Origin of the sequence: Paraburkholderia sp. BL9I2N2 (genome assembly GCF_004339745.1) — a bacterium.
Taxonomy (GTDB): Bacteria; Pseudomonadota; Gammaproteobacteria; order Burkholderiales; family Burkholderiaceae; genus Paraburkholderia.
This window is the reverse complement of the sequence record NZ_SMGP01000001.1, coordinates 1,381,266-1,841,555: the sequence shown is the minus strand read 5'-3', so window position 1 is coordinate 1,841,555 and position 460,290 is coordinate 1,381,266. Positions and strand designations below refer to the sequence as shown.

At 62.2% G+C, this 460,290-nt stretch carries 412 protein-coding genes and 14 pseudogenes (2 of these 426 running past the window's edge); 164 read left to right on the top strand and 262 right to left on the bottom strand.

All coding sequences use genetic code 11. The annotated features are described in order from the left end of the window. The 4 genes from B0G74_RS08605 to B0G74_RS08590 form a co-directional block, all read right to left on the bottom strand. Positions 1-457, bottom strand: partial view of a TolC family protein gene (locus B0G74_RS08605; RefSeq protein ID WP_132374405.1) — the start only. The gene continues 845 nt to the left of window position 1, outside the view; 457 of the gene's 1,302 nt are visible here — the first part of the coding sequence; the start codon lies at positions 455-457; its stop codon lies off the left edge, out of view. Positions 458-569: 112 nt separating this feature from the next. Next, complete coding sequence (locus tag B0G74_RS08600) at positions 570-935, bottom strand: hypothetical protein (RefSeq protein ID WP_132374404.1); 366 nt, start codon at positions 933-935, stop codon at positions 570-572. A gap of 84 nt (positions 936-1,019) precedes the next feature. Then, on the bottom strand, positions 1,020-2,822 hold the full coding sequence (gene ilvB / locus B0G74_RS08595; protein ID WP_132376889.1) for a biosynthetic-type acetolactate synthase large subunit: 1,803 nt from the start codon (positions 2,820-2,822) through the stop codon (positions 1,020-1,022). Between the two features lie 461 nt (positions 2,823-3,283). Next, complete coding sequence (locus B0G74_RS08590; RefSeq protein WP_165923838.1) at positions 3,284-6,115, bottom strand: 2-oxoglutarate dehydrogenase E1 component; 2,832 nt, start codon at positions 6,113-6,115, stop codon at positions 3,284-3,286. A 515-nt stretch (positions 6,116-6,630) separates the two neighbouring features. Here B0G74_RS08590 and B0G74_RS08585 point away from each other — a divergent pair. Beyond that, positions 6,631-7,659 (top strand): GlxA family transcriptional regulator, encoded by a 1,029-nt coding sequence (locus tag B0G74_RS08585; RefSeq protein ID WP_132374402.1) that lies wholly within the window; start codon positions 6,631-6,633, stop codon positions 7,657-7,659. 181 nt (positions 7,660-7,840) lie between these two features. Beyond that, positions 7,841-8,377 carry a G/U mismatch-specific DNA glycosylase gene (gene mug / locus B0G74_RS08580; protein ID WP_132374401.1) on the top strand — a complete coding sequence of 179 codons (537 nt, stop codon included), beginning with the start codon at positions 7,841-7,843 and terminating at the stop codon, positions 8,375-8,377. Between the two features lie 60 nt (positions 8,378-8,437). Here the strand turns inward: mug and B0G74_RS08575 are convergent, their stop codons facing one another. Further along, complete coding sequence (locus tag B0G74_RS08575; RefSeq protein WP_132374400.1) at positions 8,438-9,394, bottom strand: LysR family transcriptional regulator; 957 nt, start codon at positions 9,392-9,394, stop codon at positions 8,438-8,440. Further along, on the bottom strand, positions 9,361-9,747 hold the full coding sequence (locus tag B0G74_RS08570) for a hypothetical protein (RefSeq protein WP_132374399.1): 387 nt from the start codon (positions 9,745-9,747) through the stop codon (positions 9,361-9,363). The genes B0G74_RS08575 and B0G74_RS08570 overlap by 34 nt, the downstream gene beginning before the upstream one ends. Before the next feature lie 129 nt (positions 9,748-9,876). Here B0G74_RS08570 and B0G74_RS08565 point away from each other — a divergent pair, with 129 nt between their 5' ends. The 5 genes from B0G74_RS08565 (at position 9,877) to B0G74_RS08545 (ending at position 17,065) form a co-directional block, all read left to right on the top strand. Further along, positions 9,877-10,551 (top strand): antibiotic biosynthesis monooxygenase, encoded by a 675-nt coding sequence (locus B0G74_RS08565; RefSeq protein ID WP_132374398.1) that lies wholly within the window; start codon positions 9,877-9,879, stop codon positions 10,549-10,551. A 418-nt stretch (positions 10,552-10,969) separates the two neighbouring features. After that, positions 10,970-12,595: an MFS transporter gene (locus tag B0G74_RS08560; RefSeq protein WP_132374397.1), complete on the top strand. Its 1,626-nt coding sequence runs from the start codon at positions 10,970-10,972 to the stop codon at positions 12,593-12,595. A gap of 12 nt (positions 12,596-12,607) precedes the next feature. Next, positions 12,608-13,687 carry an HlyD family secretion protein gene (locus B0G74_RS08555; protein ID WP_132374396.1) on the top strand — a complete coding sequence of 360 codons (1,080 nt, stop codon included), beginning with the start codon at positions 12,608-12,610 and terminating at the stop codon, positions 13,685-13,687. Beyond that, on the top strand, positions 13,684-15,222 hold the full coding sequence (locus B0G74_RS08550; RefSeq protein ID WP_132374395.1) for an efflux transporter outer membrane subunit: 1,539 nt from the start codon (positions 13,684-13,686) through the stop codon (positions 15,220-15,222). Before B0G74_RS08555 ends, B0G74_RS08550 begins: the two co-directional genes overlap by 4 nt. Positions 15,223-15,301: 79 nt before the next feature. Beyond that, positions 15,302-17,065 carry an MOSC and FAD-binding oxidoreductase domain-containing protein gene (locus B0G74_RS08545; RefSeq protein WP_132374394.1) on the top strand — a complete coding sequence of 588 codons (1,764 nt, stop codon included), beginning with the start codon at positions 15,302-15,304 and terminating at the stop codon, positions 17,063-17,065. 65 nt (positions 17,066-17,130) lie between these two features. On the opposite strand, the gene B0G74_RS08540 is transcribed toward B0G74_RS08545, so the two are convergent. Further along, positions 17,131-17,715 (bottom strand): TMEM175 family protein, encoded by a 585-nt coding sequence (locus tag B0G74_RS08540; protein ID WP_132374393.1) that lies wholly within the window; start codon positions 17,713-17,715, stop codon positions 17,131-17,133. Positions 17,716-17,906: 191 nt separating this feature from the next. Then, on the bottom strand, positions 17,907-18,305 hold the full coding sequence (locus tag B0G74_RS08535; RefSeq protein WP_132374392.1) for an RcnB family protein: 399 nt from the start codon (positions 18,303-18,305) through the stop codon (positions 17,907-17,909). A 353-nt stretch (positions 18,306-18,658) separates the two neighbouring features. Here B0G74_RS08535 and B0G74_RS08530 point away from each other — a divergent pair, with 353 nt between their 5' ends. The 3 genes from B0G74_RS08530 (at position 18,659) to hutH (ending at position 22,557) form a co-directional block, all read left to right on the top strand. Further along, positions 18,659-19,540 (top strand): fructose bisphosphate aldolase, encoded by an 882-nt coding sequence (locus tag B0G74_RS08530; protein ID WP_342960550.1) that lies wholly within the window; start codon positions 18,659-18,661, stop codon positions 19,538-19,540. A gap of 324 nt (positions 19,541-19,864) precedes the next feature. Beyond that, complete coding sequence (locus tag B0G74_RS08525; RefSeq protein ID WP_165923837.1) at positions 19,865-20,785, top strand: LysR substrate-binding domain-containing protein; 921 nt, start codon at positions 19,865-19,867, stop codon at positions 20,783-20,785. 197 nt (positions 20,786-20,982) lie between these two features. Next, a complete protein-coding gene (hutH, locus tag B0G74_RS08520) occupies positions 20,983-22,557 on the top strand; it encodes a histidine ammonia-lyase (RefSeq protein ID WP_132374389.1) in 1,575 nt (524 codons plus the stop codon). Between the two features lie 98 nt (positions 22,558-22,655). On the opposite strand, the gene B0G74_RS08515 is transcribed toward hutH, so the two are convergent. From B0G74_RS08515 to B0G74_RS08505, 3 genes are all read right to left on the bottom strand, one after another. Further along, positions 22,656-23,462: a transporter substrate-binding domain-containing protein gene (locus B0G74_RS08515; protein ID WP_243658257.1), complete on the bottom strand. Its 807-nt coding sequence runs from the start codon at positions 23,460-23,462 to the stop codon at positions 22,656-22,658. Between the two features lie 100 nt (positions 23,463-23,562). After that, positions 23,563-24,537 (bottom strand): PDR/VanB family oxidoreductase, encoded by a 975-nt coding sequence (locus B0G74_RS08510; protein ID WP_132374387.1) that lies wholly within the window; start codon positions 24,535-24,537, stop codon positions 23,563-23,565. A 20-nt stretch (positions 24,538-24,557) separates the two neighbouring features. After that, a complete protein-coding gene (locus tag B0G74_RS08505; RefSeq protein ID WP_132374386.1) occupies positions 24,558-25,595 on the bottom strand; it encodes an aromatic ring-hydroxylating dioxygenase subunit alpha in 1,038 nt (345 codons plus the stop codon). Between the two features lie 295 nt (positions 25,596-25,890). Between B0G74_RS08505 and B0G74_RS08500 the strand changes: the two genes are divergently transcribed. The 3 genes from B0G74_RS08500 (at position 25,891) to B0G74_RS08490 (ending at position 29,417) form a co-directional block, all read left to right on the top strand. Further along, complete coding sequence (locus B0G74_RS08500) at positions 25,891-27,000, top strand: S-(hydroxymethyl)glutathione dehydrogenase/class III alcohol dehydrogenase (RefSeq protein ID WP_132374385.1); 1,110 nt, start codon at positions 25,891-25,893, stop codon at positions 26,998-27,000. Between the two features lie 73 nt (positions 27,001-27,073). Then, the gene (gfa, locus tag B0G74_RS08495) at positions 27,074-27,649 is read left to right on the top strand and encodes an S-(hydroxymethyl)glutathione synthase (protein ID WP_132374384.1); all 576 of its coding nucleotides are present in this window, start codon (positions 27,074-27,076) and stop codon (positions 27,647-27,649) included. Between the two features lie 256 nt (positions 27,650-27,905). After that, the gene (locus B0G74_RS08490) at positions 27,906-29,417 is read left to right on the top strand and encodes a transglycosylase SLT domain-containing protein (protein WP_132374383.1); all 1,512 of its coding nucleotides are present in this window, start codon (positions 27,906-27,908) and stop codon (positions 29,415-29,417) included. Positions 29,418-29,675: 258 nt separating this feature from the next. On the opposite strand, the gene B0G74_RS08480 is transcribed toward B0G74_RS08490, so the two are convergent. Beyond that, a complete protein-coding gene (locus B0G74_RS08480) occupies positions 29,676-32,969 on the bottom strand; it encodes an adenylate/guanylate cyclase domain-containing protein (protein WP_132374381.1) in 3,294 nt (1,097 codons plus the stop codon). Positions 32,970-33,235: 266 nt separating this feature from the next. Between B0G74_RS08480 and B0G74_RS08475 the strand changes: the two genes are divergently transcribed. Next, complete coding sequence (locus tag B0G74_RS08475) at positions 33,236-35,464, top strand: SulP family inorganic anion transporter (protein WP_132374380.1); 2,229 nt, start codon at positions 33,236-33,238, stop codon at positions 35,462-35,464. A gap of 408 nt (positions 35,465-35,872) precedes the next feature. Continuing rightward, positions 35,873-36,253, top strand: a complete 381-nt coding sequence (locus B0G74_RS08470; protein ID WP_132374379.1) for a response regulator — start codon at positions 35,873-35,875, stop codon at positions 36,251-36,253. 152 nt (positions 36,254-36,405) lie between these two features. On the opposite strand, the gene B0G74_RS08465 is transcribed toward B0G74_RS08470, so the two are convergent. Then, on the bottom strand, positions 36,406-37,797 hold the full coding sequence (locus B0G74_RS08465) for an ATP-binding protein (RefSeq protein ID WP_165923836.1): 1,392 nt from the start codon (positions 37,795-37,797) through the stop codon (positions 36,406-36,408). Between the two features lie 492 nt (positions 37,798-38,289). Then, a complete protein-coding gene (locus B0G74_RS08460; RefSeq protein WP_132374377.1) occupies positions 38,290-38,949 on the bottom strand; it encodes an NADPH-dependent F420 reductase in 660 nt (219 codons plus the stop codon). Positions 38,950-39,082: 133 nt separating this feature from the next. Between B0G74_RS08460 and B0G74_RS08455 the strand changes: the two genes are divergently transcribed. The 4 genes from B0G74_RS08455 (at position 39,083) to B0G74_RS08440 (ending at position 45,555) form a co-directional block, all read left to right on the top strand. Further along, positions 39,083-39,979 (top strand): LysR family transcriptional regulator, encoded by an 897-nt coding sequence (locus B0G74_RS08455; RefSeq protein ID WP_132374376.1) that lies wholly within the window; start codon positions 39,083-39,085, stop codon positions 39,977-39,979. Positions 39,980-40,286: 307 nt separating this feature from the next. Further along, a complete protein-coding gene (locus tag B0G74_RS08450) occupies positions 40,287-40,859 on the top strand; it encodes a DUF2760 domain-containing protein (protein WP_132374375.1) in 573 nt (190 codons plus the stop codon). Then, positions 40,856-42,715: an Hsp70 family protein gene (locus B0G74_RS08445; RefSeq protein ID WP_132374374.1), complete on the top strand. Its 1,860-nt coding sequence runs from the start codon at positions 40,856-40,858 to the stop codon at positions 42,713-42,715. The genes B0G74_RS08450 and B0G74_RS08445 overlap by 4 nt, the downstream gene beginning before the upstream one ends. After that, positions 42,712-45,555 (top strand): Hsp70 family protein, encoded by a 2,844-nt coding sequence (locus tag B0G74_RS08440; RefSeq protein ID WP_207915630.1) that lies wholly within the window; start codon positions 42,712-42,714, stop codon positions 45,553-45,555. The genes B0G74_RS08445 and B0G74_RS08440 overlap by 4 nt, the downstream gene beginning before the upstream one ends. Here the strand turns inward: B0G74_RS08440 and B0G74_RS46535 are convergent. Together B0G74_RS46535 and B0G74_RS08430 are read right to left on the bottom strand one after the other, a co-directional pair. After that, positions 45,552-45,932: a hypothetical protein gene (locus B0G74_RS46535; protein ID WP_243658147.1), complete on the bottom strand. Its 381-nt coding sequence runs from the start codon at positions 45,930-45,932 to the stop codon at positions 45,552-45,554. The genes B0G74_RS08440 and B0G74_RS46535 overlap by 4 nt on opposite strands. A 214-nt stretch (positions 45,933-46,146) precedes the next feature. After that, entirely contained in the window at positions 46,147-46,929 is a 783-nt protein-coding gene (locus tag B0G74_RS08430; protein WP_132374373.1) for a glucose 1-dehydrogenase, read from the bottom strand. A gap of 128 nt (positions 46,930-47,057) precedes the next feature. On the opposite strand from B0G74_RS08430, the gene B0G74_RS08425 reads away from it, so the two are divergent. Next, on the top strand, positions 47,058-47,966 hold the full coding sequence (locus B0G74_RS08425) for a LysR family transcriptional regulator (RefSeq protein WP_132374372.1): 909 nt from the start codon (positions 47,058-47,060) through the stop codon (positions 47,964-47,966). Between the two features lie 13 nt (positions 47,967-47,979). On the opposite strand, the gene B0G74_RS08420 is transcribed toward B0G74_RS08425, so the two are convergent. Beyond that, positions 47,980-49,011, bottom strand: a complete 1,032-nt coding sequence (locus B0G74_RS08420; RefSeq protein ID WP_243658146.1) for a sensor domain-containing diguanylate cyclase — start codon at positions 49,009-49,011, stop codon at positions 47,980-47,982. A gap of 255 nt (positions 49,012-49,266) precedes the next feature. Between B0G74_RS08420 and B0G74_RS08415 the strand changes: the two genes are divergently transcribed. Both B0G74_RS08415 and B0G74_RS08410 read left to right on the top strand, forming a co-directional pair. Further along, positions 49,267-50,490 carry an amidohydrolase family protein gene (locus tag B0G74_RS08415; protein ID WP_132374371.1) on the top strand — a complete coding sequence of 408 codons (1,224 nt, stop codon included), beginning with the start codon at positions 49,267-49,269 and terminating at the stop codon, positions 50,488-50,490. Between the two features lie 64 nt (positions 50,491-50,554). Next, positions 50,555-51,451 carry a LysR family transcriptional regulator gene (locus tag B0G74_RS08410; protein ID WP_132374370.1) on the top strand — a complete coding sequence of 299 codons (897 nt, stop codon included), beginning with the start codon at positions 50,555-50,557 and terminating at the stop codon, positions 51,449-51,451. A gap of 36 nt (positions 51,452-51,487) precedes the next feature. On the opposite strand, the gene phnX is transcribed toward B0G74_RS08410, so the two are convergent. Both phnX and B0G74_RS08400 read right to left on the bottom strand, forming a co-directional pair. Next, positions 51,488-52,291 carry a phosphonoacetaldehyde hydrolase gene (phnX, locus tag B0G74_RS08405; RefSeq protein ID WP_132374369.1) on the bottom strand — a complete coding sequence of 268 codons (804 nt, stop codon included), beginning with the start codon at positions 52,289-52,291 and terminating at the stop codon, positions 51,488-51,490. A 12-nt stretch (positions 52,292-52,303) separates the two neighbouring features. Beyond that, entirely contained in the window at positions 52,304-53,536 is a 1,233-nt protein-coding gene (locus B0G74_RS08400) for a 2-aminoethylphosphonate--pyruvate transaminase (RefSeq protein WP_132374368.1), read from the bottom strand. 119 nt (positions 53,537-53,655) lie between these two features. On the opposite strand from B0G74_RS08400, the gene B0G74_RS08395 reads away from it, so the two are divergent. Beyond that, complete coding sequence (locus B0G74_RS08395; protein WP_132374367.1) at positions 53,656-54,540, top strand: LysR substrate-binding domain-containing protein; 885 nt, start codon at positions 53,656-53,658, stop codon at positions 54,538-54,540. Positions 54,541-54,601: 61 nt separating this feature from the next. Here the strand turns inward: B0G74_RS08395 and B0G74_RS08390 are convergent, their stop codons facing one another. Both B0G74_RS08390 and cynR read right to left on the bottom strand, forming a co-directional pair. Next, positions 54,602-55,348 (bottom strand): glucose 1-dehydrogenase, encoded by a 747-nt coding sequence (locus tag B0G74_RS08390; RefSeq protein WP_132374366.1) that lies wholly within the window; start codon positions 55,346-55,348, stop codon positions 54,602-54,604. A 308-nt stretch (positions 55,349-55,656) separates the two neighbouring features. Continuing rightward, positions 55,657-56,571 (bottom strand): transcriptional regulator CynR, encoded by a 915-nt coding sequence (cynR, locus tag B0G74_RS08385; RefSeq protein WP_132374365.1) that lies wholly within the window; start codon positions 56,569-56,571, stop codon positions 55,657-55,659. Positions 56,572-56,694: 123 nt separating this feature from the next. Between cynR and B0G74_RS08380 the strand changes: the two genes are divergently transcribed. Together B0G74_RS08380 and cynS are read left to right on the top strand one after the other, a co-directional pair. Next, positions 56,695-57,354, top strand: a complete 660-nt coding sequence (locus tag B0G74_RS08380) for a carbonic anhydrase (protein ID WP_132374364.1) — start codon at positions 56,695-56,697, stop codon at positions 57,352-57,354. A gap of 27 nt (positions 57,355-57,381) precedes the next feature. Beyond that, the gene (gene cynS, locus B0G74_RS08375; protein ID WP_132374363.1) at positions 57,382-57,852 is read left to right on the top strand and encodes a cyanase; all 471 of its coding nucleotides are present in this window, start codon (positions 57,382-57,384) and stop codon (positions 57,850-57,852) included. A 228-nt stretch (positions 57,853-58,080) separates the two neighbouring features. Here the strand turns inward: cynS and B0G74_RS08370 are convergent, their stop codons facing one another. Further along, complete coding sequence (locus B0G74_RS08370; protein ID WP_132374362.1) at positions 58,081-59,250, bottom strand: IS4 family transposase; 1,170 nt, start codon at positions 59,248-59,250, stop codon at positions 58,081-58,083. 120 nt (positions 59,251-59,370) lie between these two features. Continuing rightward, positions 59,371-60,132, bottom strand: coding sequence for a sulfite exporter TauE/SafE family protein (locus B0G74_RS08365; RefSeq protein WP_243658145.1), 762 nt, complete (start codon positions 60,130-60,132; stop codon positions 59,371-59,373). Between the two features lie 150 nt (positions 60,133-60,282). On the opposite strand from B0G74_RS08365, the gene B0G74_RS08360 reads away from it, so the two are divergent. Beyond that, entirely contained in the window at positions 60,283-61,167 is an 885-nt protein-coding gene (locus B0G74_RS08360; RefSeq protein ID WP_132374361.1) for a LysR family transcriptional regulator, read from the top strand. A 162-nt stretch (positions 61,168-61,329) separates the two neighbouring features. Continuing rightward, positions 61,330-62,307 carry a PDR/VanB family oxidoreductase gene (locus B0G74_RS08355; RefSeq protein WP_132374360.1) on the top strand — a complete coding sequence of 326 codons (978 nt, stop codon included), beginning with the start codon at positions 61,330-61,332 and terminating at the stop codon, positions 62,305-62,307. Positions 62,308-62,356: 49 nt separating this feature from the next. Here the strand turns inward: B0G74_RS08355 and catC are convergent, their stop codons facing one another. The 3 genes from catC to B0G74_RS08340 form a co-directional block, all read right to left on the bottom strand. Then, the gene (gene catC, locus B0G74_RS08350; protein ID WP_012433151.1) at positions 62,357-62,647 is read right to left on the bottom strand and encodes a muconolactone Delta-isomerase; all 291 of its coding nucleotides are present in this window, start codon (positions 62,645-62,647) and stop codon (positions 62,357-62,359) included. A 140-nt stretch (positions 62,648-62,787) separates the two neighbouring features. Then, positions 62,788-63,696 (bottom strand): catechol 1,2-dioxygenase, encoded by a 909-nt coding sequence (catA, locus tag B0G74_RS08345; protein WP_132374359.1) that lies wholly within the window; start codon positions 63,694-63,696, stop codon positions 62,788-62,790. A gap of 55 nt (positions 63,697-63,751) precedes the next feature. Further along, positions 63,752-64,909: a muconate/chloromuconate family cycloisomerase gene (locus B0G74_RS08340; protein WP_132374358.1), complete on the bottom strand. Its 1,158-nt coding sequence runs from the start codon at positions 64,907-64,909 to the stop codon at positions 63,752-63,754. 103 nt (positions 64,910-65,012) lie between these two features. Between B0G74_RS08340 and B0G74_RS08335 the strand changes: the two genes are divergently transcribed. Then, positions 65,013-65,900 carry a LysR family transcriptional regulator gene (locus B0G74_RS08335; protein ID WP_132374357.1) on the top strand — a complete coding sequence of 296 codons (888 nt, stop codon included), beginning with the start codon at positions 65,013-65,015 and terminating at the stop codon, positions 65,898-65,900. 13 nt (positions 65,901-65,913) lie between these two features. Here B0G74_RS08335 and B0G74_RS08330 read toward each other — a convergent pair whose 3' ends face one another. Next, positions 65,914-66,834, bottom strand: a complete 921-nt coding sequence (locus B0G74_RS08330) for a LysR family transcriptional regulator (protein WP_132374356.1) — start codon at positions 66,832-66,834, stop codon at positions 65,914-65,916. 104 nt (positions 66,835-66,938) lie between these two features. Here B0G74_RS08330 and B0G74_RS08325 point away from each other — a divergent pair, with 104 nt between their 5' ends. The 4 genes from B0G74_RS08325 to B0G74_RS08310 are packed head-to-tail and all read left to right on the top strand — an operon-like array spanning position 66,939 to position 70,490. Beyond that, positions 66,939-68,222 (top strand): aromatic ring-hydroxylating dioxygenase subunit alpha, encoded by a 1,284-nt coding sequence (locus B0G74_RS08325; protein ID WP_132374355.1) that lies wholly within the window; start codon positions 66,939-66,941, stop codon positions 68,220-68,222. Further along, a complete protein-coding gene (locus tag B0G74_RS08320) occupies positions 68,219-68,719 on the top strand; it encodes an aromatic-ring-hydroxylating dioxygenase subunit beta (protein ID WP_132374354.1) in 501 nt (166 codons plus the stop codon). Before B0G74_RS08325 ends, B0G74_RS08320 begins: the two co-directional genes overlap by 4 nt. Before the next feature lie 31 nt (positions 68,720-68,750). Beyond that, positions 68,751-69,134, top strand: coding sequence for a tautomerase family protein (locus B0G74_RS08315; protein WP_132374353.1), 384 nt, complete (start codon positions 68,751-68,753; stop codon positions 69,132-69,134). A gap of 39 nt (positions 69,135-69,173) precedes the next feature. Continuing rightward, complete coding sequence (locus tag B0G74_RS08310; protein ID WP_132374352.1) at positions 69,174-70,490, top strand: MFS transporter; 1,317 nt, start codon at positions 69,174-69,176, stop codon at positions 70,488-70,490. Between the two features lie 7 nt (positions 70,491-70,497). On the opposite strand, the gene B0G74_RS08305 is transcribed toward B0G74_RS08310, so the two are convergent. Beyond that, the gene (locus tag B0G74_RS08305) at positions 70,498-71,994 is read right to left on the bottom strand and encodes an ATP-binding protein (RefSeq protein WP_132374351.1); all 1,497 of its coding nucleotides are present in this window, start codon (positions 71,992-71,994) and stop codon (positions 70,498-70,500) included. A 239-nt stretch (positions 71,995-72,233) separates the two neighbouring features. Here B0G74_RS08305 and B0G74_RS08300 point away from each other — a divergent pair, with 239 nt between their 5' ends. The 5 genes from B0G74_RS08300 to B0G74_RS08280 all read left to right on the top strand — a co-directional run bounded on the left by B0G74_RS08300 (position 72,234) and on the right by B0G74_RS08280 (position 76,308). Beyond that, positions 72,234-73,406 carry an acyl-CoA dehydrogenase family protein gene (locus tag B0G74_RS08300; protein ID WP_132374350.1) on the top strand — a complete coding sequence of 391 codons (1,173 nt, stop codon included), beginning with the start codon at positions 72,234-72,236 and terminating at the stop codon, positions 73,404-73,406. Between the two features lie 59 nt (positions 73,407-73,465). Further along, positions 73,466-73,843 (top strand): hypothetical protein, encoded by a 378-nt coding sequence (locus tag B0G74_RS08295; RefSeq protein WP_132374349.1) that lies wholly within the window; start codon positions 73,466-73,468, stop codon positions 73,841-73,843. A gap of 10 nt (positions 73,844-73,853) precedes the next feature. Next, on the top strand, positions 73,854-74,369 hold the full coding sequence (locus tag B0G74_RS08290; protein WP_132374348.1) for a nuclear transport factor 2 family protein: 516 nt from the start codon (positions 73,854-73,856) through the stop codon (positions 74,367-74,369). After that, complete coding sequence (locus B0G74_RS08285) at positions 74,366-75,490, top strand: amidase (protein ID WP_132374347.1); 1,125 nt, start codon at positions 74,366-74,368, stop codon at positions 75,488-75,490. The genes B0G74_RS08290 and B0G74_RS08285 overlap by 4 nt, the downstream gene beginning before the upstream one ends. 74 nt (positions 75,491-75,564) lie before the next feature. Continuing rightward, positions 75,565-76,308, top strand: coding sequence for an SDR family oxidoreductase (locus B0G74_RS08280; RefSeq protein WP_132374346.1), 744 nt, complete (start codon positions 75,565-75,567; stop codon positions 76,306-76,308). Between the two features lie 32 nt (positions 76,309-76,340). Here the strand turns inward: B0G74_RS08280 and B0G74_RS08275 are convergent, their stop codons facing one another. Beyond that, the gene (locus B0G74_RS08275) at positions 76,341-77,003 is read right to left on the bottom strand and encodes a response regulator (RefSeq protein WP_132374345.1); all 663 of its coding nucleotides are present in this window, start codon (positions 77,001-77,003) and stop codon (positions 76,341-76,343) included. A gap of 256 nt (positions 77,004-77,259) precedes the next feature. On the opposite strand from B0G74_RS08275, the gene hpaC reads away from it, so the two are divergent. Then, positions 77,260-77,799: a 4-hydroxyphenylacetate 3-monooxygenase, reductase component gene (hpaC, locus tag B0G74_RS08270; protein WP_132374344.1), complete on the top strand. Its 540-nt coding sequence runs from the start codon at positions 77,260-77,262 to the stop codon at positions 77,797-77,799. Here the strand turns inward: hpaC and B0G74_RS46530 are convergent. The 7 genes from B0G74_RS46530 to B0G74_RS08235 form a co-directional block, all read right to left on the bottom strand. Further along, positions 77,751-78,083 carry a LysR family transcriptional regulator gene (locus B0G74_RS46530; protein ID WP_243658144.1) on the bottom strand — a complete coding sequence of 111 codons (333 nt, stop codon included), beginning with the start codon at positions 78,081-78,083 and terminating at the stop codon, positions 77,751-77,753. The two genes, hpaC and B0G74_RS46530, sit on opposite strands and share 49 nt — an antisense overlap. A gap of 383 nt (positions 78,084-78,466) precedes the next feature. Further along, positions 78,467-79,561: a type VI secretion system ImpA family N-terminal domain-containing protein gene (locus B0G74_RS08260; RefSeq protein ID WP_132374343.1), complete on the bottom strand. Its 1,095-nt coding sequence runs from the start codon at positions 79,559-79,561 to the stop codon at positions 78,467-78,469. Positions 79,562-79,573: 12 nt separating this feature from the next. Next, on the bottom strand, positions 79,574-80,650 hold the full coding sequence (gene tssG / locus B0G74_RS08255) for a type VI secretion system baseplate subunit TssG (RefSeq protein ID WP_165923835.1): 1,077 nt from the start codon (positions 80,648-80,650) through the stop codon (positions 79,574-79,576). Beyond that, a complete protein-coding gene (tssF, locus tag B0G74_RS08250) occupies positions 80,650-82,539 on the bottom strand; it encodes a type VI secretion system baseplate subunit TssF (RefSeq protein ID WP_132374342.1) in 1,890 nt (629 codons plus the stop codon). Before tssF ends, tssG begins: the two co-directional genes overlap by 1 nt. 52 nt (positions 82,540-82,591) lie before the next feature. Beyond that, complete coding sequence (gene tssE / locus B0G74_RS08245) at positions 82,592-83,137, bottom strand: type VI secretion system baseplate subunit TssE (protein ID WP_243658256.1); 546 nt, start codon at positions 83,135-83,137, stop codon at positions 82,592-82,594. Between the two features lie 16 nt (positions 83,138-83,153). Further along, positions 83,154-84,026 (bottom strand): type VI secretion system accessory protein TagJ, encoded by an 873-nt coding sequence (locus B0G74_RS08240; RefSeq protein ID WP_132374340.1) that lies wholly within the window; start codon positions 84,024-84,026, stop codon positions 83,154-83,156. Further along, positions 84,023-84,682 carry a TagK domain-containing protein gene (locus B0G74_RS08235; protein WP_243658143.1) on the bottom strand — a complete coding sequence of 220 codons (660 nt, stop codon included), beginning with the start codon at positions 84,680-84,682 and terminating at the stop codon, positions 84,023-84,025. Before B0G74_RS08235 ends, B0G74_RS08240 begins: the two co-directional genes overlap by 4 nt. A gap of 563 nt (positions 84,683-85,245) precedes the next feature. On the opposite strand from B0G74_RS08235, the gene tssH reads away from it, so the two are divergent. The 11 genes from tssH (at position 85,246) to icmH (ending at position 100,406) form a co-directional block, all read left to right on the top strand. Further along, positions 85,246-87,993 carry a type VI secretion system ATPase TssH gene (tssH, locus tag B0G74_RS08230; protein ID WP_132374338.1) on the top strand — a complete coding sequence of 916 codons (2,748 nt, stop codon included), beginning with the start codon at positions 85,246-85,248 and terminating at the stop codon, positions 87,991-87,993. Positions 87,994-88,031: 38 nt separating this feature from the next. Further along, the gene (tssB, locus tag B0G74_RS08225) at positions 88,032-88,580 is read left to right on the top strand and encodes a type VI secretion system contractile sheath small subunit (RefSeq protein WP_132374337.1); all 549 of its coding nucleotides are present in this window, start codon (positions 88,032-88,034) and stop codon (positions 88,578-88,580) included. A 33-nt stretch (positions 88,581-88,613) separates the two neighbouring features. Further along, positions 88,614-90,107 (top strand): type VI secretion system contractile sheath large subunit, encoded by a 1,494-nt coding sequence (gene tssC / locus B0G74_RS08220; protein ID WP_132374336.1) that lies wholly within the window; start codon positions 88,614-88,616, stop codon positions 90,105-90,107. A 131-nt stretch (positions 90,108-90,238) separates the two neighbouring features. Continuing rightward, positions 90,239-90,640: a hypothetical protein gene (locus tag B0G74_RS08215; protein ID WP_132374335.1), complete on the top strand. Its 402-nt coding sequence runs from the start codon at positions 90,239-90,241 to the stop codon at positions 90,638-90,640. Next, positions 90,640-91,125 (top strand): DUF3828 domain-containing protein, encoded by a 486-nt coding sequence (locus B0G74_RS08210; RefSeq protein WP_243658142.1) that lies wholly within the window; start codon positions 90,640-90,642, stop codon positions 91,123-91,125. Before B0G74_RS08215 ends, B0G74_RS08210 begins: the two co-directional genes overlap by 1 nt. Positions 91,126-91,171: 46 nt before the next feature. Continuing rightward, entirely contained in the window at positions 91,172-91,654 is a 483-nt protein-coding gene (locus B0G74_RS08205) for a type VI secretion system tube protein Hcp (protein WP_132374334.1), read from the top strand. 100 nt (positions 91,655-91,754) lie between these two features. Next, positions 91,755-92,255 carry a type VI secretion system lipoprotein TssJ gene (tssJ, locus tag B0G74_RS08200; protein ID WP_132374333.1) on the top strand — a complete coding sequence of 167 codons (501 nt, stop codon included), beginning with the start codon at positions 91,755-91,757 and terminating at the stop codon, positions 92,253-92,255. A gap of 12 nt (positions 92,256-92,267) precedes the next feature. Continuing rightward, the gene (tssK, locus tag B0G74_RS08195; RefSeq protein ID WP_132374332.1) at positions 92,268-93,614 is read left to right on the top strand and encodes a type VI secretion system baseplate subunit TssK; all 1,347 of its coding nucleotides are present in this window, start codon (positions 92,268-92,270) and stop codon (positions 93,612-93,614) included. Between the two features lie 87 nt (positions 93,615-93,701). Beyond that, a complete protein-coding gene (gene tssL / locus B0G74_RS08190) occupies positions 93,702-95,036 on the top strand; it encodes a type VI secretion system protein TssL, long form (RefSeq protein ID WP_132374331.1) in 1,335 nt (444 codons plus the stop codon). Between the two features lie 32 nt (positions 95,037-95,068). Then, a complete protein-coding gene (gene tssM, locus B0G74_RS08185) occupies positions 95,069-99,127 on the top strand; it encodes a type VI secretion system membrane subunit TssM (protein WP_132374330.1) in 4,059 nt (1,352 codons plus the stop codon). Positions 99,128-99,149: 22 nt separating this feature from the next. Beyond that, a complete protein-coding gene (gene icmH, locus B0G74_RS08180) occupies positions 99,150-100,406 on the top strand; it encodes a type IVB secretion system protein IcmH/DotU (protein ID WP_132374329.1) in 1,257 nt (418 codons plus the stop codon). Here the strand turns inward: icmH and hypB are convergent. The 18 genes from hypB to B0G74_RS08090 form a co-directional block, all read right to left on the bottom strand. Then, positions 100,390-101,106, bottom strand: coding sequence for a hydrogenase nickel incorporation protein HypB (gene hypB, locus B0G74_RS08175; protein ID WP_342960549.1), 717 nt, complete (start codon positions 101,104-101,106; stop codon positions 100,390-100,392). The genes icmH and hypB overlap by 17 nt on opposite strands. Positions 101,107-101,309: 203 nt before the next feature. Beyond that, positions 101,310-101,639, bottom strand: a complete 330-nt coding sequence (gene hypA / locus B0G74_RS08170) for a hydrogenase maturation nickel metallochaperone HypA (protein ID WP_132374327.1) — start codon at positions 101,637-101,639, stop codon at positions 101,310-101,312. Between the two features lie 21 nt (positions 101,640-101,660). Then, positions 101,661-102,743, bottom strand: coding sequence for a hydrogenase expression/formation protein HypE (gene hypE / locus B0G74_RS08165; protein ID WP_132374326.1), 1,083 nt, complete (start codon positions 102,741-102,743; stop codon positions 101,661-101,663). Then, positions 102,740-103,969, bottom strand: coding sequence for a hydrogenase formation protein HypD (gene hypD / locus B0G74_RS08160; RefSeq protein ID WP_132374325.1), 1,230 nt, complete (start codon positions 103,967-103,969; stop codon positions 102,740-102,742). The genes hypE and hypD overlap by 4 nt, the downstream gene beginning before the upstream one ends. Further along, a complete protein-coding gene (locus B0G74_RS08155) occupies positions 103,966-104,673 on the bottom strand; it encodes an SIS domain-containing protein (protein WP_132374324.1) in 708 nt (235 codons plus the stop codon). Before B0G74_RS08155 ends, hypD begins: the two co-directional genes overlap by 4 nt. A gap of 31 nt (positions 104,674-104,704) precedes the next feature. Then, positions 104,705-104,980 (bottom strand): HypC/HybG/HupF family hydrogenase formation chaperone, encoded by a 276-nt coding sequence (locus B0G74_RS08150; protein WP_132374323.1) that lies wholly within the window; start codon positions 104,978-104,980, stop codon positions 104,705-104,707. A gap of 31 nt (positions 104,981-105,011) precedes the next feature. Continuing rightward, positions 105,012-107,423, bottom strand: a complete 2,412-nt coding sequence (gene hypF, locus B0G74_RS08145; RefSeq protein ID WP_132374322.1) for a carbamoyltransferase HypF — start codon at positions 107,421-107,423, stop codon at positions 105,012-105,014. A gap of 186 nt (positions 107,424-107,609) precedes the next feature. Then, the gene (locus B0G74_RS08140; protein ID WP_132374321.1) at positions 107,610-108,161 is read right to left on the bottom strand and encodes a hydrogenase maturation protease; all 552 of its coding nucleotides are present in this window, start codon (positions 108,159-108,161) and stop codon (positions 107,610-107,612) included. After that, on the bottom strand, positions 108,158-109,570 hold the full coding sequence (locus B0G74_RS08135) for a hypothetical protein (protein ID WP_132374320.1): 1,413 nt from the start codon (positions 109,568-109,570) through the stop codon (positions 108,158-108,160). The genes B0G74_RS08140 and B0G74_RS08135 overlap by 4 nt, the downstream gene beginning before the upstream one ends. Beyond that, a complete protein-coding gene (locus tag B0G74_RS08130; protein WP_132374319.1) occupies positions 109,567-110,226 on the bottom strand; it encodes a DUF6084 family protein in 660 nt (219 codons plus the stop codon). Before B0G74_RS08130 ends, B0G74_RS08135 begins: the two co-directional genes overlap by 4 nt. Further along, positions 110,219-110,857 (bottom strand): DUF5947 family protein, encoded by a 639-nt coding sequence (locus B0G74_RS08125; protein WP_207915629.1) that lies wholly within the window; start codon positions 110,855-110,857, stop codon positions 110,219-110,221. The genes B0G74_RS08130 and B0G74_RS08125 overlap by 8 nt, the downstream gene beginning before the upstream one ends. Further along, a complete protein-coding gene (locus B0G74_RS08120) occupies positions 110,854-111,465 on the bottom strand; it encodes a NifU family protein (protein ID WP_165923833.1) in 612 nt (203 codons plus the stop codon). Before B0G74_RS08120 ends, B0G74_RS08125 begins: the two co-directional genes overlap by 4 nt. Beyond that, a complete protein-coding gene (locus B0G74_RS08115; RefSeq protein WP_132374317.1) occupies positions 111,462-113,276 on the bottom strand; it encodes a nickel-dependent hydrogenase large subunit in 1,815 nt (604 codons plus the stop codon). Before B0G74_RS08115 ends, B0G74_RS08120 begins: the two co-directional genes overlap by 4 nt. Positions 113,277-113,329: 53 nt before the next feature. Next, a complete protein-coding gene (locus B0G74_RS08110; RefSeq protein ID WP_132374316.1) occupies positions 113,330-114,388 on the bottom strand; it encodes a hydrogenase expression protein HypE in 1,059 nt (352 codons plus the stop codon). A 337-nt stretch (positions 114,389-114,725) separates the two neighbouring features. Continuing rightward, positions 114,726-115,781: a HoxN/HupN/NixA family nickel/cobalt transporter gene (locus B0G74_RS08105; RefSeq protein WP_132374315.1), complete on the bottom strand. Its 1,056-nt coding sequence runs from the start codon at positions 115,779-115,781 to the stop codon at positions 114,726-114,728. 135 nt (positions 115,782-115,916) lie between these two features. After that, entirely contained in the window at positions 115,917-116,309 is a 393-nt protein-coding gene (locus B0G74_RS08100) for a copper resistance CopC family protein (protein ID WP_132374314.1), read from the bottom strand. A 15-nt stretch (positions 116,310-116,324) separates the two neighbouring features. After that, positions 116,325-117,221 carry a hypothetical protein gene (locus tag B0G74_RS08095; RefSeq protein WP_132374313.1) on the bottom strand — a complete coding sequence of 299 codons (897 nt, stop codon included), beginning with the start codon at positions 117,219-117,221 and terminating at the stop codon, positions 116,325-116,327. Between the two features lie 106 nt (positions 117,222-117,327). Continuing rightward, the gene (locus tag B0G74_RS08090; protein WP_132376882.1) at positions 117,328-117,783 is read right to left on the bottom strand and encodes a DUF2946 domain-containing protein; all 456 of its coding nucleotides are present in this window, start codon (positions 117,781-117,783) and stop codon (positions 117,328-117,330) included. 261 nt (positions 117,784-118,044) lie between these two features. Between B0G74_RS08090 and B0G74_RS08085 the strand changes: the two genes are divergently transcribed. After that, the gene (locus B0G74_RS08085; RefSeq protein WP_132374312.1) at positions 118,045-119,397 is read left to right on the top strand and encodes a TAXI family TRAP transporter solute-binding subunit; all 1,353 of its coding nucleotides are present in this window, start codon (positions 118,045-118,047) and stop codon (positions 119,395-119,397) included. A 162-nt stretch (positions 119,398-119,559) separates the two neighbouring features. Here the strand turns inward: B0G74_RS08085 and B0G74_RS08080 are convergent, their stop codons facing one another. Further along, a complete protein-coding gene (locus B0G74_RS08080) occupies positions 119,560-120,348 on the bottom strand; it encodes a ProQ/FinO family protein (RefSeq protein WP_132374311.1) in 789 nt (262 codons plus the stop codon). Positions 120,349-120,572: 224 nt separating this feature from the next. Here B0G74_RS08080 and B0G74_RS08075 point away from each other — a divergent pair, with 224 nt between their 5' ends. Continuing rightward, positions 120,573-121,484, top strand: coding sequence for a LysR family transcriptional regulator (locus tag B0G74_RS08075; protein ID WP_132374310.1), 912 nt, complete (start codon positions 120,573-120,575; stop codon positions 121,482-121,484). A gap of 31 nt (positions 121,485-121,515) precedes the next feature. Here B0G74_RS08075 and B0G74_RS08070 read toward each other — a convergent pair whose 3' ends face one another. From B0G74_RS08070 to B0G74_RS08030, 9 genes are all read right to left on the bottom strand, one after another. Beyond that, positions 121,516-122,892, bottom strand: a complete 1,377-nt coding sequence (locus tag B0G74_RS08070) for an MFS transporter (protein WP_132374309.1) — start codon at positions 122,890-122,892, stop codon at positions 121,516-121,518. Positions 122,893-122,975: 83 nt separating this feature from the next. Then, complete coding sequence (locus B0G74_RS08065; protein WP_132374308.1) at positions 122,976-123,164, bottom strand: hypothetical protein; 189 nt, start codon at positions 123,162-123,164, stop codon at positions 122,976-122,978. Positions 123,165-123,316: 152 nt separating this feature from the next. Then, the gene (locus tag B0G74_RS08060; RefSeq protein ID WP_132374307.1) at positions 123,317-124,123 is read right to left on the bottom strand and encodes an enoyl-CoA hydratase-related protein; all 807 of its coding nucleotides are present in this window, start codon (positions 124,121-124,123) and stop codon (positions 123,317-123,319) included. Positions 124,124-124,127: 4 nt separating this feature from the next. Continuing rightward, positions 124,128-125,705: an AMP-binding protein gene (locus B0G74_RS08055; RefSeq protein ID WP_132374306.1), complete on the bottom strand. Its 1,578-nt coding sequence runs from the start codon at positions 125,703-125,705 to the stop codon at positions 124,128-124,130. After that, positions 125,698-126,276, bottom strand: coding sequence for a (2Fe-2S)-binding protein (locus B0G74_RS08050; protein WP_132374305.1), 579 nt, complete (start codon positions 126,274-126,276; stop codon positions 125,698-125,700). Before B0G74_RS08050 ends, B0G74_RS08055 begins: the two co-directional genes overlap by 8 nt. Further along, positions 126,249-127,070: an FAD binding domain-containing protein gene (locus B0G74_RS08045; RefSeq protein WP_132374304.1), complete on the bottom strand. Its 822-nt coding sequence runs from the start codon at positions 127,068-127,070 to the stop codon at positions 126,249-126,251. The genes B0G74_RS08050 and B0G74_RS08045 overlap by 28 nt, the downstream gene beginning before the upstream one ends. Beyond that, positions 127,067-130,111: a molybdopterin cofactor-binding domain-containing protein gene (locus B0G74_RS08040; RefSeq protein WP_132374303.1), complete on the bottom strand. Its 3,045-nt coding sequence runs from the start codon at positions 130,109-130,111 to the stop codon at positions 127,067-127,069. The genes B0G74_RS08045 and B0G74_RS08040 overlap by 4 nt, the downstream gene beginning before the upstream one ends. Further along, positions 130,108-130,716, bottom strand: a complete 609-nt coding sequence (locus B0G74_RS08035; protein WP_132374302.1) for a UbiX family flavin prenyltransferase — start codon at positions 130,714-130,716, stop codon at positions 130,108-130,110. The genes B0G74_RS08040 and B0G74_RS08035 overlap by 4 nt, the downstream gene beginning before the upstream one ends. Continuing rightward, positions 130,709-132,193 (bottom strand): UbiD family decarboxylase, encoded by a 1,485-nt coding sequence (locus tag B0G74_RS08030; RefSeq protein WP_132374301.1) that lies wholly within the window; start codon positions 132,191-132,193, stop codon positions 130,709-130,711. Before B0G74_RS08030 ends, B0G74_RS08035 begins: the two co-directional genes overlap by 8 nt. A gap of 305 nt (positions 132,194-132,498) precedes the next feature. Here B0G74_RS08030 and B0G74_RS08025 point away from each other — a divergent pair, with 305 nt between their 5' ends. Then, positions 132,499-133,485, top strand: a complete 987-nt coding sequence (locus tag B0G74_RS08025) for a LysR family transcriptional regulator (RefSeq protein WP_132374300.1) — start codon at positions 132,499-132,501, stop codon at positions 133,483-133,485. A 25-nt stretch (positions 133,486-133,510) separates the two neighbouring features. Here the strand turns inward: B0G74_RS08025 and B0G74_RS08020 are convergent, their stop codons facing one another. Together B0G74_RS08020 and B0G74_RS08015 are read right to left on the bottom strand one after the other, a co-directional pair. Further along, on the bottom strand, positions 133,511-134,875 hold the full coding sequence (locus tag B0G74_RS08020) for an ATP-binding protein (protein WP_132374299.1): 1,365 nt from the start codon (positions 134,873-134,875) through the stop codon (positions 133,511-133,513). Next, a complete protein-coding gene (locus tag B0G74_RS08015) occupies positions 134,875-135,534 on the bottom strand; it encodes a response regulator (protein WP_132374298.1) in 660 nt (219 codons plus the stop codon). The genes B0G74_RS08020 and B0G74_RS08015 overlap by 1 nt, the downstream gene beginning before the upstream one ends. 206 nt (positions 135,535-135,740) lie before the next feature. Here B0G74_RS08015 and B0G74_RS08010 point away from each other — a divergent pair, with 206 nt between their 5' ends. From B0G74_RS08010 to B0G74_RS08000, 3 genes are read left to right on the top strand one after another with little or no spacing between them, the layout of a single operon-like run. Then, the gene (locus B0G74_RS08010) at positions 135,741-137,219 is read left to right on the top strand and encodes a TolC family protein (RefSeq protein WP_132374297.1); all 1,479 of its coding nucleotides are present in this window, start codon (positions 135,741-135,743) and stop codon (positions 137,217-137,219) included. Continuing rightward, positions 137,209-138,342, top strand: coding sequence for an efflux RND transporter periplasmic adaptor subunit (locus B0G74_RS08005; RefSeq protein WP_132374296.1), 1,134 nt, complete (start codon positions 137,209-137,211; stop codon positions 138,340-138,342). The genes B0G74_RS08010 and B0G74_RS08005 overlap by 11 nt, the downstream gene beginning before the upstream one ends. Further along, complete coding sequence (locus B0G74_RS08000) at positions 138,339-141,389, top strand: efflux RND transporter permease subunit (RefSeq protein WP_132374295.1); 3,051 nt, start codon at positions 138,339-138,341, stop codon at positions 141,387-141,389. The genes B0G74_RS08005 and B0G74_RS08000 overlap by 4 nt, the downstream gene beginning before the upstream one ends. A gap of 89 nt (positions 141,390-141,478) precedes the next feature. On the opposite strand, the gene hpnK is transcribed toward B0G74_RS08000, so the two are convergent. From hpnK to B0G74_RS07985, 3 genes and pseudogenes are all read right to left on the bottom strand, one after another. Next, positions 141,479-142,303: a hopanoid biosynthesis-associated protein HpnK gene (gene hpnK / locus B0G74_RS07995; RefSeq protein WP_132374294.1), complete on the bottom strand. Its 825-nt coding sequence runs from the start codon at positions 142,301-142,303 to the stop codon at positions 141,479-141,481. Next, positions 142,293-143,568, bottom strand: a pseudogene (hpnI, locus tag B0G74_RS07990) (bacteriohopanetetrol glucosamine biosynthesis glycosyltransferase HpnI). Before hpnI (B0G74_RS07990) ends, hpnK begins: the two are co-directional and overlap by 11 nt. Positions 143,569-143,580: 12 nt before the next feature. After that, complete coding sequence (locus B0G74_RS07985; RefSeq protein ID WP_132374293.1) at positions 143,581-143,931, bottom strand: hypothetical protein; 351 nt, start codon at positions 143,929-143,931, stop codon at positions 143,581-143,583. 329 nt (positions 143,932-144,260) lie between these two features. On the opposite strand from B0G74_RS07985, the gene B0G74_RS07980 reads away from it, so the two are divergent. Next, positions 144,261-144,920 carry a response regulator transcription factor gene (locus B0G74_RS07980; protein WP_132374292.1) on the top strand — a complete coding sequence of 220 codons (660 nt, stop codon included), beginning with the start codon at positions 144,261-144,263 and terminating at the stop codon, positions 144,918-144,920. Then, positions 144,917-146,320 (top strand): ATP-binding protein, encoded by a 1,404-nt coding sequence (locus B0G74_RS07975; protein WP_132374291.1) that lies wholly within the window; start codon positions 144,917-144,919, stop codon positions 146,318-146,320. Before B0G74_RS07980 ends, B0G74_RS07975 begins: the two co-directional genes overlap by 4 nt. Here B0G74_RS07975 and B0G74_RS07970 read toward each other — a convergent pair. From B0G74_RS07970 to B0G74_RS07955, 4 genes are all read right to left on the bottom strand, one after another. After that, on the bottom strand, positions 146,317-147,315 hold the full coding sequence (locus B0G74_RS07970; RefSeq protein ID WP_132374290.1) for a flippase-like domain-containing protein: 999 nt from the start codon (positions 147,313-147,315) through the stop codon (positions 146,317-146,319). The two genes, B0G74_RS07975 and B0G74_RS07970, sit on opposite strands and share 4 nt — an antisense overlap. 93 nt (positions 147,316-147,408) lie before the next feature. Next, a complete protein-coding gene (hpnI, locus tag B0G74_RS07965; RefSeq protein ID WP_132374289.1) occupies positions 147,409-148,569 on the bottom strand; it encodes a bacteriohopanetetrol glucosamine biosynthesis glycosyltransferase HpnI in 1,161 nt (386 codons plus the stop codon). Then, positions 148,566-149,987, bottom strand: coding sequence for a hopanoid biosynthesis associated radical SAM protein HpnJ (gene hpnJ, locus B0G74_RS07960; RefSeq protein WP_132374288.1), 1,422 nt, complete (start codon positions 149,985-149,987; stop codon positions 148,566-148,568). Before hpnJ ends, hpnI (B0G74_RS07965) begins: the two co-directional genes overlap by 4 nt. A 334-nt stretch (positions 149,988-150,321) precedes the next feature. Continuing rightward, entirely contained in the window at positions 150,322-150,525 is a 204-nt protein-coding gene (locus B0G74_RS07955; protein ID WP_007181784.1) for a cold-shock protein, read from the bottom strand. 319 nt (positions 150,526-150,844) lie between these two features. On the opposite strand from B0G74_RS07955, the gene B0G74_RS07950 reads away from it, so the two are divergent. Together B0G74_RS07950 and B0G74_RS07945 are read left to right on the top strand one after the other, a co-directional pair. Continuing rightward, positions 150,845-152,287 (top strand): NAD-dependent succinate-semialdehyde dehydrogenase, encoded by a 1,443-nt coding sequence (locus B0G74_RS07950; RefSeq protein ID WP_132374287.1) that lies wholly within the window; start codon positions 150,845-150,847, stop codon positions 152,285-152,287. A gap of 87 nt (positions 152,288-152,374) precedes the next feature. Next, positions 152,375-152,974, top strand: coding sequence for a GNAT family protein (locus tag B0G74_RS07945; RefSeq protein ID WP_132374286.1), 600 nt, complete (start codon positions 152,375-152,377; stop codon positions 152,972-152,974). Positions 152,975-153,037: 63 nt separating this feature from the next. On the opposite strand, the gene kdgT is transcribed toward B0G74_RS07945, so the two are convergent. Continuing rightward, on the bottom strand, positions 153,038-154,054 hold the full coding sequence (gene kdgT, locus B0G74_RS07940; RefSeq protein WP_132374285.1) for a 2-keto-3-deoxygluconate transporter: 1,017 nt from the start codon (positions 154,052-154,054) through the stop codon (positions 153,038-153,040). A 270-nt stretch (positions 154,055-154,324) separates the two neighbouring features. Here kdgT and kduI point away from each other — a divergent pair, with 270 nt between their 5' ends. The 3 genes from kduI to kdgR all read left to right on the top strand — a co-directional run bounded on the left by kduI (position 154,325) and on the right by kdgR (position 156,957). Continuing rightward, a complete protein-coding gene (gene kduI / locus B0G74_RS07935; RefSeq protein WP_132374284.1) occupies positions 154,325-155,161 on the top strand; it encodes a 5-dehydro-4-deoxy-D-glucuronate isomerase in 837 nt (278 codons plus the stop codon). 52 nt (positions 155,162-155,213) lie between these two features. Beyond that, positions 155,214-155,984 carry a 2-dehydro-3-deoxy-D-gluconate 5-dehydrogenase KduD gene (kduD, locus tag B0G74_RS07930; RefSeq protein WP_132374283.1) on the top strand — a complete coding sequence of 257 codons (771 nt, stop codon included), beginning with the start codon at positions 155,214-155,216 and terminating at the stop codon, positions 155,982-155,984. 100 nt (positions 155,985-156,084) lie between these two features. Further along, positions 156,085-156,957, top strand: a complete 873-nt coding sequence (gene kdgR / locus B0G74_RS07925) for a DNA-binding transcriptional regulator KdgR (protein ID WP_132374282.1) — start codon at positions 156,085-156,087, stop codon at positions 156,955-156,957. An 11-nt stretch (positions 156,958-156,968) separates the two neighbouring features. Here kdgR and B0G74_RS07920 read toward each other — a convergent pair whose 3' ends face one another. Beyond that, entirely contained in the window at positions 156,969-157,901 is a 933-nt protein-coding gene (locus tag B0G74_RS07920) for a TauD/TfdA family dioxygenase (RefSeq protein WP_132374281.1), read from the bottom strand. A gap of 791 nt (positions 157,902-158,692) precedes the next feature. On the opposite strand from B0G74_RS07920, the gene B0G74_RS07915 reads away from it, so the two are divergent. Together B0G74_RS07915 and B0G74_RS07910 are read left to right on the top strand one after the other, a co-directional pair. Then, positions 158,693-159,076 carry a hypothetical protein gene (locus B0G74_RS07915; RefSeq protein WP_132374280.1) on the top strand — a complete coding sequence of 128 codons (384 nt, stop codon included), beginning with the start codon at positions 158,693-158,695 and terminating at the stop codon, positions 159,074-159,076. Positions 159,077-159,154: 78 nt separating this feature from the next. After that, positions 159,155-159,403, top strand: a complete 249-nt coding sequence (locus B0G74_RS07910; protein WP_132374279.1) for a hypothetical protein — start codon at positions 159,155-159,157, stop codon at positions 159,401-159,403. A gap of 64 nt (positions 159,404-159,467) precedes the next feature. On the opposite strand, the gene B0G74_RS07905 is transcribed toward B0G74_RS07910, so the two are convergent. The 15 genes and pseudogenes from B0G74_RS07905 to B0G74_RS07835 form a co-directional block, all read right to left on the bottom strand. Next, positions 159,468-159,719 carry a hypothetical protein gene (locus tag B0G74_RS07905; protein ID WP_132374278.1) on the bottom strand — a complete coding sequence of 84 codons (252 nt, stop codon included), beginning with the start codon at positions 159,717-159,719 and terminating at the stop codon, positions 159,468-159,470. A gap of 294 nt (positions 159,720-160,013) precedes the next feature. After that, positions 160,014-161,261, bottom strand: a complete 1,248-nt coding sequence (locus B0G74_RS07900; protein WP_132374277.1) for an enolase C-terminal domain-like protein — start codon at positions 161,259-161,261, stop codon at positions 160,014-160,016. A gap of 44 nt (positions 161,262-161,305) precedes the next feature. After that, positions 161,306-162,598, bottom strand: coding sequence for an MFS transporter (locus B0G74_RS07895; RefSeq protein ID WP_132374276.1), 1,293 nt, complete (start codon positions 162,596-162,598; stop codon positions 161,306-161,308). Positions 162,599-162,679: 81 nt separating this feature from the next. Continuing rightward, complete coding sequence (locus B0G74_RS07890) at positions 162,680-163,447, bottom strand: SDR family oxidoreductase (RefSeq protein WP_132374275.1); 768 nt, start codon at positions 163,445-163,447, stop codon at positions 162,680-162,682. Positions 163,448-163,596: 149 nt separating this feature from the next. Next, positions 163,597-164,328: a FadR/GntR family transcriptional regulator gene (locus B0G74_RS07885; protein WP_132374274.1), complete on the bottom strand. Its 732-nt coding sequence runs from the start codon at positions 164,326-164,328 to the stop codon at positions 163,597-163,599. Positions 164,329-164,612: 284 nt separating this feature from the next. Continuing rightward, positions 164,613-165,254: a glutathione S-transferase N-terminal domain-containing protein gene (locus B0G74_RS07880; RefSeq protein WP_132374273.1), complete on the bottom strand. Its 642-nt coding sequence runs from the start codon at positions 165,252-165,254 to the stop codon at positions 164,613-164,615. Between the two features lie 15 nt (positions 165,255-165,269). Then, positions 165,270-165,806, bottom strand: a complete 537-nt coding sequence (locus tag B0G74_RS07875) for a chromate transporter (protein WP_132374272.1) — start codon at positions 165,804-165,806, stop codon at positions 165,270-165,272. Next, positions 165,796-166,368, bottom strand: a complete 573-nt coding sequence (locus tag B0G74_RS07870) for a chromate transporter (RefSeq protein WP_132374271.1) — start codon at positions 166,366-166,368, stop codon at positions 165,796-165,798. Before B0G74_RS07870 ends, B0G74_RS07875 begins: the two co-directional genes overlap by 11 nt. 87 nt (positions 166,369-166,455) lie before the next feature. Then, positions 166,456-168,003 carry a tripartite tricarboxylate transporter permease gene (locus B0G74_RS07865; RefSeq protein WP_132374270.1) on the bottom strand — a complete coding sequence of 516 codons (1,548 nt, stop codon included), beginning with the start codon at positions 168,001-168,003 and terminating at the stop codon, positions 166,456-166,458. Between the two features lie 12 nt (positions 168,004-168,015). After that, positions 168,016-168,534 (bottom strand): tripartite tricarboxylate transporter TctB family protein, encoded by a 519-nt coding sequence (locus B0G74_RS07860; RefSeq protein ID WP_132374269.1) that lies wholly within the window; start codon positions 168,532-168,534, stop codon positions 168,016-168,018. Between the two features lie 189 nt (positions 168,535-168,723). Next, on the bottom strand, positions 168,724-169,104 hold the full coding sequence (locus tag B0G74_RS07855; RefSeq protein WP_132374268.1) for a VOC family protein: 381 nt from the start codon (positions 169,102-169,104) through the stop codon (positions 168,724-168,726). A gap of 46 nt (positions 169,105-169,150) precedes the next feature. Then, positions 169,151-170,149, bottom strand: a complete 999-nt coding sequence (locus tag B0G74_RS07850; RefSeq protein ID WP_132374267.1) for a tripartite tricarboxylate transporter substrate binding protein — start codon at positions 170,147-170,149, stop codon at positions 169,151-169,153. Between the two features lie 34 nt (positions 170,150-170,183). Further along, positions 170,184-171,167, bottom strand: a complete 984-nt coding sequence (locus B0G74_RS07845; RefSeq protein ID WP_132374266.1) for an ABC transporter substrate-binding protein — start codon at positions 171,165-171,167, stop codon at positions 170,184-170,186. 183 nt (positions 171,168-171,350) lie between these two features. Continuing rightward, the gene (locus B0G74_RS07840) at positions 171,351-172,088 is read right to left on the bottom strand and encodes a GntR family transcriptional regulator (protein ID WP_132374265.1); all 738 of its coding nucleotides are present in this window, start codon (positions 172,086-172,088) and stop codon (positions 171,351-171,353) included. 162 nt (positions 172,089-172,250) lie between these two features. Beyond that, positions 172,251-173,388 (bottom strand): annotated as a pseudogene (locus tag B0G74_RS07835) (porin). Between the two features lie 277 nt (positions 173,389-173,665). Between B0G74_RS07835 and B0G74_RS07830 the strand changes: the two are divergent. Continuing rightward, positions 173,666-174,916: an Hsp70 family protein gene (locus B0G74_RS07830; protein ID WP_132376881.1), complete on the top strand. Its 1,251-nt coding sequence runs from the start codon at positions 173,666-173,668 to the stop codon at positions 174,914-174,916. A gap of 20 nt (positions 174,917-174,936) precedes the next feature. Here B0G74_RS07830 and B0G74_RS07825 read toward each other — a convergent pair whose 3' ends face one another. The 7 genes from B0G74_RS07825 to mprF form a co-directional block, all read right to left on the bottom strand. Then, a complete protein-coding gene (locus tag B0G74_RS07825) occupies positions 174,937-175,716 on the bottom strand; it encodes a ParA family protein (RefSeq protein ID WP_132374264.1) in 780 nt (259 codons plus the stop codon). A gap of 183 nt (positions 175,717-175,899) precedes the next feature. Beyond that, entirely contained in the window at positions 175,900-176,556 is a 657-nt protein-coding gene (locus B0G74_RS07820) for a TetR/AcrR family transcriptional regulator (protein WP_207915628.1), read from the bottom strand. 211 nt (positions 176,557-176,767) lie between these two features. After that, complete coding sequence (locus B0G74_RS07815) at positions 176,768-177,946, bottom strand: 4-hydroxybenzoate 3-monooxygenase (RefSeq protein WP_132374263.1); 1,179 nt, start codon at positions 177,944-177,946, stop codon at positions 176,768-176,770. Between the two features lie 241 nt (positions 177,947-178,187). Then, positions 178,188-179,762 (bottom strand): threonine ammonia-lyase, biosynthetic, encoded by a 1,575-nt coding sequence (ilvA, locus tag B0G74_RS07810; protein WP_132374262.1) that lies wholly within the window; start codon positions 179,760-179,762, stop codon positions 178,188-178,190. A gap of 215 nt (positions 179,763-179,977) precedes the next feature. After that, positions 179,978-180,202: a hypothetical protein gene (locus B0G74_RS07805; RefSeq protein WP_132374261.1), complete on the bottom strand. Its 225-nt coding sequence runs from the start codon at positions 180,200-180,202 to the stop codon at positions 179,978-179,980. 67 nt (positions 180,203-180,269) lie between these two features. Continuing rightward, positions 180,270-181,532: an AcvB/VirJ family lysyl-phosphatidylglycerol hydrolase gene (locus tag B0G74_RS07800; protein WP_132374260.1), complete on the bottom strand. Its 1,263-nt coding sequence runs from the start codon at positions 181,530-181,532 to the stop codon at positions 180,270-180,272. Further along, positions 181,529-184,081 (bottom strand): bifunctional lysylphosphatidylglycerol flippase/synthetase MprF, encoded by a 2,553-nt coding sequence (gene mprF, locus B0G74_RS07795; RefSeq protein WP_243658252.1) that lies wholly within the window; start codon positions 184,079-184,081, stop codon positions 181,529-181,531. The genes B0G74_RS07800 and mprF overlap by 4 nt, the downstream gene beginning before the upstream one ends. Before the next feature lie 490 nt (positions 184,082-184,571). Between mprF and B0G74_RS45710 the strand changes: the two genes are divergently transcribed. Continuing rightward, positions 184,572-184,712 (top strand): hypothetical protein, encoded by a 141-nt coding sequence (locus B0G74_RS45710; RefSeq protein WP_165923832.1) that lies wholly within the window; start codon positions 184,572-184,574, stop codon positions 184,710-184,712. Positions 184,713-185,008: 296 nt separating this feature from the next. On the opposite strand, the gene B0G74_RS45705 is transcribed toward B0G74_RS45710, so the two are convergent. Next, positions 185,009-185,161, bottom strand: a complete 153-nt coding sequence (locus B0G74_RS45705; RefSeq protein WP_165923831.1) for a hypothetical protein — start codon at positions 185,159-185,161, stop codon at positions 185,009-185,011. 228 nt (positions 185,162-185,389) lie between these two features. Here B0G74_RS45705 and B0G74_RS07790 point away from each other — a divergent pair, with 228 nt between their 5' ends. Next, entirely contained in the window at positions 185,390-186,787 is a 1,398-nt protein-coding gene (locus tag B0G74_RS07790) for an MFS transporter (RefSeq protein ID WP_132374258.1), read from the top strand. 9 nt (positions 186,788-186,796) lie between these two features. Here B0G74_RS07790 and B0G74_RS07785 read toward each other — a convergent pair whose 3' ends face one another. The 5 genes and pseudogenes from B0G74_RS07785 to B0G74_RS07765 all read right to left on the bottom strand — a co-directional run bounded on the left by B0G74_RS07785 (position 186,797) and on the right by B0G74_RS07765 (position 191,960). Next, entirely contained in the window at positions 186,797-187,291 is a 495-nt protein-coding gene (locus B0G74_RS07785; RefSeq protein WP_132374257.1) for a YetF domain-containing protein, read from the bottom strand. Between the two features lie 37 nt (positions 187,292-187,328). Continuing rightward, on the bottom strand, positions 187,329-187,985 hold the full coding sequence (locus B0G74_RS07780) for a glycosyltransferase (RefSeq protein WP_132374256.1): 657 nt from the start codon (positions 187,983-187,985) through the stop codon (positions 187,329-187,331). After that, positions 187,982-188,587: an SAM-dependent methyltransferase gene (locus B0G74_RS07775; protein WP_132374255.1), complete on the bottom strand. Its 606-nt coding sequence runs from the start codon at positions 188,585-188,587 to the stop codon at positions 187,982-187,984. The genes B0G74_RS07780 and B0G74_RS07775 overlap by 4 nt, the downstream gene beginning before the upstream one ends. Positions 188,588-188,611: 24 nt before the next feature. Further along, on the bottom strand, positions 188,612-189,790 hold the full coding sequence (locus B0G74_RS07770) for an acyl-CoA dehydrogenase (protein ID WP_132374254.1): 1,179 nt from the start codon (positions 189,788-189,790) through the stop codon (positions 188,612-188,614). A 198-nt stretch (positions 189,791-189,988) separates the two neighbouring features. Further along, a pseudogene (locus tag B0G74_RS07765) lies at positions 189,989-191,960 on the bottom strand (PAS domain S-box protein). 192 nt (positions 191,961-192,152) lie between these two features. Here B0G74_RS07765 and B0G74_RS07760 point away from each other — a divergent pair. Beyond that, positions 192,153-192,389, top strand: coding sequence for a hypothetical protein (locus tag B0G74_RS07760; protein ID WP_132374253.1), 237 nt, complete (start codon positions 192,153-192,155; stop codon positions 192,387-192,389). Positions 192,390-192,472: 83 nt separating this feature from the next. Here B0G74_RS07760 and B0G74_RS07755 read toward each other — a convergent pair whose 3' ends face one another. After that, positions 192,473-193,522, bottom strand: a complete 1,050-nt coding sequence (locus B0G74_RS07755; protein WP_132374252.1) for an NAD(P)/FAD-dependent oxidoreductase — start codon at positions 193,520-193,522, stop codon at positions 192,473-192,475. A gap of 239 nt (positions 193,523-193,761) precedes the next feature. Here B0G74_RS07755 and B0G74_RS07750 point away from each other — a divergent pair, with 239 nt between their 5' ends. After that, positions 193,762-194,199 carry a carboxymuconolactone decarboxylase family protein gene (locus B0G74_RS07750; protein WP_132374251.1) on the top strand — a complete coding sequence of 146 codons (438 nt, stop codon included), beginning with the start codon at positions 193,762-193,764 and terminating at the stop codon, positions 194,197-194,199. A gap of 31 nt (positions 194,200-194,230) precedes the next feature. On the opposite strand, the pseudogene B0G74_RS07745 reads toward B0G74_RS07750, so the two are convergent. Further along, positions 194,231-195,145, bottom strand: a pseudogene (locus B0G74_RS07745) (methyl-accepting chemotaxis protein); the annotation flags it as partial. A gap of 115 nt (positions 195,146-195,260) precedes the next feature. Beyond that, positions 195,261-196,121, bottom strand: a complete 861-nt coding sequence (locus tag B0G74_RS07740) for a LysR family transcriptional regulator (RefSeq protein WP_132374250.1) — start codon at positions 196,119-196,121, stop codon at positions 195,261-195,263. Between the two features lie 107 nt (positions 196,122-196,228). On the opposite strand from B0G74_RS07740, the gene B0G74_RS07735 reads away from it, so the two are divergent. Then, positions 196,229-197,686 carry a DHA2 family efflux MFS transporter permease subunit gene (locus B0G74_RS07735; protein ID WP_132374249.1) on the top strand — a complete coding sequence of 486 codons (1,458 nt, stop codon included), beginning with the start codon at positions 196,229-196,231 and terminating at the stop codon, positions 197,684-197,686. Between the two features lie 18 nt (positions 197,687-197,704). Here B0G74_RS07735 and B0G74_RS07730 read toward each other — a convergent pair whose 3' ends face one another. After that, complete coding sequence (locus tag B0G74_RS07730) at positions 197,705-198,478, bottom strand: SDR family NAD(P)-dependent oxidoreductase (protein WP_132374248.1); 774 nt, start codon at positions 198,476-198,478, stop codon at positions 197,705-197,707. 251 nt (positions 198,479-198,729) lie between these two features. Between B0G74_RS07730 and B0G74_RS07725 the strand changes: the two genes are divergently transcribed. Further along, the gene (locus B0G74_RS07725) at positions 198,730-199,662 is read left to right on the top strand and encodes a LysR family transcriptional regulator (RefSeq protein WP_132374247.1); all 933 of its coding nucleotides are present in this window, start codon (positions 198,730-198,732) and stop codon (positions 199,660-199,662) included. A 48-nt stretch (positions 199,663-199,710) separates the two neighbouring features. Here the strand turns inward: B0G74_RS07725 and B0G74_RS07720 are convergent, their stop codons facing one another. Then, positions 199,711-199,962, bottom strand: coding sequence for a DUF1488 domain-containing protein (locus B0G74_RS07720; RefSeq protein ID WP_132374246.1), 252 nt, complete (start codon positions 199,960-199,962; stop codon positions 199,711-199,713). 226 nt (positions 199,963-200,188) lie between these two features. On the opposite strand from B0G74_RS07720, the gene B0G74_RS07715 reads away from it, so the two are divergent. The 3 genes from B0G74_RS07715 (at position 200,189) to B0G74_RS07705 (ending at position 202,040) form a co-directional block, all read left to right on the top strand. After that, positions 200,189-200,368, top strand: coding sequence for a hypothetical protein (locus B0G74_RS07715; protein ID WP_132374245.1), 180 nt, complete (start codon positions 200,189-200,191; stop codon positions 200,366-200,368). 211 nt (positions 200,369-200,579) lie between these two features. Beyond that, a complete protein-coding gene (locus B0G74_RS07710; protein ID WP_132374244.1) occupies positions 200,580-201,659 on the top strand; it encodes a glycosyltransferase family 2 protein in 1,080 nt (359 codons plus the stop codon). 159 nt (positions 201,660-201,818) lie between these two features. Further along, the gene (locus tag B0G74_RS07705; protein WP_012433250.1) at positions 201,819-202,040 is read left to right on the top strand and encodes a hypothetical protein; all 222 of its coding nucleotides are present in this window, start codon (positions 201,819-201,821) and stop codon (positions 202,038-202,040) included. Positions 202,041-202,170: 130 nt separating this feature from the next. Here B0G74_RS07705 and B0G74_RS07700 read toward each other — a convergent pair whose 3' ends face one another. From B0G74_RS07700 to B0G74_RS46520, 13 genes are all read right to left on the bottom strand, one after another. Further along, the gene (locus B0G74_RS07700) at positions 202,171-203,475 is read right to left on the bottom strand and encodes an MFS family transporter (protein WP_132374243.1); all 1,305 of its coding nucleotides are present in this window, start codon (positions 203,473-203,475) and stop codon (positions 202,171-202,173) included. Between the two features lie 289 nt (positions 203,476-203,764). Beyond that, complete coding sequence (locus B0G74_RS07695; RefSeq protein WP_207915627.1) at positions 203,765-205,480, bottom strand: SpoVR family protein; 1,716 nt, start codon at positions 205,478-205,480, stop codon at positions 203,765-203,767. Beyond that, a complete protein-coding gene (locus tag B0G74_RS07690; protein WP_132374242.1) occupies positions 205,477-206,748 on the bottom strand; it encodes a YeaH/YhbH family protein in 1,272 nt (423 codons plus the stop codon). Before B0G74_RS07690 ends, B0G74_RS07695 begins: the two co-directional genes overlap by 4 nt. 226 nt (positions 206,749-206,974) lie before the next feature. Beyond that, entirely contained in the window at positions 206,975-208,897 is a 1,923-nt protein-coding gene (locus B0G74_RS07685; RefSeq protein WP_132374241.1) for a PrkA family serine protein kinase, read from the bottom strand. 795 nt (positions 208,898-209,692) lie between these two features. Further along, positions 209,693-210,454 carry a hydratase gene (locus B0G74_RS07675; protein ID WP_132374239.1) on the bottom strand — a complete coding sequence of 254 codons (762 nt, stop codon included), beginning with the start codon at positions 210,452-210,454 and terminating at the stop codon, positions 209,693-209,695. A 389-nt stretch (positions 210,455-210,843) separates the two neighbouring features. Then, positions 210,844-212,619: a methyl-accepting chemotaxis protein gene (locus tag B0G74_RS07670; RefSeq protein WP_132374238.1), complete on the bottom strand. Its 1,776-nt coding sequence runs from the start codon at positions 212,617-212,619 to the stop codon at positions 210,844-210,846. A gap of 597 nt (positions 212,620-213,216) precedes the next feature. Further along, a complete protein-coding gene (locus B0G74_RS07665; RefSeq protein ID WP_132374237.1) occupies positions 213,217-214,257 on the bottom strand; it encodes a LacI family DNA-binding transcriptional regulator in 1,041 nt (346 codons plus the stop codon). Positions 214,258-214,425: 168 nt separating this feature from the next. Then, positions 214,426-215,481: an ABC transporter permease gene (locus tag B0G74_RS07660; protein ID WP_132374236.1), complete on the bottom strand. Its 1,056-nt coding sequence runs from the start codon at positions 215,479-215,481 to the stop codon at positions 214,426-214,428. Beyond that, a complete protein-coding gene (locus tag B0G74_RS07655; RefSeq protein ID WP_132374235.1) occupies positions 215,478-217,076 on the bottom strand; it encodes a sugar ABC transporter ATP-binding protein in 1,599 nt (532 codons plus the stop codon). The genes B0G74_RS07660 and B0G74_RS07655 overlap by 4 nt, the downstream gene beginning before the upstream one ends. Positions 217,077-217,371: 295 nt before the next feature. Continuing rightward, positions 217,372-218,334 (bottom strand): sugar ABC transporter substrate-binding protein, encoded by a 963-nt coding sequence (locus B0G74_RS07650; RefSeq protein ID WP_132374234.1) that lies wholly within the window; start codon positions 218,332-218,334, stop codon positions 217,372-217,374. A gap of 430 nt (positions 218,335-218,764) precedes the next feature. Beyond that, a complete protein-coding gene (corA, locus tag B0G74_RS07645) occupies positions 218,765-219,742 on the bottom strand; it encodes a magnesium/cobalt transporter CorA (RefSeq protein ID WP_132374233.1) in 978 nt (325 codons plus the stop codon). Positions 219,743-219,921: 179 nt separating this feature from the next. Further along, positions 219,922-220,164: a DUF2846 domain-containing protein gene (locus B0G74_RS46525; protein ID WP_243658140.1), complete on the bottom strand. Its 243-nt coding sequence runs from the start codon at positions 220,162-220,164 to the stop codon at positions 219,922-219,924. Positions 220,165-220,177: 13 nt separating this feature from the next. Then, entirely contained in the window at positions 220,178-220,384 is a 207-nt protein-coding gene (locus tag B0G74_RS46520; RefSeq protein ID WP_243658139.1) for a hypothetical protein, read from the bottom strand. A gap of 369 nt (positions 220,385-220,753) precedes the next feature. Between B0G74_RS46520 and cydX the strand changes: the two genes are divergently transcribed. Together cydX and B0G74_RS07630 are read left to right on the top strand one after the other, a co-directional pair. Next, positions 220,754-220,897: a cytochrome bd-I oxidase subunit CydX gene (cydX, locus tag B0G74_RS07635; RefSeq protein ID WP_132374232.1), complete on the top strand. Its 144-nt coding sequence runs from the start codon at positions 220,754-220,756 to the stop codon at positions 220,895-220,897. Next, positions 220,894-221,511, top strand: a complete 618-nt coding sequence (locus B0G74_RS07630; RefSeq protein ID WP_132374231.1) for an ATP-binding protein — start codon at positions 220,894-220,896, stop codon at positions 221,509-221,511. Before cydX ends, B0G74_RS07630 begins: the two co-directional genes overlap by 4 nt. A 131-nt stretch (positions 221,512-221,642) precedes the next feature. On the opposite strand, the gene B0G74_RS07625 is transcribed toward B0G74_RS07630, so the two are convergent. The 3 genes from B0G74_RS07625 to B0G74_RS07615 all read right to left on the bottom strand — a co-directional run bounded on the left by B0G74_RS07625 (position 221,643) and on the right by B0G74_RS07615 (position 224,497). After that, on the bottom strand, positions 221,643-222,740 hold the full coding sequence (locus B0G74_RS07625) for a saccharopine dehydrogenase C-terminal domain-containing protein (protein ID WP_132374230.1): 1,098 nt from the start codon (positions 222,738-222,740) through the stop codon (positions 221,643-221,645). Positions 222,741-223,002: 262 nt separating this feature from the next. Then, positions 223,003-223,461 (bottom strand): Lrp/AsnC family transcriptional regulator, encoded by a 459-nt coding sequence (locus B0G74_RS07620; protein ID WP_132374229.1) that lies wholly within the window; start codon positions 223,459-223,461, stop codon positions 223,003-223,005. Positions 223,462-223,612: 151 nt separating this feature from the next. Next, positions 223,613-224,497, bottom strand: coding sequence for a LysR family transcriptional regulator (locus B0G74_RS07615; RefSeq protein WP_132374228.1), 885 nt, complete (start codon positions 224,495-224,497; stop codon positions 223,613-223,615). Between the two features lie 198 nt (positions 224,498-224,695). Between B0G74_RS07615 and B0G74_RS07610 the strand changes: the two genes are divergently transcribed. Both B0G74_RS07610 and B0G74_RS07605 read left to right on the top strand, forming a co-directional pair. Further along, on the top strand, positions 224,696-225,217 hold the full coding sequence (locus B0G74_RS07610) for a Spy/CpxP family protein refolding chaperone (RefSeq protein WP_132374227.1): 522 nt from the start codon (positions 224,696-224,698) through the stop codon (positions 225,215-225,217). A 244-nt stretch (positions 225,218-225,461) separates the two neighbouring features. After that, complete coding sequence (locus tag B0G74_RS07605) at positions 225,462-225,899, top strand: PGDYG domain-containing protein (RefSeq protein ID WP_132374226.1); 438 nt, start codon at positions 225,462-225,464, stop codon at positions 225,897-225,899. A gap of 18 nt (positions 225,900-225,917) precedes the next feature. On the opposite strand, the gene B0G74_RS07600 is transcribed toward B0G74_RS07605, so the two are convergent. The 8 genes from B0G74_RS07600 to B0G74_RS07565 all read right to left on the bottom strand — a co-directional run bounded on the left by B0G74_RS07600 (position 225,918) and on the right by B0G74_RS07565 (position 233,766). Continuing rightward, positions 225,918-226,286 carry a DUF3022 domain-containing protein gene (locus B0G74_RS07600; protein WP_132374225.1) on the bottom strand — a complete coding sequence of 123 codons (369 nt, stop codon included), beginning with the start codon at positions 226,284-226,286 and terminating at the stop codon, positions 225,918-225,920. A gap of 102 nt (positions 226,287-226,388) precedes the next feature. Then, positions 226,389-227,207 (bottom strand): YhfC family intramembrane metalloprotease, encoded by an 819-nt coding sequence (locus tag B0G74_RS07595; RefSeq protein ID WP_132374224.1) that lies wholly within the window; start codon positions 227,205-227,207, stop codon positions 226,389-226,391. 71 nt (positions 227,208-227,278) lie between these two features. Beyond that, entirely contained in the window at positions 227,279-228,355 is a 1,077-nt protein-coding gene (locus B0G74_RS07590; RefSeq protein ID WP_132374223.1) for a LacI family DNA-binding transcriptional regulator, read from the bottom strand. A gap of 67 nt (positions 228,356-228,422) precedes the next feature. After that, positions 228,423-229,388, bottom strand: a complete 966-nt coding sequence (locus B0G74_RS07585) for a D-glycerate dehydrogenase (protein WP_132374222.1) — start codon at positions 229,386-229,388, stop codon at positions 228,423-228,425. Then, the gene (locus B0G74_RS07580) at positions 229,388-230,683 is read right to left on the bottom strand and encodes an MFS transporter (RefSeq protein ID WP_132374221.1); all 1,296 of its coding nucleotides are present in this window, start codon (positions 230,681-230,683) and stop codon (positions 229,388-229,390) included. The genes B0G74_RS07585 and B0G74_RS07580 overlap by 1 nt, the downstream gene beginning before the upstream one ends. Before the next feature lie 128 nt (positions 230,684-230,811). Beyond that, a complete protein-coding gene (locus tag B0G74_RS07575) occupies positions 230,812-231,795 on the bottom strand; it encodes a sugar kinase (protein ID WP_132374220.1) in 984 nt (327 codons plus the stop codon). Between the two features lie 136 nt (positions 231,796-231,931). Then, positions 231,932-232,705, bottom strand: a complete 774-nt coding sequence (locus B0G74_RS07570; protein ID WP_132374219.1) for a TIM barrel protein — start codon at positions 232,703-232,705, stop codon at positions 231,932-231,934. Between the two features lie 170 nt (positions 232,706-232,875). Further along, positions 232,876-233,766: a LysR family transcriptional regulator gene (locus B0G74_RS07565; RefSeq protein ID WP_132374218.1), complete on the bottom strand. Its 891-nt coding sequence runs from the start codon at positions 233,764-233,766 to the stop codon at positions 232,876-232,878. A gap of 120 nt (positions 233,767-233,886) precedes the next feature. On the opposite strand from B0G74_RS07565, the gene B0G74_RS07560 reads away from it, so the two are divergent. The 8 genes from B0G74_RS07560 (at position 233,887) to B0G74_RS07525 (ending at position 241,613) form a co-directional block, all read left to right on the top strand. Next, a complete protein-coding gene (locus B0G74_RS07560) occupies positions 233,887-234,981 on the top strand; it encodes a YeiH family protein (RefSeq protein ID WP_132374217.1) in 1,095 nt (364 codons plus the stop codon). A 184-nt stretch (positions 234,982-235,165) separates the two neighbouring features. After that, positions 235,166-235,903, top strand: a complete 738-nt coding sequence (locus tag B0G74_RS07555) for a glutathione S-transferase (protein ID WP_132374216.1) — start codon at positions 235,166-235,168, stop codon at positions 235,901-235,903. Positions 235,904-236,015: 112 nt separating this feature from the next. Beyond that, on the top strand, positions 236,016-237,749 hold the full coding sequence (locus B0G74_RS07550) for a ClcB-like voltage-gated chloride channel protein (RefSeq protein WP_132376878.1): 1,734 nt from the start codon (positions 236,016-236,018) through the stop codon (positions 237,747-237,749). Between the two features lie 164 nt (positions 237,750-237,913). Then, complete coding sequence (locus B0G74_RS07545; RefSeq protein ID WP_132374215.1) at positions 237,914-239,251, top strand: C45 family peptidase; 1,338 nt, start codon at positions 237,914-237,916, stop codon at positions 239,249-239,251. Between the two features lie 279 nt (positions 239,252-239,530). Continuing rightward, complete coding sequence (locus B0G74_RS07540) at positions 239,531-239,785, top strand: hypothetical protein (RefSeq protein WP_132374214.1); 255 nt, start codon at positions 239,531-239,533, stop codon at positions 239,783-239,785. Between the two features lie 196 nt (positions 239,786-239,981). Beyond that, on the top strand, positions 239,982-240,212 hold the full coding sequence (locus B0G74_RS07535) for a DUF2795 domain-containing protein (protein ID WP_132374213.1): 231 nt from the start codon (positions 239,982-239,984) through the stop codon (positions 240,210-240,212). Then, the gene (locus B0G74_RS07530; RefSeq protein ID WP_207915626.1) at positions 240,209-241,108 is read left to right on the top strand and encodes an AraC family transcriptional regulator; all 900 of its coding nucleotides are present in this window, start codon (positions 240,209-240,211) and stop codon (positions 241,106-241,108) included. Before B0G74_RS07535 ends, B0G74_RS07530 begins: the two co-directional genes overlap by 4 nt. 115 nt (positions 241,109-241,223) lie before the next feature. After that, positions 241,224-241,613, top strand: a complete 390-nt coding sequence (locus tag B0G74_RS07525; RefSeq protein WP_132374212.1) for a cupin domain-containing protein — start codon at positions 241,224-241,226, stop codon at positions 241,611-241,613. Between the two features lie 48 nt (positions 241,614-241,661). Here the strand turns inward: B0G74_RS07525 and B0G74_RS07520 are convergent, their stop codons facing one another. After that, the gene (locus B0G74_RS07520) at positions 241,662-242,111 is read right to left on the bottom strand and encodes a GNAT family N-acetyltransferase (RefSeq protein ID WP_132374211.1); all 450 of its coding nucleotides are present in this window, start codon (positions 242,109-242,111) and stop codon (positions 241,662-241,664) included. A 146-nt stretch (positions 242,112-242,257) separates the two neighbouring features. After that, positions 242,258-243,316 carry a LysR family transcriptional regulator gene (locus tag B0G74_RS07515; RefSeq protein ID WP_132374210.1) on the bottom strand — a complete coding sequence of 353 codons (1,059 nt, stop codon included), beginning with the start codon at positions 243,314-243,316 and terminating at the stop codon, positions 242,258-242,260. 284 nt (positions 243,317-243,600) lie between these two features. On the opposite strand from B0G74_RS07515, the gene B0G74_RS07510 reads away from it, so the two are divergent. Then, a complete protein-coding gene (locus tag B0G74_RS07510) occupies positions 243,601-243,813 on the top strand; it encodes a hypothetical protein (RefSeq protein WP_132374209.1) in 213 nt (70 codons plus the stop codon). A gap of 18 nt (positions 243,814-243,831) precedes the next feature. Here the strand turns inward: B0G74_RS07510 and B0G74_RS07505 are convergent, their stop codons facing one another. Beyond that, the gene (locus B0G74_RS07505; protein WP_132374208.1) at positions 243,832-244,449 is read right to left on the bottom strand and encodes a TetR/AcrR family transcriptional regulator; all 618 of its coding nucleotides are present in this window, start codon (positions 244,447-244,449) and stop codon (positions 243,832-243,834) included. Positions 244,450-244,667: 218 nt separating this feature from the next. On the opposite strand from B0G74_RS07505, the gene B0G74_RS07500 reads away from it, so the two are divergent. From B0G74_RS07500 to B0G74_RS07490, 3 genes are read left to right on the top strand one after another with little or no spacing between them, the layout of a single operon-like run. Beyond that, a complete protein-coding gene (locus B0G74_RS07500) occupies positions 244,668-245,819 on the top strand; it encodes an efflux RND transporter periplasmic adaptor subunit (protein ID WP_132376876.1) in 1,152 nt (383 codons plus the stop codon). Continuing rightward, positions 245,816-248,953, top strand: coding sequence for an efflux RND transporter permease subunit (locus tag B0G74_RS07495; RefSeq protein WP_132374207.1), 3,138 nt, complete (start codon positions 245,816-245,818; stop codon positions 248,951-248,953). Before B0G74_RS07500 ends, B0G74_RS07495 begins: the two co-directional genes overlap by 4 nt. A 2-nt stretch (positions 248,954-248,955) precedes the next feature. Continuing rightward, the gene (locus B0G74_RS07490; protein ID WP_132374206.1) at positions 248,956-250,485 is read left to right on the top strand and encodes an efflux transporter outer membrane subunit; all 1,530 of its coding nucleotides are present in this window, start codon (positions 248,956-248,958) and stop codon (positions 250,483-250,485) included. A gap of 554 nt (positions 250,486-251,039) precedes the next feature. On the opposite strand, the gene B0G74_RS07485 is transcribed toward B0G74_RS07490, so the two are convergent. Together B0G74_RS07485 and B0G74_RS07480 are read right to left on the bottom strand one after the other, a co-directional pair. Beyond that, the gene (locus B0G74_RS07485) at positions 251,040-251,420 is read right to left on the bottom strand and encodes a hypothetical protein (RefSeq protein WP_132374205.1); all 381 of its coding nucleotides are present in this window, start codon (positions 251,418-251,420) and stop codon (positions 251,040-251,042) included. Between the two features lies 1 nt (position 251,421). Beyond that, positions 251,422-253,536: a DUF6531 domain-containing protein gene (locus B0G74_RS07480; protein ID WP_132374204.1), complete on the bottom strand. Its 2,115-nt coding sequence runs from the start codon at positions 253,534-253,536 to the stop codon at positions 251,422-251,424. A 147-nt stretch (positions 253,537-253,683) separates the two neighbouring features. Here B0G74_RS07480 and B0G74_RS07475 point away from each other — a divergent pair. After that, positions 253,684-254,858 (top strand): IS3 family transposase gene (locus B0G74_RS07475; RefSeq protein ID WP_132373085.1). Its coding sequence is split into 2 segments (ribosomal slippage): positions 253,684-253,954 and positions 253,954-254,858, totalling 1,176 coding nucleotides; the frame shifts between segments, so codons are not numbered across the junction. Positions 254,859-255,542: 684 nt separating this feature from the next. Further along, on the top strand, positions 255,543-256,316 hold the full coding sequence (locus B0G74_RS07470) for an FkbM family methyltransferase (RefSeq protein ID WP_132374203.1): 774 nt from the start codon (positions 255,543-255,545) through the stop codon (positions 256,314-256,316). Positions 256,317-256,580: 264 nt separating this feature from the next. On the opposite strand, the gene B0G74_RS07465 is transcribed toward B0G74_RS07470, so the two are convergent. Next, positions 256,581-257,432: a lipid A biosynthesis lauroyl acyltransferase gene (locus B0G74_RS07465; RefSeq protein WP_243658138.1), complete on the bottom strand. Its 852-nt coding sequence runs from the start codon at positions 257,430-257,432 to the stop codon at positions 256,581-256,583. A gap of 430 nt (positions 257,433-257,862) precedes the next feature. Beyond that, positions 257,863-260,365, bottom strand: a pseudogene (locus B0G74_RS07460) (penicillin-binding protein 1A). Between the two features lie 490 nt (positions 260,366-260,855). On the opposite strand from B0G74_RS07460, the gene B0G74_RS07455 reads away from it, so the two are divergent. The 3 genes from B0G74_RS07455 to B0G74_RS07445 all read left to right on the top strand — a co-directional run bounded on the left by B0G74_RS07455 (position 260,856) and on the right by B0G74_RS07445 (position 264,027). Next, positions 260,856-261,491 (top strand): hypothetical protein, encoded by a 636-nt coding sequence (locus tag B0G74_RS07455; protein WP_132374201.1) that lies wholly within the window; start codon positions 260,856-260,858, stop codon positions 261,489-261,491. A gap of 567 nt (positions 261,492-262,058) precedes the next feature. Further along, positions 262,059-262,739 (top strand): PspA/IM30 family protein, encoded by a 681-nt coding sequence (locus B0G74_RS07450; RefSeq protein WP_132374200.1) that lies wholly within the window; start codon positions 262,059-262,061, stop codon positions 262,737-262,739. A gap of 88 nt (positions 262,740-262,827) precedes the next feature. Next, complete coding sequence (locus tag B0G74_RS07445) at positions 262,828-264,027, top strand: tetratricopeptide repeat protein (RefSeq protein ID WP_132374199.1); 1,200 nt, start codon at positions 262,828-262,830, stop codon at positions 264,025-264,027. Between the two features lie 101 nt (positions 264,028-264,128). On the opposite strand, the gene B0G74_RS07440 is transcribed toward B0G74_RS07445, so the two are convergent. Further along, on the bottom strand, positions 264,129-264,818 hold the full coding sequence (locus B0G74_RS07440) for a TetR family transcriptional regulator (protein WP_207915624.1): 690 nt from the start codon (positions 264,816-264,818) through the stop codon (positions 264,129-264,131). A gap of 145 nt (positions 264,819-264,963) precedes the next feature. On the opposite strand from B0G74_RS07440, the gene B0G74_RS07435 reads away from it, so the two are divergent. Beyond that, positions 264,964-266,454: an NAD(P)/FAD-dependent oxidoreductase gene (locus B0G74_RS07435; RefSeq protein WP_132374198.1), complete on the top strand. Its 1,491-nt coding sequence runs from the start codon at positions 264,964-264,966 to the stop codon at positions 266,452-266,454. 106 nt (positions 266,455-266,560) lie between these two features. Further along, positions 266,561-267,550 (top strand): alpha/beta hydrolase, encoded by a 990-nt coding sequence (locus tag B0G74_RS07430; protein ID WP_132374197.1) that lies wholly within the window; start codon positions 266,561-266,563, stop codon positions 267,548-267,550. Between the two features lie 308 nt (positions 267,551-267,858). Here B0G74_RS07430 and B0G74_RS45700 read toward each other — a convergent pair whose 3' ends face one another. Next, positions 267,859-268,020, bottom strand: coding sequence for a hypothetical protein (locus B0G74_RS45700; RefSeq protein WP_165923830.1), 162 nt, complete (start codon positions 268,018-268,020; stop codon positions 267,859-267,861). On the opposite strand from B0G74_RS45700, the gene B0G74_RS07425 reads away from it, so the two are divergent. Then, positions 268,019-269,425, top strand: coding sequence for a methyl-accepting chemotaxis protein (locus tag B0G74_RS07425; RefSeq protein ID WP_132374196.1), 1,407 nt, complete (start codon positions 268,019-268,021; stop codon positions 269,423-269,425). The two genes, B0G74_RS45700 and B0G74_RS07425, sit on opposite strands and share 2 nt — an antisense overlap. Before the next feature lie 776 nt (positions 269,426-270,201). On the opposite strand, the gene B0G74_RS07420 is transcribed toward B0G74_RS07425, so the two are convergent. From B0G74_RS07420 to B0G74_RS07390, 7 genes are all read right to left on the bottom strand, one after another. Next, the gene (locus B0G74_RS07420) at positions 270,202-270,711 is read right to left on the bottom strand and encodes a hypothetical protein (protein ID WP_132374195.1); all 510 of its coding nucleotides are present in this window, start codon (positions 270,709-270,711) and stop codon (positions 270,202-270,204) included. Then, positions 270,708-271,397, bottom strand: coding sequence for a hypothetical protein (locus tag B0G74_RS07415; protein WP_243658137.1), 690 nt, complete (start codon positions 271,395-271,397; stop codon positions 270,708-270,710). Before B0G74_RS07415 ends, B0G74_RS07420 begins: the two co-directional genes overlap by 4 nt. Further along, positions 271,394-274,057: a type VI secretion system Vgr family protein gene (gene tssI / locus B0G74_RS07410; protein ID WP_243658136.1), complete on the bottom strand. Its 2,664-nt coding sequence runs from the start codon at positions 274,055-274,057 to the stop codon at positions 271,394-271,396. Before tssI ends, B0G74_RS07415 begins: the two co-directional genes overlap by 4 nt. A gap of 425 nt (positions 274,058-274,482) precedes the next feature. Next, positions 274,483-275,301 carry an ABC transporter permease subunit gene (locus B0G74_RS07405; RefSeq protein WP_132374193.1) on the bottom strand — a complete coding sequence of 273 codons (819 nt, stop codon included), beginning with the start codon at positions 275,299-275,301 and terminating at the stop codon, positions 274,483-274,485. After that, complete coding sequence (locus B0G74_RS07400) at positions 275,301-276,230, bottom strand: ABC transporter permease subunit (protein WP_132374192.1); 930 nt, start codon at positions 276,228-276,230, stop codon at positions 275,301-275,303. Before B0G74_RS07400 ends, B0G74_RS07405 begins: the two co-directional genes overlap by 1 nt. Continuing rightward, entirely contained in the window at positions 276,227-277,393 is a 1,167-nt protein-coding gene (potA, locus tag B0G74_RS07395; RefSeq protein ID WP_165923829.1) for a polyamine ABC transporter ATP-binding protein, read from the bottom strand. The genes B0G74_RS07400 and potA overlap by 4 nt, the downstream gene beginning before the upstream one ends. Positions 277,394-277,485: 92 nt before the next feature. Next, a complete protein-coding gene (locus B0G74_RS07390; RefSeq protein WP_132374191.1) occupies positions 277,486-278,586 on the bottom strand; it encodes a polyamine ABC transporter substrate-binding protein in 1,101 nt (366 codons plus the stop codon). 521 nt (positions 278,587-279,107) lie between these two features. Between B0G74_RS07390 and B0G74_RS07385 the strand changes: the two genes are divergently transcribed. From B0G74_RS07385 to B0G74_RS07375, 3 genes are all read left to right on the top strand, one after another. Next, positions 279,108-280,412 carry an Nramp family divalent metal transporter gene (locus B0G74_RS07385; protein ID WP_132374190.1) on the top strand — a complete coding sequence of 435 codons (1,305 nt, stop codon included), beginning with the start codon at positions 279,108-279,110 and terminating at the stop codon, positions 280,410-280,412. 277 nt (positions 280,413-280,689) lie between these two features. Beyond that, positions 280,690-282,018, top strand: a complete 1,329-nt coding sequence (locus B0G74_RS07380) for a phospholipase A (protein ID WP_132374189.1) — start codon at positions 280,690-280,692, stop codon at positions 282,016-282,018. Positions 282,019-282,177: 159 nt separating this feature from the next. Continuing rightward, positions 282,178-282,381: a DUF1289 domain-containing protein gene (locus B0G74_RS07375; RefSeq protein ID WP_132374188.1), complete on the top strand. Its 204-nt coding sequence runs from the start codon at positions 282,178-282,180 to the stop codon at positions 282,379-282,381. A 149-nt stretch (positions 282,382-282,530) separates the two neighbouring features. Here B0G74_RS07375 and B0G74_RS07370 read toward each other — a convergent pair whose 3' ends face one another. The 5 genes from B0G74_RS07370 to B0G74_RS07350 all read right to left on the bottom strand — a co-directional run bounded on the left by B0G74_RS07370 (position 282,531) and on the right by B0G74_RS07350 (position 288,777). Further along, a complete protein-coding gene (locus B0G74_RS07370) occupies positions 282,531-283,187 on the bottom strand; it encodes an OmpW family outer membrane protein (protein WP_132374187.1) in 657 nt (218 codons plus the stop codon). A 71-nt stretch (positions 283,188-283,258) separates the two neighbouring features. Then, positions 283,259-284,449 carry a nitronate monooxygenase family protein gene (locus tag B0G74_RS07365; protein ID WP_132374186.1) on the bottom strand — a complete coding sequence of 397 codons (1,191 nt, stop codon included), beginning with the start codon at positions 284,447-284,449 and terminating at the stop codon, positions 283,259-283,261. Positions 284,450-284,578: 129 nt separating this feature from the next. After that, positions 284,579-286,003 (bottom strand): aldehyde dehydrogenase family protein, encoded by a 1,425-nt coding sequence (locus B0G74_RS07360; protein WP_132374185.1) that lies wholly within the window; start codon positions 286,001-286,003, stop codon positions 284,579-284,581. 156 nt (positions 286,004-286,159) lie between these two features. Continuing rightward, positions 286,160-287,752 (bottom strand): ABC-F family ATPase, encoded by a 1,593-nt coding sequence (locus B0G74_RS07355; protein WP_132374184.1) that lies wholly within the window; start codon positions 287,750-287,752, stop codon positions 286,160-286,162. An 83-nt stretch (positions 287,753-287,835) separates the two neighbouring features. Next, entirely contained in the window at positions 287,836-288,777 is a 942-nt protein-coding gene (locus B0G74_RS07350) for an NAD(P)-dependent oxidoreductase (RefSeq protein WP_132374183.1), read from the bottom strand. Between the two features lie 173 nt (positions 288,778-288,950). Here B0G74_RS07350 and B0G74_RS07345 point away from each other — a divergent pair, with 173 nt between their 5' ends. Further along, on the top strand, positions 288,951-289,157 hold the full coding sequence (locus tag B0G74_RS07345) for a dodecin (RefSeq protein WP_091793652.1): 207 nt from the start codon (positions 288,951-288,953) through the stop codon (positions 289,155-289,157). Positions 289,158-289,280: 123 nt separating this feature from the next. On the opposite strand, the gene B0G74_RS07340 is transcribed toward B0G74_RS07345, so the two are convergent. From B0G74_RS07340 to B0G74_RS07325, 4 genes and pseudogenes are all read right to left on the bottom strand, one after another. Continuing rightward, a complete protein-coding gene (locus tag B0G74_RS07340; protein ID WP_132374182.1) occupies positions 289,281-290,375 on the bottom strand; it encodes a BMP family ABC transporter substrate-binding protein in 1,095 nt (364 codons plus the stop codon). 53 nt (positions 290,376-290,428) lie between these two features. Beyond that, entirely contained in the window at positions 290,429-291,358 is a 930-nt protein-coding gene (locus tag B0G74_RS07335) for an ABC transporter permease (RefSeq protein ID WP_106313708.1), read from the bottom strand. Positions 291,359-291,401: 43 nt separating this feature from the next. Next, the gene (locus B0G74_RS07330) at positions 291,402-292,508 is read right to left on the bottom strand and encodes an ABC transporter permease (RefSeq protein WP_132374181.1); all 1,107 of its coding nucleotides are present in this window, start codon (positions 292,506-292,508) and stop codon (positions 291,402-291,404) included. A gap of 75 nt (positions 292,509-292,583) precedes the next feature. Beyond that, positions 292,584-294,186, bottom strand: a pseudogene (locus B0G74_RS07325) (ABC transporter ATP-binding protein). 251 nt (positions 294,187-294,437) lie between these two features. On the opposite strand from B0G74_RS07325, the gene B0G74_RS07320 reads away from it, so the two are divergent. Beyond that, entirely contained in the window at positions 294,438-295,370 is a 933-nt protein-coding gene (locus B0G74_RS07320) for a LysR substrate-binding domain-containing protein (protein ID WP_074764203.1), read from the top strand. A 63-nt stretch (positions 295,371-295,433) separates the two neighbouring features. Here the strand turns inward: B0G74_RS07320 and B0G74_RS07315 are convergent, their stop codons facing one another. Further along, the gene (locus B0G74_RS07315; RefSeq protein WP_132374180.1) at positions 295,434-296,831 is read right to left on the bottom strand and encodes an 8-oxoguanine deaminase; all 1,398 of its coding nucleotides are present in this window, start codon (positions 296,829-296,831) and stop codon (positions 295,434-295,436) included. A gap of 537 nt (positions 296,832-297,368) precedes the next feature. Between B0G74_RS07315 and uraH the strand changes: the two genes are divergently transcribed. From uraH to B0G74_RS07295, 4 genes are all read left to right on the top strand, one after another. Then, positions 297,369-297,722 carry a hydroxyisourate hydrolase gene (gene uraH, locus B0G74_RS07310; protein ID WP_132374179.1) on the top strand — a complete coding sequence of 118 codons (354 nt, stop codon included), beginning with the start codon at positions 297,369-297,371 and terminating at the stop codon, positions 297,720-297,722. Between the two features lie 347 nt (positions 297,723-298,069). Next, positions 298,070-299,263 (top strand): urate hydroxylase PuuD, encoded by a 1,194-nt coding sequence (locus tag B0G74_RS07305; protein WP_132374178.1) that lies wholly within the window; start codon positions 298,070-298,072, stop codon positions 299,261-299,263. A 268-nt stretch (positions 299,264-299,531) separates the two neighbouring features. Further along, positions 299,532-299,798, top strand: coding sequence for a helix-turn-helix transcriptional regulator (locus B0G74_RS07300; protein WP_011488637.1), 267 nt, complete (start codon positions 299,532-299,534; stop codon positions 299,796-299,798). Continuing rightward, positions 299,795-301,144, top strand: coding sequence for a type II toxin-antitoxin system HipA family toxin (locus B0G74_RS07295; protein WP_132374177.1), 1,350 nt, complete (start codon positions 299,795-299,797; stop codon positions 301,142-301,144). The genes B0G74_RS07300 and B0G74_RS07295 overlap by 4 nt, the downstream gene beginning before the upstream one ends. A gap of 128 nt (positions 301,145-301,272) precedes the next feature. Here B0G74_RS07295 and B0G74_RS07290 read toward each other — a convergent pair whose 3' ends face one another. The 10 genes and pseudogenes from B0G74_RS07290 to B0G74_RS07245 all read right to left on the bottom strand — a co-directional run bounded on the left by B0G74_RS07290 (position 301,273) and on the right by B0G74_RS07245 (position 310,428). Then, a complete protein-coding gene (locus tag B0G74_RS07290; protein WP_132374176.1) occupies positions 301,273-301,785 on the bottom strand; it encodes an ureidoglycolate lyase in 513 nt (170 codons plus the stop codon). Continuing rightward, positions 301,782-302,795, bottom strand: a complete 1,014-nt coding sequence (gene alc, locus B0G74_RS07285) for an allantoicase (RefSeq protein ID WP_132374175.1) — start codon at positions 302,793-302,795, stop codon at positions 301,782-301,784. Before alc ends, B0G74_RS07290 begins: the two co-directional genes overlap by 4 nt. Positions 302,796-302,868: 73 nt before the next feature. Continuing rightward, positions 302,869-303,390 (bottom strand): 2-oxo-4-hydroxy-4-carboxy-5-ureidoimidazoline decarboxylase, encoded by a 522-nt coding sequence (gene uraD / locus B0G74_RS07280; RefSeq protein WP_132374174.1) that lies wholly within the window; start codon positions 303,388-303,390, stop codon positions 302,869-302,871. Then, positions 303,387-304,337, bottom strand: a complete 951-nt coding sequence (gene puuE / locus B0G74_RS07275; RefSeq protein WP_132374173.1) for an allantoinase PuuE — start codon at positions 304,335-304,337, stop codon at positions 303,387-303,389. The genes uraD and puuE overlap by 4 nt, the downstream gene beginning before the upstream one ends. Before the next feature lie 238 nt (positions 304,338-304,575). Further along, positions 304,576-305,442, bottom strand: a complete 867-nt coding sequence (locus B0G74_RS07270) for an aspartate/glutamate racemase family protein (RefSeq protein WP_132374172.1) — start codon at positions 305,440-305,442, stop codon at positions 304,576-304,578. Positions 305,443-305,468: 26 nt separating this feature from the next. Continuing rightward, on the bottom strand, positions 305,469-306,950 hold the full coding sequence (locus tag B0G74_RS07265; RefSeq protein ID WP_132374171.1) for an NCS1 family nucleobase:cation symporter-1: 1,482 nt from the start codon (positions 306,948-306,950) through the stop codon (positions 305,469-305,471). A 334-nt stretch (positions 306,951-307,284) separates the two neighbouring features. Next, a complete protein-coding gene (locus B0G74_RS07260; protein WP_132374170.1) occupies positions 307,285-308,025 on the bottom strand; it encodes a GntR family transcriptional regulator in 741 nt (246 codons plus the stop codon). Positions 308,026-308,339: 314 nt separating this feature from the next. Continuing rightward, complete coding sequence (gene ldcA / locus B0G74_RS07255; RefSeq protein WP_132374169.1) at positions 308,340-309,266, bottom strand: muramoyltetrapeptide carboxypeptidase; 927 nt, start codon at positions 309,264-309,266, stop codon at positions 308,340-308,342. A 28-nt stretch (positions 309,267-309,294) separates the two neighbouring features. Further along, positions 309,295-309,853, bottom strand: a pseudogene (tadA, locus tag B0G74_RS07250) (tRNA adenosine(34) deaminase TadA). 173 nt (positions 309,854-310,026) lie between these two features. Beyond that, positions 310,027-310,428: a DnaJ family domain-containing protein gene (locus B0G74_RS07245; RefSeq protein WP_132374168.1), complete on the bottom strand. Its 402-nt coding sequence runs from the start codon at positions 310,426-310,428 to the stop codon at positions 310,027-310,029. A gap of 262 nt (positions 310,429-310,690) precedes the next feature. On the opposite strand from B0G74_RS07245, the gene B0G74_RS07240 reads away from it, so the two are divergent. Next, positions 310,691-310,924, top strand: coding sequence for a hypothetical protein (locus tag B0G74_RS07240; RefSeq protein WP_132374167.1), 234 nt, complete (start codon positions 310,691-310,693; stop codon positions 310,922-310,924). A gap of 43 nt (positions 310,925-310,967) precedes the next feature. Here the strand turns inward: B0G74_RS07240 and B0G74_RS07235 are convergent, their stop codons facing one another. Continuing rightward, positions 310,968-311,573 (bottom strand): 2'-5' RNA ligase family protein, encoded by a 606-nt coding sequence (locus B0G74_RS07235; RefSeq protein ID WP_132374166.1) that lies wholly within the window; start codon positions 311,571-311,573, stop codon positions 310,968-310,970. Between the two features lie 314 nt (positions 311,574-311,887). Between B0G74_RS07235 and B0G74_RS07230 the strand changes: the two genes are divergently transcribed. Both B0G74_RS07230 and B0G74_RS07225 read left to right on the top strand, forming a co-directional pair. Then, positions 311,888-313,096: a putative DNA modification/repair radical SAM protein gene (locus B0G74_RS07230; RefSeq protein ID WP_132374165.1), complete on the top strand. Its 1,209-nt coding sequence runs from the start codon at positions 311,888-311,890 to the stop codon at positions 313,094-313,096. 9 nt (positions 313,097-313,105) lie between these two features. Continuing rightward, positions 313,106-314,576 (top strand): annotated as a pseudogene (locus B0G74_RS07225) (UdgX family uracil-DNA binding protein). Positions 314,577-314,700: 124 nt separating this feature from the next. Here B0G74_RS07225 and B0G74_RS07220 read toward each other — a convergent pair. From B0G74_RS07220 to B0G74_RS07185, 8 genes are all read right to left on the bottom strand, one after another. Then, positions 314,701-315,216 carry an Ohr family peroxiredoxin gene (locus tag B0G74_RS07220; RefSeq protein WP_132374164.1) on the bottom strand — a complete coding sequence of 172 codons (516 nt, stop codon included), beginning with the start codon at positions 315,214-315,216 and terminating at the stop codon, positions 314,701-314,703. A gap of 23 nt (positions 315,217-315,239) precedes the next feature. Further along, positions 315,240-315,995, bottom strand: coding sequence for an SDR family oxidoreductase (locus B0G74_RS07215; RefSeq protein WP_132374163.1), 756 nt, complete (start codon positions 315,993-315,995; stop codon positions 315,240-315,242). A gap of 238 nt (positions 315,996-316,233) precedes the next feature. Next, a complete protein-coding gene (locus B0G74_RS07210; protein ID WP_132374162.1) occupies positions 316,234-317,244 on the bottom strand; it encodes a LysR family transcriptional regulator in 1,011 nt (336 codons plus the stop codon). Positions 317,245-317,346: 102 nt separating this feature from the next. Beyond that, positions 317,347-317,754: a cupin domain-containing protein gene (locus B0G74_RS07205; protein ID WP_132374161.1), complete on the bottom strand. Its 408-nt coding sequence runs from the start codon at positions 317,752-317,754 to the stop codon at positions 317,347-317,349. Positions 317,755-317,824: 70 nt separating this feature from the next. Next, complete coding sequence (locus tag B0G74_RS07200; protein ID WP_132374160.1) at positions 317,825-318,304, bottom strand: carboxymuconolactone decarboxylase family protein; 480 nt, start codon at positions 318,302-318,304, stop codon at positions 317,825-317,827. A gap of 169 nt (positions 318,305-318,473) precedes the next feature. After that, on the bottom strand, positions 318,474-319,355 hold the full coding sequence (locus B0G74_RS07195; RefSeq protein WP_132374159.1) for an RNA polymerase sigma-70 factor: 882 nt from the start codon (positions 319,353-319,355) through the stop codon (positions 318,474-318,476). 175 nt (positions 319,356-319,530) lie between these two features. Beyond that, positions 319,531-320,103, bottom strand: coding sequence for a hypothetical protein (locus B0G74_RS07190; RefSeq protein ID WP_243658135.1), 573 nt, complete (start codon positions 320,101-320,103; stop codon positions 319,531-319,533). A 190-nt stretch (positions 320,104-320,293) separates the two neighbouring features. Continuing rightward, positions 320,294-321,196, bottom strand: a complete 903-nt coding sequence (locus tag B0G74_RS07185) for an AraC family transcriptional regulator (protein ID WP_132374158.1) — start codon at positions 321,194-321,196, stop codon at positions 320,294-320,296. Positions 321,197-321,294: 98 nt separating this feature from the next. On the opposite strand from B0G74_RS07185, the gene B0G74_RS07180 reads away from it, so the two are divergent. Next, complete coding sequence (locus B0G74_RS07180; RefSeq protein ID WP_132374157.1) at positions 321,295-322,038, top strand: SDR family oxidoreductase; 744 nt, start codon at positions 321,295-321,297, stop codon at positions 322,036-322,038. A 234-nt stretch (positions 322,039-322,272) separates the two neighbouring features. Here B0G74_RS07180 and B0G74_RS45695 read toward each other — a convergent pair whose 3' ends face one another. Continuing rightward, on the bottom strand, positions 322,273-322,650 hold the full coding sequence (locus B0G74_RS45695; RefSeq protein ID WP_165923828.1) for a nuclear transport factor 2 family protein: 378 nt from the start codon (positions 322,648-322,650) through the stop codon (positions 322,273-322,275). A 485-nt stretch (positions 322,651-323,135) separates the two neighbouring features. After that, entirely contained in the window at positions 323,136-323,648 is a 513-nt protein-coding gene (locus tag B0G74_RS07170; RefSeq protein WP_132374155.1) for a hypothetical protein, read from the bottom strand. A gap of 155 nt (positions 323,649-323,803) precedes the next feature. On the opposite strand from B0G74_RS07170, the gene B0G74_RS07165 reads away from it, so the two are divergent. Beyond that, positions 323,804-324,709: a DUF72 domain-containing protein gene (locus B0G74_RS07165; protein WP_132374154.1), complete on the top strand. Its 906-nt coding sequence runs from the start codon at positions 323,804-323,806 to the stop codon at positions 324,707-324,709. A gap of 34 nt (positions 324,710-324,743) precedes the next feature. Here the strand turns inward: B0G74_RS07165 and B0G74_RS07160 are convergent, their stop codons facing one another. After that, positions 324,744-325,403 (bottom strand): UdgX family uracil-DNA binding protein, encoded by a 660-nt coding sequence (locus B0G74_RS07160; protein WP_132374153.1) that lies wholly within the window; start codon positions 325,401-325,403, stop codon positions 324,744-324,746. A 244-nt stretch (positions 325,404-325,647) separates the two neighbouring features. Here B0G74_RS07160 and B0G74_RS07155 point away from each other — a divergent pair, with 244 nt between their 5' ends. The 3 genes from B0G74_RS07155 (at position 325,648) to B0G74_RS07145 (ending at position 328,240) form a co-directional block, all read left to right on the top strand. Then, positions 325,648-326,247: a ParB/Srx family N-terminal domain-containing protein gene (locus tag B0G74_RS07155; protein WP_132374152.1), complete on the top strand. Its 600-nt coding sequence runs from the start codon at positions 325,648-325,650 to the stop codon at positions 326,245-326,247. Positions 326,248-326,299: 52 nt separating this feature from the next. After that, positions 326,300-327,172, top strand: a complete 873-nt coding sequence (locus B0G74_RS07150) for an endonuclease/exonuclease/phosphatase family protein (protein ID WP_132374151.1) — start codon at positions 326,300-326,302, stop codon at positions 327,170-327,172. Between the two features lie 150 nt (positions 327,173-327,322). Next, positions 327,323-328,240, top strand: a complete 918-nt coding sequence (locus B0G74_RS07145; RefSeq protein ID WP_132374150.1) for a YihY/virulence factor BrkB family protein — start codon at positions 327,323-327,325, stop codon at positions 328,238-328,240. Between the two features lie 114 nt (positions 328,241-328,354). On the opposite strand, the gene B0G74_RS07140 is transcribed toward B0G74_RS07145, so the two are convergent. Beyond that, positions 328,355-328,618, bottom strand: a complete 264-nt coding sequence (locus B0G74_RS07140; protein ID WP_132374149.1) for a DUF2934 domain-containing protein — start codon at positions 328,616-328,618, stop codon at positions 328,355-328,357. A gap of 108 nt (positions 328,619-328,726) precedes the next feature. On the opposite strand from B0G74_RS07140, the gene B0G74_RS07135 reads away from it, so the two are divergent. Together B0G74_RS07135 and B0G74_RS07130 are read left to right on the top strand one after the other, a co-directional pair. Further along, positions 328,727-329,143, top strand: coding sequence for a hypothetical protein (locus B0G74_RS07135; protein ID WP_132374148.1), 417 nt, complete (start codon positions 328,727-328,729; stop codon positions 329,141-329,143). Between the two features lie 200 nt (positions 329,144-329,343). Beyond that, a complete protein-coding gene (locus tag B0G74_RS07130; RefSeq protein ID WP_132374147.1) occupies positions 329,344-329,712 on the top strand; it encodes a hypothetical protein in 369 nt (122 codons plus the stop codon). A gap of 375 nt (positions 329,713-330,087) precedes the next feature. On the opposite strand, the gene B0G74_RS07125 is transcribed toward B0G74_RS07130, so the two are convergent. Both B0G74_RS07125 and B0G74_RS07120 read right to left on the bottom strand, forming a co-directional pair. Beyond that, the gene (locus tag B0G74_RS07125; RefSeq protein WP_132374146.1) at positions 330,088-330,753 is read right to left on the bottom strand and encodes a protein-L-isoaspartate(D-aspartate) O-methyltransferase; all 666 of its coding nucleotides are present in this window, start codon (positions 330,751-330,753) and stop codon (positions 330,088-330,090) included. 199 nt (positions 330,754-330,952) lie between these two features. Then, the gene (locus B0G74_RS07120; RefSeq protein WP_132374145.1) at positions 330,953-332,137 is read right to left on the bottom strand and encodes an acyltransferase; all 1,185 of its coding nucleotides are present in this window, start codon (positions 332,135-332,137) and stop codon (positions 330,953-330,955) included. 242 nt (positions 332,138-332,379) lie between these two features. On the opposite strand from B0G74_RS07120, the gene B0G74_RS45690 reads away from it, so the two are divergent. Further along, positions 332,380-332,538: a hypothetical protein gene (locus tag B0G74_RS45690; RefSeq protein ID WP_165923827.1), complete on the top strand. Its 159-nt coding sequence runs from the start codon at positions 332,380-332,382 to the stop codon at positions 332,536-332,538. A 219-nt stretch (positions 332,539-332,757) separates the two neighbouring features. On the opposite strand, the gene B0G74_RS45685 is transcribed toward B0G74_RS45690, so the two are convergent. The 4 genes from B0G74_RS45685 to B0G74_RS07105 all read right to left on the bottom strand — a co-directional run bounded on the left by B0G74_RS45685 (position 332,758) and on the right by B0G74_RS07105 (position 334,847). Further along, positions 332,758-332,916, bottom strand: a complete 159-nt coding sequence (locus tag B0G74_RS45685; protein ID WP_165923826.1) for a hypothetical protein — start codon at positions 332,914-332,916, stop codon at positions 332,758-332,760. Positions 332,917-332,943: 27 nt separating this feature from the next. Further along, on the bottom strand, positions 332,944-333,687 hold the full coding sequence (phbB, locus tag B0G74_RS07115) for an acetoacetyl-CoA reductase (RefSeq protein ID WP_132374144.1): 744 nt from the start codon (positions 333,685-333,687) through the stop codon (positions 332,944-332,946). Positions 333,688-333,844: 157 nt separating this feature from the next. After that, entirely contained in the window at positions 333,845-334,414 is a 570-nt protein-coding gene (phaP, locus tag B0G74_RS07110) for a TIGR01841 family phasin (RefSeq protein WP_132374143.1), read from the bottom strand. A gap of 235 nt (positions 334,415-334,649) precedes the next feature. Further along, entirely contained in the window at positions 334,650-334,847 is a 198-nt protein-coding gene (locus B0G74_RS07105) for a hypothetical protein (protein WP_132374142.1), read from the bottom strand. A gap of 1,243 nt (positions 334,848-336,090) precedes the next feature. On the opposite strand from B0G74_RS07105, the gene B0G74_RS07095 reads away from it, so the two are divergent. Beyond that, on the top strand, positions 336,091-336,378 hold the full coding sequence (locus B0G74_RS07095; protein ID WP_132374140.1) for a hypothetical protein: 288 nt from the start codon (positions 336,091-336,093) through the stop codon (positions 336,376-336,378). A gap of 383 nt (positions 336,379-336,761) precedes the next feature. Here the strand turns inward: B0G74_RS07095 and B0G74_RS07090 are convergent, their stop codons facing one another. After that, complete coding sequence (locus tag B0G74_RS07090) at positions 336,762-337,034, bottom strand: hypothetical protein (protein ID WP_132374139.1); 273 nt, start codon at positions 337,032-337,034, stop codon at positions 336,762-336,764. Between the two features lie 294 nt (positions 337,035-337,328). Here B0G74_RS07090 and B0G74_RS07085 point away from each other — a divergent pair, with 294 nt between their 5' ends. Further along, positions 337,329-338,048 carry a hypothetical protein gene (locus tag B0G74_RS07085; RefSeq protein ID WP_132374138.1) on the top strand — a complete coding sequence of 240 codons (720 nt, stop codon included), beginning with the start codon at positions 337,329-337,331 and terminating at the stop codon, positions 338,046-338,048. 125 nt (positions 338,049-338,173) lie between these two features. Here the strand turns inward: B0G74_RS07085 and B0G74_RS07080 are convergent, their stop codons facing one another. Further along, entirely contained in the window at positions 338,174-339,139 is a 966-nt protein-coding gene (locus B0G74_RS07080; protein ID WP_132374137.1) for a helix-turn-helix domain-containing protein, read from the bottom strand. A 110-nt stretch (positions 339,140-339,249) separates the two neighbouring features. Here B0G74_RS07080 and B0G74_RS07075 point away from each other — a divergent pair, with 110 nt between their 5' ends. Next, on the top strand, positions 339,250-339,543 hold the full coding sequence (locus B0G74_RS07075) for a hypothetical protein (RefSeq protein WP_132374136.1): 294 nt from the start codon (positions 339,250-339,252) through the stop codon (positions 339,541-339,543). A gap of 207 nt (positions 339,544-339,750) precedes the next feature. Here B0G74_RS07075 and B0G74_RS07070 read toward each other — a convergent pair whose 3' ends face one another. The 6 genes from B0G74_RS07070 to B0G74_RS07045 all read right to left on the bottom strand — a co-directional run bounded on the left by B0G74_RS07070 (position 339,751) and on the right by B0G74_RS07045 (position 346,384). Then, positions 339,751-341,232 (bottom strand): sensor domain-containing diguanylate cyclase, encoded by a 1,482-nt coding sequence (locus tag B0G74_RS07070; protein WP_132374135.1) that lies wholly within the window; start codon positions 341,230-341,232, stop codon positions 339,751-339,753. Positions 341,233-341,702: 470 nt separating this feature from the next. Then, on the bottom strand, positions 341,703-342,482 hold the full coding sequence (locus tag B0G74_RS07065; protein WP_132374134.1) for an ATP-binding cassette domain-containing protein: 780 nt from the start codon (positions 342,480-342,482) through the stop codon (positions 341,703-341,705). Beyond that, on the bottom strand, positions 342,479-343,453 hold the full coding sequence (locus B0G74_RS07060) for a ribose ABC transporter (protein ID WP_132374133.1): 975 nt from the start codon (positions 343,451-343,453) through the stop codon (positions 342,479-342,481). The genes B0G74_RS07065 and B0G74_RS07060 overlap by 4 nt, the downstream gene beginning before the upstream one ends. A gap of 81 nt (positions 343,454-343,534) precedes the next feature. After that, positions 343,535-344,515 carry an ABC transporter substrate-binding protein gene (locus B0G74_RS07055; protein WP_132374132.1) on the bottom strand — a complete coding sequence of 327 codons (981 nt, stop codon included), beginning with the start codon at positions 344,513-344,515 and terminating at the stop codon, positions 343,535-343,537. A 321-nt stretch (positions 344,516-344,836) separates the two neighbouring features. Next, the gene (locus B0G74_RS07050) at positions 344,837-345,319 is read right to left on the bottom strand and encodes a cupin domain-containing protein (RefSeq protein WP_132374131.1); all 483 of its coding nucleotides are present in this window, start codon (positions 345,317-345,319) and stop codon (positions 344,837-344,839) included. 117 nt (positions 345,320-345,436) lie between these two features. Then, positions 345,437-346,384, bottom strand: a complete 948-nt coding sequence (locus B0G74_RS07045) for a LysR substrate-binding domain-containing protein (RefSeq protein ID WP_132374130.1) — start codon at positions 346,382-346,384, stop codon at positions 345,437-345,439. A 97-nt stretch (positions 346,385-346,481) separates the two neighbouring features. On the opposite strand from B0G74_RS07045, the gene B0G74_RS07040 reads away from it, so the two are divergent. Further along, positions 346,482-348,551: an FAD-dependent oxidoreductase gene (locus B0G74_RS07040; protein WP_132374129.1), complete on the top strand. Its 2,070-nt coding sequence runs from the start codon at positions 346,482-346,484 to the stop codon at positions 348,549-348,551. A 42-nt stretch (positions 348,552-348,593) separates the two neighbouring features. Continuing rightward, the gene (locus tag B0G74_RS07035) at positions 348,594-350,174 is read left to right on the top strand and encodes an ABC transporter substrate-binding protein (RefSeq protein WP_132374128.1); all 1,581 of its coding nucleotides are present in this window, start codon (positions 348,594-348,596) and stop codon (positions 350,172-350,174) included. 129 nt (positions 350,175-350,303) lie between these two features. On the opposite strand, the gene B0G74_RS07030 is transcribed toward B0G74_RS07035, so the two are convergent. After that, positions 350,304-350,726: a hypothetical protein gene (locus B0G74_RS07030; protein WP_132374127.1), complete on the bottom strand. Its 423-nt coding sequence runs from the start codon at positions 350,724-350,726 to the stop codon at positions 350,304-350,306. Positions 350,727-351,021: 295 nt separating this feature from the next. Between B0G74_RS07030 and B0G74_RS07025 the strand changes: the two genes are divergently transcribed. Beyond that, a complete protein-coding gene (locus tag B0G74_RS07025) occupies positions 351,022-351,489 on the top strand; it encodes a GNAT family N-acetyltransferase (RefSeq protein WP_132374126.1) in 468 nt (155 codons plus the stop codon). After that, positions 351,486-352,160: an NAD(P)H-dependent oxidoreductase gene (locus B0G74_RS07020; RefSeq protein WP_132374125.1), complete on the top strand. Its 675-nt coding sequence runs from the start codon at positions 351,486-351,488 to the stop codon at positions 352,158-352,160. Before B0G74_RS07025 ends, B0G74_RS07020 begins: the two co-directional genes overlap by 4 nt. Positions 352,161-352,258: 98 nt before the next feature. On the opposite strand, the gene B0G74_RS07015 is transcribed toward B0G74_RS07020, so the two are convergent. Further along, positions 352,259-353,788: a PLP-dependent aminotransferase family protein gene (locus tag B0G74_RS07015; protein ID WP_132374124.1), complete on the bottom strand. Its 1,530-nt coding sequence runs from the start codon at positions 353,786-353,788 to the stop codon at positions 352,259-352,261. Positions 353,789-353,978: 190 nt separating this feature from the next. Between B0G74_RS07015 and B0G74_RS07010 the strand changes: the two genes are divergently transcribed. Together B0G74_RS07010 and B0G74_RS07005 are read left to right on the top strand one after the other, a co-directional pair. Further along, entirely contained in the window at positions 353,979-354,731 is a 753-nt protein-coding gene (locus B0G74_RS07010) for an SDR family oxidoreductase (protein ID WP_132374123.1), read from the top strand. A 194-nt stretch (positions 354,732-354,925) separates the two neighbouring features. Beyond that, a complete protein-coding gene (locus tag B0G74_RS07005) occupies positions 354,926-355,546 on the top strand; it encodes a hypothetical protein (protein ID WP_132374122.1) in 621 nt (206 codons plus the stop codon). Positions 355,547-355,617: 71 nt separating this feature from the next. Here B0G74_RS07005 and arsH read toward each other — a convergent pair whose 3' ends face one another. The 5 genes from arsH to B0G74_RS06980 form a co-directional block, all read right to left on the bottom strand. Then, complete coding sequence (gene arsH / locus B0G74_RS07000; protein ID WP_132374121.1) at positions 355,618-356,382, bottom strand: arsenical resistance protein ArsH; 765 nt, start codon at positions 356,380-356,382, stop codon at positions 355,618-355,620. Continuing rightward, a complete protein-coding gene (gene arsC / locus B0G74_RS06995) occupies positions 356,379-356,804 on the bottom strand; it encodes an arsenate reductase (glutaredoxin) (protein WP_132374120.1) in 426 nt (141 codons plus the stop codon). The genes arsH and arsC overlap by 4 nt, the downstream gene beginning before the upstream one ends. Beyond that, entirely contained in the window at positions 356,801-357,886 is a 1,086-nt protein-coding gene (arsB, locus tag B0G74_RS06990) for an ACR3 family arsenite efflux transporter (RefSeq protein ID WP_132374119.1), read from the bottom strand. The genes arsC and arsB overlap by 4 nt, the downstream gene beginning before the upstream one ends. Before the next feature lie 105 nt (positions 357,887-357,991). Then, the gene (locus B0G74_RS06985; RefSeq protein WP_132374118.1) at positions 357,992-358,324 is read right to left on the bottom strand and encodes a metalloregulator ArsR/SmtB family transcription factor; all 333 of its coding nucleotides are present in this window, start codon (positions 358,322-358,324) and stop codon (positions 357,992-357,994) included. 146 nt (positions 358,325-358,470) lie between these two features. Further along, positions 358,471-359,163, bottom strand: coding sequence for a TetR family transcriptional regulator (locus B0G74_RS06980; RefSeq protein WP_132374117.1), 693 nt, complete (start codon positions 359,161-359,163; stop codon positions 358,471-358,473). 105 nt (positions 359,164-359,268) lie between these two features. Between B0G74_RS06980 and B0G74_RS06975 the strand changes: the two genes are divergently transcribed. Continuing rightward, on the top strand, positions 359,269-360,810 hold the full coding sequence (locus B0G74_RS06975; protein WP_132374116.1) for an FAD-dependent monooxygenase: 1,542 nt from the start codon (positions 359,269-359,271) through the stop codon (positions 360,808-360,810). Positions 360,811-360,824: 14 nt separating this feature from the next. Then, complete coding sequence (locus B0G74_RS06970) at positions 360,825-362,009, top strand: NAD(P)/FAD-dependent oxidoreductase (protein WP_132374115.1); 1,185 nt, start codon at positions 360,825-360,827, stop codon at positions 362,007-362,009. On the opposite strand, the gene B0G74_RS06965 is transcribed toward B0G74_RS06970, so the two are convergent. Continuing rightward, a complete protein-coding gene (locus tag B0G74_RS06965) occupies positions 361,957-362,481 on the bottom strand; it encodes a YceI family protein (RefSeq protein ID WP_132376871.1) in 525 nt (174 codons plus the stop codon). The genes B0G74_RS06970 and B0G74_RS06965 overlap by 53 nt on opposite strands. Positions 362,482-362,527: 46 nt before the next feature. Here B0G74_RS06965 and B0G74_RS06960 point away from each other — a divergent pair, with 46 nt between their 5' ends. After that, positions 362,528-363,034, top strand: coding sequence for a hypothetical protein (locus B0G74_RS06960; protein ID WP_132374114.1), 507 nt, complete (start codon positions 362,528-362,530; stop codon positions 363,032-363,034). 238 nt (positions 363,035-363,272) lie between these two features. Here B0G74_RS06960 and B0G74_RS06955 read toward each other — a convergent pair whose 3' ends face one another. The 8 genes from B0G74_RS06955 to B0G74_RS06920 form a co-directional block, all read right to left on the bottom strand. Beyond that, entirely contained in the window at positions 363,273-364,160 is an 888-nt protein-coding gene (locus tag B0G74_RS06955) for a LysR family transcriptional regulator (protein ID WP_132374113.1), read from the bottom strand. A gap of 512 nt (positions 364,161-364,672) precedes the next feature. Further along, a complete protein-coding gene (actP, locus tag B0G74_RS06950) occupies positions 364,673-366,319 on the bottom strand; it encodes a cation/acetate symporter ActP (protein ID WP_132374112.1) in 1,647 nt (548 codons plus the stop codon). 18 nt (positions 366,320-366,337) lie between these two features. Then, on the bottom strand, positions 366,338-366,634 hold the full coding sequence (locus B0G74_RS06945) for a DUF485 domain-containing protein (RefSeq protein WP_132374111.1): 297 nt from the start codon (positions 366,632-366,634) through the stop codon (positions 366,338-366,340). Between the two features lie 186 nt (positions 366,635-366,820). After that, positions 366,821-367,024 carry a tautomerase family protein gene (locus B0G74_RS06940; RefSeq protein WP_132374110.1) on the bottom strand — a complete coding sequence of 68 codons (204 nt, stop codon included), beginning with the start codon at positions 367,022-367,024 and terminating at the stop codon, positions 366,821-366,823. A gap of 18 nt (positions 367,025-367,042) precedes the next feature. Continuing rightward, positions 367,043-367,273: a tautomerase family protein gene (locus B0G74_RS06935; protein WP_132374109.1), complete on the bottom strand. Its 231-nt coding sequence runs from the start codon at positions 367,271-367,273 to the stop codon at positions 367,043-367,045. Positions 367,274-367,299: 26 nt separating this feature from the next. Further along, positions 367,300-368,709, bottom strand: a complete 1,410-nt coding sequence (locus B0G74_RS06930; protein WP_132374108.1) for an MmgE/PrpD family protein — start codon at positions 368,707-368,709, stop codon at positions 367,300-367,302. A 583-nt stretch (positions 368,710-369,292) separates the two neighbouring features. After that, on the bottom strand, positions 369,293-369,835 hold the full coding sequence (locus B0G74_RS06925; protein ID WP_132374107.1) for an MOSC domain-containing protein: 543 nt from the start codon (positions 369,833-369,835) through the stop codon (positions 369,293-369,295). 403 nt (positions 369,836-370,238) lie between these two features. After that, the gene (locus B0G74_RS06920) at positions 370,239-371,750 is read right to left on the bottom strand and encodes a CoA-acylating methylmalonate-semialdehyde dehydrogenase (RefSeq protein WP_132374106.1); all 1,512 of its coding nucleotides are present in this window, start codon (positions 371,748-371,750) and stop codon (positions 370,239-370,241) included. Positions 371,751-371,856: 106 nt separating this feature from the next. On the opposite strand from B0G74_RS06920, the gene B0G74_RS06915 reads away from it, so the two are divergent. Then, a complete protein-coding gene (locus B0G74_RS06915; protein ID WP_132374105.1) occupies positions 371,857-372,798 on the top strand; it encodes a LysR family transcriptional regulator in 942 nt (313 codons plus the stop codon). Between the two features lie 20 nt (positions 372,799-372,818). Here the strand turns inward: B0G74_RS06915 and B0G74_RS06910 are convergent, their stop codons facing one another. From B0G74_RS06910 to B0G74_RS06890, 4 genes are all read right to left on the bottom strand, one after another. Next, on the bottom strand, positions 372,819-373,661 hold the full coding sequence (locus B0G74_RS06910) for an oxidoreductase (protein ID WP_132374104.1): 843 nt from the start codon (positions 373,659-373,661) through the stop codon (positions 372,819-372,821). Positions 373,662-373,796: 135 nt separating this feature from the next. Continuing rightward, the gene (locus tag B0G74_RS06905; RefSeq protein ID WP_132374103.1) at positions 373,797-374,219 is read right to left on the bottom strand and encodes a VOC family protein; all 423 of its coding nucleotides are present in this window, start codon (positions 374,217-374,219) and stop codon (positions 373,797-373,799) included. 391 nt (positions 374,220-374,610) lie between these two features. Beyond that, positions 374,611-375,495, bottom strand: a complete 885-nt coding sequence (locus B0G74_RS06895; RefSeq protein WP_132374101.1) for a LysR family transcriptional regulator — start codon at positions 375,493-375,495, stop codon at positions 374,611-374,613. 88 nt (positions 375,496-375,583) lie between these two features. Continuing rightward, on the bottom strand, positions 375,584-376,225 hold the full coding sequence (locus B0G74_RS06890; RefSeq protein WP_132376870.1) for a DsbA family oxidoreductase: 642 nt from the start codon (positions 376,223-376,225) through the stop codon (positions 375,584-375,586). A gap of 625 nt (positions 376,226-376,850) precedes the next feature. On the opposite strand from B0G74_RS06890, the gene B0G74_RS06885 reads away from it, so the two are divergent. Beyond that, a complete protein-coding gene (locus tag B0G74_RS06885; protein WP_207915622.1) occupies positions 376,851-377,339 on the top strand; it encodes a tautomerase family protein in 489 nt (162 codons plus the stop codon). 227 nt (positions 377,340-377,566) lie between these two features. Here the strand turns inward: B0G74_RS06885 and B0G74_RS06880 are convergent, their stop codons facing one another. The 3 genes from B0G74_RS06880 to B0G74_RS06870 are packed head-to-tail and all read right to left on the bottom strand — an operon-like array spanning position 377,567 to position 381,425. Next, the gene (locus B0G74_RS06880; RefSeq protein WP_132374100.1) at positions 377,567-378,580 is read right to left on the bottom strand and encodes a D-cysteine desulfhydrase family protein; all 1,014 of its coding nucleotides are present in this window, start codon (positions 378,578-378,580) and stop codon (positions 377,567-377,569) included. After that, positions 378,581-380,125, bottom strand: a complete 1,545-nt coding sequence (locus B0G74_RS06875; RefSeq protein WP_132374099.1) for a M81 family metallopeptidase — start codon at positions 380,123-380,125, stop codon at positions 378,581-378,583. A gap of 13 nt (positions 380,126-380,138) precedes the next feature. Then, positions 380,139-381,425 carry an MFS transporter gene (locus B0G74_RS06870; RefSeq protein ID WP_132374098.1) on the bottom strand — a complete coding sequence of 429 codons (1,287 nt, stop codon included), beginning with the start codon at positions 381,423-381,425 and terminating at the stop codon, positions 380,139-380,141. A gap of 130 nt (positions 381,426-381,555) precedes the next feature. Here B0G74_RS06870 and B0G74_RS06865 point away from each other — a divergent pair, with 130 nt between their 5' ends. Continuing rightward, entirely contained in the window at positions 381,556-382,515 is a 960-nt protein-coding gene (locus B0G74_RS06865; protein WP_132374097.1) for a LysR family transcriptional regulator, read from the top strand. Between the two features lie 99 nt (positions 382,516-382,614). Here the strand turns inward: B0G74_RS06865 and B0G74_RS06860 are convergent, their stop codons facing one another. Then, positions 382,615-384,327: an FAD-dependent oxidoreductase gene (locus B0G74_RS06860; RefSeq protein ID WP_165923825.1), complete on the bottom strand. Its 1,713-nt coding sequence runs from the start codon at positions 384,325-384,327 to the stop codon at positions 382,615-382,617. A 388-nt stretch (positions 384,328-384,715) separates the two neighbouring features. Here B0G74_RS06860 and B0G74_RS45680 point away from each other — a divergent pair, with 388 nt between their 5' ends. From B0G74_RS45680 to B0G74_RS06850, 4 genes are all read left to right on the top strand, one after another. Further along, entirely contained in the window at positions 384,716-384,880 is a 165-nt protein-coding gene (locus tag B0G74_RS45680) for a hypothetical protein (RefSeq protein WP_165923824.1), read from the top strand. 222 nt (positions 384,881-385,102) lie between these two features. Then, entirely contained in the window at positions 385,103-385,246 is a 144-nt protein-coding gene (locus B0G74_RS45675; protein ID WP_165923823.1) for a hypothetical protein, read from the top strand. Positions 385,247-385,324: 78 nt separating this feature from the next. Further along, the gene (locus B0G74_RS06855; RefSeq protein ID WP_132374095.1) at positions 385,325-385,879 is read left to right on the top strand and encodes a cytochrome b/b6 domain-containing protein; all 555 of its coding nucleotides are present in this window, start codon (positions 385,325-385,327) and stop codon (positions 385,877-385,879) included. 4 nt (positions 385,880-385,883) lie between these two features. Further along, entirely contained in the window at positions 385,884-386,903 is a 1,020-nt protein-coding gene (locus B0G74_RS06850) for a nitronate monooxygenase (RefSeq protein WP_132374094.1), read from the top strand. A gap of 151 nt (positions 386,904-387,054) precedes the next feature. Here B0G74_RS06850 and B0G74_RS47430 read toward each other — a convergent pair whose 3' ends face one another. From B0G74_RS47430 to B0G74_RS06840, 3 genes are all read right to left on the bottom strand, one after another. Beyond that, positions 387,055-387,351: a hypothetical protein gene (locus B0G74_RS47430; RefSeq protein ID WP_279388564.1), complete on the bottom strand. Its 297-nt coding sequence runs from the start codon at positions 387,349-387,351 to the stop codon at positions 387,055-387,057. A 43-nt stretch (positions 387,352-387,394) separates the two neighbouring features. Then, positions 387,395-388,051 carry a LysR substrate-binding domain-containing protein gene (locus B0G74_RS06845; protein ID WP_279388563.1) on the bottom strand — a complete coding sequence of 219 codons (657 nt, stop codon included), beginning with the start codon at positions 388,049-388,051 and terminating at the stop codon, positions 387,395-387,397. Between the two features lie 69 nt (positions 388,052-388,120). Continuing rightward, complete coding sequence (locus B0G74_RS06840; RefSeq protein ID WP_132374093.1) at positions 388,121-389,098, bottom strand: LysR family transcriptional regulator; 978 nt, start codon at positions 389,096-389,098, stop codon at positions 388,121-388,123. 472 nt (positions 389,099-389,570) lie between these two features. On the opposite strand from B0G74_RS06840, the gene B0G74_RS06835 reads away from it, so the two are divergent. Together B0G74_RS06835 and B0G74_RS06830 are read left to right on the top strand one after the other, a co-directional pair. Then, a complete protein-coding gene (locus B0G74_RS06835; protein ID WP_207915621.1) occupies positions 389,571-389,975 on the top strand; it encodes a nuclear transport factor 2 family protein in 405 nt (134 codons plus the stop codon). 376 nt (positions 389,976-390,351) lie between these two features. Beyond that, positions 390,352-391,113, top strand: coding sequence for a carboxymuconolactone decarboxylase family protein (locus tag B0G74_RS06830; RefSeq protein WP_132374092.1), 762 nt, complete (start codon positions 390,352-390,354; stop codon positions 391,111-391,113). A 149-nt stretch (positions 391,114-391,262) separates the two neighbouring features. Here the strand turns inward: B0G74_RS06830 and B0G74_RS06825 are convergent, their stop codons facing one another. The 7 genes from B0G74_RS06825 to B0G74_RS06795 form a co-directional block, all read right to left on the bottom strand. Then, positions 391,263-392,165 carry an enoyl-CoA hydratase-related protein gene (locus tag B0G74_RS06825; protein WP_243658134.1) on the bottom strand — a complete coding sequence of 301 codons (903 nt, stop codon included), beginning with the start codon at positions 392,163-392,165 and terminating at the stop codon, positions 391,263-391,265. A gap of 30 nt (positions 392,166-392,195) precedes the next feature. Then, positions 392,196-393,452, bottom strand: coding sequence for a CaiB/BaiF CoA-transferase family protein (locus B0G74_RS06820; protein WP_132374091.1), 1,257 nt, complete (start codon positions 393,450-393,452; stop codon positions 392,196-392,198). Between the two features lie 23 nt (positions 393,453-393,475). Continuing rightward, positions 393,476-395,140, bottom strand: a complete 1,665-nt coding sequence (locus B0G74_RS06815) for a GMC family oxidoreductase (RefSeq protein WP_132374090.1) — start codon at positions 395,138-395,140, stop codon at positions 393,476-393,478. An 87-nt stretch (positions 395,141-395,227) separates the two neighbouring features. Continuing rightward, positions 395,228-395,857, bottom strand: a complete 630-nt coding sequence (locus B0G74_RS06810; protein WP_132374089.1) for a TetR/AcrR family transcriptional regulator — start codon at positions 395,855-395,857, stop codon at positions 395,228-395,230. A gap of 202 nt (positions 395,858-396,059) precedes the next feature. Continuing rightward, the gene (locus tag B0G74_RS06805; protein WP_132374088.1) at positions 396,060-396,485 is read right to left on the bottom strand and encodes an organic hydroperoxide resistance protein; all 426 of its coding nucleotides are present in this window, start codon (positions 396,483-396,485) and stop codon (positions 396,060-396,062) included. 59 nt (positions 396,486-396,544) lie between these two features. Further along, positions 396,545-397,255: an SDR family oxidoreductase gene (locus tag B0G74_RS06800; protein ID WP_132374087.1), complete on the bottom strand. Its 711-nt coding sequence runs from the start codon at positions 397,253-397,255 to the stop codon at positions 396,545-396,547. 223 nt (positions 397,256-397,478) lie between these two features. Further along, positions 397,479-398,330 (bottom strand): LysR substrate-binding domain-containing protein, encoded by an 852-nt coding sequence (locus tag B0G74_RS06795; protein WP_132374086.1) that lies wholly within the window; start codon positions 398,328-398,330, stop codon positions 397,479-397,481. 113 nt (positions 398,331-398,443) lie between these two features. On the opposite strand from B0G74_RS06795, the gene B0G74_RS06790 reads away from it, so the two are divergent. From B0G74_RS06790 to B0G74_RS06780, 3 genes are all read left to right on the top strand, one after another. Beyond that, entirely contained in the window at positions 398,444-399,094 is a 651-nt protein-coding gene (locus B0G74_RS06790) for an NAD(P)H-dependent oxidoreductase (protein WP_132374085.1), read from the top strand. 109 nt (positions 399,095-399,203) lie between these two features. Continuing rightward, positions 399,204-399,974, top strand: coding sequence for an alpha/beta hydrolase (locus B0G74_RS06785; RefSeq protein WP_243658251.1), 771 nt, complete (start codon positions 399,204-399,206; stop codon positions 399,972-399,974). 221 nt (positions 399,975-400,195) lie between these two features. Further along, entirely contained in the window at positions 400,196-400,462 is a 267-nt protein-coding gene (locus tag B0G74_RS06780) for a hypothetical protein (protein WP_132374084.1), read from the top strand. 74 nt (positions 400,463-400,536) lie between these two features. Here the strand turns inward: B0G74_RS06780 and gtdA are convergent, their stop codons facing one another. From gtdA to B0G74_RS06765, 3 genes are read right to left on the bottom strand one after another with little or no spacing between them, the layout of a single operon-like run. After that, complete coding sequence (gtdA, locus tag B0G74_RS06775; RefSeq protein WP_243658133.1) at positions 400,537-401,601, bottom strand: gentisate 1,2-dioxygenase; 1,065 nt, start codon at positions 401,599-401,601, stop codon at positions 400,537-400,539. Continuing rightward, positions 401,582-402,892 carry an MFS transporter gene (locus tag B0G74_RS06770; RefSeq protein ID WP_132374083.1) on the bottom strand — a complete coding sequence of 437 codons (1,311 nt, stop codon included), beginning with the start codon at positions 402,890-402,892 and terminating at the stop codon, positions 401,582-401,584. The genes gtdA and B0G74_RS06770 overlap by 20 nt, the downstream gene beginning before the upstream one ends. Next, positions 402,889-403,146, bottom strand: coding sequence for a hypothetical protein (locus tag B0G74_RS06765; RefSeq protein WP_132374082.1), 258 nt, complete (start codon positions 403,144-403,146; stop codon positions 402,889-402,891). The genes B0G74_RS06770 and B0G74_RS06765 overlap by 4 nt, the downstream gene beginning before the upstream one ends. A 340-nt stretch (positions 403,147-403,486) precedes the next feature. Between B0G74_RS06765 and B0G74_RS06760 the strand changes: the two genes are divergently transcribed. Next, a complete protein-coding gene (locus tag B0G74_RS06760) occupies positions 403,487-403,789 on the top strand; it encodes a DUF4148 domain-containing protein (protein ID WP_132374081.1) in 303 nt (100 codons plus the stop codon). A 59-nt stretch (positions 403,790-403,848) separates the two neighbouring features. On the opposite strand, the gene B0G74_RS06755 is transcribed toward B0G74_RS06760, so the two are convergent. The 9 genes from B0G74_RS06755 to B0G74_RS06715 all read right to left on the bottom strand — a co-directional run bounded on the left by B0G74_RS06755 (position 403,849) and on the right by B0G74_RS06715 (position 411,490). Then, positions 403,849-404,343 carry a BON domain-containing protein gene (locus B0G74_RS06755; protein ID WP_243658132.1) on the bottom strand — a complete coding sequence of 165 codons (495 nt, stop codon included), beginning with the start codon at positions 404,341-404,343 and terminating at the stop codon, positions 403,849-403,851. Between the two features lie 31 nt (positions 404,344-404,374). Further along, on the bottom strand, positions 404,375-405,445 hold the full coding sequence (locus tag B0G74_RS06750) for a porin (protein WP_165923822.1): 1,071 nt from the start codon (positions 405,443-405,445) through the stop codon (positions 404,375-404,377). A gap of 497 nt (positions 405,446-405,942) precedes the next feature. After that, positions 405,943-406,842 (bottom strand): LysR family transcriptional regulator, encoded by a 900-nt coding sequence (locus B0G74_RS06745; protein ID WP_132374079.1) that lies wholly within the window; start codon positions 406,840-406,842, stop codon positions 405,943-405,945. 146 nt (positions 406,843-406,988) lie between these two features. Further along, positions 406,989-407,915 carry an NADP-dependent oxidoreductase gene (locus tag B0G74_RS06740; RefSeq protein WP_132374078.1) on the bottom strand — a complete coding sequence of 309 codons (927 nt, stop codon included), beginning with the start codon at positions 407,913-407,915 and terminating at the stop codon, positions 406,989-406,991. Positions 407,916-407,963: 48 nt separating this feature from the next. Then, positions 407,964-408,734 (bottom strand): SDR family oxidoreductase, encoded by a 771-nt coding sequence (locus B0G74_RS06735; protein ID WP_132374077.1) that lies wholly within the window; start codon positions 408,732-408,734, stop codon positions 407,964-407,966. Between the two features lie 105 nt (positions 408,735-408,839). Continuing rightward, a complete protein-coding gene (locus B0G74_RS06730) occupies positions 408,840-409,283 on the bottom strand; it encodes an ester cyclase (protein WP_132374076.1) in 444 nt (147 codons plus the stop codon). Positions 409,284-409,439: 156 nt separating this feature from the next. Then, entirely contained in the window at positions 409,440-410,039 is a 600-nt protein-coding gene (gene wrbA, locus B0G74_RS06725; RefSeq protein ID WP_132374075.1) for an NAD(P)H:quinone oxidoreductase, read from the bottom strand. A gap of 95 nt (positions 410,040-410,134) precedes the next feature. Next, entirely contained in the window at positions 410,135-410,560 is a 426-nt protein-coding gene (locus tag B0G74_RS06720) for a DoxX family protein (RefSeq protein WP_132374074.1), read from the bottom strand. Positions 410,561-410,617: 57 nt separating this feature from the next. Further along, positions 410,618-411,490, bottom strand: coding sequence for a pirin family protein (locus tag B0G74_RS06715; protein ID WP_132374073.1), 873 nt, complete (start codon positions 411,488-411,490; stop codon positions 410,618-410,620). Positions 411,491-411,528: 38 nt separating this feature from the next. Between B0G74_RS06715 and B0G74_RS06710 the strand changes: the two genes are divergently transcribed. Continuing rightward, positions 411,529-411,738 carry a hypothetical protein gene (locus tag B0G74_RS06710; protein WP_132374072.1) on the top strand — a complete coding sequence of 70 codons (210 nt, stop codon included), beginning with the start codon at positions 411,529-411,531 and terminating at the stop codon, positions 411,736-411,738. A 76-nt stretch (positions 411,739-411,814) separates the two neighbouring features. Here B0G74_RS06710 and B0G74_RS06705 read toward each other — a convergent pair whose 3' ends face one another. Beyond that, on the bottom strand, positions 411,815-412,717 hold the full coding sequence (locus tag B0G74_RS06705) for a LysR family transcriptional regulator (protein ID WP_132374071.1): 903 nt from the start codon (positions 412,715-412,717) through the stop codon (positions 411,815-411,817). Between the two features lie 168 nt (positions 412,718-412,885). Further along, complete coding sequence (locus B0G74_RS06700) at positions 412,886-413,335, bottom strand: nuclear transport factor 2 family protein (RefSeq protein ID WP_132374070.1); 450 nt, start codon at positions 413,333-413,335, stop codon at positions 412,886-412,888. A 336-nt stretch (positions 413,336-413,671) separates the two neighbouring features. Here B0G74_RS06700 and B0G74_RS06695 point away from each other — a divergent pair, with 336 nt between their 5' ends. Beyond that, on the top strand, positions 413,672-414,331 hold the full coding sequence (locus B0G74_RS06695; RefSeq protein WP_132374069.1) for a hypothetical protein: 660 nt from the start codon (positions 413,672-413,674) through the stop codon (positions 414,329-414,331). A gap of 258 nt (positions 414,332-414,589) precedes the next feature. Here the strand turns inward: B0G74_RS06695 and B0G74_RS06690 are convergent, their stop codons facing one another. The 4 genes from B0G74_RS06690 to B0G74_RS06675 are packed head-to-tail and all read right to left on the bottom strand — an operon-like array spanning position 414,590 to position 419,153. Continuing rightward, the gene (locus tag B0G74_RS06690) at positions 414,590-415,516 is read right to left on the bottom strand and encodes a 3-keto-5-aminohexanoate cleavage protein (protein WP_132374068.1); all 927 of its coding nucleotides are present in this window, start codon (positions 415,514-415,516) and stop codon (positions 414,590-414,592) included. Continuing rightward, positions 415,513-416,463, bottom strand: coding sequence for a VOC family protein (locus tag B0G74_RS06685; RefSeq protein ID WP_132376864.1), 951 nt, complete (start codon positions 416,461-416,463; stop codon positions 415,513-415,515). Before B0G74_RS06685 ends, B0G74_RS06690 begins: the two co-directional genes overlap by 4 nt. 1 nt (position 416,464) lies before the next feature. Beyond that, positions 416,465-418,273 carry an FAD-dependent monooxygenase gene (locus tag B0G74_RS06680; RefSeq protein ID WP_132374067.1) on the bottom strand — a complete coding sequence of 603 codons (1,809 nt, stop codon included), beginning with the start codon at positions 418,271-418,273 and terminating at the stop codon, positions 416,465-416,467. Positions 418,274-418,301: 28 nt separating this feature from the next. Beyond that, complete coding sequence (locus B0G74_RS06675) at positions 418,302-419,153, bottom strand: fumarylacetoacetate hydrolase family protein (RefSeq protein WP_132374066.1); 852 nt, start codon at positions 419,151-419,153, stop codon at positions 418,302-418,304. 158 nt (positions 419,154-419,311) lie between these two features. Here B0G74_RS06675 and B0G74_RS06670 point away from each other — a divergent pair, with 158 nt between their 5' ends. The 7 genes from B0G74_RS06670 (at position 419,312) to B0G74_RS06640 (ending at position 427,651) form a co-directional block, all read left to right on the top strand. Continuing rightward, the gene (locus B0G74_RS06670) at positions 419,312-420,049 is read left to right on the top strand and encodes a GntR family transcriptional regulator (RefSeq protein ID WP_132376863.1); all 738 of its coding nucleotides are present in this window, start codon (positions 419,312-419,314) and stop codon (positions 420,047-420,049) included. A gap of 597 nt (positions 420,050-420,646) precedes the next feature. Beyond that, positions 420,647-422,359, top strand: a complete 1,713-nt coding sequence (locus tag B0G74_RS06665) for an FAD-dependent oxidoreductase (protein ID WP_132374065.1) — start codon at positions 420,647-420,649, stop codon at positions 422,357-422,359. 109 nt (positions 422,360-422,468) lie between these two features. After that, positions 422,469-422,918 (top strand): nuclear transport factor 2 family protein, encoded by a 450-nt coding sequence (locus tag B0G74_RS06660; protein WP_132374064.1) that lies wholly within the window; start codon positions 422,469-422,471, stop codon positions 422,916-422,918. Positions 422,919-422,969: 51 nt separating this feature from the next. Next, a complete protein-coding gene (locus tag B0G74_RS06655) occupies positions 422,970-423,704 on the top strand; it encodes a glucose 1-dehydrogenase (protein WP_132374063.1) in 735 nt (244 codons plus the stop codon). A 477-nt stretch (positions 423,705-424,181) separates the two neighbouring features. After that, the gene (locus B0G74_RS06650; protein ID WP_132374062.1) at positions 424,182-425,315 is read left to right on the top strand and encodes an IS701 family transposase; all 1,134 of its coding nucleotides are present in this window, start codon (positions 424,182-424,184) and stop codon (positions 425,313-425,315) included. 281 nt (positions 425,316-425,596) lie between these two features. Continuing rightward, positions 425,597-426,414 (top strand): IS5 family transposase gene (locus B0G74_RS06645; RefSeq protein WP_243658131.1). Its coding sequence is split into 2 segments (ribosomal slippage): positions 425,597-425,945 and positions 425,945-426,414, totalling 819 coding nucleotides; the frame shifts between segments, so codons are not numbered across the junction. A 91-nt stretch (positions 426,415-426,505) separates the two neighbouring features. Further along, complete coding sequence (locus tag B0G74_RS06640; RefSeq protein ID WP_132374014.1) at positions 426,506-427,651, top strand: IS110 family transposase; 1,146 nt, start codon at positions 426,506-426,508, stop codon at positions 427,649-427,651. 441 nt (positions 427,652-428,092) lie between these two features. Here the strand turns inward: B0G74_RS06640 and B0G74_RS06635 are convergent. After that, positions 428,093-428,746 (bottom strand): annotated as a pseudogene (locus B0G74_RS06635) (transposase); the annotation flags it as partial. Between the two features lie 55 nt (positions 428,747-428,801). Here B0G74_RS06635 and B0G74_RS46515 point away from each other — a divergent pair. Next, positions 428,802-429,685: pseudogene (locus tag B0G74_RS46515) on the top strand (IS3 family transposase); the annotation flags it as partial. A gap of 31 nt (positions 429,686-429,716) precedes the next feature. Here the strand turns inward: B0G74_RS46515 and B0G74_RS06620 are convergent. Then, a complete protein-coding gene (locus B0G74_RS06620; RefSeq protein WP_132376862.1) occupies positions 429,717-431,069 on the bottom strand; it encodes an IS30 family transposase in 1,353 nt (450 codons plus the stop codon). A gap of 70 nt (positions 431,070-431,139) precedes the next feature. Between B0G74_RS06620 and B0G74_RS46510 the strand changes: the two are divergent. Continuing rightward, positions 431,140-431,409 (top strand): annotated as a pseudogene (locus tag B0G74_RS46510) (integrase core domain-containing protein); the annotation flags it as partial. 168 nt (positions 431,410-431,577) lie between these two features. On the opposite strand, the pseudogene B0G74_RS06610 reads toward B0G74_RS46510, so the two are convergent. The 8 genes and pseudogenes from B0G74_RS06610 to B0G74_RS06575 all read right to left on the bottom strand — a co-directional run. Then, positions 431,578-432,243, bottom strand: a pseudogene (locus B0G74_RS06610) (IS701 family transposase); the annotation flags it as partial. A 457-nt stretch (positions 432,244-432,700) separates the two neighbouring features. After that, on the bottom strand, positions 432,701-434,575 hold the full coding sequence (locus B0G74_RS06605; RefSeq protein ID WP_132374058.1) for an ATP-dependent helicase: 1,875 nt from the start codon (positions 434,573-434,575) through the stop codon (positions 432,701-432,703). Then, positions 434,572-436,869: an AAA family ATPase gene (locus B0G74_RS06600; protein ID WP_132374057.1), complete on the bottom strand. Its 2,298-nt coding sequence runs from the start codon at positions 436,867-436,869 to the stop codon at positions 434,572-434,574. Before B0G74_RS06600 ends, B0G74_RS06605 begins: the two co-directional genes overlap by 4 nt. Positions 436,870-437,473: 604 nt before the next feature. Beyond that, positions 437,474-437,680: a hypothetical protein gene (locus B0G74_RS06590; RefSeq protein WP_243658129.1), complete on the bottom strand. Its 207-nt coding sequence runs from the start codon at positions 437,678-437,680 to the stop codon at positions 437,474-437,476. Further along, positions 437,619-437,780, bottom strand: a pseudogene (locus tag B0G74_RS46505) (IS66 family insertion sequence element accessory protein TnpB); the annotation flags it as partial. The gene B0G74_RS06590 and the pseudogene B0G74_RS46505, both read right to left, overlap by 62 nt. 398 nt (positions 437,781-438,178) lie before the next feature. After that, a complete protein-coding gene (locus B0G74_RS06585; protein WP_132374055.1) occupies positions 438,179-443,077 on the bottom strand; it encodes a hypothetical protein in 4,899 nt (1,632 codons plus the stop codon). Next, entirely contained in the window at positions 443,061-443,996 is a 936-nt protein-coding gene (locus B0G74_RS06580) for a dsDNA nuclease domain-containing protein (protein WP_132374054.1), read from the bottom strand. The genes B0G74_RS06585 and B0G74_RS06580 overlap by 17 nt, the downstream gene beginning before the upstream one ends. A gap of 191 nt (positions 443,997-444,187) precedes the next feature. Beyond that, positions 444,188-445,362 (bottom strand): IS3 family transposase gene (locus B0G74_RS06575; protein ID WP_132373960.1). Its coding sequence is split into 2 segments (ribosomal slippage): positions 444,188-445,107 and positions 445,107-445,362, totalling 1,176 coding nucleotides; the frame shifts between segments, so codons are not numbered across the junction. Between the two features lie 478 nt (positions 445,363-445,840). Here B0G74_RS06575 and B0G74_RS06565 point away from each other — a divergent pair. Beyond that, the gene (locus B0G74_RS06565) at positions 445,841-446,035 is read left to right on the top strand and encodes an AlpA family phage regulatory protein (protein WP_243658128.1); all 195 of its coding nucleotides are present in this window, start codon (positions 445,841-445,843) and stop codon (positions 446,033-446,035) included. A 16-nt stretch (positions 446,036-446,051) separates the two neighbouring features. Here B0G74_RS06565 and B0G74_RS06560 read toward each other — a convergent pair. The 4 genes and pseudogenes from B0G74_RS06560 to mobH all read right to left on the bottom strand — a co-directional run bounded on the left by B0G74_RS06560 (position 446,052) and on the right by mobH (position 451,691). Then, positions 446,052-446,519 (bottom strand): annotated as a pseudogene (locus B0G74_RS06560) (SET domain-containing protein-lysine N-methyltransferase). 29 nt (positions 446,520-446,548) lie between these two features. Beyond that, positions 446,549-447,247 carry a DUF4400 domain-containing protein gene (locus B0G74_RS06555; RefSeq protein WP_116140991.1) on the bottom strand — a complete coding sequence of 233 codons (699 nt, stop codon included), beginning with the start codon at positions 447,245-447,247 and terminating at the stop codon, positions 446,549-446,551. Between the two features lie 16 nt (positions 447,248-447,263). Next, positions 447,264-449,411, bottom strand: coding sequence for a type IV conjugative transfer system coupling protein TraD (gene traD / locus B0G74_RS06550; RefSeq protein WP_128585429.1), 2,148 nt, complete (start codon positions 449,409-449,411; stop codon positions 447,264-447,266). A gap of 21 nt (positions 449,412-449,432) precedes the next feature. Beyond that, a complete protein-coding gene (mobH, locus tag B0G74_RS06545; RefSeq protein WP_347814514.1) occupies positions 449,433-451,691 on the bottom strand; it encodes a MobH family relaxase in 2,259 nt (752 codons plus the stop codon). Positions 451,692-452,129: 438 nt separating this feature from the next. Here mobH and B0G74_RS06540 point away from each other — a divergent pair, with 438 nt between their 5' ends. The 8 genes from B0G74_RS06540 to B0G74_RS06505 are packed head-to-tail and all read left to right on the top strand — an operon-like array spanning position 452,130 to position 459,317. After that, positions 452,130-452,648 carry a lytic transglycosylase domain-containing protein gene (locus B0G74_RS06540; protein ID WP_132374053.1) on the top strand — a complete coding sequence of 173 codons (519 nt, stop codon included), beginning with the start codon at positions 452,130-452,132 and terminating at the stop codon, positions 452,646-452,648. Continuing rightward, positions 452,645-453,694, top strand: a complete 1,050-nt coding sequence (locus B0G74_RS06535; RefSeq protein WP_132374052.1) for an ATPase, T2SS/T4P/T4SS family — start codon at positions 452,645-452,647, stop codon at positions 453,692-453,694. Before B0G74_RS06540 ends, B0G74_RS06535 begins: the two co-directional genes overlap by 4 nt. Next, the gene (locus B0G74_RS06530; protein WP_116140981.1) at positions 453,687-454,109 is read left to right on the top strand and encodes a hypothetical protein; all 423 of its coding nucleotides are present in this window, start codon (positions 453,687-453,689) and stop codon (positions 454,107-454,109) included. The genes B0G74_RS06535 and B0G74_RS06530 overlap by 8 nt, the downstream gene beginning before the upstream one ends. 24 nt (positions 454,110-454,133) lie before the next feature. Beyond that, positions 454,134-454,487 (top strand): VirB3 family type IV secretion system protein, encoded by a 354-nt coding sequence (locus B0G74_RS06525; protein ID WP_243658127.1) that lies wholly within the window; start codon positions 454,134-454,136, stop codon positions 454,485-454,487. Continuing rightward, on the top strand, positions 454,481-457,174 hold the full coding sequence (locus tag B0G74_RS06520; RefSeq protein ID WP_132374051.1) for a conjugal transfer protein TraC: 2,694 nt from the start codon (positions 454,481-454,483) through the stop codon (positions 457,172-457,174). The genes B0G74_RS06525 and B0G74_RS06520 overlap by 7 nt, the downstream gene beginning before the upstream one ends. Next, on the top strand, positions 457,167-457,970 hold the full coding sequence (locus B0G74_RS06515) for a conjugal transfer protein TrbJ (RefSeq protein WP_243658126.1): 804 nt from the start codon (positions 457,167-457,169) through the stop codon (positions 457,968-457,970). Before B0G74_RS06520 ends, B0G74_RS06515 begins: the two co-directional genes overlap by 8 nt. A gap of 13 nt (positions 457,971-457,983) precedes the next feature. Next, positions 457,984-458,268, top strand: coding sequence for a hypothetical protein (locus B0G74_RS06510; RefSeq protein WP_116140978.1), 285 nt, complete (start codon positions 457,984-457,986; stop codon positions 458,266-458,268). A gap of 20 nt (positions 458,269-458,288) precedes the next feature. After that, a complete protein-coding gene (locus B0G74_RS06505) occupies positions 458,289-459,317 on the top strand; it encodes a type IV secretion system protein (protein WP_116140976.1) in 1,029 nt (342 codons plus the stop codon). A 2-nt stretch (positions 459,318-459,319) separates the two neighbouring features. Here B0G74_RS06505 and B0G74_RS06500 read toward each other — a convergent pair whose 3' ends face one another. Then, the gene (locus tag B0G74_RS06500; RefSeq protein ID WP_116140974.1) at positions 459,320-459,586 is read right to left on the bottom strand and encodes a hypothetical protein; all 267 of its coding nucleotides are present in this window, start codon (positions 459,584-459,586) and stop codon (positions 459,320-459,322) included. Between the two features lie 75 nt (positions 459,587-459,661). Here B0G74_RS06500 and B0G74_RS06495 point away from each other — a divergent pair, with 75 nt between their 5' ends. Then, positions 459,662-460,290, top strand: partial view of a VirB8/TrbF family protein gene (locus B0G74_RS06495; protein ID WP_132374050.1) — the 5' portion only. It continues 127 nt past the right edge of the window; 629 of the gene's 756 nt are visible here — the first part of the coding sequence; its start codon is at positions 459,662-459,664; the stop codon falls past the right edge of the window.

The following is a 460,290-nucleotide window of genomic DNA, read 5'->3' as shown; positions in this document are numbered from 1 at the left end:
GCCAGGCCATCGCCACTTGCTGACGAACCTCCGCGACCTTTTCGAGGTACGTCGATTTGTCGCGCTCCACGGCACGATCGGCCAGCGTTGTTTGCAGCCGGCGCTTTGCGGGAGAAACCCACTCCTGCTGGATGCCGATGCCACGCATCGTGAAATTGTCCTGGCCGATCGTGAAGGCATTGGGTCCATTGACAGGCAGGTCCTGGACACTCAGATTCAACGTGGGATTGGGCAATTGCCCGGCTTTGACAACCACGTCCGAACTTCCCCGAACCGAGGCTTGCGCAGCCTGGATCGAGGACGAGCGACTAGTGGCTATTTGAAGTGCCTCGTCGAGCGTCAAGCCCGCGTCTTGGGCATGCGCCGCGCGGCCAGCCAGCAGGCCGAACGCAAGGAAGACGGCGCACGAGCTAGCCCAGGCGCGCCGGGATGCCGGCGTGCCGATGATGGAAAGCATGGTCTAACCTCGAATGGTCGAGCCGTGTGTAGCCGCGCGAGCGGACACACGCACTCACATCCCGAAACGGGACGACATCACCGCGTAAAAGCGGCGAACCAGAACGATGGAGTTAGAGGGACTGCGGTGGACGCCAGAGGCCATCCGGCTCGCGGATGGAGAGCGACTGTGCGTAGTGGAAGCTGACGGGAACAAACGACCCGGCGGGTCGAGTCACGGTGGGAGAAGAAACGGGGTGATAGAGGCTGCCCATCTGACACTGGGCGCTCACCTTGCACAGCGATATCTTCGACTTGGCGTGTTCACTGGACATGGGGCTTGCCGAATCGCAGCCGGGCATATCAGCCGACATGGCGGCGGTGTCGCCGGTCATGGCGGATTCCATGGGACACGCTCCAGTCGTGCCGCTTGCTGCCAGCCCACTGAGGGGCAGCATCACACACAGCAGCAAGACGAGAAGTGTCCGCAGGATTTTCATCGCCGCAAGTATAGCGCAGCCATCGGCATTGTCACGCTGTCAAAGGCGTACGCGTAAGAAGCGCGTGAATCAACACGAAGTTGCTTAGAACATATCCGCAGCCGCTTGACGCTCCGTGCCCTTCCCTCTGGTTTCCGACTCGACCCGGGACGGAATGAACGGCCCGGTGATCATATTCGCGTAGCTTTGCCCTGGTCCGACCATCGGAAAGACATCGGCATTCTCGTCGACCATCACTTCGAGGAAAGCCGGTCCGTCGAATTCTATGAAGGCCCTGAGTTGGCCTTCGAGTTCGCTGATTGCGTCAACGCGACTGGCAAACTCAAACCCGTCGGCCCGAGCTGCCATGACGAAATCCTTGCGATGAAGCGACTTGTCGCTCACGCACAAGCGCCCCTCGTAAAAGAGACGCTGCCATTGCCGGATCATCCCGTCACCAAGATTGTTGAGCAGCAGTACTTTGACAGGCACGCCGTAGGTGGTTGCCGTCTCCAGGTCGCCAATATTCATGCGGATGCTGCCGTCACCATCGATGTCGATGACAAGCGCATCCGGTCGCGCCAGTTGAGCGCCGATCGCCGCGGGCAGCCCGAAACCCATGGTCCCCATACTGCCCGAAGTCAGGAAGCTGCGCGGTTCGACGAAGTCGAAAAATTGCGCAGCCCACATCTGATGCTGACCGACGCCTGTGGTGACGATGGCTCGCCCGCCGGTAATTTCACTGAGCTTTTCGACTACGAACTGTGGCTGAATTGCCGGGCTATTGCGGTCGTAGTTCATACCGTAGACCCGTTTCAGTTCCTTGATTCGGTCCAGCCAGTCCAATGGCGGTTGCTCGACTGGACCATGCTTCATCAGTGACAGCAAGGTATCCTTCGCGTCGCCTACGTGCGTCCAGTTCGCCCGTTTCACCTTGTTGATTTCCGCCTCGTCGATGTCGATGTGCGCAACATACCGCGCTCTGGGTGCGAATGCGTCGGGGCGGCCACCGGCAACCCGGTCATCGAATCGGGCGCCCACCGCGATCAGGAAGTCACAATCTTCCACCGCGTAGTTCGCACAGGCCGCGCCGTGCATGCCCAGCATGCCGAGCCCCAGTTCGTGTTTCACGGATATCGCGCCGAGACCCATCAATGTGGTCACCACGGGGATCCCGAAGCGCTGTGCAAACTGGCGCAACTCTGCCGTTGCGCCGGCCGTGATAATGCCGCCGCCGGCATACAGCAACGGTCGTTTGCTGCGCGCCAGCAGATCGAAGAATTCGGTGCGCTTGTCCTCTTCGAGGCGAGCGCCTTTTGCCACCATGCGAAGACGGTCAGAGTAGCCTCGAAACTCCAGCGTACCGTGCCCGTGATAGACGCCGCTCCAGTTCTGGATGTCCTTGGGCACATCCACGACAACCGGGCCTGGACGGCCGGTGCGAGCGACTTCGAATGCGGTCCGCAGCGTCTGCTCCAGCTTTGCCGGGTCGGTCACCAGAAACACCTGCTTTGCGCACGCCGACATGATGTTGAAAACGGGCGCTTCCTGGAAAGCATCGGTGCCGATCATGGCACGAGGCACCTGTCCGCATATGAGGACGACAGGGATCGAATCGCCGTTGCAGTCGGCGATCGGCGTCACCGCGTTCGTCGCCCCAGGGCCTGACGTCACCATGAATACGCCGACCTTGCCGCTCGCGCGCGCATAACCCGCGGCCATGAAGCCGGCGGCCTGTTCATTGGCGGGTACGACGAGTTTGATCTGGCGCTCGGGAGTTCGCGCGTGCATTTCGTTGAAACGAAAGACGGCATCGTACGTCGGCAAAATTGCGCCGCCGCTATAGCCGAATACGGTATCGACACCCTGTTCGCTGAGCACGCGCAGGATGATGTCGGCACCCGACATCGATTCGCCGGCAGCCGGCGGTTTCAGGAGAGCGTTTAAAGCAGCGTTTGGGTTTTGGGTCATGGCTGACTCGCATGGAAACGGACGCTGACAACATCAGCGGCCAAAATCTAAGGACGATTTCTCTTCCAACTCGAGAACAGCGTATGTTCCTTACCAGCTCATGGGCGATTGCTCCAACGGGTTCTCCGTACGAAGCGCAGCCCATCCAGCACTTTTTTGATGTGCGTCTGGAAGAATCGTGAGAAACGGTTTTATTTATTCTGACAATGATTGAGGCTGCGCACACGCATAAAAGCGCTTGTATATGGGCCAAGATAGATCGCATTTGAGCCATTGCGATGACACGCCGTTCGCAGATCATTTTCGGTAGCATGCGAACGGTCGCCGCTCGGGCCGCTTATCCACGTCCCGAGCGACTGAAGGTCCGCGCGCGGTATCACCGCGAGATGCACAAGCCATTATTGCGCGAACGCACTTGAGATAAGCGCAGCCTGTCTCGCCGCATGTACCGCGTGATAACCGGGCGCGGTCGACGCGGAAGCCGCCGGCCCCGCATACTGCAATTGCGCGGCCGAAGGCAGGATCTCACGCAACTGCGGTTCGACGAAGCTCCATGCCCCCTGGTTGCGCGACTCCTCCTGACACCAGACCACGGTCTTCAGATTCGGATAGCGCGCAAACTCCGCGGCGAGTTGCCTGGACGGAAACGGATACAGCTGTTCGACGCGGATGAGCGGCGTATCGTCAACACCCGACGTGCGGCGCTGTTCGAGCAGGTCGAAGTAGACCTTGCCCGAAGACACGATGACGCGCTCCACATTCGACACCCGCGACGACTCGACCTGCGTGTCCACCAGGATCTCGCGGAACGCACCCGTGGCCAGCTCGTCGAGCGTGCTGACCGCTTCCGGATGACGCAACAGCGACTTGGGCGTCATCACGACGAGCGGCCGGCGATCGAATACAGCCGCTTGCATCCGCAGCAAATGGAACAGTTGCGCGGGCGTGGTCGGTTGGGTGACCCGCATGTTGTCCTGCGCGCAAAGCTGCAGATATCGCTCGAGTCTCGCCGACGCGTGTTCCGGTCCCTGCCCGTCCTGCCCGTGCGGCAGGAACAGGGTCAAGCCGCTGAGTTGCCCCCACTTTGCGGCGCCCGCTGCGATGAACTGATCGATCACAACCTGCGCACCATTCGCGAAGTCCCCGAACTGCGCCTCCCACACGACGAGCGCATTGCGGTTGACCGTCGAGTAGCCATACTCGAAGGCCAGCACGGCCGCCTCCGACAGAATGGAGTTCGTCACCGTAAATCGGCCGCTTGCGCCGTCGATATGATCGAGCGGGATGTACACGCCCTCCGTCCTGCTCGTGCGTGTCTGATTGTGCACAACGGCGTGGCGGTGATTGAACGTGCCCCTCGCGCTGTCCTGCCCGCTCAAGCGGACATCGATCCCGGCGCCGAGCAACGAAGCGAACGCCAGGTGCTCGCCCATGCCCCAATCGACCGGTTTTCTCCCCGCGGCCATCTCGCGGCGCGCGGCGATCATCTTGCCGACCAGCGGATGGATTTCATATCCGTCCGGGATGGTCGAGATCTGCTGCGCCAACGCGCGCACCTGCGCGGGCAACGGAGGACCATACTGGACCGGGCCGGCATAGTCCTCGAGAAACTTCGGCCATGTGGGTATTTCGTCTGGCTGTACAGATACGCCGGGCGCTTCGGCTTTTCGCGCGTGTTCGAGACTGCCTCGATGTGCATCGAGGGTGTCCTTGACCTGCTCCGGCGTCACTACGCCTTCCTTGATCAACTGTTGCGCGTACACGGTCCTCACGCCAGGGTGGCTGGTAATCGCGCGGTACATGAGCGGCTGCGTGATGGCGGGCGTGTCCTGCTCCTGATGCCCGTGCTTGCGGAAACAGACAAGATCGATCACCACGCTGCGCCTGAACGCCGTGCGATAGTCGAGCGCGAGGCGCACCGCCATGGCCACCGCTTCCGGGTCGTCGGCGTTGACGTGCAAAACCGGCGCCTCGATCATCTTCGCGATGTCCGTGCAGTAGAACGACGAGCGTGTATCGCGCGGATCCGAAGTCGTAAAGCCGATCTGATTGTTGACGACCACGTGGACCGTTCCGCCCGTGCCGTGTCCTCGGGTGTACGTCAGGCTCAACGTCTCCATCACGACGCCTTGCCCGGACATCGCCGCGTCACCGTGAATCTCGACGGGCAACACGTCGCTTCCGTCGCCCGTGCCCGAGGTCTCGCCTTTGGCGCGCGCCATGCCTTGCACGACCGGGTTGACGATTTCCAGGTGCGAGGGATTGAATGCAAGCACGACATCGACAGGCCCGTCGGCCGTCTGCGTGACACCGCTATAGCCCTTGTGGTACTTGACGTCGCCGGCCGGCAGAGGGTCGCCGCTCTTGCCCTCGAACTCGTCGAAGAGCGCGCGCAAAGGCTTGCCGACAATGTTCACCAGCACATTCAGACGCCCGCGATGCGCCATGCCCATCACCACCGTGCCGACCTTCTTCGATGCGCCATAGCGAACCAGTTCGTCCAGCAACACGATCAACGATTCGCCGCCTTCCAGCGAGAAGCGTTTTTGCCCGACATAGCGCGTGTGCAGGTACTTCTCCAGTCCTTCAGCAGCCGTCAGGCGTTCGAGGAACCGTTTTTTCTCCGCTACCGAAAACGAAGGCCTCGCGCGTGTCGACTCGAGTTGCATTTGCCACCAACGCCGCTCGCCGGCATCGCTCAGGTGCATGAATTCGGCGCCGAGTGTGCCGCAATAGGTCTGTTCGAGCGCCGCGACGATCTCGCGCAGCGTTGCGTCTTCGTCGAAAAGAAACGTGTCGGCCGTGCTGAATCGCGTGGACATGTCTGCCGCCGACAAGCCGTAGAACGCCGGCGTGAGTTCGACGGAGGCCTGCGGCGGAGTCCACAGCAGCGGGTCGAGTTTCGCCTTGCGCGTGCCGACCATGCGGAACGCGGCAATCAACGACTGCACCGCCACCTGCTTTCTGGCGATTGCGAGTCCGTCATCGAGCGTCGTCTCCGTGGCGCGCGAGCGCTTGCCCAGCTCGACGAAGGTGGAAACGACAGGCGCATGCTGTTCGTCATCGCGGTCGCTGCCGTCGATGGCGGGGGTTTCGCGCAACGCATCGAAATACGCGCGCCACTCATCCGCGACCGATGCCGGGTCAGCCAGGTAGAGTTCGTACTGCTCCTCGACATAGGGGGCGTTTCCCCCGAACAGGAAAGAGCTTTGAATTTTTTCCATCAGCATGATGAATCTGTCCTCGATTCGCGTCCGGTCTGAACTTCGACCGTGACATGGGTTGAGGCGGCTGTAGCCTCATCGTGGCCAGTCCGGCGTGCAACCAGGGGCTAAGGACGGACGACCATTTCGCCGACGACAGATTCTCTGGTGCGCCCGAGCTTTAAGATCCCAGCCGCATTGATGAGATAAAGCATAGGTAGTCGGTACGGCAACCGTGCGCATCGTTGGCGCCGCCGCGGGCCAATAGAGGTGAGATTTGGGCCACGTAGCCCGTGTTGCCCCGCGCGTCGGCTGCGAACAGGGTCATGAGGGGCGCCGCAATGAACCGCGCTCTCCTGACTCCGCCCTTGCGACGGCCAACGAACGGGTCTGCGTGCCGCTTTACCAGTATTTCCCGGCTTGCATACCCGCACTTCGTGTAATAAGTGATTTTCGGCGCGACGCATTTATCCCGTGGCGCTTCGCTCTTATAGTGGGTCCAGCGGACATGAAGTCCGGCAACGAGGAACGAGGGTCACGACATGAAAGTCGCCATTGTTGTATTCGATGATGTGCAGGCGCTGGATGTTGCGGGCCCTCTGGACGTATTCGCGGAAGCCAACACATTTCTCCCTGAACACCAGAAGTATGAGGTGTTTCTGCTGGGTAACGAGGCCGGCACCGTGTCGTGCTCGAACGGGATGCAACTCGCGATTCCCTATAGCTATGCGGACTTCGACACGCCATTCGACTTGCTGCTGGTCGCAGGCGGACCGCGGTTGCCCAATGCCGAGCCGCGGCCCGAGTTTCTGAATTGGTTGCAAGATCAGGCGCGCGGCGCAACCCGCTTCGGTTCCGTTTGCAACGGTGCATTCGTGCTCGCGCACGCCGGGCTGCTCGACGGCAAGGACGTGACGACCCACTGGGCAGACGCGGATCGCCTCGCTGACGAGTTCCCTCAGGCACGCGTGCAGCCAGACCGGATCTTCATCCGCGACGGACGCCTTTTTACCTCTGCCGGCGTGACGGCGGGCATAGACCTGTGTCTTTCGCTGGTCGCGGAAGACTGGGGGCACGAACTGGCGGTGCGGGTTGCGAAACGCCTGGTGGTCTACATCCAGCGAGAAGGCGGACAGTCTCAATACAGTCCTTACGTCGGAGTACGGAAGGACCAGGATCCGATCGTCGGCAAGGTGCTCCGGTACGTGACCGAGCACATTACCGATGCGTTATCGATCGAACAGCTTGCCAGCGCTGTTTCAGTCAGCCGCCGTACGTTCTCGAGGCTATTCGCGAAGTATGCCAAGGTGACGCCGTCCGCGTTTGTCGAGCAGGTTCGCGTGGACACCGCGAGGAAGCTGCTTGAGGAGACCGATGCGCCTCTGAAGACCGTGGCGTTCAATTGTGGCTTTCATAGCGCCACGCATATGCGAACCACTTTCTTCCGACGGCTCAACGTTACGCCCAGACAGTATCGCCAACGATTCCGCGGCACGGTAGGCAAGCAGCAGTGGGCATCTGGCGAGGTCGAGGAGCAAGTCGAAACAGCAGAACTGGAAACTGTCGATTAGCTCTCGGGTCTACCCAGGTTGGGCTGGCAAGAATCGGAACACATTTGACCTGAAATCGACGCTCTTGCCGCTTGTCCGTCGTGGCGGCGTGGTTCAAACTGCGCTCGTGGTGTCGTCGAGGTAGCCTGTTGTTGCCACTCGGCGCCTCGAATGTACATCTTGAATAGGCCTACACCCATCCGTGACTCGCTCCGATTCACTTCAATCTCTTCCTGATCTGCTTGAGCCGGGTTTATCCGTTGTATTTTGCGGCATCAATCCGGGCGTCCGCGCGGCGTCGAGCGGCCGCCACTTTGCCGGCAGAGGCAACCGGTTCTGGCGGACCGTTCATCTGGCGGGTTTTACTCCCGAACAGCTTGGTCCCGAAGACGACCACACGCTCCTGCAGTATGGTTGTGGTCTCACCACGGTGGTCTCGCGTCCGACCGCACGAGCGGATCAGCTATCGCAGTGGGAATTCAAAGCGGCCGCGACGGAGTTCGAACGGAAGATTGAAGGATATGCGCCGCGATGCGTCGCCTTCCTCGGAAAGATGGCGCTCAGCGCAATGTCGGGCAGCCGCGACATTCAGTGGGGACTCCAACCGGCCACATTCGGCGGCGCTCGCGCATGGGTGCTGCCCAATCCGAGCGGTCTGAACCGGACATTCAGCCTCGATGCGCTGGTGACCGCCTATCGGGAACTTCGTCTTGCAGTCGCGCCGGCCGGTTCGGCTTGAGCTTAAAGAATTCGCCGTGTGGACTAGCCGGCACGATCCGACTTGCCCCATCAGCATGCCCTATTTGACCGGACTCAAGATTCCAGAGGTCCCATTCATCGTCACCGCGGTTTCCATGTGTTGAAGATGCACGTTTCTGCGCAACGTCTCGGTGACGAACTCCACGAAGGCTCGAATCTTACCGCTTGCGCCCCGCCGCTCCACATGCAGCAAGTTGACCGGCGTCGACTCGGGCTCGAATGCCGTCAAGATTGGCAGCAACGTTCCATTGAGTACCTCGGACGCCCCCTGGTAGGAAAACAATTGCGTTATTCCCACGCGGTCGACGGCTGCCATAACGGCCGCCGGCGCCAGGTTGACGATCATTCGTGGCTGAACGCGGACCGACAGCCTCAAGCCGTTTTCATAAAACGTCCATTCGAGAGGATTCGTCACTCCCGTGAGGGACACGCAGTGATGATCGGCAAGCTCCCTGGGATGAATGGGTTCTCCATGCGCCACTAGATAAGCCGGGGCCGCATAGGTTCGACGCCGTACAAAACCCAACGGAATGGCATATATCGAAGAATCCCCCAGATGGCCTATCCGGATGGCAATATCCACGCCCTCCTCCAGAAGTCGCGTGGTGCGATCGACATACACCGCGTTGATGCTGACGTCCGGATAACGCTGGGCATACGCATCGATTAGCGGAGCGATGAATCGCTGGCCAAACAGCACCGGAGCAGAAATGGTCAGTGTGCCTACCGGGTTGTCCTGGCAAGCCGCGACATCGGCTTCTGCGTCCGTGACGGCATCCAACACCTTGCGGCAGGCATCGAGGTACGACATGCCTGCCTCTGTCGGTCGGACTGAACGGGTTGTTCGCGCCAGCAGTTGCGCGCCCAAGCGGGCTTCGAGCGAGTTGAGCGCCCGCGAGACCGCAGGCGCCGACATTCCGAGTTTCTCCGACGCGCTGGTAAAACTGCCTCGGTCGACGATGGCTACGAAAACCTCCATCTCACGTAATCTGTCCATCTTGATTCCAACTTGAATGTGTTTTCAGCCTGCCAATAGATCACGCCCTCCTCACGGGGACGCGGCGTCATCAGGCGCCAGGAAGATGCGGCAATAGTAAGCGTCATGTCCTGCATGGTGACGCTCTCTTTCCGCGGCTGACTCGAAGAAGACCACGAATGGCCGATTTCGCGCTCTTTCAACGAGCAAAGGAAGTGGCCTTCGCGATATCCCATCTCAGTGGGATTTTGTTTGTTAGCCAAACGGAAAATGACCGTTTCCGGATCGGCGCTTCGCCTCTGTGATCCGTGATGAGCCAGCCTGGCAAAATTCGCGCATGGAATGGCCCAATACGCGGCCTGATGAGGCTTCAAGAAGCCCTCTCCATCTCCGACAATCAAATGACCCATCGCGCGACGGTCACATGGTGATGAACCGACTGCATCGCTGCGGTTACCTGTCCCGCCACATGACCAGGCATCCTCAACCAGACGAAGGAATCCATGTTTTCTGCAATGCTCGAAGTCAATCCGCTATCCGAACAATTCGACGCCTATCTCGGCATGGCCAAGATGCTGCGCCCGGAGCTCGAAGCGATCGATGGTTTCGTCGACAATACCCGCTACGCAAGTCTGACACGCGAGGGATGGCTGCTTTCGCTATCGAGCTGGCGCGATGAGAAGTCGCTGATACGCTGGCGAGTGACGACGAACCATCACAAGGTGCAGCAGGCGGCGCGCGATCGCGTTTTTGCCAACTACCGCTTGCGCATTGGCCAGACCGTCGCGGATACGTGCGTACCTGCCGGGCAGACGTTGATCGAGCAACGCCTCGACACCACCGAAACGGGAGCAGGCAAGGCGATAACGCTACTCGATGCCACGTACGCACCGGATTGGGTCAAGCTGGTGCGCGCGGACGCGGTTGCGCAATCGCTGGGACTCGATACGAAGGCGCCCGGTCTCGTCGCCTGGGACGCATTCGACGCGCTGATGACACCCGGCGACGTCATCGCGGTGGCAACGTGGGAAGACCTCGCGGCCGCTGAAGCCTTCGAGCGCAATACGACGCTGCCGAAGTTCGTGCGCCTGCGGCACATCCGCGTTGTCCGGGAGTACGGAATGTTCGATCGCCGCGAGGCGCCTCAATACTTCGCCGAAGCGCAGCCCAAGGCGTAAGCCGGACGCCGCGCGAATTCGGCATTTCTGAAACGAGGCGGCGGCCAGTGGCGCAATGGTATGCCGCTTCCGCATTCGCGCGATTCATCTACGGTTACCCTCGGCCGCTACAAAAAGATGGCTGCTCTCGCCGCCCCGTGTCCGTGAAATTTGTTCTGTTGACCGAATGGAAAAGATTCATTGCCGGCGGTTCGCACCTTGTCCCGGGAGCGACAATGACATTGGCCAGATTCGCGCACGAAATGGCCAGATACGCAACATGTGTCAGCTTTAAGAAAGTCGGGCCGCCTCCTAGAATTCATAAACCCATCGCGCGGCGGCAACACGGTAGCGAGCCGGCTGGATCTTCGCGAACACCGGGCATGGCAGGAAGATTTTCCGACGGAATGCCCCATTAAACACTGGTAGCCGGACCCCTATGAACACCGCCAACCCATCGATAACTGGAACAGGAGATGCGAAGCTCGCGCCATCGTCGACGCCGGTCTCTGTGCCCCAGACAGGGACTCCTGTGCAGCGGGCGCCCACCGAAGCCGAGTTGCCCTTGCGCCTCGCTATCGGCCTGATCGGAATGCTGCTGGCGTCGCTGCTGGCCATACTGAACGAACAGGTCACCGCGGTGGCGCTCGCTGATATCCGCGGCGCGTTCTCGATCGGACGAGACGATGGAACCTGGCTGACCGCGCTCTTCGAGGCGACGAACGTGGCCACGATGGTATTCGCGCCGTGGTTCGGCGTGACTTTCACGCTGAAGCGATTCACGATCGGCGCGGTGCTGGCCGTGATGTTGCTTGGATTTCTGTGTCCCTTCGCGCCGAACCTGCTGGCGCTCTATGTGTTGCGTGCGCTGCAGGGCGTCGCAGGCGGATGTCTGCCGCCGATGCTGATCATCGTCGCGCTGCGTTACCTGCCCCCGAGGGTCAAGTTATATGGACTCGCGGGCTACGCACTCACCGCGACCTTCGGACCGGCGCTCGGCACGCCGCTCGCCGCGTTGTGGACCGAATATGTCGGCTGGCAAATGGCCTTCTGGCAAATCGTGCCGCTTGGCCTCGTGAGCTGCGTGGCGATCTACAAGGGGCTTCCAGCCGATCCAACCAGACTCGAACGGTTCCGTTCATTCAACTGGACCGGATTCCTGCTCGGCTATCCCGCCATCGCCATGCTCGTCATCGGCCTGCTGCAGGGCGATCGGCTTGACTGGCTGAATTCGACGTTTATCTCCACGATGTTTTGCGGCGGGACGCTGTTGTTCGTGGCATTCCTTGTCAACGAGTGGTTTCATCCGCTGCCGTTTTTCAAACTGCAACTGCTTGCCCGCCGGAACTTCGCGCACGGGCTTCTCACACTGGTCGGCGCAGTGATCCTGCTGGTGGGCGTCGCCGCCATACCCGGCCAGTATCTCGCGCAGATTCACGGCTACCGGCCGCTGCAAACCGCGCCGCTGTCGTTGCTCGTCGCCATTCCGCTACTGATTGCGCTGCCCGCGACCGCCGCGCTGCTCAATCTCCGGCAGGTCGACCACCGCTGGGTCATGGCCATTGGACTTTGCCTGATCGCCACCACGTGCTTTCTGGGGAGCTTCATGACCTCCGAGTGGATTCGCGAGAACTTTTACTGGCTTCAGTCGCTGGAGATCGTTGCTCAGCCCATGGTGATCATGGGCATCCTGATGGGCGTCACGACCGGCCTGCCCCCAACGGAAGGTCCGTTTGCCTCGGCCATGTTCAACACACTCAAAACATTTACCGGCGCAGCGGCAACCGGTCTCATCGATGGGCTCGGTACGGCACGCGAGCATTTCCATTCGAGCATGCTGGTGGACCACCTGGGCAACAACGCGCTGGTCACGAGCCAGAGCATCGATGCGGCTCACAGCATCGGCGAACTCGCGCACCGGATTCACGAGCAGGCCGTCGTGCTGACATCGGCGGATCTCTATCGCGTGATGGCGGGTATCGCCGTCGCCTTCCTTTTCGTTATTCCGGTGTTACCCGTGCGCGTTTATCCGCCCTGGAGCACAACGCCGCCCTCTTCCCGCTAAGTGCCGCTATCTATGTCATCCGCTACCCGATTTCCTCCCAGAACGATCCGTCTTGCCGCGTATGTGCTCATACTCGGCGTCGCTGTACTGGCGGCCTGCCTTTGGCTATTCACCGGCTCGACCAGCGAGACCACCAATGACGCCTATGTGACGGCCGATTTCACGCTGGTCGCGCCGCGTGTCGCGGGCCAGCTTTCCGAGGTGCTCGTCGAAGACAACCAGCAGGTGAAAGCCGGGCAACTGCTGGTACGCATCGACGACCGCGACTTCCGCGCCGCGTTGATGAGCGCGCAGGCGGACGTGGCGGCAGCGAAGGCATCGGTCGCGAACTACGAGGCCGAGATTGCGCGGCAGCCCGCGCTCGTCGATCAGGCGCGTGCCACGCTTCGCGCGGATGACGCGACGCTCGAGTTTGCGCGTGCGAACGCCTCGCGCTACCGCAATCTGTCGGAAACCGGCGCGGGCACGACGCAGGAGCAGCAGCACGCCGCGAGCGCGCTGGCCGAGGAACTCGCGCAGCAGGCTCGCAACCGGGCCGCACTCGTGGCGACCGAGCAGAACCTCGACGTGCTGAAGACCCAGCGCGACAAGGCGGCCGGCGCGCTGGCGCACGCCGAAGCCGCGCTCGAACAGGCGAAGCTCAACCTGTCGTATACGGAGATCCGCGCGCCCGTCGACGGCAAGGTTGGACGGCGTTCGGCACGGGTCGGCGCATTCGTGACGACCGGCGCGCCGCTGCTCGCGATCGTGCCGCTGTCGGACGCCTATATCGTCGCCAACTTCCAGGAAAACCAGCTCGCCCGGATGCGGCCCGGCGACGCTGTTCGGATCAAGGTCGACAGTTTTCCGGGCGAAGTGATCCGGGGACACGTCGATAGTCTTGCCCCCGCCACGGGTGTGAGCTTCGCGCCTATTGCGCCCGATAACGCAACGGGCAACTTCACGAAGGTCGTCCAGCGCGTGCCGGTCAAGATCACGATCGACCACGGACAACAGGCCGCGTCCGCTTTGAGCGTGGGCCTGTCCGTCGAAACGGAGGTCGCCGTCGGCAAGCGTGCCGATATGCGCATCGCGGGAGCGGACGCGAAATGAATGCGAGCGACTCCTCCCTCCGCACACCGGCGCTCGCGCTGTTGCTGAGCTCCCTGCTCACGGGCTGCCTGGTCGGCCCGAACTTCGAACGTCCGCAGACGGCCACGCCCGACGTGTTCAACCGCACCCAGACCGCGCAGGCTTCGAGCAAAGCGGTCGAATCCGAATTCAGTCCGCAATGGTGGACGCTCTTCAACGATCCCGTGCTGGACTCGCTGGAGAACCAGCTGAGCGATGCGAATCTCGATGTCGCGGCCGCGTCGGCGCGCCTGCGGCAAAGCCGGGCGGAACAGCGCATTGCCGGTGCCGAAGAATATCCGACGCTGGCCGGCGCCGCCTCCTATAACCGCGAGCGCGGAAGTCCGAACGGCATCCTGTCGCTGCTTGGCGTCACCCCGACGGGAAGTCAGCCGCAGTCGGCATCGGGCAGCGCGCCGCTAGGCGTGGCGCCGTTGCCGGGCGCCAAAGGCTCGCCCGCTTACGATCTCTACCAGTTCGGCTTCGATGCATCATGGGAGCTCGATTTCTGGGGTCGCGCCCGACGCGGTGTCGAGGCCGCTTCGGCGCTCGCCGATGCGTCGTACGAGGACCGCAACGCGATCCTGTTGTCCGCCCGCGCCGAACTCGCCCGCGACTACATCCAGTTGCGCGACACGCAAGCGTTGCTGCAAATCGCGAAACAGAACCTGGCGATCGCACACGACGCCACGAAGCTCACGCAAACGCGGGTGCATGAAGGCGTCACCACGGAGCTGGATGTAGCCAACGCGATGGCCCAGGCGGAGTCGATCGAAAGCCTGATCCCGACGCTCGAATCGCGCAACGAGACCACCATCAATGCGATTGGCGTGCTACTGGCGAAGGAACCTGGCGCATTAAGACAGATGCTCGCCGAGCCGCACGATGTGCCGGCACTGCCTGATCAGGTGCCCATTGGCGTGCCGTCGGAACTGGTGCAGCGCAGACCCGACATCAGGAAAGCGGAGGCTCAGCTGCACGCGGCCACCGCGACGATCGGCATGGCGAAGGCCGACTTCTATCCACGCATCTCGCTGAACGGCAGCGCCGGGTTCCAGAGCCTGCAGCTCTCGAATCTCGCCGACTGGGCGTCCGGGCAGTTTGTCGTGGGACCGTCGATCACGCTGCCTATCTTCCAAGGCGGACGCCTCAAGGGCACGCTTCATCTGCGCGAGGCACAGCAGCAGGAGGCGGCGATTGTCTACAAGCACACCGTGCTTCAGGCATGGCGCGAGGTGGACGATGCGCTCGTCGTCTATGACGCGGAACAGCGGCGGCGTGATCGCCTGAAAACGGTCGTGAGCCTGAACCAGCGTGCGCTATCGATTGCGCGGCAACGGTACAAGGCCGGTGCGGTCGATTTTCTCGACGTGCTGAACGTGCAGAAACAGTTGCTCGATGCGCAGAGCAACCTCGAACAAAGCAAGGCCGACGCCGACGCGAACCTCATCACGTTGTGCAAGGTGCTCGGCGGCGGGTGGGAGTCAACGTATGCCAGACAGGACAGTGCACATTGACGTGGCATGCTATTGCGTGTGATTGTGCGCTGACCATGAGCAGACGTTGTAGGCGCGCTCTCGTGATTCAGGAGGAAGCATGGCTCGATTGCTCTCGGTGAATGTCGGACTACCGCGCGACATTGACTGGAAAGGCCGCACGGTCCACACGGGAATCTGGAAGGAGCCGGCGCACGCGCGTTGTTGGGCCGGCCGCCTGAATCTGACCGGCGATGGTCAGGGTGATCTGGCTGGGCACGGCGGCGAGCAGCGAGCCGTGTTCGTCTACCAGATCGAGTCCTATCGCCATTGGCAGGCGCAACTGAAGCGGAGCGACTTCGTCTACGGACAGTTCGGCGAGAACTTCACGATCGAAGGCATGCCGGACTCCGACGTATGCATCGGCGACCGCTATCGGATCGGCACGGCCTTGTTCGAAGTGACGCAACCTCGCGTGACCTGCTATCGCGTCGGCATTCGGACGAACGAGCCCCGCATGCCTGCGTTGCTGACATCCAGCGGACGGCCGGGTTTCTATTTGCGCGTCCTGCAGGAGGGTGCCGTCGGCGCCGGCGACGACATCGTGAAAGTCGGCGAGGCAACAGAGCGCATGAGCGTCACCGAGATCAATGCGCTCCTGTATTCCCCTCATCATCCGCGCGATCGGCTGGAGCAGGCCTTGCGCATCGAGGCACTGTCGCCCGGCTGGCGTGGGTCGTTCGAGGCGTTGTTGCGCGACCAGACAAGGGGTGCAGCGAGCGGGAATGCAGGCCTTGCGCCCGCCGCTGCCGCGCATCCGGTTGCCCCCGGATTTCGGCCACTTACGGTGACGGCGATTGAACCGGCGTGCGCCGATGTGCTCTCGCTGACGTTGCAAAGCGCGAACGGTCAACCGCTGCAAACGGCGCTGCCCGGTCAGTACGTGGTGTTGCGTCTGCCACGGCCCGCCGGCGGCCCGCCACTCTTTCGCAGCTACTCGCTTTCGGGCGAAGCATCGACCGAGCGCTATCGGATCAGCGTCAAGGTCGAGCCGCATGGGGCAGCGGGAACCTACCTGCAAGCGCACGTCCGTGCAGGCGATGCACTCGATGTCAGCGCGCCGCGCGGCAGCTTTGTTCTGCAGCCCGGCGACGGTCCGCTTGTTCTTCTCAGCGCGGGAATCGGCGTGACGCCGGTTCTTGCCATGCTGCATGCGCTGGCCGCGGCGGGCTCGACGCGGCAGGTGTGGTGGCTTCACGGCGCTCGCGACCGGCAACACCATGCGTTCGCGGACGAAGCCCGCGCTCTGGTGCACAAACTGACGCACGGGCGCAGCTATGTCTGCTACAGCCGGCCGGATGCGAGCGAGCGCATCGGCGAGAATTTCGATGCGCTCGGCCACCTCTCGCGGACGGCGCTCGACGAGGCAGGCGTGCCGCAAGGCGCGGATTTCTACCTCTGCGGCCCGACGCGCTTCATGGCGGACATGAAAATGGTGCTCGCCGCGCTGAGCGTCGCGCCGGAGCGGATTCACGCTGAAATCTTTAGCGGCGGTGAGACTTTGACACCGGGCATCGTCGGCACTTCGGCGCGCGCGCCGCACCAGCCGACCGAGGATGCCGACACCGGGCCGCTGGTTTCATTTGCCCGCAGCGGCGTCGCGGCGCACTGGAATGCGGCGCTGTATCCGAACATTCTGGAGTTGGCCGAAGCGTGTGACGTGCCGGTTCGATGGTCGTGTCGAACCGGTGTTTGTCACAACTGTGAAAGCGGACTGGTTTCGGGGACGGTGAACTATAGTCCCGAGCCGCTCGACATGCCCGCGCAAGGGAACGTGCTGGTCTGCTGTTCCCAGCCGGCTGGTGACGTCGTCATTGATTTGTGAGCACGAACCTGTCCGCCTCTTTCGAGGCGAACAGCCTTTTCACAAACGCTGCCCTTGAAGATCGGTCACGGCTTGAACTCGGAGAGATCCGGCCGCAAGTGCAGCGTCAACGCCACGCATATCAGACCGAAGCCGACGCGCGGGGCGACGATCGCAACCAGCATGGCTGACGTGAACCCCGCAAGGACGATCAGCGATCGGCATCTCGCTGTACGCCGCATACGCGCGGACACCATGCTGGCATCCGCCTGGGTCAATACCTGATGTTCGAAAACGTTGTACGCCGCGTCGATACATATAAACAGACCTGCGTAAAACATCACGGACGACGACGCGAGCTGGGTCGTTGCTACCCACGCGGTCGCAAACGGCAACAGCGAGACCAGGAAGAGATGAACGAAGTTGACCCATATCATTCCCAGCGTCGGCGGACCGACGAACCGCATCAGGTGATGGTGATTGATCCAGATGATCGCGACGAAAAGATAGCTCACCGCGTAGCTGAGGGCGATCGGCCATAGAGGCAACAGCGCCGAGAACGAATGCTCCTCCGGTGCCTTGAGCTCCAGCACCATGATGGTCACGATCACTGCGAAGACGCCGTCTGAAAAAGCAGCTAGACGTTCGGCGGTTGCTTTTGCTTCACGCATGGCGGGCTCCCTGGGATAAGCAAGAAGTCATTTCAACAGCAACGGCCGCGCTCGGACAGTCAAGACAGCATACAAACCAAAACATGCGACATAAGCAGGACCGTGGCCGCCAGGGGCGGGCACGGTCCTCATATCCGCAGAACGACCAACGTCCAGCGGTTCGGAGCATCGATCGATATCGATCCGGCCGCTTAGTGCCCGGAAAGCAGAACGTTGGCGATGACGCCTGTCGCGATGGCAGCGAGTACGTAGTCCCCGTTCACGCCCACCCACTGATACCCGCGCGGCGGCGCTTGCAGTCCATGCCCGTGCCAGTCGTCGACGACGTAATTATGATCGCGGTACTCCGCCGGAAGCCGCTCGCCCTTGTGCCAGTCGTTATGAGGAATGGGACCACCGGGACCTCCGCGCGACGCGTCGTGCGGAGCAGGCCCGTGACCCTTTCCATGTGGAGCCCCGTGACCAGGGTTTGGCTTGTTGTGCGAAGACGGGCCATTGCCGTGGTCATCGTGATGCGGCTGCGCGAAAGCGGCCACCGACGTGCCAAGTAACGAAGCGATCAAAAGCGGTGCGATGATTCTCGACTTCATGTCTGTGTCCCAGAGAGGATGGCGGGAGATCGGTTTAACACGCGGTTTGGTGCGCGAAGGGGCGTCTGACAGACTGGCTATTGAGCGGCCATGGGCCTGCTCCCCAGCCGCACCGCGTGCGACGGCAAGCCTGGCAAAATGCGATGTAAGTGTATGTTAAATAGTGTTTGGGCGTCACGCGTAATAAAAACGACACAAGCCTCAATAGCCGACGCCGGCGACCGTTTTTTCATCGAGTCCCACATTTGCATTAACATCGTCACACTGAACGTATTGAACGCACCGTGTCGCGACCAGAAATGCTGGTTTGATATTCCACCGTGAAGAGGGAGACGATCGTGGCTGATGAGAAGATGCTGGCGCAAGTTTGTGAGAAACAGGGATTTTTTGCCGCCCTGGACCAGAGCGGCGGATCGACCCCTGGCGCATTGCGGCTTTATGGCATTCCGGAGAGCGCCTACAGCAATGACGCCGAGATGTTCAAGCTGATACACGAGATGCGCGTGCGCATCATCACGGCACCCGCCTTTACGGGGGAGAAGATCATCGGGGCCATCCTGTTCGAAGCGACCATGGACGGACAGGCGCAGGGGAAACCCGTTCCGACCTTCCTGTGGGAGGAGCGCGGCGTGGTGCCGTTCCTGAAGGTCGATAAGGGCCTGGAAGCCGAAGCCGACGGTGTCCAGTTGATGAAGCCGATTCCCGGCCTGGACGATCTGCTCGCCAGGGCCGCGAAGCTCGGTATCTGCGGCACCAAGATGCGCTCGGTCATCAACCTGAATTCGCCAGCCGGGATCGCTGCGATTGCCAGGCAACAGTTCGAGTTGGCCGCACAGATCGACGCGCACGGTCTCATGCCGATCCTCGAGCCCGAGATTTCGATCAAGAGTCCGGACAAGCCGGGGGCTGAAGCCACCCTCCTCGCGGAACTGACCAAAGGCCTCGATGCGTTGCCGGATAGCCGTCAAGTGATGCTCAAGCTGACCATACCGGACGTAGCGGACTTCTATCGTCCGCTGATCGAGCACCCGCGTGTCGCACGGGTAGTCGCGCTTTCCGGCGGCTACACGCGAGCCGACGCGTGCAAACGGCTCGCGTCGAATCACGGCATGATCGCCAGCTTCTCACGGGCTTTGATCAACGAGCTCAAGGCATCGATGAGCGACAGTGAATTCAACACGACGCTCGAGAAATCCGTCGACGAGATCTATCAGGCCTCCGTCGTCAAGGTTTGAAGCGGCTTTCAGGAGACCGCGCCTGGCGAATCGAGGCCCTGGTTCGCCGAACGTGAACGGGCTGCTTTGTCCGGCTTCATGGCCGGACAAAGCGCGCGGCCTGATGCTCCTCGAATTCTTCCTCGCACATTCGCGTAAAGCGCGCCATGGCCTAAGCACCGCTATCGATCCAACTTCGGCCTCTCGCCGCGACACGGCGAACGCTGCATCCTGCTTATTTTGGCGAGCAGCTTCGGACCGTCTTTTTACAATAATATCGGGGCGCTGGCGTCCGCTCCGAATGGCCAGCGTGCCGCCAGTTCCGGAACCCCGAAGATGAACCGTTTGCCGCCGCTGCGCGCCCTCCAGGCATTCGATGCCGTGGTTCGCAACAAGAATGTCGTCGCCGCCGCCGAATCACTGCACGTGACGCCCGGAGCAGTCAGTCAACAGATCCGCCAGCTCGAAGAATTCCTCGGCGTCGCGCTGTTCGACCGCGAAAGCACCGGCCTGCGCCCCACCGCGCTCGGCCAGCTCTACCACGAGCACGTGGCCCGCGGCTTCGAATGCTTTCATGCCGCGCACACGGCCCTGGAAGCGGCGCAGCATGGTCCTCACCTGACACTCAGTACGTTCCCTTCGGTTGCAACGCATTGGTTTGCGTCGCGGCTGGATAAGTGGCACACGCTATCACCCGGCGTGCGCGTCCACGTGGAGGCCACGGATCGCGAGCCGAAGCGCGGCGAAAGCAATTGGGATGTCCGCATGACGTACGGAACGCCGCCCGCGGACGGAGCCCACTACCGTCTGCTATTCACCGACCGGGTGACACCGGTGTGCTCGCCGTCACTGCTGCGGGCGGACCAGCCGATCGAGCAGCCCGCGGATTTGCTGCACTACCCGCTTGTCCATGTCGAGTGGGGCTGGAACGAGAGGTCGCCGCCGACCTGGGGCGACTGGTTGCGCGCAGCCGGCGTCCCCGTGCCAGACACACTGGCTCCGTTGACCTACTCGCTTTCGGGCATGGCCGTCGATGCGACGCTGCGCGGCAGAGGCGTGTCGCTCGGTCAGGGACTTTTCACTGCCGATAGCCTGACGCAGGGACTGCTGATCGCACCCTTCAGGATCTCGCTGCCCATGCCGTATCCGTACTACCTGGTGTGGCAACCCGGCGCGCTCGAGGCGCCGGACGCACGGCAATTCCTCGACTGGCTGACCGAGGAAGCCGCGCAGACGCAACGCGACATCAACGCGATATTTGGTTGACCCTTCGTCATTACGGACACCGGGCGCACCGCTCGTGTTTTAGAAAAACTATAGAGGCTCCGCAGATTAAATGGTTTGTCGGCGTCTATGCGCCACCCTATGCTCGAAAGCGAATCCATGCGCATCAGCCATCGCTGTTTGCCGCTGCGTGCCTGCCGCATGGTTTCAGCTAACCGGCCAAATCATAGGGATCACGCATGAACATGAACACAGGGCACGATAGCCTGCGGGCTCGTCCAAAGCACATTAGCGAAGTGCTGCTCGGCGATGACGACATATCGATCGAGGAATTTATCGCGGTCGCAAAGCATGGCGCGAAGGTCCGCTTCTCGCAGAAATATTGCGAGCGCGTGTCGCGCTCGCGCATGCTGGTCGAACGGTTTCTCGAGGAAAATCGCCTCGTCTACGGCGTCACCACCGGATTCGGCGACAACTCCACCCGCGTGATCCGGCCGGAAGAGGCCGAAGATCTGCAACGCAATATCGTGCGCTCGCACGCGGTCTCGGTGGGCGCCCCGCTGCCGCGCGAGGTTGTCCGCGCGACTCAGCTCATGATCCTGAACAGCCTTGGAAAAGGCTATTCCGGTGTCACGCTCGACTTACTGCTGCAGATTGCGGAATTGCTCAATCACGGCATCACGCCGGTAGCGCCTGGTGACGGCTCGGTCGGCTACCTCGGACCCGAAGCGCACATGGCCCTCGTGCTGATCGGCGAAGGCGAGGCGACTTATGGCGATGAACGGATGAGCGGTCTGGAAGCGCTGCACAAAGCCGGCCTGAAACCTCATACCCTGCGTTGCAAGGAGGGGCTCGCGCTGGTCAACGGCACGACCTCGGTGACCGCAATCGGCATGCTCGCGCTGCATAACGCGCTGGAAGCGTCCAAGGTCGCCGACATTGCCGCTGCCATGTCCCTGCAGCCGCTCAAGGGCACAACACGCTCGCTCGACGCGCGCTATCACTCGGTCAAGAAACACCGGGACCAGTCCAACGCGGCCGACAATCTGCGACGAATTCTCGCCGGCAGCGCATTGACCGAACGCTTTGTCGATTACCGCTTGCAGGATACCTACAGTCTGCGAGCCATGGCGCAAGTCCATGGCGCCTCGAAGCGAGCCATCAATGATGCGCGCGAGGCCATTCTCGACGAGGTCGGTTCTTGCGGCGACAACCCCGTCATCTATCCCCACGAGGGCGACGGCCTCGCCATTTCAGGCGCGAATTTCGATGGCACGTTCGTTGGCATCGCGAGCGACCTCCTCTGCATCGCGATGACCAATCTCGCCAAAATCTCCGAACGCCGGACCGACCGGCTGGTGAACCCGCACTTCAGCGAACTGCCGGCGTTCCTCGCGCCGCGCCCCGGTCTGAATAGCGGCTACATGATCGTTCAGTACACCGCCGCGGGCCTGCTCGGAGAAATGCGTATCCTGTCTCATCCTGCGAGCGTGGATAGCGTCTCGACGAGCGGCAATCAGGAAGACCCCGTGAGCTTTGCGTATCTTGCCGCGCGCAAGGCTTACGAGACGTCGCAGAAACTCCAGCATGTGCTCGCGATCGAACTGATGGTGGCGACCCAGGCTCTGGATTTCTTCGACCCGGCAGACGCCTCGCCTGCCACGGCAGCGGTCTACGCCCGGATCAGGCAGAAGGTGCCCAAGGTGGAGGGCGATCGCTTCTTCCACCCGGACATGGTGCACATTCACGAACTGGTCACGCAGGGCGATCTGCTGAGCGTCGTCGAGAACATCACCGGCGCGCTGCACGAATAACTGCTCCACTGATGGCAAACGAGCCGTCGATTCCAGGGATATCGACGGCTCGTTAAAAACCAGTCAAGCCAAACTGCGTCTCGACCATAAATTCAGCTTCAGGGCGTGACGTCCGTTTTGAACCACTTCTGACTGAGCGTGTGCACCGTCCCGTCAGCAAGCGCCGCGGCAATTGCCTGGTCGAACATGGCTTTCAGGTCCGTGTCGGCTTTGCGCAAACCGAGCGCTTCACCGTCCCCCCAGATTGGACCGCCGATCTTCGGACCGGTGAATCCCAACGTCGCGTTGGCGGGTTTCGACAAGGCGGACGCATAGTAGGATGCGTCGTCGAACGCCACGTCGATACGTCCCGCGATCAGATCGATGTCGTGTTCCGGAGCGTTCTTGTATTCGCGAATGCTCGCAATATCCTTGAAGTTCTCGTTGATGAATTTGCTGTAGACCGTCCCCGTGACGATCCCGATCGATTTGCCCTTCAAGCTGACGCGCAGCAGGTCGACGGCCGGCCTGTCGACTGCCGGATTGCCGGTCAGCTTGATGGGTACGGCGCCTGGCGGCAGCTTCGGCAGCACGCCCGACCCGACCGAGACAAAAGCGGCTGGCGTATTTGCATATGGCTTTGAAAAGGTGATCGCCTTCTTACGCTCGTCACTGATCGACAGGGCATCCATGATCACGTCGAATTTGCCGGAGTTCAACCCGGGAATCAACCCGTCCCAGTCTTGCGCGATCAGTTTGCACTGGACGCGCATACGCGTGCAGAGATTTTTCGCAAGCTCCGGTTCGAACCCATCCAGCGTGCCGTCCGGACGTGTCAGATTCCACGGTTCATAGCTGCCCTCGAGGGCAATGGTGACGGTCTTCCACTCCTTCGCGTAGCTGGTTGAAGAAAACGCGACGGCCATGACGGACGCCGCGCAAGCCACTGCCTTTACAACGTCCCGACGACTGAGGTTCATTTGAAGTCTCCCTGCCTATGGATTTGAATGCAAATACCCGTGCCGCTCACGCCAACTCGTCAAGCACCAACACGGATGAATTCGACCTCGATACGCACGGCAGGAAGCACGTCCCGGCCGCGCGTTCGTCATCGGTCAGATAGGTGTCGCGATGGTCGGGCTCGCCCGCGAGAACGCGCATCATGCAAGTCCCGCACACGCCCACTTCGCACGACGATGGCAGGTCGAATCCCGCCTCGCGCAGAGACGCCAGCACGGTCTTGCCTGGCGGGACGGGTATTGCGTCGCTCCTGCCTTCGAGCCGTACCGAAAACTCGCGTTCGTCGCCGGCAACCGGCACCGCAGGGCCGAACGACTCCTGATGCACGAACGGTTCGCCCAGCATGTCGCGGGCAAGGCGTACCGTCATCTCCATGAAGGCGAGCGGTCCGCAAACATAGAGATGCGTGTTGGGCAACGCGGCAGACAGCAGACCGGCAATACACTCGCGAGTCGCGGCTGGCGAGAGGCCGACGTGGATATGCGCGTGGTCCGCAAGAGGTAATCGTCCGAACTCCGTACGGAATACGACAGACGCGTCGCTGCGAGCAAAATAGGCGAGCGTGTACCGCTTTTGCGATGCCGCGAGCGCGTAGGCCATCGAGAGAATCGGCGTGACGCCGATTCCGCCGGCAATCAAAAGGTGCTGATCTGCCGTATCGCTCAAGGCAAACGCGTTGCGCGGCGTCCCGATCCGCATGCGCGTGCCGACCTGCGCGGCGCTATGCAGCCATGCGGATCCGCCGCGGGACGCGGGTTCGCGTTTGACGGCGATGCGGTACTCCGGTGCGCTGGCGTCTGCGCCGCACAGCGAGTACTGGCGCACCCGTCCACTCGGAAGATGAACGTCGATATGCGAGCCGGGCGCGTACGCCGGCAACGCCGCACCGTCTGTACGGGCAAGCCGGAATACACGGATGTCGTCAGCCGCCGCGCTGACGTCAATGATGCGCACTTCAATCGTATCTGTACCGGCGCTCATCGCAGTAATCTCCAGGGAAGTCACGAAACGACCTGTTGTGGCGCACGCTCGGCTTCGATCATCTTTTGCAGCATGCGGCGAAAACGCAGCGGCGCAGCGTCGGTTTCAATGTCCGTATTAGGCGTTCGCTTGTTCGTCATGCCGTCATCGACCGCGGACAGCACGACCAGATCCTCATTGAATGCGCTGATGAAATCGTCGGTGAGCGCGCGGTCTGTCGCTGCGCAATCAGGCCGGAAGTTGCGCACCTGAAACCAGAAGTAGCGACAGCTATGCTCGGTCACCGGCGTAACGAAGTTATATGAGTCGAGCAGGAACACGTCCGGATGCAACCGCCCCTGCGGCGCACCTGAATTCGCCGGTGCAATGATGTCGCGAATAATCGCGTGCGACGGATAGCGCACTTCATAATGCTGCAGCCGGTCGGCATGTCCGGCGAAGCTCACATACGGGCGGAAGAACGGCGCGAGTTCGCAATCCAGCATCCACCGCGAGGCGAGCACGCCGTTGTCGAGGACCGTCATCCTGACCGGTACATCCGCGGTGGCGAAGTTACCCAGCGAAGTCTTGTGGACATACGTGACGTGAGACGGATCGAGCAGGTTATCCGTCATGTACTGATAGCCGCAGTTCACGTCCATCGCAGGACCGAGATTGACGCCCCACGCCGGATCGTCGTAGTGCGCAACGGTCAGTATTTCGTCCGGATCAGCCAACTCGGGGTTGCCCGTCCAGATCCAGACCAATCCGTAGCGTTCGGCTACCGGATAGCGTCTCACGCAAGCCTTCGGTGGAATCCTGGCAAGACCTGGCGCATGCACGCAAACGCCGTCGGGACTGAACTCCAGTCCGTGATAACCACAGCGCAGGTTGTCGCCCGTCACCTCGCCCATCGAAAGAGGCAGCTTGCGATGCGGGCACGCATCTTCAAGCGCGATCACCGCATGCTCCAAACCGCGATAGAGTACGACCGGCTCCTCCAGAATGATTCGTCTCACCGGCTTGTCTTCGATCTCGTCGCTCCAGGCAGCGACATACCACGCGTTCCGCAAATACATTCCCTGCCCCCTTTCGTGTTCAATCAATCGTCCAGTGGGCAAAGAATAGGAACAACAGCAGCAGATCATCAAACGATTTGAACTACAGCCGAGGCTTAGTTTTTCTAAAGACACTCGCGAGGGCACTTCAATTCGCTTCGTGCAACGCTTCCCGGCATGATGCTAAGTACTCTTAATATGTAAGGAGTTTCCCGAGGATTGACCGCTTCCGGATCAAAACCGCTTGCGGCAGATGTTTTAATTGTGCAGACTTGTCTATACAAATTTTGTCGCGCAAGTCACTAAGGGACCAGTCATGAAATCACGTGCTGCAGTTGCATTCGGTCCAGGACAACCCCTGGAAATCGTCGAGATCGATGTTGCGCCGCCGAAGAAAGGCGAAGTGCTGGTAAAGATCTCCCATACGGGCGTATGCCACACGGACGCCTTCACGCTCTCGGGCGACGACCCCGAAGGCCTGTTTCCCTGCGTGCTCGGCCATGAAGGCGCAGGCGTTGTCGTGGAAATCGGCGAAGGCGTCACGTCGGTCCAGCCCGGCGACCACGTGATCCCGCTTTACACCGCGGAGTGCGGCGAATGCCTGTTCTGCAAGTCGGGCAAGACAAACCTGTGCGTCGCCGTACGTGCCACCCAGGGCAAAGGCGTGATGCCGGACGGTACCACCCGCTTCTCCTACAACGGCCAGCCTATCTATCACTACATGGGTTGCTCGACGTTCAGCGAGTACACCGTGGTCGCCGAAGTCTCCCTTGCAAAGATCAATCCGGCTGCCAATCACGAACAGGTCTGCCTGCTGGGTTGCGGCGTCACAACGGGTATCGGCGCCGTGCACAATACCGCGAAGGTGCAGCCTGGCGACAGCGTCGCCGTGTTCGGACTCGGCGGCATCGGGCTCGCTGTCATTCAGGGGGCTCGCCAGGCCAAGGCCGGCCGGATCATCGCGATCGACACCAACCCTTCGAAGTTCGAGCTGGCGAAAGTCTTCGGCGCCACGGATTGCGTGAATCCGAAAGACCATGAAAAGCCGATCCAGCAGGTCATCGTCGAGATGACCGGTTGGGGCGTCGACCATTCATTCGAATGCATCGGCAACGTCAATATCATGCGTGCGGCGCTCGAGTGCGCACACCGCGGCTGGGGACAGTCCGTCGTCATAGGTGTTGCGGGGGCCGGTCAGGAAATCTCGACACGCCCGTTCCAGCTGGTGACGGGCCGCACATGGAAAGGCACAGCATTTGGTGGCGTGAAGGGCCGCTCACAACTGCCGGGCATGGTGGAAGACGCCATGCGAGGCGATATTCAGCTTGCCCCGTTCGTCACGCACAGATTGCCGCTTGATCAGATTAACGAAGCATTCGATCTGATGCACGACGGCAAATCGATTCGCACGGTGATCAACTACTAGGACACGACTGTGCGCCGTCTTCGGTGCAACTTCATCGCGCCGATTTTCATTCAGAAACATTGGAGGTGACAGAATGAGTACCTTGACAATACACCCGTCAGTGGACGCCGGCGTCAAGAAGGGCACCCCCGGCTTCACCGGCGGCACGCTCCACTGCCAATGCCCGAGCGACAAAGTCGAAGTCCGGGTAGAGAGTAACGTCGCGCACAACCACATTTGCGGCTGTACGAAATGCTGGAAACCGGCTGGCGCAGCTTTCGCAATGATAGGCGTGGTGCCGCGCGACAAGGTCACGGTCACCGCTCATGCCGAGAAGCTCCAGATCGTCGACGAGAAAGCGGCCATCCAACGTCATGCCTGCAAGGCGTGCGGAGCGCACATGTATGGCCGGATAGAAAACCGTGACCATCCGTTCTACGGTCTCGACTTCATTCACGTCGAACTCTCCGATGAAAGCGGCTGGGAAGAGCCGCGCTTTGCGGCCTTCGTCTCGTCGGTAATCGAAGCTGGCGGCGCGAAACCGGAACAGATGGACGATGTGCGCGCACGGCTCACTGAGCTCGGACTCCCACCGTACGACGCGCTCAACCCGCCGTTGATGGACGCGATGTCCACGCATATCGCCAGGCGCACTGGTGTGCTGAAGTAGTGCAACTCAGGGCGGCTCGTCCGTACCGATCCGCCCGTCCACAGGATTCGCAATGGAGCGGATAGCGTGGCAGCGATGCGGCATAGGTGGCAGCCTTTAGCTGTCACGCCCCGCATCCGATGCACGGGCTCAGGGGGCGTGCAACCGCGATCGCCAGTCGAAGCTCCGTAGCGATTTGCTGCGACAGTACCGCGAATACGCCGACGCAAAATGTCATACGTTTTCCGGGCAATCGTTCGCATGGGAAGGGTACGCCATGACGGGACTTCGTTTTCTTGCCGCCCTGCTGGTTGGGATCTCGGTGCTCTCGTCGTTGTCGCCGGCGCGAGCCGAGCCGGAACAGAGTGCGTCCGCTGCCGCACCCGCATCATCGCCCCCGGCCGCTGTCGCGAAGGCCCGCCGGTTGAACCTCGCGGTCAAACCGTGGACCGGCGACTTCGACGCGATGCTCGAGCGCCGCATGATCCGCTTTCTCGTGCCGTACAGCCGGACGCTGTACTTCGCCGACAAAGGTCGAGAACGCGGGTTGACCGCTGAACTCGCACGAGACTTCGAACGTTACGTCAACACCCGCTACGCCAGCCGGCTTGGCAAACGCCCGGTCACGGTCTTTCTGATTCCGACAACCCGGGACAAACTTCTGACGAACCTGCGGGCCGGTTTGGGCGATATCTCGGCGGGCAACCTGACGGCGACCGATGAACGGCGCAAGCTTGTCGACTTTGTTGCGCCGCGTGACCGCAAGCCGGTCCGCGAACTGATCGTGACCGGTCCTCGCGCTCCGGCTATCGCCACGCTGGACGACCTCGCGGGAAAGCAGGTGTATGTACGCAAGGTGACGAGTTACTACGAGAGTCTGACCGCGCTCAACGACCGGTTCAGGAAAGGAGGCAAGCCGGTCATGCAGATCACGCTGCTGCCCGACGCACTCGAAGATGAGGACATACTCGAAATGCTAAATGCGGGGATGCTCGGCATCGTGGTGGTCGACGACTGGAAAGCAAAGATATGGGCCCAGGTTCTGCCCAAAATCAAGGTCAGGGAGGATCTGGTGGTACGCAGCGAAGGCTATGTCGGTTGGGCGATCAGGAAGAACAGCCCGCAGTTGCAGGCTGCGGCGACCGATTTCTATAACGAGTTCGCCAAAAAGCAGGGTGTCATCGACTATCGGCTCGCACAGTTCATGAAGCGTATCAAGCAGGTCACTGATGCTTCAGGTGCTGCGGAGCGCAAGCGTTTCGAAGAAACACTGACCCTCTTCGAGAAGTATGGCAAGCAGTATGGCTTCGATCCTCTGATGCTGGCCGCCCAGGGCTATCAGGAATCGCAGCTGAACCAGTCGGCGCGCAGTCACGTCGGCGCGGTCGGCGTCATGCAGTTGATGCCGGGAACAGGCAAGGAAATGGCAGTCGGAAACATTGGTGTAACCGAATCAAACATCCATGCGGGCACCAAATACATGGATCGGCTGATGACACGCTACTTTCAGGACGCGCACTTCGATGACACCAATCGTGCATTGTTTGCGTTCGCGAGTTATAACGCGGGGGCCGCCAATATTGCCAGGATGCGCGCGGAAGCCACCGCACGTGGACTGGATCGGGACAAGTGGTTCAATAACGTCGAGATCGTAGTCGCGGAGAAGATCGGCATCGAAACCACGACGTATGTACGCAACATCTACAAGTATTACGCCGCATACCGCTTGATCGTCGATGCGCAGCAAACGCGCGACAAGGCGATTCGCAACATGCGTCCCGGCGGGTGATCGTTGCCGGTGCGCAGCCGACGTCCGAATGCCCGATGGTCCCGCGCGCGAATGACGTACATGGCCGCGTCTTGACCGTCCAGGTCGCCGACATATGTTGCGCTGATGCCGAGCGTGGCTGTCACTTCTCGCAAGGTCGCAACGCCAGGCCTGAAGTTCGACATCTGCTCAGGCCTCACTTCGACCCCGGCCGACATGCAACCGCGCGGCCTCGATCGGCAGGACGGATAGACACGCGGCGCTGGCGTGACGCTCGCCTCAAGCGGCGAGCGCGGCATCGACCGCGGCAACGTAGTGCCGAAAGCCAGCCTGCAGCAGCTCGGTTCGCACGCGCCCGAGCTCGCTTCGCACGGCTTCGTTCGCGGGCTCCCGCAGGGTGCGCGCGAGCACGCGGCCGCGCGCCGCGAACAGCTCGGCCCAGGGCAGCGGTTCGCGGCGCGTGTAGACCTCTAATGCCGTCACGTAGAGCAGCACGCCGGCCGGATCGCGGGCCGACAGCATCGCTTCGATGGCGTCGCGGTAGAACCAGAGGTGGTTGTGGCCGACCGCGCCGAGGCGCAGGAGATTCTCGCCTTCCGCCAGCAGCCGCGCACGCTCGTCGTTCTCGTCGACCGCGCGGGAAAGAGCGCCCAGGACCTTCGGCCCGCAGAACTGCGTGCCGACTTCGCGCGAGATCGCGAGCGCCTCGCGAAGCGCTTTCACCGCTTCGCCGCGGCATCCATCGTCCAGCCATACGCGTGCCTGCATTTCCAGGTTCTGCGCTTCGAATCGGCGCGCGCCCAACTGCCGGATCACCCGCATTTCCTGCTCCAGATGAACCCGCGCAGCCTGCACATCGCCTAGCTCGTAACAGGCGAATACGCCGAGCGTCTCGCCCAGCAATTGCGCGCGCGGCTGCCCGATCAGCTCGGCGGCGCGCGCGGCGGCAACGGCGTCTTCGCACGCCTGCCGCGCGTCGTTCAGATAGATGCGGCTGAAGCCCTGCATCGAACGATTGGCGACTTCGATGCGGCCGAACCCGTGCTCGCGGCTCAACGCCACGCAATCGCTGAAATGGCGGAACGCGGTCTGCATCCTCCCCTGCGCGTACGCGGCATCGGCGAGGCCGCCGAGAGCGCGGGCCTCCGCCTCCGGCAAGCCGAGGCGCCGCGCATAGGCGAGCCCGCGTTCGTGCTCGGCGCTGCAGGCATCGATCTTCCCGAGCGGAAAGAGGATGTTGCCGCGCAGATGGTGAAGGCTCGCGAGCTCGGCCACCCGGTCGTCGCGCTCCGCGATCCGCTGCGCGGCCGCGAGCAGGTCTAGCGCTTCGTCGAGACCTTCGCTCACGCGCAGGCCTTCCGCAAGCCCGAGCTGACAGCGGCACAGACTCGCGTCGTCGGGGGCGACCGCCAGCGCGGCGCGATAGGTAGCGGTCGATCCCGCGATGTCGCCGAGGTCGCGCTGGAGCTCACCCTTGCAACAGCTCAGGGCGTGCCGGTCCGCATCTGTGTGCGCGATCTCGAGGCCCCGCTCGGCGAGGCGCAGCGCGGCCTCGACCAGGTGGGCCGTGCGCTGCGCGCCCGCGGCGTCCAGATAGGCCCGCGGCGCCTGTTCGTCCTCGGCGCGGTCGAGATGCTGGGCGTGCAGCGTGGAGTCGCCGTGCGCGAACCAGTCGGCCGCGCAGCGGTGCAGCTCGCGCCGGCGCGCGCGCAGCAGCGTCGAGTACGCGCTCTCCTGAATCAGCGCATGGGCGAACAGGAAGTCTTCGCCCTCCGGCAGGACGAGCGCATTAGCGAGCAGGCCGTCGCAGACGTAGCCGGGATCGTCGATGAGCCGCCGCAGCAACGCGATGTCGAAACGCTGGCCGATCACGGCGGCCGCCTGGAAGGCCAGGCGGTCGTGTGGCGCGAGGCGGTCCATCCGCGCGAGCACGAGGCTGCGGATCGAGGCGGGCACGGCGCTGCCGCCGCCCTCCTCCGCGTTGCGCAATAGCTGCTCGAGAAACAGCGGGTTACCGCCCGCGCGCTCGATGCAGGCGCGCGCGACACGCTGCGTCGCGTCGATGAAGTTGCCCGCGAGGCTCAGGGCCTCGTCCTTTCGCAGCGGTCCGAGATCGATCGTCGCGAACGGGGTGTCCCGGCAGCGCGCACGCCACGCCGCATCGATCGGATCGCCTTCCACCCGCGAGGTCGTCACGAGGAGGCCCGGGCCGTTCGCGATGCCCGAGGCGAAGGCCGCGAAATAGTCGAGCACTTCGGGGTCAGCCCAATGCAGGTCCTCGACGACGATCAGCGTCGCCGCTTGCCTGCACGCGTCCTCGGTCAGTCTTGCAGCAAGCGCCTGCTTGCCGCGCTTGCGCGCGCCGTGGTCCATCGCGTCGTACAGGGCTCGCCATTCGCCCGCGAGCGGGAGATCGAGGAGGTCGTGGAGAAACGCGAGCTGCTCGGCCTTGACGACGCCCTCAGCGGCGAGACGCGCGGCGGCGGCCTGGCGCGCGTCGCTCGATGCGCCGGCCGGCAGGCCGAGCAGGCTGCCGACGATCGCGTGCACAGGGTCCTGCCCCTTGCCCACGCCGAAGTCGAGCACGAGGCCCCGATGGATGGCGAAGCCCTGCGACTGCGCGTAGCGGCGCATCTCGTCGACGAGGCGCGTCTTGCCGATGCCCGCTTCGCCGCGCACCAGGACCACGTGGCCGGCCCGCCTCGCGACGCACGCGTGGACGATACCGTGAAACTGTTCGAGCTCCGCCTGGCGTCCGACGAAAAGGCTCTGACTCGCCTTCGCCGATTCGCTCGCGATGGCGCGCAGCCGCCATGCCCGCACCGGCGTATCGATGCCCTTGAACCGCTGCTCACCGATCGCGTCGCAGACAACGGCATCGCCGAGCGCGCGCGCCACGTCATCGGAGAGCCAGGTCTCACCGGCCGCCGCCGCGGTCTGGAGCCGCGCGGCCAGGTTCACCGGATTGCCGGTCACGGTGTAGTCCCGCGCGTCGACGCAGCCGAGCGCGCCCGCGACCACCTCGCCGCTCGCAATGCCGACATGCGCCTGCAACGTCCGCCCCGCTTGCGCGCTCAACTGGGTCAACGCGTCATGGATGTCGAGCGCCGCGCGGGCCGCGCGCAGCGTGTCCGTCTCGTGCGCGCGGGGAGCGCCGAACAGCGCCATCACCGCATCGCCGATGTGCCTGTCGGTCGTGCCGCCATAGGCGAGCACGATGCCGTCGACGAGCGCCGTGTAGCGGCCGATCAGCGCGCGCAGTTCCTCCGGATCGAGCGTGCGCGACAGCGCCGTGAAGCCGCAGAGATCGGCAAAGAGGATCGTGACCTGCCTGCGTTCGTCCGCGGGGGTGTCCACGGCGAAGGGCACCCGCGCCACCGGCTGGGCCGCGGTCGCCGAGTCCCGCGCGGCGGCAGCGAGGATGCGTTTGCGGTGGCCGAGCGACTGCACCCCGAGCTCCTTCAGGTCGCCATCGGTCAGCTGCGCGAGCAGCGACAGATCGATGTCGTTTGCCGCGAACGCTAGCGCGTACTGCTCAAGTCCCAGGACGTGCAGCCATTGCTGGATATCCATGTTCGCCGCCTGCATCCAATGCCGGGCGGCGCGCGCCGCTCTGCCGCCCGGGTCCGCTTCCGGCTCCTTCCCATGGGCTCAAAGCGCAGACGAAAAGCGCGCGCCGCTTGCCGATGCGAATGGCCCCGAGCCTGTCGGGGATCGTGCCGATGAATACCCAGTGTAGGCGTCCGCCACGGCCCTCGTATGGCGTTTGACACGCTTTCGATCGAGGACGGATACTGGACGGCTCCCTATCGCGCCTCCGCATTCCACCGGGAATTCACGTGAAGCCGGGCAAGACCGTTTCCGTCTCCGACGCCCCGCCACGCTCGCGCGTCGCGGGGCTGCCCGGCGATCTGGCGGCCGGGGCGATATCGGCGCTCGTCATGCTGTGCTACGCGATGAGCCTCGGCACGATGATCTTCAGCGCCGATCTCGCCCGCTACGCGATGCTCGGCGTGCCCACCGCGCTCGTCAGCTGTGTCGTCACGGCGCTCGTGATTTCCCTGACGAGCTCGATGCGACTGAACATCGGCGGCCCCGACAGCAATGCGGCGGCGTTTCTCGCGGGTGTGGCGGCAGGCGTCGCGAGCAGCGTGCGCGCGGACGGCGGCTCCCCGCAGACCCTCCTGCTGACCGTGCTGATCGCGATCGCGCTCTGTTCACTCGTGACCGGCATCGTGCTCTACGCGATCGGTTCGTCAAAGCGCAGCCGCTCGCTGCAGTTCCTGCCTTACCCGGTCCTCGGCGGATTCCTCGCCGGCACGGGCTATCTGCTCCTCGCCGGCGCGTTCCGCGTGCTGACGGGCGAGTCCCTGCAATGGCAGACGCTCGTGCTGTTGACGCATCTTCACTGGCTCGCGTGGCTCCCCGCGCTCGTCGTAGGGGTGCTGGCCACCATCCTGATGCGCACCTGGAAGCACGTCGCGGCGCTGCCGCTTACGCTCGCCTTCGGCATCGTCCTCTTCTACGTCCTGCTGCGCGCCGCGGGCCTCTCGATCGACGAAGCGCGCGGCATGGGGCTGCTGCTGCCGCGCGTGGCGCTGCGGCTCTCGGGGTTTCCGGAGCTGCACCTGACAGCGCAGCTCGCGCAGGGTGGCATCGACTGGTCGGCGATCGCCGCACACCTTCCGGAGAGCCTCATCGTCACGTCGGTCTCGGCTGTCACGATCCTGATGAATTCGACGGCAATCGGCGCGGCGACCGGCGAGGAAGTCGATCTCAATCGCGAGATGCGGGCCGCGGGCCTCGCCAATCTCGCGAGCGGGCTTCTGGGCGGAATGGTCGGCTACCAGTCGTTCAATCGCTCGATGCTCAACGCGCGCGTTGGCGCGACGAGCCGGCTGGCGGGCGTGTTCGCGTCGCTCGCGTGCCTCGTCGTGCTTGCCGCGTCGCCCGGTCTCGTCGCGCTCTTTCCCGTGCCGGTGCTCGTCGGCCTCCAGCTTTTCATGGGGCTGCGCCTCCTCGTGCAGTGGCTTGTCGGCGCCTATGCGAAGCTCAATTGGTACGAGTACCTGCTCGTGCCCGTCATACTCGGCACGATCGCGGCGTGGGGCGTGATCATCGGCGTGGTCGCGGGCGTCGTCGCCGCCTGCGTGATGTTCACGCTGCTCTACGGGCGGGTTAGTTGCATACGCATGGAATTCGACCTGCTCACCCGGACATCGAATGTCGAGCGCAACATCGAGGAGACCGAATCGCTGTGCGGACTCGGCGCACAGGTGTGCGGAATGTGCCTGCAAGGGTTTCTCTTCTTCGGCACGGCCAACTCGATTCTCCACCGCATACGCGAGCGGCTCGCCGCGCGCGAACCGGCGTCGGTCCGATTCGTCGTGCTCGACTTCGCGTCGACCCAAGGCATAGACGCGTCGGTATCGATCAGCTTCGTCAAACTGCGGCAGCTCTGCGCGGCGACCCACGCAGACTTGATCTTGACCGCGCTGCCGCCGCACTCGCGCGATCTGCTGACTAAAACCGGCACGCTCAATCTGCGGATTCGTGAATTCGACACGCTCGATGCCGGCCTGGAATGGGTCGAAGACCAACTGCTCGCCTCAAACGCGCTGGCGCCGAAACGCGGTGCCGACCTCCACGCGATGCTCGCGCGGCATTTCACGGCCGGCGCGCTGGACACCCTGTCCACCTATCTCGAAGTGCATGAGTTGCTAGCCGGCCAGCCGCTGTTTCGTCGCGGGGAGCCGGGCGACGCACTCTACATCATCGAACGCGGGCGGGTCGCGGTTTCGCTGCCGCTCGGCAACGGGCGGTCGGTGAGGCTGCGCGCTTCCGGCCCGGGCACGGTCGTCGGCGAAATGGCCGTGTACACGCAGCAGCCGCGCAGCGCGGACGTGTTCGCCGAGGTGCCGACGCGCGTGCGCAGGCTGTCGCTGGCCGCGCTCGTTGCGCTCGAGCAAGACAACCCCGCAGCCGCGCAGCAGTTTCATCGCTTTCTGGTGAAGGTCATCGCGTCGCGGCTCACCCTCGCCACCGAGGCTCTGCGCGCGGCCTATTGAGCGGTGGGCGGGGACGGTGTTCGGGTAATTGCCGTGGCGCTTCGAAGGCGGCCGACGCGCGGTCGGCGTGTATAGCGAGGCGTGTAGCGATGATACGAGAAGCGTGCTTAAGCGGCGAGAGTCCGCTATCCGATGGTACGTGACGCTTGAATGCCCACCACCAGACATGATTCTGGCGAAGACCCCGACGGATTGCGTGCTGCCCGCCCCAGAGCGCCAGACCATCGGCTCAGCAACGGCGCAGAAACCGCGCTTGTCCGGTGACTCCGAAGACGGTTGCCGCTGTGCCGGTCCATACGTTCGTATCATGGGAATCCGGCCGTCTTGGCACTACGCTTCCCAGTGAAGCGTTCATCCTGGACGCTGGCGCTCTTCGCTATCGAGAACGCCTCACACCAGGCGGTCCCCATGGGTTCTCTCCGGCTTGTTTCGATTGTCGACGACGACGAGTCTGCCCGCCTCGCCACCGAAAGCCTGGTGCACTCGCTGGGGTGGCCGACGCGTACCTTCGATTCGGCCGAGGCATACCTGCAGTCGATGCCACCGGCGGGCACCGCCGGGACGGGGTGCCTGATTTCCGATGTGCGCATGCCCGGCATGTCGGGCATTGAGATGTTCGAGCACCTGCTCGCGCTCGGCGCTGCGCCGCCGACGCTCCTCATGACAGCCTTTCCCTCCGATGCGCTGCGCGCCCGGGTGGCCGCGACCGGCGCCTTGGCCCTGCTCGAAAAGCCGCCCGACGCCGCCACGCTCGAGCGCCATCTGACGCGTGTGCTCGGCACACCATGATCGAAAACCGTCGCCGTCGTAGCTTGCGTCTCGGGCGGTGAGCGTGACGTGACGCGTTCGCGAGACTCGTGACGGCGCCTGGTGACGACGTGGCTCTACGCCGCGTGCCCCCTTGAGATGGCCGGCTTCACCCTGCGATCAGACCGCGCTCGCTACGAGCGCAGCACCTCCGTGCTCGCCTGCGCGTTCTTCCTGGTCGGCAGCGTGAAGCGGAAGACGGCGCCGTGCGGCTCGTTCGGCGCGGCTTCGAGCCGTCCGCCGTGCGTCTCGACGATGGACCGGCTGATTGCGAGGCCCATGCCCATGCCCTCGGCCTTCGTCGTATAGAACGACTGGAACAGGCGGTTGAGGTGGCCGGGGTCGATACCGGTGCCCGTGTCGCGTACCTCGACCATGGCGGTGTCCGGGTCGGCCCTGGCTGTGCTGATCGTCAGCTCGCGCGGCCTGCCGTGCACGCCGGTCATCGCTTCGATGGCGTTGACGATCAGGTTCATCAGCACCTGTTGCAACTGCACACGGTCACCCTTGACGAGGCGGACGTCATCCGAAAGATCGTTGCGCAAGCCGACGCCGTTGCGCAGCAATTCGGGGCGCGTCAGCGCCACGACTTCGCCGACAGCTTCGTTGAGATCCCAGTGCTCGATGCGTGGCGGTACCTTCTTGACGAGCGCGCGTACGCGGCTCACCACCTCGCGGGCCCGGTTGGCGTCCTTCTCGATGCGCGTGAGCGCCTGCCGGACTTCCTCGAGCACCGGCGGCCGGGCATCGAGCCAGCGCAGGCCCGCGTTCGCACTCGTGACGACGGCGGCGATCGGCTGATTGACCTCATGGGCGATCGACGCGGTCATTTCGCCGACCACCAGGACGCGGTTCAGTCGCGCGAGATCGGACTGTGCCTGCTGCAGCGCCTCCTCCATCCGCTTGCGTTCGCTGATGTCGATGTTGGTTTCCAGGATCAGCGCGGGTTGTGCGGCATTGTCGCGCTGGAGCGACCAGCGGCTCGTTACGACGACGGACGTGCCGTCCGCCTTGCGGTTGATGAGCTCGCCCTCCCAGCGGCCTTCGCGCAGCAGCCTGGTCATGATCTGCTCGAGCGGCGTGACGAACGTTGTTTGCAGGAGCGTGGGCGCGACAGCGCCGAGCGCCTCGGCGCCCTTGAATCCATACAACTCCTCGGCGCCGCGATTCCAGTAGAGGATCTTGCCGTCCATGTCGCGCGAGAAGATGGGGTCGTGCGTCAGGTCGAGAAGATTCGCCTGATTGCGCAGCGTCGATACCGTTTGCTGCGCGTGCAAGGCCAGGGCCGTCACGACGCCGATCGTCACGATGCTGATGAACTCGTTGATGAGGGTCTCCACGCTCGGGCGGGCGGGCGGCGCGAGCGCCCAGCTCAAGACCGTGAGCGCCACGCAGCCGAGTCCGACAAGCACGACGCTTCGCGGCTTGCAAAAGCGTGCTGCGATCAGCACGACGACCACATAGAGCGTCGCGACGGCGATGTCGAGCAGCGTGGCCGTATCGGCGATGAAGATGACCGCCGCCAACGCGGCGGTCGCGACAGCGAGTGTAACGGTGGTCTTGCGCGGCGAGCGCCTTTCGTCTGTCATCCCGGCTCCAGCTCGATGCGTTTGATCGGCACACTGGTGTGCAGCGTGGGCGACTCACGCTTGCGCATCTCTCCCGGCATCTCCCGGCTGGGAAAAAACCAGGCAAGCGAGTTAAGTATAGGAATGTTGACTATCTCCTTACAAGCGGAGCGTTGCCGTGCCTGGCACTGGCGCGCTGGCGCTCTGCCCTCGCGCGTATTTCGATCCCATCTTTCTGCGCCGCACCGCTATCCGCGCTTGAAGATGGCTCGGGTCGCGGGGCGAGATCCGGCGTGACGGGCTCTTGCAGTGCGCGCGATATCAGCGGCCAACAACGCTGGGGCGCAAGGCCAGCGACGACGCGCATGAGGACAGCTACGCGGTCCATGGTATGCGCGCCGCGATTCCCACCGACGCTCCAGTTTCCAAAGCAATCGGCGACAACGGCAATCAACGCCGCCACGATCCATGCGGCAACTCCACATCCCGCTGTGCCGCGGCCAATCCCTCCAGCATGCCGGCGCGGTCGAACGGAACGCAATACACCGGCTTGGCGCGCTCGAAGCGCCAACTGTCCGCCAGCGCGCCGGCGTCGACGGGATCGAAACCGAACTGATCCAGCAACCCGCTCACGACGCGTTTGGCGTGCTCGTCGTCACCGGCAAATGGCAGCGCGCGGCGCTTCGGCGTATGAGGCGCTGAGCCATCGGTTTCGAGATCCCTCGCCAGAATCGCGTTGAAGGCTTTCACCACACGAGCGCCAGGCAAGGCGGCGGCAAGCATCTGGCTGGTGGTCGTGGCGTGACTGTCGAGCGCCTCGATCCGGCCGTCGCGCTCGGGATAGTGATTGCACGTGTCGATCACGATCTTGCCCTCCAGCGCCGCTGCCGGCAGCGCGTCGATGTTGCCGAACGGCACGGCGACCACCACCACCTCGCCGAACGACGCCGCCTGTTGCGCCGTACCGAGCGCGCACCCTATCGCCGCAGCCGTGCTGATCAGCGTCCGCGGATCGCGGGAATTGCTGATCATGACTTCGTGACCGTTCTGCTTCGCCAAAGTCGCCATCGCGCGGCCGATAAAGCCCGCGCCGAGAATGCCTATCTTCATGTTTCACACTCCATGCGTGTCTGAGGATCGCTCCGTCGAGCACCCGCCCGACGGTGAGAACCACTATGATTCAAAACTTCAACGGAATAAATGTCCGCGATTCGATGACTGTCGAAAGCAGGAGTGGGGAATTATGGATCGGCTGACCAGCATGGCGATCTTCGTCAAAACGGCGGATAGCGGCTCGTTCGCCGCGGCGGCGCTCGCGTTCGGCATCTCGTCGCAAATGGCCGGCAAGCATGTCAGCACGCTCGAAGAGCGCGTCGGCGCCCGTCTGCTGAACCGCACCACGCGCCGCCAGAGCCTCACCGAGATCGGCCAGATCTTCTACGAGCGCTGCAAGGCGCTGCTGGCCGACGCCGCGGCGGCCGAGTCGGTGGCCCAGGAACTGTCGGCGTCGCCACGCGGACGCTTGCGTATTACCGCGCCTGTCACGTTCGGCGCCTGCTGTCTCGCGCCGATGATCACGCGCTATCTGAAAGCACATCCTCAGGTGCGGGTCGAGTTGACGCTGACCGACCGCTTCGTCGATCTGATCGACGAGGGTTACGAGGCTGCGATCCGCCTCGGCGCGCTGTCGGATTCGTCGCTGATCGCGCGGCCGTTGATGCCTTACCGCCTGGTCGCCTGTGCGTCGCCCGGCTATCTGGCGGAACGCGGCGAACCGCGCACGCCGCAAGAACTGACGGCGGACGAGTGTCTGAGCTTCCTCTATACGAGCATGCCGGCCGACACCGAATGGCGTTTCGGCGACGCTCAGGGCGAGCACGTGGTGCCGATTGCCGGCCGCTTCGAGGCCAATGACGTGAAGGCGCTGCTGGCCGCCGCGCTCAACGGCGGCGGCGTGATGCTCGCACCCGAAGTGGCGGTCAGGGATGAACTCGCGGCCGGCCGCCTCGTGCGCTTGCTGTCCGGCTATGAGGCCACCGCGCGGCCGATGCATCTGGTATTCCCCGCCAGCCGCGTCACGCCGAAACTGCGCGCGTTCATCGACCAGGTCGTGGCCGAATTCGGCCCGCACAACGCGTGAACAACGCGCAAAAGAGCCGCAAGCAAATGCTTGCCACACGCCCGTGACAACCCGCCAATCTCGCCGCATTGCCCGCTAGAATGGCCGGCTTTGCCCGCTTCGGGCGCGCCACAAGGCAAAATACGGGTTTTGCGCGCGCAAGCCGCGCCGCGCATCCGGCCAAATCAGATGCCGGCGGCACGCACGCCGCCGGCCTTCGCAAACTCGCACGACGACGGCCCGCCCAAGCCCTGCGCGGCTTGGCGGCCAATAGCGTGCGGCGCAGCCAGGACAGCTCGTCCTTTAACAGAGCACCTCAGGAGCATTTATGACCGATTCGAACCCATCCTTCCTCGGCAGGATTTCCCTGGCCGTGGGCACGTTCTTCCGCATTCTCGGCGATGGCGAATTCGCCGCCGGGGTCTTGCGTTTGCGTGACGGCGGCGTGACCGCCAGCGCCGCGCCCGCCCCGGCTCCCGCTCCGGCACCCGCACCACAGCCTGCGCCCGTGCTGAAGGAAGCGAGCCCCGACGCCGCGTTGCAACTGCTCGGCCTGCTGCAACGCGACGCGCGCTTCATCGATTTCGTCGAGGAAGACATCAAGAGCTACAGCGACGCCGACATCGGCGCGGCGGCGCGCCTCGTGCACGACGGTTGCCGCGCGACGCTGCGCGAGCACTTCACGATCCGCCCGGTGCGCGACGAAGCCGAAGGCAGCCGCGTCACGCTGGCCGAAGGTTTCGACGCCGCTTCGATCCGCCTGACCGGCAATGTCGTCGGTAAGGCGCCGTTTAACGGCAGCATCAGCCATCGCGGCTGGCGCGTCGAAGAAGTGCGTCTGCCGAAACTCGCGGATAGCCATAACGCGAAAGTGATCGCACCGGCAGAGGTGGAGCTATGAGCGACGCACGTCAATCACGCTACGCCATCGGCATCGACCTCGGCACCACGCACTGCGCGCTGTCCTACGTGGACACTACCGCCAGCGACGGCGAAAAGACCTCGCAAGGCGTGCTGCCGATCGCGCAGCTGACGGGTCCCGGCGCGATCGACAACCTCGATCTGCTGCCCTCGTTCCTCTATCTGCCGCATCCGGACGAACTCGCCTCGGGCGACCTCTATTTGCCGTGGACCGGCCAGCGCGAATTCGCGGTCGGTGAATTCGCCCGCAGCCGCGGCGCGGCCACGCCGATCCGGCTGGTGTCGAGCGCGAAGAGCTGGCTGTGTCATCCAGGCGTCGACCGGCGCGCGGCGATTTTGCCGAACGACGCGCCGCCTGAAGTCGCGCGCGTCTCGCCGCTCGAAAGCTCGGTGCGTTATCTGACGCATTTGCGCGAAGCCTGGGACCACGCGCATCCCGATGCGCCGTTCAGCGAGCAGGACATCACGGTGACGATCCCCGCATCGTTCGATCCGGCCGCGCGCGAGCTGACCGCCGAAGCCGCCGAGGCCGCCGGCTTCGGCCGCATGACGCTGCTGGAAGAACCGCAAGCGGCGCTGTATAGCTGGATCCAGAAGAGCGGCGGCGACTGGCGCAAGCAGGTCAAGGTCGGCGATATCATCCTCGTGGTGGATGTGGGCGGCGGCACGACCGACCTCTCGCTGATCGCCGTGATCGAACGCGAAGGCAATCTCGAACTGCATCGCGTGGCGGTCGGCGAACACATTCTGCTCGGCGGCGACAACATGGACCTCGCGCTCGCACACGTGGTCGCGCGCAAGCTGGCGGCACAAGGCACCCAGGCCGACGCGTGGCAACTGCGCGCGCTCACCTATGCATGCCGCTCCGCCAAGGAAACGCTGCTCAGCGATCCGGCCACCGACACCGTGCCGCTCGTCGTGCCGAGCCGCGGCTCGAAGCTGATCGGCGGCTCGATCCGCACCGAGCTCACACGCGCCGAATTGACCCAGACGATCCTCGAAGGCTTCTTCCCGCAGGTGGACAGCGCCGCGCGTCCGGTGAGCCGCGCGCGTGCCGGTCTGACGCAGCTCGGCCTGCCGTATGCGCAGGACGCGGGCATCACACGGCATCTGGCAGCGTTCCTCGGCCGTCAAGTCGGCGCGCTGGCTGAACTCGCAGGTGTGAGCGGCATCGCGGCTGCGGAGAATGCGAGCTTCCTGCATCCGACGGCGGTGCTGTTCAACGGCGGCGTGTTCAAGTCGCCGCTGCTGGTCGAACGCATCATGAGCACGCTCAACAACTGGCTCGCCGCGGAAGGCGCGGCGCCGGCACGGCTGCTCGAAGGCGCCGATCTCGATCTCGCCGTGGCGCGCGGCGCGGCCTATTACGGTTACGTGCGACGCGGCCGCGGCGTGCGGATTCGCGGCGGCACGGCACGCGCGTACTACATCGCGATCGAATCGGCGATGCCCGCCGTGCCCGGTCTCGAGCCGCCCATCCAGGCGCTGTGCGTGGCGCCGTTCGGGATGGAGGAAGGCACCGATGCCGAACTGCCCGCGCAGGAATTCGGGCTGGTGGTCGGCGAGCCGGTGCACTTCCGTTTCTTCGGGTCGTCGGTGCGTCGTCAGGATCAGGTCGGCACGCTGCTCGATTTCTGGGGCCCGGAGGAATTGCAGGAACTCGAAGAGATTCAGGCGACGCTGCCCGCCGCCGGCCGCACTGCCGGTGAAGTCGTGCCGGTGAAGTTGCATGCGTGCGTCACCGAGGCGGGCACGCTCGAACTCGAAGCCGTGCCGCGTGGCACCGACGAGCGCTGGAAAGTCGAGTTCGACGTGCGCGGCAACGCGAATGCATGAATGAGATGAAGCGGTATAGCGTCGGTATCGATCTCGGCACCAGCAACACGGTGCTCGCCTATGCGGAGGCGGGGTCGCAGTCGATCAGCGTCTTCGAGATCGAGCAGTTGGTGAGTCCCGGCGAAGTGGCCGCGCGGCCGCTTCTGCCCTCGGTGCGCTATCACGCGGCGCAAGGCGAACTGAACCCCGGCGATCTGCAATTGCCGTGGTCCAGTGCGAATCAGACCACCGCGCAAGCGGACGCGCAGCCGGTCGTGATCGGCCGGCTCGCACGTGTGCTGGGTGCTCAGGTGCCTGGCCGGCTGGTATCGAGCGCGAAGAGCTGGCTCTCGCATGCGTCGGTGGATCGCACCGCGCCGATCCTGCCGTGGGGCGCCGCCGACGACGTCCGCAAAGTCTCGCCGGTCGAAGCCAGCGCGAGCTATCTGGCGCACGTGCGCGCGGCCTGGAACCAGCGTTTTCCGGACGCGCCGCTCGAACGCCAGGACGTGGTGCTCACGGTGCCGGCGTCTTTCGACGAAGGCGCGCGAGCGCTCACCGTGGAAGCCGCCCGCATGGCCGGCCTGCACAACGTGAAGCTGCTGGAAGAACCGCAAGCGGCGTTCTACGACTGGCTGTTTCATCATCGCGAGCGGCTGGCAAGCGAGCTCGCGGACACGCGGCTCGTCCTGATCTGCGACGTCGGCGGCGGCACCACCGACCTCACGCTGATCGAAGTCAGCCTGCGCGACGGCGAGCCGCAGCTCACGCGAATTGGCGTGGGCAATCATCTGATGCTTGGCGGCGACAACATGGATCTGGCGCTCGCGCATCTGGTGGAAGCACGGCTGCCGGGCGCGAACCCGGCGGGCGAACGCACGCGCCTGTCGGCGGCAAGCCTGTCGCAACTGGTCGAGCGTTGCCGCAATGCCAAGGAACAATTGCTCGGCCCGCAGGCGCCCGACTCCACCTCGATCACGCTGCTCGGCGCGGGCTCGAAGCTGATCGGCGGCGCACGCACGGCGCAGGTCACGCGCGAGGAAGTCGAGCGGATCATCGTCGACGGCTTCTTTCCGGCGGTGGCGTCGCGCGAACGGCCGGGCAGACCGCGTGGCGCGATCGTCGAATTCGGCCTGCCCTATGCGACCGATGCCGCGGTCACGCGTCATATCGCGGCGTTTCTAAGCCGCTTCGCGGCGCAGTCGCGTAAAGCGCTGGGCGCCGAGTCATCAGGTTCACCAGACGAAGACGCGTTGCCCGTGCCCGACACACTGCTCTTGAACGGCGGCGTGTTTCGAGCCGAAGCGCTCACGCAGCGTCTGGCCAGCACCTTAGGCACGTGGCGCGGCGAAGCGCTCAACGTGCTGCACAACGACAACCCCGATGTCGCCGTGGCACGCGGCGCGGTCGCCTATTCCCTCGCGCGCGCGGGCAACGCGCCGAAAATCGGCGGCGGCGCGCCGCGCAGTTACTTCCTCGTGCTCGACGAGACCGGCGACGGCAAGCAAGATGCCGAGCCCGTGCAACGCGGCATCTGTCTGCTGCCGCGCGGCACGGAAGAAGGCCACGAGATCCTGATCGCGGATCGCACCTTCGCGCTGCGGCTCGGGCATCCGGTACGGTTTCACCTCGTGTCGTCGAGCGCGGATACGGTGTATCAACCAGGCGAGTTGATCGATCTCGCCGGCGGCGACTTTGTCCGCTTGCCGCCGATCGCGACCATCGTGCAGCCGCGCGGCGCGAGCAGCGCGCGCGAGACCGCGGTGCAGATCGCGACCTCACTGACCGAAGTGGGCACGCTCGAAGTCCACTGCATCGAACTCGACAATCCCGCGCAGCGCTGGCTGCTCGAATTCCAGTTGCGCCGTGAAGGCGCGCAAGTGAACCTGGCGGGCGACGCCGAACCGGCCCGCCATCCGGCGCTCGACCAGGCGATCGAACACATCGACCGTTGCTTCGGCTCGCGCGCGCAGAAGGTCGATCCCAAAGAAGTCAAGCGCCTGCGCTCGCAACTCGAACAACTGCTAGGCTCGCGCGAAAGCTGGAACAGCGCGTTGCTGCGCGAACTGTTCGGCGCGCTGTGGGAACGCGCGCGACGTCGGCGCCGCTCGGCGGATCACGAGCGCCTCTGGCTGAATCTGGCCGGCTATTGCGTGCGGCCGGGCTTCGGTTATCCACTCGACGAATGGCGCGTCGAACAACTCTGGTCGCTCTTCGACGACGGCATCCAGTACGTCAACGAGAGCCAGGTCTGGTCGGAATGGTGGACGCTCTGGCGCCGCGCCGCCGGCGGACTCGACGAGAGCGCGCAATTGCGCGTGCTCGACGCGATGGCGTATCTGCAAGGCGCCGCGCAATCGCGTCACAAGCTGCCGTTCGACGTGGCGAAAACCGGCTTCACCGACATGGTTCGGCTAAGCGCATCGCTCGAACGGATTCCCGTCGAGCGCAAGATCGAGCTCGGCGAATCGGTGCTGACGCGTCTGAAGAAACCCGCTGAAAATCATCAGAGCTGGTGGGCAGTCGGCCGTATCGGCGCACGGCGGCCGTTTTACGGCAGCGCGCATAGCGTCGTGCCGCCTGAGATTGCCGGAGTATGGCTTAACGCAATCCTCGCGCTCGACTGGAAGAAGGTCGATCCTGCTGCGTTTGCGGCCGTTCAGATCGCCCGCATGACCGGCGACCGCTCGCGCGACTTGCCCGAAGACTTGCGTCTTGCGGTAGTGCGCCGGCTCGAAGCGGCCAACGCGCCGCGCGCGTGGATCACCATGGTGAGCGAGAGCGTCGAGCTCGATAACGCCGACGAAGGCCGCGTGTTCGGCGAGTCGCTGCCGGCGGGACTGAAGCTGATCGCGAATTAAGGCTCGCGCGACTTGGGCAGATCGAAACTCAGTACGGCTTCCGCCGCGAGCGTGTCCTTGCGATTCTTGAGGCTCTCCGCGAGCAGGTCGCGGAATATGAGCAGTCTGTCAGCGCCGTGCTGCGCGCGAAATTCGTTCAAGACTTCGGCGATGGCGGCCTGTTGCGTCGCCGGCGTCAACGTGCTGGCAATGTACGAACTGCCGCGCGCCAACTCCATCATGTAAGTGGTTCTGCAGAGTGCCTTCTCTGTCTCTCGAGCGGATTTTCGTCCGTTACGCATCGTTGTTTTTCTCGGTTGTCTTTTTCGTTGCGCGTACAACCAGCAGCTCTCATCTGCCGGCGAGGCCAAGCGTTCTTGTGCTTCGGCCTGACGCAACCATCTCCTTCTATCTGAGCAGTTGAACCTTAAGAGAACCTTATGCGTGACGGATAAACGCTACGCGGACGCATTGATTGGATACACGCCACCGATTCGCTTGATGCGTATCGGTATGTTTTTCTGAATGCGCGTGGCGCGTTGCCTCTTCACATGCAAAAAAGGCCGGAAAAACCGGCCTTTCGTATGACGACTCGACGATTGCCTGGTAGTACTACACCTGCGCCATGCCGCCGTCCACAGCCATTTCGATCCCCGTGATGAAGCTCGCGTCGTCGGAAGCGAGGAACGAGACGGCCTTGGCGATCTCGTCCGGTTCGCCGACGCGGCCAAGCGGCGTGGTCTCGCTGGCCTGCCGGCTGAAGGCGTCGATCTGCTCGTCGCTCATACCCAGTTCGGATTTGTAGGCCGGCGTGACCACTACGCCCGGCGCCACCACATTGACGCGAATTCCGCGGCCCTTCAGATCGGTCGCCCATGTGCGGGCGAATGAACGCAGCGCGGCCTTGGTCGCGGCATACACGCTGAAGGCCGGCATACCCTTGCTTCCGGCGATCGAACCTGTGATGACGATCGCGCTGCCTGGCCGCATCAACGGCAAGGCATTCTGCACCGTGAACAGCGTGCCTTTGACGTTGATGCCGAAGTACTTGTCGAACTGCGCCTCGGTGATCGCGCCGAGCGGCGAAAACTCGCCGCCGCCCGCATTCGCGAACAGAATGTCAAGCCGGTCGTGAGCGGCCTGCAGCGTGCTGAACATCCGCTCGAGGTCGGCGGCTGACGAGATGTCCGCGCGAATCGCGACAGCGCCGTGGCCGATGCGCTCCACCGCTTCGTCGAGTTCCGCCTGACGCCGGCCGGAGATGTAGACGGTCGCGCCTTCCTGAGCGAAACGCGTTGCGGCGGCGAGGCCGATGCCGCTGCTGCCGCCGGTCACCAGCACGATCTTGCCGGCGTGTTTGCGGGGATTGACGTTTTCGAGTGTGGATTGATTCATGAACTGCTCCTGTGGGTGAGGTCGGTTGACCATGACGCCCAGCTTATTTCATGCACACACGGAGATAAATATGTATCCTGTGGTTTATTTATTCACAACTGTGGATAATCTAGTCGAAGGGAGCCCACATGGATCATTTGCAGGCCATCCGCATCTTTGCGCGGGTGGTGGAAACCGGTGGCTTCGGCCGTGCGGCGCAGTCGCTGCAGATGCCCAACGCGACAGTCAGCAAGTGGGTCAAGTCGCTCGAAGATCACCTGGGCGTGAAACTGCTCGAACGCAGCACGCGCAGCGTCAACGTCACGACGGACGGCACGGCGTATTACGAACGCACGCGGCACCTGCTGAGCGAACTCGACGATATCGAGGCGACCTTGGGTCGCGACCGCGCAAGTCCGCGCGGCGTGCTACGGGTCGATACCGGCGGCTCGACCGCGAGCGGCATTCTGATTCCCGCGCTCCCGGAATTTTGCGCGCGCTACCCGGACCTTCAGGTGCGCTTGAGCGTGACGGACCGTACCGCCGATCTGATCGCGGAGAACATCGACTGCGCGATTCGCAGCACGGCGGATGACCCCGCTTTGGTGACACACGCCATCGGCTCGCTACGCTGGACGACTTGCGCGAGCCCGGCGTATCTGGCCGAACATGGCGCGCCCTTGCACCCGCGTCAGATCGTCGACGACCGGCATGCGGTGGTCGGTTATTTTTCGGCGAGCAGCGGATTCGTGCAGCCCTTGCATTTCCTCAAGGACGGCGAGCCTCTCGTGCTCGACAACGTCCGCAATACAGTCATGGTGAGCGAGAGCAATGCGCATCTGGCCACCGCGCTCGCGGGACTCGGCATTGTTCATACGTTGGATTTCATGGTGCGGCCGGCCGTGGAGCGCGGCGATCTCGTGCCGATCCTGACGGACTGGCGGCCCGAGCCGCTGCAGGTTTATCTCGCCTATCCGCCGAGCCGCCGTTACAGCACCAAACTTCGCGTGTTCGCCGACTGGGTGAGCCAGCTCGGCGCGCTGCACGAGACTCCCTGAACGCAGAGGCGGTCTACGCCATCGTCACCTGGTTTCGACCGCCATGTTTCGATCGATACAGCGCCCGGTCCGCGCTCGCGAAACCCTCGCGATGCGCCGGCCGTGACGTTTCGCTAATGCGCGTCAACGACGCGCCCACGCTTACCGTCACCCTGCCGAGCGGCGACGCGCGATGCTCGATCGCCAGATCCACCACGCCCTGGCGCAGCGTGTCGAGCGTGTCTTCGAGCGCTGCGTGCTCCGCTTGCAACACCAGCAGGCCGAACTCCTCGCCGCCCATGCGCCCGACGATGATGCGTTCGCCATCGGCCGCCGCCTGCATCACCGAGGCTACTTTGCGCAGGCATTGATCGCCCGCCTGGTGGCCGTAGGTGTCGTTGTACTGCTTGAACCAGTCCACGTCGACCACGACCGAACCCATCACGTCGCCGTCCTGCGCCTCTTTCCAGCGGCGCGTGATGCTCTCCAGCAGGAAACGGTGGTTGTACAGCTGTGTCAGCGGATCGATCGCGGTGGCCGTGCGCATTTTCAGATCGTTCTCGATCATCGCGCGCAGGTGGTAGAACACGCCGCGCTGCCCCGCGTCGAGGCGGCCGGGCGACGGGTCCATCGCGCACAACGCGCCGACGATCTCGCCATTAGGCGCGCGCAACGCAATCGCCGCATAAAAGCGCACGAAGGGATGCCGCTGCACCAGCATGCATTCGCCGAAACGCGCGTCGTCGTGCGCATCTTCGATGACGAACAGCTCCTCGTCGCGCACGGCATAGTCGGCGAGCGAGCGGGCACGCGTGACGAGCGGCATCGCCATGCCGACCTCGGCGCGGTAATGCTGGTACTCCTCGTCGAGCAGCGTGATCGCGGTGATCGCCGCGCCGGTCACGCTCTTGAGAATTTCGGCTGCGTGGGTGAAGCATTCGCGCATCACCTGATCGTCGTGCAACAGCCATTCGATGACCGACGATTCCACCTCGGGTTCGCCGGCGGCGGACGAATCGAACTGCATGCGGCTGGACAGACGGTCGTTACTGAAGGCGAGTTGCACGGCTGGGTTCCAGAATGTAATTAGCTCGTGTCAACGGCACCAGCACGCGAAACTTGAGCGGCCGTGAAGCTTGTCCGCGCGCAAGCCAGAGCCGGCCGTGCGGATCGGCGTGCGGCGCCAGGAAGTACAATTCACCCGCCGGTCACGCGCCGCCCGCGTTTGCTCAAAAAACAGGCGGCACGTCCTTTTCAACAGACAATTGCCCACACCTTCGCCGCGCTTTGTTCAAGCACGCGACGCCGCCGACCCGTTCTCATGACGACAACCGCCCAACACCGCCCGACGAGCGCCTCGCTCATCACCAACGTCCGCCTCGCCGACGGCACCCAGGTCGACGTCTCGATCGCCGACGGCCGCATCGCCGCAATCGGCGCGGGTCTGTCGCGCGAGCCCGGCGTGACGCTCGAGGACGGCGCGGGCGCGTTGCTGCTGCCGGGCTTCGTCGAAGGCCATACGCATCTGGACAAAACCAACTGGGGCATGCGCTGGTATCGCAACGAGGTCGGGCCGAAGCTGACCGACCGCATCGAAAACGAACGACGCTGGCGCGCCGAAAGCGGCCATGACGCGGGCGAGCAGTCGCTCGCGCTCGCGCGCGCGTTTCTGCAGGCGGGCACGACGCGCCTGCGCACGCACGTCGATATCGACACCGACGCGGGCCTGCGCCATCTGGAAGGTGTGCTTGCCACGCGCGACACGCTGCGCGACGTGCTCGACATGCAGATCGTCGCGTTTCCGCAATCGGGGCTGCTTGGCCGCGCGGGTACGGATGCATTGCTCGACGGCGCGTTGAACGCGGGCGCCGATGTACTCGGCGCGCTCGATCCGGCGTTGATCGACGGCGATCCGGTGGCTTCGCTGGATGTGACGTTCGGGCTCGCGGAGCGCCATCACAAGCCGATCGACATTCATCTGCACGAGCCCGGCGAAATCGGCGCTTTCACGCTCGGCCTTCTGCTCGACCGCGTCGCCGCGCTCGGCATGCAAGGCCAGGTGGTGGTCAGTCACGCGTTCTGTCTCGGCGCGCTGCCCGAGCGCGAACGCGACGCGTTGCTCGAGCGCCTCGCCGATCTGCGCGTTGCGCTGCTGACCACCGCGCCCTCCTCGACGCCGGTGCCGCCGCTCAAAACCTGCCTTGAAAAAGGCGTCACGCTATTCGGCGGCAACGACGGCATTCGCGATACGTGGACGCCTTACGGCTCGCCGGACATGCTGGAGCGCGCGATGCTGATCGCGATGCGCTACGGCCTGCGCCGCGACGACGATCTCGCGCTCGCCTTCGACTGCGTGAGCAGCACGGCCGCGCGCGCCTGCGGGTTCACGGACTACGGCCTGCACGCCGGCGCGCGCGCCGACCTCGTGCTGGTCGATGCCGACACGCTCGCACATGCGCTCGTCGCGCGGCCGCCTCGCAAGCTCGTGGTGGCCAACGGCCAGATCGTCGCACGCCACGGCGCGGCGCCCGAATCCCTGAATTGAACACGACGGCGGCGCGGCTGCGCGCACGCGCCACGTCACCCGCTACAACGTATTTCGCATTCACATGATCAATCTCTTTCAGGCCATGCAGGCGTTCGTCAAGGTCGCCGACGCGGGCAGCTTCGCGCAGGCCGCGGAGCAACTCAGCGTCTCGACCTCGGTGGTGACGCGCCACGTGTCGAGCCTTGAAAAGCATCTCGGCATTCGCCTGTTCCAGCGCACCACGCGCAAGGTGGTGCTGACCGAAGCGGGCGCGGAGTATGCCGACGGCTGCCGCCTCCTGATGGCCGAACTCGAAGAAGTCGAATCGCGCGCGACCACCGCCTCGAAAGAAGTCGCGGGCGATCTTCGCATCGTGGCGCTGGGCAGCTTTTCGCTATTTCGCCTCACGCCGCTGTTCGCGGAGTATCAGGCCAAGTTTCCGCATGTGAATCTGCGGGTCACGCTCACGGAAAAACGTGTCGACCTGCTCGAAGGGGGTTTCGACGTCGGCATCGTGACCGAGCACATGATCCGCTCGGAGTCGCTGGTGGTGCGCTGCCTGATCAATTCGCACGCGGTGCCGGTGGCGTCGGCCGCTTACCTCGCCCAGGCGGGTCATCCGAAAACGCCAGCCGACCTCGCGCGGCATCGGGTGATCACCGCGCCGCTCGATACGAGCCCGCAGACCTGGGTGTTCAGCAAGGGCGACGCCGGCGAAGAGAGCATCGCGCTCGATGCGTCGTTCACGGTCAACAGCATGATCATGCAGAAACAGGCGGCGCTCGGCGCGATGGGCATCGCGCTCCTGCCGCTGGAGATGGTCAACGATGAATTGCGCGCGGGCACGCTGGTGCGGATTCTCGACGACCACGCCGTGCTCAACGGCGACGTGGCGGTCTCGCTCGTGTACCCGAGCCGGGAGTTCGTGCCGCGCAAGATCCGGGAGTTTATCGATCTGGCGGTGGGATTTTTCGAGTAATTCGTTGGAGAGAGGCGTCTGAGGCCTCTCTGCTGATCAAGGCCGCTCGCCGCGCGCGAGGCGCGCCTCGATGTCGTACACCACCGGCATCAGATCCGCGACGCTGTCGATCACATAATGCGCGCCCGCCGCCTGCAGCTTCTCGATCGCCGCCTTGCGACGCCATGCGAACTCATCCGGCGCCAACGCCTTGACGTCGTCTTCGGCCATGCCGAAAGCATTGCCGCTCACCGCGACTCCGACCGCCCACGTGCCGCCGTTGATGCCTTCTTCGATGCCGACCTCGGTGTCGTCGACCTTGATCGCATCCTTCGCGCGCCAGACGCCCAGTTCCGGCAACGTCTTGTAGATCATGTACGGCGACGGCCGCCCTTCCGGCGTATCGCCGGTGCACACGATGCTGTCCGGCGAGAAACCCTGCGCCGCCGCGCCCGGCAGGATCTCGGCCATGATTTCGCGCGTATAGCCGGTGGTCGTGCCGATCCGGATGTCGTCGCCGCGCAGCGCGCTCGCCACCTCGGCCACGCCCGGAATCACCGAGCTGTAGCTCGCCGCCACCGCGATGTTCTTCGGCACGAATACGTCGTACACGGCGTCGATATCCGCTTCGCCCGGCGCGTGCCCGTATTTGTCGGCCCAGGCTTGCGCGACGCGCGGCAACGCCATCAGCGCCGCGATATGCGGGCGCTTGGCCATGCCCATCGGGCCGCGTGCTTCATCGATCGTGATCGACACGCCGAATTGCTCGAATGTCTCGACGAAGGCACCCATCGGCGCCAGCGAACCGTAATCGACCACCGTGCCGGCCCAATCGAAAATCACTGCTTTTACGTGTTTCATTGACTTCATTCCTCAGGCCGCATCGGCCAATGTCTTGCGTTCTTCGATCGCAGCCGCCGGCGGGGCGGCGTGCTCGACGCCCATCGTCCGCAGCGAGTTGCCGCACGCTTCGACGACGCGGCGCATCACGTGCTCATCCACCTGGCCGATGCAGCCGATACGGAAGCTGTCCACCACCGTCAACTTGCCCGGATAGATGATGAAGCCCTGCTCCTTCATCAATTCATAGAAGCGCTCGAACTTGAACGACGGATGCGCCGGCGCGAAAAACGTCACGATGATCGGCGAGCGCCAGCGTGCGTTCAGCAGCGGCTCGAAGCCGAGTTCGTGCATGCCGGCCACCAGCACGTTGCGATTGTTCGCGTAGCGCGCGAGACGTCCGGGCTGGCCGCCTTCGAGTTTGTGCAGACGCAGCGCCTCGATAAACGCGGCCACGGTGTGCGTGGGCGGCGTGAACCGCCACTGGCCGGTGCGGCTCATCACGTCCCACTGGTCGTAGACGTCGAGCGAGAGCGAGTGACTGCGGCCCTTCGCCTCCAGCAACGCGCTCTTGCGGGCGATCACGAAACTAAAACCAGGCACGCCCTCGATACACTTATTCGCCGACGACACGAAGGCCTCGCAGACAATCTCGCGCACGTCGAGCGGCACTGCGCCGAAGGCGCTCATCGAATCGATCAGCAGCTTGCGGCCCTTCCTCGCGGTGGCGGCGGCGATTTCCTCGATGGGATTGAGAATCCCCGAACTGGTCTCGCAATGCACGGCGACCACGTGCGTGATGCCCGGATCGGCGTCCAGCGTGCGCTCCACTTCCGCGCCGCGCGGCGGCAGGTAATCGCCCTTGTCGAGCACCGTGCAGGCGCGGCCGAGATAGCCGAGCGTGGTCGCAATGCGCTTGCCGTACGCGCCGTTGGCCAGCACGAGCGCGTGGCCGTCGCGCGGAATCAGACTGCCGAGCATTGCTTCGACGCAATAGCTGCCGCTGCCTTGCAACGGCACGCAGTCGTATTCGCCGGCGGTGTCGCCGGCGATCTCCAGCAGGCTGTTGCGCAGCAGCGCGGTCATCGCGCGGAAATCGCCGTCCCACGAACCCCAGTCGCGCAGCATCGCCTCCTTGGTCGAGAACGCCGTGGTGAGCGGCCCGGGCGTCAACAGGTACGGCTCGCCTTTGGCCGGTGCCGCGCACGTCACGGTGGAAGAACTTGCGGCGTTCACGGCTGGGGAGCGGTCGATCACGCTGTCCATGGTCGGAATCTCCGATATCGCTGTTTCGGTGGCTCACACAGTACAGAAACGCGCGGCATCGGTAAAATCGATATAATCGATGCAGGTATTGCAATAACTTATAGCTCGGCGAGGCACACGTGCAATACGCGCAATTGCGGGCGTTTCATGCGGTCGCGGAACATGGCGGGTTTTCCAAAGCGGCGCAGGCGCTCTCGCTCACGCAGCCGGCCGTATCGGATCATGTGCGGCGGCTGGAGCAGGATTACGGCGTCAAACTGTTCGAACGCGGGCCGCGCGGCGTCGAGACCACCGAACTCGGTCTGCGCCTCTTCAGCGTGACGCGGCAGATGCTCAGTTGCGAGCGCGACGCGCGGCAACTGCTCGAATCGGCGGGCGGGCTCGAATCCGGCTCGCTGTCGCTGGCCGCGGACGCGCCCGATCTGGCGGTCGCGTTGATCAGCGCATTTCGCAAGCTGCATCCGGGCATCGTCGTGACGCTGTCCATCGCCAACGCCGCGGACTGCATGCAGCGCGTGCTCTCGAGCGCCGTCGACGCGGCCATTACCGCCGCGCCGCAAGTGCACAGCCGCCTGGAGGCCCGTGTGTTGCGGCGCGATCCCCTGGTCGCGATGGTGCCGGCGAGCTATCCGGTGGCGAAGAAGCGCAAGCTGAGCTACACCGAACTGGTGCAGCAGCCGATGATTTTCCGCGAGTCGCAATCCGTTACGCAGCAGTTGCTCGAGATCGAACTGGTGCGCGAATCGCTGCAGGTGGAACCGGTGATGTACGTGGACGGCCGCGAGGCGCTCGAAGAAGCGGTCGCGCAAGGCATGGGCGTGGGCGTGATCGCGCGCGCCGAATTCAACGAATCGCGGCGGATCAGAATGATTCCGCTACAGGACTGTCAGGTGCGGATGATCGAATCGCTGACGCGGCTCGCCGAGCGGCCGGGATCGCATCTGCTGGACGCGTTGTTCGCGGTGGAGTTGACCAAGCCTGCGCCTGCTACGCCGGCTGGATAAAACGAAAAGCCGCCCGGCAGGCGACGCCTGCGGGCGGCTTTCGTTCTTCGCGCCAATCCGCTTAACGCGATCCACCGCTCGCGATCAGGCTTTCGCCCGTCAGCCAGCGCGCGTCGTCGGAGGCGAGGAAGGCGACGACATCGGCGATATCGTCAGGCTGGCCGATACGGCCGAGCGGCGTCGTGCTGACGGCCCACGTTTCAAAGTCGGAACCGATGATGCCGCCGCTATGCGTGCCTTCGGTTGCAACCATGCCCGGATTCACCGAATTGACGCGGATCTTGCGCGGGCCGAGCTCGCGTGCAAGCACCCCCGTAATACCGTCGACGGCACCCTTGGTAGCGGTATAGACCGCGCTGCCCGGCGGCGTGATGCGGCTCACCACCGAACTGATATTGACGATGCTGCCGCCTTCGCCGAGATGCTTGACCGCTGCCTGCGTGGTCAGTAGCAGACCCAGCACGTTGACGTTGAAGTGCTTGTGGAAATGCTCTTCGGTGATCTCTTCGATCGGCGAGAATTCATACACGCCCGAGTTGTTGACGAGAATGTCGAGACGGCCATACGTTTCCACAGCCGTGTCGATGATGCCTTGCGCGTCCGCCGCTTTCGACACGTCGCCTGCAACGGCCACGGCCTTGCCACCGGCAGCGGTAATCGCTTCGACCACGCCGTCCGCGCCCGCCTTGCTCGACGAGTAGTTCACCACCACTGAAGCGCCTTGCGCCGCCAACGCCTTGGCGATCGCCGCGCCGATACCTTTCGATGCACCGGTTACGACAGCAACTTTACCTGTGAGTTTGCTCATGATCGATTCCTTTAAATGGGATTGGCGCCGACGCTGTCGCGAAGATTCGCGGGCTGCGGTGGAAATGCACTGGCGCTGACACTGGTGACAATGTAGGCACGTCGGCCGTAGGGATAAAGCGGCTGAAGGCGAATAGATACGTCGGTTGAGCCGAACAATCGGAAGACAGGTGACGCGGATAGCTCGAAGGCTCGATGCGAGTGGCGGCGTCACCCGCCAGCGCGAATGGGGGATCGCGAGTAAGCGCGCACATAAGACCGAACGGTGCTCTCCCCCTGTCAGTGTAGGCGGTTCAAACCGTCAGCGTTTCACAAAACAGCCTTTGCGCGCCGCCCACCTGTTTCAGGCGCACGCTCTTCGAGCGCGAGCTCAATGAAGGCCCGCGTTGCCGCGTTCCGATACGCGCCCTTGCGCAATAGCAGCGCAGCCGTACGCTGCGGCAGAGCCGGCTCCAACTGCACGAGAAACAGATCGCTATGCTCGCGCGCGATCGCGGCCGGCAGCAGCGTGGCGAGTGCACTGCGGCGCACGATCTGAACGACCGCGCCAATCGAGTTCACCTCCATCGCGATGCGCGGCGAAATGCCGTGCTGTCTGCAATATCGATCGATGTACTGACGCGTTGCGAACTCTTCGTTAAGCAGCACGAGTGCTTCGTTTTCAAATTGACTTAGCTTCAACGCGGAACGACGCTTCGAATACGGGTGCGCGTTGCCGACCACCATCGCCAGTGCCTCGACGAATAGCGTCTGCGTCTCGATGTCGGGTGTGTGCGTCTCGTCGAATGCGATGCCGATGTCGAGCGCATCTTCGTTCAGCAACGCCTCCATCCGGTCCTGCGGCATTTCGAGGATGTTCAGCGTGATGTTCGGATAGCGGCGGTTGTACTTCTCCAGAAGCGGGCCGATCAGGTAGGCGGTGAATGTCGGCGTCATCGCGAGACGCAGCGAACCGCGGCTCAACTCCTGTACGTCGTGAATCGCCCGCTTGCCCGCCTCCAGGTCCTGCAGCGCGCGCTGCGCGTAGTGCACATAGGCCGTGCCGGCGTCGGTCAGCTGGATCGTGCGGCCGGACCGGTCGAGCAATTGCACCCGCAACGTGTCTTCCAGTTGCCGGATCTGTTGCGACAGCGTCGGCTGCGACACGTGCAGCGCCTCGGCCGCGCGCGTGAAATTGCGGTGCTCGGCGACTGCAAGAAAATATCGGATGTGCCTGAGCAGCATGATGTCCTCTCGAACTATTGGTCTTCCCTATCGAGAGAATAATAAACCAGTCTTGGACGCTATAGTTTGATCGGCGCATTCTTCATCCATCGATTCCCAACCCACACCCCGATGGAGCGAACCATGCAAGACATCATCGACGGCTTCCTGAAGTTTCAGCGCGACGCCTTTCCGCAGCGCTCCGAGTTGTTCAGGAAGCTGGCCACGAGCCAGCACCCGAGTACCTTGTTCATTTCGTGCTCGGACAGCCGGCTGGTGCCGGAACTCGTTACGCAGCGCGAGCCCGGTGATCTGTTCGTGATCCGCAACGCGGGCAATATCGTGCCGTCGTACGGCCCGGAGCCGGGCGGCGTGACCGCCACGGTCGAGTACGCGGTCGCCGCGCTCGGCGTCACCGATGTGGTGATCTGCGGTCATTCCGACTGCGGCGCGATGACGGCCATCGCGACCTGCAAATGCATGGACCATATGCCTGCCGTGCGCAACTGGCTGCATTACGCGGATTCCGCGAAAATCGTCAACGAGGCGCGCGAGCACAAAAGCGAACGCGACCGGGTCGACTCGATGGTCCGTGAAAACGTGATCGCGCAACTCGCGAACATCAAGACCCATCCTTCCGTGCGGCTCGCCCTCGAACAGGGACATCTGGCGCTGCACGGCTGGGTGTACGACATCGAAACCGGCTCGATCGATACGCTCGACGGTTCGACGAACCGCTTCGTTTCTCTCGCGGAACATCCGCATGCATGTGCCACCCCGGCTCGACTCGACGTCGCGGCCTGACTTTACTTACCCTCGAGGAAATTCATCATGACGCAATCCCAATACAGCCAGGCCCCGCGTGAAGCCCTGACCGACGCGATCATCGACGCAAAGGTTCGCAAGAATCTGACGTTCGAGCAGATCAACGAAGGCACGGGTCTGAGTCTTGCATTCGTCACCGCCGCGTTGCTCGGCCAGCATCCGCTGCCGGCCAACGCCGCCAAGGTCGTGGCCGACAAACTCGAACTCGGCGAAGACGCGGTGCGTCTGCTGCAAACCATCCCGCTACGCGGCAGCATTCCGGGCGGCGTGCCGACCGATCCGACCATCTACCGATTCTACGAGATGGTGCAGATCTACGGTTCGACGCTGAAGGCGCTGGTTCACGAGCAGTTCGGCGACGGCATCATCAGCGCCATCAACTTCAAGCTCGACATCAAGAAAGTCGACGATCCGGAAGGCGGTCACCGTGCCGTCATCACGCTGGACGGCAAGTATCTGCCGACCAAACCGTTCTGAGGCGGGCGTGGAGCCGTTCTGGTGAAAACGGCTCCATGAATGGCACTGCCACCGCTTACGACGCAGTGAATTCAGCACTTACGCAGCAACATGATCTGCGCGGCCACGCTGGCCAGCACTGCCAGCGCGCCGAGCGTATCCAGAATAATGGGCCACACGATTTGCTCCTTCCACGTTCGCTTTCACTACTGCCTGATTAAACGAATGCGCGCGCCCAGTAGTGTCCGGTTAAATTTCGAACAAATTCAGTTGGTTACCGGATTGAGGCATTTCCGGGAGTGATGGATCGGGCCGCAAGGCGCTTGAAATCTCGGTTTTCTCGAATACGGAGACCGAAAGAATCTGTAGCAACGTATAGAGCGAGGCATCGAGTTGAAGCTCCTTTTTGACGATGGCGATCAACACGTAAGTGCAGACGGCGCACCAGATTTGCGTCTTCACCGCGTTCTCGCTTGTGCCGAGGAATCGCTTGATGCGCAGGTGCTGCTTGATCCACTTGAAGAACAGCTCGACCTGCCAGCGGTTCTTGTACAGCGCTGCAATGGTCAGCGGCGGCAGCGTCGTGTTGTTGGTCAGAAAAATCAGGTTCTTGCCCGATTCCGGGTCCTTGAAGCGGATGCGCCGCAAACGCTCGGGATAGTCCTGCGCGGCGTAAAAGCCGTTCAAGGCGATGCTCTGGTCGCAGATCAAGCCCGTGCTGCGGTCGGTGGCAGCCGAATAGACGCGACGCGCGTTCATGTTGCGTTTGGCTCGTGTGACGAAGAAAGCGCCCGCCTGATGCAGCTTGAACAGCCGCGCGAAGTCCAGATAGCCGCGATCCATGACGTAAAACGCGCCGGCTTCGATGGGCAGAAAATCGAGCACGCCCACCTCGTGCATCTTGCCGTCGCTGATGTGGATGAAGGCGGGGATCGCGCCGCGCAAATCCAGCAGCGTATGCATCTTGACCGCCGCCTTGGTCGTGCGAAACGGCGCCCACTCGAACAGGGACAGGCACAAATCTATGGTCGTGGCATCGAGCGCATAGACGGTCGCATCGAGATCGATGTCCAGCGGCTGGGTCGCGTAAAGCGCTCGGGCGCGGGTGATGAGGCGCATTGCCAGCGCGTGATAGATGCGCCAGTCGCGCAGATTCAACGCATCCGACAACGTCGAGCGTGCCGGGACGTTCTTCAATCCCATATGAAACAGCTTGCCCCGATTGGCAGACAGGCAGGCCTCGATGTCGCGCAGGGACTCGCGCCAGGTCAACTGCGCGAAGGCCATGATGCGGAACAAATCGGCACAGCCAAGCGTGCGGACCCCCGCGTCGCCGCGGTGTCGCTCGATGATGCGGCCAAACGTCTTCCACGGCACAAACTCCATGACTTGCGCAAACAGCGTCTTGCCCACGTTCATGCGTTACCCCAGGTCGCCCAAACCCGAAAGGATCGCAAATGCTGATTTCAAAATTCAAATCGTGGACACCCATGAAGCCCTCGAAAGCCCTGTCAACAGTCGCTCTCCCGCCTGTCGACCTCAAATAAACCGGACACTACTGGCGCGCGCCATCAATTGAATGCCCAGTCCGAGAAGGCAGATAAAGAACCAGCGCCTGAACGTTTGCGCGCTAATGCGTCCACGCACGCGCTGTCCGATCCACATGCCGAGCAGCGCCGGGACCACGGCGAAGAGCGATTCGCGCAGATCGCTGGCGGCAAACGCGTGCTCTCTGGTAAGTCCGATCGCCAGCGCGATGGTCGACACCGTGAACGACAAGCCGAGGGCCTGCACCAGATCCTCTTTCTTCAATGCCAGCCCCTGCAGATACGGTACTGCCGGCACGACAAACACGCCAGTGCCGCCGGTGACGACGCCCGTCACCGCGCCGATTGCCGGCGACAACCAGCGCTCGTGCCGCGCCGGCACTGAAAAGCGCCACGCCAGCAAACCGGCCACGGCGTAGAGCGTCAACGCGGCGCCGAGTCCGACCACGGCCCACTCGCCGCCCCCGCCCGCAATGAACGACGCGGCCGCGACCGTTCCGGCAACGATGCCCAGCATCATCGGCCACAAGCGTTTGAGGAGCGCCCGCACGCTCGGCCCCGCGAAAAGTTGCCAGAGGTTCGTCACGAACGACGGCAACAGCAGCATCGCGGCAGCCTGCGCCGGCAGCATCAGCGTGCCGAGCACACCCATGGCGACGGTCGGCAGTCCCATGCCGGTCACCCCCTTGACGAAGCCGGCGACCACGAAAGTCGCGGCGACCACGCCCGCACGCATTGCAAACGAAGAGATCATCGGAATGTTGTTATTAAAGTGATGTCGGCAATTTTCAATCGCCGCGAGGACGGCCACAATGCGTAAGATACTTACTGTGACTTAGGCTGGGGCTAAGGCTGTGACCACAGGCTGAGCCTCGCCCACAACCGAACAACAACCCGTTCCTCCATGCGCTTCGATCTCATCGACCTACGCCTGTTTCTGCATATCCTCGAAACCGGCAGCATCACTCACGGCGCCGCGCGCGCGAACATGTCGCTGCCGTCGGCGAGCGCGCGGCTGCGCGGCATGGAAGACGCGCTCGGCATGCCGCTGCTCGAACGCGGCCGACGCGGCGTCGAATCCACGCCGACGGGCGACACGCTCGCGCATCACGCGCGGCTCGTACTCGGGCAGATCGAAAGAATGCAAGGCGAACTGGGCGAGCATCAGGAAGGCCGCAAAGCCTGCATACGCCTGTGGACCAACACGGCGGCCATCACCGAGTTCCTGCCCTCCACGATCGGCCTCTTTCTGCGCGATCACCCCAATGTGCAGATCGACCTGAAGGAGCGTCAAAGCAGTGAAACAGTCAAGGCGGTGCTGAGCGGCGCGGCTGAAATCGGCATCATTTCCGATGCGGTCGAACATGGCGCGTTGCAGACCTTCCCCTTCGCCATCGACAAACTCGTGTTGATCACGAGCCGCGACGACGCGCTCGCCACCCGCCGCCGCACCACGCTCGCGGAAGTGGCGGACAGGGAGTTCATCGGACTGAGCGCGGACAGCGCGCTGCAGGCCTACCTCGGCGAGCGCGCGCTGCTGGCCGGACAGCCGCTCAGCTTCCGCACCCACGTGCGGACGTTCGACGCCATCTGCTGCATGGTCGAACAAGGCGCCGGCGTGGGAATCGTGCCGGCCACGGCGGCGAAGCGCTATCGCGGCACGTCCGGCATCCGCACGATCGAGCTGACCGATAGCTGGGCCGCGCGCCAGTTGCTGATCTGCATGCGCGACCTGAACGCAATGCCGCGACCGGAAAAGGCGTTGGTGCGGCATCTGGCCGGAATTTGAAGCTACGGTCTGGTGCGTCAGCGCCGCAGCATTATCAGTCTAATTTATCTGACTAACCATTTTTAATCGATTTGCCTGATTTAGCGCGGTTTCCTATCCTTGACGCACAACCGCATGCGGCTCGCTGCATGCGCCGTCCGCCTCTCTTTTGCCGGCAAGATCATGGAAAGAACCACCTTCAACGTGCGCGTCGATAGCGTTCGCGACGAAGCGCATGGCGTGCGCTCGTTCAGCGTCTCGCGCCTGGACGGGCAACCGTTCGATCACTACGAACCCGGCGCGCACATCGACGTCACCGGACCGTCCGGCGTCACGCGGCAGTATTCGTTGTGCGGCGACCCGGATCAGCGGGACGCGCATTTGTTCGCCGTGAAGCGCGAAGACACGTCACGCGGCGGCTCGCGCTCGCTGCATGAGGATGTCACGGTCGGCAGCGAATTGACCATCGGCGCGCCGCGCAATCTGTTCCAACTCGCGCCGGGCGCCGAAGAACATATTCTGATCGCCGCCGGCATTGGCGTCACGCCGCTCCTGAGCATGGCGTACCGTCTGCTCAAGCAGCAGCAGCGCTTCGTGTTGCACTATTTCGCGCGTAGCGCGGAGCACGCGGCGTTCTTGCCGCTGCTCTCACGCGCGCCGTTCAGCGATTATGTGAAGCTCCACTTCGGCGTCGCGCGCGAGCAACTCGATGCGGTGCTCGGCGATTGTTTTGTGAATGCGCGCGAAGGCACGCACGTTTATACCTGCGGGCCGGCGCCTTTCATGGAACGTGTGGTGGCGATTGGCGAAACGCATGTCGCGTCAGAAGCGATTCATCTCGAACGCTTTGCCGCTGAGCCGGCTTCAACCACGAACTCCGAATCGGTCACGCTCGATACCTTCGACGTGCAGATCGCGAGCAGCGGCGCGACCGTGCGCGTGGACAAGGACACGACCATCGTCGCGGCGCTGGCGTCGATCGGCATCGAAGTGGATACGTCGTGCGGTGAAGGCGTGTGCGGCACGTGCATGGTCGACGTGGTGAGTGGCACGCCCGAGCATCGTGACCATTGCCTGAGCAAAGCGGAACGCGCGAGCGGCAAGGTGATCTGCTGCTGCATTTCACGCGCTACGTCGCCGGTTCTGGTGCTGGATCTCTAAAGCATCAACAAGGTGCTGCGTTCGCAGCACCTTTCACAACCGCCTCGTCTTACCGGTCGTCGTCGCGAATCGACGACGCATGCCGGCACAGCGCGCGCACTTCGACATCCATATACGGAAACAGCGGCAACTGGCTCAGCACGTCATGCAGATGCGCGGGGCTCTCCACGTCGAACACGCTGATATTCGCGTAGCGGCCGGCAATGCGCCACAGATGCCGCCACACGCCCTCCTGTTGAAGCCTTTGCGACATCGCCTTCTCATCGGCCTTCAGGCGCGCGGCGCGTTCGGCATCCATATCGGCCGGCAGGTGGACGGTCATCTCAACGTGAAACAGCATGCTTGCTCTCCTCTCTGATCGGTAACAAAAAAGCCCTGGCGGCCCGGCCAATCGCGCCGCGCAACCAGGGCCGACAGATTCGTGCGATATGTCCGGGCGTTTTCTCTCAGGTGCCCGGTTTCAGCCCCGCGAAAGCGGCATCAGGCTTCAGCGCGCAGACGCTCCACTTCGGCGTCCGGCAGATTGTCGCGCTCCTTGAACAGCGTGAAGTCGAAATCGATCAGCGCGAAATTACCCTCCACGCCATACGGTTTGCCTTCGGCGCCTTCAGCCTGCTTGACCGCCGGCACGAGGCCGTCGCGCGTGGCGAAGGCGAAGTCGTCCCACAGATACGGATCGCCGTCGATGTTGATCTGCGTGGTCAGCTTGCGAAAACCCGGCGCGGAAACGAAGAAGTGAATATGCGCCGGACGATGCCCATGACGGCCGAGTTGATCGAGCAACAGTTGCGTCTGGCCTTGCGGCGGCACGCTATAGCCGACCGGCACGACGCTGCGGAAGCTGTATTTGCCTTCGGCGTCGGTACGGATCGAGCGGCGCAGATTGAAGGCCGGCTGCGATTTATCGAAGTACGAGTAGTTGCCGAGATGGTTCGCGTGCCACACTTCGACGAGCGCGTGAGCGAGCGGCTTGCCGTCTTCGCCCAGCACGCGGCCGCGCATGATCAGCGTCTGGCCCGGATCGGTGCCGTCGTCGAGGCGCGCATGCCCATCGGAGACCGGCGCGCCGGCCACATACAACGGGCCTTCGATCGTGCGCGGCGTGCCACCTTCAATGCCGGCCTTCGCCTCCGCTTCATCCAGACGCAGATCGAGAAAATGCTCGAAACCCAGACCCGCGGCCAGCAGACCGAGTTCGCCGCTCTTGCCGGCGTCGCCGAGATAGTTCAGCGCGGTCCAGAATTCGGCGGGCTGCACGTCGAGGTCTTCGATCGTATAGAACAGGTCCTGCACGATCCGGTTGACGATCTGCCTGGTGCGCGGATTGCCTTCGCTGGTGGCGCTGTCGTTGATTTTATTGAGCAGCGCGTCGATAGCTTGCTTGTTCATGGGGTATCTCCTTCGATTGATGTTCTGGATGGCTAACGGATGAGCCTTCAGTGCTTCAGTTCGTGGTGACGCTGGCGCCTTTGCGCGTATCGCGCCGCAGGCGCTCGATCTTGTCCCAGTCGAGCGTGATGCCAAGACCCGGACCTTGAGGCAGATGCAGCGCGAAATTCTCGTAGCGCAGCGGTTCGATGAGGATCTCTTCGGTCAGCAGCAAGGGGCCGAACAGTTCCGTGCCCCACTTCAACTCGCCGAAGGTGCTGAAGAGTTGCGCCGAGGCGATCGTGCCGACCGCGCCTTCGAGCATCGTGCCGCCGTACAGGTCGATATTCGCGGCCGACGCGATGACCGCCACGTGCGCGGCGCCCACGAGGCCGCCCGATTGCGCGATCTTCACGGCGAATACATCGGCGGCGCGCGCGCTGGCAACGGAGAACGCATCGGCCGGGCCGTGCAGTGCTTCGTCGGCCATGATCGGCACCTGAGCGAGGTCGGTCAGACGCTTGAGGCCCGCGCGATTCTCCGCCGCGATGGGCTGCTCGATCAGCGTCACGCCCGCATCGGCAAAACGCCGCGCGGCCCAGATCGCCTCCGATTCGCTCCACGCCTGGTTCACATCAACGCGTACTTCGCCGCGTCCTTCCAATGCTTTTCTGATCGCGACGACATGCGCCGCATCCTCGGCGACCGCACGCGTGCCGATCTTCAGCTTGAACACGCGATGGCGCTTCGTTTCATACACCTGCTCGGCTTCGTCGATATCGCGCTGCGTGTCCCCGCTCGCGAGCGTCCACGCCACCTCCACGGAATCGCGCACGCGGCCGCCGAACAACTCCGACAGCGGCACGCCGAGGCGTTGTGCCTGCGCATCGAACAAAGCCGTTTCCAGCGCGGATTTCGCAAAACGGTTGCCCTGAAACAGCTCGCGCAGTTTCGCCATCGCGGCGCCCGGACGCGTCGCGTCCAATCCTTTGAGCAACGGTGCGAAATAGGTGTCGATGTTGGCCTTGATACTTTCCGGGCTTTCCTCGCCATAAGCGAGGCCGCCGATCGTGGTGCCCTCGCCCACGCCGACCAAGCCGTCCGCGCAACGGATGCGCACCAGCACCAGTGTCTGGCAATTCATCGTTGCGACCGAGAGGCGATGCGGACGGATCGTCGGTACGTCGACGAGAATCGTCTCCACGCTCTCGATCTTCACGGGTGTTGCTATCATTCGTTGCCCTCCTGAACTGCTTGACCGGGAGCCCCAATAGTAGAAACAACCCGCGAAGCAGTCCAACACCGATTCCGACTACTTCCATACCGTAGGGGTATGCATGGAACTACGCCAACTCCGCTACTTCATCGCGGTCGCGGAAGAGATGAACATCACGCGGGCCGCCCATCGCCTGCATATGACCCAGCCGCCGCTCAGCCGCCAGATCCAGCAGATCGAGGAAAGCGTCGGGTTGGCGCTGTTCGAGCGCGGTTCGCGGCCGCTGCGACTGACCGAAGCCGGGCGGATTTTCTATACGCAGGCCAAGCGCCTCGTCGACGAAGCGGACGAACTCGCCCCGCTCACGCGGCGCCTCGCGCAACTGGCCGAGCGCGTCGTGATCGGCTTCGTGCCGTCGACGCTGTACGGCGCGCTGCCCGCCGTGATCCGCGCGTTTCGCGAGGCGGCGCCGCATATCGAACTGTCGCTGATCGAGATGTTCACGATCGAACAACTCGCGGCGCTCAAGGGCGGCCGTATCGACGTGGGCTTCGGCCGCCTGCGTTTTGACGATGCGCAACTCGCACGCGAAGTCCTTCTAGAGGAAAGAATGATTGCCGCGCTGCCGCAAGACCATCCGCTCGCCCGGCAGAAGAAGCCGCTAACGCTCGCAGCCCTCGCGCAGGAAACTCTGATCGTCTACCCGAGCACGCCGCGCCCGAGCTATGCCGACCAGCAGCTATCGGCCATGCACGACCATGCGCTGGAGCCGAAAGCGATCCACGAAGTGCGGGAATTGCAGACCGCTTTGGGTCTGGTGGCGGCGCAAGTGGGCGTGTGCCTCGTGCCGGAAAGCGTGGAAGGTCTGCGCGCGCACGGCGTGGTCTACCGGCCCATTCCGGCGGCCAATATCGCTTCGCCAATCATCATGAGCCGGCGTCAGCAGGATGAATCGCCGACCACCACACTGCTGTGTTCGATCGCACGGGACCTGTTCAAACGGGCCTGACGCGGCCCGGCAGTCACTTCTCGTCGAAGCGCCGCACGATATCCCCCATCAGGTTGCGCAGCCACACGTTGCCCTCGTCCTGATCGAAATGCTCGTGCCAGTGCATCGTAACCGCCGCGATCGGCAAGGTCACGGGCAACTCATAGATCTGAAAGCCGCCGTCGCGATTGAAAATATGCGCGAGACGCCGCGGCAGCGTGGCGAACAGATCCGTGACGGCCAGCACACTCGGCAAGGCCACGAAATGCGGTAGTTCCAGCGCAATATGACGCCCGACGCCTTGCGCGCGGAATTCGTCGTCGAGCGCATGGTGGCTGTGCTCGACCGAGCTGATCTGCACGTGCGACGCATCCAGAAACGCCTTCAGGCTCAGGTCCTTCGTGCGCGGCAGGCCGCGGCGCTTCCTCGTCATACACACGTACGTCTCTTCAAACAGCGCCTGATGCCGTGTACGCGCGGTCAACGTAGGCAGATTGCCGATGGCGAAATCGAGCCGGCTCGCGCGCAGTGCGTCTTCCATTTCCTCGACCGGCAACGGCTCGATGCGCAATCTCACACGCGGCGCCTGCCGGTGCAAAGCCTCGCAGATCGGCGGCAGATAGGCCAGTTCGCCCGCGTCCGAGAGCGATAGCCGGAACGTGCGCGTGCTCACCGCCGGGTCGAAATGCTCCGCGTAACGGAGCGCTTCGCGCACCGTATCGAGCGCGCGGGACACGATAGTGGACAGTTCCAGAGCGATCGGCGTGGGCTGCATGCCGGCCCGCGTGCGGATGAACAGCGGATCGTCGAACAGCGTGCGCAAACGCCCCAGCGAATAGCTGATGGCGGGTTGCGACAGCGCCAGCCGCTCGCCCGCGCGGGTGAGGCTGCGTTCTTCGACGATCGCCTGAAAAACGCGCAGCAAATTGAGGTCGACGTGGTCCAGCGAGTTCATTGAGATATCCATGCGGTTGATTTTATATTTCATTTTAGATCAATTTGACGCATATCAACGAGTCGGCGAGACTGCGCTTCATCGACCACCCCACCTACACAGCCATGAGCGAATCCTCATATCAGACCGTCGACACGAGCGCGTTATATCAGCGCGCGCAGTCCGATCGCGTGGCCCCGTCGCTGTACTACGACCCGGCCGTCTTCGAAGCGGAACTCGAGCGCATTTTCTACAAGACGTGGATCTGGGTCGCGCACGAAAGCGAGCTGCCGAATCCGGGCGACTTCCGCACCACCACGATTGGCCGTCAGCCGGTGATCGTGGTGCGCGACAAGAGCGGCGCCGTCAACGTCCTGCAGAACCGCTGCCGTCACCGCGGCGCGACCGTCTGCGAACAGCACAAGGGCAACGCCAAAGGCTTCACGTGCCCATATCACAGTTGGACCTATGGCCTCGACGGCGCATTGCGCGCGTTGCCATACGGCGACGGTTACGAAGGCGTGGTCGACAAGACCGAACTGCCGCTCGCCAGTCTGCGCGTGGGCATCTATCAAGGCCTGATCTTCGCGAGCTTCAATCAGGACATCGAGCCGCTCGAAGATTTCCTCGGCGGCGCCAAGCCCTGGATCGATCTGTTCATGAAGCAAGGCGCGGGCTATCCGATCAAGGCTAACGGCGAGCATCGCTTCCGCTTCAACGGCAACTGGAAGATCCAGCTCGAGAACACCACCGACCTGTATCACTTCCCGGTAGTCCACAAGTCCTGGATGAAGTCGATCGACGACGAAACCGCCGCCGCGATCACGAGCTTCATGACGAGCGACGAAGCCTTCTGCCGCTCGCTCGGCAACGGCCACAGCCTCGCCGTGCTGGTGCCGGAGATCGTCGATCTCGACAAGGACGACGGCGCGCCAATTCCCGAACGCTTCGAAGAACTCGCCGCCTCGCTCGCGAAGGACCACACGCCGGAAGAAGTGCGCCGCATCGTACGCTCTCTGATGGGCGTCGGCTTCAATCTGAACCTGTTTCCAAACCTCGCGCTGTCGATGGCCTTTTTCCGCGTGCTGCGGCCTATTTCAGCGAACGAGACCGAGATCCGCCACGTCGCGCTCGCCATGGACGGCGGCCCCGAGGAAGCGAACCGCGTGCGTCTGCGCATTCACGAACACTTCCAGGGCCCGTTCGGTTTCGGCAGCCCCGATGACGCCGAAGCGTGGGAGCGCGTGCAGCGCGGCTCGCAGGCGGGCCCCGATCTGCCGATTCTCGTGAACCGCGGCTTGAATCGCGAGAGCACAGCGCCAAACGGTGAAAAAACCGCCCACGCCACCGACGAAACCGGCATGCGCGAAGCGTACGCGCAATGGCGCACGATGATGGAGCAAGCATGATGGACGACAGAAATACGCTGTTTTCGCAGAAGACATTTGCCGGTGCGATCGAACTGATCTGGCGCGAAGCCGAACTGCTGGATCGCAAGGACTATCGCGAGTGGCTCACGCTGTGGGACCCGGCGGGCTTCTACGTGGTGCCGATCGATCACGACACCACCGACTTCGCCGCCACGCTGAACTACGCATACGACGATCAGGACATGCGCGAAAAACGCGTGCAACGCATGACGTCCGGCTATTCGGCCTCGGCGAGCGACGCCGCCCGCACGGTGCGCACCGTGTCGCGATTCACACTCACGAGCGACGCCAGCGATGAGGTCACGGTGAATTCGGCGCAAGTCATCGTTGCCTATAAACGCGGCAAGTCGACGCTGTTCGCCGCGGACCTCACGCATCGCATCAGTTTCGCGAGCGGCGAGCCGCGCATCGTGCAGAAGGTGATCCGGCTGATCGATTCGACCGAAGCGTTGAGCGCGATCGGCTTCCTGCTCTGATCTCCTGGCCTTTGAAACTACGAGCGCAGCGATGCCCACATTAGAAGTTTTTTTGCCGGAAGGTTACGAAGTGGCGCGCAAGGCGCAGTTGATCGCGGGTCTCACGCAGGCTACGGTCACTGCAATCGGCGCACCCGCCGAATCGGTGCGGATTCTGCTGAGTGAATTGCCGCCGCACGATTTCGGCTTGGGTGGCGCGAGCAATGCGAACACTCGGGCACCGCTTCTCACCATCGTGGCGATCCTCATCGCCGGCCGCACGCCCGCGCAAAAAGAAGCCTTGATCGCCGCGCTCAGCAAAACCGGCGCGGACGTGCTCGACACGCCGCTCGCCGCCGCCCGCGTGATGATCAAGGACATTCCGAATACCGATTTCGGCATTGGTGGCCAGACCGCGAAATCACTCGGACGTTAACGCCTTCCCCATTAACCACCGCGAACAGCGAGCACGACGATGCAAAACGACACGTTTTCTCCCACGGCCGGAGCGCCTCCTGCATCCGCGGCACCGGCCACCTCGCGAACATTGCGGCGGATCATCGTCGCCTCCGTGCTCGGCAACGCGCTAGAGTGGTACGACTTTTTTCTATACGGCACCGCCGCCGCACTGATCTTCGGACCGCTGTTCTTCCCGGTGCATGGCGACCCGCTGCTGGGCACGCTCGCCGCATTCGCGGGCTTTGCAATCGGTTTCCTCGCGCGCCCGCTGGGCGGCATCGTATTCGGCCATATCGGCGACCGGCACGGCCGCAAACGCGCGCTCGTCATCACGCTGATGATGATGGGCGTGGCGACCTTCGGCATCGGCCTGTTGCCCACATTCTCGCAAGTCGGCTTTCTCGCGCCTGCCGCGCTCGTGTGTCTGCGGGTCGTGCAAGGCATCGCATCCGGCGGCGAATGGGGCGGCGGCGTGCTGCTGATCAGCGAGAGCGCGCCGGCCAATCGTCGCGGCTACTATGCGGCGTTCAGCCAGTTGGGCGTGGCGGGTGGCTTCGTGTTGTCGGCGGCCGCGTTCTATCTGGTGCAGCGCTTGCCGGTCGAAAGCTTCATGTCGTGGGGCTGGCGCGTGCCGTTTCTTGCCAGCGTGCTGATCTTCGGCGTCGGCGTGTACATTCGCCGGCGCTTGCCGGAAAGCCGTGACTTCACGGCCGCCAAACCGAAGCATATGCCGGTGCTGACGGTGCTGCGCAATCATCCGAAGCAGGTCTTGCAGGCGATGGGGCTGCGCGTCGCCGAAAACGGCGGGACGTATATCTTTCTTTCGTTCGTGCTGGTGTACGGCAAGACGATCGGCGTGCCGGTCTCGGTGATGCTCGGCGGCGTGATGTTCGCCATGCTGCTCGAACTCGTGACCATCGTGTTGTGGGGGCGTCTGTCGGATGTGATCGGGCGGCGGCCGGTGTATATGATCGGCGCGCTCGGCCTGGTGGTGATCGCGTTTCCCGCGTTCTGGCTGATCGACACGCATCAGCCGATGCTCGTGTTCCTGTCGCTCGTGCTCGGACTGCCGTTCTGCCACGCGGCGATGATCGGCACGCAACCCGCATTGATGGGCGAACTGTTTCCCACGGAAGTGCGTTATTCGGGCATGGCACTCGGTCACGAAATCGCTTCGGTCTTTTCCGGCGGACTCGCGCCGCTCGTCGCCACCGCGTTGTATGCGAAAGTGCGCGCGCCGTGGCCGGTCGCGCTGATGCTGATCGGCTTCGGCGTGATCACCGCGCTCACGCTCGTGACGATTCCCCGCAACACCAGCACCACGCATGATTGAGCTGCGATCAGCCGGGCGGCGCGGCGACGAGAGGAAGCGAGAAGCTGCATTCGAGCCCGCCTTGCTGCGCCGGTTTCGCCCAGATCTCGCCGCCGTGCCGCGTGACGATGTTCTTGCACAGCGAAAGCCCGATGCCATTTCCGCCCGCTTTCGACGAAGAGAAGCCGTCGAAGAGCCGGCCGTGTGCATCGGCGGGAACGCCTGGGCCGTTATCGATCACCTGGGCGATCGCGTACTTGCCGCGCAGGTGCGTGACGAGGCGAAGCTCCCGACGCCGCGCTGCCGCGCCTTCGTTGACCCCTTCTCCAAGCGCTTCGATCGCGTTGAAGGCCAGATTCAACACCACCTGCCCGATCAACACGCGCTCGACATAGACAGGCAGCGGCTCCGGCGCCTGCTCGATCTTGAGCGTCACACTCGCCTCGCGAGCACGCAGTTCGATGAAGTACGCCACATCCGCAAGCACCTCGCGCAGGTCCGCATGAGTCTCGCTCGGCTCGCGCTTGACGATGTAATCGCGCACGCTCTTGATAATCAACGCCGCATGTTCCGCCTGACGATCGGCGCTGCGCAGGCCCCACACGGCGTCGTCGATCGAAGCGGGTTGCGCGAGCCGCCGGATCGCGCCTTCGATAAAGTTGCGCACGGCAGCAAGCGGCTGGCTCAGTTCATGGGCGATCGCTGTCGCCATTTCCCCCATCGCGTTGTAACGCCCCGCATATTCGAGCAAACGCGCTTCGTTGCGCCGCGCTTCTTCGACGGCGACTTCGTCCGTCACGTCGCGAAAGTGCAGCAGCCGCCCATTCAGGTCGTTTTCGATCTCGATACGCCGGCACGTAATGCGCAGCCAGCCCGCCGTACCGTCGCGACGCGTGATGCGGTAACGCTGCGGCGCCGACGGTTGAATCCGCGGTGCGTCGGCAAGCTGGTCGAGCAGACGCCTGCGGTCTGGCTCACTGCAATAGTCGAGCACGTCCCCCATCGGCGCGCCCTCTTCCAGGCCGAGCACGCGCCGGCCGGACTCGCTGACGAACTCCACTTCGCCCGTGGGCGTCAGCACCGCGACGCCTTCGCCGAGATCCTGCATGAATTCGCGCAGCCGCGATTCGTAGCGGCGCAGCGTTTGCTTGAGTGTGTCTTCGGCGCTGATATCGCGGAACTGCACCATCACCACCGCGCGCTCACGCAGTGGCACGTAAGTGGCGATCGCTTCGGACAACATGTCGGCACCGGTGCGCGAGCGGTAACACCACTCGTACACCTGCGGGCCTTCGGTGATCGAACGATCCATCGCGCCGACGCCGATCTCGCGGCGGTACTTCGGCACCGGACGCGTCATGTCCTTCGCCTTGAGCGGCAACAATTCGGCGAGCGTAAAGCCGAGCGCCTCGCAGGCCGCGCGATTGGCCCACACGATCGCCTTGGTGTCGGCGTCGTGCAGCAGCACGCACAGCGTGAGCGCGTCGAGCAGGCGGTGGAAGTCTTCTTCGGCGGGGAAATTCATCGGGTGGTACGGCACACAGGTTCGATCACGTATGGGCAGAAACATAACACCAGTGCGCGCATTGCGCGTCTGAAGATTTCTTTAGATGAACCCGGAGCGTTACCTAAAACTGAGGCCCGCGTCCCAATTGAAGCGTTCTTTTTGCATTTCTAGACTGGTCTGAACCTGCACGGCGCGTCATGTCGAGCACCAACGCGCCGCGAGTTCGAGCCAATAACGAATCAAGGAGAAACCCCATCATGTCCGACACCGCCACCGCCGTTGCTGCCGATCAATCGAGCCCATCGAATGCCGCCCGTTTGACGCTCGACGAAGTGATCGCCGAGATCGCCGCGCGCCGCGACGAGTTCGACCGTCTCTCGCATGTGCCGCGCGACGTGATCGCCAAGCTCAAGCGCGCGGGCGTCTATCGCGCTGCCACGCCGCGACGTTTCGGCGGCGACGCGCTCGCGCCCGCCGCGTTTCTCGACATGATCGAGCGCATCGCGGTAGCGGATGGCTCAGCGGCGTGGGTCGCGAGCTTCGGCTCGGCCAATGTCTACCTGGCGGCGCTACCGCTGCACACCCAGGCGGAAATCTACGCCGACGGCCCCGATCAGGTGTTCGCGGGCGGTCTCTTTCCGGTGCAACCGGCGCAGCCCGCGGAAGGCGGCTGGCGTGTGAACGGCACGTGGAAGTTCGCGAGCGGCTGCAAAGGCGCGGACTGGCTCGGCGTGGGCATCGGCGCCGGCGCCCCTTGCACCGGCGGCAAACCGCGTACGGCCGTGTTCCGTCCGCATCAGGTGGAGATCGTCGAAAACTGGGACGTGGTCGGGATGCAGGGCACCGGCAGCCACGATCTGCGCGTCTCCGACCAGTTCGTCGCCGACGATTGGACCTTCGTACGCGGCGGCGAACCCTGCGTGGACGAGCCGCTGTATCGCTACCCGACTATCGCCTACGCCGCGCAAGTGCTCGCCGTGGTCAACCTCGGCCTCGCGCGCGCCGCGCTCGACGTCGCCAACCACATGGCCGGCGGTCGCAAGACCACGACCGGCGCGCCGCAACTCGCCGACCGCGCTTACTACCGCATCGAACTCGCGAAAGCGGAGGCACAACTGCGCTCGGCTCGTGCATTTTTCTACGACACGACCAATGAAGTGTGGCAATCGATCCTCGCCGGCAATCCCGTCACCGCCGACCAGGTGAGCCTGCTGCGCCTCTCGGCGACGCAGATCGCCCGCGAAGGCGCCGATGTCGTGCAGCGCGCTTACCGGCTCGGCGGCACGATGGCGATTTATCGCTCGCATCCGTTGCAGCGCCTGTTGCGCGACTCGATGGTCGTAACGCAGCACGCGTTTCTCGGCGAAGGCAACTACGACGGCGCCGGCGCGGTGTTCGTGGGCGTGCCGCCGATTCCGGGCTACCTGTAAGCCATTTTCTGATCGATCACAATCCACAACATAACTGCGATTGCAAGGAACAACACCTCATGTCCGATACTTCAACGCTGCCGCTGCGTGTTCTGTTCTGCTGCGGCGTCACGCAGAATTTCTTCGACTTGCCGCGCGAACAGATCGGCGAAGTCTGGCAGGCTTACGGCAAGATGCTGGCCGCGATCGAAGCGATGGAAGGCGTCAAGGTGCTCGGCATCATGGACGACGACCGCCTCACGGTAGGCCATGCCGACAACTCGCCTTGGACCTTCTATATCATGGCCGACGTGCGCGATTTCGACACCACCGTAGCCGTGTGCAATCTGTATCGCACCACGCCGGTGGGCGAGTACAACCTGTGGCGCTATGGCAAGATCGAAGCGCGTGTCGGACGTGCGCTGCAAGTGCCGCCGCAACATGCCAACGCCGCTTGAGCGTGCCGCAATGAAGGCGAACCAGGATACGCTTGCCATATTGACCGAACGGCTCGCCGCGCTCGAAGCCGAATCGGCCGTGCGCCGCACGATGGCGCGCTATATGGCGCTATGCGACGTGCCGTCCGGCGCGCTCGAAGACGAGACGCTCGCGGCGCTGTTCTCCACCGACGCGATCTGGGAAGGCATCGGCCCACAGTACGCGAACAAGTTCGGCCGCCTGACGGGCCACGCTGAAATTCTCGCGATGCTCACGCGCTACCTGCCGCCCTCGCCGCATTTCTCGGTGAACGTGCACTTCCTCACGTCGGAAACTATCGACGTGCAAGGCGCGAGCGCGAAAGGCCGCTGGATCATGCTGCAAGCGTCTGGCTATGTCGATGCGCAAGCCGAACTGATCTCGGCGCGCCTGGAAGTGGATTTCGCGCCTGCCGGCAACGGCCGCGACTGGCTCATCACGCACTTTCGCACGGAGCGCCTGTTCGACGCGCCGTGGCAAGTCAATGCAAGGAAACCGCACCCATGAACGAGTTTATCCAGACGCTGTCGTTAGGCGGCACCGGCCCGAGCATCGCGATCAAGGACACGATCGACATCGCCGGTTACGCCACCATCGCCGCGAGCCGCGCACTGGCCGACACGCCGCCCGCGCAAAAGCATGCCGAAGTCGTCGAACGATTGCTCGCGGCCGGCTGGCACATCGTCGGCAAAGCGAACATGCATGAGCTGGCGTTCGGCATGACCGGCATCAACGACTACACCGGCACGCCGCAGAATCCGCAGGACGCGGCGCGCATTCCGGGCGGATCGTCGAGCGGATCGGCGGCGGCAGTCGGACTGAAGCTCGCCGACGCCGCGCTCGGCACCGACACCGGCGGCTCGATTCGCGGCCCCGCCGCATGTTGCGGCGTGATCGGTTTGAAGCCCACCTTCGGGCGCGTGTCGCGACTCGGCGTGGCGCCGCGAGAGTCCACGCTCGATTGCGTTGGACCGTTTGCACGTGACATGCGCATGCTCGTTGCCGCGATGCAGGCCATCGCCGCTAACTTCGATGCGAACGCCGCGCACGCGTGGCAAGGCGCGTGCAAAGTCGGCATCGTGCAGGCCGACGCCGCGCCCGAGATCCTCGAAGCTGTGACACGCGCCGCCGATCAAGCCGGCTGCACCGCGCACGCGCTGCCGCTCGCCGGCCTCGCCGCCGCGTTCGACGCGGGCGTCGCGGTCATCAATGTCGAGACTTCGCGCGCGTTCGGTCATCTGGTCGCCAGTGGCAAGCTCGGCGCGGATCTCGACGCGCGCCTGCGCGCCGCGGCCAACACCACCGCCGCGCAACTCGATGCGGCCGAACAGGTGCGCCGCGACTTCACCGCGGAAGTCGATCACGCTTTAAGCAATGTCGACGTGCTGATTCTCCCCACGCTGCCCGCCCTGCCGATCACACTCGACGAAGCACGCGGCGGCAAGTCGGTGATCGCGATGTCGTCGCTGATCCGGCCGTTCAATCTGAGTGGCCATCCCGCATTGAGTTTGCCGCTGCCGATCGGCGGTTCGCCGCTCAAGGCAGGTCTGCAGATCGTCGGACGCAAGGGTCAGGACGAGCAGGTGTGCGCGATCGCGGCGCGTTTCGAGGCCGCCCTCGCCGCTTGAATCGCTTGAGCCATGCCTCGGGCCGTTCGAACGGCGGCCGATTTCTCGAAGTGAAGCGAAGTGGAGTGGATGCAATGCAGAAAAGAGTCGTTCTAGTCACCGGCGCGGCGCGCGGCCTGGGTGCCGCGATCGCGACGCGCTTTCATGCGGCGGGTTACGCGGTCGCCATCGGCGATATCGCGTTCGATGCCGCGCAAGCTCTCGCGCGCGATCTGAGCGCCGACGGTTCCATGGCTTTCGCGCTGAATCTCGACGTGACCGCGAAAGCCGCGTTCATCGCAGCGCGCGACGCGATCCTGCAGCGCTGGGGCCGCGTCGACGCGTTGGTCAACAACGCAGGCGCCTCGAAAGTCGTGTCCGTGATGGACATTACCGCGGAACAATTCGATCAGGTGATCAACGTGAACTTGCGCAGCGTGCTGTTCGGCTGTCAGGTGTTCGGCCAGCATTTCGCCGACGCGGGCACGGGCCGTATCGTCAACATCGCGTCGCTCGCGGGACAGAACGGTGGCTCGGCAACCGGCGCGCATTATGCGGCCGCGAAAGGCGGTGTGATCACGCTCACCAAGGTCTTCGCGCGCGATCTCGGCGCTGCGGGCGTGACCGTCAACGCCATTTCGCCTGGACCGATGGATCTGCCGATCGTGCATGAAAGCGTGGCCCCCGACAAACTGAAGGCAGTGATCGCGAACATTCCAGCCGGACGTCTAGGCTCAGCGGACTATGTCGCCGACGTAGCCGTGATGCTCGCCGCGGAAAATGCTTACTTCGCGAACGGCGCGTGCTGGGATGTGAACGGCGGCCTGTTCATGCGCTAAGCCGATGGGCGTGCACACCAGCGCGGCATGCTTCAACGCTGCATGCCGCCTGTGTCCGCATCCTGATCCCACACCGCCATCACCTCGCGCACCAGCATCGCGATCGAGGCCGCGCCGAGTTTGTCCTTGATGCTCGCGCGATGCACGTCGACGGTCTTCACGCTGATCGACAGATCGCTGGCAATGCGCTTGCTGCCCTTGCCGTCGATCACGCCGCGCAATACCTCTTTTTCACGCGCGGTCAGCGACTCGATCCGCTTGCGCAACTCGCGCTGCTTCTGGGCGGCCACGTGACGTTGAGCGGCGAGCTTCAGCGCACTTTGCACGCGGTCGAGCATCTGCTGCGAGTTATACGGTTTCTCGACGAAATCGATCGCGCCGTTTTGCAACGCGCGCACCGACATCGGAATATCGCCGTGGCCGCTGACGAAAATGATCGGCAACGTGGCGCCGCGACGATTCAATTCCGCTTGCACGTCGAAGCCGCTTTGCTCGGGCATGCGCACGTCGAGCACGAGACAGGCAGGCACGTCCGGATCGAACGCGCCGAGAAACTCACCGGCATTCGGAAAACCCGCCGACTTCACGCCAACCGATTCGAGCAGCCACGCAAGCGACGTGCGCATGCCGCTGTCGTCGTCGACGATGTACACGATCGGTGCGAGGGGTGTGGCGGACTGCGAAGGCTGGGGCATGGGGGTAGTTTTAGATGCGATTCGAAGCGTATTACTGGCCCATCATAACCAGCGGAAAAAGCGCTGCAAAGCGATAGTTACCCTGAAATGGCGCTTTGTTTTGCCTATCAGCCCAACATTCGGCGATGCATTGGGGAAAGCTTTAGACGGACTGGGAAACACGGCTGCCCGGCTACCGCTCGCGCGGATTTTATTTTCCGCGGGGATTGCTTACGCTTGAATCCAATCACACGAGATCAGCCCAGGAACCCGAACGATGACGCCGACCCAACACGCGACTCCCGACGCCGAAGCTCACATGGACGCGAAACAGCAATTCCGTCAAGCCATGGCGCACCTCAGCGCCGCCGTCAACGTGATCACGACAGCGGGCCCGCATGGACGATGCGGCGTCACCGCGAGCGCCGTGTGCTCGGTCACCGATACGCCGCCTACGTTGCTCGTCTGCCTGAACCGGTCGAGCGCCATGCACGCGACCTTCCAAAGCAACCGGCATGTTTGCATCAACGTGCTGCCTGGCGAGCACGAACTGCTCGCGCGCCACTTCGCGGGCATGACCCAGGTGCCGATGGAAGAACGCTTTGGCTGGCCCATCTGGGACGAAGGCACGCACGGCGTGCCGGTCTTGCGCGACGCGCTGGCGAGTCTGCAAGGCGAGATCGTCGACCTGAAGGAAGTCGGCTCGCACTCGGTGATGTTCGTGAAGACCACACGCATTAGCGTACGACGCGATGGCGATGGCTTGATCTACTTCGACCGTAACTTCCATCGCATCAAACGTGCGGCATCGCATTGATGCATGATCGCGGCACGTGGACTGCTCATGCGACGTCCGCACGATCGGTGTCGAATTGAAAAAGCGGCGCCTGAGGTGACAGCTTCGACGAAACTGTCGAGTTGCGCGCCGCGCGCGCTGCGTGTCACGAGCGGCACGCCCAATTCCTGGTCGAGTTCGCGGATCGCCTTGGTCAACGCGGGCTGGGACAGGCACACCGTCTTGGCCGCGGCGCGGATGCTGCCGTGCTGGGCAATGGCCACTAAAGCGCGCAACTGGTTGTATTCCACGGGCGTTTTCGCCATTCGGATTGAGGCCATACTGGGCACGCAGCAACTCGAACAGACCCCGCTCCGTCGACGCCGGGTTGTGAGCATTCACCACCCCCGCCGATTCCTGCGCCGTGATCCAGAGCAGGTCACTGAATTCGGTCGGTGAAATGCCTTCGAGCTTTATCACTTTGCGCAACGCGTCTCGCGACGCGATCGGCACGATCAACGGATCTCTTGCCACCCAACCCTGCTTGCCGTGCTTAACCTGACGATGGACATGCGCATGCTTGTTCATAAACGATCTACATTCCAAAGATGCTGGAAGCGGCGGTTGCGCATGGATGGGGGTTCGCTTTTGCCGTCACTGATCGGGCTGATGCAAGGCATCTTTCGGTTGTGTTTCTCACCAGCGCACGTCATGTTTCGTTGTCCCATTGCACGAGCAACTCGGCCGGAATCGCCAGGACCACCTCCGCATAGCGTTTGCCGACGAACCGTTCCGCGCGCCGCAGCAGCACTGGAATGGGACTGCTCGGCTCATGCTGCTCGAACCACTGACGAGCTGCCCGGACCAGTTCGAGCGCGGCTTGACGATCCGGCGGTGTCGCGTCCAAGCGACAATTGACGGCGGCAGCGACAGGCGATGCTGTTCTCTCTTCGTTCGCGGGTAACGAATCGCCCGACGCGGCATTCGTGACTTCGTCCATAGCCTGCGCGTCGGCCGCGACGATCGCCGGGTGAGCGCTTTCCGATCGCGCTTCCCCGGCGCTCAGATGCCGCAGCAACCGGGTAAGCGCTGACAAGTCCGCGGCGTAGAGATTCAGGTGTTCGCGGCTCCACGCGTCGATCGAGGCGACGCTCGCCAGCGCGTCATCGAATCCCGCCAGAGCCGCTGGTTGTTGCACGCGTAGATCATCGAGTTGCCGCGTCACCGACTCGGGCGCAAGCGCATCGCTCGGACGCGGTTGAGCAAAGGCGCGTTCAACGTCGCGCACCTGCAGGCGTGCCGCCGTCGACTTCGTCAGCGCGATCTCGCGCACGTCCGATAGCAGACCGTCTGTATCGGCCAAGGTCTGCAACGCATTCATGCGAATTTCCAGCGCGGCATCACGATCTGTGTCGACGCCCGGTTGCGGGTGAATCCCGTCGGGAAACGCAGCCAGCCATGCAGCGAGCAATCCGGTGCCTTCGGCAAGGCCTGCGGCACCCGCAAGGCGCGTGCGGCACCGCGTAAAGAGGACCGCGAGGCGCATGTCCTTGCTGCGCATCATCAGGCGCCGGCAGTCGCGATCGACATCGCTCCAGTTGACCGGGTCCGGAGAACCCACGAAGTCGCCGTACTGTGCCTCAATCCTTGTGGCCACTTTCGCCGAAAGCACCACGAATTCCGGATCGTATTCGAGGTCGGCCCCGCAAGGAGCGCTGTCATCCACCGGCATCATCCAGTCGTGAAGCGCTGGCCCCTTGGCCGGCGCGGATTTCTGCGGCGCCTGTTTTCTGTTATTGCTCATCGTCTACCTTCATCACCCGCGCGGCTGCGCCACATCCACGGCATCGCGCTTGAATTCCTTTACATAGCGTTCCGGCTCGAAACGCATACCGGTAATCCGCTCTTCAGACGCTGAACGTCCCAGCCACCCGGACCATCCGAGCTGCTGCGGGCCGCCCATGACAGCAGGCGGCGCACTCTGCGGCCGGATGCGCAGTTCCAGTTCCCAGTTGAACTCATTGCCGACGAACGTCCTGACCCATTCAATCAGTCGCGGCAAATCCGCACCCTGCGGGGTAAAGCGCAGGTATTCGTCGAGGTCGACCGGCCCGACGACAATGCGGAATTTGTGCTGACGATCGGGTATCTGTTCACCGAGCGTCGCGCCGTCGCACATGGTCGACGGCGAGCCAGGCCAGCCGAGACGGCTGTGTTCGCTCGGATCCACGTCGAACCAGTGAAATGCAAATTCCTCGATGGCCACTGGCACGCCGAAGTAGTGCGCAAGCGTGGCGCGCAGGCCATCCGGATTGCGCGCCTCGCGCACGAGATGCGGCGCGGCCGACAGGCGCGCATGCGCAGGCAGCGGCCCGTGATCGATCTCGCGGACATCCTGGCCGGTAAGGCTCGCAACGTAGAACGAGAATCGCTCGTTGCCGGGTCGATCGAGTCCCGCCGCGGCCTGGGCGGACGCCCATGCGCGGTACAGCAGCGTCAGGTAGCGGTGGTGGAAGATGTCGAGGAAATTGACCAATGTGGTATCGCGTCGGCTCTCCTCACGTTCGCGCGCAATCTCCGTTACGTGGATCGGCAGCGGCCCGTTCGGCCCGAGCATCCCCAGACTGAAGAGGCGCACTTTCAGTCTTCCGTTCGCTTGCCCGACGCTCGCAATTTCGCGCGGGGCGAAGGTCAGGCTCGGCTGCTGCCCGAGACGAAACGGTTCCGCCTGCGGGCGTTGCGCCGTGCCGACCGGATCGATTCGCGGATCGGCGCCGATGCGACGCAGCAGCGTCAGGAAGCCGTAGCGCCACGGCTCGGCCCGCAGGCGTTCGATCAACTCCGGCGAAAGCGCTGCATCGCGCACGATCGCCTTCAGCAGGGCCCGGTCCATCAGACGATCCCACGCGTGCCCATGCGCACGGGCCAGTTCGCCACGCGGCCGCGCTGCATCGAATGCAGTTCGGTCTGCGTGAAGCTGTTGACCGACACGTGTCGCGTCAGATAGTGCTCGAGAATCAGGCCGAACAGATAGGGGCTGGTGCCCGAGAAGCCGGTTTCGTCGACGGTCAGCGCGCACTCGATGCCACGTCCGAACACCAGCGGGCCACCACCCGGAAGTTTCCTCGCCACCGGCCGTGTCTTCACGCCGACGAGGCTTTCGACCTGACGTCGGTGCTCGGTGTCGTCGGCTGCCAGGAACAGTCGCAACAGGTCACGCAGGCCCTGCCCGCCCTCGCGGTGATCGAGATCGTCAAGGGGCAAATAGTTGAAGTTCAGTTGACGGATCAGCCGCCAGGCCATCTCGCGCTCCGCGTAGGGCGCTCTCGGCACACTGGGGGCGCGAATCAAGCCGGTGCTCGCCACCGCATCGGCGTCGGCTACCGCAAGATCGTTGACGCCGTCACGCGGCACAAGGTTTGGCAGATCGCGGTTGGTAACCCACGCATCGACCGACAGGTAGCGGATTTCCTCGCTGTAGGGCGCCTCATGCTGATCGACCAGCGACACAAACATCTCCGTGCCGATGTACGGTGTTCGTGTACCGTAGCGGCGCGCCGAGTCCGAAATCAGCCGGCGCTCGCGGCGCGTCGAGAAATACCGTCCGTAATTTCCTTCGTCGTTGTTCAACGTTTGAAACAGCGGCCGGAATTCGCGCTCGGCGGACGTCGTCGTGACCTGCCCGGACAGCTTTTCAACGGCAAACACCTCATAGTCGAGTGGATGAAGCCGCGCCGGCACGATGCGGAACTCGGTGTCGCCTTCCGACAGTTCGATCTGGTCGGTGTGCTTACGGAACAGGTTGATGACCGGCGTGCAGAACAGCGCAAAGCGCGACGCGTCGACGAGGCTCGCGAGCCGGTCGGGTGACTGGTCGAGTAGCAGGACAATTTCCGCTTCCGGGCCGTTGACGCGGCGCAGGCCCTCCTTGAGACCGGTTAGCGTAAAGAAATAGAAGCGACTCGGGCACGCGAAGTATTCATGCAACAGGTTGTGTCCGTGAAATTTCGACCACGTGAGCGGCAGCAGGCCCTCGTCGTGCCGCAGCCCCTCGTGAACCACCGCGTCGGAGCTCACCACGGACAGCGGCCGGCCGGCTGTGCCGAACTGACCCGGCACGCCGGTTATCGTTGCGACGCCCGCCGCGTGGATCAGCTCGAACAGGTGTGAAGCAACCTGTTCGTCACCCGCCAGGTACACAGGCAATCTGTCCAGCCCTCGCAGATCGGCCATGGATGCTGCATTAGTCGTACGCAACTTCAGGCGCAGCGCGCCGCGTACCTGCACGTTCGGTGGCACGTAGCGGCCGAGCGAGGCAATGTCGGGCGGAATGCCGGTCAACCTTGCTTCGGCAATCTCCAGCGGATAGAGCATCACGTCCTGGCTGCTGCGGAACTGACAGGGCGTCTGCTCTCCATCAGGTACGCGGGACTTGAAGGCGGTGCCGCGTGCAACGCGGAAACCTTCGGCAAGATTGCCTTCGACGGGGCTCGGGTACAGGCGCGCGACGGCCATCGAAGGCGTGGGAGCAACGTAGTTGGGGTAGATGACTTCGAGCAGCCGCCCGGTGAAACGCGGAAACTCGGCATCCAGCTTGATCTGCATGCGTGCCGCCATGAAGCAGAACGATTCGATCAGACGTTCGACATATGGGTCCGCCACCTCACCCGCCTGCATCCCGAGCCGCCGCGCAATCTTCGGATGAGCCTGCGCGAACTCGCCGGCGAGCTCGCGCATGTAAATCAATTCCTGGTTGTAGTAGTCGAGCAGTCGCGGATCCATCGGTGTTTTCTCGTTGTTCTTTAAGCTTCTCTTGCGCAACGGAGGGCTGTGCTCAGCCCGCGCGCATGCCGGTGACGTTCAACTGGCTCGTTTCCAGATCGAGCGAACTCTGCACCATGAATTCGAGCGGATAAGGATCCATGCGGATCATGCAGCGGATCTCGAATGCCAGCACGTTGTAGTGAACGTCGGCATCGACTCCCGCGAGCGGCGCAATGCTGAGCGAATCGGAGATCAGCCGCGGCTCGAACTCGCTAATCGCGGTCCGGATGATCTTCTCGATGTCTTCCCACTTGCGCGTTGCCGTGAAGGCGCCCGCCAGCGCCGGCACACCGAAATTCACGGTTGACGAAGCCGCGTGCGGATGTCGCTTGCGATCGATCAGGTCCTCGATGCTGGTCGTGTTGAGCAGGAACGCCAGGTCGCGCTGCACGATGTCGCGCATCTGTGCACGGGTCACCGCGTATTCATTGGGCGCTTCTGTCTGCCTCTGCGGGGCATCGTCACGCAGACGATCGAGCAAGGTCGGCAGCAGGTGCGCATTCGCACGCCGAGGCGTGGTGCCGCCATCACGAACCGACCGCGCGTCGCCGCGCATCGGCTTCGACGCCGGCTTAAGCCTGTTCATTTGAGCCGCCCTGCTGATTCGATCCGCGCTTGCTCGCGCCGTTACTGAATTCGCAACCAGCAAGCTCGAAGACACTCAAGTCGCCGGCACTGGTTGTCCACGTTTTTCGGCCATGGGCGATCACGCCGGTCGCCCCCGATTCCCGCCACACCGTCTTGCGTCCTAGTCGGATGGCATCACGCTCGCCGCTGTCCCCCTGCACATCTTCCGCGCCGGGGTAACGCGCCGGCGCGAAGCCGCACACCGTGGTGCCGTCGAGCAGCGTCCACGTGCACGGTGCCCAGACGAGATCAAGGAGCGTGGCGGGACGCTCGACCTTCCACGCGGCAAGATCTGAAAACGGCAACCACCGGTAGCGTCCTGCCGTCACCACTTCGCAGACTGGTCCGAAGCGCGAATCGCTGTCGCCGATCCAGTCGAACGCGAAATGCGGCGCTTGACCCGCGACGAGCGGCGCGCGATCGAGCGCCGCATAGCGCGCCTGATCGGCGGCGTCGATCTGACCGGCAGCGCTCAGACGCAACGCCTCGATGAGCCCCTCGACCCATGACGGCGCGTGGAAGACGAACCCGGGACGCTCGCGACCCGCGATGACTTTCGCGCGCCAGAGCTCGGCGCGAATCAGATCGCGATACACCTGAACGGCCTGAGTCTGCACGGGACAAAGTTGCGCAAACACCTGGAGCTGACCGATTGCGCGCTCCCAATGACCGGTCACGCATAGCAACTGGAACAGCGCCCAGCGAAATTCGGCTGCTGCGGGGAGCGTGCGAATCTGCATTTCAGCAGCCGCGATGCGCTCATCGAGCGGCATGCCGTGATCGGTCGTCGGGTTGATGCGGGATAGCTGCGCGGTCATCGAGCGTCTTCGTGTGTCAATGAATGAGAGGCCGGCAATGGGCTGTCAAGACCCAACGTATGGTGCTCGCGCCGCGCAAGCGCAGGCGGCAACGCGCGGACGCGCCGCGCTGCCGCGGCGAGGTATTCCTCCGGCGCAAAAAGACCCAGGATTTCCGGGACCGGCTCCGATGCCGCCAGGTCAGCTTCATGGGCCGCCGCCAGCGGGCCGAAGACGTCTTCCATGAAGCGCGCGCCGGACAGGAGTGCCTCGATCGACCCGCTGTGCGGCGCCTGGGCAACCACCGATGACTCGTAGTGCAAAGCCGGGTGCAGTCCCGCCGATAACGCCGGCTGTGCTCCCCACCCTTCGGTAAGCGACGCCTGCGGATCAACAAGCACGCGACGATACTGCTCATGCAGCGTCTCGATCAGATCGTCGGCGCCATTACCTGCCTCGTCTCGTTCGCGCCGCGATTCGCCATTTTCAGAGGCCAGGGCGCCGCCGATCAGTCCGAATATGGCGTTACTGCCACGCAAGTCTTCGTCGATGCGGTCATCGGCATCGTCTTCACAGGCACGTAGTGGATCGTCGACGGCCTCACGTGCGAGGCGCATGTCTTCCCGCAGTCCGCATTCCGTTTCGGCCGCGCCCGGTTCAATGCGCGTCGGCGCCATGGCGTCGCGCCTGATAAGCCTGTTTATCCACATGCGATTCCCGTGCCTTTCCTCAATGGCGAGAGATCGCATTTTAACCACAACTCGCGGGCATTAGTCCATTACCCATCGAATGAATTTTACTCCGATAACCGATCTTATTTTTGAGACAAACACCAATCGGCGAAAAACCTTGATCGACGTTAGACACCTCCCAACCTCACAACACTCACCAACATTTAAATGCAATATAGAGATATATTTTTATTCCATAAAAACAATGACATGTAGACACAACACCAATGCCAACATACTCACCATGAAGAACTTTCCGAACATTGAATAGAAATTTCCCAATCTAGATAAGTTGCAAGTTTTATAGGCAATAGTCAATTGACGAATCATCCAAGCCATGTGTTTAATACAGTCAAGACGATTTGCTTATTCCAAAGAATATCGGGAAATTCGGAATACAACCTTGATTCGACCAGACTAAATTGAATAGTCGTTGGGCTGATTAGAAATTACGTTGTCCGGCAATAGTCGAAAGCACAAAACCAAGAACAACGATTCAGAGAAACCACATGGCGATTTCGCGTCAGGCGCTTTTCGGCAAGCTTGGAACCACGCTGTACAGAAGCATCGAGTCCGCCACGGCCTTCTGCAAGCTGCGCGGCAATCCGTATATCGAGCTTGTGCATTGGCTCCATCAACTGCTGCAGCAGCCTGATTCGGACCTGCATCGGATCGCGCGGCACTGTGGCATCGATCACGCAACGCTAGATCGCGATCTGGCGCGTGCGCTGGCCGCACTGCCCGCGGGTGCCAGTTCGATCAGTGACTTCTCGCATTACGTCGAATTGGCAATCGAACGCGCGTGGGTGCTTGCAACACTTAGTTTCGACGACCGAAGTATCCGTAGCGCGTGGCTCGTCGCCGCACTCGTACAGACGCCTGAGCTGCGGCGTGTGCTGCTGTCCATCTCGCCGGCGTTCGGCAAGATACCTGTCGAAGGTCTGGACGACGCTGTTCTTGCATACATCGACGGGTCGCCCGAAGCCGCTGACGCACCTTACGACAACAGCGATTTCTCGCCAGCGGTGCCCGGTGAAGCCTCGCATGCCCTTTCCGCGGTATCAAAGGGCTCGCCGCTCGAACAGTTCTGCACGGACCTGACAGCGCGCGCACACAACGGTGAAATCGACCCGGTCGTCGGGCGCGAGCTGGAAATTCGCACCATGATCGACGTGCTGCTGCGCCGCCGGCAAAACAATCCCTTGCTGACCGGCGAGGCGGGCGTCGGCAAGACCGCCGTTGTCGAGGGGCTGGCGTGCGCCATCGCCGCGGGCGACGTGCCGCCCAAGCTGGTGGGCGTGCGCTTGCTGAATCTCGACGTGGGCGCACTGCTCGCAGGCGCAAGCATGAAGGGGGAATTCGAAGCGCGTCTGCGAGGCGTGCTGGAGGCGGCGCTGAAATCAACGGTCCCCGTGATCCTGTTCGTCGACGAAATCCACACGCTGATCGGTGCGGGCGGCCAGGCCGGCACCGGCGACGCCGCCAATCTGCTCAAGCCTGCGCTCGCGCGCGGCGCGATTCGCACGATCGGCGCGACGACCTGGGCGGAGTACAAACGGCACATTGAAAAGGATCCCGCGCTGACGCGGCGTTTCCAGGTTCTGCAAGTGCCGGAGCCGGAAGAACTGGCGGCGATCGACATGGTGCGCGGACTTGCGGAAACGTTCTCGCGGCATCACGGCGTGGTCGTGCGTGACCAGGCGATCCGCGCGGCCGTGACCCTGTCGCATCGGTATATCCCTTCCCGTCAGTTGCCGGACAAGGCAATCAGTCTCCTCGACACCGCCTGCGCGCGTGTCGCACTTTCCCAGCATGCGCCCCCGCGAGAGCTGCAGGACGTGCGTCAACGCGTGCGGGCAGCTCGCGTCGAAAGCGAGTTGCTCGCCGCGGAATCGCGTATCGGCCTCGATGCCGGCCGCGCCTTGGAGGCGGCCCAGAGTCGCATCGATGAACTCGTCGCCGCCGAGCAGAGCATCGAAGCGCGCTGGCAAGCACAGCTCCTCGCGGCGCAGGCCTTGCTCGCCGCCCGTGATGCGCTCGGTGCCAATACCGGTGCGTCGCAACCCGACAGAAGCATGGATACGCGCAGACCGCTTCATCCGCTCAAGGAACTGGAACGCGCGCTCACGGAATTGCAGGGCGATGGGCCGCTGGTGTTTCCGGAGGTGAGCGAAGCGATCGTCGCCGAAGTTGTGTCGGATTGGACAGGCATCCCGGTCGGCCGCATGCTCACCGACGAAGTGGCCGCCGTGCAGTCGCTGCCGGCCACGCTCGAGGCGCGAGTGATCGGCCAGCGCGATGCACTGCATCAGATCGGCGAGCGGGTGCAAACCGCACGCGCCGGGCTAACGGACCCGAAGAAGCCGCTCGGCGTATTCCTGCTCGCGGGGCCCTCCGGCGTGGGCAAAACCGAGACGGCGCTCGCACTGGCCGAAGCGCTCTACGGCGGCGAGCAGAACCTGATCACCGTCAATATGAGCGAATATCAGGAGGCTCATACCGTTTCCGGACTGAAAGGCGCTCCGCCCGGATATGTCGGTTACGGCGAGGGAGGCGTGCTCACTGAGGCCGTTCGGCGCCGCCCCTATTCGGTGGTTTTGCTCGACGAAATCGAGAAGGCCCATCGCGACGTGCACGAAATGTTCTTCCAGGTCTTCGACAAAGGCTACATGGAGGATGGTGACGGCCGCTACATCGATTTCCGCAACACGACGATTCTGCTCACCAGCAACGCCGGCTCGGAACTGACGACAAGCCTGTGTGCCGATGCACCGCTCTCGCCCGACGCCGACGGGCTGCGCGAAGCCCTCACACACGAGTTGCTCAAGGCATTTCCCGCGGCATTTCTCGGCCGCGTCACCGTGGTGCCGTACCGGCCGCTTGCCGGTGAATCGCTTGCGCGCATCGTGCGCTTGCATCTGGACCGCGTGGTCATGCGCATGGCCCGCGTCCATGACATTGCGCTTGCCTACAACCAGCAAGTGGTCGACTACATCGTCGGCAGATGTCTTGTCGACGAAACCGGGGCTCGTGTACTGATCGGCTTCATCGAACAACACGTGCTGCCTCGCCTGTCCGCGTTGTGGCTCGACGCATTTTCGTCGAAATGGCCCATCACGCGCATTGAAATCGACGTCGTCGACGCGAGCGCACCACCCATCGTGGCGCTCACTTTTCAATGCACGTATGCGCATGCCCCGGTCGAGCCATCAGCAGCCGCAATGTCACCTTCCCTTTCCGTCGAGCAGGTTGACTAAACGCTGCCGACTCATCACCACCGTCCACGGAGACCTCAATGTCTGTTCCCAGTAGTTCGCAGAAATTCATCGCGCGCAATCGGGCGCCACGTGTGCAGATCGAGTACGACGTCGAAGTCTACGGCTCCGAGAAGAAGGTCGAACTGCCGTTTGTCATGGGCGTGCTTTCGGACCTCTCCGGCAAGCCCGTCGAACCGCTGCCGCCGGTTGCCGACCGCAGTTTCCTCGATATCGATATCGACAACTTCGATGAACGGATGAAGGCGATCAAGCCGCGCGTCGCATTCGCGGTGCCGAACACGCTGTCAGGCGAGGGGCAGTTGATGGTCGATATGACCTTCGAGAGCATTGAGGACTTCTCGCCGGCGGCCGTCGCCCGCAAGGTCGATTCCCTGCGGCAACTGCTCGAAGCCCGCACGCAACTCGCGAATCTGCAAACGTACATGGACGGCAAGTCCGGCGCGGAATCACTCGTCAACAGGCTGCTGCAGGATCCGGCGCTGCTGAAATCGCTTGCGGCCACACCGAAACCCCAGCTTTCGAACGCCGCAGCCGACGTGGCGGATGCCACGGACGCGCCCCGCTGATCGACGGGACAGAACAGATTCAGAGGACAAACCATGGCAAAACAACCAATGCACGCGGCCACCGCGGAAGTACACACGCAGTCCGACTTTACCCAACTGCTCAACCAGGAATTCAGGCCGAAAACCGAACAGGCCCGCGAGGCCGTCGAGCACGCCGTGCAGACGCTCGCCGAACAGGCGCTGCTGCAATCGGCCACGATCAGCGACGACGCCTACAAGAGCATCGAGGCGATCATCGCTCAGATCGATCACAAGCTTTCCGAGCAGATCAACCTGATTCTGCATCATGACGACTTCCAGAAACTGGAGTCCGCCTGGCGCGGCGTACACCATCTGGTTTCGAACACGGAAACCGACGAGCGTCTGAAGATCCGTTTCATGGACGTGTCGAAAGACGAATTGCGCCGCACGATGAAACGCTATAAAGGCATCGCCTGGGATCAGAGCCCGCTCTTCAAGCAGATCTATGAAGAAGAGTACGGCCAGCTTGGTGGCGAGCCTTATGGCTGCCTGGTGGCCGACTACTATTTCGACCATACGCCGCCTGACGTCGATCTGCTCGGCTCGATCGCCAAAGTCGCCGCGGCGGCGCACACGCCGTTCATCTCCGGCGCGTCGCCCTCGGTGCTACAGATGGAATCGTGGCAAGAACTCGCCAACCCGCGCGACCTGACCAAGATCTTCACTCAGAATCTCGAGTACGCGCCGTGGAACTCGCTGCGCAATAGCGAAGACGCGCGCTATGTCGGTCTCGCGATGCCCCGTTTCCTCGCCCGCCTGCCCTATGGCGCGAAGACCAATCCCGTTGACGAATTCGACTTCGAAGAAGACACCAACGGCTCCGACCACCGCCGTTACGCGTGGGCCAACGCGGCCTATGCGATGGGTGTGAACATCAATCGTTCGTTCAAGCTGTATGGCTGGTGCTCGCTGATCCGCGGCGTCGAATCCGGCGGTACGGTCGACAATCTGCCGTGTCATTCATTCCCCACCGACGACGGCGGCGTCGACATGAAGTGCCCGACCGAGATCGCCATCTCGGACCGGCGCGAAGCCGAGTTGTCGAAGAACGGTTTCATCCCGCTGATCCACCGCAAGAATACCGATCACGCCACTTTCATCGGTGCGCAGTCCTTGCAGAAACCGGCCGAATACCACGACGCGGACGCCACCGCGAATGCGAATTTGTCCGCGCGCCTGCCGTATCTGTTCGCCTGCTCGCGCTTCGCGCATTACCTCAAGTGCATCGTGCGCGACAAGATCGGCGCGTTCAAGGAGCGCGAGGAAATGCAGCGCTGGCTGAACGAGTGGGTCATGCACTACGTCGACGCGGATCCTGCCAACTCATCGCAGGAAACCAAGGCGCGACGCCCGCTTGCCGCGGCCGAAGTCGTCGTGGAAGAAGTGGAAGGCAACCCCGGTTATTACCAGGCGAAATTCTTCCTGCGCCCGCACTTCCAGCTCGAAGGCCTGACGGTGTCCTTGCGTCTCGTCGCGAAACTGCCGTCCATCAAGGAAGCGGCTTAATCGATACGTTTGCGAGTAGGTCCCCCTGAATGCACGGCATGTCTGCTGTCCGAAACCAGCCGTGCGTCCAGGCACGGACCAGCTCGTCGTTCGTGATTCTTTACCGTTTTTTTCCGATTCAAGGCGTTGATATGGCCGATGAAAATTACGATGTCGATGCAGCCGTAGCGCATCTCAATGCTCACGCACATGCGGACTCCCTTGGCCGATGCGCGTCCTACGTCAGGCAAGCGATTGCGGCCGGCGGAATCGTCATTCCTCGAGGGCCGGCGGTCGAGTTGGCGAAGAACTACGGCCCCGTTCTGCGCACGCGCGGTTTTGTCGAGGTGTCGGCAAGTGACCTCATTACGCCGCGCAAAGGGGATATCGCCGTCATTCAGTCTTACCCAGGCGGCAATATCGCCGGCCATATCACCATGTACAACGGTCAGCGGTGGGTTTCCGATTTCCGCCAGAACGACATGTGGAGCGGCCCCGGCTATCGCCAGAACAAGCCCGCGTACAAGGTGTACCGGTGGCAGGGAGAACAGTGATGCGATTGCGAGCCTGCGTATTGGCGCTGATCGCATGGGCTGTTCTGAGCATGCAGCCGGCATTTGCACAAAGCGCCGCGTCAGCGCAGCGGTTTCTGCAAACCGTCTACAGCGCCTACACGTTCAACGGCGATCCTCCCGGCATTGAAGCGGCGGGCTCTCACGCCATTGCCTCGCCATCGCTCCTGCAGTTGATCAGGAAAGATCAGCGGGCGTTGAAGGGCGAGGCCGGCTATCTGGACATGGATCCGATCTGCCGTTGTCAGGACTTCGACGTGAAGACGACCGGCATTGAAGTCACGGTGGCGAAGCGCCAAAAAGCAAAGGCCGTCGTTTCATTTACGAACTTCAGGAAACCGAACAGGGTGGAGCTCGATCTGGTGTGGGTTCGTGGCAAATGGCTTATCGACGATATCAGGGGCAGTGATGATCGGCGCAGCCTCCGTGACGCACTACAGGCAGAGATTGCTGATTTGGTCAGGTAGTTGTTGTGAAACCAGGTTGTAGATGTTTAACACCAAGGAGCTTTAGATGGCACAAGACATTTTTCTCAAGATCAACGGCATTGATGGCGAGTCGCCCGACTCGTCGCACAAGAACGAGATCGAGGTGAGGAGCTGGGGCTGGCGCGTGTCGCAGCAAGCGAACATGCACGCTGGTTCGGGTGGCGGCGCCGGCAAGGCCACCGTCGAGGACCTCGAGTTCGAACACCTCGTGGACCGGGCGAGCCCGAACCTGATGAAGTACTGCCTGACCGGCAAGCACGTCGACCAGGCTGTGCTGGTTGTCCGCAAAGCCGGTGGCAACCCGCTCGAATATCTGAAGATCACGATGAGTGACGTGATCGTGACTCAGGTTCATCCGTCCGGCAGCAACTCCGACGAAGGCATTCACGAACACGTCCGGCTTTCGTTTGCCAAGGTCAAGCAGGAATACGTCGTACAGAACGCGCAAGGCGGTAGCGGCGGCGCCGTGACGGCCGCCTTCGACATCAAGGGCAATAAGGAGGCTTAAGCCGTCCTGCCAACAGTCGCCCGGGCAGGTCCTGGCCCGCCTGGGCCTTTCCGGTTTGCTTCCCGCGGCGTTTCTATCGCGCCTCATTTTGCGTTGCCTAATGCGCCTCTTCATCAACGTTATTGCTCTCGCTTTTGCATGCGCGCTGACCGCGTGCGTCAGCAGCGATCCCAAAATGGCGAAGGAGCCCGTCAAGCTCGAACTGTCGGTCGTCGCATCCGCCGGCGTCAATCCCGACGATCAGAAGCGCGCGGCGCCGATTGTCGTACGGATCTATGAATTGAAAACCGACGGCGTGTTTAATTCCGCCGACTTTTTTTCATTGCAGGACAAAGACAAGACCGCTCTCGCGGACGATCTCGTCACCCGCCAGCAATTCCAGCTGCGGCCTGGCGAGAGCAAATCCATCAAGACCAGGGCCGATCCCGCAACCACCAGCGTCGGAATCCTGGCGGCCTACCGGGATCTGCCCAACTCGGTATGGCGCGCGGTCTATCCGCTGCCGGCGGCGCCGGATGCGGCGTGGTACCGCGCCTCGCCCAAACTCAAACTGACCATCAATCTTGAACCCAACGCAATCAAGATTACCGAGACCAAATAGTGGAATGAACGCATGAGCTGGCACAACAAGGTCGTCTGGAGCGAGGGGCTCTTTCTGCGCCCACAGCTTTTTCAGCAACAGGAACGGTATCTCGAACACTATGCGCACAAGCGCGCGGCAACGCTCTCGCCGTTCTTCTTCGGCTTCAGTCATTACAGCCTCGATACCGAGGCGCTGGCGCTAGGCAAGGTGATCGTGAAATCGGCCAGCGGCGTGTTCGCCGACGGCACGCCATTCGATACGCCCGGCAGCACTCCCCCGCCTGCGCCGCTCACCATCCGCGCGGAACACCTGGATCAGTTGATCTACCTCGCCGTGCCTGTCCGTGTGCCGAACGGCGAAGAGACGACTTTCGACAACGCTGCTGACTCGCTCGCCCGCAACGTCGTATTCGATACCGACCTGCGCGACACCAATTCGATCGGACAAGGGCCGAAGACCGTGCAATTGTCGAATCTGCGCCTGCGACTCGTGCCGGAAAAGGAATTGACCGATGCATGGATCGGACTTGCGCTGACACGCGTCAAGACGATTCACGCGGATAGCAGCATCGTTCTGGACGACACATTGATTCCACCGGTGGCCGGTTTCGGGGCGAGCGACCTGCTCAAGAGCTGGCTCGCGAAGATTCACGAACTCACGCGCCTGCGCGCAACCGCCCTCGCTACACGGCTGACCGGCGGCGACGGCAAAGCCGGCACGACCGCCGAAGTGTCCGACTATCTGCTGTTGCAGACGCTTAACCGTTACGAGCCTCTGCTTCAGCATCTGCGCCGGGTACCGACCACGTCGCCGGCCGATCTGTACGCGCTGCTGCTGAGCATGGCAGGAGAACTGTCGACCTACGTGCGTCCCGAAAGCCGCCGCCCGCTCGACTCCCATCCAGCCTACCAGCACACCACACCGCATCTTTGCCTGAAGCCCGTGGTGGATGACACGCACCTGTTACTCAACGCGGTGCTGGTGCGCAGCGCGCAAAGCATCGTGCTGAAAGAACAGGGACATGGGATGCGCAACGCGGTGGTCGATCCGGTCGACATGCGCGGCTTCACGGCAGTCGTGCTCGCAGTGCACGCCGCGATGCCGCCGGATCTGCTCCAGCAACAGTTCGCCGCCCAGGCGAAAGCCGGTCCCTCTGAACGGTTGCCGGACCTGGTGCGCGGCCACTTGCCGGGCATCGCGCTGCAGGCGTTGCCGGTGCCGCCGCGACAGATCCCGTTCAACGCGGGCTTCGTGTACTACGAACTCTCGCGTAGCGGCCCGTTGTGGGAAGAAGTCGCGCGGCACGGCGGCCTCGCCCTGCATGTCGCCGGTGATTTCCCGTCGCTGAAGCTCGAACTGTGGGGCGTGCGCGGCTAGCACACATCAGCCGCTATCGGGCAGCGGGAGCTGCTCGTGCCTGAGATCAGAAGGCGCGACGAACTTGCAGAGAAAAAAGGTAAACCAGTGAATTCAGACGTAGCGAACCGTTCGGGCGAGCGTGACCGGTGGCCAGGCGATCAAGACGGCATTCAGAGCACCGTCCCGCGCCCCGCACCAGGAGGACAGTCGTCCCGGAGTGCGGGCGCGGCAGCGTCCGGAGCGTCTCTTCATCGAGATGTGCCGCAGGGGGAATCGACTGCGGAGCGCCTTGCCGCCATCAGAGCGGCCCGCAATCCGCTGCTCGAGGCAGCTCGCCCTCTATTGCGGGCGCTGGCGGACTTGCCCGATCAGCTGGAAAAGGACGGAATAGATCAGTTGCGAGTCTTGCTGGAGCAAGAAGTGCGGGTCTTCCAGAAGCTCTGCGATCAGATCAGTATCCGGCGCGATCACATGCTCGGCGCACGCTATTGCCTGTGCACGGCACTCGACGAAGCCGCGATGCAAACGGTATGGGGAAAAGGCGGTGAAACCGGCGTCGAATGGAATACCAACGGTCTTGCCACGCTTTTCCACGAGGATCGCCAGGGCGGCACCAAAGTCTATCTGTTGGTCGGGCGGCTGATGAGCGAGTCGCAGGAGCATCTCGACCTGCTCGAACTCATTTACCGGATTCTTAGCCTCGGCTTCGAAGGTCGCTACCGCTACGAGGCGGATGGCCGACGCAAACACGAAACCGTGCGTCAGCGCATCTACAACGAGATCATGTCGCAGCGCGGGAGCCTGGCCGTCGCACTATCACCTCACTGGCAATCGGATGTGACGGGCAAGCGCGTGTCGTTCTTCGACTTCCCGGTATGGATCACGCTTGCCGTTCTATCAGTCATCCTGATCGGTCTGTTCGGCTATTTCAAATACGAACTGTTGAACCGGAGTGCCGAGGTGCAAAAACAGATCGCCGACATCGGGCGCATGACGCCCCCGCCTGCCCCGCCCGCACTTCATCTCAAGGAACTGCTGAAGAACGAGATTGCCGCGGGCACCGTGAGCGTCGACGAAGACGCGCATCACAGTTCAGTGACGTTCCGCGGTGATTCGATGTTCCCGCCGGGCGCCGCGGCGGTGAAGACGTCGATGACGCCGTTGGTCACGAAGATCGCGGGCGAAATCGTCAAGGTACCGGGCAAGGTAACGGTGCTGGGTTACACCGATAACCTGCCGATAAAGAGCCGCCAGTTCGCGTCGAACGAAGCCTTGTCCGAGGAGCGCGCCACCCAGATCATGCAGATGCTTCAGACCGCGGGCGTGCCGGCGGCCCGGCTCGAAGCAGTAGGAAGGGGTGACGCCGATCCGATAGGCGATAACGCAACCGTGCAGGGCCGCGCGCAGAATCGCCGCGTCGAAATCACGGTCGCGCAATAACGGGCCAACCAGGAAACACGGGAAATTCAAGCATGAAGAAGTTGTCGTTTCTGGTATCGCGCCAGTTTCTTGCCTTTGTCGCGCTGCTGGTTGTCGCGCTGGTGATCTGGTTTGTCGGTCCCCTTGTTGCGTTCGGTGGGCTGAAGCCGCTCGCAACCGTCGGGATGCGTGTGCTGGTGATCGCACTGATGCTGGGCGGCGTGCTGCTGTGGCTAGCCGGCTGGTCCACCAGCGTGATGTTCGTGGCGCTACTGTGCCTGCTCATCTGGTATGCGTCGCCGCTCCTCGCGTTCGGGCGTGAACAGCCGTTTGTGCCCGCGTCGGCACGCATCATTGCCATTGCAGTCGTGCTGGCGATCTTCGCCGTGTACTGGACTTTGCGGCTCTGGCAGAGAATGCGCACCGACGCGCAATTCCTCAAGAGCCTGCTCGAGTTCGGTGGCGCAAAAGAAGCATCGCCGGCTGCGGCGCAACTGGAGAAAGTGCAGGCGATCGTATCGGGCGCGTTGGCGCGGCTGAAGGCAATGCGCACCGGAGCACGCGGCATCGGACGCCTGTTCCAGGGCAAGCGCTACCTGTACGAACTGCCGTGGTACATCACGCTCGGCTCGCAGGGTTCGGGGAAAACGGCCGCCTTGCTCAATGCCGGCCTGTCGTTTCCGGTCGCGGGCCAGATGCAGCGTACCGTCGGCGCCCTTGCCGGCACCGAGTCCGTCGACTGGTGGCTCACCAACGACGCGGTGCTCATCGATACCGCGGGCCACTACACCCGTCACGGCACCTCGCAGCACAGCCGGCTGTTGTCGACGGTCGCTACTGCCGGAAGGAAATCTGCCGACAGGACGGATGCCACGTCAAAGAGCGAAAGCGCGCACGACAAGGACAAATCGGTCGTGGCTCTCCCGGTGCAGCCCGCTGCCGCTACGGCTTCCGCCACGGTCCATCCGGCCTCTGGCCCGTTGCACGAGAAAATGGATGCGGCCGAGTGGTTCGGCTTTCTGGCGATGCTGCGCAAGCACCGGCCTCGCGCACCGATCAACGGCGCACTACTGACACTGGATCTCGCCGTGCTGACGAGTCTCGACGACAGCGCGCGCATGGCCGAAGCGGCTGCGTTGCGCGGACGTCTCGCGGAGCTGCGCGAAGCGCTCGGCATCCGTTTTCCGGTCTATCTGGTCGTGACCAAAATGGACCGGCTGACCGGCTTCAACGAATACTTTGCTTCCTTGCCAGCGGAGGGACGCGCCCAGTCCTGGGGTTTTACGCTTCCCTACGGCAAGGAGACCATTGCGGCGGAAGGAGTTCGGACTCGCTGCAACGAGGAACTCGGCTTGCTGGCAAATCGTCTGGCCGACGGCGTCAACACGCGCTTGCAGGACGAGTTCGATGCCACCCGACGCCGGCAGCTTGTCGCGCTATCTGAAGAGTTCGCCGCACTGTCCCGACCGCTCGGCGAGCTGGTCGAACGCGTCTTCCTCGACTCGCGTTACGACGATACCCAACTTCACGCCACTCTGCGCGGCGTCTATTTCACCAGCGCGATCCAGGCAGGCGGCACACTTGTGGCCGAGCGGCGGACTATCGCGCAGCGGCTGTCGGCGTCGCTCGATCGGGTACTGGGCACACGCGCGTCGAGACCGGCCGGCAACCAGAGCTACTTCCTGCACGATCTGCTCACGAAAGTCGTGTTCGCCGAGGCGCAGCTGGTGCGACCCAATCTGCGCTGGGAATTCCGTTTCCGTCTCCTGCGGCTCATCGGCCATGCCCTCGCTGTGCTGCTTTTCGCATGGCTGGCCATCGGCCTGCGCCTGAGCTTCGGCAACAACAGCGACTATCTCTCCATCATCAGCCGCAAGACCCAGGCGCTGGCCGCGAAGGTCGCGCAACTGTACAAGGAGCCGAAACCCGAGGCGATCCCTGATACGCTCACCGAGGCACGCTACCTGCCGACCTTCCCGAGGCTCGACCTGTCGGACCCGGATAGCGCCTTTCGTTTCGGCCTTTACACCGCGACTGACGTCGTCACTGAGAGCCGTCGCACCTACGACGTGCTCGAGGACAACCTGCTGCTGCCGCAGATCGTCAAGCGTGTGGAGGACATCATCTCGCAGGCGGTGGCCAACAAGGATTCGAAGGCGGCCTACGACGCGCTGCGCGTCTACCTGATGCTCTACGACAAGGCGAAATTCAACGCCGACGACGTGAAGGCCTGGGTGCTCAACGACTGGGCGAACACGGATAGCGCAACGGCCTTCGGCGGCCGGGCCTCGATGGTCGACCACGTACAGCAGCTCTTTTCAGGAAGCCGCGTGGTCCAGTCGCCGTTGATCCGCAACGATTCACTGGTCCAGCAGGCCCGCTCGTTTCTCGACGGCAGTAATGCAACCGGGCGTCTGTACGAACGGGCCAAGACGACGATGCAAAAGGAAGCGCCCGACGAATTCACGTTGATCCGCTCGGTCGGGCCGCAAGCCGGACTCGTCTTCACGCGGGCGAGCGGCGCGCCGCTGTCGCGTGGCGTGCCTGGACTGTTCACCTTCGACGGATACCGGCATCTATTCGACAAGCGGCTGCCTGAGTTCGTGGAGGCCGCACGCGACGACGATGCGTGGGTGATGGGTCGCTCCTATCTCGGCGAGGCTCAAAAAAAAACATCTGAATTCGTAGGCACCGTGAGCGGCGCTGACGACCCGCTGACGGACGCCATCCGCCGGCAGTATCTGACGGAATACGCACAACTGTGGGACGCGTTTCTCGGTGACATCCGTACAGTGAACGGTACCAGTCTGCAGTTCAATCTGCAGGTGCTGCGCAGCTTTGCGGCGCCTGATTCACCGCTTGCCCGGCTGGCGCGCGCAGCGGTGCGCGAGACCACGCTGACGCAACCCGTCGCGGCAGCGGACGGCTCTCTGCTGCAAAAGGCGGCTGACCAGCTAAGTCAGAAGGCGGACAAGACGCTCGGAATACGGGCTTCGGAAATCATCGAACGCGAGCTGGTCGATAGCCACTTCGCCGCGCTGCGCGAGGTCGTCACGGGCAACGCGGACGGACAGGCCGCACCGCAAGCAGCCACTGCGCAGGCCGGCAAGACCGGTCTCGACGGTGTCGCGAGCTTGTTGAACGACTATTACACATCGCTGACTGTCGCCGACAACGCCATCGCCAACAACAGCATGCCACCGGCAAGCGACACGGCGTCCAAACTCAAGATGACCGCCAACACGATGCCGGCTCCGTTTCGCGCCGTATTGCTGGCGCTGGCGGGGGACGGCTCGCGCGAGGTGAATCAGGGCATTGGCCAATTGTTGTCGCGACAGATGCAGGCGGTGGTCGGCGACACCTGCCGGCTGACGATCGAGGGCAACTATCCGTTCGCAGCCGGCAGCAAGCGCGATGTCCGTATCGATGACTTCACGCGCGTCTTCGCACAAGGTGGCGTCATTGACGATTTCTTCACGAAGACGCTCTCGGCATTCGTCGACACCTCGGCAAAACCCTGGCGCTACAAGACGTTGGCCGGCGCCACCGAACCCGTCCAAGGTCCAGACCTCGAACCCTTCCAGCATGCCAAGGCCATTCGCGACATCTTCTTTGCCGATCCGGATCAGAAGCAGTTGTCCTGGAAGGCGGATATCCGGATTCCTGAACTCGATCCGACGATCACCGGTCTGATGGTCGACATCGACGGCCAGACGACGCTCTATCAGCATGGGCCGGTTGCGTCGTTCCCGGTGACCTGGCCGGGACCACGCGGCGGAGTGCACGCGGAGATGATGGCCGAGCCGCGCATCCGGCCGGAGAGTTCGACGATCACAGCGGACGGTCCGTGGGCGCTGATGCGGCTGGTCCAGAAAGGGCAGGTCGTCGAGACCACGACACCCGGACGCATACGTGTCGCATTCGATTTCGACGGCCGTAAAGCCGTACTCGATATCGCCGGTGTAAGCAGCGTCCCCAATCCCCTGACGAGCGATGTGCTGAAAACATTCCGATGCCCGAGCTCAATGCCGGTGTTCACCCTCACCGACAGCGGGCCGCCGGCGGGATTGCCGCCGGGCGCTCCGGCTGCGGCGCCGGGCACGCCTCATTGAACTCGCACACGACATCCGGGGAATGCACATGACATCGACATCCGGTCCAGCCATTTTGCTCACGCAACCACGCATGCCCGCATCGCCGCCGATTCGCACGCGTGTCGAGGCGGCTGAGGCCGCGGCAAATCCGCTTCTCGAAGCCGCGCGCCCTTTGCTCGACGCACTGGCCGATACGCCCGTGGTACTCGACGGCCGGGCCGTCGAAATGCGTTACAGGTGGCTCTCGCATGAAGTCAGGGTATTCGACAAAGCCTGCGCCGAACTCCGTCTTCGCCCCGATCACGTTCAGAACACGCGTTATTGCCTGTGTTCGGCGTTGGACGAAGCCGCCATGCAAACTGCCTGGGGCAAAGGCGTGTCGACTGGTGTGGAGTGGACGACGCATAGCCTCGCCGTTGCGTTCGGCGGAGATCGCCAGGGCGGCGACCGGGTCTATGCGATTATCGAGCAGGCCATGCTTGATCCGCTCGAACATCGTGATCTGATCGAGGTGGTCCAGAAGGTGCTGGACCTCGGCTTCAAGGGACGGTACCGGTTCGCGTCGAATGGGCAAGCCGAACTCGAAGCGGTTCGCAAGCAGCTTCACAACGCCGCCGCGACAACGAACCGATCAGCACCCGCGCGTCTTGCTCATACCGCAGTCGCTGCCTCCGCCCTCACTCCGTCGCCGCGCGACCACGTCGATCCGGAGGTCAGGCTCGTGGCAGCAGCGCCAAGACGCAAGGCGTATCTGCGGGTTGCGCTCGCCCTCGTGCTTGCCGCGCTGCTCGGTTTCGTCACCTACGCCGGTTTCCACACCAGAGTTGATGAGCCGCGACCGGCTCGACTCGCAAAGCCGGTTGATGTACTGGCGGGAAATCTGGCTGATCTTCTGAAGAACGAGATTGCGGCCGGCACGGTCAGCCTGATGGAAAATGCCCGGCAGGGAACCATTAAGCTTCGCTTTGACGACATGTTTCTGCCGGGCGAGACAAGTATGAACGCCTGGGTTGCGCCGCTGATCGCCATCGTGGGAAGAGAAGTTGCCCGGATGCCGGTAACGGTGCGGGTCACAGGGTATGCGGACAGTTTGCCGGTCGCCAGGTCTTCGCTGGCGTCCAACCAGACGCTGTCCGAGGAGCGCGCGAAACAGGTCATGCAGATATTGCTCGCAGCGGGTCTGCCGTCTGATCGTGTCATTGCAACAGGAAAAGGCGATGAGGAACCGATTGCAGCCAACGACACGCCTCACGGCCGGATGAAAAACCGGCGCGTCGAGATCACGGTGACGCAGTAGCAGCGCGGCTGCGCAGCCACCCATACCACGCTTCCATGCCCTCCCCGCTCTGCGCCGACACCTGAAGAATGTTCATTTGTGGATTGACACGCTTCGCATACTCGATGCACCGCTCCACATCGAAGCGCAAATGCGGCAACAAGTCGATCTTGTTCAGCAACAACAAGGAACACGCCCGGAACATATGCGGATACTTGATCGGCTTGTCTTCGCCTTCGGTCACCGAAAGAATCAATACCTTGGCGGCTTCACCGAGATCGAATAGCGCGGGACACACCAGGTTGCCGACGTTTTCGATCATCACCACCGAATGCAGCGGCGGGTCGAGTTGCGTCAAGGCTCTCGACGCCATCTCCGCGTCGAGATGGCACCCGGTGCCGGTGTTGATCTGCACCACGCGCGCGCCGGTTGCGCGAATCCGCTCGGCGTCGTTGAGCGTGGCCTGATCGCCTTCGATCACCGTGAGCGGGAACGCGTTACCCAGATCGCGGATCGTTCTTTCGAGCAATGTCGTCTTGCCGGCGCCCGGCGAGCTCATCAGGTTCAGCGCCAGTATCGAACGGCCGGCGAGCCAGCCGCGATTGCGTTCGGCCAGTAGCTGATTTTTGGCCAGGATGTCGCGTTCGAGGTTGATCGAAGTGCTGTGTTCGTGTTCGTGGTGATGTTCGTGATGGTGGTGGACATCTCCGTGATCGTGCACATGATCATCGTGATGGCTGTGCGAGTGTGAATGCGAATGCGCACTGACACCCACAAGATGATTCGAGCTGACTCGCCGATAGGCAGTTCCGGCCGAGCCCGCACCTGCGGTTGTCCCCTGAGACTGAGTCCCCGCCTCCACCGCCTCATCCAGATCGGTCACTGCCGCGCTCCGCGTATTCGAGCATCCGCATGTCGTACACATCACACCACCTCCATCTGCCGGATCTTCAACTGCTGACCGGAAACCAGTTCGAGATTCCCGCTGCCGCACGCGCATTGCCCAAACGGCACGTCGACCGCGAGCGTCGCGCCGCATGTGAGACAGCGCGCCTCGCCCGGTATCACGACGATCTCGAGCGTCGCGCCCTCCACCGCCGTATCCTTCGCGCACACGTCGAAGCAAAACCGGATCGCCTCCGGCATCACCGCCGACAGTTGCCCGATCTCCAGCGTCACGCGCCGCACGCGCGCGCCGTGCGCCTGTTCCGCGCAAATCTCGACGACGCTGTTCGCAATACTCAACTCGTGCACGGCGCACTCCCGATTGGCCGCTCAACAGATGCGAGGCAGTTGCTCGCCCACCAGCATATCGACGATGCGTTGCCCGCCGAACACGGTCCGCATCACGACTAGCCCATTCGCCTGCGCCTCGTTCCGTTCAACCGTCCCGATCACCGCCGCCTCGTGTCCCACCGGGTGCACGCGCATGGCCGCCAGCACGCGTTCGGCGGCGTCGGCGGGCACGACGGCCACCAGCTTGCCTTCATTGGCCAGATACAGCGGGTCCAGGCCGAGAATCTCGCACGCGCCCTTTACCTGTTCACGCAAGGGCAGCGCGGCTTCATCGAGCCGTATCGTCACGTTCGAGCTTTGCGCGAATTCATTGAGCACGGTCGCAACACCACCGCGCGTCGCATCGCGCAGACAGTGGATCTGCGGACACGCGTCGAGCATTGCCGCGATCAGGCTGTTGAGAGGACAGCAATCGCTCTCTATGTCGGCTTCGAGTGCAAGCTGCTGACGCGCCACCAGAATCGCCGCGCCGTGATCGCCGAGACAGCCGTTGACGATCACCACGTCGCCCGGACGCGCGTTGCGCGCCGAAATCGAGACATCGCGGCGCACCACGCCAATGCCCGTGGTGTTGATGAACAGCTTGTCGGCGCAACCGCGCTCCACCACTTTCGTGTCGCCCGTGACGATCGCGACGCCGGCTTCGAGCGCGACGCGCTGCATGCTCGCCGCGACGCGGCGCAGAAGATCGACGGAGAACCCCTCCTCGATCACCACGGCGCACGACAGGTATAAAGGCGTCGCGCCACACACCGCCAGGTCGTTCACCGTCCCGGACACGGCCAGCGTGCCGATGTCGCCGCCCGGAAAGAACAGCGGATCGACCACGTAACTATCGGTTGTAAAAGCGAGCCGGTCGCCGTGCGCGGCGAGATCGGCCAGCGCGAAGACGGCCTGATCTTCCAGCGCCGCGAGCGTGGGATTGTCGAAGCTCGACACGAACACGTCCTCGATCAGATCGCGCATCGCACGGCCACCGCTGCCATGCGCCAGATTGACGGTCGCGTCGCGCACGCGGTGCGGCGCGCTGGCTTTGATCGAAGTAGAAGCGCGATCGTTCATGGGCCACCTCGCGCGGTGGACACGCCAACCACATCGGCCCTGCTAGCCGCGCCAGGACACGCCCCGCCCTGAACCGCCGCTTGCCGCGCTTCACGCCGCTCATCGATACGCGACGTATCGATCCGCCCATAGTTGTAATACGCCGCGCACGCCCCTTCGCTCGACACCATCAGCGAGCCGAGCGGCGAATCCGGCGTACACGCTGTGCCGAACACCTTGCATTGATGCGGCTTGATCACGCCCTTGAGCACCTCGCCGCATTGACATGCTTTCGGATCGGCGATCTTCACGTTCGGCACCGCGAACTTGCGCTCGGCATCGAATCCCGCAAACGCCTCGCGCATCCGCACGCCGGAATGATCGATCGAGCCGAGTCCACGCCACTCGAAAAACTCGCGCGTCTCGAACACGCGCGTGACCGCCGACAAAGCCTGCGCGTTGCCATCCTCCGGCACGATCCGCCCATACTGGTTCTCGACCTCGCAGCGGCCATCCGCAATCTGCTTGAGCACCATCCACATCGATTGCAGCACGTCGAGCGGCTCGAAGCCCGCCACAGTAATCGGCTTGCGATAGTGCCGCGCGATGAAGTCATACGGCCGCGTGCCGATTACCATGCTGACATGTCCCGGACCAAGAAAGCCGTCGAGGTGCAAATCGGGTGAGTCGAGAATCGCCTTGATGGTCGGAATGATCGTGATGTGATTGCAGAACAGCGAGAAATTCGTGACCTTTCGCGCGTGCGCCTGCAAGACGGTCATCGCGGTGCTCGGCATGGTCGTCTCGAAGCCCAACCCGAAGAAAATGACCTCGCGTTGCGGATTGAGCTGCGCGATCTTCAATGCGTCGAGCGGCGAATAAACCATGCGCACGTCGGCGCCGTCGGCCTTCGCCTTGAGCAGGCTTTTCTTCGAACCGGGCACGCGCATCGCGTCGCCGAACGTCGTGAAGATGACTTCCGGACGCTCCGCCAGCGCGACGCAATCGTCGACGCGCCCCATCGGCAGCACGCACACCGGGCAGCCGGGACCGTGCACGAACTCCACGGCGTCGGGCAGCAATTGCTGGATGCCGTAGCGGAAAATCGTGTGAGTGTGGCCGCCGCACACTTCCATGATTTGCAGCGGCCTCTGCTTCGCGCGCTCGATGCATGACACCAGCGCGCGAATTTCCCTCGCGAGCGTTTTCGCCTTCTCCGGGTCGCGAAACTCATCGACGTATTTCATGGCGCGCCTCCGGCGGCCGCCGTGGGCGAAGCGCCGAGACCGCCGCGGTCGTCGGCGAGCAGCGTATGCACGAGGTCCCACAGAATGTGATAAATCGCGACATGCGTCTCCTGCACGCGATGAATGCTGTCGCTTTTCACCACGAGGCAATGATCGAGCGCGGCGCTCGTCGCCATGCGTCCGCCGTCGTGACCGGAGAGTCCGATGGTCAGCAGTTCCATCTCTTTCGCCTTCGCGAACGCGGCCAGCAGGTTCTCCGAATTGCCGCTCGTCGACACGCCGATCAGCGCGTCGCCGCGCCGTGCCTGCGCGACCAGTTGCCGGACGAAAATATGATTGAAGCCGACGTCGTTGCCGACCGCCGTCAACATGGCCATATCGGCGACAAGATTGATGGCGGTGAGCGCGGGACGTCCCGTCGTGACCGGATGCAGAAACTCGACCGCGATATGCGCCGCGTCGCAACTCGAACCGCCGTTGCCCATCGCGAAGAGCCGGCCGCCACGGCGATACACGTCGGCAATGGCGTGAGCCGCGCGCACGACCTCGGGCGCGCTTTCCTCGAAGAAACGCGTCTTCGCATCCACACTGTCCTGCGCCTTGCGACGCACCGATTCGAGCAGGGCCGCGTCGAGCCGCTCCGCATCCTGATGCGCGCCATGCAGGAACGGATACAACGCTTGCAGCGATTCATGTTCGGGCATGGCCGGTCTCCGTGTGCTGGCGACGGCGCGCTCACGGCGCGCCGCGCAACTCATCCATCTCGCCCTGCGCGACGCCCAGTTCGTGCAGCAGCGCAAGCGTGCGCGCCGCTTCCTGCTCGTCGAGCCGGCTCATCGCAAAGCCGACATGCACCAGCACCCATTCGCCGACGCACGCGCTCGCCGGCCGGTCTTCATCGATCACGAACGCGATGTTGATCACGCGCCGCACACCGCCGACATTGACGAGCGCGAGATCGTTCGCCGCATCCGTCACTTCGACGATCTGCCCTGGGATGCCCAAACACATGTCGCTCTCCTCTCTGCCCCCGTGCGAACCATCAACGCTCGCCGTGCTGCCGCGCCGCCGCGATGACCGCCTGCCCGAGCGACAATCCGCCGTCGTTGGCCGGCACCTGGCGATGCGTCAGCACGCGAAACCCCGCCTCGCCAAGGCGCGTTGCCACCTGTTCGAACAGGATGCGGTTCTGGAACACGCCGCCCGATAGCACGACGCTGCGCGCGTCGGCCGGACCGGTCAGCAGGTCGGCAAGACACTCCACCATGCGCACGATCGCAATCGCCACGCCCTTGTGAAAACGCGCCGCGATCACCGGCACGGGCGTGCAGCGCAGCAGATCGTCGAGCAGGGCTTCCCACATCGGCCGGGGTTCGATGCAGCGCAACCCACCCGGCACGGTGTTGGTCAGTTCGAACGGGTATGCATGCGCGTCGCTATCGTTGCGCAGCGTGTGCTGATCGACCAGCGCCTCCAGTTCGATCGCGGCCTGGCCTTCGTAAAGCACACGCTCACGGCACACGCCGAGCGTGGCCGCCACCGCGTCGAACAGGCGGCCCGTCGAACTTGCGAGCGGGCTGTTCACGCGCTGCGCGATCATCGAGTCGAGCGCGGCGCGCGGACGGCCGCTCAGGAACTGCTGCATCTCCAGACCGCTGTAGTGCCGCGTAAATCCGTACCAGTCGAAGGCAGCCCGCAGATGCGCGTAGGCATTGCGCCACGGCTCGTCGATGGCGCGCGTGCCGCCCGGCATCGCCACCGGCTTGAAGCGGCCGAGACGCGTGTAGCCGCGATAGTCGGCCAGCATGAATTCGCCGCCCCACAGTGTGCCGTCGTCGCCGTAGCCGAGACCGTCGAGCGCGACGCCGAGCATCGGCAACGCATCGAAGGCGACCCCGTTTTCGGCCATGCACGCGGCAAGATGCGCATGATGATGCTGCACTTCGACCACGGGAATCTGCGAGGCTTGCGCGAGCTCGTAGCCGATCTTGCGCGACAGATACTCGGGATGCAGGTCGAGCGCGATCACCTGCGGTTCGTATTCGAACAAACGCAGATACTGCGCCACCGCGCGGCGGTAGTCCGCATACGTCAGCGCGTCTTCCAGATCGCCGATGTGATGCGAGACGATCGCTTGCGCATCGCGCGCAAGGCAGAAGGTGTTCTTGAGCTCGCCGCCCATCGCCAGCACCGAGGGGGTGTCGGCGAAACCTTCGGGCAACAGCAGCGGCGCCGGCGCATAGCCGCGCGCGCGCCGAACGATCTGCGCGCTACCCCGCACGACGCGCGCCACCGAATCGTCGACCCGGCGCGAAATGTCGCGATCGTGCATCAGGAAGACATCGGCGATACGGCCGAGACGCGCGCGGGCGTCCGCGTTGTCGATGCACGGCGGCTCGTCGCTGGTGTTGCCACTCGTCACGACCAGCGCGGAATCGATCGACTCCGTCAGCAGCCGATGCAGCGGCGTGGACGGCAGCATGAAGCCCAGCGTGCCGACGCCCGGCGCAACACTTGGCGCGACGCATTCGGCGCCGTCGGCGGACATGATCACGATGGGTCCGCCGGCGCTCGCGAGCAGCGCGCATTCGGCCTCGCTCGGCGTGCAATACCGCCGCATGGCTTGCAGATCGCGCGTCATCAGCGCGAAGGGTTTGCGCTCGCGCCGTTTTAGCCGCCGCAGACGTGCGACCGCGGTTTCATCGCTCGCATGGCAGGCGAGCTGAAAACCGCCCAAGCCTTTGATCGCGACGATCGCGCCGTGCCGCAACAGCAGGCTCGCCGCGCGGCACGGGTCGTCGCCATTCACGCGCGCGCCGTCGCGGCTCTCCAGCCAGACACGCGGGCCGCATGCGGGGCACGCAACCGGTTGCGCGTGAAAGCGCCGGTCGGCCGGATCGTCGTATTCCGCGCGACACGCGTCACACATGACGAACGCCGCCATTGTGGTATTGGCGCGATCGTAGGGAATGGCTTGTATGATCGACAGCCGGGGGCCACAGTGCGTGCAATTCGTAAACGGGTAGCGGTAGCGGCGGTTCGCCGGATCGGCGATTTCCGCAGCGCAATCGGCGCAAACGACGGCATCGGGTGTGACGCCGGTTTGCACATGGCCGCTCACGCTCGGCACGATACGAAAGTCGTTGGCCTCGGCCGCTTCGTTCAATTGATGCCGCTCGATCGCGTCGATCCGCGCAAGCGGCGGACACTCGGCGCTCAGGCTGTCGATGAAGCGCTGCAGCATCCACGCGTCGCCCCATGCGTGAATCAGCACGCCGTCGCTGTCGTTGCACACGTCGCCGACCACGCCGCAGGCATGCGCAAGCCGCCACACGGTCGGCCGGAAGCCGACGCCCTGCACCAGTCCGCGCACGCGGATCTCTTCGCCGACCGGTCCCACGACCGCCGGATGCTGTGCCGAACCCTGCCCGGCGGGCTGTGCATGCGTGCTCATCGCCATCTCCCTGGCCGTTGTCGCCTACATGTTGCGAATGCGGATATAGCGCTTGATGTCCTTCATATTCGCCAACACGCCGACCACCAATGCCGGCAACAAGAGGTACTTGAAAAATCCTTTCATGATGTCTCCCGCTTCAGTCGTTTCACACCGTATGCATGACGTGTTCGCGCACCCCGCATGTCAGGCCACGCGCGCGGCGCGCTGTTCCAGCCTCGCCGTCACGAGCCGCACCACCACTTCGGCGGCCTGCTCCACCGCGGCCGCCACGGGGCGGCTCAAACTCATCCGTCCTTCTTCGCCCTCTTCGCAACCGAAATCCTGCGGCTCGCAGCCGAGCACGACGATGTCCTCGCACCCGCCGCCGAGCATCCGCACGGTTTGCAGCACCTTGGCCGGGTCCATCTCATGCGGCGACATCAGGATCGGCACGGCGTACGGATCGTCGCTCGCAGCGCCACCCGACTCTTCGATGGACGGCTCGATCACGTACAGCGTGCCGGGCGCACCGCCGCGCTGCGTCGCATCGATCAGGATCGCGCTGTCCACGCCGTCGAGCAGCGCGTAACACAGATCGACGCCGCGAATGCCGAAGTCCGCGACGTTTACACCCGCCGCGAATGCCGGCAACTCACCCGCGGCCAACTGTTCCTGCAAACGCCGCACCACTTCGACGCCGAAGCCGTCGTCGCCGAGAAACACGTTGCCGATGCCGGCCACCAGAATCGCGCTCATACGAGCCCCCGCCGGGCGCCGGCAGCATGGCCGAGCGGCTCGATCTCGTCCGGCCCGAAGAAGAACCGGTGGCCCGGCATGCGCTGCACGCCGAAGTCCTTGCCCGGATCGTCGTCGATAGTCACGGCGACATGCACGTGGTCGTCGAAATCGCGTTCGATCGATTCGATCGTCGCGACCATGCCGCTCAGCGCGATATCGAAGATGTCGGCGCGGCCGCGCGGGCGCAAGCGCACCTGATCGCCGATGCGAATCTCCACGCCCGCGACCCGCACGCAGGCAAGATGCGGTCGCGCATCGAGTTCGGCCCACGGCGAGACGGGCATGGCGGTCTGCGCCGCGGAGATGGACGCGCCCACGCTCGCCGCGTCGAGCGCGCGCACCTGCCGCAAGGTGCCGTGCAGCTTCTGCATCTGCTCGGCGCCCAAACCTTCGGTGCGCGCGAGCAAGGCGCGAGCACGCTCGTCGGTGGCGATCATTTCGCGCTTTTCTTCGTCCGTCATGGTAAGAATGCGCAGCGTGAGAATCTCGTCGATCTCCGTGGCGTCGAACAGATCGCCGGCGCTTTCGGGCGCGATCTGCGGAAAATCGTAGAGGATGATCGGCGAGGCGAGCATGGTGTCGGGCCGCTGTTCATCGCCGACCAGCACCGGCCACACGCCGATATTGCGGCACGCGGCCGACGCCGCCGCGAGATCGTCGGGCGGATCGATCGACGAGATCCACGTGCCGCGCTCGATGCTCAGCACGGTATGGCACGAGACCAGCGCATACAGCGAAGCAGCGTCGCGCGTGAGGTCACGCGCATGCTCGAGCGGCGTCTCGTTGACGATGCGCACTTTCAGCCGATAGACGCCCGCCGCCACGCTCGCCGCACTGATTTCGACGCGGCCTTGCAGCGCCGCACGCGTGCGGCGCAACGCGCCACGCAGCGTGCCATGCCGGTCCGCCAGCGGTTCGAGGTCACTACCGGCGTCGAATGAAAACGGCATATCGCGCGGCGCGTTCAGCAATTCGCCCAGCACCAGCACGGGCAGCGCGAGATGCCGTTCAGCCGCTTCCTGCCACGGCGTATAGCGCCGTTCGTCGATATCGAGCCCAGGCACGGTGCGCCACGTGGGCTCGCCCGACTCCGGGCGCACCGCGGCGTTCTCCGACACGTCCAGCACCATCCGCTCGATCACCTGCAAAAACCCGGGCCGCACCGCGACGCGCGTATGTTCGCCGCCGCGCAGCAGACACTCGCTTTGCGTCACCCACGGATCGCTGCCGGATGCCTCCGCATAGGCGCGCGGATACACGCCGCCGAAGGTCCAGCGCTGCCGGTTCTTCACCGAAGTCGGCCGGTACGGATACAGCATGTAGCCTTCGTACAGCACCGCCTGCACCACGCTTTCGACCGCGTTCACGATATGTCCTCCTCGAGCCTGTCGAGCAGGCTCGTGACCGCCTGCTCCCAACTCGTCAGCCCCCCACGGGTTTTGAAGCGCGAGAGGCGATCGAACACGTCGCGATGCAGGCACAGCCATGCGCCGCTCGGGTAATAGCGAGCCATCATGTCGCGCCATAGCGCCACCGGCAGACGGTACGCCGCCTCCTTGTGCCACGGAATCGGCGCGACCTGCAATGCGCCGTCGGCCTCGCGATAGAACACGGTGCCGCTGAACTGCAGCATCAGCGGAATCTCGCCCTCTTCGAGTCCGTGAAAATATTTGGTGGCGGCTACATTGAAATCGTAGCTGCACGGCACGGGCAGATCGAGCGTGCATTCGCCGGTAAACGGAGGCGCCACCGCCGACGCATGCGTCCACAGCATCGTGCGTAACGTATCGCCCCAACGCGGCGGAATGCCGAACAGGTCTTCGAGACCGTACTGCTCGGCGGGCGCGTAGCGGCGTTTCGCGGCTTCGATCTGAATCTGGCATTGCAGCGTGATGCTGGCGATCTCGCGCTGCGGCGCATTGTCAACCGCCGTATCGACGACACGCAGCTTGAACATCAGCAGCGGCGCCGCGGCAAACGGCACCACTTCCGCCGACTCGACGGTGAATCCGAGGTCAGGCATGGAGCAAGCCCTCCGGCACGCGGCCTTGGGTCTTCAGCGCGGCCAAGAAACGATGGATCGCGTCCCAGGCCTGCCGCCCGCCCGCGACGCCACGCCAACGCGCGCGAATTACGCCGGTCAGCGCATAACATTGGTCGATCGGCACGCGGTAGTACTCGCGCGCGCCCTCGCTGCGGTTCACGAGCAGCGCTTCGACATCGGGCTCCAGTTGCGCGAGCCACGGATTGTCGGCGACGAGTTCGGTCCACGCCTGCAGATCCAGCAGCGACTGCGTGCCGCCCGCCGGTCCGGGATACAGCGCGACGATCCGTTGCGCCGAACTGTCGTGAAAGAAGAAAGCCATGTCGATGGGAATCGCCAGCGCGTCCCACTGCGCGTCGCTCATGCGAAAGCCGTCGAGATAACGCGCGTCGCGCGGCACCGGACGATAGCGCGCGTTCTGCTGATTGCCGAACAGCAGCGCGCAGGCACGGCAGCAGCAATACAGTTGGCGTTTGGCCATTTCGAACAGATGAGGATGGTCGGCCAGCAGCGGCGCGCCGCACAACTCGCAATGCACGTCGTCCGCTTGGCGCACGAAATGGCGCACGGCCGCGACCCAGCCGCGCGTCGTGGCGGCGGCGGGTGTCATTGCGCGCCGGCCTCGGTCCGGCTGGCTACCTCGGTGTGCTCAGTGTGCTCGGCGTGCGGGTCAGTGTGCGTGTTAGGCACGAAGCGCAGTTCATGCACGTTGACGTCCTGCAAACCCGCGATGTCGACGCGCATCGTCTCGGGCGCAGCTTCGAAAATCGCAAGCTCGATTTCCTGCCGCAATTCGCCGACCGAATTGTGCTTGCCTTGCAGACGCCCGGCCACTTTCACGCGCACCGCTTCTTCGGCGGCGTCGAGCAATTCGATCTGAATGCCTTGCACGCCGAGCAGCGGCCGCATCTTCTCCACCGCGCGCGATACGCGCGTCGGCAGATCTTGCGGATGCAAACCGTGCAACAGCAGCAGCGCCGATACGCTGGCATCGCGTTCGAACGCTTCGAGCATGGCGTCGTCCATCGCCCCGGCGGACGAAACGATTTCCAGCAGACGCGCGAGTCCGTTCGTATGCAGATCGAGCACCACCTGCAGCAGTTCCTGAGCGCTCTCGCGCGCCGGCGGATCGTCGAGCGTCTCCAGCGCCGCAATGAGTTCCTCGATGCGGCGTTGCTGGGCGGCGACCGAGCGCGAGTCGCTCGTCTGGGCGCTCACGTATGCGCTCCCTGCATCACGCCGAAGGTCGGCGAGTGCGAGGTGTCGATGGTCTTGCCGTTGCCCACATACATGTGCACGCCGCACGGCAGGCATGGATCGAAGCTGCGCACCGCGCGCATGATGTCGATGCCCTTGAACTTGTCGGGGCCGTTCTCCTCGAAGATCGGCGTGTTCTGCACCGCGTCCTCATAAGGTCCGGGCGTGCCGTAAATATCGCGTGGGTTGGCGTTCCAGGGCGTAGGCGGATACGGATGATAGTTGGCGATCTTGCCCTCGCGAATCACGAGGTGATGTGAGAGCACGCCGCGCACCGCCTCATGGAAGCCGCAGCCGAGGCCTTCTTCCGGCACCGTGAAATCGCTGAACGTGCGGGTGCGGCCCGCATGCAATTCGGCGAGCGCCTGCTCGGCGAAATACAGCGCTGCTGCTGCCGAATAGGCCTGAAAATACGTGCGGGCGCGATCGCGTTCGAGCGCATTGCTCCACTTCGGAATCTTCCATTCGAATTCGACTTCGGGCTTGAGCGCGGTCTTCGGCAAATAGATTTTCACGCTGTGACCGGTCGCCTTGATATAGCCGATATCCACCAGTCCCGCCAACGCGGTGGCCCACAGGCGCGCAATCGGACCGCCGCCGGTATCGAGCGCGAGGTGATCGCCCGTGCGCTTGTCGAGCCAGCGCGGCGACATCACCCACGTATAGTTGCCGTCGAATTTACGCTTCTGCGGATGCGGCAACGTGGTCTGATTCCACGGATGCTTGCGGTCCACCGGGTTGCCGAGCGGGTCGTTCTTCACGAAGGTTTCTTCGTGATCCCAGTCGTCGTAATAGGAACTGCCGAGCAGAATGCGAATGTTCAGGTTGATGTCGACGAGATCGGTCGTGACCAGCTCGCCGTCCACTACCACGCCGGGCGTGACGAACATGCCGCGGCCCCATTGCGTCATGGTGTTGTAGTTGTAGTCGCACACGTTCGGATCCTGGAACGAACCCCAGCAGCCGAGCAGAACACGGCGCCGGCCCACTTCTTCGTAACCCGGCAATGCCTCGTAGAAGAAGTCGAACAGATCGTCGTGCAGCGGCACGACCTTCTTCATGAACTCCACGTATTTCATCAGGCGCGTGATGTAGTCGGTGAAGAGTTGAATGGTCGGCACGGTGCCCACGCCGCCCGGATACAGCGTCGACGGATGCACGTGGCGGCCTTCCATCAGGCAGAACATTTCGCGCGTGTAGCGGCTCACCATCAGCGTTTCGCGGTAGAACTCGCCGGTAAACGGATTGAGCGCGGTCATGATCTCCGCAATGGTTTTATAGCCGTGCTTGTCCGCGTGCGGCGCGGGTGTTTTCTGGGCCTTGGCCCACACGCCCGGATTGGTCTCCTTGACCATCGTCTCGCAGAAGTCCACGCCCACCAGGTTGTCCTGGAAGATGTTGTGATCGAACATGTATTCGGCCGCTTCGCCGAGATTGACGATCCACTCGGCGATCGGCGGCGGCTTCACGCCGTAGGCCATGTTCTGCGCGTAGACCGAGCAGGTCGCGTGATTGTCGCCGCAGATGCCGCAGATCCGGCTCGTGATGAAATGCGCGTCGCGTGGGTCCTTGCCCTTCATGAAAATGCTATAGCCGCGAAAGATCGACGAGGTGCTATAGCATTCCGCCACCCGCCGGTTCGCAAAATCGATCTTGGTGTAAATCCCCAGACTGCCGACGATCCGCGTGATCGGATCCCAGTTCATTTCGACCAGCTTGCCCGGCGCTGCCTGGGTGGTGCCGGTCGCTTCAGGTGCGGTGCTGACGGCCATGACCTTCTCCTGCTGACTATGCTGACGACACTGACTACGCGAATTCCGCCCGCTCAGCGACGGTAACCGGTGGTGAGTTCCGAACGGTTATGACGCCATTTCGGCTCATCGTTGAGCGTGTTTTTGGTCAGCTTGCGCAAGCTGCGGATCAGCGGGCCATAGCTCCTGATCAGATTCGACGACAGCACCGCGCCGGGCGGCTCGTCCATGAACGGCATGAACTTGTCCGGGAAGCCCGGCATCGTGCAGCCGATGCAGATGCCGCCCACGTTCGGGCAGCCGCCGATGCCCGCCATCCAGCCGCGCTTGGGCACGTTGCATTGCACGACCGGTCCCCAGCAACCGAGCTTGACGATGCAATTCGGGCTGCCGTATTCGGTCGCGAAGATCGCCTGCTCGTACGAACCCGCCCGGTCGCAACCGTCGTGCACGGTGCGGGTGAACAGCCACTTCGGCCGCAACGCGTCGTCGAGTGGAATCATGGGCGCGAGGCCCGCGAGCTGATACAGCAGATAGAGCAGCGTCTCCATGAAGTTGTCCGGCTGCACCGGACATCCCGGCACGTTGACGATCGGCAGACCCGCTTTCGACTTCCAGTCCCAGCCGAGATAATCGGCGAGACCCATGCAGCCGGTCGGGTTGCCCTGCATCGCGTGAATGCCGCCATACGTCGCGCAGGTTCCCGCGCCGACCACCGCCAGCGCGCGTGGCGCAAGCCGGTCGAGCCATTGCGGAATCGTGATCGGGTCGCCCGTATCGGGGTCGGTGCCCAGGGCGGCCCAATAGCCCTCGCGATTGATCCGCTCATTGGGTATCGAGCCTTCCATCACCAGCACGAAGTTGTCCAGCTCGCCACGCGCGGCCTGATGAAACGGCTTGAGAAACTCGTCGCCGTTTTCATACGCCAGCACGGGATTGTGTAAATGGACCTTCGGCAAGCCGGGAATCGCGCCGAGTATCACGTCCTCGATACTCGGCTGGGTGGCGGCGGTAATGGAGACCGAATCGCCGTCACAGCCGAGGCCCGCGGTGATCCAGATGATGTGCACTTCCTTGAGGGCCGGCGCGTGCTGAGTCTTGCGCCCATAGGGGACGTTGTCTGCTTCTGCCATGATGTGTCTCCACGACGTTCACGTTCTTTTGGACAAACAAAGATACGTGGCGAGCGCCGCACGGCAGTCACGTGTCCAGCAATCGATCAGGGATAAATTCCGCGTGGGGAGCGGTTAAAAAGATCGGATTTGCTGCATGTTTTCGTTTGAATGGTGCCCACCGCAATGAGCCCGCAAAACTTTTTCGAGTATAGGTCAGCGATTCGGAATAACCCAATTTTCATAGCTTATTCGCGAAGCTTCGCGCGCCGCGATAGCCGCATCCACGCGCTCTATTCAATTCTCTGACGATAGCTCTTAAGGGTTTGCGCCAAACTGATCTGCCGTTGCGTGCCAATCAGGAACGGATCTCCATCTCCCCGATTCGCTGCCATTTGTAGATCGCCGCGGATAATAACCAGGCGGCCGCGAATACGCCGACGATCGCATAGCCGAGCATGCCGAAGTTATCGTTGAGAACCGCCACCGCCTGCCAGAATCCGCCATTCAGATGCAGCTTGTCGGCTACCAGCCCAAGCCCTTCGATGCTGCCGACCAGCAACGCCACCAGCACCGAAATCGTCGTGATGGTGAGGTTGTAGTAGAGCTTGCGGACCGGCTTCACGAAGGCCCAGCCGTAAGCGCCCAGCATGAGGATACTGTCGGTGGTATCGATCAGCGTCATGCCCGCCGTAAACAGCACCGGGAACACGAGGATCGACCAGATCGACATGCCTTGCGCGGCGCCCGCCGCGGAGATGCCGAGCAAGCCGACTTCGGTCGCGGTGTCGAAACCGAGGCCGAACAGAAAGCCGAGCGGATACATGTGCCAGCTTCGAGTGATCAGGCGAAACAGCGGCCGGAAGAGGCGTGCGAGAAAACCGCGATTGGCGAGCAGCATGTCGAGATCTTCGTCGACGTAGGGCTCGCCGCGGCGCACGCGCCGAAACGCACGCAGCACGGCGCGCAGCACGACGAGGTTCAGCAGCGCAATGGCGAACAGGAAAAACGTCGACACGAGCGTGCCGATCATGGCGCCCGTTTCCCTGAATCCGCTCAGCCGGGTTTGCAAGGCCATCGCGGTGACCGCAATGCCGAGCGTGGCCAGTACGACGATGGTGGAGTGGCCGAGCGAGAACATCAGCCCTGCCGTGAGCGGACGCTGGCCGGACTGCATGAGCTTGCGCGTAACGTTGTCGATGGCGGCGATGTGGTCCGCGTCCACGGCGTGCCGCAAACCGAGCGAGTAAGCCAGTAGACACGAGCCCATCAGCAGCGGATAGCCGCGAAACGCCATGAAGGCCGCAAGCCACGCCGCGAGATTAAAGGTCAGTAGCAACGCGTAGAGCCACGCGATCCGCCGGCGCTGATGGCCGGGCACCACTGCCGGGAACGCCTTCACGAACTCCGTCATGTGTTCTTCTCCCCGGAGCGAAGGCGAAGGCGGCTGCTTTGCACAGCCAGGCGCGCGAGGCGTCTTTTCGATAATAGACCTTTTCACACGCTGCGCCATCGCTCGATGGATGACGCAGCGCATCACCGCTTCAGGCTATTTCACATTGAACGCATAGTCGCCATGCGTGCGATGTCCGTCCGACGCCACGGCCACCCAATGCACCGTGTAGTGACCGGCCGCGAGCGGCGGCAGCGGCACGGCGATGAGCGCCGGCTGATGCTCGTCGACCGCGGCCTTCTGCGTGTTGACCTGCTTGCCGCTCGCGTCGGTCACCGTCAGCGAACTGAACGCCGCTTCGAGCGGCCCGTCGAAAATCACCCGCACCTGCGCGGGCGAGGCCACCGTCGCGCCCGCTCCCGGCTCCTGCTTTTGAGGGAACACGTGAGCGAAGGCCGCGCCCGCGAGCGCGAGGCCGCCGCACAGCGCCGCCAGTTTCGCCACGGCGTTAGTGCCGCGCAAACGTCGGTGTTTCATCGTGCCATTCATCATCACTCTCCTGCGTTACTGGAACAGCGGTTTGCCGATCGTGGTCGGCGCGACATCGTCGAAGAAAATATGCGCCTGCACCAGAATGCCCACATGCGAGCCGCTCGCACGATTGATCGGGATCTGCGCTTCGACGCCGAACTGCCCATAACGGTTGATCCAGATAAAGCCCGGATTGACCGTGCCGGTCGTCTGCCCCTGGCTGCGCGATAGCGGAATTTCCACCAGCGGAATCAGGTTGGCGAACGGCTGCGGCAGACCGACATCGCGCACATGCTGTTGCAGATACGGCAAGCTGTACTGCACGGTGAAGCCGTAATTGAAGGCGTTCGGCTGTCCCGCGCCGGTGGTCAGCGCCGGTCCCGCTTCGCCCGTGATGGCGATCGGCCGCAGATACGCCAGCGAGTCGGGCAGATCGCCCATGCCCTTGCCGGCAAAGATGGTCGGCGAGATGGTCGAAAAGTTGTCGGCGATCGCGCGGCTGCCCGTGCCGCCGAGTTCGGCATCCACACCGACCGAGGTCATGAATTCGTGCGCGTCGTTGACGTACAGCAGGTACTTCAAGCCAACGCCGAAGTTGTCGAAACCGTGCGCCCGCGGATTGTTCTGCATTGCATATGTGCCGTCGACGGACACCGCGAGCCGAGGTGTGATCAGCTTGTCGTATTCGAAGTCGAAGGTGTTGATGCTCTGGTCGCCGTTGTCGCCCGGCACGCGTTGATGGCCGAACTGAAGGTTGGCTTCGTCGCCGACGCCGGGGTCGTCGACGGCCATCGTCGATGGGAAGACGCGGTTGCCCGCAATCGCGTGAGCGCCGGCAAGCGAAGGGGCGCACAACAGTGCGCCGGCAGTGGCCGCGCAAAGCGCCGCCGCGCGCAGCGGTTGCCTGCGGGGCGTTGTGTGGGTAAGCATGATTCATCCTGTTTCATGGGTCGTGACAATGCCGGCGCGCGCAGTCGATAGGGACGCGCGGCGGCAACCGCGATGCATTCGATGCATCGCGCCGTAGTGACTCGAATCAGGATGCGGACGGAGGTGCCCGGGGTTGAGCGAAGGTGAGCGGTTCGACGCGGCGCACGCTCTCGAAGCGGGTCGCGACAGTGTGCTGCACAGCGCGGACGGTGACGACGAACAGTGCCTCGACGCTCGGCACGGCCGGCATGTGGGCGAGCAGGCTGCAATAACCGCAGGGGTCGCCGTCGGACATGGCCGTGTGGTCGGCGTGTTTGTCGCCTGCTGGATCCGGCGCGCTCGACGTGACCGATGTCGCGTCCGGCGTGTCGTCCTGCATCGAGTCCATCGAGTCCATCGAACCCATGGACGCCATCGACGGCATGTCGCAATGCTCGGCTGACATGGCGCTTTCATCGCTGCGTGCGGCGAGCGTGTGCGAGATCGTCGGAGCGAGCGTGGCCATCAGGATCGCGAACAATCCCAGCCAACTGCCGATCTTCCGATAGAAACGACTCACGATGCGCCCGGCGACACGATGAGGAAGCTGTCGCGGATTATGCCACGGTCGATACCGCATTCCGGTCCTGATGCGGCAGTTATGTTGGACATTTCACTCATGCATCACGCATGCAGCGCACGTCTTCGAAGGTGCCGCGCGGAGGACCCGCGTCGCCAACCGGCAAGAGCTTCGCGACCGCCCGGTCAATAGAGCAAACTGCCGACGCCAAACCCATCGCGGACGGTGGACAATGCGATCATCCCGGCTCGGCACGGAGTGTCCATGAAAGCGCAGCGCCCGCGTCCCCCGCACTTTCCCGGCGAAGAGCCGCATGCCGAGTGGCGCGACCACACCCTGCTCTATGTCGTCGTGGCCGGGGTCATCATCCTGATGGTCACGCTGGCCGTCTGGCTGGTCGATCCGGCGCCGCCCAAGACGATCACCCTGAGCGCCGGTCCGCATGACAGCTCGTTTCTCGTCGCCGCCGAGCAGTACAAGAAAATTCTCGCCCGCAACGGCATCAAGCTGAACGTGCTGGAGTCCGACGGCTCCGTGCAGAATCTGCACCGTCTGCTGGACCCGAAAGAGCGCGTCGACGTCGCGCTCGTGCAAGGCGGCGTCGCCGACGGCCTCGACACCTCGTCGCTGATGTCGCTCGGCAGCGTTTTCTATATTCCTGTGGTGGTGTTCTATCGCGGCACGGGCCTGAGCCAGCTTTCGCAACTGGAAGGCAAACGCGTCGCGGTGGGCCGCGAAGGCAGCGGCACGCGGCTGCTGGCGCTCAAACTGCTGGATGCGAACGGCATCGAGCCGGGCGGCGACACCACGCTGGTGCCGAGCGACGGCATGCAGGCCGCCACCCAACTGGTGGCGGGTGACGTGGACGCCGCGATCCTGAACGGCGACTCGGCCACGCGCGGCCTGATGCTGCGCCTGCTCAAGGTGCCCGGCGTGTCGGTGATGAACTTCGCCGAAGCGAACGCGTATACGCGTCTCTTTCCCTATCTGGACCAGATCGACCTGCCGGCCGGCGTGCTGGATCTGAAGCGCAGGATTCCGCCCGAAACGGTGCATCTGATCAGTCCGACCGTCGAGCTGGTGGCCCGTACCACGCTGCATCCGGCCATTTCCGATCTGTTGATCGAAGCGGCGCAGGAAGTGCATGGCATGCCGGGCCTGTTGCAGCGCGCGGGGGAATTTCCGAGTCCCGTCGCGCGCGAATATCAGATCAGTGAAGACGCGCAGCGCTACTACAAGACGGGCAAAAGCTTTCTGTATCGCACGCTGCCGTTCTGGCTGGCGAGCATCGGCGACCGCACGCTCGTTCTGCTGCTGCCGATGGCCGTGCTGCTGTTCCCGGCCATGCGCCTGATTCCGGCGCTCTATCGCTGGCGGGTGCGCTCGCGCATCTATCGCTATTATGGTTCGCTGATTGCGATCGAACGCGGTGCGCTCGCCGATTCGACCGACGAGGAGCGCGCGCGGCTCTTCGCGGAACTGGATCAGATCGAGGATTCGTTGAATCGGCTGCGCATGCCGCTCGCTTACGCCGACGCGTTCTATGTGCTGCGCGAACACGTCGGCTTCGTGCGCAGCCGGCTGGGGGCTGCGTCGCGGCTAGGCAGCCACCCATAGGCGGGGTGGCGGGTTTTGCGCTTTTCGGGTGACGGGTGAGTTGGGCGGTTCGGCCGGAAGCTGCGTGGGAGACTTCGGGCGCGGTTTCGTGCCCGGTGTCCTGCACATTTTCGTGTGCAGTGTCACCGATCAGCCGGTCGGCTCGTCGAGCCGGCCTACGCCTTACGCCTTCGCTTCGCCGTCCTGCGAAGCCGTGGCGGCCTCGGCCGGCGCATTCGCTGCTTCGGCAGTGGCCTGCGTGGTTGCTTCAGCGGGCGCTTGCGTGGCCGCTTCAGCGTTCGGCTCCGCGGCTGTCGCGGCGGATGCTTGCGTGGCTACTTCAGCCGTCGCTTGCGTGGCCGTCTCGCCGGCCGCATTCGCGCTCGCCGCACCGGCTGCCGCCTTCTGCGCACCCCTGGCTGCGCGATGCGCCTGCAGACGCTGCGCGCCCGCGGCTTCCTGCGCCGTGACCTTGCCCGCTTCGGCGCCCGTCAGATCGACGCGAGCCGCGCCTTCCACGAGACATTTCCAGTAGCGGCTGCCACGGCACCACGTCTTGATCGCGTCGCGCAATTCCGCTTCGCTCAACGACAGGTCCTTGGCGTGCACCACGAGGTCTTCGAAAATACCGACCTTGAGCGGCAGCTTGGGCGCCGGATTCTTCGGGAAGGCAATGGGGAAGCGCTTCTGCAGCCGCCCGATCGATTTCACCACCGGATCCACGGGCTTCGCGTCCACCGCCGGTTTGGCGTCGGACGCGGCTGCGGGCGCGGCACGGCGCGGCGGCGCGGGCTTGCGGGCAGGCCTCGCGCCCGGCTTGGACGCGTCCTTTGCAGCAGGCTTGGAAGCGTCCTTAGCGGGCTTGGAAGCGTCCTTCGAAGCAGGCTTGGCGCCGGACTTCGCGGCAGGTGCAGCCTCGCGGCGAGCCGCGGCCAATTGCTTCTTCAGTTCAGCGAGTTGTTCGAAACCCATAGCGCACAATCAATCGAGAAAGACGAGATTGTAGCAGCGTAAGGAAACACGCTCGTGACGCCGCCGCGAGCCGCGCCGCGCGGGGCTCCGTGCGGGGTTGCGCGAGTGTTACCCTGTAGGCTCGGCGCGGCGCGGTTAAACTCGGTGTTTGCGGCCCTTCCCGCCCCCTTCCGGCCCCGTCTCCGCCCCCTTTTTGTCCCTTCCCGGCCCCGTTCCCGCGCTTCATGGACCTCAAGCAAATCCAGTATTTCATCGCGCTTTTCGAAGACGGCTCAGTCACGCGCGCGGCGAAACGGCTCAATATCGTCCAACCCGCGCTCAGCATGCAGATTTCGAAGCTCGAAACCGAATTGCGCCAGAAACTCTTCGAACGCGGGCCGCACGGCATGACGCCGACCGACGCGGCGCGCCAGATGTATCGCCTGTACACGCCGATCATGCGCGACATCGAACGGGCGCGCGACCAGTTGAGCCGGCAGGATGCGATCGTCACGGGGCGCGTGTCGCTCGGCATGGTGTCGTCGGAGGCGGAAAGCGTGCTGCCGGAGTCGCTCGCCAGATTCAACGCGATGTTCCCGCAGGTCGAAGTGTCGGTTGCCGACGGCTTCAGCGCGCAGTTGATCGACGCGGTCGAAGCCGGCCGGCTGGATGCGGCCATCATCAACAAGCCGCGCGGGCGTCTCACGCTCGACGTGGTGCCGTTGCTCGACGAGGAAATGGTGCTGGTGACGAGCGCCGCGCTCGGCCCCGACCTGCCGCCGACCGTCGATCTCGCGAAACTGGCCGGCATCGAACTGGTGCTGCCGACCCGCCGCAATGGCTTGCGCGGCGTGCTGGACGCGGCGCTGCTGGCCGCCGACGTGGTCATCAAGCCGAAGTTCGAGATCGACCTGCTCAACACCATCGTGCAGTTCGTCGAACAGAGCGGCGTCGCGACGATCCTGCCGCGCGTGGTGGTTCAGCGCAAGGTCGACGAAGGCGTGCTGTGCGCGCGCGCCATCGCGTCGCCGCCGATCGTGCGGCACATCATCCGCGTGAGCCATCCGAAGCGGCCGATCGGGCCGGCGGCGCATGCGCTGATCGATATCATCGGCGAGGAGATCCGGCGTGTGACTACCGGTGTCCCAGCCGGCTGAAACGTCGCGAGGCCACCCGCCCAACCGCGACCTAAACCGCCTCGCGCACCGCCCCCTCCTCGAGCCTCCCACGCGTTTCCGGCACGACGAACGCGCCGATCAGGAAAATCACGCTGATCGCCCCGACGAAGATCGCCAGCGTCATCGGCAACTCGCTCGCGTCTTTCGCCACCAGCGAGACGGCGGTCGGCATTATCCCGCCGATCGCAAAGCCGATGTTCCAGGAAAGCCCCGTGCCGGTCGCGCGAATCGCCGTCGGAAACCGTTCGTTCAGGAAGATCAGGACCGGCGCGTAGCCGGCGCTGCCGAGCGCGCTGAGAATCACCGCGTACACGCCGATCATCGTGATGCTTTGCGCCGTGGGCAGCAGCAGGAACAGCGCGGGCAACGCGAACAGGCGAATCAGGCCGAGCCAGATGAAAGCGCTCTTGCGCCCGATGAACGTGCTCAGATGCCCCGCCGCAACCGACGCGATCACCACCGCCACACTGCAGATCAGCAGGATCGCCGCCGCGGCGCCGTTCGGCGCGTGGCTCACCACCTTGAGAAAGGTCGGCAGATAGCCCGAGGTCAGGTAATAGCCGCTGCCGCCGCCGATGGTCAGCAGCAGGTTGACGAACAGAATCGAGCGATAGTCGCGGGAAAACAGCGTGCGCACCGGCGAGCGCACGATTTCGACGGGCGTGTCGAGCTTCTGCGCCGCGGCCTTGGCGGCCTTCTCGGCGGCGAGCTTCTTCCACAGCGGCGACTCTTCGAGGCTGCTGAAAACGAACAGCCCGAGCACCGAACTGATGATGCCGGTGAAGAACATGCAGCGCCAGCCCCACACATCGAACGATGGGCCGGGGAACAGCGCCGACATCGCCAGATACGTGAGCGAGGCGAGCAACGCGCCGAGGCCTGCTCCGCCGCCGCCGATCAGCCCCGACACCGCGCCGCGATATTTCGGCGCGACCGATTCCGTGCCGATGGTATGCGTCGACGCCACCACGCCGCCCACGAACACGCCCTGCACGAGGCGCAACGCGAGGAACAGGATCGGCGCGACGAGGCCCACCTGCACGACGGTCGGCAGCACGCCGAACGCGGCCGTGGAAAGACCGACGCCGACCACCGCGATGATCATCGCGCCCTTGCGTCCGTGGCGATCCGCATAGGAGCCGAACCATGCCGAGCCGAGCGGGCGCATCAGCAGCGTCACGGCAAACGACGCATAAACCGCGGCGAGCGAGAGCATCGCGTGTTCGGACGGGAAGAACAGCCGCCCCACCACCGGCGCGACGAACAGCAACACGAACAGATCGAACAGATCCAGTGCCCAGCCGAGGCACGAGGCCATTACCGCACCCATCACTTGCCGCTGGTCTACCGCGGGCAAGGCGGCGCCATTTTGCGCTGCTACGGACATCGTCATCTCCTTGACTATCAGCGGGCCGTCTCTCGATCGTCCGCGTTTGTAGGCACGCTCTCTTGCGCGCGCTCTTGGTGGTGTTAAGAAACCTTATGGCGAGGCCGCGGTGAGCGGCGCCGTTTCGATGCTGCGTTTGCCTCGCGCCGCGCGAGCATCGCGTCGGCGATTTTTTCGGCCATCGTGACAGTCGGGACAATGAAGTCTTCGAGCGCGCCCGACTCGGCCAGCAGCGCGGACATGCGTTGACCCCGCGTGAAGAAACGCTCCATCCCCCTGTCTCCTTTGTCGACCGGAGTTAGCGCTTCAGCGCTTACTCCGGTCCCATGCAAGGCTGTCGACCGGAGTTAGCGCTTTAGCGCTTACTCCGATCCCATGCAACCTGGTCCGCTGTCTTCCCATTCGCCGTCGTGCGGCGGTCGCATTAACTGCCGCGAAACACCGGCTTGCGTTTGCCGTGAAATGCCTCGACGCCTTCGCGGAAATCGTCGGAAGTGCGCAGACGGCTATAGCAGTGCCCTTCGAGTTCGATCGCGATCGACAGCGGCGCGTCCTCGGTGTCGTTGAGCAGCTTCTTCGCGGTGCGTTGCGCGAGCGGCGAGAACGCGCGCAGCTCGTCCACCAGCGCGTCGGTCGTGGCTTCGAGTTCCGAGTCGGCCACGCACTCGACCGCGATGCCCCACTCGTAGGCCTGCTTGCCCGGAATGCGGCGCGAGCGCATCACGATGTCCTTGGTGCGGCCGATGCCGACCATCTGCTGCAAACGGGCCGAGCCGCCCGACCCCGGAATCTGGCCGAGCTTCTGTTCCGGCAGCGCGTAAAAAGTGGTGTCGGTGGCAATGCGGAAGTCGCACGCGAGCGACAGTTCGAAGCCCACGCCGAAACAGAAGCCGCGATTGGCGGCGATCACCGGCTTCGAGCAGCGCGCGGGCGCGGCGATATTCCAGGCGAGCTTCGACACGGTTTCCGGCGATGCTTCGAGAAAGCCCTTGATGTCGCCGCCGCTCGAAAAGTGCTCGCCCTTGGCGCGCACCACGATCACGCGCACGCGCGGATCTTCGTCGAGCGCCTCGAAAGCCGCGCGCAACTGGTCGCGCGCATGCATCGAAATCACGTTCAGCGGCGGCCGGTGCAGGATGATGTCGGCCCGCTCGCGTTGCGCGTCGATCTCGATGGAAAAGCCGTCGAGATTTTGCAGCAGGCTCTGGCCGCGGTGAGTCAGGTCGGTCATGAGGTTACTCCTTGGTGGTTTCCGTGTGAGGTGCAATGGATTCGCCGCGCGTGTCGCGGTGGTACTCGCCCGCGGACAGCTTGCGGCGCAGGATCTTGCCGACCGGCGACTTCGGTATGTCGTCGACGAACACGTATTCGCGCGGACGCTTGAAGTTGACGAGATCGGAGGTGCGGCAGTGCGCGTCGAGCGTGTCGGCGTCGACGTAATCGCGGCGCTTGACGAAGGCGACCACGCGCTGGCCCCAGCGCTCGTCCTTCACTCCGGCCACCGCGACCTCGTCGACCGCGGGATGCAGCGACAGCACCGACTCGATATCGACCGGCGAAATGTTCTCGCCGCCGCTGATGATCATGTCGTCGACGCGGCCCGACACGTACAGGTCGCCTTGCGCGTCGAAGAAACCGGTGTCGCCCGTGAAATACCAGCCGTCGCGCAATGATTTGGCGTTCGCATCGGGACGGTTCCAGTACCCTTCGAAGGCTTCGTCGCCGAGCAGGTCGGCGATGATCTGGCCTTCCTCGCCCACTTGCGCGAGGTCTTCGGGCGTGTGGGCGTCGAGCCTGACGACGCGCAAACGCGTGTTGATGCCCGCGCGCCCCGCACTGCCCGGCTTGCGCGTGGCGTCCTGATCGATGCTGAAGGTGTAGACCTCGGACGAGCCGTAGTGATTGACGAACAGTTCCGGTTCGAACGCCGCCGAGAGGCGCTTGAGCAAACCGTCGTTCATCGGCGCCCCGGCAAAACCGAGCTTCTTCACCGTCGACGTATCAATCGACGCGAAAGCCGGATCGGCCAGCAGATCGTGATACAGCGTCGGCACCAGATAGAGACACGTGAGCTTGTGCTGCGCAATCGCATCGAGTGCGAAGCGCGCATTCCAGCGGCGCACGCAGACGAACAGGCCGTCCACGAGTGCCATCGAGAGCAGCGAGCGCACGCCCATCGTGTGATAAAGCGGCATCACGCCGAGCGTGCGCTCGCCGTGGCCATACAGATTCTGCGCGACATGCGCGAGCGCGGCGGCGCGTTCATGACGATGACGGCGCGGCACGCCCTTCGCCTTGCCGGTGGTGCCCGAGGTGTAGAGAATCAGCGAGTAGTCGTCGGCATTCGCGCAGGTGTGCCCGGCGTTCAGCGCATCCGGCGTGCTGTGCGCCATCAGTGTTTCGAAGCTCGCGGTGCGGCCCTGCGCGTCGTCGAGACCGATACGCGGCAGACGTTGCGCTGCGGGACTCTGCGCGACGGCATCGGCGCAAACCGGCTCGTACACGATCGCCTTCACACCGGCGTCGGTCACGCAGTAGTCAAGTTCATCGCGTTTCGCACGCCAGTTCAGCGGCACGATCACCACGCCCGTGAACTGGCAGGCCCAATGCAAGGTCGCCATTTCCCAGCGGTTTTGCAGCACCGCCAGCAAGCGGTCGCCATGCGCGAGGCCCAGGCCGCGCAGACCTTCGGCCACCTTCATGATCAGTCGATGCCACTGCGCATATGTCAGCGTCAACTCACCGTCGACGAGCGCGAGTGCATCGGGGCTGCGTTCCACGCTCTGCAAAAAGGTTCGGCCGAGATCAAGCATGAGCGGCCTCCACGGTCTCGCCAGCCGTCTTGCCTTGCCGGCGCCGCGAAGCCACGTCGAGCACCGCGGCGACGATCGGCGTATAGCCCGTACAGCGGCACAGATGACCCGAGAGCATGTCGCGCACCTGCGCTTCGCTCGGATCGGGCACGCGCTGCAGATAGTCCGCGCACGACATCAGAATTCCAGCGGTGCAGAAGCCGCACTGCAACGCGTGGTGACGCTGGAACGCCTGCTGCAAGTCTCCGAGTTTCATGTCGGGCGCGAGTCCCTCCACGGTGTCGATGCGGCGTCCCTCCGCCTGCACCGCCAGCATCAGGCACGAGCGTCCCGCCACGCCGTCGACGTGCACCGTGCACGCGCCGCACACGCCATGCTCGCAGCCGACGTGCGTGCCGGTCGCGCCCAGTTCGTGACGAATGAAATCCGATAGCAGTTCGCGCGGCTCGCAATAGCCGCTGCGTTCACGGCCATTGAGCGTCAGCGTGACGCACTGCCGTTCGCCCTGCCGCATCACGTGCACGTTGCCGTTCGATGTGTTGCTCACTTCGCCTCCTCGATTACGCGCCATCCGAGTTGCCGGACCAGATGCCGGCGATACGCCGCGCTGATATGCGCGTCGTCCTGCGCGCCCAGCTTCCAGCTCAAATCGTTCAATGCGCTGCGCAGATCCTCGTCACGCAGACGCGGCCATTGCTCGACCACCGGCCGGTCCGCGACGCCGCCCACCGCGAGGCGGATCGAATCGCACGTCACGACCGCCGCGCAAGCAACCATCGCGAAGTCGCCGTGGCGCGCGGAGAATTCCGTGAAGCCGTGGCGTTCGCCCTGCCGCTTCAGCGGAAAGCGCACGGCTTCGACGAGTTCATCCGGCTCGCGCGCGGTCATCAACATGCCTTGAAAAAACTCGGCGGCGGGCAGCACGCGGTGTTTCCTTTTCGAGCGCAACATCACGTCGCCGCCGAGCGCGGCCAGCACCAGCGGCAGTTCCGCGCTCGGGTCGGCATGCGCTATCGAACCGCACACCGTGCCGCGATTGCGGATCTGGAAGTGCGAGATGTGCGGGAACGCCATCCCCAGCAACGGCACTTCGTCGCGCAGAGATTCACGCCACTCGACGCTGCCTTGCGTCGCCGCCGCGCCCACCACCAGCAAGCCCGCCTTGTGATCGACACGCACCGAGTTCAGCTCGTCGGTGCGCGAGATGTCGATCAGCATGCGCGGCTGCGCGAGCCGCATGTTCAGCACCGCCATCAACGACTGGCCGCCGGCCAGCACGCGTGCGTCCTCGCCGCTTTGCGCGAGGGCGTCGAGCGCATGCTGGGTGGTCATGGCGCGCAAATAATCGAACGGCGCGGGTTTCATGCCTGTCTCCTGAAACGGGCGAAGAGGCGCGAGAGCCACGAGCCACCGGTTTGAACCGGCTTGCCCGCCGCCTGACGGCCGAGCGATTCGAACAGCTGCCGCAACACGACCTTGGCCGCGCCTTCGAGCATGCGCCCGCCGACCGCCGCGACCTTGCCCGACACCTGGGCTTCGTAGTCGTACGAAAGACGCGTGCCGTTTTCAATCGGCGTCAATTCGACGAGGCCGCTGCCGCGCGCGCTGCCGAGCGACGACATGCCCGCGCCAGCCAAACGCAGCCGATGCGGCGCGTCGATTTCCGACAGGCCGATCTTCGCTTCGAAACGCGCCTTGATCATGCCGACGCCGACCGTCACGTCGGCGCGATACTGATTCGTACCTTCGGCTTCGAGCGCATGGCAGCCGGGAATGACCTTGGCGAGCGCGTTCGGATCGAGCAGCACGGCAAAAATCGCTTCCGGCGACGCCGGCAGATCGACGCTGCCCTGCGCGGTAAGCGCCTTGCCGCCGCCCGGCAGCGCCGGTTTGGCCGCTGCGGCTTCACGCAACTCGGGACGCGACGGCGCGGGATCGTCGATGCCGATCAGCGCCATCACTTTCGAAGGCGTCAGCGGCAAACGGATATCGTCGACGCCGAGCGCGTCCGCCACCGCATTCGCGATGCACGGCGGCGTGCTCATGTTGTTGCCCTCGCCGAGTCCTTTCGCACCGAGCGGCGTGAACGGCGACGGCGTCTCCAGATGCACGATCACCGGATCGGGCACTTCGCAAGTGGTGGGCATCAGATAGTCGGCGAGCGTGCCGGACTGGAAGCTGCCGTCCGCGCCGTAGCGGAATTCCTCCATCAACGCCGCGCCGAGCCCTTGCGCGAAGGCGCCGCGAATCTGGCCGTCGGCGAGCGCGGGGTTCAGCAGCGTGCCGGCGTCGTGCGCGGTGACGTAGCGGTCGATCCGCACCCGGCCGGTGGCGCGATCCACTTCGACCCCGCACATGTCGAACGCAAAGCCGTAGGCCGCCGAAGTGTTGATGCGATCGTTCTCGTCCGGCGCGGCCATGTTCGGCGGATTCCAGAACACCGTCTCGCGCAGACCGGGTTCTTCGCCTTCGGGCAACAGCGCGGGCGCCCAATGCGGCGCATTGGCGGCGACGCGGCCGAACGGCTGCGCGCGATCCTCGGCGCCCTTTGCAAAGATGCGGCCTTCTTCAAAACAGACATCGTCCGGCGCGCAGCCCAATTGTTTCGACACGATGCGCGCGATCTTGTCCCGTACGCGCACCGCCGCCAGATGCACCGTGCCCGCCACCGCACCGGCAAAGCGGCTCGAATAATTGCCCGCCGCCACCGACCACGCATCCTTGTGTGTATCGAATTCGACATTGACGACGACATCGTGCGGCGAGACGCCGAGCACGTCCGCTACGACTTGCGCACACACCGTCATATGCCCCTGGCCGGCGGGCGTCGACGCAATCGTCACCACCACGCCGCCGAGCAGATCGACGCTCACCGTCGCGCTCGCGATCGCGCCGCTCTTCGGTCCGGCTTTCTTGCGGGCGTCGGCGGGCATTACCGTCGTGATGTAGCCCATGTTCGACACCGACGGTTCGACGATCGCCGCAAAGCCAATGCCGTACAGACGTCCTTCCTTGCGTGCCGCCTCACGACGCGCATGCAGTTCGTCATAGCCGCCTTCGGCCAGCGCGCGGCGCAGCGCTTCCTGATAGTTGCCCGAGTCGAGCAGCGCGCCGGCCGCGGCGCGATATGGGAACGCATCGGCGGCGACGAAGTTGCGGCGGTACACATCGAGCACATCGAGCTTCAGTTCGAGCGCGATGCGCTGCATCAGCCGTTCGAGCGCGAAATACACCTGCGGTCCGCCGAAGCCGCGCACTAGCCCCGTCGGCGTCTTGTTGGTCAGCACGACGCGGTTGCGCACCAGCAGATTGTCGATCGCATACGCGCCGGTCAGGCAGCCGTGCATGCGATAGAACGTGGCCGGTTCCGGCGCGCGCAGATAGCCGCCGCAGTCTTCGAGTTGATCGTAGGAGAGCGCCGTGATGCGGCCGTCGTTTTCCACCGCCGCTTCGAGTGTCGATACGCGCGCGGTCGCGGAAGTGGCCGCGCTCAGATGTTCGAGCCGGTCCTCGACCCATTTCACCGGCGCGCCCGCCTTGCGTGAAGCGAGGCACATCAGTACGACGTACGGAAACACTGCCTGCTTCACGCCGAAGCTGCCGCCCGAATCGCGCGGCGCCTTGTGACGCAAACGGTTGGCGGGCACGTTCAGCGCCATCGCCATCACCGCGTGCAGCGAGAACGGGCCCATGAAATTCGACGTGACGTCGTAGCCTTCATCGCCCGCCAGATACTCCGCGATCACCACGCCGCATTCGATCGGCGCGCAGCTATTGCGCGGATAGTGCGCAACCAGTTTCACGCGATGCGGCGCTTTCTCGAACGCGGCTTCCGGCTCGCCGTAGCGGAAGTGCCGGTCGCTGATCACATTGCTGCCGACCTTCTCGTGCAATACCGGCGACTGGTCGTTTGCCGCCTGTTCGATCGATGTGACCGGATCGAGCGTCGCGTACTCGACCTTGAGCAGATCGAGCGCGTCTTCGGCGATAGCGCGCGATTCCGCCATCACGACGGCCACCGGTTCGCCGACATAGCGCACGCGGTCCATCGCCAGCGCCCACTGCTCCATCGGTGACTTCACGCCGACCACGAACGGTCGCGACCATCCGCGCAGATCGTCGCGTGTGAGTACGGCGCGCACGCCACCGAGCTGCGACGCCGCTTCCGTGTCGATCGACACCAGTTCGGCATGCGCGTGCGGCGAGCGCAGGATCGCGGCGTGCAGCGTGCCGGGCCGGATGCCGATGTCGTCGCCGTAACGGCCGTGGCCGGTGAGAATCGCGGGATCTTCCAGACGCTCCATCGGGCGGCCGAGATGCCGCCGCGAGTGCGCTTTGTGCTCCGGCGCGACTTCATCCGCAGCGCGTGCATTGATATCGGCAAAGGCGGTCTCACGCTGGTTCATTGCTCTGCTCCTTCATCGCGGCTCGCGAATTCGTCGGCGAGACCGCTCCAGCGACGCGCGATTTCGCGATGCTCGATGCCTAACAGATCCAGAATGCGCCCGACCGTGTGATCGACCACATCGTCGATCGTCTTCGGATGCGCGTAGAAAGCGGGCACCGGCGGCATCACGATCGCGCCCATTTCGGTGGCGAGCGTCATGTTGCGCAGATGCGCAAGGTTCAGGGGAGTTTCGCGCGCGACCAGCACGAGCCGGCGGCGCTCCTTGAGCATCACATCGGCGGCACGCGTGAGCAGGTTGTCGGCGAAGCCGTTCGCGACGCTCGCTAGCGTTTTCATCGAGCACGGCGCAATCACCATTCCCGCCGTGAGGAACGAACCGCTTGCGACGGACGCGCCGACGTCGCGCACGCTGTGGACGACGTCGGCGAGCTTGTGGATGTCACCGCGCGTCAGACCGAGTTCCTGCGCCGCCGTGACCGCGCCGGAGGCCGACACGATCAGATGCGTCTCGTGCGTGCCGAGCCGGCGCAGCGCGGCGAGCAGACGCACGCCGATCAGCGCGCCGCTCGCACCCGAGATGCCGACGACGATACGCTCAGTCATGATGGCGGCTTAGATAGGCATCGAACGCGCGGTTGTCCGCTGCGACGAGCGCGTCGAGATCGACCGTGTCCTGGCCGGGGATGTAGACGCGCGTGAAGACGTGCGCCGGATAGACCGCCGGCCGCGTGGCGTCGAGGCCCATCTTCGCGCTCACGCCCTGCAGATGCGGCGGCGCGTCTTCCGGCTGACCCACGGTCGTCGAGGGATCGAGCGGCGAACCCTGCGCGCCTGCGATCACGACGAGATCGCGATCCGCCTGGAAGCGCGTGGCGATTGCCCATTCGATTTCGGCCGGATCATGCACGTCCACATCGGTATCGACGACCACCACCTGCTTGATGTCGTAATGCGCACCGAATGCGCAAAGAATCACGTTCTTTGCTTCGCCTTCGCGCTTCTTGTCGAACTGCACCCATAAGTGATAACGGCACACGCCACCCGCCGAAAGATGCACGTCCTTCACGCCGGGATGGCTGCGTTGCAGATGCGCGAGCAGCGTCGCTTCGCGCGGAATCGCGCCGAGCAGCAGATGCTCCATCTCAGCCGGCACAATTGTATGAAAGATCGGATCACTGCGATGCGTGACCGCTGTAACCTCGATCACCTCGCGCGCTTCCTTCGCGCTGTAGTACTTCGGGAATTCGCCGAACGGACCTTCCGGCTCGCGCACGTTCGGCAGGATGCGGCCTTCGATCACAATCTCGGCGAACGCCGGCACATGCACGTCGTTCGTCACGCACTTCGCAACCGGTAGCGGCGCGCCATGCAGCGCACCGGCAATTTCCAGTTCGTCGTGATCGATAGGAGTGATGGCTTGCGAGGCGAGCATCGTCAGCGGATCGACGCCGATGGCGACCGCCACGTCGAGCGCATCGCCGGCTTCCTCGGCTGCCTTCTGAAACGCATACAAGTGGCGCGGCAACAGCAGGATCGCCATGCGATCGGGTCCATGCACCTGAATGCGGTTGATGGACACGTTCTGCACGCCGGTACGCGGATTGCGTGCAATCACGAGACCCGCGGTGATGTACGGCCCGTTGTCGTGCTCGCTATGAGTCGGAATCGGCAGCAGCTTGTGAAGATCGATGCCGCTGGTATGCACGACCTGCTGGCAGGCTGCTTCGGCACGCGGGATTTCCTTCGAAGGAACCGGCTGATCGGCCGCGTCGCGAAAGCGCGCCAGCAGATCGGCCTCGGCCACGCCCATCGCTTCCGCGATCCACGCGCGCCGCGACATGAAACCGCTGACCACCGGAACGTCGTGACCGCCCGGCTTCGTGAAGAACGCGGCTTGCGTGCCGTCCAGCCGCTTTGCAATCGCGGCGAGTTCGTGTTCGAGCGCGACCGGCTTGTCGATCGTCGCGACCCGGCCCGTGCGCGCCAGATGCGCCAGCCAGTCGCGCAGCGTGAGCGCGGCGGACGGGCGGGCCCACGTCAGGTGAAAAGTACCGTGCGATGCGGCATCGCGAGTATTCATCTACGTCTCCATCAATGCCTGGCTTCATGTCCGAACCGGACTGCCAGTTGATGATGGAAGCGTAACGAGATCAGCGTATAACTTCTAATATTGATTATTGATGCGTCGAATCATTCCCGATGATATGCGTGTTAGCACCAATGACAGGTAATTGTAGGCAGGATATCAATAGACACGGCGCGGGCGGGGGCGCATGCGCCACCGTCGGCTGAGGGTTTGGGAGCGTCCATGGCACACGGTTGCGGCCTTTATCTGATACGGCGCGTCATTCTCATTACGTTTGCTGATGTTTTATTCATACCAACATGGACCTCAGGCAAATCCAGTATTTCATCGCGCTCTTCGAGGACGGTTCGGTCACGCGGGCGGCGAAACGCCTGAACATCGTGCAGCCCGCGCTCAGCATGCAGATCGCCAAACTCGAGGACGAACTGCACCAGCAGCTCTTCGAGCGCAACGCGCACGGCATGGCGCCGACTGCCGCCGGCCGGCTCATGTATCGGCTCTTTCTACCGATCATGCGCGATCTCGCGCATGCGCGTCAGCAACTCGTGCAGCGTGACGAGGTGGTGACCGGCCATGTATCGATCGGGCTGATCGCGTCGGTTACGGAAAGCGTGCTGGCCGATGCGCTATCGCGTTTCCACGCGCGCTACCCGCATGTCGAGGTGACCGTGGCGGACGGCTACAGCGCGACCTTCATCGACTGGGTGGCGGGCGGCCAGCTCGACGCGGCGCTGATCAACAAGCCGCGCGCGCGTCTCTCGCTCGACGCGCAGCCCTTGCTCGACGAGGAAATGGTGCTGGTGACGAGCGCCGAGCACGGCCCCGAGTTGCCGCATGCGATCGAACTCGCGCAACTGCCCGAGCTGGAGCTGGTGTTGCCGACCAAGCGCCACGGCTTGCGCGGCGTGCTCGATACAGCCGCGCAACATGAAGACGTGCTGCTCGCGCCGCGCTTCGAGATCGACGTGTTGAGCACGATCGTGAAGCTGGTGGAAAGCACGCACTTCGCGACCATCCTGCCGCGTATCGCCGTGCAGCGCGCGGTGCGCCTGGGCAGCCTGCGCGCTTATCCGATCCTCGCGCCGCGCATCGTGCGGCATATCGTGTGTGTGAGCCATCCGCGCCGCCCGTTGAGCGCCGCGGCGGATGCGCTGGTGTCGATCATCGCCGACGAATTGCGCCAGGTGTCGAGCGCGTCGGAACTGGACGCGACGCTAAACGGGCCGCCCAGTGATGCATCGAACGATCAGCGTTCATCGCCCTTGTCCAGGGAGCGCTCCGTATGAATGCCGCGCCATGAAGCAATGGCCGTCAGCTTTTGACGGCCACCGGCGCGTCGACGTCATGCGCCTTCAGACCGGACACGGTCACACGCAAGCCGTGCCGGCCCTCGTTGTTGCGCAGCGAAAGGTCCATCTGATGCCGCTCGGCGATACGCGACACGATCGCGAGCCCGAGGCCGCTGCCCTCGCCTTGCGCTTCCTCGCCGCGATAGAAGCGGTCGAAGACCCGTTCGAGTTCGGCCTCCGGAATGCCCGCGCCGGTATCGACGACCTCGAAGCCAACGCGCGTACCGGCACGCTTCAGGATCACGTCGACACGGCCGCCGCGCGGCGTATGCCGGATCGCATTGTTGATCAGATTGCCCAGCAGCACGCTCATGCCGTGCGGCTCCGCCAGCACGGTATAAGCATCGCCCTCCGTGCGCGCGCCTTCGCATTCCAGGCCGATGTCGATCTCCTTCGTTTCCGCCAGCAACGAAAAATCACCCACGGCCTGCTCACCGATCCGGCGCAAGCTGACCGGCACCATCGACGTGACCGGATGCGCGTCTTCACGCGCCAGCGTCAGCAGTTGCTGCACCAGGTGAATGATGCGGTTGACGCGCCCTTCGACGCGCTCGAGCGTTTGCCCTTCGCCCTTTAACGAACCGTCGCGCGACGCGGCCTGCAATTGCAGCTTCAGCGCGGCGAGCGGTGAGCGCAACTCGTGCGCGGCATCGGCAATAAAGGTGCGCTGTGCCTGCGACGCCGTGTGCAGTCGCTGCAGCATATCGTTGAGGGCTTCGACCAGCGGCTTGATTTCGACCGGCACGCTGCCGTCCAGACGCAGCGGTTCGAGCGAGTCGATGGTGCGGGTGGACAGCGCGCGCGATAGCCCGCCGATCGGCGCCAGCCCGCGCGCCACCACCAGCAGGACCAGCACGATCGTCACCGGCACCAGCACGCCGAGCGGCCAGAGCGTGTGCAGCGCGAGTTGCAGCGCAAGGTCCTCGCGCACGGAGATGGGCTGCGCCACCTGGATATAACGCTGCGCCTGCTGCACGGCGAATGTGCGCCAGTGATACTCGCCGCGCTCCACCGTGTTGAAGCCCGCGGGCTGACGCGGAAACACCGGCGCCTGCAGCGAGTGATAGATGAGCTTGCCGGCAGCGTCCCAGATTTCGATGACGACCCGGTCGTCGGCCAGACCACCGAGGTCGGGGTTGCGATGTTCACCGTCGCCCGCACCGGCGAGGTTCGACGGCAGCGACAGCGCGATCGTGCGCAACTCGTAGTCGAACAGTTCGCTCGCTTCCTCGCGCGCCGTGTGAAAGATGCCGTAGCCGGCCACGCCCGAGGCAACCGCCAGGCCGAAGATCAGCCAACCCAGCAGCCACCGGCGAATCGACTTCATCAGTACCTCTTCAGACGGTAGCCCACGCCGCGCACGGTCACCACCTGCTCCGCGCCGATCTTGCGCCGCAGGCTATGTACATGCACTTCGATGGTATTGCTGCCCACTTCCTCGCCCCAGCCGTACAGTTTCTCTTCCAGCTCGGCCTTGGTGAACACGCGCGTCGGCTCTTCGATCAGCGCCTGCAGCAGCGCGAATTCGCGCGGCACGAGCGGCAGCGACTCGCCGGACTTGGTGACTTCGTGCGCGGCGGGGTCGAGCGTGAGCTCGCCGTGGGCGTAGACCGGCTGCTTCTGGCCGGTGCGGCGTCTGAGCAGCGCACGCACGCGCGCGGCCAGTTCGTCGAGGTCGAATGGCTTGATCAGATAGTCGTCGGCGCCGGCGTCGAGGCCGCGAATCCGTGCGTCGACGGCGTCGCGAGCCGTCAGGATGATGACCGGCGCGGCGCCGCCGCCCTTGCGATAGGCGTTGAGGATGTCGATGCCGTCCTTCTTCGGCAAGCCGAGATCGAGCAGCACGAGGTCGTACACACCATTGTCGAGCGACAACTCCGCCGCGCGGCCGTCTTCGGCCCAGTCGATCGCGTAGCCGGCGCGGCGCATCGCGCCCAGTACCGTTTCCGCAATCATGTCGTCGTCTTCGACCAGTAGCAGACGCATGGTCTCTCCTCTCCCGTGTTGGCCCCGGCATTGTCTCGCCCGGTAGCTTAACGCTTCCTTATGGCTTGCTTATGTTTTCCTGAAGCGACGCTGAAGGGACGCTTAAATTGGCGTTAAGCGTGTCTTAAGCAGTCCATCAGCAGAATCGGCTCCTGTTCGCGGCATCCCTGCGCGGATGCCCTATTTCTTCGTTCAGGAGCCGGACTTTGCCCGTTTTCAATGCCGCAACGGCGGCTATATCGGCGGCCGTGTCAGGGTTCGCCGCGCCGGCCGAGCCCGCGGTCAAACACACTTCGCGACCATACGACCGGCTGCGCGCGCTCGTGCCGCTCTGCGCGCTGCTGATGGGCGGCTGCACGTGGTATCACCGCGAGCCGCTCGCGCCGCAAGACACGTCCACCTCCGCGCATTCGCTCGAACGCATCCGTATCGATCCGTCGAGCATGCCGCTGCCGGAACTGGCCGCGCATCGCTTCGACCCGTCCGACGGGCTCGATATCGACGAAGTCGCGATGCTCGCGGTGGCCAACAATCCCGACCTCAAGCTGGCCCGCGACGACCTCGGCATCGCCCGCGCGCAGGCCTACTCGGCGGGTCTGCTGCCCGACCCGCAACTGAGCGTATCGAGCGATTATCCCGGCCAGATCGGCACCACGCGCGCGTTCAGCTACGGGTTGAGCATGGACGTGATGGCGATCGTCGTGCGCAGCGCCAACCAACGATCAGCCGACGCCACCGTGGCCAAAACCGATCTTGGTCTGCTGTGGCAGGAATGGCAGATCGTCGCGCAGGCGCGGCAGTTGTTCATCAAGACGCGCTTCCAGCAGGACACGTTGCCGCTTTTGCAGCGTCAGCGCGATCTCGCGCGCACGCGCTACGAACGCATGGCCGAAGCGCGCCGAGACCGCAATCTCACCGACGACACGCTGAATGCGGCGCTCCTCGCCTATAGCGACGCACGCAAGCAATACACCGACGCCGAGCGCGCAGCCGAGCAAACGCACCACGATCTGAACGCGCTGCTCGGCGTCTCGCCCGAGGTGCAATTGCAACTCACCGGCGGCGAAGACATCGAGCCGCTCTCCGACACGACGCTCGACGCCACGCTCGCAGGATTGCCTCGACGCCGCCCCGATCTGATCGCGCTGCAAGCCGGCTACGAGGCGCAGGAACAGAAATATCGCGCCGCGATTCTCAGCCAGTTTCCGAGTCTGTCCGTGGGCTTCGTGCGGGCGCGCGATACCTCGAACATCTACACGAGCGGCTTCCAGATCAACTTGAGCCTGCCGATCTTCAACCGTAACCAGGGCAACGTCGCGATCGAGCAAGCGACCCGCCAGCACCTGCGCGACGAATATCAGGCGCGGCTGAACAACGCTTACGCGGATGTCGCGCATCTGCGCGCGGACAACACGATCCTCACACGGCAGTTGCAGCAGACCGAGGCCGCCTTGCCTGATGTCGACGTAGCCGCCAACGACGCGGCCGCGGCCTACGCGGAACACAACCTCGCGCTCGGCGCTTACACCGACGCGCGAAGTGCCGCGCTCACCAAACAGATCGACGTCGCGACGTTGCGCGAGTCGCTCGCCGAACAACGCGTCGGCTTGCAGGCACTGCTCGGCAGCGCGATTCCCGACGCCTACTCCACCGCTCTGACTGACTCCGACACTCATGCGAAATAGCCTGACCTCAGCGCTGCGGCCACGCATTGCCGCCGGTGCGATTTTTATCGCCTGCGCCACGTTGCTGTGCGCCGGCGTTCATGCGGCCCCTGCCGCAAGCGCCGCGGCAGCGCCCGCCGCCGACGCCGCCGATCAACCGGTGGTCGCCGTCCAGACCGTGCACGTGCAGCGCGCCGAGATCGCGCAGCCGGTGCGGGCATATGGCATCGTCGCGGCGTCCGCCTCGAACCTCACCACCGTCAATCTGCCGTATACCGCGCGTATCGTGCAGATGCGCGTGCAGCCTGGGCAAACCGTGGCGCGCGGCACGCCGCTCTTCGTCGTGCAGGCCGACCCTGCCGCCGTCCTCGCGGCCACCCAGGCGAAAAGCGCCGTGACACTCGCACAAGGCGAGCTGGCGCGCACGCAATCGCTGTACGACAAAGCGCTCGCCACCCAGTCGCAACTCGCCAGTGCCCGCAAGGCTGCAGACGACGCACAGCAGGCGCTCGCCGCGCAGATCCAGACAGGCGTGGCAAGCGGCAACAAGATCATCACCGCGCCAAACGACGGCGTGGTGCTGCAGGTCACGGCCGCTCAGGGCGACCAGGTGCAGCCCGGCGCGGCGATCCTGCAACTCGCCGGCGGCAGCGGCAAGGACGCGCGCGCCAACGTGATGCTCGGCGTCGAACCCGCCGATGCCGCCGCGATCCACGCCGGCGACACCGTTACGTTGCACGGCCTGTCCGCGTCGCTCGCGAAGACTTCGGTGAACGGCCACGTCGCGCTGGTCGGCGCGTCCGTGGATCAGCAGAGTCAACTCGTCGACGTCGGCGCGAACGTGCCGCTCGGTCAGACTGCCTTCATTCCCGGCACGCGCGTGAGCGCCGATATCGCGACCCGCAGCGGCACGCACTGGATCGTGCCGCGCGCCGCCGTGCTGAAAGACGACAACGGTGCGTACGTGTTTCAGATCACGCCGCAGAACAAGGCGCGCCGCGTGGCGGTGACCACGCAGGTGGAGAACGGCGACCGCTACGGCGTGGATGGCCCGCTCGACGCCAGCGAGGGCCTCGTGGTCAGCGGCAACTATGAGTTGAAGGACGGCATGGCGGTGCAAACCAGCGGAGGCACGCCGCGATGAATTTCGGTCAATGGATGCAGAAGCACCGGCGCTCGCTGCTGTTCGTGATCGCGTTGCTGGCGATGGCGGGCGCACTGACCGCGTTCCGCCTGCCGATCTCGCTGTTCCCGAACGTCGCGTTTCCGCGTGCGGTCGTCTCGCTCGACGCGGGCGACCGCCCCGCCGAACAGATGGCCACGCTCGTCACGATGCCTGTGGAAGAAGCGCTGCGGCGCGTGCCGAACGTGCGCGACGTCGAATCGAAAACGAGCCGCGGCGCAGCCGAAATCTCGATCAATTTCGATTGGGGCACCGACATGGCGCAAGCCACCTTGCAGGCGCAGTCGGCCATCAGCGAAATACTCGCGACGCTGCCGCAAGGCACCTCGATGCAGGTGCGGCGCATGGACCCCACCGTGTTTCCGGTGCTGGCGTATAGCCTGACTTCGCAGCGGCAGTCGCTCTCCGCGCTGCACGACCTCGCGCAATTCCAGATGCGGCCGTTGCTGTCTTCGGTGGAAGGCGTGGCGCGCGTCGACGTGACGGGCGGCGATCAGGACGAGTTCGAAGTCGCGATCGATCCCGCCCGCCTCGCCGCGTACAAGCTCTCGCTGTCCGATGTGTCGAAGGCGATCGGCGCGAGCAATGTGCTGATGGCGAACGGCCGCATCGAGGATCACTACAAGCTCTACCTCGTGATCGCCAACACCACCATTACGCGGCTCGACGAACTGCGCAATGTCGTGGTGTCGGCCAACGGCGCGACGCAGATCCGCCTCGGCGACATCGCGACCGTACGCGCTGGCGTGGTGCCGCAATGGATGCGCGTCACTGCCGACGGCCAGGACGCCGTGCTCATCAACGTGTATCAGCAGCCGGGCGCGAACAGCGTGGCGATGGCCAAGGCGATCCGTGCGAAGCTCGCCGATTTCCAGCATCAGATGCCGGCCGGCGTGCATCTGTCGAATTGGTACGACCAGAGCGAACTGGTGATCGCCTCGGCCACCAGCGTGCGCGACGCGATCATGATCGGCGTGGTGCTGGCGGCGTTGACGCTGTTCGCTTTCCTGCGCAACTGGAAGATCACCGCGATCGCCGTCGCACTCGTGCCGGTGGTGATGGCCGCGACGATCCTCCTGCTCGACGTGTTCGGCATGGGCTTCAACATCATGACGCTCGGCGGCATGGCAGCCGCCGTCGGTCTCGTGATCGACGATGCGATCGTGATGATCGAACACATCGTGCGGCGCATGCGCGAGGGCGGCGCGCGCGCATTTCATGGCCGCGTGATGGCGGCGGCGCTCGAATTCACGCGGCCGCTGGCCGGGTCGTCGGCGGCAACGCTGATCATTTTCGTGCCGCTGGCGTTTCTGTCCGGCGTGACGGGTGCGTTCTTCAAGGCGCTCTCCGTGACCATGGCAAGCGCCCTGTTCATCTCGTTTCTCGTCACGTGGCTCGCGGTGCCGATTCTGTGCGACCGCTGGCTGAAACCGAAAGACGCCGAGGAGCACCAGGAAACCCGCTTCGCCTCGTGGATGAACCGGCGCTACGCGTTTCTGGTCGAGCGCGTCACCGCGCGGCCGGTGCTCGTGTTATTGGGCCTGCTGCCGTTGATCGTGGTGGCCGCGTTCGCGTTCACTCGCGTGGGCAGCGGATTCATGCCGAGCATGGACGAAGGCGGTTTCGTGCTCGACTATCACACTGAACCGGGCACGTCGGTGACCGAGACCGACCGCTTGATGAAGCAGATCGAGAGCATCATCCGCGCGAATCCGAATGTCGCGACCTATTCGCGCCGCACCGGCGCCGGTCTTGGCGGCGACCTGAACGAGCCCAACAAGGGCGACTTCTTCGTGCGGCTGAAGTCTGGCAACCGCGAACCGATCGACACCGTGATGGAAGAAATCCGCTCGAAGATCGAGACTCAGGTGCCGGGCGTGAGTATCGAACTCGCGCAGTTGATGGAGGATCTGATCGGCGACCTGACGGCAGTGCCGCAACCGGTCCAGATCAAGATCTATTCCGACGACCCTACCACGCTCGACACGACCGCGCGCAAGGTCGCGGCGCAAATCGGCAAGATCCAGGGCGTGGTGGACGTGAACGACGGCATCAATCCGGCCGGCGACGCCCTCGAATTGCACATCCGCCCGGAAGCGGCGGCCGCCGAAGGCATGGACCCGCAGTCGATCGCTCAGGCCGTCTCCGATATGGTGGAAGGCAATGTGGCCACGCAATTCCAGAGCGGCCCGAAAACGGTCGGCGTGCGCGTGCGCGTGGCCGGCGCGATGAAGCTCACGGATACGCAACTGGGACAGTTGCAGATTCGCGCGCCAGACGGCCACCTGTTCGCGCTCGATCGCGTCGCCGATCAGGTGACGGTGACAGGCCAGCCGGAAATCAGCCGCGACAATCTGAAACGGATGGTGGCGGTGACCGCGCGCATCGACGGCCGCGATCTCGGCTCGACGATCGCCGACGTGCAGAAGACGCTCAGCGATAAGGCTCTATTGCCGAGCGGCGTGTATTACGAATTGGGCGGCCTGTATCAGCAGCAGCAGATTGCGTTCAAAGGGCTGCTGAGTGTGTTCGGTGCGGCGATCGCGCTGGTGTTCGGTTTGCTGCTGTTTCTGTACGAGCGCTTTCGCGTCGCGCTGGCGGTCATGGCGATGCCGTTGCTGGCGGCGGGCGCGGTGTTCATCGGCTTGTGGATCACCGGCATCGAGTTGAACATCTCCGCGATGATGGGGATGACGATGATCATCGGCATCGTGACCGAGGTGGCGATTTTTTATGTTTCGGAGCTGCAGGGGCTCGTGCGGGATGACGAAATGCCATTCGAGGAAGCGTTGCTGAGCGCCGGGCGCAATCGTCTGCGTCCTATCGCGATGACGACGATCGCCGCGATTCTCGCGCTGCTACCGCTGGCTTTTGCATTGGGGCAAGGATCGGCGATGCAGCAGCCGCTGGCGATCGCGATTATCTCGGGGCTGATTGTTCAGTTGCCGCTGGTGTTGCTGTTGCTGCCGGTGTTGTTGAAGTTGTTGATGAAGAAGGAGGCGATCTAAGCGGCGCTATGCGGCCCGCGCGGCTTCCGGTGTGTGCACCTGCGGCTCGCCGCGGGCGCATCTCCGACTCAGTCGACGCAGTGAAAGACCTACACCTTCAGCACATCACGAAACCCGCCAACCCGCACCCCCGCCGCACGAATCGCCATAGCAACTTTCGGCGACAACAACGCGCGCAATTCGTCCTCGTGACGATACATCCTCATCCCGTCACTCAACGGCCGCTCCCCCGCCACCGCGGGATGGCAGTAAATCTCCCCCACCCCGTGCGGCAGATCGGCGAGCGCCGCCAGCCACGCCGCCTCATCCATCCGGCCGCTATCGGCGATTCCCACTACGTAATCGTTATGCGCGATGCCGGCGCGATCCAGACGCGCCTTGACCCGCGCGATCCACGGCCGCAACCACAGCGGCGCATTCGCTTCGAACGGCAAGCGCATGGCCTTCATCCCATACTCGCGTCCGATGTCCAGAATCAATCCGAGCACCGTCGGGTGCAAATGAAAATGCTTGTGCGTGTTGACGTGGTCGAGCGTCAGACCGGTCTGCGCAAAGGCATCGAACTGCGCGCGAATTTCCCGCGCAAGCTGCTTGCGCACATGCGGCAAAAAGAAAAACCGCACGCCGTCGCGCACCATGTTGTCGCCGAAGCGGCCATGCTCGTCGAGCAAGGCGGCAATCCCCGCGCGCGGCGTGACCGCGTCGCCGTCGGCCAGCACCAGATGCAGGCCGACGCGCAGCCGCGGCAAGGCGCGGGCGCGCGCCACCGCGTCGCCGGCAGCCGGTGCGCCGATCATCAGGCTCGCGGCGCTCAGGACGCCTTCGCGATGCGCCCGCTCGACCGCCAGATTCACCCGCGCGTGCAGGCCGAAATCGTCGGCGGTGACGATCAATGCGCGTGGCTTAGCCGCCATCCGACGTCTCCATCACATCCATCACGTTCAACGCGCCGTTGCGCGCGGCCTTCGACGTGGAGGCGTCGACGGGCACGCGCGCACCGCGCCATATCACATGCGAGCCGAACACGGCGGCGCACCACTGCAACGCCAGCAACGTATCACGCAACGGCACCAGCGGCAGATCTCGCCAGAACGTACGCTCACGACGCGCCGAGCGCAGATGCAACAACAGACGCGCGGCGAGGCCGGCGGCCGTGCCGGTTGCGCTCGTGAACGCGGCCCACGCATGCACCGCGTCGGACGAACTGGCCGCGAGGGCGGTGGTGAGCCACGCGCCGGCCACGAGCCAGGGTGTAGGAAACGTAATGAAGAGGAACGCGAAACCCGGCGCATTCACCGAGCGAATCGTACGCAGCCAGCGTGTTTCGCGCTGCCACAAGGCCGATAACGCCGGCTCGATCACGTCGGTGGCCACCGTCACGCGCGAGAGCACGGTTTGCAGGCCGAGAGCGCGCACGTGTTCGGCCAGCCAGTAATCGTCCGCGAGACAGTTTTTCAGCGCCTCGAAACCGCCGATGCGCTCGAGCGTGGCGCGCCGCAACGCGAGCGTCGCACCGAAGCCGAAACGGCGCGAGCCGGCCGCGTGCGCGACCCGCACCGACGGCGCGAACCATTCGTTGATGAAGAGCGCGCCCACGCGCGGCCAGAAGCCGCCGATGCCGCGCGCCACGTAGAGGCACGTGACCACGCCAACACGCGCATCCGCGAGCGGCGCGGCCACAGTGTCGAGATAATCGGCTTCGACGGCAATGTCGCTATCGGCAATCACGATCACGTCATGGCGTGCCCGCGCCGCCATGTTGATCAGATTGCTAACCTTGAGATTGCTGCCGTGCACGCGCGTGTCGATCGCGAGTTCGATATCGTGCGATGGATAGGCGGCTTGCAAACGGCGCACTACGGCAATCGCCGGATCGTCCGGCGAGGACACGCCGAGCACCAGTTGAAAATGCTCATGACGCTGATCGCAAAAGGTCCGCAGATTGTCGTAGAGACGCGGCTCCGCGCCGCACAGCGGCTTGAGCACGCTGACGCCGACATGCGCGAAGCGATGCAGCGGCTGCGAAGCTTGCGAGGTGAAATAAGAGGCACGACCCGCCGCGCCGCGGCGCGAGCCGAAAAAACGGCATCGCGACCGCCGCCAGCAGCGCGTACAGCGACGCGCATGCGCAGCCGGCTAGCAGGATCCATTGGGATGCCGTCACCGCGTGCACCGCCATCGTCCGGTTCCGTCAGTGCTCGGCCAGCACGAACGCTCTGCCGGTCAGGCGCAGATGAAGAATCACGAGCCAGCGCCGCGGACAATCCGAGGCGATCGCGACCGGCCGCGCGAGACGGTTGGTCCCGGTCGCGTAGTGGCCCTGCAGCGCGAGTTCGAAGGCAGCGTGCGCGAACTGGCGCGTCACGATCACGCCGCTCGCAATCACGGCGATGGCGAGCAGACGGAACGGCATGGAACTGAAGACGCTCTGCGAAACCGGCAGCACCAGCAGTGCGAGGCACGCGAGCAACTCGGCGCCCATGGCGGTGAGCGAGGCCACCATCAGGTGGGCGCGCAGCATGTCGACGGTGGCTGGCTTCATGGCTGGGTCTCGTGACCTGATGGAATGCCCGGCGCCCTGATTCGACGCAACTCGTCGGCGTGGAAAAGCACCGACTGTCATCCCATCGATGTGCTTACGATTGAACTGCAACGACATCGCAACAGCCCCGCCGCCGCGTGTCCGCGATGACGCCGCGACAGCGATCTGTTGAGGGGCGATAGTAGCGATTCAAGCTGAAGGAAACCTTAAGGTAGAAGGCGTATAAAGCGGGGGATGAACAGCATGGTTAAACTTCGGACTACGGCCCAGCGTCTGCTCGAATATCGCGGCTGCCGTGCAATGGAACATCGAACGGAAATATTCAACTCATGCGCGTACTCCTCGTAGAAGACGACGACCTGATCGGCTGCGGTATCGAAGCGGGACTGCGTCAAGCCGGCTTCACGGTCGACTGGGCTCGCGACGGCCACAAGGCCGGTCTCGCGCTCGACACCACCGCCTACGCGCTGGTGCTGCTCGATCTCGGCCTGCCCCGCGTGTCAGGTATGGAACTGCTGAAACGCCTGCGCGATTCGGGCAAGGACGTGCCGGTGCTCGTGCTGACCGCGCGGGGCACGGTGGTCGACCGTGTCGGCGGCCTCGAAGCGGGCGCCGACGACTATCTCGGCAAGCCCTTCGATCTGACCGAACTGATCGCCCGTTGCCGGGCGTTGTTGCGCCGCGCGCAGGGCCGCAGCGTCGAGCGGATCCGCTATCAGGACCTGACGGTCAACCCGGCCGCGCAAACCGTCGAAGTGGGCGCGACGCGCGTGTCGCTCACCTCGCGCGAGTGGGCGATCCTGTTGCAGTTGCTGACCAACCAGGGGATTCCCCAGTCGCGCTCGCGTCTCGAAGAAAGCCTGTATGGCTGGCAGGAGGAAATCGAGAGCAACGCGATCGAGGTGCACGTGTCCAATCTGCGCAAGAAACTCGGCGCGAAGCTGATCAAGACCGTGCGCAATATCGGCTACGTGGTGGAGAAAGAATGATGGGCGCGTCGATTCGCCGGCGTCTCGTGCTGTTGGTCCTCACCAGCATCGCGCTGGTCTGGGGCATTGCGCTGGTGTCGAGTTATCGTCAGGCCACGCGCGAAGTCGCCGAATGGGAAGAGGCGCGTCTCGCGGAACTCGCGCAGATTCTCGCCCTGCTCGATCAGCGCAATCTGACCACGCTCGCCAACGCGCGCATCGACGTGCGCGAGGAAGAAAAAGGCGGCGAGCCGGGCGCCAACGACAGCGACGACGACGACGCGCTGCCGCGCGACGCGCTGTTCCAGGTGCGCGGCCCGAACGGCGCCGTGCTGGCGGGCAGCCCGCAATTGCGCGAGCTCAAGGCGTGGGACCTGCCGGTGCCGGCCGTGAGCGGCACGCAGGACATCACGCTCGGCGGCCAGATGTACCACTCGTTCACCTTGCGCGACACTACGCTCGGCCACACCGTGCGCGTATTCGAACCGGCCAATACGCGCAGCGACCTGGTGAGCGGCGTCGCGAGCCGGATCGCCCGGCCTACGCTGGTCGCGCTGCCGGTGCTGGCGGTGCTGGTGTGGCTCAGCATCGGCTGGAGTCTGGCGCCGCTCAGGCTGCTCTCGCGCGCTATCCGCTCACGCGACGTGAACCGGCTGGAACCGATCGACATCGGCCGCGCGCCGACCGAGGTGCGCCCGCTGGTCGATGCGATCAATCAGCTGCTGTCGCGTTTGCTGCATTCATTGGAGCGCGAACGCGCGTTCACCGCCGACGCCGCGCACGAACTGAAAACGCCGCTGGCCGCGATCAAGGTGCAGGCGCAAGTCGCGCTGGCGGAACAGGACACCGTGCGCCAGCGGCTGGCCATGGAGCGCGTGGTGCAAGGCGTCGACCGCAGCGCGCGGCTCGCGGAGCAATTGCTGCTGCTCGCGCGCCTGGACGTGCATGAAAAAATCTCGACGGCGCCGCTCAAACCAGCAACGGTGGCGAAAGACGCGCTGCTCGCCAACGAGCGCAACGCGCAGCAGAAAAACATTCACGTGATGCTGCTCGGCGACATGCGCGCGGAAATCGACGCGGAGCCCGTGCTGATCGGCATCCTGCTCGACAATCTGCTCGATAACGCGATCAAGTACGGGCATGCCGGCGGCATCATCGAAGTGGCGGTGCAGCACGCCGAAGACCGGGTGCAGGTGACCGTGCGCGACGACGGCCCCGGTGTCGCGGCGAGCGACCTCGACCGTCTGACGAATCGTTTTTTCCGCGCGACCGGCAATCAGGCCACCGGCAGCGGACTAGGTCTTTCAATCGTCGCGCGGATCGCGGAGCATTTCGGCGCGAGCCTGCGTCTGGGCAAGGGTATCGGCGAGAGCGGGCTCGCGGTCGAGGTGTCGTTTCCCGCTTATGCGCAGGCGGGCTAAGGTGCGCGCTCGAACGCCCGCTCGGGTGCCCGATTCGACGACTCCGCGAACTGCCATGCAATGAGGCCGGGCACGAACATCACGAGGTCGCGAATCCGGCGCGCGCCGGCCAGCGCGAGACAGATGGATGGATCGAGGCCCAGCGCGCCGCCGATCAGAATGAAGCCGCCCTCCTGCACGCCGAGACCGCCCGGCACGAAGAAGGCCGCGCTACTGATTGCCTGGATCAGCGATTCGATCACCACCGCTTCCACCAGCGTGACCTGCACGCCGAGAAAGTACAGCGCCAGCCAGATTTCCAGCGACGTGAGGAAGCACTGCAGCGGCTGCCAGAAGAACAGATAGCGCAACACCACGCCACGCCGGCGCCAGATCAGCTTGATGGCCTGATCGATCTGCGCCGACTGCCCGACCAGCGCGGCGAGCTTGCCGCTCGTCATATGATTGAGCGCGCGCGTGATGCGCTCGAACGGACTCGCATGCTGCACCAGCGCGAACAGCACCAGCAACGGCGTGAGCACCACCACGCCCCACGCCAGTTGCCCGGCGAGCCGCAGCGTGTCGGAATGCGCGTGTGCGAACAGAAAGCCGATGCCGACCATCGTGAAGAGCAACTGGCTGATCACCGTGAGCTGCATATCGACGATGATGCTGCCCACCGCCATGGACGGCCGCACGCCCCAGCGCTTGAGCATGCGAAACGACACCACTTCGCCGCCGATGCGCGCCACCGGCAGCATGCTATTCACCGATTCGCGCACCCACACGAGGTGCAGCATATTGAGGAGACCAGGACGGTTCGCGCCACGAATCAGCGAACGCCAGTCGCAAGCGTTGGCGAGCATCGGCAGCACGTGCGCGAGCGCCGCCAGCAGCAGCCCCGCGCCGGCCGCGCGCAGCGCGCCGAGCACGGCGCCGGGATTGTCCTGCCAGACGAGCCAGAGCGACACCAGCAAGCCGGCTAGCGCGGCTACGCGGCCGAGATGCTTCGTCACGCGAGCACCCCCTGCGCGCGCTTCAGGCGCCTTGCCGTGCTTTTAACCGCTGCTTTAAAAACCCTGCGCATCATGACCGATCCGTGGTGCCGTTCATTCGTCCTGTGCCGCCGACAACAGGCCGTCGCCATCCACCTTGAAGCTGACGCCTCGCCAGATCACGCGCGAGGACCAGAAGCTCGCGACGAAGATCGCAAACGATACGATATCCCAGAACGGCAGCAGCCACAGATCGCGATGCGCCTGCTTCAACGCGCGATCGGACAGCAGTTTCAAGGCGAGCCGCGCGCACATGGCGGCCAGCGCGAGCGACCATGCCCACCAGCCGCCAGCCGAGAAGATGACCGCGAGCAGCGCGAACGCGAACGGATGAACCAGCGCGGAGCCGAGATGGCCGAGCGGATCGATGCGGCGAATGGTGCGGCTCCAGCGCAGTTCATGCGCGATCAGTTGCGCCGCGCTCGATTCGACGCAGGCATGCGAGATCGTGAACGGCGGAATCACCACCTTCTCGCCGAGCAGGCGCACCGCCTCGCCGATCGCATGGTCCTCGGCCAGATGCCGCACGAACGGTGTAAAGCCGCCGATTTTTTCGAGCGTATCGCGCCGCATCACGATGGTCTGCCCGAAGCACGGGCGCGCGAGCCCGAGCGCGAGACCGGTCACGACACCCGGCAGGAACTGATAGTTGGTCGCCTTGGCCGACAGGCGCGGCCAGAAGCCCGGATCGGGCTGTCCGCGATACGCGCAGGTGACAAGTCCGACGCCGGGCTTCTGCAACTCGCCGATCACATTGCGCAGATAGTTCGGGCCGACGCTCACGTCGCTGTCGGCGAAAACGAGCACGTCGTGCCGCGCTTGCGGCAGCATGTTGAGGATGTTGCTGATCTTGCGGTTCGGGCCGTACAGGCGCGTGTCGGCCACCACGGTGATGTCGGCTTCGGGAAAGTGGCGCCGCAGATCGTCGACGGTTTGCAGCGCGGGGTCGGCGGAGTCGTGCACGCCGAACAGGAATTGCACGGGCCCTGGATAATCCTGCCGGCAGAAGCTCGACAGATTGGCGAGCAACGCCCACTCGTTACCGTGCAGCGGTTTGACGATGGTGACCGGCGGAAAGGTGCTCGGCTCCGACACAGCTCGCGCGAAGAATCGTCCGATCAACGCGCCGGCGAGCACAGTGTAGCCGACGCCGACAACGGCGCCCGCCGCGCACGCATAGGCCAGCGTGACTTCGAGCAGGTGCGCGGCGTTCACGCCTCGTGGGCGCGCAGGAACCGGAAGAATTCGACGCCTTCACGCAAGCGCCGTTTCATCATGTCCCAGCTCGTCAACATCTCACGCAGGATTTCCCAGATCTTCGATGGGCGGAAATAGAACCGCTTATAGAAGTTTTCGAGCTGATGGTAGATCTCGTCGCGCGACAGATGCGGATAGCCGATCGCGGCCAACTGCACGCCTTCCTTGCTCACGAGATTGATCACCTTGTTCTCTTCGAGCCAGCCGTTTTCGACCGCCTGGTTGTAGAGCGTCGTGCCCGGATACGGCGCGGCGAGCGACACCTGGATCGTGTGCGGATTGATCTCCTTGGCGTACTCGATCGTCTTCTGGATCGTGTCCTGCGTTTCGCCCGGCAAACCGAGAATGAAAGTGCCGTGAATCTTGATGCCGAGCTTGCGGCAATCGTCGCTGAACCGGCGCGCGATGTCGGTGCGCAGACCTTTCTTGATGTTCAGCAGGATCTGGTCGTCGCCGGATTCGTAGCCGACCAGCAGAAGGCGCAGGCCGTTTTCCTTCATGATCTTGAGCGTGGCGTACGGCACGTTCGCCTTCGCATTGCACGACCACGTCACACCCAGTTTGCCGAGGCCGCGAGCGATTTCCTCGACGCGCGGCTTGAAGTCGGTGAAGGTGTCGTCGTCGAACATGATCTCCTTGACTTCAGGCATGTTGTCGCGAATCCACTTCACTTCGGCCAGCACGTTCTCGACCGAACGCGTGCGGTAGCGATGCCCGCCCACGGTTTGCGGCCACAGACAGAAGGTGCACTTCGAACGGCAGCCGCGGCCCGTGTAGATCGATACGTACGGATGCTTCAGATAGCCGATGAAGTAGTTGTCGATCTTCAGATCGCGCTTGTACACGGGCGCCACGAACGGCAGCTCGTCCATGTTCTCGAGAATCGGGCGCGCTTCGTTGTGCTCGATCGAACCGTCGCGGTTGCGATAGCTGAGCCCTTTGATCTGCGCGAACGGTTTGCCCTCGGCGATTTCCTGGCAGGTGAAGTCGAATTCCTCGCGGCAGACGAAGTCGATCGCCTCGCTCGCGGTCAGCGAATTGTGCGGATCGACCGCCACCTTCGCGCCGACCATACCGATCAGCAGCGACGGCTTGCGCTTTTTCAGGTCTTCGGCGAATAGCGCGTCGGTGGGAAAGGACGGCGTGCTGGTGTGGATCAGCACCAGATCGTATTGCTGCGCAATGTCGAGCGATGCCTCGACGGACAGGCCGTCGGCGGGTGCGTCGAGGACACGGCTGTCGGGCACGAGTGCGGCGGGCTGCGCGAGCCACGTCGGATACCAGAATGAGCGGACTTCACGCTTGGCCTGATAGCGCGAACCCGCGCCACCATCGAAGCCGTCATACGACGGCGCCTGCAAGAACAGGGTTTTCATGGATGCTCCAGCAAGCCTTGTATCGGCGCTTTCAGTTCTCTGTCGCCAAACTATCGGAACTATTGCCCGCCACCCGGCGGGGGAATCGCGCAAATACTACGGAGCAAAGCTGAAGGAAACCTTAAGGAAAATACGGACGCTGACGATACCCGCGGCGCTGTTCCATGTGCCTGGAAACTGGCGTCGGACCACGTGCGGCAACCAGGATCGAGCGGACAAAATCCGGTTTACGGCGCTTCATGTCAAGCGTGTGAACGAGCCGCTTTTTTCGATGTGGGGATCATGCAGATTGATGGCCGGCCGCACGCGTTGCGCGCGCGAACCGGCCATGACGTCAGACCGGCTTGATATCCGCCGCCTGTTTGCCCTTCGGCCCCTGCTTGATTTCAAAGCTGACCTTCTGGTTTTCCTGCAAGGACTTGAAACCTTCGGAACGAATCTCCGAGAAGTGGGCGAACAGATCTTCGCCGCCGTCGTCGGGGGTGATGAAACCAAAGCCTTTTGCGTCGTTAAACCATTTCACTGTACCGGTTGGCATGTCGATTCCTCTGTGCATCTGGGTTGATTGGGCTGCATTCGCCGAGCTTCGCCCGCCGCCGCGGGTGTGCGCCGGATCCTGTCACCGCTGCTCGACTCTACGCTTCTTTGCGCGGCGCTGCTTCGCCCGGTTTTCCGCCGCCGCAACAGCCGAGCCGCAAGACGCGTGCCGCGCACCAAGTCCGGGCAGGCCGCCGGTGCGATTTCACACAATCAGATAAGATGTTTGGTTATCGGCAGTCCACCCATGGCCGCGCAGGTCCAGCCCAATGTTTCACGACCGCGCGACCTGTCGTTTTCCCCTATACAGGAACCCCAGCATGGCCTCGAACTATACGGATACCCGACTTCTGATCAACGGCGAGTGGTGCGACGCCGCCAGCGGCAAGACGCTCGACGTCATCAACCCTGCCACCGGCAAGGCCATCGGCAAAGTGGCGCACGCCGGCATTGCCGATCTGGACCGGGCGCTGGCCGCCGCGCAGCGCGGCTTCGAAGCCTGGCGCAAAGTGCCGGCCAACGAGCGCGCCACGACCATGCGCAAGGCCGCCGCGCTGGTGCGCGAGCGCGCCTCGGACATCGGCCGCCTGATGACGCTGGAACAGGGCAAGCCGTTCGCCGAAGCACGCGTCGAAGTGCTGGCGGCGGCGGACATCATCGAATGGTTCGCCGACGAAGGCCGTCGTGTCTACGGCCGGATCGTGCCGTCGCGCAATCTCGCGGCGCAGCAACTGGTGCTCAAGGAACCGATCGGCCCGGTAGCCGCCTTCACGCCGTGGAACTTCCCGGTCAACCAGGTGGTGCGCAAGCTGAGCGCCGCGCTCGCGTGCGGCTGCTCGTTCCTCGTCAAGGCGCCGGAAGAAACCCCGGCATCGCCGGCTGCGCTGCTGCAGGCTTTCGTCGAAGCCGGTGTGCCGGCGGGCACGGTCGGCCTCGTGTTCGGCGACCCGGCTGAAATTTCGAGCTACCTGATTCCGCATCCGGTGATCCGCAAGGTCACGTTCACCGGCTCGACGCCGGTCGGCAAGCAACTGGCGGCACTGGCCGGCGCGCACATGAAGCGCGCGACGATGGAACTGGGCGGTCATGCGCCGGTCATCGTGGCCGAAGACGCCGACGTGGCGCTCGCCGTGAAAGCCGCGGGCGGTGCGAAGTTCCGCAATGCCGGTCAGGTCTGCATCTCGCCGACGCGCTTTCTCGTGCACAACAGCATCCGCGAAGAATTCGCCGCGGCGCTGGTCAAGCACGCTGAAGGCCTCAAGCTCGGCGACGGCCTCGCCGAAGGCACCACGCTCGGCCCGCTCGCCAACGCACGCCGTCTCACCGCGATGAGCAAGGTGCTCGACGACGCGCGCAAGACCGGCGCCAAGGTCGAAACTGGCGGCGAACGCGTGGGCTCGGAAGGCAACTTCTTTGCGCCGACTGTGCTGACCAACGTATCGCTCGAATCGGACGTGTTCAACAACGAGCCGTTCGGCCCGATCGCCGCGATTCGCGGCTTTGACAAGCTCGAGGAAGCGATCGCCGAAGCCAATCGTCTGCCGTACGGTCTGGCGGGCTACGCGTTCACGAAGTCGTTCACCAACGTGCATCTGCTGTCGCAGCAACTGGAAGTCGGCATGCTGTGGATCAACCAGCCGGCCACGCCGTCGCCGGAAATGCCGTTCGGTGGCGTGAAGGATTCGGGCTACGGTTCGGAAGGCGGCCCGGAAGCGATGGAAGGCTATCTGGTCACCAAGGCGGTATCGGTGATGTCGGTTTAAGACGGACCGAGGCGGCTTACCGGTCGCCTCTTTTTACGCCACCGTACCGGGTCCGCGAGCCGTCGCTCGCGGACCTTTTTTATTGCCATGAACGACACCACCCAACAACTCATGCAAGCCACGCTGACCGGCAAGACCGTGGAGCTGCGACCGCTTCAGCGGGACCATGCGCAAGCTTTGCTCGACGCCGCCGCGGACGGGCAATTGTGGAATATGAAGCTGACCGTGGTGCCCGGACCCGGCAGCATCGACAGCTACATCGCAACGGCGCTCGAAGGCCGCGCGGCCGGCACCGTGATGCCATTCGTGATCGTGCGGCGCGACACTGGCGCGCTGGTCGGCAGCACGCGGTTCTGGAAGATCGACCGGGTCAATCGCAAACTCGAAATCGGCCACACGTGGCTGAGCGAATCGGTGCAGCGCTCGGCGGTGAATACCGAGGCTAAGTATCTGCTGCTGTGCCACGCATTCGAAGCGATGCAATGCGTGCGCGTGCAATTCACCACCGACGAACTCAACGAGAAATCGCGCGCGGCGATTCTGCGCATCGGCGCGAAACAGGAAGGCGTGGTCCGGCACGAACGCATCATGCCGGATGGGCGTAAGCGCAACTCGGTGCGCTTTAGCATCATCGACGAGGAATGGGACGAGGTGAAGGCGATGCTGGAGGCGAAGCTGGCGCGGTAAAGCCACCAGCGCGCGGCCCGCTCACGCTTCTGAAAAGCGCAAGCGAGCCGCCTCCACCCTGCTCTACACATGCACATCCCGCTCATTCAGCGGCGGCGTGTTGGCCGCCGCGAACTCCTCGCGTAACGCATCGCGCGCATGATGCCGGCGCACCCACATCGCCGTGAGGATCGGCACCAGAATGGCGGTCACGAGGCAGGCCGTCGCGACCATCGCGGTCGCGGCCGGCACCAGCGGCTTGAAGCTCGGAATCATTTCGCCGATGATCGCCGGATTCGCCACCGCGGCCCCCGCCGTCGACGACGCCGCCAGCCCCGCCGCCCCATTGCCGCCGGCGATCCAGCGGTCCGCGAGAATCAGCGGAATGCCCGTCACGACGATCACGCCGAGACCCAGCACGATGCCCGGCAAGCCGCTCTTCGCGATCACGCTGAGGTCGATGCCGTTGCCGAGCGCAAAGCCGAAGAACGGAATCAGCGGATGCACGCAACGGCCGAAGAACTCGCGCAATTCGCCATCCAGGTTACCCAGCGTGAAGCCGACCAGAAACGGCAGCACCGCGCCGACGAACAGACGCGGTTCGAAGAACGCCACGCCGGTCGCGCCGAGAATGATCATGCTGACGAGTGGCCCCGATTCGATCGACATCAGCACGAACGCGCCCGCCTCTTCCTTGGTCCCGTATTGCTGCATCACAGCCGCGTAGAGACCGCCGTTGGTCATGTCCATCGACGTCGTGATCGCCAGCACCGAAAGGCCGGCGAAGAGCCCCGCCTTGACGCCGTCGATCGGAATGAAGTGCGACGCGATGATCGTCGCGATCCACGCCACGAGCATTTTCGTCACCAGCAGCGTGCCCGACTTGCGCAGCACCGTGCCGGTCGCCCGCAGATCGATGGTCGCGCCCATGCAGAAGAACCACACCGCCAGAATCGGCACGGTGCCGGAGATCAACCCATTGGTGAACGAGCCGAAGTACTTGCCCGCGCCCGGCGCAAACGTGTGGACGCAGGCGCCGAGCAGCAACGGCACCAACATCAGGCCGCCAGGAATGCGGTCGATGGCCTTCTTGAGCTTCATGCCTCCTCCATGGACTTCGCGTCCAGTTATTGGGTAATTCACCCTGGGTAATGACCCCGTTCTGACGCCGGGCTGCTCCCTTTCGGCGCAATATAGCACCGTGAAAGGAACGCTGTTCCGCTTCTGTTAGAAATAGTGCTCATCGTTTACCCGCGTGTTCTTTGAAAGCCTTGCCAGCCGTGATGCGGCGTCGCAATATTTTCGGACCACTGTTCCGAAGCTGTATTTCTGCGCTACAGTCGAGCCCACAACCCCAGCGGAGAAAGAACAATGGAAGTGAGACAGGCCATCAACAGCGAATACGCGAAGACGCTGGATACCGACGGGCTGCGCAAGGCGTTTCTGGTCGATCAGGTGTTCGAGCGCGATGCGCTGAAGCTGACCTATAGCCATATCGACCGGATCATCGTCGGCGGCGTGATGCCGGTGGCGCGCGCGGTCGAGGTGCCCAGTTCGCTCGGCAAGACGATCGGCGTGAGCTATCTGCTGGAGCGGCGCGAACTCGGCGCGATCAACATCGGCGGCGACGGCTGGGTCGACGTGGACGGTACGCGCTACACAGTGCGCAACGAAGAGGCGATCTACATCGGCCAAGGTGCGCAGGCCATCGCCTTCGGCAGCGACGACGCCGCACGTCCGGCGAAGTTCTATCTGAACTGCGCGCCTGCTCACACGTCGTATCCGACCCGCACGATCTCGCTCGCGCAGGCCTCGCCGCAAACTCTCGGCGACCCCGCCACGAGCAACCGCCGCACGATCTACAAGTTCATCGTTCCCGAGGTGCTGCCCACCTGCCAGCTTTCCATGGGCATGACCAAACTCGAACCCGGCAGCCTGTGGAACACCATGCCGTGCCATACGCACGAGCGCCGCATGGAGGTGTATTTCTACTTCAACGTCGCCGACGACGCCGCCGTCTTTCACATGATGGGCGAGCCGAACGAGACGCGGCACATTCTCGTGCACAACGAGCAGGCGGTGATCTCGCCGAGCTGGTCGATTCACTCGGGCGTCGGCACGCAGGCGTACACGTTCATCTGGGGCATGGTCGGTGAAAACCAGGTGTTCAGCGACATGGATCACATCGCGGTTCGGGCCTTGCGTTGATGGGCCGCTTTTTTACGCCGCTTTTTGACCTCTGCCACTACGACCGCACGACATGGGCTCGAACATCGTGAACCCCTTTGATCTCACCGGCCGCGTCGCCATCGTCACCGGCAGCAACACGGGCCTCGGCGCCGGCATGGCGGTCGCGCTCGCCGCCGCTGGTTGCGACATCGTCGGCGTAAGCCGCGCCGACGCCGGCGACACCGCAGCACGCGTCGAAGCCCGCGGACGCCGCTTCGCCGACGTGCGCGCCGATCTCGGCTCGATCGCGCCGGTCGAGGACATCGTGCGCGCCGCGGTTGAAGCCTTCGGCCGCGTCGACGTGCTGGTGAACAACGCGGGCATCATCCGCCGCGACGACGCGCTCGATTTCACCGAAGCCGACTGGGACGCCGTGGTGGACGTCAATCTGAAAAGCCTGTTCTTTCTCTCGCAGGCCGCCGCACGGCAGTTCGTGAAGCAGCAAAGCGGCGGCAAGATCATCAACGTCGCGTCGATGCTGTCGTTTCAAGGCGGCATCCGCGTCGCGTCCTATACGGCGTCGAAAAGCGGCGTGCTCGGACTGACGCGGCTGCTCGCGAACGAATGGGCGTCGCAAGGCATCAACGTCAATGCGATCGCGCCGGGCTACATGGCGACCGCGAACACGGCCGCGCTGCGCCACGACGCGCAGCGCAACGACGAGATTCTCAGCCGCATTCCGGCCGCCCGCTGGGGCACGCCGGACGATCTCGCGGGACCGGTGGTGTTCCTCGCGTCGTCGGCTTCGGACTACGTGCATGGGCATACACTGGCGGTGGACGGCGGCTGGCTCGCGCGCTGACTCGGCAGCGCGCGCCGGACGCGGTATGCTCTCGGCGCCTCGCCGGCGTGTGCCGGTATTGCGGGAACGTCGCGGGTACAGATAGACAGGGAAGACGGAAATGGCATCAACAGGCAAACAGCGCAAGGACGACGGCACCGCACAGGCGCAAGACGCGGAGAATGCCGACTGCGGCGAGCGCGGCGAATCGGCCTCGTCGATCGGCCGCGTCTTCGCGATTCTCGGCGCGATCGGCGACAGCGGACAGATCGGCATCAGCGAACTGTCGCAACGGCTCGGCATGTCGAAGACCACCGTGCACCGCGTGATCCAGACGCTCAAGGCGCTCGGCTACGTGACGCAGGAAGTGGAAACCGAGCGCTACCGGCTGACCATCCGTCTGTTCGAACTCGGCGCGAAGGCGCTGGAAAGTGTCGATCTGGTGCGCGAGGCCGACGTCGAGATGCGCCGCATCGGCGAAGCGACGCGCGAGGCCGTGCACCTCGGCGCGTTCGACGAAGACGCCATCATCTACATTCACAAGATCGACGCCGACTACGGGCTGCGCATGCAGTCGCGCATCGGCCGGCGCAACCCGCTGCACAGCACCGCGATCGGCAAAGTCTTGCTCGCGTGGATGGACCCGGCCGACGCGCGCGAGGTGCTCTCGCACGTCGAATTCCGCAAGTCGACGCAAAAGACGCTCTCGTCCGCCGAAGCCGTGCTGAGCATCTTGCCGCACGTGCGCGAGCAAGGCTACGGCGAGGACAACGAGGAACAGGAAGAAGGTCTGCGGTGTCTCGCGGTGCCGGTGTTCGACCGCTTCGGCCGCGTGATCGCCGGCCTGTCGATTTCGTTTCCGACCATGCGCTGCGGCGCCGACACGAAGTCGCACTATGTCGCGCTGCTCAAGAAATCGGGCCTCGCGATCTCGACACGGCTCGGTTATCGGCAAGCGCCGGCGCCGCAACAGATCGCCGCCGAGCCGGGCTGAACCACGAGCCGTCAGGCCGCCTTCGCCGCCGGATTCGGCTGCACGCTGCGCGTGAAACTGCGGCGGCCGTCCACACTCACCGGCACGTCGCCCTTCAGCGTCACGCGACGCACCACGCGGTGCGCGTCGCCATAGTCGTTGACCGCGTAGTGCTGGGTCGCGCGGTTGTCCCAGATCGCGACGTCGCCCGTCTGCCAGCGCCAGCGCACGATGTTCTCCAGACGCGTCACGTAGCCTTGCAGCAGTTCCAGCAGATGCGCCGACGCGCTCGGCGTGAGACCCACGAAGCTCTTTACGAAGTGCCCGAGAATCAGCGTCTTTTCGCCGGATTCCGGATGCACGCGCACGACCGGATGCTCGGTCTCGTAACGCGTCGACACGAACGCCTCGCGATGACGCTTGATCGCTTCAGCGTCGCGGCCACGCTCGCCGACGCTGGTGTGATTCGCGTAGTCGTAGTCGTTGCTGTGCACGGCCCAGAGCTGATCGGCGAGCGCTTTGAGCGGCGGCGGCAGATCGTCGTAGGCGGTCGCCGTGTTGGCCCACACCGTGTCGCCGCCCACTTCGGGAATCGTCACGCCGCGCAGGATCGACGCCTGCGGATAGGCGTCGACGAAGGTCACGTCCGTGTGCCATGAATTGGCGCGGCCGCCGCGATGCGAGTCGAGTTCGAGCAGATAGTCCGTGCCGTCCACCACCGGCACCGTGGGATGCGAAACCGGCTCGCCGAACAGCTTGGCGAAGGCTTCCTGATCGGCGTCCTGCAAGTGCGTCTGGCCGCGGAAAAATATCACCTTGTGACGTACCAGCGCCGCACGAATCGCTTCGACGGTGGCCGGCTCAAGCTGGCTCGACAGGCGTACGCCGCGAATTTCCGCGCCGATGCGGCCAGTGACGGGATGAATGTCCAGTGCGTTGGACGTCGCGAGACTGAGGTTCGACATGCTATGCAACTCCTGGTGTGAGGACGATCGAGGACGAGGCGGCTCAGCGTGTCAGCCGGCGCGCGGACTGACACACAGCCGACCCAGCGATCTAACCAGTCTTGGCGGCGCGCGTAAAACACTTGTTTTTCATGTGCTTATCACACGCGACGTCGTGAGGATCACGCATGGACGCGATGGCGCCGATATCGCCGCGATGCTGCCGCTCAGGTTCGCTATCGAGGCGCGCGCTTCGCGCGAACGCATGCACACGCACGGGTCGCGTCAAAAAAATCGCTCGACGATGCCGGTCGGCACAGCTAGTCTGCAACCGAATGTATCTGTACGACATAGCTGCAACGATAGGCGCCACTACACGCTTGACGGCTGCCACTACACGCGCCGTTCAGCGCCCCGCAACACGCGAGACGCGCGACCACGCCGTCTTTTCCGCAACGCGTTCAATGGCTTGCGCGCTCAACCGCCCGCCGAGCCCTACCTCCTCGCTGCGCCCTGACGCACGCTATTGAAGCGACGCGCGCCTTGCCGGCATGCATCGCAATCGACACGTCCTGTTACACACAAACACACCGGAAATGCCGCGGCTCAGTAGAGTTCGGGTCACAAGGAAACAGGAGCAATGTCATGAAAAGAATTTTCGCGCTGGTCATTCTGGCTGTCACGCTCGGCAGTGCATTGGGCGGTTGCATCGTGGTGCCGGAAGGCGGCTACCACAACCACTATCACGATCGCTATTGAGCGCGAGCCGCGCAAGACTTTCCACTCACCATCGTAGAAGCCGGAAATAAAACATGAACCAATCACAAAACCGCTGGCTGTCCATGGCGATTGTCGCGGGTCTCGGAATCGGCGCATCGTCGGTCGCGCTGGCCCACGTCGATGTGGGCGTGAACATCGGCATTCCGGGCGTCGCTTATGCGCCCGAACCCGTGTATGCCCCGCCGCCACCGCCGGTCTATGCGCCGGCTCCGCCGGTGGTCGTGGTGAGTCCGGGCTGGTACGGCGAGCGCTATTACGACGGCCACCGTTACTGGGAACGGCGCGAGTGGGAAGATCGACATCACGGCGGACGCGAGTGGCATGAAGCGCGTGGTCCGCACGGCGACTGGCGCGGTCACGATAACGGCTGGCATGGTCATGGCGACGACCACGGCCACGGGCACGGCGATCATTGATGCATAGGCCGCGGCCGCGTCGATGACGCGGCCGTGCCGCGCACGCATTCGCGCCACACCTTCTGTAGGAGCGACGATTTGCTACGCAGCGATCCAAGACGAGTCACCGCGCAAATCAACAACACGCTGATCTGCGCCGAATATAGCGAACAAACCGGTCAATTGTGTTTGCGTCAGGACGGCACACTGTTGCGCGAATGGTTTCCACCTCACTCGTGGATCGCGATTGCGTCAGTGGCGGGCGCGCGGCACTGGGGCACGCGGCCTAGCGATGATGATTTGCTGGCGTTGCTGCACAACGAGATGACACTGTTGCGCACGTCATAGAAGACAGAAGAAGACAATAGGATTTGCGCGCGGCGATGTGCTCGCCGCGCGCTTCGTGAATCGCTTAACGCGCGTTGCGAATCGGCGGCGAGTACGAGCTGACCGTCGTGTTGTTACTCTGACCTGCTTGCCACGAGCCAACGCTGGCTGAACCATATCCGCTGTTGTCGGCTTGAGCCGCGCCTTGCTGGCTCGAGGCCTGTGCTTGCGCAGCCTGTGCGCCTTGCGATACAGGCTCGTCGGACGACTGAGCAAACGCGGCTACCGGCGCGGCAAGAACAACGGCGATAGCCACGGTTTGAATGAGCGACTTCATGAAACCACCTCCAAAGATTGTCTTTCTACGCGCTGCGGATAGGGCTGTCGTTGCAGCGGTAGCTTGAGTGTAGGTGGCCAGCGCGGCGGGATAAATCCGCCAATCCTGAATTCACTGTTGCTGCTGCCACTACAATGAAAAACGGCTGTTCAGCGATTGTTTTTTAAATTTCATTTGCTCGAAACCAGCCGTTTCCCGGCCATCAATGGAGAGACTGTTCTGCCTTGCGCGCATAGTCGCGTTTTTTGCGGCGCCACAGTCGTGGGGCTAACGTACCAGACAAACTCGGGTGCTTCACGGCGTTTGCAGCGTACCGTCTTTCAGCCGCGTTTGTGTCCACGTCGTCACGCTGTTTTCGCACGGATATTTCGCGGCCTCGGCTTCGTCGATATCGACGCCGAGACCCGGCTTGTCGTTGGCGTAGACGTGGCCTTGCCTGAACTCGGGTAGGCCCGGGAAGACTTCGAGCAAGGCTGCCCTCGGCCCTTTCAGGTCCTGGATCACGAAGTTCGGCGGCTCGGTGCCCGACCATTCCTGCACCCCGAAATTGCGCGCGGCCAGATCGATATGAATATTCGCCGCATGCGCTAACGGCGACATGTCGCCGGGGCCGTGCCACGCCGTCCGAACCCCGAATTGCTCGGCAAAGATCTGCAGCTTGCGTCCGGCGGTAATGCCGCCGATCTGGCTGAGATGCACGCGGATGAAGTCGATCAGGCGCTCCGTGATCAGGAAGCGCCATTCATAGGGATTGTTGAACAGCTCGCCCTGTGCCAGCGGCGTGGTCGTTTTGGCGCGTAACTGGCGCATCCATTCCCCCTCCTCCAGCGCGATCGCGTCTTCGAGAAAGAACAGCTCGTACCGTTCCAGTTCGCACGCGAAGCGGATCGCTTCGACCGGCTTCAAACGTTCGTGCACGTCGTGACACAGCGCGACGTCGAAACCGATCTTGCTGCGAATGCCGTCGAACAGCTTGAGCGTGTCGCGCATATACTTCCGGCTGTCGAGATAGACGCCGTCCGCGGCGCCTTGCGGCGCGCTCGCCGGCGCCTTGCCGAAACCGCCTCCGCCGTAGCCGCCGCTCTGGCAGCGAATGTGCGTGATGCCCTGCTCGCGATACTTCTGAATGTTCTCGCACAACTCGTTCAGATCGCGGCCATCCGCGTGACGATAGATCGGCACGCCTTCGCGGCACTTTCCGCCGAACAGCTGGTATAGCGGCATGTTCGCCAGTTTGCCCTTGATGTCCCATAGCGCCATATCGACGCCGGAAATCGCGTTGTTCTCGATCGGTCCGTTGCGCCAATACGCGTTCTGATGCATCAGTTGCCACAGTTCCTCGATCGCGTCCGCGTCGCGCCCGATCAGCAGCGGCCGCAGATACTCCTCGATCAGGCACTGCACCGCGACGTGCCGGTAGGCGAACGTCGCGCATCCCAGCCCATAGAGACCGGGCTGGTTCGTTTCCACCTTGACGACGATCAGGTTGATGCCTTCCGGCGCGGTCAGGATGACTTTTACATCGGTAATCAGGGTTGCCATGTTCTATCTGCCAGGTTTCAGCCAATGAGTTCGATCGACTAGCGTTACGTGCGATGCAGCGACAGCGATGCTTCGCGCTTCGCACGTTCATCGGAACTCGCCGGCACCGTCATCATCAGGATCACGGACGAGAGCAGGCCGCCCGCCATGAAAATATAGGAAGCCGCCGGGCTGCCTGTCGCGCCGTTCAGGTATCCCACCACCCATGAGCCGGCGAACGCGCCCAGCGCGCCGCACGCGTTGATCAGACCGATCGCGCCGCCCAGCACGTTGCCCGGAATCAGCTCCGGCACGAGGGCGAAGAACGGGCCGTACGGTGCGTACATCGTTGCGCCCGCCACGACCAGCAGCGCGAACGAGAGCCAGAAATGCGAGCCGCCGATCAGGTACGACGCCACGAACGCAATCGTGCCCACCAGCAGCAGCGGCCAGACGAACAGCTTGCGGTTGCGCGTCTTGTCCGACAGCCACGACGCGAGCAGCATCAGGATGATCGCCGCGAGATACGGAACCGCGGCGAGCCAGCCGACCGAGACGATGTCGATCGTCGACGCCGTCTTGAGGATCGATGGCAGCCACATGATGAAGCCGTACACGCCGATGCTCCACAACGCGTGAATCGCACAGAACTTCAATACGATCGACGAGCGGAACGCGGCCTTGTAGTCGCGCACCGGTGCGATATGCGCCTGCTCGGCTTTCAGGCGTGCGTCGAGTTCGGTCTTTTCGGCATCGCTCATCCACGGCGCGTCGGCCGGGCGATCCTTCACCGTGAACCACCACACAACCGCCCACGCGAGCGCGGGCAAACCTTCGAGGATGAACATCTCGCGCCAGCCGAAACTGTGCACCAGATAGCCGGACACCACCGACATCCACAACACCGTCACCGGATTGCCGAGAATCAGGAAGGTGTTGGCGCGCGAGCGCTCGGTCCTGGTGAACCAGCGGCTGATGTACATCAGCATCGACGGCATGACGGCCGCCTCAACCACGCCGAGCACGAAGCGCAGCACCATCAGCATCGGAATGTTGCTGACCATGCCGGTGGCCGCCGCGCACAGCCCCCAGAGAATCAGGCTAAAGAAGATCAGCTTCTTCACACTGTTGCGTTGCGCGTAAATCGCGCCGGGCACCTGAAACAGGCAGTACCCGAGAAAGAACAGCGAACCGATCAGCGACGACGTGCCGTGCGTGATGCCGAGATCGCGATCGATGCCGGCCGCGGCGGCGAAGCCGTAGTTCGCGCGATCGAGATAGGCGAGGCTGTAGGTGATGAAGATGATGGGCATCAGATACCACCATCTTTGGGGTGCTACGGATTTGACGCTTTCCATGATGTCTCCGGATCGGTACGGCATACTCACTATCTGGCGCGGGCGGTGTTTTGGTTGTGCTCTACCCGCGCGAATCGGTCTTTACAGTACGGCCAGCCAGCCGCCGTCCACGTAAATGATCTGGCCGTTCACGTAGCTCGAAGCCGGCGACGCCAGATACACCGCCGTGCCGACGAGTTCTTCCGGCTTGCCCCAGCGTTGCGAAGGATTGCTGTTCTTGACCCACGCATCGAACGCGGCGTTTTCGATCAGCGGCTTGTTCATGTCGGTCAGGATGTAGCCCGGACCAATGGCATTGGCCTGAATGTTCGCGGCCGCCCACTCGGCGCTCATGGCGCGGGTCAGCATCTTGATGCCGCCCTTCGCCGCCGTATAGGCGCCGACCGTCGCTCGCCCGGCCTCGCTCGTCAGCGAACCGATGTTGATGATCTTGCCGCCCGTGCCGCGCGCGATCATGCGGCGCGCAGCCTGCTTCGCGACGATGAATGCGCTCGTGAGGTTGGTGTCGATCACACGCTGCCAGTCGCTCAGTTCGAGGTCGACGAGCGGTTTGCGAAACTGGATGCCGGCGTTGTTGATCACGATGTCGATCTGCACACCGTCCTTGTCCCACTGCGCAAAGGCTTCGGCGACGGCGGCTTCGTCGGTCACGTCGAAGGCACGGCCTTGTGCTTTCAGGCCCTTGGCGCTGAGGCGCTCAACGGCTTGCGCCACCGTGTCGGCGCGCGTGCCGTTCAGGATCACGCCGGCGCCGGCGGCAGCGAGGCCTTCGGCGAACGCGAAGCCGATGCCGCGCGCCGATCCGGTGATGAGCGCCGTGCGGCCGCTCAGATCGAATAACTGTGTCATGCAAGTGTCCTCTCGAGGTTCGGTAACGAGGCGCGAGTGCGCCCCTCGCGTGTCGTCATGACAGCCGCGATAAATGAGTTGGGGATGCAACGGCGCTGCTTCTGGACGGTCCGCCTAAGAGGCCGCCCCGTGTGGTCGTGTTGCGTGGTTCAGGCGATTCGTGAGACGGGCTTCTCGTTAGCGCTGCGATCGAGCGCGGCACGGTCCTCGAAGTCCTGCTCGGCGCGCTGGATCAGCGTAAGCACGGCCTGTTCCGCCGCCACGGGATCGCCCTGCTCGATCGCCACGCACAGCGCCTCGTGCATGGGCAGCGAACGAGCCGGCCCACCCTCGATCTCCGAGCTGAGTTCGAAACTGGTACGCAGGATCGCCGACAGCGCGTTCTGCATCTGCTGGACAAACTGGTTGTGGCAGGCCGTGAGAATGGCGCCGTGAAACGCAAGGTCGGCGGGAACATATTCGCCGTGCCCGGCGACCGCGCGCTCCATCAGCTTGAACGCGCGCCGGACCGCGACGCGATCTTCCGCGGTCGCGCGTTTCGCGGCGAGCCGGGCCGCGTTCGGCTCGATGATCAGACGCAACTCCATCAGATCTTCGATGAGGCCCGGCTCGACGGCACTCGCGCGCGCCCGCCATGTGATCACGTCCGGGTCGAACAACTGCCATTGCGAACGCGGCAGCACGACGGTGCCGTAGCGGCGGCGCACCTGAAGCATGCCCTTGGCGGACAGCGACTTCATCGTCTCGCGGATGGTGATGCGGCTCACCTGCATCTGTTCGGCAAGCACGGGCTCGGCGGGAAGAATATCGCCGGGCATGAACTTGCCTGAACAGATCTGCTCGCCCATCTGGTTCAGGACCTGCCTGTGCAAAGTTGCCACGATTCACTCTCTAGGTCATACGTATGATGTAGAAAGATAGTCGCAAGAACTTGAGATGGCAATGCGGGTTGACCCGGGGTGTCGGAAGGAATGGATGGAGATGCCCGAGCGGGCGGGCGAGTGGGCGGCGGGTGCGATTCTGGCGGGAAATGATCAGATCATTCGACGGTCATGGCACGCGCCGCCGATTGCTTATGGTCACAGAACCCTGCACGTACCGGATTTCTTCAAAGGAAGAGATAGGCGACGATAGAACGCGCAACATTCGCCGCCCAGATAGCCACTTAAGGAGTGACCGCCACGGAAAACGCCGGCCTTGCCTTGATCGCCTGAAGCCATCGGTTTAAGGAAGGCAACGGCGGCGGAGCCTCCAACTTCTCGGGGAAGCGCTCAGCCAGTTGCACCCAACGGTGCGCCGCCAGCCCGACGCCGATATCGGCCGCGGTAAAGCGATCTTGCGCGAGATAGTGGTGCTTTTCGAGGGCCGCGTCGGCAATGCCAAGGAGCCGCGTTGCGTCACGATATGAACGCTTGATCGCGTCGTAATCGCGTTGCGCCTCCGGCACACGCGTCAGCCCGAGGAACGCGACGCGCAACGTCGCCCACAGCGTGCCGAGTTGCCAGTCCATCCAGCGCTCGACATCGGCACGGGCAGCCGGGTCGGACGGCAAGAGCGTCTGCGCATCATATTTCGCGGCCAGATAACGGACGATCGTGTTCGACTCCCACAACACGCACTCGCCGTCGACGAGCGTCGGCACCAGTCCATTCGGATTGAGCGCGCGATATTGCGGCGTGTCGATCACACCGTACTCCAGTCCCGCGTCGATGCGCGAAAACTCCCGCCCCTCTTCGAAACCCAGTTCGGCGAGACACCACAACACTTTCTGCACGTTGATCGAACTGCGCCTGCCATAGACCTGCATTGCATACCTCGTTAGCTAGAGAACGTGGCCGATTATCACATTCACCAGACCCGCGGCGAACAGAACGATCAAGGGATTCATCTTCGGCCGCGAAAGAAAGAGGCTCAACGCGATGGCGGCAAGCGCCCAGATCGTCCACGTCGACGAAGAAGCTCGCAGCACGGAAAACGCGCCGGCGAGAATCAGCCCGGTAGCGATCGGCGCGAGGCCCTGCTCCGCCGTCCGATGCCAGGGGTGCTGTTTGTGCCGCGTCCACGCCAGCGTCGCACCGTAGGCGAGCACCGAAGACGGCACGAACAGCGCTAGCGACGCAATCACCGCGCCGAGGAAGCCCGCCGCCTTCCAACCGATCAACGTCGTGAGCAATGCGCCCGGTCCGGGCGCCGCGCGCGAGATCGCGAACAGGTCGACGAATTCGGCCTGCGTCACCCAACCGTGGATCGCCACCGTCTGCTGGTTGATATCGGCGACGATACTTTGCCCGCCACCCAGCGAGAGAAGCGACAACGGCGCGAATACCGCGATCAGTTGCAGATAGATGTTATCGCGCACCTTGGCCGCTCCTCCACGCAACGTATAGTCCCGCCGCGCCCGCCACTATAGCGACCGGCACGAGCGGCCAGCGCAGTACGCCGACCGCAACGAAAACCGCGACGATCATCACCAGCGGCCAGCGTTGTATCGCGAGCAGCGAGCGCGCGGTACGAAAGCCCACCGATGCGGTCATGCCGATCGCCGCCGCGGCGACACCTTCGAGAAACTCATGCAGCCACGCGAGTTGCGCGAACTGATGAAACACGGTGGCGAGCAGAACGATCACCACCATGGGCGGCACGAGCAAGGCTGACACGGCCACTGTGCTGCCGATCGCGCCTTTCATGCGGTAGCCGACATAGATCGACAGATTGATCACGTTCGAGCCTGGCAAGATCTGGCCGAGCGTCAGCGCGCCGAGGAATTCATCTTCTTCCAGCCATCCTCGTTGCGTGACCACCTCGCGGTAAATCCATGCGGACAGGCCGCCGCCGAAACTCGTCAGTCCGACCCGCGCGAACAGCAGAAGAATCTCCAGCAACGACACGTCGCTCGACTTGCGCTCGGATAGTGATTGCATGCGGGCTTTCCTTCAGCTGGTCATATCGCGGCGCAGGCAGCAACGGCTGCATGCATAAGTAAAACCCGGCAAAACGTGGGGTGGAACTCAATGCCGCTCGTTCGCCAGCCGATGCGCGGCTGCGACCTGCTCTTCTACTTCCCGCACGAGCTTCGACGACTTTCTCCGACGGCTCCAGATCGAAGCCCCCACACTAATGGCAGCACAGCCGAGCAGACTTGCGGCAATCGGACTGCGAAGAAACACGCTCGGATCGCCATTCGAAATGGTCAACGCCTGACGGAACGACTGCTCGAGCGTATGGCCGAGAATCAGCCCGAACAGCAGCGGCGCCTTGGGAATATCGAACTTGCGAAACGCGTAACCGACAATGCCGAAGAACAGCGCAAGGAAAAGATCGAACACGTCGTTACTGAACGAATACACCCCTGCCGACGCAATCACCAGGATCAAACAGAGCAGCACGCCGGACGGCACGTACAGAATGCGCGACAGAATGCCCACGAGCGGCAGATTGAGCAGCAACAGCATGATGTTGCCGATGTACATGCTCGCGATGAGCCCCCACACGAGATCCGGTTGCGTGTGAAACAGCATGGGGCCCGGCTGCATGCCGTACATGATGAACGCGCCCATGATCACCGCCGTCGCGCCGGAACCCGGCACGCCGAGCGCCAGCAGATGCACGAACGCGCCGCACGTGTCCGCGTTGGTCGCCGCTTCCGGCGCCGCGACACCTTCAATGGCGCCGTGGCCAAACTCTTCCGGATGCTTCGAGATTTTCTTTTCCAGCACGTACGAGAGCATGGCCGCGAGCGTGCCGCCGAGGCCAGGCGCCGCGCCGCAGAGAAAGCCGACTGCCGAGCCGCGGAAGATCGCGGGCCGCGCGCGCCGCCACTCCGCGCGAGTGAACCACAGCTTGCCTTCGACACGCACCGTATGCAGCGTGCCGCCCAACGTACCTTCGACCATCCGGCTGACTTCGGCAATCGCGAAAAGGCCCACCACGACCACCAGAAAATTCACGCGATCCTGCAATTGCGTGAGACCGAGCGTAAAACGCGGCACCCCGCTTTGCAGGTCGATGCCCACGGTCGCGAGACCGAGTCCCATGAACACCGCCATCATGCCCTTGCCCAGCGAGTCGCCGGTGAGCGCACCGACCGTCGACAACGCGAAGCAGATCAGCGCGAAATATTCAGTGGGTCCGAAATGCAGCGCGACGGCAGCGAGCGGCGCCGCCACGAACGCGAGCGCGGTCACACCCATCATGCCGGCCATGAACGAGCTGACGGCGGCAATCGCCAGCGTCGCGGCCGCTCTGCCTTTCCTCGCCAGTGGATAGCCGTCGAGCACCGTCATCACCGCTGCGGCGTCGCCCGGCGTATTGAGCAGGATCGCCGTGACCGCGCCGCCGTACATGCAGCCGTAGTAAATGCCGGTGAGCATCATGAGCGCGGAAATGGGATCCATGCCGAAGGTCACCGGAATCAGCAACGCAATCCCCGCCGACGGGCCGATGCCCGGCAAATGGCTGATCATCGTGCCGATGAAAACGCCGAAAAGCGTATACATGAGATGCATCGGCGTCGCGGCAACCGCGAGTCCGTGCAGAATGCCATGCAGACTGTCCATGATGCGAACGCCTCAGAATGGGAGAAGGCCGGTCGGCACCGGAACGCCGAGAAGCTGGGAAAACAGCAGATCGAAAACCACTGTCACGCCGAGCGCGATGGCGAGATTGGTTTTGTGGCGCTGGCGATTGAAATAGCTGAGCAAGCCAAACAGAAAGACCGAGGTCGAGAGTACGTACCCGGCAGGCTCGAAACACAGGTAATAGATGGCGGTCCAGACAACCATGCTGATCAGAATGAACGGACGTTGCTTCGGCTCCGGCACGGCATGGTCCACGTGGCCATGCTCCGCATCGGCCACTGTTGGTGCGGGAACCGGTTCGGCCGCTTGCGCATGCGCCTTGCCGCGCCCTTCGAGTAGAAGGACGAGCGCCGAGGCGATCAATCCCACGCCGACGAGAGCCGGAAACGCTTTAGGCCCGAGCGGATCGCTCAGCCGGACTTCCGGCAAACGCATGTCCATGTACAGGTACACGGCGGCGAGCGCCATCACGCAGAATGCGAGCCATACGTCGCTTCTGATGCTTTTCATGTCTCCTCCAGAGTTCGACTCCGTCGGTGGTCGCCAAACGCAGCGACCACCGACGGTTCGCACAGTCCGCGCGGACTCGCGTAGTCGTGCTCGTTGATCCGCGTGCGCGCCATGCCGCGCATGCCGCGCGCGCCGCTTGCGCCGGGTTGCCCCCGTGCGCCACTACCTGTCAGCAACGACAGCGCCGCATCACTTCTCGTTGTAGCGGCCCGGCTTCACCACTTCGGCGATCGTGCCGTCCGGTGCGCGAAACTTGAGTGCGCCCTCGCCCTTTGCCGAGAGAATCTCGCCGCCGTACTGCTTGATCTTCTCGGCAGCGGCTTCCTGGTCGTCGACCGTGACGCCCCAGTGGTGCAGACGCGGACCGGCGCCCGCGATCTGCGCTTCGTGCGAGTCTTCGCTGTCGTACTTCATCAGCGTAAAGTCGATGTGACCATCGGTCATGTGACGCGAAATGTGTTCGCGGTTGCGCCCGGTCTTCACTTCCTTGAAGCCGAACACTTCGGTATAGAAACGCGTGGCCTGCTCGAGGTCGTCGACCTTGACTGCGAGGTGAACGATGCGTGACATATGGATCTCCATGTCGATAGGTACTGCGGGTTAAAAGAAAAATTCGCTACTTCGCGATGCCAAGCTCGCCAAGCAGAGGGGTCAGGCGATTGCGCTCGCCCTGAAGGAAAGCACGCGTCTGAGTGCTGTTCTTGTAGTCGGCGGTCCACAGATTGCGCTTCACGGCTGCCGCCCATTCCGGTGACGCAGTGGCCTTCTGCAATACGTTGTCCCACCATGCAATTTCGGCGGGGGTCATGTTCTTCGGACCGACCAGCACGCGCCATGTCGTGAAGTCCACATTGATGCCCTGCTCTTTCCACGTCGGCACGTTCGCCAGTTCGCCGCCTTGACGCGTGCCGCCAGGAATCGCGATCATGCGCACGCTGCCCGACTTGCTCGGTCCGAGCACCACGCCGGCGGGCGTCGCAGCCGCGGTCACGTGGCCGCCCATCAGCGCCGTCAATGCTTCACCGCCTGAATCGAAGAACACGACTTTGATCTTCTTCGGATCCTGCCCGGCGCCCTTCATGACCAGCGCCGCGGCATCGTGACTCTGGCCGCCGGGCGAACTCGACACGCCCAGCGTCACGGTGGTCGGGTCTTTCTTGAGCATCTGCACGAGATCGTTGCCCGATTTGATCGGCGAATTGCCCGGCACCGAGAACACGACCTGTTCGGTGACGAATACGGCGAGCGGCGTCACGTCGTCGATGCCTACCGTGGAAAGGCCCGTGATCCGGTTGGTGATCAGCGGTAGCGCCTGAACCGTGACGAAATGGCCGTCGGCTTCGTGTGAATTGATGTACGCGATACTGACGGTGCCTCCGCCGCCCGGACGGTTGATGACCGTTACCGGTTTGGTCGAGAGCTTCTCCTGCTGAATCACGCTCTGCAGCGTGCGCGCGACCAGGTCGAGTCCTCCACCCGGCGCGCTCGGCACCACGATCTCGACCGGCCGTCGAGGCTGCCATGCGTCCGCGGCATTCGCGAGCGTCGCGCACGCTGCAAGCAACGCAACACAGATGCCACGTGCGACACTCGATGTCTCAAGCCTCCTCCTCATCACTTCGTCTCCTGTTTTGGTGCTCTATGACGGTTTAAAAATTGAATGCGTCGAAGGTGCTAGCGGCGAAGAGTCTCTCCATCGGCACCTCGTCCTGGATCAGGCCGTCGCTTTTCGCATAGCGCTGCAACGTGTCGAGGTCGGTACGGTTCTCTTTCAGACCGTAGCGCCAGTAGTCATCGCCCATCAGTGATTTGACGCACTCGTATTCGGATGTGATCCACGGATGCATTACGCGCAGCGTGTCGGTGATCGCGAGCTCGCCGAGCGCGATATCGCGCGACTTCCTGAACGCGGCAAACACATTGACCGGCAACCACGGATGCTGTTCGACGAGCGAGCGGCGAATGCCGACCATATGCATGGGCGGGAACAGCCGTGTTTTGCGGAACCACGCTTCCTCGTTTTCGCGGAAAGCGGGAAAAAGGCGCTGCACGTGTTCATTGCGGCCGAAGCACGATGGTGGTTTCGGCGCGATCAACGCGTCGATCTCGCCTCTGTCGAGCAGGCGCGCGAGTGTCTGGTCCGACGCAATCGGTTCCACCTGGATAGCGGACGGCAGGTTATAAGGCACCCGCGCCTCGCGGCCAGCCTGCTCGAGGCCGCCGATCACCCACTTCACGTCGCGGCTGCTCACACCGTATTCATCGGCGAGCATGCCGCGCACCCAGATGCCCGCCGTCTGCTGAAAGTCGGGCACGCCGATGCGGCGGCCCTTTAACGCTTGCGGAGAATCAATGCCGCGATCGGTACGGATATAGATCGCCGAATGACGGAACGACCGTGACAGAAACACCGGCACGCCGATGTAACTGGTTTGCCCACGAGCGGTGGTCAAAAGATGCGTGCCGAGCGACAGTTCCGAGATATCGAATTCGCCGTGGCGGAACGCACGTTGAAAGAGTTCTTCGGCAGGCCCATTCACGAAGTTGACCTTGCATCCGTCGATCGCGACCTTTCCGTCGATCAGCGCACGTGTGCGGTCGGTAATCTGACAAGCCAGCGATAGTTCAAGCATAGAAGTAAAGCGCCGTAGGCTGGTATAGAAACTGGGGAAGAGTGCTCAAAAATAAATCTGAAAAAAACGCTTCGTCTTTCGCAGTGCAAACTAATAATCCTGCACCCGACTCGACGTTGGGTGCCCATCAATCCGCGCTCGTTAAACGCGGAGGTGCTTCGGTTTTTCTGGTAACCGGCCTGGTCAGGCGATCTGATCCGTGGCCGGCGGCGGCGCCGCTTCCTCGCCGGATTTCACCATGCCGTCCAACGCGACAAGCATGCGCTCCTTGCCCTTCGACACGTGACTGAAACTCATCTCGTAGCTCAGGCTCGCGTTGCGCGATTTGAGCGCATTGACGATCTCGCGGTGCTCTTCATTCGACTGAAGCAGCGCGCCGCGCTGAACCATTCCATGCACCCGGAACAGATGAAATTCCTTGACGAAGCCGCGATACAGCTTGATCAATCGCGAGTTCCCCGTTGATCGCACGATGTAGTCGTGGAACTCGAGGTTCAACGGATCGAATCGCGAAAAATCGCCTTTCTGCGCGGCTTCCTGCATCTCGTCTACATACGCGTCGAGCTGGGTTGCCATGTCGTCCGTCAGGAACGGCGCGAGCAACGACGCCGACAATGCCGTGAGACCTGCGCGCAGATCGTAGACTTCGATTGCATCGTCTCGCGTGACGCGCTGAATGAATACGCCGCGCTGCGGAATCAGATACACGAGGCCCAGTTCAGCCAGCGCGCGACATGCCTCACGCACAGGCCCGCGGCTCACCGAAAGCTTGTCCGCGACTGCCTTCTCATTGAGCCGTTGTCCCGGCTTCAACTCGCCGCTCAGAATCATTCGCTCGATCTCGTGCTGCACGACACCGGTCAGCGTATGCGCCCGGAAATCAGCTAGAGAGACGGTAGGGGAGATGTGATCAGTGTCCATGAAAACGAGTCTAGGTGGCGCCCTGAAAAATGTCAACACTTTACTTTTCACGATCTCATTCTTGCGAAACGCCCGTGCGGCGGGCCTGACGCGCCTGCCATCTCACTGACATTTTCACGTCAGACCAACCCGAGACCCACCGACGTGCTTCTGCCCTGCCCCTCAAAACCGGTGGCGCATCCCGATCCGGAAAGCCAACTGGTTTTGCGCGTCGCTGCCCGAGTTGCCGAAGTAACTCGTCGTTTTGCCGATCATCGCCTGAACCGGCACGCCATCATTCGTTCCGGACGCTTTCTGGTAAATCGCCAGCGCATAAACGCTGGTGCGCTTGCTCAGCGAATACTCGACACTGCTGTTGATCTGGTTCCACGTGCCCGTGGCAGATCCTCGAACCTGCGTGCGCGTGTAGCCCAGCGCGGCCACCAGCGGCGCATTGACCTGATACACCACGCCGCCTTCGTAGATGTTGAGCGTCGCGGCGCTGTGGTCCAGATTCTCGAGCCGCGTGTTGGTCCATAGCGCGTAACCGAGCACCGAGCCGAACTGATATTTGGCGCCGATGCCGAGGGTTCGCAGATCACGCTCGCCGAGCGGGTCCAGATTGGCGAGCGTCAGCTTGAGCGGCGGCACTTCCTGCAACGGATACGTGATGTCGGTATAGGCAAAGGCCATGCTGAACGGCCCGTTGCGATAGTCGACGCCGAAGCTGTACGTCCGCGACGAAACCGCCGTTGCCGTTGTCGCCGTTCGAACCGCCGAACTCGCCCGCCGCATTGGAAAAACCGTACATCGCGCCGACTTTGAAGCCGTACAACCGTACGCTGTCGAACTTCACCGAATTGTTGATCCGCACCGACGTCAGCAGATCGAGCGTGTCGATGTGATATTCATAAGCATCGCCGGCCGTCAGGCCGCCGGTCGAATACCGGTTCAGATAGTCGTGCGAGAACGGATACTGGCGCCCCATCGTGAATGCGCCCACGCCACTTTTGGATATACCGACGAAAGCCTGCCGGCCAAACAGCGCGCCGCCCTGGCTGAGCGTACCGTCGCCCAGACCGAAACCATTTTCCAATGTGAACACGGCCTTGTAACCGCCGCCCAGGTCTTCGGCACCCTTCAAACCCCAGCGGTTGCCACCGTTGATGCCGTCGTCGAACTTGACGAGACTGGAGCTGCCGCCGGACGCGTTCTCCGCATGATTGACGTAGCTGATGCCGGCGTCGATCAATCCATAAAGAGTCACGCTGCTCTGCGCGTGGGCCGCGCCAGCCAACCCTCCTATTGCTACGGCACACATCAGCTTCTGAGCCTTGTGGGTGTTCACTTAAGTCTCCTAATTTTTATATCAGATTGAAAGGAATTCCTCGCTTCGGGTTTCGGCCTCAACCGGCGCCCTCGAACCTCCACCTTCAACTGCCTTACAGCCGAATTCCGCACTTGCCTGCTCCGGCGACGCAACCTGCCGTAAGAGCCGGTTCCGCTGGTGCGTCACAACTTGAAACGGAGTGTCGAAGGTTTTATGATAAATGTCAACATTTTACACACCGAGGGTTTTCCTGACACACAGCATCGATATGGCTTACTGCGCAATAGATTTCGGCACCTCAAATTCAGCCGTGGCGGTCCCTGACGGCAACCGCATCGCACTCGCATCCGTCGAAAAAGGCGCGACCACCCTGCCGACGGCCATCTTCTTCAACCATGACGAACGGGTTCACGTATTCGGACGCGCCGCGCTGGCGGCCTACGTCGACGGCTTCGACGGCCGCCTGATGCGCGCCATCAAAAGCATTCTCGGGACGGGCATCGCGGAATCCAGCACGGCCTTGGGCGATGGATCGGCAATCCCGTATCTCGACGTGATCGCGATGTTCATCGGCCATCTGAAGGGCTGTGCGCAAACGCGGCTCGGCGCGCCGATCGATCAGGCCGTGCTCGGGCGCCCGGTGTTCTTCGTCGACGACGACCCCGCCGCCGACGCCCGCGCGCAACGGCAGCTCGAAGCGGCCGCCCGCTCGGTGGGTTTTCGCGACATCGAGTTCCAGTACGAGCCGCTTGCCGCCGCCTTCGATTACGAATCGCGGCTCGGAGAAGAAAAAATCGTGCTGGTCGCCGATATCGGCGGAGGCACCTCGGATTTCTCAATGGTGCGGGTGGGTCCGCAGCGAATGTCGAGGATGGATCGAAAGGAAGATGTGCTCGCGCATCACGGCGTGCATGTCGCCGGAACGGACGTGGATCGGCGGGTCGAATTGGCGGCCATTCTGCGAGAGGCCGGGTATCGTAGTCTGGACACCGAAGGACGCGAAATACCGAATCGCGCCTACTTCGATCTGGCGACCTGGCATCTGATCAACTCGCTCTACACGCCTAAACGGCAAACCGAGCTTCGGCTCATGCGCCATCTGTATCGAAACCCGGTTCATCATGACCGGCTGATGCGGGTGGTGGACCGGCGGCTCGGCCATGCGCTCGCCGCGAGCGCGGAACGGGCAAAGATTGCGATTGCGGCCGGGGGCGACACGCTCATCGAGATCGACCCGATCGAGCCGGGCCTGAGCGTCGCTTTCGATGAACAGCAACTCGCCGAAGCCATGCGCGAAGAAAGAACGCGGATCGTTCACGCCGCGCGGGAGACTGCGCGGCTGGCCGGCATCGCTGCGGGCAAAGTCGACGCCGTGTATTTCACCGGCGGTTCGACGGGGCTCGCGTCCTTGACGCGCGCTATTGCGGGTGCGTTTGCGCAAGCCGAACTCGTGTTCGGCGACCCGCTAGCGAGCGTGGCTACCGGCCTCGGCATCCACGCAAAACGGGTGTTCGGTTAGCTGGATTCGTGACGGCGGTGTTACCCCGCGGCGCCCGCTCCAATCAATTCCCGATGCAACGCCACGAATTCGTGGGCGAGCTTGTGACGCGGATCGAAGTGAATCATCGGCTTCGCGTACTGATGCGACTCGCGAATCTTCACGGACGTCGACAATCGCGACTCCAGCACAGGCAAGCCCTCGCTGATCAGTTCCTCGACCAGTTGAAGCGGCAGACTCGCGCGCGGCTGAAACTGGTTGATCACGATTCCTTCGACTTCGAGTCCGGCGTTGTGATCCTGCTGAATCTCCTTGACGTTGTCGAGCAGCGTGTACAAAGCGCGGCGGGAAAAGTCGTCACAGTCGAACGGAATCAGGCAGCGTTCGACCGCAATCAGCGCGGAACGCGTGTAGAAATTCAACGCCGGCGGAGTGTCGATGTAGATCGCGTCGTACTCATCCAGTTCGTTCAACGCGTCACGCAGCTTGTAGATCTTGTAGCGCGATTCGAGCTTGCCGTGCAGCGTGTCGAGATCCGGATGGGAGGGCATCACGTCGAGGTTCTCGAACGGCGTGGGGTGAATGAAGGTCGAGACCGGTGTCGGCCTGAAACTGAAACTCAAGGCTGTTTCGAAGAAGTCCGCGACGTTGGGCTTGAGATCGCTGGCCTGCTTGCCAAGAAGATACTGGCTGGAGTTACCTTGCGGGTCGAGATCGATGACCAGCGTACGCAGGTTCTCGCTGGCGTTGATGGCCGCCAGGTTGCATACGATGGTCGATTTGCCCACACCGCCCTTCTGGTTGAATATGACACGCCGCATGGACCTCTGCCCCTTATTTGAAGAACGCACCAAAGGCACAGCTTACCCTGGCAAAATGACAGCGCGAGGTGCGGCCTTATGAATAGTTCTCGAAGCCCTTCACCTGCGTCCAATCGGGCCATGCCGGGGCGATACGATCTGGTTCATGGCGATGGTCCGGAATTGAGTTGATGCGCGTCGGGGTTAGCGCGCTTGTCGACTGGCCGGCTTCTCGCCGAGCGGCCGCAGCCTCGACAGGTACCCATCCACCAGCGCGATGAGTTCCCGCCGCAAGACGGGCGACGCAAGCTGCCCCTGCCGTGCCGCTTCGTGGACGGCGCCCGCAAGGGCGCCTGCGAGCACTCGCGCACCCACGCAGCCGCGTTCGGCAACGCCGCGAACGTTGGCCCTGAACAGCGTTTCGTACGCCTTTGTGCATTCCACATCGAAGCGATCGTGAGCGCTACGCGAATCCTCGCCGCGCGGGCTCTCTTCCAGCAGCTCGCGGTGTGCCGCCGGATGCCGGCTGTGTACCGCGATCATCCCGTCGACGAGCACCGTGATGCGTTTCACGCGCGGGGTTTCGAGGTTCGCCGCGGCATGCAGCACTGCGAGCACATCGTCGAAGTGCCGGCGACGCACGGCTTCGATCAGCGCCAGCTTGTTCGGGAAGTACTGATACAGCGATCCGATGCTCGCACCCGCCGCTTCCGCTACGCCGTTAGTGGTAAGCCCTTCCCAGCCGCGCTCGCCGAGAATGTGAGCCGCCGCGTCGAGAATGGCGTCGATGGTGGCCCGCGAACGCGCTTGCTGCGGCGCTTTGCGCATCGCGCCGCGTGGCGCGGCAATGCGAGTAGCCAAGTGTGACTCCTGAATGGGAATATGAGCAATATGCTCGCATTCCCGGCGCGGGTCCAGAGGTTCGCCGGGCACGCGGATCTTCTGGAGAAAAAACGATGGCCGTGATCGGACATGGCGAGTTTTATCGCCAGCGGGCTAGCCGTCTTTCAGCGCGATCAGATCGTCGCCGAAAGGCGTCGCCATATCATCCAATGCAACGCGCCCTGCCCGCTCACGCATGCGCGCCCGCGATGCCGACGTAGTTTTCCGCCATCACTGTGGCCGCCGCGCGCGAGGTCGTCACGTATTCGAGCTCGGCCACCTGAAGCTGTTGCTCGAAAGGCGACGCGCCCTCGATACGGTGCATCATGCTGGTCATCCAGTACGAGAAATGCTCGGCGCGCCAGATGCGTTTGAGTGCGGTCGTGCTGTAACTGTCGAGCAGATCCGTGCGATTCTCGACGTAGAACGCGTTCAGCGCCTCGGTCAACACACGCACGTCGGCCACCGCCAGATTCATGCCCTTCGCGCCGGTGGGTGGCACGATATGCGCCGCATCACCCGCGAGAAACAGCCGGCCATGTTGCATCGTGTTCGACACGAAACTGCGCATGCCGACAATGTTCTTCTGAAAGATCTTGCCGTCGACGATTGTCTGGCCGTCGTGCGAATCGACTCGTGCATGCAGTTCCGCCCAGATGCGGTCGTCGGACCAGTTCTCGACGGAGTCCTTCGGATCGCACTGGAAGTACATGCGCTGCACATTCGGCGAGCGCGTGCTGATCAACGCGAAGCCGCGCTCATGACGCGCGTAGATCAATTCATCCGATGACGGCGGCCCTTCGCACAGGATACCGAACCAACCGAACGGGTACACCCGCTCAAAGTCCTTGCGCAATGCCTGCGGAATCGATGCGCGCGACACGCCTTGCGAACCATCGCAGCCGATCACGAAGTCGCATTGCAATTCGTACGCTTCGCCCTCGTGGCGATAGCGGATCGACGGCGTGTCGGTATCGATGCCGTGAATCGACGTCTCCGAGACGCCGAAGCGCAGCTTGCCGTCGTCGGCCACGCGTGCCGCGACGAGATCCTTGATGACTTCGTGCTGCGCGTAGACCGTGATCGAATGCCCCGTGAGTCCGGTCAGGTCGATGCGGTGCCGCTTGCCTTCGAAAGCCAGTTCGAAGCCGTGATGCAGTGCGCCTTCCGCTTTCATCCGTGCGCCGACGCCGGCTTCGGTCAACAGGTCCATCGTGCCTTGTTCAAGCACGCCGGCGCGAATGGTGGATTCGATCTGATCGCGACTGCGCGACTCGAGCACGACGGAGTCGATACCGCGCAGGTGAAGAAGATGGGAAAGAAGCAGGCCCGCAGGCCCGGCACCGATGATGCCAACTTGGGTGCGCATAAGTTGTCTCCTGAATGCAGCGTTAGATTTGCACTCAGTTTGACGATCACGCACTGTATCGCGCAACGCGATATGGTGGATAGGCTGTATCCAGTTTTGAGATAGCAACCCTGCTCGGGCACATGCAGCCGATCGGCGAAATCGAGCCCAAACGCTGTCCGGACGGGGCTTGTGGCGCATTCACCCGACGCCTCATCCTTCGCACAGCGTTGCGCTAGCTCAAGGTAAACCCCGAGCCGCTCTAGGACGCGAGAAACAGCCGATACACCGGGTTCTGCGTCTCTTCCCAGTTCGGATAACCGAGCGTGGCGAGAAACTTGTTGAACGCTTCATTCTCGCTGTCCGGCACCTGGATGCCGACCAGAATCGAACTATAGTCCGCGCCCTGGTTGCGATAGTGGAACAGGCTGATATTCCAGTTCGGCGCCATCGACGAGAGGAATTTCATCAGCGCACCCGGACGCTCGGGAAACTCGAAGCGGAACAGACGTTCGTCGTGTGCCAACGGCGAGCGCCCGCCGACCATGTAGCGGATGTGCTGCTTGGAGAGTTCATCGAACGTCAGGTCGACTGTGGCGAAGCCGTGCGCTTCAAACGCGCCCGCGATCTGCGCCGATTCGCTGCGATTCCTGATCTGCACGCCCACGAAGATATGGGCGGAGTTCGCGTCCGCAATGCGGTAATTGAATTCGGTGACGCTGCGCGTGCCCACCAGTTCGCAAAAGCGGCGGAAACTGCCACGCTCCTCGGGAATCGTCACGGCGAACACCGCTTCGCGCGCTTCACCGACTTCGGCGCGCTCGGCCACGAAGCGCATGCGGTCGAAGTTCATGTTCGCGCCCGACGTGATCGCAATCAGCGTCTGGTTCTCGATGCCTTCGCGTTCCGCATACTGTTTCGCGCCAGCCACCGCGAGCGAGCCGGCGGGTTCCAGCACGCTGCGGGTGTCCTGGAAGACGTCCTTGATCGCGGCGCATAGCGCGTCGGTGTTCACGAGCAGCACGTCGTCGAGATATTCGCTGCACAGGCGGAAGGTCTCTTCACCGACCAGTTTCACCGCCGTGCCGTCCGAGAACAGACCCACTTCGTTCAGCGTGACCCGCTCACCGGCTTTCAGCGACGCCGCCATCGCGCACGAATCATCGGTCTGCACGCCGATCACCTTGATCTCCGGGCGCACCGACTTCACGTACGCGGCGACGCCCGCCGCCAGTCCACCGCCGCCGATCGGCACGAAGATCGCGTGAATCGGGCCCTGATGCTGGCTGAGAATCTCCATCGCGACGGTGCCCTGGCCGGCGATCACATACGGATCGTCGAACGGATGCACGAAGGTCAGGCCGCGCTCTTCCTGCAGTTTCACTGCGTGTCCGTAGGCGTCGCTATACGATTCGCCGAACTGCACGACTTCGACAGTGGGACCGCCGTGCGCGCGCACCGCATCGACCTTCACCTGCGGAGTCGTGACAGGCACGACGATGATCGCCTTCACGCCCATACGGGCCGCCGACAGCGCCACGCCCTGCGCATGATTGCCCGCCGACGCCGTAATCACCCCACGCTCCAGCGCCTCGGAAGGAATATGCGCCATCTTGTTGTACGCGCCGCGCACCTTGAACGAGAACACCGGCTGGTTGTCCTCGCGCTTCAGGTAGACCGGGTTGCGCAGACGTGCCGACAGATTCGGCGCGCGTTCGAGTTCGGTCTCGCGGGCCACGTCGTAGACGCGCGCGGTCAGGGTTTTTTTCAGGTAGTCGTGACGAAGCGCGACGCTATCGGCGGCTTCAGCGGCCTGTTTGAGTTGGTGTAACGACAAGGCAAGCTCCTGTGCGGCAAGGACGAATCAGCAGAGAGTTCACCAGGAGGCAGGCTGCAAGCGGATATAAAAAAACCCGCCTCGTGGGGCGGGTTACGTGTCACTGCTATCAGACGCGCGCTAACCCACCATTCGATGAATGATGCTAATAATCAGCGCAATACGGATGTCGAGGCAGTTCATGTGGCCGATCTTCGTTGACTTGGGGCGCTTTGTCAATCCCTGTCGATTGTTATGCGCACCGCGGCGTGCTCTTTGCGTGGCGGCGAAATGCGCTCGACGACGCGCAAACCAGGATCCGGCAAGGCGGCGGAGCACCGCGTATTCAACGCACGCTCGTGTAGAAACTGGTCGAGCTTGCCGACCGGTTTCACGTCGATGTTCTTCAACTTGCCTGAGCGATTACCACGGGATCCGAAATAAATTTCGAGCGCGTCCAATCCTTCGTCGAGTGAAACATGCATCAGCGTAGTTGGACTCTCTTGCGCTCCACGTCGCGCATGAGTATCAATGCACGCCGCTTTGCTTTCTGAAAGCGTTGAGAATGCGCTTTTCGAGCGAATTGTAATCGCCACCGAAGTGGTGATCGCCCGAGGTGCGAATCACCTCGACGCCGGTTTTGGTCAGCGCCGGACACAAGGTGTCCTTCTCGTTCTCGCCGTAAAAGCACTGCACGATCGCCGGTGGCACGCGCGTCAATTCCGGCTGGACCTTCAACGCCTTGTCGCTTGCCGGCATGCCGAGCCAGCCGCCCACGCGAATCTGAAAATCGGCGTCCGGCGCGAAGCCGAGCAACGCGATCAGCGACACCTTCGCGCGCAGCGTTTCCGGCAGACGGTTATAGGCGAACGGCATCACGTCCGCGCCGAACGAATAACCGACCAGCGCGATATGCTGCGCATTCCAGCGTGTGCCGTAGGTTTGCATCACGCGCGCGAGGTCGCGGCTCGTTTGCGCAGGCGGCTTTTCGCTCCAGAAATAGCGCAAGCTGTCCCAGCCGATCACGGAGACGCCGTCTTTCTGCAGCGCCTGGGCGATCGTCTTGTCGAGATCACGCCAACCGCCGTCGCCGGAAATCACGATCGCCATGAGGCCGTTCGGATGCGCGGCCGGCAATTCGATGAGCGGCAGATCGGAGACGTCGTCGTCGCTCGTCGACACCGCTTGCAAATGCGGCGTGACCAATGCGACGAGGCGGGTGCGATCGGCGTTACCCGTGGCCGCCTTTTCGACGAAGCCCGGCACCTTGTCGCGGATAATCGTCGGGTCCGGCGGGCAAGGCTGAAAGCGCGGATCGAGCGTGTGGTCGGCGCCCACCGAGACCGCGCCGGCGATCGTATTCGACGGCGCCTGTTCGAGCACGTGCACTGCGAGCGTCGCGCCTTGGCCCGTACCCGCGACGATCGGCGCGAAATAATGACTCGATTGCGATTGACGTTCGAGTTGATGGCTCAACGCTTCCGCATCGCCCACCAGTTGATGGCAGGCTTCCTTCTTCGCACCTAGATTAGCGGCGTAGCGCGCGGTGTCCACGCCGACGGTCAACGCGCCGGCCTTGGCGAGCGCGTCGGCGCTCTGCTGATCCGCCGCGCTCCAGCCGCTCGCTTGCGAGTACAGCACCACGAAGCCGCGCAACGGGCCGGTCGGCTGCGTCACCGTGACGTCGCCATAACGGCCACCGGACACGGTAGTGGTCGCGGCGTGCGCGAGCGCGCCGCCGGTCACGAGGCTCGCCGCCACGGCGAGCTTGAACAACGAATGCAATGTCATGAACGCCGGCCTCCTGCCAGCAATGACAGGTCCGCGAGCGTGAAGAACACGCCCACCGAACCCGACGCCGCGAGATAGCGCGGCTCCCAATGCGGCTGGAACTTGCTCTTGAAAGCACGCAGTCCGCGGAAGTTATAGAAATGGCCGCCGAAGCGCCACACGATGCCGGCGAACCGGTGCCAGCGCGATGCGAGCGGTGTGGGCTGCATGCCTGAGAGCGGCGCGATGCCGAGACTGAGCGAGCGGAAACCCGCCTGCTTCAGATGCAGCGCCAGCTGCGTGAACAGATATTCCATTGCATACGGCGACGCGCTTTCCACATGACGCATCACGCCGACCGTCGCCTCGGTGTTCATGTCGGTCGTCATGAAGGTGACGAAGGCGGCCGGCTCGCCGTTCTGGCGTACCAGCATCACCGATTGCGCGGCGAGGTACCCGTCCGTGAAGGCGGCCACCGAGAAGCTCTTTTCGCGCGCGTCGCGGCTGTCGAGCCAGCCGTCGGAAATCTCGCGCAGCGTTGCGAGCGACGCGGGCACGTTCGCCTGATCGATCACTTCGACGGTAAAGCCATCACGCTCGCCGCGCTTGAGCGCGTAGCGAAGGTGCGCGCGATGCGAGCCCTTCAGGTCGAAATCGTCGAGTACGACATGTGCTTCCTCGCCTAGCTTCATCAGCGTGAGACCGGCGTCAAGATAAAGCGGCAACGCGTTGGCGCGCACCTGATAGAACGCCGCGCGCCCGCCGTGCGTATGCGCAAGCGCGACGAACTTGCTGATCAGACCGGCCCACTCTTCGCGCGGACCCACCGGATCGTGCAAAGCGGCCCACGTGCGGCCGTATTTCGCGTACATCAGGAAAGCCTTGCGCGACTCGGAGAACAGAAAGCTCTTGTCGCCCATCAGCGCGAGACCGGCGTCGCTGCGTTCCTGTGCTCGCACGATACGCGCCGCGTCGTGCAGATCTTCCGGCGCCGGTTTGACGAAGCGCCCCGGCGCGGGACGCAGCAACTGCCAGAACGAAAACGTCGCGGCGAACAGGCTCGCGGCGAGCGTCGCGCGCAACGCGCGCGGCGCGCGTTCGTCGAAGGCGAATTGCCACCACAGGTCGCGCGTGTATGGCACGTCGCGGAAAGCAAACAGCATGACCCACGTGGCGAGCATCAGCACCATCGCAACCGACACCAGCCAGCCGGCCGTAAAGCGCTCCGCGAACAGCGACGAATGACGGTTGAAACGCCGGCGCGTGGACAGCAGCAACACGACCAGCATGCCAAGCACCCCGGCTTCCACGAACGCCAGACCTTTAGTCAGCGACAACGCGAGACTCAGCACTGCCAGCAGAAGCGTCATCCACCACGCGGCGTCCAGCCGCCGCAGCAAACCACGGGCAACGAACAGCAACGCCACGCCGAGCACGCTGCAGAGCATCTGCGAACTTTCGAGCACCCACAGCGGCAGCACATCGCGCAGCATGTGAATGCGTTGCCAGAACGCGGGCGTCGCGCTGGAAATCACCAGCATGCCGCCGACCACGAACGTGACGAGACTCAGGAACAGCGGCGCGAGCTTCGACGCCGCAGCGGCATGTTGCAGCGGCAAACGGCTTTTTAGCGCGCGGCCTTCGAAGCCGGCGAGCAGCGCGGCCGAGACGATCAACGGGACACCCAAGTAAATCGCGCGATACGCGAGCAAGGCGGCAACCATCTGATGCGTTTGCACGCTGCCGTTCAGCGTGAAGACCATCGCCGCTTCGAACACGCCGACGCCGCCGGGCGTGTGGCCGATCATGCCGAGCAGCATGGCCGCGGCGTAGACCGTGATGAAGGTCACGAAGCTCACGTCCGCATGCGGCAGCAATGCCCACAACGCGAGGCCGGCGGCCACCACGTCGAGCACCGCGAGCGCCACTTGCGCAAGCAGGTCGCGGCGCGCGGGAATATCGAACGAGAGCCACTCCCAGCGCGTGCGCATCGGGCGCGTTTCGCTGCGGCAGGCGGCGGCCGCCAATCCGAGTACGACGAGCAGCGCCATGCCGATCCAACGCAGCGTGACGGGTTCGAGGTGCAGCATCGGCGCGAGCGTGCCAGCCACGCCGACCATGCCGAGCGCCGTCATCAACACCAGTGCGAGCGCGAGCGACACGCTCGTGAACACCGTCATGCGGCCGATCTGCGCGGGCGTGATGCTCGCGACGCCGTAGACGCGCGCACGCACGGCCCCGCCAGTGAGCGCGCCGAAGCCGGTGGCATTGCCGAGTGCCGAGCCGGCGGTCGCACCGATCCACAGCGCCACACGCGGCACGACCGCGCCCAGATAGCGCAAACCGACTGCATCGCGGCCGACCAGCGCCACATAGCTGAGCGCCGTGGCGCCGAGCGCGGCGGTCCACTCGCCGGCCGTCAGCTGACGCAATTGACGCATCACCGAGCGATAGTCGACTGCTTGCGAGAGGTGTTGCAAAACGACCAGCAGCAGCGCGCCAATCACGAGCGCGAGCACAGGCGAGAGAAATCCCCTGCTGCTGAGCGTTTTCGATGCACGGTCGAACATCGCGCCTAGCCGGTCGAATTTATAGTTATATCGATGGAACATGGTCAATGCAGGGCCTTGCGTGGAGCTGTCGCGACGGATTGTCCTTCGCGGCGTCGCCGGTTATTGGCGATTACAAATGGATAACGGCACAGGGGTAAAAAGGTTGACAGCGTCAGCCGTATCGAGGGGTTTAACCTGGCCCGCCCATTGAATTTGAATGCACTGCGCGACGTGGCGCAGCAATCCGCGTGCATAAAACGGTCGATATTGCCGATTGGGCCGCGATGAGGCGCGCCGGCTTGTCGACAGGGGGCTGAAGTTTAAACGCTATTTGCGCGCGGCGAATGAAGATTCGACGTGGCGTCGATTGCGCGCGGCATGGCCTATCGCTCGAAGCATTGAAACGCGGCATCAAGATTTTCTCTTCGCGTGCCGTAATCGAGAGCAATAGCTCAGTGAAACGCGGCGCACTTGCCGGGTGAAATCAGGTACTCGAAGGAGAATGAAGATGGCGGAACAGGATTGGATGATGGCGGGCGTGTATCTGGTCGGGTTGGTGTCGATGGCGCTGTTGATGAGCGCACTGGCCACGCGAGCGACCATGGAGCGCAAGGCCGTAGTGAGGGTGTCGAGCCGCGCCCGCGACTAAACCGAGCCGTAAAGTACGGGCGGTTGCCGTACGAGGTCGGAAACACGAGCGGCGTCACGAATGACGCTCACACGGTGCGAACTGCACGCGTGCCGCCGCTGCAAAGAAGCTTGAATGATGAAACCAGATCGCACAGCGTTCGCTGCACGTGCCAGCGGGCCGCGGTGATATCGCAGCCGTCGCGGGCATGAATGACGCAAAAACGACGCTAAACCGTGGCGCCGTGCGCATGACAGACGCGGCGCATGTCTGCGCCCTGCTGTATCGGTCTGCGCGTGTGGCGCGCGGCTTTTGTCTTACTCCGGACGGCGATGCGCTTCCGCGATCACAGCGCAGTTTTGCAGGTGGAGATTCAGTGCATGCAATGCCAAGGCGCGCAGCTTGCCAAAGAAGGTGTTGTTGGCGGCGACGGTAGCGCGGACAGCGGAAGCATTGGAAGCGGTATTCATGGCGGGACTCCTGTATAGGGTTTATACCTAAGCAATAACCCGATTATAGCCATCTCCTGCCGCACTGCAACAAATATCAATAAAACCGCAGACTGTTGCGCGACGGTCACAATTACAACGACACGATCTTAAAAAGGGCGGCATCGGCTTGTGCGCTGTTAACAATCCGCACCGTACAGGTGCAATAATGGCCCCTTTGCCCGCGGCCGTTCGCCGCAGCCCGCCGTCATGACCGCCGTCCAGAAAGCTCTGATTGCGCCCCTTATCGTCGCGTGCGCGATGTTCATGGAAAGCGTCGATGCGAACGTGATCGTCACCGCGCTACCGGCCATGGCACGCGACTTCGGGCGCGATCCGGTCACGCTGAAAATCGCGGTAACGAGCTATGTGCTGGGCCTGGGCGTCTTCATTCCCGTGTGCGGATGGCTCGCCGACCGGTTCGGCGCGCGCACGATTTTTCGCACGGCGATCGGCATCTTCGTGACGGGCTCGCTGCTGTGCGCCGCGTCGAATTCTCTGGCCACCTTCACGCTTGCGCGCTTCGTGCAGGGCGTGGGCGGCGCGATGATGGTGCCGGTCGGGCGGATCATCATCTTCCGCGTGGTGCACAAGTCCGACTTCATCCGCGCGATGAACTATCTGAGCGTCCCGGCGATGCTCGGCCCCGCCGCGGGACCGCTGCTCGGCGGCTTCATCACCACCTATCTGCACTGGCGCCTGATTTTCTTCATCAACGTGCCGATCGGCATTCTCGGCATCTATCTGACCAACAAGCACATCGCCAATACGCGCGAACCGGACCCCGGCCCGCTCGACTGGATCGGCTTTTTTCTGTCGGCGGCGGGTGCGGTGCTGCTTCTGCTCGGGCTGTCGCTGGTCGGCGGCGAACTGATCTCGAATCGCGACGCGTTCGGCATGTGCGCGTGCGGCGCGGTTCTGCTCGCGGCCTATGTCGCCTACGCGCAGCGCGTCCCACTGCCGCTGCTCGACCTGCGCTTTTTCAAGGTGCCGACGTTCCAGGCGAGCGTGCTCGGCGGTTCGTTGTTTCGGATCGGCCTCGGCGCATTGCCGTTCCTCTTGCCGCTGATGCTGCAGGAAGGCCACGGCATGAGCGCGTTCGAATCCGGCCTGATCACGTGCGCGTCCGCGTTCGGCGGCATGTTCATGCGCACGGTCGCCTCGAGCGTGCTGCACCGCTTCGGCTTCCGTTCGGTGCTGGTAGTCAACGCCGCGTTGTCGGGGCTCTCGATTGCGGCCTGCGGACTATTTTTCCCCGGCACGCCGACCTGGATCATCTGGGTGGTCGTGTTGCTGGGCGGCTTCTTCCCCGCGCTGCAATTCACCAGTCTGAACTCGCTCACCTACGCGGAAATCGCCACTCGCGACGTGGGCCGCGCCACGAGTCTCGGCAGCGTCGTGCAGCAGATGTCGCTCGGCCTCGGCGTGACGATCGGCGGTATCGTGCTGCAGATCTCGCGCGTGCTGCATGGACATCCGGGCATCACATGGTCGGATTTCTGGCCGGCGTTTCTGGTGGTCGGCCTGTGCTCGTTCGCATCGATTCCGGTCACGCTGCGCATGCCGCACCGCGCGGGTGAGGAAATCTCGCGCGGCGGCCGGGGCTGAGCGGTCGCCTCAAGCCTTCTTGCGGATCACGCTCACTTCGCCGTTGCGTTCGAGAATTGCCGCGGCCACGTCGTCCATCGAACGTGAGCCGGTTTTCTGCCGCACGCTTTCGTGCACGTCGGTTCGGGTGATGAGCGCCGCATCCAACTCGCGCGTATTGAACGCGCCGTTGCTGAACACCTCGCGTTCGACGCCCCCCACCAGCCGCTCCAGCCCGGGCGAGCGCATGCACGCCCACGCCAACAGCCGATGACACGCAACGATCATGAACGACGCGACCACGGTGGCGATAAACGGCGACGCGCCGGCAATGGCCCGGCTCAACGTCGCGCCGAGCAGTATCACCACCACCGAATCGAACGGCGAGCGTTGTCCGAACGAGCGCCGGCCCGAGATCCGGATCAGCACCAGCGCGATCAGAAACACGACGATCGCGCGCATGGCCATCTGCAGCGGATCGAGCGTTCTGCCTTGACCGAACAGCAGCAAGATCGCGTCCATCATGTCGCCCTCCTTTGACAGCGACAGCGGCTGCGCCCCCTTACCCGGCGGCCGCCCACGCCGCCAGCGTATCGCCGAAGCCGCCGCGAGCGCGAGCCGCTGCGCGCGCGCTCGTAATCACGCGCGGCGCCGCGCTCCACGCAATGCGCGCACCGATCGCGATCAACCGGTCGACCAGCGCGACATCCTCGCTGCACTTGAGCGGTGGAAAGCCGCCAGCGCGCCGGTAGGCGTCGGCCGACACGCCGAGGTTCGCCCCGTGAATGTGACGATGACCGTCGGCATCCACGTAAGTCTTGCGGAAGTATTCGCGCACGCTGTGCGGGTGCGCGGTCCAGTCGTCGACGGCAATCGAGCCGCACACCGCGTCCGCATCCAGCGAAAGCTGCGCGACCAGCCAGCCTGACGAGACGCGGCTGTCGGCGTCGGTGAACGCGAGCCAGCGCGCGCCATCCGCCAGCAGGAAGTCCGCACCGGTCGCGCGCGCAATGCCGACATTGCGCGCTTTCAGCGCCAGCGTCTCGACGCCGTAGGCACGCGCGATCGCGCCGGTGAAGTCGTCGCAAGCGTCGAGCACGACCACGATGCGCACTGTTTCGCCCGCCAAGTCCTCATGGCGGGAGGCAGCGATCAAGGCCGCTAGGCAAGGCGCCAGCAACGCCTCTTCGTTATGCGCCGGAACGATCACGCCGATCATAGGAGCCCCTCGCGCTGCGCGACCGACCGTGCGTCGCGCGACCAGACGTCGATCAGCAGATCGGCTTCATCGTGATGCGCGAGACGCGCGAGGCCGCAGCGCGTATCGAACAGCGCATGCGCGGCATCGGCGGATTCGAGCGCTTCGGCGAAGGGACGGCGCCAATGACATGCGAGCAGCGTGCCGTCTGTAGTGAGCGAGGCGGCGATTCGTGAAGCCAGTGATTCGAGCTCCGCCGAATCGAGGTAATACGCGAACTCGCTGATCACGATCAGATCGAACGGTCCGGCTTCCGTCGGCCATTCGCGCGGCACCGTGCGCTGTTCGACGCGGACGTGCGCTGCGCCCGCGACCCGCTCGCGCGCAAGCTGCACCGCGCGTTCGTGCAGATCGGCGGCAAGCAGCGTATCGCAGCGCTTCGCCAACTCGACGGTCAGTTCGCCGTTCGCGCAACCGGGCTCGAACGCGTTCCGGTAACGCGGACGCGGCAGCAACGCGAGCGTGAGAGAGCGCTTGCGGCTCTCGTACCAGCCTTCGCGCAACTTCCACGGATCGTCGCTCTGTTGATAGAGTTCATCGAAGTATGTGACCGGAGAGCTCATGTCAGCGGCCCTCCGTGCATGGCGTCAAAGCGTCCACGGGGCACCTCCGGCATCGTGATCGTCACGACCGTCGCCCTGTCCCGCCGCTGCAACCAGTTCACCGAGCGCGGCCAGATCGCGCTCCGCGTGGCTCTGCCGCAGGAACACCGGCAGATCCGCCAGCGCACGCGCGAAGCGCGCGTTGCGGCACAACGGGCCGGCACCGAGGGTACGCGTTGCGTGAGTCATCACGGCAGTCGCGGCCTCTTCGACCACGAGGCGCGCGCGCATCGTCTCGCGTTGCGAGTCAGTCGACGGATTGGCGTCGATGCGCGCGGCGGTCTCGCGCAATACCGCGGCCGCCGCGGCCAATGCCACGTCGACCGCGCCGAGATGGACGAGCCGATGTGGATCCGCGCGCTGCGTGGACGCGTCGCGCAGCATCCGGCCGATCTGCGCGGCGGCCCCATACCAGCACGCGGCAATACCGGCGCCGCCGTGCCAGAAGCCTGGACGCCGCACATAGGAATGCGCGCCGCCCACGAGCGTCGCTGACGCCTGGTCGAAGGCCACGTCAGCGCTTGCCGTGGCCTGCATGCCGACCGCTTGCCATTTCGACGTGTCGATAGAGATAGATGGCTGATCCATCGCGACAGCCGCCAGCACCGGTTCATCGTCCAGCCACGCGGTAACCAGCGCATGCGTGACGACACCGGCGCCCGAGCACCAGGCTTTTGTGCCTACCAGACGAAGGCCCTCGCCATCGCTTCGGATTCCTACTTTGGTCGCTTGCACGCGCGCATCGGGCGGCTCGGCGGCCCAGACACCCCACCGGCTTCCCACAGGCGGCGTGGGACCATGCAATTCGGCGAGAATCGCAAGCGCGTCCGTGTGGCCTTCGAACAGCTTGACGAGTCCGAGATCGCACGCGGCCACTGCTGCGAGGGCGCGCCAGCGCGCGAGCGTCTCGCCGCGACCCGGCAAAGGCACAAAAGGCGCGCGGTCATACCCGTGTTCGATCAGCGCGCGCAACACATCGCCGAGCGCGGCGGGGTCATTGGGATCGAAGCGCGTGTCACGCAGAAAATTTTCAAGCGACCCGGCAGGTTGCGCATTTTTCCGGGCCCTGCTCGCCGCTGTATGGGAATCGCGAGACGCGGTCATGCCGGAACTTTGCGGCGGCCGCGCGTTGACGCCGGCCGCACGATCACGCGTATCGAGCATCGTGCCTCCCTGAAGCTGTTCGATCGAGTGCCGGCGGACTCTCAAGGGCCGCCGCGCACAAAAGACGCTCAGCAAGCGGCGTGCCGCAGGCGCTGAAACGCGTGGACACGTGACACCTTTCTTCGGGAATCAGGAATGCCGATGCAAGCCAGCCATCACACCGCTCTCGTATGAAGGAAGCGTGCGTTGCTCGAACGGCTAGCCGGGGTCGCGCCCGCTGCGCCGCGCTTCCACCTCGGCCAGCAAGGCATCGAACAGCTCGAGCTCCACCGGCTTCACGAGATGCGCATGAAAACCGGCGTCACGGGTGCGCTCGCGATCGCTCGAGTGGCCGAAGCCGGTCATGGCGGCGTACAGGGTGTGGGCAAGCTCGGGCATCGCGCGCAGCGCCGCGATGGTCGCGTAGCCGTCCATCTTCGGCATGGCAAGGTCGATCACAGCGAGGTGGGGCGCAAAGCGCGGCGCGACCTGGACCGCCTGCTCGCCCTCGTAGGCGATGCGCACCTCGTGGCCTTTGAGTTCGAGCAGCATTGCCAGACTGTCGGCCGAATCGCAATTGTCATCGACCAGCAGAATGCGCAGTGGCGCGACTTGGGTGTTCGCCGCGTTCGCCTCATCGCCCGTCGCTTCGGACGGCGCGGCGGCCAGCGGCAGACTCAGCGTGAAGGTACTGCCGCAACCCTCCCCTTCGCTGCTCGCGATAATGCTGCCGCCGTGCATCTCGACAAGCGACTTGCACAGCGTGAGGCCGATGCCGAGACCGCCCTCGCCGGCATTCTGCCCTTCCTTCTCCTGAGCGAACAGCTCAAAGATCTTGTCGAGCGAGCGCACAGGAATGCCGCAACCGGCGTCGCGCACTTCGAGCACGGCCATGTGGTAATCGATACGCGCCACGACGTCGATGGTGCTGCTCACCGGCGAGAACTTCGCCGCGTTGTGCAAAAGGTTTTTGCAACACCTGCACGAGACGCGTCATGTCGCCGCGCACGATCACCGGCTCGTCCGGCATATGCTGCACGACCCGCTGCTCGTGCGCATCGGTGAACGGCCGGGCTGCCTCGATCGCGCGCGCCATCACCTCGGCCAGATCCACACGGCCGAGGCGCAACTCGACCTTGTTCGACATGATCCGGCCGACGTCCAGCAGATCGTCGACCAACCGCGTGAGGTGCGTGACCTGGCGATCGATCAGGTCGCGCGAACGCGCCAGCGTGGGACTGACACCGGTTTCGAGTTGCATCACGCCAATCGCATTGCGGACCGGCGCGAGCGGATTGCGCAATTCATGAGCGAGGGTCGCGAGAAACTGCCGCATGCGTTCGCCGGAACGCTCCAGTTCCTCGCGCTGACGCCGCTCGGTCAGATCGCGCGTAACCTTGGCGAAGCCGCGCAGCCGGTTCGACTCGTCATGCATCGCGGTGATCACAACGTTGGCCCAGAAGGTCGTGCCGTCCTTGCGCACGCGCCAGCCTTCGTCCTCGACGTGTCCGATCTGCCGGGCGATTGCCAGTTCGCGCGCGGGCTTGCCTGCCGCCGCTTCCTCAGGCGCGTAGAAAACCGAGAAATGCTGGCCGACGATTTCCTCGCGCGAATAGCCTTTGATGCGCGCAGCGCCGGCATTCCAGCTCACCACGTGGCCTTGCGGATCGAGCATGAAGATCGCATAGTCCTTGACGCAGTCGACCAGCAAGCGGAACCGCTCCTCGCTTTGCCGCAGCGCTTCCAGATACTCGCGTTGCGCGGTCAGATCGCGCGTGATCTTGGCGAAGCCGGTGAGAATGCCCGCGTCGTTGCGGATCGACGTAATCACGACGTTCGACCAGAAGGTCGTGCCGTCCTTGCGGACCCGCCAGCCTTCGTCCTCGAAGCGGCCGGTCAGCGACGCCTGTTGCAGTTCGTAGGCGGGCCAGCCGCGCGCCACCGCTTCATCGGGATAGAAACACGAAAAGTGCCGGCCGACGATCTCGTCCGTGTAGCCCGTCAGCTTCTGTGCCCCGGCATTCCAGCTAACGATCCGCCCGGTCGCGTCGAGCAGGAAGATCGCATAGTCTTCGATCGCCTGCACCAGCGTCCAGTAGTCGACGTCGGCAATCGCACTCGGGCGGGCCACGGTCGGGGTCTTGGCAGGCTTGCCGTTTTCGCCGGCAGAGGGGACATCAAGCTGTTTCATGGTGGTCCGGAATAAAGGCTACGTCTAAAAGCATACACCGCCAGTCACCGTCCGCTTCGCTTATGGTTTTACCTGAGGCCCACGCGAAAAGTCCGGCGCCGTCTTCCGCGCCGACAAAAGCGCGAGGGCAATCGCCGGGCCCCGCAATTGCTACTCGCTGATCGCACACTCATCAGAAACCAGGAGCCGCAATTGAAACAAGCATTCACCACCCTCGCTCTCGCCGCAGCGCTGGCACTCACCCATAGTGCCGCGCAGGCCGAAGGCTGTACGAAAGGCGCGGTCGTGGGCGGCGTCGCCGGCCACGTCGCGGGCGGCCACGGCGTAGCGGGCGCGGCCGCCGGCTGCGCGGTCGGCCATCACGAGGCCAAGAAGAAGGACAAGGAAGCTAGCGCGGCCGCGGCCGCGAGTCAACCCGCCGGGAAATAAGCGGCATGTAGAAAAGAGCCGGTAGCGACCTGTGAATCACTACCGGCTCGATCAATCAGGAACTCGCTATCTCCGCAACATAGTCACCCGGCAGCGCTGACCTTTTCCGCCAGCTTCGCGTCGTAACTGGAGTGTACGTGCACGCGCTTTTTGTCCGGATAGGCGTACGAATATGCACGGCGCAGCGCCAGCGAGGCCTCATGAAAACCCGACAGAATCAGCTTCTGCTTGTTCGGATAGTTGGCGATGTCGCCAACCGCGAAGATGCCGGGCCGCGAGCTCTCGTAGTTCGACGTATCGACATCGACGCGCCCGCCATGAATCGACAATCCCCATTGTGCGATCGGCCCGAGGTCGGCAACGAGTCCGTACAGCGCGACGAGATGCTCGGCCGCGAGTTGGGTCTCGCCCTCGATATGCCGCAACGTGATCGACTTCAATGCATCGCCTTCGACATTGAGCCCCGCAATCGCGCCGACAATAAAGTCCATCTCGCCCGCTTCAACCGCGCGCCGCATCAACTCGACACTCGAATCGGCCGCGCTGAAACCGCTGCGCCGATGCACCAGCGTCACCCGGCGCGCGACCTTGCGCAGCGCCAGTGCCCAGTCGAGTGCGGAATCGCCGCCGCCCGCCACGACCACGGTCTTGTCGGCGAAGTCGGCAAGACGTTGCACGCTGTAGTGCACATGGCGCGACTCTAGCGGCACGGCCTCGGCCAGCGCCAGCTTTTGCGGCACGAACGCGCCGTTGCCGGCGGCCAGCAGGATCGCCGCGACATCGAACACGAGGCCGCGATCGGTACGTACGATCCAGCGCCCGTCGCCGCCCTGCTCGACCGACTCGACCCGTTGTTCGAGATGAATGGGCGGATCGAACGGCTTGCATTGGGCCAGCAGGCGCTCCACCAGTTCACGCGCGGTGCACGACGGAATGGCGGGAATATCGTAGATCGGCTTGTCCGGATAGAGCTCGATGCATTGGCCGCCGACCTTGTCGAGCCCGTCGACGATCTGGCAGGACAGGCCGATCACGCCCGCCTCGAAAGCGGCGAAAAGCCCCACGGGGCCGGCGCCGACGATCAGGACGTCGGTGCGGATCGGTGGCGGTTGTTGGTCTGTGGCGGAAGTCATGCGCGATCTCTTCGGATGGGTGGATGGGGGGATAACCCACCATACCGAATCGCCCGATGCGCGGCAACGATGCCATTACCACCGGTAAGGACGCTCGGCGGGCCGCATGCGTTCGCCGTTACCGAGTCGAAGTGGTTACCTGAAAATAGCCAAAATCGGTCATTTTCCAAAGCCAGTCAGGCGTCTAATCTTCACTCATCGCATCACGGAATGCGTTCAGCCCAACTCAGGAGTGAATCATGCAACAACGTCTCGACTTCTACAAAGCCAACCCTGCCGCGATCAAGGCCATGATCGGCGTTGAAGAACGCATCGGCAAATCGGCCCTCGAAAAATCGCTGACCGAACTGGTTCGTCTGCGCGCCTCGCAGATCAACGGCTGCGCATACTGCGTCGACATGCACACCACCGACGCCCGCAAGGGTGGCGAAACCGACCGCCGTCTGGCGACCGTCGTGGTCTGGCGCGAAACGCCGTTCTTCACGGACCGCGAACGCGCCGCGCTCGAATGGACCGAAGCGCTGACGCTGGTGTCGCAAGACCATGTGCCCGACGCCGTCTGGGAAGCGGTGCGCCCGCACTTCGGCGATGAGGAACTGGTCGATCTGACGCTGCTGATCTCCGCGATCAATGCATGGAACCGCTTCGCGATTTCGTTCCGCAAGCTGCCTGCCTGAGGTCACGCGCTCGAAGGCAGTTCAGTTCACTTTAGAAAACCGCCTCACGCTGCGCCGCATCGCTCGCGACTTTGAAGGCCGCGGTCAAGTCGCTCAATTGCCGCGCCTGATCCGCGAGCGAATTCGCGGTCGCCGCGCTTTCCTCGACCAGCGCCGCGTTGTGTTGCGTGACCTCGTCCATCTGCGTGACGGCGAGGCTCACCTGTTTGATGCCCTCGCTCTGCTCTTTCGACGCCGCCGCGATCTCGCCGACGATACGCGCCACGCGCCCGATCGCGGCTTCGATTTCCTGCATCGTATTGCCCGCTTCGTTGACGAGCCCCGCGCCGCTCTCGACGCGCGAGGTCGACTCCGCGATCAGCGCGCCGATCTCCTTCGCGGCCGCCGCCGAACGCTGCGCGAGACTGCGCACCTCGCCCGCCACCACCGCGAAACCGCGCCCTTCTTCACCGGCGCGCGCCGCTTCGACGGCCGCGTTCAGCGCGAGGATATTCGTCTGAAACGCAATGCCTTCGATCGCGGTAATGATGCCGGTCATTTTCGACGAACCCGCGTGAATCACGCGCATCGTCTCGACCATGCTGCCGACCGACGTGCGCCCGCGCGCGGCCATCTCCGAGGCACGCAACGCCAGTTCGCTTGCGTGATGCGCGTTCTCCGCGTTCAACTGCACGGTCGACGTGAGCTGCTCCATCGCCGCCGCGGTTTCTTCGAGCGATGCCGCCTGTTCCTCGGTGCGTTGCGACAGATCGAGATTGCCGGCGGCGATCTGCTGCGTCGACGACGCGATCGAATGCGAACCGGCCCGCACGGTGGTGACGGTGGCGCCGAGTTTGTCCTGCATCGAGGCGACGCCGCGCAAGAGCGTCGCCATTTCGTCGTTCGAACGAATCGGCACGTGGGTCGTCAATTCGCCGGCGGCGATCGCGTCGAATTGGCGCAGCGCGTATTCTGGGATCCTATCTACATGGCACACATCGGATGGATCCTCTATGCCGATGCGCAAACCGTCGTAGCCACGTCATTCGTGGCGCAGATCCCGGCGCCGTACGCCCTGGCCACTATTCCCCGATCCACGACCCGCGCAGATCGCTGTCGTGCAGCAATTGCAGCAGCGTGCCCGCCGGCCGGCTAAGCCGCTTCGCCGCCAGCGCGATGAATTCCACCGACGGCAGCACCGGCAGACTCGCCATGTTCAGCGGCGCCGCAAGGCCGCGCGCCGCCAGATACTGCGGACGAACCGTAATGCCGAGCCCGCCGCGCGCGGCCGCGATGCAACCGGCGTGGCTGCTGCTCGTGCACACCAACTGCCAGCTGAAGCCCGCCTCGGCGAGCGCGTCGAGCACGACGGCCCGCGTCACGCTCGGCTCGGCGACCAGAATCAGCGGCAACGGCTGGCTCAGATCGACCAGCGTGCCGGCACGCGCCAGCCACTCCAGCCGTCCGGTGAAAAGCGGCACGCCGCGCCGGTCGCCGAGCCGCCGCTTGCCGACCAGCAGATCGATCGCGCCGGCGTCGAGCAACTCATACAGCTTGCCGGTCATGCCGATGGTGATTTCCAGCTCGACATCCGGATGCGCGTCGCGAAACGCCGCCAGCACGGTGGGTAATGGGCCGAGCGCGACATCGTCCGAAGAACCGAGCCGCACGCGGCCTTTCAGACGCGGCGCGCGAAACTGCGATTCGGCCCGCGCGAGCGCCTGCAAAATCACGCTGGCGTGCGCGAGCATGGCTTCGCCGTCCGGCGTCATGGCAAGCGAATGGGTGTCGCGCACGAAGAGGCGCCGGCCCACGCTCTCCTCGAGCCGACGGATGTGTTCGCTGACGCTCGATTGCGTCAGGTCGAGCCGCCGCCCCGCCTCGGTGAAGCTGTGGCAGGCCGCAACGGTCGAAAAGGTCTTGAGCCAGATGGGATTGAGCATGGGGCATTGTCGCGCTGCTTATCGGCAAAGTCGATAACAGTCAGCGTCCCTAGTGGGGTTCCCGATTGACGAGGATGTCAATATGATGACGGAATTGCCCCCAATGAATGCCTAGAGCCGGGGCGGCCGCCCGCCAGTGCCGCCACTCCGCCGCTCCGTTAAAGATGACCAAGGATACTTCCCAGACCGCTCTGCTCTGGATCGTCGCCGCCGGCTTTTTCATGCAGTCGCTCGACACGACGATCGTCAACACCGCGCTACCGTCGATTGCGAACAGCCTGCACGTCGCGCCGCTCGCCATGCAGCCGATCGTGGTCGCCTACACGCTGACCATGGCGATGCTCACGCCCGCCTCCGGCTGGCTCGCCGACCGCTTCGGCACGCGGCGCGTCTACTTCGCCGCCATTCTCGTGTTCGTGCTCGGCTCGATCTGCTGCGCGAGCGCCCATACGCTCGGCCAACTGGTGATGGCGCGCGTGCTGCAAGGTCTGGGCGGCTCGATGCTGCTGCCGATCGGACGGCTCGCCGTCCTGCGCAGCGTCACGGGAGAACAGTACGTGGCGGCGCTCGCGTTCATTTCGGTTGCCGGACAGTTGGGGCCGATCGCCGGGCCGACGCTCGGCGGCTGGTTCGTTCAGGCGATCACGTGGCACTGGATTTTCCTGATCAACGTGCCGATCGGCGCCGTGGGACTGTACGCGGTGCAGCGCTTCTTGCCATCGCATGGCGAAGCAAAGGCGCCACCGTTCGACTTCGTCGGTTGCGGGCTGCTCTCGCTGTGCATGATCGCGTTCTCGCTCGCCGTCGACGCGCCGGTGCCCACGCATCGCGTGGCATGGTCGGTGGCGCTGTTCGCGCTCGCCGCCGTGAGCGCGCTCGCCTACATTCCGCATGCACGACGCCGCGTCAATCCACTCTTCAAGCTGTCGCTCTTTCGCGAGCCGAACTTCAGCGTCGGCCTGATCGGCAACCTGGTGTGCCGCATCGGTTCGAGCGCCGTGCCGTTTCTCGTGCCCTTGCTGCTGCAATTGCAACTGGGCTACTCGCCGTTGCATTCGGGCCTGATGATGCTGCCCGCGGCATTGGCCGGCACTGTCGCCAAACGCTGGATCGCGCCGCTCGTGCGCCGCTATGGCTACGACACGTTTCTGCTCGTCAACACGATCATCGTCGGTTCGTCGATCGTTGCGTTCGCACTGATTACGCGCGGCACACCGCTCGTGGTCGAGATCGCGATTCTGGCCGTGTTCGGCGCGGCCAACTCCATGCAGTTCGCGGCGATGAACAGCGTCACGCTCAAAGGCCTCTCGCATGAAGATGCCGGCAGCGGCAACAGCCTCTTTTCGATGGTGCAGATGCTCGCCATCGGGCTGGGTGTATCGATCGGCGGCGGGTTGGTGAATCTCTTCTCGGCGCAAGTGGGATCGGCCGCGCTCGGCTTTCGCCTCGCCTTCGTGTGCGTCGGCGTGATCACGCTGGTGTCGGCGTGGGTGTTTCGCCACCTCGACGAAGCGCCTGCCTCGCGCGCGGTGCACGGGCAAGCGACACAGACCGCCGGCCGCTAACCCCGGCTTTGCCTTGCTTCAGTCCGGCAAGCGAATGCCGGAAAACTCCTCGCACGCTTCGATCAAACGCTCCTGCACGGCAACGTCGCGCACCGCCGGGTGCGTCTCGCACGGCTTCATGTGATAGAAGTACGCGCCGCTGACGGTGGCCGCCGGTTCGTCGCTGGCGGCAAGCCATACCTGGGTTTTCGGAGCGGCCCGCAGATCGTCCGGTGCGCCCGGACCGCCCATTTTCGTCGCCACCCAGCCCGGCTCCAGCGCGTTCGATAACACCTGAGGCCAACGTCGCGCGATCGCGAACGCCAGCAATGCATCGTGCAGTTTCGAGTCCGAGTACGCCGCCGTGCCCCGCCAGGGTCGCTGCTCCCAGGCCAGATCGGCGAGGCTCGCGTCGCCGCTGCGATGCAGGCCCGAACTCAGATAGACGAGCCGCTTCGGCTTCTCGATCAAGGCGGTCAAAACGTACGGCGCGAGCGTATTGACCGCGAACACGTGCGGCAAGCCGTCGACCGTGGCGATCCTGCGCGGCTCCTGATAGCCGACCGCCGCGTTGTGGATCACCGCGTCGAAGCGGCCTAGCCGGTTGACCTGCTCCGCGAGCGCGACCGTAACCGCGATGCTCGACAGGTCGCCGGCCAGCGCGGCTTCCGCTTGCGGCACGGCGTGCAACGCTTCGTCGGCGCGCGCGGCGCTGCGCGCATGCAGCACCACCTGATGGCCGGCATCGACGAGCAGACGCGCGGCCATCTGACCGAGACCATCGGCGGAACCGGTAATAAAAATACGCGACATGGGGCGTTCTCCGTTATTCAGTTCAAATATGCCCGATGCATGACGAGAATCGCATGTCTTGGTGCTTCGAGCGAACGTCAGCAGATTAACGTCCGCCGCGCGATTGACGCGATAGCCTGGCTGTCATTCCACTCATGACATGACATCATTCGCCGCCTTGCCTGGCGGCGTTTTCCCGGCGTCGGCACGTGATTTCAAACAGACTTTCGCGTTAGCATGTCACGCATTAATGAATAACAAAGGACTATCACATGCCATTTGACGAGCGCGTGCTGAACGGCATGGGCGTCTTGACGGCGATTGTCGATTGCGGCAGTTTTGCGGCGGCAGGCGTTGCGCTCGACATGTCGCAATCCGGGGTGAGCCGTTCGGTCGCGCGGCTCGAAGCGCGTCTCGGCATCCGGCTCTTTGACCGCACCACGCGCTCGGTCACGCTGACCGACGAAGGCCGGCGCTTCTACGAACAGATCGTGCCGCTACTGGGTGGACTCGAAGAAGCCGCGGCTAGCGCCGCAGAGGGCGCGAGCGCCGTACGCGGACGTTTGCGCGTGAACATGGATCCGTTCTTTTCGCGCCTCGTGCTGGGGCCGCGGCTGGCTGGCTTTATCGACAAGCATCCCGATCTGCAGCTCGAACTGATCACCCGCGACCAGATGGGCGATCTGGTCGCCGACGGTTTCGATCTCGCGATCCGTTTCGGCGATCCGCCGGTGTCGACGCTGATCGCTCGCAAGCTGCTGGACACGCGGATTCTCACCGTGGCCGCGCCGCCGTATCTGAAGAAGCATGGACACCCGGTGAACCCGGCCGAGCTCGAAAACGGCAAGCACGTCTGCATCAAGTTTCGCGATCCGCTCACGGGCTACCCGTTCAGTTGGGAATTTCATCGCGGCCGCAAGAAGATGGCGATCACGCCGCACGGCCGTTTGACCGTGAACGACGTGGGCACCTTGCATAGCGTCTGTACAGCGGGCCAAGGCGTCGCGCAGATTCTCTCGCTCGGCGCCGAGTCGTTGATGGCGAGCGGAAAACTCGTCGAGCTATTTCCCGATTGGGGCGACGAGGTTTATCCGCTGTATGCGCTCTATCCTTCGCGGCATCATCCGCCGGCGAAGGTGCGGGCGTTTTACGATTTCATCGTGTCGCTCACGGGCGCCGCGCCGCGCGAACCGGCGGCGGCTTGAGTCGGCGGTCCGCGACGTCCGCGCGCCTGCGAAAGGCGCTGCGCTGCGTCAGGAAATCGTGTACCGGTTTTGCGGGCCGCCGAGGTACAGGCCGCGCGCGAGCGTGAGGATCTGCTCGCGATGCCGGTCGAACGCGGCGAGCACGGCCGGTTCGTCGGAGCCCACGCTCGGGCTCAGATTCGAAATCACCGAACGGTTGACGGTAAAAGCGATTTCGCGCGCATTGTCGTAGCCCCAGAAATTGACGCAGTGGTGAGACGCGTCGTAGCTGCGGCTGGGATTCGGGAAGTTGAGGGACATTTCGTACTCCCGGGATATAGGGTTCTCCTTCCACGGTGCGCTGAATGGGGGAACGGGTCAAGGGGTTTTTGCAGGCGGGCGGAGCGGGCTCGCCGGTGTCGGGTCACGGCGGGGTTTTCGAGTCCGGATCAGTCAATGATGTGCTAGAGACCGGATCAATACGCGAATTAAGAGCCCAGGTCTGCCGCTTGCTGCAAAGCTCGTGTCATCCAACCAGGAGAGCACGATGAGCCAGACCAAAGAACCCGCCAAGGGCAAGCCGGACGACATCGAACATCCGCAGCCCGCCACGCATAGCGACAACGAAAAGAGCAAGCTGCCTGAACGCGACGATGAAGGACGCGATCAGTCACCCGCGGACCGTCCGGGCAAGAAACCCGGCGAGGGCGAGCCGTCGGTCAGTTGAAATATTAGAAGCCCATCCAGGAGCGGCTTTGCTGCATTTTCGCGGCGAAGCCGCATAAATTTTTCCCTTCCAACGACTTTCATAAGCCAAACATTTCTTCCTAATTTTTACCGATTATTTTTTCTGCATGATGGACTATTTTTCTGCTTGCAGCGACGTGTGCGCCAAGCGGACCGCTGCCGCCCCTCAACAGATAACAAAGGCGACGCTCATGTCCATCTCCTCGACTCTCCCCCACCGTCCCCGGGTCTCCATCTGTCTGCCGACCTGCGATCGTCCCGATCTGATCGCAACGTGCATCGATTCGTGCCTCGCGCAGAGCTACGACGATCTGGAGATCGTGATCGGCGACGACTCGAAGGACGCGCGCACCGAGCAGTTGATTGCGGCCCGTTATGCGCGGGAGCCGCGCATGCGCTATGCGAAGAATCAGCCGCCGCTCGGCCAGGCGCGCAATGTCGCGAGGCTGTTCCAACGCGCGAGCGGCGACAAGATCCTGCTGATCCACGACGACGACCTGCTCACTACGGACGGCGTCGAAAAGCTCGTGTCGCTATGGACGCTTCACCCGCAACTCGATGCGGCATTCGGCGACCAGTACGAAGCCGATCACAGCGGCGCCATCGACTTCGAGGCGAGCGCGAACCTGAACGCCGCGTTTCGGCGTACGAAAGATGCCGAAGGCCTGCAGTCCCTGCCGGGCAGAACCGGCCTGATTCAGATGTTTCCGAACAACGGCTGGATGGCCAACGCCGCGCTCGTGAAACGGATCGGCTACAAGGAAGAATATGGTGTGTGCTGCGACTTCGTGTTCGGCACCGAACTCTGTCTCGCCGCGCGCGAGGTGTTCTATCTGCACGACTATGTCTCGGTGTATCGAAAGACGGCCAGCTCGATCTCGCATAGCACGCGCGGCACGGCGGTCGCCGCAACGGTCAGCGCGTATGCGTTCGTCAAGGCGTTGAGGCTGCCGGCGCAGCTCGAGCCGTCGCGCACGCTGGCGTTGCGCCGTCTCGCGCCGATCGTGGTGTCGGTTCATGCGAAGAATCGTCAGGCGCTCACCGGCTTCAAGGTCGCCCTCGCCCATCTGTACGCGTACAACTATGGCCTGAGGGCGCGGCTTTACTACCATCTTCTGTTGCTTGCGCGTGGGGCATTGAGCGCGCGTCAGCAGCCCGTCGCGGCGGCGGTTGCCGCGGTAGCGGCCGCGCCTGTCGTTGCCGCGGATCCGGCCGCCGTGGTGAAGGAGCTCGTCTCGGAACTGGTAAGCGATCATTCGGAACAAGTCTGACGTGGCAACGCCGGCGCTGAACGCCGGCAAGCCTTCGCGCAATAAGCGTGTTTTCTGCTAAGCATCCTCTGCTAAGCAAACGCGGATTTGTTGCTTGGTCCGGCGCGGTGCGCTGATTACGATAAGGGTGAACCTTCACCAGCCCTGAGGTGATACACCATGTCCGACAGTGCCTGTTTCAAGCCGCGTGTGATCGAACCGGTCGTCGTCAACCAGCCTGAAGGATTGGGCCTCGCGGTGGAGTTGTGGCTCGCCCAACCCGTCGATGGAATCGCGGGGCGAGCGCTGCAGATTCATTTACGCAGCGACGCGAAAATGGCGCAAGCCGAGACGCTGCGCGATCTGCTGCACGCATTGGGCACGGAGATCGTCGTGGCGTGAGCATGCGCCCTGCCCTCGCTGCACAGTGGGTTCGCATCGCCGGGGCCCATAAAAAAACGGCGGCCGGGATTGACCCGGACCGCCGTTTTCAAGCAGCGCCTAACTGCGCTGCTCGACGAGCCTCAAAGACTCAAGGCTCGAGACGCAAATACCCTTCTTTCGACGGATCGCGCATCCGCAGAGCCACGAGGCCGGCAATCGCGCACAGCGCGGTGACGTACCAGTAGAACATCGACTCGTTGCCGACCGACTTCAGCCACAGCGCCACATACTCGGCCGAGCCGCCGAAGATCGCATTCGCCACCGCGTACGAGAGCCCCACGCCGAGCGCGCGCACTTCAGGCGGGAACATTTCCGCCTTGATCAGACCACTGATCGACGTATAGAAACTGACGATCGCAAGCGCCACCACCACCAGACCGAAGGCCGCATACGGGCTCGTCACGTCCTTCAGCGCGTGCAGGAGCGGCACCGTGCCGATGGTCGCGAAGAAGCCGAAGAACAGCATGGAACGACGGCGGCCGATGCGGTCCGACAACGCGCCGAACGCCGGCTGTATCACCATGTAGACGAACAGCGCGGCGGTCATCACGTTGCTGGCCGTCTTCGCATGCATGCCGGCCGTGTTGACCAGGTACTTCTGCATGTAGGTGGTGAACGTGTAGAAAATCAGCGAGCCGCCGGCCGTGAAACCGAGCACCGTCATGAACGCGCCTTTGTGCAGCCACAGCCCGCGCAGCGTGCCGGCCTCCTTGCGTTGACGCGTTTCGGCGGTGGTGGTTTCGTCGAGCGATTTACGCAGATACAGCGCGACCAATGCCGCGACCGCACCGATGGCGAACGGCACGCGCCAGCCCCATGCCTTCAGCTCTTCGGTGGAAAGCGTTTGTTGCAGCACCACCAGCACCAGCAGCGCGCACAACTGGCCGCCGATCAGCGTGACGTACTGGAACGACGCGAAGAAACCGCGCCGGCCCTTGAGCGCGACCTCACTCATATAGGTCGCGCTGGTGCCGTACTCGCCGCCCACCGACAAGCCCTGGAACAACCGCGCGACCAGCAGCAGCGCCGGCGCCAGCGCGCCGATCTGTGCGTACGTGGGCAGCAAGGCGATCACGAGGGAACCGCCGCACATCATGAACACCGACACCATCATGGCCGTGCGGCGGCCGTGCTTGTCGGCGAGGCGGCCGAAGAACCAGCCGCCGATCGGGCGCATCAGAAAGCCGGCGGCGAACACGCCCGCCGTATTGAGCAGCTGCGTGGTGGTATTGCCGCTTGGGAAGAACGCCGGCGCGAAGTACAGCGCGCAGAACGAATACACGTAAAAGTCGAACCACTCGACGAGATTGCCCGATGAAGCGCCAACGATCGCGAAGATGCGGCGCCGTGTGTCGTGAGCCGAGGCCACGGTTTGGTCGGTTAGGTCGGTCATGCTGTTCTCTTTCCTTGTCTTTGAACGGAGGTAGCGGTCGTGGCGCGGCCTTCATCACCCGCGAACCGACATGCCGCAGAGGCAGTCGGCGCGTGCGTGCGCGAATTTTACAGAATCGCAAGGAGAAGATGGGGGTTTGTTAGGGGGCGCCAGACGGGGGGCATGTCGATGTTGCGGCGCGGCAGCGCTGAAGTCTTGTCCTGATCGCGACTGCGCGGCCAAGAAAAAAGCCAGCTCGAAAGCTGGCTTTTTCACATTGTATCGATCGCGTCGCGTCGCAACCCGCCGATCACACTCTCACCGCTGGCGGTACATAGCGGCACTCATAACGCTTGCGGACCGTGCCGTTCTCATCGACGCTTTCCAGATACACGTCGAACTGCCACAACCGCGCCATGTGCTTGAGCACTTCTTCGCTATCGCCCGACAGATGCCGGTTGTCGCTCATGAAGTGCCGCAGCGTCAAACTCCGGTCGCCGCGCGTGTTCACCGCCCACACCTGAATATTCGGCTCGCGGTGATGCATGTCGTACTGGCGCGACAACGCCTGACGCACGTACTGATAGCCGCTGTCGTCATGAATCGCCGAGACTTCGAGCGCGTCGCGCATGTCGTCGTCGAGCACGGAGAAGAGGCGCATCTCACGGATCAGATGCGGCGACAGATACTGCGCGACGAAACTCTCGTCCTTGAAGTTACGCATCGCGTAGTGCATGGCGGGCAGCCACGGACTGCCCGCCAGTTCCGGGAACCACTTGCGATCTTCGTCCGTTGGCGCCTCGCAGATGCGGCGAATGTCGCTCATCATCGAAAAACCGAGCGCGTACGGATTGATGCCGCTGTAGTACGGTTTCGTCACCGGCGGCTGGTAGACCACATTGCTGTGCGAATGGAGAAACTCCATCATGAAGCCGTCTTCCAGCTTGCCCTGGTTGTACATGGTGTTGAGCAAGGTGTAATGCCAGAACGTCGCCCAACCCTCGTTCATCACCTGGGTCTGCCGTTGCGGATAAAAATACTGGCCGACCTTGCGCACGATGCGGATCACTTCCCGCTCCCACGGCTCCAGCAGCGGCGCATTCTTCTCCGCGAAATACAGCAGGTTTTCCTGCGGCTCCGGCGGATAGCGCTCCTCGATTTCCTCCGGCAACGGCGTATGCCGGGTCGGCAAGGTGCGCCACAGTTCATTGACCTGCGACTGCAGATACGCTTCGCGTTCGCGGCGCGCCGCAAACTCCTTTTCCAGCGACAACTTCTGCGGACGCTTGTAACGGTCCACGCCGTAGTTCATCAACGCGTGGCACGAATCGAGCAATTCCTCGACCCGGTCGAGCCCGAAACGCTCCTCGCACTCCGCGATGTAATTCTTCGCGTAGACCAGGTAGTCGATGATCGCGTGCGCATCCGTCCACAGCCGGAACAGATAGTTGCCCTTGAAGAACGAGTTGTGCCCATAGGCCGCGTGGGCGATGACGAGCGCCTGCATCGTCATCGTGTTCTCTTCCATCAGATACGCGATGCAGGGATTCGAATTGATGACGATCTCGTACGCCAGCCCCATCTGCCCGCGACGGTAGCTTTTTTCGGTGGAGAGAAAGTGTTTGCCGAACGACCAATGACGGTAGTTCACCGGCATGCCGACGGACGCGTACGCATCCATCATCTGTTCGGCGCTGATGAGTTCGAGCTGGATCGGATACACGTCGAGTTCATATTGCTCTGCAACACGGGCAATATGCGAGTCATACTCTTCGATCAATTCGAAGGTCCAGTCGGACGGGCACGGCAGAGGCCGTCTATCGGCTACGTTCATACGGACTTCCCTTTGCCCCTCAGTGGGCGTTCCGGTGTGTCCCCGTGCTGCAGCGGTGTCGACTGCTCCGGCTGCGGCGGCTCCCGTATCGTCCGCCTTCGCCTCGGCATGCCCCGACTGTTGCTGCTGCGGCACGCCTTTCCCGCGCTCCGGCTGGTAGCCGCGCGCTTCGTTGTGCAGGTGTTTTGTCATGAAGACGCCACCTGCTTCTCAAACAGCTCGCGAAATACCGGATAGATGTCGGCTGCGGTTTCGACCTTCTTCATCGCCATGTGCGGCTGGCTCAAGGCCAACTGCGCATATTCGAGCCACAGATTCTGCTCTTCCGGCGTCACCTGAATATACGCAAAATAGCGCACCTTCTCCAGAATGTCATCCGAGAGTATCTTGCGGCACTTCGGCGAGTCGTCGGTCCAGTTGTCGCCGTCCGACGCCTGAGCGCCGTAAATATTCCATTCAGTCGGCGAATAGCGCTCGTCCATTACCTTCTGCATCAGCTCCAGCGCGCTCGACACCACCGTGCCGCCGCTTTCGGTCGAGTGGAAGAACGTGTCTTCGTCGACCTCTTCAGCACGCGTATGGTGGCGGATGAACACCACTTCGATCTTCTCGTAGTTACGCTTGAGGAACAGATATAGCAGGATGAAGAAGCGCTTGGCGAGGTCCTTGCGCTGCTCGTCCATGGAACCGGACACATCCATCAGACAGAACATGACCGCCTGGCTGGAGGGCGTGGGTTGCTTCACGCGATTCACGTAGCGCAGATCGAACGGATCGATGAACGGAATCCGCCAGATGCGCCCGCGCAAATGGTGAATCTCCTCTTCGAGCACTTTGATCTCTTCGCGACGATCGTCGGGATCGGCTTTCATGGTTTCCAGTTGCCGTTCCATCTCGTGCAACTGGTTGACGAGCGGCGCACCGAGCGCGATGCGGCGGCCGAGCGCGCTGCGCAACGAACGGACCACGTCGATGTTGTTCGGCGTGCCTTCCGCAGCCCAGCCCGCGCGGATGCTTTTCCACGTGGGCACGGCCATCAGATGGGTTTTGACGAGACGCGGCAGCTCGAGATCGTCGAAGAAATACTGCATGAATTCTTCGCGGCTCAGCTCGAACACGAAGTCGTCCTGACCCTCGCCTTCATTGCTGGCCTGGTTGCCCCCGCCTCCACCACCGCCGCCTTGCGGGCGCTGGATCTTGTCGCCACGGATGTAGTCGGAATTGCCCGGATGCACCATTTCCCGCTTGCCGCCGGGTCCATGCCGGAACGACGGCTCCGCAATGTCCTTGCGCGGGATGGTGATGCTCTGGGTGTTCTGAATGTCCTTGATGCTGCGATCGCGCACGGCTTCCGAAACGGCGCGACGAATATAGTTCTTAACGCGACGCAAAAAACGTTCGCGATTCGCAATGCTTTTGTTCTTGCCTGCTAACCTGCGGTCGATGATTTGATGAAGCACGCCCGGTCTCCCGTATCGATGGGCGTTAGCGCTTTAGCGCTTACGCCCATCCCATGCACCGCATGTCGATCAGAGTTGGCGCTTTAGCACTTACCCAGACCCCATGCAGCGGCACTAATTTCCGGTGCGCGAGACGCTTGCTGCTTAAGCCCACGCTATGTCCATGCAGCTTGCGCCTCGCAGGGTGCCCGCGCGGTCGGACCGCGCGGGCGGCACGCAATGCGCATCATGACGACTTGCGCACGCGCAGATACCAGTCACACAGCAAGCGCACCTGCTTCGGCGTATAGCCCTTCGTCACCATGCGATTGACGAAGTCTTCGTGCTTGCGTTGTTCCTCCGCCGAGCCCTTGGCGTTGAACGAGATCACCGGCAACAGCTCTTCCGTGTTCGAGAACATCTTCTTTTCGATCACGACGCGCAGCTTCTCGTAGCTGACCCAGGCGGGGTTCTTTCCGCCGTTGGCAGCACGCGCACGCAGCACGAAGTTCACGATCTCGTTGCGGAAGTCCTTCGGGTTGCTGATGCCCGCGGGTTTCTCGATCTTCTCCAGTTCGGCGTTCAGCGCCGCGCGATCGAAACTCTCGCCGGTGTCATGATCGCGGAACTCCTGATCCTGAATCCAGAAGTCCGCGTACGTCACATAGCGATCGAAGATGTTCTGACCGTACTCGGAATACGACTCCAGATACGCGGTCTGAATTTCCTTGCCGATGAACTCCGCATAGCGCGAGGCGAGCACGTCCTTGATGAACGACAGATACTTCTGCTCGGTTTCTGGTGGGAACTGCTCGCGTTCGATCTGCTGTTCGAGCACGTACATCAGGTGCACCGGATTGGCCGCGACCTCGGTCGAGTCGAAGTTGAATACGCGCGACATGATCTTGAACGCGAAGCGGGTCGACACGCCGGTCATCCCTTCATCCACGCCCGCGAAATCGCGGTACTCCTGATACGACTTGGCCTTCGGATCGGTGTCCTTGAGATTTTCGCCGTCGTACACCTGCATCTTCGAGAACAGGCTCGAATTCTCCGGCTCCTGCAAACGCGTGAGCACCGACATCTGCGCCATCATCTTCAGCGTGCCCGGCGCGCACACCGCATTCGCCAGCGACGAATTACGCAACAGCTTCTCGTAGATCTTGACCTCTTCACCGTAGCGCAGGCAGTACGGCACCTTCACCACGAAGATCCGGTCGAGCAGTGCTTCGTTGTTGCGGTTGTTGCGGAACGCCTTCCATTCGGACTCGTTCGAGTGAGCCAGAATCACGCCGTCGAACGGGATCGCACCGAAGCCTTCCGTGCCCTTGAAGTTGCCTTCCTGGGTCGCAGTCAGGAGCGGGTGCAGGACCTTGATCGGCGCCTTGAACATTTCGACGAACTCGAGCAGGCCCTGATTCGCGAGACACAAGCCACCGGAGTAGCTGTATGCGTCCGCGTCGTCCTGTGCGTACTGTTCGAGTTTGCGGATGTCGACCTTACCGACCAGCGACGAAATGTCCTGATTGTTTTCGTCGCCCGGCTCGGTTTTGGCTATACCGATCTGGCGAAGGATCGACGGATAGCGGCGCACCACGCGGAACTTGCGGATGTCACCGTTGAATTCGTGCAGGCGCTTGACCGCCCACGGGCTCAGAATGCTTTTCAGGTAGCGGCGTGGAATGCCGTATTGTTCTTCGAGAATCGGGCCGTCTTCCTCGTAATCGAACAGACCGAGGGGCGACTCGTTCACGGGCGAGCCCTTGATCGAGTAGAACGGCACGCGTTCCATAAGCTGCTTCAGACGTTCCGCAATCGACGATTTACCGCCGCCGACCGGGCCCAACAGATACAGAATCTGCTTCTTTTCTTCGAGCCCCTGGGCCGAGTGCCGGAAGTAGGCGACCACCTGCTCGATCACCTCCTCCATTCCGTAGAACTCACGGAATGCGGGGTATACCTTGATGACCTTGTTCGCGAAGATGCGCGACATGCGCGGATCGTTACGAGTGTCGATCTGTTCCGGCTCCCCGATCGCCGTCAACATGCGTTCGCCAGCCGTGGCGTACGCGGCGGGATTGTCTTTGCAGAGCGCGAGATACTCCTCGAGCGAGAGCTCATCTTCTCGCGTTTTCTCGAAGCGGGTCGCGAAACTGCTGTAGATATCCATGCTACCTCCTCGCCGAAGTCTAGACCGATGTCGTGCGCGGCGCGCTATTCGGAAACGACATCGCTCGAATTCATCCTAAACCCTTTTAAATTTTTTTTCACGAACTACGTTGCGAAAATCGCGCCGCATTCGCCTCCCGACATTCCTCACTTGGAAACAAAGTTTCGACCACCTACAATCTTGCACTCATATCGCAGCGATTGCAGTCATACGTCCCTGCCTTTTGCACTGTTGCCTTGACGCCTCATCAGCACTCTACTGCAGTGCTGCTCAGTGTTCCTCTCTTCCTGTCCTGCAATACTCTCTTGCGTAAAGCCGTTACGTTCATCGAACGATCCCACTGCTGTACCGGACGGCATGTCTGCACACGCACACTTTGTTGCTGAAAAGCGCTGACGTCTGCCTGCTTTCTGTGTCCGTCACCTTTTTCCTCAACGCGCGACCCAAGCGTTCGGTCTACAGCGACACATGCCTGTTACATGTTCGTGCGCGATCCACGCGCGGTTTCACACATAAGCAAAGTCCGTGCAGCTTCATGCGGTTCGTCAAGCCAAGAACGTTTTTGTTCCGTCATTGGCAAGCGTGTCATGCATCGTCGTGAGCGACACGCAGGCATTAACCGCGTCGTGAGCATGGTTAGCCGCATGTATAACTGAATGACGACAACGCAATGCATCGCTTCAACAGGTGTATACGGCAAAGCCGCCGCTACGGATGCGAGCAACGTAAAACGGCCACCCGCAGGCAGCCGTTTGAATGAAGCTTCGTAATACGCTGTTACAAGCGCGCGGCCTCTCAGGTCAGTTCAATCTCCACTTCCCCAAGGCCGTCGATGTGTCCGCGCACGATGCCCGCTTTATCCAGCCTGTGTGCGCCGACGTACGAACCGGTGGTGATAGTCCACTCCGGTTCGATGGTGATACCCATGGCGGCGCAATGGTTGACGAACCAGACCAGCAGTTCGCGCGGGTCGCCGGCCGGATTGCCGGTGGCTTCCGGCAGCAGCGAAGCGCCGTCGAAGCTCAGTTCCAGTTCGGGTGAAACGAAATCGAAGCCGCGCGCGAGACCCGCATAAGCGACCGGATGGCCCGTGATCAACGCGCCATTGTTCTGCGCATCGGCCAGTTGCGCGAGCGGCGCGACATTCGGCCATTCGGCGAAGCGGCTATCGACGATCTCAATGGCCGGCAATACGACGCCGACCTTCGAGAGCACCTCGTCGCGCGCATAGGCCCGGCCGCGCGGTTCGATCGCCTCGGCGAAGCGGAAGGCGATTTCCAGCTCGACCAGCACGCGGAAGAAACCGTCATGCGCGACGCGCGCCGGCGAGCGCAGCACCAGCGAGGCCGGAATCGGCGCGCCCGCGGCGGCGCCACCGGGCGCTTTGGCACCGATCTTCCAGGCGCCCGTCGAGTCGCCGAGACCTGCGATGACCGCCTGCTGGATCGCATACGCGGTCGCCGCATCGGGCGGCAGGCTGTCGGGTGCGGGCGCATCGATCGGGCGATGCTGCCGGCGTGCTTCGACGAGGCGGTTCGCGAGGTCGTATGGCGTCATGTCGGTCCTTTGTGGCTGGCGCATTGAGCGGTTGGTTGTGGCGTGCTGGTGGGTGGTGGCCGTGCTTTGGGGCATGCGTTGCTGCGCTCGAATGCGGCGGAACCACGCTCGTGGGCTAACGGGCCGCGTCGGCGATTGCCGCACCATGGCGGATAGCGTCCCCCAAGGGGAGTTGCTTCGGTGCGTCCGTCAATGTACCGGATCACGACGCTTGCCGGGGGACCGACTGCGGTCGCAAACGTTACTTAATGCGCACACCATAAAAAAAGACCGCGAATGCGTGCGCAATCGAGGTCTTTTTGAAGCGAGGCCGTCATCCTCTCGCGGCATCTACCCATCTAATGGGATTGGCTGCGGCGCCGGGAATGAATGTTGCGACTGACTTCCGCTCAGAACGTTTCCCAATCCTGATCGCTGCCGGCGCTAGCGGTCGCTATCGCTTTAGCAGGCGCGCGTGCCGCTGCGGCAACGGGCTGTGCCGTCGCGGCCGGCGCGTTCGTCGCGGCTGCGGCTTGCACGGCGGGTTGCGCAGCACGAGCGTGCGCGACCTTGCGTGCGACCACCGTACGCGGCGGCGTAGCCGCGCGCTTCGGCGGCGCGCTCACGGGCGCCTTGTAACCGCCTTCTTCGAGTTGGAACACGGCTACCGCGGTACGCAGTTTGCCGGCCTGGTCTTCGAGCGACGACGCTGCTGCCGCCGCTTCTTCGACCAGTGCGGCGTTTTGCTGCGTGACTTCGTCCATCTGCGTAACAGCGCGCGCCACCTGGTCGATACCGCTGCTCTGCTCTTCCGACGCCGCGGCGATTTCGCCCATGATGTCGGTCACGCGCTGCACCGCGCCGATGATCTCGGTCATGGTGCGGCCGGCTTCGTCGACCAGCGCCGAGCCCGACTGCACGCGCTCCACCGAGGTGTCGATCAGTTCCTTGATTTCCTTCGCCGCCGCTGACGAGCGCTGCGCGAGGCTGCGCACTTCACCGGCCACGACCGCGAAACCGCGCCCTTCTTCGCCGGCTCGCGCCGCTTCCACGGCCGCATTCAAGGCGAGGATGTTGGTCTGGAACGCAATCCCTTCGATGATCGAAATAATGTCGGCGATCCTGGCCGAGCTTTGATTGATGTCGCCCATCGTGCCGACCACCTGGCCGACCACCGCGCTGCCCTTATTGGCGATCTCCGACGCATTGGCCGCCAGCGAGCTCGCCTGGCGGGCGTTGTCGGCGTTCTGCTTGACCGTGCCGGTCAGCTCCTCCATGCTCGACGCGGTTTCCTGCAGCGCGGAAGCCTGCTCTTCGGTACGCGAGGACAGGTCGATATTGCCGGCCGCGATCTGGCGCGTAGCCGTCGCAATCGATTCGCTGCCGCTGCGCACGGTACGCACCGTTTCGGTGAGACTGTGCTGCATTTTGGCGATGCCTTCGAGCAACTGCCCCATTTCGTCGCGCGATGTCACGACGACCGGGCGGCGTAAATCGCCGGCCGAGATCGCGTCGAAATGTTTGAGGGCGGCATCGAGCGGCCGGGCGATCGCGCGGCTAAGCGTCAGGTACGAAATCGCCGCAGCCAGCACGCCGATCAGCAAGGCGCCCACGCTGACCATGCGGAACACATCGAAGCTGCCTTGCGCGGCATCGTAACCCTCTTTCGCCGAGGTGAACTGGTATTTGCGCAGCGCGTCGTCGGCATTGGCGAGGTCGTTGTAGGCCACTTGCAGACGCTTGGCGCCCTCGACCAGCTTCGGCGGTTCGTTCGCGACGACGATCGCCGCAAAGGTGTCCATCTGCTGATGCAGCGCGTCGCGTTTGGCGACGACGTCCTGCGCGAGGCGGTCTTCATCCGGGTCGCGCGGCAGGTCCATGTACTGTTTCCACCACGTGTCGGAGGTGGCGCGCATGCCGCGCGCGCGCTCGAGCGTCGGCGTCGCTTCCGGCGTGCCGATCATGAACGCCGCACGGTCGAGCGCCAGCCGCTCACGCGCCGCGAACAGCTCGGCGTTGCCGATATTGACCGCGCTCGGCATGGCGTTGGTGAAGGTGTCCTTATAGGCGTCGTTCGAACGGCTCATGCCGAACAAACCGAAGACGCCGATGGCGACGAGCAGCGCGGCGAGAAAAGCCATCGTGAGGCCTATCCGCGCCTTGATCGTAATGCCTTTGTTCAACATGCTTGTTCCTGTGCTTTACAAAATGAGAGGCTGCGTACGCAGCGCGGTTTTGCGTGTGGCGTCTGCGTAATGGCGCTTTTTCGATACGTCGCTCTAATAGTCCTGTTTACGGCCTGCTGACCGCGTACTTGAAGGATTTATATGGTATGAGGAAAGGCGCTGTAAGCAACCGGAATAAATTACAAGATGCTGACAGACGGCGGATTTGCGCACCGGTGATGCGGAACGGGCGTGCCGGTGCCTGGAGATGGAAGTGAGAGACCGCGCGACATTGCGACCGCTGGGAATGTGCTGACGGCGTCGCGCCACAGGTGTTGAATACCGCGACGGTAGCGAGCGCGCCGCACGGCTGAATCCGATCGGCCTGCGTTCTTGCTGCGACGAGGGCAAGCGTTGCAGAACAACGCTATTGAGCGTTAGGACGCCCGCGCGATTGCAGCGCCCCGCTCGACAGCGCCTGCCAGATCTCAAGAAATGCTCAACGCCGCTGCGGGCGAGAATCGAAGGCTACGTGTTACGCCAAGCAAATCGCCCGATGACGCGCGCGGCCGCGCCGCTAGCCACAAATGCGCGTATGCATCAGCGCATCGAATCCAATCACGCCGCCAGATCGCGCTTGGCCGCGCCGGCCCATGTCGCGGTGGACTCGCGCACGATCAGCCGCGGCGACACCACGCGCCGGCGCCCCGCCGCGCGCGGCGTGCCCGACGACGTGCCGGCAATCCGTTCGATCAGCGTCTGCGCAGCCATATCGCCGAGCGCGCGCACCGATTGCCCGACGGTCGAGAGGGCCGGATAGGTGAAACGCCCCAGCTCGATATCGTCGAAACCGATGATCGAGCAGTCGCGCGGCACGCTGATATTGCGTTCCGCGGCGGCGCGCAATGCGCCGATGCCCATCATGTCGTTGCCGGCAAAAATCGCCGACGGCTTGACCGTGTCGAACAGTTGCGCGGCCGCACGGTGGCCGCCGGTGCCCGAAAAATCGCTTTCCACGATCGCATCGGGCGGAATCTCGATGCCGCGCTCCGTCATCGCGCGGATAAAGCCGTGCACGCGCATCGCGCTGACCGCCGTCTGAACCGGCCCGGTGATGCAGCCGATCCGCACGTGCCCCAGTTCGAGCAGATGCCGGGTCGCGAGATACGCGCCCTTCTCGTGATCGATCTGCACCAGATCCGCGTTCAGCCCTTCGATATTGCGATCCAGAATGACCAGCGGCTCGTGCGAGTCCGCGAGCGTTTGCGCGAGCACGGCGTCGTCGCCGGCGGAAGCGACGATCAGGCCGTCGATCCGCTTTTCCTGCAGCACGCGCAGATAGTTACGCTGCTTGGCCGGATCGTCGTCGGAATTGCAGAAGAACACGCAGTAGCCGTTACGCGAGCAACCGTCCTCGATGCCGCGCGCCAGTTCCGCGAAATACGGGTTCGTGGTGTTGGGCACGACCAGCCCGATCGTCGCGGTCGCCCGTGCCTTCAGTGAGCGGGCCACCGCCGACGGAACATAGTGGAGCTGACGGATCGCGTGTTCGACCTTCGCGCGCACGTCCGCCGACACCGGCCGCGAGTTGTTCACCACGTGCGATACCGTCGTGAACGACACGCCTGCCACAGCCGCTACATCCTTGATCGTCGCCATAACCTGTTGCTCTCCCGCCTGTTTTACCCGCCGGCCGCGCCATCTGGCGACCCACCGGACGTCTTCATCGAAGACAGACCAAACCCATGAATTCTTACGCTTTACCGCTCATGACGCCGCAACCGCCCTGGTTGCGTTACTCTGCCGGCTTGCGGTGCCGGCCACCGCTCAGGCGCGCTTGCGGCGGCTGCGATACGTATCCAGCACCACCGCAACCACGATCACCGCGCCGGTGATCATCCGCTTGGTCGGCTCGTTCGCGCCAATCTGCGCGAGGCCGGCCGCCAGCACTGAAATGATCAATACGCCGAAAAAGGTACTGATCACCGAGCCGCGCCCGCCCATCAGGCTGGTGCCGCCTATGACCACGGCCGCGATCACCTGCAGTTCCAGGCCGACACCCGCGTTCGGATCGGCCGCTTCCAGACGCGATATCTGGAACAGCGCGGCCAGCCCCGAGAGCGCGCCCATCAGCGCGAACACGATGACCTTGTACGGACGCGGATTGACGCCCGCGAGCCGCACCGCTTCCTCGTTGGTGCCGATGCCGACCAGATAGCGGCCGAACACCGTGCGCGTGAGCACCAGCTGCGCGATCACCATCACCGCCACCGCGATCAGGAACGCCGGCGAGATGCCGACCGCGATCGGGTTCGACAGGAAGTCGAACGCGTCGCCGATATAGGCGGTGCGCGAATTCGTCATCTGATACGCCATGCCGCGCGCCGCTTCGAGCACGCCGAGCGAGACGATGAACGACGGAATCCGCCAGCCCACCGTCACCGCGCCGGTAATGGTGCCGGTCAGCGCCGCCGCGGCGACGCCGAGCAACGCCGACGGCAACGGCCCCCAGCCCCACTTCAGCGCGGCCACGCTCACCACCGACGCGCCCAGCGCCAGCACCGATCCCACCGACAGATCGATCCCGGCGATGATCAGCACGAAGGTCATCCCGACCGACATCACCACCAGATCGGGAATCTGGTTGGCGATCGTACTGAACGTGTCATACGTCAAAAAGTGCGAACTCAGCAGCGAGAACAGCACGATCATCGCCAGCAACGCGCCGGCGAGCCCGAGATAATTCGAAAAGCCCAGCCGCGTGCCGGCCGGTTTGCCGCTCGCGAGCGGCGCCGACGGATCGGCCGGCGGCGCGACTGTGCCAGTGCCGCTACCCGTTCCCGGCTTGTCGCCCGATGCTTCCCGCAACGGTTGATCGTTCATGACAGACTCCCTGCTTCGCTGGCGTCGGGGGCGGCGTGCAGCAACGCTTCGCGGCTGCGGTAGCCGGCGAAAGCCGCGGCCAGCAACGCATCCTGCGACCAGTTATCGCGCTCGAACACACCCGTCATGCTGCCCGCGGACATCACGCCGATCCGGTCGCAGATCAGCATGAGCTCACGCAGATCGCTCGACACCACGACGAGCGCGCGCCCTTCACGGGCCAGCGCACCCATCAGGCCATAAATATCGAACTTCGCGCCGACGTCGATGCCGCGCGTAGGTTCGTCGAATAACAGCACGCGGCAGTCGCGCGCCAGCCAGCGGCCGATCACGACCTTCTGCTGGTTGCCGCCCGACAGCTCGCCGACAATCTGCCCCGGCCCGGACGTGCGGATCCGCATCGCCGCGATCTGCGTCTGCGCGAGCGCATTCTCCCGCTTCGCATCGACGATGCCGTGCCGCGCCACGCTGCTGATATTGCCAAGCGACACATTGGCCGCGATCGGCTGCGGCAGCAACAGGCCTTCGCCTTTACGGTCCTCGGTGATCAGCGCGATGCCCGCGCGCACCGCGTCCGAGGGCGACGCGATCTGTACCGGCGTGGGCGGCGCGCCCGGCGTTTGCGCCAGCGACACGGTGCCGCCGTCCTTCGGATCGGCGCCGTAAATCAGCCGCATCAACTCCGTGCGGCCCGCGCCGATCAGGCCGCTGATGCCGAAAATCTCGCCCGCGCGCACTTCGAACGACACCTCGCGCACCACCTTGCCGCGCGTGAGCCTGTCCACCTCCAACAGCGGCGCGCCGATGTTGCGCACGCCCAGATCGATCCGCTCGCCGAGCTCCCGGCCGACCATCCATGTGACGATTTCGTCGCTGGTCAGGTTGGCCATCGCGTCGACATGCACCAGCCGCCCGTCGCGCAGGACCGCGATCTGCTCGGCCACCCGCGCGAGCTCCTCGAGCCGGTGCGAGATGTAGACGAGCGCCACGCCGCGCGCCTTCAGCCGGTCGATCTGTTCGAACAGCAGATCGACTTCGCGCGCGGTCAGCATCGCGGTCGGCTCGTCGAGGATCAGCACGCGGCAGTCGTCGATCAGATTGCGGGCGATTTCCACCATCTGCTGATGGCCGATGCCGAGCTCGCCGACCAGCGTGTCCGGATCGATCGCGTCGAGGCCGACCTGCGCCATGGCGTGACGCGCATCCTCGCGCAGCTTGCGCCGGTCGATCCAGCCGAAGCTGAATGCGCCGATCCGCGGCAAGCGGTTCAGGAACAGATTTTCGGCCACCGACAAGGTCGGCAGCAGATTCAGCTCCTGCATCACCATGCGCACGCCGAGCGCCTCGGCTTCGGTGCGGCTCGCCGGCGCATAAGGCGTGCCGCCGAGCTGCATCGTGCCGGTGGTCGGGTCGACCAGGCCGCCGATGATTTTGGACAGCGTACTCTTGCCTGCGCCATTCTCGCCCGTCAGCGCCAATACCTCGCCGGCGCGCAGCGACAGCGAAATGTCGGCGAGCACCGGTTCGGCGTAGGTCTTGCCGATGCCGCTGACAGACAGGACGGCAGGCACGGCGTCGTGATCGGTTGAGTCCATCGCAATCCTGGTTCCGTGGCGCCGGGCCGTGGCCTCATGCGATTCGCTCGCTTGAAGTTGCGGCCCGTGTCATGCCGGCCCAATGCGCGGAATGCGCAGGCGCTAAAAGCCACGCACCCTCCCGTCGCGCGGCACCGTCATGACGCTTACCTCTGGAATTAACGGCGGCGCGGCAGGTTTCTTGAGCGTTTATTGAATACACGCGGGTTTGCGAGCGTGTGTCATGCATTGAGCACGAAACGACGCCGGCGCAAAACCGCGTACCCGACTTACCCCGGGACTGACCGGGCGATGCTTACTTCGTGACCAGATCGCACGGCGTTTCCACCACGCCGGACAGATCCGCCTGCTTCTTGTGTTCGCTGAGCGCCTTCAGCGCGGTGTCGATGCCGAACACGGCCTGCTTGGCGGCGTACTGATCCGCCGTGGCGAGCACGCGGCCGTCCTTGAGCATCGGCTTGATCGCGTTGATGTTGTCGTAGCCGACCACCAACACCTTGCCCTGCTTGCCTGCCGCGCGCACGGCCGAGACCGCGCCGATCGCCATGTTGTCGTTGCCGGCGAGGAGCGCCTTCAGATTCGGGTATTCGTTGAGCATGGCCGACGCCACCGCGTTGCCCTTGTCGATTTCCCATTCTCCCGATTGCACCGAGACGACCTTGGCGCCCACCTTCTGCATCGCGTCCTTGAAGCCTGCGGTGCGCTGTTGCGCGTTGGTGGTGGTCGACACGCCTTCGATGATGCCAACCTCGTCGCCCGCCTTGAGCTTCTTCGCCAGATAGTCGCCGACCTTCTGCGCGCCCTTGCGGTTATCCGGTCCGACGAACGGCACGTTCAGGTCCTTCGACTTGAGCACGTCCGGGTCGAGCCGGTTGTCGATGTTCACGACGATGATGCCCGCGTCCACCGCCTTCTTGACGACCGGCACCAGCGCTTTCGAATCGGCCGGCGCGAGCACGATCGCGTCGACCTTCGAGACGATCATCTGTTCGACGATACGGATCTGGTTTGCGGTGTCGGTCTCGTCCTTGATGCCGTTGGTGATCAGGTCGAACTGCGACGGGTTGTGTTTCTGATAGTCCTTCGCGCCGGTCTCCATGGTCAGGAAAAACTCGTTGGCGAGCGACTTCATCACCAGCGCGACCTTAGGCTTATGAGCAGGCGCGCTCTGCGCGTACGCGGAGGAAAACGGCAAGGCGGCGGTAGCGGCGGCGAGGACGGCGGCCGCCAGGATGCGGCGGCGAATGCGTTGGCTCATGCATATCTCCAGGGTCTGTCAGGCTCGCAACGGAGCCTTATTTTTAATTAGTGCGCAAACGTTTGCGAGGCCCATTCTCAGCGCAGTCCATTCCGATTGTCAACGATGCGCGGTGTTGCAGTGCATCGGCGCGCGGCGATGCGCCGGCGTGCTGTGCACCCGGTCGAATCGGAGCGGCGCGCTGTTGTAGCGGGCCGGCAGGCGGCGTATGGCAAAGGGTTCCTCGCTTGGTCCGTGCGTAGCAGATTTGCCGCCGGCTGCAAGATCAACGGCCGGCGGGCCGCCTATGCTGGACTTTTATTGCGCGCGGTGCAAGCGTGGAGAACGCCGGACGGTCAGCGGGTGGGTTTGCTGCGGGCGCGCTGTTGCTCAGTCCGGCCAGGTTGAGCGGATGGATGGCGGCGCCGACGGACGCCGCCCCGCCCGCTCATCAAAGCCAGCCGACCTTGCGGAAGCGCCAGTACAGCACCAGGTCGACGGTCAGCATGACCGCGAGACAGATCGGATAGCCGTACTTGTAGTGCAGCTCGGGGATGGTCTGGAAGTTCATCCCGTAGATGCCGGCGATCATGGTCGGCACCGCGAACAGCGCCGCGAACGAGCCGAGCCGTTTGGTCACCTCGCTTTCGGCCAGCGAAATCATGCCGAGATTCACCTGCACGGCGGTGACGACCATTTCGCGCCGCCCGTCGATGATCCTGACGATCCGCTCGAGGTGGTCGTAGACATCGCGGAAGTACGCCTGCATGCCCCCGCAGACGCTCGGAATGCGGCCGCCCGTCAGTTTGCTGATCGCTTCCTGCAATGGCGCGATATGGTGCTGCAGAATCACGAGGCGCCGTTTCAACGAGTACAGATCCTGGATGATCGCGCGCGATGCCGCCGAATTGTTGCGGTCGAAAATGCGGTCTTCGAGCGCTTCGATCTCGGTGTTCAGCGCCTCGATGATCGGGAAGTAACGATCGACGATATCGTCGGCGAGCGCATACAGCACGAACGCCGCGCCTTCCTTGAGCAGTTGCGGCTCGCGCTCGCAGCGGGCGCGCACGTTCTGAAAGCCGATGCGCGTGCCGCGCCGCACCGACAGCACATAGTTGCTTCCCACGAACACGTCGACTTCGCCGATCAGCAGTTCGCCCTCTTCGTCCATTTCCACCGTGTGCATCACGGCGAACAGCGACTCGCCGTACTCCTCGATCTTGGGGCGCTGATGGCCGTTCTGCGCATCTTCGATCGCGAGTTCATGCAGGCCGAACTCGTGTTTCATCACGGCCAGTTCGCCCGGGCCCGGGTCCTTTAGCGCCACCCAGACAAAACACTCGGGCCGCGCCACGTAGTCGCTGATGCTATCGATGTCGATGTCTGCCAGCTTCCGGCCGTCCTGATAGGCGGCGCAATTGATCAGCATGTTTGGATTACCTTGAAAACGGAACAGAGCGGCCGGACGCTTACGAAACGTAAGCCTGGCGGCGCATCTGCAGGAACGGATTGGCGTTAGCCGCCATGTTAAGGGCTATGCGCGCCGCTCATGTATCGAATTGTTAAGCTGCGCGGACGCCGTGCGCAACGCCCGCGAGACAGAGCACGCTATTGCGCGACCCGGCGCAGCGCGATACGGTGATCGTCGCCGAACGTGACCGAGGCGCGGTTCGTGTAGCGCGTATCGGCCGTCACTGTGAAGCGCATTTCGACGACCGGATCGAACTGCGTCGACACGGCGATGCGATGCACGCCCGGACTCAGATAGAAGACCACGTGCTCGCCGTTCATCAGGTCGGTGACCTGCTCGCCGTCGATATACACCAGGGCATCGCGAAAGCGGACGATCACGTCACGGGAACGCTCACGGCGGACACGGCGACGAGCCCCGTCCCGGTTCCGTGTAGCCTGGCTGGACGATGCGAGCGGCCGGCACCGGCTTGAACGGAACCGGCTCGGCGGGTGTCGAGGCGCAGCCGGCGAGCACGCCGAGCCTCAGCGCGGCAAGCGCGCCCAGCTTCGCCAATACGACCCACGCGGCTTGACGGTAACGGTCCGGACGCGTCGGCATGCTGGGGCTCCCGTGTTTTTGATTGTGGTCTTCTTCTTGCTGATCGGTATGCGGGACGATGCCTGGCCATCCTGATTGCTCACGTTCGTGGCACCCGCTCAACCTTTGCCATGCATGATAGCTACGCGCGGTCGTTCTGCCAGCCTGGCCGATCGGACGACCCCGCGGCCTCTTGCATGGCGCCGCGTTCTTCTTCATGATCGCTGCAAAGGGCCGTTCCGTGGGCTGCCGCGCGTTGTGTTCCCGTTGCGGATTTACCCTCGGTTCCAGCGCATGCCACTTTGCCCGCGGACATGCCGGCTTCCCTGTTCAGCCTATGCGCCGCGCTTCGGGGCCGGCCTTGCCGGACATACGACCAAGGAGACTGCAATGTGGTATTTCACCTGGATTCTCGGCATCGGCGTGGCGTTGGGCTTCGGCATCATCAACGTGATGTGGCTGGAAGCCGGAGGCAAGTTCGCGCGTGACCCGGAGCGCGCCGTATCCGCCACGCCCGAGGACACGCCTTCGTGACCCATCTGGTTTTCTTCTGCGGCCACGCGGGCACGGGTAAGACCACGCTCGCGAGAAAGCTGCTCAGCCCGTTGATGAAAGCGAGCGCCACGCCCTTCTGCCTGCTCGATAAAGACACGCTCTACGGCGGCTACAGCGCGGCCGCCATGGCCATGCTGACCGGCGACCCGAACGACCGCGACAGCCCGCTGTTTCTGCAGCATCTGCGCGATCCCGAGTATCGCGGCCTGCTCGATACCGCCCGCGACAATCTCGAACTCGGGGTCAGCGCGATGGTGGTCGGGCCGCTCTCGCGCGAAGTGCGCGAGCGGCGTTTGTTCGATCGCGCGTGGCTGGGGGTCGCTGCGGACGTGGTACTACGGGTCGTGTGGGTCTATACGTCGGAAGAGACGGCGCGGCAGCGGATCCTCGCGCGCGCCAATCCGAACGACGCATACAAACTCGCGCACTGGGACGAGTATCGGCAGCGCCGTTTCGTGCCCAGTGGCGATATCTGCGGCGATCTGCTGATGTTCGACAATACCGCGCCTACTTCGGCGGATCATGAAACCCTGCTCGCGCGCATCGTGGGCGAGCCGCAGGCGGCGACGATCATGCCGCCGGTACCTGTGTAGCAGCGGCGTCAATAAAAAACGCCCCGAATGTCGGGGCGTTTCCTCGGCTCTCTGCGGAGCCGTCTTTGCTGCTCGCGGCAGACGTTTCATGCCAGCTGCCGCCTTGTCGCACGGCCCTCGATGCCGGTCCTTCAGACAGTAGCCATCGTCTCCAGCGACTGTCCTTCGTACAACTGCCCGAAGCGGTTCGCGAGGAAGTCGCGCAGCGACACCTGCTCCTGGCGCACGAAGCCCTTCTGCGGCAGCTTCTGTTCGCGGAACAGATCGAGCACCGCGCACATCGCGCCGGCCGTGGTGATCTGGATCGCGCTCATCGGCACGCCGCACACCGTCTTCGCGAAGATCTTGCGGGTGAACACTTCCTGCACCAGTTGACCGTCGCGCATGCCGCTCACCGTGATGAACACCAGCACCACGTCTTGCGCGGTGGACGGCACCGAACGGCGCATGATGTTCTTGAGCGTGTCGCGGTCGCTGGCAAGACGCAGGTCTTCGAGCAGGAACTGCATCAGGTTGCGGTGGCCCGGATAGCGCACCGACTTGTAGTCGAGCGACTCGACCCGGCCCGACAGTGTTTCGCACAGCGTGCCGAGACCGCCTGAGGTGTTGAAGGCTTCGTATTCGGTGCCATCGAGCGAGAAATGTTCGAGGCCTTCGAGCGGCTGCACCCACTGCGTGCGGCTGTCGCGGATCGCTTCGCACGGCTGGCAGTACTCGTTGATCAGACCGTCGACGCTCCACGTCAGGTTGTACTTCAGCGCGTTGGTCGGGAATTCCGGCAGCGCGCCCACGCGCATCTTGACGTCGCGGATTTCCGTGAAGCGGTTCGCCAGTTCATGCGCGGCGATGCCGATGAAGCCCGGCGCAAGACCGCACTGCGGCATGAAGGCGTGATCGGCGTCGTCGGCGATCGCGCGGATCGCATGGGTGGCGCGCACGTCTTCCGTCAGATCGAAGTAATGCACGCCCGCGCCCTTGGCCGCCGACGCCACGTTCACCGCGAGGTAGTACGGCAGCGCGTTGACGAGCGCGTCGAAGCCTTGCACGGCGGCGCGCAGCGCGGCGGCATCGGCGGAATCCACACGGCGGGTCGGAATACCCTGGGCGGCAAGTTTGTCGAGCGCGTGCTGGTCGCGGTCGAACGCGACGACGTCGTAGTCGCCGGTTTCGCGCAACATGTGAGCGATGGTGTGACCGATCAAACCTGCACCAACGATGGCTATTTTCATTGCGCTTCTCCTTTATCGACCGATGTCAGCGCTTTAGCGCTTACTCCGGTCCCATTTTGTGTGCTGTCTCCAGCTTGGGAAGTGCGCTGCGCTCGTGGCGCGGCGCCCGGCGGGCTGAACCCTTGAGCAACAGTTTAGGGAGAAGCAAAAACAGTTCATACGCGCAAAATGCTGCGCTATGACCATGAACTTCGACGTTATGACGAACTTTTTAGTCGATATGTCTGAAAGTTGTTAAAACGGCGTAAACGCGGGGTGGCGCTCACACCATGCCGCGATCGATCTTGCGCGCGAGGATGATCGAAGTCGTGGTCCTCTCCACGCCTTCAAGCCCGCCGATCTGATCGAGCAGATCGTTCAGGCGATCGGGCGAATCGGCACGCAGCCACGCGACGTAATCGAACTCGCCGCTCACCGCGCACAGCAACTGCACCTCGGGCATCTTACCGAGGCGCTTCTGCACAGCCGGCCCATGCTTCGGCGCGATGATGATGCCGACGTAAGCCACGATGCTCGAGTCGAGCACGTCCTGGCCGAGCCGCACGCTGTATCCGGCGATCACATTGCTGCGTTCGAGCCGCGCGATGCGCGCGATCACCGTGGTGCGCGCCACGCCGAGCTGACGAGCGAGATTGGCAACGCTCTCGCGAGCGTTGGTTTGCAGCAGCGCAACGAGGTTGCGGTCGAGGTCGTCGAGTTGGTCGAGGCGCGGAGGTCTCATCGAGAGAAAAGGAAGTGGCTCAGATGAGGCGGATTATCGCGCGTCTTCCGCGGCAAATGGAGAAGTCACCCAACCCAATCGCCTTGAACATCATCATGAGCGAGATGGCGGGCGTTACGAGCGTCACGGAGCATCGCATGGGCCGCCGCTTTCATGCGCCGAACCGCTCGATCACGAAATCGATGAAGCTGGTGAGCTTGGGCGTGGCGCGCCGATCGCGCGGATACAACAGATGGACCGGCGCGCCCTCGGGCAGATAATCTTCCAGTACCGACACCAACTCGCCGCTGGCAATCTCCCTGGCAAGCAGCGCCTCCGGCTGCAACACCAGCCCGAAGCCGTGCAACGCGGCCACCTTGAGCGCCTGGCCGTTGTTCGCGCGAAAGCGGCCGGCGCGCAACTGACACTCGGTCGCGCTCTCGCCGCCGAGGCGCCACAAACCTTCGCGGCCCCAATGCAGAAATCCCAGGCATTCATGCTGCATGAGATCCTCGGGTGTGCGCGGCGTACCGGCGCGCGCCAGATACGCCGGCGACGCGCACGCGCGCATCCGGTACGGCTTCAACGGCCGCGCGACGAAACTCGAATCAGGCAACTGGCCGATGCGCACCGACGCGTCGAAGCCCTCTTCCACCAGGTCGATCATACGGTTCGACAGATCGAGTTCGAGCGTGATGTCGGGCCAGGCGGTGAGGAACTCGGTCATCGCCGGGGCGAAGACTTCGACACCATAGGTGAGCGGCACCGTCACCTTGAGCACGCCGCGCGGCGCGGCGGCCATCGCCTCGGCGAGCGACTCCGCATCCTTGACGTCCGCCAGGATGCGTCGGCATTGCTCGTAATACTGCCGGCCGATCTCCGTCAGACTTTGCCGACGTGTGGTGCGCGTCAACAGCCGCGTGCCGAGCCGCGCTTCGAGCGAACGGATATGTTTGCCCACCATCGCCGACGATATGTCGAAGCGCTCGGCCGCGGCCGTCAGGCTGCCCGCCTCGACCACGGCGACGAAGATCTCCATGCTGACGAATTTATCCACCCGCTATTTCCTGTTCGTTTCGGTTGTAAGCGTTTGTCGCATAAGAGCCGCATTGTAGGGATATCGTGATACTAATAGCGGCGACGGCAAAGTGGGCAGCCGGCCGCCGTGCATAATCATGACCCGCGCATGACCACTGCATGACGGGCCGCTCGCACGCGAGCCTTGTCCCAATTCGAATAGACATCAGGAGTTTCGATGAAAAAAGCACTGGTAATGCTGGCCACCGCAGTCGCCATGAGCGGCGCGTTCGCACAAACACCCGCGCCGGCGTCGGCACCGGTGAGCGCCGCTTCCGCACCCGCCGGCAAGGCCGGCCACGAGCGCAACGTCGAAGACCGCATCGCCTACCTGCATTCGCAACTGAAGATCACCTCGGCGCAGGAATCGCAGTGGAACACCTTCGCCGACGTGATGCGCAGCAACGGTCAAACGATGGGCCAGTTGTTCCAGCAACGCCGGGCCGCCACCAACGTGTCGGCGCTAGACGACATGAAGCAATACGCGACGATCGCGCAAGCGCATGCGGACGGCATGAAGAAGCTCGTCGATGCGTTCGATCCGCTGTACAACAGCTTCTCGCCGGAACAGAAGAAGCTGGCTGACGTGACCTTCCATCAGCCGGGCGGCGTGGAAGGCCACGGTCATCATGGCAAAGGCAAGGGCAAAGGCGGCAAGTCCGCGCCGGCCCCGGCAAGCGACGCCACGGTGAAGCCGTAAGCGTAAGAAACCGCCGGCGCGCAGCGCGGATTTGCCGCGCGGCGCGCCGGTTTTTTTTGCTGTGGGCGGCGGCATATGGCCGCGTTCCCTGAGCGCATCGATCGTGTCATAGACAGACGATCCGCGCCGCCGTCCATCGCAAAAGAAACCGGTCGCCAAATGCATCTGGCATGATGCGAGTCGTCCGCGGCCCGAACACCTGAAGTCGGGCACCGCCGTAAAACTCTCCACACCTGCTCGCTTCATGACCGAACTGAAAAATCTAGACCTGAGCCAAGACGCCAACGCCCGCCGTGTCGTCAAAGACGAAACGGTCAACGTCGAATTCGCCGCCGCCGAAGGCGAACTGATGAGCCTCGAAGGCCCCAACCGCTATGTGCGCGGCGACGCGCTGATCACGGGCTCGACGGGCGACCGCTGGGTCGTTTCGCGCGAACGCTTCGACGCCAAATACGTTCCCGCCGATGCCGCCGTCTCGCACGGCGAAGCCGGCGCGTACCGCAACCGCCCCGCCGTCGTGCTGGCCAAACAGATGCATGAAGCGTTCACGCTCGCGCGCTCGGCATACGGCGGCGACGTGCTGCGCGGCGCCGCCGGCGACTGGGTCATGCAATACGCGCCGGGCGACTACGGCGTGGTGCAAGCCGCCCGCTTCGCGAAGGTCTACCGGCTCGCCGATTGAGCCGTATCCGCCAGTGCATTAAGCGAACTCGTCGCCGAGATCCACGGTGACATCGCGCGGCACCGCTTCGCCGTTCGCATACTGCTCCTCGAGCGAACCGATGCTCGCTTCGACATACGCGCGCAACACCGCGAAACTGCGGCCGCGCAGCCGCGCCGGCAGCGCGCGATAACGCGCCAACGCGGCCGGCGCGATCACCACGGTCATCACGATACGGCGCGCGGTCGCGCCGAAACGCATCGCCACCCAGTGAATCGCCAGCGTTGGCGTGCCGTCTTCCGCGGCGCGCTGGATGAACTGAGTCTGCTCAGGAAACAGATCGCTGATGACGCGCGCCAGCTCCTCGAACTTGGGATTGGCGCAGTCGTATTGGTAAGCTTCTTCCATTGAAGTGTGCCGAAAGGGTGGCCTCGAAAAGAGGCCGATTGTAGAGAACGGTCGACAGTTCATAGTGACATGCGCATCATGCGGCGCCGTCAAGTGCGGCCGTCATGCGGGCACCGCGGGACGCCTGAACGCCCGGAACAGCAACCCCGTCACGATCACCGCTCCCACGGCATACACGGCGTCCACCGCGGCGAGCGGCACGAGTTGCGCCTGGAACAACGCGGCGGGCACATCCACCAGCGCATGCAGCGCAATCGCGAGCGGCAGGATGCCGCGCCAGCCGGCTCGCAAGCCACGCCACATCAACACGGACAAGCCGATCTGGAACACCAGCGCGGCCACGCGTTCGAGCGCGAAAATGCCGGCGGTCTGCGGCGTCAGGCTGGCGAGAATCAGGTGGATGCGCATCACCGCATCGGTCGGCAGATTGCTCAGATAGCCGTCCAGTTCGCCGCGGTTTTCGAAGACCGCGAACAGGATCCATTGAATCTGCACCAGCACGCCGACGAGCCACGCTTCGGCGCCACCGTGGCCGAGGCCGTAGGTCAGCGCGGTGCCGTCGTTCGTTCCCGCCGCGAGCGATGTCGAGCCCGACTTCGCCGCCGCGCGCTTGAGCAACAGCCGCATGCCGATGAACCGCCCCACTTCCTCGCAAATACCCGCGGCCAGCGCGCCGTACACCACGAAGGCGAGCGGATTCGACAGGAAGCTCGCGGTCGCTTCGTTCCGATGCAGCACGTAGTCGTTCAGCGCGCGCTCGATCACCATGGCGAACAGCGCGAATACGGCGATGCCGGTGATGGCGTCACGCGGCTTGAGCGCGAGCGGACGGCGCAGACGGCGGTAGATCAGAAAGGGTAATGCGGCGACGAGCAGCGTCGCGACGGCGAGGCTCGAGAGGGTAAGCGGTGCAACAACCATGAGTTTCCTTGCGATGTCCGGCGCGCACCCGCTGCGCGCCGCAGCCCGAATGATCGCAGATCGGCGAGAATTCAGCGCAAAGTGGAGGCGCGGACGATCAATTCGCCCGGCAAAAGGCAGTCGCGCGCGGTGGTCTGAACGCCTTCGATGCGTTCGTGCAGGAACTCGACCGCGCGGTAGCCGATCTCGTAGGTCGGCTGGCGGATCGTGGTGACGCCGGTCAATTCGGCCCATTCGGGGTCGTCGATGGAAAGCAGCGCGACGCGGGCTTGCCAGCCGGCGCCGTAGCGCGCTTTCAGATGCAACGCGAGACACAGCGCGACAGGCGCGTTGGCCGCGAACAAGGCGACGCGCGCGGCGTTGCCCGTGGCGCCGGCGTCGCGCGTGTGGGCGGCCGCGTCGATCGCGCGGTCCAGTTCGGCGAGGCTGCGCTCGACGTCGACGGCATCCGCGAGATTCAGCACTAGCGTGTGACCGCGTGCGGCGCCGTTCCCACCCTGCTCGCTCATCGCCTCACGAAAAGCCGCTTCGCGCAATTGCCGCGAGCTCACCTGCTCGAAAGGCTGAACGACGAACCAGATATCGTCGAAACCATTATCCAGCAGATGCCGCGTGCCGAGTTCGGCCGCCGCCCGGTTGTCGAGACCGACCATATCCGCGACGAGCCCATCCACCGAACGGTCCACCAGCACCGCCGGAATCCCGCCGCCGCCCACCGGTCGCAGCGTCTCCTCGCGCACGCCGAGCGCGTTGACGATCACGCCTTCCACGCGGTACGTGGTGAGCAGTTGCAGATAGCGCCGCTCCATCTCGACTTCGTTCGCCGCATGGCAGATCAGGGGCATCAGGCCGAGCGCGTGGCATGCCGCTTCCACGCCTTGCAGCACTTCGACCGTGTAGGGATTCGTCAGGTCGGCGAGCAGCATGCCGATCAGGCGGTTGCGGCCACGCTTGAGGCCGCGCGCCATCTGGTTGGGCTGATAGTCGAGGCGCGCGATCGCGGCCTCGATACGCGCGCGCAGTTCGGGCGACAGCACGCTCATCTCGCCGTTCAGATAGCGCGAAATGCTGGTCTTGCCCGTGCCGGCTTCGCGCGCGACGTCGGTGATGGTCGCGCGGCGCGGCGTGGCCTGCGGCGTCGTGCTCATCGGCTGCTCGTGGATTGGCTCATCAATCGGCTCATCAATCGGCTCATCAATCGACTCACTGAGCGCCTCACTTGGCGAGAACGTCGCGGTTGACGATATTGCTGGTCAGCGTGCCGTCGAGCGCGGCGACCAGGTTCTCCGCCGCATTGCGCGCCATCGCGTGACGGGTTTCAAGCGTCGCCGAACCGATATGCGGCAACGCGACCACATTCGCGAGCTTCAGCAGCGGCGAGTCGGCCGGCAGCGGTTCGGTCTCGAACACGTCGAGACCGGCGCCGTGGATCGTGCCGTTCCGCAGCGCTTCGATCAGCGCCTTTTCGTCGACGGTCGCGCCGCGCGAGGCGTTGATCAGGATCGCGCTCTTCTTCATCGACTTCAACTCAGCCGCGCCGATCATGTGCTTTGTCTCCGGCGTCAAAGGCACTTGCAGGCAAACGAAGTCAGACACGGCGAGCAGTTCCGCCAACTCGACGCGCCGCGCGCCGTACATCTCTTCGGCCTGCGGGTTCGCGCTGCGACTGGTGTACAGCACCTTCATGTTGAAGCCGAGCGCCGCGCGCCGCGCCACCGCGCTGCCGATCCGCCCGAGCCCGACGATACCGAGCGTCTTGCCCTGCACGTCGACGCCGAACTGGGCCGGGCCGATGCTGTGCTGCCAATGCCCCGCCTTCACCCACTCGGCGAGTTCGACCACGCGCCGTGCCGACGCGAGGATCAGCGAGAACACCGTGTCCGCGGTGGACTCGGTCAACACGTCCGGCGTGTGCGCGAGCACGATGCCGCGGCGCGTGAGGTCGGCCACGTCGAACTGGTCGAAGCCAACGGAGATAGTTGAGAGCGCCTTGAGCCGGGTCGCGCCTTCGAGCATCGCCGGCGTGATTTTCACGCTCGAACCGATGCCGCCGTCCGCATCTTTCAACGCGGCCACGAACGTGTCGTGCTGCGTGGCATCGACCTGCACGACTTGCGCATGCTGTTGCAGATACGCGAGCACATCTTCGGGCAGCGACTTCCAGGCGACGATCTTCTTCATCAGCTTATTTTCCTTGCAACGGGGTGGCGAGCAGCGGGCGCATTGTTCTGCGCTTGCGGCTGCGGTTTGACGATCAGCGTCAGAATCACGGCGGCGATCAGCGCCACGCTCATGAACACATACGACGCCGCGGGCGAACCGGTCGCGCCGTTCAGATAGCCGACCACATACGAGCCGACGAACGAACCGAGCGCGCCCATGCTGTTGATCAGCGCCATCGCGCCGCCCGCGACGTTCTTTGGCAGCAGTTCCGGCACGATCGCGAAGAACGGGCCGTACGGCGCGTACATCGCGGCGCCGGCGATCACCAACAATGCGTACGAGAGCCAGAAATGCGTGGAGCCGAGCGCGTACGAAGCCGCGAACGCCACCGCGCCGACCAGCAGGAACGGCCACACGAATACTTTACGGCGATTGAGTTTATCCGATGCCCACGAAGCTGCGAGCATCGCGATGGTCGCGGCGAGGTAAGGCAGCGCCGAGAGCCAGCCGGTTTCGACCATGCCGAGCGTCGAACCGTTCTTCAGGATCGACGGCAGCCACAGCACGAAACCATACACGCCGATGCTCCAGCAGAAATACTGCGCGCACAGCTTGATCACCGCGGGCGTTTTGAACGCGTCGCTATAGTTGCGCACCGGCTTGATCGCGGCCTGCTCGGCGCGCAGCGTTTCGGCGAGGTCGTCCTTTTGCTGCTGCGTGAGCCACGACACCTGCTGCGGCTTGTCCTGCACGATGAACCACCAGCACACGGCCCAGAGAATCGCGGGCGCGCCTTCTGCGATGAACATGTGACGCCAGCCGAACGAGTGCACCAGATAGCCCGACACCACCGACATCCACAGCACCGTCACCGGATTGCCGAGAATCAGGAAGGTGTTGGCGCGCGAACGCTCGCTCTTGGTGAACCAGTTGCTGATGAAAATCAGCATGGCGGGCATCACCGCGGCTTCAACCACGCCGAGCACGAAGCGGATCACCATCAGCGACGGGATATTGCTGACCATGCCGGTGAGCGACGCGCAACCGCCCCACAGAATCAGACTCCAGAACACGAGCTTCTTGACGCTGCGGCGTTCCGCGTAGATCGCACCGGGAATCTGGAAGAAGAAGTAGCCGAGGAAGAACAGCGCGCCGATCAGCGACGACAGTCCCTTGCTGATGCCGAGGTCCTGGTTGATGCCGGCGGCCGACGCGAAACCGAAGTTGGCGCGATCCAGATAAGCGAGGCTGTAGGTGATGAATACGATCGGCATGATCGTCCACCAACGGCGAATCGCAAGCGATGAGGTCATGGGGTGTCTCCTTGGACGGCTTCCCGAAACAATGATGAACGGTCATGGGGCGCTCTGTTCGAGCGCTCTTGCTGTTATCGAGGCAGCTTGACGGAACGCGGCCGGTTGCGGACCTCGCTCGCGGATCTTCAGGCCGCGGCCGCGATGGACGGCGCACCGGCCGCTTCCAGCGCGTCGAGTTCGGCACGGCTCGGCAGTCCTTCCGAATCGCCGATCACCTGAATCGCCAGCGCGCCGATTCGGTTGCCGCGCGCCACGGCTTGCGGCAGCGATTTGCCTTCGAGCAGCGCGCTCACCACGCCGACCGCAAAACCATCGCCCGCGCCGACCGTGTCGACGACTTTCGCGACCGGCTGGCCGGCGATCACGGCGGCATCGTCAGCGGTGCGGAAGTACGCGCCCTGCGCGCCGAGCTTGATGATCACGCCGCGCGCGCCTTGATCCAGATAGAACTTCGCGATGTCCTCCGGCTGCGTGTAGCCGGTCAGAATCTCGCCTTCGCCGATGCCGGGCAGCACCCAGTCGGCCAGCGCGGCGAGCGCGTTCAGGCCTTCGACCATCGCGGCGCGCGACGGCCACAGCGTCGGACGCAGGTTCGGGTCGAAGGAAATCGTCTTACCGGCGGCACGCATTTCGCGCGCCAGATGGAACGCGAGTTCGCGCGAGGTCGCCGAAATCGCGGCCGCCACGCCGGTCAGATGCAGATGACGCGCCGGCAGCACATAGTCCGCCGAGTAGTCGGCCAGCGACAGATGGCTCGCCGCCGAACCCTTGCGGAAATACTCGATCGCCGGGTCGCTGCCGTCGTCGTTTTTCGACTTGAGCTGGAAGCCGGTCGGATAGCGCTCGTCGGTCGTCACGCAGCCCTGGTCGATGCCCTCTTTCGTCAACGTGTCGCGTACGTACTGGCCGAACGAATCGTTGCCGACGCGGCTCATCCAGCCCACTTTGAAGCCGAGGCGCGACAGACCGATCGCCACGTTCAGATCGGCGCCGGCGACGCGCTTCGTGAACTGCCCGACCCCCGCGAGCGGGCCGGTTTCGGCGGCCACGAACATGGCCATCGCTTCGCCGTAGGTGATGACATCGAGTGCTGCGCTTGTCTTGCTCATGCTTCGCTCCTGCGTGATCTCTCTTGCTGCGTGTTTTGCGAGTTTTGCGTGGATGCTTGCCGCTTACCGTTCGCCGCGTGCTGCTTGCCGCGTGCTGTCTCCGGTGTCGCCGCCTTCTCTCAGGTCCTGCTGCCGCTCACGCGGCGGCCAGCCACGCGACGTAATGCGCCGCGTCCGTGTCGACACGGCTCGTATCGAACGGAAACTCGATGCCGCGCGGCACATGACGCGGCAGCTTGTCGAGCACCGCGGCGAACTGCGTATCGTCGGCGGCCGGGGCGGCGGGAAAGCGTCGTGCGCCCTCGCCCATCGTCGTCTTGCAATGGATGTATTCCACATGCGCCGCCAGCGGCGCGGCGGCCTCGAGCGGCGCGACCTCGCGCCAGGCCCAGTTGCCGATGTCGAAGGTCATGCCGAGCACGTCGGCGTGACCTTCGCGCGCCAACGCGTCGAACAGGCCGGTGAACTGCGCGAGCGAACCGCCCTCGGCCAATTGCCCGTTTTCGACGACGAGCCGCAATTGCGCGCAGCGCATGTGATCGGCGATCACGGTGGCATTGGCGTCGGCGGCGAAACCGCCGAGCTGCAACTTGACGAAGCGCGCGCCGAGCGCAAGCGCCTCTTCGATCGAGAGGCGCAACGCGTCCGCATCGAGCTTGCCCTGCGCCGTGTACAGCGCAGCCGGCGTGGAGTACACGGACCACAAGCCCAGTTCCGCGATCTGCTTGCCGAGCGCGCGCAGGTTGTGCGGAGCGGCGTCGGTTTCGTCGGCGAACAGTTCGCGGCGCACTTCGAAACCCGCCGCGCCGGCCTGTTTGCTCGCTCGCGCCCACTTCAGATGACCGTCCGTGCGGACCGCTTCCATCCCGAATGCGCTTGCGACGATCACCACGTCCACTGCGTCAGCCATGTCGAATTTACTCAAATCTGTTTCTTGATCAGCATTTGGAACCGGTTCCAAACACACTTCGAAAAAAAGCGCCGAGGCGCTTGCGATGCCCGAATGGTCGCCGAGGCCGCCGACATGCACCATAGTGGAAATCCCCAGGCGCGGGTGGCACGGCGCTCGTACCTCGCGCCTCAAGGTCCCTCGGCTAGACACAGTGCGAGAAACTGCTCCACGACCCGCGATGGCGCGCTCGCATGCGGCACCAGGATCGACAGCCGCCGCGTGAGCGGCTCCGGGCTGAGCGACAGCAGGCACAGCGCGCGGTCCTCGTGCCGCATCGACATCGCCGACACGAAGCCGATGCCCATACCCGCCCGCACCGCTTCCTTCACGCCTTCGACGCCGGCAATCTCCAGCGCCACGCGCATCGGCACGCCCGCCCGCGCAAACGCCCGCTCGACGATCTGCCGCACGCCCGAGCCTGCCTCGCGCAACACCAGTGGATGCTCGCCGAAGGCCGCCAGGTCTGCGGGGCCGCCGTCGCCCAACTGCGCCAACGGATGCGAGCGCGGCATGATCGCAACGATCTCGTCTTCGCGCCACGCATGCACCGCCGTGTCTGGCGGCAGATCCACGCCGACCGGCCCCTCGATCATCGCGATGTCCACCGAATCCAGCGCACCGACGATCTCCGTGGTGTTGCCGTCAGCGGTATGCAGCGTCACGTCCGGATAACGGCGATGGAAGTCGGCGATCAGATACGGCAGCAAATAGCTTGCGGGCGTGGTGCTCGCGCCGATTCGCAAGGTGCCCTGCTCCAGGCCGCGCAAGGCGTCGCGGTACGCATGCGCCTGCCGCCAGGTGTCGCGCAGCCGCGTGGCGTAGCTGGAGAGTTGCTCGCCGGCAGGCGTGAGGCGCACGCCACGGCCGTCGCGCTGATACAGCGGCTCGCCGAATTCGTCCTGCAACTGCCGCAACTGGCCGGACACGGCGGGCTGCGACAAATGCAGCGCCACAGCCGCCCGGCTGATATTGCGATGCTCGGCGACTGCAGCGAACGTTATAAGTTGGTCTGGGGTCATGACGGTCAAAGTATCAGCTCAGGCGATACCTTACATTCTAAATCATGATTTTTCATATCGATATATCTAATTTAGGATTAGCCCATCGAATCTTAGTCAGTCACAGAAAAGGGCTGTTCCATGTCCACCGCTCATCTCACCGCCGCCAGTACGACGCCTGCCGGGTTTTCCACCCGCGGGCAACTCAACGGCATTCTGTTCGTCGCGCTGTTTGCCGCTGCCGTCACGCGCATCGCCGCGATTCCCGCCATTGCCGGATTGGGCTTGAGCCCGCTGATCGTCGGCATCGTGGCCGGCGCCATTTACGGCAACGCGCTGCGCGACGGCATGCCCGCCAGTTGGGCTGCCGGCGTCAATTTTTCGGCGCGCAAGCTGTTGCGCATCGCCGTGGCCTTTTTCGGGCTGCGCGTGAGCCTGCAGGAAATCGCTCAGGTCGGCGTGCCCGGCCTCGCGGAATCCGTCCTGATCGTGGTCAGCACCCTCGTGATCGGTACATGGGCCGGCATGAAAATCATGAAGCTCGACCGCGACACCGCCTTGCTAACCGCCGCGGGCAGCGCGATCTGCGGTGCCGCCGCCGTGCTCGCCTTCGAGTCGACGCTGCAATCGAAGCCGCACAAAAGCGCGATGGCCGTGGGCAGCGTGGTGCTGTTCGGCACGCTCTCGATGTTCCTTTACCCGGTTCTGTTCAAGGCAGGCTGGCTGCATCTGGACACGGTCGGCGCGGGCCTCTTTTTCGGCGGCACGATCCATGAAGTGGCGCAGGTGGTCGGTGCGGCCAGCAACGTGAGCCCGGAAGCGACGCATATCGCCACCATCGTCAAGATGACCCGCGTGATGTTGCTGGTGCCGGTGCTGCTGGTGGTCGGCATGTGGGTGAACCGCTCGGCGCGCCGCGATTCGGCTGCGGGCGGCATGGACGGCGCCCACGGCAACGCGCCGCGCAAGCTGGCGATTCCCTGGTTCGCGCTCGGCTTCCTCGCCTTCGTCGTGATCAACTCGCTGCATGTGCTGCCGGAAAGCGCGACCAGCACGCTCAACATGCTGGACACCTTTGCGCTGACCATGGCCATGACCGCGCTCGGCATCGAAACACGCATTTCGCAAATCCGTCAGGCCGGCCCTCGCGCACTGACCACGGGCTTCATCCTGTATGTGTGGCTGATTGCCGGCGGACTGGGTATTACATGGACCGTCCAGCACCTGTTCGGCTAAGCCGCCCTCGCCTTCACACCCACCCCGCCGCGTGCGGGGTTTTGCGCATTCTGGAGACCCATCCGGCGCGCTCGCGCGGCATACTGGTTGCTGGCGTCGTCAGCTCATGCAGCATGCTTGCGCGGCCCGCTTCTGCGCGCCGTCTTTGCGTCTGTGTCAATGCAACCGGAATGAGGATCGATCGATGAGCCTGGAACTTTACTATTGGGATGGCCTGCAAGGCCGCGGCGAATTCGTGCGGCTCGCCCTGGAGGAAGCGGGCGCCGACTACGTGGAAGTAGCGCGCGGCGAACGGTCGGAGGGTCTCGGCACGAACGCGATGATGTCGGTGATGAAGAGCAAGGACGAGCCGTATCCGCCGTTCGCGCCGCCGTTTCTGAAGGACGGCGACCTGGTGATCGCGCAGACCGCCAACATCCTGTTCTACCTCGGTCCGCGGCTGAACCTTGCGCCCACGGTGGAGAGCCTGCGCTATGTAGCCAACGGCCTGCAACTGACCATCGCCGACATGGTCACCGAAGCGCACGACACGCACCATCCGCTCGCGAGCGCGCTTTACTACGAAGACCAGAAAGACGCCGCCAAAGTGCGCGCGCACGACTTCATCGACAACCGTATTCCGAAATTCATGTCGTACTTCGAGCGCGTGCTCAAACAGAATCCGGCCGGCGATCAGTTCATGGTGGGTGACGCGCTCACTTACGTCGACCTGTCGATGTTCCAGCTGATCGACGGCTTGCTGTACGCGTTTCCGCGCGCGCTCAAGCGTTTCGGCGAACACTACCCGCGGCTCGCCGCCTTGCACGACGCGGTGATCGAGCGGCCCAACATCGCCGCGTACCTGCAGTCCGAGCGGCGCATCGAACACAACGAGGCCTGCATCTTCCGGCACTACCCTGAACTCGACAAGGCGGCGACTTGAGCCACGCCTTCTTCCCTCGCTCACTCACCGTCTCGCGCCCGCCGTCCAAAGCGGGCGCGATGCTGTTGCCGTGCGCGCTTATCCACCCGCTTTCACGCCCCGTACCGACGACGTGCTTTCATTCCTGCTGAAGCTGCGCACCCGCGCCCAAGATCTGTTCCGTCTCTCCGAAGCTCACACGATGCTGATCTGGTCGGTCGTGGTCGGCGTCGCGGGCGCCTTCGCGACGATCGCCTTTCGCGAGGGCATTGCGCTCCTGCAATTCGCGGTGGTCGGCAAGTCCGGCAGCTTCGTCGAAATGGCGCGCGGTTTGCCGTGGACCGTGCGGATCTGGCTACCCGCGGCGGGCGGCCTGATCGCCGGCTTCTTTCTGCTGATCGCGCAGCGTCACGCGGACAAATGCAATCACGTCGACTACATGGAAGCGGTTGCGATCGGCGACGGCGTGGTGCCGGTGAAGCTGAGCTTGTGGCGCAGCGTGTCGTCGCTGTTCACGATCTCGAGCGGCGGGTCGATCGGCCGTGAAGGTCCGATGGTGCAACTGGCGGCGCTCGCCGCGTCGCTGATCGGACGCTGGGTGCATTTCGATCCGTCGCGGCTGCGTTTGCTGGTGGCGTGCGGCGCGGCGGCCGGGATCACTTCCGCGTACAGCGCGCCGATCGCGGGCGCGTTTTTCGTCACCGAGATCGTGCTCGGCTCGATCGCAATGGAAAGCTTCGGGCCCGTGGTGGTCTCGGCGGTGGTGGCCAACATCACGATGCGTGAATTCGCCGGCTACAAACCGCCGTACGAAATGCCGGTGTTTCCGCCGGTGGCCGGCGTCGAAGTGCTGCTGTTCGTCGCGCTCGGCGTGCTGTGCGGCGCGGCGGCTCCGCAGTTTCTGCGGCTGCTCGACGTGTCGAAGAAAAGCTTTCGCAAGCTGCCGGTGCCGCTGCCCGTGAGGCTCGCGCTCGGCGGTCTCGTGGTCGGCATTCTGTCGGTGTGGACACCCGAGGTGTGGGGCAACGGCTACAGCGTCGTCAACTCGGTTCTGCACTCGCCGTGGACGTGGACCGCGCTCGTCCTCGTGCTGGTGTTCAAGCTCGTCGCCACGGCGGCCACGGCCGGCTCCGGCGCGGTCGGCGGGGTGTTCACGCCGACGCTGTTCGTCGGCGCGGTGGTCGGCTCGCTGTTCGGCCAGGGCATGCACGCGCTGTGGCCGCACGGCACGTCGGCGCCGTTCGCCTATGCGATGGTCGGCATGGGCGCGTTTCTGGCAGGCGCCACCCAGGCGCCGCTGATGGCGATCCTGATGATCTTCGAGATGACGCTCAGCTATCAGGTCGTCCTGCCGCTGATGCTCTCCTGCGTGGTCGCCTATTTCGTCTCGCGCGCGATCGGCAAGACCTCCATGTATGAAATCACCTTGCGCCGCAATCACGAGGAACAGGAGCGCTCGCGCCTGCGCGCCACGCAGATGCGCGAGCTGATCCGTCCCGCCGAAACCGTCGTGCCGCCCAACGCGAGCGTGCAGGACATGACGCGCGTGTTCCTCGAATATCCGGTGAAGTATCTCTACGTGGCCAACGAGTCAGGCGCGTTTCTCGGCGTGGTCGCGCTCAAGGACATCACCTCCGATCTGCTCGACGGCAGCGACACGTCGGCGAAGACCGCGGCCGATTATCTACAGCCGCATTTCGACGTGCTCACGCCGGACATGCCGCTCGGCGTGGCGTTGCAGCACTTCCTCGCGTTTCAGGGCGAACGGCTGCCGGTGATCGAAAGCGCCGCGCATCCGACGCTCGCCGGCGTGGTCTATAAAACCTCGCTGCTCGACGCGTATTTCCGCATGAATCCGACGCGTTAGGCGCCACGCACAATTCGCCTTCACGCCGCGCCCGCGCTGCCTTTGGCGCGCGTGCAAAGCGCGCCAAATTTTCTACAATGGACAGACCGCTGCGGCGAACGCCGACAGCGCGCGTTACGCCAAAACGGGCGCACCGAGACGCCCGTCCTTCGATCGGAGCGAAGATGAGCGAACCGTCCCCCGATGCCGTGCGCCGTGATCAGGCGGGCTGGATTTTCCTGCACACTGAAGGCGAGCCGTACGATCGCGGCGAGCAACACGGCCAATTGCTCGCCGGCGAAATCCGCAACGCGATCCACACCGCCCGCTATCTCGCGAAGTGGGACACCGGCGAAGACTTCGAGACCTTCGTCAACGCCGCCGTTTCCCAGTTCGCCAATAAACTCGACACCGAGTTCGCCGACGAAATCCAGGGCATCGCCGACGGCGCACAACTGCCGTTCGCCGAAGTGCTGGCGTGGAACGGCTACATGGATCTGCTGCAAAGCTGGTGGCCGACCCACGCGTCGCAGAAGCAGCCGAACCTCGGCGTGAAGCCGTGGCGCGGACGGCGCGGGCATCATTGCAGCGCGTTCATCGCCACCGGCCGCGCGACCCGCGACGGCCGCATCGTGATGGCGCATAACTCGTGGGACCGCTACGCCGCCGGCGACGCGTTCAATGTAGTCTTCGACATCGTGCCGGACCAGGGCAATCGCATCCTCATGCAAGGCTTGCCCGGCTGCATTTCCAGCCTTACCGATTTCTGGGTCACCGCCGCCGGGCTGATGGTGACGGAAACCACCATCTCCAACTTCGTCGGCTACAACGCGGCCGGCGCGCCCGAGTTCTATCGTTCGCGGCGCGCGTCGCAGTACGCGAACAGCATCGGCGAATGGTGCGAAATGTTCGCCATCGCCAACAACGGCGGCTATGCGAATAGCTGGCTGCTTGGCGACGCCAAGACCGGCGAGATCGCGCGTTACGAACTGGGCCTGCACTTCTCCGGATTCGAGAGCACCAAGGACGGTTTCTACAGCGGCTATAACACCGCGACCGACCTGAAGATCCGCAATCAGGAATGCCTCGGCGAAGGCGAGGACTATACGGACGTGCGCAAGAACGGCGCGCGGCGCCTGCGCTTCATGCAACTCGAAGAAATGCATCACGGCAAGATCGACGTGGAACTGGCCAAGGAGATGATCGCCGATCATCACGACGTCTACCTCGACCGCAACGACAACCCCTGCTCGCGCACCATCTGCGGGCATCTGGAACTGGACGACGCGCGCTTTGGCGGCACCGATCACGGACCGTTCAACCCGTGGGGCGCCAACGACGGCAAAGTGGTCGACAGCGAAATGGCGCGCGAGATGGCGTTCAGCGCGCGCTGGGGACATCCGTGCGGGCGGCCGTTCGACGCGCAGGCGTTCATGAAGCGGCATCCGCAGTGGAACTGGCTGAACGGTTATATGCGCGACCGGCCGTCGTGGCCGTGGACGCGCTTCGACATACTGCGTTAGACCGGCGTCCGCCGCACTGCAACATGCCGTAGTATGACCGTTCGCGACGGCGCTGCTGCGTTGTTGCCGGCTTTCTGCCATTATCTGAAATCTACAATACCGTTTTGCCGCAAATGTGCGCGCCCTGCAGATTTTGCGCATCTAAGATGGAAGAGGCGAGTTAGCCGCCGACTGCGACACCTCGGCAACACCGCGTGTAGCATGCGCCGTCCTTTCGACGCGGGGACGGCACAGCGCTTGCTCAACTGTCAGCGCCGCATGAGCTTAGGAGGTCGGGCGATGAAAACCTCGACACTGTTGACCATGGTGACGCTGTCAGCCTCGTGTTTTGCCGCGCCGGTTCACACCGCGCCGGACGGCACGAACGCCAATAGTCTTGCCGAACGCGCCAACGCAGCACCCGTCGCCCCTGCGGCGCCGGACGTCGCCGCCACGGACGATAATCGTCCGCAACAATGGCAACATATCGCGCTGCCCAAATCGCGGCATCTCGATCGAAGCTTTACCGGACAGAACGAGCATTTGCAGACCTGACGCCGGCATGTGCAGATTTACGCGCCGGTTGTATGCGTGAGACTTCGTGGCCCTGAAACGGCGACGATGGCGAGCGCGGCTGTGCACTTTCTAACGCGATAAGTAACGGGTCGCGCAGGCTGTGGCTCCTCGTTCAGCGGCAACACTCACGTCCCCAGTACCCATCACGTCCAACCGTATCAACAGGAGCGCTTGCATGACCGCATCGGCTATTCCCGGCGAATCGATTGACCTGCAGATCACCGACCTTCTGAGCGAAGTCCAGTTTCCGACCTACAAGGACGCGCTGGTCGACGCCGCGCGCGAAGCCGGCGCGAGCAACGAAGTGCTGTCGATGCTCGACGGCTTGCCGGAACAGGATTACGCCGACGTGGCTTCGGTGACGCGCCTCATCAGCGGCAATTACGGTCCGGGGCTCGGTGCATGAGCGAGGAACCGGCTTCATCGCCGACTGGTTCGCGCCCGCCGTCCCTTCCGCTTTCGCTTTCGTCAGGGCAGAAGCGCGGTTCCGACTGGATTTATCGCTCGCCGCAGACGGCCGGTGTGAGCGGAATCGAACGGATCGAGGCTTTCTTTCATCAGGCCGGCTACGCGATGCACCGGCACGATACCTATGCGATCGGCCGCACGCTGGCCGGGGTGCAGAGCTTTCGCTATCGCGGCAGCACCCGCAACAGCTTACCGGGCGGCACGATGGTGCTGCATCCCGATGAACCGCACGACGGCCAGGCCGGCACCGGCGACGGTTTTCACTACCGCATGATCTATGTCGATCCGGCGCTGTTCCAGCAGGCGCTCGGCGGCAAGCCGCTGCCGTTCCTGGAAGGCGGCCTGTCGAACGATCCGCGCCTGTTCGCCGCCACCGAGAGCCTGTTGCGCGCGATGGACAGCGCCATCGACCCGCTCGAACAGGACAGCGCGCTCTACGATCTGGCCGTCGCACTCGACACCGTCGCGGGCGCGCCGGATACACCGCGTCCGGTGGATTACCGCGCGGCGACGCTGGCGCGCGACTACCTGCTTGCGTCGCTCGATCGCGCCGTCACGCTCGACGAACTCGCCGCCGCCGCGGGCCGCGACCGCTGGAGTCTGTCGCGCGATTTTCGCGCGCTGTTCGGCACCAGTCCGCATCGCTATTTGACCATGCGGCGTCTCGATCTCGTGCGGCAACTGGTGCTCAAGGGTGTGTCGCTCGCGGACGCCTCGGCGGCAAGCGGCTTTGCCGATCAGAGCCACATGACGCGGCACTTCAAGCACGCCTGGGGCGTCGCGCCGGCGCAGTGGCTGAAGATGCTCGGCTCGCCGGCGCCCGGCGCGCGCTGAGCGAAGGCGCGCAGGATCGTACCGCGCCGCACAAGCGCGCACAAACGTTCAAGACCCGGCTCCGGCTTGCGCCGTACGCTCCTGCCTGACACAACCGCTCAGGAGGAGCACTGCGATGTCCGACGCACAGATCACTCAACGGCCGTATCAGGCCATCAACTTCGCCGAAAAACTGCGGCTCTTCAACGACCAGTGGCAAGCACGCGTGGTCGCCGAAATGAACGACTATCAGTTCAAGCTGGTGCGAATCGAAGGGGATTTCATCTGGCACGAGCACGCCGATACCGATGAAACCTTCATCGTGCTCGACGGGCAATTGCGCATCGACCTGCGCGATGGTTTCGTGCTGATTTCGGCGGGAGAGATGTTCGTGGTGCCGAAGGGCACCGAGCACAAACCGTACGCCGAACGCGAGGTGAAGCTGCTGCTGATCGAGCCGCGCGGTGTGAAGAATACCGGCGAGGAAGTCAGCGAACGGACGGCGGCGAACGACGTGTGGATTTAGGCAATCAATCTCGCAGTTCGCCGCGGCGTCGGCCGGCACGTGGCTCATCTACGAGATTCGTCCGCGCGGCTCGCGCACGTAATAAATGTCCCATTCGCTTTCGCCGGTTTTGACGAAGCCGTGGCGGCGATAAAAACGGTTCGAGTCGCTGTCGCGCAGCGCGCCTACTTTGATCGGCAGCGATTTCGAATCCGCCTGCGCGAACAGTTCGGCTAGTACCGCTTGCCCGATTCCCCTGCCTTGCTGCGTGGGGACGATGTAGAGATGGTCCAGCACGAGGTGATCGGCCAGGGACCTGAACAGCACGAATCCGGCTTGCGCGCCGTCGATCAGAATGAACCGGCAAAACGCCGGATCGAACGATGCAACGAAGCGCTCGCGAGCGCGCACCGGATCGAAGCGGCCGACACGCTCCAGGCTTTCGCGCATCGCCGCGATGCGGATGTGCACGAGCGTGTCGACGTCGGCGAACGTCGTGCCGGCGAAACTCAGGTTCATGCGGTTCGGCTCTCCGGGTAGTCTTATCGTTTTCGAACTCGTGCGGCTGCACGAGCCTCGAATCGAAGAAGATAACCCAGTCGCGCACGTCTCAGCCGAAAACCCTAACGCCGCACCTCACACGCCAACGCCCCTCGCGCGCCAAATCAAAACGGCGACGACGCCGCGACCCGCGAGCGCGCGGACTTGTGCGAAGGACGCGCCGCGTCGGCGGCCAATTCCGGCAGCGACAGGTCGTCCATGTCCGCAACAACCTTTGTCGACTCGGTCACGGAACGCGCCGGCGCCACGGTACGCGGATCGCGCGCCTGCCGGCCCGGCTGCTGGAAATACTCGACGAGGTGATCGATGAAAGTGCGCACCTTCGCCGGCAAATGCAGGCGGCTCGGATAGGCGATCGTGATTTCGATCTGCGGCAAACGGTAGTCGCGCAGCAGCGGCACGAGTCGCCCGGACGCCAGGTCACGGCCGATCAGATAGCTCGGCAGGATCGCCACGCCCATGCCCAGCAGCGCGAACTGCCTGAGCATCTCGGTATTGTTCGCGACGATCGCATTCGTGGGGCGCACGCGGACTTCGCCGTTCGGTCCGGTGAACAAACGCTCCTCGCCGCCCTGTTCGGCCGGCCGGCTCAGGCACGGATGCGAGAGCAGATGCTCGGGCCGGGTCGGCGTGCCGTGCTGCGCCAGGTAGGCAGGCGTCGCGCAAACCGTCAAGTAACCGGTGGTCAGCCGCCGTGTGACGATGCTCGCGCTGCGCATGTGCCGCGCCACCAGAATGCCGACGTCGAAGCCCTCTTCCACCAGATCGACATGGCGATCCGCGAGCGTGACATCGGGCACGACATCCGGATAACGCGCGGCATAAGACTGCACCACGGGCGCGAGGCTGTGCAGCCCGAACACCACCGGCGCGACGATACGCAAAGTGCCGACCGGCTCGTGATTGCGCGCCACCACCATCTGCTCCACGCCTTCGAGGTCATCGAGAATGTGGCGCACGCGCTCCAGATACGTCGTGCCGGACTCCGTGAGCGACAGGCGGCGCGTGGTGCGATTGAGCAGGCGCGTGCCGAGGCGCGCTTCCAGATCGGCGACATGGCGTGTGACGACCGCGGTGGAAAGGTCCAGCGCGCCGGCCGCGCCAACGAAACTGCCGAGGTCGGCCACTTTGACGAATACGCGCATCGACTGCAATTGGTTCATTGGACGACTCCTGCCTCGGTAAAGCCGGGCCGGCGCACCCCTCGCGCCTGTGTCGACCCGTGCGGCAAGGCGCGCGCGGGTTTGCCCAACGATCCGATTGTATCGACCCGATCATGTCCCAACCCTGACCTGAACATGACAATCCGGACAGGTTTGCGAGGCGTTCCCGTCACCTTCGCGGACTTATGGCGGGTTTTATTGCGAGCATTATTGCGAATTTTGACTAGGTATAAACCCTAGTATTCTGGTAACATAGCGCCCGAAAGTAATCAATCGCTATCGCTATGACACACCGTTTTCAGCTTTTCGAAAAAATCGCGTTCTCGCTGGTCTGCTGGTCCGCCGCCGCCTGTTCGGCCTTCATCGCTTACGAACGCTGCCCGGACATCAAGGTGGTCCTGCACGTGGGCAAAGAAGTGCTGCGCTACAGCGGTCAGTATTCGTACGTGTGCGCGACGCCGGTTGCCGACGCCTGCACCCAGTTGCCGACCAACTGATCGCGCGTTTCAACGCGCTTACGCGTCGCGCCCGAACACCACGCGCGCGAAAAATCCCGCCAGCACCGTTTCAGCCATCTCCGCCGGGACGTTCTGCGGGTCGACCGTGTAGAAAAACTGCACGCCGTCGCACAACCCCATCAAGCCGATCGCCAGCGTCTCCGGCGGCATCAGCATCGGCGTGCCGACTCGCGCCGAAAACTCGCGAATATACGCGCTCATTTGCTCGAGCTTCTCGTGCACGAATGCGTTAAAGCGGATCCGGAAGCGGCCGTCGCGCACCGCGAGCAGCTTCGCCTCCACCCACAACAGGAAACACTTGTTCTCGCGATGCAGGTTGCTGTAGTAGCGCAGCACGCGTTCCTCCGCTTCCTCACGCGATGCCGCGCTCGCGAAAATGGCCTGCAGCCCCGCCTGCATGATCTCGTGGTCGCGCCGCAGTAGCTCGAGAAACAACTCGCTCTTGCTGCGGAAGTTCGAATAGAACGCGCCACGCGTATAGCCCGCCGCCCCGGCGATGTCCTCGACACTCGCCGCGACAAAGCCTTTCTTCATAAAAATCGCTTGCGCAGCGTCGAGCAGACGCTCGCGCGTCTGGTCCTTGCTCTGCTCGCGTGTCAGTCGTTGCCGTTTCATGGGCGCAAGTCTAGCACTGAAAAGAATTCCAATTCACCCCAACATTCAAATACAGGTATGTATTAGAATGCACATCGTCATTCTGAATCAGTCGCGTATGCCAATTGCATGAACGGCCAGCGCGTCTTCGCTGGCGGGCCGCTGCGGCTTGCCCTGTTCGTTCGCTGTCTCGAGTTGGGGTAATTGTGAAGCGTCCCGGTCTTCCCGCATCGTTCGCGCTGCGTCCGCAGTCCCATCGGTATCGTCATCGCGCGCGCCTGCGCCGCGCCGCATTCGTGCTGGTTCTGGCCGGCGTCGTCACGCTGGCCGCGTGTTCGAAGAAAGAAGCCGCGGCGCCCGAGCCGCGTCCGGTGGTAGCCGTCGCCGTGCATGCGGACGGCAGCGCCACGCAGGCGGCGTCCTTGCCCGGCGAGGTGCAGGCGCGCTATTCGACGCCGCTGTCGTTTCGCGTCGGCGGCAAGATCGTCGAGCGGCGCGTGCGTCTCGGCGATGTCGTGAAGAACGGGCAGATCGTCGCCCGGCTCGATCCGGCGGACGCGCAGAAGAATGCCGCGAGCGCGCAGGCGCAGCTCGCCGCCGCGCAGCATGCTCTCGTGTATGCGAAGCAGCAACTCGATCGCGATCAGGCACAGGCCAAAGAAAACCTGATCGCGCCCGCGCAACTCGAGCAGACGACCAATGCGTACGCATCCGCCGTCGCGCAGCGCGATCAGGCCGCGCAGCAGGCGGCGTTGTCGAAAGACCAGTTGCAATACACCACGCTCGCCGCCGATCACGCCGGCGTGATTACCGCCGAACAGGCCGACACCGGCCAGAACGTCTCCGCGGGCCAGGCCGTCTACAACCTCGCGTGGAGCGGCGACATCGACGTGGTGTGCGACGTGCCGGAAAGCGCGCTCGCCGCGCTCTCGGTCGGGCAAACCGCCAACGTCACGCTCGCCGCGCTGCCGGGACGCAAGTTCAGCGCGCACGTGCGCGAACTGTCGCCCGCCGCCGACCCGCAAAGCCGCACCTATCGCGCCAAACTCACGCTCGAGAATCCCGGCCCGGACGTGCGCCTCGGCATGACCGCCGATATCGAACTCGCCGCGCAAGCTAACGCCTCGGCTACTCGGCACGGCTCGTTCACCGTGCCCGCCACCGCGCTGTTCCACGACGGCACGCAACCCGCCGTGTGGATCGTGCGCGCCGCGGATAACGCGCTGGAACTGCGCCGCGTGACCGTCACGCGTTACAACGAACGCACCATCGTGATCGGCCAAGGCCTCAAGGACGGCGAACGCGTCGTGCTGCAAGGCGTGCATACGGTGAGCGCCGGCGAAAAAGTCCGCGCGATCGCCCCGCTGCATCCCGAGGACTTCGCTTCATGAGCACCACGCATGAAGAAGGACGCTTCAACCTGTCCGCATGGGCGCTGCGCCACCAGGCGCTGGTCGTTTTCCTGATCGCGCTCGCGACCGCCTTCGGCATCCTCGCCTATACGCGTCTCGCGCAATCCGAAGACCCGCCCTTCACGTTCCGCGTGATGGTGATCCGCACCTTCTGGCCGGGCGCCACCGCGCGCCAGATGCAGGAACAGGTCACGGACCGCATCGGCCGCAAATTGCAGGAGACGCCCGCCATCGATTTCGTGCGCAGCTACTCGCGCCCCGGCGAATCGCTGATGTTCTTCTCCATGAAGGACTCGGCGCCGGTCAAGGACGTGCCCGAGACCTGGTACCAGGTGCGCAAGAAAGTCGGCGATATTGCGGCGACGCTGCCGCAAGGTATTCAAGGCCCGTTCTTCAACGACGAATTCGGCGACGTCTACACCAACATCTACACGCTCGAAGGCGACGGCTTTTCTCCCGCGCAACTGCACGACTACGCGGACCAGTTGCGCACGGTGCTGCTGCGCGTGCCGGGCGTCGGCAAGGTCGATTATTTCGGCGACCCGGATCAGCACATCTACATCGAGATCGCCAACACGCAACTCACGCGCCTCGGGATCTCGCCGCAGCAGCTCGGCCAGGCCATCAATTCGCAGAACAGCGTGTCGCAGGCCGGCACGCTGACCACCACGGACGACCGCGTGTTCGTGCGCCCCACCGGCCAGTTCAAGGACGTCAACGCGCTCGCCGACACGCTGATCCGCATCAACAACCGCTCGTTCCGTCTCGGCGATATCGCCACGATCAAACGCGGCTACGACGATCCGGTTATCACGCAGATGCGGGCGGGCGGTAAGGCCGTGCTCGGCATCGGCGTGACCATGCAGCCGGGCGGCGACGTGATCCGCCTCGGCAAGGCGCTCGATCAGCAGATGGTGCAGTTGCGAAGGGCGCTGCCCGCCGGCTTGCAGTTAGTCGAAGTGTCGAGCATGCCGGACGCGGTCGCGCGTTCGGTCGACGACTTCCTCGAAGCCGTCGCCGAAGCGGTGGCGATCGTGCTGGTGGTGAGCCTGATATCGCTCGGCGTGCGCACCGGCATGGTGGTCGTGATCTCGATCCCGGTGGTGCTCGCCGTCACCGCGCTGTGCATGTATCTGTTCGACATCGGCCTGCACAAGGTGTCGCTCGGCACGCTGGTGCTCGCCTTGGGACTGCTCGTCGATGACGCGATCATCGCGGTCGAGATGATGTCGGTCAAGCTGGAGCAAGGCTGGAACCGTACGCGCGCCGCAGCCTATGCGTACACCAGCACCGCGTTTCCGATGCTGACCGGCACGCTCGTCACCGTCGCCGGGTTCCTGCCGATCGCGCTGGCCAAGTCGAGCACCGGTGAATACACGCGCTCGATTTTCGAAGTGTCGGCGATCGCGCTGATCGCCTCGTGGCTCGCCGCGGTCGTGCTGATTCCGTTGCTCGGCTATCACCTGCTGCCCGAGCGCAAGCGCGAGGCGCACGAAACTCATCTGCCCGACGATCATGAGCACGACATTTACGACACGCGTTTTTACCGGCGCCTGCGCGGCTGGGTCGGCTGGTGCATCGAGCGGCGCTTCGTCGTGCTGGCGATCACTGTCGTGCTGTTCGTGCTGGCCATGGCCGGCTTCACGCTGGTGCCGCAACAGTTCTTCCCGAGTTCGGACCGTCCCGAGTTGCTGGTGGACGTGCGGCTGCCCGAAGGCGCGTCGTTCGAAGCTACCTTGCGTGAGGCCACGCGGCTCGAAAAAGCGCTGGTGGGCCGCCCGGAAATCGATCATACGGTCGACTTCGTGGGCACCGGCGCACCGCGTTTCTATCTGCCGCTCGATCAACAATTGCCGCAGCCGAATTTCGCGCAGTTCGTGATCACAGCGAAGTCGGTGAAGGATCGCGAAAAACTCGCGCAATGGCTCGAACCGGAATTGCGCAACAACTTTCCGGCGATTCGCACGCGTTTGTCGCGCCTGGAGAATGGGCCGCCCGTCGGCTATCCGGTGCAGTTCCGCGTGAGCGGCGACGATATCGCCACCGTGCGTTCGATCGCAGAGCGCGTCGCCGCGACCCTGCGTTCGAACCGCGGCACCAGTAACGTCCAGTTCGATTGGGACGAACCCGCCGAGCGCTCGGTGCGCTTCGAAGTCGATCAGAAGAAAGCGCGCGAACTCGGCGTGAGCTCCGACGACATATCGAGCTTTCTCGCGATGACGCTCTCCGGCTACACCGTCACGCAGTACCGCGAGCGCGACAAACTGATCAGCGTCGATCTGCGCGCGCCGAAGGCCGAACGCGTGGACCCCGCGCAACTCGTCACGCTGGCCATGCCAACGCCGAACGGTCCCGTGCCGCTCGGCACGCTCGGCCACTTGCGCAACGACCTCGAATACGGCGTGATCTGGGAACGCGACCGTCAGCCGACCCTCACCGTGCAGTCCGACGTCGCGCCCGGCGCGCAAGGCATCGACGTCACGCACGCGGTGGACAAGGCGCTGGGCCCGATTCGCGCCAGCCTGCCGGTTGGCTACCGGATCGAAATCGGCGGCTCGGTCGAGGAAAGCGGCAAAGGCCAGACCTCGATCAACGCGCAGATGCCGATCATGATCATCGCCGTGCTCACGCTGTTGATGATCCAGTTGCAGAGCTTCGCGCGCGTGCTGATGGTCGTGCTGACCGCGCCGCTCGGGCTGATCGGCGTGGTGCTCACGCTGCTGCTGTTCGGCCAGCCGTTCGGCTTTGTCGCGATGCTCGGCGTGATCGCGATGTTCGGCATCATCATGCGCAACTCGGTGATTCTGGTCGATCAGATCGAACAGGACATTGCGTCGGGACATAAGCGGTTCGATGCGATTGTCGGCGCGACCGTGCGGCGCTTCCGGCCGATCACGCTGACCGCGGCCGCCGCCGTGCTCGCGCTGATTCCGCTGTTGCGCTCGAACTTCTTCGGTCCGATGGCGACCGCGCTGATGGGCGGCATTACGAGCGCCACCATCCTCACGCTGTTCTATCTGCCCGCGCTGTATGCCGCGTCGTTCCGCGTGCGTGCCGACGAACGCGAGCCGCAAGCGCCGTCCGCGTCCGGCACGACGCATACGGGGAATTGAGCATGGCTAATCTCTCGTTGCTCCGACACGCGGGCCGCGCCGCGCTCACCGGCATGGCATGCGCGCTCGCCGCCTGCTCGTTCGGGCCGAGCGGCGAGCCGCCCGCGATGCCGCAACCGGCACACTACGGCGCCGAAGCACAGCCGACGCAAACCGTGCCCGCGCAAGGCGTCACGCAGCAGTTCGTGGTCGGCGCGAAGCCGGTGCCCGAATGGTGGAAGCTGTATCAGTCGGACGCGCTGAACGCGCTCGTCGACGAAGGCCTGCGTAATAGTCCGACGCTCGCCGCGACGGACAAGAGTCTTGCCGCCGCGCGTGAGCAGTTGCGTGCGCAGATCGGCAGCTCGATGCTGCCGACCGTCGATCTCGGCGGCCAGGCGACGCGCAACCGCGCATTGGCGATCCCCGAGATCGGACCGAACACGTTTCTGTACAACATCTTCGTCGGTCAATTGCAGGCGCACTATACGTTCGATCTGTTCGGCGCCGCGCGTCTGGCCGACGCGGCGCTCGCGGCGCGCGTCAACGTGCAGGCGTATCAGTTCGACGCCGCGCGCCGGGCGCTGGCCGCCAATATCGTGAGCGCCGCGATCACGAGCGCCGCGCTGCGTGCGCAGATCGAAACGACCGAACGGCTCGTGACGATCGCCAACGATCAGGCTCGCGACACGCAGCGGCGCTATGCATTGGGCGCCGTTTCGCATGCCGACCAGTTGAGCGCGCAACAGAGCGCGGCGAGTCTGTCGGCGAGCTTGCCGGGGCTGAAGCAGCAATGGCTGAGCACGCGTCACGCGCTCGCGGTGCTGCTGGGCCGCACACCGGATGCCGCGCCGGACGATCTCGAACTCGCCCAGTTGCATGTGCCTGAACAGGTGCCCGTGGTGGTGCCGTCGGAACTGCTGCGCGCGCGTCCCGACATTCAGGCCGCCGACGCCGCCTTGAAGGCCGCGGCGGCCGATGTCGGCGTCGCCACGGCGCAGATGTTCCCGAGCCTGTCGTTGAGCGCGTCGATGGGACAAGGCGGCTTTAGCTGGCCGGTGGCGCTGTCCGGCGCGGGCGCGATCTGGAGCATCGGCGCGTCGCTGTCACAGCCGCTGTTTCACGGCGGCGCCCTGTTCGCGCAACGGCGCGCAGCGGTCGATACGTACGATGCGACGGTCTCGCAGTACAAACAGACGGTACTCGCCGCATTCCAGAATGTCGCCGACACGCTCGCCGCGCTGGAGCACGACTCGCAGGCGCTGGACGCCGCGAACGTTGCCGCGCGTTCGGCGCAAGGCATCTTCGACGAAACCTCGGGGCGCTATCGATTGGGCGCGTTGCCTATCGCGTCAGCGCGTTCGAGTGAGCAGCAGTTTCGCAACGCGCAGCTCGATGAGATCCGCTATACGAGCGCGCGTCTGACGGATACGGCGGCGTTGTTCCAGGCGATGGGGAATCCGCCGATGGAGCCGGCTGCGTCATCCGCGTCCGCTTCGACTTCGGCCTCGGCCTCGGCGATTCGGGCAGCGAACGCGGGCATCGCCGACTAGCCAAACCTGGGATTCCGTACTGATCGCCGCGGACTTATCCCCACTTTTTGTTGATGAGCCTGTTGAAAACTATCTGACAAGCAGGCTAACACCTTGAACGCATGGGGAATTGTGCAGGCGGTACGGAATGAACCAGCAGGCCCGGAGCGGTAGCTTTTTCACGGAACGAAGAACCTGGGATGCCTCGACGTTATCCCCAGTTTGGGTTGACAGGGTTGTTGATAACTCCGGGGCTACACGCTTAAGTGCTCGAGCCGAAGGGGTTTGTTGCTTGAGGTGCCGGTGGATGCAGCGGCGTTGGGCGCCGCGACTTGTGTCTCGTTTGCCATTCAAGCCAACGCTGTCCTTCAATGGCGACCAACAAAGCACGTGACTTGTCTAAAATCCAGACAGTCCAGTTCGTGCCCCCGTGCCGGGCCGGTGCATATCGTGCGGCGATTTTGCCCTGTTCAGGGGTAGTCAGTAGGCGACTCAATTTTGATGCGTGCGTCAAACAGCTTTGGCGCGCGAGCGAAGACGTCCTGATAAGTCGATCCTCGTTGCTCGCATCCTCGTTACTCGGCGCTGTGATCGGCAGGAGACACATCAGGTATAAACCTAAGTGTCGACCAATTTGGTTGTTGCAATGGTCCATCGCCCCACCGCAAATATTCAAGCTCATACAAACGGTCGGCCGGATCGGCGAACAAAAGCAGGGATATCAACGAGCCATCCTCGTCGCTCACTTCTCCCTCAACCGGGTATAGGCTCTGGCCGCCACCATGTGGATGCTGATATCCTTCAAGGCAGATTTGGATCAATTCTCCGTCCGCCAGTTCGGCTTCTACCTGTGCGATTGCCAGGTCATTCATCAGCCTGTTGCGCGCTTCACTGTCAAGCCGTGATGCTACGCCACGGATGAAGTATTTTTCGTCGTCGGTAAGTGCGCGAATCACATCAGTATCCTTTCACAGGAAAAATAGTTCCCACACTCGCTGTGCCATTCGGCAGGATACGCACCCGGAACTCAACCAGGACGCCGTCAACGGTCATTCTGCCAACCGCGCTTGTATTGGGAAGCATGTCCGGCATCATACCGGTCACAGCATCTGCAACCTGGCCCTCTGCGTTTGCGACATTTACACCCTCCGCTTCCAAACGGGAGGCATAGTGACCCGTCTTGAAAGTAAGGTCTCCGGCACTATTCACGCCCGTTGGCTTGCACTGCTTCGCTTCCGTCGCCTGCTGAATGCCTTGCTTGCTGGCCCACATCGGGTCTTTGGCAAGCTGGAATACAAGCCAGGCAAAACGAGCGCCTGCAGCGATTGCGCACTCAGGACACACCGGCTCCAGTCCCGGCTCCTGCACGAACTGCAGCCCCCTAACCATACCGAGCAGATTAAGCGATGGCCCTGCGGGCAAGACTCCAGACTCGACATTCTCAAGCCACTTGTCAATCTCATCATCACTGATGGAAAAGTCGGGGCCGAGATTTGTCGACACAGTACCTGCACGCGCCACCAGAGTTCCATCCGCAGCGTACGTGTAGTTGACTTTGAGGGCGCGTTGAACATTTCCGTTTAGCGGACTTGCATCTTCGAAGTATTGGAAACCGATCAGCCGTCCACGTGCGTCGTAATAGGGATTCGCAGTGAAGCCTGGGCTGTTGAACTTGATCGCCCGGTGCGCTGAATCTCGCTGGGAAACTATAAGTATGTTTCCAGTCTTCCTGTCGCTAACCGATCGCAGGTTGCCGGTCGCGTCTTGCGTTATCCCCCATTCACCCGTCAACTGCCCGTCGTCGTACATCTGGGCAAACGTCAAACGGTTCGACGAGTCATACACCATTCCGTAGGTACGGGTCGGGCCGTCAGCCAAGGCCGCGGCCAAACCATCCGCCCCTGTTGCATCCGTGGTCCGTCGCTCACTGACGCCCGTCGCATTGCCGTTCGCGTCATATACATATGTGCGGAGCCATCCTGGTTTTGCGACCATATAGGGACGCAGACTCACGGAATCAGCGTAGCGCACCGTTGTAATCGCTATACCGCCTGAATTACTGATCGAAGTCGCCTGGATGGGACGATCAGCCTCGTCATATTTGTATTGGACATTCTTCCCAAATGGTGTGATGTCACTGGTCAGTTTGCCTCCAGTGTCCCAACCCATGCTGTAGCCAGCGTCACTTCCTGTCGCGCGCGACATTCCCCCGATCGAGGAGAAGTTCACGGTCGTCGCGCGCTGGTTGCTGGTCACCGTGGATGTGTTTGCACCGTAGGCAAATGACACATTCTGCTGCGCGTTCGGATGGGTTACCGACGTGGCACGGCCCATCGCATCGTATGCCCAGGTCGCAACACGAGTGCCTGTCTCGTCAATCACGCCAGTTAGGGCACTGGTGAAGCGCGTGTCCTCATAGGCGTAACGGCGGACGCTCCCATCTGCCCAGGTAACAGAAACAAGGTTGCTAAATCCGTCATAACCGTACTGCGTTACATTCCCGGTCGAATCCGCGAACTGAGTAATACGGTACTTCGCATCGTAAGTCAGACGGATGGTCAGATCGTAGTAGGAATTTGTTCCGGCTGCGTGTTCGGTAACCGCGACAAGCAGGCCCACTGCCGGTGCCACGGAGACGGGGGTATTCGCATCGCTGTATGTCAGCGTAGCCACCCGACCATCGTGTTGGGTAACAGACAGCAGTATTCCCTGTGCGGAATAGGCTTCTCGGTTGCCATTGGTCAAGTCATCAAGCGTCCACGATGAAGCGCTTTGCGTCAACGTTAGCGGTTTTCCGTCCGCGGACCGCCATCCGCCGGAAGCTTTATTAAATACAACCGGGTTCCCATCTTCACGGTAAGCAGTGACCCGCGACGGAACACCATTTACGTTCGCAAGATTTAACTGGCGCTGCCAGTTGTGAACCCAAAGAGACCCAAAGCCGGAATCTGGTCGCGCAACCGGACGAGCGCGGTAAGTGCGGCTGAAAATAAAAGGCCGGTCGTCGCCGCTATGAAAATCAACTTCCCTGATCGTCGTTGCACCTGAATCTGCATAAACCGGGTCAGCCACCGGACAACTATTATCTGCACTCGTGTCGTCCGGCGGCGTCCCACACCACCGCGTGATTCGCGCCGGCTCGTTGACGCAATAGTGGTTTGAGGTCCGCCGGAAAAAGTGGACGCCAACATTCCGTAAAATTGAGGAATGGAGGCATACATGAGTCGAATCCCCAAAGCCGTCTACACGAAGGAATTCCGTGAAGAGGCGGTGAAGCTTGCAATGACCGAGGGCGTTGGCGTATCGGAGGCTGCGCGTCGGCTGTCGATATCAATGAAGACGGTGGCAAACTGGGTGCGTGCTGCGAAGGCAGGCAAGCTGGAACGTGTAGGTCAGCATCAAAAGCCGCTGACGGAGATCGAAGCGGAACTCGGGCGAGTCAAGCGGGAGCTGGCGGAAGTTAAAATGGAGCGCGATTTATTAAAAAAATTCGCGACGTACTTTGCGAGGGAGTCGCGGTGAAGTACGGCGTGATTGAACAGATGCGACAGGACTATCCGGTGCCGCCGATGTGCCGGCTGCTGGGCGTTTCCGTGAGCGGCTATTACGCGTGGCGCAAGCGCTCGCCGTCGTTGCGGGCACAGCAGGAGCCGAGACTGGAGGCCGAAGTGCTGGCGGCGCATCAGCGCACGCGTGAGAGCTTCGGGCCCGAACGCTTGCAGAAGCACCTCGACGAGCACGGCGTGCGGCTCGGTGTTCACCGCATAAAAAGGCTACGCAAAAAGCTGGGACTACGCTGCAGGCAGAAACGCAAGTTCAAGGCGACGACCAATTCGAAGCACGACCTACCGGTGGCGCCGAACCTGCTGAACCAGGATTTCACTGCAACCTCGCCGAATCAGGCCTGGTGCGGCGACATCACGTATATCGCGACTGACGAGGGCTGGCTGTACCTCGCCGGCCTGAAGGATCTGTTTAGTGGGGAGCTCGTCGGCTACGCCATGAGCGAGCGCATGACGAAGCATCTGGTAATGCAGGCGCTGTTCCGTGCGGTTGCATCGCAGCGCCCGGCGCCCGGCCTGATCCATCACACGGACCGTGGGTCCCAATACTGCGCTCACGCCTATCAGGATCTCGTCGGCCAGTTCCGCATGCAGGCGTCGATGAGTCGACGAGGAAACTGCTTTGACAACGCGCCGATCGAATCGTTTTGGGGCACGCTAAAAAGCGAGCTGGTCTATCATCGACGCTTCGCCACGCGCGATGAAGCCAAGCGATCCATCAGCGAATACATCGAGATGTTTTATAACCGGCAGCGCACGCAGGCTCGTCTCAATTACCTGTCACCTGTAGCATTCACGCAGCGATACTATCTGAATCAGGTCGCTGCTTAACCCGTTGGCGTCCACGCGTCTCGACCGACCTCAGTTGGACAGATTGATGGGTGTGTTTCCCCATGCATTTGCGAAACAGGTCGAGGTTCCTTGTATCGCTCCGGACCTGACATATAGTGGGGCGCAAACTCCGTCTCCACTCTCGGCATTGGCGCCGAACGCCACCAGGAGCAACATGAATGCTGCCAGCAGGCGGGCCGCCATTCCAGTTGCAGTTTCTTTGCTTCTGTTTCTTTTCATAGTTATCCTGATTGGTGGTACTTGGCTCGAGCCAGAGCACCCTATCGGGACTGCAATGAACAGAAAATCCGAATATTCCTAAAATTACGCCTGGCTTGCACATGAACATGTTTGCCGTCGTCCACGCCCACATGTGATGTAGGAAAATAACCCGACGCCTGTCATCCATCTGACGTCAGCCTGCAAAAGGCACATTGCCCGTCCCAGCACGTTTAGGGCGCACTGACACGAGACTAGATGAGCAAAAAGATGGGGGGCGTGCAGCAGATCGTGCGGGTTGCAGTCCGGTGCTTCCCGATTGAGCTCCGGAGATCGCCATGAGCACAGTGATATATTCGCGCCATCCGATGGCAATGAAAGAGGTAACAGACTGTGACGAATGAGACTATCCACACGATGCAGATCGCTGACCCGTATGATCTCGTGACTACGAGACACGGGACGATGCTGGCCAATCGATACGATGTCTACATTGGCCACGCACTGATCGAATACGGCGAATACTGCGAATTGGAAACCCAATTTCTGCTGCAGTTCATCAACCGGCCAGGTACGATATTGGAAGTCGGAGCGAATGTCGGCAGTCAGACCATCGCTCTGGCAAAGACTGCCAAAACAGTCGGTGCCGTCGTCATGGCATTTGAGCCGCAACCGTTCGTATTCCAGAATCTGTGCGCGAATCTGGCATTGAATGGAATCAGCAATGTAGCCGCCTGGCCTTTCGCCTGTGCTGCAGAGGAAGGGTCCGTATGGCTCCCTCATCTGGACTATAGCCGCTCGAACAACTTCGGTGGTATCTCCGTACAGGCAGAGGAAATACCGGAAGGTGTCGAAGTACCCTGCGTCCGGTTGGACGACATGACTGGTGCACGGGGCGTGCGGCTCATGAAGATTGACGTTGAGGGATTCGAATTGCAGGTACTGCAAGGCGCGCAGCAGATTCTCGCCCGTGATCGTCCGGTGCTGTACGTCGAGAATGACAAGGTTGCCCACTCGCCTGCGCTCATCGAATATCTGTGGAAGCAGGGATACAGGCTGTGGTGGCATATCAGCCCGCTGTTCAACCCGGAGAACTTCCGGTGCAGAACTGAGAACCTTTACCCAAGGCTGTCCGCTTTTAACATGCTGGGACTGCCGCGTGAATCGAACATGACACTGCAGGATGGCTACGAGATCACGGATGCGGGATTTCATCCGCTGGCCGGTCCTTCCGCCTGACCACTCGGTGAATGCCATGGATGAACCTGTCTCACGGGCGGCGCGAGACAAGTCCGCGCGAGGATCGCTCGCGTTCGACCTTGTACTGCGTGTCGCTCCGCTGCCGGACATCCTTGCAGCCTAAAGTCTTCGTTTGCAGTGCGTCGCGAGACAAACTTATCCACAGTTTGTGTTGACAGACCTGTTGATAACACCAGGAGACCCCGCCTAAGTACTTGACCCCGCACCACATTCACCACCAGACGCATTTGACGCCGACCCGCCTCAATAAACGCCCGCCTCACCTGCCGGCCGATTCTTGAACCGCTTGTGCACCCAATAATATTGATCAGGAATCCGTCGCACCTGCGTCTCGAGAAATTCGGTGATGCGCCGCGCGTCGACGGCCACGTCGTCGGACGGGAAATCGCTTAGCGCTTCGAAGATGCTCAGCTTGTACCCGCGATAATCCGGCAGCACTTCTGTCACGAACGGCACTACCCGCGCATTCGCCGCGCGCGCCATCCGCGAGACGGAGGTCAGCGTGCAGGCCGGCACGCCGAAGAACGGCACGAACACCGAATCCCGCAAGCCGAAATCCATGTCCGCGGCCAGCATCACCGGCTTGCCGTCGCGCAGTACGCGCAACGCTCGCCGCACGCTATCGCTGCGTGGAATCATCTCCGTGCCGAAGCGGCCGCGCTGCCGCTTGGCCATCGCGTCGAGCAGGAGATTCGACATCGGCGTATAGAGCGAAGCGACCGGATGCCGCGTCGAGTACATCATGCAGCCCGCCTCGATACCGACGAAATGGAAGCCGACGAAAATTGTCGGCTGACCCGCCATGTCGGACAGATCGATCGCGCTCTCCACTTCGACGAGGCGTGCCAGCGCCTGCGCATTGCCGAACCATTGCGGCCCGCGCTCGACATAACTGCGGATCACGTGACAAAAGTGCGCGCGCGCCAGACGTTCGCGCGCCTCGTCGCTCATGTCCGGGAAACACAGCTTCAGATTGGTATGCACGACACGCCGGCGCGTGCTGGGAATGCGGTACAGCAACGCGCCGATACCGCTGCCGATTCGCGCGACAACGCTATACGGCAGAAAGGCAAATGCGCGCAGCAGACCTGTCATCAGACAGATCAGGATTCGACTTTTCACAAGGCGGGACCCGGTGGATGCTGGATGGCAAACACGTCGGCCGCGGCAACCTCTACATTGCCAGCGGACGAAGTGACATGCGCGCGCGTCATACCGGGTCTCGCGCGGCGCGGGGGTTCGAGAATGGACGTCTCGCTCGAGGCGAGATGCAGTGGTGCTGGAGACCGAAACCGGTTAGGGATCAGGCGTCCTTCAGGACCCTTGATAAAAGCACCGCTAGTGTGATTAGAACACACCGCGCATGCCGGGCACACAATCTGCTGGGTGGCCCACCCGAGAAGCGGCGCGAAAACCGCACCGGGCGGCGCTTTCCTGCTCTTTCAAAACCTTGCGTGTGCGGGGCCGCAAGACTCACACGGCCCGCAAATCTCCGTTGCTCTCCAAGGGTATCCCCTGGAGAACATCACGGCTTGTTCGATTCGAACAGATCCATGATCTGCTTCTTCTCGTTCGACGAGACACTCGGCGGCGGCACCGCCGGCGGAGTCATGCCCGCCGGGCCCACGCCGCCGATCGCATCGCTCACGCCGGCGGTCGGATTCGCGGAATCCAGACCGATGCTGGCCACGAAACCATTGCCCGGCGTCATGTCGGTATAGAACAGCTCGCCGTCGACCGAGGTCACGCCGTCCGGCTGCGCCGGTTCGCCTTGCGGCACTCCGCGCAACGCGCGCTGCATGTATTCCACCCAGATCGGCAACGCCAGCTGCGCGCCGAATTCGCGGCTGCCGAGGCTCTTCGGCTGGTCATAACCCATCCAGGCCACTGCCACGAGCGACTGCTGATAGCCAGCGAACCAGCCGTCCTTCGCGTCGTTGGTCGTACCCGTCTTGCCCTGCAAGTCCGAACGATGCAGCGCGTTGGTCCCCGCGCCCGTGCCGGCCGTCGCCACCGAATGCAGCAGGCTGTTCATGATGTACGCGTTACGCGGTTCGAGTGTACGCGGCGCATCGCGTCCAGCGGTCAGCGGCTGCGCTTTGGAGAGCGGTTTCGCCGCGCGCGTCGGTCACCTCGTTGATCAGATACGGATTGATCCGGAAGCCGCCGTTTGCGAACACCGAATACGCACCCGCCGACTGCAACGGCGTGACGAGGCCCGCACCGAGCGCCATCGGCAGATACGGCGGGGTCTTGTCGGCGTCGAAACCGAAACGCTGCGTGACGAAGTCTTGCGCGTACTTGGTGCCGATGAACGACAGAATACGGATCGACACGAGGTTCTTCGACTTCTGCAACGCGAGACGCAGCGGCATCGGACCGTCCGGCTGGTCGTCGTCCTTCGGCTCCCACGCGTCGCCGCCCGGCGTGCTCGACGGGAAATACAGCGGCGCGTCGTTGATGATCGTGGCCGGTCCGAGACCCTTGTCGAGCGCGGCCGAATAGATGAACGGCTTGAAGCTGGAACCCGGCTGACGCCACGCCTGCGTGACGTGGTTGAACTTGTTCTTGTTGAAGTCGAAGCCGCCCACCAGCGCGCGAATCGCGCCGTCCTGCGGCGTGAGGGACACCAGCGCGCCTTCCACCTGCGGCAATTGCGTGATCTGCCAGTTGCCCTTGTCGTCGGCAACCAGACGCACGATCGAGCCTGGCTTGATCTTCGTGGCCGCCGTGGCGCGCGCGCTCAACCCGCCCGCCACGAAGCGCAGACCGTCACCGCTGATCGTCACCTGCGTGCCGTCCACCAGTTGCGCCTTGACCTGCTTCGGACTCGCGTCCGTCACCACGGCGGCGATGATCTCGCCGTTGTCGGGGTGATCGGTGAGCGCGTCGTCGATGGTCTGATCGCGGTCGTCGCCCGGCGCGGGCAGTTGCACGAAACCTTCCGGCCCGCGATAGCCGTGGCGCCGCTCGTAATCCATCACGCCCTTGCGCACCGCGCGATAGGCGGCATCCTGATCGGCGGAGTCGATCGTGGTGGTGACGTTCAGGCCGCGCGTGTAAGTTTCGTCCTTGTACTGCGCGTACATCATCTGCCGGACCATTTCGGCGATGTACTCGGCATGCACGCTATATTCGTTGCCCGGATTCTTGGTGTGAATCTCTTCCTTCACGGCCTGATCGTACTGATCCTGGCTGATGTATCTCAGCTCGAGCATGCGCCGCAGAATGTACTCCTGACGGATCTTCGCGCGCTTCGGATTGACCACCGGGTTATACGCGGACGGCGCCTTCGGCAAGCCGGCCAGCATCGCCGATTCCGCCAGCGTGATGTCTTTCAGATCCTTGCCGAAATACACGCGCGCGGCCGCCGCGAAACCATACGCGCGCTCGCCCAGATAAATCTGGTTCATGTACAGCTCGAGAATCTGATCCTTGGTCAGCGCGCGCTCGATCTTGTACGCGAGCAGCATTTCGTAGATCTTGCGCGTGTAGGTCTTCTCGCTCGAAAGGAAGAAGTTGCGCGCCACCTGCATGGTGATCGTGCTCGCGCCCTGCGACGCGCCGCCGTGCGCGAGGTCGGCAAAACCGGCGCGCAGAATGCCCAGGAAGTCGACGCCGCCGTGCTCGTAGAAGCGATAGTCTTCGATCGCGAGCACCGCTTTTTTCATCTGATCGGGAATGTCCTGGAAGCGCACGAGACTGCGCCGCTCCTCGCCGAATTCGCCGATCAGCACATGGTCGGCGGTATAGACCCGCAGCGGCACCTTCGGACGATAGTCGGTCAGCGCGTCGAGCGACGGCAGTTGCGGCCCCATCACCACCAGCGCATAGCCGACGATCAGCGCGCCCACCACCGCGATGGTCGCAAGCAGGCTCGCGAACCAGATGGCAATGGTCGCGCCGATGGAACGGCGGCCGGCCTCGGCGTCGCGCGAAGCTGCATTGCGTCCTGGAGTGCGTTGGTAGGAATCCCGGTCTTCACCAGACGGAGAATTGGATGAATGCGGTCGTTTGATGATTGGCATGACTGGAGTAGTGGGCGCATGACTGAACGCCTTTCTGCATGCGCTCCTGGCGCACACATGGATCGTGATCGAGCATCGTAGCCTGAGGCGCAAACCACCGCACGGCCCTTTGCCCCCGGCCGGCCGCACGGCGCGCCTGGACCGGGCCCGGCGCAACGTAACAGCGCATTTTAAAAGAAATCACGCGCGGTCCAAGTTAGTTTTTTTGTAAGAATTCCCTTCGCGCGAAAGGAGTCTGTAGTTCCGGGCAGTCTTGCGAGCGTTTTCCACGTGGCCGGAGTTATACACAGAAAATGTTGAAAGGCCTGTGGACAAGCCGCCCGCAAACGCTACAACTCATTGATGTCACGGGATTTTCATGTCGCGCCCGTTCCGCATCGGGGCAACTCGTCATATGATGGACTCGGCGCGCGCTAACACCCGCTCGCGCCACGGCGTCCGCCAAATGCACGCTTTGAACCGCCCATGCCAACAAGTATGCGAGCCGACTATGAACAAGCCCAGCGAACGCATCGTCGTATTCGTCACAACCGCGCAGAAACGCGCGATCACTTCCACCGCCGAGAATCTGGGGATTAGCGTCAGCGAGCTGATGCGGCGCGCGGTGTTGAGCTTCGGCGCAACCAGCGAGCAGGTGAAAGCGGCGAGCATCGTCGACCGGTTGCGCGCGCCCCGCGCGCCGGACGCGCTCGACGCCGCACTGCAACGGGTCGCGCGCGGCACACGGCATGCGCGCGCCGCATTGCCGCCGGCTTTGCAAACGCGCGGCGACAGCGCGACAGGGGCGTCCGCGGATAGCGCGGCGGGTTCCAATGCGCCGGCGCCGGCTGCGAACGTGTTGCCGGGTGCGCCAGCACGGCAAGCGGAGGCTGAACCCGCGCCGTTGTTGCCGGCAGGTCTGGCCGCTGCCCTCGCCGCTGGCATCGACGAGGAAGCCGCGGCAACCGCCGAAGCCGTCGCGCGCATGGCAGCGGCCGAAGCAGCTTCGGCGGAAGGATCCACGCCCCAGCAAACCGATCCGGAAGCGCAATTGCGCGGCGTGCTCAAACGCCCGCGCCTCGACACCCCACGCGACGACGACGATCCGCTCGGCGATCCGAGCACGAAAGGCGGCCGTTTCGCGTAGTGAACGTGCGCCGCATATCGCACGACGTGTGGCGACGCGTTGCATATCGTTACATCGGCGTCATTCAAAATGCGCGAGCTTTCGGCACTGCAAGCCTGGCATTCACCGAGCGATTGGCAGCGGCTGTTGCGCATTGAAAATACCGTCGGCATAGACGTCTTTAGTGTCGTTGAATGCACGGCTACTGGACGTATTCAGCCCTACTCGCTTGCGGCGACAACGGACGCAAACACGGCACACACGCACCGCGTCCATTCACGCCCGCGACACTTGCCGCGCGCGAAGTTGGCCAATTTGTCATCGCGCCCTTTAAGTCGGTTTTAAGAGAGCGCGTGGTGTAATATCCGCGAGCGGCTGAATGACGCGCCGCGCGATTTAACCTTTGAGCTGTTTGTCACTCGATATTCGAATCGAACAATTTACGTCGCCGCTATTGCAATCGGCGCGCACGCCCCGAACTCCGGTCCGAACGTTGCGCAGCTTCGCGCGCAGCGGCGTAAAGTAGCAGTTGAATGCAGTTAAGCGCGCGGGATTATTCAGCGCCGTTTACATTCTTTGGAGGTTTTCATGTCGCTTTTTGACAGCATTTCGCGCACGCTTAAAGGTCTCCTGAACGACGCAGCCGATTCCGTGCAGGATCCGTCGCGCGACTCGCGCCAGATCGTGCGCGAACTCGACGAGAGCATCGCCAAAGCCGAGAACTCGCTGATCGAGATCCAGGCGCAAGTGGCCACGCAGCAAAGCAAGCGCGATGTTGCCGCGGACAAGGCGAAGAAATACGAAGACGGCGCGAAACGCGCGCTGCAATCCGGCGACGAAGCGCTCGCCCGCGAAGCCCTCGGCGCGCAAGCCACGGCCGAAGCCGAACGCGATGCGCTCGCGAAGGAACTGACTACGCTGGAGCCGTCGGTGGCGCAGCTCAAGAGTCAGATCGAAGACATGCGCACGCGTCGCAACGACCTGAACGCACGCTCGAACATTCTGCAAGCCAAGCAGCAGATCGCGCAGGCGAAAGACGTGGCAGCCACGGCATTGGGTGGCATCGGCGGCAAGAATCTGTCCGAAGATTTCCAGAAGCTCGAAGACAAGGTCGCGTTGTCGAATGCCCGTTCGGACGCACGCCTGAATTCGGCTGACGTGAAGAGCGGCAAGGCGCTCGAGGACAAGCTCGCGGATCTGAACCGCGGTCCTTCCGTTGAAGATCGTCTCGAAGCATTGAAGAAGCAGATCAATACGCCGGCCCAGTAATTGCGTCGGCAGCAGTACATACCGGCGGCCTTCGTGTGAGCCGCCGGAATCGACTGAAGGAGACGGGCGCAATGCGCCCGGTCCGTAAATGAAAAAATTTCTCGCAACCGCGTTTGCCTCACTGCTGTTCGTGTCGGCCGCGGCGTTCGCTGTGCCCACCGTTCAGCAGATCGAATCGGCCATGTCGCAAGGCAACTGGCAACAGGCCGACGCCGGTCTGAGCGAAGTGCTGCAGGCGCATCCGAACAATGCGCGCGCCCACTATCTGTACGCCCAGGTGCTCGATCGCGAAGGCCGTTCCGCCGACGCGCTCGCCCAGGTCCAGCAGGCCAAGACACTCGACCCGCAAATCCGCTTCACGGACCCGACCCGCTTCGCGCAAACCGAAGCGCGTATTCGCAAGGACGCGGAACGCGCAGGCGCCGCGGGCGGCAACACGACCAGCCGCGCGCCCAACCCGTTCGCGCAGCAGCAGACGGCGCCGTCCGTGCAGCAACAGTCGGCGATGGTCCCGCAAGCGCCGCAACGGCATGGTCCGGGCATGGGTATGTGGATCGGCATTCTGGTCCTCGTTGGCGTGATCGCGCTGGTGCTGCGCTGGACCTTGCGCCGCGCCCGCACGCAAGGCGATACGCGCGCCGACGACGAGCGTCGCGTGCAACTCAAGCGCGCCACGGAGATGCTCAACACCGTCCGTTCGCTCAAGCTCGATGTGAAGCTCTCCACCGTGCAAGGTCATGAGGCGCTGGAGAAGGAAGTCGAAGCGACTGAAGACCAGTTGCGCGGCCTCGTCGAAACACTGTCGGGCAGCAAGAATCCGCTGCCGCCGTATCAGCTCGACGAACTCGAGCAACGCCTCGGCAGCATGCGCGCGCGCCTCGAAGGCCGGCCCGATCCGTATGCCGCGCCGGCCGCCAGCTCGCAGCAGCAGTCGCCGTATGCGCAGGAAGCCGAACGTTTCGGCAATCCGCCGCAAGCGCCTTATCCGCAGCAAGGACCGTATCAGCAACAGCCGCCGGTCATCGTGCAGCAAGGCGGCGGTGGTTTCGGCGGCGGCATGGGCGGTCTGCTGACCGGTGTGCTGCTCGGCGAAGCGCTGAACTCCGGGCGTGAGCGCGTAGTGGAGCGCGACGTGGTCGTCGACGACGAAGCGCGCCGCCGTGGCAACGATGGCGGCAATGGCGGCGGCCTCGACTTCGGCCAAGGCTCGAACGACTGGAACGACAACGGCGGCGGTGTCGACCTGGGCAGCAGCGACGACTCCGGCAGTTGGAACGACAACACCTGAGCTTCGCTGCGCGGCTGAAATCGAATCAGCCGGACAAGCATGCGTCACGAAAACAGGCTCCATTACGGAGCCTGTTTCGTTATGGCGATTCGTTTAAGGCTTCACACGTGTATCGGCGCCAACGCCCTTTCCGGCTCGTGCTGCGCCATCAACACCGCCCCCGCGAACAGCCTGACGATGAAGCGCTCCGCATACGCGATCAGCGCATCGCGGCGTGGGTCGTCCGCGTCGATATAGTCAGCCGACAAATGAAAGAGTTGCAGCACGATCTGCGTGCAGACTTCGTCGACGGTTTCACGCGTAAGCGTCGGTATCAATTCCAGTTGCACCACGTCGTCGGCCATTTCCGCCGACACCTCGTGCAGGTTCGCGCGCACCGCCTCGCGCAATGCCCGCGATGTACCATGATATTCGGCGAGCGCGCTCAGAAACGCCTCGCGGTTTTCCAGCGCGAACGCAAAGAACGCGACGCAAGCACGACGCGGCACGCTATGCGGTTCGTCGTGCGCGGCGAGCCAGCGCTCACGCCGCAGCATCGGCCGCAAACGGCGGCTCACGGATTCGACGGCTTCGCGCGCCAGATCGTCGAGCGTGTCGAAATGACGATAGAACGTATTGGGATTGAGCCCGGCCTCGCGCGCCAGTTCGCGCAAACCCAGGCTCGTGAAACTGCGGCCGCCAGCGGTCAGACGCAACGCGGCTTCGATCAGTTTGCGCTTGCCGGCCGGCAATTCCTGGCCCGCGGCAGCGCCGTGCTCCGCGGCGGCTGCCGCTTCCGGTACGGATGTCATGTGTTTTCAATCGATGCGCGCCTGGCGCGTTTAATAGCAGTACTCTAAACGATCTTGACGTCATGTGCACAGTTGTCTACCCTGCGCGTTATGCTGCAGTAGACACATGTAGACGCCTGAAACTCGCCCCCTGCCGGAGACCGCCGTGACGCCTGCCTCATCCGCCCCACCTGCCGCGCCACGCATCGCGATTGTCGGCAGCGGCTTTGCCGGCATCGGCATGGCGATTCGTCTGCTGCGAATGGGCATCACGTCGTTCACGATTTACGAGGCGGCTGGCGATATCGGCGGCACCTGGCGCGACAACACCTATCCCGGCGCGACCTGCGACGTGCCCTCGCATCTCTATTCGTTTTCGTTCGAGCCGAATCCCGCGTGGTCGCGCGCGTTCGGCGGCCAGGCGGAAATCTTCGCCTATCTGAAGCACTGCGTCCGCAAATATGGCGTGGAGCGTTACGTGCGCTGCAACGCGCGCGTGGCTGCGGCGCGTTTCGACGAAGCGCGCCAGGTTTGGCAAGTCGAGATCGACGTGAACGGCGTGCGCGAAACCATCGAGGCCGATGTGGTGATCGCCGCAAGCGGTCCGCTGTCCCGTCCGGCGATGCCGCGGATTGCCGGGCTCGAACGCTTCGAAGGCAAGCTGTTTCATTCGGCGCGCTGGGACCATGCTTATGCGCTCGAAGGCAAACGCGTCGCGGTGATCGGCACCGGCGCGAGCGCGGTCCAGTTCGTGCCGCAAATCCAGCCGCGCGTCGCACGACTCGATCTGTTCCAGCGCACCGCGCCTTGGGTCATGCCCAAGCCCGACAAGCCGATCGACGCGCGTGCCCGCTGGCTGTTCCACCATCTGCCGTTCACGCAGCGCTTCGTGCGCAGCGCGATCTACTGGCAGCTCGAATCGCGCGCCATCGCGTTCGTGGTCAATCCGAAACTGATGAAGGTGCCGATGAAGTTCGGCCTGAGTTATCTCGAACGACGCGTCAAGGACCCTGCCCTGCGCGCCAAGCTCACGCCGAACTACCGGTTCGGCTGCAAGCGCGTGCTGCTCTCGAGCGACTACTATCCCGCGCTTAGCCAGCCCAACGTCGACGTGGTGACGAGCGGCATCCGCGAGATCGTCGCCGACGGCATCGTGACCGAAGACGGCGTGCATCACCCCGCCGACGCGATCATTTGCGGCACGGGCTTTCAGGTCAACGACGTCGGCGCGCCGTTCGACGTGACCGGCGTCGACGGCGCGGATCTCAGCGCCCTGTGGCTGCGCGATGGGCCGGAAGCCTACCTCGGCGTCAGCGTGGCGAACTTCCCGAACTTCTTCATGCTCGTCGGCCCGAATACCGGACTCGGCCACAACTCGCTGCTCTACATGATCGAGTCGCAGGTGCAGTACATCGCCGATTGCCTGCGCGTACTGCGTCGCCGCAACGCACGCACGATGAATCTGCGGCCCGACGTGCAACGCGAATTCAACGCGCGTTTGCAGAAGGATATGCAGCACTCCGTGTGGGCGAGCGGATGTCGTAGCTGGTATCAGACCCGCAGCGGCAAGGTCACCGCCTTGTGGCCCGGCTTCACCTTCAGCTTTCGCAAACGGACGCGGCGTGTGCGTCCGCACGACTATCGCTTCGCGCCCTGAGGCCATGCGCTGCGGCTGATGGACTGAGAGAGCGAGACGCCGCCAATGCAATCCGATTCGCGGCCAGGCGAACCACAAAATCGAACTGCACGGGAGACAACAAAACATGGCAAGTATCGACTCCGGCACGCCCGCCTCGACATCCCCGCTGCCGCCGCGCTCGCTCGCCGCGCGCCTCGGCGTCACCAGCGTGCCGCGCGACGAATTGCGCCGGCGCTACACGCAAAGCGGCTCCAGATTCGTGAAGATCATGGGCGCCGACGTGCATTACGTCGACGAAGGCAGCGGCGAACTCATCGTGATGATTCACGGCTTCGCGTCTTCGTTGCACACGTGGAATCGCGTCGCCGATGAACTCAGGCGCGAGTATCGCGTGATCCGCCTCGACCTGCCGCCGTTCGGCGTGACAGGACCGCTGCGCTCCGGCAGCGGCGAAATCGAAACGATGAATCTGCCCACCTATCGGCGTTTCATCGACACGTTCCTGCAGGCACTCGGCATCTCGCGCGCGACCTTCATCGGCAATTCGCTCGGTGGGCTGATTGCGTGGGACTATGCGGTGCGCCATCGCGAAGCCGTTGAACGACTCGTGCTGATCGACTCGGCCGGCTTTCCGATGAAACTGCCGATTTACATCGCCCTGTTCAACAGCGCGCTGGTGCGGGTCAGTTCGCCGTGGTTGCTGCCTGAAGTCATCGTCAAGAGCGCGGTGCGCAACGTCTATGGCGATCCGCGCAAGATCGACGCGGTGACGCTGCGGCGTTACGTCGAGTTCTTCCACGGCGAAGACACGCGCACCGCGATCGGCAAGATGGTGCCCACGCTCGACTTCAAGGACGTCGACACCGACGTGCTGAAGACACTCGATGTGCCGACGCTGGTGCTGTGGGGTGCGAAGGATCGCTGGATTCCGACTGCGCACGCAGCCGAATTTGCAAGCCGCATTCCGGGTGCGAAGTCGGTCATGTATCCGGGGCTCGGCCATATTCCGATGGAAGAAGCGCCCGAGCGCGTGATGGCCGATCTGCGCGCGTTTCTTGGCACGCGCGGCGCGGATGTTTCAGTTGACGAAGGCACCCGTCGCGCGCGGGCCTGACCTGGCTGCTTTCTTCCTGTTGTTCCAATCATTCGATCGATGCTTCGCGCGTGCACGCCGAGCGGATCTCGCACGCCCTTCCCTCGCGCCGCGCCGACGCGCTCAGCCGCCGCCCAGCAAACGCAACAGTCCCCAGAGAAATTTGCAGAGCATGACGATCAGCTGCCACAGGTGATAGAGCTGTTGCCAGCCCGAAACGCGCGCGAAGGAGTCGATCATCGGTTGCCGGTAAGAAACGGAAAGGTCTACGGGTAAGGCTGTGGATCACAGTTTGACCGCACATCATAACGACTGCGGGATACCCCGTATCAAGTCGCTTGAAAGTCCGCCGTAAACGCATCGAGAAGACGCTGCATCCGTTCAGGGTGGTTGCGCCAACTGAATGCGCCGAGCGCGCCATCAGCAAACTGTTGCATGGGACCAGAGTAAGCGCTAAAGCGCCAACTCTGGTCGACAATGGAGACCACCATGACGCGTTTCAGCTTTCGCCGGGCGGCCCGTTCGCACACGGTCGTCGGCGATATTGCCGCGCAAGCCGGCAAACTGGGTATCGAGATCTGCGACGTATCGGGACACGTCGAGGAAGTGGCCGCGCGCGTGCAACGTCAGGCGCAAGTATGCCGCGCGCTGCGCGAATCGGCTGCGCAGACGCTCGCCGGCAATCATCGCATTGCCGCTGCCGCGCGGAAAATGAGCCACGTATCCACTGAAGCCGCGACCGGCGTGCAGGAATCGCAGCAGACGCTCGAAGCGTCGCTGGCGGACATCCACGGCCTCGTGGAAGGCGTGACGGTCATCGAAAGCCAGATCGGCGCACTGCGCAGCGCGTTGGCGCACGTGAGCCGCGTCTCCGAGGAGATCTCGCTGATCGCGCGTCAGACTCATCTGCTGGCGCTGAATGCCGCGATCGAAGCCGCGCGCGCCGGCGACTCCGGCAAGAGTTTTGCGGTGGTCGCGGCCGAGGTGAAGAACCTCTCCGCGAAAACCGCGCAAGCCACCGGGCAGATCGAGACGACGCTGGCGCAGCTCACGCAACAGACCGAGCAGTTGATCAGCGAAGGTTCCGTAAACACCGCGCGGGCGCACCGGGTGCGCGAAGGCACACGCAAGATCGGCGACGTCGTGCATGCAACTGGCGATGCGATCGCGCATCTGAACGACGAGGCGGGACAGATCGCCGTGCTGACCGGCGAGATCGAATCGCAGTGCGGCGGACTCGAGGCGCAGGTGCTGGAAATGGCGAGCGGCGTCGAGGATTCGAGCGAAAACTTCGTGCAGGCGAAAGACCGTTTGGGGAATCTGCTCGGTGTGTCCGAAACCCTGATCGAGCTGACCGCCGCGACGGGTGTGGAAACGGCGGATACGCGTTTCATCGACGCCGTGCAGCAGGCGGCAGCCGCCGTGAGCAAGGCATTCGAAACGGCCGTGGCGCGTGGTGAAGTGTCGCTCGAGGATCTGTTCGATCAGCACTATGTGCCGGTGGCTGGAAGTAACCCCCCGCAGTTTCTAACGCGGTTTACTGCGTTGACCGACCGGGTGTTGCCGGCAATTCAGGAGCCTTTGCTTGATCTCGATCCGCGAGTCGCGTTTTGTGCGGCGATCGATTTGCGGGGTTATTTGCCGACGCATAATCTGAAGTTCTCTTTGCCGCAGCGTGGTGGTGATGTGGTCTGGAATACGGCAAATTGCCGGAACCGGCGGATGTTCGATGACCGGACCGGGATTGCTGCGGCTTCACATACCAAGCGGTTTTTGCTGCAGACATATCGGCGGGATATGGGCGGTGGGGAGTTTGTGTTGATGAAGGATGCGTCGGCGCCTGTTTTTGTTAACGGGCGGCATTGGGGTGGGGTTCGGGTTGGGTATAAGGTTTGAGTTTTTTTGGTTCTTGTTCGGGTTTGTTTCGTATTGTGTTGGCCTTCGGACAAAGTTGCACTGTTCGCATTCCGCATCAAACAACGCGACCTGCAACTGACCTCACACGTATCGGAGAGTGACATCGAGCGGAAGGTCTGCTTGATGATGCCTGGTGATCCTACTCGTACGCCATCGTGAAAGTCGCCAGACCTCGCACCGTGCCGGAGGTCATCGCGTCGGCAGTACGGACGTACTGAACGGTCAGCGGAATCGTCATCGAACTGCCTGACGCAGTGCCGGCAAACCATTGATTCTGATTGCCCGCCGATGCGGAGTCTGGGACATGGCGATAGGCGTTGATCCATTCAGCAGCTGCAGGCCGACGCCCGCCGCGGTAGAGTCTGGCGCAAGGCTCAGCGTGGTGGAACGATTCGAGATATTGGACGCATCTGTGAGCGTTACGCTGACGGCGGTGCCTTGGTCGCAATTGTTTAGTGCGATATTGAATGGCGTCGCTCCCGTCGTTGCGCCTTGGGCAGAGAGCGAAGCGGCGTCGGCCGAAGGTAGCGTTACGGCAATCGAGGAATTCGTTACGCTGCAGCTCGGTTGGGTAATAGGGCCGTCTGAAAACACGAAAGTGTCCACACTTGACGAGGTCCCCCTCGCGGGCCACGCACCCCCGGCATAACGCATAGTTTGAGAGGCGGTGACGACTTCGCCGCCGTGGTTGCTGGTGTCACCGAGTCGGATAAGATCGGTCATCAATTAATGCTTATTGGAACCAGATTGATATATCACTTTCGGATATCTCTCACGACGAAATACAAAAATTTCGTCGTCGTATCCAATAAATACCCGCCGTGGACATTTTGAAAACCTCCGCTCCGCCCCAAGCCATCAAAATTAAAACTTACGCAGAAATATTTTTTATTTTTACCCTTTGCAATAATCCATTGCGCCAACGCTGGATTGAATGCGCCAGGTTTGATGTCATGATTATCGCCCAACGGTATCGCCTTGGATAGTCGGTAGAGTTTGTCCAGGTAGATCAATGCTTGGTCGTCTTTATTCTCCGCGTAACCAACATCGGAACCACGATATTCGAACATATAGAGTGCATCGAAGCCATTGGCGTATTTTTCCTCTCTCATAATCTCTTCAGTGTTGAGCCTTTCAATAGTGACAGAGGGAACGATAGCCTGCGCCCGAAGACAACTTTTCACTATATTTTTATCTGGCTGAGCAGCGCAGCTCACGCCAGACACGATGAGACTCATCAGCGCAGCGAAGGCGACTCTGTTCATTTGTATTCCTTCGCGCCCGTAGTGTCTATGTATTGCCGATCAAATTTCCAGAAGATCGTGCCGCCCACGCCAGCCGTCGAGTCGTAGACGTGATCGTAGCGTCCTATTTCTTCTTTCTTAATTGTCACTTTGTGTGTTTTTTTGTTCTTTATCTTCGTGGTCTTATACAGAATTACGAGGTGGGTCGAATCTTTGATGTCGTAGATGTTATGACTGGGGTCAGTAATCTTGATCCCCTGCCTTACCTTGAAATGATGGGAATAATTTGTTTTGATATCGGCACCGTCCCAAAAATAAGCACCATTCGATTTATCCGGGCCCCCGGCTAGCGCATTGCGTGCCGCAGCAATCGCGGCCTGCATCGCTGAATTGCTGGCTATTTTGTCATTCGTCGCCTTCATCAGCCCGTTGTATCGTGCATTACCATCACTGACCACGAACGAAAACGTCGGTTCGTTATTTACAAACGTAGCCATGTCGGAATAACCACGGGCGTCGCGTTGTCGTTTAAGCACGCTAGCAATAGCCATCATTTCATCGGCATTGTCCTGCAAAGATGCCTCTCCGTAAGCCATCGCTGCAAGTTGCCTTGTCTGGGCATCGATTGGTTGTGCCGCAGCTGGCGCACTTGGGGGTGTCGCTCCACTTGCCGGTTGTGGTGTACTCAAAGGATTGGAATCGGTCATGCATCTTTCCTCGCTGAGTCTCGCGCAATCCATGTAACAAGTTTCAGGGGAGATTGCCCTAAAAATTTCACCGATTCGCCATCAGAATATTTCCCTTTGCGCGTATGGAGATCATCCCCATCGCTGTAAAGGTCGTAGTGGTATCCATCTACGGGCGTAACCCCGTCGCGCAGTAAACTGAAGCTTTGTTCGATAACTTCTTCATCAGAAGAAGGCAAAAATGGCATTGGCACTCGCTTCGCATCGGGTCCCGGTACGTCCCACGACGCGCCTTTCTCCAGGATTGGCCCCGGTGAGCCGTTGACGATGCCGCTGCCGTTGATCTGGATATACGAACCACCCGCGCCGATCCACACTTCCTTTGACGCCGTGATGATGACTTTCCCGTCCGTGCTGCTGATAGTGAGGTCCTTCAGCGCCGCCAACGCCATCCCGTCGCCCTGCGCCTGCAACTCGATCTTGCCTCTGGCCGCGTAAAACTTCATGCCGTCCTGATAGGCGAACAGCGAGATCGAGCCCCGCACCGAAGCGTGGTACGAGCGCCCCGCCGACAGGCTGTAGTCGCGGCCCGCCGTGATCGCGTGATCGTTCATGCTGGCTTGATGCGTGCTGTCCGCCGCTGTTGTCGCCAGCCCTGCTGCGCTCGCCAGCAGTAGGTCAGGGCGAGTCATTTCCGGCGACGGATTGTCATGGGTTTGCGCGCCGCCCCTGACTGCATCGTTCTGCGTCTTGATGGTTTGCGTTGCATCGCGCTGGCCCGCCCGTGCATCCTGCGCCTTGTGCTGCTGCGCAAGCTGCGCCATGTTCTCGTGCTGCTCGCGCGCCTGCGTGAGCCGTTGCACGGTCTCGCCCATGTCCTTTACCGGAGCGGTGGCACCCGCGCGCGTTTCGGTGCTGATGAGCATGCCCTGATTGGCGCGCAGCACGCCCCATGCGTCTGTCGCCAGTTCCCAGCCTTCACCCCGCGCTTCCGTGCGCCCCTTGTTGCCGTCGATGCGCGTGTTGTAGCCGACGATGAGCCGCGACTGCGCATGGTCGCTGCTGACCTGTACCTGAAGTTTGCCGGGCGTGTCGTCGGCGACGATCTGGTTGGCCTGGAACCCTTTCAGTTCCTGCGTCCGCGTGCCGCTCAGTGCGTAGTTGGCTGGCAGTAACCACGGTGGCTGCCTGAACCGGTTGACCATCCGGTCGGCAATATAGGGCTTGTCGGGGTCGCCTTCGTGGTAGTTGATCGTCACTTCCTGCCCGATGCGGGGCACGTAGATCGAGCCGAACGAATTGCCCTGCCACGGCGAGGACACGCGTACCCAGCAGCTCGCGTTCTCGTCCTTCGGCCTGTCCACGTCCCACAGGTAGCAGATCTTGACCCGGCCGTACGCATCGACCCAGGTCGTCTGGTCCTTGGGACCGACCACCACGGCCGTCTCGGCGTAACAGCGAGGCTTCTTCTTCGGCCTGTTCCTGAAGAACCGGTTAGGCGACTGCAGCACGAAGTCGGTCACGCACTGGAACTGGCCCGCGCCCGGCGTTCTGGCCGATGTTCTGCCCGATATCGTCGTCTCGCTCACGTTGCGGATATCGAGTGTGGTCGACACCACCAGGTACTCGGCATTGACATCTGACTCCGGGTGATCCGTGAGAAAGAATGTCCTGCCCGTCTTCAGGCCGAGCAGATTGCCCTGGCCCCTGAGACGTTCGTTGCGCGAGTAAAGCGCATGGGCGCGCACGCCCGCGAGATAGTGTGCTTCCTCCAGATAGTTGTTCGGCTGGCCCGACAGACCCGTTGCGCCGGCAAGGGGCTGCGAGTAGTCGCCCCAGTGGCGTTCCTCGGCCTTGTGCAGTTCCCCGAACGCATCATGTTCCTCGACGAACTTCTGCGCTCCACGCGTATAGTCGTAATCGACTACGGTCACCTTGGCCGCCGTGATCCTGCGTGACGCCTTCAGCTTGTGGATATGTTCCTCGTCGATGCGCCCACCCTCGCGCGCGTGATAGCGGATCGAGTCATAGGCATTCCTGTGCGGCTCGTGGACACCGGGTCCGTCGCATAGCACCAGCCTGTTGTTATCCTCAAAGTAGTAAATCCCCCATTCGCGCCATAGCCGGGTCAGGAAATGGAAGTCAGACTCCCACATCTGGCGGACGAAGTCGCGTTGCGGGTAGCCTTTCTCCAGTCCGTGGGCCGACACCTTCACATCAAACAGGACCGGGTGCTCGCGTAACACGTCCCGCGTGATATCCAGCACGCTCCTGTTCTGGAATATGCGACTGCGCGAGGTCTTTGTGGTCAGCCACAGGGCGGGACGCACGACAAGGCGGTAGTACGTGTGGCGATCATCGACACCGGTCATCTCGACTCTGGCGATGATCCCGGAAATCGTCCTGACGCCCGCTCCGACATTACCGGCGCCGCTATCGCCGGGCATCCCCGGAATGAATACCCCTTTTCCGTCGAACTCGATTGAGATAGTGATGTCCTTGCCGACCAGCCTGGCGGGGACGATCTGAAACCTGGTGTTGTACTGGGAAAGCCCCGGCGTGTACGTTGTCGCCATGTCCAGCGTGTACCTGTACAGCTTGCCGAGCGCCTCGGTGCCACGCAGCCGCACGGGAGACAGGACCGGCACACCGCGATCAACCGGGAACGCCTCGCACGACACGCTCAGGGTGCGTGACTGGTTGGGGCTATACATGGCCCCTCCGTCGACTGACTTGCACCAGTAGGCCTTCGCATGCCCTCATACGCTTTACCTTGCTCAATTTGACGTTTTCATTATCAAATTGGATTTTGTTAGGCGTATATAGGATCACCGTAAAAATTGGTCAAACCGATTAAATAGATAGGTATTTCGCATAACCAGGCGAATGATTGATCGAAGACATAAGCGGGGGACACTGTTTAAGGCAGGGGGAGTTTTTCTGACCAGATGCTTTGCGCGAGGTTGTCGAATCGCACGAATCGCAGGTTAGAAAAAAGGAGGGTTTCCCCCAACGTTGCCCCCCGTGCGGGGCAACGCTAATAGACCGACATGAATTAAAGGAAGGCCAACACCACAAGACCAACCCCAATAAAAAGCCAAAAAATTCAAACCGCCATCACCGCCCGCTTCCTCTCCGCCCGCTGCATAAAATAGTTAGCGACCACAACCCCAACCGTGACCACCGCAATAAACAAAGTAGCCAAAGCATTCATCTCCGGATTCAACCCCAACCGCACGCGGGAAAAAACCACCAGCGGCAAAGTAGTCGACCCAGGCCCCGACAAGAACGCCGACAACACCAGATCATCAATCGACAGAGTAAACGACAGCAACCACCCGGAAACGAGCGCTTGAGAAATCAACGGCAACGTAATAAAGAAAAACACCCGCAACGGCGTAGCCCCAAGATCCAGCGCCGCCTCTTCAAGCGAAGGATGCAACTCCTTCACCCGCGACTGCACGATGATCGCCACATAAGAAATACACAGCATCACATGCCCGATCCAGATCGTGAAAATGCCACGCCCGGCGGGCCACCCCAACCACTTGGCCATTTCGATGAACAGCAGCAGCAGCGAAATCCCCTGAATCACCTCGGGAATCACCAGCGGCGCATTGATCATCCCGGTATACAGCGTGAAGCCGCGAAACCGCCCCATCCGCGCGAGCACGAAGCCGGCCCACGTGCCGATGATCACCGACGCAAACGCCGTCAACAACGCCACCCGCAACGACAACCACGCCGCCGCGATCAGCTCGTCATCCTGCAACAACGCCGCATACCAGCGCGTAGAAAACCGCGTCCACACCGTGACCAGTTGCGATTCGTTGAACGAATACACAATCAGACTGACGATCGGTATATAAAGAAACAGAAACCCGATCCCCAGGGCAATCAACTGCAAAATCCGGTTCGGCTTCATCAGCGCCTTTCCTCCATCGCCTTCGCCTGCGCGTACTGGAAAAACGCCATCGGCACCAATAACAGCAACACCATTGCGCACGTCACAGCGGACGCCATCGGCCAATCGGCATTGTCGAAGAACTCATTCCACATTACGCGGCCAATCATCAACGTGTTCGCGCCGCCCAGCAATTCGGGAATCACGTACTCGCCCACCGCCGGAATGAACACCAACAGACAACCGGCGATAATGCCGTTCTTCGAGAGCGGCAAGGTGATCTGCCAGAACGCCTTCCACGGTTTCGCGCCGAGATCGTAGGCGGCTTCCAGCAGCGTCATGTCCATCTTCACCAGATGCGCGTACAACGGCATGACGAGGAACGGCAGATACGAATAGACCATGCCGATATAGACGGCGGTATTCGTGTGATACAGCTCGATCGGCGTGTGAATCAGCCCGATCGACATCAGGAAGTTATTCAGCAAGCCGTTGTTCTTCAGAATCCCGATCCACGCATACACGCGAATCAGAAACGACGTCCAGAACGGCAGCATCACGGCCATCATCAGCAGATTGCGGCTGGCCGGATTCGATCGCGCGATGTAATACGCCATCGGATAGCCGATCAGCAAACAAAACAGCGTCGAGATCGCGGCGACCACCACGGAATTCACGTAGGTCGCGAAATAGAGGCTGTCGGTCACCAGAAACGCGTAATGCGACAGGTCGAGCGTGATGTGAATCGCGCCGTCCGCGAAATTGGTCAACTCCGTGTAGGGTGGAATGCCGAGCTGCAAATCGGCAAAGCTGATCTTGACGACCAGCAGGAACGGCACGAGGAAAAACAGCAGCAGCCAGATGAACGGACCGGCCACCACCGCGGTGCGGCCGGTCAGATTGAAACGCCGCACCGGCCACGTGGCGAAAGAATTGAACGAGCGCTTCATGACGTCAGCACCACGCCGGCCGATGCGCTCCAGCGCACGTACACTTCATCGCCCCACGTAGGCGGATCGATCTCGGTCAGCGCGAGACTCGTCACGTTGGCGATCACGGTTTTGCCGGCGTCGAGTTTCACGTGATAGAGCGAATAGCCGCCCATGTACGCGATATTCGTGACAACGCCCTTGCCCCAGTTGTACGCGCCTTCAGGCGGTTTGCGCGTGAGCGCGATGCGCTCGGGGCGCACCGAAATCGTCACCGGCATGCCGAGCGGACCGGTGATGCCGTGGCTCACATACAAGCGGCATGGCAGGTCGGGCGTTTCGATGAACACATGATCGGGCTCGTCTTCGACGGTATGGCCTTCGAACAGATTCGTCGAGCCGATGAACTCGGCCGAGAAACGGCTATTCGGATACTCGTACACTTCGTGCGGCGTGCCGAGCTGAACGATCTCGCCTTCGCTCATCACGGCAAGGCGGTTCGCCATGGTCATCGCCTCTTCCTGATCGTGCGTCACCATCATGCAGGTCACGCCGACCTTGTCGAGAATGTTGACCAGTTCGATCTGGGTGCGCTGACGAATCTGCTTGTCGAGCGCGGACATCGGCTCGTCGAGCAGCAGCAGCTTGGGCCGCTTGACCAGCGAACGCGCGAGCGCCACGCGCTGCTGCTGGCCGCCCGAGAGCTGATTCGGCTTACGCTTCGCGAAGCGGCCCATCTGCACGAGTTCGAGCACGGTCTGCACGCGATCCTTCAGCTCGGCCTTCGGCACACCTTCCTGCTTCAGACCAAAGGCGACATTTCCCTCCACCGTCATGTGCGGAAACAGCGCGTACGACTGGAACATCATGTTGACCGGCCGGCGGTACGGCGGCAATTGCGCGAGGTCTTCACCGTCGATCAGGATCTTGCCCGAGGTCACGCTTTCGAGTCCGGCCATCATGCGCAACAAAGTGGACTTGCCGCAGCCGGAACTGCCGAGCAGCGCGAAAAGCTCGCCCTTCTTCACCGACAGGTTGACCCCTTTGACCGCCACGGTCTCGCCGAACTTCTTCACGACATCGACGACCTGGACGAAGTTCTCCGTGGCGTCGTCTGTAACGGCGTTCAGGCTCGGGGACGGCGCGACGGCCCCTGCCAGCGCGCCCGACTGGTCACTACTCATCACAATGCTTTACTCCGGCGTTTGACGAACAAAGCCCCCGGTGAACACCGAGGGCTTCATGATGATGCTTACCCGTTCACTCTGGCCGCGGGTCAGCGGCCGGACTTGAATTCAGTCCACAGCCGCGTTTGCAGCCGCTGGATTTCCGGCGGCAACGGCTTGAGCAGGAACAGGGTCTTGATGACGTCAGGCGGCGGATACACGGCCGGATCGTTCGCCACGTCCTTGTCCACGTACTTGCGCGCTTCGAGGTTGGCGCTCGGGTAGTAAACGGCGTTGGTGATCGCGGCGTGAACCTGCGGCGTTTCGATGTAGTTGATCCACTCGAGCGCGGCTTCCTTGTTCTTCGCGTCCTTCGGAATCGCCATCACGTCGAACCACACCGGCGCGCCGCCCTTCGGAATGTAATACTCGACCTTGTAAGACTTCTTCGCTTCGACCGCACGATGCTTGGCGATCACGACGTCGCCCGACCAGCCGTACGCGAAACACACGTCGCCGCCGACCAGGTCGTTGATATAGCCCGACGAGTTGAACTGCGTGATGTACGGGCGGATCTTCTTCATCATCTCGAGCGCGGCGCGGTAGTCGGCCGGGTTCGTGCTCATCGGATCCTTGCCGATGTAGTGCAGCGCGGCGGCGAACATCTGGTCCGGCGCGTCGAGCACGGAGACGCCGCAAGCCTTCAGCTTCGAAATGTTTTCCGGCTTGAAGAGGACGTCCCAGCTGTCGAGCGGCACGTTCTTACCGAGGATCTGCTGCGCCTTGGTGACGTTGTAGCCAAGGCCGGTGGTGCCGTATGCCCAGGGCACCGTGAACTTGTTGCCCGGATCGGCGCCGGCGACGAGCGCCATCAGCGAAGGATCGAGGTACTTCAGGTTCGGCAGCTTGGATTTGTCGAGCGGCGCGAAGATACCGGCGGCGATCTGCTTGCCGGCGTAGTTGCTGGTCGGCACGACGATGTCGTAGCCCGAATTGCCGGTGAGGAGCTTGGCTTGCAGCGTGTCGTCGCTGTCGTAGTTGTCGTATTTGACCTGGACGCCGGTCTGCCTGGTGAAGTTCGGGATGGTGTCCTTGGCGATGTAATCGGACCAGTTATACACGTTGAGCTGCGTGTCTTTCGCAGCAGCCGTCAACCACGGCGTCGCGCACAAGACCAGCGCCGCCACCTGCCCCACTACCCGTCTTTTCATTCCGTTCTCCAATCCTGACCGGCCCATTGCCGACCGTCCCCACCTACGCCGCGGCACTGCGCCCGCGGCTCCCCTGAAAAACCCGAAAAGTACCATCAATTATTGCGCGCTCCAAAAAAATTGCCAGGCTGTCGCGCAAACGGTACAGCGCAAGCCGCACCGCTGGAAAATTGGCCGCAATTTTAGCGGGTTATGCGCGCGTGTCTACCCGAAAAAAACACCCATAACAGCCGCGCTGTTATCTTGTTGTCAAGTTGACGCCGTGTAGGGTGTGCCTCGCTCGCGCAAACGGTGGTGACCGATGGCCGCATGGCGTGACTTTTATGCCGGACGGCTAAGGTCGAAGCGCACTCAAGCCGCGAAGCGTTCGACAGTGCACAATAGCTCTCGAAGGCTCTCGAAGGCCGAACGACAGCGCGCCGCAAATCGCGTTATCGCTTCCTGGCCTCGACGCGCCGCCCGCCGCACACGCAGCGGGCACGTGGCTTGCAAGAGGATGCAGTCTTGAACCTCAGGCATCGATGAACACGAATCCGTTCGCATTGCGTCCCAACCGCCGCCGGCGTCTGCCGGGCGATGGGCCGGCACGTCCGCCGCACTGGTTCTCGTTCGTCGGCGCGGGCGCGTTGATCGCGGTCGGCTATATCGATCCGGGCAACTGGGCGACCGCGCTCGGCGCCGGCGCCGGCTACGGCTACCGCCTGCTCGGCATGGTGCTGCTGTCGAGCCTGATGGCAATGCTGCTGCAATGGCTGTCGTCGCGCCTGGGCGTCGTGACCGGGCGCGATCTCGCGCAGGTCTGCCGCGAACGCACGGGCCGCCGCGGCACCCTCTTTCTGTGGCTGACCAGCGAGGTTGCGATCATCGCGTGCGATGTCGCCGAGGTGGTCGGCAGCGCCGTCGCATTGCAAATGCTACTTGGCGTGTCGCTCACGGTCGGGGTGCTGATGTCGGCGGTCTGCACCTTCGCGCTGCTCGCGCTCCAGCAGAAAGGCGGCCGCAAACTGGAAGCGGTGATCGCGGCGCTGATCGGCTTCGTCGGCCTGTGCTTCGTGGTCCAGCTTGCACTGGCGCGCCCGGACTGGCATGCGGCGCTCGCCGGCAGCGTGCCGAGCGTCGAGTTGCTGCGCAATGCGGGCATGGTGTGGCTCGCGGCGGGCATCGTCGGCGCGACGGTGATGCCGCACAACCTCTATCTGCACTCGGCGCTCGTCAAGCATCACGCGCCGGACGGCAGCGACGCGCAGATCAAGGTCGCGCTGCACGTCGTCAATCTGGATACCTTCGGCTCGCTTTCGTTTGCTTTCGTGATCAACGCGGCGCTGCTGATCGTGGCCGCCGCCGTGTTCTATGTGAGTGGCCATCGTGACGTGACCGATCTCGCGGATGCCCATCGCCTGATCGCGCCGCTCGTCGGCACGCATTGGGCCGGCATCCTGTTCGCGGCGGCGCTGCTCGCCTGCGGACTGAGCGCGACCGTCACCGGCACGCTGGCCGGCCAGGCGGTCATGGAAGGCTTTCTGCGCATCCGGCTGCCGCGCTGGAAGCGCGCCCTGCTGACCCGCGGGCTGGCGATCGGACCGGCGCTCTTCGCGGTCGCGCTATTCGGCCAGCACGGTTCCAATCAGTTGCTGGTGGCAAGCCAGGTGGTGCTGAGCCTGCAATTGCCGCTCGCGGTCGTGCCGTTGATCCGCTTCACGTCGGACGCGGCGCTAATGCGCGGCTGGCGCGTGCGCGGCGCGCCGCTTGCGCTCGCGTGGCTGTCCGCCGCGTTCATCATCATGCTCAACGGCGCATTGTTGTGGCAACTGACGATCGGCAGCTGAAAGACCGTTTCTCGACCAGGCTGTCAATGAAGTGACTTTGTAAGTATTCTCTGAGTATCTCGCCATGACCGGCGACGCTGCCCGCTGCTGCGGCGTGCCGGCCGTGCGGCCTGTTTCCATCTCGGCTGCCGGGTTTCTTGCGGCAGCCGTTTTTGTGCCCATTTTTTGCGCCCTTCAGCGCTTCCGCGCGATCGGTCCGGTGTGCCTTGCACGTGTCGTCTTTCGATGGCTGCCGCGTCCGTTTCGCTCGCTGCCCTTGCTCCAGGACGACAGCCCCATGCGCTTTGACGCCTCGATCGACCGCCTTGCCCGCAACGCCTTCCCTCAGATTCGTCAACTCATCGCGCGCTTCTCCCGCGTCACGCCGCTCGCCACGCTCGTCGTCTGCGCTGTGCTGTCCGGCGAGGCGCGCGCAACGGTCGCGATGCTGCAACCTGCTCGCGTGGCCGCGGCCAACGAGCCGTTGCAGATCACGCTGCTCTACTCCGCCGACGACGCCAAGCCCCTGACCATCACCGTCCCGCCGACCATTCGCGTGACGCTGAGCGCCGGCGAAGTGTCACCACAGCCGCTCGATTTGCAGCGCGAAGCGGGCGTGCCGGACACGTTGCATCTGCACCCGGGACAATTCCGCAAAGTGCGTTTCTCGGCGCCCTGGCCGCAGTCGGCGCGTGGCGAGGTGCGCATCGACCCGGTGGGTTTCGATGCGTCGCCGGCGCTCGTCGCGATCAATCGCGGACCGCAGCAGGACGCGATTGCCGAGGCGGAACGCGCGGAAACCCAGGCGACCACACCCGCTGAAGCCGCGGCGACGGCAGCCGTGGTAGGCGGCCCGACCGGCGACGCGATCTCGCCGCCCGGCGACTCGCTCGCGACCACGGGACGCGGCGTGCTCTCGCACCTCTCCTATTACGATCCGATGTACATCGCCTTCGGTCACAACGGCGACACGAACGCGCGGCTGCAGTTGAGCTTCAAATACCGCATCCTGATACCGGACGATTTGCGCTCCAAGGCCTTCCTCGACAACCTGTACTTCGCGTACACGCAAACTTCGATCTGGGATCTGTCCGCCGATTCGCGCCCGTTCCGCGACACGACCTACTCGCCGCAATTGTTCTACTACGTGCCGGATACCGGCTGGCAGAGCCCGTTCTTCACTCGCATGGGTTTTGCGGCGGGCGTCGCGCACGAATCGAATGGCAAGGCCGGAGCGGACTCGCGCAGCATCAACATGCCATTCATCCGGCCGACCTGGGAATTCGGCGATCTGACGGCCAACCACCTGAGCGTGTCGCCGAAGATCTACTACTACCTCGGCACGAGCAGCAACCCCGATATCGCCGACTATCGCGGCTACGTCGACTTGCTGGTCAAATACGGCAGTCCGGACGGCTGGCAACTGGCGACCACGCTGCGCAAAGGCACCAAGCACTGGTACGGCAGCATCGATACCCAATTCACCTACCCGCTCGCCAAACTGCTGGGCAGCGCGTGGGGCGGCTATCTCTGGGTAGGCTATTTCAACGGCTACGGCGAGGACCTGCTCGACTACAACAACCGTCAGCACTGGATGGCGCGGATCGGCTACAGCATCGCGCGCTGATACGAACGGGCGCTACCGTCTGTCGAAACATGCGGCAAGACGTGCGGCGGATGCTGCCAACCGTGCGCGAACCGCGGCCATGCCGGTCGCGTATGGCGAGGCGCATCGCGCGCATCGGTTAACATAGCGGAACTTCGCTTCTCCGCCCCAAGGTTTCCGATGGCCTCGAATCTCCACGATCTTCCCGACAGCCCTTGCATCGGCGTCTGTTCTACGCTGTTCGACGACGTCTGCAAAGGCTGCGGCCGCACTGCCACCGAGGTGTCCAACTGGGTTTTCCTGAGCGACGAGGAAAAGCGCGCCGTGTGGGTTCGCATCGAGCAGGAAGGCTCGGCGATGCGCTTTGCGAACGACAAACTGTAGGATTGCTTTCCCAGCTTCCCCGGTCGCATGGTTGCGCTCGGGTCGCGCTCAAACTTGAAACCTGAACGAAAACGCCGAGGCGCGAACCGCGCCGCGGCGTTCCTGCATGGCGACTACGGCTGATCAAGCGCGCAAGCGATGCGTGACAATCAGAACCGCATCCCGACACCCAACCCAACCACCACCGGATCGATGCTCAAGCGGCCGAGCGCCTGACCGCCGAGCGAAGCATCCGTGTGCATCCAGATCTTCTTGATATCCGCGTTGACGAACAACGACTTGGTGACCTGCACGTCGACGCCCGCCTGCAACGCCGGCCCCCAACTGTGATTGGTAATCGAGATCGGCTGGCCGCCCGCGTTCAGGCCGTTGTTATAGAACAGCGTGTAGTTGAGACCCGCGCCGACATACGGACGAATCCGCCCCGCGTGGTTGAAGTGATATTGCAGCAGCAGCGTGGGCGGCAACACATTCACGCCGCCGAGACCGCCGAGGCTCGAAGTCACTTGATGCCGCGACGTGCCGAGAATCAGCTCGACGCCGAGGTAGTCACGGATCATGTACGTCAGATCCAGCTCCGGCACGATCGCATTGTTCACACCCACGTTGAGCGTGGTCAGCGATCCGGTCGTGCTCACGTTCGGCATGATGCTGATCGCGCGCAGACGCACCAGTACGTCGCCGGCGTGAATGCCGCTCATCGTGTCGTCGCCGGCGGCATGCGCTTGCGGCGCGAGCGCGCCCGCGAACAGCAGGCTCGAAGCGATGACGGCTGTTCTGATTCTGTTTCTGGATGAGTACTTCATGTGCTTCCCCGCTTTGTTTGTTTGCGTGCGGGGATTGTCGAAGTTCTCGTCGCGCGGCAGGTTGACGCGTATCAACCCAGCGAGAATGCCCAGCGCCCTGCGACAGCCGGTCGCGTCGAGCCTGTGAGCAGCAGTTCGAGCAGGTCGTGCACGCTGCGAATCGCCGTGCCGAACGGCAACGCTTCACGGCCGCGGAAGAACAGACCATTTGCCACATCGCCGCGCAATGCCGCCGCGAGCCGTGTGTCGATGCAGAAGTGGCCGAACTTCTCGATACCGTCGCGCCAGCCGCACGCGCTGAGGCATTCGAGCGCGGTCGGACAGACGTGTTTGAGCGCGCCGACTTTTTCGCGGATCTTCGTTTCGTGGCGCAAATAGCGCATCAGCCATGGCGTTTTCACGGCGCGCGCGGGCAGTCCCGTCACGCTGACGAATTCGACGATATCCTCCGGCGTGGCTTCGGCCAGCACGCGCTTGAAGTTCGGATGCGCGTCGCCTTCCTCGGTGACGGCGAACGGCGTGCCGAGCTGCACGCCGCTAGCGCCCGCGCTCAGCAACTTACGGACGGCTTCGTGACTATTGATGCCGCCCGCAACGATCAAGGGCACCTCCTGACGGTTCAGGCCGAGCGAGGTGAAGACCGTGTCGAGTTCTTCGAGGATGCGGAAGAAATCGAAGCGTCGATCGTGTTGATCGGCCAGGTTGTTGACGCCGAGATGGCCGCCCGCATGCGCCGGATGCTCGATCACCACCGCGTCGGGCAAACGGCCTTTTTTCATCCACTTCTTCAGCACCAGCGCAACGCCACGGCTGTCCGACAGAATCGGAATCAGCGCGATGTCATGGCCCTGGGTCATGTCCGGCAGATCGAGCGGCAGGCCCGCGCCCATGACGATCGCGTCGGCACCGCTCTCGCACGCGACGCGCACGTAGTCGGCCTGCGCGCTGAGCGCTTTCATCACGTTGACGGCGATCATGCCGCGGCCTTCGCTGAGTGCTTTGGCGGCGTGGACTTCGCGGGCCAGCGCGGTGAGATTGGCTTCTTCCAGCGTGGCCCGATCGGGCGACTCGCGGCAACGTTCGATCAGATCGCGATGATGATGCCGCAAGTCGATACTGGCGATGGTGCCCAGCGCGCCTTCGCGGGCGACACTGCCGGCCAGGCGGTGCGCCGAGATGCCGACGCCCATGCCGCCTTGCACGATCGGCAATAACGACCGGCCGCGAATGACGAGCGGTGGAAAGGAATGAGAGGTGAGCATGACTGGCCCGATGGCGGATTATCGAAACGCTGATAATCGTCGGTCGGGCACAGTCTGCGTTGTTTCAGGTCAATGAGCCGGCGAATGTCCAGGTCATGTGTGGTCTTCGGTTGACGTCGGTCAGCTGAATCACGCCTTGAACTGCATGGACTTGAGTTCGAGATACTCTTCGAGTCCGTAGACCCCGTTTTCGCGGCCGAAACCCGACTGCTTGAAACCGCCGAACGGCGCGGCCATGTTCCACGTGCCGCCGTTGATATCGACCTGGCCGGTTCGAATCCGCCGAGCGACGCCGGCGGCACGCTCGTCGCTGCCGGCCCATACCGCGCCGCCGAGACCATACGGCGAATCGTTGGCGATCCGAACGGCTTCCTCTTCGTCCTTATAGGTCAGAATCGACAGCACCGGGCCGAAGATTTCTTCTTGCGCGATCGTCGCCTTGGGATGCACGCGGCCGAACACGGTCGGCTTGACGAAGAAGCCTTTCGATAGTCCATCAGGCAAGCCCGCGCCGCCCGTCACCAGGTCGGCGCCCTCCTCGATCCCCTTCGCGATGTACTGCTGCACGCGCGCCTGCTGTGCCGCCGACGCCAACGGGCCGAGACGTGTCGTTTCATTGCGCGGATCGCCGGCGACGTAGGCCTCGGCGGCCTGCTTCGCCAGCGCGCGTGCTTCGTCGTAGCGCGATTCGGGCACCAGCATGCGCGTATGCGCCGAACAGGTTTGCCCGGAGTTCAGGAAGCACGCGCTGACCGTGCCTTTCACCGCCGCGGCAAAATCGGCATCGTCGAGAATCACCGACGCCGACTTGCCGCCGAGTTCGAGCGCCACGCGCTTGACCGTCGCCGAAGCCAGTTCGGACACGCGTTTGCCGGCGCGAGTCGAGCCGGTGAACGAGACCATATCGACCGACGGATGGCTCGCCAGCACCTCGCCCACCACCGGTCCATAACCGCTCACGAGATTGAACACGCCGGCCGGCAGCCCGGCTTCGTGGATTGCCTCGGCCAGCACGAACGCATTCAGCGGCGCAATCTCCGACGGCTTGAGCACCACCGTGCAACCGGCGGCGAGCGCCGCCGCGACCTTCAGCGTGACCTGGTTGAGCGGATAGTTCCACGGCGTGATCGCCGCCACCACGCCGACCGGTTCGCGCACCACCAGCGAATTGCCGACGCGTTCCTCATACTGGAATTCGCTCGCGAGCTTCGCATACGCGCCCCAGTTGTAGACGGGACCGCCCACCTGGATGGCGCGCGCGAGCTTCAGCGGCATGCCGACTTCGCCCGCGATCAAGCCGGCCAGTTCGTCGGTGCGCGCTTTCAGGTTCGCGGCGATCTTGCGCAGATATTCGCCGCGCTCGGCGGCGGGCGTCGCGGCCCAGCCGTCGAACGCCACGCGGGCGGCGGCGATCGCGCTTTCGGCATCGGCCTCGACGCCTTCAGGGATGCGGCCCATGATCTCTTCCGTGCCCGAGTCGATCACGTCGATCGTGCCGGTGCCGCACGGTGCGATCCACTTGCCGTCGATATAGAGTTGCTCGTAGGTCTTCATGATGGTCGGTCCCTGTCTGTGTCTCCGGAATGGTCTTCTATTCTAACCAGCGCCGTGGGGAAGGCCGATGCGCGAGGCGCGTGCCATGAAAAAAGCCCGCTTCGAAGAAGCGGGCTTTGCGGGTGCAGCTTGATGCGGCGAGTGAGTCAGCCGCGCTTACTGCACGCCCTGGCTCAGCAAAAAGTCTTCGTAATTGCCACCAAAGTCGTTCAACGTGCCATTGGTCTTCACTTCGATGACGCGATTCGCCAGACCGCTCACGAACTCACGGTCGTGCGACACGAAAATCAGCGTGCCTTCGAACTTGTCGAGCGCGATCTGCAGCGACTCGATCGATTCCATGTCCATGTGGTTGGTCGGCTCGTCCATCAGCAGCACGTTGTGGCGGCCCAGCATCAGCTTGCCCCAGATCATGCGGCCCTTCTCGCCGCCGGAGAGCACCTTGACCGACTTGCGGATGTCGTCGGCATTGAACAGCAGCCGGCCGAGCGTGCCGCGCACCATCTGCTCGTCGTCGCCTTCCTTGCGATAGCCGTCGATCCAGTCCATCAGCGTGACGTCGTCCGGAAACTCTTCGTACGTGTCCTGCGGCATGTAGCCGACGCTCGCGTTCTCGGCCCACTTCACCGTGCCGTGATCGAGCTCCAGCCTGCCCAGCAGCGAGCGCAGCAGCGTGGTCTTGCCCGCGCCGTTCTCGCCGATGATCGCGATACGCTCGCCCGGCTGCACGCTGATGCTGAAGTCGTTGAAAATGCTGCGCTCATACTTCTTCGAGATCCTGTCGGCCACCACCGCGATGTTGTGCAGCTTCTTCTCGTACTCGAAGCGAATAAACGGGTTCTGCCGCGACGACGGCTTGAATTCCTCGATCTTGATCTTGTCGATCATCTTCAGCCGGCTGGTGGCCTGACGCGCCTTCGACTTGTTCGCCGAGAAGCGGCGCACGAAGTCCTGCAGGTCGGCCACACGTTCCTTCGCCTTCGCGTTGGCGTTCTGCTGACGCTCGCGCGCCTGCGTGCTCGCCAGCATGTAGTCGTCGTAGTTGCCCGGATAGACCTTCAGCGTGCCGAAGTCCATGTCGGCCATGTGCGTGCAGACCTGGTTCAGGAAGTGTCGATCGTGCGAGATGATGATCATCGTCGAGTTGTACTGGTTGAGCACGTCTTCCAGCCAACGAATCGAGTTGATGTCCAGGTTGTTGGTCGGCTCGTCCAGCAGCAGCACGTCCGGCTTCGAGAACAGCGCCTGCGCGAGCAGCACGCGCAGCTTCCAGCCCGGCGCCACGTTGCTCATCGGGCCATTGTGGTCCTCGATCGCAATGCCGATGCCGAGCAGCAGTTCGCCCGCGCGCGCTTCGGCGGTGTAGCCGTCGTACTCGGCGAACTTCGCTTCAAGTTCGGCGGCGTGCATGTAGTCGTCGTCCGTCGCGTCGGGGTTCGCGTAGATCGCGTCGCGCTCGGTCATGGCGGCCCACATTTCCGTGTGGCCCATCATCACGACGTCGAGCACGCGCACGTCTTCGTAAGCGAACTGATCCTGGCGCAGCTTACCGAGGCGCACGTTCGGCTCGAGCATGACGCTGCCCGAACTCGGCTCCAGGTCGCTGCCCAGAATCTTCATGAAGGTGGATTTGCCGCAGCCGTTCGCACCGATCAGGCCATAGCGGTTCCCTTCCCCGAATTTGACCGAGATGTTCTCGAAGAGGGGCTTTGGCCCGAATTGCATGGTGATATTGGCGGTAGACAGCACGGCGCGTCCCTTTGAATGTGATATCGGCGAAAAACCCAATATTTTAGCAGGTTATCGCGAATTCAACCCGCACGCGCGTCGCGCTACCGGGTTTGGGCGCCGCGCGGCGTCTGCAAAACGTCGATGAAGGCCGACAGGTCGGCCTCGCCGAGCCCCATCGCCGCGCCGAGCCGCAGCAGTTGCTGGACCGTCGACGACACCGGCATCGGCGTGCCCGTCTCGTACGCGGTGGCCGCCACCGTGTCGATGTCTTTCTGAAAGGTCCGGAACGCGCCGATCGGCGCGAGGCCGCTTTGCGTCATGCGCGGCACGAACGTCTGCAGCAGCACCGAATCGGCCCAGCCGCCGGCGAGACCCTCGGTCAGCCGGGAGGCGTCGAGGCCGCTGCGCTGCGCGAGGCTCACCGCCTCGGCGATCGCCGCCAGCGTCGCGGTGACGATGGCCTGATTGCACAGCTTCGCGGTCTGGCCCGCGCCGACCTCGCCCATGTGCGTGACACGCGCCGCGTAGGCGCTGAGCAGCGGTTTGACGGCTTCGACGTCCGCTGCGGCGCCGCCCGCCATGACCGCCAGCGTGCCGGCCGTCGCGCCGGCCACGCCGCCGGACACCGGCGCGTCGATCCAGCCGACGCTGCCGACCGCCTCGCGCTCGCCCTCGCCTGCGTCCGCGCGAACCGCCGTTAGCGCCGCCGCGCGCTGCGCGAAGGCGCGCGTTGCGGCCGGCGGAATGCTGGAGTGATCGACGATCCAGCGCAACCGGCCCGGTACGGGCGCATCGGCGCTCAGCAGGCCCGCTGCGCCGAACACGGTTTGCTCCACTGCCGCCGCGTCCGCCACGCACAGCAGCACGGCCTCACACCGTGCGGCGAGTTCGCGCGGCGTCTCGACCACTTGAGCGCCGTCCGCCAGCAGCACTTCCGCCTTGGCCCGCGTGCGATTCCAGACATGCACCGTATGCCCCGCGCGCAGCAGATGCCGGATCATCGGCGTGCCCATTAAACCAGGACCGCAAAAACCAATTTCCACTTTGGAACCTCGTCGCATGTCAGATTGAGTTGCGCGGACATGATAACGGCGGCGTCCCGCCACCGCATACCGGGCACGGCATGTGCGGCATGACTTGCTCACGCGGGGGCCGTTCGCGGCGCTTGCGTTGCCTATACTTTTTGAACACCAACGAAGATCAAAGGAGGAAGTCCATGTCCGAACACGTCTATAAACAGATCGAACTGACCGGCTCGTCGACCAAATCGATCGACGACGCCATCAGCACGGCAATCGCAAAAGCGTCGAAGACGCTGCGCAATCTGCACTGGTTCGAAGTGACGGAAACGCGGGGCCAGATCGAAAACGACAAGGTGGCGTACTGGCAGGTGACCATCAAGGTTGGTTTGCGCATCGACTGACGTGCCGGCCGCCTGGCCGTCGGCGCGCTAAAACCCAAGGCAAAAAAAAGCTGCGTCCGTACAGGACGCAGCTCCTTAAAGCAGCGGTTGCTGAGACCGCCGCCTGGTCGACCTTTGGCGGCGTTACTTCGGCAGAGTGCCGTCCACGCCTTCCACATACCAGTTCAGGCGTTGCAGTTCCGGATCGGTCAGCGTCTTGCCGGCGGGCACCTTCACCGCGCCGGATTGATCCTTGAGCGGACCCGTGAACACGTCCCACTTGCCGCCCGCCAGTTCGTCGCGCTTGGCCGCGACCTGCTTCTGCGCGTCAGCCGGAATCGCGGACGTGTTCAGATCTTCGAGGTTGACGGCTTTCTGCGGAATGCCCCACCACACCGGATCGTTCTTCCACTTGCCGTCCAGCACCTGCTGGATCGCCGCGTTGTAATACACGCCCCAGTGCGCGACCACCGAACCGAGGTGCGCGTCAGGACCGAACTTCTTCATATCCGAATCCCAGCCGAACGCGTGCACGTGCTTGGCCGACGCCGTGGCGAGCGTGGCGCTCGAATCGGTGTTTTGCAGCAGCACGTCGGCGCCCTGGCCGATCAGCGTTTCAGCCGCCTGCTTTTCCTTGCCCGGATCGAACCAGCTATTGATCCAGATGACCTTGGTGTGCACCTTCGGATTCACCGAGCGCGCGCCGAGCGTGTACGCGTTGATGTTGCGGATCACTTCGGGAATCGGCACCGACGCCACGAAGCCGAGCGTGTTGGTCTTCGTCACGTAGCCCGCGGCGACGCCGGCCAGGTACGCGCCCTGGTACATGCGCACGTCATAGGTGCCGAAGTTCGGCGCTTTCTTGTAGCCGGTTGCGTGCAGGAAAACGGTATCCGGGAAATCCTTCGCGACCTTCAGTTCGAAGTCCTGATAGCCGAAGCTCGAACCGATGATGATCTTGTTGCCCTTGTTCGCCAGATCGCGGAACACGCGCTCGGAGTCGGCCGATTCCGGCACGTTTTCGATGCGCGTGATCTTGATCTTGCTGCCGAACTTCGCTTCCGCTTCCTTCGAGCCCTGATCGTGCGCGAAGGTCCAGCCGGCATCGCCCGGATTGCCCAGGTAGACGAACGCGACGCCCGGCGCATCGGCGGCCTGCGCGCTTTGCGCGAGCGGCGCGGCGAGCGCCAGCGAGGCCGCGCCCCAAGCGAAAGCGGTCAGCAGATTTCTTCTCTTCATGTTTTCTCCTGTCGTGTTTATCGAATGATGTGAAAAGCGAAGTCGATGGTCGGTCAGCCCGCCGAGAAAAACGGTTTGCCCAACGACGCCGGCGCATTCAGACGGATCGTGTTCGGATTGCGCGAGATCAGCACCAGCACGACGACCGTCGCGACGTACGGCAGCATCGCGAGAAATTGCGTCGGCACCGGCACGCCGATCGCCTGGGCGTAGAACTGCAGGCCCGTCACGGCGCCGAACAGCAGCGCGCCGATCAGCAGGCGCCCCGGGCGCCACGTCGCGAACACGACCAGCGCGAGCGCGATCCAGCCGCGGCCCGAGGTGAGCTGTTCCTGCCACAGGTGCAGATTGACGATCGAGTAGTAGCCGCCCGCGAGCCCGGCCATGCCACCGCCGAACGCGACCGCGCCGTAACGCACACCGACCACCGGAAAGCCGACCGAGTGCGCGACCTGCGGCGATTCGCCGACCGAGCGCAGTACGAGGCCCGCGCGCGTGCGGTACAGGAACCAGCCGATTACCGCGAACATCAGGAACGCGAGGTAATCGAGCGGCGTGAGGCTGAAGAACGCTGGACCGAGCACCGGGATCTTCGAGAGGCCGGGAATCGTCCACGTGTCGATGGTCGCGCGCACCGCAGCCGACGTGTACGGCTTGCCGACGTACGCCGAGAGGCCGATGCCGAAGATCGTCAGCGAAAGGCCGGTGGCGACCTGATTGGCGAGCATGGTGAGCGTGAGAAACGCGAACAGCAGCGACATCGCGAGACCGGCGCCGATCGCGGCAAGCACGCCGAGCCACGGGCTGCCGGTGATCGCGGTGACCGCGTAGCCGGTCACCGCGCCCATCAGCATCATGCCTTCGACGCCGAGGTTGAGGACGCCCGATTTTTCGGTGACGAGTTCGCCCGCGCCCGCGAACATCAGCGGAATCGCGGCGGTGACGGCGCTCGACGTGAGCGAGCTGGCTTGTTGAATGTCCATGTGGATCCGGCGATAAATCAGTGAGCGAATGTCAGAGAGCTGATCAGTGAACCTGGGCGGCCAGCGTTCGGCGGCGCACGCGATAGTTCACGAACAGGTCGGCACCCAGCAGGCAGAACAGCAACAGCCCCTGGAACACGCCGGAAAGCGCCTGCGGCAGTTGCATCGAGGTCTGCACGGCTTCGCCGCCGAGATAGAGCAACGCCATCAGCAGGCTCGCGAGCACGATGCCGAGCGGATGCAGCCGCCCCACGAACACGACGATGATCGCTGTGAAGCCGTAACCCGGCGACCACGTGGCCTGCAACTGCCCGATCGGACCGGAGATCTCGCCCATGCCGGCGAGGCCCGCGAGGCCGCCGCTGATCAGCAGCGACGTCCAGATCGTCTTCTTGTCGGAGAAGCCGGCGTAGCGCGCGGCGAGCGGCGCGAGACCGCCGACGTTCATGCGGTAGCCCGCGAAGCTCTTGCGCATGAAAACCCACACGAGCGGAATCGCGATCAGCGTGACGAACACCGATGCGTTCAGACGCGTGCCGCGCAGCCATTTCCAGTGCCAGTCGCCGGAGAAGGTCGGATAGAGCGCGTCGCCGCTGAACATCTCCGAGAGTGGGAAGTTCATGCCCTGCGGATCGCGCCACGGGCCGCTCACCAGGTAGATCAGCAGTTGCGTGGCCACATACGTGAGCATCAGGCTGACGAGAATCTCGTTGGTGTTGAAGCGGCTTTTGAGCAGCGCCGGAATCGCCGCCCACGCCATGCCGCCCAGCACGCCGGCAATCATCATGGTCGGCAAAATCCACCAGCCGGTGGCCTGATCGAAATAGATCGCGACGCCGCTCGCGGCGATGCCGCCGAGCAGCATTTGCCCTTCGGCGCCGATGTTCCAGACGTTGGCGCGATAGCCGATGGCGAGACCCAAGCCGATCAGGCACAACGGCGATGCCTTCAGCAGCAGCTCGGACCAGCCGTTCACGCTGGACAGCGGCTCGATGAAAAACGCGTGCATGGCCTGCAGCGGATCGCGGCCGACGAGGCTGAAGATCAGAAAGCCGATCGCGAGCGTGAGCAACGCGGCGATCAGCGGCACGGCGAGCTGCATGGTGCGCGAGGGCGTCGTGCGTGCTTCGAGTCGATACGGAAGAATCATGGGTAGCGTGTGAGTGATATGGTTCTCGTTCTGATGCCGGGCGAGCTCACGCGTATTCGCGCGACAGACGCCCGCTCAGGCATGCGCCGGTTGTTCCGCCGAAGGCGCTGCGCCCTCGCGATCGCCGAACAGCCCCGCCATCCAGCGGCCGATTTCCTCGGCGTTGGTCGCTCCCGTGGCGCGTACCGGCGAGAGTCTGCCGCCTGCCAGCACCGCGATGCGATCGCAGATGTCGAACAACTCTTCTAACTCCTCCGAGATCACCAGAATCGCCACACCGCGCGCCGACAGATCGAGCAACTGCTGGCGAATGAACGCCGCCGCGCCGACGTCGACGCCCCACGTAGGCTGCGCGACCACCAGCACCTTGGGCGCCTGCAGAATCTCGCGGCCCATGATGTATTTCTGCAGATTGCCGCCCGACAGACTTTGCGCGAGCGCTTCCGAGCCGCCGCAGCGCACGTCGAAAGCGTCGATGCAGCGCTTCGCAAATGCGCGCATCGCGCCGGCCTTGATCCAGCCCGAACTCACCATCTGCTGACGATGCGCGGTGAGCAGCGCGTTTTCCGACAGCGTCATGGCCGGCACCGCGCCGCGGCCAAGACGCTCTTCCGGCACGAAGCCGAAGCCGAGCGCACGTCGGCCGCCTGCGCCGAGGCGTCCCGCCGCCTTGCCGCAAATCGTGACCGCGTCGGCACGCACGCCGCGCTTTTCGCCCGACAGCGCCGACAGCAGTTCCGCCTGTCCATTGCCCGAGACGCCCGCGATGCCGAAGATCTCGCCCGCATGCACGCCGAACGACACGTCACGCAGCGAGGTGCCGAACGGGTCGTCGCTTTCCACCGAGAGTTGCTTCACGTCGAGCAGCACCGCGCCCGGGTTGTGTTCGCGCCGCGTGTAATCCGGCAGCGAATGGCCGACCATCAATTGAGCGAGCGACGCGTGGGTTTCGCCCTTCGGCTTCACGTGACCGGTCACGCGGCCGCCGCGCATCACTGTCGCGGTGTCGCACAGTTCCTGGATTTCGTCGAGCTTGTGGCTGATGTAGAGAATGCTGCAGCCTTCGGCGGCGAGCCGCCGTAGCGTCTCGAACAGTTTGCGGACCGCTTGCGGCGTCAGCACCGAAGTCGGCTCATCCATGATCAGCAGACGCGGGTTCTGCAGCAGACAGCGGGACGATCTCGACGCGTTGCCGCTCGCCCACCGTCAGGCTATGCACGTGACGCTGCGGGTCGATGTCGAGCCCGTAGTCGGCCGAGACTTCGCGGATGCGCTTGGACAGCGTCTTCAGATCGAACGGTTCGTCGAGCGCGAGCGCGATGTTTTCGCCGACCGTGAGCGTCTCGAACAGCGAAAAATGCTGGAACACCATGCCGATGCCCAACTTGCGCGCCGCCGCCGGATTGGCGATCTCGACCGTCTGGCCTTCCCAGCGAATCTCGCCGGCGTCGGGCCGCACCGCGCCGTAGATGATTTTCATCAGCGTGCTTTTGCCGGCGCCATTTTCGCCGAGCACGGCATGGATCTCGCCCGGCGCGACGATCAACGTGACGTCGTCGTTGGCTCGCACGGCCGGGTATTGTTTGGTGATGCCTTGAAGCACCAACCGGGGCGCCGCCTGTTCCGGCCTGTCTGCCGGCTGCGCGGCGGCGCCGTCGCTATAAGAAGAGTCGCTCATGTGATTCCGTAGTACGTCAGTGACTGCCGGTAACAGCGCGTCCGTCCACCTTGCCGGCGGCCGATCCGTCACCACAACCGGATGACAATACCTAATTCGACCCAGTCAGTCGAGCCGCCAAAATTCCCCGCAAACCCGCGCCGCAGCGCGCTCTGCGGGTATCCCACTCTTGACGCGGCGTCTCGTTCATATTAAAAGTCATATACTCCCACGCCCGTTCGATCAGCCAGCACATATATTTCGGAGAAGTCATGAGTCAGCAACGCGAGGCGATCGATACTTATCTATTACGCGTCTTGCACACCCTCTTGATGGAACGCAGCGTCACGCGCGCGGCCGTCAAACTGAATCAATCGCAACCCGCCATCAGCGCGGCGCTGCGCCGTTTGCGCGACATCACCGGCGACCCGCTGCTGGTGCGCGGCAAATCCGGCATGGTGCCGACGGAATACGGCCTGCGCCTGCTTGAACCGGTGCAGAACGCGCTGCGCGAGATCGAACGCATCAAGTTCCAGCAGCACAACTTCGATCCGGCCACGTCCATCCGTTGCTACCGGATCGGCTGCCCGGACTATCTGAATGTGCTGTTCGTGCCGACGGTGGTCGAACGCTTTCGCCAGGCCGCGCCGAACGCGACGCTCGAGTTTCACTCGCTGGGACCGGCCTTCGACTACGAACTCGCGCTCGAGGACGGCAAGCTCGACATCGTGGTCGGCAACTGGCCGGAGCCGCCGGAGCAGTTGCACCTGTCGAACCTGTTCGTCGATCAGATCGTCTGCCTGATGAGCAACACGCATCCGTTCGCCAAACGCGGCGGCCTCACGCTCGACCAGTACCTGAATGCGCCGCATCTCGCGCCTACTCCTTATTCGGTGGGCCAGCGCGGCGCGATCGACGTGCACCTCGCGCGCGAGCGCTTAAAGCGTCATGTGGTCGTGACCTTGCCGTACTTCAATCTGGCGCCGTACGTGCTGATCAAGTCCGATCTGATCTTCACGACGACGCGTCTCTTTGCCGATTACTACGCCAAGTTCCTGCCGCTCACGGTCGTGCCCGCACCGCTCGATTTCCCGCCGATGCAGTACTACCAGTTGTGGCACGAGCGCGTGCATTACTCCGATGAAGTGCGCTGGTTGCGCAGCCTGGTTGCCGAAGCGACCAAGACGTTGATCGACAAGCCTTGAGTCTTTGCGTTTGTGGGTTATCGGCGGTTATGTGTCTCGTCGCCGATAACCTCACCCTCCCCGTTACGCCGCTGCTTCGTAAAGCGTCTTCGCCAACCGGTTGTGCTGCTCGATCACCGGTCCGAGTTCCAGCGTCGTCAACTGCCCGTCCTTCACGACCACCTTGCCGCCGATCACGCTGTAGCTCACTTGTGACGGCGCGCAGAACACGAGCGCCGCGACCGGGTCATGCAACGCGCCCGCGAAGAGCGGCTGACGCAAATCGAACGACACGAAATCCGCCGCCATGCCGGGTGCCAATGCGCCGATGTCGTCGCGATTGAGCACTTTCGCGCCACCGAGCGTCGCGATTTCCAATGCCTCGCGCGCGGTCATCGCATCCGGCCCGAAGCCGACTCGCTGCAACAGCAACGCCTGACGCACTTCGGCGATCATCTGCGCGCCGTCGTTCGACGCCGATCCGTCGACGCCCAAACCCACCGGCACGCCCGCCAGACGCATGCGCTTGACCGGCGCGATGCCCGACGCAAGCCGCATGTTCGAACACGGACAATGCGCAACGCCGGTGCCGGTGCGCGCGAACAGCTCGATGCCCGCGTCGTCGAGTTGCACACAGTGCGCATGCCACACGTCATGACCGACCCAGCCGAGGTCTTCCGCATACTCCGCCGGCGTCATACCGAACTTCTCGCGGCTATACGCGATGTCGTTGACGTTCTCCGCGAGGTGCGTATGCATCGACACGCCGTACCGCCGCGCCATGACCGCCGATTCACGCATCAGATCGCGGCTCACCGAGAACGGCGAGCATGGCGCGACCACCACGCGCAGCATCGCGTAACGGCCTTCGTCGTGGTATGTCTCGATCAGGCGCTGCGTATCCTTCAGAATGTCCGCTTCACGTTCGACCACCGAATCCGGCGGCAGGCCGCCGTCTTTCTGCCCCACGCTCATACTGCCGCGCGCCGCGTGAAAACGCATGCCGATCCGGCGCGCCGCCGCAATGCTGTCGTCGAGCCGGCTGCCGTTCGGATAGATGTACAAGTGATCGCTCGAAGTCGTGCAACCGGACAGCAACAGCTCGGCCATTGCCGTCAGCGTCGAGACTTCGATCATCTCCGGTGTGAGGTTCGCCCACACCTTGTAGAGGTTGGTCAGCCAGCCGAACAATTCGGCGTTCTGCGCGGCGGGAATCGCGCGCGTCAGGCTCTGATACATGTGGTGGTGCGTGTTCACGAGACCCGGAATCACCAGATGTCCACGCATGTCCAGCACTTCGTCGGCGGTTTGCGGCAGTTCCGCCGTCGGTCCGACCGCGACGATGCGGTTGTCCTCGATATACAGGCCGCCGTCGCGCAGTTCGCGCCGGGCGCCGTCCATCGTAACCAGCACGTCCGCGTGCTTCACCAGCATCGTTTTTTTGGGCTTATTCGTTTGATTAGCCGCTTGTTCCATCGTCATTCGTTTCTCCGCTTCATTGCTTCCGTGCAAAGCCGTTCGAACGCGATGTGCCGGCACGCCACCGTGCCGCCGCGTCCCGTCGAACGCCGTTGGCCCGGTTACCCAGCGTGTTTCCGCCGTCTTCGGGGTGCGTCGCGGCTGAATCGTCGTCGATTCGCGTTTGCTGCAACGCACAGACGTAACCTTCGACGGCCAAAATAATGCTGACAACTCACGCCAATGCGATACCCAACTTCACGCCGTCGATATAGTGGGCCTTTTTTGGCGCCGGTACGATCCGCCGGTAAGGCAAATGCGCTGTAATAGTCGAAGGAATCGAGTCGTTGCGGCTTTCAGCAGGCTGTCCGTCATGCGCCAGCTATTATCTTTCTTATCTCGCGCGCGCTGGACGGAACAACCTTTTTACAATGGCTGTCACGGCGCTCGCTTCAATTCGCCGACGGGTATGTAGCCACTGACGTGGAGCCTCGATCCGCCGCAAACGTGTCTGGATCGGGCTGCCGCCGAAACCTCGCATTCACATAAGGAAAATTGCGAATGGGAAAGCTCACTACCCATGTGCTCGACACCGCGAACGGCCGTCCCGGTGCGGGCATCAAGGTCGAACTCTTCGCGCTCTCAGGCGATACGCGCCGCGCGCTCAAAACCACTACCACCAATGACGACGGTCGTTGCGACCAGCCGCTGCTCGAAGGCGAGGCGCTAGTTGCGGGCGAATACGAACTCGTGTTCGGCGCCGGCGACTACTTCGCGTCGATCGGCACGAAGGTGCCGGAGCCGCGCTTCGTCGATCGCGTCGTGTTGCGCTTCGGCGTGGCCGATGCCAGTGCGCACTATCACGTGCCGCTACTGGTGTCGCCGTGGTCGTACAGCACGTATCGCGGCAGCTAGGAGACATCTGCCACGAGGTGCGGGAAAGGTGTTGGACAAAGCGAGGTCGAGTTCGCGCAGCATACCGGTCGCGCTCGATTGCATTGCGCAGATGCTCATGGAGACACATGCGAGCACCCGCGAAACGCAATCGAACGCATGCGGCTCGACCCGCTTCGCCCCATACGCGACCCAACCGACGAGCCAATAAAAAAACGGCGCTGTGCGAACTGAGCGCATCGCGTCTTCACCCCGCAGTCTGCGCAGTGACGTGCTGCTCGTGCTGCCCTGCCAATGACCCGTCAGCCGGGTTTTAGAAGGCACACAGCGTCATCGCGTGTACAACGAATCAGAAGTGGAGGAGTTTCATGGAAGGCTTTATCACAGACTGGTTGAATCTGGCGATTCGCTGGTTCCACGTCATCGCCGCGATTGCATGGATCGGCGAATCGTTTTATTTTGTCGCGCTCGACAACAGCCTGAAGCCGCCGATTGACCCGAACCAGCGCAAGCGCGGCGTGTTCGGCGAACTGTGGCACGTGCACGGCGGCGGCTTCTACAACATGCAGAAGTACACCGTCGCGCCGCCGGAAATGCCGGACGATCTGCACTGGTCGAAGTGGCCGTCGTACACCACGTGGCTGTCGGGCTTCGGTCTCTTCACCGTGCTGTATCTGTTCTCGCCGAGCACTTACCTGATCGACAAGAACGTGCTGGATATGGGCCCGGTGGTCGCGGTCGCGTCGGCGCTCGGCTTCCTCGCCGCCGGCTGGATCGTGTACGACTCGCTGTGCCGCATTCTCGGCAACAAGGACAAGGTGCTCGGTATCTGCGTCGGCGTGTACGTGCTGATCGCGGCGTGGCTCGCGTGCCATATCTTCGCGGGCCGCGCGGCTTACCTGATCATGGGCGCGATGCTGGCGACGATCATGTCGGCCAACGTGTTCTTCGTGATCATTCCGGGCCAGCGCAAGATGGTCGACGCGATGCTCAAGGGTGAAACGCCGAACCCGATCTACGGCAAGCGCGGCAAGCAACGCTCGGTGCACAACACGTATTTCACGCTGCCGGTGGTGTTCGCGATGCTGTCGAACCACTACGCGATGACCTACACGCATCCGTACAACTGGGCCGTGCTGCTGGTCATCATGCTGGCCGGCGCGCTGATCCGTCAGTTCTTCGTGATGCGTCACCGTGGCCAGGTGCTGTGGTATCTGCCGCTGGTTGGCATCGCGCTGATGTTCGCCGCCCTCTTCTGGACCATGCCGAAGCCGATCGTGCCGCAAGCGCAAGCGGCGAACGCGCCGACCGTCAAGGTGGCCGATATCGCACCGGTGCTGCAGCAGCGCTGCGTGGCTTGCCACTCCGCGCATCCGACGATGATGGGCAGCGCCCCGGCCGGCGTGCTGCTGGATACGCCGGATGAAATCTCGCAGAACGCGCAGCGGATCTATCAGCAAGCGGTGACGCTGAAGGCTATGCCGCTCGGCAACGTGACGCACATGACCGACGAGGAGCGGATGAAGATCGCCGCGTGGTTCGAAGGTGGAGCGGTGAAGTAATGACCGGGCCGGGCGCGTTGCCCGGCGTGGCGATGGATGAAGCAACAAACGGCGGGCCTTTCGCGCGAGCGGGAAGCCCGCTTTTCTTTGGGCGCGTCGGTGTCGGCTCATCAAAGGTGCGCTTTTAGTATTTTGTAGCCTGCGGGCTACAAAATACTAAAATTCGTTCAGAATGTAGCCCATGAGGCACAAATCTCATCAGCTGTTTTGTGCCTCATGGGCTACAATAACAAACGAATTCGTCAAAATTGGTGCCGCGGGGCTACAAATGACCAATCTCGCCGATGTATCGGACATGCTGAAGGCCGTGCGCCGCGAAAGCAACCTGTCGCAAGAGGAACTGGCGCACCGGGCGGGCGTCGCGCGCACCACCGTCGCGCGTATGGAAACGCTCGCCAAAAACGACATGAGCGTGTCCGTGCTCGTGCGCCTGCTCGAAGCGGCAGGCTACGACCTCAAGTTCGTCGCGCATGGACACGGGCGCACGCTCGAAGACATCCTCGCTGAACAACGCAATCCGGACGCGAACTCATGAGGCTCGACGTTCAGGTACTGGGCAAGAACGTCGCCACGCTATTTCGCGAGCGCGACGACTACGTCCTCAAATACAACCGCGACGCGAGCGCGGCGGACTTCGTCAGTCTGGCCATGCCGGTGCGTGAAGAGGCCTGGCGCTGGCCGCGCGACCTGCATCCGTTTTTCCGGCAAAACCTGCCGGAGGGTTATCTGCTGAATCTGATCCGCGAGCAATTCGGGCCGTTGCTCGACGGCACCGACCTGTCGTTGCTCGCCGTGGTCGGCGCCATGGGGATCGGCCGCGTCACCGTGACACCCGAAGGCGTCGCGCCGGGCACGGAACTGCAGGCGCTCGACGTGCAGGACATTCTGCACGGCGACAACACGGCCGAACATTTCGCGCAACTCGTGCGCGAATATGCGCGCGCGGCCATCTCGGGCGCCGTGCCGAAGTTCATCGCGCCTCAAGACGCGACGTCCAGCACGTCTACGCCGATGCCGCTCGGCAAACCGACCATCCGGACGAGCCGCCACATCGTCAAAGGCTCGGACGACAACACGCCGTTTCTCGGCTTCAACGAGTTCTATTCCATGCGCGTGCTGGAACGGCTCGGCGTCGCGCCGGTCGCGCGCACGCAGATGTCGGACGATGGCCGGGCGCTGATCGTCGAACGCTTCGACGTCGACGCACAAGGATTGCCGGCCTACGGCATCGAAGACATGTGCGGTCTATTGGGTTTGCCGCCACATGAAAAATACAACTCGACCAGCGAAAAAATGCTCAATGCCGCGCGAGCGTATCTGCTCGATCGCAACACCATGCGACAGCAACTGGAATATCTCGGCTGGCATTTGCTGACGAACTACGTCGTACGCAACGCGGACTGCCATACGAAGAATGTGGCGTTGTTCTATACGTCGGTCGACGATGTCGCGTTCACGCCCGTCTACGACATCGTCACGACGCAGGCATACCCACGCTACGCGGCCAATCCGCCGGGCTTGCCGATCGACGGCCGCAAAACCTGGGCGGCCGGTAAAACGATGGAGCGTTTTTTCAACACGCGCATGGGCATCGCGCCACGACAATACGCGCAGATGGTCGAGGCGCTGTGCGATTCGGCCGTCGCCGTCGGCCATGAGTTGATCGAAGCGGCGCGCAACGAGACGCAATGGCACACCGTCGCGAAGCACATGCTTCACGCGTGGGACGACGGCATGGCGTCCTTGCGTTCGCCGAAGAAGAGCCTGCAATTCAAAGGGCTCAAACCGGCTATCGAAGCCGCGGGTTTTTCCGCGCCTGAACCAGCGGAACGCGCGCGCGAGGTGATCGGGCATTCACCGCTTCTTGCCAAACGCAGCTAAACGCAGCTAAACGCGGAACGACGGCGTCGCGCTAACTTCGCGGTTCGCCGCCAAAACAAAAAACCCACAGCACTGATGCTGTGGGTTCTTTTTAAGTCAACCGGCTCGCTACGTCAAAGCGATAAAACTCAAACAGCCACCGCGCTCAACGCATCTTCCGTGAGCCACAACGACTCCGCGAGATCCTGCTCATTGAGGTTGAGGCCATCTCCGCCACGATCGACGACGATAAAGTCGCTCACGTCGCCCAACGCGATCAGCGGATGATGCCATACGCCCTTCCCATAGTTCACGCCCTGCCAGCCGCTCGTCACGAACGCGCGAATCTTCGACGCATCCAGCTCGCCCGCCGGCGCCACGACCACCAGATACGGCTTGTCGTTCAGTGGCACGAACGCCTGGCTGCCGAGCGGATGACGTTCGAGCATCTTCAGTTCGAACGGCAGCGTGCGCGGCTGCCCGCGAAACAGGTTCACGAGCGTGCGGCCGTTCTCGTCGTCGACATCCACTTTCGCGAGATCGTGATAGCGGATCGTCGTGCCGAGATTGATCGGAATCTGCTTCGCGCCTTCGAGTTCGATCACGTCGCCAAATGCGGCGAACGCTTCCTTCGTCAACGGTTCGATCGCGAGCGTTTTCATGATGCGAGCGTACCCCACAGACGCAGACGCGACACGCCGCCGTCCGGAATGATGTTAAAGCGCACGTGCGTCACCGGACCCAGCGCCGCGATTTCGCTTTCGAAATAGTGCTGGTTGTCCATCTTCAGCTTCTGTTCACCGAGCAGCACCGGCCAGAACATGGCTTGCGTAATCAGCGAACTGTCCGTGCCGCCCGTCACGTACGCGGCCTGAATCGAGCAGCGGTCCGGATAGTTGCCCTTGAAGTGCGCGGTATCGACTTCGATCTTCCTGATCACGCCCGGTTGCGCCAGCGCGACGATCGCCCAGTCGTTGCCCGGCTCGCGACGGCGGCGCGTTTCCCAGCCGTCGCCCATGTTCACGCCGCGGCCCGGCATCAGGATCGTCGACGCAGCGCCGAAGTGCTGGTTGTTCGCCGCGACCAGATACGCGCCGTTTTCCATCGCGGCGAGATCGAACTGCTCGGTGCGGCTCGCGCCGGCCCAGTCGACTTGCGGTTGACCATATACACGCAGACGCGCGATACCGCCGTCCGGATAGATGTGCACGCGCAGGTGCGTGTACGCATTCGCGTCGCTGACTTCGTGATAGTGGTGGCTATTGCCTTGCAACGTGGTCGACGGCACGATTTCGGTCCATTGCGTCGACTGGGTCGGCGCGCCGTCCACCACGCGCGCGGCTTCCACCGACGCCGCCGGCGGGAAGTTGCCCGTGAAGTGGCTGGTGTCGAGATCGAGGCCCTTGATCACGCCCGGACGCGCCAGCTTCACGACGCACCAGTCATAGCCGTTGGCGCGCTTGCGGCGCGTTTCCCAGCCGTCCATCCACTTGCCGTTGTCGTCGTATTTGCCCGGAATGAAGACGGCCGGCTCCGGATTCAGCATGCGTTCCTTCGGTGCGAAGAAATCGTCGCTGGCCTCGAGCGCCTGCGCGCCCAGGCGCGGGTCCGCCAGATTCACATAGCGGCGCGTGAATTCCGGTGCGTTGGGGTCGAGAATCGGGAGTGCCATCTTTGTCTTCCTTAGTGTTTGTCAGTGCTGAAAAAAACGTTTCGGTTCGAGTCCAGCGACGCGTGATAAGACCTTACGCGTCGATCAGGTCGTCGAGCCGGAAACGTGCGATGCGGTAGATCTGATCGAGGCTCGCGCGCAATTCGTCGGCGCGGCTATTGTTCACGCGCGCCTCGAAGTTCGCGATGATGCCGTGACGGTCATACCCGCGCACGGCCAGAATGAACGGAAAGCCGAACTTCTCGCGATATGCGGCGTTCAGCGCGAGCAGCCTATCGAATTCTTCCTGCGTACACTGCGCGAGGCCGGCGCCGCTCTGCTCGCGCGTGGATTCGGCCGTCAGTTCGCCGCGCACGGCAGCCTTGCCGGCGAGTTCCGGGTGGGCATTGATCAACGCCAGTTGCTTCTCTTCACCGGCCGTTTCGACGATGTTCGACATCTTGCGGTGCAACTCGTCGATGCTGGCGAAAGGCCGTTGCTGCGCGGCAATTTCCGCGACCCACGGCGAGTGCTCGAAAATGCCCGACAGCGCTGCCACGAACGCGTCGGTCGAGGTGCTGTTGAGTTGGTCCAGAGTGTATTGCATCGCCTTCATGCCGCAGCCCCGCGGTTGTTTTGTTGGTAAGGATGATGTTCGCGCCAGTGGCGCGCAATATCGACGCGTCGCGTCACCCACACGCGATCGTGCTGTTCGATATGGTCGAGAAAACGTTGCAGCGCGCGGAAGCGCCCAGGGCGCCCGAGCAGGCGGCAGTGCATGCCGATGGACAGCATCTTCGGCGCTTCGTCGCCTTCTTCGTAGAGCACGTCGAATGCGTCGCGCAGGTACGTGAAGAAGTGGTCCGCCGTGTTGAAGCCTTGCGGGCTCGCAAAGCGCATGTCGTTGGTGTCGAGCGTGTACGGCACGATCAGTTGCGGCACTTTCGCGCCACCGGTGACGTCGACGTCCATCCAGAACGGCAGATCGTCGCCGTAGTAATCCGAGTCGTACAGGAAACCGCCGTATTCAGCGACGAGGCGCCGCGTATTGGGACTGTCGCGGCCGGTGTACCAGCCGAGCGGACGCTCGCCCGTCACGCGCTCGATCGCTTCCATGCCGAGGCGCATGTGTTCCGCTTCTTTCTCCGGCGCCATGTCCTGATAGTGAATCCAGCGATAGCCGTGGCAAGCAATCTCATGACCGAGTTCGACGAAGGCACGCGCCAGTTCCGGATGCCGTTCGACCGCCATGCCGACGCCGAACACCGTGAGCGGCAGCTTGCGCTTTTCGAATTCGCGCAGGATACGCCAGACGCCCGCGCGCGAGCCGTACTCGTAGATCGACTCCATGCTCATGTGGCGCCCCGGAAAAGCCGCGGCGCCGACGATTTCCGACAGAAATTGCTCCGAGCCGGGATCGCCGTGCAACACGCAGTTTTCACCGCCCTCTTCGTAGTTCAGGACGAATTGCACTGCGACACGCGCTCGACCCGGCCAGTTTGCCTGCACCGGGTGGCGGCCGTAGCCGATCAGATCGCGTGGGTAGTTCGGGTCGAGTGGCATGGTTTGACGAATGCGTGGTGACGGTACGTAAAATTCGCGTGGAACTCACGTGGCATGCACGTGAGGTTGGCGTGAGCTTGCGTGCTGAGTGCAAATGGCTCACGCGGGCGTGGCTGGAAAAACACCAGAAGCCGTACCGAAAGCAGCAGAAAAAAGCCTTTCAGGCGGCCCGCGCCGAGTTGGACCAGTGTAGCGAAAACACCCGGGTGCGCCCATACACCCGGGCAGATAGTGCATGTCAGACTGAATGTATGTGCGGCCCAGATTCTGTAGTGTTTACCCGCAATAAATCGGCCGTTCCTGCGGTTTGCGGCGCATTTGCGGCGGAAATGACAGCAGAACTTCGCGGCGTGAGCGGATTCGGATCGGTGTCGGTCGGGCTGAAAGATGCCAGCGCGCCGTCGTAGCGCTTGGCCAGCGGCCGGGCGTAATCGCCGCGTTTGGCCGTCGAAAGACGCAGCGCGACCAGCGCCTCGGTCCACTTGACAGCGGCCGTCACGCCCTCGATCACCGGCGCGCCGAGCGCGTCTTCGATCTCCGCGCACAACTCGGCCATGCCCGCGCAGCCGAGCACGATGGCGTCCGAACCGTCTTCCGCAAGCGCGCGCCGGCATTCGTCGAGGATGATGCGACGCGCCGCCGAGCCAGGCTTGTCGAGATCGAGCACGGCGACGTCGGTGGCGCGCACGTTGCGGCAAAACCGTTTCATGCCGTAGCGCTCGGCGAGGTGCCACGCCATACCGCACGTGCGCGCCAGCGTGGTCACCACCGAGAAGCCCGGCGCCAGCACGCTGGCCGCGTGCATCGCTGCTTCGGCAATGCCGATCACCGGGCCGCGCGCCAGCTCACGCGCGGCGTACAGACCGGGATCGCCGAAGCAGGCGATCACGTAGCCGTCGCAACCTTCGCGCTCGCCGGCGGCGACTTCGGCGAGCAGGCCCGGCGTCGCAAGCGCTTCGTCGTAATAGCCTTCGATCGACGGCGGCCCCATGGTCGGATTCACCGCGATGATTTCAGTGCCCGGCGCGGCGACTTCGCGCGCGCAGCGGCCCATCGCTTCCGTCATGCGTTGGGTCGTATTCGGGTTGATCAGTTTGATGCGCATATCGACTCCTGTTGCGTCTGCAAGCTTCAGCGTGCGAGAACGCGATAGAACAGCGCGGCGAGGCCTGCGCCAATGAACCACGAGAAATTCGCCATGCCGTCGAGCGCGGGCACCATCACGCAGATTACCGCGATCACGGCAGCCGGCAGCAGCGCAGCGACAGCCCGGTAGTTGACGCCGTTGCGATACCAGTACGAACCAGTGGGCGCGACCGTGTACAGATCGTCGAGGACGATCTTCTGACGCTTCACCAGATAGTAGTCAACAATCAGTACGCCGTACAAAGGTCCGATGAAACTGCCGAGGACGTCGAGCGTGTAGTGGATCACGGCCGGGTTGTTGAACAGATTCCACGGGGTGATGAAGATCGACGCGACCGCTGCGAGCATACCGCCCATGCGCCAGCTAATGAGGCGCGGCGCCACGTTGGAAAAGTCGAAAGCCGGCGAGACGAAGTTGGCGACGATGTTGATGCCGATAGTCGCGATCGTGAAGGTCAGCGCGCCGAGAATCACCGCAGTCGGATAGTCGATACGGCCCACGGTTTCGACCGGGTCCGTGATCAGTTCGCCGAACACCGGCAGCGTGGCGGCGGTCGTGATCACCGTCACCAGCGAGAAGGCCAGGAAGTTGACCGGCAGCCCCCAGAAGTTGCCGCGCTGCACGCTGCGAAAGCTCTTGCCGTAGCGCGAAAAGTCGCCGAAATTCAGCATCGGTCCGGAGAAATACGACACCACCAGCGAGATCGCCGTGATCATCACCGGAACGACCTGCATGCCGTGATATTTGACGCCACCCAGGTTGATGCCGATGTTGCGCCATCCCGCGCGATACACCATGTAGCCCGCGAGAATGAACATCACCACGTAGACCGCGGGACCGGCGAAGTCGATGAACTTCTTGATGGTCTCCATGCCGTGCCAGAACACCAGTGCCTGCAACACCCACAGCAGCATGAAACCGGTCCAGCCGAGCGTCGAGAGTCCCATGAAGCCATGATGATGAACATCGGCGTAAGGCAGCAACTGCGGAACGAACTTCAACACGACGATCACCAGCGCGCTCGAGGCCAGATAGGTCTGAATGCCGTACCACGCGACCGCAATCAGGCCTCGAATCACCGCGGGAATATTCGCGCCGAGCACGCCGAAGGTCGCGCGGCACGCTACCGGATACGGCACGCCGTTCGCCTGGCTCGGCTTGGCGATCAGGTTGCACAACAGGTTGACGATGGTGATGCCGACCAGCAGCGCGATCAGCACTTGCCAGCTCGTCAGGCCGAGCGCGAACAGACTGCCCGCGAACACATAGCCGCCGACGCTGTGCACGTCCGACATCCAGAACGCAAAGATGTTGTAAGCGCCCCAGGTTTGATGCCGCAACGGCGCGAGATCCTCGTTATAGAGGCGGTCGCTGTAGCCTGCGGGCATGGACGGTTCGCTGGGCGCGCCGTCGTCTGCATAAGTGGGAATTGCGGGATTGCCGGGCGCTGCACTGAACTGAGCCATGATTCCTCCTTGGAATAGGGACCGTCGATAGCGAATCGAAGGACGTTGCATCGGCCATGCCAGTCGCGCCCGCCTCGTCCGTATGGGACGAAGGGTCTTGGCGCGTCTGTCCGGCCGTGCCGCGGATGTCTCCGTACCTGAAGTACTGTGTTTATCGCACCGCCAGCAGCCGCGACTTCCCGGCGATGCGTTACTACTCGAAGCCCGTCGCCCGGCGGCGGACACGCGTGCACAAGCCGGCAGCGCTCACGCCGAGCCGCCTTGCAACGCTAGATTCGTTCAGTTCAATTCAGTGCGGCGCGCACCGGTAATGGGCGCGCGCCGGCCGCTTGCCTCAGCCTTGCGCGGACTTTGTCTTCGATGAATCTCTGGCTGCACCGTTGAGTGCGCCGAACACTTCGTGCAGATCGGCCGCGCCACGTGCGGGGCGGTCCAGCATCTTCAACTCGACGCTTTGCAGATGGCGCGACATCAAGGCCGCCGCCTCTTTTGCATCGCCGGCGTCGAGCGCGGCGAGAATGGCTTCGTGGTCCTCGAACGAGCATGGGCTGCGTCCGAGCGACTCGTACAGCGCGGAAATCAGCGTGGAGCGCGCCACCAGACCGTTCAGGCAGTCGCACAACACCGCATTGCCGGTGAGTCCCGCCAGCTCGGTGTGAAACTCGCCCGACAGGCGAATCCACGCCGGAAAATCACGTGTCTCGAACGCTTTGCGTTCCCGGCCGATCATGCTGCCGATGCTCTTCAAACGCCGCATGCCGTGACCAGTGCAAATCTTTTCGACCACCGCCAACTCGATGATGCGACGCATCTCGAACACTTCGTGCACTTCCTGCAGCGACGGGCTTGCTACGAACGCTCCGCGATTCGGTTCGAGGTCGACGAGGTGATCAGTCGCCAACTGCGCCAGCGCCTGCCGGATCGGGCCGCGCTTCACGCCGAATACTTCGCACAACTGCGCTTCTGTCAACTTTGAGCCCGGCGCGAGCCGATGCTCGAGGATCGCGGCGCGGATGCGCTCGGCAATCACTTCGGGTTTCGAACTATTGGCGGCTGCGGACTCTGTGTCGGACATGATGTTCGTCTCGGTATGTAGGTCATCATAGGATGGACATAAAGATTGTCAACAATTTTTGCTTCGAATTTCGACAATCTTCGCGATGAGGGCGAGCTGGCGCGCTGCCGGCTCGGCTTGAGTGCCTAGTGCCGCCTCAGTACGAGTTTAATTAGGTGAGGCTGGGGTCGTCTATTGATGGCGGATTTTGTCAACAAAATCGAAGGACCTTCACGAGTCGTTCTGTTGGCGGTGGTCCATAGGAACTGACCGTTAGTTGCGTTAATGATCTTAAAAAGAAAGCGGGCGGCCGCCCGCTTCCCTCCTGCGCCGGTTCAGGCCAGGTACGGATAGCCCGACATACTCAGTTTGAACCCGTGTGCGTCGGCGACGAGATGCGCGTCCGCGCCCACCGGCAGCGTCAGCATGTTGCGGACATGCCCGAATTGAAGGCCGGTGACGACCGGAATACCGATCACCGACCTCACCTGCTCGATCATGGCGTGCAGGTCGTAACCATTGTCGTAGTCGTAGGGTTTGGCGCCGGAGAAATCGCCCAGCACGAGCGCCTGTTGCTGCGCGAGGATGCCGGCCAGGTGCAATTGATAGATCATCCGCTCGACCCGGAACGGTTGCTCGTTGACGTCTTCGACAAACAGGATGCCGCCCTGCACCGGCGGCATATACGGCGTGCCAATCAGCGATGCCAGCACCGCCAGATTGCCGCCCCACAACATGCCTGAGACGTCGACCGGCTGCGCTTGCGGCGTGTTGCTCGAGACCGTCATGGTCGACTTCGTCAACGCCGACCAGAAGTGCTGCATGGTGAATTCGCTCAGTTCCTCCGCGCCGAAGTCGCTCATCACCATCGGGCCGCCGAAGGTCTTTACGCCGGCACGCGCCAGCAGCGCAAGCTGGATCGCGGTGAAATCGCTGTGTCCCACCAGCGCGATCGGCTGATCGGTCAGCCGCCGCTGCAGCCCGTCGTAGTCGAGCCCGTGCAGGATGCGCACCGCGCCGTAGCCGCCGCGCACGGCCAGCACGATGTCCGGCAACTTGCGCGACGGGTCGGCGAGCCGGTTCAGATCGGCCGCGCGCTCGCCATCGGTGCCGGCAAAGCGCTGATAGCGACGCCGCGCCGCCTCCACGCCCTCGACGTGATGCCCTTGCGTATGGAAGCGTTGCAACGCGCGATGCAGCACCTCGGGATCATGCGGATACCCGGACGGCGCGATCAGTTCGATGGTGCGATGGACGGCCATTGGCAAGACCTTGTTGGACGTTGTTGTTTTAGAGCGACTCAGCCGGACCCGGTTCGTTGTCCGGTTCGCTGCCTGCGTCGGCGCGTGCCGCCGCGCGTGCTGCGCGGCTCGCGCGCCGCCGCTCGGCAAAAAAACGACTTGAGCGCGGCGCCACATTCATTTTCGAGCACGCCGCCGATCACCGTGGTGTGATGATTCAACTGCGGATTCGCGAAGGCATCGACGACACTGCCGCACGCGCCGGTTTTCGGATCGCGCGCCCCGAACACGACACGGGCGATGCGCGCGTGCATGATCGCGCCCGCGCACATCAGGCACGGCTCCAGGGTCACGTAGAGTTCGCAGCCCGGCAGACGGTAGTTCTCGACGGCCTGCGCCGCGGCGCGCAACGCGGCCATTTCCGCATGTGCCGACGGGTCGTGCCCGCCGATCGGGTGATTAAAACCTGTGGCGATGACTTCGTCGCCGCGCACGAGGACTGCGCCGACGGGCACTTCGCCGGCAGCGCGTGCTTCTTCGGCGGCGGCTTGCGCCAGCGCCATGAAGCGGCGATCGCGCTCCGGGACTTCGGGAACAGCGGGAAATATGGACGGCTCGCCAAGCGTGGGATCTGAACTCGCGAAGGCACCGGCAGCGCTCGCATCGGCCGCAGTCAATTCAGCGACACCGCTGATCGAGGCCTGAGAACCCTGCACATTTAGCACATCGCGAGACTCGACAGAATCCGAATCCGGCAAGGCGGCGTGGGCAAGCGGCTCGCTCACTGCGAACCCGCGTCTGCCGTATTGAGGTTACCGGCGCGCTCGGACAGCCGCTCGGCAATGCGCCGGCAGTACTCGCGCGGCAGAACCAGTGGCCCGCCACGCAATGATTCAAGTGCCATATCCAGCGCCAGCATGCGCGCCTGGAGACGGCAACGGGTAGCCTGGTCGCTCACGGCATTCAACTCCGCTTGCAGGTCGCGCAACGCGCGCAACTGCTCGACAGCGGGCGGCACGAAGCCCGCATTCTTCAAAATCCGGTTGGCGACGCGCACTTCTTCGGGGACCAGAGCATCGTCGTCCAGCGACAGCGGCGCGCCCGCGCCAGGTAACTCGTCGAACTCGCCTCGCGCGGCGGCGGCGGCAATACGCTGTTCGACTAACGCATCAAGCAATTTCATCTGCAATCCACTACGTTGCGGCCCAAGCATTCTATCAGGGAGCGCACGATCGTTCCGCTTCTCGAACCGACGAAACCTCCTACGTTTTCAGATTCCGCGTATTTGAGGGACATAGGGTCGTGCGCTAGCCTCAGCGATTCGCGGCCGTGCCGCATGCCGCCCCTTTTTCTCCGCACAAACCTGACAGAAGACTTGCGACGAACGACGCCGTTCGCGCCTTTGCTCTCCGCTCCCCTAAGCCATTGACGTTATGAAATCCCGAATGACCAACTCAAGCCTTACCTGCGCCACCATCGGTTTCGACGCCGGCATCAGCCCGCATGCCGCTCCCGATCTCACACACCTCGGCGAACGCATTCTCAAACCGAGATTGCGCGCAACGCTAGCCGCCGTGGCCATGTCGCTCGCGCTATCCGGTTGTGGCGTGTTCTGCGGCGGCGCAGGCGGCAGCGGTGGCGGCTTCGCCGGCGGTTGCGCGACGGGCATGCGGTTCTAGCCCGGCGCGATCGACACGCCGCCGTTACCTTGGGCGATGCGCGCTATGACTCGGCGCCCGCTAAAGTCCATCGAGCCAACGCGACATGCCGCGTACGCCCGAGCAAACTGTGCATCAACGCAAACTCACGCACGTTCCAGCATATCGGGTCAACGGGACGCGCCGCGGCCCATGGCATGCCGTACGCCAGTGTGACATGCGGTATGTAGCGCGAAGCCGATGAGACTGCGTGGTCCCCCAAACCAGCGTCCTGCAATGCATGGCCCAAAGCGCCGTGCAGCATGTGCAGGCCAGCGACGCCCTCGCCTCCGCCCAGCACCAGCGGTCCCGGTCGCGGCTTCGACGCAAAGCTGACCGCCGTGTCGAATTCGACGCTGAACGGCTCCATTTTGATCGAGGCGGCCGCCTGCATCGCCGCGTCGACTCGCTCCTGCGGCAAACCGCCCGCGAAATTTCCCAGATGATGCAAGGTGACATGCAGACGGCCCGCCGCAAGCGGCTTACTCCGCGCGCGCGTCTCCCCGCAAAGCTGTTGCGCGAGCTTCGCGATGCTGGCCGCTGTCGTGGCATCGGGAAACACGGCGAAGAACAGACCGTCTGTGGGCGTTGGCGGCGCCTCGAGCCCAGGCAGCCAGAGTTGTTCAGGCATGGCGTTCCTGACCGGATAAAGCCGGCATGTAGATGAATCTCCGTTCATTGTGCGGGCTCACCCGCGTACTTGATCTATTCAGACCGCTCGCCGGTGCGAGGTTCCGCGATCGTCTTGTTATTAATCCCATCGCGCCGCTGCAAGCAAACGCAACGCCATTCGGCATACGCCCGATTCCCGTTCTATTGCTTCTGCTCGCCCCGTTTGTTCACCGGACGCGCCCCGTGATCAACGCCCGCTTCTCATTAAAAACCGCTTGCAGTCACGACCCGCCCACGTACAATACTGTACATCCATACAGTATTGGCGGCAACGTGGAACTGCTCAAAAAGCTGGAAGTATTGGCCGACGCGGCGAAGTACGACGCGTCCTGCGCAAGCAGCGGCGCACCCAAGCGCGGCTCGCGCGGCATTGCCGGTCTGGGCGCGAGCACCGGCGCGGGCATTTGCCATAGTTTCACGCCAGACGGGCGCTGCGTCTCGCTGCTGAAAATTCTGCTCACCAATTTCTGTTTGTACGACTGTCAGTACTGCGTCAACCGGCGCTCGAGCAACGTGCCGCGCGCACGCTTCACGCCCGAGGAGGTCGTCGAACTGACGCTGGATTTCTATCGGCGCAATTACATCGACGGACTGTTTCTGAGTTCCGGAATCATTCGGTCATCGAACTACACGATGGAACAGCTCGTGCGCGTCGCCCAGTCTTTGCGCGAGGATCATCAGTTTCGCGGCTATCTTCATCTGAAGACGATTCCCGACGCCGATCCGCAATTGATTGCGCAAGCCGGGCGCTATGCCGACCGCTTGAGCGTGAACATCGAACTGCCCACCGACGGCAGCCTCGCGCGGCTCGCGCCGGAAAAGAACGTCCGCACCATCAAACTCGCCATGGGTTCGATCCGTCTTGCGCAGGAAGAGGCGCATAGCGACGCCAGAGCGCCGAAGTTCACGCCAGCGGGTCAAAGCACGCAGATGATCGTCGGCGCGGATCAGACGAACGACAGCACGATCTTGCAAACCGCCGCGACGCTCTACGGAGCGTACAAGCTCAAGCGCGTGTACTACTCCGCCTTCAGCCCGATTCCCGATAGCCCTTCCGCATTGCCCGCTCAGGCGCCGCCGTTGTTACGCGAGCATCGCCTGTATCAGGCCGATTTCCTGATGCGCGGCTACGGCTTCAGTGCGGATGAGCTGTTCGAACAACCCGGCAACCTCTCGCTCGATATCGATCCGAAGCTCGCGTGGGCGTTGGCGCATCGCGAGCAGTTTCCGGTCGACCTGAACCGCGCGCCGCTGCGCATGATCGCGCGTGTGCCGGGCATCGGCATGCGCAACGCGAAACGCCTGGTCGAGCTACGGCGTTCGCGGCGTGTGCGCTACGAGGACCTCGTGCGGCTGCGTTGTCCGCTGGAGAAGATCATGCCGTTCGTCGTGACGCAGGACTATCGCGCGGCGCTGCATGACGCGTCGTCGGCGCGATTGCGCCGGGTGTTGGCGCCGCCGGTGCAACTGGCGTTGTTGTGACGCGTCGCGATGCGTTCCATCGTTATCGAAGATCATTTCGCCGCGTGGCGCGCCGCGTCGCTTGGCGCTTTGGGCGAAGGCCTCGCGCCGGAGACGATCGAATGGCGCGTCAAGCAGGAACCTGAGTCGTCGCAAGAGCAGGCGCTGTTCGACTATGGCGCGACATCCCAAGCAGCGGAGCCCCGACCCTCTGCCGTGCATGTTTCAAAGGAACTGGCAGCGCTATTGCAAGACGCCGCGCTGTATCGCGAATCACAGCGCTGGGCGTTTTTATACAAGGTGCTGTGGCGTTGGCAACACGGCGACCGCTCGGTCGCCTCGGCAGCACACGCATGGAGCACAACTCCATCGCATGGCGAAAAGCGTGCGGCGTGCCAAGCACGACATGATCGCGTACGTGCGGTTTCGCAAGCAGACGTCAGCGTCGGCGTCAGCGGTGCAAACACCAGAATACATCGCCTGGTACGAGCCCGAGCATGATGTCCTCGCGTGGGCCGCGGAACATTTTGCGCAACGCATGGGACGCTCGACCTGGATGATCACGACGCCGCGCGGCGCGGCCTTCTGGGACGGTCAGCAACTGCATCTGGAGCAACGCCGCGCCCTGCCCGGCGACCATCGTCGCGATACCGCGGACGAAGCCGAGGCGTTGTGGCTCGCCTATTACCGCAGCACGTTCAATCCGGCGCGACTGAACGAAGCGGCGCTCGAGCAGCACATGCCGGTACGCTTCTGGAAAGGCTTGCCGGAGGGCCATCTGATCCCCGCCATAATCAGTGAAGCGAAAAACGGCGCGCGCCGCGTGGCGCAGGCGAGCGGCGTCGGCGCACTGAGCGGCAAAACCATTCCGATCGAAGCGGACATGGCGCAACCGGTCCGCGATCAACCTTCGTCGCTCGATGCATGCCGGCGTTGCGACCTGTGGCGTAATGCGACGCAAGCTGTCGGCAGTTCGGGGCCGAGCCGCGCGCGCATCATGCTGATCGGCGAGCAGCCCGGCGATCAGGAAGATCTGAGTGGTCAACCGTTCGTCGGGCCGGCGGGGCAATTGCTGACGATAGCGATCACGCGCGCCGGGCTATCGCGCGACCAGATTTATCTGACCAACGCGGTGAAGCATTTCAAATGGGAACCCCGCGGCAAACGCAGGTTGCACAAAACGCCGGGACAGCGCGAGATCGAAGCGTGTTCTTACTGGCTCGAACGTGAGTTGCGCACGGTGCGCCCGGCGGTGATCGTCGCGCTTGGCGCTACGGCGCTCACCGCCCTGTTGCGTGGCAAGGTCAGCCTGAGAGACCATCTTGACGCGCCGTTCAAAGTGGAAGGCGGCTGGGGCATCGCCACCTATCATCCGTCGTTCGCGTTACGGCAGCAGAACGACGCGGACCGCGACAAAGTATTGGCCGACATCAGCAAAGCGCTCATCCGGGCGCGTGAGTTCGCCGAATCCGCCACGCCGACTGGCACTAAAGAGCAGTAAACAAAAAATGACGCCGCGGCGCCCTCTTTCGTGCTGTTGGACCACTGAATTTATTCCTGCTGGAACGTCATCGAGCAAAGAATCCTCGACGGTGGCGACAACCTCTGAGAATCTTCTCGCAGCATCACGATTCCCCGGCATCATCCTGCTGCACCAGCGCGACGACATTCTCGATTCCCTGCCGCGCCATCTTGGTGTAAGGGCAAAAGCGTTCGGTGTTGCGAACCAGTTCTTCGGCGACAACACGCTCGACACCTGGCAAGCGAACACGGGTCTGCGCGCTCAGAATGAACAGACCGTCCATCGGGTCACGGCCAAAATCGACGGTGACTTGCACCGAGGCATCGGGAATCGCAACGCTCGCCTGTGCCGCAAGCAGACTCAGCGCGCCATGAAAGCAGGCCGCGTAACCCGCCGCAAACGGTTGCTCGGGATTGGTGCCGCCACCAGGCCCGCCCAGCGCCTTCGGCAATCGCAAATGGACTACGAGATTGCCGTCGTCAGAACGGGCGATGCCCGACGCGCGCCCGTGCCCCGCGTCCCCGCCTGTTACGGTGACGGTGGCCGAATACAGCGTTTGGAGGTCGCGCCCGTGATACTTGTCGAGCAGCGTCAGCGGCGGTGGACGCAACGTGGTCATGGCGCGCCTCGTCGTCTCGTGGCTTATTTCGCGGCTTGCGTCTGGGCGAACCACGCCTCGAAGCTCATCGTACCGAGACGCGGATTGGCGCCCGGGACGAGCGTGTCGTCCTGCAACCTTGCGCCGAAATAACGGGCCTGTGGGTCTTCGGTGACCTTGCGCGAATCGTGCGTCGCCAGGAGGAAACGCTGCACCATGTCGGCGAGCCGCACGCGTTCCGGGCCCGCAATCTCCGCGATGCCGTTGCGCGGTTCGCCCGCCGCAAAGTCCGCGACGGCTGCCGCCACATCATCCGATGCGATCGGCTGGAAGAATGCCGGAGACAGCCTGATGGTCTGGCCGTCGCTACCCGATTGCGCGATGCCGCCAAGAAACTCGAAGAACTGGGTTGAATGGACGATCGTGTACGGCACGCCCGATTCGCGGATCAGCTTTTCCTGAGCGATCTTGCCGCGGAAATAGCCGCTTTCCGCGAGCCTGTCGGTGCCGACGACAGAAAGCGCGACGTGATGCTGTACGCCCGCGGCAATCTCCGCCGCAAACAGATTGCGTCCGGCCGTCTCGAAGAACTCGAGCACGGCGGCATCTTCGAACGACGGTGAATTGGCCAGATCGACCACGACATTCGCGCCCGCCAACGCCTCCTTCAGGCCTTCGCCAGTGATTGTGTTCACGCCCGATGCGGGCGACGCGGCAACGACCGCATGACCGCGCGCGCGCAGATTCTTGACGACTTTACTGCCGATGAGTCCCGTGCCACCAATCACGACGATCTTCACGATGTCTCTCCATGAGCTTGCGCGCGGCTCTCGCGCCGCCGCCATTTGTTCGACTCCCGGCTTTGCATCGCAGTGCGGAAGGTGCGGATGGGTTTGCCGGTGCTGTGCCGGACGGGCCGCGATTCGCGCGCCGTCCGTACAGAAAGCATGGTAGGCATGCACTGCGTCATGCGGTAGGGCCGCAGCGGGACGCACCGTGTTGCATGACGAGCATCAATACAAGGTCGTTCGGATGCCGTCATTCGACCGTCGACAACGACGATCGCGCCGTGATCGTGGTCAGACACTGCAGGTCGAGCGCTCTCGTATGCTCGGTCATATAGTCGACAAACACGCGGACCCGCGCGGGCAGTTGCTTGCGGCTGAGATAGCAGATGTAGTGGCCGCCATCTTCCGGCGCGTGCTGTGCGAGACAACTGACCAACTGCCCGTCGCCCAGCAGGTCGCAAACCTGGTACGCCGGCAACTGCGCAACGCCGAGCCCGTCCAGCACCGCCTGCACGATCAGATCCGGGTCGTTGAATATGTGCTGTGCGACGGGTTGGCGCCGCTGCGGGAGGCCGTCGACCTTGAACTCCCACTCACTGATGCGGCCTGACGCGGTCAGGAAGTTGATGCAGCGATGACTCGCCAGTTCATCGACATGCCGCGGCAACCCGTGTTGTCGTGCATAAGCCGGCGACGCGCACACGAGCATCTGCATCGGAATCAGCTGGCGCGCCACGATTCCGCTGTCTTCCATGCGCCCGTCGTGAAACGAAACGTCGACGCGATCGGCCGTGAAGTCAGCGGGCCGATCGTTCAGCAGCAGTTCGAGGGCGATCTCGGGATAGCGCGTATGAAAGCCCCGCAGCAGGGGCGCGACGATCTTGCGGCCGAAGCCCGGCATCGAGACGATGCGCAGATGGCCGCGAGGCGGTCCGTTGCGCAGTTCCCGCATGTCTTCCAGCGCCTGGGCGATGCGCTCTATGCCGGGCTGGCAATTCTCGTAGAAAAGCTCGCCCTCGCGCGTCAACGACGTGCTGCGCGTTGTGCGCAGGAAGAGGCGCGCGTCGAGCTGGGCCTCGAGCTTCTGCACGTTGCGGCTAACGGAGGAACGGCCGATACCGAGGCGATCGCCCGCGCGGGCAAAGCTGCCTTCGTTGGCAACGGCCAGAAAAGAAACGACGCCGGCGTAGCTGGTCGCAAAACTGCTTGCGAACGGGTCGGCGGCGCCGGCGATGGGACGGCGTGGCGGGTTGTCTGACATGGAAGCGCGGTTCGTGAAGTCCATAGCGACTAGACGTATCAGCGCTGCCGTTTGTGACACAGTCCACCATTTTTTTAAACCGGATGCGGCGCGCAGAGGCGGCTATTTCTCCGGAACCAGAACGGGCGCGCCCTTATCCTTCAGCAATAGCACGATGAACCTGGCCGGCTTGGTCTGGCTTGCGTTGCGTCCAACCGTGTGAACATCGTTTGGACCTTCATAGAAGGTCTGTCCGGGTGTCAGCGTGACGGCCTTGCCGCCCTTGACCTGCATCACGATCGTTCCTTCCAGGACATAGATAAAACCGTGCGCATGATGCCGATGCACGGGATCCGCCGCTCCCGGTGGGTACTCGACGCTGATCATCAGGGCTTCCTTGCCCGGATAGTCGTCAAGCGGCTGCGTCATCAGCGGCGTGACGATTGCGGCGGGCGCCTCGGCGCGGGCCACACCCAACGACGCACCCACGACGACGAGCGCGGCCAGAGCCGTATTTCTCAAACGAAGCATGATAGTTTGTCCTCAAGTAACGCGGCCCGCCAGTGCGGGCCTAACTGAAGAACCAGCGAAACGCGTCCGCTCAGACGAGGTTCGCCTTGTCCAGACCGAATGCCTTGTCCGACGAACCCGGCACCGTCTTGAACGCGACATTCGCGCGGTTCCATCCGTTGATCGCCATCACTTCGAACGTCAGGTCCGAGAGTTCCTTTTCGGAGAACTGGGTGCGCACGCGCTCGTAGATATCGTCGGGCACGCCGTGTTCGGGAAGCCTGGTCAGCACTTCCGTCCACGCCAGGGCGGCGCGTTCGCGCGGGGAGAAAAGCGTCGACTCGCGCCACGTCGCGAGGTGATGGACGCGCAACTCGCGCTCGCCGTGAAGGCGCGCTTCCTTCACGTGCATGTCCAGACAGAATCCACAGCCATTGAGTTGCGACGCCCGGATCGATACCAGGTCACGGATCGATTCTTCGATTGCGCTGTCTTTCAGCAGATTGCTGAGTTCGAAAAACTTCTTGAACAGTTCCGGCGATTGCTGCACATAGTTGATACGCTGCGTCATGTTTTCTCCTGGCGACGATGAGTGGCCACCCTGCCTTGCAGGTGCCGTTAGCGGCAGTGAGCCGCACGAATTCATCGTAGGCCAGGGCGGCGTGTCACGGTAGGCCGGTGGACGCGCTCACGGTGTTGCCCGCGAGACACCAATCGACGCGCCGCGGAGAGACCGGCGTTCAGCCGTTGGCGTGTGCCGCCGCGATGCGTGCGAGCTTGTCAGGGTTGCGCTGCACATGGATGCGAACGATGCGCTCGCCGTCCGTTTCGAACGACTGTGCCGATTCGAGTTTGCCTTCGATAAAACGCAACAGTGCCCATTGACCGTTGAGCACCACGAGCTTGACGCTGAGTTCGTCGCCATAGCGCCGCGACGACGCGTAGAAAAGCTGCGCGATGCGCCGCCCACCCGCCATCGGCTTCGGGAAGCTCTGGACTTTGCCGCCGCCGTCGCCGATCAGCGTCGCGTCTTCGGCCAGCAACGCGTTGATCGCGTGGAAGTCGCCGTGCTGCAGCGCCTGCGCGAACGTTCCCAGCAAACGAAGATGCGTCTCGCGCGGCACCACATAGCGCGGACGATCGTCGCGTAGTTGCGTTTTTGCACGGCTGACCAGTTGACGGCACGCCGCCTCAGTCTTGCCGATGGCTTGTGCGACTTCGTCATAGTCGGCGTCGAATACCTCGCGCAGCAGGAACGCCGCCCGGGCTTCCGGCGTCAGCCGCTCGAGCAGCGCCAGAAACGCCACGGAGACGTCGTCGGCGCGCTCCGTGGCCTCCTCCGGCGTAGCCGGGAAGTCCGTCATCTGCGGTTCAGGCAACCAGATGCCCGCGTAGTGTTCGCGTTGAATCTTCGCCGCGCGCAAACGGTCGATGGACATGCGAGTCGTAACTGAGACCAGCCACGCTTCCGCGTTATCAATGGCTTCACGGGCTGTCGCATGCCAACGCAGCCAGACCTCCTGCACGATATCTTCGGCCTCGGCAACCGACCCCAGCATTCGATACGCAATCTTCTGGAGTCGCGGGCGCAGCCCGTTAAAGGCACGTGCATCTTCGTTCATGCACAGACTTCCTGTTATGTTGAAAGAACAAACGCTGCCCGAAGAGATTGCTGGCAGCAAAGTATTGCCACGGATCGGACAAGCCTGATACGCCAGGCATTGTGTCCTTTCGATCTACAGAAACTGGAGCTCGCCGCACTCACTTGCAGAGCGCGGCTTCGTTTCAGGTAAAAATCTAAACTCCTTTTTCCCGCAGCGACGCGACATATTGCTTGGCTGCTTCGTTGCCATGCGCGAGCGCCCGTGACGCAAGAGAAAAACCCACCTGAGTTTCATGGGCGACCGCGCTGCGGTCTTCATCGAAGACTTTTGCCGCGCGCCGCAGATGTTGCGCCGCCTGTCCATGAAGCTCCGACGCCGCCGCATGGTGTTGCGCGGCAGTCAGCCCGCTTTCAACGGACCCGGCCGGCAATGGCGCGCCGGAATGCTTGGCGGCGAGATTGGACTCCTCGATGGCGAACAGTGCATGGCCTTGCGCCAACACGGCCTGATGGGCCGCGTGATCGTAATTCTTGGCCGCCTCGTAGTACTGCGATGCCTCGCGGTGAAATCGCGCCGCTTGCTCGTGATGCGATGCAGCAGCATCGAGATGTACTTTTTTACCCTGCTTCGTATTCATGGCAGATCCTCCTGGAGCGGCTGCGCTTCGGTGGTAACCGGTTGCGGTACCTTTGTATAGCCAAACTCTTGCGCGACATGTCAGCGAACTGAACCGACCGTCGCTTGTGAATATCCTGATGTCCGGCATCGGCGCACACCTGCACCGCTTCGCTCCGCAGTAATGCCAGGGACACTCGAAGCTGATTGGTACAGGCCTGATTGGCAAGAGCGTCTTGCGTCGAATACATGACTTGTTCTAATCGACGTGCGATTCACCGCGAACAAATACTACCTGAAATGTGCAGACCGCTCGGCCGCATCAGCGTTCGTTATGGGCGTCACGTATCCCTCTGCTCTTGTGCGTATTGAGTCGGCGGTAGTCCGACATAGCGAGTGAATGCAACGCTGAACGCACTCGCCGAACTGTAGCCGACGCGCTCCGCTATTTTCGCGACGCCGCTATCTTTCCGTCGCAGCAGGTTCTTGGCCAGGGCCATGCGCCAGGACAACAGGTATTCCATCGGCGCGACGCCTACCGCGCGGCTGAAGCGTTCGAAGAATGCCGAGCGGGAAAGCGCGGCTGCCGTCGCCAGTTGCGCCACCGTCCAGGACTTGTCAGGACGTTCGTGCATTTGACGTATCGCCAGCGCAAGGCGTCCGTCGGCGAGCCCGCGCACGAGGCCGGGCGACGCTGCCGTTCCCGTCGACCGGAGCGCCTCGATGAAAAGAACTTCGAGCAGGCGCGCGAGCACGACGTCCCGCGCGGGCCGCTGCTCGCGAGACTCTTCTCTCACGAGCTTCACCAGGGTGGCCAGCCGGCGCTCGCCGCGAACGTGCACGAGTTCAGGAAGAAGCGACACCAGCAAGGCGGCGTCCGGCGAACCGAACACGCAGTGGCCGACGAGCAGTTGAACGTCGGCTGGGTCGCCCTCGACGCCCAGCCTGAACCCGCCATCGAGCAGCGCGACGGGCGACGTATCGGTGTCCTCCGGGTCGGGCGGCTCGAGGCTCGACATCGTGAAGCCGCATACCTCCGGGATCAGAACGAAATCATCTGCCTGAAGGATGACCGGCTCGCGCCCGTTCGTGACGAGGCGGCACGAACCATCGAGGATCACACAGTAGAACGGCTGCCCGGCGTCCGAGCGGCGAACACGCCAGCGACCGGCGCCGCTGACCACCTTCGAGAACGTGGCGACCGGCTGTAGCAGCGTGACGATCTCGGCGAGAGGGTCGACCATAGCCGGACTCCTTCGAATGAAAACTGGACGTTCGATTGTAGCAAGTCCACCAAGGGCGAATTATCGTTTCGGTACTTCGACCTTCTACAGGAATCGCCATGAAAACCGTCCTGATCACCGGATGCTCGTCCGGATTCGGCCTCGAAACCGCCCGCTATTTCCTCGATCGCGACTGGCGCGTCGTCGCCACCATGCGCACGCCGCGGGAGGAGGTTCTGCCGCGCTCCGAGCGTCTGCGCGTGCTCGCCCTCGACGTGACAGACCCGGAAAGCATCCGTCACGCCGTGGACGCGGCCGGGCCGCTCGACGTGCTCGTCAATAACGCGGGGATTGGCGTGCTGAACGCCCTCGAAGGCACGTCGATGGACATCGTTCGCGAAGTCTTCGAAACGAACACCCTCGGCACGATAGCGATGACCCAGGCGGTCCTGCCTCAGTTTCGGGAGCGGAAAGCAGGCGTCGTCGTCAACGTCACCTCGAGTGTGACTTTGAGGCCGCTGCATCTGCTTTCCGTTTACACCGCCAGCAAGGCGGCGATCAACGCGTTCACCGCATCCGTCGCGCTGGAACTCGAGCCATTCAATGTGCGCGTGCGCCTGGTCCTGCCGGGACGCGCGCCGGAAACCCGTTTCGGCGAGAATGCACAGTCCCGCATGCAAAGCGGCGTTCCCGAAGCGTATTCGGAGCTGGCGCAGCGCGTTTTCGCCCAACGGCAGCAGGAGTCGGCAATCACACGCTCGCTCGACGTGGCGGAAGCCGTGTGGCGCGCAGCGAACGATCCATCGAGCCCGCTTCGCATCGCCGCAGGTGCCGACGCTATCGCGTGGGCCAATTCACGCTGAAGCGGGAACGCAGACGCCGAGGTTTGTCGTCACCGTAAGTGTCCTTCGTGGCGACGACCAGCGATGTCCTTTGATTCGAGGCCGGTGGCACATTCCCTTGCGTTTGCGTTCGAAAGGCTGCGATTGGGGATGCTACAGGCCAGCTAAACCGGACGGCACCGGTTAGCGCACAGCGTTCTCCCCTTGCCCACGCGGCAACGCCGTCAGCACGAAATCGCCTTTGGCCAATACGGGCTACTTCCCAGCGCCAAACTCCCTGCTGACCGTAAAAGGGTCGCCGATCAGCCAGCGCCAACTGCCATCTTGCTGACGGCGCGCAACCTCGATCGCGTACACCTTCATCGGCTCCGGTGCGGAGACTGTCCACTCCGTGTGCATCAGCGCAATGTCTCCGGTCTCGATCACCTGTTTGACCTTGAAGTCGAAGCGAACCTTCATTGCCGCGAGGGGCGCCAACTCCTGCCTTAAACCTTCCCGGCCCTTGCTGACATCGCGCGATTGATTCAAGAAGACTGCGTCGGGGTCGTACACGCTCAACGCTGATTCAAGATCGCCCTCGGCCATGTCCTGCTGGAACAGGCGACAGATTTCTTCAGGATTCGTGGCGGGCATGCTGCCTCCTATCTTTTCGGCCCGATGGGCACTTCCATCGGGCACCGGGTTGGACCGGCCGAATGCGCAATGACGCCCGCATGTTGGGTGCCTTCCGCACAAAGGGGGATGGTTAGGATGCCGATCGTCGTCCGTGTACTCATAGGTAAGCCGGGTGCCGTCATTCAGGCGGCGAAGGCCCTCCGTTCCAGGATGATGCACTTGTTCCGGCCTTCCGTCCTCGATCGACGCCCCTGATCGGCTGTTGCGGCGCATCAACCGTAAGACCCACTCCGGGTGCGCGGAAAACTACACGTCACGCCCTTTCAGCGCTCGTCCGCTACGCGTCGTTCCAATCAGATTTGCATGGATTTTCCAGGGTTAACGTTGCTATCCGCGCGATTTCGGTCAACGTGGTTCGCGCCAAGGTCTTGGGACTCCTCGGCCCCGGCGTACCGACATATCTCTACGCTGCGTTGCGCCAGCCTCTTGCCTCGAGTGGGCTGTCACGACTTCTTCGTACGCGGCAGCGCCGCATTCAGAAACGGATTGAAACTGCTCGACCTGGCCGGCGTATCGGCTTTGTTCGAGCGACGTCGCTTACCTGGTTGTGCGCTGCCCGATAATTGCGCCAACAGTTCGTCCGTGCCGGTGTCTTCGTCTTCGTCTGCGTCGGACGTTTTCCTGCTTCTGGTACGCCGTGGTTCAGCCTCCTTGGCGGATTTGCTCGCAGCGCTAACCGAAAGCACGCTTTCCGCGATGTGTTCGACCACCGTCATGAACGACGTTGAAGCCGACTGCAGGTCATCGCGCGGAAGCATTGTCTGGACGACGATTTCATGCAGCGAGCGGCCGTCGACTGAACGGCCAGTGGAAGTGCCATGCCAGTCGGCACCCGCCTGCGCGAACGCGCCAATGACGCGCTCTAGCACCGCTGGCGACAGAACGCCGCCGTCGTAAAGGCTAATGACCACCCGCTCGAAAATTCCAAATGCAGTTGATGGAGAGGCTTTCGGCACGAGTTCTTGCTCCTTGATGGTCCCGTTGTTAAGCGCCTCGCAATGAGGCGGCCCATACCTCATGAACTGCACTCTGGAATGTACCGCCATCGCGGGAACAGGCGTTGCTCGCTTCGTCTGAATTCAGTCCACGCATGCAATCGCGCGATGTACCCATGAAACAAATTGGCGACGTACGCATAGGCATTTCCGGTTGGCGCTACAAGGGATGGAGAGATAGCTTCTATCCCCATGGGCTAAAACAGGCCGCCGAATTGCAGTTCGCGTCGTCGCTTTTCCAGAGCATTGAAATCAATGGTACGCATTACAGCCTTCAGTCGCTCGACAGTTGGCGGCGTTGGTATGCCGAGACTCCTGCCGACTTTGTCTTCAGTGTGAAAGGTGCGCGGTATCTGACGCACCTATTGCGTTTCCGCGACGACAGCGCGCGAGTCGCCACTGCCAACTTTCTCGCGCAGGGCCTGCTCTCGCTGAACGAAAAGCTCGGGCCCATTCTGTGGCAGTTCCCGCCTTCGTTCCGCTTCGAATTGGCGGCAATGGAACGCTTTTTACGTTTTCTGCCGCGCGACACCGCCGCCGCGCTCTCTTTGGCGGAGCAACACGATGAGCGCGTCAAGACGCCGTATATCGCGATGGACCGCAAGCGAAGACTGCGCCACGCCATCGAGGTACGCCACGCCAGTTTTATGGACCTTGCCTTCGTCGATCTGCTCAGGGAGTACGAAACCGCGCTGGTTGTCTCCGACTCGACCGAACCGTGGCCGCTGGCCGAAGACGTTACCGCTGACTTCGTCTACATCCGACTGCACGGCACCGAATCGCGGTATTCCGGCGCCTACACGGACGAAGCGTTAGACGACTGGGCCGCCCGGATCGATGCATGGCGCCGCGGTTCGCAGCCAGCCGACGCGCGGCTGATCGCGCCGCACCTTCGTCCACCCACTCGGGCGCGGCGGGACGTATACTGCTATTTCGATAACGACGCGAAAACACATGCGCCCTTCGACGCGCAACGGTTGATGGAACGGCTTGACTTGCAGGCAGCGCAATCGGCGGCGTAAGCGCAAGGCGCTCGGTTCAGCGTGGGCTAAGCCATCAGTTGGATCGCTTGTGCTTGCGACTCAGCTTGTCCGCGTCCTGAAGGGCCGAGACAATCGCGTCATACGCGCGTTGCCGCGTTGCGGCATCCGGCGCGCGCAATGCGAACGACGGATGATACGTCGCAACAACCGTCCGCTCGCCGTGCTCGATCGTTTTGCCGAGCGTGTCCTGTAGCCGCGCGTGCGAATCGTCCAGCACCGCCTTTAGCGCAGTAGCGCCTAACGCAACGATCACGAGCGCCGCTGTACTCCGCAGTTCCTGTTCGAGCCAGTATCCGCACGCTTCGATCTCCCGCTGTCCCGGCGTTTTGTGCATGCGGCGCTTGCCACGCGGCGTCCACTTGAAATGTTTGACGGCGTTCGTCACATAGACCTTTTTGCGTTCCAGCCCGGCCTCTTCGAGTGCCTTATCGAGCAGTGCTCCCGCTGGTCCGACGAACGGTCTGCCCTGCAAGTCTTCGGCGTCCCCCGGCTGCTCGCCAATCAACATGATTGCCGCATGTTTCGGTCCTTCGCCGGCCACCGCTTGTGTCGCATTGCGCCATAGCGCGCAACGGCGGCATTCGTCTAACGTCGCCGGTTGCTGGTCATGCTCGACATCCGGGTCGGCCTGCGCGCTGCCGCGCGGACGGATCTTCGGTTTGTCTTCAGACATGGTCGCTTGTGGGGAGCCGAAAGCGTTGCGAGGCGTCGGAGGATGCAACGCCTGCTGTTGAATTGCATACCGCTATGCCTCGGTCTGGAAGCAAAACACAGGCCCGGCTGATGGATGTTCACCGCGTGGCGCGCCAATGCTGGGGGCATCGGTAATTCCGCTTGTGTCCTGCCCTAGCGCCCGACGGTATGCATCTTGCGGTAGGTTCAAAACATCCGCCAACTCGGGTCGACAGGAGACCGGCATGACCACTCTAAAAATCGAACGCCTACGTCCCACCCAGATGACACACGGCGCACGGGAGGTCCGCGAAAAAATCAAACAATACAAAGCGCTGAGCGGGCACGATCTGGAGATGGCCATCGCAGAGAAACCGATACCCGTGGTCTACGGGCCGAACGACGCGCCGTTTGCGATCGATCATCATCACGTAGCCGCCGCGCTCTGGCACGTGGGCATCAAGTCCGTGCCGATTGTTTTGGTCAGGGATCTGTCCTCCTATTCACAGGCGTCATTCTGGCTCAGCATGGAAAACGAACGATGGACGTTCCCGTACGACGCTGAAGGCAGACGTCGGCCGTTTTCCGATTTACCAGAACACATCTGGGCGCTGGCGGATGACGAGTACCGCAGCCTCGCAGCCGCAGTCCGCGATGCCGGCGGCTATGAAAAAACCAGTGTCCCTCTGGAAGAATTCCGATGGGCCGACTTCTTTCGCTCGACTCTGCCGCGGCCGGACAGCGACGAGACATTCGCCGCGCAAGTGAACGAAGCGATCAGACTGGCAAAGAGCAACGCGGCACTAGGATTGCCCGGCTACCTCGGTCCGGACACGGACGGTTAGCCTCTGCACCACAGGAACCCGCGGGCGTAAGCCGAATGGAGATGAAACCGCCATGAAACTCGTCAATTGGAATGTTCAATGGGGACGCGGCGTGGACGGCAGGGTCGACCTCGCCCGAATCGTGAGCGAAGCGCGCGCGCTGTGCGATTTCGACATCCTCTGCATGCAGGAAGTCACGCGCGGTTTTCATGAGGACCCAATGTCGGGAGGTTTGGCCGGCGGCCCCTCCGCCGATCAATTCGCCGAACTGGCCGCATTGCTTCCGCAGTTCACGGTGCTCGACGCAGTGGGATCCGATCTTCCGGCGCTCGGCGCGAGCCATCATCGCCGTCAGTTCGGCAATGCAATCGTGACGCGATTGCCCGTCAGGCAGGTGTTGCGCCACTCCCTGCCGTGGCCTGCGGATCCCGCCAAACCGTCGATGCTGAGAGTGGCGCTCGAAGCCGTGATCGAAACCCATATCGGCGCGATACGGGTGGTCTCGACGCATCTCGAGTTCTATTCGGAGAAACAGCGGCTCGCGCAACTCGCCCGATTGCGGGAGCTGCACAGGGAAGCATGCGATCACGCACGAGCGCCCGCCAAGGCGGAAAAAATCGACAGCCCGTTTTCCGACACCGCGCGGCCTACGAGCGCGATTGTCTGTGGCGACTTCAACAGTGCGTTTGAAAGCAGCGCGTATTGCCGGATGCTTGAACCGATCGCCGATGCCCCGTGTTTTATCGATGCGTGGGCCAGCGCCCACCCTCGCGCGACGCGTGCCCCGACGGTGGGTTTATATGATCACGAGCAGTGGCCGGATGGTGCATTCGCCTGCGATTTCATTTTCGTAACGGACGACCTGACATCACGCGTTGCGGCTTGCGAGGTCGATCCGGACAGTCAGGCCTCGGATCATCAGCCAATGTGGCTCGAATTGCGTTAGGTCCTCCATAGCTAACGAAGTGTGTGCGGATCGGACTCGTCGTTGAATATTTGCGCAGCGCCTCGAAGAAGACTGAGTGCCTGACGTTCCGGCGGCTCGGAAATTGCTCGACCCTGGACACTTAAGGCAGCGAGCCGACGGGAGAACAGCATGGAATATCAGAGTCGCAACGCCGGCTCCCGATCCAGCCGAGCAGGCAACGCAGTGGCCGTCATGAGGGACGCCGTCGAACGATTTTCGTCGGACCGGTGCGCGATGATGGGTGCGAGCATCGGCTTCTACTCCGCGTTTTCGCTGGCTCCGACCTTACTGATCGTTCTCGCGATTACGGGCTGGTTCGTCGGCCGCGACATCGCACAGGGCCAGTTCTTCGGCCAGATCAGGCAGTTGCTCGGCAACGAGGCTGCCAGTGCGATGCAGGCTGTTGTCGAACACGCGCATCGTTCGAGTGGCAGTGGCGTGGCTGCGGCGTTCTCTGTCGTGCTGCTGCTCATCGGGGCTTCGGCGACGTTTTCGTGCCTGAATACGGCACTCGATGTGGTCTTTGCGGCGAAATCGCCTAAAGGCCTAGCCGGCCTGGCATGGGTGATACGGGCGCGACTCGTCTCGCTCGGCCTGCTCATGGGACTCAGCTTTCTGCTGGTGGTCTCGCTGGTCCTCGACGCCGCGATACAGACAGCGGGCCGTGCTGTATTTGGCAGTTCGACCCTTAGCGTTCTTGCCGACGTCGCGCAGTCTATTTTTGGCCTCGTGATAATGACTTTCGGACTGGGAGCGCTGATCAAGTGGCTACCTGACAAGCGAGTCAACTTCCGCTCCGCCTTGATAGGAGGAGCCGTCGCAGCGTTGCTGTTTACCGTGGGCAGGCACCTGTTTGGCCTATACCTCGCCCACGCGGGAACGGCGGGCGCATTCGGCGCAGCGGGCTCGCTTGCAGTGCTGATGATGTGGCTATATTTTTGCGCCGTCGTTTTTCTTTTTGGCGCGGAGGTCACTGCTTCGCTGGGTCAAACGCCGAAAGACGGCAACGCCGCGGACGTCAAGGCTCGCTTGAGCGCAGCGCATTGAATGACCAAAACAAAGACCGGTGAAGTTGGGACATTCAAGGCCGCGAGCGTCCTGTATCAACGCTCTAGCGAGTGAGCCGCATGTGCGCTCGCTCGCGCCCGCGCAACGCCGGCGCTACCGTTTTTCTCTACCTGCCGCATCCGCATCGCCGCCGGGCACGTCCTGCAGTTGCTCTTCCGGCGCAATCCGGCCGCCCCGCTCCCGATCCGCCGATTGATCGACGTTGGGTTCTGGACTGCCCTGCGCATCATCACCCTCGGCTTCGATCTGCCGGCGCGCTTCCTCCCAGTGCTTTTCGGCGTTGCTGTCCGGCGACGGATCATTTTCCCAGAGCTGATACGCCCGGGTGCGAATGCGAGCTTCGAGATCGTTGTCCATGCTGCGTTTCTCCATAAAATTCGGCTGCACCGCGCTACAGACGGCGTGCGGCGATGCGCGCCGATATCGCTGCCTGTCCGGCGCCTTGCCGCCGTTCGCAATCGACTCGTGCGCGATGGCAGTGAAGGCGAGCTGCGCGCCGACCAGAGCTACTGGCTCGCGCCCGATGCGCCGGCACTCATGCCACTCGCGGCAGACGGAGCGCTCATTGCTCCCGTGCTGCTGCCGGCATCAGCACCTGCACCGCTGCTGTTGTCGGCGCGCTTGCAGCCTGCGCCACCCATCGTCAGTATCGCGATTGCCGTGATCACCATGACGTTCCTGAAGTTCGGTTTCATCGCTGAATCTCCTGCATGGTTCGGGGTCGCGGCCAAACAACACGCCGCCCCTCCTCAACGGTGCAATAAGCATGCCCATAGATGCGTCGCGAAGATGCGGTTTTCATACGGCCTACGATGCTTTGCACAAATTGCAACGCAGCGTAAAAATTCGCGGGCACACGTGTTTTCTTCTATAAACCGCTAAGGGCTTGAGCCCAACGAAATCGCCCGTTGCCCTTCTATCGACTAAGCAGTCGCAGCATGGCAACGCATGCCACGCCCCGGCGCACAGAATGTTGTCGATTTCGACGCGCAATCCTAACGTTCGATGAACTCGCGGACTATAACGATACTCATACAGCGGACGTCCTGCGAGCGGCCGATCGGCTCTGGCTCCTGTCCCGCATGACCGGCCATCCGGAGTTCAGTATGCAATCGACCGACGAGCAAATCGAAGCGGCACCGGACGATCCCGCCGTGCAGGGGATGACAACCCGGGACAGCGCACCGCTCCAGCACGATCGTTACCGGCTCACCGTGCGTGCAAAGGCAGGCAACTTGAGGGTCGTTGCCGCGTGGCAGGTTTTCGGTTGCGAGGCGCCCCAGGCGGATCACGTTCGGATCCGTGTGGATCGCCGTCACAGCTTCGAAGAAATGACCATTACGTTCGCGGCAGTGTCGCCCGATACACTCGCAACGATGGTGGGCCGCCTGGTCGCGCTCCCGTGGGCGCTCGATGCGTACTTTTGTCCCTGCGCATTGCCTCAGGCGTAAAGAATTCCCTGCTCGCTTCCGCCGCCTGACGAGTACCTTGCGCGCACGCGTGCCGCGCTCGACGGATCACCTGGAGAACTCAGGAATCCGTGTCCGCCCTCGGCGATGACGCACTGTTGCCGATGCCGTTGTGTCCACCCGGAACACCGATTCCGCTGTCGTCCTTGCGCGAGCATCCGCTGCACGACGCCGCAATGACAACGATGAGAAGAATTTTCGTCAATGTGCTGACCATTGTGATCTCCACTCGCATAGCGCACGAGATATCGCGCGTGCGGCCCCTGACCATGCGCGGGCGTTGCAGCCTGCTCACGGACAGATGCATCGGACGGATTGCTCGCAGGCGCTTCGGATGATGTCCACGCACACGCCGGCTCATTTCCCTTCGATGTCGCCCCAGCCCTGAGCACCAATCAACGGTACAAAACGCACGAGGTCGAGCATTTCCTCGTGGTAAGTCGTGCTGCTGTTACGAGTCAGCCGGATCAGCCGCTGATGCTCCGGGCCCGGACCCACCGGCATCACGATCCGGCCGCCAATCTGCAGTTGCGCGCTCCACGCCGGCGGCACGCCCGGGCCGGATGCGGTGGCGACGATTGCATCGAACGGTGCATGCGCCGGCAGTCCGAGTGTGCCGTCCGCGGTGTAGACGTTCACGTTGTCGTAGCCGAGTGTACGGAGCCGGTCCATCGCGCTCTCAGCGAGTTGCGGATGACGCTCGACCGTATCGACGTGTGCAACGATTTCCGCGAGCACGGCCGCCGCGTAGCCGGAACCTGTGCCGATTTCCAGTACACGGTCGTCCGGCTTGAGCCGCGCCGCCTGCAGCATCCGCGCTACCATGAACGGTTGGGTGATGGTCTGGCCGGCTTCGATCGGAAGGGCTGCGTCCGCATAAGCCCATGCGCGCAGATCAGGACTCAGAAAGGCCTCGCGCGGCACGCGCCGCATCGCGTCAAGAATGCGCGGCTCCGCAATGCCGCGCGCAATCAGTTGCCGCTCGACCATCGTTTCGCGCGACACCGCCAGATCTTCATGCACAGTGCTTCTCCCCTTGTTGTGCAGCGGCTCGCTGTACCGGGGGCTGCCCAACCATACATCACCATAGCGCGGAAAATGCCACAAGGCATGACCTGAGAAAGAAGACAGGTGTGTTCACGGCAGAATTCCGATTTTGATTCACACCCCTATCTTTTTTCAGCAACTGACGTGCCTCAGGATCGCTTGCACGTGCAGCTCATCACGCCCGGCTACGCAGATAGAAGCGCCGGTCGACATGGGCGAGGATGCTGCGCGACAGACGCGCCGCGCGTCCCTGAATCATGCGATCGCAGGCGCGCGAGAACGCATACGACGCGGCGAGCACGGCCAGCACGGTCGCGACGAAGAGCACAAGCGACGTCTCCCGGCCGCTCTGCCCGAACACGCCCTCGAAAAAGTGCAACGTCGCGTAGACGCAGATGAAATGCCACAGGTAGATACCGTAGCTTTCGCGGCCCAACGCGTCGGCACAACGGCGCATGTATGTACCGCGAGCATCGTCGCCCGGCGCGGACCGGTTGCGCGAGCAGACGAAAAGCAGAAACGCGACTGCGCTGCATGCGGCGAAGACCGGCGCGAGTTCGTGCGCTTTCGCGAGCCACACGCCGAGCGCCGCCGTCCCGAGCGCGAAACCCGAGGCGAGCGAAAAAATCAGCCACGTCGTGCGCCGCGTCACGCTGGATCTGCCCGTCAGATGCGGGCGGAATGCGTACCACGCCCACATGCCGACGATGAAGCATGGCCCTTGCACCGGCGGCCAGAAATAGCTGAACGAGTTGTTCGTTACATGACAGTCAAGCGTGCCGTGACAGTCACCGATCGACAGTGCCACGACCGACAGCGCCAGCAACGACACCGTCGCGATCAGCAAGCGCGTGCGGTTCATCGCGACGAAAAACAGCAGCGGCGCGATCAGATAGAACAGCATCTCGACACCGATCGACCAACCGCCCGGCACCACGTTGTTGATCGCAGTCGGCGACAGCGCATGCAGAAACAGCACGTTGAGCAGAATATCCGTTGCGCCGTGGGCACCGAGCACCCATGCGGGTTCGTAGCCTGAGCGCGTCGCGCCGTAACTGATCAGTCCATACACGGCGATCGCGGCGTAATACATTGGGGCAATGCGAAAGAAACGCTTGATATAGAAACGCAATGTCACGTGACGTGGGCCCGCGCAACGTTCGTGGTCCGCTTCAAGCGTCATGAAAATCGTGATCGCGCTGATCACGAAGAACAGTTGCACGCCGTATTGGCCCATGCGCGCCAGCAGCGTGACGCTGTGCGGCAGATTGGGAAACTGGAACGACAGGTGTACTGCAACGACACCGACGATCGCGAGCGCCCGACCGACGTCGAGCGCGGCAACACGTCCTTTTTCCATCGATACGTCCTCCTCGCGGTTCATGCCGCCCGCTCAGGCGGGGGCGAGCTTCGTGGACAAGGCACGGTTCGCGGAAGTTCCTACTTTTTTCGCTACTGAATGGCGCTTGAGAGTTCGTGCAATCGATCGGGTTTCTGATCGTGTCGCGATGAACGGGGTCGTGAACGGCGTCGGCGTTGCGCTTGCGCTCGCGGTTGTGCGGTTCCTGTGGCGTGCGTGGCGTCCGCGGTCGCGTCGATCAGATGAAGGGCTATCGCGACGTCGCCCGCAATCCGGAGGGCCGCTGCATTCCGGGGCTCGTCATGCCCCGGTGGGATGCCACGTTCTTCTTCGCCAACACGGAGATTTTTCGCGAGCGCATGCTGCAGACCGTGCGCGAAGCGGCGACAAAACCCGCATGAATCGCCCTCGCAACACTTCTTTCCTACTGTCGGACGGGCGTTAAATCGCTATCTGGAGTCGCATCCGGTCGGATGGCACGGATGGGAGGATCACGCGTACGCGTGTCGCGTTATAGAAGCGGCGTGGTGGCGGTTGTCCTGGCTTGGGAAATTCTGCTGGTCGAGCTGACCAGCAGAATCCGCGGGCGATCACCGCGCCTGCAAGCGCGGTAGCGCAGCTCAATGCCGGGCGCTGCTCCAATGCCGCCAGTAGTGATGGTGCCCCATCTGTCTGAGTCGTTTTCGACGCATTTGCTCCTGGTGATAGTGAGCGGCGACGAACACGGCTGCCGTCGCCATCACGAACGAACCTACGGCGATTGCCACTGCTTCATTCATCGGAACCTCCGTTGCTGACTATCGGCTTCATTGCAGGTGTTGCCCGCCGTTGATGGCAATGTTGGCTCCGGTCACGAAACCGGCTTCGCGCGAGCACAGGTACAGCACAAGTGCGGCGACTTCGTCGGGCTGTCCGAGCCGGCCGACCGGAATCTGCGGAATGATCTTCGTCTCGCGAATCTCTTCGGGCACCGCCATCACCATCTTCGTCGCGATGTAACCTGGCGAGATAGTGTTGACCGTGACGCCTTTCTTCGCCACTTCGAGCGCCAGCGATTTCGTGAAGCCATGCATGCCGGCCTTGGCCGCCGCATAGTTGGTCTGACCGAAGCCGCCCTTGGAGCCGATGATCGACGACACGTTGATGATGCGACCCCAACCCCGTTCGACCATGCTGTCGCACACCGGCTTCGTCATGTTGAACACCGAATCGAGGTTGGTTCGGATTACCGCGTCCCAATTGACCTTGTCCAGCTTCTTGAAGCTTGCATCGCGCGTGATGCCGGCGTTGTTGATCAGGATATCGACCGGTCCGACTTCTGCTTTGATCTGCGCCATGCATTTTTCGCACGAGTCGTAGTCGGCGACATCGACCGCGTACGCGCGGAACTGTCGTCCCTGGGCTTCCATCCGTGCGAGCCACTCGTTCGCGCCGGTGTTGGCCGGCGAACAGGTGACCACGACCGCATACCCGGCGTCATGCAGCTTGACACTGATTGCTTCGCCAAGTCCGCCCATTCCACCCGTCACCACCGCGATCTGCTTTGCCATCGAATCGTCCTCGCAAAAAATTGGCCTCGTAGATAACTTGAGCCACACTGCATTCAGTCAAGAACTTGATGTATTGGAAACCGGATTCCGCCGCTCCCTAAGTATTCCTTCATATAAATCGAGTGCGGCAACGCGGGCATCGCTGCCCGCGTCGGCCTTATCCCTTCGCGCCGGCGGCTGCGGGAACCTGCTCGGCGTTGCGTCGCGCGGCCTTTGACGCGGTGGCCGTAACCGCATCGAAATTATTTCCGGCGACCTGCACGGCCTGTTGCCCGGTCTTCTGCAGCGTTTCGTACAGAGTCGTGGTGGCGCCGATCGCGGATTTCCACGCAGCGATCGCCGCTTCGGAACCTGCCGGAGCATTCTTCGCCGCTTCCTCGACGAATGCCTGCACACGGGCGTTGTACCGCTCGTACTGCGCCTGTGCGAATTGAGTGACTTCAGCCTGCGTAGTCGATGCGATGTCGAACACTTGCCGCCCGTATGACAGCGATTTTTCCGTGAAAGGTCCGGTGAAACCCGATTGCAGCGCGAACCACTGCAGCGGGTCTGTCGTGCCGGGCGCCTTCGTCATATTCTCCTGCGCCTCGGCCAGCGTGGACCTGACGACCTGCAGGTTCAACGCGGCCAGTTTTTCAGCGCCTTCAAAGACCTTCCCGGTCAATCCGAAGAATGCGTCGAAGCTGGCCTTGGCGGCAGCGGCTTGCTCGGGACTCGATAGAGCCATGGTTGAATTCCTCAAAATTCGATCCGATGCACGAAACCCCCGGTCGGACGGGTGTGTTGCGACGGATCGCGATGGTGGATAAATCAAAGCGCAAGGACGCCTGTCAGGCAGAATGCGTCGCGAGAACTTCGACGGTCGTTACATCAACAGGCACTACAAACCAATCCGCAACTGAGACGTTTCGTTCATGACTGTTTCGTCGGCGCGTTCGCCGGGAGGCGCACGCCGCAGATGGCTAGCGCATCCGGGCGACGGCCTTGAGAATGGAATCGCCATCGCTTGTGACTTGAGCACGCGGGCGTCCTGAGGCAAAGTTTTCCAGTGATATGAGTTGCCGCTCCAGCAGCGTATCGAGCTCAGCGCGGCCCAGTTCGAGCTGGTCCGGCGCGTCCTTGACGAGCATCAAGGTGGCGAATTCATGGGGACTCAACATAGCGTCTCCTCGATTTAGTCTCTCTGCGCGGAGAGCATCAATTGCCTCTCCTGCGTGAATGCCGGCAAATATTCCTGCCGCCCCCTCCGTGACGCAATCATGCGAGAAATCGAATCACGGAGACGCCATCATAACCGCTCAATTTTTGAACGCAATATGTGAAATGCTTTTTTTACGGCCATCGGTTTTCTTTTTATATCGGAGGACAACGCGCTGCATGTTCTGTCCGTCAATGTCACCACGGAGAAGCCCGACCGGCATGGCTTTCATTTATCAGGCATGCATATTATCGTTTTAATAGCTCACTTACTTAACAATGCCAATTCAACAGGAATCTATTGATCGATTTATATGTGAATATCGTATTTATAGGCCGCCAGCGTATTGTTATCATTACTCCAGAATTGCGAAATATTTATTACAGCGCACGGATTGGGCTCGTTGCGCCGGGGTACCAGATGGGCTACCGCTCGGAGCGCTCGGCGGGCCATGTCGGCCGTCTGTGGTTTCGCTGAGAGCAGTCAAATAGTGGCTTGAGCGGATACGTTCTGTGTCTCCGACAGAGGTATCATGGTTGTTGCTGGTCACGTCCGCGCAGGAGGAAATCATGCCCTCAACCCCGACCACACGCCCCATTCGCCGGCCAGGAATTCCGGACCATCCCGTCCGCGGGGTTACGCCGGGCACACGGTCGCCGGCTCCTAAACCTGCGTCACGCACCAAGGTCGATCTTCCGGATGCCGCGGAAGCGGAGCCGGTGCCGCACGAGCATCTGCCGCCCAGGTCGGATGACAATTGAGCGCTTTGTGCGTTTGGCGTAATGCCACCCGCCGCGTTCCATTGAGCCGACCTGGACAAGCACGCAGAGCTCGGCGGCAATTACAACGCGGCGGCCAATTCAGGATCCGCACGTGGACGTGCGTTGCAGTCGGCGAAACGAACGGCCAGGTCGGAGATCGCTCGGACTAAATTTTTTTGCAAACCTGGCGTCTTTTCCAGAACCAGAAGCATCGCTGACAAGTCTCACGGATACCCTTGTGCATATCGCTGGCCCCTGCTCCGCGCGGCCAGTTCGACCACGAATGATCTATAACGATATGGCGTCGCGGAGTCGACGGGCTGCGTGCTGCCCGGCCAACCGACCCCGAAGTCGGCAATTCACCCGCGGAGGTTTAGCGAATACAGCCTGACGAATCCATGCTTTGTCTGTTCGAATCGCGCTTAGCAGGTATTGGAGGCAATCATGAAGTACGAGTACGGCGGCTGGGTCATTGACGCAACCCCGGATTTTTCGCTTGGTCAGTTCTTCGCGCATGCGCGGATCATCCGGGCGTCGCCTGACGACGATGTGGACACGGAAATGCACATCGAGCGCAATCTCGCCTGGTTCGAAACCGAAGACGAGGCAATCGAGGTCGCGCGGCAATGGGCGATCGATTGGATCGACGCCCGCGACGATAACCTCACCGTGACGAAGGCTCCTTCATTGAGCCGGCAGAACGATATGTCGGCGAAGGCCCAGGCCAGATGAAACTCCGCATACCGTGGTTCTGATGCCGGACGACTGACTGGCCCTGTGGCCATTGCGCAACGCCGTCGCCAGCGATGACCCAGGCTCGCTACACGGCAGACGCGGCAATACGGCGGCTCGCAAATACTCAGACGAGACACCTGATTGCTTCAGAAACGCGGATGTGTAGGATGGAATCAACGTCAGCGCTCCATGCGCGGCGTGTGTTTTCAGGCCGCAGCGATGTCTGCGGCTTTTTTTCGTTCGCGAATCTCGCCAGCATCTGCACGAGTCGTCCGGCGGCTTTGACTTCGAGGGTACAGACGATACAGGCGATACAGGCGATATAAAGGGCCGCCACAGGAACAATCCGCCAATCAGAACTGTTCAGTAACGAACCGTCGTCAGCGTGCGAACGTGTCGTCCACTACGCGCTGCCCGGCACTATATCCTGCCATGAGCGCCTCGGCCTGTGTCGGGAAGGGTTGCTGGATGGTTGCCCCGAGGCGGATCGGAGCAACCACGGGGCGCGTTGCGCCCACCGCGCCCATCGTTCTGACCTGCACGACGGCGACGAAGCCGCGCGGGGGCAGCAGCGTGACGCTGCCCGCGGTCTCCCACACCGGCTCCAGCTCCACGGTGACCTCAAAGCCTTTGTACCCGTAGATTCTTTTCATTGATGATCCTGCGTGTTCTGCCCGGCCCTGAACAGTGGAATGCCCCTGCTGGAAAGTGTACATCGCAGTTGCAGCATAGAGGCGAAGGGAATTTCCGAATAGTTCCTGCCGCAATATCAGGTTCGAAAACTGTTGCCGTTCTGACCGGGTTGGGGACCGCTTCACATGGGCTCAGAGCCTGTGTGCGATGGACGCGGAGAGCACACGCGTCATTCACATCATCCGCTTGACGGTCCTCTATTTGCGCGCACACTGCATATCTACGGTGACTGCCTCCAGCAAAGGAGACCAACCATGACCAAGCCTTTTCAGCAGTGGAAAGTCTTGCCGCACGGCAAGCTCACGGAATTCGACGAAAACGTACTCACCGTGACCGGCGAACTCCATATGCCGCTCACCGACCTCCCGCGACGTATGACGGTGGCACGTTTGAACGATTCGCGACTGGTCATATTCAGTGCAATTGCGCTCGATGAACTCGAGATGCAAGCGCTCGAAGACTATGGGCGCCCCGCCTTTCTGGTGGTGCCCAACGACCATCATCGGCTGGACGCAAAAATCTGGAAAGAGCGCTACCCGTTAATGCAGGTCGTTGCGCCCGAAGGGTCGCGGGCGAAGGTGGAAGAAGCGGTGCACGTCGACACGACGGACCCCGGCTTCGGCGATCCGAACGTGCAGTTCGTCACGGTCCCTGGAACACGTGGACATGAGGCGGCGCTCGTCATCCGCACGCAGAACGGTACGACGCTGGTATTGAACGATCTGGTCGGCAACATTCGCCATGAATCCGGGTTCGGCGGCTGGTTCCTGCGCATGATGGGGTTCGCGGGAGACGAACCGCATATTCCGAAGCCGGTGAAGCTGATCCTCGTCGCGGATAAAGAGGCGCTGCGCGCTCAGCTTCTGGAGTGGGCGGAACTCCCGTCGCTGAAACGCATTCTCGTGTCGCACGGTTCGCCCATCGAAGATGATCCGAGTCACACTCTACGCGCTCTGGCGAACTCGTTGGGGTAACACAGAAGCGCACAACAGCAGCGGCGCGCGGAACGTTACTGCGCCGCAAGCGGACTCTGACCCACGACGGTGCGTGGCCGCCCGAACCACAGCGATTTCCACCTCGAATACCGCAATGAGCGCCGTCAGCGCAGGTCGGCGCGAAGATCGCGCACTCCCCGTCCCAGGCGCTGACGCAAAAGTGTTCGTAACGTCGCTCCGTCGACGTAACCTACCTCGGCAGCGATCGCGTCGAGGCCGAGACCGCTGCCGTGCAGGAGAGACTGCGCACGTTCGACACGCAGATCCTGGAAGTAGGCCAGCGGCGATTTGCCGAGCACCTCCTGACACCGGCGTTGCAATGACCGCGCGCTCGTCGCCAGCGCGTTGGCGGCTTCCTGCAGCGAGAACCCGGCCTTGAGATGGTCTCGCGCCCACCGTTCGAAGCGAAGAATAAGCGGATCCGCCTGCGCCAGATGGTTGGGAATGATGTAAGGCGCCTGCGAGGAGCGAATATCGGCAAGCAGGTAACGGGAGACGACGGTCGCCAGTTCGGGGCTAGCCTTGCGTATCAACCACAGGGCGAGATCGAGATGCCCCATCGCCGCGCCGGCCGTCACGCCCACGTCTGTCGGCACCAGCATGCGAGACTCGTCGAGCAAAACATTTGGATAGCGTTGCCGAAATAGCGGACCGAGCCACCACGTCGTCGTCGCTTCCCGGTGATCGAGCAGTCCGGTTTCTGCCAGAAGGAACGTCCCGATGCAGGACGCGGCGATACGCGCGCCTTCAGCATGCCATTCCAGCAGTTGCGCCTTGGCTTTCCTCGCGTCCGGTCGATCGAGAGCTGGGATCAGCTGCTCCGGCGTTCCGGTATTCAGTGCAGGAACGATGACCCAGTCCGGCTTCAAGTCCGCGGTGACTGCGTGCACGGGTATGACCAACCCTTGTCCGGACCGAACCCTCTTTCGCACGCCGACGATCGACACATCGAAATAAGGTGTTCCGCCCATTTGCAGGGCTGAAAATTTATTGGCGAGCGTGAACGCGTCGAGCAGGACGGTGAGCCCGGTGTCGAACAATCCCTCAAGGGCAAGGATGGAAATGCGCATGGCGTAAACGACCCTAAAGTTGGCATTTACGACGATACCGGTTTTTCTGCCCGACCGCTACAGTGATCCCCGTTGTACATCCCAATGAAGATTGACTCAGGAGTTCGCTCATGAAAGTTTTCGCTATCGGATCGCTCGTTCAGCCGCTCACGCCAGACCAGCGCCAGCAGATCATGCCGAAGGAAGTTCCCGACACCCTCAAGCTCTACCTCGATGGCAAGATCGAACAGTTCTGGTTCCGTGAGAACGCGGCGGGCGTGATCTTTCTCATGGAAGTCCAGTCGGTCGAACACGCCAAGGCGGCAGTGGATGCGTTGCCGCTCACCGCTGCTGAGCTGATGAAGTTCGATCTGTTGCCCGTCGGCCCGCTCGCTCCGCTTGGCATGCTGATTCAAGGCAAGTAAGCATTGCCATGAACGGCGATCCATCTCAGCTTCGTGATCCTAACGAGCAATCGAATAAGGTTGCGCTGGCGATGGATCGCCCGCTTCGAAGGGCCGATTCAGAAAGATACCCAGCATGCACGACTTGATTAAGTCTTCCCTCGAAAAAACTCACGGCGGCCTCGCGTGGTCTTCGAGTCGGTCCCTCTTGCCCGCGCAATGGAAAACTCACCCGGCAAAAATGCGGTCTGTGCTTGAATCTATTCGATAAGCGGGATCGCGATTCTTGGCTTGATACATCGCGAAGTCCGCCTTCCTGATGAGTTCACACGAGTCCTCACCCGCATTCAGAATAGCAATACCGAAGCTCGCACCGACCGTCTCAACACCCCAACGTGAATTCAGGGGAGCCTGCAGAGCAGCGGTCAATTCGGTGACCATCCGTTCGATTACGTCGGTTATAGCGTCAGTCGTGAGTACAAGAAGGAACTCATCTCCGCCGAGGCGCCCTACTACGCCACGCTCCTGTACGGTAGCCTGGAGGCGCGTCGCCACCATAGCCAGCACTTCGTCGCCGCACTGGTGGCCGTACGTATCGTTGAGGTCTTTGAAGTTATCCAGATCGACAAAAATGACAGCGACTTTTCCGACCGCGCCCGGTGCCGCGATCGCCTCGTCGAGCAGGTCCACAATTTTGCCGCGGTTCGGTAAATCCGTCAGCCGGTCCGTTTGAGAAAGACGCCGCAATTCTTCTTTACCGTTGAGGAGTTTGACGATCAGAGCAGTAATCCAGGCCGATAATGCCGTGAGCATCACCGTGATGGTCGAGGCCATCGTCACATACACGCGACGCATCCTGTAGTAATCGTCCAGCGCCTCGTCGACGGAAAGGCCGGCGACGACGGTCAAACCATATTTCTCGAGATGGCGGCTTGCAACCACACGTTCGACATGATCGATCGGATCGGAGAAGTCGGCCAGCACCGTCTTGCCGAGTGGAACATAGCTACTCGGCAGCGCCTCGCCAGACCGGCTCGGTGAATTACCCGCACGACGCGACAACATGAACCCACGGCCCGACAAAACGGCAATCATGCCTCGCTCGCCCAGCGCGGCATTGTTGTAGAAGCCATCGGTCAGATAAGCCGGATCTTCCGAGACGATCACTACGCCGCCGAAACCTCCATCCGGGCGATCGATACGGCGGGTTGCCTGAACGGACCACTGCCTGGAAATACGTCCGATCACAGGCTGGCTGATGAAGAGCCCGATGTTGGCAGGGGAAAGGTGGACCCGGAAATGTTCCCGGTCCTTGAGATCGACCGTCCCCGAAAATGGCAAAGTCGATGCAATCACGCGGCCGTCGGCACCCGCAATGGTGACCTGTAATGCCGTGTCCGCGGTAATCAGCCCGTAGGCACGATACGCTGCCAGATCGAAGGTTTGCGGCGTACGCTCGTATCCGTATTTGACCAGCAACGCGATCTCGTCGACATCGTGGACGGTCTTCAACGTATGGGTTTCTAAAGCATCGGCCAGCGTGCGGGCAGCCACGCGTGTGTCGCGCATCACGGATGCTTTCTCGACCTGCAAGCGCAACAGTATGGTTACCCACAAGATGCCGAGGACCAGAACGGTCAGCGCGGGCACCAGAACGAGCGCGTGGCGGGAGGATCTGATGCTGTTCGTGGCGTAAATTGTTCGATCCATGGTTCATTTTCACACTGCACAGGCGAACGCGAATCTCTCAGTGCACCGAAAGTAACGGGCCGGCGTTTCTTAGGTCGCGCAATGCTTTAACGACAAACCTCGCAAAAAGTTTATTGTTTCTGGCGAAATAAAAAAGGACGATCGTATTGTCTGATGAAATAGATGAAGTGCTATACGCCGTAGACTGCGTATCAAATCGTCGGTCGATGACGGCTGCTCCGCGACTGGCACGCCCGGAGCCTAAACTTGGAACAGTCGCGATTCCGTTTTGGCAAACGAGAAACTTTTATATTCCATTGAATTCCGACAACTCAAATATTCCGCTACAAATAAATTATCCAGTGCAATGATTTTTCCATTATCAAATAACCTCCCGCTGCCAAAGCGAGCGACTCAATAACGAACTGTCGTCTCTTGGGATTCGGGAATGTGTCGCCCGATCCGCGCCGATTTGTCCGCCGGCGCATCGCTCAGTGGCCCGATCCCCGCGTATTCGTGCTCGCGTACGTATCGCCGACGATCAGATGCACGATCTCGTCGCCGTTAGTCCCGGCCACGAGCCGTTCGCCGGCGACCTCACCGCGCCGCAGCACGACGATGCGATCGGCAATGGCAAAAATGTCGTGAAGATTATGCGAGATCAGAATCACGGACACGCCTTGGGCTTTCAGCGCGGCGATCAATTCCATGACCTTGCGTTGTTCGGGTACGCCGAGCGCGGCAGTCGGCTCGTCCATGATCAGAACACGCGCATTCCAGTAAATGGCGCGGCCGATCGCAATCGCCTGCCGCTGGCCGCCGGAGAGCATCTTCACCGGGCCGCCGAGCTTGCGCTCGGGAATCACGATATCGAGGCGCTCGAGCACTTCGCGTGCGACCTGCGCCATGCGCGGCCGGTCGATGACCTGAAGCCCGAATTGCCGGCGCGTCGGCTCGCGTCCGAGGAAAATATTGCTGCCGACATCGAGGTTGTCGGCGAGCGCGAGATCCTGATAGATCGTCTCGATCCCCTGCGCGCGAGCGTCCTGCGGGTCGCGCAGCTGCAAGGGTGAGCCGTTGAACCGCAAGTGGCCCGCGTCGGCATGGTAGACACCGGAGAGGATCTTGATGAGCGTCGACTTGCCCGCGCCGTTGTCGCCGGCGAGCGCCAGCACTTCGCCCGCCATCAGTTGCAGCGAGACGCGCCGCAGCGCCTCCACGCCGCCGAAGCGGATCGAAATATCGCGCGCCTCGAGGATCGGGGTGCTCATTGGGCGCCTCCGAGACGTTCCTTGTACTGATCGATCAGCACCGACATGATGATGACGATGCCGACCACGATGAATTGCCAGAACGCGTTGACGTCGATGAATACCAGTCCGAACTCGATCACCGCGATGATCAGTGCGCCAATCAGCGTGCCGATGACATTGCCGGTCCCGCCGAACAGACTCGCCCCGCCGATCACGACTGCCGCAATCGAGTCGAGCAGCATTGGCTCCCCGGCGTTGGCAGCGCCCGCGGCAAAGCGCGCCGTATAGACGGTGCCGCCGACAGCGGCAAACGCAGCGGCGATCAGATAGATCACCAGCAGATGACGCCTGACATTGATGCCGGCGCGGATCGCCGACTGTGAATTGCCGCCGATTGCATAGGTGTACTGGCCGAACCGCGTCTTCGACAGCACGACATGCATGATGACCAGCAAAACGGCGGTCAGCGCCACCGGGGTCCAGCCGCGCCCGAGCCACGCGAGGCCGGCATTGTCCACCGCCACGGTCATGCCGCTGCCCGCCGCCAGAAAACCCACACCTCGTGCGACACCATACATGCCGAGCGTGCCGATGAAGGCGGGCACACCGAACCGCGCAATCAGTACGCCGTTGACGAGCCCCGGAATCGCGCATACCCCGACGGTCAGTGGAATGGAGAACAGCAGGATCCACGGCGAGCCGCTGCCCAGTAGCGTGAATTGCGCGACACACACGGCAGCCAGCCCCATCACAAAACCTACCGACAGATCGATGCCCGCCGTGATGATCACGAACGTCTGGCCGATCGCGAGCAGTAGCGGCGCGCTGGCCGCCAGTCCGATCGACTGCAGGTTGTAGGCGTTGAAGATGAATGAGCGATGATCCGCTATCCGCGCCCAGACTTCGAAAAACACTAGTAGCGCACACAGGAAAAGCCAGGGCCAGAGCCTGCTGATCAGTGCGAGCCTGTCGAGCCGTGAGTTGTCCATCGAGTCGTCCGGGAAGTCGGAAATGACGTGCGTGCGCGCTGCGGCGCACGCCGGGATAGGTCCTCGTTCGACAGCGCTTGTCTAGTTCGAATAGATGTACTTCTTCATGTCCGGCTGATCGATGTTCGTCTTGTCGAGCACCACGAAGCCGGTGCTCTTGAAGGGCGGAATCTTCTTGCCGCGAATCACGTCTGCCGCGAACTTCACGCCGTAATAGCCGATTTCATCCGGGCGCTGCGCGATCGCGATATCCACGAGGCCGCTTTTGAGCTGCTGGTCGATGCCAGGCACGGCGTCGAACACCACCACCTTGACAACGCCTTGCTTGCCGGCCGCCTTGACGCCTTGGGCGGCGCCGCTGCCGGAGAACGTGTTGGCACCGAACACGCCGGCAAGGTCGGGGTTGCGCGCGAGCACCGCGGCGACGTGGGATGCAGCGCGGTTCGCATCGTCCTCGTTATATTGCGTCTGCAGCACCTTGATGTTCGGGTGCTTCTTCATCTCGTCGAGGAAACCCTCGGCACGCGCATCGGTACTCGAGATGCCCGGCTTGTTGTTTTCGCAATAGACCGTGCCCTTGTCGCCGATGGCCTTCGCGAGCGAGCGCGCCGCCACGCGCCCGCCTTCCAGGTTATCCGAAGCGATGTAGGACAACGGGAAATCCGCGTCGCCCTTGCCGGTCTGATAGTGGCCGTCGCCGATATACGTATCGACCGTGATGACCTTGATGCCGGCGTCGGCCGCTTCCTTCAGCGGTCCGATCAGTTGCTGCTTGTCGACCGGTGAAACCAGCAGGACATCGGGGCGTTTGGCAATGAACGCCTTGAGGATCGGCACCTGCTCGGTGGTGTTCCATGCCTTCGGCACCTGGAATAACAACTGGACGTGTTCTTCGTTTGCGGCCCGCTCGGCGCCACGGTGCATCGTGAAGTAGAAAGGATCGGTGACGCCCGGCAGCAACGCGACGACGGGACGCGCGGCATCCGCATAAGCCGGCCCCGTGAGCGAAGATGCAACGATCGTTGCAAGTGCAATCAGATAGTGGGAAACGATGCGCTTCATTTTTGTCTTCCTCCTGTTGAGTCCGACGAACGGCGCCTGACCTGACTCGTTCTGACCTTCCCGAAGTGACGGCGTCCGGCAGTTGGCCAGTATACTGACGAGCGTCAGGATCGACCCTGGTGTTTTCCTGCATCGTTTCCGCATAGTCGCGCTGATGGGCCGGGATTGCCCTGTGCCGTGGCTGCCGTCTCGCCTACCCGGCGCCGCGTCGGCGGCGCAGCCTTGCGGCCTGTATGGTGGTGTCTCGCGGCGCCAGGTCCCGGCGATTCGAATCGATCGACCTTGAGGCAATGCCGTGCCGTCCGCCCAGCACGCACGCGGTCAGTCCGGCATGCCGTTGTGATCACCGATCGGCCTGAGCGGCCAGTCCGTCCAGCGGTCCGCGCGCGTCAGTTCGTGCGCTTCGTTGAGCGGATACCGGATACGGTTGTCTTCGCGCGGCCGCTCACCGATCACCATCAGCCTGACTTCGTCTTCAGTATTGTTGATGAAGGTGTGGCAGATACCGGTGCCGGCCGGAAACGCCACCGAGTCGCCTTCGGCAAGAGCATGCAGAACGCCGTCGATCCAGACATCGGGCCTGCCATGAAGCACGTAGACGAACTCCTGTTCGGTGCTTTCGGCGTGCGGATATGAAGTGCGCCGACCCGGCAGAAGCCTCACATGATGAATGCCGATCCGCGTAATCCCCATCGCGGCGGAGAGTGGCGCGTCAAGGCCCATCGGCTCTGAATCGCCGCGATAGCAATGCGCATGGGGTTCTTCCAGTTCGGTCCAGTGTTTGATGAAATCGGGGCGACCCATCGCTTGTTCTCCTTGAGGACGAGAAAGATGATAACGGGTTACCGAGAGTTCGACGAAACGCCGTCATTCGCCGCACGGGCGCTGATCGACTCTCACGTTCGGCCCGTGCTGCCAGCATCAATTCAATGCGCCACTCCTTATCCGTTCCAGAGACGCCAGTATCGGCGCGACCTTCGCCAGCTCTGCGCGCATCTCGTCGATCAGCCATTGGGACACCTTGCGCACCGATCCCGATGGCTCGCGCGTACGGCATTCCAGCACGTAATTGCAACCCGTCTCCACCAACCGGTCCGACGCGGGGACGACCGCCCCTGTATTGAGCGGCGCGGCGACCGCGAGAAGCCAGCCGAGCAGCGCCCCGTGCCCGAGCATGGCGCCCTGCAGCGCGAGGCCCGGATCGGAGTAGCTGGCGTGTTTCGCCGATGCATGGTTCATCACCCGCGTCAGCTCGAAATAGTCGGCCCACGTATGCGTCGTCGGCTCGAGGTGAATCAGCGTGTGGCCGCCCGCCTGACGCGGCGCGTCGAGGGGGCCGTGCTCCGCGAGATAGCCCGGGCTGCACACGGCGATGATCAGCTCCGGACAGAAACAGAGCGCATCGTGCTCGGAACCGGGCTTATGCAAACGAATGCCGAGATCGGCGCCATCGAGCGGACCGTACAGGCGGCTTGCCATCACCTGCAAGCGCAGGTTCACCGAAGGAAACGCATGCTGAAAGCGCTCGAGGCGCGGCAGCAGCCACTGCGACGCGAACCCGCTGGAGATGGAGAGCGTGACCGTCTCGCTCTCTTCCTTGCGGCTCTTCAGTTCGGTGATCGTGTCGCTCACCTGGCCGAAACCCAAGGCCACCGCGACGTGCAGTTTCGCGCCCTCGTCGGTGAGGGCCAGTCCGGTTTTTGTGCGCGAGAACAGCTGGAAGCCGAGCGCGTCTTCGAGACGCGCCACCATGCGGCTCACCGCGACCGGCGTCACGTTCAGTTCGAGCGCCGCACGCGTGAGGCTCATGTGACGCGCGGCGGCCTCGAAAACGAGCAACGCCTGAAGCGAAGGAAGTCTAAGTCCCATCTGCTAACACCATGTTATCCACGTTGACGAACATGTAAATTGACGCGCTTTCAGGGCAACTCTACTTTGTCGGCAGACCCATCGAAAGAGTCCCGACATGACAGAGCACAACGCGGACGAAGCGCGGCCAGCCGCTTCGTCTGATCCCTTGCTGCAACCGCTGACGCTCAAGCACCTGGTGCTGAAGAACCGCGTGATGAGCACGAGCCACGCGAGCCGTCTCATTCAAAACGAATTTCCGCAAGAAGTCTATCAACGCTATCACGAGGAAAAGGCCAGGGGAGGCATCGGGCTCACCATGTTCGGCGGCTCGTCGAACGTGAGCATCGACAGTCCCAACACGTTCCAACAGATCAACATGGGCGTCGACGAAGTCGTCCCGCATCTGCGGCACTTCTCCGAACGCGTGCACGCCCACGGCGCCGCCCTGATGTGTCAGATCACCCATCTCGGCCGGCGCGGCGATCCGTACGCCGAACCGTGGCTGCCGATGCTCGCGCCGTCGCCGCGCCGCGAAACGCTGCATCGCGCGATCCCGCAAGCGATGAGCGAGCACGACATCAAGCGCATCGTGGCCGACTTCGGACGCGCGGCGCGCCGCTGCCTGGAAGGCGGCCTCGACGGCCTGGAGACGCATGCGGGCGGCCATCTGATCGGGCAGTTCCTCAACCCGGCCGTCAACTTGCGCAGCGACCGCTATGGCGGCTCGGCCGCGAACCGGTGCCGCTTTGCGATCGAGGTTCACGAGGCGATCCGCAAGGAAGTCGGCGATGCCTATCCAGTCGGCTTGCGCTTCGCGCTCGAAGACGGCTGCAGCTTCGAAGAAAGTCTGGAAATGGCCCGCATCCTGCAGCAGAGCGAGCTTTTCGACTTCTTCAACGTGGTCTACGGACGCATGGACACGAAGATGTCGCTGGTCGTCAACAGCATGCCCGGCATGTTCATGCCGTCCGCGCCGTGGCTCTCCAAGGCCGCCGCGTTCCGGCGCGCGGTGCGGCTGCCGGTCTTTCACGCCGCCAAGATCGCCGATCTCGCCACCGCGCGCTATGCGATCGGCGAGGGCCTCATCGACATGGTGGGCATGACGCGCGCGCACATCGCGGAGCCGCATCTCGTGCGGCTCATCGAGACGGGCCGCGAGGAGGCCGCGCGCCCTTGCGTCGGGGGCTCGCATTGCCGCAATACGAAGGCGACCTGTATCCACAACCCGGCGACCGCGCGCGAAACCTTCCTGCCGCACGACATTGCGCCGGCCGCGGCGCCTCGCCATGTGCTGATCGTCGGCGCGGGGCCGGCCGGACTCGAAGCGGCGCGTGTGTGCGCGAGCCGGGGCCATCGGGTCACGCTGCTCGAAGCGGCCGACCGCGCAGGCGGACAAGTGCTGCTCGCGGCATCGGGAAGCTGGCGCAAGGATCTGATCGGCATCGTCGACTGGCGTCTCGCCGAACTGGAGCGGCTGCGGGTCGACATCCGCTACAACCAGTACGCCGAACTCGGCGACGTACTCCAGGAGCGCCCGGACGTGGTGATCGTGGCGACCGGCGGCACGCCCGATCTCGACGCGCTGCCGGGCGGCGAATCGTGCCGCTCGGTGGTCGATGCGTTGTCGGATACACCGCCGCGAGCCGGCCGCGTGCTCGTCTACGACGGCACCGGCCGTCATAACGCCTATCTATGCGCCGAGCGCTTCGTGTCGGCGGGACTCGACGTGCGCCTCGCCCTGCTCGACGCGTTGCCCGCGCAGGAAACCGGCGGCAAGGGCGACGACCTCGTGTGGATGCGCAACCTCGAAAAGTGGCAGGTGCCGGTGCGCGCCCATCTCGAACTCGTCGAAGTGCGGCGCGAAGTGCGGCAGGACAACGCGGGCATGCTGCGCGCGATCTTCAGGCATCAGTTGACCGACGAACTCGTGGAGCTGGAAGCGGAGCATGTGGTCGTCGAACGCGGGACCCTCGCCGTGGACGATCTCTTCGAAGCCGCCCGCGTGCACTCGGTCAACGACGGCCAAATTGACCTCGCCGCATTCGCACGCGGAAACGCGCAGCCGGTCTTGCAGGCGGCAAACGGCGACGCGCAGTTCCATCTTTACCGGATCGGCGACGCGGTGGCGTCGCGCGACATCCATACAGCGATCTATGACGCGTATCGCCTCTGCGTCGCGATGTAGGCGAACACCCTTCCCGCTCGATCAGAACTCAAAGGACAGACCATGACCATGCCTCCCGACCTCGAACGCAGGCGTGCCGTGAAAACGCTTCTCGCGGCCGGCGCCGCCGCAACCGCAGGCTGGTCCGCATGGGCCGGCGCGGCCACGACCGCGACTGCGGCCGCCGCTGCCGTTGCGAAGCCGCGTCAAGGCGGCATCCTGCGCGTCGCGACGGCCAACCAGTCGCAGTCCGATTCGCTCGATCCCGCGAAGGCCTCGCATACCGCCGACTACTCGCGCATGTTCATCTTCTACAGCGGCCTGACCGAGTTCGACAGCAACTTCAAGGTGCAGAACGCACTCGCCGAGTCGTTCGACACCAGCGATCACAAGCGGTGGACCGTCAAGCTCAAGCCGAACGTGCATTTTCACGACGGCAAGCCGCTCACGGCGGACGATATCGTGTTCTCGCTCTCGCGCCACAAGGACCCGATGACGGCGTCGAAAGCCAAATCGATTGCCGATGCCATCGACTCTGTCAAGGCGACAGGGCCGCTGCAAGTGGAGATCGTGCTGAACGCGCCCAACGTCGATCTGCCCGCGCTGCTCGCCGTGCCGCATTTTGTCATCGTCGCCGCCGGCACGAAGGATTTCTCCAAGGGCAACGGCACGGGTCCGTTCGTCTGCAAGGAATTCATGCCGGGCGGCCGATGCGTCGGCACGCGCAATCCGAACTTCTGGAAGCCGGGACTGCCGTATCTCGACGAAGTGCAGCTCGTCGGCATCGTCGACGATGCCGCGCGCCTGAACGCACTGCTCGCCGGCGATATTCAGCTCGTCTCGCCGGTGCCCGCGCGGGACGTCGAGCGCCTCAAGCGCGCCGGCGGCTTCGGCGTGCTCGAAAGCCAGTCGGGTCTCTACACCGATCTCATCCTGCGTCAGGACGCGACGCCCACCCGCAACCCCGAGTTCGTCCAGGCGATCAAGTCCCTGCATGATCGCGAGCGCATTCAGAAAACACTGCTGCGCGGCTATGCGACCATCGGCAACGATCATCCGGTTCCCGCTTGGCACCCGTACTATCTCGCGGGACTGCCGCAGCGCACTTACGACCCCGACCGCGCGAAGTCGCTCATCAAGAAAGCCAATCTGTCCGGCACGGCGGCGGAAATGGTGGCGCCGCCTTCGATCGAATCCGCACTCGATTCCGCGCAGATGTTGCAGCAAGCCGCGATGCAGACCGACCTCAAACTCGACGTGCGCCGCGTGCCCGCTGACGGCTACTGGTCGACGCACTGGATGAAGCATCCAATGACCTACGGCTCGATCCTGCCGCGGCCGACGCTCGATCTGCTCTACACGCAATTCTTCAAGTCGGATTCCGTGTGGAACGAGTCGGGCTGGAAGAATGCGCAGTTCGACGAGCTTCTGGTGCAGGCGCGCCAGGAGAAGGACGAAACCAGGCGCAAGCAGATGTACGGCGATATGCAGACCATCGTCTACGAGAAAGGCAGCATCATCATTCCTGCGTTCATCAACTTCATCGACGCGCATAGCAGCCATGTCAAAGGGCTCGCCGGTTCGCCTTCGGGACGCTTGATGGGCTACCGCTTTGCGGAATTTGCCTGGCTCGACGCCGCGTGATCGAGCGTTCGCGGGCGCTGTAACTGGCCTCGCGAATGCCAGCGGCGCCAAAGACAATGCTCGCACGTTCGACGAACCTGCCTCCGTAAAAGGGAGGCGTCACGGAGGGAAGTGATCGCGCCTCGTCACTCAGAAGCGATTGGTATAGGAGATCGCGACGGTGTGGCCGCGCGCATCGCGACTGAGGGTGATGGCCCAATTGGTCAGCAATGCCCCCGACAACGCGCCCGCCAGGTCCGCAACCAGATCCTTGTAGGAAAAGCCGCTGCTACGGCAGGTGCCGTCGATGCCTTCCTTGATCAAGCCAGGTACCGTGCCGATAAGTGTGCCGTAAATGACGGGATGCTCGGTGTCGCGTGTCAGATAAGCGCCGAGCGCACCGAAAGGCGCCGAGACCGCGAAATGCTTCAGCTTGTCGCTTTGAAACCAGCCATCCGATGTTTGAAAGCGGTATCCGCCGCGTCCGCCGTCGCAGTCCACATCGGCGTGCGCGGCAACACTTGCCGCGAGCATGATCGCGAGTGAGATGCCGTGTCCCCATGTTGTCAACATGTGTTACTCCCCGTTTGTTTTTTCGATTTGGTTTTTTCGGGGACGCGCACCGAGCCGGTACCCGTATTGCGCCGTCACCCAGTCCTGAGTTCTACAGAGACGATGCGCAGCACAATGTGCGCCGGATGACTAAACTTCCGCCATGTGTGTGTGCTGTGCCGCAGATATGGACGCCGTCCGGCTATCTGGCGGCACACCGCATGCGCCGGATGGCTCGGTCGAATTGTGGATTCTTGGCTCTGTTGACCGAGCCGTAAGCGGGGTATCGTGAGCATCGTTCCCTGTGGAGACACACATGCCCGCCTCGCTTCGCTTCGTTCACCTCGATACGCCCGATGCGCTGCTGCCCGCATTCGACGTCATGCGCCAGTTGCGCCCGCACCTGACGGACGCGCCCTCGTTCGCCGCGCAGGTGGCCAGACAGAATGCCGAAGGCTATCGCCTGCTCGCTGCGTCCGACGCGGGCAGCGTCGTCGGCCTCGCCGGTTATCGCACGCTGACTAATCTGTTGTATGGCCGCTTCGTCTATGTCGACGATCTGGTTGTCGATGGCAGCCTGCAGCGTGGCGGCGTCGGCGCGCAACTGCTCGACGCGGTACGGCAGATTGCGCGCGAAGCCGGCTGCGCGCAATTCGTGCTCGACACGGGCCTGCACATGCCGCTTGCGCAACGCTTCTATTTCCGCAATGGACTGCTCGCTCGCGGCATGCACTTCGTCGAACCGCTCGCCCCTCTTTCCCATCCTGCCGGGCTAACGTCATGAGAATTTTGCTGCTCAATGCCAGCCCGCATGGCGAGGCGAGTCACGGCTACCGTTTCGCCGACGAGATCGTCGGCATGCTGCGCCGGCACGCCGCACCCGCTGCATCGGCCATCCAGGTGATCGAACGCGACCTGGCAGCCGCACCGCTGCCGCCGGTCGCCCGCGACTATGCCCGCGCTGTCACGTCGCGTACGCCGGATAACGCGCAATTCGACGTCTCGGAGCAACTGATCGGTGAAATCGAAACGACGGATGCGCTCATTATCAACACGCCGATGCACAACTTCACGGTGCCGGCAGCGCTCAAGCTGTGGATCGACTACACGCTGCGCATTCATCGCACGTTCGCCTCTACGCCGGAAGGCAAGGTCGGACTGATGCGCGACCGGCCGAGCATCGTGATCGTCGGTTCGGGCGGCGTGCATAGCGGCGAACGCGCGCGGCAGCCGGATTTCCTGACACCGTATCTGCGCTACGCGCTCGGCTCGATCGGCATACAAAGCGTGCAGTTTCTTCTCCTGCAGGGGCTCGTAATGGGCGAAACGATGGTGGCCGAAGCGCTCGATGCGGCGCGCGCCCAACTTACCGGAGATGCAGTGTTCGCCTCGCTCGCCGCGCTGGCGGCCGGCAAAGCGACGGCGACGGCGGGTCCCGCTGCGCGGAGCGCATAGAGCACGCGGACGGAATGCGTTCCGAGAGCGCTCTTGTCGCATCGTGCGAAGGCGTGCCACGCCGCGCCAATTCGCGATCTGGAGACATACCCCGCGCGTCAGCCGTCCAGACACGCACGTAACGTTCGCGCGAGACGGCCTGCTTCATCCGCATCGGTAATGTTAGCGAAGCCCATCACGAGGCCGCGCAGCGTGCGCCGCGCGCGGCCATTCGCGTACCAGATCGAAAGCGGCAGCACCGCGAGCCCCGCCTCGCGGGCGCGCGCGGCGACGGCGACATCGTCGACCGGGCCATTGGGGCCTTCGGCGAACTGCACTGCGAACTGAATTCCACCTGGCGGCAAATCGACAATCAGCCGTTCGCCAAACGCCTGCTCCAGCGCGCGCACGATCAGCACGCGCCGCTCGGCGTACAACGCGCGCATGCGCTTCAGATGCCGCGCAAAATGCCCCTGCCCAATGAAATCCGCCACGGCGGCCTGCAATAGCGTCGGCGATCCGGCGTTCATGCTGCGCGCCACCCGCCCGACGCGCTCGACGGCCCGCTCCGGCACCACCACATATGCGAGCCGCAAACCGGGAAACATCACCTTGCTGAACGTGCCGCAATAGATCACGCGATCGCGCCGGTCGAGGCTCTTTAAAGCCGGCAAGGGCCGGCCCAGATAGCGGAACTCGCTGTCGTAGTCGTCCTCGATGATCCAGCGGGACGCCTTTCCTGCCCAGTCCAGCAGCGCCATGCGTCTCGCGAGCGACAGCGTGTGCCCAAGCGGGCTTTGATGCGACGGCGTGACCATGGCGAAGCGCGCCTGCGCATCCAGCAGTGTGCCGCGCTCGACGTCGATCCCTTCGCTATCCACCGGCACCGGCACGAGTTGCACGCCGGTCTCGGCGAGAAAACCGCGCGCCAGCAGATAGCCGGGATCCTCGAACCACACGCGATCGTTCGGGCGGGCGAGACTGCGCAACACGAGTTCGAGCGTCGCACGGTAGCCGCCGGTCACGAACACCTGTTCCGGCAGGCAGGTCACGCCGCGCGACAGCCCGAGATAGGTGGCGATATGTTCGCGCAGCGGCCGGTAGCCGGCCGGGTCCGGATACGCGAGCATCGCGCGTGCGCCGCTGCGCGCGCGCTGCGCAACGAGCCGGTTCCAGACCTTGGTTGGAAACGCGTCGAGCGCGGGCAGCCCGGGTTGCAACGGCCTTGGCTCGCCGCTCATGGTGACGGTGACGGCCAGCTGGCGCGCCGCCGCTTGACCATCGCGCGATTCAGTTGGCGTCCGCGGCGTGGCGGCACCTTCAGTGCTTTGACTACCGCGCGCATCCTGAACACCTTGCGCACGCGACGAGCGCATCACCGATGCCGGCAGCGACGGCGATACGAACGTGCCCGCCGCGCCGCGCATCTGCAGGTAGCCCTCGTCGACGAGGATGGTGTAGGCGAGCTCGACCGTGCCGCGCGCCGTGTTCAGCTGCGTGGCGAGGCCGCGCAGCGCGGGCACGCGATCGCCGGGACGCAGATGCCCGGCGGCGATCGCGGTCCTGAAGCGCTCGCAGATCTGCAGATAGATCGGCAACAGCTGCTGTCGATCGATTTCGATGGTCAAAGCGGGAGTCGGTACGGTCATGACGGTCTCGCGGGCAAGGTGAGCGGCAAACGGGCTGGACTAGTCGGGTCGATAATTCTTGGCACTTTTCGATCGAGCATGATTCTTCCACAATGGCCTCACGCGATGCGACGGCGGCGAACACTTTCATGCGATACGACGCTCGCCCGGCGCCCCCCGCGTTCATTCACTCTCTTCTGGAGAATCTGCCATGAAAATCGTCGTAATCGGTGGGTCCGGCCTGATCGGATCGCGTCTCGTCACGCTGCTCAGCGAGGCGGGCCATGAAGCGCTTCCCGCGTCGCCGCGTACCGGCGTGAACAGCGTGACGGGCGACGGCCTGAGCGACGCGCTCGCGGGCGCGGACGTCGTCGTGGATGTGACGAACGCGCCGTCATGGGAGCCGCAGGCGGTACTCGACTTCTTCCGCACCTCGGCGCGCAACCTCGGCAAGGCCGAAGCAGCCGCAGGGGTGCGCCATCACGTTGCGCTATCGATCGTCGGCTGCGACCGCTCGCCGGAGAACGCGTATTTCACGGCCAAGGTCGCGCAGGAAGAGGTGATCAGAGCCGCGGGCGTGCCGTACACGATCGTGCGCGCGACGCAGTTCATGGAGTTCATCGGCGGTATCGCGGATTTCAGCACGGACAGCGGCACCGTGCGCATCGGCGAAGGACTGTTTCAGCCGATCGCCGTCGACGATGTCGTGGCGAACCTCGCGCAGGTCGCGCTCGCCGCGCCGCTGAACGGCACGGTCGACATTGCCGGCCCGGACCGCGCACCCTTCGCGGAAATCATCGCGCGTTATCTGAAATCGGTAGGCGACGCGCGCCCGGTGGTGACGGATCGCGCCGCGCGGTACTACGGCGGCCTCGTCGAGGAACAATCGCTCGTGCCGCTCGGCGACGCGCGGATTGGCCGCGTCGGGCTTGACCAGTGGCTGGCGCAGGCTAAAAAGGGTTGATTGCACGCGTTGATCTTCTTCGTGTGAAATCCATCTGCGATGTGCAATACCAGGCGGTTCCTTTTTCAGCCCACGCCGTGAGCGCTATGAATGTAAGTTGAGGACGAGCGATCGGTTTAAAGCCGCGCACCTGGAATAAACAGACGCCTCGAGTGTTCCGTTAACGTCGAGGCTTCAGGAGATACCGTCTCGCTTTGGACGGCGCGCTCGATCCTCGCCTAAAGTTCATATCCATTTCGCTGGGTGACAAAATGCCGAATGTGAAGAAGCACTACACGATAGAAGAAGCCATGGGAGCGATTGATCGTAGCAACGGTCACGAACTGACAAACGGGCCAGGCTCACCCCGCCCTGTCGGACAAGTACCTGACGGTCGAATCCCTTACAACAATACCGGAAAAAAGCAAGGGCATGAATACATGCACCGGGGACACATCGAGCAACGAAATCATAGTGGCGATCACCCGTCAGGCCTCGTTACACTTAGCCAGCTCCAAAAGAATATGCTGAAAAAGAGCCGTACCGAGAATCGGTATACGTCCGCCCGGCTCACTCAATATCTGCTGAACAGCACACAGGGACAACAAGCGCTCGACGAGTTGGACAATAACGTCGGTAACCCGCAGAAATGGATCCAAAACATTCCGGTAACAGACGGCACAATTTACGGGTTCGAGCAAAACGGCGACGTGCCTAAACAGGTTACGAGCGCTGCGATCAATATTCGCAAAATCGGCGGCGAGTTATTTGTCGCCTCCGTCTATCCAATGGGATTTTCCGGCGAACGGAATTACGAGTTGGATACCTTTTTCTGATCTCGATCGAAGGCAACGGCCGCTGCGGATTGCCTGGCGCCGGCATCGGTTCTTCGCGATCCTCGCAGATGTCACTCAGTTTCGCTGTCGTCGGTGTCCGCATTGGCGGTCACCGTTTCCTGATTCATGGCGGCGGCTGCCAGCGTCGTTGCAAGCTCCGGGTGCGCTTCCTTGCGCTCGCTATAGCGATCGTTCAGGTAGTCGGAGCGGTCACGTATCAGTAGCGTAAACTTGTACAGCTCTTCCATCACGTCGACGACGCGATCGTAATACGACGAGGGCTTCATCCGGCCATCCGCATCGAACTCCTGCCACGCCTTCGCCACCGAGGACTGATTCGGGATGGTCACCATCCGCATCCATCGGCCGAGAATGCGCAACGCGTTCACCGCGTTAAACGATTGCGATCCGCCGCACACTTGCATCACCGCGAGCGTACGGCCCTGCGTGGGGCGAACACCACCGCTTTCAAGCGGTAGCCAGTCGATCTGGTTCTTGAATACGGCCGTCAGTGTTCCGTGACGCTCCGGGCTGCACCACACCTGCCCTTCCGACCACTCCGAGAGTTGGCGCAGTTCAACCGCCTTCGGATGATCGGCTGGCACGCTGTCCGCAAGCGGCAAGCCGTGCGGATCGAACACCCGCGTTTGCGCGCCGAAATGGCGCAGGATGCGTTCGGCTTCCAGCGCGAGCAGCCGGCTGTATGACGTGGGGCGCAGCGAGCCGAAGAGCAGGAGGATTCTTGGGGGGTGCTGCGAAACCGTGCGGGGTTCGAGTTTCTGCAGATCCGGCGAGTCGAGGTGCGGTGCGCTGAGGTTGGGCATATCCTGCGTCATCTGAGGAGCCTCCGGCCTTCGCTATCGACGACCTGCTCGCCGTCCTCTTTGGCGAACGCGCCTCTCTGCCCGGCAGGCAGGATCTCGAGCACGACCTCGGAGGGCCGGCACAGGCGCACGCCAAGCGGCGTAACAACAAACGGACGGTTGATCAGAATCGGGTACTGCATCATGGTGTCGAGCAACTGCTCATCGCTCAGGGACGCGTCGCCCAAGCCAAGGTCGGCGTAGGGCGTACCCTTTTCACGCAGCGCGGCGCGGACCGTCAAGCCGGCGCGAGCAATCAGCCCCTTCAGTGTCTTCCGATCGGGCGGCGTCCTCAGATACTCGATGACTTCGGGCTCGATCCCGGCATTGCGGATCATCGCCAGCGTGTTGCGCGACGTGCCGCAATCGGGATTGTGATAGATCGTGACGCTCATACATTTTGCCCCTTGATGCCGTGTTTCGCTTCGTACCAATGCTGCGAGCGGTTGACCACGCCGACGACGAACAACATCACCGGCACTTCGATCAGCACGCCGACTACAGTTGCCAGGGCCGCGCCTGAACGGAAACCGAACAAACTGATTGCCGTGGCGACCGCAAGCTCAAAGAAATTGCTCGCGCCGATCAGACTGGACGGCCCCGCTACGCAGTGCGCGACACCGAGCCGCCGATTCAACAGGTACGCGAGGCCCGAATTGAAGAACACCTGGATCAGGATCGGCACCGCGAGCATGGCGATCACGAGCGGCTCCTCGACGATCGCCTGCCCCTGAAAGGCGAACAGCAGCACGAGGGTCGCGAGCAGTGCGCTGATCGAATAGGGACCGAGACGCGCGACCGCCTGGCGGAAATGCGCGTCACCTTTGGCGAGCAGCTTGCGGCGCAGCAGTTGCGCGAGGACGACCGGGACCACGATGTATAGTCCAACCGAGATGATCAGCGTATCCCACGGCACCGCGATCGCAGACAGGCCGAGCAGGAGTGCGACGAGCGGCGCGAACGCCACTATCATGATGGAGTCGTTTAACGCCACTTGTGAGAGCGTGAAATACGGATCGCCCTTGCAGAGTTGCGACCATACGAAGACCATCGCCGTGCAGGGTGCGGCGGCCAGCAGGATCAGGCCGGCGATATAGCTGTCGATCTGATCGACGGGTAGCAACGGCGCAAACACGTGGCGGATGAAAATCCAGCCGAGCAATGCCATCGAGAACGGTTTGACGAACCAGTTCACGAACAGCGTGACGCCTATGCCGCGCCATTGGCTCTTAACCTGGGTCATGGCGGCAAAGTCGATCTTGACCAGCATCGGGATGATCATCACCCAGATCAGCACACCGACCGGAAGGTTGACCTGAGCCACTTCCATTGCGCCAATCGACTGGAAGAGCCGGGGTAATAATTGGCCGAACAGAATCCCGCCCACAATGCAGAGAGCGACCCAGACCGTGAGGTAACGCTCGAAAAATCCGATCGTCGGCCGTGCGCCGTCGTTCGCCGTATCAGTGCCGCTCATTGGCTTCCTCTGTGGACTTCTCGCCAATCGCGCGCATTTCTCGCAGTTGCGCTGCGTTAAAGCACATAGTCATCTCGGCCAACTCCACATGGATGGGCATCCGTTTCACGGTTTGTCTCCGCAGCAGCTGACGATGTTGCTTGCCGCACAGGTTGCACCGGCGCAGCAGTTCTCCGTCAGGAAAGCGATCAAGCCCGACATGGCGTCGAAGTTCGCCGTGTAGATGATGAAACGCCCCTCCTGCCGCGGCTTCACCAGGTCTGCATGTGACAGGTCCTTCAGGTGGAACGACAGGCTGGAAGGGGAAAGCCCAAGCTGCTGGGCGATTTCGCCGGCAGCCATGCCATCAGGGCCGGCCACGACCAGCAGACGGAAGATCGCAAGGCGCGATTCATGGGCGAGCGCGCTCAAGGCGCGTACAACGAGGTTTGAGTCCATGCCCGAACAATAAATCATCCATTTCCATATTTCAAGGATTGTTGAAATAAAGATCGGATTCAGGCGAATGACACTCGATGGCCGAGCGGAGTTCGAGCTCGCGAACGTCCAACCGCCCCTGCTTGAGTCGCTCGGTCAGCGCCTTGTCAGCGACCGCGCGGTGACTCGATACCGCTCAGGATGAGATCGATCCCGGCGAGAAAATCGACCCGGTCGTCGTGAACGCGCAACTGTCCGGCGAGGCTGCGTGCGAACGGATACTCATTCGGATCGAGCTTGGACCATACGCTCGCCATCGCGTCCAGGAAGTCGGATCTGTCGACGCTTCGCGTCCGGGCGAACTGCGTGTTGGCGGCGTTCTGTCCAGCGACGCCAAGGATGTAGTGCAGCAGCGCGGACACCGCTGCCCACTGGTCTTCATCGGACACATCAAGCGCGCGAACCTGCTGACCCAGGCATTCGACAATGCGCACCATGGGCAACTGCCCCGCCACACGTGTGAGCGCCGAGCCAACCCACGGATGCGCGTCGATCGCGTCGAACATGCCCAGCGCGAGGGCGCGAATTGTCGCCTGCGGTGTCGCGCCGGCCACGCACGACGCCATCGTGCGAGCGACGATGGCGTCGCAGGCGGCGGTCAGCAGATCGCTCTTGTTCTCGACGTGCCAATAAATGGCGCCAGCACCAGTAGCAAGCCGCTCGGACAGGGTGCGGAATGTCAGTCCGCTTTCTCCACTGCTGTCCAACAGCGCGATCGACGCCTCGATGATGCGATCCCGCGAGAGCGATTCTTCTCGTCGCTGAGGGCTACGTGGAGTGTTACGTGATTTTTTGGTCATGCCGCATCTTGACACATTTGGAATGTCGTTCCAATATTGTGGAATGACGTTCCATAACTATCTGCGGGGTTCCCGGTGGCGGCCTCCAACATCGAAGGAAGCAGGATGAATAATCCAGTCACGGTCAACCGCAAGCAATCCGCACAGAATCGATCTATTCACGACGTGATCATTTCCGGCGCGGGCCCGGTAGGGTTATTTCTCGCCTGTGAACTGGCTTTGGCCAAATGTTCCGTCTTGATACTGGAGAAGACGGAGGATCCGCACTCGCCATTGAAGCAGCTTCCCTTCGGCATACGCGGACTCTCCGCGCCCACTATTGAAGCGCTTTACCGTCGTGGATTGCTACAGGAACTTGAAATCCATAAACGCCTCAAGAATCCCCACCAAAACTCTGGCGAAGGGTCGCGTCGTCAGGTGGGACACTTCGCCGGCATTCCGTTTCATCACGGCGATATTGACACCTCTCAGTGGACGTATCGCCTGCCGAGTTCGACCGCAACCAGTTTGATATCCGAAATGGAAGAGCTTGAAGTGGTGCTGTCTCGCCGCGCAGAAGCCTTGGGCGTCGAAATCAAGCGCGGGTTTCCCGTTACCGACTTTCATCAAGCCGAGGACGGAGTCACTGTTCAGTGCGGAAACCAGACTTTTGAAAGTCAATGGCTCGTGGGTTGCGATGGAAGCCGCAGTGTTGTTCGCAAGGCAGGCGGTTTTGAATTCGTCGGTACTGAGCCGGAATTCACCGGCTACACGGCTAAAGTCGACATTGCCGATCCGGAGAAGCTCAAGTCGGGCCGAAACGTGACACCCACAGGCATGTACTTGCAGTCGCAGCCAGGTTACCTGGTGATGCAGGATTTTGATGGCGGCGCATTTCATAGCGCAGGAACGCCAATCACGCGAGAACACGTGCAGGAAGTTCTACGCCGCATCTCGACCACCGACGTGAGTATCAATGGCTTGCACATCGCGGCCACGTGGACGGACCGGGCACGGCAGGTAACAACCTATCGCAACGGACGGGTTCTTTTAGCTGGCGATGCCGCGCACATTCATGCGCCGCTTGGAGGCCAAGGGCTCAATCTTGGCCTCGGCGACGCCATGAACCTGGGCTGGAAGCTCGCCGCCACCATCAAGAGGAAAGCGCCGGAAGGCTTGTTGGACAGTTATCAGACGGAACGACACCCGGTCGGTGCACGGGTTCTGGACTGGTCCCGCGCCCAGGTCGCAATCATGAGACCCGACCCACAAGCCCGCGCGCTAAATGCAATCATCCGCGACCTGATGAACACGCGCGATGGTGCCACCTACTTTGCAGGAAGGGTGTGGGGCGTTTTCACAAACTACAATCTTGATGGCGGCCATCCTCTCGTAGGCCATAGCGTTCCCAACTTTGAGTTCGAAGACGGCGCAACAATCGGTCAGCTAATGCGCGATGGCCGGGGCGTACTGCTTGATTTTGACAGCAACGCTTCCCTGAAAACTTTGGCGAACTCAGATGACGACCGAATCAAGTACGTTTCTGGCCGGGCGAAAGAACAATTGGGCTTGAGCGCTGCACTGGTACGTCCTGATGGGATTATTGCCTGGGCCTCTGACAACGACCCGGACTACAGCGAACTCCAAAAAGCCGCGGCTCGCTGGTGAAGGACGGAATCAGGATGAATACTCCAGTCACAATCATCGGTGCCGGGCTCGGCGGCCTGACACTCGCTCGCGTCCTCCACGTTCACGGTATTGCTTCGACGATCTACGAAGCGGAAGCCTCGGCAACCGCGCGCACGCAGGGAGGATTGCTCGATATCCACGAATACAACGGGCAGCTCGCACTTAAGGCAGCGGGGCTCTTCGGCGAATTCCTCGGGATCATCCGAACTGGCGGCGAAGCGACCCGGGTGCTCGACAAGGACGGCAATGTCCTGATCGATGAGCCCGACGACGGTACAGGCGGTCGCCCTGAGGTACAGCGAGGAGACCTTCGTCGGATTCTGCTTGACTCACTTCCTGCCAACACGATCCGCTGGGGACACAAGGTCACAGCGGTCGGTCCACTCGGCGACGGCCGGCACATGTTGACCTTCGCCGATGGCTCGACCGTGACCACCGACCTCCTCGTCGGCGCAGACGGCGCCTGGTCAAGAGTTCGTCCGCTTCTTTCCAAGGCTAAGCCCGCATATCTCGGCGTTTCATTCATTGAGACATACCTGTTTGACGGCGACACCCGTCACAAGGCAAGCGCTGAAGCGGTGGGCGGTGGCGCGCTGTTTGCGCTAGCGCCGGGGAAAGGCATCCTCGCACATCGCGAGGCCGATGATGTGCTGCACACGTACGTGGCCTTGATCAAGCCGGAGGATTGGATCGCTCGCATCGACTTCTCCCACCCGCCAACTGCTTTAGCCCGCGTCGCCGAGGAATTCGACGGCTGGGCTCCGGAGCTCACAGCGCTCCTAACCGATGGTGAGACTGACCCTGTGCCTCGCACTATCCATGCGCTGCCGGTCGAGCACAAATGGGATCGCGTACCCGGCGTGACTTTGCTTGGCGATGCAGCGCACCTGATGTCGCCGTTCGCTGGTGAAGGGGCCAACCTCGCGATGTACGACGGCGCTGAACTCGGGAAAGCCATCTCCGCCAACCCCGGTGATGTTGAAGCTGCGCTCATCGCCTATGAAAAGGACCTCTTTCCCCGCAGCGCGTCCACTGCTGCGGAGGCTGAACGGAACCTCAAGCTGTTCTTCAACGACAACTCGCCTCAGAGCGTCGTTGAATTTTTCACCAATTACTGCCTACAGCCTAGTCCGCCTTCACGCCTTCAACCTGAATCTGCAAGCGAGTCAGCGTCTTGAAGCCATATTTAGTGCCCCAAGTCACGCCGTAATCGGCCCGGTCGAATTGCGCGCTGGCTTCCGCACCACACACCTCACGCTTGATCAGCGGGTTGACGAAGCACTTGAACGAATCAATCTTCAACGTCAGCGGCTTGGTCACCCCATGAAACGTGAAGTCGCCCGAGACCTCGGTCGGCGTGTCGCCATCAAAGCGGAGTGCATTGCCTTTGAACGTCGCGGTCGGATACCTCGTGACATCTAAAAATTCATCCGACCTCACGCGCGTATCGAGTTGCGCATTACCGGTGTCAATCGACGCGGTGTCAATCGACACGTCGATCGTGCCAGTCTTCTCAGCGCGGTCAAGTGTCACGACGCCGCTGCTTTTCGTGAACTTACCTCGCCACACCGAAATGCCGCCAAAATGGTCAGCTTCGAAGCTGGGATAGGTGTGCCTCGGGTCGAGGTCGTAAGTCGTCGGGGTCGCCATGGCGGCGCCCGTGATCAGCGCCAGAATGCCAGCTGCAATCAGGTTCTTGTTCAATTCAGATTCCTTGGGTTGGTCTGGTAAGAGTCAAAAAGGCAGCCTGTATATCCACTTTGTCTGGACGGTTCGGGAAGACGAAATCACCCGGGCAAAGATCGGGATGGATCGCGCCAGGTCAGTATTGGAAGAAGGAGCGCCTCGGGGCATGCCGCCGGCGATGTTGAGCACGGACATGTGCCTAACGCTGAAACGTTATCTCGACAATCTGCCTAGTTACATCTGGATTACTAACGAACCTCTCTATGACACAGTCGCCTTATCGGCGATGTCCATGCGATCATCCTATCCGCGTAACTTGACTAGGGCAAGTGAACAGGTTATCTATTCCTTTGCCAACCATGCAACAATGACACCGAGTCAGAGTGGGAAGCGAATCGCAATTGAGCGTCCATCGGCAAGATTTCTGGCCGATGGACTTGATTTTGACTTTCTGAATTCGGAGACGACGCGCGCGAGAGTACGACAAATTGGCTTGGAAACGGCGATGATCTGTTGAACTGGCTCGAACGGCACGCCATTCGATTCAACTGAAGCGACAGTCGCGATCCACACCGATACGACTTCGGCAGCACTCGACGCCGTCGCCGCCAACTGCGCTACGCTGTCTGAGGCACAAATCCAGATGAAAACTGTCGGTCAGAATTCGCTGGAAATCAATACCGCATGGCTTCAATCAGACGGGCTGAACCGCGAATCACCAAGGCTCGTCGCGTAACGTTACTCCCGTACACCGTCTACGCGGCGACCATCAGCGGACCGAGCTGAGACCGTGCAACGTCAACGAAAGCCTGCATTGCACTCGAGACATAAGCATCATGCCGCCGGATAAACAGCGTTTCGACTTGCCCCTTCTCTGGCGATATAGCGTGGATAGTAACGAGATCCTGCTCCGCTGCCGCGGAGACCACGCCTCGGGGCAATAGCGTGATACCGATACCCGCAGCAACGCATGCGATGATCGCATCCATCGAGCCAAATTCGAGGGGCGCTGCCGTGAGCACCCCCATTTCGGCCAGCAGCGCGTCGAGCCGCTGACGGTACGAGCAACCTGAACGGAAGACAATTGTTTTGAGGTTCTGCACCGATCTGATCGCCTCGAGCGTGCGTACGGTACGCGGCGTAACCAGAACCAACTCCTCATGAAAGACTGTCTCAATGTAAAGGTCCGGATGGTCCAGCGGACCCGCTATAAACGCTCCGTCCAGACGACATTCCGCAACATCGGCCGTGAGACTGCAACTCGTGCCCGTTGTCAGAGACAGTCGAACCTGCGGATACATTCGAGCGAAGTTACTTAGTATTGGAGAGAGCCTCAACGCCACAGTCGTCTCGAGTGTTCCGAGCGTGAGAGTGCCGCTCGGTGCGCCGTCATCCAGCGCTGCCACCTTGGCATCTGCAATGAGCTTTGCAATACGCGCGGCATACGGAAGCATCCGCTGCCCCGCAGGGGTCATGCTCACGCCGCGCACGTGCCTTTGAAAGAGAGCGACTCCGACCTCTCTCTCCAGAGATCGAATTCGCGCTGTCACATTGGATTGAACGGTATTGAGCTCGGTAGCTGCCCGGTTCATACTTCCATGACGAGCTACGGCTTCGAAGACCTTGAGGTCGGCAGCGTCCATGCTTTGCACCTCTATGAAATGTCCACAACCTCGACAAAAGCTTCGATGTCCGAGCGGCAAGCTATCAACAACTTCGGCTCGATAACTTCGTTTTATTCAGACGCTTGCACGACAAACTGATTGAACAGAGTGCAGACCGTCGGCAACTGTCGGAGGCGGCCAAAATTCACGAACCGTACGGCGGTTCGCACCGCGCTGCACAGCGCACGTATCTTGCATGCTACACCAAAGCGAAATTGAACATTCGAGGCAAGCAGTACCCTTTGGTCGCTTCGCAAACGCGAGCAACAGCGCAGGAACAGAGCAGCGTTGGTGGATGTTCAGCGCACTGCCGAGCTTGGAGAGTGCCTGCTTCTATCTGACCGGAAAGTGTACAGAGCGGATCTCGACGATCCGCCCTCGAACTGAGTGACGAGCTATACCACCTTGTCCTGCGGCCGACCACTCCATCGGATAGCCCCGCGAGTTCGACCACTTAACGGCGACAAAATCTCTGTACGCCGCTCCCGGATCTAATGACCAATCGGTCCCGCGAATACCGGATGCTCCTGTAGAGTCGCACTGCGCGCCCTGTCAGCATCCGCCTGTTTGCTACGGTCCAGTATGGATATCAACCAGCACGTCATAAACGCGAGCGGCATAGTCACTATGGTCGGCGGATCGATTGAGAAAAGTGGCTTCGCATTCCCCATAACATGCACCCAGACGGCTGGGCCTGCGACCGTCAGCAAGATGGCAGAGACCAACCCGACAGTTCCACCCACAACGGCTCCAATCGTGGTCAATCGTTTCCAATAAAGGGCAAGCAGTAACACTGGAAAAGTCGAGCTACAGGCGACCGAGAAAGTAAGTCCAAGCATGTAAGCCACATTCTGTGTCCTGAATGCAATGCCTAATGCCACCGCGATGACCCCAAGAACCAGAGTCGATATCCTTGATACCCGTACTTCATTGGCTTGACTCGCGGAACCTTTGCAAAAGACACGGGCGTAAAGGTCATGCGAAACTGCCGAAGAACCCGCGAGTGTCAACCCTGAGACAACCGCAAGAATGGTAGCGAATGCGACTGCGGAGATAAACCCAAGCAACGCGTTTCCTCCTACCGCCTTTTCAAGGTGGATAGCAACCATATTTACGCCGCCGAGCGGTTTTCCCGCGCCATCCAGAAAGTCCGGATTGGAGGCGACCAGTGCGATAGATCCAAACCCGATGACAAACACGAGTGCAAAGAACAGGTTGATAAATGCACTTGCCCAAAATACCGAGCCGCGTGCAGCCCGTGCGTCGGGAACCGTGAAGAAACGCATGAGAATGTGCGGCAATCCCGAGGTACCAAACATCACCGCAAGACCCAATGAAAATCCCGACACAGGATCTCTCACCAGAAACTGTGGACTGAGGATTGCACTGCCCTTTGGATGAATTTCCACGGCATGCCGCAACAATTCCGAGAAGTTAAAGCCAAAATTTCGCAGCACCAGAAAGCTCATCACGATCGTGCCGAGCAGCAGCAACGTCGCCTTCACTAGCTGTACCCAAGTCGTGGCGACCATCCCTCCGAAGGCCACATAAAACATCATGAGAGCGCCAACAAGCATTTCGGCGTAGACATAGTCAATACCAAACAACAGTTTGATCAGTTGCCCTGCCCCCACCATTTGCGCGATGAGGTATAGCGAAACAATGCATAGCGATGCGCAAGCCGAAAAGATACGAATCGGTGTCTCGCCAAGACGCGTTGAAACCGCATCAGCGACTGTATATTTACCGAGTTTTCGCAGTCTCGTCGCCAGCAGAAACACAACAATTGGCATCCCCGTCGCATACCCTACCGCGTAGACAAGACCATCAAACCCACTACTGAACACCAAAGCTGTCAGACCAAGAAATGCACCGGCTGACATGAAGTCACCCGCGATTGCAAGACCATTTTGCAATGCGGTTATTTCACCTCCGGCTGCGTAGAAATCGTCAGTCGACTTCGTTCGCTTGGCGGCCCAGTAGGTAATAGCAAGCGTCGCCAGTACGAAAGCAAGAAAAAACGCTATCGCCACGCCGTTTCCGGTACCTACGCCGCTCCCGGCAGCAAAGGATCCGGTACTCGCAACGCATGCGGATGCTGAAAGCGCGAGAAAAGCACCATGTCGAAGAATGTTCATAACGGGTCACCGGGCAATTTACGATTGAAATTCAGCGGAATCGATACGAAACTTTCGCGAATCTGCTGCGTTTTCGACCAGGACATACATCCCGATAAGCAGCACGCTAACGACCAGAATGACTATTCCGTATAGGAACGCAACCGTAACCTCCGACCCATCTATCACCGGCGAAGCGAGCGTTGCCGGCGACACGACGGCAAGAGTAATGAACCCGAAGAACATCAGCACTTCGACGAACGTCAGAAATATTGCCAACCCTACCCTATCACTTCCGGCAGCGACACCGTCTGCCGCCATTTTTGCTCTGTCCATTTCTCCTCCATATTATTTTGTACTACGTACTATGTATATCGAAAAACGCGTTTCTCAACAGACCTGCTAGAGACAACGCTATGGTTATCCGTATCTTCAATCGTTATCGCATGCACTGCCTTCCAGCCGCGGGACACCACGCCCGGCGGAACTCCGAACAAGACCCTGGCGCGCAGTTTGGCGCGGCTACCCGGCGGACTTCTTGAAGTCCTCTCCATTAATCCGACTGGAAATACTGATATTTTCAGCCGGATGTTCGTGCAAGATCACATTGATAATCTTCGGGTCCGATCCGATCGAATCGTGCGTGACCTGGATGATGTCCCTGATGAGTTGTTCACGTCGTTCTTGCGTAAGACCGCTCTTGATATGGCATTCGATGAAAGGCACAATGTTTCTCCGTCAGATCTATTTAAGACGTTCAATCAGTTCTTTATCGTTCGCCGCACCCTCGACATACTCCGGAAGATGCTCGCCGTGTTCGACGAAATTGATTCCACGTCCCTCGCGAATCACGAAAAAGATGTCATTCTTCGTTTCACCTGTCGCGGCGCTGACCACCCGGAGTAAGCCGGCGGCAAGTTGCCGCTTTTGTTCGTCGGTCCGACCAAAACGCATGTCACAAGAAATGAGTGCCATATATAGCTCCTAAATACCTTTATGGATTATTGAATTCCCGGATGCATCGCCGGGAATCGTGGCTCCGGACTGACTTTCGCCAAGAGGTTCATTAAGTCTTCAATCGGATGTTGATCCAGCTCCGAGACGAGCTCGATGATCTGGTCTCGGAGTTCCTTGTCCGCGTGTTGTTCGCTTAACCAGTTAAATTTTTCGACAGTGCGTTCCCACGTGAACGGATTGTCCAGGCCGCCTTCGAAGCCGATATGCTCAGTGACCAACACGCGACCATCCTTGCATTTGATCGTCACGCGCGTGTTGAGAGCGTGTGGGTATTGCGCTGAAAATTCAGCGTCAGGTTTCACCGACACTCTTCTGAGCAATGCCTGTGCATCGGGTGCCTGTACACGCTCGGGTTCAAGCTGAGCCGGACCGACCTGGCCATCGAGCAACGCAGCCGCAATCAGATACTTGAGGTTATAGTCCGCCTGTTCTTTGGTCTGCGGGTCATCCTTCGGGCCGAAGCTGCCGCCGCCGGCAATGTCGAATCCGCTTTGGAAGATGTCACATTGGACTTCGTCCACGTCATCGCTCGTCAGATCATGTTTTCGCTTTAACGCGAGCGTCGCTTCAAGGACAGGTTGACCATGAATGAGCGAACAGTATTTCTTCATGATCGTCTGGTGAACGACCTCGAGCCGCTGGTCTTCCCAATCGACGTCGAGCGGTTGGTCAAACATTCGCACCAGACCATTGGGCCCTTCGAAAAGGCGAAGAGGACCTGTGAATCCACGCTTGGCAAGAGAAGCAGAATAGACGGCTCTCATGCCCGTGATACCGGGGGAAAAGCCTTTCCACTGTGAAACCGGCTCGGAATGGACGCACGTCAGTGAAATATTGTCGATCGTTGCGATTGCAATCGCGTTAGCAATCTGATCGGCATCGAGACCGAACAGCTTTCCCGACCCGGCTGCGGCCGAGATCGCCAACTGAATAGCGTGGTTAAACCCTTTGGCCATAACCGGCACGATTGCGGTAATACGGCAGCCAATTTCATAGGCCGTTGCCAACGCCAGCATAAACTCTTCGCCACTTGCGGACGTATGCTCAGCAGCGGCCAGAATGGTGCCGAAGTTATCGCTCGGGTGACAGAGTCCACCGGGGGACATATAGCTGTCCAGCAGGTCTACATATCTGACCAAACCGGAGTTGTATAAGGCGGCTTGATCGGGCGAAGTCTTACCGCCTCCAATCAAGGAACATGTCCCCGAGCCGCGGTACTCATCGAACTGATCGCGAAGCGCCTTGAACGGCTTACCAGGCAGCGCTGCTATTGCACAACCCAGACTGTCAAGAATATTCCGCTTGAGAATTGCCCTCGCGCCGGGAGTAAGATGATCTGCACGTGCGTCGTATGCAAAGCGGCCGATACGCTGAGCAGTCGTGGGTGTACTCATTTGAAATCTATCCCTCAAAAATTTCCGGATCGCCTCGAACGGCAGTCCGATTCTCAATTGGCGACCCGCGTGCATTTCTTTCAATTGACGCGCTTCGCCTTCCGTCTACACACGCTTATAGCTGTAGGGCCGCGATTTCGCTTCGTTGCCCGGCGACGTTGAACCAGCAGCAGTGACTCCGCCATCTGCCATCTACTACCGAAGTCGGGTTTCGATGTGACATTGCCGTGTCTCCAACCAATGAGACAAACTCGCATCATTCGAACTGGATATCAAGCGAAGGTATTAAATACGGTTATCTATCTCAGAGATAACCCAGTAATTCCGGACCCCTGGCCCATCCGGCCAGTGCGCCCCGGAGCCGCTCATAGGATTCCGCTCAAGTGCTTTGCTGGTTGCGCTGCTTCTAAACGGTCAACCGATTTTCGGATCATTTCGTCGCTGGAATCGAGAGATCACCGCGACCAATCGACTGATCAGTTACGCACGGGCAGTTCGCTTCAGATTGGTGTCGCCGAAGAACGCTTCACCCACGAAGGCTCATGAGTAGAGGCCGCCCGACGGAGCAGCTGTAATTTCCGACTTATGGTTCCCGCCGTGCGCGGACACGCCGCCGGTCCAGAATTGCACTTATCGACTCCCGCCGCGGGCCAGAAATTACCTGAATCGACGAACCTGCGGAAATGAATCCAGTTTTGAACACGCTTAAATAAACACCGGAGTACCCACTGGCCATCATGTGTTTGGCAGCACGCGCGTATCCCATCACGGCGTTAAACTTGTAGCAGGGATTTCGGGGAGACTCGTTACGAAATTCGACCTCATCGATCAAGATGCGATCTCCGACCCAGAGTTGAGTTTCGAGCAGCCCACTCGTCGTTAAATTCTCTCCCATCGCAGCAAACGGCAGCGGATCGTCCGCGCCTATTACGCCTGCTTCAAGCCGGCGTTCGCGCCACCATTCGTAGTGTTCGACCGGATACATATAAACAGCTTTCTCGAGGCCTCCATGCACGCTAAGGTCTACTTGCTCATCACCGACCAGCCCTAGCCTCTTGACCTCAATACAAGCCCGGTCGTGAAGCACGCTGACAGGGGTTTTGCGTATTCCGGTGTTAACCACCATCCCTGGTGAGGTACTACCCACGTCCAGCGGAGCACTCGAACCTACACTGGCCGCGAGTAGTCGGACGACGATTGGGTTGGTCGTTTCCGTAGTTGTATGCCTGCACAAACTGTTGTTGCATAGCCATATCCGAGTGTTTGGTTCGGCCGAACGTGCCGTCAATCGGTAGACAAGAAAAACACTCTTTCCATCGAGGCAAGACGCGCAGTGTCGCTCCTGGATCGCCACCGATGGAGCGCATAGCTATCGCTTGAAATTCGTTGCAGAGAGGACCCTCCACGACGATCCGTGACAGGAGAAGACGATGCGGCAGGCCACAGCCTGGGGAACTACACACAGACAGAAATCAGACGCCGCATCGTGCCGCACGCGACGCCCGATCACTTTTGTCGAATCAGCTCGCTTACTTCGCTGTGGGCATTGCAAATTCAGCGCCCTTCTCGGTGCTCTCCGGCCAGCGCTGCATGATCGACTTCTGCTTCGTATAGAACCGAACACCTTCCTCGCCGTATGCATGCGTGTCGCCGAACAGACTGCGTTTCCAGCCGCCGAATCCGTGCCAGGCCATCGGGACCGGAATAGGGACGTTGATGCCGACCATACCTACTTCGATGCGTCGCCCGAATTCGCGAGCGATGTGCCCGTCGCGGGTGTAGCACGCCACGCCGTTGCCGAACTCATGAGCATTGATCAAATCGACCGCTTCCGAGAAGTCCTTCACACGGACGCAGGCAAGAACGGGCCCAAAGATTTCTTCCTTGTAAATTCTCATCTCCGGTGTAACGTTGTCGAACAGCGTACCGCCCGTGAAGAATCCGCCCTCATGACCGTCAACCTTGAGGCCGCGACCATCAACGACCAACTTCGCACCTTCGTCGACACCAATCCCGATGTACCCTTCTATGCGTTCGAGCGCCTGTTGCGTAACGACAGGGCCCATTTCCGCATCGGACTCCATGCCGTTCTTTACAATGAGACTACGCGCACGTTCGGCAAGCTTCGGAATGATCTTGTCAGCCACATCGCCGACGAGAACGGCGACCGAAATAGCCATACAACGCTCGCCAGCGGAGCCGTACCCAGCGCCAACCAGCGCGTCGACCGCCTGATCGATGTCGGCATCGGGCATCACAACCATGTGATTTTTGGCCCCGCCCAGCGCTTGCACGCGCTTGCCGTTCTTCGCGCCGGTCTCGTAGATGTAATTGGCGATTGGCGTCGATCCGACAAAGCTCACCGCTTTCACATCCGGGTGCGCCAGCAAAGCATCAACAACGACCTTGTCGCCCTGAACCACGTTGAAGATGCCGTCCGGCAAACCGGCCTCCTTCAACAGCCTTGCCATGAACAACGAGGCCGACGGGTCACGCTCGCTTGGCTTCAGAATGAAGGCGTTGCCCGCCGCAATCGCAACAGGGAACATCCAGCAAGGCACCATGCACGGGAAGTTGAACGGCGTAATGCCCGCGACAACGCCGAGCGCCTGACGCGTTGTCCAGTTATCCATGCCCGTTGAGACCTGCTCGGTATAGTCCCCCTTGAGAAGCTGCGGAATGCCGCAGGCAAATTCGATGACATCGATACCCCGCGCCACCTCGCCTTGAGCATCCGAGAAGACCTTTCCATGTTCAGCCGTGATGATTGCAGCCAGCTCATCCCGATGCCGGTTCATCAACTCGAGAAACCGCAGCATGACGCGGGCGCGGCGGATCGGTGGCGTGTTGCTCCACTTCGGAAATGCAGCCTTGGCGCTTGCGACAGCGGTGTCGACATCTGCGATCTCCCCCAGCAGGAGTTTGCGTCGGCGTTCACCGGTCGCAGGATTGAAAATCGCCTGGGTACGCATTCCTGACCCACGTACTGGCTCGCCATGAATAAAGTGGGTGACGTCGGCTGTGTCGTTGAACGCTTGCATCTCGCTTCCTTGATTGATGGGTGGTGAGCAAAGTCTAGGAGTCGGCATTACGTTTGCAAAGGCGTTAAACTTGAAATGATCGTTTCCAACGGCGAACAATAGACATATGGATACGCGAAAGGTCGAAGGCCTTTGGACTCATTTGCACTGGCTGACGGTTCTTGCCGAACAGGGCACGTACACTGCGGCGGCCGCTCGCCTTGGCGTGAGCAAAGCCGCAATGAGCCAACGCATCGCAGAACTCGAACGAGCCTCGGGTGTCGCACTGGTGCAACGTAACACCCGCAGCGTACGACTCACTGAAGCCGGCCAGCGACTCGTCGACAACACACGTCTGGAGTACGAGCACATTGCGACGAGTTTTTCGATGGTTAAGGAAATGGCGGGCGTTGCACGCGGATTGATCAGGGTAACCGCTCCAGTGGCGTTCGCGCGGCAGCAGTTGGTGCCGAAGATGTCTGCGTTTCTGCGGGCGAATCCCGAAGTACGGGTTCAACTCGAAGCGTCTGATCGTCTGACCTCGATTGCCACGGAAGGCTTCGATCTTGCCGTCAGACATAGCTCTCAGGTCCCTGAGACCCATGTCGCCTGGAAGCTGTGCGAGACGCAATCCGTCATTGTCGCCACACACGCATATCTGGAGCGTCGAGGTTACCCTGAATCGCCAGCGGATCTCTCCGCTCACGATTGCCTGTTCTATCCTCGTGCTTTAGGGTCCGGAATCTGGTCGTTCGAACGCAGAGCCGCGCGGCGGACGCAGTCGGCTCCTTTGATGATCACGGTAAACGGCCCCTTCTCCGCTAACAATAGCGAAGCATTGAGAGACGCGGCCCTTGACGATCTGGGCATCGCGCTGCTGCCCGATTTCACGGCGCAAGCAGCGATTCAATCGGGAAAATTCATTGTTCTCCTGCCTGACTGGCGGCCAATAGGCGCCTTTGCCGAGCAACTCTATGTGGTCCGGCCATACACGCCGCACGTACCGCGCGCTGTCGAACTGTTTGTCACGTACCTGAGGGATACTTTCGCTGAAGGATTTCCTCCATAGCCGTTCGCGCCGCTACGTTTTCACGAGAAGCCACTGGATTTCGAAACGGATTCCCAAGCGTCAATTTCGTGGCTCAGCACTGACATTCTGTCTCGGACTACACTTAACGCATCATCGCCAAGCACGAGGTGAACCGGCGGATCAACCTCGTCGATCAGGTCCAACATGATCTGCGCCGCCTTCACCGGATCCCCAGGCTGTTTCCCATCTTTCGCCATACGGGCGCGGCGGATCGGAGCAAACACCGGGTCGTAGTCGTCGATATTGTGCTCAGTGCGCACCATCGATCTGCCCGCCCAATCCGTTCGAAACGCGCCCGGAGCAACAGCCGTCACCTTGATACCGAAACTGCGCACTTCCTGTTCCAAGGCCTCTGATATGCCTTCAAGTGCGAACTTGCTACCGCAGTAGTATGCAATGCCGGGAAATGTAACTAGCCCAGCCATCGACGTGATATTGATGATGTGACCGGTGCGTCGTATTCGCATCGACGGGAGCACGGCCTTGATCATAGCGACTGCGCCGAACACATTCACATCGAACTGACGACGGAGTTCATCGAGCGGAGATTCCTCGAGGATTCCTTCATGACCGTATCCTGCACTATTCACGAGAACGTCGATCGCACCAACGCGCTCGACGACTTCCTTGATCGTCGCATTGATTGAATCGAAATCAGACACATCGAGGATCGCACCGTGGGCGTGGTGTGCATGCAATCCCTCAAACTCAGCCTTCGCACGCTCGCTCCTCACAATGCCAATCACCGTATTGCCGGCGGCCAATGCTGCTCGCGCCAAAGCACGACCAAAACCGGAACTCGCACCGGTAATCAAAAAAATGCGCTGGGCGGCGTGGCTCATGTTTGGAACCTCCCGTTGGATAGTCTTCGAACTGCCGTTCCAGCAGCTACTTTGATAAGAAATCGGGCGCCAGGTAACATAAGTAGGTCTGCACCACGCGCTACCTGAACCACTTCGTCCATGACTCAACACGACTCAAGCAGGCTGAATTCGCGGATCGAAATCGAACTCGAGTCTGATGCCGCCCGGCTCATACAACATCGTGTGACGCTTGGGTCCTTCACCCATGTTCTCAGGTGCGAATTCAACCACTACCCCTGGCCATCCGGAGACCCGTGCGAAGATTGCGTCGAGAGCCTCTTTACTACCGGCCCGCAGCGCGAGGTGATGCAGACCTACATTCGTTTTGCGGTCGAACGCCACGCAATTCTGCAGATCCTTGACCTCCCAGAGTGTCAGCGTAATGTGCCCGTCGGACACAAAAGCCGCAGGGTAGTCGGGCCTCCCGCCAACCTGTGTCCAGCCCAGGACGTCGATGAAAAAGTCCCGGGTGACGCTCAGATTACGGACCGTCAGACCAACGTGGTCTATGCCAAGTGTTAGAGGTGCATCAGTCATCCCCAAGCTCTCCATTTGAACTTAGATGATATTCGCCAACTCCGAAGCGGCCTCGCGTGTAGCGTATTGTTCGAAACGATAAGATTTCGGCACCGTTGCCATCATCGCGGAGGTACCCTTTGAAAACCCGACGGAGCGTATAACGACGTGCCTGCGTTCGGATAGTTGACGCATCACGCAGAAAGCAGCTTAACAATGTTTCGAGAGTGCATAAGCGGTTTGTGACGATATGGGTATCGAGAAAATAGATATCCTTTCCTTGACCAGTACAACGGCCAGAATAGTGGTGATGAAAATGATCGCGCCGGCAACGGCAGCAACATGCTCAAGCTGACGGCTGTCGTGAACGCCCCGAATACGCGGACGATAAGGTTTCTCCGCCAGTACACCGCTACGCGGCCGCCATCAAAGGCCCAAACTCCGAGCGCGAGACCTCGACGAAAGCGCGCATGGCGCTCGACATGTATGCGTCATGCCGTCGGACGAAAAGCGTCTCGACATGTGTTTTTTCAGGCGAGACCTCATGGAGAGCAATGATGTCCTGCTGCGCCGCCGCCGCGACCACGCCTCGCGGCAGCAACGTGATCCCGATACCGGCCGCTACACACGCAATGATTGCGTCCAACGAGCCGAACTCGAGAGCCGTCACAAGAATCCCCATCTCGACAAGCAGCGCTTCCAGCTGCTGCCGATACGCGCACCCGACACGGAACACAATCGTTTTCAGGTTCGGGATTGACGCCAAAGACTCCGGCGAGTCTATGGCCCGAGGGGTCACAAGCACCAGTTCTTCATGGAGAATCGTTTCGCTGTGAAGCTCCGGGTGGTCAAGAGGACCTGCTATGAACGCTCCATCCAGACGACATTCCGCGACATCCGTCGCGAGGCTGCGGCTTGTTCCGGTCGTCAGCGACAGCCTGACTTGCGGATACATCCGCGCGAAGTTGCTCACTATCGGTGAAAGCCTCAGCGCCGCAGCGGTTTCCATGGTTCCCAACACCAGGGAACCGCCCGGCGGTCCGTCGTCCATGGCCGCCACGCGAGCGTCTGCAACGAGCTTGGCGATCCGCGCCGCGTAGGGAAGCATGCGCTGCCCCGCCGGAGTCATGCTCACACCGCGGACATGCCGCTGAAAGAGCGCAACACCAACTTCTTTTTCCAGTGAACGAATCCGGGCCGTTACGTTGGACTGCACAGTGTGCAACTCTACGGCCGCCCTGTTCATGCTCCCGTGGCGAGCGACCGCTTCAAATGCCCTGAGGTCCGCAACATCCATAACGCTACCCTATGAAAAATTTCCGAAGTCGACGACGAACCGACATCGCGGCGCGAAAGTCATCGCGGAAGTCACTGCGGAGGATGCCTCACGCTTCCGCCAGAATTTGTCGAATGGCGTCCTCAAAGGCTTCGACAGGCTGTGCGCCGGTCAGCAGATAGCGATTGTCAACGATGATTGACGGCACCGAATAGATACCCATCGCCTGGTATTTCTCTTCTTCCGCACGAACTTCATCGGCGTAGTCGCCGCTTTGCAGAACGGTGCGCGCCTGCTCTGCGTCGAGCCCCACAGATTCCGCGGCGTCGACCAGAACGTCATGGTCGTTCGGGGCTTTACCCTCGCCGTGATAGGCCCGTAGTAGCGCCTCTTTCAGCGGTAACTGTTTGCCTTTGATAGCGGCCCAATGCAACAGGCGATGCGCATCGAAGGTGTTGTAAATGCGTGTGCGCGGGCCAAAGGTAAAGCCGACATTCGCGCCACGCTCGCGCAGCGCGACCTGTGCCTCGGCTATCTGTTCCGGGGTACGCCCGTATTTCTTTCCGATATGTTCGACGAGTGCTTCGCCATCGTTGCCCATCTGCGGATTCAGTTCGAAGGGATGCGTGACTAATTCGACGTCGACGGCCTCGCCCAGGCGCGCGATCGCAAGTTGCAGCGCGGAGAGACCGATAGCACACCACGGGCACGCTACGTCGGAAACAAAATCGATTCTGAGTGGTTTTTTCATTGCTTTCATGATGAAAATGACCTGTTACGCGAATGACTCGATACGAGGGCAGCAGAGACAGACAGGCACAACCGAATTTGTGAATGCCTGCGGGATCGTTCGCCCGATTACGGCGCACTCAAGGTCGGAAGCCGCGACACGACATAGTGGCGAGTTCGTCGAGCACCAGAGCCGGGCGGGACAAACGTCAGGCGAATGCGCACGGAAGGTCCGGTGGCCGTCGGCAGAGCGGCTGGCGCTACTGCCACGAGTCATCTTCACGGATGCGTGTTGCGGGTTAGCGTTCATGTGAATAGCCTGACCACGTCGAGAGACATCATGACGTTTCGGCTGTGATGGGGATGCCTCGTATTCTGAACGACTTTCGATGCGAGATGATCGCAGTCTGTGGTAATTCAATTGTTCCTGTGCGTCAACCATTCTGCGATGCCATCATCACCGGTCGTGCGACGCCGCGCGAATTTCAATTGTTGGCCGGTGTTCAAGTGTCCACGCCACTGTATCGGCCAAAGAAAGAGGAATGCAAAGTAGGATAAGCGCTTGCCGGCGATAGCTTTCACATCTTGATGCTCAGCATCGTTAGGTCGCCAGGCCCAGCGCCTATACATACGTTTGGCTGGTATCCATGCCGAAGGTCGCATTGTCAGGCTGGGAATCCAGGCTGGATCATTCCCATCGCTCGTGCCATCGCGCCGACACCGTTCTTTTATTCACGGAGGAAAGAATGCCGCTAATTCGTATCGATGTCCTTCAAGGAAGAACGGAGGCTGAAATCAACTCCTTGCTCGATGCCGTACATCGAGCCGTAGTCAACGCTTTCGAAGTACCCCAAACGGACCGCTACCAGGTGTTGACGGAACACAATCTCCGCCGGTTAGTCGCGCAAGACACCGGGCTCGGAATCGTACGTACCGAAAAACTGACGCTGGTTTCAGTCACCACTCGTCCACGTTCTGACGAGTCAAAGCGCAAATTCTATAGTGAGCTTACGGCCGAATTAGCGGCAAACTGTGGCACGGGTGCAAATGATGTGATCGTCTCCATCACCACCAACTCTGACTCGGACTGGAGCTTCGGGAACGGCGTCGCTCAGTATTTAACCGGCGAACTTTGACGCGTGCACAACGTGGTCGCTGCTGCCTGACGGGCTCCAGATCACTCTGACCGCATTGCCAGCCTGGCTCCCACCTCGCGGCCTGCCATGGAGCGTTAGCAAAGGATTCGGGTGCACCGCTTTAGCCCCGCACTCGGTAAGCCGCAGTAACAACATCGTTCATTCACAAAATGGTTTAAAGGCTTGTTTGCTATCAATTTCGAGAGACCCGACGGATAAGTCCCCAGTCAGTCGAACGCGGTGCGATATGCAAACAACGAAGGGGTACCCCCACTCATAAGAAACAGAACCTTTTTTCCCGCACCGAATGTTCCATTCTCGACGCTCTGAATCAGACCCGCGAACGCCTTGCCGCTATACACCGGGTCCAACAGAAGACCTTCCTGGCTGGCCAAAAGATTGACTGCCCGGCGCATTGAGTCAGTAGGCAATCCGTAGCCGATTCCGAGTTGGTCACCGTAGAGAACAACATCGTTGCCGGATACCGTGAGACCAGAACCCATCAAGTCAAGCGTCTGCTGCACTTTTTCGCATGTGGTGGCATACGCTTTTTCGAGCGGCGCAAGAACCGTGTACCCCACTACTTTCGTCGGCGACACACCAGCAGCGATCGCCCCCGCTACAAGCCCGGCCTGCATGCCACCACTGCCATTTGCGACAACGATATAGTCAAAGTCAATTCCGCTGCTCCTCGACTGGTCGAGAATCTCAATTGCACAGGAAACATAGCCCAGACAGCCGATCGGGCTCGATCCGCCGAGCGGACACACATACACTTTTCGGCCTTCGCCACGCAGCTTTGCAGCCCGCTCTTCCGCAACCTGCAGCGCATTAACGTTCCCTGGAACATCATGAATGACCGCACCAAAGAGGCGATCTAGTACCACGTTGCCATTTTCGACATAGTCATCGTCTTCGATCGGAACCAGCCTCGAGAGCACCAGTTCACATTTCATTCCAATGCGCGCAGCCGCCGCAGCCGTCAACCGGGCATGATTCGACTGTCGGCCGCCAACCGTGATGATCGTATCGGCGCCAGCCGCCTGCGCCTCCCCGATCAGAAACTCGAGCTTGCGCAGCTTGTTGCCGCCGCCTCCCAGGCCATCAAGATCTTCCCGCTTGACATAGATCTCGGCACCTCTTAAGTGCTGACTCAATCTAGGCAGTGCCAGAATCGGTGAAGGCCCGTCGCGCAATTGCGCCTTGGGAAACCGGGAAAGATCCGGTACTCGCAATGTCATTTAGTCACCCCACAAGTTGGTTGATCGTTCGTCGAAACGGAGAGTGTCGTCGTTGGGTGGCCGGGTTGAACTCGCGGCTGGGCGCACACGCGTACCGGCTCCTAGTCGTTTCCACGGCAGATCGGCAGGATCAGCCGCCATCGGGCCAGGCGACTTGGCCACGAGAATACGCTCGGCAATAGGACCGAAGTCCGCGCGGAAATGCACCGAACTCTTGTTCACCAAAATCCTCATCTTCTCAGGCTGGATACCAGCCATTCTGAAAAGGTTGCGATCGTTCATCGGTGCCTTAACGGAACTCACCGCGACTCTCACGTCGTCAATTCGAAGGCAGGCCGTCGGACCGACATCGACGTGCATTCCGTGCATCATCGGACCGTCAAAGATACATTTGCCGTCTGAAAGATGCTCAACTTCGAATGTCGCCTTGAACGGGAAGTCACCAACAACCTTAGACTTGCCGCCCAACGCCACCGTGATGTAACTTCCTTTGCCCGCCTTGTGAGCCACTCGAACGACTTCAGGGTCCCACATCAGGCCCAGTGCAGCGCCCTGAGCCTTGTTGCGCACCAGTGCCCGGAGCATTCCCGTCGTATTTGAATCCGCGCCGCCATGAGGGTTATCCTGCGTGTCGGCAATGACCACCGGACGGTTCGCGCGGGAAGCGATTCGCTGTGCCTCACGTACAGCCTCGTCCGGGTTAAGAAATTCGACCGCCCATTCGGACTCCCGCTCGATGATGTCGTCATAAATGGCTGCCACCGCCGCATCCGCGTGGTCTGGTTCGGTCGCATAGCACCAGACCATCGGTCCGCATTCCGGAAAATCCGCAGCGGGGAATCCCGGCGTGAACGAAATTGACAGTACTGCGGTATTTTCCTGGGCTGCCAGATGTTGGTAGACGCTACGTGCCGGCTCAAGCAGTGTGCACATCGCATTCACCGGAATGAGAAACGGAATGCGCCGATAGGCCATCGTGACTGGCGTTTTGCTGGCTATCAGCCGTCGCAATAGATGCGCCGCAGCCCTTCCCGTATCAGCCATGTCCACGTGAGGGTACGTCCGGTATGCCACGAGACCGCTTGCATTGCGCAGCATCTGCTCCGTTACGTTCGCATGCAGATCAAGTGACGCGACAACAGGTAGGTCACTGCCGACAATACTTCGAATGCGTGCCAGCAGCTCCCCTTCCCCGTCATCGACGTGCTCGGCGACCATGGCTCCGTGCAGGTCCAGATAAATCGCGTCCACCTTGGTGGAGCGGACCGCTTCGACGATTTCACCAGCAATCCGCTCGTAAGCTGATCGGGTTACGTGGGCCGAAGGGCTCGCCGCCGCCCATATGATCGGGATCAGGTGATGTCCTTCCGCTTGCATCTCCTGGATAAATCCTCCGATCGGGATGTTCACGTTTTGCAATTGGAATACGTCGTCTTCGCGGACCATAGCTGGAAATCCTTCCCCGCGGACGAAATTCTCATAGTCCGCCTTGGATGGCGCAAACGTGTTTGTCTCGTGCTGGAACCCGGCAATCAGTATTTTCATGATGTGGCGTCCTTCAAGCCTCTCGTTTGGATCGAATAAGCGCTAGAACGCACGCTCCCACCATCAACAGAGCAACCGTTGGCAGAAGTGCAGTCTGCATGCTCCCGGTTGCGCTTTTTACCCATCCAATGATGCTTGGGCTGATAAAACCCCCAACCAGCCCAATCGTGTTGATCAGCGCAATGCCGCCAGCCGCCACGTCCCCCTTCAGATGCTCTGACGGCATGGCCCAGAATACCGTGTACGCAGCCCACGTGAGAGCTGTGGCCAACGTAATGCTGGCGAGCGACAACCACAGCGAGCCTATCGAAAATGCTGAAACGGCCAACGCAACCGCACCAACCATTGCGGGCACCGCGCTATGCCAGCGACGCTCCATCCGCTTATCAGAGCTTCTGCCTATCACCCACATCGCGATCACCGCAAGACCATAGGGAATGGCTGACAGGAAGCCAATGGTCATGAGATCTGACACGCCTCCTGACTTGAGGATTGTCGGAAGCCAGAAACTGACGGCGTATATGCCACATATAAGGCAGAAATACGCGAATGCCATCACATAGACGCGACCGTCGGTGCAGACGTCCCTGAACCCGGCGTGACTCGCCTTCCGGCTTCCGATGTCTTGCAAAAGTGATGCCTTCTCATCGCTGGACAACCATCGCGCCGATTCAATGCGATCGTCCAGACAGAAGAACGTAATGACTCCGAGGACAACGCAAGGCAAGCCCTCGAGGAGAAACATCCACTGCCAACCGGCAAGGCCGTGCGCACCCGAAAGCAAGGCCATGATCCCTGTCGACAAAGGCGCCCCGACAATCCCACCGAGAGGCGCGGCCGCCATCACGAAAGCCATCACCTGTGCCATCCGCGCCTGGGGATACCAGCATGTCAGATAAAAGACCATTCCCGGCGCGAAACCCGCTTCGAAGACTCCGAGCATGAACCGCAGAATGTAGAAGGAATGCACATCGTGAACAAACATCATGGCAGCGGATGTGAGTCCCCATAGCACCATGATCCGGCTGAGCGTTTTGCGCGCTCCGAGGCGAGGAAGCAGCAGGTTGCTCGGGATTTCAAAGAGCATGTACCCCAGAAAGAAAATCCCTGCACCGACCCCGAACGCCGCATCGCTGATTCCGATGTCGGATTGCATCTGTAGCTTCGCGAAGCCGATATTGATCCGATCAAGATAGGCGAAAAGATAGCAGCACACCAATAGCGGTAACACATGCAAGTCTATGCGACGATAAACAGCTCGCTTGCCATGCGAGAGCGCAGCGGAAGACAGTGTAGACATCAATTCGCTCCAGTTTCGATAGCGGATCCGGCGGTTCTGGTGTCTGCATCGTTACCCAAGAAAAACCTGGTTGCAAGAGCAACCGTGGACCGCTATCGTTGTCTTTTGAGCAACACGGGGGATTTACGCCATGCGGGAAATAAACCAACGCAGGCTTCGTTATTTTCACCAAGTGCTGACCCACGGCTCAATTCGCAGCGCCGCCGACAGCGTCAACACGGCGCCGTCGGTCATTACGCGGCAGATCAAGCTGCTGGAAGATGAAGTAGGAATGGTCCTGTTTGAAAGGCAATCCCGCGGCGTGGCGCCAACCGAGGCGGCACATCAGCTGCTGGAATACTGGAGAGCCTGCCAGGCACAGCAGGAGCATCTTCAGGACAGGCTAGATGAGTTGCGTGGGTTGCAGCGAGGTCAGGTTCGGATCTCCATCAGCGAAGGCTTCGTCGATGACTTCCTGGACGAAGTGCTGAACAGTTTCTCGGCGCAGTACCCGAAGCTGGATGTGGTAATGAATGTGGCGCCCGTCAACGAGGTGGTAAGAGAAGTCGAAGAAGACATCGCGCACATCGGGATAGCGTACAACCCGCCCAACTCCCCACACACCCGATACCTGGCAAGCGCCCCGGAGCCCGTCGTCGTACTCGCCGCAAGAGATCATCCACTGTCACAGGGCGATACCCGAACACCGATCTCTGTCCATCAGGCACTTTCTTATCCGATCGGTCTCATGCCGGTGTCCTTCGGTCTCGGTCAGCTCATGCAGGCCCTCGCTTTCGCGGAGAATCTGCGTCTCGCGCCAGTACTCACCGTTAATTCCCTGCGTGTGCTGATCAGGTTCGCGAAGACGGGACGTGGCGTCATTTTCGCAACCAAGTTTGCTGCCCGCGCCGAGCTCGAGGCAGGAACCTTGGTTTCTAGAACGGTCGACCATCCGCTGTTTTCGTCCGCGCAAGCCAGAGTTCTCGTGCGCAACGGGCGTCCTCTTTCAAAGGCAGCTGACGAGATCCTCAAACGCATCCTGTCCGATATGACCGTATTTCAGTCACACAGAGCGTCAGCACGGAAGCGAAGCACACGCAAAAAAGGATGATGGGTACATCGGTGGGAAAACATGACGCACACCGTATTGACCGTCTACACATGGTCGTGTCGCACGCGATTACGCCTGGAGGCGCGATCGGACACTGCCTCAACGTTCGGCCGTCAATAGCGCATGTATTTCGGCCACTACGCCGGCACCTTCCCCGACGGCGGACGTGACACGCTTAATCGAAGTCGAACGCACGTCGCCGATTGCAAAAACGCCCGGAACACTCGTCTGAAATGCGAAATTGGCCGTCGTTGACTCCGTCGAACCCGTGCGGTCGGTAATAACGAAACCTTTGTCATCAACCTCCACTCCGCATCCACGCAACCAGCCGGTGGCAGGGTCGGCGCCGGTAAAGAGAAAGAGATGGCGAGTTGGGATTCGTGTGTGATTTCCGTCCGAACAAAAATGAACCTCCGTCACGCCGTCCTCGTCTGATGCGACAGATTCGATGGCAGAGTTGCTATGAATCGTCACGTTGGCGAACGAGCTCACGCGATCGATCAAATATCTCGACATCGTTTCGTGCAAGCTCTTGCGTCGAATCAGCACATGGACATGTGCTGCATAGCTCGCGAGGAAGACGATTGCCTGTCCAGCAGAATTCCCTCCTCCCACGAGTACGATTTCCGAACCCTGACAGAGACGACCCTCGATCGATGACGCCCAATAGTAGACGCCGCGAATCTCGGACTCATTGAGGCCCGTGATTTGAGGGCGGCGATAGGCAGCACCGGATGCTATAACAACCGTCTTCGCGTGGGCGCAACGACCGTCCCTGAGTTCGATCTTGAAGGGCGATTCGGCGCAATGCAGTTTTGCCACCTCGGTCGGTATGACTATTTCCGCGCCAAATTTAACAGCCTGCTCATATGCGCGGCTAACGAGAACATGACCGGAGATGCCGGTTGGAAACCCGAAATAATTTTCGATCCTGGTGCTTGCGCCGGCCTGTCCACCAAAGCCCTTTGAGTCGAAAACCAGCACGGAAAGTCCTTCTGACGCGGCGTACACGGCCGCGGCGAGTCCGGCTGGACCCGCACCGACAATGACGGTGTCGTACGTGCCGGCTTCATCGAAGCCGAGCAGCAGACCGAGCTTGGACGCGAGAAGCGTTTCATCGGGATTGCGCAGGATAGAGCCGTCAACCAGTACGGCTAGCGGCATCTGTCCTTCTACGCACTGTGTCTTCGAAAGGAAATCGCGAGCCTCATCGTCCGTGGACGGATCGAGGATCCGATGTGGATGATTGGCGCGCCTCAGCAGATTTGCGAGAACGATGAGTCTCGCGTCAGTCGAAGATCCGATCAGGATCGGACCACTACCATCCTGAATCAATCCGACCCGCCGAAGAATGAACGCGCGCATGATCTCCGAGCCGAGTTGAGCTTCGGCAATCAGAAGCGCCCGGAGCCGCTCAGGCGCGATGAGGAATGCATCAACGTCCGTGATGGCAATCGCGTCAACAAGGTATGGTTTGCCGCTGAGTGTGGCCGTCTCTCCGAGAAAGTGCCCCTCACCAACTTCCTGAAAAAGCCGCGACTGCCCAAATCCGTTCCGTACGATCAAATGTACGGTTCCACGAGTCAAGATCCTCATGCCGTCGCTCTGCTCTCCGGCGCGAAACATGACGTCGCCGGCTTTCCAGTGTTCCGTCGTCCCGAAACGAGCCGCCTTGGCTATCCGCGTTGCGGTCAAACGGGGATACATCTGATACCGACGCCGCTCAATCTGCGTGCGTTGACCTGCCTCGACGGTTTCGTAATCTTCAGGCGCGACACGGACGCCGGGTGATGTACCGTCTTTCAATGTCATGGGAGTTTCCTTGTTCAACCAGGAGGTAGTGGGCATTCGAATAGTTACGCATGCGTCTCTTGTATTTGCAGCTGCCCATTTGACCTCGGTGCGATTTTTCCCCGACAGCAGCGCCGTACGGCGACGGATTTGATCACCTTATTCGCCGCCGAATCGCTTGGGTTTAGCCTCCAGGAACTGAGTAGCATTGCAAGAGTCTGCAACAAGGGATTCAGCTGGAAAACGCTCCAGCAAGCACGATCTGTCTCAAATGACGCCAACAAAACTATGTCTGCGCTCGACCCATCCCAACCCACAGCCTCCAGTAGGAACTATAAGGTTTGCGACGACGCTGAATAAAGGCCAACGCATGAACAACACCTTTTACATCTGGTAAATAGAGAATGTCATGGGAGGTCGCAAAGATGATGTTCTCTCTACATGGGTTCAGCATGGATGCACGATTCTGTTCTGGATTCCTCCAAACTTCTCTGACTTGGGCGATCACCCGTTTGCTCATCTGGCCAATTCACTAAAAGAGATTTCAGCCATCACAAATCATCATTTGATGTGATTGAGTAGTCCATATATCGTTCAACAAACAGAAAGCTGCAGCCCGGGAGGTGGAGAAAGCAATCTCCTGATGGGACAGGGCATCAAAAACCTTCCATGGACGGAGACAAACTGATGGAAACAACTGCAGCGGCCGGTATTCGGTGCGGATTCAACTGGCTATTCGATGCACCGGTTGCAAACTCGAGCAGACCAGCGCAACGACTATTGCGGGGATAAGCCAATGAACCTCGCCCATCAACTCCTCCTTACCACCATGGCTGACATCGAGTCGTACCGAAACGGCCAATGCCGGATTGGTGCGCAGACGATGCCGAGCGCATCCGAAGCGGCAACCCACTTGGATTTCGGCTGGCGCCTGCGTTGAAGGCTGAACTTGACCTGCCGGTGTCAGCCCTCTTCATGGCCCGACCGTCGTCAGAAAAACACACGCAAGGAGGTAAGTATGAAACTGCGGGACAATGGCCTCGGGTTCTCACCCGTCACTATCGCGCTGCATTGGATAGTGGCCGCTCTGCTACTCTCGATTATCGGCTTCGACATCGCCATATCCCAAACGGCCGGCGAGGTGCAAAGGGCGGGCTTGACGCGGATCCAAAACCTGCTCGGCACCATATTGTTCGTCATCTCGATCTATCGATTCGGGGCGCGGATGTTTTCCTATCATCCCCTGCCCGTCGGCACGCCGAACCCCATTGAGGTGATCGTCAGCAGATCCGTGGCAGTTTCCCTAGCCTTGGCGATGGTTCTGCTTCCGATCGCCGCATGGCTTTCAAAGTCAGCCGCGGGTGAAGGTATTGGTCTGCCAGGCGGATTCGCGATACCTGCTCTCATTGAACCCAACGCGCAGGTCAAGCGAGTTGTCGATATCCTTTTCAACGTCGGCGCGACAGCCTTTCTCCTGGGCTTGGCGCTGCATATTTTCGGCGCGCTCAAGAATCACCTGGTTTTACGGAATGACGCCTTAAAACGAATGATCGGAAAACACGTGGAGCTTTGAAGCCATGCGCGAAGTCAAATCGGATTTTGCCGTGAGCGAGGTCACTCGACTCTGCGGCGTCAGGTACCCTATCTTTCTGGCGGGCATGGCAGCGATTTCTGGCCCCAAGCTTGTCGCTGCGGTGGCGAATGCCGGCGGAATGGGTACGCTCGGCGGCCTGCGACTGCCGCCGCTGGCCCTGCTCAAATGGATACGGGAAACAAGGGAACTGACAGACATGCCCTTCGGAGTCAACCTCGTTCCGTCGTTCGGTGGTCCTGAGGTATTCGAAGCGCAGTTCCAGGTGATCCTCAGGGAGAAGCCGCGGGTGCTTTCGCTGTTCTACGCGGAGGACTATGTCGAGATGATTCCCCGTGCCAAGGATGCCGGGCTGGTGGTCTCGGTGCAGGTTGGCACAGTCGAGCTCGCCGAATTGGCAATCGAGCGCGGGGCGGATATGATCGTGGCGCAGGGAAGCGAGAGCGGTGGCCACCTCAACCGGGGCACCATTGGCCTGATGTCGCTGCTACCGGCGATTTGCAAAATCGCGCAAGGACGGCCGGTCCTGGCGGCAGGAGGCATCACCAATCGCGACGACGTCAAGGCCGCAATGGGGCTAGGCGCCGCGGGTGTCCTGGTAGGTACGGCGTTCGTGGCAAGCCACGAGTCGAGCGCACATCCGCTCTACAAGCAAAAGATCGTCGAAGCCACCGTGGACGATACTGAGTATCGGACGGGCTACTCATTCGGCTGGAAGTACGGCACCCCGCACCGGGTGATTCCAAATCGCGATAAATGGAACTTGCTGCGCTTCATCGGCGGCGGAGCACGCGTGATTGACAAGCCGCGGATGGCACAGAAACTGTCGCTTTACGCTGGACAGGGTGTTGGAAAGATCGGCAGTGTCGTCTCTGCGGCCGAACGGGTAGCTGAACTCATCCAAGGGCTACCTGTGTCATCCGCCGCCCCGAAAATGCGGGGCGATGATGCAAGCGACCACCACGCATTGGCGCCACTTTGTCATGATGCAGGCAATGCGATCTAACCGCAGCGGCCTCTCAGTCAGCATACTCGCCGCGCACGGAATCGCATCAGCAACCCCTTCTGAGCGTACCGTCTGCCGGTGAGTATGCGTCTGTATAGCCGCCCCCGGACACGCAGAGGTACGCCGTCCTGCCCGCTTGTTATCGCGGCGCTTACCCCTCACACGCTGGGCCGCCGGCGCAATCGCGCAATCCCTGGTGAACGTCGAGCTTCGGCGCGTTGGTAGCGGCATGTTTCGCTGGCGCGACTCTTTCCACGACGATCTTCGTATCTTCGTTAACCCGGATGAACTGATCTCGCGCCAGACTAATGAAAGCGGTCAATGCTGGGGTGATCAAGGTGTCACTCCTATGAATGAAAACGGTCTTGACATTTGCGATCTCGGGCGGCAGCCGATGGTAGCGGATCGTCTGGCGGGATACATAGCTTTCGACGACAGTCTTCGGCAACAACGTAACGCCTATGCCCGCAGCGACACATGACAGGATGCCATCAAGCGTTCCCCATTACCTGATTGGGAACCAGCCCGCCCTGATGAAACCAATGCTCGAGTGTAGAGCGGTAAAAGCATCCCGTCCGGAAAACAAGCACCGTTTGTTGAGGCATGACGCGGATAAGCGCTGCCAGCGAGTCAAACTCGCAACTGCTCACCAGGACCAGTTCTTCTTCGAACGCCTCCTCCTGGGACAGACCTGTGTTCTCGTGAAACCCGCCCACGAACGCGCCATCAAGACGATAACTTTCGATAGCCTTGATCAATTCGACGGTGGTGCCCGTCAACAGAGATAACTTGACCTGGGGATGCTTTGCCCGGTATTTCGTCAGCACCTGGGGCAGTCGTATCGCAGCCGTCGTTTCCATCGATCCGAGTCGAAGGTGCCCGGCGGGCGTTGCAGTATCCATCAGCGCATTGCGACTCTCCTCCGTGAGTTGCAGAATGCGGCGTGCGTAGCCGAGGAGAGTCTGTCCGGCCGACGTGAGCACCACGCCACTCTTTTGCCGAATGAACAGTTGCTGACTCAACTCAGCCTCGAGCTCTTTCACCCGCATGGTGACATTGGACTGCACGGTGTGCACTTTGTCCGCCGCCGCAGTGAAGCTGCCCTCTTCGGCCACAGCACAGAAGATTCTCAACTGACGCATTTCCATGACGGCATCCTATCGATCACTGAAAATGACGAATGGCGTAACGCAATGCGACGCCCTTTCACCCAGGCTTCAGACCGTTGTTAGCGCATGATCTACGTCGCGGTCCAGACGCTGTGGGATTGCCGCCATCGCATTAGGGATAGGTCCGGGAAGCGAGCGGAAAAAATCAATGCAGAAATCGACGAAGGTTCTCAGTCTCACAGGAAGCAATTCCCGGTGCGAGTAGAAAAGACATACCTCTGCGCCGCTTTCCGACGTGGAGCACTGCGGCAAGATGTGCGTGAGATGCCCCGCGGCAATGTCTTCACGAACCATAGCTTCGGATATGGTCGCAATGCCGGTTCCCGTAAGTGCCGCTGCCCGAAGCAGCACCTCGTTGCCGTCCATGGACGACATCGGCAGCACGCTCATTCGCTTTCCTGTTTCCAGAAGATCGATGAAATTCGTGCCCTTCTGCTTTGACGCAGGGTCCAACAGAAGGAAATGGCTAGCCAGATCCGATGCGGCTTCGGGTGTCCCGCATCGTTCAAGATATCCTGGAGCGGCGACAAAAATGTGCCGCGACCTGGACAACGTACGGCGAATTACCCCAGACTGCTCCACTAGATGAGGCGGAAGAATCGCCATGTCGAAGTGGCCGTCATACAGGTTCACCGCTTCTTCCCGAACGGAAACCATGAGATTCACGTTGGGAGCGATTGCTTGATAGTCGGACAAAAGTCGCGAGAAGGTTTTGTTCACCAGCATCGGGTGCACAACGAGTCGTAACCTTCCACTATCGATTTCCCGTTCTTGCGCGATCCGACGATTCGCTTCGTCAAGTTCTTCGAGGAGACGGCAGCAACTCAAATAGTACGACTGTGCCGCATCTGTCACTGAAACAGATCGGGTTGTTCTATGCAGGATCAGCGTCTGAATGCTCTCTTCGAGCTTGGCGATAGCTTTGGAGATCGAGCCCGTGGTCACGCCCAATGATGCAGCCGCCTTACTAAAGCTTCTATGCTGTGCGACTGCAACGAATGCTCGCAACATGTATAGCTGATCCATCGCCTACCTCGCTGATAAATTTCACAAAGCAAACATCCCCTGACTGGAACTTTCGTGGCTGTAAAGATCCGAAGGCTGCCATCATTGCCGACAAATCCATCGAAGGTCAGACAAACCATATAGCGACGTTCTTACATTGAGATTGTTGACATATCGCGCAGGAAACAGCTTAGCAACGTTTCCAATACGCATAGGCGGTTTATGGCGATAAGGGTATCGCGTAAACAGATAACCGACAGTTTCTGCGGAGTTCCGGCGGAATCGATCGACAGCTAGCCGCCCGGCGGGACCGCTCACTGTGCGCCCAACTTGTTCTCGCCGGGAAAGAGTGTTTGCCTATCGTGGGTATTCAAACTCGAAGGCAACGAGCTTACGATTCGCAATTTATCAGCATCGCAGGTTCGATAGAAGCTGGAGCCAACGTGGGCAAAGTGCTCCTCGTCTGTTCGTCACGATCTGCGGGAAAATCAACATGTCTATCGAGAAAATGCCCGAACTTGCCCAAGCCGTCGATCTATATTTTCAGGCACTGCACGAGTGCGATCTGGACAAGTTTGATCGGGTTTTCCACACGAGTTGCAGCTTGTTCGACACGGACGACGGAAAACTGACTGTCGTTCCCATTGCCGACTACCGGGAGGTCATCGCTGAACGTGTGTCGCCAATGAGTAAAGGCCAAAGGCGTGACGATGCGTTGATCTCGGCGGACTTTCTGTCGACCGACATTGCAGTCACCAAAGTTCACCTGCGCATCCACGACAAGGTTTTCATCCGATCACTTGAACTGGGCGTATGTCAACGGCTCCTTTGTGATCGTGGCCAAGCTGTGGCACGACATATCGACCGTGTCCGTCTGATCGTATTTGTCCGTTCCTGATGAAACATTCCATGGTCGCTGCCCAGTTCGCCTCGGCCATCGGGTAATAGGTCTTTTTGCGGCATGAAGGGATGTTCCTCCTACCCTACCCTGCCCTTCTGTTGTCGCGGCGCACATTCTCGGAAGTGCGCTTTTTTTGTGAGCTATCCCGATCACCCAGTGACGGGTGCACCCCACAGACTCGTGCGGGCCCACGGATGGGTCGTCTCGTTCGTTGCCGGCGTAGCGTTATCTATCAATCAGATAGCCGTATATTTTCCCTTCGCTTGTCAATCGCTCCGGACAGTGCGAGCGTATGACGTCAATCATGCTCCTGCCTGTATGCGTGATGCTCTAATGGTTAGTTTCCCCTGTACATATCCCTAACGGAGAAGCAATGACACTTACCCACAAACAGCAATCGATCAAGGACGAGTTCATCCGCGTGCGGGGTACGTGGGCTCCGCAATGGGAAAGCATTCTTCGCGTCGACTGTGATTTCCTGCATGCGTACCTTAACCTGTCAGCGGTGCCACTGCGACACAACCACCTGGAGGACAAGGTCAAGGAGTTCATCTATATCGCGGTGAATGCGTCCTCGACCCATCTCTTTGCTCCCGGCATCCAGATGCATCTGAAGGCGGCGGTGGATTTTGGTGCCACACGTGAAGAACTGATGGAAGTGCTCGAGCTGACCAGTACGATCGGTATTCACGCTTCCAATGTTGCCATGCCCATCCTCGCAGAAGTGCTTGAGGAAGAAGGTCTCCGCGAGCGGACAGTGTCTGCGGATAGCCGCAGGCAAACATTGAAGCGGCGCTTTACCGAAGTACAGGGGCATTGGGATCGCATCTGGGACGATGCGCTGGAACTCGATCCGGATTTCTTCGAGGCGTACCTCGAATTTTCGTCGGTTCCGTGGCAGAACGGAGTTCTCGAACCGAAAATCAAGGAGCTTGTGCTTTGCGCGCTCGATGTCGCCGCCACCCATCTTTACGAGCCGGGTATCAGGATTCACATGCGCAATGCACTTCGTCACGGTGCAACCGCGGAGGAAATCATGGAGGTCATCGAGATTGCGAGTGTTATCGGAATCCACGGTGCACTGATCGGTACTCAGATGCTGGAAGACGCAATCGCGGCCGCGCAGGATATATAGACAGCAACGAAAGGTACACCGTTTCTTTCCACAACGGGTCCATCAAACCGGCGGTGATTTCCAAACGACGAATTCGTCGGGCGAGAGCGCATCACTCTAAACGAGGCATTTGCGTCGCGCTCTGCCCATTACTGACGATAAGTCGTGGCTTATCGATGGCGGAAGACAGGAGCGCGCTTGGCCAGGAACGCGTACATGCCTTCCTTTTGACCTTCGGTCGCGAAGGCGGCCTGAAAAAGCCGACGCTCGTGCAGCACACCTTCGCTCAGCGGTGTCTCGAATGCACGATTGACCGCCTCCTTGGCAAGCCGTACGGCAGGCAGGTTATAACCTGCGATGGTATGCGCTGTCTCGAGCGCGGTTTGCAGCAAATCGGCCGACGGAACAACGCGCGCAACGAGGCCGGCTGCAAATGCCTCATTAGCGGCCAAATTCCGGCCGGTAAGAATCAGATCCATCGCAAGCGACTTTCCGACGGCACGTGTCAAGCGCTGCGAACCGCCAATACCAGGCGGAATCCCAAGTTTGATCTCCGGTTGGCCGAATTGGGCATCATGGGCCGCAATGATGAAATCGCAGGCCATCGCCAGTTCGCAACCGCCGCCGAGTGCGTAGCCGCCAACAGCCGCGATGACCGGCTTTGAAATGGTTCGAATGCGATCCCATTCGGCGAAAAGGTCTTTGGCGTGCCAGTCGGCGAAGGACTTGTCGACCATTTCCTCGATGTCCGCCCCGGCTGCAAATGCGCGCGCATTGCCTGTTATCACGATCGCGCCGATTCCATCGTCCTGATCGAACTTAGTAAGCGCCGCGAGCACCTCGCGCGACATCTGAACATTGAGCGCGTTGAGGTTCTTCGGACGGTAGAGCGTGATCAGGCCGACGCGCTCCCTTCGATCGATCTTGATGGTTTCGTACACACCGTTTTCCGACACCGCTCCCACGGCATCTGCATTCGCGCCTGCGACAGCAGGTCCCACGTTCGGTTCGATTACTTGCATCTTGGTTTGCTTGGCGGATGCTTCCTGCACTGCTGAAACGTCGGTCTTCATATATTCACCTGTCAGTTCAAAATTGCGGCGTCATGCAGCAAGGCTCGCGGAGCGCTTCATTTCATCGACGCCTGATTCGGATTCAGCCTGCGACGCGTAGGCGCCCGACGAAGCCATCAGTTCAGCCAGAATCGCTTCGCGATGCTCGTCCACTGCCGGCGCTCTCCTGACCACCGTGACGTCCTCGTCGGGTGAGGTATTCATCTTGATCGGATTGCCGGCGGTTTTCACTTTCCGCTCGGACTTACCCTGGACGTGGATGAACATATTGCGCGCCTGAAGTTGGGGATGATCGATGACCTTGTCGATCGTGTTGATCGGAGCACAGGGCACGCCAGCCTCGTTCAGCTTGTCGAGCCAGACACTGACCGGTGCGGAGCGGGTTACCCGCTCAATGGCCTCGATCATGGCGGGCCGGTTTTGCACGCGAAGATCGTTCGTCAGGAACAACGGGGCGAAGGCCACTTCCGGTACGCCCAGGGCGTCTGCCATCAAAAGAAAAAGCTGATCGTTGCCTGCGGCGATGATGAATCGCCCATCCCGGGCAGCAAAGCTTTCGAACGGTGCGAGTGACGGGTGGGCGTCGCCAGTCCTCGTAGGCACCTTCTTTTCGACATCGAACCGGGCAAACGCCGTTTCCATCAACGCGGCCTGGCAATCCAGCATCGCAATGTCCACGTGCGTGCCTTGTGCATCTCTGGAGCGCTTGTAGAGCCCCGCGAGGATGCCTATCACGGCGAATAGTGCTGCACCGAGGTCGCCGAAGGCTGTGCCAACTCGCGCGGGCTGACTGTCGGGCCACCCCGTCAAACTCATGACTCCGCCCATAGCCTGCACGACGGTGTCGTAACCGGGCAGATCCTTGAACGGGCCGGTGTGACCAAAGCCCGAAATCGATGCGTAGACGATGTGCGGATGCGTCCTCGCCAATTGCTCTGCGCCGTAGCCGAGCCGATCCATCACCCCGGGCCGGAAGTTTTCGACCACCACGTCGGCCTTGTCCAGCAATCGGCCGAGCAGTTCGCGGTCACGCGGAGACTTGAAGTCGAGTGCAATGCTCTCCTTTCCGCGGTTGAAGCACATGAAGTACGCCGATTCGTCGTCGACGAACGGACCGAACGCCCGAGTGTCGTCTCCCGTGCCCACACGCTCTATTTTGATGACGCGTGCTCCGAGGTCAGCAAGCGTCATCGCGCAGTACGGTCCTGACAGCACACGCGAGAAATCGATCACCGTGATTCCTTCAAGGGGTAAGCGCTTCTTCACCCCGGTTTTGTTCTCAGTCATAGCCAATTCCTGGTTGAATAGAGTCAAACGCCCTGGTGAATCCAGCGCGAAGCTTTCTCTGCGATCATCATCGTAGGAGCGCCCGTATTGCCGCTGGTGATCGTGGGCATCACGCTCGCGTCCACCACCCGAAGTCCCGCAACGCCGCGCATGCGAAGATGGCTGTCGACGACAACATTCGGATCCGCGAACGTGCCCATCTGCACAGTACCCACGGGGTGGAAGATCGTGGTGGCGATGTCACCGGCCAGTTTCGTGAGTTCAGCATCCGATTCGTACTGCGGACCCGGCTTGTACTCTTGCGGCCTGTATTTCGCGAGCGCAGCCTGGCTCGCGATGCGTCGCGTCAAGCGGAGGCTGTCGACGGCGACTTTGCGATCGTCTTCCGTGCTGAGGTAATTCGGCGCAATGGCCGGCGCATCCTCGAAGTTGCCGCTCCTGATATGCACCATGCCCCGGCTTGTGGGGTTCACATTGGCCACACTGGCGGTGAACGCCGGGAATGTGTGCAGCGGTTGCCCGAAAGCGTCGAGACTCAGCGGCTGCACGTGATACTCGATGTTGGCGTGCTTCCTCGACGGATCGCTCCGGGTAAAGGCCCCGAGCTGAGAGGGTGCCATGCTCATCGGACCCGAGCGGTGCAGCGCATATTCGAGACCGATCTTGGCCTTGCCGACCATGCTCGACGCAAGAGCGTTCAGCGTCTCGCAGTTTTCAACCTGGTAGACCGCACGAATCTGAAGGTGATCCTGCAAGTTCGCACCGACGCCCGGTGTGTGCTGGACAATATCGATGCCGTGTTTTTTCAACAGAGACGCCGGCCCAATGCCTGAGTGCTGCAGAATATGCGGCGAACCGATCGCACCGGCGCTGAGCACCACTTCGCGCGCGGCGCTCACCGACACGAGTTCGCCATCGCGGACAAGTTCCACACCGGTACAACGCAGCACACCGTTTTTGTCACGGTCGATCCTGAGCTTCTTCACATGGGAGTTGGTCCACGTCGTGAGATTCGGCCGGTGTTTGATCGGACGCAGGAACGCCTTCGAGGTATTCCAGCGCCAGCCGTCTTTCTGCGTGACGTCGAAATAGCTGACGCCGAAATTATCACCAGTGTTGAAATCGTCGATGATAGGAATGCCCGCCTGCTCCGCCGCTTTGGCGAACGCATCGAGGATTTCCCACTTGAGACGCTGCCTTTCGACACGCCACTCGCCGCCGCTTCCGTGAGCCTTTGCGATGGCGTCGACACTGCTGTTCAGCAGGTCACGCTGCTTCGGATCGAGTTTGTAGAAGTCTTCGTGAGCCTTGAAGTCCTTCAATGAGTTGCTCCAGTTCCATTCCGGATCGCCCGTCAGGTCCGCCCAATGATCGTAATCGCGAGCCTGGCCACGCATGTAGATCATCCCGTTGATACTGGAGCAACCACCCAACGTTTTGCCACGTGGATAAAGAATCTGCCGGCCGTTGAGGCCTTTGTCCGGCTCAGTGCGGAATTGCCAGTCCGTGCGCGGATTGTCGACGCAATATAGATAGCCGACAGGGATATGGATCCACATGTAGTCATCGGTGCCGCCCGCCTCGACCAGAAGGACATTTCTGGTTTTGTCAGCGCTCAGACGATTCGCGAGCAGGCTGCCCGCGGAGCCGGCGCCAATCACAATAAAGTCAAATGTCGTACTTTGCATGTGCATCCTATTTGTCCACACGAGCGGTTTCCAGCGCTGCCCATTTAAATTAGACCGATCGTCTATAAAAACAGAAAAAAAAGCCGCCTAACCGAGCGCAGCGAAAAAAACGTTCGCAAAAGTACGCAACGCTTCAGGCCCGCCTTCGAGCTTCGCCCTCAACACCGCGCCCTCCCAGCCTATCCAAAAAAATGCGGCAAGTTGCGAGCAATCGGCCCCTTCCGCAATCTCGCCCGCAGCCTGCGCTTCCATCAGGCACTTCGTTGTGCGGGCTTCCCAATCGGCAAAAACCTCGCGCAGCCGTACACGATGAGCTTCCGGGAGTACGGCCATTTCTTGTCCGAGATTGCCCACGAGACACCCACGCCGAAAGCCGTAACGCCCCATCCCTGCCTCTGCGTCCGAGACGAAATCCTGCAAGCGCTTCAGGGGCGATATAGATTCGTCCGCGAGGAACTGATCGAGCTTTCTCGCAAAATACATCGCGTAGCGGTCGATCAATTCGAGGCCGAACGCTTCCTTGCTCCCGAAGTAATGGTAGAACGAGCCCTTTGGCACGTTCACGCTGCGCAAGATTTCGTCGAGTCCGGTTGCAGAGAAGCCTTTTTCCGTGAGCGCCACGACTCCAGCGCGCACGAGAAGCTCTCGGGTTTCGCTATAGCCTGCAAGTTCTTTCGGCGGGCGCCCTCTGCGGCGCGGTCCGGTATGCGTATCCATCTCACTGATATTAGACCGCTCGTCTACGAAATGCAAGGCAATGGCGTGCGTTGCGATACGCTGGGCAACCGCACCCGGCTTTTCTCTCTAAAGACGTCGCACCTCGACTCAAGACTGCCCGGCGCGAGGTACATCGGAATCAACGGTCCTGCAGGCCGTCAATCGCCAGGGCGTTCCGAAGATCATCGAACACAGTTGCGGCTTAGACGAGCGTAAGCGTCACGTCTATGTTGTTCCGCGTTGCGTTCGAATAAGGGCACACAATATGGGCCCTGTTGATGAAATCCTGAGCCGCTTCGCGTGCCATGCCCGGCAACGATATCTTCAACTCGACTTCGATGCCGAAGCCATTGGGGATCGGTCCGATGCCCACAATTCCGTTCACCGACACATCAGCAGGGATAGCAATTTTGTCGCGCGCAGCAACGAATTGCATCGCACCGATAAAGCATGCGCTATAACCGGCCGCAAAAAGCTCTTCGGGGTTTGTGCCCTTCTCGCCCTTTCCGCCCAATCCCTTCGGCCTCGTCAGCTTCAGGTCCAGTCCACTTTCAGGCGCCACGGCGCGCCCTTCGCGGCCTCCAGTAGCCTCTGCGTGAGCACGGTAGAGAACATTTTCGATCGACATTGCCAACTCCTTATCGATAAGTCAGTTAACGGGCGCAACCCGTAGCGCCCAACGATCCTTCAGTGACCCGCGCTCTGACCGCCGTCCACGTGCAGGATCTCGCCCGTCACGAACGGTGCCGCATCCAGATACAGGATCGCGTTCACGATATCGCTCATCTCGCCCATGTGGCCCACCGGGTGGAGTGCGCCGAGTGCCGCGTGCGTTTCGGGCGCATGCATCGGCGACTTCATGATGCCGGGTGCAACCGCGTTCGCGCGGATGCCGCGCTCCGCGTATTCGATTGCAAGCGACTTCGTGGCCGCGTTCAGACCGCCTTTCGTCAGCGATGCCAGCACCGACGGCACACCGTCGATGGCATGATCGACGAGACTGGTCGTGATACTGACCACATGGCCGCTTCTGTTCTTCTCCATTTCAGCGATCGCCAACTGCGTGATGTAAAAGAAACCGTTCAGATTTACACCCGTCATCGCAGCGTAGTCTTCAGCGGTATAACCCGTGAACGGCTTTGCGATGAAGATACCGGCGTTGTTGATCAACGTGTCGATGCGGCCGAAGCGCGCCACACCTTCCGTAATGACGCGATGCGCCGTCGCCGGGTCAGCGATGTCACCCGCCACGGTCAGAATGCCGGGGTCGTCCGACGGCTTGATGCTGCGTGCCGTTGCGACGATGCGATAGTCCAGCTTGCGGAATGCTTTGACGGTCTCCGCACCAATACCTTGCGATGCACCCGTCACGACTACGACCTTTTGCGATGCGCTCATTCAAACCTCGAAGTTTGGATTGGGCTCTCTTGCCCACCGGGCCGGCGGCTCCGATGCGTGCCTAATCTAGGTGTATTTATGCTTCGAGCAAATACCCGCCATGGACAAACTATTTTTCGTGCGCGGAACAAATCGGGTCGCGGCCCCATGATTCATGGGTTAGCGTGGACCGAGGAAGTTTCGATTCTCGGTCTTTGACAGATCACCCCGCGCTCGCCACGCGTCATCCATTATTCGCGAATGCCAGCGCGATGGCGTTTCCCAATTCGTCGGCGACGGGCGCGGCTGCACCCGCCGCAGTGAAAATCGTGAACTCGACATCAGGCAGTGAAGGCAAGCCTGCATCAGGCGGGACTACGTGCAAGCCGTGTACGAGTTGCGTCTGCACGACCGGCGTCACCGCAAAGCCGGCCTGCGCCGCGGCACATAGACCGGCGCCGCTCGAACACACCAGCGCAATCCGGTAGTCGATGCCCGCGCGGGCAAGCGCGGCCAGTGCGGCCTCACGATACGGACACGGTTCTGGCAGCACCGCAAGCGGCACCGGAGCGCCAGGCGTAAGCGACGCCCATTCCGCGCCGGCCCACACGAGTGGCTCGCGCCAGAGCACGCGTCCAGAACGGGCGCCCTCGCAGCGACCGCCAATCACCAAGTCCAGTTCGGCCTGATCCATTGCGTGCAGCAGTTCGCCAGGAATGCCAACCCTGACGCTGAACGCTATGCGCGGGTAGCGCACCGCGAACGTCTGCATGACATTCATCAACCTGACGTTGGCGAGGTCTTCGGAAAGGCCGACACGGATCGCACCCTCGCTCGGTGCGCGCGAAAGCTGCGCCTGCGCATCGTGATTGAGTGCGAGGATCGCCCGCGCGTAACCCAGCAGCAGTTCACCGTCGGCCGTGAGCGTGACCGAGCGCGTGGTGCGCGCGAGCAGATCGCGGCCGGTCTGTTTTTCCAGACGCCGCAGATGCGCGCTGACGGCAGACTGCGTCAGATTGAGACGGGCCGCGGCGAGCGTGAAGCCGCCCTCCTGGACCACGGCCACGAAGGAGCGCAGCAGGACGGTATCGAACATGGGGGTCCTCGCTATATAGTGCGAACCAAACTGAATATGGCGATCATACTTCGTTTATATTTTGAATCGAAATATGTTGTGATGGCGACTCCCAATCCAGATGGAGTAGTCCCATGCCTACCTTGCTGCATATCGAATCGTCGCCACGTAAGAAGCGGTCTGCGTCCCTCGACGTCGCACGCGCGTATCTGGACGCTTATCGCGACGCTCATCCGGATCATCGGATCGACGTGCTGGATCTGTGGTCGGTGGAGATGCCGGAGTTCGACGGCGACGCGCTCGATGCCAAATATGCGGACCTGAGCGGCACACCGCTCAGCGAAAACCAGCAGCAGGCGTGGACGAACATCCGAGAACTCGCGCAGCGATTGCACGACGCGGATACGTTGCTGTTCTCCGTGCCGCTATGGAATTTTTCCATTCCCTACAAGCTCAAGCATTTCATCGACGTCGTGTCGCAGCGCGGCATCCTGTTCTCGTTCGATGAGCGTGGGCTACAGGGTTTGCTGAAAGACAAGAAGGCGGTGGTCATTTATGCGAGGGGCCTCGACTATTCAGTGGGCTCGAGCACACCCGCTCATTCGTTCGATTTTCAGCGGCCGTTCATGGAAGCGTGGCTGCGATCCGTCGGCGTGAGCGACGTTAAGTCGATTGTGGTCGAGAAAACACTCCTTGGCCCCGAAGTCGATTACGCGGCAAGACAGGCTGCACGCGGGCAGGCAATGGCGCTTGCGCGGGCGGTCTCCGTTTCAGTCGGCAAATGAAATATTGCGCGGCGCATGTGGCGCATCACCTCGCCTGAAGCAGGGTGATGCTCGACCACGTAACGCCGCCTACATTCTTACTTTTTAACGAGGCACCATTTTGAATACGCTGATCAAGCAAGGGTTGTCGTTACTCGTCGTTGCCGCTGGTCTGATATCCGCCGCCACTGCGCAGGCCGCGTCCGATCCTGATCTTGCAGGCATGAACGTTGTCCTGGTACACGGCGCTTTCGCGGATGGCTCGAGCTGGAATAAAGTCATTCCTCTCCTTGAAGCAAAAGGCCTCCACGTGACGTCCGTGCAAAACCCACTGACATCACTGGGCGATGACGTTTCGGCAACGACCCGCGCGATAGACCGGCAAAACGGTCCGGTGGTGCTGGTTGGCCACTCGTGGGCCGGCTCCGTCATCACGCAGGCGGGTAACAACGACAAGGTCAAAGCGCTCGTGTACGTTGCAGCGTTTGCACCCGACAGCGAACAATCGGCCAACGACATTCAGAAAGAGCTGCCGGCGCCTTCGTGGGCGGCCGAGCTGCACAAGGACGCTGCCGGTTTCCTGACGCTGTCCGATAAGGCGATGGTCGAAGACTTCGCGCCCGATGTCTCCCACGCGCAAGCGCTTCTACTCGCTGCGACGCAGGGGCCGTGGTATTCGGGCTGTCTCGCCGAAAAGATTGGTCACGCTGCGTGGCATGACAAGCCGTCCTGGTATGTTGTCTCGATGAAGGACCGTATAGTCCCTACCGACTTCCAGATGAAATTGGCGAAACAGATCGGTGCAACGGCCGTCGATGTCGATGCGAGTCACGTACCGATGCTATCGAAACCTCAAGAGGTAGCTGCTGCAATTATTTCGGCGGCACGCGAGGTTAAGTAGCGGGATGCGCCCGTCGGCGGGAAATCAGCCGACAGATCTGTAGAGGGTTCGCGGTGGGCACCAGACATATGACTCCGGCGTAGACATGTTCCGGCCTCCTGTATGTCCGGTGTCGCCTACCCAACATCCGGTGCAAGAGATCCTTCTGGGAAAAGCGCCAGCGCAAAAGGCTCCTCCGAAGCGAGAATAAAGCTCATCTTGTCGAAATGACGGATATTGTCATGGACCATCCCGGTACCGCCCCAACCTCACCTATCATTTCCCGCGACGCGGCAATGTGGTTTTCTGCCTATGGCTTCGGCTGGGAATATTGTGCCTTTGCCTTGCCTGCCGAAACGGTTCGTGAAAAGCTCCGAGCTGCGAGCGAGACTCCGAGGCAACTGACGCTCGCTTTCGAACTCGGCAGACTGCGAATATTGCAGGCAGTCCAGCAAAAAACGTTGCCGGCGACTGGGGAGCGGGCAGAGCTATCCGCAGCCGATCTTTAGCAGGGCGGGTCTAGCTGCATCGCTAACAAACGCCTGGCATTGTCGCGTCGCGACGCACTCTCGCCTGAGGCGATTCAGGCTGCGCCCCTTTCCTCTCTGAACAGATAAAGCGCCTCCTGGATGGGCCGGTCGGAAAAAGAGAACAAGACGCTGTCCTCGTCTGCTTCGTGCCGCACGTGATGCCAGGACGGGACGACAAAGATATCCCGCTTGCTCCACTCCACGGAGATGTCGTGTCCAATCCGACTGCGGCCCCGCCCTTCGATAGGCACAAAGACTGTCGCATCAGTTGAACGGTACGCCTCCGTCGAAAACCCTTTGTGCAGCAACTGCATGAAGGTAGCCATCGTCGCCATCGCATACTTTCCGTTGCGTGGGTTGACGTATCTCATCTTCAACCCATGACAGGGATCCCACGCGTTCGCGCGGCGCATCCGCTCAAGCGCTTCGCGTGTCCGTGTATAGGGATAGTTGAAGATCGGCGAGGTTCCGCCGGCAGGCCGATGGTCTACCGGAAGCAGATTGGCCCCATAGCGGACGTCACTGTCGCCGACGGGGCGCGTAATCGATTGCTCGTCCTCCCCGAGATGCTCGGCAAACGACGCGTTCACAAACTTCACCACCGGTATGTCCAGACCATCCAGCCAGAAAATCGGGCTGTCGCTTTCATTGCCATGATCGTGCCACGCCATCGGCGGCGTGATGATGAAATCCCCTTCGTTCATCATTGTGCGTTCGCCATTCACCGATGTGTGAGCGCCACCGCCTTCCATCACAAAACGAAGCGCCGTCTGCGCGTGACGGTGCGCGGGTGCGACCTCGCCGGGAAGGACCAATTGCACCCCCGCATACAGATCGGTTGTGATCTTCGATTCACCACGCAGGCCGGGGTTCTCTAGCACGAGCACGCGCCGTTCGGCTTCTTTTGCGGTGATGATCTCGCCCGCCTCCATCATGGCCGCGCGGACGTCCGCGAAACGCCAGTGAGCCGACACGCATTTGCTCCGTGGTTCGGGCGTAATCAATTCATTCAGCGACGTCCATAGCGGCGCGAGGTTCTTCTGGCCAATCCGCTCGTAGAAAGCCTCGCGCTCCGGCGTCGCTATCACACTCATCTTTTCAGAGTTGGCGGGCATCATTTCCCTCGTTCTCTTCCGGGTCGATTCCACGTTTATTGAAAATCCGCGCAGGAGCTGTTTCCTTCAACGCTGCGACTGCAATGGCTCCAGCGCAGATTGTCCAGAGCGGCATGGTCACCGCATGCTCGATGCCGAAATGCTTGGCCAGATAACCGGCATACGCAGGTGCCACACCACCGCCAAAGACCTCACCAATACCGATGATCATGCCCGATGCCGTGGACATCAACTGGACCGGCACGGCTTCCGCCGCGACCGGACCGACGGTCAGCGTGATCAGGCTGTACAGACAACCCATCGCGATCATCAGGCAGATGAACAACGGAACCGGCGCCGCCCCCGTTCGCAGGAAAATCCACAGCGACAGAAATACGCCCGCCGTTGAAAACAGCATGACGGGCTTGCGGCCGACGCGGTCTGAAAGGGCCGGCAGCACGAGAGCGCCGATCGCCCCGCCGAAGCCTAGCGACGAAAGAATGAAACCCATCTGCTGCATGTCGAGATGCAGATAGTCCACGAGATAATTGGGGAACAGCGCAGCAATGACGATCTGGCAAGCGAGCCAGCACAGCATGCAGATGATGCCAAGCGGTACATTGCGATAGCGAAATACCTCATACCAGCGATGCTGGCCAGTATCGTGCGTCGCCGTGTGCTTCGCAATTTCAGTCGGCGTCGGTCGGCGCAATACCCGTTGCGCGAGGAGCGCTACAACGAGACCCGGAAATGCTACAAGCAGGAAAATCCAAGGCCAGCTCATCACCTTGAGAAGTTGCGTCACCACGATCGGGGTGAGACCAAGCCCGAGCAGAGCCGGCATCATTTGCTGGATCCCGACGTTGCGTCCGTGCCGGCTCGGTGGCGACGCATCCATCGTTGCAATGATGCTAGCGGGCGTGAAGGCACCCTCGGCAACCCCCATAAATGCGCGGATGGCAATCAGGCTTCCAACCCCCGTCGCCAGGCCACCGAGACCTGCCAGCAACGAAAATCCGACCATTGCCGGCACGATGACTCTCTTGAAGCCGATCCTGTCCGAGAGATTGCCTGTCAGCAGCGCAGACAAGCCCCATGCAAGCGCCAATGCTCCCGTGATATGCCCAAGGTCCTGATAGTCAAGCTTCAAATCGCGCATCAGTACGGGCATCAACGGCACAATCAGGAAGCGGTCTATGCCGACCAGGCCCATGCCGAGAGCCATCAGCGTGACAGCCTTCCATTCATAGCTTTTCGACGACTCAGCATGAGACTGCGCTACCGTTGAGGGCGCCAGCGGAGGGGTGATGTTCATTGGAAGTCCTTCTGGTTGGACAGCATCGCACCTACGAACGCCGGCATTTGCGCGTGAAGCAACTTGTCGGCAACAACAGCGTCGAATCTGCCCGATGCGCTCCTATAGCCGGGATCGCCTGACGCCGGATCAACAACACGCGACGACTGGCGATCCACTTCGCACAAGATCCCATCAAAGCGGCTCGCGAATTTGGACGCGCCCTTGTGATATGCGTGAGCGGCTATGCGCGCCGCCGAAAGTACATCGATCATCTTCGTCTCCTACTCGATTTTGTGCTGCTACCAACTATCGACGCGGCCGTGATCACTGTCCAACGATAAAAATCGACCGCCTGATCTCGATAAGTGATTACCAGTCAACGGGTTGAGCTCGCACTTTTTATTCTAATTATGTAATGCGAACTATCTTTAATATGCGTTTGACACGGAGGATCCGGACTGGCTTATCGGGGACGTTCGATTTGCGTCGAAACAGCAACGATCTTTCCCGGCAAGAAGTGATGCGCGGTAGTGGTAACCCCTATTACACTACGATCACTGACTCCAGACACGGACGTCTACGGCGCTAAACCAAAACATCAAGACTGCCTCCATGAAACCCTTAATCAACCTGCTAATCGCCGCATCTGCTCTGGCCGTTCCGGTTCTGTCCTTCGCCCAGCAATCTTCGCCGCCTGTCACACGTGCTCAGGTGCGTGCAGAACTCGGTCAACTCGAGGCCGCCGGTTTTAAGGGCGCCTCCACCGGTCCTTACTACCCCGCGAACCTTCAGGCTGCGGAGGCTCAGGTCGCCCGGCAGAAAGTCGCTGTGCAAGCAACATCCAGCAACTATGGTCCGTCGACCAGCGGCTCATCGCAATCTGGCCAGCCGGGAGTTTCGGCGGACGCGCAATAGTCGGACTACGGACATTTAAGGCCACGGCCGTTGCACTCCAAGCAACGGCCGGTTTTCGATCACCGCTCTATCGCATATACACTGAGCCGGTTGTCGACTGAAGAGACGCCAGGCACGCTCCTGGCGATCTCTCCAGCGCGATCCACCTGATCACTCTTCGGCACAGAACCAGACAACGTTATCGCGCCAGCTTTCGCGTAGACGAACAACTGTGTCATGTCGATCCCCTTTGCCTTCGCCATTGCAGTTCGCACATTTTTGGCGAGCTTGCGATTAGCGGCCCTGATCGATTTTGCGCTCGATGCGCTGCCCGCAGCCGCCGACGCGACCGCTGCACCGTTGTTACCGTCCTGCGCAAATGCCGCCAACGGTGCAATGGCAGTTGACAACGCGGCCACCAATCCAAATCGTACGATTGCTCTCATTTCGCTTTTCACTTTGTTGGAGATGTTTGAGACCTGCCTGGATTCATCCAGCAACTCGCGAGTCAAATGGTGGTACTGTCCGTTAGGGAGGCACTGCCACAGCAGCGCTTTCCCGATCCAGATCGCCATTCGTCAAGCGCACGGTCAGAAGTCTTTCGCCTTAGAACGAATGCCGTACACCGATCTGCACACCGGTCTGACTGCTGTCGGCGGACGCCGTCCGGTAAGCTGCAGACGTGCCGTTGTACGAGTCGAAGTTAAGCGCTGAGTGACGCGAATACCCGACCACGACGTACAAGTCGGTGCGCTTCGATAGCAGGTAATCGCCGATGGCCATAATCTGCTGCGGGCTGGCCGGCCTCGTCACCTCGCCATTCGCTCCGGTTGCCGTCTGAATGCGGTCGTAGTAGTACGCAAGGGTCAGTATCTTGTCGACCGCGAACAGGTAGCGCGCAGCCACCCAGAAGTAATCGTCGCGTGCGGCGTAGCCGGCGAGCGGATCGTTCTTTCCGTACCGGTATCCCCCCATGAACTTGAGCGCGGCGGTCGAATAGGTAATACCGATAGCCGCCTTTTCGAACCGCGCATAGTTACTGCCAATCCCTTCAGAACGATGAAGGTTGTCATATCCCAAGCTTACGGAGAGTGTGCCGTTATCGTATGCGGCCGCACCGCCGTAACCCGAACCATTCGAGAACTGCCCTGCAAGATTGCTAAAGGAGTAGTGCCCCGTCAGCGTCACTGGTCCGAAAGAGTTTTTGTATTTGACAACATTGCTCTCCCAAAGATTGGAGCCCACTTCCGCAACGACCGGCTCGTAAGTTCCCGAGAGATCCGTCGGCGACGACGGGTAAAGCGCATCCACGAGCGATGTATATTGCCGACCAAAGCGAAGCGTGCCAGCCTTCGGCGATGTCAGACCCACCCACGCGCTACGGCCAAAAAATTCCTGCATCAGAGCGCCGTTTGGAACCAGAAACCCGCTTTCCACCTGGAATTCCGCCTTCAGACCGCCACCAAGGTCCTCATTGCCAGTCAGACCCCAGCGTGAGCCACCCGAGCGAGCCCCATCGGCCATTGACCAGCGATCACCACTCGTCCCCGACTGGCCGGGATCGGCTGGCCAATGGTTGGTGAACTCGATTGCGGTGTCGAGAATGCCGTAGAGCGTTACACTCGATTCGGCATGCACACAAACCGCAAACGTCCCGGCCACCAGGCCGGTGAACATCTGCCTCTTCATCAAAAGTCCCCTCCGTTTAGAATTGCCATTTCGAAACTCTTTCCATCCCCGTGTATTTCGTTTTTTTAGCGGGAACTCTCTCCGTTGCGCGGAAGCTGTAGTCAACTTTTTTATTTAGTATCACTGCCGATTTAGAAATCTATTTTCCTCAAAGGAAAATTTGATCAGTTACGCTCCTGCTTGGTGACTTGGGCACACCATCGCCACATTCTTCAATTTCGGGCGTAAGAATTCCCCCCAACATTGCAAGATGCCGGTATCTAAGGGTTTCAGATTCTTTTGTCGCCGATGGTTCAAGCCAGAACCGAAGCGTCAATCGTGAGGAGGCTTCAGAACTTTGTTGCCTCCGTGTTTGCGTTTCGCATTGCTGCAAACTATCGGGGTTGCGGTGATCGCTGTCTAACGATTAAAAATAACTACGCGATCTCGATAGCTAATCACCCGGGTTCAGAATTCGGAGAAAGAGCCGATACGATCTATCGGTCCTATGGTTGGAGAAGCATCTGACCGGCGATCCCGGCTGAGATCTCACGAAAGTTCGCGACCGCCGGATTGTCCGTGTTGGAGTTCCATGCGACGATCAGCTCATAAGGCGTGAGCAGTTCGTCAAGAGGGATGTAGACGACGTCGGGTTGCTGGACCCGCGCAACCCACTGAGGCACCAGCGTAACGCCAAGGCCCGCGCTAACGAGCGCGAGCAGAGTGTGGAGCTGTTCGGCCTCCTGGACGATTCGAGGCGCAAACCCGGCCGAAGCGCAGCACGCAACGATGATTTCCAGAATCCGGCTGTTCATTCTGCGGGGAAACAGAACAAACGGCTCGTTCGCTAGTTCGACGATTGAAAGCGTCGGCCGTGCGGCGAGCGGATGACCCTGCGGGATGGCCGCCACCAAAGGGCCCGTGGCAAGTTCTGCAGACTTGAGAGCATGGCCTGGCGACGGCGAGGGCATGATCCCTATATCGATGGCTGACGTCCGAATCGCCTCGATCTGCGCGCTTCGATCGAGCGGATGCAGCGTCAATTCGACCTGCGGCCACCGCTGGCGAAAGTCTCGGAGTATCGGCGGCAGTATGGACCACAGTACGTTATCAACGAAGCCGATCGCCAGCCGCCCGACCGTACCATCGGCCGACTCACGGGCACGGCGCATCGCTTCATCGGCCCGACGCAGCAGATCGCGTGCTTCAGGTAAAAATATCTCGCCGGGAACCGTGAGCCTGACGTTGTGGCGTGAACGCTCCAGCAGCGAAAATCCGAGCTCTTCTTCAAGAAGTTTCACCTGATGGCTCACCGCTGACTGCACGACGTGCATACGCTGTGCGGCCCGGCCGAAATGCAGCTCTTCGGCAACCGCCGTGAAATACCGAAGTCTACGCAGGTCCATGATGAGAGAGCGACATAAGGTTGCGAAAGTCCCATCGAAGGTCCGCGCTTTCAGGCGCTTTCCCCACGAGATGAACCGTGGCCAATAGACGGCGGCTCGCCGGGCAATTGACGGAAGCCGTGCTTCCGTAGAGCGGCCAAGCGGGATTAGCGAGCCGCGTCGAGCACGAGCTTGCCGCGCGCATGACCGGTCAGGTTCTTTTGCAAGGCATCGGCGGCACGCGACAGCGGAAAGACCGTCTCGACGTCGACCATGATTTCGCCGGAGTCAAAGTGTGCTGCGATCGCAGCCAACTGCTTGCCGTCGGAGCGGGTGGCGAAATGCTTCCCTACCACACCTCTTGACCTGGCACGCTCGGCGTCTGGCGGGCTGACCGGCGACACCAGGATGCCGCCAGCTTTTAACAACGACCAGGAACGATCCTGCGTTTCGCCGCCAACCAGATCCAGAACGATGTCCACGGCCGACACGCTCTCTTCGAAGCTCTCGCTCCGGTAGTCGACGACCTGCATCGCACCCAGCTGTCTGACGTACTCGAGATTGCCGGACGACGCTGTTGCGATTACCTCCGCGCCGGCGATTCTGGCCAACTGCACCGCCATGCTGCCTACTCCGCCCGCGGCGCCGTGAATCAGCACGCGCTGACCCGGCTTGACACCGGCGTGCTCGTGCAACGCCTGCCATGCCGTCAACGCGGCCGCTGGCACCCCTGCAGCTTCAAGCAGCGAGAGCTTTTTCGGCACTGAAGCCAGGCGGTCAGCGGAGGCAACCACTTTGGTGGCATAGCCGCCGACGATACCGATGAAACCGAAGACTTCGTCTCCCACAGCGAAGTCCTTGACCCCGGCGCCCAGCGCAGAAATCTTTCCCGACACTTCGACGCCCGGTGTATAAGGCAGTGGCAGCGGCAGGAAGGCTTTCATCCTGCCCTCCAGAATTTTCCAATCGACCGGGTTGACGCCGCTCGCCGCGACGTCGATCAACACTTCGCCCTCGCCCGGGACGGGGTCAGGGATATCTTCCAGCGTCAAACGATCGGGCCCGCCATAGGCGTAGGCACGTATAGCTTTCATAGGTAACTCCTGATTAAACGACCGTACATGTACAGCCGCGGTGACGTATCAGATGACCGAGAGCAGGCCGCCATCAACAAGCAACGCAATGCCGGTCACATAGCTCGACATGTCCGAACCGAGCCACGCAACGGCGTCGCCAATTTCTGACGGCTTCCCGAGACGGCGCAGCGGAGTGCGTTGCCGAAAGCCTTCCGAAGCTGCGGCAATGCCGGGATTGGTGCGCAGCAAATGCGTGTCGATCGTGCCGGGGCAAACCGCGTTGACGCGGATACCGTCAGGCCCGAGTGCATCTGCGAGAGCCTTCGCCATCAGCACGACGCCACCCTTGCTGGTGGAGTAAGCGACCGTCATTCCGGCGCCCGCGATACCGCCCATGCTCGCCATCAACACGATGCTGCCTGGCTTGCCGCGCGCCTTCATCTGACGCGCCGCCGCTTGCGCACCGAAAAGCACGCCGTCGAGATTGACCGCCATTAGCCTCCGGTAGTCGCTCTCGGCGACCTCGGGACCGTCCTCGCGCAGCGTGATGCCGGCGTTGCAAACCATCACGTCGACTCCGCCGAACTCAGCCGACGCATCGACCAGCGCGTCCACTTCCGCGTGCTGCGTCACGTCAGTGCGCTGAAACCGCGTGCGCACACCCAGTTCTTCAATCTCGGCGGTGGTCGGTCTGCCGCCCTCGTGCGGAGTTTCAGTGACGTCTGAGACGATCACTGCCTTCGCTCCATGCCGCGCCGCACTAATCGCAATGGCCCGGCCAATTCCGCTAGCCGCACCGGTGACCAGCACGACCTTGTCCTTAAGAATATTGCTCAATTTGGCATCCTTATAAATGCGCTAACTTGGCTGTATGTACCGAACCGACGGTCTAGCGGTGCGTAGCGGGTGTCACGACGACGCTGCGTAGGCATAGCCGGTTCTTCACGCTTTCGCCTCGCCTGCAGGGAAAGCACCGAGTTGCTGCATCACCGAGAAAAGGTTGGCGACACCCCAGTGCTCCGCAATCTTGCCGTTGCGCACGCGCATCGCGTCGACTGTTTCAAAATGGATCTTTCGACCGGTGGGCGGCACGCCGAGGAACGTGCCTTCGTGTGTGCCGTGATACGTCTTGTAGGTTGTCACCAGATCGCCGTCGGCAACCTGCCAATGGATATTCGCGTGGAAGTCGGGGAACGCGGCACGCAGCGCGTGGTAGAGACCGCGTGCGCCGTCCTTATCTGGCGTGCAGTTCGGCTGTGGCGTGTGGTCGACGAAATCGTCCGCAAACAGTTCTTCGAATACGTCGAAGTTACCGCCGCCTTGTACCTCTTCGGTATTGCGGCGAACTACAGCCTTTGCTTCTTCGCTTGGGTTGCTACGGGTCATGTGATGCTCCAGAACAGTTGAAATGCGAGTGTTTTTCAGTCCACCACTCCAGGGGCCGGTCACGGCAACTCGAGGCCATAGATGGTCATCTTTCCGTCGACCACCAGCATCTGGGCGATAATGCGTGGCTCACTCAAAGACTTGCCAGGAAAAGCGTTAGCCGAACAGCTTCGCCGCCGTCTTCGCCACCAGTTCGCCTTGGTGGCGTGCGCCGGCCAGATCGATTTCACTCGGCTGACGCGACCCGTCGCCGGAAGCGACGGTGGTTGCGCCATAAGGCGCGCCGCCGACGATCTCGCTCATGTTCATCTGCCCCTGATGGCTATAAGGCAGGCCAACGATAACCATGCCGAGATGCATCAGGTTCGTGATGATCGAAAAAAGCGTGGTTTCCTGCCCGCCGTGCTGGGTGGCAGTCGACGCGAAGGCGCCACCAACCTTGCCGTTAAGTGCCCCACGCATCCACAAACCACCGGTCTGATCGAGGAACGCGGCCATCTGGGACGACATGCGACCATAACGGGTGCCGGTACCCACAACGATCGCGTCGTAGTTCTCGAGGTCGGCGACGGTTGCGATCGGAGCGGCCTGGTCGAGCTTGAAATGCGCGCCTTTGGCGACCTCCTCAGGCACCGTTTCCGGTACGCGCTTGACGTCGACCTCCGCGCCCGCGCTGCGGGCGCCTTGCGCGACGGCCTCAGCCATCTGCTCGATATGTCCGTACGACGAATAGTAGAGAACCAGTACCTTGGCCATCGCAATCTCCTTTGGGTGATGAAGCGGACCGTCATGGCGCCGCAGGGGTGCTACAGATGTATTACCGCGACGACCCAGGGCCGCCCCGAGCGTCGTTACTGTGCGGTACCCGCCACCGGCAGTTCGCGACGGTTATCAAAGCTGAATGCGCCTGCACCATAAGCCGCGACCTGAATCAAACCGCCGGCCATCGCGACGTTCTTGAGAAAGTGGAACATCTGGTTCTGGTCGCCAAGCGCGTGGTGGAAGATGAATGCGGTAATGATCGAATACATTGCCAGCAGCACGGCAACGAGTCTCGTCCGATAGCCGACGATCAGCAGAACGCTGCCAACCAGCTCAAGCGCCATCGAGCCGAGATAGCCGAGTAGCGGCACTGGCAATCCCAGCGAGCCGATGTAGCCGATGGTCGCTCCCGGCGCTGCGAGTTTGCTAAGGCCGCTCACGAGAAAGATGGCAGCGATGAGGATGCGCCCAATCAGCGGAAGAGTCGGGTAAGAATTTGCGGAGGTTGAGTTCATAACGAGTGCCTTAAGTTTAAGAAAAAGAGAGGAATGCCAAGGGGACTGCTTGGGTGACTACCGGATGCGGCCGCGAAATCGAAGCTGTTCGCCAATTCGTGCGATCTGAGCTTCTCCCGCCTGCAGCGCGGCCTCTGATGTGTGCACCGAGTAGTAGCCGAGCACCAGCTCATGCGGGTGTTTTACCGCGGACGCGAGAATGAATTCGGAGTCGGTGTCCGCGATGAAGTCGAGAGCGTCTTCGGACTCGGTGAAGACCGCGAGCTCGCTACGCAGACGCTCACCGGCGACGCAAAGCGCGCCCCGATGCACATGGGTCCAGGCCACGGTATGTCCTGCGGGCGGCACATAACGCCATTGCTCGCCTGCCCTGAGCCGCACATGCAGATAGTTGATTCCATCAGGAGACAACACCGGGCTGTGCGTGCCCCTGTAGCTGCCGAGAATGACGCGCGCAGGACCGACACGCGGGATGGCCTGCGCGGGAAGATATTGGGTTTGCGGTTCCCCATTCTCGACTTCGCGCCGCAACGCCACCCACATCTGGTAACCATGAAAGCGCTCGAGGTCCGCGGGACTGGCGTCGTGCCAGATGCCGTTGCCCGCGTTCATCCATTCAACGCTGCCCGCGGACAACACGCCCGACGCGCCCGTTGTGTCTTCGTAACTCAGATTGCCAGACAGCAGGACCGTGATCGTCGCGATACCCGAATGCGGATGCATTGGAAACAGTGCGTCGCTCGACGGCGTGAAATCGAAGTAGTCCAGGAACACGAACGGCTTGATCAGTTCGCCCAGTTCGGCGGGACTGACGATGCGCGTGACCGGCCCGTGGCGGCGCCCCTGAGTACGCGCCACAATGGCGCGCGGAGGACTAGCCGGCCGGACAACGGGATTGTCCGCTTCCAGTAGATCAGACACATTCGCCATGACAATTTCCTTTTGAGGATGACATGACCGAAGGTTAGATGCTGACCTACCCCAGCGGAAGCCTATATATTTTAATGGAACCCATCGTGTTGACTTATGGGTTCCCTGCGACGGACATCTCCGCACGGCGGTTTGCAGATGCGATCGACCATGCAATGTTCAGGCATCAGGTGAACTTTCCGAGTTCGATGTACCGGGCCGTATTGGGTGGTTTGTCAATGGGCGGCTTCATGAGAGGAAGCGCCTGAGATGGTGAACGCGCTGCTTGTCGAGTTCCTGGACGGAATACAACCGTGACAAAGAGGCGTCACCCGGCCGCGACCATCAGTCTTCGTTTGAGGTTTGCTTTAGTCGACCGAGGAACCAACGGCCTGCAGGGCCCGGCGGTGTATCTCTGCGATAGATCGCATACATGGCGATCGGCGGCGTTCGGGGTTGAAAGTTTTCGATTCGCAGCGGTACCAGATCGCCTGAAGCCAGATCGGGATGCACCATCGCCGTAGGCATGTGCCCCCATCCGAGGCCCGCTCGTAAAAACGCATGCTTTGCGCCCAGATCCGATAACCGCCAGATCTGCGGAGAGAAGACCCCGAACGACTTCCCATCGGTCAGCGGCGTGCGATCCGTCAGTACAAGCTGCACATGCTCTTCCAACTCGCGCGATCGGATCACTCTCTTAAGCGATGCCAGCGGATGTTTCGGAGCGGCAACGGTGACCATCGGCACATCGAGCAGCTTCTCGGCATCAACCGTTTCGGGCACGGCCGGCATGGAACCACTAATGCCGAGCCTGCACGTGCGTTCCAGCACTCGCTGCACTACCGCACCCAAAGCCTCGACATATAACCGCAATGGAGTGTGAGGAAACGCGTCGCGGAATTCTCCAACCGCCACCGTGAGTGAGTCCATCGGATACATGACGTCCACCACGACGGAAAGCTCCGGTTCAAGTCCTTCTGCGATTGCTCGTGCCGTCGACTTGAAACCATCCATGCCGCCGACGACGAGCCGCGCCTGTGACAGCAATACGGCACCTTGCTCCGTGAGTCGCGGATAGCGACCGCTGCGGTCGAACAACGACACATTGATCTGGCTTTCCAGATTGGCGAGCGTCTGGCTCACCACGGACTGTGTCCTGCGAAGCTTGCGTCCTGCCGCAGAGAAGCTTCCTTCGTCCGCGGCAGCGATGAAAGTACGCAGCTGATCCATGGATACGCCGTCGAGCATTTATCGACTTCCCGAATGGTGTCTGTCGAGAAATATAGCCTTCCGAGCGTCGTGTCAAGTGCTTAAGGCCAAACCAGCTTGCCTCCGTCTCGGTTGAAAATAGCAAACTGCAGCGCTTGCACCGTCCAGCCTCGATAGCGTGCAGCCCGTGGCAAGAGCAAGCACTCTTCAGTATCGGCTCGTGGGCTCGCCATCGAGCCATGGATAGCGCTCCGTGTCGGCCCCCGCGTAGTCAGGATCAAGATAGACGAAGCAGCGCTGGATCCTGAAGTCGCGAATTTCCAATACGTCACACCATCGCCCGGTATGTGTGGTCCCTGCACGCCACCCCGCGCCATTCTTCAGCTTCCCAGACGACGTGGCTTCGACCACCACCCGATCGCCTTGCTGAACAAAATTCGCATAGGCCATGTCGTGCGAGATCTCAGCGAGAATCCCGCTCAGGTCTTCGAGAAACTGGGCAATCTCTCCACGACCATGAGCGACGCCCCATTTCGGAAAATAGAATTCGGCCTTCTCATCAAATAGTTCAAGAACGTCGCCCCCACGATCCACGCGTCTGAAGAACTCTATCGCGATAGCTTTGCGCTGCTCGTCTGTCATTGGTTGAATTTGCATGGCAGTCTCCGGGAATGGTTGCACGTCCAAGTTCCTTGCACGTGGCTTCGACAAACTATCGGAGAGGTCGCGATCACTGTCTAATGATAAAAATTGGGCGCTTGATCTGCGTTGGTGATCGTCGCTCGAAGACCAGACTTTCGCCGCGAGACTCGGGCAGGCGCTCACTGGCAACGACGCAATACTGAATGTGAGGGTTGCTCTGCAAAAAAGCCCGGCAGCCAACCCGGAGTGGGGGGTCGTGATCTCACTTCGAGATCACGATGTCAGTATTCATCGTTGGACGCGGATGCAGCGCCCAACCATACTTCCACGGGCAACCCATAGGAGCAAGTCATGAAATATGCCACCCTGGCGGCGCCAGGCCGAGAAATGCCCACAACGGATGCGCTGACGTTGATGCACGTCCCCGCAAAGTTCGACGTAACCCAATGGCCCCGAGAAGTCGAAGCATTTCTCCACAAGACGACCAATCCGCATCATCGGGCCATGTTAAAGAACTACTTGCGCCATTTGCTGCTGGAAGTGGCGGGATACTGGGATCAAATCATCGTTCCTGAACTCACCGTCGAGGAACCGATGTATCGCGTTGGCGACCGGCGCCAGATGCACGTCCTGACGGGCAAGGTGGCCGTCGAAGGTTTCTATCGCGAAGCCGCTGAAACACGCCAGAACGTGATGGGCGCACGAACCATGAACATGGGTGTCGACGACTACGGCGTCACGACGGAAGCCGTATGGACTCACGTCGTGCCCGGCGTGTGCCTGAAGGACCACGGCATCGACGCCGACCCCGCGGCGCACTACCTGATGACGCATCACCTCTTCCAGATCTTCACGTACACGAACGAGCCGAAGCCGAAGCTCATCGCGGAGCGTATCTACGACGACCCGGAGAGCTACACCTACGAGAAGCTCGCACCCTCCGAGGTCGTGACGCCGGAGATCGCCCGGGAACTCCTCGCCCCATTTCTCGCTCGAGCCACGCTGGACTGAGTGCATTCGAGTCCGGGTTCCGGGAGTGACGACGATCTTTAGAACGACGTCACTCGTCGTGGCCACTAGAGCGCCGGCCGAGTATCCGGCTCTGCGCCCGTCGCAATACCAATCGAATCGATATGGAAGACGAGACCATCCGCATTCCGAACGATGCGGACTATGGCCTCTGCGGGAATCTCTACTCGCGACATCAGAAATGTAGCTCCGGCATTGCCCTGGGCACAGGCAACGCCGAAGCATCGCAGACACGGCTCTTTAGAAGCCGACGCTGTGGCGTCCCTTGAGATTCAACATGGCGCGAGCCTCATCAGGCGTCGCCACTTGAAGCGACAGGGCTTCAATGATGGTGCGAACGCGCCTTACCTGCGTAGCGTTGCTACTTGCGAGCTTGCCGGGGCCATCCCAAAGAGAATCCTCGAGTCCGACGCGCACGTTTCCGCCGACAGAGGCAGAAATCGCCGCGAGCGGCATCTGGCTACGCCCGGCCCCGAGCACAGACCAGACATAATCTTTCCCGAACAATCGGTCAGCCGTACGGCGCATATGCATGAGATCCTCGACATGTGCGCCAATGCCACCGCGTAGACCAAATACGGACTGAATGAGAAGGGGTGGCTTAACGAGCGCCCTGTCGAGAAAGTGCGCGGCCGTATAAAGATGGCCAATGTCGTAGCACTCAATCTCGAACCGGGTTTCGTTCTCGCTACACGATTGCAGGATGTAGGCGATATCCTTGAATGTATTCTTGAAGATGCGATCGTCGCTTCCTTCCAGATATGGGCGCTCCCAGTCATATTTAAGCTTGTCTTTGAAGCGCCCGAGCATTTCGTACAACCCGAAGTTCATTGAACCCATGTTGAGAGACGCCAATTCGGGCCGCAATTCAAGTGCCGGTTGCAGCCGCTCCTCGACCGTCATCGTAGGCGCCCCGCCGGTGGTGATATTGATGACCGCATCCGAGGCTTCCTTAATGGCGGGCACGAACCGGCGAAACAACTCCGGCGCCTGCGTTGGACGGCCATCGAGGGGATCGCGCGCGTGTAAGTGGACGATCGCCGCTCCAGCCTGGGCTGCTTCAATGGCGCTCTGCGCGATCTCGTCCGGCGTAACAGGCAGATAAGGCGACATCGACGGAGTATGGATCGCTCCGGTTATGGCGCAGGTGATAATGACCTTGCTCATGCGCGCACTCCGTCTTCAGTGTTCTTGAAGAAGTAGCCCGGCACGTCGGGCCCCCATAGATAGAGTGAATCATCAGGCGGATGATTGCCGCCGGCCCATTGGCCGCCAGGGGCGATAAAGTCGATATCGGCCGAATACTCCCAGAATGAACCCCACGGGTCGCGCACGTAGTGAAAGTAGTTGGAGCCGAGCACGTGCCGGCCCACGCCCCAACCGTCGCGGTATCCAGCGCGCTGCATCTGCATTTGGCCGAGGCCAACGTGGTTGACGTCGGGAACGTCCCATGCGCTGTGATGCCAACCCTTTGCCGCCCCCTGAACAAACGCGATCATATGGTGGTCGCTGCCGTGAGGCGCGTGCATGAAAGCCACGATACCTTCCGAGCCATCGGACAGACGCACCCCAACCGAACGCTCATAGAAACTGACCGCGCGACGAATGTCCGGGGTGAACATCACGACGTGCGCAAGCCGTAACGGCTGAACCGGCTCTGCGTTCTCGCGGGCGACCGCGCCGCGTAGCCGAGGCAGCGCGGGTTCAGCGTCACGAGGCGGCTTGAAATTTGGCGACGTCTTGGGCCCTGCCTTGAGCTGTAACAGATTGCCGTCCGGGTCTTCAAACCAGAACCCTTCATGTTTGGCGGACTCAATTCGAGGTGTCGCTTCTTGTCCACCCGCTTCGATGATCTGTGCGCGGATCTTCGAGAAGTCATCGGCGAAGCAGTTCAGAGACAAATAGGCCAATCGCTTACGCGTACCGGCAAAAATCCGCGCCCACACGTGGGCACTGCCGGCAGTACGGAGCAGCAACTGACCTTCTTCCTCCTGCACGCGAAATCCAAAGGCCGTGAGGAATTCTCTCGCCTCGTCGAGTCGAGGAACTTCGAGCGCGAAGTGATCGACCGAGTGTATGCCGGCTGTTCCTACGCTTACAGTTGAAGCGGTCATGTCATTCTCTCCCGGCAACAGTTGAAGCCGTAGCGCTATGCGACCTCGTGGCAGACATGCTTTGCGGCTCCCGGCCGAGTATCTGCGCGAATACCCGCCGCAAGGTTCCTAAAGGGTCGGCGACGAGATCATTGGCCCGATACGCGACAAACCGGTCCGGCCGAACCACCACGCAACCGCCGTCCTCGATTTCCCGGAGTTCTCCCCAGCGCCCGTAAGCGTCGATGGTCGATGAGCCGTGAGCGATGACCCACCCATTCACGGAAATGCCGAATTCGTTGCCGACCTGTCGGAGTGCTTCGACCCAGGGTTGCCCGCCCATGCCCGTCAAGAGCGCAAAGGAGCCTTGCCCGACGAGGTCAAGCGTAGAGACGCGCCTGCCATCGTGTTGAATCCACGCGTGGGGTGTATACGCGCCGGGTGTAGTGGTCGCGTGATAATACAGTTCCGCGTCCCGGCTCGGCTCGGGAAAGCGGGCGCCGTCTCGCACGACCGCGGCGGAGGTGTACCGCTGACCCAATTCGACGCCATGGCAGTTGAATTGGTAGTTTTGCAGATCGATCGCCGAGGCCAACTGCTTCCTGCGCGTGCGGCCCACGGACGTATCGGAGAAAAGCTCGTCCAGTGACGCCCACCCTTCGTCGGCTCCTTGCCCATCGCGGAAGCCCAAAGCCTGTGAAATGGGCAACATATCCGTCATCGACCTGATCGCCCGGTTCACCACTTGCTCGGCCACGGGTTGTCGCTCATCGGAGTATGTCTGCAGCAGCGAAGGAGCCGCTTGTCCCTTGACGATCAAGGCAAGCTTCCAAGCGAGATTGAATGCGTCCTGCACCGATGTATTCGATCCGAGCCCATTGGCGGGCGGATGGCGGTGCGCCGCATCGCCCGCTATTGCGACACGTCCCTTCACCATCTGGCGCGCGACCATGCGGTTAAGCGTCCACTTCGATACCGCCTTCACTCGCACCGGAATATCCGGGTCGCCAATCGTCGCGCGAGCCCTCTGGATGATCGCGTCCTCACTGAGATCCGGCTCTCCGTCGGCGGGGTTATACATCGACACCATCACCCATTCGTTCCATGGGCGCACGCAGATCCATACCCCGCTTCCCACCCAATAGTCACAGCCGGGCTGATACATCCAGTACAGCACCCCAGGCCTGTGTGCACAGTATTGACTGAGATCGACCTCAAGCCAGCAATTCAATGCGTAACCGAGCCCCATCTCTCCTTCGAGTTCGAAGCCGATATCTTTGACTACCAGGCTTTGTGCGCCGTCAGCGCCTACCGCGAATTCTGAAATGACCTCTATTCCCTCCCCCGTTAGCCGATCAACCACGCGGGAAAACACAGCCTCCTCGGTCTGACGTATCGACACGAGTTCGGTATTGAAGAGAACCTTCGCACCGAATTCGCGTGCGGCCGTCAATATTGCCGGTTCCAGCAAATGCTGCGGCGCGTTGCACATCTCGGACGGACTGGCCATCTCATAGTCAGCCTTTCGCTGTTCTCCCGTCCCCCAGGTTTGAAGGCGGCCGAGTTCAGTTCCGGTGAAACTCGTTGCCCAAACGTTGTTGGTCATCAACTTGTTCGACGTGGCAAGCGCGCGCACGCGATCTTCGATGCCAAGGTCGCGAAACACTTCGACTGTACGCTGATTTGTTATATGTGCGCGCGGCGAATGTGCGGTGCCAGGGTAGCGGGTAATAGCGAGTACCTCCACGCCATATTTCGCCAGCAGCGCGGCGGTTGTCAGTCCTGCGGGGCCCGCGCCAACAACAAATACGGGGACGCGAATTTGTCTCATAGTTCCTCCGATCTCTTATGCCGTGCTGTCAGTCCGCCGGCTTTTCGTCTTGCACAGTATTCTTCAGTACACCGAGCCCTTCGATTTCAACCTCGCAGACGTCGCCGTCGCGCATAATCAGTTTCGGCTCTCTTGCCCAACCAACACCGGCCGGCGTGCCAGTGACGATGACATCGCCCGGCGCGAGCGTGATGGCCTCGCTGATGATCGCGATGAGTGTCGCCACGTCGAATACCAGGTCGCTCGTGTTGGCCGCCTGCACGACCTTCCCATTTAGCCGGGTCTCCAGTTTGAGTCCCGCGCCGCCTGCGGGCAACTCATCGGCGGTCACGAACGTGGGCCCGAAAGCACCCGTGCCGTCAAAATTCTTTCCGACAGTCCACTGCGGCGCCTTGAACTGGTACTCGCGAACTGAACCGTCGTTGAAGACCGAATATCCCGCAACATATTCCAAAGCCCGCTTCTTGGGAATATGACGACCACCGGCTCCAAGAATCACCGCCATCTCGCCTTCATAGTCCAGCGAATCGGATACGAGCGGACGGATCATGGGTGCCAGATGTCCGATCAAACTGCTATCAAAGCGGGGAAACAACGTTGGGTAGCTCTGCGGCTCGAAATGGCTTTCTTTAGTGTGGTCCGCATAGTTCAGGCCAACGCAAACGATCTTACCCGGACGAGAAAGAGGCGGCAGCCACCTCACGGTGTCAGCAGAATACTCCGTGCCTTTGACGATTCCGGCCTTCGCATATGCCGTCAGGTTCGTTCCCGACGCCAGCAGCTCCTCAAGCGTTGCATGGCCCAAAGAGGTGATCGTCGATCCCTGCAAGACGCCCAGCAGACGTTGGTGCCCATCGGGCGAAAAGTGTACGTATCTCATTACGGCTCCACGGTGGCTCAAGAGTTCGTTCGTTGCCGTGCAACGTTCGATACAAATTTAATAAATATATATATTTTCGTCTTTGCATGTTAACCCTGATACTGGATATAATTTCCCAATACCTATAGTGGTTCAGCCGGGAGGATTCTGTGGACGATATGTTTGACATGCCGGGCTCTACTGGCCGAACCATGGCATCTGTGCTGGCAGAAACGATTCTCCAGGACATCGTGACCGGCGTGCTGGCGCCTGGCTCGAAGCTGAAGATCCGTGAACTGGCGGACCGTTACCAGGCTGGCGCGATTCCGCTGCGTGAAGCAGTTTCACGACTGGCAATGAGCGGATTCGTTGAAGCCGAGGACCAGCGCGGATTTCGCGTAACGAAAATTTCTCGCGCGGACCTGGAAGACATTACGGCAGTGCGGCAGCGTATCGAATGCGACGCCCTTCGTGACGCAATCGAGAGTGGAAACCTCGAATGGGAAGGTGCGTTGCTAGCGGCCTATCACCAGGTGAACAGCCTACCGCCCATTATCGGAGATCCAGAACGCGTCAACCCGGCATGGGATCTCGCGCACGACAAGTTTCACTCCACCCTGCTGGAAGGATGCAGATCAAAGTGGCTCAAGCGTTTTGCCGCGACCCTGCGCATCCAGACGACCCGCTACCGGCATCAGTCGATCCAGGCCCCTCATGCGGCTTCACGCAATTTCGCGCAAGAGCACGAGGACATCGTAAAAGCTGTGCTCGCGCGTGACGCCGACCGGGCGTGCGAACTGCTGCGTCAGCACTTCGCCGCCACCACTGAGCTGGTGCTCGAGGACATTGCTAGCGGCAACGCCGCGAAGAGCGAAGGCACAGCGCGAGGTCGGGCGCGCGCGCGGTCTACAGCGTGATGCTGTGAAATAGAACGCGTCGTCCGTGTGAGCCGCTCGCTCGGCTTTGCTTGAACAGCGCTGCCTGACCCAACTCATCCTGACCGAATGAAACGCATGACATTCGCGCTATCAAGGAGCCGGGTAGCAAGCCCGTTCATGACCATTCGTGAATTGCAGGTGGATTCACCGGCAACGTGTCGCGCCGGCGCTTAAGCCGCTAACCGCTGCGCGCCAATCCGCTTGCAACCAGACTCTCTGCGCATCGCCTCCACCGTTCAAATGTCCCCAACGACAAAGGCATGGCAAGCACCGCGCCCGCGGTGCCGGTAAGGCGTCTTCTCGTTCCACTCTCCTCCTGATTTGCAGATGTCGCCGTCGCTATGCCGGCGACATGCAGCTGCATTGCGCTTCAGCGCGCTGCCGACGTACGTCGCTCCTGGCGCGCCGCAGCGTTCGCGCCGGACGTGAACAACACACGCTTCCATTTGACGCGATTCCTATCATCTCGATAGTTTTTATATTATTGTATATTTTTCTGTTTTATATATATTTGTCTCACGCGAGCCGCCGTGCGGGCTTCGACGGAGTAGGCAACGAAAAACAAGGAGGAAGACAATGCAAAACGCAGAGCGATGGGCATCCCGCGCGAGCGCGGCTCCCGCATCAACACACCGGCTGGCCAGCCATTCAATTGAAGCCTTTGACGCGATATTCGACGTCATTGTCGTCGGAGCCGGCGGAGGCGGATTTCCCACCGCCCTCTTTTCCCGCTGGCTCGGCAATTCGGTTGCGCTCGTCGAGAAGGACAGAACCGTGGGCGGAACCGCGAAAAAAGCCGCTTTCTGGTACTGGGTGCCAAACAACCGGCCGATGCGCGAAGCGGGCATCGAAGATCGCAAGGAGGACTGCCTGTGTTACATGGCGCGCCTCGCCCGCCCCGAACACTATGATCCGGAAGATGCCAATCTCGGACTCGATGCATGGGAATATGAAGCCTTCAGCGCAATCTATGACAGCGCATCATCTGCTGCTGAGTTGCTCCACGCGCGCGGCGCTCTCGAGTACCGGCATTTGCCCGGTGTCACAGACTACTGGGCCGAGCTTCCCGAGAACACCGCGCCGCAAGGCCGCGTGCTGATACCAGCGGGCGCGTGCGAGTCGATGTCCGACGGCGGCAAGGTGGCAATTCAATCCATGCACGCCGCCGCCCAGCGCGACGGCGTCGACGTTCGCACCGGTCTGCGTGTGCAGCGCGTGATTCTCAACGAGGCCGAAGAAGTAGTCGGTATCGAAGCCACGGATGTCGAAGGCAACGACGTCCGCCTCGGCGCGCGGAAGGCGGTCATCTTCGCGACCGGCGGGTTCACGCACAACAACGACCTGCGGAAAAATTTCCTGCATGCGCCGCTATTCGGTGGCTGTGCCGCGCGCTCGAATGAAGGCGATTTCATTCACATCGCGAGCCCCCTGCGCGCACAGTTGCGCAACATGAACTATGCCTGGATGTGCCCGGTGTCGCTCGATCGCCTGGTCGCTGGCCGCGATGATTTTACGGGCACGTTTTCCGTTGGCGGCGATTCGATGCTGTGGGTGAATAAACAAGGAAAGCGGGTGGTCAACGAGAAACTCGCCTACAACGAACTGGCGCAAAAGTTCTTCGAGTGGGACGCGCAGCTTGCTGAATATCCGAACCTGGTTCTCGTCGCCATCTGGGATCAGCGCAGCCAGGACCATAGCGCAAGCACGGAGTACGGCTGCCTGATCCGGCCCGACGCGGCTCAAGAGGGACATCTGATCAGTGGCAATACATTGGAGGAACTCGCCGATGCGCTCGCCCGGCGGCTCGAGACCTTCGAACGTCTCACCGGCCATCTATGCCTTGCCGACGATTTTCTCGTGAATCTGCGGGACACCATTCAGCGCTTCAACCGATTCGCCCGCGAAGGGGTGGACACCGATTTTCGCCGCGGTGACCGCCTTGTAGAAAAGATGTTCAACGGCGCTGTCCAAAACGAGTCTGCCTCACCAAACCCGACGATGTTCCCGCTCGCGGACAGTGGGCCCTACTACGCGGCGTTGGTAACCGGCGGCACGCTGGACACGAAAGGCGGTCCTTTGACCAACAGTGACGGCCAGGTTCTCAACGATAGCGGCATGCCAATACCTGGCCTGTACGGCGTGGGGAACTGCGTGGCGTCCGCATCTGCGCGCGCCTATTGGGCGGGTGGCGGAACACTTGGTCCGATCCTCGCGTTTGCCTATCGCGCCGCGAATACCGCCCATCTCGAACCGAATAAAGCGCTCCTGACGGAAGCGACCCAAGCCTAGCCTTGGAGCCGGCACGGTCCCGGCGCGCCTTCTATCTGCTTTTCAGTACACGTCGAGGCCAGCATGGTCACACGTCGGTCTCGACGCGCCCCTTAACCATGGAGACAAGATGCAGATTCAATCGATGAACGACGAGCAACGCAAAGCGATTGCCCTTGAGTACTTCAAGCGAATGGACCGCGGCGACAATGTTCTCGATCTATTCGACGAACACGCGGAGGTTTATTTCCCGAAGTGGGGCATTGCGCGTGGACGAGAGCAGATCGCTACCCTCTTTGGCGACCTCATGGGCATCATTGCCGAAATCGCGCACGACGTCACCTACGCCAACGTTGTACAGCAGGGCGATACGGTCGTCGTCGAAGCGGCCTCACGCGGCAAGCTGAAGAACGGCGTTTCGTGGCGAGCCGGCACTTCGCATGCGGGCCGTTGGTGCGATGTATTTGAAATCCGCGACTTCAGGATTCAGCGCTGCTTTATCTACCTCGATCCCGATTACGCGGGCGCTGACACAGAGCGCTATCCATGGCTTAGACATGCTCCGGATGACCGGTACTGAGCCAATCCATTCCATGCAAGGCATGCAGCGCAACAAAGCGGAGATTTGACGATGGCGAGATTCGAGGGAAAAACGGTGGTCATAACGGGTTCGGCGCGCGGTCAGGGCGCCGCGGAAGCGCAGCGCTTCTTCGACGAAGGTGCCAATGTCGTATTGAACGACCTGTTGTCCGCGGAAGGTGAGGCGCTCGCCGCGAAGATGGGCAAACGAGCCATCTATGTCACGCACGACGTGACGCGCGAAGACTCCTGGCGAGCGCTCTTCAAGGAAGTCGAGCGCGCATTCGGCCGATGCGACGTGCTGGTGAACAACGCGGGTATCTATGTACCCGCCGCAATCGCCGAAACGACGCCAGAGTTAGCGGAGAAGACATTCCGCGTCAATCAGTTAGGAACACTGCTTGGGATGAAGCATGCCATCGAGCCGATGAAAAGAAGCGGCGGCGGTTCCATCGTGAACATCTCGTCGAGCGCCGGGCTGCGCGGCTTTGCCAATGCGATTGCCTACGGCGCTACCAAGTGGGCGGTGCGAGGAATGACCAAGGTCGCGGCTGCGGAACTGGCGCCTCATGGCATTCGCGTGAACTCGGTCCACCCCGGGTTTATCGCTACGGAAATGCTCAAGGCCAACAGCGACGAGACGAATCGTTTCGGCGCAGACGCGGCGCCGTTAAAGCGGCATGGCACCGCCGAGGAGGTGGCGGCTATCGTTTGCTTCCTGGCTAGCGATGAAAGCGCCTTCATGACAGGGGCCGAGGTGGCAGTCGACGGAGGCTGGGCGATCTGATTGATCCGCTGAAACAGGAAAGCCAGCGCGCATCGAATGGATGCGCGCTGGCTTTGCCTTTGCGTAGCAGTCTAAATCATTCCCACTCGATCCTAAATCGGTCCGTTGAAGCCAATACCAGCGGGCGGTCAGGGCGATCCATGCGAACATAATACCGTAAAGCGTACCGTTGTACGCCTTCCTCTTGCGGCTTACAGTATGGAAGCCGCATATGCGCCGAAAAATTCTCTCGGCGCGGCCATGTGTCCAAGATGGTCTGTCGGCGTCCACGCATCGACCAATAAACCATGTGTCGAGCCAAACTGCACCAACGAGACGCCCTCCGCTATCGTGAATGACGGTATCGCGAACGGCATAATGCCCCAAGACGTCGATACCGTCACCTGATACCGTCAAAGTAGTGAATCGGCCTTAGTACTACAGCCGTAGATTTTTTTACTATACTCAAATAATTAAGGATTACTATACGTTAAGGCTATGCATTCGACTGCAAAAGCGTGGGAGCGTGAACTGGAGGTACTGCACCAGCGGCTCGGGGAACTGTTCAGGCGTCCGGAGCCCCGACAGCGGTCGCTCGCATACCTGAAGGGCCTGCTGGGTACAGTCGAGCGCAAGAACGGCTGGCAACTCGCCGAATGGATCGGCGAAGCGACACCCGATGGCGTACAGCACCTGCTGGAGCGGGCGCAATGGGACGCGGATGCCGCTCGCGATGTGCTGCGTAGCTATGTAGTGGAAGAACTGGGCGAGCGTGACGCGGTGCTGATTGTGGACGAGACCGGCTTCCTCAAGAAGGGACAGCACTCGGCCGGTGTTCAACGCCAGTACAGTGGCACGGCAGGTCGTATCGAGAACAGCCAGATCGGCGTGTTCCTCTGCTATGCCGGTCGTGGCGGCAGTGCGTTCATCGACCGCGAACTGTATGTACCCAAGGTGTGGACCGATGACCGGGTGCGCTGCGAGGCAGCGGGCATTCCCGGGTCGGTGGAATTCGCAACGAAGCCACAGCTTGCGCGTCGTATGCTTGAGCGGGCGCTGGACGCAGGGGTGCCGTGCGGCTGGGTCACGGGGGATGAAGTCTACGGCGGTGACCGTCACCTGCGGCTGTGGCTCGAGTCGCGCGGCCAGTCTTTCGTGCTGGCCGTTGCGAAGAACGAACCCCTATGGTGGAAAGGTCCAGAGTACGTACGGGCAGACCGGATCGCCGAGGCCCTGCCGGCAAGGGCATGGCGCCGCCTGTCAGCGGGTGCCGGCGCCAAGGGCGAGCGCCTGTATGACTGGGCGCTGACTCCTCTGTGGCGCTTGCAGATCACCGAAGAGGAGCGCCGCTTCGGGCATTACCTGCTGGTGCGACGCAGCCTGGACGAGGAACGCGAACATGCGTATTACGTCGTATACGCGCCGCGCAGCAAGGCCACACGGCAAACCCTGGTGAACGTGGCGGGCCGCAGGTGGGAAATCGAGACCGGCTTCGAGGCGACCAAAGGCGAATGCGGACTCGATCAGTATGAGGTGCGCCGATGGCAAGGCTGGTATCGCCACATCACGCTGGCTCTGCTGGCCCATGCGGTACTCGTCACCCTGCGGGTGCACGGCAAAAAAAACACCTGAAGGTTTGGTGCCGCTCAGCGTGCAGGAGATCCGCCGGCTGCTCTGTCGCATCCTGTGGCGCGGCGCCCACTCTATCGCGTACGTGTTGTCCTGGTCGGCATGGCGGCGCCGACACCAGTACCGCGCCCAGCAGTGCCACTACCGAAGACGAGGATGTGTGCCTCCAGTTTACCCAGATCTACGGCTGTAGTATTAGGCGATGTTTCAAAAAGAGCTACGGCTACTGTTAACTCAAACGCAAAGCTGTTAACCTCGACCGTTGTGACGAGCGGAGCGAGGAGATGGCCAGGCAAATCATCGACGACGAATTGTGGGCATTGATCGAACCACTTCTACCGCCAGCAAGGCCGAGACGCTTCCGGTATCCGGGGCGCAAGCCCGTGGCCAATCGGGCCGCGCTGACCGGGATACTGTTCGTGCTCAGAAGCGGCATTCGCTGGAGCGAACTGCCCGCCGAAATGGGCTGCGGATCGGGTATCAGTTGCTGGCGGCGCTTGCGCGACTGGCAACAGGCCGGCGTCTGGGATCGGCTCCACGAGATCCTGCTCGCAAAGTTGCGTGCCGCCGACCGGATCGACTTTTCTCGCGTCGTCATCGATTCCACTTCTGTTCGAGCGGTTGGGGCGGGCGAAAAACTGGACCGAACCCCACCGATCGTGCGCGACCCGGTTCCAAACATCACGTTGCCACCGACGCCAACGGTACGCCGCTCGCGGTCATCCTGACTGGCGCGAATCGCAACGACGTCACGCAACTGCTTCCACTGGTCGATGCGATCCCGCCGGTTCGTGGCTTGCGCGGTCGACCACTTCGCAAGCCGGCCCGAATCTATGCGAATCGCGCTTATGACCACGACAAGTATCGCCGGCCCTTGCACGCTGCCGGCATCCCCACATCGATCGCCCGGCGTGGCGAACCCCATGGCAGCGGTCTCGGTAAAGTCCGCTGGGTCGTCGAGCGAACCAATGCGTGGCTGCACGGATTTCGCCGCCTTCGCACTCGATATGAGCGTCGTGCCGACATCCATGAAGGGCTCCTTAAACTCGCATGTTGCCTGATCTGCTGGCGAACGCTTCAGCGCTCGGACGACTCTTTTTGAAACATTCTCTTAGATACTATGAGGGCAGTAGAAGCGAAGCCTGAGGAGTAAAACGGAATATGCAAACCGTTTTCTTCATGGGAGCACGCAAATGGACACGCCCGGCATGACCCGTAGTGGGCAGGATGTAAAGGTGGTCGGCTCGTTGTATGTCGCTTTCGAGTTGGGCGACAGGAGCTGGAAGCTTTGTCTTGGCGATGGCATTCGCTCGCCGAGCCGGTGTACGGTGGCTGCCGGCGATACCGCGGCAGTCCTGAAGGCGATTGCGAGAGCGAAGGTGCGTTGCCGCCTGCCCGACGACGCTCCGGTTCGCAGCTGCTACGAAGCCGGACGTGATGGTTTCTGGCTGCACCGCTGGGCGAGCGCGCAGCGGATCTCCAACCTGGTAGTGGACCCTGCCAGCATCGAGGTAAGCCGGCGGGCACGCCGCGCGAAGACCGACCGGCTCGACGCCGACCGACTGCTCTCGATGCTGATGCGCTACCACGCAGGCGAGCGGCGGCTATGGGCGATCGCACGTATCCCGAGCCCTGAGCAGGAAGATCAACGGCGTGTGCATCGGGAACTCGGCCGCCTTCGGCAGGAGCGCACGGCGCACAGCAACCGTGTCCGCTCGCTGCTGGTGCTGCACAACCTGCGCACTGAACACATCGGTGGGCGCACCTGGGGACGCTGGTGGGCGGAACACGCTGCGCAGCTCCTGCCGGACCTGCGTGCCGAGATTGACCGTGAGCTCGAGCGGCTCGCTCTTGTCGCCCGGCAGATCAGGACGCTTGAGACAATGCAGGCTCATCAGGTGCGCAACGGCGAGCAACCGGCCATTGCCGGGCTGGCACGGCTGGCGGGCATTGGCACCGGCAGTGCATGGACACTCGTGAAGGAACTGTTCGGATGGCGGCGGTTTGGTAATCGCCGCGAGCTCGCCGGCTGTCTGGGCCTGGCGCCAACGCCATATGCAAGCGGCACCAGTGAAGTCGAACAGGGCATCAGCAAGGCGGGCAACAAGCGGGTGCGATGGCTGATGGTGGAGCTTGCATGGAGCTGGCTGCGCTTCCAGCCGGCCAGCGAGCTGAGCAAATGGTTCAACCAGCGCTTCGGCGCTGCGGGCAAGCGTTCGCGACGCATCGGCATTGTCGCGCTTGCGCGCCGTCTTGCAATCGCAATATGGCGCTATCTCGAACATGGCGAATTTCCGGCAGGGGCAAAGCTCAAACCGGTGACAGCGGCGGAGCTGTAACCTGAGCAGCGACCCTCATTCAACGCAGGTCAGGCAGGTTTGCGCACCCGGACAGTAAGAGGGTTGCCCGGCGGGTAACCGTAGTTTTAGATGGGGTGCCTCGGTAACGGAGTGGTCCCAGCGCTCTGCGCATGCGGTATGTGGTGACCGGCCTGGTGCCGGCACGGATAGAAGTTACACCGGGCAGACCGCCCGGATATCAGACACTCCGGCCTCTAACTTCCTGCTGAACAGTCACAAAGGATTCCAAACAGAAATAGATATCACACCACCTCAAATGGAGGCCGCTGACTTGAGGAAAGCAAATCGCTAAAGGGCTTGACTTCCCATGCCCCATAGAAGTCTTACTGTGTCACATAATCGGTTGCGCAGTCTATTACCGGACAATGCCATCGTTGCATGAGCCGTAATCCAAGCAGGATGCGCAACGTAGTAATGGAATCAGGAACGTGGCGCTGAGCGCGCTGGACTGCCCCGGGGGATGTAATCCGGGGGAAGGGCAGGCAGCGCGCGTTCAAGGAAGTTTTTTTTACCACGTCCGTCTGATTGCATTCGGAGCCGCTGAGCCATCAGAAACCCATACGCGGCGATACTCAGCGTGGCGTGGTGGTGAAAGCCACGCCAGCCTCTGCCTTCATAATGACCGAGCCCGAACTCCTGTTTCAGGTCCTGATAGTCGCGCTCGATGCGCCAGCGCATCTTGGTCACGAATACAAGCTGCTCAAGTGTCGCCTCCCCGGGGGCAGTAGAGAGAAAGTATTTGAGCGGCTCCGTATCGCCATCGGGCCATTCAATGAGCAGCCATTCTTCGTCGCGAACGGTACTTCGCCAATAGTCGCGATGTGCGGGACGAATCCGTACGGCGGCAAAGCGTGAGGAAAGTGCGGCGTTGCTGCCTTCCCGCCAGGTAACAGCTTGCCAGGCGTTCACGGGTAATTGCGTGGCCAGTTCCTTCACCGCGATCGGCTCGTGACCGGGCGCACGGCGCAACAACGTTGGCGGCTTGCCGCGCCCTCTCCAGGGCTTGGGTGGAAGTGGCGCCGCGCCGGGCGCCCACACTGTGGTACCAGGCCGGATCCCCACCGCGTACAACAAACTGAAGTTGACCCGCAAAAATGGACACCTATCCTTTTGAACAGGAGGTGCCACCATGGCGAAGCATCGCACCCCGTACCCGGCGGAATTCCGGGCCCAGATGGTCGAACTGGTCAAGGCCGGGCGTACGCCCGAGGAGCTGGAGAAGGAGTTCGAGCCGACCGCGCAAACCATCTACAACTGGGTGGCGCAGGCCGATCGTGACGCAGGCAGACGGCACGACGGGCTGACCACCACGGAACGCGAGGAACTGACACGGCTGCGCCGCAAGGTTCGTCAGTTGGAGGTTGAGCGGGACATCTTGTCAAAAGCGGCGGCCTGGTTCGCCCGGGAGACCGGAACCGTGCCCGACAAGGGTTCGAGTTCATGAAAGCGAATCAGGCCATTTGGCCCATTACCACCATGGCGCGGCTGCTGAAGGTCTCCACCAGCGGCTTTTACGCATGGCTTGGACGCGGACCATCGAAACGGGCACTCAGTGATATGGATCTGCTGGCGCGCATTCGCGCGATACACGCGCGCTCGCGCGGCACCTATGGGATGCCCCGCATTCACGTCGAACTGGTCGACCAGGGCGTTCACGTGGGGCGCAAGCGGGTCGCCCGCCTGATGCGTATTGCGGGGCTGTGCGGCGTGAGCCGGCGGCGCTGGATCACCACCACGCGGCGCCAGCCCGACGCGCGGCCCGCGCCTGATCTGGTGCAGCGGCACTTCAGCGCCGACGCGCCCAACCGCCTGTGGGTGGCCGATGCAACCTACGTGCCGACCGGCGAGGGCTTCCTGTATCTCGCGGTGGTTCTCGATGTGTTCAGTCGCCGCATTGTCGGCTGGTCGATGTCAAATCATCTGTACACCGAATTGATGCGGCGGGCACTAGACATGGCACTGGCGCAACGCCGACCCGACGGGGTGATCCACCACTCCGACCAGGGTTGCCAGGGCGGATTCAACCGGTCGTCGCAACACTGGATTATTGAACAGATTTTAGGTACTCGTCCAAAGCTTCCGCAGGCGTCTTCCAGCCGAGGGTTTTTCGGGGCCTTGCGTTCAACGTGTTAGCAACCGCCTGGAGCTCTTGAACACTCCATCTGGACAGGTCCGTGCCCTTTGGAAAGTACTGTCTTAGAAGGCCATTGGTGTTTTCGTTCGTACCACGCTGCCATGGACTATGCGGGTCGGCGAAGAAGACCTTCACGCCCGACTCAATTGTGAAGCGTGCGTGATCGGACAGTTCTTTGCCACGATCCCATGTCAACGATCGCCACAACTGGGCAGGTAAGTCCGCCACAGTCTTCTTGAGTGCGTTGGCCATCGTGACAGCTCCATAGCCGGCGAGCGCAGGCCCGTTCTTCGTGCGCGGGATGACACCATAGCCTTTCTCGCGAGGTAAGTGCACGAGCATCGTAAAGCGGCTTGATCTTTCCACCAACGTTCCAATGGCTGATCGATTCAAGCCAATAATCAGGTCGCCCTCCCAATGGCCCGGCACAGCACGATCTTGCACCTCTGCAGGCCGGCTGGAAATCATCACCTCCTCGCTGACGTGCGCCCATGCCTTGGCACGCGCTCTCGCTCGGGGAACGCGCAAAGCACGCCCGGTGCGAAGACAACCCACCAATTCGCGTTTGAGTGCGCCACGCCCTTGAATATAAAGGGCTTGATAAATGGCTTCGTGAGAGATTCGCATAGATTCATCATCCGGGAAATCGGTCTTCAATCGATTAGCAATTTGCTCGGGTGACCAGCCGTTGACCCATTTTCGGTCTCCGCGATGTGGTTTATTGCGCCCCTTGAAGGGCGCCTGCCTGGGACCTGCAATAGCATGGCCATGCGCGTCGCGCACCTTGCCCTCCAAACGCTCCCGTACATATTGGAGCAGCCTTGCATTACTCGCGAGCTTCGCCGGCTTTGGTCGTTTGGCGAACCGTTCCGCCTTCCACTGCGCGACCGAAGCACGATACTCGAGGTACCCACCACGTGTCGCCGCATTGCGGGTAAGCTCTCTTGAAACGGTTGATGGACTGCGTCCGATGCGGCGGGCGATCTCGCGTACACCGATGTCTTGAATAGAAAGCAATGCTATCTCTTCTCGCTCAGCGAACGACAAGTATCGACCAGCGATAGGTTTTGACATGAATAGTGGCATGCCGCCACGATAGCGGAACCAGCGCGAGCCTACCGCTTGAGAGACGCCGACCGCCTGCGCTGCTTTCTCGCTTGTAATGCCGGTTCCGATCTGTAGCCAAAAGCGACGCTCGACCTCATTTCTAAGCGACGGCGCACCCGGTGAGTACATCGCTGCTCGCCCTGTCAACTGATACATTCGCTTTGCACTTTGAACCATGGCAACACCTCCTCGGTTTAAGGTGTTGCGACGACCGGTTGAATCCGCCCAGTACACGTCGATCGCCTTCGGCCGGCGCTGCCGCGAGGCTGGCGTGCGTCTGTCGATGGGGACGGTAGCGGATTGCTTCGACAACGCCATGTGCGAAAGCTTCTTCGCCACCCTTGAATGCGAACTGCTGGCGCGCTCGCACTTCGCCACGCGTGAACAGGCGCGGCGCGAGATCTTCCACTTTCTGGAGGCGTGGTACAACCCGTTTCGCCTTCATAGCGGGCTCGGCTATTACTCGCCGATCATTTACGAACAGCTGCATGCGGCACAAAAACCGACTTCATCCACATGTGAGTTGCCCACCGCCGGCCGGCGTCGTGGTCGTGACAGGCGACCCGCCGACCGGCCGTGGACAACTCACAGCACCTCTTCAAACGGAGGTAATCTATCCACTCAAAATTCAACTACGTAACCGTCCACCGAAACGGGTCACCCCCAAACCCAGTTCCGATACGCCATCCCGAAAAGCGGTTTCGTCGCCGTATCCGGCATCGGCAAGCACGATGCCCGGTGCAACGCCGGATGCCATAGCCTCGCGAAGTTGGGCCAACGCAATCTGGGGCTTGGTCTCGAAAGCCAGATCGTCAGGAATGCCAGCACGACGGGCACGTTCCCGGTCGTCAAGCCATTCCTTGGGGACATACAACCGCCAGGCAACCGGCAGGCTGCCGCGTTGCGTCGCGATCGACAGGCTCACGGCGACCTGGCAGTTGTCCTGTTTGCCGAGCTGCCCACAGTACTGACGTGCCACCCCGACCGAATGACGTCCCTTCTTTGGAAAACCGGTGTCGTCAATAATCCAGTAGTAGCCGGTTTCTTCGGCAGCGTGCGCGTCCAACGCGGGCATCACCCATTCGCGTACCCGCTGCAATACCACTCGGTCAGACCATTCCGCCTTGGCCACAAAGTGGTGAAGTGACTGGTGCTTCGCACTCGCGTGAAGCGGGTCAATATGAGCAGCCATCGGCTCGACGCTCTTACGTGACAACGGCATTACCAGGCCAGAACAGTAACCCTTGAGGCCGGCATGGCGATCGGCGTGCCCTAACGCCTGCGTCAGATGATTCAGATACGCGTCAAATTCGTCGACATCTTCTTTCATCGCGATCGCCCGGAGTCTATATTATTCAATAGTACCAGGTATCGCTTCGCTGCAAATGGATTTTATGACACAGTAAGATTAGGGTGCCACGATGTGGGCTGCTTCATCGACCTTGTTGCTGTACATCGCGTGGCCCAGCGATGTCCGCAAAGCGCGCCGACAGCACTATAGCTGTACGCCGAAAAAGGTGGACCGCGGCGCGATTCGGCCCAGGCCCGAGATCCACTCGTTTCTCCCAAGTCGTCGCCTTTTCCATACCTAGTATTTCCACATTCGTTCATACAGTGTGGCCGTCGGGCGCCGCCAGCGGTAGCCGCTCTTGCCTATCATTCGATGGCCCGCAGCGCAAAGTCCGCTCTTGCCACGACCAGAGGTTGCTCCATTGGATAATCGGGCGACCGCATATCCAACAGTATCGTCAGCCGAAGGCCCGGCAAGTCGAGTAATTTTTGACGATTTAACCGAGCTGCTCGACTCCATGAAGCGAAGCGTCCGGAAACAGTCTGGCCTCGACCACGGCGGCGCGTGCCGCCGCCACGTCAGTGGTGAACAGCACAACCGCCAAGTCCTTCACCGCACGCGAGCAGCAGACATAAAATAGCCGCCTCGTGCGGTCGAGCACTGACTCCTTTCCCTCGGCGATATTCACTTCGTCGGTGTCGGACAGGGGCGTATAGCCGAGATATTTGCCGTAGGAGTACTGGTTGTAAGAGGCCTCCTCGTCGTCAAGTACCACGAGCACGCGCTCGAACTGCGCGCCCTTGACGCCATGATGGGTCGCGAATGGCGACTCTTCGAGGATATATCTACGATGCGCCCAGAGTTCGCCGACATTGCATTCAAGAAACGCGGCAACGTTGCCAAATCCTGCCGACCCGTCGTCGACCGGGTCATCCATGAGGTGTGCGGCGAAGCGGTCGTCGAGCGCCACCAGTTCGGTGCCCCGGACGTGCCGAAGGACGTCGCGGACCGTCGCCACTGATCCGTCGGCCAGCAGTATGGCAAGTTGCTCGATTGCGTACTGAAGAGCAGCGAGGACAGGAGCTACTGCCTGCCCGCGCAACCGTTCTGCTTCCAGGCAGGGACTGTCAGCGCGGAGGATCGAGATGATCGTGAACTGGTCATTTACACGTGATGCGACGATCAGCGGCAGCAATTGCCGAACGAACGGCCGAAGCGGCCAGGCCGAACCGTCGGCAATGCCTTCACTCAGGCTCTGCGGCGCGCGATCGTTTAGCGCCGAATAAAGCGCAGCAAAACCGACCCGCCTGGCGGCCATGCGATGCACGAGCACCAGCAACCGGACATCTCCGTCGCGCATGTCGCTGGCCCACAGAGCGTCGCCGGTCTGCGCGGCCAGCCGTGCTCGTACTGCACCGAGACGTGCAGTCCTATGATCATCGCTTGGCAGGATGAATACGTTGACAGTACCGACCACGGGCTGCTCCTGCCCATCGACGGTCACAGTGCGTCCACGGGTCTGGACGAGACCGTCGCCCGCCGCACGCACCGCGTTGACCACGCTCAGGACCGACGCCGGGCAGCGAAAATTTTCCGGCTTGGTTATCTCGGCCCAGCCGGGTAGCGGCTCGATCGCACCGGCTCCGTGTCCGTAGATCTTCTGCATCGGATCGCCGAAGAAACCGACGCAGAGGGGCTGCTCGCCGGCGATCTGTCGGAGCGCTTCGATAACAACAGGCTGTGTGTCCTGACTCTCGTCGACGAAAATATAGGGAAACCGCCGCGCCACAATCTCGCGTAGCAAGGGATGCCTCTCGATGCAGGCGGGGGTCAACTTGAGGATGTCATCGTGGCCGAGGATGCCTTCGGAGTAACGGCTGCCCGTTCCGTAGATGAACTTCTCGACCCGACCGACAGCCTCGCGTTCGGCTTCGAGGCTGGCGATCTCCTGATCAAGTTTTGCCTTGGTCGCGGCCCGTGTGCCAGGTCTGTCGTAATGAACGCGCTTCTCGGCGATCTTCTCCTCGATACGGCTGACGACCCAGGCAGCGATGTCCGACTGGAACGCGCGAACGACCGACCACAGGAAGCTGTGGATGGTCGAGATATGAAATAGCGGGGTCATGCCGACGTCTGCTGAGATCTCACCGACCGCGACTTCAGTGTAAGTGATGCAGGCGATCTGCTGGCCCGCGCGCCGCAGCGCCTTTCTGCGCGTTTCGCCGAGATGCGCGAGCGCCTTGATCAGCGATGTGGTCTTTCCCGACCCCGCGCCTGCCACCATCACGAATGAGCGCGGCGGCACTCGAGCGAGACAGTCCCGGACATCGATGTCGGCCTGGGTGTCGGGACTGCCGATGCGGCTCGTCACGCCACCACCACGGCGATGACTGGATCACCAACCGCCTGCTCCCCCTGACCGTCGTCATCGGGCTCAGCCGGCGGGGCGATCTCGCCCTCGAGCCAGCGCAGCCCTTCGGCGATATAGGTCGGTACCGCCCATTGTGTCGGGTCCTCGGCCAACAGAGCTAGGGCAAAACCGGTCTTGCTGAAGCTCTTCGCCTGGACCCGCCGATGAATGCGCCGGGTTAGCTCAGTCAGGTCCTTGTTGTCGGGCCTGGCGACGCGAAGCTGCAGCGGCTTGCGCGCGATATCCTGGCACCAGTCGAGATTCTCGAGTGCGAATGCCTCTTCGAGCGTGCGACCAGCCAAAGCTTGTGTCTCACTTGCCCAGGTCACGTTGGTGCGGCACTGATAGGCGACGCGCACGGCCGCCTCGCAGTGCTCGCTCCGTGCCTGAGTTTTTTGGTCGTTTGTCGCCGCCCAAAGCATGGCCACCGTGCCGCATTTCGGCAACCATTGCAAAAGGGTCTGGTTTGAGGTCACAGCGCCGGGATGGCCCGCGATGCATACCTTGCCGGGCGCGCCTTCTGCTCCCGCTTCAGCGTCCTCGTCGTCATCTTCTTCCTCGGGCTCAGCCCCTTCATCACCCGCCTTCACCGGTGCCGCGCCGGCCGCGCCGTTCTCTTCGGCGCCAGCAGCAGGCGCCGGTGGCCCGAAGACGCTGTCCAGGTCCGTGATGATGAGTGCCCTAAGCCCGAGGAATTCGATCAATGACTTAAAGCGATAGCCGAAGGCGCCGCCGATCTCGAGAACAGTAAGATATGTCGACTGCAGACGCGGCGCCGAATTGGCGATCATCTGAGGCAGCAGCAGCCGCTCGACATTGCCTTCCACAAGCACCACGCCGTCCGCAAAGAACAGGTCGCAGTGGGTGAGTTTGAGATAGCGCTCGAGGAACGTCCGCACATCCTGGTCGGTAGCGTCGTAGAACACCGACATGTTCAGCACGGTCGAGGTCGAAACATGCTCGGCGCGGCTGCGGCGGAAGTAGCGAATTGGCCGGAAACCGCGCTCATAAAGAATGTGCGTTGAATGGGTCGTGACGACGACCTGGCTTGTATAGTGTGTACGGTCCTCCGCGCCCAAGGCGAGGATGGACATCACCTTGCGGATGAAGGCCTGCTGAAGTTGGGCGTGCAGATGGGCTTCAGGCTCCTCAATGAAGATGAGGTGCACAGGCGGCCTGTTATCCTCGAACGCGAGCCATTGGGCATGAAGGTCAAGTAGCTCCACCACCATGAAGATCAGGTTCTTGAAGCCGAGACCGTTGTAGCTGTCGGGCAGCGTCGGCGGCTCCGGTGTACCGTCGTCCGGGCCAAGCGCATAGTGCACCCGCGCGCCGCGCGGGCTGCTCATGATGGATGCGGGATCCAGCGCCGAGCGGATCACGAGCCGCGGATTGCTGAGACCGGGATAACCGAGTTGCGCCAGACGCTGCAGGGTCGGCTCGAACACCCGCTCGAGATGCTCGTTCAACGACACCTCAGACTCGGCGAGCGCCCGCAGCGCCACCAGATCCTCGCCCTTCTGCTCGAGGTTGCGTTCGTAGAAGCGGCTCAGCACGCGCGAGAGGGTCTCGGCCCGAGCGCTGCCCGGCGCGTCAGCAAGGTGCCGCTGCGCGTGAAGGAAGTCGATGCGCAGCAGCCCATTGAGAATGTCGCGTCCGCTGCGATCACGCCCGGTCAGGGGCATGGCGGCATAGTCCTGCTGCGCGACCATGTTCGCGTCGAACCGAGTGGGGTCGAGCACATAGTGGCGAAGCTCATATTCGTCGTTCAACCGGTCGCGCAGATAGTCCTGCAAATTGCGAGGCGAGGGATCAAATTCGAGGCCTTCTCCGCCAGCAACAGCCTCGAGCGCACGTCGCCGCGCCTCGGCGTATCGCGCGCGGGTCGCCGCGGAATCGATGGGTGCGAACACCACCCTCATACCCACCAGCGAACCTTCCCATGCCAAGCTTGGCAGCAGATCAACCAGCCGGTGAATGTCGTCAGCATTGATCTCCAGCCAGATGTCGGCCTCGATCGTTGGCAGGACCGCGTTGGCATCGCCCTCGCCGTACGCTACCATTTGCGGCCACTGATCGGCGCTGAAGTCATGGACGCTGAACTTTCCCCGCTCAGTGAAAAGCTGCAGCGCATGGCCGACAGACGTCTTTCCACTGTTATTCGCGCCGACGAAAATCGAGATGTCCGAAGCGAGATCAACTACGACGTTGCGCAGACGTCGAAAATTGCGCAAGGCTAGCTTCTTAAGGTGCATCCTACCCCCAGGTTAATCGCACACCACGTTTCGTCTTGCGTAAGACCTCATGTTATCTGTGAAAGCACGAATTTACGAGCAAGCGCGCATCCGTTTTTAAGTGCCATCTCGTGCAAATGGACGCCCGCCATCCGGCGGCCAGTGTTCGCGGGGGGATCTTGTGAAGGCAGCGACGGGTGGTGTTTCGACCACCGCAGAGTTCGAAGAGGCATCGCACACGCCGCTCACTTCACCGTCGTCTGGCGATTATGCGTTCCTCTATGAAGTCCCGGATTCAAACCCGCCTGTGAAGCACAGCAGCAGATGGGATCGACTCACTGACCGCGCGACAGCGGCGCGAGCGAGCGCAGCATCCAAAACCCTCTGATCGAGAAAAGGAGTTGTAGTATGAACCCAGCTAGTTCACAAGAAGCCAGATTCCGTCCTCCGTGGCCCAGAGAGTCTTATCAGATCGCCGCTACGGCCTCGGAAGGGTGTAGACGTTCCCGCCCAGAGGATTCTCCTCAAGCGCTGTTTGCACCTCCGCGGTCAAGCCCTGAAACCCACAATGGATATCGGTAACGCCCGCGGCGATCCCCAGATGCGCGTGCCTGCCGTAGGGAGATCATAAGCGCAGACTTGCCAGCACGATCCGCAGCGTATCGGCATCGACCAGACCATCCACTTTAACCACCGCGCGGCCGATCCGGATCTTGCTGATCAGCCAGATATCGTCGCCACCAAGCGAATACCATATTTGCGTTGATGCCATTTTCGCGGGCCAGCTTCGCGACCGATACTCCGGGCTCGCAAGCTGCTGCCAGTCGATCACGAAGCTCCCGGGGGTAGTTAGAGCGCCCCGTAGGGGAACCCAGCTTCTTCTCTGCAGACTGTGTCAAAGTGGTGCCAATCAGAACGGAAATGATGGACATCACTTTGATGCCTCCCTCAGCCACCGTCTACAACGGCCGGCACGAGCCGCTTACGGAGCTTTTACATCAGGCGGTCCTGTTGTGAATCAGTGATCGCGGGCCACGCGCCGGGATCAAGCGCCCCAAAGGGCCGGGACGGGTGCGCGAAAGATCGCCTCCGGCAGAACACAGTCCGTTGTCGGGGAAAGCAGGCTTTGTCGCACAGGCAGTGCGAGTCGATATTGCCGCTTTCACTGACGACCAGACCAGGCCTCCTGCCGCGCCCGATCGCTCGAGGGTAGCCGATGGCCGACCAGCGTCAGTCAGTCAGAGACGGTCTCGCCCGGCATTCAATCGCCGCTCGGTGACAACCCCTGACTTTGCCCCCCCCGCGGCTCACTAATCATCAAAGACCGTCCTTACAGTGAAAATCGCGCGCGATGCAACTTCTGATTGTCCCAGTGTCGCGTGGCTCGATCCAACACTCGTTCAATCGCCGCGATCTTCTCCTCTGTCTGCCGTGCGTCCATTTCCGAGATCTCTGAAATGCGAACCAGACCAATCGAGTTCGGAGAGGTGCCCAGCCTGAGTCCGCTTTTGCTCGAGACAATCCAGCGATCGTGGATGGGGTGTTTTCCATCAGGGCCGAAACCCACCACGATTATCTCGGTCTGCGGCGGCGCACCGTCACACAGTTCGTCCCACGCATCGCGGAAAGCCTCCTCAGGCGAACTGCCCTTGACCTTTTTCTGCATCTGCTCCTTGCTGGTCAACACGACGATCTCTTTTTCGGGCGCGACTTCGGCGATGGCCCTGATGACATCAAGATCGTCCGGTCCAAAATACGGGTCTGAAATTCGGATTTTGCTATCCTCCTGGGCCGCGACCCACTCCCGGATTCTGGAAAAAAGCTGTCCGCGTTCGCCCGGGCCGATCGTATCGCCCTGGCCCAGCAGGGAAGTACGGACTCCCCCGCCACTTCTTGACAGTAACGAAACGGCGACTTCGGCCGCATTGCAGATGCATTCGAACATGTGCGGCAGCGTTCGCTGTGCGCTCTGCTGTGTCGCCTTGCGCAGGCCACTCTCGATTATCCACAACCACACCGGATAGGCGAACGGAAAGGGATAATGCTTGCTGGCATCGGCCAGGAGCATGAACTCCCTGGTCTGCTGTGGTATCTGACGGCCGGCATTCATCGCGCTCACACTGCGGATCGCAATCTCGGAGAGTTCTTCAAGCGAGTACTCATCGAGGCTTAGCCTCCCCACATCGGTTGCGGCCTCTTTCCTCGCATCGAGCAGCCTCGAGTGTTCTTTGAGCAACTTCTTCTGGAGCTGACTCGCCTCGTCGTTGTCCAGAAGGTCGACGATTTCATCGACAAATACCGGATCAATGTTATGTGCCAGATCCAAGATTCTCTGACGCTTGTCAATCACGCTGTCATCCGACAGATGACTTGATGCGAGCATTGCCTCTTTCAGGATAAGCCTGCATTTTGGCTTGTCGAAAGATTCAAGGATCTCCGCGACCCACTGGAAACGCTCGAGACGATCCCGGTCAGATGGAATCGCGAGAATACCCCGCCGCACATTGTCGAACCACGTATTGTCTCGGAATGGACCGCCACCGCCCGCGCACGATGCAACCATACTGACCACGATCACCCGGTCAGCGCCATTATCAATTGACTCAGCGCGACGCAGCAACGCCTGCCATTGCCCGTTATCCCTTTGCTTGGTCTCGGAAATTCGACATCTGTGAATCTCGGCGAGACAGGCAACGAGAAATCCCTCATGACTGATGTTATTGGCGTCTGGCAACCTGGATTCAACGGTCTTTTTCAGATCGACGAGCAGATCAGCCACCTGATTGCGTCGAATGGTGCCCCTGTTTTTCTTCGAACTCAGACTGTTGCATAGCCGGGATACGTTCCGGTATATCGCCGAGTCGCATGACATCATCGATACGAGGGCGTGCACCTCCATCGCTTCGGAATACGACAGATCGAACTCGGCTCTTTCCCGCTCGTGATAAAAATCCGTGGGCAGCAGTTTGCGCATGATGGTCGCGCAGATGCGATCCCGGGCTTCATCCCGGAGGTGCTGCGGCAAAACCCGATCAATCCGCGCGTTGGCGGCAACGGCTGACGTCAGATAGAGAAGGGGCGCAGTATTGACAACGATATCTTCAAGCAGCGGCTTGTTATGCTCATAGTCATACCCAAGCAGCGGCTCGATCTTCGTCTCGACAATACGTTGGCCGAGATCCCGCTTCGCCTTGAACCACAGGGCCACGCCCACCTCTGTCCATATCTGTGCCTGGTCGTCAAGCCCGGGAAGCATAGAAACAAACCTGTCCAGACGCGCGAGGGACGGCTCGTATTCCTGCGGATTGGCCGCAACGTGTTGGGCGAACACCCGGCCAGCCAGTCCTGCAATGAGACCCAATTGCGTCCCGGCCATGAAAGACGGTGCCCCGCTAGCCTTCGCGTCTTCCCGCACCATCGCCAGCCATTTTCGCGCCAGATCCTTGTCTACGACTGCAAGTTCACTAACCGCCCAGTAACCTGCATCCACCCGCAGGTAGTTTTCATGGATTTCTGCCCAGACAGATTCCGCCGTCTCAATGAGGCTCTCCTGCCGGACCAGATAGGCGCATAACCTGATCACCTTGAACGTGAGAACGATCGCCTGCATTTTTCGACTTGGATGCGCGACGCGCTTCCAGAGGATGAGCAGACGGGGATCAACGGTTGCGTCGTGCACGGCTGTCAGATGCATGCACATTCTGAAAAGAAGGAAGACAATCAACTTCTCTTTTTCTTCCTGCACAGTGATACGTTCGATACTCGACAGAAGAACTTCCGCGTTCTCGCTATGCGTTTTATTGACCGCGATACAGCGCACAATCAGGCCATATCCCTTATTACGGCGTTCCTCAGTGTTGATGCGGCTAACGAGATCAATCGCCCGGCGCGGGTCACACATGCAGATTGCCCGTATTGCGTCCACCGCAGCCGCATAGTGATCGGCAGTCTGCGAAAGCAGAATGTCGATCGCCTCCAGCAAATGCCTGGTTGTTTCCGCGATGACACCGGTACGTGCTTCCAGCGAGTCCTTTTCGAACAGATGACCAAGATGATAGAGCATCCAGGCATAGCAGGCGGTACGGATTCCAACGTCTGATACTCCATGCACCTGTGCGAACAGCTCGATCAGGTCACTGTCAACCCCATCCTCACTCCAGCGCTGCTTGGCCCTGAGCAACAGCATTTTAAGACGTACGGCTTCTTCGGTAGTTCCGTGTCCAATAAGCTCGCTGCTTTGTGCCTCCAGCCGTGCAGTAACGCGTTCGGATTGCTCCCGGTCACCGATGTGAGGAGCCACGACCGCAATCTCCCTGATGTCCTTGATCTTTGGGGACGTCGACGTCGCGCGAAGCACAATATCCAATGCCGCGAGGGCTACCTCCGGTGCATCCGGCTTGCGGCGATGCACTTCCAGCCAGCGCTGCAAGATGAACAGCCTGTGAGGCTCTTCAAGATCAGTCGCTCTGCGCAGCACTTCCTGTGCCGTCATCTTTCTGACAAAAAGCGCGGCGGCGTCAAGGATTGGCCGCAATTTGGTGGGTGCCTCCAGCTTTGCGACGGCTTCCGCAGCGTCCTGATCAGCCCCCTCGATGCTACTGCGTGCCCCGTTCTGCTTCGAAGCGCTTCGTTCCTGGCGCCGGCGGACTGCGACCGCCTTTTCGAGAATGTGAAGTGAAAGATCAACATCGACCGGCAGCAGCTCTGCCGCTATCGAAATCAGTACGGGTTCTGACAATTCTCCTTCCAGCTGCTTCAGCAATTCGCGAATGGCCGTGACAACCTGATCAGGCGGTTCCTTTCCAAGTTTCCGGAAGCAACTGGCGGCCGCAGCGAGTTGCCGAAGGCGTTGCTCAGGGGTCGCCGCCGTCAGTGCCAGTGCCGCTGCGGCATCTTCCATGCCGAGCGAGAGCAGGGCCTCAATCTCATACGTGGAACTTGCGGCCAGCGTCGTTCCATTAATCGTAGACTGAATGAGCGAGAATCTCAGTTCCGAGTAAATGTCTTCGTTTTTTCTCGCTGACACGACACCGTATTCCGCATGTGTTCTCAGAACGCGGAGCGAATTTTCATGGGCAAGCAGGTTTGCGAAATGCTCGCCAGTAAGACGCTTGAGCACTTCTCCATGCTGGCCGGCGGCAATCAGCTGTGACGGAAGCGAGACGGTCGACTCTTTCGCACTCGCGCCATCAATAAGCCGCTTGATCAAATTTTCTTCAACCGGCTTTCTTAGCGCCTGCAGCTTCTCGGCAACGAACTGCCGTTGTGCATCTGAGCGTATGCTCCACGTGTCACCCGTGGCGTTTCGCTCAACGATCCTGCATCGGCCTAAAAGATGTCCGACTTCGGGACTGTCGATACCCGTGAGCTGTGCGAGAGCATCTGTCGTCAACAGGGAATGCGAGAACGCGATAAATGCAAGGGCTTCCTCGACCCGCCTGTCCAGCCGAAGCGCGTTCCATTCGAACTCGAATATCTTGCTCAGACTGCCGCGCTTCTCCGCAAGCAATTCGTCCAGGGAGCCACCCTCAGCGACCAGTACGCGCAGTTTGCTCAAGGAACCGATGTTTCCGCCTGAATAGATGTGCAAAGCACGAACGTCTTCTTCCGGCAACTTCAGATCGGAAAGGTATTCTGCGGATTCCGGCAGACTAAGCGCAAACCTCGGAATCCTGACCGCACCCCGCGTCGCGAACGGTAGCTCCTGGAATAACCGGTCGCTCCCGGTGATCAAAAACCGAAACTCGGATTGAACCGCGGGAAGCTGGTTAAATATCTCCAGGGTGTCCTGTCGGGCCGCTCCTTCAGAATCTGCCAGGCCATCGACAATAAAGGTAATCGGGCGCTTTCGGCCCAGCGATTGAAACCGCAGGATGTACTGATTGAAAAGCGCCTCACTGACGTGCATGTCGGCATTCGTCGGTGTGTCCGACTTGCCAACGAGCAAACGGATCTGCTCGGCGAAGGCCAGCCGAAGGAACGCCGACGAATAAAATACAGGGGCACCCGCGGTAAGAAACGCCCCGATGGCACGACCTTCATGCCGGCGCATGAACTGCGCGGCGAGTTCTGATTTTCCAGATAACGGATCCCCTTCCAGGAATACGATACTGTTCGCCTCGAAGGCTCGATCTATCGTGTCCAGAACATTGTCCCGGGAGATCCGCCTAGCAGGCTCAAGCGGTGCGTTTCGAGCATGCAGGATGACACTGTCAATTTCTTGTTTCACTTCTATCCCCGAAATCTGAATGCCTGACTGCACAAGCCCGCCCCTTCATCGTCGAGTCCAACACGACTTGCAGGAAGGGGCGTGGACCAACAAGGCAGACTGGCGAACCATAAATGTTGAAGACGGACTGGGCAGGTGATCGTCCTGCCCGAAGTGCATGCGTGTTTTCCTGCTTTTCTAACGGTTCGCGCAACGTCAGGGACCGGTATGCCGACGCGGGTACGCGCAATTCACCCAACAGGAGTTCGACATGCTCTTGAAGCAGGTCGAGCTTCTGCTGGGCTGAAAGTTTTATCAACGCCACCAGGTTCGCACGCTCGATATTTGACTTGTCGGCGCGAACATCCCACACGCAGTTTTCGATCCAGTATTTCGCATCGTTTCCCTTCGCGGATTGAAATGCCGGGCAGTACCCGTCGATGCCCGTGAACAGTTCGAGAAACTTCGCCCCGTTCGATTCACGTCCCGGTGCATGGAGAGGAAACGTCAACACATCAAGCGCAGTTACAGCTGGCCGGTGCGTGACGATACGAAAGCGCGATAGCTCTCGATGTTGGTCGCGGGAAAGTGAAACTTCGAAAATCGAGCTGCCGACGGCGTCTGACTTGCGATAGCACAGGTCAGCGACTGACCAGAGCTTGTCTGCTTCACCGCCCTTCACCTGTGCGAATTCAGCGATGCGTCCTGCTTCGCCCGATCGCAGGAGCAGAATGTCGTCGTGCGATTCGCAGTGGATTTTCACCAGCGAGGGATCGCACAGCATATCAATCAGAAAGCCGACAGCGACCTCGTCCTGATAACTAAAGCCGGTTCTGGCGATAGGGCCACCCTCTTCCGCCGGACAAGCGTCATCGACAGATGACCAGCTATTGTCATTGGACGTGTCGGCATATGCCCCGGCCGTTATCGGGTCCCCCATTTGCCCCTCTCTCGCTCTATTCTAGTTGCCGGTCTGATTTTCGCATTATCATACTCCAACTAACTCAAGAATTGCCTCCAGGTTCTTTCCTTTCAAGACCCACTCGATCAAACGATCGTGACGTAAGCCGCTTCCATCGCCATGAGCTATGACGTTGCCCGCGAATTTCGGATCCCTTAACTGAGCGGAGATTATGCCACCCGTTGGTTCTGGGCGGCGTGCCAGTCCTGCTCGAATTGCATCGGGCTGACGTAGCCCAACGTCGAGTGCAAGCGCGAATGATTGTAGAAGCTCAACCAGTCGATTACCTCGTCCATCGCTTCGCGACGCGTTGCGAAGCGCTGGCCAAGGATGCGTGCTCGCTTGAGCGATCCCCACAGGCTTTCGGTCGGCGCGTTGTCCCAACAATTTCCTCGACGGCTCATCGAGCTGCGCATGCCGTAGCCCTTAAGCAGGTCCTGGAAGTCATGACTGCAATACTGGCTACCCCTGTCGCTATGGACGATCAGGCCCGCTTCCGGCCGGCGGCGAAACCACGCCATACGCAGCGCGTCAGACACCAGCTCCGTGCGCATGTGTGGCTGCATCGACCAACCCACCACCTGACGGCTGAACAGGTCGAGGATGACCGTCAGGTACAGCCAGCCCTCGTCAGTCCAGAGGTACGTGATGTCCGTACTCCAGGCCTGATCGGGGCGAGCAGGCGAGAAATCGCGTTGCAGCAGGTTCGGCGCGACCGGCAGGTTGTGGTTGCTGTCGGTGGTGGCCTTGAAGCGGCGTTTGGTCTTCGCCTTGATGCCATGCAGCTTCATGAGCCGCTGGACACGATCCTTGCTGACGCGAATGCCCTGGGCAAGCAGCTTCTTCCACACCCGCGGCCAGCCGTACTCGCCTTTGGATTCAGCGTGCACGGCCTTGATGTGGACCAGCAGGGCGTCGTTGCTGATACGTCGGCGCGGACGCTCCGTATCGACGTCCCGGGCCTTGCGGGCATGGTAACCGCTGGGGCTGACACCCAGCACCTGGCAGGTCAGGGAAACCGGCCATTGTCGGCTGTGAAGTTCAATCCAGGCGTACTTCAATCCGACACCTTTGCGAAGTACGCCGTGGCTTTTTCCAATATGTCGCGCTCCATCTTCACGCGTGCCAACTCCGCGCGCAGCCGGGCAATCTCCATCTGTTCGGGAGAAACCTGCTTGCCTGCGCCGTTCAGCTTGCCAGCGGCATCGGCCTTAACCCAGTTGTGCAGCGTCTTCGGGCTAATGGCTAGTATCTTTGCCACCGCCGCCATGCTCTGGCCGCTGCGGACCATGCGCACGGCTTCTATCATGAATTCCTGCGTGTACCGTGCTCTCGGATTACCCATCTTTCCTTCCTCCTCGCGTGAGTTTTACACACTCAGCAAGGGATCCATTTTTTACGGGCAAGCTCACACTTTTATTGCCCTTCAAAAGCGTGGCCCTCAGATCTTCGGAGATGACCATGGCCGTCATGGCGCGAGCCGTTCGATATGGTCTTCGCCAAACTTCGCGATATCGGGCTTTCACGTAACCTGCTCGCCGTATGATGCCCACATCCGCTTGTTGTGGAACGACCACGATATAGAAACTGAATTTGACGCTCGCCGACGTTTCGCAAGGTCGCGACCATATTGTCGATGAATATGCAATTAAGTGTAACAACAATGCATCTCTCTCGACCAGCAAAGCTGTATTGATGTCGCCGTGCCGTCCGTCGTCTCACGGTATCCCCTGCGGTCGTCCATTGCGGGCAGTCGAACTCCGTGGATAATCGGCCACAGCAAGTGCAATACGGAGCCGAGCGAAATGGACCAGGTAATGCGCATGAAGGATGTCGTGAAAAAGATTGGCCTGTGCCGGGCGACCATCTATGCAATGATCAGCCGCGGAGAATTCCCCCGGCCTATCCGCATCGGAGAACGTGCAACAGGCTGGCGCGAGTCGGAACTGGAGGCGTGGCTTGCGAACCGCACTGAAGCAAGGGAGCGGTCGGCGTCGACGCTACCATCGGGCCGCTGATTTGCCGCTTGCAAGATCAAGAGCCCACTGCCAGCATCGTGCCACGGCATCCCGACGCGCCACACCGGCAGACATAGCTGGGCGTCGCTTCTTCGTCTGTTGGATCTGCAATGGCCAACTGGCAGTCAAGAAACAGTTCCTCACCGGGCGTGACCGCAGTCGACGCATGAATGTACACGCGGTCTTCGATTTCGATCGCCTCGCAATTGGCGTTGCATGAGTGATTGAGCCAGCGCGCGCTGTTTCCCCGACGCCCGCCGTCAATGACGCGTCCGTCCGACAGCCCGAAGAAATACGTGTGGCCGGCGGTGCCGGTGCTTCCATGCTGCCTGAGGGCGGCTGTCCACCTGATCGTCTCGCCCTTGTATTCGATAATTCGAACGCCGGCTTCGAGTGCCCGTCATGCGAACACGTCACGCCCATGCACGGGCGAGCGTCGAACCACTACATGTCGGCGAATGACCTGTCTGTCCTCTTTTTTCATGGCCAAAGTATAGGGCGACAGATTGCGATCTACGTGTACTTCTTGAAGTACTTCGCCATGTTCCATACCGCGATCACAATCATGATCGACACCGGCCAGAAAAGCAGCCAGATCGGCAGCCGTACCGGCGCGACGAGCCAGATGACCGCAGTCAACGGGATCACGCCGAACGTCAGAAAGCGTTTCGCGTGATGGTAACGGGTCGCCGACTCGTGTCCGCCCTGCGCGCGCCTCACGTGTCGCGCCGCCAGACCGTCGGCCACGGCAACAGCAATCGCGAGCACGAACTGCGGAATCGTCATTGCGAGCATCGCGATGCGAACGCCGAAGAGCTTGATCCCGTACATTGCCACCATGAGCGCCTCGCGCGTCGCCCCGGAAAACGCCGGTTGCAGGTAGGACCCCAAACCATGCGAAGGCAGGACGCCTGCCTCCCATGCCCGCGCCGACGCATCGACGCCGGTCCAGCCGAACCAGCCCCAGTACGCGGCGTCCGCCGCCCACGCAGCCAGCCCGGGATCGGTCGTCTCGCTCAGGTAATAGCGAAGCAGCGCCTGCATCCCACCCACCGGGTCATCGCGCCACAGCGTTTGCGCCGTGGCGAGATCCGCCAGCACCGCGAGGATGCTGGCGAGCAGCAGCCAGAGGACAACGTGGATCGCCAGATCGACGATCCAGAAGAAAGACTTCACACCATCGGCATTACCGTCGCGCGTTTTCGCCGCCATGGTCGCTCGTCTATCGTCAGAACCCGGCACCCTTGCCCTGCACCGTCCACGGTCCAGAGATCGGTGCGGGCGTACCGGCATCCGCGTGGACCGGCATGAAGCTGCCTACGGCGCCGCCAATAGCATCGGGCGACACACCTCCTGCCTCGTCGAACGGCGACACCGCCTGGACATAGGACGCATAGCGGGATCGCATGTCTGCCACCACGTCGTCCAGCCCCGGCAGCATGATCGGGTCATGCGCGTCGAGCAGCGGCAGCCGCACCTTGACCAGCTGGCCGCCCTCGATGAGCGCGAACGCCTGGCCCTTGGGCAACTGCGTCAGATCAGATGCCTGCAGCATCGGTACCTGTCGTACCGAGATCTGGTCGTGTGTCTGCGCCGTGAAATGCACGCCCTCGCCGTGCCTTACCGCATCCGTCGCGGACGACGCAAGCGTCAGTGATTTCACATCGACCATCGGGAGCTGGTCGGTCAGAATCTTCGCGGTCGTGACGTACTTCACCCGCAGCATCACGACCGTATTGAAGTTCCCGAAAATCTGTTCGGCCTTCGCCCTTGAGCCGATCCTGGCTTCAAGATCAGCGCTCGTCTGCGTGTAGGCGGTGACCTGATAACCGGCGCCGCCCGCCTTGTTGACCAACGGCACGAATTCGTCGCCGACCAGTTCGTTGAACTCGTCCGCATGGATCGAGACGCGCCGCCGGCCGCCTGCCGTGCTTTGCCCATAGCCATGCCCGTACTTGTAGATGCGGCCCGCGGTCGACGTCAGGTCCGCGAACATCGCATTGCCGACCACGCCAGCCACCTCGAAATCCGACAACGCGTCCAGTCCGACATACACAATCCCGCCGCGATCCATCACGCGATTCCAGTCGAACACGGGACGCGGATCGTGGGGATCATCATAGTCGGGCGACAGGAGTTCTGATGTGCGACCTGTGGTGAGCTTTTCCAGGAGCGGATACAGCGACGACACGAGCTTGTCGAAATACGAGCGTTCGTTGCTGATGACCGACAGCAGGCCATTGGCGATCGGATCGGTCCAGCCCTGCTGCCGGATCAGGTTCGCCACCTGCAGCACTTCCTGGTTGCGCTGCAGGCGCATCGCCTGCTTCGCCTCTTCCTTGTCCAGCGGCTCGAGCCCGTCCTCCCATCCCGGGTAATCACGATCGAGCCAGAAGCGGAAGTACCGTAACGCGAGCCCGTCGATGTTCACCGCGTTCCGGTAAATCATCTCGTAGGTTGGGCGAATCCCGAGCGCACTCATCGCCCGGGCCATTACGTTCACGAAACGCCAGACAAAGTCGCGAAATGCAGCGGACTGCCCCTCCTTCGGCAGATTGCCGGCAATGCGCGTGGCAACCTCGGTGATCCGCGAATACGTGCCGATCGGGCTATAGCGCGCCGACCTGTCGGGATAGCCGAGGTGGAAGAACGTGAACTCGCTCTCCCGCCCGCAACGTTTCGCTTCCGCATACATGCGCAGCAGCAGGTCGACGTCGCCCTTCGGATCGAACACGATCACGACGTCACCGCGGCGGATGTCCTGGGCCACCAGCACCTCGCACAGGCGGGTCTTGCCCACGCGCGTTGTCCCAAGCACGGCCATGTGCCCCACACGCTCGGCCATGTCGAACCAGATGGCCCGCTCGTCCGGTTCGACGCCATGCAGCGCGGGGTCTCCTCCAACTGGCGGCAACGGCGCGACGGGATTCCACCGTGCCTCACGGCGGGTCACCTGTGCAATCCGGCTACCGGGATAGCGGCGCTCATGGTCCCGCGCCCGGTCGTACAGGTCATTGCGGGCAAGCAGCCGGCGATTTTCGGGAAAACGGGCCTGATAGAGCCGCTGCGTGTGAATAACGCTCCAGCGAAAGCCGCGTCCGAGGAACACCTCCTTCGCGGAGCACGGAATGTCGGCTGCGGGGATCACGTACTGCGGCAAGCGGCGAAGATTGCGCTGGAAGCGGATCAGCCGCCACGCCTGTCGCCCGCGAACGTAGGCGAGTGACAGCAGCGCGAGGGTCGTGACGCCGCCCGTCGCGGGCGTGATGAGAAAGAGTGCCGGGTGGGACCAAAGGATGCCGGTCGCAGCGAGCGCCCCAATGGAGGACACCAGTTCGACGGGCCTGCGAAAGAAGTTCTCGACCGGATACGCCATCGCCGTCGCCCCGGTGCCTCGTTACGCCTCAGACGACCGAGGTGAATCGGCGTCTTGCGCTACGACCGCCTTCTGCTTCGACTGGATCATCACGTTCGGCGGCGGCACGGGACTGAAGAACCGCTCAGGCTCCGGAACGAGCATCGCAGATAACTGACGGCCGCCGGCGCCCTTGATGGTGTAGTGGAGCAGATAGGAGCGCCCCGCGCCGCCCGCATCGGCGGTCACCGGATAGCCGGACTTCTGGAAATCACGCTGGACCTGCTTCCACGGTTCCGGGGTTGCGCCATCTTCCGCCAGCGTCTGTTCGATCGCGTCGGGATGAGCCTGCGCGAAATCGCGGAAGATCGCGGGCGTCACCAGCAGCATACCCTCCGGCACAAAATGTACACGGGCCATCGATTCGTTGTACGGCAACCCGCCATTGGCAACCCCCTCCTGCACCCAGGCCATGAACCGTTCGGCATTTGGCCGCGGCTGCCGGGCACCCGCCCGGGAGGCAATGGATCGCGACGGAACCCGCGCCTTCTCGCGCGGGCGAACCGGGGCGCTCACCAGATCCGGTACGAGTGCAGGATCTCTTCTCCCGTCGCGATCAACGATTTCATCGTTCAGCACGGCGGCGCTCTCTGCGTCCGGCAGATAAGCCTGCTCACGCTCGTTCATGGACGGCGTGCCGGCATCGAACGCAGCGCTCTCCTGCGGGTCGGGCAAGTCATCGGCCGCGACTGGCGACGACGTTTGCGGGCCAAGCTCTGCGTGTGCTTCAGTCACGCCCTCATCAGTGAGCTCGACACATTCAGCTGTCGGGTTCGGCACAGCGCCCACTTCGATAACCTGAACCGAGGCCGCCGGTAGCGCACGCGGATAGCGAGCCGGATCGGCGTAGAGCCGATCGAGCGGAAAGCGCAGGACCGTGAACGTTTGCTGCCAGGCACCAATCGTCACTGTGATGGTCCAGATGGCGCCGCCTTCCGGCGTCGGCACCAGCGCACCGTATTCCTGCCACGTGTCGAAGAGCCGGTTGTTGTCCGACGGGATGCCAGCCGCGCCGCGCTGTTGCTCTTCATGCGACGCGACGTAAGTGCGGACAGCCTCGGCCAGCGTTTTCGCCACGCACCACAGCGATTCGCCGTCGCAATAGCCGGTGGCTCCCGCACGGTTAAGCGGCACGCCGCCCTCGGCCAGAAGCCGTCGCAGCCCTTCCATCAACCGCTCGATCAACGGAACCGCGCGCGCCGTCGCAAACCGCGTACGGGGACCGGCGAGCAGGTTTTCCGCTACCGAGCGGCGATCCGCATCGCCGACGATCTTCGCCAGCGCGCTGTCTTTCGAGCTGGTCTCGCCGGATAGGTAGGCAGCTAGTTCATGCAGCACCGGCGGATACTGGGCCAGCCAGCTCAATGACGCCGGTGGCACGACGCGCTGCAGCAGCACGATGGCAAGACGCGAATGGGCGCCGTAATCGCGCTCGCCAGGCGCCGGGAAATCCACGCGATACCACTCGCCACCCTGCCCGTTCATGCTGCCGGCCATCGGCACCCAGGGACGGAGTTCGTGCCTGCAAACCAGTTCGACCTTCAGATCCGCGAGCGGCTTGCCTATGTCGTGCAGCAGCGCGCCGACCAGGACCGCATAACTGCACCGCGCTCCGTGCTGCATCTGGTCTTCGGGACTCGCCCCCAGCGGCAGCCGGTACCCCTCACGGAAATGCAGCGCATAGCGCGCCACCTCGAGCAGGTGAATCAGCAGGCCGCCCGGTTGCGCGTGATGATGCGATTCCGATGCGGGCAGGAGCTGCACGAATTCCGTGAGCCGCTGCAGCAACGGTTCGAGGTCGCGCTTCTCGCTGTCGAAAGACAGACCCAGACTGCTGGCGATACGCTGGACTGTCCCCTCAACACCGGTTCGCTGAATCAGCTCACGGTATCCCAGTACCGGCAGGTATTGCGGCGAAGGCGGCACGCTGCGCCTGACAGGCTGCGCGGGCGGCGCAGCCGGAGGCAGCGGCGGAGTCGCATGCACCGTCGCTTGTTGCAACTTCAACCAGTCAAGGGCATTGGCAAAAGCCATGTGGGGTTTCCGGCTGAACGGGAGAACGGGATCAGCCTCGGTCGTGAGGCCTCGCGAAAGGTCGCCATGGTTGAACGGTACGCATCGCGCTGCTGGAACCGACGCAAATAACTGCGCGACGGGATGCCGCACCGCGCAGTCATACTGCTCCACAGATGGTCTCACTTGCGAGCCGCCGGCCGGTCCTTTCCCGGCCTTCTGCGGCAAAGGCCGCAGCGTCTTTCTCTCTTGCAGCAGAACCCCTTTTTTGCCCTTCGCCGTTTGCGCCTTTGAGCGGGTGATGCGATTCATCCCAGCATCACCCGCGGCCTTTGGATTGGGCCCTTCCCTTTACGCGTCCTTCATTCCCCTTGCCTTTCCAGCTTTCTTGCAACGCCTTTATCCCGCAATGGACAGCACGCGCGCTGTCGGCTCCGTTCATTGGCCCCGTCAAAAAATGACGGCGCGAGCCGCAGCGCTTTGCTGCTGGCATTCCGGCCATACCGGCACCTGCGCTGCCTACAGTGAAGCCGTCAGTCCTTCCCCCTGGACTGACGCGCGCTGTTGACCTGCCGGGCTGCGCCCCGCTCCCGGCAGGTTCTTTTTCGCAGATTCTTTTTCGCAGCTTCTGTTTCCTTCAGGCAACCCCAACCGGATGAGGTCAACGTGAAGCGGGTCCCGATGATGTCCCTGTGCACATTGCTCGTTGCAGCGACCAGCCGCGCCGACTGCATCGACGATGCCGCGCGGTTCCATTACGTCAACGTCCAGCTGGTACGCGCGATCGCCACCATCGAATCGGGACAGCGCGCGGGTGTCGTCCATCTGAATGATGACGGCACCACCGACATTGGGCTGATGCAGATCAACAGCCGGTGGCTCGTGACGCTCTCGCGCTTCGGCGTCTCGCGCGCAGGCCTCCATGACGGCTGCACCAATGCCTATGTCGGCGCATGGATCCTGTCGCAGGACATCCATCGCCTCGGACTCACATGGGATGCCATCGGTGCGTACAACGCCGGCACACGCGAGAAGCGCATTGCCTATGCGCGACGCGTCTACCGCGAATTGCGCCTGGCTCCGGCACCCGTGGCTCAGCCGCAGGAAGCCGTGACCGCCAGGCATTCCAGCTCGAACTTCATTGCCCGGCTTTTTGAACCCATCGCATGGGGGAACGCGCAATGAGCCGGGTCACGTACGAATACGCGATCGAGGTACTGAACGATTACCTCGGCCCGCTGCAACCGATGCTCGCCGATCCCGACGTGCAGGAAATCATGGTCAACCGCGCGGACACCATTTTCGTCGAGCGCAACGGCATCATCTCGTTTGTGGCCCGGTGCGACCTGAATCCTGACGCGCTCGATCGCGCGATCACGATCCTCGCCAACGTCAATGCGAAAGCGCAGACCCCACTGCTCGATGCGCGGCTGCCCGGCCTTCGTCTTGCCGCAGCCCGCCAGCCGGTCGCCATTCACGGCGATATGCTGTCGATCCGAAAGCACGCGCGCCGCCGCATCGGTCTGGCCGACTACGTGCGCAGTGGCGCGTTAGACGTACTGCCTGCCGCGCAGCGCGCCTTCTCCCCGCGCCGCAATGCGGCCCTGCTCGACCGGCTGTCAGGCGGTGGTGCCGCGTTGTGCGAGTTCTTCCAGTGGGTCATGCGTGAGCGGATCAATGTCGCATTTTCGGGCGGCACTTCGTCCGGCAAGACCACGTTGCTCAACGCGATGATCGATGCGATGCCGGCAAGCGACCGGATCGTTACCATCGAGGATACAGCGGAGCTTCAGGTCCACGCGCCGAACCACGTGGGCCTGGAAGCCAACCTCGGCATCACCATCCGCGATCTCGTGCGCTTCTCGCTGCGCATCCGCCCCGACCGGATCATCGTCGGCGAAGTGCGCGGCGCTGAAGCCTTCGACCTGATGGAAGCGCTCAACACGGGACACCCCGGCTCCATCGTGTCGTTTCACGCTGACTCGGCTGACACGGCACCCGCGCGACTCGAATCGCTCATCCGCATGAGTGACGAGGGGCGCCTGATGAGCATCGCCGACCTGCGCCAGAAGATTGCCTCGACGTTCCGATTCTTCGTGCATGCCGAGCGGCAGGGCGCGATACGCGGCCCCGTCGAAATCCGCGAAGTGCTCGGCGTCGAGCACGACCGTTACCGCACGCGCTGTCTCTTTTCCCGCTACGCCGATGTCGAGGAGGCAGCCCATGCCTGAAACCACCCATACCTCCCGGGGCGTGATTGCCATGCGCCGCGCGGTCTCCCCTGCCGTCGGCTGGTGTCGCGCAGTTCGCACAGCGTGGCGAAGTCTTGTGCTGCTCCATGAACGTCCCATCCGGGCAGTCCTCACTGCGTTGTGGCTTGGCTCGATCCCGGTTATCGCTCATGCGGGCATCTGGAACGGTGGCCTGTGCACCGTCTATCAGGACGTGCTCGACAACGAGCTGCTGGAAGTCGTGTCCCTCTCCGCACTGGTCGGCTCGATCGTGCTGTGGCTGCTCGACGATGGTCGCAGCAACATCAAGACGCACGTACTGCGCGGGGTGCTCGGCACGCTTGCGATTCTCAACATGCCGCTGCTGTGGGCACAGGTCTTCAACCATGGCGCGGCCTGCACCGGCACGCTCTGACGGACACCTCTGAGGACACACGCAATGGACGCACAGCACGCCGATCAACGCGCGGACAGCGAACCGGACAATCCGCTCGCTGCACGCATCCGCAAGACGATGCTCGAACAGTTCCTGCTGCTCGGCATCGACCGTCGCTGGTGCATCGCACAGGGTGCCATCGTGATCACGTTTGCCGCCGGTATGCGCAACGCGTGGGTGCTGCTCGCGGTGCTGGTGACGCACCCGGTGCTGTGGCTTGCCGTGCGGCGCGATCCGGACCAGATCCGCTGCTACACCAAATACAGCCGCCAGGGCGATTACTACGAACCGCGCCATCTCCTGCGCCAGAAGGTCAACGCGCGCCCGAAAGGCTTTGCGCGAGGGTTGCCATGCTGAAGTCCGCCTTTGCACGCTCCCCGTTCGACAGCGAATCGCTGGCCCGCGTTGCACGACGCACTGATGGCGATCGGCGCTCGACCGCCGAACTGGTGCCGTGGCTCTTCCGCTTTAGCGACGCGCTCGTCGTCAACAAGGACTCAGCGTTGATGGCGACGTACGCGTTTTCAGGACCCGACGCCGATGCGCTGTCGACGGGCCACATCCTCGAACTGATGGACAACCTTGTCACGTCCCTGCGCGACACGGCGCGCCGTCCGGTCACGATGTGGTGGACCGTCCACCGCCGGCGCAGCGCGCAGTATCTCAGCGCACCGATGCCGGATCCGGTTTCACAGCAGGTGGACGACGCCCGACGGGCAACGTTCGAGCAGGCTGCGAACTATACAAACCGTCACTACGTGACCTTCACGCTGGCGCCCGAGGTCGGCATCGATCGCTTCGCGGGCAAGGTCTCGCACGGGATGACGCGCGACGGGCTTCCCGTCGCCCGGTCGCTGATGCAGGCCGTGCGCGGCACGTTCTCGGACCAGTACCTGTTCGCGTACACCGCCTCGGAACTTGCGACCGTCGTCGAAACGTTCGAGCACATCCTGTTTGGCTTCGTGGCCGGCAACCCGCGCCTCGCCTGCCGACGGCTGTCCGGCGACAGGTTGGGTGCCTTCATGCACGCCTGCGGCTCGCCCGCCAGCGATCATCTGCAGGCCGTGCCGGTCCCCGACATTCCTGCGCTCGACGTCGCCATGTGCGATACCGAAGTGCGGCCCGGCCACGACTACCTCCATTTCTACGCTGGCGGTCGCCAGCGCTTCGGGATCGCAGCAGGCATTCCAGGCCGCCGTGACTTCTGGCCGGACAGCGTTCTGCCGACCAGTCTCGACGGCCTGCTCAAGGTACCGGGCGAGGTAACCATCAGTCACTGCTTCCGGGTCACATCCCCTTCTGCCACGATGCGCTTCATCGACGGCGTGCGCCGCTATCACGAAGGACGCCGGCTCGATACGCGATCGCTCCTTGCCGCCACGCTGCGCGGCGGCGACATGTCTGGTGCGCGGCAGAACCAGGCACGTTCGGCGGCGGCCGACGAAGCCAACCGCCGCGCCGGCAAGGTCGAGATGGCTGAAGAGCTGTACGGGTACTACAACCTGTCCGTGCTGTCGTACTCGCCAGTATTCGAGACAGGGCCGTTCGATGATGGCCACGCCGCTGACGCGGCATGGACCCAGGCCGTGGCCACCCACAAGGCAGTAGAGGAAGCGCTGCGCGCAGCGCACTTCACGCCGTTGCGCGAAACCCTTCACGCCCTTTCTGCGTTCGCAACCACGATTCCCGGCATGTGGCGCGAATGTGCGCGATGGTCGTTCATCGACACGGAAGCCCTTTCCCGCCTGCTGCCGCTGCGCGGTGTCTCGGACGGCCACCGCATCAACGCGCATCTGACAAAGGAAACCGGCGTGCTTTGTCCCGCGCTGGCTGCGTTCCCAACGGAGTTCGGCACACCCTACTGGTTTACCGGCTTTCTGGGTGATGTCGGGCACATGCTGGTATGTGGGCGCACCGGCTTCGGCAAGACGATCTTCATGCTGCTGTGCGCGACGCTCTTTCGCAAGTATCCGAACGCCCGGCTCTATGGCTTCGACAAGGATCTGTCGATGCGCATCCCGACGATCCTGCAGGGTGGTCGCTACATGCATTTCGACAGCGAGGCGGGAGACGTCCGCAGCGACGAGCGTGCGCAGATGAATCCGCTGGTGCTGCTGGCTGATCAGCGGCATCTCGAATTCCTCGTCGAATGGGTCGTACTGCTCGTGCAGCAACGCGGCACGTATCGCGTGAGCGCCGGCGACCGGCGCGAGCTGGAAACGGCATTCGCCGCGGTTCGTAGCCGGGGCAGCCGCACCGACCGGCGGCTCTGGCGACTGGGCACGGTCCACGCGTCATTGCCGGCAGGGCCGCTCGCGGACGAACTGGCGCTGTGGGTCGGCGGGGCCGTGCACGCCCACTACTTCGACAATGTCGACGACAGCTTCGATGACGCGCACTGGGTCTCGATGGCAACTGACCGGATTCTCGCGAGCCCGGTGATCGCACGGCCATTCCTGTCGTACGTCACCTACCGCATCCAGGATTCGCTCGAGCAGCGACGCGCGAACGGCGTGATCGGCCCGACGCTCGTGATGCTGCCCGAGATCTGGAACCTCCTCGACGATGAGGCATTCGCCGCGCAGATCGGCAACTGGATTGTCACGATGCGCAAGAAGCTCGGCTGCGTATGGATGGATGCCCAGTCGCCCGAGCAGGTATCGTCCTCGTCCGTCTGGCCGCAGATCCGCGACAACGTACTCGTGCGCGTGTTTGTGCCCGTCGAGAACTTTACGCCCTCCGCGAAGACCGCCTACCAGCGCGACTTCGGCCTGTCCGACGGTCAGATCCGCACGATCCAGAAGCTCGTCGCAAAGCGCGACTACTTCATCGCCGAACAGGGTGGCGCGTCGCGGCGCATTTCGGTGCCGCTCGATCCCCGCTCAATCGCAATCCTGCGCTCGGAAATGAGCGCCCAGATCGTCTTCGACCGGCATCTGCATTCGGGTTATCCGGACTGGAAGGAACGGTACACCGACGAAGCCGCAGCGCAGGCGCGCGGCGATGCAATGCCCGCGCCCGAGCCGGAGGCCGGCCATGCGTAACGCCCTGCTCGGCCGCATCGGCGCACCGGTCGTCATTTGTCTACTTGTGCACGTCAGTGCTGCCCGGGCCGGTGGCGGCATGACCGGCGGCGCCACGGAGATCACGCAACTCCTGAATCACGCGGAACTGGCTTCGTCCGTTTCGCAGCAGGCGCAGATGGTCGAACAGAACGTCCAGGCGCAGATCACGCGCCTGCAGCAGTATGTGACGATGGTCCAGAACCTGAAGCAGGTGCCGGCTTCTCTCATCGACCAGACGATCGCCCCCTACCGCACACAGATGGCGAACTTCCAGTCGCTGTCGACAGCGATCACGCAGCTGCAGCAGGCGGCGAACGCCACGAGTGGCCTGTTCGGGCGCAGCCTGTCGGAGATGAACTCGACCGGCATGTCACCGGCGCAGTGGCTGTCGGCCTACACGTCGCTTGCCTCGACGCGTGGCGGGATCTACCAGCAGCAGCTCACGCAGGACATGCAGAACCTGAACACGCTCGCCGCTCGCGCGGAGAACCTGCAGCAGATCCAGTCCCAGATTCCGAATGTCACCGGCGCCGTACAAGGGCTGCAGATGCTGAACCAGCAGTCGAACGTGCTTGCCGGCGAAATGGTGGACCTGCACGCGCTCATGCAGCGCCAGGTCGCGCAGCAGATGCAGGACCGCGCCGGCGAGGCGCAGGCCCAGGGCAATGCCGCGCAACTCGCCGCCGCGCGCGCCGCAGCGATGGGCCGGGTCAACCGGCAGGAACAGCAGACGACGCAGGGCGCGCCGGACTTCGATCTGCTGCAGAACCCGTGACCCGGAGGCGACGATGCTGCTGCGCTGGCTGATCCGCTCGCTGTGCATGACACCTGCCGAACTGCGGCTCGTCCTCGGGGGTGTACGCGCGTACCGTGGCCACCGTCAGACCATCGACGAGGAACGAGACGCGCAGTGGCGCTTCGACCGGCGGATCACGCGCAATACCCGCCTGTCCCTGCTCACAGGACTCCTGATCGTGCAGGTCGACAGCCCGCAGGTCTTTGCGGCCGGCTGGTTCGCGCTGCCGCTCGCTGCACTGCTGGCTATGGTCCGCCTCGCCGGCGGTCTGCGCTAAACGGATGTGGAATCTGAGTCATGAACGACGTCATCTCGGTCCTCAATATACTATTCGCGACGATGCAGACGAAAGGAGGCAGCCTGCAGACGCTGTTCCTGTCAGACGGTCTGGACCTGCTCGCAGCGCTCGGCCTGATCATCGCGACCTGGCACGTGTTCCTGTGGCTGCTCGAGGGCGACTTCCCCGGCTTCTTCGCGAACCTGTTTCGCCACCTGATCAGGTGCGCGGTCATCCTGGTGCTGCTCACCGCGTGGAGCACCACGGTTCATAGCTATTTCGTCGACAACATGCAAACGATGGCCTCACGCGTGTCCGGCGGCGACGGCAATCCTGGCGATCTGCTGCGTGCGCTCGTCAATGCCGCCTCGACCATCATGCAGGGCGTGCGCACCGAAGCCGCCCAGGTGTGCGAGGAGGTGCCCGATGTCACACCCGAAGGCGTTGTGATTCCGAACACCGAACATCAGGAATGCGGTGCGACGAGTGACGCAGGGGCGAACTCGGCGGGCGTGAGTTCGATCTGGACGCTCGTCAGGAACCTGCCGCTGATCCTGCTCGCGTTCCTCGCGAAAGCGCTGGCGATCATCGCGATCACGCTCATGACGTTGATCTTCGTCGTGGTTGTGCAGTTCGGCTCGTTCCTGCTCGACATTGCCTTCTGCCTCGGACCGGTCCTGATTCCCTGGTATGTGCTGCCTGCCGGTGAATTCCTCTTCGATGGCTGGCTCAGGTTCACGATCTCCGCAGGCCTCTTCAAGGTGGTGGCCTGGCTGATGATGGCGATCGTCTACAGCGGCGTGCTGCCCGGCATCCAGAGCCTCGTGCAGCAGACGGCGATGCAAAGCGGCACAAACAGTGACGCATACTACGCGACGAACTACCTTGCGATGCTCGCGCTTGCGCTCGTCTGCGGTGTAGGGGCTTTCATGATGTGGCAGGTGCCGGACATCGCGAAGTCGCTTGTCTCAGGCGGCGCTGGTGGTGGCTTGCGCGGCTTTGGCAAGGGTGTCATGGGGAACAAGTTGACGCCCAACGTATTGAAATGAGATCAGTGATGCCTACTTTCGTTTTGATGACTCGCATAGTACGCATTCCAGGACGCATCTGCATCTCTGAGATGCTGCTCGTCTGCCTCCCGAGACTGCTGCCTGTCTCGTGGCGTCCGGCTAAATGCCGCCCACGCGAGAAACCCCACTGCTCCCGCGAGCATCATCGCGACGCCGAAATGCTGCGCGCCGACCTGATACAGGAGGAACGCGGCAAACAGGAAAACTGGCAGCACGAAATACAGCAGGATGATCCTGAGTCTGGCCATGGCTGCACCCGCGCAGCAAGTGAACTGGGTTTCAGTCTAGCACCGCACGCGCGGGCCTGCGCGGAGGCATGAGCGATGGATGAACAGATGCCACCGTCGCGTCCGTCCCGTTCAGACCCGGCCGCCCCTGCCGGCACTGATCTCTTCGCGCCGCCCAACACCGGAGAGGCCGTGGCCGCATGGTTCGCTGCATTTCAGCGGCCCGTGTGGGAAAAGCGCCTCGCCATCAAGGTCGCCGCTGCTTTCGCGCTGATTGCAGCCGGCGAATGCGCAGCACTGATCGTCCAGAGTGCGCATAGTGGTCCGCGTCCGTATTTTGTCGAGCATGATGAAAAGAGCGGCGCGGTGTGGGTCTCGGACCGTTACGCCGAAACGTATTCAGTGACCGCGGCCAACAGGCGCTATTTCCTGGTGAAATGGGCCTCACGCGTGTTCACGATCGAGGCCGACAGCCAGAACACGCTCACGCGTCAGATCCCCGCTGCGTTCGGCTGGACATCGGGTGCGGCGACGCGGGAGCTCGAAACCTGGATCACGGTGACCGATCCCGTCGCGCAGCGTGTCGTGCAGACGCCGGGGCTCACCCGTGAATTCGTCGAGAACTCCACCTCGTTCTCGCCCGATGGCCAGGTCGCGTACCTGATCTTCACACTGGTCGAGAGCGTGAACGGCAAACCATCGCGACCGAAACAGATGCTGCTCAC

What these genes read in the sequence shown, in the direction of transcription:
- B0G74_RS06805 (WP_132374088.1), bottom strand. Translation starts at nt 396,485, where the DNA reads ATGTCGATCGAAAATGTTCTCTACCGTGCTCACGCAGAGGCTACTGGA.
- B0G74_RS07150 (WP_132374151.1), top strand. Translation starts at nt 326,300, where the DNA reads ATGAAACTCGTCAATTGGAATGTTCAATGGGGACGCGGCGTGGACGGC.
- B0G74_RS08015 (WP_132374298.1), bottom strand. Translation starts at nt 135,534, where the DNA reads ATGCGTCTGCTACTGGTCGAAGACGACGACATGATTGCGGAAACGGTA.
- B0G74_RS08275 (WP_132374345.1), bottom strand. Translation starts at nt 77,003, where the DNA reads ATGCCCCAGCCTTCGCAGTCCGCCACACCCCTCGCACCGATCGTGTAC.
- B0G74_RS07595 (WP_132374224.1), bottom strand. Translation starts at nt 227,207, where the DNA reads ATGGTTGTTGCACCGCTTACCCTCTCGAGCCTCGCCGTCGCGACGCTG.
- B0G74_RS06700 (WP_132374070.1), bottom strand. Translation starts at nt 413,335, where the DNA reads ATGCAAATTCAACCAATGACAGACGAGCAGCGCAAAGCTATCGCGATA.
- B0G74_RS06840 (WP_132374093.1), bottom strand. Translation starts at nt 389,098, where the DNA reads ATGGATCAGCTATACATGTTGCGAGCATTCGTTGCAGTCGCACAGCAT.
- B0G74_RS07105 (WP_132374142.1), bottom strand. Translation starts at nt 334,847, where the DNA reads ATGTTGAGTCCCCATGAATTCGCCACCTTGATGCTCGTCAAGGACGCG.
- B0G74_RS06760 (WP_132374081.1), top strand. Translation starts at nt 403,487, where the DNA reads ATGAAACCCTTAATCAACCTGCTAATCGCCGCATCTGCTCTGGCCGTT.
- B0G74_RS07405 (WP_132374193.1), bottom strand. Translation starts at nt 275,301, where the DNA reads ATGAAGCCGAACCGGATTTTGCAGTTGATTGCCCTGGGGATCGGGTTT.
- B0G74_RS08335 (WP_132374357.1), top strand. Translation starts at nt 65,013, where the DNA reads ATGGAACTACGCCAACTCCGCTACTTCATCGCGGTCGCGGAAGAGATG.
- B0G74_RS08550 (WP_132374395.1), top strand. Translation starts at nt 13,684, where the DNA reads ATGAATGCGAGCGACTCCTCCCTCCGCACACCGGCGCTCGCGCTGTTG.
- B0G74_RS08515 (WP_243658257.1), bottom strand. Translation starts at nt 23,462, where the DNA reads ATGGCCGTCGCGTTTTCTTCAACCAGCTACGCGAAGGAGTGGAAGACC.
- catA (WP_132374359.1), bottom strand. Translation starts at nt 63,696, where the DNA reads ATGAACAAGCAAGCTATCGACGCGCTGCTCAATAAAATCAACGACAGC.
- B0G74_RS07240 (WP_132374167.1), top strand. Translation starts at nt 310,691, where the DNA reads ATGACCAACTCAAGCCTTACCTGCGCCACCATCGGTTTCGACGCCGGC.
- B0G74_RS07685 (WP_132374241.1), bottom strand. Translation starts at nt 208,897, where the DNA reads ATGGATATCTACAGCAGTTTCGCGACCCGCTTCGAGAAAACGCGAGAA.
- B0G74_RS08510 (WP_132374387.1), bottom strand. Translation starts at nt 24,537, where the DNA reads ATGAGCGCCGGTACAGATACGATTGAAGTGCGCATCATTGACGTCAGC.
- cynR (WP_132374365.1), bottom strand. Translation starts at nt 56,571, where the DNA reads ATGCTGCTCAGGCACATCCGATATTTTCTTGCAGTCGCCGAGCACCGC.
- B0G74_RS07010 (WP_132374123.1), top strand. Translation starts at nt 353,979, where the DNA reads ATGAAAATCGTCGTAATCGGTGGGTCCGGCCTGATCGGATCGCGTCTC.
- B0G74_RS07140 (WP_132374149.1), bottom strand. Translation starts at nt 328,618, where the DNA reads ATGGACAACGATCTCGAAGCTCGCATTCGCACCCGGGCGTATCAGCTC.
- hypF (WP_132374322.1), bottom strand. Translation starts at nt 107,423, where the DNA reads ATGAGCACGCATGCACAGCCCGCCGGGCAGGGTTCGGCACAGCATCCG.
- corA (WP_132374233.1), bottom strand. Translation starts at nt 219,742, where the DNA reads ATGCTGATCAATTGCGCCGCCTATCAGGACGGCCGGAAGCTGGCAGAC.
- tssH (WP_132374338.1), top strand. Translation starts at nt 85,246, where the DNA reads ATGGCGATTTCGCGTCAGGCGCTTTTCGGCAAGCTTGGAACCACGCTG.
- B0G74_RS07120 (WP_132374145.1), bottom strand. Translation starts at nt 332,137, where the DNA reads ATGGAAAAAGGACGTGTTGCCGCGCTCGACGTCGGTCGGGCGCTCGCG.
- B0G74_RS08555 (WP_132374396.1), top strand. Translation starts at nt 12,608, where the DNA reads ATGTCATCCGCTACCCGATTTCCTCCCAGAACGATCCGTCTTGCCGCG.
- tssC (WP_132374336.1), top strand. Translation starts at nt 88,614, where the DNA reads ATGGCAAAACAACCAATGCACGCGGCCACCGCGGAAGTACACACGCAG.
- potA (WP_165923829.1), bottom strand. Translation starts at nt 277,393, where the DNA reads ATGAGTAGTGACCAGTCGGGCGCGCTGGCAGGGGCCGTCGCGCCGTCC.
- hpaC (WP_132374344.1), top strand. Translation starts at nt 77,260, where the DNA reads ATGACGCCGACCCAACACGCGACTCCCGACGCCGAAGCTCACATGGAC.
- B0G74_RS08340 (WP_132374358.1), bottom strand. Translation starts at nt 64,909, where the DNA reads ATGATAGCAACACCCGTGAAGATCGAGAGCGTGGAGACGATTCTCGTC.
- B0G74_RS06790 (WP_132374085.1), top strand. Translation starts at nt 398,444, where the DNA reads ATGCCTACCTTGCTGCATATCGAATCGTCGCCACGTAAGAAGCGGTCT.
- B0G74_RS07775 (WP_132374255.1), bottom strand. Translation starts at nt 188,587, where the DNA reads ATGAGCTCTCCGGTCACATACTTCGATGAACTCTATCAACAGAGCGAC.
- B0G74_RS07470 (WP_132374203.1), top strand. Translation starts at nt 255,543, where the DNA reads ATGCTGGCCAATCGATACGATGTCTACATTGGCCACGCACTGATCGAA.
- hpnJ (WP_132374288.1), bottom strand. Translation starts at nt 149,987, where the DNA reads ATGAAAACCCTGTTCTTGCAGGCGCCGTCGTATGACGGCTTCGATGGT.
- B0G74_RS08305 (WP_132374351.1), bottom strand. Translation starts at nt 71,994, where the DNA reads ATGAATTTCCCCGCCGAAGAAGACTTCCACCGCCTGCTCGACGCGCTC.
- tssJ (WP_132374333.1), top strand. Translation starts at nt 91,755, where the DNA reads ATGCGCCTCTTCATCAACGTTATTGCTCTCGCTTTTGCATGCGCGCTG.
- B0G74_RS08065 (WP_132374308.1), bottom strand. Translation starts at nt 123,164, where the DNA reads ATGGAGCGTTTCTTCACGCGGGGTCAACGCATGTCCGCGCTGCTGGCC.
- B0G74_RS07065 (WP_132374134.1), bottom strand. Translation starts at nt 342,482, where the DNA reads ATGAGCACCCCGATCCTCGAGGCGCGCGATATTTCGATCCGCTTCGGC.
- B0G74_RS08390 (WP_132374366.1), bottom strand. Translation starts at nt 55,348, where the DNA reads ATGAGCAAACTCACAGGTAAAGTTGCTGTCGTAACCGGTGCATCGAAA.
- B0G74_RS08330 (WP_132374356.1), bottom strand. Translation starts at nt 66,834, where the DNA reads ATGAACTCGCTGGACCACGTCGACCTCAATTTGCTGCGCGTTTTTCAG.
- B0G74_RS06660 (WP_132374064.1), top strand. Translation starts at nt 422,469, where the DNA reads ATGCAGATTCAATCGATGAACGACGAGCAACGCAAAGCGATTGCCCTT.
- gfa (WP_132374384.1), top strand. Translation starts at nt 27,074, where the DNA reads ATGAGTACCTTGACAATACACCCGTCAGTGGACGCCGGCGTCAAGAAG.
- B0G74_RS07035 (WP_132374128.1), top strand. Translation starts at nt 348,594, where the DNA reads ATGACCATGCCTCCCGACCTCGAACGCAGGCGTGCCGTGAAAACGCTT.
- B0G74_RS06685 (WP_132376864.1), bottom strand. Translation starts at nt 416,463, where the DNA reads ATGACCGCTTCAACTGTAAGCGTAGGAACAGCCGGCATACACTCGGTC.
- arsC (WP_132374120.1), bottom strand. Translation starts at nt 356,804, where the DNA reads ATGAGCGTCACGATCTATCACAATCCCGATTGCGGCACGTCGCGCAAC.
- B0G74_RS07400 (WP_132374192.1), bottom strand. Translation starts at nt 276,230, where the DNA reads ATGAAGCGCTCGTTCAATTCTTTCGCCACGTGGCCGGTGCGGCGTTTC.
- B0G74_RS08540 (WP_132374393.1), bottom strand. Translation starts at nt 17,715, where the DNA reads ATGCGTGAAGCAAAAGCAACCGCCGAACGTCTAGCTGCTTTTTCAGAC.
- B0G74_RS08130 (WP_132374319.1), bottom strand. Translation starts at nt 110,226, where the DNA reads ATGCCTGACCTCGGATTCACCGTCGAGTCGGCGGAAGTGGTGCCGTTT.
- B0G74_RS06780 (WP_132374084.1), top strand. Translation starts at nt 400,196, where the DNA reads ATGGACCATCCCGGTACCGCCCCAACCTCACCTATCATTTCCCGCGAC.
- B0G74_RS07675 (WP_132374239.1), bottom strand. Translation starts at nt 210,454, where the DNA reads ATGACGCCATACGACCTCGCGAACCGCCTCGTCGAAGCACGCCGGCAG.
- B0G74_RS46520 (WP_243658139.1), bottom strand. Translation starts at nt 220,384, where the DNA reads ATGCCGACGCGTCCGGACCGTTACCGTCAAGCCGCGTGGGTCGTATTG.
- B0G74_RS08060 (WP_132374307.1), bottom strand. Translation starts at nt 124,123, where the DNA reads ATGACCGACCTGACTCACCGCGGCCAGAGCCTGCTGCAAAATCTCGAC.
- B0G74_RS07050 (WP_132374131.1), bottom strand. Translation starts at nt 345,319, where the DNA reads ATGGGTCGCCCCGATTTCATCAAACACTGGACCGAACTGGAAGAACCC.
- B0G74_RS07770 (WP_132374254.1), bottom strand. Translation starts at nt 189,790, where the DNA reads ATGCTCGATACGCGTGATCGTGCGGCCGGCGTCAACGCGCGGCCGCCG.
- B0G74_RS07525 (WP_132374212.1), top strand. Translation starts at nt 241,224, where the DNA reads ATGTCCGACGCACAGATCACTCAACGGCCGTATCAGGCCATCAACTTC.
- B0G74_RS07605 (WP_132374226.1), top strand. Translation starts at nt 225,462, where the DNA reads ATGACCGAACTGAAAAATCTAGACCTGAGCCAAGACGCCAACGCCCGC.
- B0G74_RS06800 (WP_132374087.1), bottom strand. Translation starts at nt 397,255, where the DNA reads ATGAGCGCATCGCAAAAGGTCGTAGTCGTGACGGGTGCATCGCAAGGT.
- B0G74_RS08490 (WP_132374383.1), top strand. Translation starts at nt 27,906, where the DNA reads ATGACGGGACTTCGTTTTCTTGCCGCCCTGCTGGTTGGGATCTCGGTG.
- B0G74_RS07455 (WP_132374201.1), top strand. Translation starts at nt 260,856, where the DNA reads ATGAACAAGCCCAGCGAACGCATCGTCGTATTCGTCACAACCGCGCAG.
- B0G74_RS08285 (WP_132374347.1), top strand. Translation starts at nt 74,366, where the DNA reads ATGAACGAGTTTATCCAGACGCTGTCGTTAGGCGGCACCGGCCCGAGC.
- B0G74_RS07090 (WP_132374139.1), bottom strand. Translation starts at nt 337,034, where the DNA reads ATGAAAAGAATCTACGGGTACAAAGGCTTTGAGGTCACCGTGGAGCTG.
- B0G74_RS06830 (WP_132374092.1), top strand. Translation starts at nt 390,352, where the DNA reads ATGACACTTACCCACAAACAGCAATCGATCAAGGACGAGTTCATCCGC.
- B0G74_RS07370 (WP_132374187.1), bottom strand. Translation starts at nt 283,187, where the DNA reads ATGAAGTACTCATCCAGAAACAGAATCAGAACAGCCGTCATCGCTTCG.
- B0G74_RS07200 (WP_132374160.1), bottom strand. Translation starts at nt 318,304, where the DNA reads ATGACGCAGCGTATCAACTATGTGCAGCAATCGCCGGAACTGTTCAAG.
- ilvB (WP_132376889.1), bottom strand. Translation starts at nt 2,822, where the DNA reads ATGTCGGGTGCCGACATCATCCTGCGCGTGCTCAGCGAACAGGGTGTC.
- B0G74_RS06515 (WP_243658126.1), top strand. Translation starts at nt 457,167, where the DNA reads ATGCGTAACGCCCTGCTCGGCCGCATCGGCGCACCGGTCGTCATTTGT.
- B0G74_RS07790 (WP_132374258.1), top strand. Translation starts at nt 185,390, where the DNA reads ATGACCGCCGTCCAGAAAGCTCTGATTGCGCCCCTTATCGTCGCGTGC.
- B0G74_RS07565 (WP_132374218.1), bottom strand. Translation starts at nt 233,766, where the DNA reads ATGACCCCAGACCAACTTATAACGTTCGCTGCAGTCGCCGAGCATCGC.
- B0G74_RS07260 (WP_132374170.1), bottom strand. Translation starts at nt 308,025, where the DNA reads ATGTCCGACACAGAGTCCGCAGCCGCCAATAGTTCGAAACCCGAAGTG.
- B0G74_RS06555 (WP_116140991.1), bottom strand. Translation starts at nt 447,247, where the DNA reads ATGGCGGCGAAAACGCGCGACGGTAATGCCGATGGTGTGAAGTCTTTC.
- B0G74_RS08210 (WP_243658142.1), top strand. Translation starts at nt 90,640, where the DNA reads ATGCGATTGCGAGCCTGCGTATTGGCGCTGATCGCATGGGCTGTTCTG.
- kduD (WP_132374283.1), top strand. Translation starts at nt 155,214, where the DNA reads ATGGGCTCGAACATCGTGAACCCCTTTGATCTCACCGGCCGCGTCGCC.
- hutH (WP_132374389.1), top strand. Translation starts at nt 20,983, where the DNA reads ATGAACATGAACACAGGGCACGATAGCCTGCGGGCTCGTCCAAAGCAC.
- B0G74_RS06690 (WP_132374068.1), bottom strand. Translation starts at nt 415,516, where the DNA reads ATGAGCAAGGTCATTATCACCTGCGCCATAACCGGAGCGATCCATACT.
- B0G74_RS08125 (WP_207915629.1), bottom strand. Translation starts at nt 110,857, where the DNA reads ATGACACCCGCCGCCGCCACGACGCGCGGCTGGGTCGCGGCCGTGCGC.
- B0G74_RS07415 (WP_243658137.1), bottom strand. Translation starts at nt 271,397, where the DNA reads ATGACCGATTCCAATCCTTTGAGTACACCACAACCGGCAAGTGGAGCG.
- B0G74_RS08380 (WP_132374364.1), top strand. Translation starts at nt 56,695, where the DNA reads ATGCAAGACATCATCGACGGCTTCCTGAAGTTTCAGCGCGACGCCTTT.
- B0G74_RS07130 (WP_132374147.1), top strand. Translation starts at nt 329,344, where the DNA reads ATGACCGGCCATCCGGAGTTCAGTATGCAATCGACCGACGAGCAAATC.
- B0G74_RS08590 (WP_165923838.1), bottom strand. Translation starts at nt 6,115, where the DNA reads ATGCTGATGGAAAAAATTCAAAGCTCTTTCCTGTTCGGGGGAAACGCC.
- B0G74_RS06650 (WP_132374062.1), top strand. Translation starts at nt 424,182, where the DNA reads ATGCATTCGACTGCAAAAGCGTGGGAGCGTGAACTGGAGGTACTGCAC.
- B0G74_RS06835 (WP_207915621.1), top strand. Translation starts at nt 389,571, where the DNA reads ATGTCTATCGAGAAAATGCCCGAACTTGCCCAAGCCGTCGATCTATAT.
- B0G74_RS08095 (WP_132374313.1), bottom strand. Translation starts at nt 117,221, where the DNA reads ATGCTTACCCACACAACGCCCCGCAGGCAACCGCTGCGCGCGGCGGCG.
- actP (WP_132374112.1), bottom strand. Translation starts at nt 366,319, where the DNA reads ATGAACATTCTTCGACATGGTGCTTTTCTCGCGCTTTCAGCATCCGCA.
- B0G74_RS08535 (WP_132374392.1), bottom strand. Translation starts at nt 18,305, where the DNA reads ATGAAGTCGAGAATCATCGCACCGCTTTTGATCGCTTCGTTACTTGGC.
- B0G74_RS06530 (WP_116140981.1), top strand. Translation starts at nt 453,687, where the DNA reads ATGCCTGAAACCACCCATACCTCCCGGGGCGTGATTGCCATGCGCCGC.
- B0G74_RS07365 (WP_132374186.1), bottom strand. Translation starts at nt 284,449, where the DNA reads ATGCTCACCTCTCATTCCTTTCCACCGCTCGTCATTCGCGGCCGGTCG.
- B0G74_RS08370 (WP_132374362.1), bottom strand. Translation starts at nt 59,250, where the DNA reads ATGAACGTGGGCAAGACGCTGTTTGCGCAAGTCATGGAGTTTGTGCCG.
- B0G74_RS06810 (WP_132374089.1), bottom strand. Translation starts at nt 395,857, where the DNA reads ATGGATACGCATACCGGACCGCGCCGCAGAGGGCGCCCGCCGAAAGAA.
- B0G74_RS07315 (WP_132374180.1), bottom strand. Translation starts at nt 296,831, where the DNA reads ATGACGATGGAACAAGCGGCTAATCAAACGAATAAGCCCAAAAAAACG.
- B0G74_RS07425 (WP_132374196.1), top strand. Translation starts at nt 268,019, where the DNA reads ATGACGCGTTTCAGCTTTCGCCGGGCGGCCCGTTCGCACACGGTCGTC.
- B0G74_RS06600 (WP_132374057.1), bottom strand. Translation starts at nt 436,869, where the DNA reads ATGCACCTTAAGAAGCTAGCCTTGCGCAATTTTCGACGTCTGCGCAAC.
- B0G74_RS06915 (WP_132374105.1), top strand. Translation starts at nt 371,857, where the DNA reads ATGGATACGCGAAAGGTCGAAGGCCTTTGGACTCATTTGCACTGGCTG.
- B0G74_RS07360 (WP_132374185.1), bottom strand. Translation starts at nt 286,003, where the DNA reads ATGAAGACCTACGAGCAACTCTATATCGACGGCAAGTGGATCGCACCG.
- B0G74_RS06825 (WP_243658134.1), bottom strand. Translation starts at nt 392,165, where the DNA reads ATGAAGACCGACGTTTCAGCAGTGCAGGAAGCATCCGCCAAGCAAACC.
- B0G74_RS06855 (WP_132374095.1), top strand. Translation starts at nt 385,325, where the DNA reads ATGAAACTGCGGGACAATGGCCTCGGGTTCTCACCCGTCACTATCGCG.
- B0G74_RS06905 (WP_132374103.1), bottom strand. Translation starts at nt 374,219, where the DNA reads ATGACTGATGCACCTCTAACACTTGGCATAGACCACGTTGGTCTGACG.
- B0G74_RS07730 (WP_132374248.1), bottom strand. Translation starts at nt 198,478, where the DNA reads ATGTCGCGTATTTTTATTACCGGTTCCGCCGATGGTCTCGGTCAGATG.
- B0G74_RS06975 (WP_132374116.1), top strand. Translation starts at nt 359,269, where the DNA reads ATGAATAATCCAGTCACGGTCAACCGCAAGCAATCCGCACAGAATCGA.
- B0G74_RS08460 (WP_132374377.1), bottom strand. Translation starts at nt 38,949, where the DNA reads ATGAAGATAGGCATTCTCGGCGCGGGCTTTATCGGCCGCGCGATGGCG.
- B0G74_RS07015 (WP_132374124.1), bottom strand. Translation starts at nt 353,788, where the DNA reads ATGACCGTACCGACTCCCGCTTTGACCATCGAAATCGATCGACAGCAG.
- B0G74_RS08240 (WP_132374340.1), bottom strand. Translation starts at nt 84,026, where the DNA reads ATGACCGCGCAGCTATCCCGCATCAACCCGACGACCGATCACGGCATG.
- B0G74_RS08450 (WP_132374375.1), top strand. Translation starts at nt 40,287, where the DNA reads ATGACCGATTCGAACCCATCCTTCCTCGGCAGGATTTCCCTGGCCGTG.
- B0G74_RS08035 (WP_132374302.1), bottom strand. Translation starts at nt 130,716, where the DNA reads ATGACTGAGCGTATCGTCGTCGGCATCTCGGGTGCGAGCGGCGCGCTG.
- hypE (WP_132374326.1), bottom strand. Translation starts at nt 102,743, where the DNA reads ATGAACGATCGCGCTTCTACTTCGATCAAAGCCAGCGCGCCGCACCGC.
- tssK (WP_132374332.1), top strand. Translation starts at nt 92,268, where the DNA reads ATGAGCTGGCACAACAAGGTCGTCTGGAGCGAGGGGCTCTTTCTGCGC.
- B0G74_RS07895 (WP_132374276.1), bottom strand. Translation starts at nt 162,598, where the DNA reads ATGGAAAGCGTCAAATCCGTAGCACCCCAAAGATGGTGGTATCTGATG.
- B0G74_RS06965 (WP_132376871.1), bottom strand. Translation starts at nt 362,481, where the DNA reads ATGGCGACCCCGACGACTTACGACCTCGACCCGAGGCACACCTATCCC.
- B0G74_RS45710 (WP_165923832.1), top strand. Translation starts at nt 184,572, where the DNA reads ATGGCGGAACAGGATTGGATGATGGCGGGCGTGTATCTGGTCGGGTTG.
- B0G74_RS08410 (WP_132374370.1), top strand. Translation starts at nt 50,555, where the DNA reads ATGATCAATCTCTTTCAGGCCATGCAGGCGTTCGTCAAGGTCGCCGAC.
- B0G74_RS07510 (WP_132374209.1), top strand. Translation starts at nt 243,601, where the DNA reads ATGACACACCGTTTTCAGCTTTTCGAAAAAATCGCGTTCTCGCTGGTC.
- arsB (WP_132374119.1), bottom strand. Translation starts at nt 357,886, where the DNA reads ATGAGCGGCACTGATACGGCGAACGACGGCGCACGGCCGACGATCGGA.
- B0G74_RS07705 (WP_012433250.1), top strand. Translation starts at nt 201,819, where the DNA reads ATGTCCGACAGTGCCTGTTTCAAGCCGCGTGTGATCGAACCGGTCGTC.
- B0G74_RS07665 (WP_132374237.1), bottom strand. Translation starts at nt 214,257, where the DNA reads ATGGCGACGATCAAGGATGTAGCGGCTGTGGCAGGCGTGTCGTTCACG.
- B0G74_RS06750 (WP_165923822.1), bottom strand. Translation starts at nt 405,445, where the DNA reads ATGTTCACCGGCCTGGTGGCCGGGACGTTTGCGGTTTGTGTGCATGCC.
- B0G74_RS08565 (WP_132374398.1), top strand. Translation starts at nt 9,877, where the DNA reads ATGTTTTCTGCAATGCTCGAAGTCAATCCGCTATCCGAACAATTCGAC.
- B0G74_RS08315 (WP_132374353.1), top strand. Translation starts at nt 68,751, where the DNA reads ATGCCCACATTAGAAGTTTTTTTGCCGGAAGGTTACGAAGTGGCGCGC.
- B0G74_RS07185 (WP_132374158.1), bottom strand. Translation starts at nt 321,196, where the DNA reads ATGGTCGACCCTCTCGCCGAGATCGTCACGCTGCTACAGCCGGTCGCC.
- B0G74_RS07700 (WP_132374243.1), bottom strand. Translation starts at nt 203,475, where the DNA reads ATGACCGACCTAACCGACCAAACCGTGGCCTCGGCTCACGACACACGG.
- B0G74_RS06730 (WP_132374076.1), bottom strand. Translation starts at nt 409,283, where the DNA reads ATGACCCGTAGCAACCCAAGCGAAGAAGCAAAGGCTGTAGTTCGCCGC.
- B0G74_RS07040 (WP_132374129.1), top strand. Translation starts at nt 346,482, where the DNA reads ATGACAGAGCACAACGCGGACGAAGCGCGGCCAGCCGCTTCGTCTGAT.
- B0G74_RS06715 (WP_132374073.1), bottom strand. Translation starts at nt 411,490, where the DNA reads ATGGCGAATGTGTCTGATCTACTGGAAGCGGACAATCCCGTTGTCCGG.
- B0G74_RS07655 (WP_132374235.1), bottom strand. Translation starts at nt 217,076, where the DNA reads ATGGACTCAACCGATCACGACGCCGTGCCTGCCGTCCTGTCTGTCAGC.
- B0G74_RS08020 (WP_132374299.1), bottom strand. Translation starts at nt 134,875, where the DNA reads ATGAAGTCGATTCGCCGGTGGCTGCTGGGTTGGCTGATCTTCGGCCTG.
- B0G74_RS08430 (WP_132374373.1), bottom strand. Translation starts at nt 46,929, where the DNA reads ATGAATCAATCCACACTCGAAAACGTCAATCCCCGCAAACACGCCGGC.
- B0G74_RS06845 (WP_279388563.1), bottom strand. Translation starts at nt 388,051, where the DNA reads ATGGAAATGCGTCAGTTGAGAATCTTCTGTGCTGTGGCCGAAGAGGGC.
- B0G74_RS07265 (WP_132374171.1), bottom strand. Translation starts at nt 306,950, where the DNA reads ATGGCTCAGTTCAGTGCAGCGCCCGGCAATCCCGCAATTCCCACTTAT.
- B0G74_RS06920 (WP_132374106.1), bottom strand. Translation starts at nt 371,750, where the DNA reads ATGCAAGCGTTCAACGACACAGCCGACGTCACCCACTTTATTCATGGC.
- arsH (WP_132374121.1), bottom strand. Translation starts at nt 356,382, where the DNA reads ATGACGCAGGATATGCCCAACCTCAGCGCACCGCACCTCGACTCGCCG.
- B0G74_RS07490 (WP_132374206.1), top strand. Translation starts at nt 248,956, where the DNA reads ATGGCTAATCTCTCGTTGCTCCGACACGCGGGCCGCGCCGCGCTCACC.
- B0G74_RS07085 (WP_132374138.1), top strand. Translation starts at nt 337,329, where the DNA reads ATGACCAAGCCTTTTCAGCAGTGGAAAGTCTTGCCGCACGGCAAGCTC.
- B0G74_RS07070 (WP_132374135.1), bottom strand. Translation starts at nt 341,232, where the DNA reads ATGGATCGAACAATTTACGCCACGAACAGCATCAGATCCTCCCGCCAC.
- B0G74_RS07590 (WP_132374223.1), bottom strand. Translation starts at nt 228,355, where the DNA reads ATGAGCACGACGCCGCAGGCCACGCCGCGCCGCGCGACCATCACCGAC.
- B0G74_RS06870 (WP_132374098.1), bottom strand. Translation starts at nt 381,425, where the DNA reads ATGTCTACACTGTCTTCCGCTGCGCTCTCGCATGGCAAGCGAGCTGTT.
- B0G74_RS07840 (WP_132374265.1), bottom strand. Translation starts at nt 172,088, where the DNA reads ATGGACACTGATCACATCTCCCCTACCGTCTCTCTAGCTGATTTCCGG.
- B0G74_RS06865 (WP_132374097.1), top strand. Translation starts at nt 381,556, where the DNA reads ATGCGGGAAATAAACCAACGCAGGCTTCGTTATTTTCACCAAGTGCTG.
- B0G74_RS08260 (WP_132374343.1), bottom strand. Translation starts at nt 79,561, where the DNA reads ATGAGCAATAACAGAAAACAGGCGCCGCAGAAATCCGCGCCGGCCAAG.
- B0G74_RS06535 (WP_132374052.1), top strand. Translation starts at nt 452,645, where the DNA reads ATGAGCCGGGTCACGTACGAATACGCGATCGAGGTACTGAACGATTAC.
- puuE (WP_132374173.1), bottom strand. Translation starts at nt 304,337, where the DNA reads ATGCCACTCGACCCGAACTACCCACGCGATCTGATCGGCTACGGCCGC.
- B0G74_RS08080 (WP_132374311.1), bottom strand. Translation starts at nt 120,348, where the DNA reads ATGGGTTTCGAACAACTCGCTGAACTGAAGAAGCAATTGGCCGCGGCT.
- alc (WP_132374175.1), bottom strand. Translation starts at nt 302,795, where the DNA reads ATGGCACTCCCGATTCTCGACCCCAACGCACCGGAATTCACGCGCCGC.
- B0G74_RS08365 (WP_243658145.1), bottom strand. Translation starts at nt 60,132, where the DNA reads ATGATCTCTTCGTTTGCAATGCGTGCGGGCGTGGTCGCCGCGACTTTC.
- gtdA (WP_243658133.1), bottom strand. Translation starts at nt 401,601, where the DNA reads ATGATGCCCGCCAACTCTGAAAAGATGAGTGTGATAGCGACGCCGGAG.
- B0G74_RS07020 (WP_132374125.1), top strand. Translation starts at nt 351,486, where the DNA reads ATGAGAATTTTGCTGCTCAATGCCAGCCCGCATGGCGAGGCGAGTCAC.
- B0G74_RS08025 (WP_132374300.1), top strand. Translation starts at nt 132,499, where the DNA reads ATGGACCTCAGGCAAATCCAGTATTTCATCGCGCTCTTCGAGGACGGT.
- B0G74_RS08440 (WP_207915630.1), top strand. Translation starts at nt 42,712, where the DNA reads ATGAATGAGATGAAGCGGTATAGCGTCGGTATCGATCTCGGCACCAGC.
- tssM (WP_132374330.1), top strand. Translation starts at nt 95,069, where the DNA reads ATGAAGAAGTTGTCGTTTCTGGTATCGCGCCAGTTTCTTGCCTTTGTC.
- B0G74_RS08105 (WP_132374315.1), bottom strand. Translation starts at nt 115,781, where the DNA reads ATGACGGAGTTCGTGAAGGCGTTCCCGGCAGTGGTGCCCGGCCATCAG.
- B0G74_RS07160 (WP_132374153.1), bottom strand. Translation starts at nt 325,403, where the DNA reads ATGTCTGAAGACAAACCGAAGATCCGTCCGCGCGGCAGCGCGCAGGCC.
- B0G74_RS08585 (WP_132374402.1), top strand. Translation starts at nt 6,631, where the DNA reads ATGAAAGTCGCCATTGTTGTATTCGATGATGTGCAGGCGCTGGATGTT.
- wrbA (WP_132374075.1), bottom strand. Translation starts at nt 410,039, where the DNA reads ATGGCCAAGGTACTGGTTCTCTACTATTCGTCGTACGGACATATCGAG.
- tssE (WP_243658256.1), bottom strand. Translation starts at nt 83,137, where the DNA reads ATGCGCGGCGACGCGCGGTCGGTTCGTGATGGCGGCACCACGCCTCGG.
- B0G74_RS07750 (WP_132374251.1), top strand. Translation starts at nt 193,762, where the DNA reads ATGCAACAACGTCTCGACTTCTACAAAGCCAACCCTGCCGCGATCAAG.
- B0G74_RS07440 (WP_207915624.1), bottom strand. Translation starts at nt 264,818, where the DNA reads ATGACATCCGTACCGGAAGCGGCAGCCGCCGCGGAGCACGGCGCTGCC.
- B0G74_RS07145 (WP_132374150.1), top strand. Translation starts at nt 327,323, where the DNA reads ATGGAATATCAGAGTCGCAACGCCGGCTCCCGATCCAGCCGAGCAGGC.
- B0G74_RS45705 (WP_165923831.1), bottom strand. Translation starts at nt 185,161, where the DNA reads ATGAATACCGCTTCCAATGCTTCCGCTGTCCGCGCTACCGTCGCCGCC.
- B0G74_RS07740 (WP_132374250.1), bottom strand. Translation starts at nt 196,121, where the DNA reads ATGCTCAATCCCATCTGGCTCAAGACCTTTTCGACCGTTGCGGCCTGC.
- B0G74_RS08560 (WP_132374397.1), top strand. Translation starts at nt 10,970, where the DNA reads ATGAACACCGCCAACCCATCGATAACTGGAACAGGAGATGCGAAGCTC.
- B0G74_RS07295 (WP_132374177.1), top strand. Translation starts at nt 299,795, where the DNA reads ATGAGGCTCGACGTTCAGGTACTGGGCAAGAACGTCGCCACGCTATTT.
- B0G74_RS07865 (WP_132374270.1), bottom strand. Translation starts at nt 168,003, where the DNA reads ATGGACAGTCTGCATGGCATTCTGCACGGACTCGCGGTTGCCGCGACG.
- B0G74_RS07845 (WP_132374266.1), bottom strand. Translation starts at nt 171,167, where the DNA reads ATGCTTGAACTATCGCTGGCTTGTCAGATTACCGACCGCACACGTGCG.
- B0G74_RS07570 (WP_132374219.1), bottom strand. Translation starts at nt 232,705, where the DNA reads ATGGCTGACGCAGTGGACGTGGTGATCGTCGCAAGCGCATTCGGGATG.
- B0G74_RS07335 (WP_106313708.1), bottom strand. Translation starts at nt 291,358, where the DNA reads ATGGACATTCAACAAGCCAGCTCGCTCACGTCGAGCGCCGTCACCGCC.
- B0G74_RS08310 (WP_132374352.1), top strand. Translation starts at nt 69,174, where the DNA reads ATGCAAAACGACACGTTTTCTCCCACGGCCGGAGCGCCTCCTGCATCC.
- B0G74_RS08215 (WP_132374335.1), top strand. Translation starts at nt 90,239, where the DNA reads ATGGCCGATGAAAATTACGATGTCGATGCAGCCGTAGCGCATCTCAAT.
- B0G74_RS06510 (WP_116140978.1), top strand. Translation starts at nt 457,984, where the DNA reads ATGCTGCTGCGCTGGCTGATCCGCTCGCTGTGCATGACACCTGCCGAA.
- B0G74_RS45695 (WP_165923828.1), bottom strand. Translation starts at nt 322,650, where the DNA reads ATGCCCGCCACGAATCCTGAAGAAATCTGTCGCCTGTTCCAGCAGGAC.
- B0G74_RS08300 (WP_132374350.1), top strand. Translation starts at nt 72,234, where the DNA reads ATGTCCGACACCGCCACCGCCGTTGCTGCCGATCAATCGAGCCCATCG.
- B0G74_RS07320 (WP_074764203.1), top strand. Translation starts at nt 294,438, where the DNA reads ATGAGTCAGCAACGCGAGGCGATCGATACTTATCTATTACGCGTCTTG.
- B0G74_RS07305 (WP_132374178.1), top strand. Translation starts at nt 298,070, where the DNA reads ATGGAAGGCTTTATCACAGACTGGTTGAATCTGGCGATTCGCTGGTTC.
- B0G74_RS08205 (WP_132374334.1), top strand. Translation starts at nt 91,172, where the DNA reads ATGGCACAAGACATTTTTCTCAAGATCAACGGCATTGATGGCGAGTCG.
- B0G74_RS07290 (WP_132374176.1), bottom strand. Translation starts at nt 301,785, where the DNA reads ATGAAAACGCTCGCGATCGAACCGTTGACGAAGGAAGCGTTCGCCGCA.
- B0G74_RS07235 (WP_132374166.1), bottom strand. Translation starts at nt 311,573, where the DNA reads ATGCCTGAACAACTCTGGCTGCCTGGGCTCGAGGCGCCGCCAACGCCC.
- B0G74_RS06720 (WP_132374074.1), bottom strand. Translation starts at nt 410,560, where the DNA reads ATGAACTCAACCTCCGCAAATTCTTACCCGACTCTTCCGCTGATTGGG.
- B0G74_RS07380 (WP_132374189.1), top strand. Translation starts at nt 280,690, where the DNA reads ATGCGCTTTGACGCCTCGATCGACCGCCTTGCCCGCAACGCCTTCCCT.
- B0G74_RS08045 (WP_132374304.1), bottom strand. Translation starts at nt 127,070, where the DNA reads ATGAAACCCGCGCCGTTCGATTATTTGCGCGCCATGACCACCCAGCAT.
- B0G74_RS06525 (WP_243658127.1), top strand. Translation starts at nt 454,134, where the DNA reads ATGGACGCACAGCACGCCGATCAACGCGCGGACAGCGAACCGGACAAT.
- B0G74_RS07555 (WP_132374216.1), top strand. Translation starts at nt 235,166, where the DNA reads ATGAGCCTGGAACTTTACTATTGGGATGGCCTGCAAGGCCGCGGCGAA.
- B0G74_RS07950 (WP_132374287.1), top strand. Translation starts at nt 150,845, where the DNA reads ATGGCCTCGAACTATACGGATACCCGACTTCTGATCAACGGCGAGTGG.
- phbB (WP_132374144.1), bottom strand. Translation starts at nt 333,687, where the DNA reads ATGGCAAAGCAGATCGCGGTGGTGACGGGTGGAATGGGCGGACTTGGC.
- B0G74_RS07610 (WP_132374227.1), top strand. Translation starts at nt 224,696, where the DNA reads ATGAAAAAAGCACTGGTAATGCTGGCCACCGCAGTCGCCATGAGCGGC.
- B0G74_RS08235 (WP_243658143.1), bottom strand. Translation starts at nt 84,682, where the DNA reads ATGGCGCCGACGCGCATTGAACCGGGCGCGGCCGAAACGGAATGCGGA.
- B0G74_RS07060 (WP_132374133.1), bottom strand. Translation starts at nt 343,453, where the DNA reads ATGGACAACTCACGGCTCGACAGGCTCGCACTGATCAGCAGGCTCTGG.
- B0G74_RS08115 (WP_132374317.1), bottom strand. Translation starts at nt 113,276, where the DNA reads ATGGCCGTCAGCACCGCACCTGAAGCGACCGGCACCACCCAGGCAGCG.
- B0G74_RS08400 (WP_132374368.1), bottom strand. Translation starts at nt 53,536, where the DNA reads ATGGACAGCGTGATCGACCGCTCCCCAGCCGTGAACGCCGCAAGTTCT.
- B0G74_RS07980 (WP_132374292.1), top strand. Translation starts at nt 144,261, where the DNA reads ATGCGCGTACTCCTCGTAGAAGACGACGACCTGATCGGCTGCGGTATC.
- phnX (WP_132374369.1), bottom strand. Translation starts at nt 52,291, where the DNA reads ATGAAACACGTAAAAGCAGTGATTTTCGATTGGGCCGGCACGGTGGTC.
- B0G74_RS07430 (WP_132374197.1), top strand. Translation starts at nt 266,561, where the DNA reads ATGGCAAGTATCGACTCCGGCACGCCCGCCTCGACATCCCCGCTGCCG.
- B0G74_RS06620 (WP_132376862.1), bottom strand. Translation starts at nt 431,069, where the DNA reads ATGTATCAGTTGACAGGGCGAGCAGCGATGTACTCACCGGGTGCGCCG.
- B0G74_RS06935 (WP_132374109.1), bottom strand. Translation starts at nt 367,273, where the DNA reads ATGGCACTCATTTCTTGTGACATGCGTTTTGGTCGGACCGACGAACAA.
- B0G74_RS07535 (WP_132374213.1), top strand. Translation starts at nt 239,982, where the DNA reads ATGACCGCATCGGCTATTCCCGGCGAATCGATTGACCTGCAGATCACC.
- B0G74_RS08600 (WP_132374404.1), bottom strand. Translation starts at nt 935, where the DNA reads ATGAAAATCCTGCGGACACTTCTCGTCTTGCTGCTGTGTGTGATGCTG.
- B0G74_RS07030 (WP_132374127.1), bottom strand. Translation starts at nt 350,726, where the DNA reads ATGTTGACAACATGGGGACACGGCATCTCACTCGCGATCATGCTCGCG.
- B0G74_RS07520 (WP_132374211.1), bottom strand. Translation starts at nt 242,111, where the DNA reads ATGAACCTGAGTTTCGCCGGCACGACGTTCGCCGACGTCGACACGCTC.
- B0G74_RS08030 (WP_132374301.1), bottom strand. Translation starts at nt 132,193, where the DNA reads ATGAATACTCGCGATGCCGCATCGCACGGTACTTTTCACCTGACGTGG.
- mprF (WP_243658252.1), bottom strand. Translation starts at nt 184,081, where the DNA reads ATGTTCGACCGTGCATCGAAAACGCTCAGCAGCAGGGGATTTCTCTCG.
- B0G74_RS07420 (WP_132374195.1), bottom strand. Translation starts at nt 270,711, where the DNA reads ATGAACAGAGTCGCCTTCGCTGCGCTGATGAGTCTCATCGTGTCTGGC.
- B0G74_RS07385 (WP_132374190.1), top strand. Translation starts at nt 279,108, where the DNA reads ATGAACACGAATCCGTTCGCATTGCGTCCCAACCGCCGCCGGCGTCTG.
- traD (WP_128585429.1), bottom strand. Translation starts at nt 449,411, where the DNA reads ATGGCGTATCCGGTCGAGAACTTCTTTCGCAGGCCCGTCGAACTGGTG.
- B0G74_RS07985 (WP_132374293.1), bottom strand. Translation starts at nt 143,931, where the DNA reads ATGAAGCCAGCCACCGTCGACATGCTGCGCGCCCACCTGATGGTGGCC.
- B0G74_RS08500 (WP_132374385.1), top strand. Translation starts at nt 25,891, where the DNA reads ATGAAATCACGTGCTGCAGTTGCATTCGGTCCAGGACAACCCCTGGAA.
- kduI (WP_132374284.1), top strand. Translation starts at nt 154,325, where the DNA reads ATGGAAGTGAGACAGGCCATCAACAGCGAATACGCGAAGACGCTGGAT.
- B0G74_RS06875 (WP_132374099.1), bottom strand. Translation starts at nt 380,125, where the DNA reads ATGAAAATACTGATTGCCGGGTTCCAGCACGAGACAAACACGTTTGCG.
- B0G74_RS06850 (WP_132374094.1), top strand. Translation starts at nt 385,884, where the DNA reads ATGCGCGAAGTCAAATCGGATTTTGCCGTGAGCGAGGTCACTCGACTC.
- B0G74_RS07220 (WP_132374164.1), bottom strand. Translation starts at nt 315,216, where the DNA reads ATGACCACGTTGCGTCCACCGCCGCTGACGCTGCTCGACAAGTATCAC.
- B0G74_RS07780 (WP_132374256.1), bottom strand. Translation starts at nt 187,985, where the DNA reads ATGATCGGCGTGATCGTTCCGGCGCATAACGAAGAGGCGTTGCTGGCG.
- catC (WP_012433151.1), bottom strand. Translation starts at nt 62,647, where the DNA reads ATGCTGTTTCACGTTGAGATGACCGTCCACCTGCCGGCCGATATGGAT.
- cydX (WP_132374232.1), top strand. Translation starts at nt 220,754, where the DNA reads ATGTGGTATTTCACCTGGATTCTCGGCATCGGCGTGGCGTTGGGCTTC.
- B0G74_RS06710 (WP_132374072.1), top strand. Translation starts at nt 411,529, where the DNA reads ATGCTGACCTACCCCAGCGGAAGCCTATATATTTTAATGGAACCCATC.
- B0G74_RS07075 (WP_132374136.1), top strand. Translation starts at nt 339,250, where the DNA reads ATGAAAGTTTTCGCTATCGGATCGCTCGTTCAGCCGCTCACGCCAGAC.
- B0G74_RS07245 (WP_132374168.1), bottom strand. Translation starts at nt 310,428, where the DNA reads ATGAAATTGCTTGATGCGTTAGTCGAACAGCGTATTGCCGCCGCCGCC.
- B0G74_RS07915 (WP_132374280.1), top strand. Translation starts at nt 158,693, where the DNA reads ATGAACCAATCACAAAACCGCTGGCTGTCCATGGCGATTGTCGCGGGT.
- B0G74_RS07445 (WP_132374199.1), top strand. Translation starts at nt 262,828, where the DNA reads ATGAAAAAATTTCTCGCAACCGCGTTTGCCTCACTGCTGTTCGTGTCG.
- B0G74_RS06740 (WP_132374078.1), bottom strand. Translation starts at nt 407,915, where the DNA reads ATGAAAGCTATACGTGCCTACGCCTATGGCGGGCCCGATCGTTTGACG.
- hypD (WP_132374325.1), bottom strand. Translation starts at nt 103,969, where the DNA reads ATGAAATACGTCGATGAGTTTCGCGACCCGGAGAAGGCGAAAACGCTC.
- phaP (WP_132374143.1), bottom strand. Translation starts at nt 334,414, where the DNA reads ATGGCTCTATCGAGTCCCGAGCAAGCCGCTGCCGCCAAGGCCAGCTTC.
- B0G74_RS07025 (WP_132374126.1), top strand. Translation starts at nt 351,022, where the DNA reads ATGCCCGCCTCGCTTCGCTTCGTTCACCTCGATACGCCCGATGCGCTG.
- B0G74_RS06795 (WP_132374086.1), bottom strand. Translation starts at nt 398,330, where the DNA reads ATGTTCGATACCGTCCTGCTGCGCTCCTTCGTGGCCGTGGTCCAGGAG.
- B0G74_RS08480 (WP_132374381.1), bottom strand. Translation starts at nt 32,969, where the DNA reads ATGGATATCCAGCAATGGCTGCACGTCCTGGGACTTGAGCAGTACGCG.
- B0G74_RS07345 (WP_091793652.1), top strand. Translation starts at nt 288,951, where the DNA reads ATGTCCGAACACGTCTATAAACAGATCGAACTGACCGGCTCGTCGACC.
- B0G74_RS08050 (WP_132374305.1), bottom strand. Translation starts at nt 126,276, where the DNA reads ATGGCGCGTAATCGAGGAGGCGAAGTGAGCAACACATCGAACGGCAAC.
- B0G74_RS06695 (WP_132374069.1), top strand. Translation starts at nt 413,672, where the DNA reads ATGAAATATGCCACCCTGGCGGCGCCAGGCCGAGAAATGCCCACAACG.
- B0G74_RS07545 (WP_132374215.1), top strand. Translation starts at nt 237,914, where the DNA reads ATGAGCGAACCGTCCCCCGATGCCGTGCGCCGTGATCAGGCGGGCTGG.
- B0G74_RS07920 (WP_132374281.1), bottom strand. Translation starts at nt 157,901, where the DNA reads ATGTCGAACCTCAGTCTCGCGACGTCCAACGCACTGGACATTCATCCC.
- B0G74_RS06505 (WP_116140976.1), top strand. Translation starts at nt 458,289, where the DNA reads ATGAACGACGTCATCTCGGTCCTCAATATACTATTCGCGACGATGCAG.
- B0G74_RS06885 (WP_207915622.1), top strand. Translation starts at nt 376,851, where the DNA reads ATGCCGAAGGTCGCATTGTCAGGCTGGGAATCCAGGCTGGATCATTCC.
- B0G74_RS08530 (WP_342960550.1), top strand. Translation starts at nt 18,659, where the DNA reads ATGCTGGCGCAAGTTTGTGAGAAACAGGGATTTTTTGCCGCCCTGGAC.
- B0G74_RS06770 (WP_132374083.1), bottom strand. Translation starts at nt 402,892, where the DNA reads ATGAACATCACCCCTCCGCTGGCGCCCTCAACGGTAGCGCAGTCTCAT.
- B0G74_RS45685 (WP_165923826.1), bottom strand. Translation starts at nt 332,916, where the DNA reads ATGAATGAAGCAGTGGCAATCGCCGTAGGTTCGTTCGTGATGGCGACG.
- kdgT (WP_132374285.1), bottom strand. Translation starts at nt 154,054, where the DNA reads ATGAAGCTCAAGAAGGCCATCGACCGCATTCCTGGCGGCCTGATGTTG.
- B0G74_RS06680 (WP_132374067.1), bottom strand. Translation starts at nt 418,273, where the DNA reads ATGAGACAAATTCGCGTCCCCGTATTTGTTGTTGGCGCGGGCCCCGCA.
- B0G74_RS07905 (WP_132374278.1), bottom strand. Translation starts at nt 159,719, where the DNA reads ATGAAGTCGCTCATTCAAACCGTGGCTATCGCCGTTGTTCTTGCCGCG.
- B0G74_RS06670 (WP_132376863.1), top strand. Translation starts at nt 419,312, where the DNA reads ATGTTTGACATGCCGGGCTCTACTGGCCGAACCATGGCATCTGTGCTG.
- B0G74_RS08445 (WP_132374374.1), top strand. Translation starts at nt 40,856, where the DNA reads ATGAGCGACGCACGTCAATCACGCTACGCCATCGGCATCGACCTCGGC.
- cynS (WP_132374363.1), top strand. Translation starts at nt 57,382, where the DNA reads ATGACGCAATCCCAATACAGCCAGGCCCCGCGTGAAGCCCTGACCGAC.
- B0G74_RS06985 (WP_132374118.1), bottom strand. Translation starts at nt 358,324, where the DNA reads ATGGACTCAAACCTCGTTGTACGCGCCTTGAGCGCGCTCGCCCATGAA.
- B0G74_RS07045 (WP_132374130.1), bottom strand. Translation starts at nt 346,384, where the DNA reads ATGGGACTTAGACTTCCTTCGCTTCAGGCGTTGCTCGTTTTCGAGGCC.
- B0G74_RS06980 (WP_132374117.1), bottom strand. Translation starts at nt 359,163, where the DNA reads ATGACCAAAAAATCACGTAACACTCCACGTAGCCCTCAGCGACGAGAA.
- B0G74_RS08425 (WP_132374372.1), top strand. Translation starts at nt 47,058, where the DNA reads ATGGATCATTTGCAGGCCATCCGCATCTTTGCGCGGGTGGTGGAAACC.
- tssG (WP_165923835.1), bottom strand. Translation starts at nt 80,650, where the DNA reads ATGGACCGGGCCCTGCTGAAGGCGATCGTGCGCGATGCAGCGCTTTCG.
- B0G74_RS06705 (WP_132374071.1), bottom strand. Translation starts at nt 412,717, where the DNA reads ATGCTCGACGGCGTATCCATGGATCAGCTGCGTACTTTCATCGCTGCC.
- uraD (WP_132374174.1), bottom strand. Translation starts at nt 303,390, where the DNA reads ATGAAGGCGATGCAATACACTCTGGACCAACTCAACAGCACCTCGACC.
- B0G74_RS07855 (WP_132374268.1), bottom strand. Translation starts at nt 169,104, where the DNA reads ATGTCACGCATCGTTCACCTCGCAGTCAAGGTCGACGACCTCGAGCAG.
- B0G74_RS07600 (WP_132374225.1), bottom strand. Translation starts at nt 226,286, where the DNA reads ATGGAAGAAGCTTACCAATACGACTGCGCCAATCCCAAGTTCGAGGAG.
- B0G74_RS07710 (WP_132374244.1), top strand. Translation starts at nt 200,580, where the DNA reads ATGTCCATCTCCTCGACTCTCCCCCACCGTCCCCGGGTCTCCATCTGT.
- B0G74_RS08150 (WP_132374323.1), bottom strand. Translation starts at nt 104,980, where the DNA reads ATGTGTTTGGGCATCCCAGGGCAGATCGTCGAAGTGACGGATGCGGCG.
- B0G74_RS06945 (WP_132374111.1), bottom strand. Translation starts at nt 366,634, where the DNA reads ATGGACAGAGCAAAAATGGCGGCAGACGGTGTCGCTGCCGGAAGTGAT.
- ldcA (WP_132374169.1), bottom strand. Translation starts at nt 309,266, where the DNA reads ATGGCCGTCCATCGCACCATCGAACTGATCGCGCCGTCCGGGTATCCG.
- B0G74_RS06655 (WP_132374063.1), top strand. Translation starts at nt 422,970, where the DNA reads ATGGCGAGATTCGAGGGAAAAACGGTGGTCATAACGGGTTCGGCGCGC.
- B0G74_RS45675 (WP_165923823.1), top strand. Translation starts at nt 385,103, where the DNA reads ATGAACCTCGCCCATCAACTCCTCCTTACCACCATGGCTGACATCGAG.
- B0G74_RS07735 (WP_132374249.1), top strand. Translation starts at nt 196,229, where the DNA reads ATGCCTAGAGCCGGGGCGGCCGCCCGCCAGTGCCGCCACTCCGCCGCT.
- B0G74_RS07715 (WP_132374245.1), top strand. Translation starts at nt 200,189, where the DNA reads ATGAGCCAGACCAAAGAACCCGCCAAGGGCAAGCCGGACGACATCGAA.
- B0G74_RS07660 (WP_132374236.1), bottom strand. Translation starts at nt 215,481, where the DNA reads ATGAACGATCAACCGTTGCGGGAAGCATCGGGCGACAAGCCGGGAACG.
- B0G74_RS07830 (WP_132376881.1), top strand. Translation starts at nt 173,666, where the DNA reads ATGGCTTACTGCGCAATAGATTTCGGCACCTCAAATTCAGCCGTGGCG.
- B0G74_RS08545 (WP_132374394.1), top strand. Translation starts at nt 15,302, where the DNA reads ATGGCTCGATTGCTCTCGGTGAATGTCGGACTACCGCGCGACATTGAC.
- B0G74_RS07055 (WP_132374132.1), bottom strand. Translation starts at nt 344,515, where the DNA reads ATGAAGCGCATCGTTTCCCACTATCTGATTGCACTTGCAACGATCGTT.
- B0G74_RS07585 (WP_132374222.1), bottom strand. Translation starts at nt 229,388, where the DNA reads ATGAAGAAGATCGTCGCCTGGAAGTCGCTGCCCGAAGATGTGCTCGCG.
- B0G74_RS07670 (WP_132374238.1), bottom strand. Translation starts at nt 212,619, where the DNA reads ATGTTGAACAAAGGCATTACGATCAAGGCGCGGATAGGCCTCACGATG.
- B0G74_RS07870 (WP_132374271.1), bottom strand. Translation starts at nt 166,368, where the DNA reads ATGCAATCACTATCCGAGCGCAAGTCGAGCGACGTGTCGTTGCTGGAG.
- kdgR (WP_132374282.1), top strand. Translation starts at nt 156,085, where the DNA reads ATGGCATCAACAGGCAAACAGCGCAAGGACGACGGCACCGCACAGGCG.
- B0G74_RS08575 (WP_132374400.1), bottom strand. Translation starts at nt 9,394, where the DNA reads ATGGACAGATTACGTGAGATGGAGGTTTTCGTAGCCATCGTCGACCGA.
- B0G74_RS06815 (WP_132374090.1), bottom strand. Translation starts at nt 395,140, where the DNA reads ATGCAAAGTACGACATTTGACTTTATTGTGATTGGCGCCGGCTCCGCG.
- B0G74_RS08100 (WP_132374314.1), bottom strand. Translation starts at nt 116,309, where the DNA reads ATGAATGGCACGATGAAACACCGACGTTTGCGCGGCACTAACGCCGTG.
- B0G74_RS06925 (WP_132374107.1), bottom strand. Translation starts at nt 369,835, where the DNA reads ATGGTGGTTAACACCGGAATACGCAAAACCCCTGTCAGCGTGCTTCAC.
- B0G74_RS07850 (WP_132374267.1), bottom strand. Translation starts at nt 170,149, where the DNA reads ATGAGGAGGAGGCTTGAGACATCGAGTGTCGCACGTGGCATCTGTGTT.
- B0G74_RS07975 (WP_132374291.1), top strand. Translation starts at nt 144,917, where the DNA reads ATGATGGGCGCGTCGATTCGCCGGCGTCTCGTGCTGTTGGTCCTCACC.
- B0G74_RS06895 (WP_132374101.1), bottom strand. Translation starts at nt 375,495, where the DNA reads ATGGATGTTGCGGACCTCAGGGCATTTGAAGCGGTCGCTCGCCACGGG.
- B0G74_RS06755 (WP_243658132.1), bottom strand. Translation starts at nt 404,343, where the DNA reads ATGGCGATCTGGATCGGGAAAGCGCTGCTGTGGCAGTGCCTCCCTAAC.
- B0G74_RS07540 (WP_132374214.1), top strand. Translation starts at nt 239,531, where the DNA reads ATGAAAACCTCGACACTGTTGACCATGGTGACGCTGTCAGCCTCGTGT.
- B0G74_RS08110 (WP_132374316.1), bottom strand. Translation starts at nt 114,388, where the DNA reads ATGGCAGAAGCAGACAACGTCCCCTATGGGCGCAAGACTCAGCACGCG.
- B0G74_RS06675 (WP_132374066.1), bottom strand. Translation starts at nt 419,153, where the DNA reads ATGAGATACGTACACTTTTCGCCCGATGGGCACCAACGTCTGCTGGGC.
- B0G74_RS08415 (WP_132374371.1), top strand. Translation starts at nt 49,267, where the DNA reads ATGACGACAACCGCCCAACACCGCCCGACGAGCGCCTCGCTCATCACC.
- B0G74_RS07860 (WP_132374269.1), bottom strand. Translation starts at nt 168,534, where the DNA reads ATGAAAAGCATCAGAAGCGACGTATGGCTCGCATTCTGCGTGATGGCG.
- B0G74_RS06820 (WP_132374091.1), bottom strand. Translation starts at nt 393,452, where the DNA reads ATGACTGAGAACAAAACCGGGGTGAAGAAGCGCTTACCCCTTGAAGGA.
- B0G74_RS07375 (WP_132374188.1), top strand. Translation starts at nt 282,178, where the DNA reads ATGGCCTCGAATCTCCACGATCTTCCCGACAGCCCTTGCATCGGCGTC.
- B0G74_RS07210 (WP_132374162.1), bottom strand. Translation starts at nt 317,244, where the DNA reads ATGTCAGACAACCCGCCACGCCGTCCCATCGCCGGCGCCGCCGACCCG.
- B0G74_RS06520 (WP_132374051.1), top strand. Translation starts at nt 454,481, where the DNA reads ATGCTGAAGTCCGCCTTTGCACGCTCCCCGTTCGACAGCGAATCGCTG.
- B0G74_RS07880 (WP_132374273.1), bottom strand. Translation starts at nt 165,254, where the DNA reads ATGCAGGTCTATGGCAGGCGCAGTTCGATCAACGTGCAGAAAGTGTTG.
- B0G74_RS07955 (WP_007181784.1), bottom strand. Translation starts at nt 150,525, where the DNA reads ATGCCAACCGGTACAGTGAAATGGTTTAACGACGCAAAAGGCTTTGGT.
- B0G74_RS06955 (WP_132374113.1), bottom strand. Translation starts at nt 364,160, where the DNA reads ATGGACGCTGCCGACCTCAAGGTCTTCGAAGCCGTAGCTCGTCATGGA.
- B0G74_RS07695 (WP_207915627.1), bottom strand. Translation starts at nt 205,480, where the DNA reads ATGACAAAACACCTGCACAACGAAGCGCGCGGCTACCAGCCGGAGCGC.
- B0G74_RS07270 (WP_132374172.1), bottom strand. Translation starts at nt 305,442, where the DNA reads ATGCGCATCAAACTGATCAACCCGAATACGACCCAACGCATGACGGAA.
- B0G74_RS07900 (WP_132374277.1), bottom strand. Translation starts at nt 161,261, where the DNA reads ATGGCAACCCTGATTACCGATGTAAAAGTCATCCTGACCGCGCCGGAA.
- hpnK (WP_132374294.1), bottom strand. Translation starts at nt 142,303, where the DNA reads ATGGCGGCTAAGCCACGCGCATTGATCGTCACCGCCGACGATTTCGGC.
- B0G74_RS06765 (WP_132374082.1), bottom strand. Translation starts at nt 403,146, where the DNA reads ATGATCGATGTACTTTCGGCGGCGCGCATAGCCGCTCACGCATATCAC.
- B0G74_RS07180 (WP_132374157.1), top strand. Translation starts at nt 321,295, where the DNA reads ATGAAAACCGTCCTGATCACCGGATGCTCGTCCGGATTCGGCCTCGAA.
- B0G74_RS08005 (WP_132374296.1), top strand. Translation starts at nt 137,209, where the DNA reads ATGCGAAATAGCCTGACCTCAGCGCTGCGGCCACGCATTGCCGCCGGT.
- B0G74_RS08280 (WP_132374346.1), top strand. Translation starts at nt 75,565, where the DNA reads ATGCAGAAAAGAGTCGTTCTAGTCACCGGCGCGGCGCGCGGCCTGGGT.
- B0G74_RS06970 (WP_132374115.1), top strand. Translation starts at nt 360,825, where the DNA reads ATGAATACTCCAGTCACAATCATCGGTGCCGGGCTCGGCGGCCTGACA.
- B0G74_RS08320 (WP_132374354.1), top strand. Translation starts at nt 68,219, where the DNA reads ATGATGGACGACAGAAATACGCTGTTTTCGCAGAAGACATTTGCCGGT.
- B0G74_RS07155 (WP_132374152.1), top strand. Translation starts at nt 325,648, where the DNA reads ATGACCACTCTAAAAATCGAACGCCTACGTCCCACCCAGATGACACAC.
- B0G74_RS07650 (WP_132374234.1), bottom strand. Translation starts at nt 218,334, where the DNA reads ATGAGCCAACGCATTCGCCGCCGCATCCTGGCGGCCGCCGTCCTCGCC.
- B0G74_RS07945 (WP_132374286.1), top strand. Translation starts at nt 152,375, where the DNA reads ATGAACGACACCACCCAACAACTCATGCAAGCCACGCTGACCGGCAAG.
- icmH (WP_132374329.1), top strand. Translation starts at nt 99,150, where the DNA reads ATGCACATGACATCGACATCCGGTCCAGCCATTTTGCTCACGCAACCA.
- B0G74_RS08000 (WP_132374295.1), top strand. Translation starts at nt 138,339, where the DNA reads ATGAATTTCGGTCAATGGATGCAGAAGCACCGGCGCTCGCTGCTGTTC.
- B0G74_RS08470 (WP_132374379.1), top strand. Translation starts at nt 35,873, where the DNA reads ATGGGTTCTCTCCGGCTTGTTTCGATTGTCGACGACGACGAGTCTGCC.
- B0G74_RS08155 (WP_132374324.1), bottom strand. Translation starts at nt 104,673, where the DNA reads ATGCCCGAACATGAATCGCTGCAAGCGTTGTATCCGTTCCTGCATGGC.
- B0G74_RS08070 (WP_132374309.1), bottom strand. Translation starts at nt 122,892, where the DNA reads ATGTCCGTAGCAGCGCAAAATGGCGCCGCCTTGCCCGCGGTAGACCAG.
- B0G74_RS08040 (WP_132374303.1), bottom strand. Translation starts at nt 130,111, where the DNA reads ATGAACCAGCGTGAGACCGCCTTTGCCGATATCAATGCACGCGCTGCG.
- B0G74_RS07785 (WP_132374257.1), bottom strand. Translation starts at nt 187,291, where the DNA reads ATGATGGACGCGATCTTGCTGCTGTTCGGTCAAGGCAGAACGCTCGAT.
- B0G74_RS07575 (WP_132374220.1), bottom strand. Translation starts at nt 231,795, where the DNA reads ATGAGCAAGACAAGCGCAGCACTCGATGTCATCACCTACGGCGAAGCG.
- B0G74_RS07815 (WP_132374263.1), bottom strand. Translation starts at nt 177,946, where the DNA reads ATGCGCACCCAAGTTGGCATCATCGGTGCCGGGCCTGCGGGCCTGCTT.
- B0G74_RS07890 (WP_132374275.1), bottom strand. Translation starts at nt 163,447, where the DNA reads ATGACACAGTTATTCGATCTGAGCGGCCGCACGGCGCTCATCACCGGA.
- uraH (WP_132374179.1), top strand. Translation starts at nt 297,369, where the DNA reads ATGGGAAAGCTCACTACCCATGTGCTCGACACCGCGAACGGCCGTCCC.
- B0G74_RS07580 (WP_132374221.1), bottom strand. Translation starts at nt 230,683, where the DNA reads ATGACCTCATCGCTTGCGATTCGCCGTTGGTGGACGATCATGCCGATC.
- B0G74_RS07800 (WP_132374260.1), bottom strand. Translation starts at nt 181,532, where the DNA reads ATGACATTGCATTCGTTGTTCAAGCTCGCCGTGGCGGCGAGCCTCGTG.
- B0G74_RS45680 (WP_165923824.1), top strand. Translation starts at nt 384,716, where the DNA reads ATGGGAGGTCGCAAAGATGATGTTCTCTCTACATGGGTTCAGCATGGA.
- B0G74_RS07330 (WP_132374181.1), bottom strand. Translation starts at nt 292,508, where the DNA reads ATGATTCTTCCGTATCGACTCGAAGCACGCACGACGCCCTCGCGCACC.
- B0G74_RS08140 (WP_132374321.1), bottom strand. Translation starts at nt 108,161, where the DNA reads ATGAGCGCGATTCTGGTGGCCGGCATCGGCAACGTGTTTCTCGGCGAC.
- B0G74_RS08055 (WP_132374306.1), bottom strand. Translation starts at nt 125,705, where the DNA reads ATGCTTGATCTCGGCCGAACCTTTTTGCAGAGCGTGGAACGCAGCCCC.
- B0G74_RS07205 (WP_132374161.1), bottom strand. Translation starts at nt 317,754, where the DNA reads ATGCTTCGTTTGAGAAATACGGCTCTGGCCGCGCTCGTCGTCGTGGGT.
- B0G74_RS06580 (WP_132374054.1), bottom strand. Translation starts at nt 443,996, where the DNA reads ATGGGGGACCCGATAACGGCCGGGGCATATGCCGACACGTCCAATGAC.
- B0G74_RS06910 (WP_132374104.1), bottom strand. Translation starts at nt 373,661, where the DNA reads ATGAGCCACGCCGCCCAGCGCATTTTTTTGATTACCGGTGCGAGTTCC.
- B0G74_RS06500 (WP_116140974.1), bottom strand. Translation starts at nt 459,586, where the DNA reads ATGGCCAGACTCAGGATCATCCTGCTGTATTTCGTGCTGCCAGTTTTC.
- B0G74_RS07755 (WP_132374252.1), bottom strand. Translation starts at nt 193,522, where the DNA reads ATGACTTCCGCCACAGACCAACAACCGCCACCGATCCGCACCGACGTC.
- B0G74_RS08360 (WP_132374361.1), top strand. Translation starts at nt 60,283, where the DNA reads ATGCGCTTCGATCTCATCGACCTACGCCTGTTTCTGCATATCCTCGAA.
- B0G74_RS07495 (WP_132374207.1), top strand. Translation starts at nt 245,816, where the DNA reads ATGAGCACCACGCATGAAGAAGGACGCTTCAACCTGTCCGCATGGGCG.
- B0G74_RS07165 (WP_132374154.1), top strand. Translation starts at nt 323,804, where the DNA reads ATGAAACAAATTGGCGACGTACGCATAGGCATTTCCGGTTGGCGCTAC.
- B0G74_RS06860 (WP_165923825.1), bottom strand. Translation starts at nt 384,327, where the DNA reads ATGACATTGAAAGACGGTACATCACCCGGCGTCCGTGTCGCGCCTGAA.
- B0G74_RS07465 (WP_243658138.1), bottom strand. Translation starts at nt 257,432, where the DNA reads ATGACAGGTCTGCTGCGCGCATTTGCCTTTCTGCCGTATAGCGTTGTC.
- B0G74_RS08355 (WP_132374360.1), top strand. Translation starts at nt 61,330, where the DNA reads ATGGAAAGAACCACCTTCAACGTGCGCGTCGATAGCGTTCGCGACGAA.
- tssB (WP_132374337.1), top strand. Translation starts at nt 88,032, where the DNA reads ATGTCTGTTCCCAGTAGTTCGCAGAAATTCATCGCGCGCAATCGGGCG.
- B0G74_RS07190 (WP_243658135.1), bottom strand. Translation starts at nt 320,103, where the DNA reads ATGCCGGACATCAGGATATTCACAAGCGACGGTCGGTTCAGTTCGCTG.
- B0G74_RS08075 (WP_132374310.1), top strand. Translation starts at nt 120,573, where the DNA reads ATGGACCTCAAGCAAATCCAGTATTTCATCGCGCTTTTCGAAGACGGC.
- B0G74_RS06665 (WP_132374065.1), top strand. Translation starts at nt 420,647, where the DNA reads ATGCAAAACGCAGAGCGATGGGCATCCCGCGCGAGCGCGGCTCCCGCA.
- B0G74_RS07725 (WP_132374247.1), top strand. Translation starts at nt 198,730, where the DNA reads ATGCCATTTGACGAGCGCGTGCTGAACGGCATGGGCGTCTTGACGGCG.
- B0G74_RS46530 (WP_243658144.1), bottom strand. Translation starts at nt 78,083, where the DNA reads ATGGCGAAAACGCCCGTGGAATACAACCAGTTGCGCGCTTTAGTGGCC.
- B0G74_RS07450 (WP_132374200.1), top strand. Translation starts at nt 262,059, where the DNA reads ATGTCGCTTTTTGACAGCATTTCGCGCACGCTTAAAGGTCTCCTGAAC.
- B0G74_RS07825 (WP_132374264.1), bottom strand. Translation starts at nt 175,716, where the DNA reads ATGCGGCGTGTCATATTCAACCAGAAGGGCGGTGTGGGCAAATCGACC.
- B0G74_RS07530 (WP_207915626.1), top strand. Translation starts at nt 240,209, where the DNA reads ATGAGCGAGGAACCGGCTTCATCGCCGACTGGTTCGCGCCCGCCGTCC.
- B0G74_RS08325 (WP_132374355.1), top strand. Translation starts at nt 66,939, where the DNA reads ATGAGCGAATCCTCATATCAGACCGTCGACACGAGCGCGTTATATCAG.
- B0G74_RS08290 (WP_132374348.1), top strand. Translation starts at nt 73,854, where the DNA reads ATGAAGGCGAACCAGGATACGCTTGCCATATTGACCGAACGGCTCGCC.
- B0G74_RS45690 (WP_165923827.1), top strand. Translation starts at nt 332,380, where the DNA reads ATGAAGGGCTATCGCGACGTCGCCCGCAATCCGGAGGGCCGCTGCATT.
- B0G74_RS07095 (WP_132374140.1), top strand. Translation starts at nt 336,091, where the DNA reads ATGAAGTACGAGTACGGCGGCTGGGTCATTGACGCAACCCCGGATTTT.
- B0G74_RS07300 (WP_011488637.1), top strand. Translation starts at nt 299,532, where the DNA reads ATGACCAATCTCGCCGATGTATCGGACATGCTGAAGGCCGTGCGCCGC.
- B0G74_RS07620 (WP_132374229.1), bottom strand. Translation starts at nt 223,461, where the DNA reads ATGAGACCTCCGCGCCTCGACCAACTCGACGACCTCGACCGCAACCTC.
- B0G74_RS07515 (WP_132374210.1), bottom strand. Translation starts at nt 243,316, where the DNA reads ATGAACCAATTGCAGTCGATGCGCGTATTCGTCAAAGTGGCCGACCTC.
- B0G74_RS07720 (WP_132374246.1), bottom strand. Translation starts at nt 199,962, where the DNA reads ATGTCCCTCAACTTCCCGAATCCCAGCCGCAGCTACGACGCGTCTCAC.
- B0G74_RS06880 (WP_132374100.1), bottom strand. Translation starts at nt 378,580, where the DNA reads ATGACATTGCGAGTACCGGATCTTTCCCGGTTTCCCAAGGCGCAATTG.
- B0G74_RS08455 (WP_132374376.1), top strand. Translation starts at nt 39,083, where the DNA reads ATGGATCGGCTGACCAGCATGGCGATCTTCGTCAAAACGGCGGATAGC.
- B0G74_RS08295 (WP_132374349.1), top strand. Translation starts at nt 73,466, where the DNA reads ATGTCCGATACTTCAACGCTGCCGCTGCGTGTTCTGTTCTGCTGCGGC.
- B0G74_RS07080 (WP_132374137.1), bottom strand. Translation starts at nt 339,139, where the DNA reads ATGCGCATTTCCATCCTTGCCCTTGAGGGATTGTTCGACACCGGGCTC.
- B0G74_RS07340 (WP_132374182.1), bottom strand. Translation starts at nt 290,375, where the DNA reads ATGAAGAGAAGAAATCTGCTGACCGCTTTCGCTTGGGGCGCGGCCTCG.
- B0G74_RS07390 (WP_132374191.1), bottom strand. Translation starts at nt 278,586, where the DNA reads ATGAAAAGACGGGTAGTGGGGCAGGTGGCGGCGCTGGTCTTGTGCGCG.
- B0G74_RS45700 (WP_165923830.1), bottom strand. Translation starts at nt 268,020, where the DNA reads ATGGTGGTCTCCATTGTCGACCAGAGTTGGCGCTTTAGCGCTTACTCT.
- B0G74_RS07560 (WP_132374217.1), top strand. Translation starts at nt 233,887, where the DNA reads ATGTCCACCGCTCATCTCACCGCCGCCAGTACGACGCCTGCCGGGTTT.
- B0G74_RS06640 (WP_132374014.1), top strand. Translation starts at nt 426,506, where the DNA reads ATGGACACGCCCGGCATGACCCGTAGTGGGCAGGATGTAAAGGTGGTC.
- B0G74_RS08085 (WP_132374312.1), top strand. Translation starts at nt 118,045, where the DNA reads ATGAAAGCGCAGCGCCCGCGTCCCCCGCACTTTCCCGGCGAAGAGCCG.
- B0G74_RS06890 (WP_132376870.1), bottom strand. Translation starts at nt 376,225, where the DNA reads ATGAAAAAACCACTCAGAATCGATTTTGTTTCCGACGTAGCGTGCCCG.
- B0G74_RS06930 (WP_132374108.1), bottom strand. Translation starts at nt 368,709, where the DNA reads ATGAGTACACCCACGACTGCTCAGCGTATCGGCCGCTTTGCATACGAC.
- B0G74_RS07625 (WP_132374230.1), bottom strand. Translation starts at nt 222,740, where the DNA reads ATGAAAATAGCCATCGTTGGTGCAGGTTTGATCGGTCACACCATCGCT.
- B0G74_RS06745 (WP_132374079.1), bottom strand. Translation starts at nt 406,842, where the DNA reads ATGGACCTGCGTAGACTTCGGTATTTCACGGCGGTTGCCGAAGAGCTG.
- B0G74_RS06565 (WP_243658128.1), top strand. Translation starts at nt 445,841, where the DNA reads ATGAAGGATGTCGTGAAAAAGATTGGCCTGTGCCGGGCGACCATCTAT.
- B0G74_RS07505 (WP_132374208.1), bottom strand. Translation starts at nt 244,449, where the DNA reads ATGAAACGGCAACGACTGACACGCGAGCAGAGCAAGGACCAGACGCGC.
- B0G74_RS08505 (WP_132374386.1), bottom strand. Translation starts at nt 25,595, where the DNA reads ATGTATTTGCGGAACGCGTGGTATGTCGCTGCCTGGAGCGACGAGATC.
- B0G74_RS07195 (WP_132374159.1), bottom strand. Translation starts at nt 319,355, where the DNA reads ATGAACGAAGATGCACGTGCCTTTAACGGGCTGCGCCCGCGACTCCAG.
- tssF (WP_132374342.1), bottom strand. Translation starts at nt 82,539, where the DNA reads ATGGATCCGCGACTGCTCGACTACTACAACCAGGAATTGATTTACATG.